Here is a 459,567-nt window from a genome sequence, read left to right as displayed (position 1 = left end):
GATCAGTGCCCTTGGGGAAATACTCCCGCAGTAACCCATTCGTGTTCTCATTCGTCGGCCGCTGCCAGGGCGAGTGCGGGTCGCAAAAGAACACATCAATATCAGCTCCCATAGCGACTTCTTGATGCTTACTCATCTCTTTGCCCTGGTCCCAGGTGAGAGTCCGACGAAGCACATCAGGTAACTCTTTCATCTTCGCGATAAGCCCCTCAGTGACTGCTTCTACCCGCGGTAACGAGGGGTCTAACCAAACAAGGAATAGATAGTTCGAGTGGCGTTCAACGACCGTCCCGATAGCGCTCTTGCCATCTTTCCCGATAATTAAGTCACCTTCCCAATGCCCAGGAACAGCCCGATCAAGTGCTTCTGCGGGACGGTCAACAATGTTCACCATCCCAGCAATTCGGCCCTGCCTAGACTGGCCAGAACGGTGACTGTGTCGGATCTTCCTCCCCGTACGAACCCGAACCTCAAGCTCGCGTTTGAGCCCACCCCTGGCAAGGAGATAGATCGCTTGATAGATCGTTTCGTGTGACACTCGCATCTCCGGCTGATCCGGAAACTCGCGCTGTAGCCTGCCCACAACCTGTTCCGGTGACCGCTTCAACGATAGTTCAGCCTCCACAAAACGCCGTAACCGCGGATTCGTTACCAGCTTCGACGGTTTCGGTCTGCGGGCGCGCTGAAACGTTTGCGATTGTGCCTGTGTTGCCCGATACCTCGGCCTACGAGCCCGTTCAGAAGAAAAGAACGCGTTCCGCCGAATCTCACGACTCACTGTTGACGGGGCACGCCCCAACTTCCTCGCGATCTCACGAATCCCAGCCTTTGCCGTCCATAACGCCTGAATCTCGATACGCTCCTCGAACGATAACGACGACACCCGGGCTACTCTTCGGGGTCTCACCCCGCCCTGCGAATGAATATGTGACAAGATCGCGGCTTCGCTCTTGTCTACCCGTTCACCAATCTCTCGTGCGGTGAAGCCAGCAGCTCGCATATCCCAGATCGTGTTCACATGCTCAGCAAGCATGTTCCTTGAGAACTTCATGTCAGTGTCCACCCTTGTATTGTCTCGGGTGTTGCAACCACCGTTAGAACCCGCGAGCGAAATTCGACACTTTTTGACCACACGAGCGTGAAAATGGAGAGTGCGGGCGGGTACAAGCCGAATATGAGCACTGGAGGGCGGCAAATTAGGCCCAGCCAGGCCAGCTACGCCTCGCGAGCACGCGAACGCTCGACTTTTCGGCGGGCGCGCCACCAGCGGTAGCGATCCGCGTATTTTTGCACGATGATGCGCAGGCGAGTGAGCGCGTTTCTTGCCCAAGCGAACTCCGAACCGAGAATCGCGAGCCCTAAAAAGATGGTGAGCCAGCCGGGGCCAGGTAAAACGAGCATGGCGATTCCGGCGAGAATAACGACGCCGCCGATGACGGCGACGGTGATTTTATAGGCGAGCGCGAGCCAGGGGCGCCGGCCGACAATCGCTTTGAACCGTTCGAGAAAGCCACCGACGCGGGCGGCGAGGCGTTTCATCCAGCCGGGGTGATCTTCGGGCGAGCGCGTGCGCGGGTCTGGCATGCGGTCGCCCCCTTCACGTCTCACGGTCTCATAACATGAGCCCTCATTCAGTGTAGGCGATGCTTACTGAGAGCATTTCTCTCAGTTGCGAGCGAGCGGGCAGAGGCGGCAGAACGATGCCGAGACGAGCAGCACCGGCAGCACCGGCAGCAGTAGCGACAGCTCATCCGGGGAAAACAAAACACCCGGCAAGCTATACTTACCGGGTGTTTTACTTTGTGCGCCCTAAGGGATTCGAACCCCTGGCCTTCTGATCCGTAGTCAGACGCTCTATCCAGCTGAGCTAAGGGCGCATGTGGAATAACTCCAACTCATAGAGAATACAACACCAATCTTGGCAAACACAAATCGAGTTTTGTTCCGCGCGTCGTTTAAGGCGCAGTGCACTACCCTAGACAGGTGACCAATGCACTTGAATACGCGGAATCGCTGATCGCAAACGTACCCGATTACCCGCAGGAAGGCGTGATCTTTCGAGACATCGCCCCACTGCTCGCACACGGCCCGTCATTTGATGTGACCGTGCGCAACCTCATCGAGCCTTTCACAGGTTCGTTCGACATTGTTGCCGGCGTCGATGCGCGCGGCTTCATTCTCGCGGGCGCTGCCGCATCGGTTTCGGGCGCGGGCCTCATTCCCGTGCGCAAGCTCGGCAAGCTCTCACGCCCGGCGCACTCGGCCGAGTACGACCTCGAGTACGGCACGGCGACACTGCAGGTACAGAACGACGTTCCTGCGGGCTCACGCGTACTGCTCATCGACGATGTGCTCGCAACGGGCGGCACGCTGAGCGCGGCCGCTCACCTGCTCGAGCAGCTCGGCCACGAGATCGTGGGCGTTTCGGTTCTCTTCGAGATCGCCGATCTCAAGGGTCGCGACAAGCTCACCGAGTACGAACTGCACACGGTCTTCAGCAGCGAGGGCTAAACCCTACGAGCGCGCGGCCGGGCCTCCCGGCACAAAGCTCGAGCGCTGGGTGACCCACGAGAACATCGTGACCGCGGCTGCTGCCGAGGCGTTGATCGATCGCGTTGATCCATACTGGGTAATTTCAACGACCTGCTCGGCCGCGGCAACTGCCTCGTCGGTGAGCCCCGGCCCCTCTTGGCCGAAGAGCATGACGCAGCGCTCGGGCCACTCGAAGGTCTCCATGGGCACGCAGCCCTCGACGTTGTCGATCGCGATAACGGGCAGCTGCTGCTCTGCGGCCCAGGCGGCAAAGGCCTCAATACTCTCGTGGTATTGCACGTGCTGGTAGCGGTCGGTCACCATCGCCCCGCGCTTGTTCCACCGCCGGCGGCCCACGATGTGCACCGTGTCAGCGGCGAAGGCGTTGGCGCTGCGCACGATTGACCCGATGTTCATATCGTGCTGCCAGTTTTCAATGGCGACGTGAAAGGTGTGCCGCTGCTCGTCGAGGTCGGCGACAATCGCCTCCATCTTCCAATAGCGATAGCGGTCGATCACGTTTCGGCTATCGCCGTGTTCGAGCAGTTCGGGGTCGTAGAAGGGCTCGGTGGGCCATTCGCCCGGCCAGGGCCCCACCCCCGCGGTGGTTCGCTCGGGGTGGGGCTCTGGGGCTACGCGTTCTTCGGTCACGCCTCTATTCTCTCAGGCCCGGGTGCAAGCTGAGCTGCATCCCGGCCAGATACGCGCTGGCGCGGCCTCGATTCCTGCCTACGCGGCGGTACTGCTCGCTTCGGTGAGTGAGGTGAGCTCTGCGTCGCTCAGTTCAAGGCGCACCGATTCACCGAGCACCTCAAGCTGTTCGAGCGTTCGGGCGCTTGCAATGGGTGCGGTGATCGTGGGTTGCTGGCGCAGCCACGCGAGCGCAACCGCGGCAACCTGCGCCTCGTGCGTCGCGGCAACGCTGTCGAGCGCTGCGAGCACCTTCTCGCCACGGGCATCGAGGTACTGCAGGGCGCCGCCAGCCCTGGGGCTCGCGCCCTCGGCCTCAGCGTCGTTGGCCGAGCGGTACTTGCCCGTCAGGAACCCCGCGGCGAGCGCGAAGTACGGGAACACCTTGAGTGACTCGGTCTCGGCCACCGCACGCAATCCGTTCGTTTCGTAGTCGCGCTCAACGAGGTTGTAGTGCGGCTGCAGCGCGACCGGCAACTCGAGGTTTTCGGCTCGTGCGACCTCAAACCATTCGGCAACGCGTTCTGCCGAGTAGTTCGACAGGCCGATCGCCCCAATCTTGCCCTCGCGTTTGAGGTCAGAAAATGCGGCAGCGGTTTCGACAATGGGTGTGTCGGGGTCGTCGAAGTGAGCCCAGTACAGATCGATGGTCTCGACACCGAGCCGCCCAAGTGATGCCTCTGCCGCGCGACGAACATTGAGCGGATCAAGCCCGCTGTACTCGGGGTGCGTTGAAACCTTCGTTGCGACGGTCATTCTTCCGTGTGCACCACGGCTCGCGAGCCACCGCCCAATGACCTCTTCTGATTCGCCGCCCTTGTGGTCTGGCACCCAGTGCGAGTAGCCGTCGGCGGTATCGACCATCTTTCCGCCGCGCTCAAGGAAACGATCGAGCACCGCAAATGACTGCTCTTCGTTCGCTGTCCAGCCAAAAACGTTGCCGCCCAGAACCAGAGATCCGGCCCCGTGTTGCGCTTGTAGATCGAGCATGTCGTGCGTCCCTTCTTCATTGTTGGTAACACTTCTCATCCTCGCGCACGAACCTTAACGATCAAGCCACTCCTGCAATTCAGGTACGCTATCGGTCACGATGAGGTCGACCCCGGCGGTCTCAGCGGCCTCCCACGCGATCTCGTCGTTGAGCGTATAGGCGAAGGTCGCAACACCCTCGCCGGAGAGCGTATGTACGGTGTCGAGATGCTGCTCGATGAGGTCGAGCCCCGCACCAATACCGTCGATGTCGAGTTCGTCGACGAGGCTCACGAGATCGTCGTCAATGCTCTTGGTGAGCTTGACCCGCGCGGCCCCTGGGCTTGCCTCGGTGAGCCTTCGCATGGTCGTCTCGTCAAAGCTTTGCCAAACGATGCGCTCGCTCGCCTCCCGCTTCTCGACCTCGCCGAGTAACGCCTTGATCTCGGTGGGCCGCCAAGTTCCCTTGAGCTCGACGAAGGCGAGCGAGCGTGCCGGCACAAACACGTCGAGAAAGTCGTCGAAGGTTGGCACGGGCTCGCCGCGGTATTCGCGGCTGAACCAGCTTCCCGCGTCGAGTTTTGCGATCTGGCGGTGGGTGAGCTTCGAGACCTCACCCGCACCGTTCGTGGTTCGGTCGACGCGGGAGTCGTGCATGAGCACCGGCACGTTGTCTTTGGTGAGCCGCACGTCAATCTCAACAAAGTCGACGTCTTGCTCGAGCCCGTAGCGCACGCTCGCGAGCGTGTTCTCGGGCGCCGCAGAGGCCGCGCCTCGGTGCGCAATCACGCCAACACCGTCGGCCTTGAGCGCACGGTGCGCGTTGGGTTGGGCGGTCGCGGCGAGCGCCGCCGTGCCGAGGGCTGCCGAGCACACCAGTGCCGCGACAGCCCCGATCACGACGGCGCGTCGACGCCCGCTCCCGTTGCTTCGAAACTGCACCTGACCCCCTCGCTTCATCACGATGGCGCCAGCTTACCTCGTTTCGTTACCGTTTTGTGATCATTATTCTGCGGATCGCGGCCTCTCGCTCACAACCTCGAGCGATTCGCCGTCGCCCGCGACCGTGACGCTCACGTGATCGCCATCGTGAATTTCGCCGGCGAGAATGCCCCTCGCGAGACGGTCATCAATCTCGGTCTGCATGAGGCGTCGCAGCGGCCGCGCACCGTAGAGCGGATCGTAGCCGCGCCTAGCGAGCCAGTTGCGGGCCTCGTCGCTCACCTCGATCTCGAGACGCTTGCCCTCGAGCCTCGAGCGCAGGCGGTCGACCGAGATACCCACGATGTGGGCAAGGTTGTCTTCAGACAGGGGCCTGAAGATCGCGATCTCGTCGAGACGGTTGATGAACTCGGGCTTGAAAGCCTGGCGCACCGCCTCACCGACGGCGAGCTCCTTCTCTTCCCAGCTGAGTGCCGGGTCAACAAGAAACTGACTGCCGAGGTTCGAGGTGAGAATGAGAATGACGTTGCGAAAGTCGACCGTGCGCCCCTGACCGTCGGTGAGGCGCCCGTCGTCAAGCACCTGCAGGAGCACGTCGAACACCTCGGGGTGCGCCTTCTCGACCTCGTCGAGCAGCACCACCGAGTACGGCCTGCGCCGCACCGCTTCGGTGAGCTGACCGCCCTGTTCATAGCCGATGTAGCCGGGAGGGGCTCCCACAAGACGCGACACCGAGTGTTTCTCGCCGTACTCTGACATATCGATACGCACGATGGCGCGCTCGTCGTCAAAGAGAAACTCGGCGAGCGCTTTCGCGAGCTCGGTCTTGCCGACGCCGGTGGGCCCAAGGAACATGAATGAGCCGGTGGGCCGGTTCGGGTCTGATACGCCAGCGCGGCTGCGACGGACCGCGTCGGCCACGGCCTTGACCGCGTCTTCCTGACCGACGAGTCGCTGACCAAGCTCGGCTTCAAGCGCGAGGAGCTTTTCGGTCTCGCCCTGCATGAGCTTGCCGACGGGAACGCCCGTCCAGGCGGCGACCACGCCGGCGATGTCTTCGTCGGTCACCTGATCGTTGATCATGCGCTCGCCCGAAAGCTCGTGCTCGCGGCGTTCGGCCTCGCCCAGCTGGCGCTCAAGCAGCGGAATCTCACCGTAGAGCAGGCGCGAAGCCTCCTCGAGACGTCCCTCGCGCTGCGCGAGATCAGCCCGCACCTTCGCGCGGTCAAGCTGCTCACGCAACTCACCGAGCTTATTGAGCCCCGAGCGCTCCTCTTCCCACTTCGTTTCGAGCACGCGCAGTTTCTCCTGCTGCTCGGCGAGCGTTTCGCGCAGGTGCGCGAGGCGCTCTTTCGAGGCGTCGTCCTTTTCACCCTTGAGTGCCATTTCTTCGAGTTTCATCCGGTCGACCGCGCGGCGCAGTTCGTCGATCTCAATCGGTGCGCTATCAATCTCCATGCGGAGCCGGCTCGCCGCTTCGTCGATGAGGTCAATCGCCTTATCGGGCAACTGACGCGACGTGATGTAGCGGTTCGAGAGCGCGGCGGCGGCAACGAGCGCCGAGTCGGCGATCGTCACCTTGTGGTGCGCCTCGTAGCGCTCCTTGAGCCCACGCAAGATCGCGACCGAGTCTTCAACACTTGGCTCGCCGACGTACACCTGCTGAAAGCGACGTTCAAGGGCCGCGTCAGCCTCGATGTACTCGCGGTACTCGTCAAGCGTTGTCGCGCCAATGAGGCGCAGCTCACCACGGGCGAGCATGGGCTTCAGCATCTGCGATGCGGCCACCGACGATTCACCGCCGCCAGCGCCCATGAGCGTGTGCAGCTCGTCAATGAAGGTGATGATCTTGCCATCACTGTCATGAATTTCTTTGAGCACGGCCTTCATGCGCTCTTCGAACTCACCCCGGTACTTGGCTCCCGCAACGAGCGCCGAGATATCGAGTGAGATGAGTTCTTTATCGCGCAGTGACTCGGCGACGTCGCCCGCAACGATGCGCTGGGCGAGCCCCTCGACGACGGCCGTTTTACCGACGCCGGGCTCGCCGATGAGCACGGGGTTGTTCTTGGTGCGCCTCGTGAGCACCTGGCTCACACGGCGAATCTCGGCATCGCGACCAATCACCGGATCAAGCTTTCCGGTTCGGGCGACCTCGGTGAGGTTAATGCCAAATTGTTCGAGCGCAGACTGCGGTTCTTCTTGCTGCTGCGGCTGCATTCCTGGTTGCATGGGCGCTCCTTTCGCTGTCCATTTCAAACTTGAGCTTAGTTGACTCAAGTTTATCAAACTGCCCACAATTTCTCTACTCTTTTACCCCCATATCAACACCTCGCCTGGTACGATACGTCAAGACAACAGCCGGGCCTCGCGCTCCCGCAATGGCCGAGAGGGCTCATGAATTCACCAAGCAGCAGGAGCAAGAAGCCCCTTCTCGTCACACTCTCGGTCACCTGCGCGCTGCTGCTCGCTGGCGGCGGCTACGTCGCCGCGGTCGCGGCCGCGCCACCGATCAAGCCGACGTTCGCTGAGGCAGAGGGGGCACTGGCCCCGATCCACCACGGCGATACCCAGGCGCACGAGATGGTGCTCGCAAAACCCAAGCCCACCGCCGTCGGCTTCGCCGAGCAAGACACCGTGTGGTCGAACGACGAGACCGCCTACCCGCTCGCGAGCATTTCCAAGCTCATTACGGTCTTGGTCTGCCTTGATGCGGCCCCGCTCGACCCCGACCTTTCGACGTGGGGCACCTACACGTGGACCCAGGCCGATCGCGAGCGCCAGGAGGCCTTCATCGCCGATGAGGGCGTCGCGTTTCCTATGCCCGTCGGCACCGAGATACCGCTCACCGATCTTTTCACCCTCATCTTCCTCCCCTCGGCAAACGACATGGTGACCGCATACGCCTACACCGTCTTTGACAGCAACGATGCATTCGTCGCCGCTGTGCACGCCTGGGCCGAGAAAAACGGGCTCGACTCGATCGAGTTTCGCGAGCCCTCGGGCATGGACGAGGGCAATAAGGCAAGCCCGAGCGACCTCGTTCGCGTGGGCCGCATCGCCCTCAAAGACCCCGTGATCACCCAGTTCATCACGCAGGAGTCGGCCTACGTCGAGGGTGCCGGCTACGTCGAGAACACCAACCCCCTGCTCGGTGTTGAGCAGGGCATTCTCGGCATCAAGACCGGGCGGTCGCTCTCGGCCGGCTTCAATCTGCTCGTCGCGCAAGAGCGCACGAGCAACGGGCGCAGCTACGATCAAATCTCGGCAACGATGGGCCGCGGGTCTTTGCGAGAACGAGCCAGCTCTGGTCGCGAGATGCTCGGCGAGCTCGACAAGCTCCCCCTCTCGGTCGCCCCGCTCCAGGCGGGCGAGCTACTCGGCACGCTCACCGACTGGTCGGGCGCCACCATCGAGGTCACGGCTGCCGACGCAGCGGCCGAGGTGACCCTTTTGCCCGGCGAAAGCGTGACCCGCGAGGGCCTTACCGTCACGACGCCAGAAACCGCCAAAAGCGGTGCCACGGTGGGCACAATGACCGTCTCAACACCGGCGGGCGAAGAGCAGATCGAGCTCGTCACCACAGCCCCGCTCACCCAACCTGACCTGTGGTGGCGTGTAACCCACCCTGGTGACGTACTCTTCCGCTAAAATGCTCGCTATCTTCTCGCATTTTCGCGTTCATATTTTCACAAGCTCTTTCGCTACAGTGGTTGACCGAGGGGGACCCAATTGACCGCACAACAGAAACGCCAACAAATTCTTGAGGCCGCCGCCCAAGAGTTCGTCGAACGCGGGTATGCCGCAGCAACGCTCTCGTCGGTGGCAGGCCGCCTTGGCTTGACGAAGGGCGCACTCGCCCACCACTTCCCGACCAAAGATGAGCTGCTCTCAGGCCTCGGCGAACAGCTGAGCCAGGCCATCGAAGACTCTGACCGGGTGACCCGGGCCGCGTTTCCGAACAGCGGCATTCACGCGGCAGTCGCCTACCTCGTGCAGCTGAGCGCGATCGCCGCGAAGAACGTGTGCGTCGCCTCGACACTCGTACTGCTCACCGACCGTGGGGCACCGCCGAGCGCCATCTCAGAGCTCATCTTCGAGTGGCTCGACGGCCTCGTCTCGTTCCTCAAGCAGGCCCAGGACAGCGGCCAGATCGCCCCCGAGGTCGATGTCGAAGAGTTCGGTGAGTTCATGCTCGCGACAAACATCGGCACCACCCTCATCCCGAGCCGCACCCCCACGCCGCAGAACCGCCGCAAGCGTCTGCGTTTCATTCGCCTGGGCCTCGCGTCACTCGGTCTCGAAAACCCCGATCAGGTCGTCGACGAGGTGCTGCTTTCGGGCTACATCGACGTGCCCGCGATCAACCCTCCCATCGACCCGGTTCCGCTCCCCTAGCGAGCGGCCCCTCAAGGCCCGCCCTCACAGGGCAAGGCCAAACGCCGCATGGCTCGTTCACCTTTGCCCGTTTCTCTGTAGGCTGGCGGTATGTCAGAGAACAATCGGCTATTTCAGTCGTCAACCGGCTGGGTGCTCGGCGGCGCAATCGTCGGCGGTGGCGCGGGCGCGCTGCTCGGGCTCAGCTGGGATTCCGTTGATGTCGGCGCCGCAATCGGTTTTGCGCTGGGCGCGTGCGTGGGTTTCTCGATCGGGATGCTGCGCAAGCGGGGTTAGACCGCAGCTGCAGCGCTCTGCCCCTCGTCACCGAGCATGGGCTCCAGTCGCTCCTGAATGAGCCCCGGCCTCGCACCAACGAGCGTTTCGCACGCCTCGGCGAGACGGCTCGCGAAGAGTGCCGCGTCGGTTCCACGCGCGAGTGCGTGGGCGGCCATACCGTCGATCATCGCAAGAATGTGCCAGGCAACGGCTTCTTCATCATCGAGGCGAAACACCCCCTCGGCCCGCCCCTCGGCGATGATCTCGGTAATGCCACGCTGCCAATCACCCATCTGCTCATCGATCATGAGCGAGAGCGCCTTGCTGCCCCGGCCAAGCGACCACGCGTCAACCCACACGAGCGTGATGTCGTTGTGGTCACGACGCAGCACGGTCGCGATCATGCGCGCGAGCCTCGCCGGCCCGCCCGTCACCTGCCTCGCCTCGGTCAGCACCTCTTCGAGCTCTGAACTCACGAGTTCTCGAAAAGTTCGGGCAACGAGTTCTTCCATGGTGCCCGCGTAGTGGGCGACGAGCCCCGGCGCGACGCCAGCGCGCGTTGCGACCGAGCGCAGCGTGAGCGCAGAGAGGCCCGCTTCGCGAGCGAGCGCTGCGGCTGCGGTGTGGATCTCGTCCGATCGCTGGTCGGGTGTTTTGCGAACGCGAGGGCGTGAGGCGGGTGTTGACATGATGACTCCAGTGTAAGATGATTACTTATTGATCGAGTGATCAATAGCTTCGCGGCTCTTCGCGGAGGGCGGGCTCACAGGCACCCGCACGACGAAATGCTCTACAAAGGAGAAGACATGGGCTGGCGCATGCCGCACGAGGGTGACACACACGAACGTACCTGGATGGCGTTTCCCCGAGCAGGGATAACCCTCGGCGAGAACGCCGCTGAGGCAGAGACCGCATACGCGTCGTGGAGCGAAACCGCGCTCACCATCGCCGAGTTCGAGCCCGTGACCATGGTCGTCGATCCTACCGAGATGACCCGCGCAAAGAACATGCTCGGCTCAGCGGTCGAGATCATGGAGTCGCCCCTCGACGAGTTCTGGATGCGGGACTTCGGCCCAACCTTCGTCATCGACGACGAACGCCCCGGCGTGCTCGGTGCGGTCTCGTGGATTTTCAACGGCTGGGGAGCACCCGAGTGGGCCGAGTGGCAGGTCTCGGCGGGCATCGCCCCGATCATCGCCGAACAGGTGGGGGCCGAGCTCGTGAGCTCGGTGCTCGTGAACGAGGGCGGCGGCATTCACGTTGACGGCGAGGGCACCGTGCTGCTCACCGAGACGGTGCAACTCGACCCGAACCGAAACCCCTTCGCCAACAAGGCACGCGTCGAAGCCGAAATGGCACGCACCCTGGGCGCCACGAAGGCCATCTGGCTGCCCCGCGGCCTCACCCGCGACTACGACGACTTCGGCACGAACGGCCACGTCGACATTGTCGCCGCGTTCGCTTCGCCCGGCAAGGTGCTTCTGCACCGCCAGGACGACCCCGCGCACCCCGACCACGAAGTGACCCGCGAACTCAAGGTCATGCTGGAAGGCCAGACCGACGCTGCAGGCCGCGCGCTCGAAGTGATCGACGTACCCGCGCCCGCCGAACTGCGCGACGATGAGGGCTTTGTCGACTGGAGCTACCTCAACCACCTCGTGGTCAATGACGGCATCGTGGTGTGTGGCTTCGGCGAACCTGAGGCCGACGCACGGGCACGCGATATTCTTGAGCGTGCATACCCCGGGCGTCGAGCCGTAACGGTCGATGCCCGGCCGATCTTCGCACGCGGAGGCGGCATTCACTGCATCACCCAACAGCAACCACTCGTCACAGGAGAGCGCTCATGATCGACGTCGTTGAAGCCTCAATCGCAGAACTCCGCGGGGCACTCGAGGCCGGCAGCACCACGAGCGTCGACCTCGTGCGCGCCTACCTCGCGCGCATCGACGCCTACGATGCCCCCGGCTCTGAAACCGCACTCAACGCGGTTGTCGTTCGCAACCCCGAGGCGCTCGCTGAAGCTGAGGCGGCCGATGCCCGCAGGCGTGAGGGCAAGACCCTCGGCCCGCTCGACGGCATCCCCTACACCGCCAAAGACAGCTACCTCGTAACCGGCCTCACCGCTGCCTCGGGCTCGCCCGCCTTCGCCGACCTCGTCGCCCAGCGCGACGCCTTCACGATCGAACGCCTTCGCGCAGGCGGCGCCATTTGCCTCGGCCTCACCAACATGCCGCCCATGGCGAACGGCGGCATGCAGCGCGGCGTGTACGGCAGGGCAGAGAGCCCTTACAACGCCGAATACCTCACGAGCGCCTTCGCCTCGGGTTCATCGAACGGTTCTGGCACCGCAACCGCCGCGAGCTTCGCCGCCTTCGGGCTCGGCGAAGAGACCTGGTCGAGCGGCCGCGCCCCGGCAGCCTGCAACGCGCTGTGCGCCTACACCCCGAGCCGCGGCGTCATCTCGGTGCGTGGCAACTGGTCGCTCGTGCCCACCATGGACGTGGTCGTGCCGCACACCCGCTCGATGGCCGACATGCTCGAGGTGCTCGACGTGATCGTCGCCGACGACGCCGAAACGCGCGGTGACTTCTGGCGGGCCCAGCCCTGGGCTCCGATTCCAAGCGCTTCGTCGGTGCGACCCAGGTCGTACGTCGAACTCAGCGCTGCTGACCTGCGTGGCAAGCGACTCGGCGTACCCCGCATGTACATCAACGCCGACGACGAGGCGGGCACCGGCACCACCATCGGCGGCCCAACCGGCGAGCGCATCGACACCCGTGACTCGGTCATGGCCCTGTGGCACGGGGCACGTCAGGCGCTCGAGGCTGCGGGTGCCGAGGTAATCGAGGTCGACTTTCCGGTCGTCACGAACTACGAGGGCGATCGTGCCGGGGCCCCCATCCTGGCAACGCGCGGCCTCGTGAGCCCCGAGTTTCTACGCAGCGAGATCATCGATCTCTCGGCGTGGGCCTGGGACGACTTCCTCAAGGCCAACGGCGACCCGAAGCTGTCGTCGCTGGCCCTCGTCGACGGCGACACGATCTTCCCTGCCCCCGAGGGTGCACTGCCCGACCGGTACGTCGGTTTCGACGACGACATCGCAACCTACCCGGCCCAGGTTGCCGAGCACCCCTACGAAAGTTTCACCGAGATTGCACACCTCGAAGAGGGCGTGCTCGGGCTCGAAGAAACGCGTCGCACTGATCTCGAAGCGTGGATGGACCAGCTCGATCTCGACGCGGTCGTCTTTCCCGCGCTCGCCGATATCGGCAAGGCAGACATGGATGTGAACCCTGAATCGGCCGATGCCGGCTGGCGCAACGGCGTCTGGGTTGCCAACGGCAACCTCGCGATCCGCCACCTCGGCATACCGACCGTCACGGTTCCCATGGGCACGCTCGACGACATCTCAATGCCCATGGGCCTCACGTTCGCGGGCAAGGCCTACGACGACCAGGCCCTGCTCGAGCTTGGCCTCGCCTTCGAGGCCACCGGCTCGTACCGCTGCGAGCCGCCGCGCACGCCGCGCCTCTAGCGCCAAAGGCGGGGAGCTCGGCTGAAGGCCTGGCTCCCCGCAACCACGCCCACTCGCCAGTTTTACAAGGAAGTAACCCATGTCTTCAAGCACGCCAGCAACGCTGAAGCGCAACCTCAAACAACGCCACGTCGTGTTCATCGGCCTCGCGTACATGTCGCCATTCGCGGTCTTCGACACCTTCGGTATCGTCTCTGAAGCCACGCAGGGGCACGTGCCCATGTCGTACATCATCATCACGATCGCCGTGCTCTTCACCGCGTTCAGCTACGCGAAGATGGTGCGGGTCTACCCCTCGGCCGGCTCGGCCTACACCTATGCTCGCCGCACAATCGCAGCGCCCGTTGGCTTTCTCGTCGGCTGGGTCGCACTGCTCGACTACCTTTTCTTGCCCATGATCAATGCGCTGCTCGCAAAGATCTACCTCTCGGCACAGTTTCCCGAGGTGCCCGGCTGGCTGTGGATCGTTGGCCTGCTCGTCATCATCACCGCTCTGAACATCGTCGGTGTGCGCATTAGCGCCGCGGCCAACATGATCATGGTCGTGTTTCAGGCACTGCTCGCGATCGTCTTCGCCGTGCTCACGATCAGAGCGATTCTCGCCGACGATGCACTGAGCTTCACCTTCGCCCCCTTCTACTCGATGAACGCCGACATGATGAGCCTCATCGGCGGAGCCTCAGTGCTCGCCCTCGCCTTCCTCGGCTTCGACGCGGTCACGACCCTCGCCGAAGAGACCGTTGACCCCCGCCGCACCGTTCCCCGCGCCATCATGTGGATCGCGGCGCTCGGCGCCGCCTTCTTCGTCGCAATCACGTACGTCATGCAAACCCTCGTACCCGACCTCGAGACGCTGCAGTCAATCGCCGACGACATCGAGGGCGCCTCACCGTACATTGCGCTGCTCATCGGCGGTATCGCCTTCCAAACCCTCTTTCTCGCGGGGGCCACGGTTTCGGTACTCTCGTCGGGTCTCGCCTCACAGCTCAGCGCTTCGCGCCTGCTCTACGCCATGGGTCGCGACGGCATTCTCGCCCGCAAGCTCTTCAGCTATGTGCACCCGAAGTTTGGCACGCCCGTCTTCAACATCGTGCTCGTCGGCGCCATCGCCCTCGTCGCACTGCGGCTCGATCTCAACGCGGCCACCTCACTCATCAACTTCGGCGCCTTCACGGCCTTCGCCTTCGTGAACCTTTCGGTGATCGCATTCTGGCTTCGCCACCGCACCACGAGCCACATCACCGGCTCAACCTGGTCATGGGTGCTCGTTCCCGCCATCGGCTTTCTCATCAACGCGGCCCTCTGGGTGAGCCTCGATGAACTCGCCATGAAGGTGGGCCTCATCTGGACCGGCGTAGGCATCGTATACCTCGCGTGGCTCACGCGAGGCTTCCGCCGCCCAACCCCCGAAATGTCGTTCAACGAGGCGGGCGACCTGCCCACCGGCGTGATGCGCGTGGGCGAATAGCGAGGGCCGCCCGCGCCCAGCCTCTGAGGCTCCAGAGCCGCGTGATCCACCGATATCAGTTCGGGGTCACGCGGCTCTTCGCGTATACCCACTTGCCCACCGCAGCTCCCGGTGCACTATGGTGGAGGCAAGACACGGGGTGCCCCACGCGGGCTGAGATGACACCCGAGAACCTGATCGAGTTCGTACTCGCGGAGGGATGTCGATGCTCAGCGCCACGGCGGCGCCCCAGCACACCCACACCCCTTTCGTTGCGAACTCGACGCGAGCAGCAACGAAAGAGAGCACTGTGATTTCGAACGTCCTCACCATTGCAGGGACCGACCCCACGGGCGGCGCCGGCATTCAGGCCGACCTGAAAGCGTTCTCGGCGCTCGGCGCCTACGGCATGAGCGTCGTGACCGCCGTCGTCGCGCAAAACACCCGCGGCGTGCGCGAGTTCGTGGCCCTTGAACCGAATTTCGTTGCCGACCAGATCGCCGCGGTGTTCGACGATGTGCGCGTCGACGCCGTGAAGATCGGCATGGTCGCAAACGCAGGCATCATCGAGGCAATCGCCGACAGCCTCGACCGCTACGCCACCTGCCCCGTCGTGCTCGACCCCGTCATGGTTGCCAAGAGCGGCGACCACCTGCTCGCGCCCGAGGCGGTCGACGCGATTCGCGAGCGCCTCGTCACCCGCTCAACGATCATCACCCCGAACCTGCCAGAGGCGCAGGTGCTGCTCGGCCGCGACACCGAGATCGCCGACCTCGCCGGCATGCGGGCCTCGCTCGACGACCTCATGACGCTCGGCTCGCCCTGGGTGCTACTCAAAGGCGGTCACCTCGCCGACGGCGACAGCGTCGACCTGCTTGCGGGGCCCGCGACCGCAGCCCCCACTTCGGGCGCGAGTAGGGATCGGGCGGGGCGATCCGCCGCGTTTTCAGTCGCCGAGTTCACCTCGCCCCGCGTGCGCACCGTCAACACCCACGGCACCGGCTGCACCCTCTCTGCCGCGATCGCGGCCCTGCTGCCCGGCAGCGAACCCGTCGCCGCCGTGGCCCGCGCGAAGGAATACCTGACCGGTGCGCTGCGTCACGCCGACGACCTCGATGTCGGCGGCGGCCAGGGCCCCGTGCACCACTTTCACGAACTCTGGAACCACCCCACCACGACCGAAGGAGACCCCCGATGACCCTGTTCACCGACCTCAAGGCCGCGATCGGCCCCGAATGGCAGGCCTACACCGAACACGAATACGTGCGCCAGCTCGGCGAAGGCACCCTGCCGCTCGCCGTCTTCCAGGACTACCTCAAGCAGGACTACCTCTTTCTCGTGCAGTTCGCCCGCGCCAACGCGCTCGCCGCCTACAAGAGCCGTACCCTCGCCGACATCACCGACGCGAGTGGGGCCCTCGGCGCGATTCTGCACGAGACCGAACTGCACCGACGCCTCACCGAGCGCTGGGGAATCTCAGAGGCCGAGCTCGCCCGCGTTCCCGAGAAGCAGGCCACCGTCGCCTACACCCGCTACGTGCTCGACACCGGCATGTCGGGCGACCTGCTCGACCTGCACATCGCCCTCTCGCCCTGCACCATCGGATACGCCGAGATCGGCACCGCGCTGGCCCCGCAGCTGCAAAACCGCGCCGACCACCCCTACGCCGAGTGGATCAGCGAGTACTCAGGAGCCGGCTTCCAAGGCGCAGCGCAGGCCGCAATCGCGAGACTCGACGCCCTCACCGGCGGCGCCGTGACCCCGCAACGCTTCGACGCGCTCGTCGAGGTGTTCCGCGCTGCGACGCGCCTCGAGGCCGACTTCTGGCAGCAGGCGCTCGACGCGGGCGGGTCGGGGCGGTAGGGGTTTCGGGGCCGGGCCGGCCTCGCGGCGCCGGCGCTGGCGGCCCCGGTGCTCGCGGTCCCGACGCTCGCGGTCTTGTTTCGCGATTTCGCGGTCTACTTGACGAAAAGCAGGGTGTTTTGCCGTCTACACCCTGCTTTTCGTCAAGTAAACGCAAACCCGAAGCGCTCCGTGGCGGATCGAGCCCAGAGCCCGACCGCGCCCGTCACCCCCACACCCGCGGCCCCCGCATCCGTGACCCCGCACCCCGCACCGCAAGCGCCCTCACCCCCGCCGGTACGTAGCCCCGGGGTGGGCCGCGGGCAGCCGGTCACCCGTACCGAACATTCGGTCGCGCAGCGTCCCGGGCTGCGGCGCAGTCGGGTAGAGGCCTCGTCGCTGCAGCACCGGCACAACGTGGTCGATGACGTCTTCCCACGTTCCGGGGTTCAGCGCATAGGCGAGGTTGAAGCCGTCGACCCCGGTCTCGGCGACGAGACGCTCAAGAGCATCGGCCACCGTCTCGCCCGAGCCGACAACGACCGGGCCGCCGGTCGCGTTGATGCGGGCGCTATCGCGTAGCGTCCACCGGGCATCGCCGCCGAGGTCGGAATCACCCGCACCAGCAGGCTCGCCCGGGCCAGCAGAACCGCCAGCACCAGAAACGCCAGAGCCAGGAGAACCGCCAGCACCAGCACCAGCACCAGCACCACCAGCACCACCAGCACCAGCACCAGCACCGCCAGCTCCCCCGCCCCGCGCTCCCGACAGGCTCGCCACCGTCGTCTGGATCGCGTTCGTGGCGGCGGGCTCAAGCGGGGCGTCGAGGTCTTGCTGCGAGAGGTCGAGGCCCGACCATCCTGAGTTGAGCACGAGGTTGCCCACCTCTGAGGCGTAGGCGAAGACATCGCGGTACTTCGCGGCGGCGAGCTCGTCGGTCTCAGCGGTGACGATCGTGAGCAGGGCGTAGGTGCGGGCGGCATCGCGGCCGCGGCCGGCAGCCTCGAGGCCGTCGCGAATCTTCGTGACCTGCTCACGGGTTTGCTCGATCGTGGGGGCCGCAACGAAGATCGCCTCGGCGTGACGGGCCGCAAAGCGAATGCCGCGTGGCGAGGCCCCGGCCTGGTATACGACGGGGGTGCGCTGCGGCGAGGGCTCGCACAGGTGCGGGCCGGGAACGCTGAAGTAGCGCCCCTCGTGCGCGATCGGGTGCACCCGCGCGGGGTCGACGAACGTGTCGCGCTCGACGTCAAGCACGACCGCGTCGTCTTGCCACGAGCCCTCCCACAGCTTGTACACGACTTCGAGGTACTCGTCGGCGTGGTCGTAGCGTTCGTCGTGCGAGAGCTGATCGACCTGCCCCAGGTTTTGGGCGGCGCTCTTGAGGTAGCCGGTCACGACGTTCCACCCGATGCGCCCGTGGGTGAGGTGGTCGAGTGTCGACATGCGCCGCGCAAAGGTGTACGGATGCTCGGCGGTCGTCGTCGCCGTCACGCCGAAGCCGAGGGTTTCGGTGACGGCCGCCATCGCGCTCACGAGCATCATCGGGTCGTTCATCGGAATCTTCGCCGCGGTTCGCAGCGCGGCGTCGGCGCTTCCCTCGTAGACGTCGTAGGGCCCGAGCGCATCGGCGAGAAAGATCCCGTCGAAGTGGCCGCGCTCGAGCAGCCGCGCGAGGTTTGTCCAGTGCTCGAGGCTCGTGTAGTCACGCGAGCGGTCGTCGGGGTGGCGCCACAGCCCCGGAATCTGATGGCCCACGCCATTAATTGCGAAGGCATTGAGGCGGATCGGGGTTCTTCTCGTCACAGGTTCTCCTTGGGGGTTGCGTTGGTTCGTGGGCGAGCGCGGAGCCCGGCGCTTGCAGGAGCGGCACCGGCGGCAGCGGGAGCCTCGGTGCCAGCACCAGCACCCGCGCCCAGCGCCGCCAGCACCGCACGCTCGAGCGCCGCGAACTCGGGGCTCTGGGCGACGGCGAGCGTGCGCGGCTTCGGCAGGTCGACGTCGAGCACCAGGCGCACCGAAGCTGGCCGGGGGCCGAGCACGATGATGCGGTCTGACAGGAGAACGGCTTCGCGCACGTCGTGGGTGATGAGCAGGGCTGTCCAGTCGTGTTCGATCCACACCCTCTGTAGCCAGTCGTGCAGCTCGCGTTTGGTGAGCGCGTCGAGGGCGCCGAAGGGTTCGTCGAGCAACAGGGTGCGGCGTTGCTGCACGACGGTGCGCAGCAGGGCGGCGCGCTGCCGCATGCCGCCAGAGAGTTCGAAGGGGAGCGCGTCTTCGAAACCCTCGAGCCCGAACTGCGCGAAGGAGTCGCGCACCTGGCGCCGCGCCTCCCTGCGTGGCCGGCCCTGCACCTCGAGGCCGAGCGCGACGTTCTGCGCGATCGTGCGCCACGGGAACAACAGATCCTTCTGGGGCATGTAGGCGGCGTGGCCGGCCGATCCGCGCACGTCGACGCCGTCGGCGAGCACACTGCCGGCGGTCGGCGTATCAAGCCCGGCGATGATGTTGAAGAGCGTGCTCTTGCCGCAGCCCGAGGGGCCGACGATCGAGACAAAGCTTCCCGGCTCGACATCGAACGAGACGTCGTCGAGCACGGGGCGTCTCTCTCCGCGCGACAGTGCGAAGTCACGCGAGACGCCACGCAGCGAGAGGCGGGGCTCAGTTGGTGCGGGCACGGCGGGCCCTCCGTTCGTGTGAGTGCCACGGAATCACCATGCGCTCGACCACAAAGGTCGAGAGGTAGAGCGCGATGCTCACGAGGGCGGTGACCGCGACGGCGGCGAGCACGAGGTCGGTACGAAACGCGTTCTTCTGCACGCTCATGTAGATGCCGAGGCCCGACTGCGCCCCGACGTACTCGGCGAAGATCGCGCCGACGACCGCGTACGTCACGCTGATCCGCAGCGAGGTGAAGAAGAGCGGCAGCGCGGTGGGCAGCCGCAGCAGCACAAACTCGCGCACGCGCCCGGCCCCCATGCTGCGCAGGAGCGCCCCGGCCTCGCGGTCGGCGCTCGCGAAGCCTTCGATGAGGCCGATCGCCACGGGAAAGAAGGTCACGAGCGCGACGACGAGCACCTTCGGCAGCAGGCCGAAGCCGAACCAGATGATCATGAGCGGCGCAATCGCGATGACCGGGATGGTCTGCGAGGCCACCATGAGGGGCAGCGCGGCACGGCGCAGGATCGGCGAGAAGTCGACCGCGATCGCGAGTGCCCAGGCGCAGGCGAGCGACACCGCGAAACCCGCGGCGGTGACCCCGAGGGTTGCCATGGCGTGCCCCGCGATGGCCTCGCGGTGATCCCACCCAGATGCCGCAACGAGTGACGGGGCCGGTAACACCTGCGGGCGCACGCCGCTCACGCGCACCGCCACCTCCCACACGACGACGAGGGCGCCGAGAAACCCGAGCGGCACCGCGACGGCCTGCCACCAGCCGCGCGGTGCGCTCGTCTCACGTTGCACGCTCACCCGAGCAGGTAGTCGTTCGTGAAGAAGTCCTGCCACGAGGGTTCAGCAGGGAGCGGTTTCCCGTCGCGATCGGTGAGCAGGCCTGCTTCGAAGAGAAACACGCCGAGCTCGCGCCAGTGCTGCTCGGTCTGCCGGCCAAACTCGCCCGCGTCGTTGAGCATGAAACGCTCAGCGAGCATGCGCTGGCTTTCAACGAGCAGATCGAGGTCGGGGAGCAGCCCGGCATTTGCGTCGTGCAGCACGGTGGCGGCGCCCTCGGGGTCGGCAATCGAGTCTTCGTAGCCTCGGGCGAGCGCCTGCACGAAGGCCTGAGCCTCGTCAGGGTGCGCGTCGAGCCAGTCGCGCTGGCCGATCGTCACGACCTGGTACGAGTCGGGAAACCCGAAGTCGGTGTACGCGAAGGTCTTGAGCTCGATGCCCCGCCTGGCCGCCTCGATGCCCTGCCACGCCACATACGGAACGGTGAAGTCGACCGCCCCCGAGTAGAGCGCCTCGTAGGCGTTCGTCGCGAGCACGACCGTCTCGAACTCGCCGGTGCCGCCGGCGGCCTGAACGACGCCGCGCATGGTCGCCGTCTCTGAGGGGTTGTCGAAGCCGCCGAACACGAGCCCGTCAAGATCGGCAGGGCTCTCGATGTCGTCGCGGTCGGCGAGCACCGCGACCTCGCTCGCCCACGTCTGCTCAACCGCGAGCACCGAGATGAGGCCTGCCCCCGCGGCAATCGCCATGCTCGCGGTGTCCTGGTGGCTGATGCCAAACTCGGCCTGCCCCGCGTCGACGAGCACCTCGGGGTTGATGTTGTTAAACGGCAGCACCTCGACGTCGAGGCCGGCGTCGGCGAAATAGCCCCGTTCGAGCGCGACGTAGAGCCCGGTGTGGTTCGTATTCGGGGTCCAGTCGAGCGCGAAGCGAATCTTCGTCCCGTTCTCGCTGGCGCCAGGAGCACCCGCTGCCCCCGATTGCACCGCGGCGGATCCCGCCCCGCTCCCGCACCCGGCAATCGCCCCGGCGAGCAGCACCGCGACCGCCGCGGCCAGAACCCGCGCGGCCCTCATCGGGTCACCTCGCCCGAGTGCCAGGCGCGCACGAAGTCGCGAGCCGCGGCCTCGGCATCGGGAGCCGCGCAGATTGCCGAGACGACCGCGATGCCTGCGGCGCCGCGGCGTCGCAGCTCGGCGGTATCGGCAAGCTCGACGCCACCGATCGCGACCGGGGGCACTGGCGCCGTCGCGGCGAGGTGCTCGAAGCCGTCGAAGCCGAGCGCCGGCGGGTGGTTCGGCTTCGTCGAGGTGGGCCGAATCACACCGATGCCGAGGTAGTCGACCGATCCTTCGTGCATGTTCGCGACCGCGGCGAGATGCTCAGGGGTGTTGGCCGTGAGCCCGATGATCGCGTCGGGGCCGAGTTCGCCCCGGGCCCGATCCACAGCAGTATCGCCCTGCCCCAGGTGCACGCCATCGACCGCGATGCCGCGCTCGCGAGCGGCGATCGCAACGTCGAGCCGGTCGTTGATAACGAGCAGGGCGCGGCCGTCGATCACCTCGGCGAGGCGCTCGAGCTCGCGCAATTGCTCGTCGAAGCCGTCGTACTTTTCACGCAGCTGCACGGTGTTGACGCCGCCGTCGACCGCCTGCCGCACCGTTTGCACGACTCCGCGGTCGCCACACAGGGCGCGGTCGGTCACGAGATAGATGCCGAGATTCACGCCGTCACCGCCTCTTCGCGCAGCCGCTCTGAGGCCGAAACCTCGGCCGGGCTCACCTCGTACAGCGCGTCGATGAGCCGCGCCGCGAAGGTTCCAGGCCCCGCCGCACCCGTCGCCGCACGCTCGGCCGCGACGCCGTACACGACGTGTGCCGCGGCGACCGCCTCGACGGGAGGCACCTCGCCGCGCACCGCAGCGAAGCCGGCCACGAGCGAACCGAGCGCGCAACCGCCGCCCGTGACGCGCGTGAGCATCGCGTCGCCGTTTGCCACCCGGAGGATCCGCTGGCCATCGGTGATGAAATCTTCGGGCCCCGACACCGCGACAACGGTGCCAAGCCGGCGCGCGAGCTCTACCGCGACGGGCCCCGCCGCCTCGGTCGTGTCGGCCGAGTCAACGCCCTTGCCACCCGCCCCCTCTCCCGCGAGCGCGAGCACCTCAGAGGCATTGCCGCGAATCGCGTAGGGGCGCTTCTCGGCGAGGCGCTCCGCGAGCTCGGTGCGAATGGGCAGCGCACCAACCGCGACGGGGTCGAGCACCCACGGGGTGCCGGCATCGAGAGCGGCTTCGACCGCCTCTTCGGCCGCCTCGCGCTGCTCTGGGGTGGGCGTTCCCACGTTCACGAGTAGGCCGCCGGCAACCCGGGCGAAGAGCCCGGCCTCGCCGACGATGTCAACCATTGCGGGCGCCGCGCCAATGGCGAGCAGCACGTTCGCGGTGAAGTTCGGCACCACCGAGTTGGTGATGCTGTGCACCAGGGGCGATTGCGCCCGAAGCTCATCGAGCAGGGCGCCTGAGGGTGAAGCGGGCATTGTCTCTCAACTTTCTTCGCGACGAAGAGAAGCCGAGCTTTCGCGAGTATAGCCAGCCGCAGGCACCCCATTCGGTGCCCCGAATGTACCCTGCTCATTCGGACATTCCCTTCGCCAGTACGAACTGGATCAGGTTCGACGGGTGTAATCTCAGCTGCGCTTGGCAGCACCCCGTGTCACTGAACTCAACCCTAGCCCATGTCGCGCTCGACTCATACCCTCGCGTCTCGGCCGCACGTCCCGAACCAACGCAAAAGCGCCCCGAACCTGCGGTTTCGCAGATGCGGGGCGCCTTCGACAGGCTTCGATGAGTCTTAGAAGTCCCAGTCTTCGTCTTCGGTCGCCACGGCCTTGCCGATGACGTACGACGAGCCCGAGCCCGAGAAGAAGTCGTGGTTCTCGTCAGCGTTCGGCGAAAGCGACGACAGAATCGCGGGGTTCACGTCGGTGAGCTCCTTCGGGAACATCGGATCGTAGCCGAGGTTCATGAGGGCCTTGTTGGCGTTGTAGTGCAAGAACTTCTTGACGTCTTCGGTCAGACCGACGCTGTCGTAGAGGTCTTGCGTGTAGAGCACCTCGTTCTCGTAGAGCTCGTACATGAGCGCGAAGACGTACTCGCGCAGTTCTTCCTGACGCTCAGGAGTCTCCTTCTGCAGGGCCACCTGGTATTTGTAACCAATGTAGTAACCGTGCACGGCCTCGTCACGAATGATGAGGCGAATGAGGTCGGCAGTGTTCGTGAGCTTCGCGCGGCTCGACCAGTAGATCGGCAGGTAGAAGCCCGAGTAGAACAGGAATGACTCAAGCAGCGTCGATGCGACCTTGCGCTTCAGCGGATCGTCGCCCTCGTAGTAGTCGACGATGATCTGCGCCTTCTTCTGCAGGTAGGTGTTTTCTACCGACCAGCGGAAGGCGTCGTCGATTTCCTGCGTCGAGCAGAGCGTCGAGAAGATCGATGAGTAGCTCTTGGCGTGCACCGACTCCATGAACGCAATGTTCGTGAGCACCGCCTCTTCGTGAGGGGTTGCGGCATCGGGAATGAGCGACACCGCACCGACGGTGCCCTGAATGGTATCGAGCAGCGTGAGGCCGGTGAAGACGCGCATGGTGAGCAGCTTCTCGTCTTCGGTCAGCGTCGCCCACGACTGCACGTCGTTTGATAGGGGCACCTTTTCTGGCAGCCAGAAGTTGTTGACGAGACGGTTCCAGACCTCAAGGTCCTTCTCATCTTCAATGCGGTTCCAGTTAATCGCCTGAACGGCGTGGCCCAACTTGAACGGCTTCGGGTTCATCGTTTCCTTCTCTTCGCGTTTGTGGTCGGTGTGACGTTAGAGCATGCAGCTGACGCACTCGGTCATGTCAGTGCCCTCGAGTGCGAGCTGGCGCAGACGAATGTAGTAAATCGTCTTGATGCCCTTGCGCCATGCGTAGATCTGCGCGCGGTTGATGTCGCGAGTCGTCGCCGTGTCCTTAAAGAACAGGGTGAGCGACAAGCCCTGGTCGACGTGCTGCGTTGCCGCGGCATAGGTGTCGATGATCTTTTCTGGGCCAACCTCGTACGCGTCGGTGTAGTAATCGAGGTTTTCGTTCGTCATGAACGGAGCCGGGTAGTACACGCGGCCAAGCTTGCCCTCTTTACGAATCTCAACCTTCGATGCGATCGGGTGAATCGACGAGGTCGAGTTGTTGATGTACGAGATCGAGCCGGTCGGCGGAACCGCCTGCAGGTTCTGGTTGTAGATGCCGTGCTCCATGACCGAGGCCTTGAGCTGCTTCCAATCGTCGTTCGTGGGAATTGAGACGCCAGCGTCTGAGAAGAGCTGCTTGACGCGGTCGGTCTCGGGCTCCCACACCTGATCGGTGTACTTGTCGAAGAACTCGCCCGAGGCGTACTTCGAATCGGCGAAGCCGTCGAAGGTCGTCTTGCGTTCAATCGCGATCGCGTTCGATGCTTTGAGTGCGTGGAAGAGGATCGTGTAGAAGTAGATATTCGTGAAGTCGATACCCTCTTCTGACCCGTAGTGAATGTGCTCACGGGCGAGGTAGCCGTGCAGGTTCATCTGGCCGAGGCCAATCGCGTGCGACTTGTCGTTACCGTCTTCGATCGAACGAACCGAGCTAATGTGGCTCATGTCGCTCACCGCGGTGAGCGCACGAATTGAGAGGTCGACGCTCTCAGCAAACGTATCGCCGTCCATCATCGCGGCAATGTTCATCGAGCCGAGGTTGCACGAGATGTCTTTACCGATCTCGTTGTAGCTGAGGTCTTCGTTGTAGGTCGTTGGGGTGTTGACCTGCAGAATCTCAGAGCAGAGGTTCGACATGTTGATGCGGCCCTTGATGGGGTTCTCGCGGTTCACAGTGTCTTCAAACACGATGTACGGGTAGCCCGACTCGAACTGCAGCTCTGCAACAGTCTGGAAGAAGGCGCGCGCGCTGATCTTCGTCTTCTTAATGCGCGCGTCGTTCACCATCTCGTAGTAGTTCTCGGTGATGGGCAGGTCGCCGAAGGGAACGCCGTACACACTCTCGACGTCGTACGGCGAGAAGAGGTACATGTCTTCGTTCTTCTTCGCGAGCTCGAACGTGATGTCAGGCACCACGACACCGAGCGAGAGCGTCTTAATGCGAATCTTCTCGTCGGCGTTCTCACGCTTGGTATCGAGAAACTGCATGATGTCGGGGTGGTGTGCCGAGAGGTATACCGCGCCCGCGCCCTGTCGAGCACCGAGCTGGTTCGCGTAGCTGAAGCTGTCTTCGAGCAGCTTCATGACGGGAATGATGCCCGACGACTGGTTCTCGATCTTTTTGATCGGCGCACCGGCCTCACGAAGGTTCGAGAGTGAAAGCGCCACGCCACCGCCACGCTTCGACAGCTGCAGCGATGAGTTCACTCCACGAGCAATCGACTCCATGTTGTCTTCTACGCGCAGCAGGAAGCACGAAACGAGTTCGCCTCGCTGAGCCTTGCCGAGGTTGAGGAAGGTCGGGGTTGCGGGCTGGAAGCGACCCGAAACGATCTCACGCATGTAGCCGCGGGCGAGGTTCTCGTCGCCCTGTGCAAGCCCGAGGGCGACCATGACGACGCGATCTTCGAAGCGCTCGAGGTAACGCTTCCCGTCGAAGGTCTTCAGGGCGTACGAGGTGAAGAACTTGAACGCGCCAAGGAAGGTCGGGAAGCGGAACTTCATCGCGTAGGCCTCGTCGGTGAGCTGCTCAATGAACTTCACCGAGTACTGCTCAACGAGCTCGCGCTCGTAGTACTCGTTGTCGAGCAGGTACCGCATGCGCTCTTCGAAGTTGTGGAAGAACACCGTGTTCTGGTTGACGTGCTGCAGGAAGTACTGGCGCGCGGCTTCGCGGTCTTTATCGAACTGGATCTTGCCATCAGCGTCATACAGGTTCAGCATCGCGTTCAGCGAGTGATAGTCCATATCGCTAATCTTCGATGACTCGTGCTGGTCGGTCTGCGCTTTCAGTGCCGTATCCAAAATCTCTCTCATCCTCACTCTGGTAGTGCTCTATATAGTGGTGAGCGGCCGGCTTCCCTCGCCATTGAGGGTTGCCCGCCGCTATGTGTGGTGTTTCGGTGTCGAGAGCCCGCGAGGGCCGCCAGCATTACGCGAGGCGGTTTGCGAGCTCTTCGATCTTGTCTGGGCGGAAGCCTGACCAGTGCTCGCCATCGGCAACGATGACGGGAGCCTGCAGGTAACCGAGCTCTTTCACGTGCTCGAGCGCCGCGGGATCTTCTGAAAGATCGAGCGTGTTGTACTCAATACCCTTGTTGTCGAGCGCGCGCGAGGTCATGTCGCACTGCACGCATGAAGGCTTCGTGTAAACGGTGATAGTCATAATGCTTTCCTTCTTCCGAACAGGTACTTACGTCGTGTCATGCCTCGGGGTAACGGCACAGAGCGGTTCCCTCCCCAAGCACTACATATAGTGAACCACATGAACCTTAACCACAAGATGCTGTAGTTACACCGGTGTAACTTTCCACCATCTTTTTCACTTTTTGTGAACAAATACCGTCAAAACTTTTGGCATGAATCTGCGCTTTTGGCGGAGTTTTCCACAGGCCGAAGGGGCCTGGAAACATTTTCTGCCCGAATGCCTTATCGGCGTGTCGAGCCACAATAACGAGAGCGCGACATGTGGCGTATAAGCTATAGGCATCAAAGCCCATCGAGCCCGAGCCCACTCCGTGACACCATTACTCCTATGCAGCAATCAGAACATCTTCGTATTGCCCGCATTGTCGGTAACAAGATTCGGTCGAGAAGGCGCGCAATAGGCATCAGCCAGCAGGACCTCGCCGACATGGCCGAGATTCATCTCACCAGCCTGAGTCGAATAGAGCGCGGCATCACGACGCCGAAGGTCGATATGCTCGCACGTCTCGCAACCGCGCTCGACACCACCACCGCCGATCTCGTCAGCGGCATCACCGACAGCGACGTTCACCCTAAAGAGCGCCGCCGCATTACCGCGAATGACCTGATGCATGCCCGTAAGACCGGCGAGACGGCACCTCCTCAGTAGGGCTCAGAACCAAAGGGCACCGAAACGCCACACGACAGCCGCGTTCGACCCCGCACCGCCGCAGCCACCAGCGTCACGAGCCCCACACTCACCCATTCACCAGACAAACGGCCACACGAGCTCGACGCCTTCGGGTGTAAACCAACGCATAAACCACCTCCCCTCACCGCACGCCGATCGCGAGCAGCTGCTCGGCCTCACCACCAGGTGATCGCCCGGAAGCGATCGCCTGGGAAGCGATGCACGTAGCCCGCAGCCGCAACTTCGCAGCACCCGCGTTTGAAGAAGCACACTGGGGCCAGCATTGACGATTGTGAGGGCCTCACGATCACTGTGAGCCTCGGTGAGATGCGGCCGCAATGTGCCACGCAGTAACGGGCGGTTACCAGGCGCCTCATCGGGGTGCAAGACCAGCCAGGGCACGACGTGTGCCAGCGCCCCGGCAACGCCAGCATCACTCGCCGCTACTTCAGTCGCAAAGCATGCGAAGAACCACGCTTCGGCTGTTGCCCGCGAGCGCGTGACGTGAAGGCGTGATGAGGTCATGGAGGCAGTGTAAGGCTGACCACCGACACGAGGAGGGCGGTAGCGCAGGCGCCCTATACATGGTGGTACTGGCGACCCGCGCTGATCTCTTGCGCACGGTAGACCTGCTCGACAAGAATGAGGCGCACGAGCTGGTGCGGAAACACGAGGGCCGAGAGGCTCCACACCACGTCGGCCCGCTGGCGCAACTGCTCGGTCACTCCGTAGGCGCCGCCAATGACAATGGTGACTCGTTTGCCGGTGTCGAGCCTGCGCTGCAGCTGCGCAGCGAACGCGACCGAGTCAAACATCTTGCCGCGCTCATCAAGCAGCACCACGACCTCGGCGTCATCAAGCTTCGCCTCAATGCGTTGCGACTCCTCTGCCCTCGCAGCGTCGGCCTCCCGCGAAGAGTGCGCAAGAAACTGCCAGGTGATGTCGTACGGCTTGCGCAGCCTCTTCGCGTATCGGTCGAGACCGGCCTCGATCCACGACTCATGTTTTTTGCCCACGGCAAGCACCCGAATGCCCATGTGTATATCTTGCCATTGGCCACGGTCGGCTCGCGTACAATGGGCGAATGGTCTCACGCGCAACGGTTCAGCTCTCGAAAGAGCAGCAGGCGGTGTATGACCGCATCGAGCACACCCGCGAGCACGTCTTTATTACGGGGCGTGCTGGCACCGGTAAGTCGACCTTGCTCAACCACCTGTCGTGGCACACGAGCAAGACCATCGTGGTGTGCGCTCCCACGGGCGTTGCGGCGCTCGGCGTCGGCGGTCAAACGATTCACTCGCTGTTTCGACTGCCCACGGGCATCATCGCCGACCACGAGATCAAGCAGTCTGCCGAGCTGAAGCGCATGCTCAACTCAATCGATACGCTCGTCATCGACGAGGTCTCAATGGTCAACGCCGACCTCATGGATGCGATTGACCGTTCACTGCGCCTCGCGCGCTCTCGCCCGCACGACCCGTTCGGCGGCGTGCAAATCATCATGTTTGGCGACCCCTATCAGCTACCCCCGGTCCCGCCGCGCGACCCTGACGAACGCGCCTACTTCGACGACATGTACCGCTCGCTCTGGTTCTTCGACGCGCTCGCCTGGCAATCGGTCGACCTCGAGATCATCGAGCTCACCGAGATTCACCGCCAGAGCGACGACCGGTTCAAGTACCTCCTCAATGGCGTGCGCCACGGCTACGTTACCGCCGAGATGGCTGCCGAGCTCAACGGGATGGGAGCGCGGCCGCAGCCCAGCGACAACATCATCACGCTCGCCGCAACAAACGCCGTGGTCAACCGCATCAACTCTGCCAAGCTCGCCGCGATCACCGGCTCGGCACTCAAGGCGGTGGCCGACGTCAACGGCGAGTTCACGTCAACCATGTTTCCGGCCGACGAGACCCTCGAGCTCAAGGTCGGCGCGCAGGTCATGTTCCTGCGCAACGACCCTGACGGGCGCTGGGTCAACGGCACCCTGGGCGTCGTGACGCACATCGAGAACACCGTGTGGGTCGATGTCGACGGCGAGGAGCACGAGGTGCACCCCGCCCTGTGGGAGCGCTACAAGTACCGCTACGACACCGAGACCAAGACCCTCACGAAAGACGTCGTGGCCGAGTTCGAACAGTTCCCGTTGCGACTCGCGTGGGCAATCACGATCCACAAGTCTCAGGGGCAAACCTACGAGCGGGCGGTCATCGACCTCGGGCCGCGGGCATTCAGCGCGGGGCAAACGTACGTCGCCCTCAGCCGCATCCGCTCGCTCGACGGCCTCTACCTCTCGCGCCCGCTGACGCCAAGAGACATCATCGTCGATAACGATGTCGCCCGCTTCATGCGCGGATCGCGGGCCGATCGACCGGGCGCCGCAGCAGAGCAGACCGCAGAGAACCCTTCAGACGCGAAGGCCGAGGCCAGCGGCCCCGAAAAAGCTACTGCTGTTTAGCCTTCGCCATGTCGATGAACACTGCGGTGTTGAAGCCGTAGGCGCGACGGACCTCGTGCAGCATGCGTGCCTGTTCGACATCGTTGAAGCTCTCGCCGAGTGCGTCAAGCGCTTCACGGTACCGCTCTTTAAAGCCAGGGAGTGAGCCGAGCTCCTTAAAGTCGTAGAACTTTGTGCCTTCGCCGTTCTCGAAGCCGTGCTGGCGCACAACGCGCTTCGCGATCATCTGACCGCCCGAGAGGTCGCCGAGGTAGCGCGTGTAGTGGTGAGCGATAATGCCAGGAACCCAGCCCTCGGCCCCCACCTGGCGAATGCGCTCGGCGTACTCGGCCGTCGCGGGAACCGGCTTGATCTCGTCGCGCCAGTTCTCGCCGATGAGCACGGTGAGGTCGTCGTTGAGCGCGGCAAGGCGGCGCAAGTTCTCGTCATGGAACGGGGCGAAACGTTCGTCGTTCACAACCTCGTCAACGACGGCCTCGAGCGCCTCGTACATAAAGAAGTGCTGCGCAACGAGCGCGACGTAGTCATCGCGCGTCGCGGTGCCCCGCATGATCGATGCCATGAAATCGGCACCCTCACTGTCATCGTGATCAGACCAGCTACCCTCGCGAATGACCTGAGAGAAAGGCTTGGCCGGCTCGTGGGAAGCTTCATCTTGCATCGGATCAATGCCGAGCTGCTTGCACGCGTTGCGGTACAAGATGACGACCGCGCGGCGAATCTGCGGGCGCTCGGTGATCGGGCCGTCGGGCCAGCTGATGCGCAGCTCACGAGTTTCACCGTTCTCGGTGACACGCCATACCCCGCCCTCGCCGTCAAGATCGATCATCTGGCTCGCGCTCGCCTCGGGCGCTCCGTTACCGCGAGCGATGATGATGTTATCTTCTCCGTGATCATCTCCCATATGGGCGAGAACGGCGTCGACTACGGTCTGATCAAAAGTATTCACAACGCATACCCTACCTCAAGTTAGGGTAACCTAACACTCCCCCGTAATCACGCCATTTTTTCAGCCTGTCTCAGTAAGATAAAGAGCCTTTATTTGTCAAACGAACGGTGGTTCCTTCCCGTGAAGTCACGCAGTCGCATTGCACTCGCAAGCATCGTCGCAGCATCTGCTCTTCTGTTGACCTCGTGCACCTCAACAGAGGCAAAGCCGATCGACGATCACGCCGAGTCACTCGGCAACGACCAGGCGGGTCTCGTGACCGATGCCGTGCAGAATGCCATGGCTCTCAGCGGATCGACGCAGGCCGTCGTCGGGGTCTGGACCGCAGACGGCGATCTTGTTCGCGCCTACGCGAGCGAGGGCGCCGAAGACGACTTTGACGCCAACGCCCTGCTGCGCGGTGCGCAAACAACGCAGCCCGTCATGTGCGCGCTGCTGCTCGACCTCGTTGACGAGGGCAAGGTATCGCTTGACCGCGAGGTTGCGCAGGACCTGCCACGGCAGACCGGCATCGGCGACATCACCTATGGGCAGCTGTGCGACGGCACCTCGGGCCTCTCAGACTTCAAGAAGGAATACACCGGGCTCTACATCACGAACCCCGAGCGCAACTGGTCGACCGGCGAGAAAATCGCTGAGTCGCTCATTCTCGGAGAGCTTCCCTGGCCCGGCAAGAACGTCTACCGTTCAGACTCAAACGCTGTGCTGCTCGGAAGGGCGCTCAAGATCGTGGGCAACGAGTCGGTCGCCCACCAGCTCGAGGAGCGCGTGTTTAAGCCAGCCGAGATGAATAGCTCGGTCTACTTGAGCGACGGCGAAAACCTCACACTTCCCGGCAAGAACACCCTCACCGGTCTCGCGTACCTTCCCGGGCCGCAGTGTGACGCTGACCCCGTTGACGTGAGCGAGCAGTCACCGTCAATTCTCGGTGCCGCTGGCGCAACCGCAACGACCGTCGGCGACATCAAGCGCTTCTACGAGCGGTACCTTGACGGAGGCTTCGGCGGAAAAAATGCTTCAGTCATCACCGAGACCAACCCGCTCAAGAACCCAGAGCGTAACGACGATGGCGAGCCCACGAGCGATCCCGATACCGCAGGCCCACAGCTCGGCTTCGGCGTCGTGAACATGGGGCCGCTGTGGGGTTCTGACGGCGCACTTCCCGGTTCAATCACCGCGGCATGGCACAACCCCGAGACGGGCTTCAGCGTCGTCGTTGCCCTCAACAACTCAACCGCGGGCGCCCAGTTCGCCACGACCCTCGCACAACAGATTGCCGCCCTGCTCGGCGAGTCAGGCGACGCATGGAGCGCCGATGACATGGCCGCTTCGCTGGCCAAGCAGCAGGTCTGCGCACCAAAGGCTGAGTAGAAGAAAACGTGGAGCGGGTGACGAGAATCGAACTCGCGCTGTCTGCTTGGGAAGCAGAAGTTCTACCATTGAACTACACCCGCGGGTGCGATGAGTATCGCACGAAGCAACTCTACCAGACCCGCGCTGTGTTCTTGAAGCCGCGGGCATGATTCGCTGAGGGTCCTGGGCTACCAGAGGCCTGAGGCCGCGCGCCAGAGGCACGGGCCCTGGCCCCCAAGATAGGCTTGGGGTATGCGTATTGCCACCTGGAATGTGAACTCAATTCGTACCCGCGTCGGTCGAGTCGTCGACTGGCTCGAGCGCGAGAACATCGACGTTCTTGCGATGCAAGAGACGAAGTGCCGGCCCGACCAGTTCCCGTACGCCGAGTTCGAGCGTGCAGGCTACGAGGTCGTGACGCACGGCTTCAACCAGTGGAACGGAGTCGCATTTGCGAGCAAGCACGAGATGACCGAGATCACCCACAGTTTCGACGAGATGCCGGGCTTCGGCAAGCCCGTCAAGGGCCAAGATCAGGGAACCGGCCCAGAGGGTGACCCGCTCGAAGCTAGGGCCCTCGGCGTGACCGTCGGCGACCTCAGGCTCTGGAGCCTCTACGTACCGAACGGGCGCGGCATCGATGACCCCCACTTTGATTACAAGCTGCGCTGGCTTGAGGCGCTGCGCAAGAACGCAGAGGCGTGGATCGGCGCCGACCCAGATCTGCCCCTCGCTCTCATGGGCGACTGGAATATCGCTCCCCTGCCGAGCGACATGGGCGACCCACAGTTTGTCGAGGGTCGCAGCACACACGTTTCGGTTCCCGAACGCCAGATGTTCGAGAGCTTCAGCTCGGTCGTCAGCGATCCGGTGCGAGAGCTTGTTCCCGACGAATACACGTTTTGGGATTACCAGGCCGGGCGCTTCCAAAAAGACGAGGGCATGCGCATCGACTTCATTCTCGGCTCACAGGCGTTTACCGACGCGGTCACCGGCGCCTCGATCCACCGCGATGAGCGCCGCGGCGACGGCCCGAGCGATCACGTTCCCGTCGTCGTCGACATCGACCTCTCGCTCGTTGCCGAGACCTTTGACGACGAAGACGATCGCCCGATGGTGTTCTAGCGAAGCCTACGAGGCAGCCTCGGCTTCGGCTTGGTGCGCCTGATGCGCGAGTGCCGCGTCGCGCGTCGCCGAGCGGTGCTCCCTCACCGCGAGCTCGATCTCGAATGACGGAGCGCCCGACTCAATGAGCTGCAGAATGTGCTCGTGCTCTTGTACCGAGTCCCGTGCGCGAGCCGCCGTGAAGGTCGCGTCAGGGTCGCGCACCATCGCGAGCTTCTCGCGCTCTTCTTCAATGTGATTGATGAGCTCTTCGTTCGGGCAATCGCGGTAGAGCTGTTCGTGAAAGGCTTGGTTGAGCCTCACGTACTCGGCCCCGTCAAACGCGCCAAGGAGCTGCTCGAGCTCGGCGTTGAAGCGCCGGGCTGCCTCAAGACGCCCTGAGCCAAGGTGGGGCGCAGAGAGCGCCGTCGCGGCCCCCTCAACGATCGCGAGCGCCTGCATCGTGTTGAGGTACCGCTCACGATTAATGCGAGCGACGCGCGCGCCCACGTTCGTCTCAAACACCACGACGCCTTCGGCTTCGAGCTTGCGGATCGCTTCGCGCACCGGCACGACCGACATCTCGAGTTCGTCTGCGAGGCCGGCAAGCACGAGCCGGTCGCCGGGTCGAAGCTCTTGCGAGGCGATGCGCTCGCGAATCGACGTGTACGCACGCTGGGCTTTTGATCCCTTTGCCGCCGCCACTAGTAGCTTGCCCTTTCGCCCGCGGGTGAGCCCGCCGCATCGGGTGAACGAAACTGCTGCACGATTGCCTCGGTGCTTCGGGCCAGGAGCGCGACGTCGGCCCCCACCGCAACAAAGTCAACGCCCATGTCGATGTAGCGCTGCGCGTCGGCGGGCACAAACGCGTTCACCCCGACCGGCATGCCAGCGTCTTGCGCACGCTCGATGACGTGCTCGACGAGACGCTGCACCTCGGCATCAGCTGGGTTTCCGAGATGACCCGCGGAGGCCGCGAGGTCGGCGGGGCCAATAAACACCGCGTCAATGCCCTCGACGGCAAGGATCTCGTCAATGGCCTCGACCGCCCGAACCGATTCGATCTGCACCGTGAGACTGATCGTGTCGCTCGCGTTAGCGAGGTACTCGCCAACCCTGTTCCACCGCGATGATCGCGCGAGTGCCGCGCCAACGCCCCGCACGCCAGCCGACGGGTATCGCGTCGCCTCGACAATACGCTGCGCTTGCTCTGCCGAATCGACCATGGGCACGAGGAGGTTCTGGGCGCCGAGGTCGAGCACCTGCTTGATCACGACGGTATCGCCGTACGGCACCCGCACCACGGGGGTGGCGGCGTAGGCCGACATCGCGTAGAGCTGAGCGAGCGTGCTCTCGAGCCCGAGCGGCGAGTGCTCAGTATCGACGAGCACCCAGTCGCAACCGCTTGAGGCGACGATCTCGGTGATGATCTGGCTCCCCGCGCACGACCACAGACCGATGAGCGCGTCAGGGCTCGCGTCTAAGTGCTCGCGAAACGTTGGGGGCAGGGTAATGCTTGCGGGCATTCTGTGACTCCTTTGACCACTGCGTACCGGGCGGATCGGGTGGAGCGACCGGTGTACACACGAACGTTGCACGGTGAAGAACGCCGAATAGGCGCCACAGCACAACAGTTAAATCGTATACGCTTTGGACGCGGTGCGCGAGTGTTTCCGTCTTGAGTGCGCACGCTGGCACTCCGCTTTGAAGGGGTCTCGCTAGTCGAGCGTGTCGCTGTAGTCGATCACCGATTCAACGGCGTCAATAATCTGGTTCACCTGCGGGTGCTCATCGCCATCGTCAACGCGAAGGCCGATGCGCTTGGCCTCTTCACGCGTATTGGGCCCAACGCATGCGATGAGCGTCGATTCAGGCCTGTCGGCAAACTGGTTCTTCACCTCGTGAGCGATTTGCGGGGTCGCGACGAGCAAGACATTGATGTGGCCCGACTCGACGTCTTCTCGCGTGTGCACCGAGGCGGGAACGCCGACGGTGCGAAAGGCAACGATCTGAGTGACCGAGTGACCCCGGTCGATGAGCCCCGCCGTCACGACGGGCTTCGCGACGTTCGAGCGCAGCGTCAAAACGCGCAGCTTCTCGCCCGTAATCTCGGGCCAGGTTTGCAGAAGCCCCTCGGCGGTGTTCTCGCCCTCTGGGGTGCGAGCGACCTCGTAGCCCTCTGCAACAAACGCGGCCTCGGTGGCGTCACCGACGACCGCGAGCTGCGTGTGCGTAGGAATCACGGTGTTGTGGTGCCGAAGCACGTTGACCACCGTCGGGTTCGTTGCAGTAAGCCAGTCAAACTCGCCGGCCTCAAGCCGATGCAACGCTTCGACCAGTTTGGCTTCTTCGCCTGAGCTCGCAAAGTCTACGAGCGGAGAAATAACGGTGTTTGCCCCATGATTGCGCAGCACGCGAGAAACGATCTCACCCCAGGTTCCTCCCCTGGGCACCAGCACTCGGAGACCCTCGAGTGCCTGTGTTGAATCAGACATACACTCCACGCATTCATCGAAAATGGCAACACCAGCCCATCTCACCTTCAGTCTAACGATGACTCAAGAGCTGGTAGAGAAGGCATTTCCTTCGATGTTCCCTTTTCTACCGTGAAATGGAGAGATGTGCAAAATTTGAGCCCCAAAAAGGGGCATTGCAACAGAAACGTGATGTGCCTTCTGTGGCACATCACGCTTGATTATTGGAACTTGCGAATAATTTTCGAGGCACCAACCCAGGCGAGCACGCCCACGGTTGCTGCAACCCCGGCGACCGCGAGTGCGAAGCCAACCGGGTTCGTCTTTCGCTCCTCTTGTAGCTTCTCGGTCGTGCGCTCTACCGCGTCGTCGAAACGTTGCGCGTAGTTGAGGCGGTCACTCAGGAGCGAGAGCGTCTCGTACAGCTCGACACGGGCAAGGTCAGCCTCTTCGCGAGGGTGCTGTTCTGGCGTAGTCATCGTACCGACCCCTTTCCGGGCGCTGCTTGGCCGCCCTTCTCGGTTGCCTCGTGAATGCGTGCGTCGGGGGTCGTGTTGTAGCGCACGGTCGTCGCGACCGTCACATCGTCTGAAACACGGCCGAGGGTCTCTTCGGGAACGGGGTTGGCCCGTTTGATCATCATGACACCGACCACAATTGCTACTGCCGCGAGCACGACGAGGCCACCGCCAACAATGAGTGCCGCAAGCCAGGGCGACACCGCGTTTGCGAGGCCCAGAATCGCTGAGGCACCGAAGGCAGCGAGTGACCAGAAGAGGAAGAAGAGTGCAACGATGAGGAAGAGTAGCGCGATGACGATCTTCTTGACGCCGCGCTTGATCTCGCCCTTGGCATTGGCGTACTCGGCTTTGATAAGCGCGATGACCTGTTGCGGCAACCGCAGCAGGAGCTCAATGGTCGAGGGACCAGAACGTTTCTTGCGACTCATGACGATGCGCCTGCCGGCTTGGGAGCCACTGCCTCATCAGCCTTCGACTTCTGCTGCACGGCAACGTCTTCGGGACGTTTTGGCGCGGACGCGGCGTGCACGAGGGCCTGGGTTTTGCCCAGAACGAAGTTCTGTGCCTGGCGAGCCTGGTCAGAAACCGCGCCCGTCACCTTCTGGGCAACCGTCTGAACCGGACCGCTGTTCCATACATTTCCCGCGGTCTTCTTAATCTGCTCGTACCGTTTGCGGCCAGCCCGTGAGCCAAGCACGTAACCAATTCCGAAGCCGAGCACGAGCCCTACTTTGCCCTTCACTGTTTCCTCCGTCGGTTTTGGTGAGTCATACCCCACCAGCCTACATACGTGTCACCACGATGTATATTCCATTTTAGGAACGCATCAGGTCGCGGCCTCCCTGCCCGCCGCTTTCTGTGCGATCACACAAGGCCGAGTGCCTCGCGGCGCAGCTCTTTCGCCTGCGTGCGCGCCCGTTCAAGCGCCTCAGCGAGCCCACGCTCTGACGAGGCAACGCCACACTCAACGCGCATCTCTGCCGCAGCCGTCGCGGCATCGCTCTCGTCGCTGACCGCCTCGGTCGAGCCCTTGGGGGCGTTTGCCGACTTGCCCGCCTGAGCGACCGGGTTCACCGGAGCGTAGGCGGCACGTTCGGCAACGCTCACGGCCTCTTCGCCCGGCTGATCAAGACCAAAGGTCGCGCGGAGGTGCCCGAGTTCGGTCGCGCTAGGAGCCTGGCTCGCGGCGGTGACAACGGGGCCACGCAGCACCGACCGCGTGGCCCCGTCAGCCGCAACGACCGTGCGAGCCGACCAGGTTTGCCCGTTGACCCCTGCCCCATCGGTGGGCAGCGCGGTCACTGTCGCGAGCTGGAGCGCGGCAGCCGTCTCACCAGCTGCCGCAGGCCACCACTCGGGGGCCGCGTGCGAGAACGCTATCTCGTACCGCACGGCATCGTCTGCCGCGAGGGGCGCAGCGCTCGCGAGCATCGACGCAACGTGCTCGGCAGCGCCGTCGTGCACGAGCCAGGTCACGGTTCCGTCGGCAGCCTCAGCGCGCGTCGTCGTGACGTTCGCCTCGGGGCTCAGCCACTGCACACCGTAGTGGTCAAGACGCTTCTTGAGCAGCTCGGTGAACGCGACCCACCCAACGTCAGGCTCGGTTCCCGCGGCAAGCGCAGGGTAGCGATCCAGATAGGCGAGAGCTGCCCCCGACAGGGAACCAGCCCGCGTCTCTGCCTCGTTCAGCCCCGGGGCAAGGTCGATGACCTCGACCGCGGTACTCGGCTCGCCAAACAGGTACTGCACCTGGGGCTCAACGAACGTGTCGAGCACCTTCTGCCCCACTCGGTTGCGTACCAGGTCGCCAATGTACTGCGTCTTGCCGATCGTGAGCACCGGCTTCAACCGATCGAGGTAGGCGCGAAACGCTGTGGCACCGCCGAGCGCATCGCTCACCTCAACCGACAACGGCGACGAGGGAATCCCGAAGACCGAATCAGAGGGAACCATCACCCAGCGAGCGTCATTGCGCACCCAGAGCGGCAGCGGATCCCTGCGGCTGGCCACGCAACTCGGCGAGTCGCTGCCGGGAAGCGGGGCTGCGACCTCGTCGATCCACGCGGCCAGCTTGCCGCTCGGGTCAGACTGTGGCCCGGTGAACTCGCTGCCGGTCGCGGCCCGGTCGGCGATCACGGTAACGGGCACACCAACGCTCGCGAAGTCGAGCGCGACCGCGAGTTCGGGCAGACCATCTCCCACGACGACGAGGGTGTTTGGGGCAATCAGGTTCATGAGAGCGCCCCCACGAGAGTAGCGGCCTTCGCCTCTTCGCGGCGCTTGGCGTCAAACTTTCTCACGACGATCGCGGCGTACAGGGCGAGCATGATGACCTGCATGAGGAGGCCGATCCACGCGCCTCCGGTCTCGCTTACCTGCTTCGTCGAGCCGGTCACGCCGGTCGAGAGAATGAGGAAGACGCCGAGGTTATTGATCACGTGCAGTGAGATTGCTGCTTCGAGGCCGCCCGTGCGCCACGTGAGCCACGCGCAGGTCACGCCCATGAGCCCGACCTGCAGCATGCCCCAGACGTCGTAGAGGTGAGCGCCGGCAAACAGGAGTGAGGGCAGCAGAATGGGAATGATCGGGTTCTTGATCCACGAGCCAAGCACCTGCATCATCGCACCGCGGAACATGAGTTCCTCGGCCGCGGCCTGAAACGGCACGAGCACGAGGGCGAGCACGAGGGTGGTGATCGCGAGATTCCACTGGAAACCGGCCACGGCATCGGGCCCGAAGGCCGGGCCGCCCGGGGTGAGCATGACCTGCACCGCAATGATGAGCAGCTGGGTGACCGCGAAGACGAGAGCCGCCCAACCAAAGGTCGAAAAGAGCAGGTCCCAGCGCATGCGAAACTTCACCGACCAAATACGGCCCACGGGCTTGATGCCCATGGCCCAGGCGGCGAGCATGATCGCTGGAATCCATACCGCAAGCGAGAGGAACGCGAGAGCAATCGCGAACGGATCCTGCGTGTCGAGCGCCATGATGCGCGACTCGATGCTCAGGATCGAGCTGACGTCACCGGCCGCGATGAACGGAGCCATCGCGAGGCCGGTGACGGCAACCTGCAGCGTGAAGCCGAAGGTGACCGCGAGAAACGCGAACACGAGCGGCTTCCACCACCGGTAATTGGGCATGCCCCGAAACAGGCGGTGATACTGGTAGCCGTACGGCTCTTGCTGCATGAACTGAACCCTTACTTTCGTCGTGCGCAATGCTGACAACGGTGCGGTGGTGGCAGAAGCCCGGTGCGCCGCGCGGCCGCGCGGCGTGTTAGGCGCCGCGCAGACGCTCCGCGAGGAATGCGAAGAGCTCGGCGCGCGGAATGCGTACCTGCTCCATCGTGTCGCGCTCGCGCACCGTTACGGCGTTATCGTCGAGCGAGTCGAAGTCGATCGTGACGCAGAACGGGGTACCGATCTCGTCCTGGCGGCGGTAGCGGCGGCCGATCGCGCCCGAGTCGTCGAAGTCGACGTTCCACGAGTCGCGCAGCTCCTGGGCGATCTCACGCGCGAGCGGCGAGAGCGCCTCATTGCGGCTGAGCGGCAGTACCGCAACCTTGACTGGCGCGAGGCGCGGGTCGAGGCTCAGCACCGTGCGCTTGTCGGTGCCGCCCTTGGCGTTGGGTACCTCTTCTTCACGGTACGCGTCGACGAGGAAGGCCATGACCGAGCGCGTAAGACCGGCCGCTGGCTCGATCACGTACGGGATCCACTTCTCGTTCTTCGTCTGATCGAAGTACGAGAGGTCTTTGCCCGACTTCTCTGAGTGCGTGCTGAGGTCAAAGTTCGTGCGGTTTGCGACGCCCTCGAGCTCGCCCCACTCGCTGCCCGAGAAGCCGTAACGGTACTCGATGTCGGCCGTGCGCTTCGAGTAGTGAGACAGCTTCTCTTGCGGGTGCTCGTAGAAACGCAGGTTCTCGGGGTTGATGCCGAGGTCGACGTACCACGCCATACGCTCGCCCATCCAGTACTCTTGCCACTCTTCGTCGGTGCCGGGCTCGACGAAGAATTCCATCTCCATCTGTTCGAACTCGCGAGTGCGGAAGATGAAGTTGCCCGGTGTGATCTCGTTGCGGAAGCTCTTACCGATCTGCGCGATGCCAAACGGGGGCTTCATGCGTGCGGCCTGCAGCACATTCGCGAAGTTCACGAAGATGCCCTGTGCGGTCTCGGGGCGAAGGTAGTGCATGCCCTCTTCCTCGGCGACGGGGCCGAGGTAGGTCTTCAGAAGGCCCGAGAACTCCTTGGGCTCGGTGAACTGGCCGCGGGTGCCACAGTTCACGCAGACGATCTCGGCGAGGCCGTCTTTGGGCTCGCGGCCCTTCTTCTCTTCGAACTCTTCGATGAGGTGGTCTTCGCGGTAACGCTTGTGGCACTGCAGGCACTCGACGAGGGGGTCAGAGAATACCTCGACGTGGCCCGAGGCTTCCCAGACCTGTCGAGGCAAGATAACGCTCGAGTCGATGCCTACGACGTCGTCGCGCTTCTGCACCATGGTCTTCCACCACTGGCGCTTGATGTTCTCTTTGAGCGCGGTGCCGAGCGGCCCGTAATCCCACGCTGAACGCGAACCGCCGTAAATTTCACCGGCCTGAAACACGAAGCCGCGGTGGCGCGCGAGGGCGATAACTGTATCGAGACGGGATTGCTCAGCCATAATGTCACTCTTTCCAAGGTGCACGAGGGGATCTTTGGACTCGTTGCGCGGTCACACCGACACGCACGAATGGCATCCAGTGTAGTCCCACCCGGCCACAAGAGGCTGGGCAAGAGCACGATGTTGGGAGTACGGTGAGACCATGGCTCATATCTATTCTTTCGCGGGCAAAACCCCGCGCGTTCACCCCGATGCGTGGATCGCCCCTACCGCGACCCTCATCGGCGACGTCACGATCGAAGCCGGGGCAAGCGTGTGGTTCGGGGCGGTTCTCCGCGCCGACAACGCACCAATCGTGCTCGGTGAGGGCAGCAACCTTCAAGACAACGTCGTCTTGCACACCGACATCGACACCCCCGTACACGTTGGGCCGGGCGTCGGCGTTGGCCACAACGCGATCTTGCACGGCACGACCGTTGGCGAGGGGTGCCTCATTGGCATGGGCGCGACCCTGCTCAACGACTCGGTGATCGGCGAGGGCGCCTTCGTCGCGGCGGGCGCACTCGTGCTTGAGGGCCAGCACATCGAGGCCGGCCACCTTGCCGCCGGAGTACCCGCGAAGGATCGTGGCGAAATGGGTGCAGAGATGGCCGAACGGGTGCGCGTGAATGCCGAGGGGTATCAGGAGCTCTCGGCAGCCTACCGCGCCGAGGGCATCTAGCCGACGCCGCCAAACAAGAGGCGCGCGGCGATCGCGAGCATCATGACGCCAACGACGATGTCGAGCACCTGCCAGGAGCGCGGGGTCGCGAAGAAGCGTCTCAGGCCACGGGCTCCGTAGCCGAGAATGAAGAACCAGCCGAAGCTCGCGAGCGCCCCTCCGAGCAAGAACCACCAGCGGCCGGGCTCGCCCTGTGCGTTGCCAATCGAGCCCATGAGCACCATCGTGTCAAGGTAGACGTGCGGGTTCAGCAGGGTGATCGCGGCACAGGCGGCCATGGTTTTTGCGAGCGAGCTCTGGGACTCATCGCCCGCGACCAGCCGTTCGGGCTTGCTCGCCCGGCGGAACGACGTGAAAGCGTAGCCGAGCAGGAAGATAATGCCGCCCCAGCGCAAGATCTCCAGCACGATGGGCGCGCGTTCGACGACGAAGCCGATTCCGGCGACCCCTGCGAGTTCAAGCAGCGCATCGCACGTGGCGCAAAACAACACGACCGGCAGTACATGCTGCCCGCGAATGCCCTGCTGCAGGACGAACGCATTTTGTGCGCCGATGGCAACGATGAGCGAGAGGCCTGAGACGACGCCGACGAGCACAGAGGTAATCACTCGCACAGCATAACGCGAAACCCTAGACTGATCACTATGCGCCCCGCTCGTGCCATCACCGCCACCGCTTCAGCCATCGCCGTTGCGGTTTCGTTTGCCCTGGGCGCCGTCGCCTGCGCGCCTGAACCGACGCCGGCGGCCGAAGAGCCGAGCACCCCGAGCACGAAGGCAGAAACCCCCGCACCACCCGTACTCGAGCCCGTTGACCCAACCGGGGCTGCGGATCCTGCCGGGCCCGGCTCCGCTTCTGACGCCAGGAGCGATGCCCTGCCGCAACACTCGATCGACGACCCCTCGTCGCTATGGGTGGTGACGAACAAGCACAGGCCGCTCGATCCGCTCGATTACGAGCCCAGCGATCTCGTCATTCCGGAGGGAATCGACAATGTGAACGGCCAGCCGCTGCGCGCCGAGGCTGCCGCCGCCGCAACCCGCATGGCGCAGGCGGCGAGCGCCGACGGGGTCTGGTTTCGCATCGGCAGCGCATACCGCGACTACGCGAGGCAAGAGTACCTCTACACGAGCTACATCGCCCGCGACGGCCAGGCCGAGGCCGACACCTACTCTGCACGCCCCGGATTCTCTGAGCACCAGACCGGCCTCACGGCAGACTTTGACGACGCATCATCGTGCTACCTCTGGGCCTGCTTCGCCGACACTGCGGCCGGCGCCTGGCTCGCCGAGCACGCGGCAGAGCACGGCTGGATACTGCGCTACCCCGCCGGTTCAGAGCACGTGACCGGCTACACCTTCGAGCCGTGGCACTTTCGCTACGTGGGCGAGCCGCTCGCGCTCGAGATGCGCGAGCGGGGCGTCGCGACCCTCGAGGAGTACTTCGAGCTGGCGGCTGCGCCGACGTACCTGGACGAGTGAACGAGCGTCTCTAAGAGAGAACGATGTTTTCGGGGGTCTCGCCCGCGCGCAGGTGCTCGACCTGACGCTTGATGAGGCGCACGATCCGTGGGTGCATGGCCTGCGAGTCACCACCGTTATGCGGGGTGATGAAGGCGTTCTCGCACGCCCACAGTGGGTGGCCCTCGGGCAACGGCTCTGGGTCAACGACGTCGAGGGCGGCACGAATGCGCCCCGTCTGCAGCTCTGCCACGAGATCGTCAGTGACGACAATGGGGCCACGGCCGACGTTCACGAGCAGAGCGTCGTCGCTCATGAGGGCGAGGCGTTCGCGATCAAAGAGACCCCTCGTTGCATCGCTCAGCGGCAAGCCAATCATGACGATGTCGGCTTCGGGCAGCAGCGCGTCAAGCTCGTCAATCCCGTGCACCGAGACCGTCTCGCCCCCGGGCAACTGCTCGGTGCGGGCCCGTGATGCAACCCTGGTGATGTCGACCTCAAAGGGGAGCAGGCGGGACTCGATGGCCTTGCTCACTCCCCCGTAGCCGAGCAGCAACACGCGCTTGTCGGCGAGACCTCGCCTGGTCTCGTTGTACCACAGTCCCTTCGTCTGGTTATGCACCGCCTCGGCAAAGCCGCGCTGCGCAGCGATCGTAATACCGACGGCGAGCTCGGCCGTCGCGGTCTCGTGCACGCTCGTCGCGTTCGCGAGCCGCATGCCCTCTGGCAGCGCGTTCGCTACACCGTCGAAGCCGATCGATTGCCATTGCACGAGCTGCACCTTCATGCCCTCAAGGCGTGCGAGCGGGCGCACCCCGTCCCAGTACGGCGGCACGACAAGATCAATGTCGTTTCGAGGAGCTTCGCCGCTCATGTCCCAGAGCAGGCATTCAACGCCCTCGGCGTCTTTTAGCGAGGCAAGCAGTCGTTCATCAGGCACCGAAACCACGATCGTTGTGTTCATGCCGCTAGTCTAACTGCCCGGCCAGTGGCAGAATGTAGTGCATGACAACGCACGATGAGCCCACCTCGCCCATCACGCGAGGCGCCGACATTTTTTATGAAGATCACGGCGTAGCGATTTTCACCTACTCGTGGGTTCCCGAGCGGCCACGCGGTGTCGTGCAAATTGCGCACGGCATCGGCGAACACGTGGGACGCTACGAGCACTTTGCCCTCGCACTCGCCGAAGCCGGCTATGCCGTATACGCCGACGACCACCGCGGGCACGGCGAGACCGGCCGCGAAATGCACCGCGGCGACCTCACGCAACTCGGCAAGCTCGGTCCAGGCGGGTTGCGGGCCGCCGAGAACGCGATCATCAACTTCACCGAGCTCATTCACTCGAAGCACCCCGGGCTACGCATCACCTACTTCGGCCACTCATGGGGGTCGCTCATGGGCCAGCGGCTCCTCAACCGTGGCACGGCGCTCTTCGACGCCGTGATTCTCTCTGGCAGCGCGTACCGCACCCCGAAGCACATGGAGTCGGGCGACCTAAACCGCGACTTTGCGCACCTCGGCGAAACCGGCTTTGAGTGGCTCAGCCGCGACCACTCGGTTGCCGACGCTTTTGCGAACGACGAGCTCTGCTTCGACGCAGACATTCTGAAGCTCTTCGGCCTGGCAGACGCGCTCAGGCTCTTCGGCACCCCGGGCAAACACGTGCCCAACGTGCCAATGCTGTTGATGTCGGGAACCGATGATCCGCTCTCACGAGCAGACTCGGTCGAACGGCTCGCGGCGGCCTACCGAAACCGCGGGGTGACCGACGTCACCCTCACGCTTTACCCCGGCGGGCGGCACGAGATGCTCAACGAGCTCAACCGCGCCGACGTCGAACACGACGTCATCTCCTGGCTCGACACGCACACCCACAGCGCAGAGCGCTAACCCTTCGGCAAAGCCTTAGCCCCAACACGAAAGAAGCACCGATGCCCACGTTCCACGGCGAATACAAGATGCCCGGCGGCAAGCTCATTGTCGTCGACTGCGATGTTGAGGCCGGTGAGCTCAGCGACGTGACCGTCTCTGGCGACTTCTTCGTTGAGCCCGACGAGGCCATTCTCGAGGTGTCGAAGGCACTCACCGGGGCACCCGCGACCGCGACGGCCGCCGGCTACGCTGCCGTCGTACGCGAAGCCCTTCCCGCAGACACCGTCATGCTCGGCGTCTCGCCAGAGGCAATCGGCATCGCGGTGCGCCGGGCGCTCAGCAATGCCAGTTCGTGGCGAGACCTCGACTGGCAGGTCATCGTGACCCCGAAAATCTCGCCGGTCTTGAACGTCGCACTCGACGAGGTTCTCGTCACCGAGGTCGGCGAGGGGCGCCGTGGCCCGACCATGCGCATCTGGGACTGGAACTCTGACGCCGTCATTATCGGCAGCTTCCAATCGGTACGCAACGAGATCGACGTCGACGAGGCGCAAGCCCTTGAGACGCAGCTCATTCGCCGCGTCTCAGGCGGAGGCGCCATGTACATGCAGCCAGCATCGTCGATCACCTACTCGATTTACGTGCCCGACTCGTTCGTCGAGGGCATGAGCTTTGAGCAGAGTTACCAGTTTCTCGATGAGTGGGTGCTCGAGGCCCTCTTTACCCTTGGCGTTGACGCCGAGTACAAGCCGCTCAACGACATCGCGAGCCCACTCGGCAAGATCGGCGGGGCTGCACAGAAACGACTCGCCTCTGGCGCCGTACTGCACCACGTCACGATGTCGTATGACATGGACGCAGAGCGCATGATGCGGGTGCTGCGCATCGGGCGCGAAAAGATGTCTGACAAGGGAACGAAGAGCGCGGCAAAGCGGGTCGATCCGCTGCGAAGCCAGACGGGCGTGTCTCGCGACGAGGTCATTACTCGCCTCGACGAGGTCTTTCGCCAGCGGCACGGCGCGACGCGTGGCGACATTACCGAAGCGGAATATGCCCGCGCCGAGGCGCTCGTTGCCACGAAGTTCGAGAACGACGAGTGGACCCTGCGCATCCCGTGACCGCGGGTCTCGCAGACCCGGGCCACGGGAAAAACCGCTAGGCCGGTTTGCGCTCCCGGTGCACCGCCGCGCCAATCGCGAGCAACCCGAGGCCACCCCACACGAGCAGCATGAGGATGTTCCCGCCGCCGGGCGCCCCGCTCTCGGTGATGCGCTGCAGCGCCTCGATCGCGGTTCCCACCGGCGTGAACGAGGTGATTGACGCGAGCACCCCGGGGGCCGTCGAAACGATGCCAGCCACGAAGCCGACGACGAGCACAACGAACGAGACGAAGCGGCCGTACCCGCGGAAAAGCGCGACGAGCCCCTGGTTTACAAGGCCGAAGGCAACGCCAACGAGCACACCAGTGATCGCGTAGGCGAGCACGTGCGAGGCGGGCTCCTTGAGCAGCAGCGCAACGAAGAGTGCCGCGAGCACTCCCTGAATGGCCCCGAGCAGCATGCCCGAACCCGCCGAACGCAGGGTGATCGTTGCCTCGCTGAGCGCCGCCTCGCGAGTGCGTGACCAGAGCGGTTGCAACACCATGAACGCGGCGAGCCCGCCAGCCCAGAGCGCGATCGCGAGGAACAGCGGGGCGCCGGAACCGGCGAAGAGCTTCGCGTCATCATCGCCGCCCGACACGGGGTTCACGGCGATCTCTGCAAGCCGGTCCCGCTCGCTCTCGCTGTACCGCGGAATCTCGCTGACCGCCTCGGCCAGCCCTTCAGCGAGGTCGCGTGTGCCCTTGGCTGCCTGCTCGGTGCCACCCGCGAGCTCGCCCGCTCCCTCGGCAAGCTGGCTCACACCCTCGGTGAGTTCGGGAACCTGCGCGGCAAGCTGCCCGGTGCCGCTCGAGAGTTCACGGGCGCCCGAGGCGATGCCGCCAACCCCAGAGGCGAGTTCACCGGCACCGGCGGCGAGCTCGTCGGCGCCGGCCGCGAGACCCGAGGCCCCCTCGGCGAGTTCACCGAGGCCCGCTGCAGACTGCGCCGCGCCATCGGCGAGCGTGTTGCCGCCAGCGATCGCAGCCTGTAAGAGCTCAGGGGCTCCAAGCACCTGATCGATGAGGCCGAGCAGCATGCCCTGCTGTTCGGGCGGCACGGGAAGTTGGCCAGATGCGATGGCGTCTCGCAGCTCGATGATTTGTGGCCTGACATCGGTCAGCCCGCCCAGAAGCGGCACGAGCACGCCGTTGACGCTCTCGACGTAAGCACCAACCCCGCCCGCGAGCTGCTGCGATCCAGCGGCGGCGTCCCGCGTCCCGTCAGCGAGCTCGTGCACGCCCCCCGCGTAGCCCCGAAGCCCCTCAGCGAGTGAATTCGCGCCACCCGCGAGCTGGTCGGCCCCCGAAGAGAGTTGGCCAGCACCCGCCGAGAGCTGCCCCACACCCGCCTCGAGCGCGCCAGTGCCATTGAGGAGCTCATCAAGCCCCGCCGCGAGTTGGCCACTGCCCTCGGCAAGCTGGTCGGCTCCATCGGCGAGCTTGCCCGCCCCGTCGCTCGCGTCGTCGAGGCCCTCACCGAGCTTCGTGAAGCCAACGAACACGTTGCCCACGAATGCCTCGCCGAGCTGCGTGTTCAGCACCTCGGTTGCCGTTTGCGTCACGGCTGCCGAGAGTGCCGCGTCAAGGAGCTTCGCACGCTCACTCGTATGAATGTCAAGGGTCGCCTGCAGCGCCTCGTCTGGGCCCTTCGAGAGTGACGTCGCGGCCCGAGAGAAGTTCTCGGGAATCGTCACGACGGTCACGTACTTGCCCGACTCGAGCCCCTTCTCAGCGCCCTCGTCATCGGTCAGCTGCCACTCGAAGTTCTCGCTCTCGGTCGCGCCGATGAGCTCGGCGGCGAGCACCCTGCCCAGAGGCGTGAGCTGCCCATCGACCTCGACCGGTTCGTCGTTATTGACGACCGCGGCGGTCACGTGGTTCATGCGCGTCGTCGGGTCCCACAGCCCCCAGATAAACAGGCCCGCGATCACGAGGGGCACGAGCATGAAGCCGAGTGCACGCGTCATCGACATGCCCCACAGCTCCCTCGATCCACGCACTTCAGTGTTCGAGTAGCCCGTCATGAGCGCACTCCTTTCGACATTCCCGCTGCGGCATGTTCATGGTTTGGCGCGCCCGGGGTCACCGGCGAGAGCGCCCGCGGCAGCACCCGCGTCGCCTGCGCGACGTCGGCAACGATGATCACGGTCGGCGCCTTTCCGGTGGCCCGCTCTCGCTCGATGGCCCAGGCCGCGAGGGCTCCGTGGGCGTGCTCGGCGTCCCGACCTGAGAGCGCCGGGCCGACGCCGGTAATGACGAGCAGGTCGGGTCGGTCTTTCGTGGCCTCGCGAATGTGCGTCACGGGAACCCACGCCGAGCGCTTGCGCAGCGTCGCGGCCCGGTCTGGTTGCAGGAGGCCATGCACCTTCAGGGTTCCACGTGAAACCTGGCCGCGGCCGCTCAGCACGCGAGCGAGCGGTTCGCTCACCGGGTCGGCGGGGTCAAGCACCAGCGCCTCTCCCGCCTGCACGCGCAGCTCGGGTACCGCACGGTTGCCCGGCATGACCAGGCGCTCCGACGCGACAACCGCAGCGGGGTCGTCGGCTGGCCACTCGGCGTACGTGATCTCACGGGTCAGCCCCTCGCCCTCAACGTCAAAGTGCGGCAGCAGGCGGTCGAGCCAGCGCGGCATGCGCCAGGCCCGATCGCCGAGCAGCGAGAGAATTGCCGGGACGAGCACCATGCGTACGATGAACGCATCGACGAAAACGCCGACGGCGAGACCGAGCGCGATGACCTTGATCGACGGGTCGCCCTGCGGCACGAAGGCCGCGAAGACGGCAAACATGATGATCGCGGCGGCCGAGACCACCTTTCCCGAACCGACAAAACCACGGTGGATCGCCGCCTGCGAGTCTGCCCCGTGCACGACCTCCTCGCGAATGCGCGAGACGAGAAAGACCTCGTAGTCCATCGCCAGGCCGAAGAGCACGCCCATGAGAATGATGGGCATGAAGCTCAGGATCGGGCCGGTCGCGTGCACGTTGAGCGCGTCGCCAAGCCAGCCCCACTGGAACACGGCAACGACGGCGCCGAACGCCGCGCCGACCGAGAGCAGATAGCCGAGGGTTGCCTTGATGGGCACCCAGACCGAACGAAACACCATGGCGAGCAGAATGAGCGAGAGCCCCACCACGAGCACCGAGAACGGTATGAGCGCCTTGAACAGGAGCTCTGAGACGTCGATGCCGACCGCCGTGAACCCCGTGACCGAGAGGCTTACGCCGTAGCGCTCTTGCCACTCGTCATGCTTATCGCGCAGACCGTGCACGAGCTGGCCCGTGCTCGCGGCGTGCGGCCCCTCCTCTGGCACGACCTGGATAATGCCCGTGTCAGCCCCCTGGTTCGGGGTCGCGAGCGGCACATCGGCGACGCCTGGCACGGCACGCACCTCGTCAGCGAGATCTTCCATGAGCCCGAGCGGATCGGTGCTCGTGATGATTGACCCCGCAAGCACGAGCGGCCCGTTGGCCCCCTCGCCGAAGTGCTCGGCGGTGAGCTCGTAGGTCACGCGCGCCGGATCGTTCTCTTCGAGACCGCTCGCGTTGGGCAGCGCAAGTCGCAGCTGCAGCGCGGGAACCGTCGCGATGCCGAGCACGATGAGCACGAGCACCGAGGTAATGAGCGGCTTCGCGGTGACGACCTTGACCCAGCGGCCAAAGAAGCGGTCTGAGAACCGTGAGCCCACGAGTGAGGGCTGCGCTTCTCCGGTTGCGGTTTCGACGTCGCCCGCCGAAGCTGCGGCCGCCGCGATGCGTCGCCGCTCCTTCTTGCGCAAAATCTTGGGCCCGGCCATCGCAAGAATGGCCGGGGTGAGCGTCACCGCGATGACGACCGAGAGCGCGACCGCCGCGGCCGCCGCGACGCCGAGCGCCGTGAGAAACGGGATACCAGCGACCGACAGGCCCACGAGCGCGATGACCACGGTGAGGCCCGCAAACACCACCGCCGATCCGCTCGTCGCCGTCGCCCGCGCGATCGACTCGGTCACGGGCACGCCGTTCAAGAGCTGCTCTTGGTGTCTCGAAACGATGAAAAGCGTATAGTCGATGCCCACCGCGAGCCCAAGCATGAGGGCGAGCATGGGGGTCGTCGAGGTGAGCTCTACGAACGCGGTCACGAAGAAAATACCGGCGACCGAAATGCCCACACCAATGAGGGCGATGAGCAGCGGCATGCCAGCCGCGATGAGTGAGCCGAGGGTGAGCACGAGCACGATAAACGCGATGATCACGCCGACGGCTTCGGTCGGGCTCAGCCCCGGCACTTCTGCCGAGTAGATCTCGCCGCCGACACTCGTTTGTGTGCCATCGGGCAGAGCCTCTTGGAGGCCCGCCGAGGTGTCGCGAATGCCCTCGTCGAGGGCGTCGGGAACCTGATCCATCGTGCCCTGAATTTGGATCGTGATGAGCGCAGCCTGCCCGTCGTCGGCGAGGCCCTGCGCGGCCTGCTCTGCAAAGGGGTATGCCACGGCCGTAACGTTCGGGAGCCCCTCAAGGTCGTCGGCCGCATCGATGAGGGCCTGACGGTACGGTTCTGACTCGATGTCGTCGCCCTCTGCGGCAACCACGATGATTTGAGCGCTCGTACCGCTGACCTCGGGAAACGTGCTGCGCAGCGTTTCGAGCGCAGCTTGCGACTCGGTGCCCGGAATGGTGATGGGTGCGTTCGCGCCCTGCGAGAAGAAGATTGCGCCTGCGCCGAGCCCCGCGAGTACGAGAAGCCACAGCGAGAGCACGAGCCACCTGGCTTTGGCGGCCCAGGTACCGAGCGTGTAGAGGAAGGAAGACATGTGACCCTTGTTGGCGTGCATTGACGTCGAAAACCGAATGGATACACTCATGTATCCTGCTTCGATACACTAATGTATCGGCATAAGCGTGTATGTTGACTGAGAATCTGTCTATGACTTCTGCAGAAGGAGCACCGCGTGGCGAATGAGCATTCCCAGGCACCGAGCACCCGGCGCGAGCACACCCGCGAGCGGCTGCTCGACGCGGCAATCGAGGTGTTTGCCGAGGAGGGTGTACAGGGTGCCTCGGTCGAGTCGATCTGCCAGCGAGCCGATTTCACGCGCGGAGCCTTTTACTCAAACTTCACCTCGAAAGAGCAGCTGTTTTTAACCGTGCTCGAGCGCGAGTTCGCGCGCCGTGGCGCCGACTTCAAAGAGCGCGCCGAAGAGCTCGAGCCGCACCTGCACGCCCGCAAAACGCCGTTCACGGTCGACGAGGCCGCGCAAATTATCGTCGAGTTTTTCTTGCCCTCGGAGTTCGCGCAATCGTGGTTCATTCTCGAGACCGAGTTCTTGCTCATGGCGCTGCGTGACCCCGCGCTCGCGCCCAGCCATCAGCGGCTCATGACCTCGTTTCTCGACGACATCGAGCAGACCGTCGCCTCGGTGCTCGAGGCCGCAGGCCGCACCCCCACCATGCCGCTCAGGCGCGTGCTCACGATTCTCATGCACGAGTTCGCGACCGCAATGCAGGCGAGTGCCCTCGCGGGACCGGGTGCCGACGACCCCTTCGAAACGCTCGGTGACCAGGCCGCTGAGCTCGTGTTTGCGCTCAGCAGCCCGATCACGAACGACTAGTGCTTCGTTCCAGCCTCGGGCGCTTCGCCCTCGTCGCTGGTTTCAGCATCGGCGACCGCAGCATCAGCGGCTTCCTCATCCGAGGCTGAGACGGAAGCAGCGGCCGAGCCCAGCAGTTGCTGAGGGGCTTCAGCGCCGGTCAGCTGTGCGAACGAGGCCTCGGGCTGCTCGCCCGTGAGCTCATTCTTGATGATGGGCATCGAGCTCGTCGTCGCGTCGACGTACCAGTCGGTGAGCTGCGGGTCGCTGCTATCGAAGCCCATGCCAGCGCCCTCGTCTTCGGGAACCTCACTGGCCTCGAACACGAAGTCGTCGCCGTACTCGTCGATACCGCGAATGACGCCCTGCGCGATCGCCTGCTTCGCGTACTTACGGCGAATCATGTAGGGATCAATGCGCAGGTCTTGCGCCCACGAATACATGATGCCGATGACGATGAACGAGAAGGGGAGCGCCGAGACGACCATGAGCGATTGCAGGCCAGAAAGCGCGTTCCGCCCGCCCGCGAGCAAGAGCGCGATCGCGATGAAGCTGAGCAGCAGCCCCCACATGACCGTGATGGCCTTCGAAGGCTCTGCGCGGCCTCCCTGTGACATCGAAGCCATGACGATCGAGGCAGAGTCAGCCGCTGTCACGAAGAAGATGATGATCGCGACCATCGCGACGGTTGAAGTGAGCAGGCTGAGTGGCAGGCCCTGAAGCACCTGGAAGAGCACGTCTTCACCGCTGCCATCCATCGCAAACTCTGCGCCCTCGATCGACATCCACATCGCCGTGCCACCGTAAACGATGAACCAGCCGAGCACGATCGCTGTTGGCACGAGCAGCACGACCGTCACGAACTCACGCAGCGAGCGGCCACGAGAGATCTTCGCGATAAACATACCGACGAAGGGAGCCCATGAGACCCACCACGCCCAATAGTAGACCGTCCAGGTCGAGAGGAACTCTTCAGTCTCGCCGCCCTGCGTGATGTTGCGCGCAAGCATGAGCGGGATGTCCTGCACGAAGGTCACGAGCGATGCCGGCACGAGGTTCAAGATCACGACCGTGGGGCCGGCGATGAAGACGAACAGGGCGAAGAGGCCGGTGAGGGTCATGTTGAGGTTCGAGAGCCTACGAATGCCCTTCTTCACACCCGAAACGGCCGAAGCGATGAAACCGCCTGTCAGCACCGCGATGATCGCGACGAGAATCGCGTTCGTTACCTCACCGATGCCGGTCACGATCTCAATACCGCGGCCAATCTGCAGCGCGCCAATACCGAGCGAGACGGCCGTGCCGAAGAGCGTCACGATGATCGCAAAGATATCGATCACGCGGCCTACCGCGCGGCGTGTACCGGTGGAAGACGGGAACACCGGCTCGAAGAGCGCCGAGATGAGCGGCGGGCGCCCCCTGCGGTAGGTGCTGTAAGCGATCGCGCCACCAACGAGCGAGTAGAAGGCCCACGCGATAGGGCCCCAGTGCAGGAAGGTCTGCGACAGCGCCGGAAGCATCGCCTCAGCGGTTCCTGCCTCGACGCCCGTTCCTGGAGGCGGGTTCAAAAAGTAGGTGAGCGGTTCAAGCGGGCCGTAGAAGAGCAGCCCGATGCCGAGGCCCGCTGCGAAGAGCATTGAGATCCACGACGCACGGCTAAACTCCGGCTGTTCGTCGTCGGTGCCGAGCACGATGCCGCCCGTTCGACCGTATCCAACGATGAGCATGAAGACAGCGATGCACATGGCGAGCGCCATGAAGAGCCAGCTGAAGTAGTGGTTGACCCAGGTGAGTGCGGCAGCGCCAGCGTCTGAAAGCGAACTCGGTGAAATGAGTGCCCAGGCGATGACCGCGATGGTCGAAACGGCCGTGATAATAAGCACGACCCAGTTGGTGGTGAAGCGCGCACCGGTCTTTTCAACGCCGATGCCGGGCAGCAGTGCCGGGTGCGGGAGCGGGGGCGGGAGCGGCGACTGAATTCTTCGCGTGAGCGTCTCTTTCGAAGACGCCGGTTTTAACGGCCCGTCTGCCCCGTCATTCGGAGTGCGCGTTTTTCGCATAGCTGTACCGTAACAAGCATCTGCTTCAGCGGCCAGCATTGTCCCGGCGCGGCCCAATACCACCGGCTCGCGCCGCACCGGGATAACGTTTATTCTTCGTCAGCCCCACGGTAACGCTGATAGGGCATCGTATTCCACGTGCGCCCCTCGAGCGACTCGGGCGTCAGGTTGCCGGGCATCTCAGCCAGCAGCGCCTTCGCTGCGGTGAGTTCTCGCTCGACCTCTTCACGGTCCTGGTACATGAACTCGTCAGAGGCCTTGTCGACCGCCTGGGCAAGCTTCGCCTCGAGCTCGCCGATGAGCTTCTCCTGTTTTGCCCTGAACTGGTCTCTCGCTTCTTCTCGCCAGAGCGGGGCAAGGCCGCGGTTGTGATCGAGCACCCCGCGGTATTCGTCGTAGACGTCTTCGTAGATGAGCCCCGTGTGTTCGCGCACATCACGCATGACGAGCGCGAGGTCATCGACCGTGAGGTCTTCGGGCTTGAGCGGTTCGGCACGCTTCGGGCCCCCGAGCCTCGTGTACTCGAGGTAGTACGGGAACATGCTCTTGATGACTTTGCCTGGCGGGTTCACGGCGACGCCCTCGGCATCGACCCCCTTGGGTTGAATGCCCTGAAACGCTGCGAGTGCCGACTCGGGTCGCACAATCTCTTTGGGTGGCATGAAGCCGTACCGCAAGAGTTCTCGAATGCCGGTTCCCGAGATATTGAGCCGGTACCGTACGTCGTCGGTGCCGCTCGTGCGGTCGGTCGCGTGGGTCGCGGCACGGGCATCATAGAAGACCTCGTGAAAGAGCCTGATGTCGATGCCGAGCTCTTCCTTCGTGTATTCGTCGAACACCGAGTGGGCAGCGTATTTGTCGTAGTAGTCGCCGATACCCGCGTGGTCGCGGCCAATGAGCGCGTGCGTGCAACCGTAGTTCTTCATGATGAGCGCGTGCAGAATCGCTTCTCGGGGCCCAGCAAAGATGTAGGTGACGCGCAGGGGCGAGAGAATCGAGCGATCCATCGGGTAGTACTGTTCCATGACGTTCTGATACCCGCGAATGCGGTACTCGTGACGCACGTACTCGCGCTTGGCCATCTCAACGAGGGGCTGCAAGAAAATGCCGTCGACCTCTTCGAGCGCATTGCGGTGAATGTACTCGTGCCCGCGGTGCAGCGGGTTCGCACCCGTGATGAAGCCGGCAACCGAATTGAAGCCCTTCTCTTCGTAAAACAGCTTCCACGTGTCTTTCGGTTCTTGTCGCAGACGCTCAAATGGGCCCCAGTCGACACGGTTGATGAGGGTGAGCGTGCCGCCGAGCGCCGTCTCGCCCATGCGCCGGTAGATCGAGTCGACCCCCGGGTGGTTGCGGTCGGTGGTGCCGAAGAGCTGCTGCGCCCGATGCTCCCGGTCGTACGCAAAGATGTCTTCGATCGCGAGGATCGCGACGGGCTCGCCCTGTTCATCAGAAAGGCAGATCTCGTCGCCCTCGGTGAGCCCCTCGATGATCGTGGCGTTCGTCTTGCCAATCGGCGCGAAGCTCAACGGCACGGGCCACACCACTCCGTTTGCGAGCCTGCCGTTCTCGAGCACCGAAAGGTAATCGGCTTCGTTCATGAAGCCCTTATTGGGCGACAGCACCCCGGTTGCGATCATCTCGATCGTGATGATCGCCTCAAGATCAACGCGGATCGTTGCCAGCCCCCGAGCCCGCTCGGTATACGCGGCACGATCGGCTGCCGCGATGGTCTGGTCAACGAGCACCCCGCCGTGAGGCGTTTGCGGGTAGGTCGAAACGTGCTCAGAACTCATGTCTTGCTCACACTCCCTCGTGTGGTGTCGTACGGTGTGAGCCCATGCTACCCCGCACCTCTGACACGCGCTGCGCTAACGGTCCACGCGCCCCGGGTCCAGGTGCCGGACGCCGGACACCGGACACCGGACACCGAGTGACCATCGCTTCGCCGAGTGAGCATGAGAATCACGCAATCGCCATGCTCTCTCGGCGAACGCATGCTCACTCGGCAAAATCAACGAGGGTGGGAGCACCAACGAGCTCGGGGGCGCAGACCCCTGAAACACAAAAACACCCGGCCGAGATAATCTCGACCGGGTGTTGCTGGTGGCGGATGCGTGATTCGAACACGCGAAGCTTACGCGTCTGATTTACAGTCAGATCCCTTTGGCCGCTCGGGCAATCCGCCATTGATTGCGACAACACAACCAAGCAATGATCATACCTGCTCTTGCGGCGCTTCTGCAATTCCTCGCGGGGCGATTCGCCGAGGTTGCGACCAAAATTAGCCGAGAGCCTGGGCAAAGGAGGGGCGGATCACTGCCCCTTGAGCTCGTCGAGCCACTCCTCAAGTTCGTCGATGGGCGCCTGAAAACCGTGTCGGGTGCGCTCGATCGAGACGGCCTGCTCCTTCACGAACCCGAGCAGTTCGATGGGTCCGGCCATCGTGACCGGCCTCGCCCACACGCTCACATCGTCCCGAGAGCTCAGCCACTCGGTCACGCGAGTTGCCTCACCGCCGATGAGGCGAATACGGGCCGCGGGAACCTCGCCAGCGCCAGAAACGGCGGAGCCCTCGAGGCTCGCGCGCTCGATCCACGTCTCATCGCCCTCATAGACGTACGAGATCTGGTGCAGCTCGAGCAGCGCGACGAGCTCCTTCGGCAGGGTGAGGCCAGACGAGACCGTGAGGGCCGACGAGCTGAGCAGGCCCGCGATGAGCAGCCTAATGAGCGCGCCGACATCGCCGGTCGACGCAAGCCGCAGGTGCACGGCGACTCTTCGGTAGCGCAGCAGGTTGTGCTCGGTCGAGAGACCAGACGCGTCATGCGCCGTACCGAACTGCGTGCGCCAGGCAAGCTCGTCAGCCAACGCGGCTCGCCTGAGCACGTCGAACTGGGTGTAACTCAAGAGCGGCTGCACCGTCTCAATGACGTGCTGCACGACGGGGTCGAGGCCGCGCAGGTGCAGGGTGTCGCTCTGCGTGCCGCGGCGCAGCGACCACTCGCCGAGTGGAATCAGCCGGTGGGGGCCGCCCGCGAGAGGCTGCCAGGTGCTCTGCGCATTGTGCCACTCGCCAGAGGGAAAACGCTCGACCCGCGCGCCCGTCGTGCCGCGGTTGACGGCGAGCGCCGCAGCCTTGGTGCTCTCGAGCCAAGAAACGATCTCTTCGCCGTCGAGTGACCAGAGTGCCGCTGTCGACCTGCCGCCGATTTCGCCCTGCTTCACGAGCGCATCGTGCAGGCTCACCGCGCGCACGACGCCGATCACGGGAACTCCCACTGAGTCGCCCCAGAAGTCGGCATCTGGGCGCACACCCACCCGCACGCCTGGCGACCAGAGCCGCCCCTCGTCATCGAGCTGCCGCGGTTGCACGAGCCAGCTCTCACCCTGCTCGAGTGTCGTGAGCGCCCTCAGACCCGCTGGGGTCGGCGGGGCCGGCAAGGGGCCCATCGTGATCGTCGTTGCCGAGGCATCTGCTGTTGCGCTGTGCCCGACGACCACCGCGTTCACGGCGTCGGAAAGCGTGTCGAGAAACGCGTCTGAACGGGCAAGCGTTCCCACGAGCACGATGGCACGCGCCGAGCGGTGATGGCCGCCCGCACCGGCGAGCGCTGAGCGCACGATGGTTGGCACTGCGGCGAGAGAGTCGGCGCTCTGCGTCACCATAACGGTCGCCTGCGAGCGCGCACGAATATCGCGGCGCAGCGAAGGCGCGCGGCGTTGAACCGCTCTGGCGAGTTCGGCAGAAACGACGTACATGCCCTGCACGAACTCGGCCCGCTCGGTGACCCGCAGCACGAACTCGTCAAAGCTCTCACCGGACCCCGGCGTCATGAGCGTCGCCGTCGCCTCGGGAAGTCCCGCGTGGCCGAGCTCTTCAAGCAGCACGCTCGCTGTTCTCGCGAGCGTCGGGTGGGCCGCGATCACGACGCCAGAACCGGCGCTCAGCACCGCAAAGACCATCTCTGCGAGCTCACCGAATGAGGTGTGCTCGTCGGCAGCGATGAGCGAGAGCGGTTGGGGCGCGAAGGTGGCCCCGCGAACGGTGCGCAGCCCCTCCGCTCGACTCGCGAGATACCTGGCGCTGTCGATCGCATAACCGATCTCGCCGTCGATCTCGGGCAGCGGGCTGCCGCGCTCAGCGACGAGCACTTCGATGAGACGATCTCTCGCCGCGACGAGGGCGAGCGATCCGCGCCTCACCGTTGTCGCGCGATCGGTGTGGGCCCACGCGGCCCAGAGCGCCCCGGCCTTTGCGGCGCGCTCGATCACCGCGTCAAGGGCCCACGCCCCGGTTTCGGCCGCTTCAGCTGCCGCAACGCCGATCTCGCTGTGCCTGCCACGTGCAGCCTGGGCAAGCACCCAGCTGCGGTTGCGTTTCTGGGCCACATCGGTGTCTGGCTCGCACGCGAACCCGGTGTCAGAGGTAAGCGGAACCCGCTGAGGCGCGTCGGTGTGCACCCGTGGGCGCGCACCTGCGTCGCGGTGTAGCTGCATGACCTGGGCGGTGAGGCCGCCGGTGTCGAAGCGATGCGCGTCGGCGGGTGGGCGATACATGAGCGGCGAATCGCGCTCGCTCGGCTCCCACTCGCGAGACCGGTCTTGCAAGCGGTGGCTTGCTGGTGCTTCGTCGAGAGCGCGTTCGTGCAACTGTACGATGCGTTGCCGCACGTCGGGCGAGACTCCCTGGCCCGCTTCGTTCCACACCCGTTCGGTCAGTGCAAGCGGCGAATGGTCTGAGGCGACGAGCGAGAGCGTTTCAAGCACCTCGGGCAGCACGTGCGCGAACTCGGCGGGGGCGACCAGCGGGGTCATGATCTGCACGTTGGCTCCGCTTGCCTGCAGCACGGCTTCGAGCTCAGGGGTCCTCCCCCGGTACAGGGCGACCTGCAGGTTCGAGCCGGCCCGGCGCTGCTGGGTGCGCACCTGCGCGACCGCAAGCAGCACGGCATCTTCGCTCGCCACCACGGGCAGCAGCGCCTCGTCACCCACAGACGCCAAGAGTTCGTCAACCGCGCGAAGCCATGCGGCGTCGCGCGCCTCTGGCTCGGTCATGACGGGAACCGCGAGGCCGCGCTCAAGCGAGTCAATCGTCGCCTCTCGCGCAATGCTTCGCGTCGTGAGCCTCACCTCGAGGGGCCTCGTCGCTTCAGCCACCTCTACGAGCTCGCGAATGATGCCAATGCTCTCGGGCAGTTCGGCGAGTACCTCGACCCCGATGAGCGGGGTTGCGCAGCGCGCGTCAAGGTGCACGGCGCGCACAATGGCGGGCATCGCGAGGGCTTCAGCATAGCTTCGGGCCACAAAGGTGACCGCGACGCCGTGGCGGTCGCAGTCGGCAAGGAGCTCGTGCAGCGCGTCACTGAGCGCAGCGGGCAACTCATCAAGCTGCCACTCGGTGCTGCCGGGCACGAACCGCGCTGGCGAAACGCTCAGGCGTTTCACGCCCTCGAGGCGCACGAGAGCCCTCAGCCGCTCGACCTCTCGCAGCACACCCTCGGGGCCAACGACCGGGGCGCCGTGCAGCTCAAGGTCGGCGTTTGCCGGGAGCCCCTTGAGGCCCGCAGGCGTCTTCAGCGGCGCATCGGGCTCGACGTTCAGTGCAGAAAGCTCGAGCAGCTCTGGCGACTCGGGCAGTTCAGGAAGCTCACTCGCGACCAGGATCTCGTCGAGGTGCGCGTGAAAGCGCTTCTTCACCACCGGCAGCACGCCCCACGGCAACCCGAACGAGGCGATGCCGCCCACCCGCAGCGCAAGCCGCAGCCTCGCGGGCAGCGACTCTGGGGTCTCTTGCGAGAGCTCGTGCAGGCCCAGCGCCGCCGCGAAGGCATCCTGCGGCAGCTCAACATAGTCGAAGATGTCGCGTACGAAGTCGAAGGCGCCCGGGTCGTCCCTGACTCCGCTCAAGAGTGTCTTGGGTGCGCCGCCACCCGCCTTCTGGCGCGCAGCGATAACTCTGCCTCGCCAAGATTCGAGGCAGAGCATCGCTGATTCTGTCACCTGCATGGTTCCACTGTATTTCGCGGGCCTCGTGAAACCGCGGTAACACCCTGAAAGGGAGCTTTGGGTTTCATGCAGGCCGGGCGCTACTCGCCCTGGTACTCGCCGGTGGCAACGATGACCGCGCGAGCCAGCGTCACATCACGCATTGTGAAGCCCAGAGCCGCGGGGGTCGCCTGCGGATCAATGTCGATGTGCGGCACCGACAGCGCGTGCACCGCGAACCAGTAGTGGTGCACACCCGTGCCCTCTGGAGGCGCGGCACCCGTGAATGCGGGCTCACGCATCTCGTTCGGCAAGGTAATGGCCCCCTCAGGAAGCAGGGTGCTGTCGGGCGCCCCTGCCCCGCTCGGCAGCGAGGTCGTCGCAGCGGGAATGTTCGCAACCGCCCAGTGCCAAAAGCCGGAGCCCGTGGGCGCATCGGGGTCGTAACAGGTCACCGCAAAGCTCTTCGTCTCGGCGGGAAAGTCGGCCCAGCTCAGCTGAGGCGACGCATTGCCGAAGGCGCCGTACGTCTCTTTGGGCAGGGGCTCACCGTGCTGAATATCGGTGCTTGTGAGCGTAAAACTCGGTACTGCCCGCATGAGGGCATAGGGGTTAATGAGGCCGTGTGCTTTCGGGTCAAAAGTCATCGCTTCTCCTTACACTCGTCGATCGGGGCGGCACCGCCCCTTGGTCCCTCACCATAGCGCGAGCAGCTGACACGCCACTCGCAGAGCAGGTAGCGTAAAATGTGCACCATGGCCCACTCAAAGATTCTGCTGTACTACGCGTTTGCCCCCGTGGCTGACCCTGAGGCGATGCGCCTGTGGCAACGCGAGCTCTGCGAGCGGCTCGGGCTCCGAGGCCGCATCATCATCTCGCGCCACGGCATCAATGGAACCGTTGGCGGCGAGCTCGATGCCTGCAAAATCTACCTCCGCAAAACGCAGGAGCACCCGGCCTTCGCAGGCATCGACGTCAAGTGGAGCGACGGCACGGGCTTTGCAGAGCCAGAGCCCGACATCTTTAAGGGCGTCGATCGCAGTGTTCCGTGGTTGACCTCGAGCGACTTCCCGAAGCTCAGCGTCAAGGTGCGCGACGAGCTCGTCGCCTTCGGCATTCCCGCAGAGACCGTCGTTGACGAGCGTGGCGTCGTTGGCGGCGGATCGCGACTGACGCCCCAGGCCGTCAACGATCTCGTCGAGGCCCGTGGCGATGATGTCGTCTTCTTCGACGGCCGCAATGCGTGGGAGGCCGAAATCGGCAAGTTCAAGGGTGCGATCGTGCCCGGCGTGCGCACGACGCACGACTTCATTGCCGAGATTGAAAGTGGCGTGTACGACGACATTAAAGATCGCCCGGTCGTGACGTATTGCACCGGAGGGATCCGCTGCGAAATTCTCTCGGCAGCGATGGCCGAGCGCGGCTTCTCAGAGGTGTACCAGATCGACGGCGGCATCGTTCGCTACGGCGAAGCCTTTGGCAACGACGGTCTCTGGGAGGGATCGCTCGCCGTGTTTGACGGGCGGGAGACGTTGGATTTTGCGCCCGGCGCTGCCGTCATTGGCGCGTGCCAGGAGTGTGGCACCCCGTCGAAGACCGTCGCCAACTGCACCGATCGCTCGTGCCGCACGCGGTTCGTCGTGTGCGAGAAGCACCTCGACGCTTCGTGCCCCGAGCACGCCCGCGTCGCTTAACGCCGCACCTCGCAGAAACCCTTACGGAGTCAGAGCGTCAAGGGGCTCAGAGCCCCGCGTCGCTCATCACCCGATCGCGGCGTGCCCGCTGGGCCTTGCGACTGCGCACAAACATGAACGCCGAGTAGAGCACAACCGCCGCGAGCGCGGCAAGGTACGGAGCGAGACGCCAGGGTGAAGTGCTCTCGAGATCCATCACCTTGACGGCGATGAGCGCGAGCGTGAAGAGTCCCAGTAACACAAGAACGTACTGTGTAACGGCTGCGTTCATGAAACGAGACCCCACCTTTCTGTCTATTCAGCGTCTCAAGAAGCCAAATGCCGAGGCGTTCCGTCAGCTCACGGTGACTGCCATCGCATCATGACTCCTCTTGTCAGTTTCACTCATGCTAAGCCGCGACGGCTGTCCCGCGAATCACTCGTTTCGGTGATCTTGCTCGCCGCAGCGTCGCACCGCCAGGAGTGAAGCGCCGCTGTACACTGTCCATATTGGCCAGAATTACAGATGTGCAGGGAGAAACGTGGCGTCAGGCAAAACGGGCCTGCCCCAACCGAGCACGTTCTCGCTCGGCCCGGGGCGTATCAGAAGTGCAGCGATGAACGATCAGGGTACTTCTGGGCGAATCATGCGCGCGCTGCTCGGCAGTCGTATCGTCGATATTCCCCTGAGGGCCTTCGCGCTGCTCTTCTTCATCATCGACCTCTTCGGCACCCCCGAGAGCACCGAGCCCGCGGCACTCATTCTCTTCTACCTCTCGGCTGTGCTGCTCGCGGTGGCCCCGTTCTTCCCGGTCAGCGTGACCGCGGTCGCGCTCGGCTTGTATGCGGCCCACATGCTGCTCTACCCCGACCTCATCAACCCCTTCCAGCTCGCCATTCTGCTGCCCATCACGGTGCTCGTGGCTCACGGTCGCCCGTGGCCAGCGCTCCTCTACACGGGCCTGTTCTTTGGCCTCTCAATTGGCGAGGAATTCACACAAGCGAGTCTCGCAACCCCCGTCGCTGAGCTCGCCCTCGTCACGGGTGCCGCCTGGATACTCGGGGCCTCAGCCTACTTTCTCGAAAACCGCATCAACCTCGCGATTCACGAGCGTGAGCGACTCGCAATCGCACACGAACAAGAACTGCAGCGACTCAGGCTCGCGTTCATCATCGACACGCACGACACCGTCTCGCACAGTCTCGCCACGCAGTCTGCGGCGATTCGCGTGATCGCCCACGAAAATACCGACCCCGAGGTCGCGAGCATGCTCAACGAGCTCAGCGCGATCAACGAGCAGAGCCAGCTCGAGCTGCGCTCACTACTGCTCGGGCTTCGCGAGGGCGCGCTCGGCCTCTCAACGCAAGAGCACACGACGCTCAGCCTCGAAGAGGCGCTCGACTCAATGATCGCTTCGGCCAAGGCCGGAGGGTACGCGATCGACCTCACGGTCGCGGGCTCGCTGCCCCGGTACAGTGCCGCAACCGACCGGCAGCTTCTCTTCGTCGCACGCGAGCTCGTTACGAACATTGTGAAGCACTCGAGCGAGCGCATCGGCTGTTCCATTTCGCTCAGCGAGGTTCGGAGCAAGCAGGGCACTTTCGTCGAGGCGATCGCATCAAACCCTGTGGCGGCCAGGAGCGACGCGCAACCGCAGAGCCTCGCGCGACGGGCACAGGAGTTCGGGGGCACCTGCGAAGCGTCGAGTACCGACCGTCTCTTTACCGTGACCGTGCGCATTCCCGTCACCGCGAAACGCCCAACATCGCTTGAATCGGGTATGGCCGACGGCTCAGCAGTGTGATGAGATACCACTATGAAGATCTTGATGTCGCTGGCATTGCTTGTGCTGCCCCTCTCGGGGTCGCCGCTCACCTCGGCCGAGGCGGCTCCGCTGCCTAAAGCGCCGCAGGAAGCGGTTCTCGCGAGTGCAGCCGGCGTGCTCGCCACCGACCCGACGCTTAGGGCCAAGCCGTCGCAGTGCATCGTGTGGCGCATCACCGACGTCGCGAAGTACCGAAAGTACTGCCTGTAATGCTGAAGTATGTGCCGACACTCGACGAGCTCTCGATCTTGATCGTTGACGACGATCACTGGACGACGAGGGGCTTGCAGCTGGCCTTCCGTGAAGCCAGCTCGGTGGCGATCGCCCACTCGGGCGAGCACGCCGTAACGCTCCACAATGAGCTCCAGCCAGACATCACGCTCATGGACATCAACCTGGGCCCGGGTATCAGCGGCATCGAAACGATCTACCGCATTCGCGAAACCACCCCAGAGGCCCGCATCGTCGTGCTCACGACCATCGCTCCAGGGCCGGGGCTCGGGCGAGCCCTCGAGGCAGGGGCCGTCGCGGTGGTGCGCAAGACCACCGAAGAAGAGGCGCTCCGCTCGGTCGTCGTGAGTGCCGTCACCTCTGACGACCCGCGGTGGCTCAAAACGCTCGCGCAAGACATCGTCATTAGCGGCGATCGCCTGCCAGACGCCCCGGTGAAAAATCCTGAACTGACACGGGCCGAGCTCGACACGCTCCTTCTCGTCACACAGGGCTTCACCTACGCTGAGATCGCAATGCAGCAGCACGTCTCGGCATGGACCGTGCAGACCCACGTCAAGCACCTGCGCGAAAAGCTCCACGCGAGCAACCTCGCACAGCTGGTTGTGCGCGCGCTGCAGTACCACTACATCTAAGCATCAGCCAGCGCACGAGTGGCCGTGACCCTCCCTCTTGCGAGGTGGATCACGGCCACTCGTGCGCTGGGCAAGATCACCGCAGCGACCTCACCCAGCGGGTACGACTTATACGTCGCTTCGCTGAGCCTTTCGACGCATCAGCCAGAAGCCAGCTCCCATCGCAGCAAGCGCGGCAAGCACGATGCCTGCGACGTTCAACGCCGAACCGGTCATGGCGATCTTCTCGTCGGTCACGACGGGGTCGTCCTGCTCGATCGTGTTGGTGAGCGTGAGATCAGCGTTCGCACCGGCTTCACCGGTCACGAGAACCGTTGCCTCGGCGGCTTCACCAGCAACGAGTTCACTCTCGCCTTGCTCACTCGACCACACGCCACCCTTCCAGTGAAGGTCGCTTGCGAGTTCGGTCTCACCCTCAACGAGCGTGACAACCGTTCCGAGCGAGACGCCGTCGATCACGGTGGTCTTGCCGTTCACGACCTCGAGGTCGCGCACCTGCTCTTCACCCATGATGTCAACCCACGTTGCGGTGACGGGGAAAGCGACGGTATCAGCAACCGCATCGGCGCCCGAGCCCTCGAGCTGCTTCGTGATCGAGACCGATCCGAGCAGCGGGGTCGCGGTGTTGGTGAGCGAGACCTCTGCGTTCCCGGCGGCCTGCACGACGACAACGGCGTTGCCCTCGGCGTTCACCGTGACGTCGCCGCCCCACACCGGTGCCGCCCAGGTGAGTCGGTCGGTGTTCTCGGGCATGACCTCGGTGAGCGTCACGACCGTGCCGTGCGGCAGGTCAAGACCCAGCGCAACGTTCGTGCCATCGGTCGGCAGGGTGATCTCTGAGATCCACTCATCAAGCTGGTCGTCAAACCAGGTTGCCTGCACGGTAACCGTTTCAGGAACGTCGGCGTGGTCAGGAGCGATACCGGTGACGGTCTTCGCGACACCGAAGGTTCCCGGAGCCCAGGTTGCCTCGTTGACGACGGTCACGAGCGTCGAATCGCTCTGCTGCTTCGAGACGGTCACGGTCGCTGAGCCGTCGCCGGCGTCAACCACGTCGGTTCCCGAGATGACAATCTCGCCCCAGATGACGGTGTCAAATGCTGGCTGATCGCCCTCGCGAATCGTCACGACGGTGCCAGCTGGCAGCTCTTCACCAAGCTCGGTCGGGGTGACCGCGTTGATCATGAGCTCTTTCGACTGGGTGTCGCCGGCGGCGTCGACCCACGTCGCGGTAATCGGGAACTCGGTTTCGGGTGCAACCTCGGTCGCAGCCTCACCGGCGATGCCCTTGACGATGCTGAGGCCAGCGGTCGAGGTGGCCGCGTGGTTCTCAAGTGCGACGTGAGCAGCGGCGTCACGGGTAACCGTCACCTTGGCCGATGCGCCATCGACCGCTACGCCGGTGCCCGACCAGGTCGGTGCGCCCCAAGCGATGCTCTCGCCATCAACGAGCGGAGTCTCGGTGAGCGTGACCTCGGTGCCGATGAGCAACTGCTCATCAAGCGCGACCGCGGTGCCATCGGTTGGCAGCTGCAGCGTCTTCTCGTGGTCAGCCCCGTCCTGCGACCAGACTGCGGTCACCGTAACCTCGGCGGGCACAGCAGGGTTCTGAGCCTGGTCGCCCGTCACGGTCTTCGAGAGCGAGAAGGTGCCAACCGTGCGCTCGACGTTGTTCGTGATCGAAACCTTGGCCGGTTCGGTCACGTGCTGAGCGGTCACCTCAATGCTTTGCGGATCAATCGTGGGGTCAGCCGCCCAGGTCAATAGATCACTGTCGGCTGGCACTGCTTCTTCAAAGGTCACGACCGAGCCAATCGGCAGATCGGCGATGGTCACCGGAGTGCCCGCGACGAGCTCGAGCGTACGGTCAGCCTGCGCCGGGAAGTCTTTGCCGAGCGCCGACGTATCGATCTTGGCGGTGACCTCGTAGGTCTGCGCGTCGTTCACGAGGCCAGCGGCCCCGCCATCGACGGCTTTCTCAACCGTGATCTGACCGAGCTCAGCGGTGTTCACGAGCTCGACCGAGATGTTCGATGCTGGGGTCAACTCGACGACGGCCTTCGTGCCCTCGTCAGTGACGGTCACACCGGTGGCTTCAACGAACTTCGGTGCGGCAAAGACCACGCCGGGGTACGAGGGCATGTTGACCTCTGAGAGCTCGATCTTCCAGCCCTTGCCGCGCGGGTTCAGGCCGCTCACGGCAGAGCCATCGATGGGCAGCGTGAGGTTGTACTCGTTCGCGACATCGCCCTTCGGGTTGATCTCTTTCGCGTGCACCGTAAAGGTCGCATCGCTCGGCACCATGGCTGCGCCAGGGGTGCTTGCGAGTGACTTCGTGATCGAGACGCTGCCACGGGCTACGCCCTGGCCGGTGCCGCTGCCGCGGGTTGTCTGAGTGACCGAAGAGGTGTACTCGTTCCCGGCGACCTTCGCGGCGTTCCCGTACTCGGTGCCACGCTCATCGAGACCACCGCTCGCGGTACACGTGGTGTAGTGAAAGAGGTACTGGTATTCCTTGCTGAAGCCATTCGCGACGTTTCCGTCAGGAAGTGGCAGCTGAGGGCGTGGCACGGTGAGCGTCATGGTGTTACCGTCGAGCGAAGCCTTCACCGAGTCGGTGAGATCAACATCGGCGAGACCGCCATCTTTGATCTGGTCTTTCGCGGTGACCTTGAGGTTCAAGCGCTTCGCGAGGTCAACGTCATCGGCGAGGCACACGGCCTGCGACTCGCTCAGGGTGTCGGTCACAACGAGGTCGCTATCGATGCTCTCGAGCTTCTCGCCGGGAACCGTGATGTCCCAGTTGATCGTGGTCTGCGGGAGCAACTCGACGCCGTCGATCGTGACAGGTGTGTCGTTGATTTTACCGGTCTTCTCGTTTTTCCGTTCCTGGACCTTGGCTTTACCGGTGACCACGGTGCCAGCGACAGACGCCGTATTATCAAGCTTCGTTGCCTCAGCGGGAAGGCCGTCGGTGGTGCCGCAAGTCTGGTACGTCACGAAGTACAGGTATGGCGTCTTCTTGAACGCAAAGTCTGAGCCCTGCTTCAGCGCGATCTCGGCTTCGAAGCTCGTTGCGTCTTCAGCCTGGCTCGTGATGACCAGTTCATCGGTAATCTCGGTGCGCTTTTTACCGCTCGGGCCATACTGCTCAAAGACGCGAATGCCGCTCACCGTGTTGCTGCAGAGCTCATGTGCGCCTGAGAGCGAGTCTGTGAAGGTAAAGGGTGCTTTATCGGCGAGCAGGTTGCCGTCAACCCGAACCGTCCAGTCAATCTTGTCGTTACGGTCTTTGCCCTCACGAACGTAGCCCCACTTATCAATGCCATCGGTGTAGTCCCAATCCTGGGTAACACCGATAACACCAGAGCCTTCGCCGTAAATGCTGACGGTCGCCTCGTTGGTGTACTCGGTTCCCTTGGGGTCAATAGCGCCATCCGGGGTACAGGTCGAGTAGGTAATGAGGTAGCTCGACTGCGGATCCCATCCACCAGCGGGAGCGGTGAGACGGTACGAGAACGTCTGATCGTTGGCGCCCTCGATGTGCTCGATAGACCCGGGGAGCTCGGCGACGGTGCGGCCGTCACGCTGCTGTACGAGCCTCACGTCGACGGGGGTGCACAGTTGGTGGTTTGCGCTGAGCTTCTCGTCAATCGTCACAGTGTCGTTGCCCTGCAGGTCCTGACCGGGCAAGACGATTTGCCAGTCAACTGACCAGCGGTTGTCATTCATCATGCCTGACTTACCCCAGGAGACCTCGGGGCGTTCGACCTCGTGAATGCCGCCGTCACCGGGCAGAACCACGGGAGTTTGCGTGCCGTTGAGGTCAAAAACAAGTTCTTTGGCCTCGGTCGTTTGCACGGCTTCAACCTCGAACTCGAAGGTGCCCATGACATCAAACGAGCCGGTTTCGACCTCGTCGGTGAGCACGCAGGTGACGAGCTGAGCTGCGCCGTCTACGGTGCACTCGCCCCACACGACTGGCTTGCTACTGCCTTCGCTCGGGCCGTTCAGTGGGAAATGCTTCAGGTCGAGCGTCTTCAGTTGAGCTGGAAGCCCGATGGTGAAGCTGTCACCAGCCTTCGGGGTGATCGCTGAGGCATCCCACGTGCCCGAAAGATAGAGCTTGTCGCCGACCATCAACTGGCCGTCGCCTTCCATCTCGATCGTGAGGTCGCTCACGACAATGCCTTCGGTGTTGCCCGCTGCCACGGCTACGCCGGGAGCAGTAGTAACCGCGGCCCCAACGATTCCTAGTATGCCGAGGGTCGCAACAACCCGCCGCATAATACGGTTTCCAAACTTCACTTTGATAATCCCCTACCCAATATCATTCAGTTGTGGGCAGGCGTGAGTACTTCAATGAACCGATGCTTGTTGAATGCAGCGCGGCGCTCAATACGCACCCAAACGCGTATTGAGGGGGTGTTGCACCCCCAGAGAGCAAGATAAAAGTGGCCTCAGTGCCGCCTGCCAAGCAGATAGTCTTGCACGGCGCATACTAGAACGCAATTCGAGAAGCGCGAGGCCCAAACGCTCTGTGAAACGATCGACATTTTTGGTCGGACCAAACAAGTGGTCACCAACTGTCTCACAGACGGGGGAGCACTTTTCAGCTTCGTCGCATTCATCTGACTAAGATAAGGATAGCCTTACTCGTGAGGCCCGCCCTATCGATCGAGGTGATGATGACCCTTCTCGCCCTTCGCGAACCCCGCCCAGCCCAGCAGCGGCCAAGCGGCCCGCATCCCCTCGTCCCTACCCACACGCGCGTCACACCCACCGACGAGCGCTACGTCAACCCACCCTTCTTGCTGACCACCGGCGTATACGAGCCCGACGCGGCGATCGAGTGGCCAAAACACCGTCACGCCGAGCACGAACTCCTCTGGTCAGATCGCGGAGTGGTCACCATGCACGCGGGCGGCAAGCAGTGGACGGTGACGCCGGGGGTTGGCCTGTGGATCCCTGCGGGCTTCGAGCACGAGGGCAAGACGCGCGACAATACCGACGTACGCGCAACCTACTTTGACCCTTCCGGCTGGCCCGGAGCGTGGAGCGAGCCCGTCGCCGTACGCGTTGTGCCAGCGGTGCGCGAGCTGCTCATTCACATTAAGCGCGCACGCATGACCATCGACCAGCGCATCAGGGCACAGCAGGTCTGCATCGACATGCTCGAGGTTACCGAAACGGTGCAGCTCGACCTGCCGATTCCCCAAGATTGGCGCCTTTCTCGCCTCGTCGAGCAGGTGCTCAGCGACCCCGCCGACGACCGCTCGCTTGAACAGTGGGCAGCGCTTCTCAACATCACGTCGCGCACCCTCACCCGCATTTTTACCGCCGATATCGCCATGAGTTTCGTGCAGTGGCGCAGGCTCGTGCGTATGCGCGCTGCCCTGGGCGAGCTTGCCGAGGGCGCGAGTGTGAAGACGGTCGCCCGCCGCGTCGGGTACAGCACCACCAGCTCCTTCGTGACCGCCTTTCGCAAAACCGTGGGGTGCACCCCTGGCGAACTTGCCGAAACCTTCTCAGCCCCTGTCTGAAACGCACAACACCGTGTCTGCCCGCCCCGCCATAACCTCCGTAGCCTCGTGTCTGTGGTGCGCCCTCTGACGCGCCCTTCGAAACCGGCACACCTGGAGTAAGAACCCGAGCATGTCACACGCCCCCTCAGTTGCCTCGCGGCCGAAACCGCGACCGAAAGAGCCGCCCCGCACCGGCCTTGCGGGCAGCAACACCACCCGATTCCTCGTCCTTCTCGCGCTTGCCTGCGCCCTGCTCGCCATCGCCGCCCTGAGCATCATGATCGGCTCTCGGGACATTCCCTTCGCGACGGTGTGGCAGGCCATCACCGCCCCCGCCGATATCGAAGAGCACTATGTCGTGCACGATCTGCGCATTCCACGCACGGTCGTCGCGATCATCGTCGGTGCGGCGCTCGGCATCGCGGGTGCCCTCATTCAGGCGCTGACGAGAAACCCGCTCGCTGACCCCGGCATTCTGGGCGTGAACTCCGGCGCGGCCTTCGCCGTCGCAGTGGGCGTCGGCGCCTTCGGCGTCTCGTCGGTCTCGCAGTACCTGTGGTTCGCGTTCGCCGGCGCGCTCATCGTCACCATTGCGGTCTACGCGATCGGCAGCGCGGGCCGCGGCGGAGCCGATCCGCTGAGGCTCGTGCTCGCTGGCGTGGCCCTCGGAGCCGCGCTGAGCGGGCTCACGAGCGCGATGACGCTGCTCGATCCGCAGGCCTTCGACAAGATGCGCAACTGGGGCGCCGGCACGGTCGTGGGCCGCAGCCTAGACATCGTGTGGCCGGTCCTGCCATTTCTCGCGCTCGGTCTCGTGCTCGCGTTTCTCGCGGCGAGGCCGCTCAACGCGATCGCGCTCGGCGAAGATCTCGCGGCGGCGCTCGGCGCAAACGTGCTGCGCACCCGCATCATCGTCATCATTGCCGTCACGCTGCTCGCGGGCGGGGCGACAGCGATCGCGGGCCCCATCGGCTTTGTTGGGCTCATGGTTCCGCACGTCGCGAGGTGGATCGTCGGGCCAGACCAGCGCTGGATTCTCGCCTACACGCTCGTGCTCGCGCCGATGCTACTGCTCGTCGCCGACATCGTTGGCCGGCTCATCATGCGCCCGGCCGAGGTGCCCGTTGGCATCGTCACCGCCTTCGTCGGCGCTCCGGTGCTCATCGTGCTCATTCGTCGCAGAAAGGCGAGCGGGCTATGAGCGGGGCACTCGGGCAGCCGCAGCTGCCATCGAAGATTGATTTTGGCCGCACCGTTCGTCGCGTGCACGTGCGGGGCATCTGGATGCGCGTTGACGTGCGCGCGCTCATCATCGGGCTCGTGCTCGTTGTCGTGTGTATCGGCATTGGCATCCTGAGCCTGGTGAACGGCGAATACCCGCTCACCCTTCAGGAAGTGTGGCGAGCCCTCTTCGTTGACTCGAGCGGCTTCGATCGAACCGTCGTGTTCGAGTGGCGCATGCCGCGAGCGGTCTCGGCCATCGCCTTCGGTGCGGCCCTCGGGGCGAGCGGCGCCGTATTCCAGTCGCTCACCCGTAACCCGCTCGCGAGCCCCGACATTCTCGGCTTCTCGGCAGGGGCCTACACGGGCGCCCTCATCGTCATCATCGTGTTTGGCGGCACCTACCTTGATGTCGCGGCCGGTGCGCTCGCTGGCGGCATGGCGACCGCGGCCGTCGTGTACCTGCTCGCGTTCAAGGGCGGCGTGCAGGGCTTCAGGCTCATCATCGTCGGCATCGCCATTTCGGCCATGCTCTCGTCGCTCAACACCTGGCTCACCCTCAAGGCCGACCTTGAGACCGCGCTCGTCGCCGCAGTGTGGGGCGCTGGCTCGCTCAACGGCATGACCTGGCAGCAGACCGGCGTCGCGAGCGTGCTCGTCGTGGTGCTGCTCGTTGTCACGCTCGCGCTGTCTCGGCCGCTCAGGCAGCTCGAGCTCGGCGACGACGCGGCCAAGGCGGTCGGCGTGCGCGTCGAACCGACCAGGCTCGTCTTGATGCTCGTCTCGGTGGGGCTCATCGCCGTCGTGACCGCAGCCGCAGGCCCCATCGCGTTCATCGCCCTCGCCGCACCCCAGATCGCTCGCCGAGTGGCCGGCACCGCGGGCGTCTCGGTCGGGGCCTCGGCGCTCATGGGCGCTGCCCTGCTCTCGGCCTCAGACTTCGTCGCCCTGCACGCCCTTCCCGCGATGCTGCCCGTCGGCACCGTCACGGTCGTGGTCGGCGGCGGCTACCTCATTTGGCTTCTCATTCACGAATCGAAAAAACGACTCTGACCACCCGCACACCACCCGAAAGAACCTCATGACCCAGCACTCCCAAGCGGTAACCGCGACACCTGACAGCAGCATGCTGCAGGTTCGCGATGCCACCATCGGCTACGACCACAAGACGATTTCTGAGCACCTCTCGGTCTCGATTCCTGACAACTCGTTCACGGTCATCGTGGGGCCAAACGCGTGCGGCAAGTCGACGCTGCTCAGGGCACTCTCGCGGCTGATCCGCCCGTCTCAGGGTGAGGTGTTGCTCGACGGCAAGGTCATCACCTCGTACCGGGCCAAAGAGGTCGCGAAGCGCCTCGGGCTGCTGCCGCAAACCTCGCTCGCACCCGACGGCATCACGGTCGCCGACCTCATCGCGCGCGGCCGCTACCCGCACCAGGGCATCATCAGGCAGTGGAGCGACGCCGACGAGCAGGCCGTGCTCGAGGCCATGCACGCGACCGGGGTGACCGACCTCTCGACCAGGCTCGTCGACGAGCTCTCGGGCGGTCAGCGGCAGCGCGTCTGGGTCGCGATGGTGCTCGCGCAAGAGACACCGCTGCTTCTGCTCGACGAGCCAACGACGTTTCTCGATATCGCACACCAGATCGAGCTGCTCGAGCTCTTCACCGACCTGCACCTCGCGGGCAACACCCTCGTCGCCGTGCTGCACGACCTCAACCAGGCGGCTCGCTACGCGACCCACCTCATCGCGATGAAAGACGGGCGTATCGTCGCAGAGGGCACCCCCGATGAGATAGTGACCGAGGTGCTCGTCGAAGAGGTCTTCGGCCTCGCCTGCCGCGTCGTGCCCGACCCCGTCACGGGCACCCCCACCGTCGTGCCGCTCGGCCGCGACCGCAGCGGCACCCGTAAAGTCTGAAACGCGAAGCGGCGAGTCTGCCTCTCGCACCGCCCCGTGCCTAGCGTTGAAGGGGTGGGGCCGGAGCGCCTCACCCCTCACCGTGGCCCGGCTTCTCGGGCCGTTACTACGTTTCAAGGAATGACATGGCTTCTCACCACTCCACCCTGCCCACGAGCGGGGCGCCCCGCCGCCTCGGCCGCCTGACGGTCTGGGTCGCAGCAGCGCTCGCGCTCGGCCTCGTAACCGGTTGCGCAAGCGGCCCCGCCGATGCCGACACGAAGCCCAAGGGCGACGCAAGCAGCAGCGAAACCATCGATTTCTCGTACGAGGGCTACGAGGCGACCCTGCCGGCGAACCCCGAGCGCGTCGTCGTGCTCGACAGCCGCAGCGGCCTCGAGATGGCGCTGCTCGCCGACTACCCGCTCGTCGCGACCGCCTACGGAACCGATAGCCCCCTCTCGCCGCTCATCGACGACGATGTCGCGCACCTCAAGAACACCGCGTTCGACCTCAACCGCGAAGAGATCGCATCGTACAAGCCCGACCTCATCGTCGTGGGCGTCGGCTGGTGGAACTACTACGAGGGCGAAGACTTCAAGCTCGACGAGATCGCCCCCGTGCTCGCGGTCAACGACGGCATCGACGTCGAGGGCGCCTCGGCCGAAAACCCCTTCAAGGCCATGACCGACCAGCTCACCATGCTCGATCGCGCCGACAAGGCTGAAGACGCGATTGCCGACTACGAGGCGACCGTTGCCGCGGCCAAGAAGCAGATCGGCGACTACACCGAGGGCAAGACCGCGACGGTCATTCACGCCCCGGTCGATAACTTCACGGTCATTACTGAAGACTCGATTTACCGCGTCGTGCTGCCCGCCCTCGGCCTCGACATTCTCGACAACGAACAGATTCGAGAGGCCCCACGCAACGAGCAGAATCACGGCCACATGCTGAGCTACGAGAGCGCCGTGAGCGCGCTCGGCGATGCCGACATCGTGTTCGTATACAAGGCCGATGTTGACGCCGAGCTTGATCCGCTTCTCGCCCGCGTTCCCGCGGTTGAGCGAGGCACGTGGATCGACGGCAACCTCGCAGAGCGCTTCGGCTTTGCCCTCACCTACAAGAGCTTCGTGAACGGCATCGTCGACGCCGTCACCGAGTTTCCCGATTACGAGGGCTAGCCTGAGCTGAAGCACGGCAAACCCCAGCGGGGCGGATCAGGCGAGCACTCGAGGCTCGCCCTGATCCGCCCCGCTTCGTTTCAACCCCGCCCGCCAACCTTTGCCTGAAAAACACCGGCTTAAGGGGTGATTGGCTCGAAAACCCGTCTGAAATCAGGCAATAGTTGCCGGTGAGGGCCCGGCGAGCTGTCGCTCGATCGCGCGAACGGCGTCGCGGCCAGCACGGTTGGCCCCCACAGTCGACTGCGAGGGGCCGAAGCCAATGAGGTGCAGCGCCGGCTCCCCGAGCACCTCGGTCCCGCGCATCGTGATGCCGCCGGCACTCGTGCGAAGCCCAAGACCCTCAAGGTGCGCGAGGTCGCCCTTGAACCCCGTGGCCCACACGATCGCGTCGAGGCTCGTGAACGTGCCGTCGGCCTCGCGCACCCCGTGGGGCTCGATCGCCACGAACATGGGGCGCCGCTTGAGCACGCCTCGCGCCTTGGCCGCCCGAACGTACGGGGCGTTCGCCGGGAGCCCCGTGTACGAGACGACGCTGCCCGTGACCCTTCCCGCCTCGACGTCGGCGGTCACGCGCTGAATCACCTCGCGGCCGGCCTGGGTGTCGAACTCGGTGTCCATCCACTCCGGTGGCCTGCGGGTGTACCAGAGCGCATCGGTCACGCGCGAGATCTCCTCGAGCTGCTGCAGCGCCGAGATTCCTGCGCCAACGACGGCCGTGCGCAGCCCCGCAAAGTCTTCAAGCCGCACGTAGTCGCGCGTGTGCTGCTGCACGCCGAGAAAGGTGTCAGCGCCGGGGTAGTCGGGCTGCACGGGATTGTTCCACGTGCCGGTCGCGTTGATGAGGTACTCGGCGTGCCAGGTGCCGGCGTCGGTCTCGACCACGTAACCGCCGCCCGAGGTTCCGGCTTCTGCGGTCCCGGCCTCTGCGCCCGCGCGGCGCACCTCGCTCACCCGTACGGGGCGTTCGATGGGCAGCTCGTTCGCCGCCTCGAACTCGGCGAAGTAGCGCGAGACGGCGGTACTGCTCGGCTCGTCGGGGTTCATGTCAGGCTTGCTCATGCGTGGCAGATCGAAGATGGCGTTCAGGGTGCGCACCCTGAGACTCTCCCAGCGGTGCTGCCACGCGCCGCCCGCCGCGGGGTTCGCGTCGAGCATGACGAAGCTGCGGGTGTCTGCCGCGCCCGCGCCGTCGAGCGCGCTCACAAAGCCCGCCCGCTGCAGGTGAAAACCGGCAGAGAGCCCTGCCTGGCCCGCGCCGATCACGACGACGGTTGCGTATCGAAAGTCAGTCACACTCGAGTACAACCGTTGTCGGTCGGCAACTATTCCGCGGCACCGGCCGACGCCTCAGCGCGGCCGGGCCCCGGGAGCTACCAGATCGAGACGCGATCCGCCTTGTCCATCCACAGCTCATCGCCCGGCTTCGTGCCATAGGCCTCGTGGAAGGCGTCGAGGTTCTTGACGATCTGGTTGCAGCGAAACTCGTTGGGCGAGTGCGGGTCAATCGTGAGCAGACGCACCGTCTCTTCGGGGCGTGACTTCTGCTGCCAGGCCTGAGCCCAGGCGAGGAAGAAGCGCTCGGCACCCGTGAGTCCGTCAATCACGGGAGGCTCGGCGCCGTCGAGCGAACGCTGGTACGCCTTCCATGCGATCTCGAGGCCCGAGAGGTCGCCGATGTTCTCGCCAATCGTGAGCTCACCGTTGACCTTCTGGCCGTCGGCGCCTGCGGGCGAGAGGGCGTTGTACTGCTCGATGAGCGCGCCCGTGAGCTTCTCGAAGGCCTCGCGGTCTTCTTCGTGCCACCAGTCGGTGAGCTTACCGTCGCCGTCGTAACGCGAGCCCTGGTCGTCGAAGCCGTGACCGATCTCGTGGCCAATGACGGCACCGATCGCGCCGAAGTTGGCGGCGGGCTCGGCCTGCTGGTCGAAGAACGGTGGCTGCAAGATGGCCGCCGGGAACACGATCTCGTTGAAGCCCGGGTTGTAGTAGGCGTTGACCGTTTGCGGCACCATGAACCACTCATCGCGGTCGATGGGCTTGCCGAGTTTGCCGAGCTCACGATCGAAGTCGTTCACGGCGACGCGGCGCGAGTTGCCGATGAGGTCACCAGCATCAACCTCGAGCGACGAGTAATCGCGCCACTTCACGGGGTAGCCGATCTTCGGCGTGAACTTATCGAGCTTCTCGAGCGCACGCGTCTTCGTGTCGGCGCTCATCCAGCTGAGCTTCTCGATCGAGTCGCGGTAGGCCTCGATGAGGTGGTCAACGAGCCCGTCCATCGTCACCTTCGCCTGCTCGTCGAAGTGGCGCTCGACGTAGAGGCGGCCGACCGCCTCACCCATCGCACCCTCGACGAACGAGACGCCGCGCTTCCAGCGGTCGCGCTGCTCGGGCGTACCCGTGAGCTTCGTGCCGTAGAACTCGAAGTTGGCCCGTGAAATCTCGGGCGTCAGCAGCGAGGCCTGGCCAACAACGATGCGCCACGCGAGCCAGGCGCGCCAGTCTGAGAGCCGCTCTTCGGTGAGCAGGGCGATCGTTGACTGAATCGTGTCTGGCATGCCGACGACAACCTCACCGAATTTGGCGGGGTCGATGTTCATCGCCTCGAGGTATGCCTTCCAACTGAAGCCGGGGGTGAGCTCTTCGAGCTCGGCGAAGCTGCGCAGGTTGTAGAGCTTCTGAATATCCCTGCTCGCAACCGTGTCCCAGTGCGTCGCGGCGATCTCGGTCTCAAGCCGCATGACGCGCTCGGCGAGTGTCGCGGTCGAGGGGGCGCCAACGAGCCCGAACATGCGCTCGATGTGGGCCACGTATGCGGCGCGAATCTCGGCGAACTGCTCTTCGCGGTAGTACGACTCATCGGGCAGCCCGATGCCTGACTGCATGAGCATCGGAATGTACCGCTCGGGGTTACCCGGGTCGTTGTCAATGTACATGCCCACGAAACCGCCGAGGCCGCCGTGCTCCAGCTCTGCGAGCAGGCTCACGAACTCGTCAACCGTGGCGACGGTGAGCGCCCGCTCAAGGTCTGCGCGAATGGGCTCGGCGCCGAGCTCATCAAGCTTGTCGGTGTTCATGAAGCTTTCGTAGAGGGCCGCAACTTTCTCGGCCTCGGTCTTCGCCCACGTTCCCGCCTCGGGAGCCGTGGTGCCGGTGATGATCTCGCGCACCGCCTCTTCGGCGTTCTCGGCGAGCACCGCAAACGAGCCATAGCGAGCGCGGTCGTCAGGCAGTTCGGTTCGGTCGATCCACTTGCCGTTCACATGACGAAACAGATCGTCTTGCGGGCGTACGCTCTGATCAAGCTCTGCCAAATCGATACCTGCGGTAAGGGCCTTATTCTGTGAGTCGCTTGTCATGACCCCAGCCTAGTTCACTGACCCCAGGGTCGCGCTAGGGCCGGTATCGTAGATGCGTGAGTACTCAGGGGCGCAATATCGATCGCAGCATCGCGGCTCTTGCCTTCCCCGCGCTCGGCGCACTCGTCGCCGAGCCCCTCTTCTTAGCGGTCGACTCGGCCCTCGTCGGGCACCTCGGCCAGGCTCCGCTCGCGGGGCTCGCGATCGCCTCGGCCATTCTCACGACCGCGATCGGCCTCATGGTGTTTCTCGCGTATTCGACCACGCCACTCGTTGCCAGAAGACGCGGATCGGGCGATACACGCGGCGCCGTTCAGGCGGGTGTTGACGGCCTGTGGCTCGCGCTCGGGCTCGGCATCGCGGTGGCCATCGTGATGTGGTTTGGTCGCGAGATGCTCGTCGGCTTCTTCAGCTCATCGGCGGAGGTCGCCGAGCAGGCGGTCATTTACCTTGGTGTCTCGGCGCTCGGCATGCCCGCGATGCTGCTCGTCTTTGCCGCAACCGGACTCTTGCGAGGCATGCTCGACACGGTGACGCCACTCACGGTCGCGGTGATCGGCTTCGCCGTCAACGCGGGGCTCAACTGGCTGTTCATTTACGGCTTCGGCTGGGGCATCGCCGGCAGCGCCTGGGGCACCGTCATCGCCCAGTGGGGCATGGTGCTGTGCTACCTCATCGTCATTGCCAAGCACGTGCGCCGCCACGGCGCGGGTTGGCTGCCGCAGGCAGAGGGCCTCAAGCACGCCGGCCGCTCGGGCGGCTGGCTCTTCGTGCGCACGCTCGGCCTGCGCGTCGCGCTGCTCGCAACCGTCTCGGCGGCTGCCACCCAGGGCGTTTCGACGACGGCCGCCTACCAGATCGTCTTTCTCGTCATCTCGATCACGGCGTTCATGCTCGACGCGCTCGCGATCGCCGCGCAGGCGCTCATCGGCGATGCGCTCGGCGCCTCAGACGAACCACGCGTGCGCCTCGTGCTCTCAAGAACCCTGCGCTGGGGCGTGCGCGCCGCGCTCATCATTGGCGTTCCCGTCGCGCTCGTGAGCCCCTTCGTTGGGCGCGTGTTCACGAACGACGCCGCGGTGCTCGGCCTCCTTCCGCCCTCGATCGCCGCGGTCGGGCTTACCCTGCCACTCGCCGCGATCGTCTACGTGCTCGACGGTGTGCTCATGGGGGCGGGCGATGCCCGATACCTCGCGATCGTGAGCATGGGTGCGCTCGTGATCTACCTCCCCCTTCTCTTCTTCGCAACGCAGCGCGCGCCAGACGGCGCACCCGCGTTGCTCACCATTACCCTCGCGTTTACCGTCGGGCTCATGGCGCTGCGTGCTCTCACGCTCGCGTTCAGAGCGCGCGGCGGGCGCTGGATCGTGCTCGGAGGTGAGCGTTCTTGACCACGGCTTCACAGCCCTCGGCGGCCGAACTCAAACGGTGGCTCTGGGCGCTCTTCACCATGTTCGCGCTGCTCGGCGCGACGTGGGGCACCCTCCTCACCCGGTTCCCGACGCTGCGCGACGAGCTCGGCTTCTCGTTCTCGATGATGAGCATCATCGTGCTCTGCCCCTCGCTCGGCACGATCGTTGGCCTCTCCTTCGCTGGCCGCCTCGAAACCAAGCTCGGCGCCCGCAAGCTCACCATGCTCGGGCTCACCATCATGGCGCTCGCCCTGCCACTCGGCAGTTGGCTGTTACTCTCGCACGTTGATCCGCTGTCATACTTCGTGCTCGGCTTTGTTGGCGTCGGCTTCGGCTTCGCCGACGTCGCCGTCAACGTGAGCGGCGCTCAGGCCGAACGCGCGAGCGGCCGGCCCCGCATGTCAACGCTGCACGCGGGGTTCAGCATCGGCGGCATCACCTCGGTGCTGCTCGGCGCGTGGGCCGAGTCAATCAAGCTCGACGTCGTCGTGCACCACGTGAGTGCCGCCATCATCGTCATTGCAGCGATGCTCTTCTTGCAACGCTTCATCGTTGAAACCGCCGAGCCCGGCGAGATTCCCGTGACCACCGGGCCCATCTCGACCGAGGCGCTCACCCACCTCAGCAAGGTATGGAAAGACCCGCGGGTGCTCCTGCTCGGCTTCATCGCGCTCGCGGGCAGCCTCGCCGACGGGGTCGCGACCGACTGGATGCCGCTCGCGTTCATCGACATTTACAGCCTCGGCAACTCGCACGCCGTGCTCGTGCTGACGCTCATGTACGTTGGCGCCCTCACGCTACGCCTCTCTGGCGATTACCTCGTGACCCGCTTCGGCAGGGTGAGCGCCCTGCGCTTCTCGTTCGGCTGCGCGATCATTGGCGTGCTGCTCGTGTCGCTCTCACCCTGGGCGTGGCTCGCGATTCCCGGAGCCCTGCTCTGGGGCATGGGCGACGCCCTCGCGTTTCCCCTCGCGGTCTCGGCCGCCTCAGACCACCCGAAGCTCGCCGCCCGCCGGGTCGCAGCCGTTTCGACCATCGCCTACACCGCCTACGCGGCGGGCCCCGTCACCTTTGGTTTCATGGGCGATCACTTCGGCTTTCGCATCGCCTTTCTCGTTCTCGCGGCGATTCTCGTCGCGGCGTGGATCGCGAGCCCAAAGACGGGTGGCGCGCCCCACACTGCAGCCCAAAACTCGTAGACTCTTATACCGTGCGAATTGTTGTTGCTGAATGTTCTGTTGATTACGCCGGTCGGCTGAGTGCCCACCTGCCCCGCGCCAAGCGTGTGCTCATGCTCAAGGGCGACGGCAGCGTGCTCGTGCACTCAGATGGCGGATCATACAAGCCGCTCAACTGGATGAGCCCGCCCTGCGCCTTCACTGTGCTCGAGCCCACCGAAGACCACACCGCGGCCGGCATCGTCGAGCTGTGGGAGGTGCTCAACACGAAGACCAACGACAAGCTCGTTATCTCGATCTACGAGATGCTGCAAGATACCTCGCACGACCTCGGCGTCGACCCGGGCCTGCAAAAAGACGGTGTCGAGGCGCACCTGCAAGAGCTCCTCGCCGCACAGATCGAACTGCTCGGCGACGGCCACACCCTCGTGCGCCGCGAGTACATGACCGCGATCGGCCCCGTCGACATTCTCGCCAAAGACCCCGAGGGCTCGTCGGTGGCCGTCGAGATTAAGCGCCGCGGCGAGATCGACGGCGTCGAGCAGCTCACCCGCTACCTCGAACTCATGAACCGCGACCCGGTTCTCGCCCCCGTTCAGGGCGTCTTTGCCGCCCAAGAGATCAAGCCTCAGGCCCGCACCCTCGCCGAAGACCGCGGCATTCGCTGCGTCACCCTCGACTACGACGCGATGCGCGGCCTCGAAGACGTCAACGCACTCTTCTAAACTCACGGCGCACGTGTGGTCGGGGCGTAAGGCCTCGGCGCAGTACACTCTCACCATGCATACCGCGACCGCCGCCTCGCCCACCGATGTTCTGAACTGGCGCATGCGCGGGCTCTTGCTCGCACGAGCCGCCGCGACCGCCCCCAGCAACACCCCGACACCCGCACAGGTGGTGCAGCACCTCACCGCGTTGCAGGGCCAAGACTGGTACGCCTCGCTCTGGGCCGTCGGAGTTCGTTCGGGTGCCACGCGCGCAGCAGTGCACGACGCGCTCGCGAACGGCGAGGTGGTGCGCTCGTGGCCCATGCGCGGCACGGTGCACCTCGTGCCCGCCGAAGACCTGCGCTGGGTTCAGCTGCTCACCGAGAAGAAGGTGCTCGCGGGTGTGCAGCGAAGGCGTGAGTTCCTGGGGCTCGATGAGCCGACGGTGACGCGCGTGATCGATGCGACGGGTGCTGCGCTCACGGGCGGCAGAGCGCTGTCGCGCGCAGACCTCGCCGAGGTGTGGGCCGCCGCCGGCGTCGAAACTCCGGGCAACTGGCGGTACCACCTCCTGTGGTTCATGAGCCAGACCGGCATCATCGTGCAGGGGCCACTCGCGGCGCCCGGAACGCTCGGCCGCGTCGCCGAGCCGCTCTTCACCCTCGCAGACGAGTGGATCACTGCCCCGCGCACCCTGAGCGGCGACGAGGCACTCACCGAGCTCGCCACTCGCTTTACCCGTGGGCGCGGCGTCGTGCAAGAACAGGACTTCGCCTGGTGGGCTGGTCTCGGCAAGCGAGACACCGCGAAAGCCTTCGCGGGCGCGGCTCGGGAGGCGAGCCTCGTGCCGCTTGAGGTTCTCGGTGAACGGTTCTGGGGCGATCCGCTGCTCATTGATTCGAGCGCACAAGCGAATGGCGAGACGCTGCTGCTGCCCGCCTTCGACGAACACCTGCTCGGCTTCACCGACCGCGGCCTGCAGCTCGGCTCGGGCCACCTCGCCCACGTGGTTCCCGGCAATAACGGCATGTTCAGGCCCACGGTCGTGCGCGATGGTCGCACGGTTGCGACGTGGAAGGCGAAGCAGCTCGCGACGAAGGCGAGCATCGAGATCACGACGCTACCGGGCGAGCACGTCGATGCGGCCGAGGTCGCGACTGCCGCACGTGCCTGGGCAACGTTTCACGAGGCTCCCGAGCCCGAGGTGTCTGTTAGCTGATGCCCTTGCGCCACACCCAGAGGCCCACGAGGCACGAGCCGACCGTGAGAATGATGCCGCTCACCACCACGGCACCCGCGATGCCGGCGATGCTGCCGAGTACGGCGATGGTGACCCCGCTGAAGGTCATCATGCCCGGCCCGAACATCGTGTAAGCGCCGATGATTCGGCCACGCTCGTGCTCTGGAGCCTCGAGCTGAATGATGCTCATCTCGGTTGACTCAGAGGTGATGCGGGCAAAGCCGCCGACGATGAGCGCGAGCACCGAGAGCAGGTAGTTGCCGCTGAGCGCGAAACCAATGGTCGTGATGCCCAGCACGATCGCGCTGATCACCGCGGTCTTGACCGTCGCCGGGACCCTTCCGGTTGCCTCGAGAAGGAAGCCGCCGACCACTCCGCCGATGCCGTTGGCCACGAGCAGAATGCCGTAGGTGAAGTCGCCCTCGCTGCCCGCGCCGAGACGCGAGGCGAACTCCGGCATCGCGTTTTGCATCGTGGCGCCGATGGTCATTCCGGCGAGAGCCGTGAGCAGAATCATCGAGAAAATCTTGGGGTTTGCGCGCACCGTGCTGAACACCCCGAAGGCCTCACGAAAACTGAGTTTCGTTTCGGCAACCCTCGGTCTCTCGCGCCGGTGCCCCGTCACCTTCGTGCGCCACAGGAACACCGTGAGCGGAATGTAGAGCAGCGCGTTAATGAACATGCCATACGACGAGCCAACCGCGACGAGCAGCGCCGAGCCGACAACGGGACCGATGAGGAAGCCGAGTGAACGGAACGTCGAGTTGATGCGCACGGCGCTCGGGAGGTCTTTCGGGCCCGCGAAATCGTAGAGCATGAGCTGCTCGGCCGGCATCCAGATGCACCCGGCGAGGCCGTGTAGCACGAGCAGCACGCAGGCGTGCCACAGCTCGAGCGTGCCGGTGATGAAGAGCACGCCCCAGGCGACCGAGACCGCCATGAAGAGACCCTGCGCGATCTGGATGATGCGGCGGCAGTCGAAGCGCTCGGCAAGCGCGCCGGCGTAGACCGAGAAGAGGAAGAACGGGAGCCAGTGGCTGACAATTTGAAAGCCGACGAGCGCTGGCGACTCAAACGTCACCCAAAGCACCCAGTAGGTAAGCACGTGCTCGATGTTGTCGGCCATCATCGAGAGGGCCGCGCCGAGAACGTAGTTGCGTGACTCGCGTCGCCGCAAAACGACAAACTTCTGGCTCTTGCCCTCTGGCTCCCGCTCTTCGTGCATCATTACAGTGTATTGCCGAGCTTGAAGCCCTTGGCCTCGTCACCATCGCGGGTGTACGAGAAGCCGTCGGCGCCGATGGTCACGGCCATCTCTGACGAGTCGGTGCGGGCGACGACGGGCTGCGGGTTGCCGTCGAGGTCGAGCACGAGCGAGGCATCGGTGTACCACGACTCGACGACGGGGTTGCCCCACCAGTCGCGTCGCTGGTTATCGTGCACGTCCCACGTCACGACCGGGTTGTCGGGGTCGCCCGTGTAGTAGTCCTGCGTGTATACCTCAACGCGGTGCCCGTCGGGATCACGCAGGTAGAGGTAGAACGCGTTCGAGACGCCGTGGCGGCCGGGGCCGCGCTCGATGTGGTCTGAGAGGCGCAGCGCACCGAGCTTGTCGCAAATGGCGAGAATGTTGTGCTTCTCGTGGGTTGCGAAGGCGACGTGGTGCATGCGCGGGCCGTCGCCGCCGGTCGCTGCGGTGTCGTGCACCGTGGGCTTGCGGCGCATCCAGGCGGCGTAGACCGTGCCATCGCTGTCTTGAATGTCTTCGGTGACGCGAAAGCCGAGGTCTTGGTAGTGGCGCACGGCACGGGGCACGTCGGGGGTGACCTGGTTGAAGTGGTCGAGCCGCACGAGCTCGCCCGGGGTCTGCAGGTCGTAGCGCCATGAGAGCCGCTCCTGGTGCTCGGTCTGGTAGAAGAACTCGTACGGGAAGCCGAGCGGATCGACCACTCGCACCGAGTCGCCGATGCCCGTCACGAAGCCATCGGCCTTGCGACGCACGTCGCAGCCGAGCTCGGTGTAAAACTCGACGGCGCGGTCGAGGTCTTCGGGCGTGCGCACGCGGTACGAGAAGGCGGCGACCGCGGCAACCGGCCCCTTGCGCAGCACGAGGTTGTGGTGAATGAACTCTTCGGTCGAGCGCAGGTAGATGGCCTCGTCATCTTCGGTCGTGACATAGAGCCCGAGCACGTCGACATAGAACTCGCGTGAGACCGCGAGGTCGGTCACGACGAGCTCCATGTAGGCGCAGCGCAGAATGTCGGGCGGGGTCGCCTTCGGGGTCACGACGGGGTTATCGCTCACGATGGGGGCCTCTTTCGTGACCCAGAAGCCCGATGAGGTCTTGTCGCTTTCATTGAGTTTTGGCATGGTAATTCTTTCTCAGCGTTGAAAAATGATTAGTTGGCTCCGGCGCCGAAGCGGGGCGAGTGCGCCTCGTTCAGCGTGATCTGGATGGACTGCGCGGTGGTGTAGAAATCAACCGAACGGTAACCGCCCTCGCGGCCGAGGCCTGAGGCCTTCACCCCGCCGAAGGGGGTGCGCAGGTCGCGCACGTTGTTCGAGTTGAGCCAGACCATGCCCGACTCGATGCCGTGCGCAAAGTTGTGCGCCCGCTTGAGGTTCGAGGTCCAGACGTATGCCGCGAGGCCGTACTTCGTGTTGTTCGCGAGCTCGAGTGCCTCTTCGTCGGTGTCGAATGGCGTGATCGCCACGACCGGGCCAAAGATCTCTTCCTGGAAAATGCGCGCGTCGGGAGCGACGTCGGCAAACACCGTCGGCGCTACGTAGTTGCCCTCGGGGAAGCCCTCGGGTCGGCCGCCGCCGGCGACGAGGCGACCCTCGCCCTTGCCGATCTCGACGTAGCTCATGACCTTCTCGAAGTGGGTCGGGTGCACGAGCGCGCCAACCTCGGTCGCGGGGTCACTCGGCAGGCCGATGACGATGTTCTTGGCGCGCTCAGCGTAGCGAGCAACGAAGTCGTCGTAGATCGAGCGCTCGACGAGCACGCGGCTACCCGCGGTGCACCGCTCGCCGTTGAGGCTGAACACGCTGAACACGGTTGCGTCGAGCGCCTCTTCGAGGTCGGCGTCGGCGAAGACGACCGACGGGCTCTTGCCGCCGAGCTCGAGCGAGAGCCCCTTGAGGTACGGGGCCGCGTTCGTCGAGATCATCGCGCCGGTTGAGCTGTCGCCCGTGAACGAGATGAGCGGCACGTCTGGGTGCTTCACGAGAGCGTCACCGGTGACGCTGCCCGAGCCGAACACGAGGTTGAACACCCCGTCTGGCACGCCCGCCTCGCGGAAGATTTCGGGCCACAGCGCTGCCGAGAGCGGCGTGTAGCTCGCTGGCTTCAGCACAACGGTGTTGCCCGTTGCGATCGCGGGAGCGAGCTTCCACGATTCCTGCATGAAGGGCACGTTCCACGGCGTGATGAGCCCTGCGACGCCCTTGGGCTTGCGGTTGACGTAGTTGATCTGTCGGCCAGGCACCTTCGTGACGTTGTCGTGCTCGGCAACGATGAGGTCGGCAAAGAAGCGAAAGTTCTCGGCGGCGCGACGCGCCTGCCCCTTGGCCTGGGTGATGGGCAAGCCCGAATCCCAGCTCTCGATGAGCGCGAGCTGCTCGTCACGCGACTCGACGATGTCGGCAACGCGGTGCAGAATGCGTGAGCGCTCGCGCGGCAGCATCGTGGGCCACGGGCCCTCGTCGAAGGCGCGCTTTGCCGCGGCAACGGCGCGGTCGACGTCGCCCTTGCTCGCCGAGGCGGCCTTGATGTACACCTCGTTCGAGACGGGCTCGATGACGTCGAACTGAGCGCCGCCCTCGGCGTCAACGAACTCGCCGTCAATAAAGAGTTGCAGTTTCTCGGGAAGCCCTTCGGGCTTTTCGTATGCCATGGTCTTACCTTCCGTTGTAAACCAAAAGTGGTGGTGTGGTGGGTCGCACGCCCCAGCGCCTACGCGGTGAGCGCCTCGCCCTCGTCGTGCTCAGCGTTTCTCGCGAGCACCGCGCGCAGGGTCGCGAGACGGTGCTCGCGGGCGCTCTGTTCAACGAGCTCGGCCGCCGATCCGCTCTCGATGAGGGCGAGCAGCCGCTCGTGTTCTTCAACCGACTCGTGGGCCCGCCCCGGCACAAACGTGAACGACGAGTTGCGCAGCACCCGCATCCGGTTCCACCCCCGGTGCACGAGCTCGAGCACGTGGGGGTTGGGGCAGCTCTCGAACAGCACGCTGTGAAAGTCGAGGTTCAGCTGCGTGAATCGCTGCGGATCGAAGTCGTCGAGCGTTTGCCGCATCGTGTCATTGATTCGGCGGGCACGCGTGATCTGGTCGGCGGTCACCGCTGGCGAGGCGAGCGCCGTTGCGAAGCCCTCGACGAGCGCGAGCGTTTGCATCGTGTGCAGGTACTCAGTCTCTTTGACGAGCGCGACCTGCGCGCCAACGTTGCGCTCAAAGGTGATGAGCCCCTCGGCCTCAAGGCGGCGGATCGCCTCGCGAATCGGCACTGCCGAGATACCGAGCTCTTGCGCGATCGGCGCGATCACCAGCCGGTAGCCGGGCATGTACGCACCCGAGTCGATGCGCTCGCGCATGACCCGGTAGGCGAGATCGGTCTTTGATTCTTTCATCATGACCCGGCGGCGCCGCCCCCGGTCTCGGCTTCAAAGCGTGCACGCCACTCGGCGTTCATCGGGAAGAGGCCGTCAACCGCCTCGCCCTTGGCGACCTGCTCGGCCACCCAGCCCTCTTCGAACTCCTGCGCCGCAGCGTCACGCGCGACCTCTTCGACCAGGTGCGGTGGAATCACGATGACCCCGTCGCGGTCGCCCATGATGACATCGCCCGGCTGCACCGCGGCGCCGCCGCACGCGATCGTCACGTCAGTCTCCCAGGGCACGTGCTTGCGCCCGAGCACGCTCGGGTGGGCGCCCTGCGAGAAGACGGGAAGCGAGAACTCCTGCACCGCCGCGAAGTCGCGCACGCCGCCATCGGTCACGATGCCCGCGGCACCGCGCACCTGCGCACGCAAGGCGAGCACGTCACCGACGGTTCCCGTCGACGACAGCCCACGGGCCTCAACGACGATGACTTCACCCTCGTTGACGGTGTCATACGCACGCTTCTGGGCGTTGAACCCGCCGCCGTACTTCTTGAACAGGTCTGGTCGAAACGGCACGAAGCGCAGCGTGCGAGCCGTGCCAAGAATGCGGTCACCCTCGTGGTTCGGGTGCACGCCGTCGATGAAGATGTCAACGAAGCCGCGCTTGCGCAGCGCCGTCGAGACGGTGGCGACGGGAAGCTCCTCAAGCAGGGCGCGAATCTCAGGGGTGAGCGGGCTCTCGCCCTCGGCCGCGGCGGGCTTGTCGAGCGGCGTTGCGCGGCCAGCTGCAACGGCTGCCGCGTGCTCGCTCTCGCTGCCCCAGGCCTCGATGCGCTGCAGATCGTTCACGCTGGGTCGGTTGCCGTACTCACCAAACGCCGTCGTTCCCTGGGTAACCGTCGTCACGAGACGGCCCGTCGTGGGCGCTCCCTCGGCGCCCGGGGCATCGACCTCGACCTCAACGACGTCGCCCGGAACGACGACCGAAGAGCCCGCCGGGGTGCCCGTGAGAATCACGTCGCCCGGTTCGAGCGTCATGTGCTGCGAGAGGTCGGCAACGAGCTGACCGAAGGGAAACATGAGCGTGTCGCTCGTGTCTTCCTGCACGAGCGCGCCATTCACCCAGGTGCGCACGCGCCAGCCGCCCTGCCCCGCGAGCGAGGCGTCGAGCGCGACCGGGCCCACTGGCGTGTACCCGTCGCCGCCCTTGTTGCGCACGTTCGAGCCCTTGTCGGCAGCGCGCAGGTCGTAGAGCCCGAAGTCGTTTGCCGCGGTCACGTGCGAGACGTAGCCCCAGCCCTCTTCGGGGCTGACCCAGCGCGCACGCTTGCCGATCACGAGCGCGATCTCGCCCTCGAAGGCCAGGAGCTCGGTGCCCTCAGGCCGCTCGATGGTGCTGCCGGTTGCCGCGAGCGATGAGGCCGGCTTGAAGAAGTACGAGGGAAACTCGGGGGTGCGCCCACGCTGCGCCACCCGAGAAGGGTAGTTGAGATGAACGGCAATGATCTTGCCGGGGGTATCGATTCCGTATGACATGACTGCAGTGTCTCCTCTCGGTGATACTCAAGATTATATATGATTTGATATTCGAAATGGAAGAGGTTTCTTGCGGCGAAGACAAAAGCGCCCCGCCGCAACGATCCGCCTCGGTCATATGACCACGAACCCTCGCGAGCGGGGCGCCGGGCGCTGGCGCATCACGTGGCCGAAACAGCAACCCCGTTCACACGCTGCACCTCTCGCTGGTACGGCGCAACGACGCTGCGCGACACCCGGCAGTCGAGCACGATCGCCCCGCGAGCCCCCGCCTCACGCCACCGCTCAAGCGCGTCGAGATCAGCGAGCGTCTCAACGCGCACGCCCTCGGCCCCGAAGGCCTCACCAAGCGCCGCAAAGTCAACATCGGGAATGAGCATGGGCTCCTGCCTCAGCCCCATCACGCCGTACAGGTGCACCTCGGCACCGTAGGCGGCATCGTTAAAACACACGACCACGAGGCTTTGCGCCGTGCGGATCGCGGTCTCGAAATCGGCGAGCGCCATAAGCCCGCCGCCATCACCCGTCGAGAGCACGATCGTGCGTCCGGGAGCCGCCGCGGCAACGCCCGCGACCGTCCCAAAACCAAGGCCGATCGTCTGGTACGCCGTGCCCACCATGGTCATGTGCTCGGGCTTCGCGACCGGTAAGAACATGTTGGCCCACGCGATGAAGTGGCCGCCGTCTTGCGTGATGTGCGCATCCTCCGGCAACAGGGCTGCGATGCGCGAGGCGACCGCACGCGGATCGAGCCTGCCGTCTTCACACACCCCACTCTCGGGGCCGGTCTCGCGCTCACTGAGCTCACCCGACGCGACCCCGCGGGCGACCTCAGCGCCGAACGAGGCGGGCGTCGCGTTCGCCTCGCGCAGCTCACCGTTCAGGGCCTCGAGCAGCTCGCGGGCGTCGCCGAGCAACAGGTGCTGGCTCACCCGATGGTTCGTGCGGGGAGCCTGAACCCGCTCTGCGTCGATGCGAATGAGCTGCGCCCCCTCGCCGAGCGCGTCGCCAAAGCGCATCGTGAACTGGTTGAGGCTCGCCCCGACCGCCACGACCACGTCAGCGGTCTCGAGCGTCGCCATCGCGGCCTCCTGGCCGAAGCCACCCGTCACCCCGAGATCGGCCGCGGGGTCGTGAATGCCCCTGGCGAGCGCGGTCGAGGCGGTCGCCGCGCCGGTCAGCGCAACGAGCTCTGCAAGCTGCCGCTCGGCGCCGGCGAGCACCGCTCCCCTGCCCGCGAGCACCACGGGCCGCTTCGCTGTCGCGAGCAGCCGAGCCACACTCGCGACGTCGGTCACGTCGCCGGTCGCGAGGTTCTCGCGCGCCGCAACCGGAACCGAGACGAGATCGTAGGGCATCGCGAGCACGACGGGCAGGCGCTTCTCGAGGGCGAGGGCTACGCTCTCGCGCACCTCGTCGGCGACCCGATCCGCCGAGAGAACAACGTGCTCGGCACCAACCGCACGCGACAGCATTGCCGCATCAACGTCCCACGGCCGCTTGCCCGCAACCGGTTCGTCGCCAACAACGACGAGCACGGGCACCCGGGCCTGCGCCGCCTCGGCGAGCGCGGTGAGCGTGTTCGTGAACCCCGCACCGTAGGTCGTCGTCGCGACCGCGAGCTTACCAGAGACCCTCGCGTAGGCGTCGGCAGAGGCGACCGTCGCGGCCTCGTGGCGCACCGGGGTGAAGGCGAGGCCGAGGTCGCGAAGCGCGTCAATGAGGTGGGCGTTGCCGTTGCCCATGAGGCCGAACACCTGCTCGGTATGCGCCGCGAGGCCCGCCGCGAGATCACGAATAAAGGGGGTTTGGGGTGGGGTGAGTGTCTGCTCTGACATCACAGATCCTTTCGAACGAAACGAAATTACGCTGTGTATGTCTAAACTCCGCCTGCGGAGTGGCAGTGCCCCTTTTTCGAACACCTTGCTGGGATAACGAGCTGCGGGTGAGCGCTGAGCGCGCATCCATCAGACCGGACCCTCTTATCGTAGGGCCTCGAGTCTCAAAAACGGTAGTGCGCCCCTAGTGGTAGCTCTGGGTGATGCGCGATGCCGCGAGCAGCAGCTGCCCTGCGAGCGCCTCAGATTCGCGGATCGGCGCGAAGTGCGCGAGGGCAAGCGCCGCCGGCGGCTCACCGGCGATGTGCACGGGAACCGCGATCGCCGAAACCCCGCCCATGACCTCGCTCTCGCTCACCGCATAGCCCCGGGCCGTGGCGAGCTGAGCCTGCTCGCTGAGCGTTTCGGTGCCGAGCAGTTCGAGGCGGCGTTCGCGGGTGAGCAGTGCCTCGAGCGCGTGACCCGGGGCGCCGACGAGAATCGAGTGCCTCGTGCCAGGGCGCCTCGCGACCGCGACGTCGACGTTGGTCGGCTCGGCGCTGTGAATCGTGATGACATCGGCCTCGTCGAGCACGGTCAAGAAGGCCGTCATGCCGGCTGCGTTCGCGAGGTCGGCCACGGGCTTCGCCGCGGCGGTGCTGAGTCCCGGGGCGACACCCCGCGCGAGCACCGTGAGCCTCGGGCCGAGCCGAATGAGACCCTCACCGTCGCGCAGCACCAGGCGATGCTCTTCGAGCGTGCGAAGCACCCGGTAGGCATTCGAGCGGTGCACCTCGAGGGCCTCGGCGAGTTCGTTGAGGCTCATCGGCCTGTCGTGCGCCGCGAGAATCTCAAGCGCGGTGAGGCCGCGAGAGAGCGTTTGCGAGCCAACGGGGGCATTGGCTGCGCTTCGTGTGTGTGCCATGGTGTCTATTGTCGCGCAAACGATTGACAGTTGCGCGAAACCGGGTTTAATATACGATTACGTGCGGTATTAGAAACCGTCGTTCAACTATTGAACCCTTAGGTTCCATTGCAACTCATCGAGGAGACTTGCTGTGCAGTTCCATCACCACGGATACGTGTCAACCGACCCCCGCATCGAACCAGCCGCGGGCCTCGGCCTCGACCGCTCGCCCGAACTGCCAGACACGATGGACGTGTTGATCGTCGGATCGGGCCCAGCCGGCATCATCACCGCAGCCCAACTCGCCCAGTTTCCCGACGTGAACACCCGCATCATCGAGCGCAGACCCGAACGCCTCGCGATCGGCCAGGCCGACGGCATTCAGGCGCGCAGCGTCGAAACCTTCCAAGCGTTCGGCTTCGCCCCGCAGATCATTCAAGAGGCCTACCGCATCACCGAGATGGCGTTCTGGAAGCCAGATCCAGAGCGCCCCGAAAACATCGTACGCACCGCAATCACGCCCGACGACCCAACGGGCATCTCAGAGTTTCCGCACCTCATCGTCAACCAGGCCCGCGTGATCGACTACTTCGCCGACTACGCGAAGCACTCACCGGGCCGCATCGAGGTCGACTACGGCTTCGAATTCGTCGACCTCGAGATCGACCCCGCCCACGACTACCCCGTCGCCGTTCGCCTGCGCATCACCGCAGGCCCAAGCACAGGCACCGAGCGGATCGTTCGCGCCCGATACGTCGTCGGCGCCGACGGGGCGCGATCGGGAGTTCGCCACGCGATCGGCGGCAGCCTGCAGGGCGACCAGTCGTTTCACGCGTGGGGCGTCATGGATGTGCTCGCGACGACCGACTTTCCCGACATTCGCAAGAAGTGCGCGATCCAATCGCACGACGGCGGCAACATTCTGCACATTCCGCGCGAGGGCAACCACCTCTTCCGCATGTACGTTGACCTCGGCGAGGTCGACGAGAACGATGGCGGCCAGGTGCGAAACACCCCGCTCGAAGAGATCATCGACCGCGCCAACGCGATCATGCGCCCCTACCGGCTCGACGTCAAGAACGTCGCGTGGAACAGCGTGTACGAGGTAGCCCACCGCCTCACCGACCGCTTCGACGACGCGGCCACCTCGCCCGACGGCACCCCGCGCGTCTTCCTGCTCGGCGACGCCTGCCACACCCACAGCGCCAAAGCCGGTCAGGGCATGAACGTCTCGATGCAAGACGGTTGGAATCTCGCGTGGAAGCTCGGCTACGTGCTCGAGGGTCGCAGCCCCGAGGCCCTGCTCGGCAGCTACTCTGACGAGCGCCAGGTCATCGCCAAGAACCTCATCGACTTCGACAAAGAGTGGTCGACCCTCATGGCTAAGAAGCCCGAGGAGTTCGCCTCACCCTCAGAGCTCGAAGACTTCTACGTGCAAACGGCAGAGTTTCCCGCCGGCTTCATGACCCACTACACCCCCTCGCTCGTCACCGACGCCGGGGAGCAGCAGCACCTCGCCACCGGCTTCACGATCGGCAAGCGCTTCAAGTCGGTCGAGACCGTGCGCGTCTGCGACGCGGTCACCATGCACCTCGGACACCACCACCGCGCCGACGGCCGCTACCGCATCTACGCTTTCGCCGACGCCGACGCGAGCGCCATGAACGACTGGGCAGAGTGGCTGCACTCAGACCCGGCCTCTCCCGTGCGCCGCTTCACCCCCGAAGGCACCGACCTCGACTCGGTCTTCGACGTCAAGGCCGTCTACCAGCAAGATGCCCACGCGATCGACCACTCGCGCGTGCACCCCATCTTCTTTCCCGAGAGCGGCCCCTTCAAGGTGCGCGACTACGAGAAGGTCTACGCCACCGCGCCCCACATCGACATCTTCGCCGAACGCGGCATCAGCCGCTCGGGCGCCGTCGTGCTCGTGCGCCCCGACCACTACGTCGCGGGAGTCTTCTCGTTCGCCGACCGCGAGGCGCTCGCCCGGCACCTGGCGGGGGTCTTCCGCGAGCGGTAGGGGTGCGGGCGGTGCGGCGGCGCTCGGCTCGCGGCGCGGCTCGACGCTCGGGCACCTAGCTCGCGGCCGAGCCGCCGGTGCTTGCGCCAAACGGATCTACTTGACGAAAAGCAGGGTGTTTGCGCGTCTACACCCTGCTTTTCGTCAAGTAGATCGAGAAAAGGCAAACAAGGCGACCGAGTCTGCGCAGAAATCAGCAGAATGCCGCAAAATACGCCGAAACGGACACGAAAACCGCAGAAACCACGCGCTCACGGCGGCAGCGACGCAAATCCCGAACCGGAGCCCGAGCCGCACGCGCCGGAGCCGCGCGTCACGCCTCGAGCGGTTGCCCGTCGAGGTAGACCCAGCGGCGCGCGGTGAGGCCACCGGCAGCCGCCGCCGGCAGGCGCACGAAGCGGCTGCGCTCGCGCTGCGCGATGCGGCCCTCGGGGCCCCGAGCGATCGCGGTGAAGGTCACGTAGCCCTCGGTGTCGAAGGGGCCGCCAGCCTCGGTCTGCTCGACCGCGAGACGCACCCAGCGGTAGCCCTCCTCGAGGCGCACGTCATCGGCGCCGAAGTCGGCGGGCACCGTGTCCGGGTGCCACGAATGGCGCAGGTAGTCGACGAGGCCGAGCGTGAAGGCGCTATAGCGCGAGCGCATCAGGCGCTCGGCGGTGGGAGCGGGCGATCCGCCGTGAATGGGTTCGCAGCACGAGCTGTAGGGTGATCCGCTGCCGCAGGGGCACCGGGTCACCGCTAGAGCTCCCCGCGAAGTGCCTGCTGCAAGGTGTCGAGGCGCACGCCGCCGAGGGCGAGCGCGTCGCGGTGGAAGTCGCGCACGTCGAAGTCGCGGCCCGAACGTTCGGCACGAGTGCGGGCCTCGTCACGCAGCTCTTCCCAGATGCGCTGGCCGACCTTGTATGACGGGGCCTGGCCGCCCCAGCCGAGGTAGCGCAGCACTTCGAAGCGCACGAAACCGTCGTTCATGTTGACGTTGTCGCGCATGAACGAGAAGGCGTAATCGCCATCCCACACTCCGCCGCCCTCGGGGCGCTGCTTGCCGAGGTGCACGCCGATGTCGAGCACGACGCGGGCCGCACGCATGCGCTGGCCGTCGAGCATGCCGAAGCGGTCGGCGGGATCGTCAAGGTAGCCGAGCTCTTCCATGAGGCGCTCGGCGTAGAGCGCCCAGCCCTCGGCGTGGCCTGAGGTGCCCGCGAGCTGGCGGCGCCACTCGTTCAGGGTGCCGCGGTTGACGACGGCCTGACCGATCTGCAGGTGGTGTCCGGGAACGCCCTCGTGGTACACGGTCGTGAGTTCGCGCCAGGTATCAAACTCGGTGACGCCCTGCGGAACCGACCACCACATACGGCCCGGCCGCGAGAAATCGTCGCTCGGGCCGGTGTAGTAGATGCCGCCCTCTTGCGTGGGCGCGATCATGCACTCGAGGGTGCGAATCTCTTCGGGAATGTCGAACTGGGTCTCGCCGAGCTCGCGCACGGCGCGGTCGCTCGTCTCTTGCATCCACGCCTTGAGGGCATCGGTGCCGTGCAGCTTGCGCTGAGCGTCCTGTTCGAGGTGCGCGATGGCCTCCTGCACGATGCCGGGGTGCACGCTCGTTCCGAGAATCTCGGCGGCGATCCGCTCCTGCTCGTCGCGCATGCGGGCGAGTTCTTCGATGCCCCACTCGTAGGTCTCGTCGAGATCGACGCGGGCGCCCAGGAAGCTCTCTGAGGCACGCTCGTAGCGTTCCCGCCCGAAGGCGTCTTCGCTCGGCGCTTTCGGCGCGATCTCGGTCTCGAGAAACTCGGCGAACTGCATGTAGGCGGCCGATGCGGCGCAGGCGGCCTCGCCGAGCTCGACCTGCAGGTCGTCAGCGAGCCCCTTTGGCTGCTTCGTCACGAACTGCGCGAAGAAGCCCTCGCCCGCCTCGAGCCCTGTTCCCGCGGTGCGGTGGGCCTGGGCGGCAACCTCGGTCACCTGGCGGATCGCAGCGACCTGCTCCTGCCGCACGCCCTCGCGCAGCGTCTCCTGGTAGCCGGCGAGCGCCTCGGGAATCGACCGGAGACGCTCACGAACCGCTTCCCACTGCTCTGGGGTTTCGGTGGCCATGAGGTCGAAGATGTCGCGAATGCCCTGCGACGGCGACTCAATCACGTTGAGGTCGCGCAGGTGTTCGCCCGCCTCGCCCTCGGCGATTGAGAGTTCAAGCTCAGCGCTGAGGTCGGCCTTCGTGACGCGATCGACCGCGTCTACCGGCTGCTCAGCTCTGAGCGCCGAGAGGGTTTCGCGCTGTGCGTCAAGAAACGCTGCGGCACCCTCGGGTGAATAGTCAGGCAGAAAGGCATCGGCCTCCCAGCGACCGATGTAGGTGCCGGTCGTCGGGTCGTGCTCGACGAGGGTTTCAACCCACTGCTCTGCAATCGCGTCAATAGCTGTCTGCGCTCGTGCGGTTTCACTCATGTGGGAATCCTATCGCCTCACAGCCTCACTGCCGAGGATTACACGGTTTGAAATACTTTGCTCGTAATACGCCATGCTCCCTCGCGGTACACGAGACCGAAGAAATTTCGAAAGTCAGCACCGATGAACTGCTTCTCGTCGAGCACCGCGTGTGCGATGTTTCCCTGAATCACGATGCTGTGGATCACGGCTTCGAACTCGGGCCCAGCGGGTTCGGCGCCCGCCACGACGTTCTCGGCAAACTCTGCCCCGGTCATGGTGACGTAGTCGGGGCCCAGATAGCCCCACATCACGGCGTTCTCGTCGAAGGACTCGGCCACCATCGCGGCATTTGCGGTGCGGCAGCCGTCGACATACTGTTGCACGGCCTGGCGTACAGACTGATCGGTCATTGTTTCTCCATTCACTGCTCTCGATTGGTTGGGGCGTGTAAGGCCCCGAACGTCGGGCGCCTCATTGCTCGGCGCCCGACGGGTGTGCGTGATTAACCGCTCACGACCTGGGCGACCGCGACGGCCTTCAGCCCCTCAGCGCCGAACTCTTTGCCGTAACCGGACTGCTTGGCGCCGCCAAAGGGAATCATCGGGTGCAGGCCGCCGTGACCGTTGATCCACACGGTACCCGATTCCATGCGCGCGGCCACGTCGAGGGCCTTTTCGCGGTCAGACGACCACACCGACGCGCCAAGGCCCACCTCGAGCTCATTGGCGAGCACGAGTGCCTCGTCGAGGTCGCTAAACCGAACCACCGGCAGCGCGGGGCCAAACTGTTCTTCGACGACGAGCGGGTTGTGGGGGTCGATGTTGCTGACGATGGTCGTCGGGTAGAAGAACCCGGGCGCCTCACGCTCGGGGTTGCCACCGCACTCGATGGTTGCCCCCGAATCGATCGCGGACTGCACGAGGCGATCAACAATGTCGTACTGCATCTTGTTTTGCAGCGGGCCGAGCTCGTTCTGCTCCTCGAGCCCAACACCCATGGGAACGGTGCGGGCAAACGCCACGAGTTCGGCGACGACCTCGTCATACACCGAGTCATGCACGTAGAGGCGCTTGAGCGCGGCGCAGGTTTGCCCCGTGTTAATGAATGCACCCCAGAAGAGGTCTGGCGCGATGGCCTTCGCATCGACGTCGGGCAACACGATGCCGGCGTCGTTGCCGCCGAGTTCAAGCGTGAGGCGTGTGACGTGCTCTGCGCTTGCTTCGATGATCTTCTTGCCGGTCGCGGTCGACCCAGTGAACATGATCTTGCCGACCTTGGGGCTGCTCGTGAGGCGGGCACCGAGGTCTCCGCCACCAGAAACGCTCTGCAGCACACCCTCCGGCAGCACCGTATTGAGAATGCGAACGAGCGCGAGGCCCGAGAGCGGGGTGTACTCAGACGGCTTCTGCACGACGGTATTGCCCATGCGCAGCGACGGAGCAATCTGCCAGATCGCGATCATGAGCGGCCAGTTCCACGGAGTGATCGCCGCAACAACACCGATCGGGCGGTAGTGCATCGTGGCCCTACCGCTCTCGTCATTGATGATCTCGTGATTCGGGTGCGGGGTGTCGGCTGCAGCGCGAAGCCACACGGCGCACGCCCCCACCTCGAAGCGGGCGTTCGGCCCGTTGAGCGGCTTGCCCTGCTCCCGGGAGAGCAGCTCGACGAGGGCGTCGGCGTGAGCTTCAACCGCGTCGGCTGCGCGATGGAGCAGCGCTGCGCGATCCGCATCACTTATGGCAGCCCACGACGCGGCCGCAGCGGCGGCAGTCTCGATCGCACGGTCGACAGCTTCTACGCTGTGCACCGGTGCATGACCGATCACGGCGCCCGTTGCCGGGTCGCGCACTTCTTGCGTCTGACCCTCGTGAGCGGTCACCGCGGCGAGCAACCCATCGTACGTCTGCATAGTCTGAACTCCTTTGTTACGTTACGTATGTCACCAGCGTAAGGAGCCATAACACCCCGCAGTTGACTACGCAGGTACGAATGTTGCTCTGGGGAGAACGGAGTCGCGAGGGGCCGCCGAGCACTAAAAGTCCCACATCGCCCCGCGCGAGTGCATCGACCCGCGCAACGGGCTGATTCTAGGCTTCACATGAGGTCGCCCAGCTGGCCGCGATCGCCACGCTCGGGCGCCTCGGCACATCCCTTCACCCCAACGAAAGGTCAATGATGACGACTGTAAGCCCCTACGAACACCTCTTCGTGCGAGACCTCAAAGACTGCCGCTTTGACATGGTCAACGAGGCCGAGGCCGCGGGCCGCGAACTGCCCAAAAACCTCAGCCGCCCCTGGGCCCTTATGCGGGCGAGCGACGTGCCCGAAGCAAAGGCCTACATCACGATGAGCTGGGTGCACCCAACGAGCGAAGAGACGTTCTGGGTGCACGAACACGAGCACGAGTATGACGAGGTGCTCGTGTTCACCGGCTCGAACCCCGAAGACCCCAAAGACCTCGGCGCCGAGGTGTACCTCGGCATCGAGGGTGAACGCCACCTCATCACCACCTCGGGCTCGGTGTACATTCCCGCAGGCACCAAGCACTGCCCGCTCGGCTTCAACCGGGTCGACCGCCCTTTCCGCTTTCTCGCCATCGCGCTGAGCGGCGACGGGCACTACATGCCGGCGGCTGAACGCGAGTAAGGCGAGGCCCCGGGCTTTGACGTTCACTGCAATGCAGTTGCCCACGACGGCAAGAAGCGTCGTGATTCGTTGCCGTCTCTTTACCCTCAGTCGCACCATGGGTACAGACCTTGCCGCCCACGGAGGCGGCATCGTTTCCATAACCCTCATAGGAGAGAAGTGATGAAAGCTTCACACATGCGCAAAGGTATGACGCTGCTCGTGGCAGCCATGCTTACCGTTTCGCTTGCTTCTTGTGCGTCGTCTGAAAAGGGCAACGCCGGCGGCAACGGCAAGGGCGACAGCTCGGGGCTCACCCTCGGTATGGTTGGCAGCACCACCGACAAGATCGATCCCTACTCACAGACCGGCTCGGGCTCGCAGCAGGCCGTCTTCACGAACGTGTACGAAGGCCTCACCGCGCGCAACAAAGATGGCGAGGTCGAGTACGTGCTCGCCGAGAAGATCGAGCCAAACGCGACGAATGACGAGTGGATCATCACGCTGCGTGACAACGTGAAACTCCACAACGGCGAACAGTTCACGTCAGAAGACGCGGTCGAGAGCCTCAAGCAGATGATCGACCCCGAGTATGCCTGGGCGTTCAACACCCAGCTCAGCTTCCTTCAGGCCGACGGGCTCGAGATCATCGACGATCTCACGTTCAAGATGGTGCTCGACGAGCCGTTCGGCCCCCTGCCCGACGTACTCGCGATGGACCGACTCGTCATGCGCAGCATCAAGGGCGATGCGACCGTCGACAAGCCTGCTGGCACCGGCCCCTACAAGATCGACACCTTCACCGCCGGCCAAGAGGCAAAGCTCGTGAAGAACGAAGACTACTGGGGCGAGCCTGCGACGCTCGACAGCGTCACGATCTCGTTCCTCTCTGACCAGACCGCGGTGACGAACGCCGTGCGTGGCGGCCAGATCGATGTGGCCCACGGCATTCCCTTCGCCGAGGTTCCGGCGCTCGAGGGAACGCCCGGCCTCGACATGCTCGTGAGCGATACCGCGGCCTACCCTGTGGTGCCGATGCGTATGGACATGGCTCCGTTTGACGACGAGCGCGTGCGCGAGGCAATGCGACTCGCGATTGACCGCCAGCGCATCGTTGACAACGCCTACGGCGGCTACGCCTCGGTTGCCAACGACTACATCGGCCAGAACACCGCCTGCCCGGCACCCGACGTGCCGCAGCGCGAGCAGGACCTTGGTAAGGCGAAGAAGCTTGTCGAAGAGGCCGGCGCAACGGGTGCCAGCGTCGAACTCGTAACCGACGCCGCGTTCCCCGGCATGGCCGAGATGGCGCAGCTCATTGCCCAGGACGCCGAGAAGATCGGCATCACCGTGCAGGTCAAGAAGCTCGACGTTGGCACCTTCCTCGACCGCTGGCTCGAGTGGCCGTTCTTCATCGGCCACACTTCAAGCCCGTACATCATCACCGCGAAGGGCCACTTCTTGCCCGGCGGTTCTGAGAACGGCTCGCACATGGACGATGCCGAGTACAACGAGATCGCTGAGAAGCTCTACGCAACCTCAGATCCCGAAGAGCAGTGCACGTACATCACGCAGATGCAAACCATCGAGCACGAGCGCGGCGGCTACCTCATTCCGATCTATGGCCAGTCGATCACCGTTCATTCAGAGCGTGTGAAGGGGCTCACGGCAGACCTCTACGGTCGCGCCGCGTACCAGTTCGCGGGGGTTACCGTCGAGTAGTCTGCGGGGCCTCAGCCCTCGCGTGACCACACGATTGCCGTGAACCAGAACGGGCCCGGGAGAAATCCCGGGCCCGTTCTGTGTCTTCACTCGCCGTGTGCGGGTGTGCGGGTGTGCGGCGGTGCGCCGCCACAGCGCTAGTCTTTCGCGCGGTACTCGGGTGCGAGCAGCAGTGCGCTAAACCGGAACGGGCGGTCAATGCGGTTCCAACCAAGCGGGCAGTGCTTGGTGCCGGCGGGAATGTACACGGCGCCCGAGCGAGTGATCGTGTGGCGTTCGCCCTCGATCTCAAGGTATACCTCGGCACCAAGATCGTGCGGATCATCGGGGTTCGATCCCGTGAAAATGAGAATCTCATCGGTCTCGTGCTGATGCTGGTTGACCCAGAGCTGCGGATCGGTCGTCTCGTGAATCCAGATGTGCGTCATGCTCACCTTGCTGCCTGGAACAAGGTCTTGGTTCATGAGCCAGAGGCCCTCGCCGAGGTTGTCGTAGCGGTACTCGAGCGGTTCGCCGGTCTCGCTGTCTTTTCTCATCGAGGGCATGCAGTCTGGCATGTCTTTGACGAAGAGGTGTTCATATTGCGACATTGCAGTTTCCTTTCCAGGGGGCGATACCGTTCGTCGGCAGCCACCCCTTCGACCGTATGACGCGTGGGCCCAGCCCGTCAGGCTTTCCGGGCTTCTGTTCAGTCGCGTGCAATGAGCCTGCACGCGAGGGCAACTCAGGCCCCCGGCGCGCTCCTGCGGGGCCACAGGGCGAGCGATGCGATCACGAGCACGACGGTGCTCGCGGTCACCATGGTGAGACCAAGCACCTGCGGGGTCATGCCGAGGGTTGAGACGAGGGGCGAGACGATCGGGCCTACGACGAGCGCCGACATGCCGAGCAGGGCCGCCGCCGACCCTGCTCGCTCGCCGTGCTCGGTGAGCGCGATTGCGTTGGCGTTTGGCAGTGTGAAACCGGTCGAGAGCAGGTACAGCCCAAGCCCCGCACAGAACGGAGCGAGGCCCCACCCTGCGAGGGCGCTCGCTGAGGCGAGCACTCCGCCGCACCAGCCGATGACGAGGCCCGCGCCGTAGAGCTGCTCGGTCGAGAAGCGAGCCACGAGCACGCGGTTGGTCTGCGAGCCGATCACGTTGCACACCGAGCCCAGGGCGAAGAGCAGCCCGAAAGCCTGTGGGCTCACCCCGTACGACCCCTGCAGGGCAAAGCTCGACATCGAGAGGTAGGAGAAGAATGCGATGCCGGTCACCGAGGCGATCGCGAGAATGACCCGGTAGGCGCCGGGGCGCAGAAGCGCGGCCGCGTCGTCACGCAAGGTGCGCGCACCGCCCTCGCTGCGTTTGGCACGCGGGTGCGACTCGGGAAGCCAGAGCAGCGCCGCAAGAAAGAGTAAGGCCCCGATGCCGGTGAGCACCCCGAAGATGCCCCGCCACTCCATGATGCGCACCAACTGGCCGCCGAGCACGGGCGCGATGATCGGGGCCGTTGCCCCGACTAATGCGAGCCAGGAGAGCATTTTTGCGAGTTCACGGCCAGAGAAGAGGTCTCTCGCGATCGCCAGCGTGACGACCATGCCCGCCGCACCGCCGAGCCCCTGCACAAAGCGAAAGGCGATGAGCCACGCGACACTCGGTGCGAACGCACACGCAGCCGAAAACACCGTGAACACGAGCACCCCAACGAGCAACGGCACCCGTCGCCCGAAGCGGTCGCTCATAGGCCCAGCGACGAGCTGCCCCAGCGCGAGCCCCAGCATGCACACCGACATGGTGACCTGCGCGAGCGTGTCTGAGGTGTGCAGTGATTCGGCGAGCGCCGGAAGCGCAGGCATGTAGAGGTCCATCGACAACGGACCGAAGGCCTCGAGCAGACCGAGCAGCAGAATGAGCCCCGCCCCGGGGCGCACCCCTCGCGCGCTCAACGCGCGTGTTCGTTGCGGTACACCGAACGCCCGCAGAACCAGGTCTCACGCACCCGAGTATCGACGAGCGTCGTCACGGGCTCGGTGAAGGGGTTCGTGTCGAGCATCACAAAGTCGGCCGAGAAGCCCTCGCGCACCCGGCCGGTGACCTCGCCAAGGCCCATGGCTTCAGCTCCTCCCGAGGTGCACACCGTGAGCGCCTCGACCACCGTGAGCGCCTGATCAGGGCAGAGCTCGCCCGGCCACTGCCGAAACGGGTCTTCTCGTGTCACGAGCCCGTGAATGCCAACCCAGGGGTTCGGGGTCGGGCTGACTGGCCAGGCTGAGCCCATCGCGAGCTTCGCGCCGAGGGTGAGCAGGTCTCTGCTCGGCTGAAACTTTTCGAGGGTGTGTGCAGGGAGCACCTGCGAGAGGGCGTGAGGAATAACGCCGGGAAACCAGACGAATGGCGACATGTCGGCCGTGACGGCGAGTTCGCCAAGGCGCGGCAGGTCAGAGGGGGCGAGAATTTGGCCGTGCGCGATGTGCACCCGCGTGCCCCAGTCGCCCCCAGCGCGCAGCGTCTCGACCACGTTCAACACCTCCCGCGCAGAGGCATCACCGGCGCAGTGCACCTTGACATTGAGCCCCTGACCGGCAAGCTCAGCCATGAGCGCCGCAAAGTCATCGTGCGAGATGAGCAGCTCGCCGCGATGCTCGCACCCGTGCTGCTCATCGGCAAGGTACGGCTCGAGAAATGCGGCGGTGCGGGCGGGCGGCACCCCGTCAAGAAAGATCTTCACGAAGTCTGGGCGGTGGTGCGGGGTTCGGTAGGCCTCGCTCTGGTCAATGAGCACCTGGCCAATGGGGTCGAACCCGAAAATGTCGTCGTTCATCGTGAGCGACGACACCACCCAGGCGTTGAGTTCGCCCTCGGTGTCGAGCTCGGCGAGCGCCTGCAGCATGGGCAGCGAGGTCGCCGCGTCTTGGAACGCGGTCACCCCAAAGCTGTTGAGCACCTCAACCCCGCGGGCAGACGACATGCGGTGCTGCAACGCGGTGATTCCGCCCGCGGCCGCCATGGCCTGCTCAACCTTGAGCCCCGCGCCCTCGAGCAGCACCCCGGTGGGTTCGGTGCTTCCCGCCTCAGCGAGCACTCCCGCCTGGGCGTCGGCCACCTCGATACCAGCGAGCCGCAGCGCTTCTGACGATGCCCACCGATTGTGCCTGCTGTCTTCGATGAGCACGACCGGGCGGCCACCGCTCGCCTCGTCGAGCTTCGCTCTCATCGAGAGCGTATTGAGCTCGTTCAAGAGGTTCGTGCCCCACGGCCCACCGGTGATCCACGCGTCTTGCGAGAGGTCGCTCGCGTGCCGCGCAACGGCCTCGAGTACCTCGCTGGCGCTCGCGCCCACGGGAATGGAAAGCTCAAAGAGGTCGGCTCGCCCAGCGACGGCGTGGTGGTTATGCACGTCAACGAGCCCAGGCATCATGAAGGCTCCCGCCCCGTCGATGACCCGCGTCTCAGGGCCCGCGAGATGTCGAAGCGAGCCCCCGCTCACGGCGGTGAAAACGCCCTGCGACACCGCGACCGAGACGGGGCGCTCGTGCAGCTTCTCGCCGTCAAACAGCGTGACCGCCTCGACAATGACCTCAACCGACATGTTGCTCCTTCGCATCTGGATATTGCTGGCTCAAACGCGTTTCGCGGTAGTCGGTTGGCGTGCACCCGACCTCGCGACGAAAGAACCGTGAAAAGTATGAGGGCTCGCTGAAGCCGAGCCGTGTCGAGATTTGCGCCGCGCTCAATTCAGTCGCGGTGAGCAGTCGCTGCGCCTCGCGCGAGAGTGCCGTGCGCAAGATGCGGCCGGGGGTCGAGCCGGTGTCGTGCACGACCTGCTCTGAGAGATACCCCGTCGTCACCCCCAGCTGCCGGGCAAAGCCGCCCACGCTGTGCGCCGCGCTCGGCCGACACAGCACCTGCTTGAGGTACTGCCGCGTCAGGGTCGAGCGCTCAGCCCTGGCAATGTGCTCACCATAGCCCGCGAGGCTCTCCCAGAGCACGGCGGCAACGAGATGACCGTTGCTTTCTTGCGAGGTGCTGAGTTCAATCGCGTCGAGCAACCGGTGAATCTGACCGACCGCCTTCGTGCCAGGCGAAACGGGGGCCGCGCCCAGCATCGTGAGCTCACGAATTTGGTCGGGAAGGGAGCCGACCGTGTCGAGCATGTCTTCTGAAAACATGAGCGCCCGAGCGCAAAATCCCTCGCCAACGCTCCACGAGTGCACCTGCCCCGGGGCCACGATGTGCACGTCGCCGGGAACGATCGCAACGGGCTCGAAATCGATGAGGTGCTGCCCCTCGCCCGCTTCGATCACGATGAACTGCACAAACGCGTGCCGGTGGGTGGGCCTTGCGGTGTCGTCTTGACCGAGCGATTCGACGATGAGCACCGAACCGCCGCCCCACCCTTCTCGAGGAATGATGGTGTGCACGGGAATCACGGGTCTTGCTGACATTGCTCTGGCACCTCCCTGTACCTCTCGTGAAGAGTTTTCCACTCTTGAGCATGGCCTAAGCACAGGCCGTTTGCTTGTTATCCAGAGCACGAGCTTTGTCGCTTTGCGAACGAAGCCCCCGTGAAGATTGTGCCAGCCCTCGCCTGGCCACACGATAGGTGTTGAGACCCGCTATCGATGGTTGAGCGTTCACTGGTGAGGCTCACCGATAAGCCCGTCTCATAGACCAATCAGGAGGCGCAATGGAGCGACTATCACACCGCAAGACTCATTCGATCGCGAGGGCAGCGGCCGCGGTGGCCGCCGTGACTCTCGCGTTCACGCTCGGGGCGTGCTCGCCCGGAGACACCTCTTCGGCTGCGAAGGGCGACAGTGACACCCTCGTGCTCGGCATCATGGGCAGCACGAAAGACGAGATTCAGCCCTACGGCGACGCGAGCGCGATCTCAAACGGCACCCTCGTCAGGCAGCTCTACAACGGGCTCACCACCTACGACAACGAGGGCGGCATCAGCTACGACCTCGCCGAGAGCATGGAGCCGAACGAGACCCTCGACGTCTGGACGGTGCACGTGCGCGAGGGCGTCACCCTGCACAACGGCAAAGAGTTCACGGCCGACGACGTCGTCGACAGTATCGGCTACATCATCGACCCCGCGAATGCTTTTCCCGCGGCGACCGCCCTGTCAATGATTGACCCCGACGGTGTGACCGCGCTTGACGACCACACGGTCGAGCTCAAGCTCACGAAGCCGTATGGCCAGCTGCCCCACCAGTTCGCTTCTGAACGGGTCGTCATGCGTAGCCTCGAAGACCCAACCGACCCCGACACAGCCGTTGGCACGGGCCCCTTCACCCTTACCTCGTTCACGGCTGGCCAGGAGGCCGTGCTTGAACGCTTCGACGATTACTGGGGCGAGAACGCCAACTTCTCGAAGCTCAAGCTCTCGTTCTTCATCGACCAGCAGGCCATCACGAACGCGCTGCTCGGCGGCCAGATCGATATCGCCTACTCGGTGCCCTTCACCGATGTCGCAACCCTCGAGGGCAAAGACAACATTGATCTCGTGGTGAGCGATAGCGCGAGCTACATGACCATCGCCATGAACAACGATGCCGAACCGTTCAACGACCCGAAGGTTCGTGAGGCAATGCGCCTCGTAGCCGACCGTGACGAGATCGTTTCAAACGCCTTTGGCGGCTACGCGACCGCCGGCAACGACTTCTACGACAAGAAGTCTGCGTGCCCGACTCCCGAGAACGCCGTGCGAACGCAAGACATCGACCGTGCGAAGGCGCTGCTGCAGGAGAGCGGGAACGAGAACCTCTCGGTCGAGCTCGTGACCGACGGCGCGTTCCCGGGAATGGCCGAGGCCGCACAGCTCTTCGCTGCGCAGGCGGCAAAGGCTGGCATCACCGTCACCGTGAAGAAACTCGACGTCGCTACGTTTCTCGCGAAGTGGGGCGAGTGGCCGTTTGTCGTCGCCTACGCGGGCGGCCCTTACCTGCAGGTCATTCAAACCCACCTTCTCGAGGGCGGCGAAGAGAACACGGCGCACTTCAACGACCCCGAGCTCAACGCACTCTCGGAAGAGCTCAACACGACGGTCGATGAAGACGAGCAGTGCGCGCTCATCACCCAGATGCAGCAGATCGAGTTTGACCGCGGCGGCTACATCGTGCCCGCCTACTCGCAGTCGATCACCGCGTACCGCAGTGACCGAGTTTCTGGGCTCAAAGAAGACCTCTTTGGCCGCACCTCCATTCAGTACGAAGGCGTCAGCGTCAAGTAACTGCCCCGGCGGGCAGCCCAGACCCGGGCTGCCCGCTTTGTCACCACCACTCATCGAAAGGGAGACCCCATGACCGAGATGATCGCGATCTCGGAGAAACGAGCTACAGAGTCAGCAAAGCACAAGCGCGGCCGCACCATGAAAAAGTGGATCGGCAAGGCCGTGCAGGGTGTGCTCACGCTGTTTCTCGTCTCACTCCTCATCTTTTTTGCCACCCAGGCGATGCCTGGCGATGTCGCGCGCGTCATTCTCGGCGTGAACGCGACCCCCGAACGCCTCGAGGTCGTGCGCGAGCAGCTCGGGCTCAACCTGCCACTCTTTCAGCAGTACACCCAGTGGCTCTTCGGCATTCTGCGTGGCGACTGGGGCACCTCGCTCACGAGTGGCGCACCGGTCGCCGACATTCTCGGCATGCGCCTTCGTAACTCGGTGACCCTCGGCCTCTCGGCGCTCGTCATCATGCTGCCCATCGCGCTCGTGCTCGGCGTCATCGCCGCTCAGCTCAAGGACCGCGCGTTTGATCACCTGTTCATGGGCACCTCGATGGTCATCAACGCCGTGCCAGAGTTCGTGCTCGGAACGGTGCTCATCGCGCTGTTCGGCACGACCGTCTTTCACTGGTTCCCTCCCGTCGCGCTCATTCCGCCCACCGACATGCCGTGGTGGCACATTGCAGCCCTCGTGCTGCCCATCACCACGCTCGTGACGGGCGGCGTCGCCTACCTTTCCCGGCTCGTGCGCGTCTCGTTTATCGACGTCATGAACAGCGAGTACATTCAGACCGCGCAGCTCAAGGGCCTCAGCACTCGCCGCATTCTGTATCGTCACGCGCTGCCCAACGCGCTCGCGCCGATCATCCCCGCGGCATCGCTCGTCGCGGCCTTCCTCATCGGTGGCACCGTCGTGGTTGAGTACCTGTTCTCGTACCCGGGCATCGGTTCGGTGCTGATCGAGGCCGTCGGCAACCGTGACCTGCCGCTCATTCAGGCCGTGGTGCTCATCATTGCGACCGCCTACTTCGTCTTTAACTTCATCGCCGACCTGCTCTCTGAGGCTGGCGCGGGCGCTCGGAAGGGATAACCATGTCTCACGCATCAACACCAGCCATCGCGGGTCAGCCCGAGCAGCCCGAGCGCGTCGAACGCTCGCGCGTCTTGAAGCGCTTTCTCGCCTCGCACCAGGTTCGCTGGGGCATCATTCTGCTCGTCTTCACCATGCTCTTCGCGTTCTTCGGCGAGTTCTTCGCACCGCACCCGCCAAACGAGCCGGTGTCGACGCCCTACGCCCCTCCGGGTGAGGGCCTGCTGTTCGGCGCCGATCAGCTCGGCCGTGACGTGCTCTCGCGGGTGCTGGCCGGCGGCAAGTACCTCGCGTGGATGGCGCCGGTGAGCGCCTTTGGAGGCGTCGCTCTCGGAGCGCTCGTCGGCATGGTCGGCGCCTATTACGGCGGCTGGGTCGACACGATTCTCATGCGCATCATGGACGTGCTGCTCGCCTTTCCGGGTCTGCTCCTCGCGCTCATGTTCGTCTCGGTGCTCGGGCCCCAGCCGTGGCTGCTCGTGGCCCTCGTCATTCTCGCCCTCGTTCCCGGCGTCGCCCGCGTGATTCGCGGCGCGGCCATGCCCGTGTGCAACCGCGAGTACGTGCTCTGGTCTCGGGCCATCGGCACCCCGGGGTACAAGGTGCTGCTCAGCCAGGTCATGCCCAACATCACCTCGCCGCTGCTCGTCGAGCTCGGCATCAGGCTCATGTGGGCGGTGGGCATTCTCGCCTCGATCAGTTTCATCGGTTACGGCATTCAGCCGCCAACCCCCGACTGGGGCCTCATGGTGAGCGAGAACCGCACCGGCCTCGCATCGCAGCCCCTCGCGGTGCTCGCACCCATCGTCATGATCGCCCTCTTCACCGTCGCAGGCAACCTCATTGCTGAAGGCGGCGCCCGGGTCATCGCTCGCACGGAAGGAAACTAACCATGAGCGGCATTCACGTTTCAGACCTCACGGTTTCGCTCACCTCAAGCGAAACTACGATCATTGAGCACGTCTCACTCGAGCTCGGCGCGAGCGAGGTCATGGGCATCGTTGGCGAATCGGGCTCGGGTAAATCGACGCTCGCCCTCGCCCTGCTGGGTTACGCACGCGCTGGCGGCACGATTTCGAGCGGATCGGTCACGATCGACGGAGTCGATCTGCTCTCGCTCGATGCCGAGGGCTTGCGCAAGGCCCGCGGCGGGCTCGTGAGCTACGTTGCGCAAGACCCGGCGACCGCGCTCAACCCTTCGATGCGGTTATCGACGCAGCTCTTGGAGTCGTTGACCGGCACGAAAGAAGAGAACATGCGCAAGATTCGCGAGGCGCTTGAGGCGGTCGGGCTGCCCTCAGACGACCGCTTCTTGAAGCGCCGCGCGAGCGAGCTCTCGGGCGGGCAGCAGCAGCGCATCGCGATCGCTATGGCGGTCGTCGCTCAGCCACGCCTCATCGTGCTCGACGAGCCCACGACGGGCCTTGACGTTTCGACCCAGATGAAGGTGCTCGAGCTCGTGAAAGAGCTCTGCACCAAGTACAGCATCGCCGCGATTTACGTGACGCACGATCTCGCGGTTGTCGCCGAGGTGGCCGACAGCGTGACCGTCATGTACGGCGGTCAGGTCGTCGAGAATGGCCCGACGAAGACGGTGCTGCTTGAGCCCCGCCACCCCTACACGCGGTCGCTCTTGCGGGCGCTGCCCTCTACGCAGGAGCGGCACAAGCTCATTCCCATTCCGGGCAGGGCACCGAGCATCACCGACCGGCCGGCCGGCTGCGTGTACGCCTCGCGGTGCGCCTTTGCGACTGATCTGTGCAGGGAGCGGCAGCCCGAGCTCGAGCTTGTGGGCGACGGCAATGTGCGCTGCTTCAGGCACGTCGAGGTCGCTCAGGGCGGCCTCGAACCGATCGAGCTCGCGCCCGTGCAGGAGTTCGCGCCCGACGCACCGGCGGTGCTCGAGGTGCGTGGACTGAGCGCCGCCTACGGCTCGAACCAGGTGCTGCACAGCATCGACTTCTCGGTCACCGAAGGCGAGTGCCTCGCGATCGTGGGCGAGTCGGGCTCTGGCAAGTCGACCCTGTCGCGCTGCCTCATCGGGCTGCACTCGCAGTGGGAGGGCGATGCGCTTCTGCACGGCGAGCAGCTCAACCAGTCGGCCTCACGCCGCACGAGCGAGATGCGCAAGAGCATGCAGTACATCTTCCAGAACCCGTACGGTTCGCTCAACCCGAGGCAAGAGATTCGCGAGATTCTCGCGGCCCCGCTCAAGCATTTTGAGGGGCTTCGCGGCGCCAAGGCAAAGGCTCGGGTTGCCGAGGCGCTTGAGCGCGTCGAGATTCCGGCTCGCATGGCGTCGATGTACCCCTCTGAGCTCTCGGGCGGCCAGCGCCAGCGCATCGCGATCGCGAGGGCGCTGCTCGCAAACCCCAAGCTGCTCATTTGCGACGAGATCACCTCGGCGCTCGATGTTTCGGTGCAGGCATCGGTCGTTGAGCTGCTTCGCGGGCTGCAGCAAGAAGGCCTCACGATGATCTTCGTGACCCACAACCTCGCGGTGGTTCGCAGCATTGCTGACTCGGTCGCGGTGCTCAATCGGGGCTACATCGTCGAGCACGGCAGGGTCGACCACGTGCTCGACAACCCCAAGAATGCCTACACGAAGGGGCTGTTGCTCGACACGCTCGACATTCCCAAGAGCGCCTAACGGCCAAGGCCAACACCGGCCGAAGCCACACACGATAAAGGGCCCCTGCCGCATCTCGCGCGGCAGGGGCCCTTTATCGTGTGGTTCGCGACTAGCGCTTCACGAGCTCGAGCAGCTGGTCGTGCGGCAGGGCGTATCGGGTGTTCCCGTTGATGCCCACCATCGTGTCGGCGGCGAGCATCGAGTTCACGATCGCCTCCTCGGTCGCCTCGATCGCGGCATAAAACAGCGGATCGATCTTGCTGTTATTGAGCGCGGTCGCCTGGAACTCGCGCCCGGCCTCGCGGTCGAACACCCCGGGCATGCGCTCGTTCGCCGTCGAGAAGCACAGGACGAGGTCGCCCGAGCCGTTCTCGCCGGCCCCGCCAACCCGTCCAACGCCAATCACGGCGCGCTGCGCGAGACGTTCGCACTGGTGCGGCAGGAGTGGCGCGTCGGTTGCGACGATGACGATGATTGATCCGCTGCCCTCTGGCACCGTTACGCCCTGCTGGGCGCCTGGCGCGCGAGGCGCATCGGTGTCGCCGGGGAATGAGGCCTGCTCATCGTCAGGCAGGGTAATCGCATCGCCAATGTGCGTGCCGTCGACCGTGAGGCGCTGCCTGCGACCGTGGTTCGCCTGCACGAGCACGCCGACCGTGTACCCGCCGTCTTCGTCAGCGACAACCCGCGAGGCGGTACCGATGCCACCCTTGTAGCCGTGGCACACCATGCCGGTGCCGCTGCCAACCGAGCCCTCAGCGACGTGGCCGCCCCGGGCGTTGGCGATGGCTTCAAGCACGTGTTCTTGCTTCACGTGAAACCCGTTGAGGTCGTTGAGCGCGCCATCCCACGTCTCGCCGACAACGGGCAGCGACCAGAAGTCTTCGCCCTGCGGCCGGTGCAGAGCCTCGTGGGCGATGATGCCGTCGCGCACCACGCCAACGCTGTGCGAGTTCGTGAGACCGATGTAGCTATTGAGCGTGCCCGACTCTCGCACCCACTCGAGCCCCGTCATCTCGCCATTGCCGTTCAGGCGGTGAGGGGCGGCGAAGAGCGGCTGGTTCCACGGCTCGTCGCGCGGCATGATGACCGTCACGCCCGTGCGTACCGGCCCCTCACCGCGAACAAGATCGCCCTCACCCTCGATGAGCGTGACGTGGCCGACGCGAACGCCGGCAACGTCGGTTATCGCGTTCAGGGGCCCGTTCGGCAAGTCGCCCATGCGAAGCCCAAGGTCACGTGCTTTGCGCCCCGAGGCGCCTGTTTCATACGTCATTTTCACACTCCCGTGTTCATAGTTGCCACCGGCCTCCGCGCCTCGGCTACGAGAAGCGTGTCGGTGAGTTGTTCAAAACTTGCGATGCGGCCTGCGTCAAAATTCCAGAGGTGAATCGTGCGCGCGTTCAGGGCCCTCCCGGTGCCGCGGTGCGTCGCAATATAGCGCCCGATCACAATGACCCGGTCGCCCTCTTCGATGATCTCTTCGGGGTGCATGCCAAACCCCTGCCATTCAGCGTTGAGCACCTGAAACACGTGATCAACCACCGTGGTCTTGCCGATGTACAGTCCCGCCAACGGAAACCCCGCCGCCTCTACCCAGCGAATATCATCACGAAAATTCGCGATCATCGCGGGCACGTCGCCTCGTTCACCGGCCGCGTAATGTGCGGCCACGATATCTCGATTACTCACTGCGTCTCCATCTCCTTTGACTGTAGCCGTGCTCGTGCACGAAAGACTCTGGTCTCCGAACCATACTCACCACTGAGGGGCCTTGATCGCTACCCGTTTGGCCCGTCATACCCCAACAAACAACTGCTGTTCATCGTGAGTCAAGACACGCCGAAGTGAACGGGATAGCCTCGCAGATAGATACCAGAACGCACCACTAGGAGGGCACGTGGCAACGACCGCAACCGCACCCGATGAGCGCAGCCTCGAGCGTGCACTTGAGGCCTCAAACGCCTACACCGCCCAGGTCGATGCGCAGCTCGCAGCCGCCTCTGCCCCGCTCGCCGCCGACGCTTGGTTCTCGACCGAACATGATGAGACGACCCTCGGCGCTGCCACCTTCACGGCAAACCACCCGAACGACTTCGGTGCGCTCTGGGGAGCCCTCGAGACCTCGCAGCTCACGCTCCTACGGGGCGCGAGCAAGGCCGCGGCCGGCGACATTATCGACCAGTGGATCGAGTGGAGCATGCCCCAGTTCACCGGGACCCTCACGCGCGAGCGCGCCTGCGAGATCACGCTGCCGAGCCGCGACTCGGCAATCGTGCAAACGATGCTCGACCGCGGCTTTAGCGTCACGAGCGTCACCGGCGTGCGCAGCCACAGCGCCCCAGGCGACCCCGCCCAGCACCTCGACGCCCTTGCGGCGCAGGGCATCACGCTGCGACAGGCTGCCGCCAGCGACGCGGGGCTCATTGCCGAGATGGACGTCGAACTGCTCACGCACGACTCGCAGCACGGCGGGGTCTCACTGCGCGAGGGCGCCGGCCGACACCTCCAGGGGGGCATCCAGACGCGCCTGACGAAGCACCCCGAGTGGACGTGGATCATCGAGCACGAGGGTGCCCCCATTGGCTACCTGAGCCTCGAGATCGACGAGCCCCGACACGTCGCAACGCTCGCCCCCGGCGGTCGCATCGCGTACATTCAGGCCATGTACCTGCGCCCGAGCGCCCGCGGTTCACGCGTCGGCGAATCGGTCACCCTCTTCGCGCACGCACTCACGCACGAGGCCGGCATCGAGCGCGGCCTCCTCGGCTACGCGGCGCTGAACCCCCGCTCCGGCCCGTTCTGGTGCCGCATGGGCTACCGGCCGCTACTGTCGACCTGGCACAAACGCGTCTAGGCACGAGCCGCGCGGGACAAGCCGAGCCACAGACTTCTCATGATCCGCACATTTTCAACGAAGAAAGGAACCGCTATGACCAGCGAATACCAGCACCTCTTTACTGACCTCACGGTCATCACCAAGGGCGCAATGTCGAACGAGGGCGAGGCCGCCGGCCTTGACGACCCCAAGAACCTCGGCGAGGGCTTCTGGCTCATGAGCGCACTGCAGGTGCCCGAGAGCAAGATCAACATGTCGCACATCTGGATTCACGAATCAGACGAAGAGGCCTACTGGGTCAACCCGCACGTGCACGACTACGACGAGATCTTGATCTGGACCGGCTCGAACCCCGATGACCCACGCGACCTCGGCGCCGAAATTTACATGGAGATCGAGGGCGAACGCCACATCATCACGACTTCGGGCTCGGTGTACATTCCCGCGGGAACCGTGCACTGCCCCCTCGGGTGGAACAAGGTGACGCGCCCCTTCCGGTTCAGCGCGCTCTCGCTCGCCCCGACCTACAAGTAGCGCGCTCGGCTCACAGCCGCCCACGCAGAACGAAGCCCCGGCAGGAAAACCTGCCGGGGCTTCAATGTATTCCAGACCGTGTTCGTGAGCGATTACTCGCCCTTGGCCGCCTTCATCTGCTCGACGAGGCCCTCGTTCTCGTCTGAGGTGTAGTCAGCGTTCAGCGACAGCGCGCTGAAGTTGAAGGGGCGAGTGACCTTCGTGAACCCGAGCGGGCAGTGGCGGGTGCCTGCGGGAATGTACACCGAGCCTGAGGTGGTGACCGTGTGGCGCACACCCTCGATGTCCATGTAGAGCTCGGCACCGAGATCTTCGGGGTTGTCGGGGTCGGTTCCCGTCCAGATCAAGATCTCGTCGTAGTCGTGCTCGTGCTCGTTGACCCAGTGCTGCGGCTCGTCGGTCTCAAAGATCCACGTGTGCGACATGTGAATCTTGCTCTGCGGCACGATTCCCTTGTGCATGAGGCCGAGCGGCTCGCCTGTGTTGGTGGGCGTTGGCAGGCCCGCGGCATCGCCCTCGTTTTTGAAGTCGCCGCCGATATTCGGCATGTCTTTCACGAACAGTGCATCGTAGTTGCTCACAGTAATTCCTCCTTGATATGTGGGCATTTCGCCAGGTACAACTTCAGTGTAAAGAGAGGTTGAGTACCGCCGCGATGCACCAAAAGGGGTGGTGCTGGGACTTTTACAGCTCGCTGCGAATCTCGCTCGGCGAGGCGTTGAACTGTGCACGAAAGACTCTGCTGAAGTGCGCCGCGTCGACGAAGCCCCACCGGCTGGCCACCTGCGAAATGGGCCGGTCGGCATACATCGGGTTCATGAGGTCCTGGCGGCACAGCTCGAGCCTTCTCGTGCGAATGTAGGCCGAAACCGTCATGCCCTGCGTCTGGAAGAGGCCGTGCAGGTGCCGCGTCGAGATGTAGTGCGCGGCAGCTATGTGGGCCGGCGAGAGGTCGGGCAGGCCGAGATTGTGCTCGATAAAATCGCGGATCTTGCGCAAGAGCGCCTGGTGCGGGTTTTGCTCGAGCCGTTCAGTGCCGAGGGCGAGGGTGAGCAACGTCTCGACGAGGTCGGCCGAGGTGTGCGCGAGGCGGCTGTTCACGACGCTCGGCGTTTGCGCGCACGACTGCGGCACCTGCAAGAGAAACTGCGAGACGAGGGCTCCGGTGTGCGTGTTCGCCGGCAGGCGCGACGCCGTGAGCTCGCCCACGAGCTCCTGCGGCAGATCGACCAGATCTTTCGGCATCATCACGACGTAGTTGCGAAACTCTTCGCCAAACATGAGCGAGTAGGGCCTGCTCGTGTCGTAAATCGCGATATCGCCCGCCTGGAGCACGAGCTCACGGTTGTCCTGAATGAGCACGCTCGTGCCGGCGAGCATGATGCTGAGCTTGTAGTAGCCTCCCCCACCGGCGTTGATGAGTTCGGGGGTGCGCTCAACGCTGTGGGCGTTGGCGTTGATCTCGGTGAATGCGAGGCGGTCGATCTCGGTCGTCGCGAGCCTCCCGCGAAAACCGGCTTTCTCGGGGCTCTGCGTCACGAGGGGAACGAACGATGACGAAATAGCGTTGCGAAATTCGTCAAAACTCTGCGCGCGTGTAGTCTGCTTATGAACATTATGTGAGCGTGCCACGATTTCCCCTTCACGACGTCTTTGGCTCGAGAGGTACCCCACTGAGTTATCGCCATAATAGCGGAAAACTCAGAATCATATACGTTTTTCAGAACAAATTCTTGCCCGCTTTTCAGTGGGGTCTCGCAGCGCCTTCGTCAGGCGAAGCGGCAGGTGATCGATCCCAGCTCGCCGTAGTCGGCGTGCACGGTATCGCCGCGCTCAACCCACATGGGTCGTGTGAAAGAGCCCGCAAGAATGATCTCGCCAGCCTCAAGCGACTGACCGTGGTGCGCGAGCTTGTTCGCGAGCCAGGCGACGCCCATGGCCGGGTGGCCCAGCACCGCCCCGGCAACGCCAGAGTCTTCAATGGTTTCGTTGCGGTACAGGAGCGCCGCGACCCAGCGCAGGTCGTGGTCGTCGACCTTCACGGGGCGGCCGCCAATCACCATGGCCCCCATTGCGGCATTGTCGCTGATCGTGTCGACGATCGTGCGCCCCTGCATCTCGATGTGCGAGTTGAGCACCTCAAGGGCGGGAACGACGTAGTCGGTTGCGTTGAGCACGTCGAAGATCGTGACGTTCGGCCCCTGAAGCGGCTTGCCCAGCACGAACGCGAGCTCGACCTCGATGCGCACGTTCGAGAAGCGGTCGAAGGGCAGTACCGCGCCCGATTCAAAGACCATATCGTCGTGGATCACGCCGTAGTCGGGTTCAGTGATGCCCGTTGCCACCTGCATGACCTTTGAGGTGAGGCCGATCTTGTGGCCCACAAGCCGGGCGCCCTCGGCGATGCGGCGGTCAGACCAGCGCTTCTGAATCTCGTACGAGTCTTCAATGGTCATGCCCTCGTAGCGTGCGGTGAGCAGTGGTACCACCCCGCGACTTCGGTCAGCCTCGGCGAGTTCATCGGCAATGGCATCAATGGTTGTATCGTCAAGCACGGCGGCGCTCCTTTATGCTGCTCGCGGGGTTTGGCGCGTGGTGCGCACCACATAAATCGTATACGTTGTAGGGTTTCGCCGCCACCTTAGTGTGGTTCCCACATCATTTTCCCGAAAACCGTTAACGAAAGATACATATATGCGCGAGGCGATCTCGCATAATCTGTACTCTTGTGACAGGCGCCCACCCGGCCCTGCTCTTCGCCAACAGCAATGGAGAACTCATGACCCACAGTGAAGCGGGTAGCACCCCGTCGCCCACCAGCGCACGAGCTGCCGCACGAAAAGGCGCCACCACGACCGCCGACATCGCCCTCATCGCGACCTTCGCGGCGCTCATCTCGGTGTGCGCAATCCTGCCGGCCATCACCATCGGCGGCCTCGTACCCATCACCCTGCAGACCTTCGGAGTGCTGCTCGCGGGCGCCGTTCTCGGCGCAAAGCGGGGCTTCCTCACCGTGCTGCTCTACCTCATGGTCGGCGCCATCGGCATTCCCGTGTTTGCCAACGGCTCTGCCGGTCTCGCACCCTTCGCCGGTGCATCGGCAGGCTACCTCGTCGCAATGCCCTTTGCCGCGGCACTCACGGGCTACCTCGTGCACCGCTTCTCACAGAAGAAGGTTGCCACGCAGGTCGCATGGATCGCAGCCTCTGGCATGATCGCCAACATCGTCTTCATGTACCCCCTCGGCATCGCTGGCCTCGCGTGGCGAGCAGGCATGACGGTTCCCGAAGCATTCATGCTGAACCTCACCTTCACCCCCGGCGACATCATCAAAACCGTGCTCGCCGCCTTCGTCGCGACCGCGGTACTGCGCGCATTCCCCGACCTCGCAAGGGGCAAGCGCGCACCCCGCGCCGCAAAGGCGGCCCGCGCAACGGCCGAAACCGAGTAGCCTTACCGCGTGATTACGTTCGACAACGTGACGGTGCGGGTGCATGGTGATGACAAAGTCATCGTGCACCCGCTGTCACTCACACTCAGCGAGCAGCGCGTCTCACTCATCGGGGCCAACGGCTCCGGCAAGTCGACCATCGCGCGCCTCATCAACGGACTCGTGACGCCCACGAGCGGAACCGTGACGCTCACCACCGACGAGGGCACCTTCGAGACCGTCGCCGATGGCCGTGCGGTACGCAGCCGCGTGGGGTTCATGTTCACCGACCCCAGGGCCCAGATCGTCATGCCGACCGTCGCCGAAGACATTGCGCTCTCACTCAAGCGGATCATCCCGCGCAAGGCTGAGCGCGCCGCCGCGGTCTCGCGAGTGCTCGATGATTACGGCCTTTCCGGTCGCGAAGAACAGAGCGTGCACACTCTCTCTGGCGGCCAGCAGCAGCTGCTCGCGCTCGCGAGCGTGCTCGCGTCAGGCCCCAAAGTTCTCGTCGCCGACGAGCCCACAACCCTGCTTGACCTGCGCAACAGCAGGCTCATCGGCAACCGCCTCATGAGCCTCGACCAACAGGTCGTCGTCGCCACCCACGAGCTCGAACTCGCGGCACGCTGCGAGCGCACCCTCGTCATCGAGTCAGGCAGGGTCGCGTTTGACGGCGCCCCGGCCGAGGCGATCGACTTCTACCGCGCGAGCATCGACGAGGTCGAGTCGTGACCTGGAGCCCCATCGGCGTTTACCACCCCGGAACCTCGCCGCTGCACCGCATGCGCCCCGGGGCGAAACTGCTCTCGCTCATCGTGCTCGCGGTCGCGCTCATGTTGCTCCACAACGCTTGGGCCACGGGAGCGGCCCTCGCACTCATGCTCGCGCTCATCGTGCTCGCACGGCTGCCCTTCGCCGACTTCATGCGCACCATTCGCGGCTTTGCCATCGTCGCCGTGCTCCTGTTCGCCTTCAATACCTGGCAGCGCGGCGTCGAAGAGGCCTTCACGGTAGTGGGCTCCCTCATCGCGCTCATCATCGCGAGCACCATCGTCACCCAGACCACCCGGTCAGACGACATGGTCGCCACGATTACCTGGGCGCTCACCCCGCTCACCCCGCTCGGCGTCAACCCCGAGCGCATCGCCCTCGCCTTTTCACTCACGCTGAGGGCCATTCCCACCCTCTTCGAGATCGCCCACGAGACCCGGGCGGCTGCCCGCGCGCGCGGCCTCGAACGCAACCTCCGGGCCTACGCGACCCCGCTCGTGATCCGCTCGGTATTGCACGCGAGACTGCTCGGCGAGGCGCTCGAGGCCCGCGGAATCGACGAGCCAGAGCCCCGCGCGAAGCCCTAGGGCGAACGACTTCGACGACGTCAGCGGCAACGACTAAGCTAGACCCCATGTCTGCACCAGAACTGCCCGACGACGTCTCAGCCGACTACGTCAACGAGCCCGTCGAAACCGCGCACGCGACGCTCATCGAAGCGCCAAACTACGACCGTCTCGCGGCCTTCCTGAACACGCTTCGCGAGGGGTACCTCTTCGTCGACGTGACCGGGGCGCCGAAGAACTCGAAGAAGCAGGGCATTCGCATTCGCACGACCCGGTCGACCAAGGGCCAGCTCGTGCTGCCACTCTTCACCTCGATGGAGGCGCTGCGCCTCGCCCAGGCGCCATCGAGCGGGCGCAAGGGCGTCGACCCGAAGGGTGTGCTCACCCCCGCGCTCGAGGCACTCCGCATGATTCGCACCGACCGCTTTATCGCCGCGCAAATCAACCCCGGCCCGGGCGAGCTCGTCATCTTGCGCAAGTACATTGAGCGCGTCATCGACGGCGACGAGATGACCCCCGAGCTGCTCGCAAGCCTCAAATAGCGCCGTCTCACCTAACGCTTCTTCGCCGTTCACCGGTTTTGTCAGCAAAAAACGCTTACACTAGAGGCCATGAAACGAGTTCTCACGTACGGCACCTACGATCTACTGCACTGGGGTCACATCAGGCTGCTGCAGCGCGCCAAAGCTCAGGGCGACTACCTCGTCGTAGCGCTCTCGACCGAAGAGTTCAACGAGGGCAAGGGCAAGCGCACCTACCACGACTTCGAGACGCGCAAGGCGATGCTCGAGGCCGTGCGCTACGTCGACCTCGTCATCCCTGAAGACGCGTGGGATCAGAAGATCAACGACGTGCAAAAGTACGAGATCGACATGGTCGTCATGGGCGGCGACTGGGAGGGCGACCCCCGCTTCGAGATTCTCACCGACTACTGCGACGTCATGTACCTCGATCGCACCGAGGGCATCTCGACCACCAAGATCAAGCGCGACCTGGGCGTCAACGCCTAGCGCGTTCGGCTCAACGCCGAAACAGACGAGAGGCGGATCACGCGGCCATCAGGCCAGCGCGATCCGCCTCTCGCTCATTGTTGCCCGCTACAGGACCTTCGAGAGGAACGCCTTCGTGCGTTCCCGCTGCGGGTTCGAGAGCACCTCGGCTGGGTCGCCGGCCTCGACGACGACGCCGCCATCCATGAACACGAGTTTGTCGGCGACCTCGCGAGCGAAGCCCATCTCGTGTGTTACGACGATCATCGTCATGCCGCTCTCGGCGAGGCCCTTCATGACGTCGAGCACCTCGCCCACGAGCTCGGGGTCGAGCGCCGAAGTGGGCTCGTCGAAGAGCATGAGCTTCGGCTCCATCGCGAGGGCGCGGGCGATCGCAACGCGCTGCTGCTGGCCGCCAGAGAGGTGCGCCGGGTAGTGATCGTAGCGATCGGCGAGGCCCACGCGTGCAAGCAGTTCCATCGCCTTCGCCTTGAGCTGTGCCTTGTTGCCCTTGCCGAGGAGGCTCGGCGCGAGCATGACATTCTCAAGGGCCGTCATGTGCGGAAACAGGTTGAAGCGCTGAAACACCATGCCGATGTCACGGCGCTGCTTCGCCGCCTCCTTCGGGTGCATCTCGTAGAGCTTGTCGCCCTTCTCGCGGTAGCCCACCACCTGGCCATCGACCATGAGCCGACCTGCGTTCACCGTTTCGAGGTGGTTAATGCAGCGCAGGAACGTCGATTTGCCGGAGCCCGAGGGGCCCACGAGGCAGAGCACCTCACCGCGAGCCACCTCAAGCGAGATCGAGCGCAGCACGAGGTTCGAGCCGAAACTCTTTGAGATGCCCTCGGCCAACACCATGGGAACCGGCTGTTGCTCATTAACCACGATCGCCACCTTCTCTCTCACCGTGCTTCGGACCGGCCGGGTCTTCGATGCCGGCCACCGTAATGGTCTGCGTCTCAACCGTCGGCTTCATGACCTCCTGGCGCACGCCGTGGCCCTTCGAATAGTGCTTCTCGAGGAAGTACTGGCCAACCATGAGCACCGAGGTGATCACGAGGTACCAGACCGAGGCCACGATGAGCATGGGCACCGGTTGATAGGTGACACCCGCGATGTCTCTGGTGCGGGTGTACAGCTCGAGGGTGAAGGGCACCGCCGTCACGAGCGAGGTGGTCTTGAGCATTGAGATCACCTCATTGCCCGTGGGTGGAATGATGACGCGCATTGCCTGGGGCAAAATGACGCGGGTCATCGTGTGCCACCACCCGAGACCGAGCGCGGTCGAGGCTTCCTCTTGCCCCTTATCGACCGCGAGCAGACCGGCGCGAACGATCTCGGCCATGTAGGCCGCCTCGTTCAGCGCGAGTCCAATCACCGCGAGGGTGAAGTAGCTCAGCAGGTCTTTCGTCACGATCTGCGCGAGCGGCTCGGTGAAGGGAATGCCGATGTCGATCGTCTTGTAGATGACGCCGATCATGCCCCAGAACGTCAGCTGCACGTACACCGGGGTACCGCGGAAAATCCAGAGGTACACCCACGCGACCGATTTCACGACGGGGTTTGGCGACATACGCATCACGGCGAGGCTCACGCCAAGCACGATCGCGATGATCATCGAGTAGATCGTGAGCTGCAGCGTATAGCCGATCGCCGAGACCACGCGGGTGTCAAAGAGGTACTTGCCAACCTCGGGCCAGTTATACACGGGGCGGTTAAACGCCGCATCGTAGATGAACAGCCCGACGATGATCACGAGCACGACCGCAAACACGTTGCGCCACGGGTGCTTCAGCTTGATCGCTTCGATCGGTTCGGCCATGGGGATTTCGTCGGGCTGCGAGACCGGTCGTCCCGCAGCCCGAGGAGTCGAGTCAGACATGGTTGCCTAGGGCCTCTTCGGCCTACTCGTTGCCGGCGTTGACGGTCGCCTCGTCACGGGCTCCCGACTCAATACCGGCGTTGGTCAGAATCTTCAGGTATGTGCCGTCATCAATGAGTGACTGCAGCGCGGCCTGAACCGCCTTCGTCATGTCGCTGTCGATCTGCGTCGCGAAGCCGTACGGTGCCGCGTCAAAGAGCTCGCCAACGAGTTCAAGCGCGCCATCGCTCTTCGCAACAGCGTTACCAGTCACGGGTGAGTCAGCCGAGAAAGCGTCAGCCTGGCCGTTGATCACGGCCTGGGTCACCTCGGGCTGACCGTCGTAGGGCAGCACCTCGATCGGATCTTTACCGTCGGCCTTGCACTGCTCATTGCGCTCAACGAGCTCGGTGAGGTGCTGTACCGTGCCACTCTGAACCGCGACGGTGAGACCGCACGCGTTCTCGGGATCAACGTCAGAGTCAACCGGCGCAGCCCACTGGCTACCGGCATCGAGATAGTTCACGAAGTCAACCGACTTCTGGCGCTCGAGCGTATCGGTGAACGACGAAGAACCGAGGTTCAGCGCGCCCTCCTGAATACGAGGAATGATGCTGTCGAACCCGAGCATCTCCCACTCAGGCTCAAGGCCGAGCTTCGCCGCGACCGCGTTCGCGAGGTCAACGCCCCAGCCCGTGGGCTTACCCTGGGCGTCCTTGTACTCGTTCGGAGGATACTCGGCGTCGGTGCCGATGGTCAGCACGCCCGAATCTTTCACGTCGTCTGGCAGCAGCTCAACCGCTGCCTTATCGGGCTGAATGCCCTCGGCCTGAGGGGCTTTCTCGTCGCCCTCACCTTCGGCGTTATTAACGCAGCCCGTGAGGGTGAGTAGCAGTGCGGCGGTGATCGCTGGGAGTGCGTAGCGAATCTTCATTGATCGTCGTCCTTTCGACCCGAAAAGGGCATCCTCACCCTTCTCACGTGTGACTTTCATCATAGAAGTTCTCGCCCCGTTTGTATCGCCCCGTGTGAGAATGCAACCGGTCTGTAACAATAGGGGGCATGACACTTTCAGAGCTCACCACCAGTGCTCAAAACTATCTCAAGGTCGTGTGGGCGAGTGCCGAATGGTCAGACGCACCCATCACCGCGTCTATCATTGCAGAACGCCTCGGCCTTCGCATGTCGACCGTTAGCGAGGGCATTCGAAAACTCGCTGCCCAGGGGCTCGTGAATCACACCCCCTACGGCTCGGTACAGCTCACCGAACTCGGCCACGCCTACGCCCTCCAAATGGTGCGCAGGCATCGCCTCATCGAGACCTTTCTCGTGCAGGTTCTCGGGTACGGCTGGGACGAAGTTCACGACGAAGCCGAACACCTCGAGCATGCGGTGAGCGACCTCATGATCGAGCGGATCGACGTGCTCCTCGGGCACCCCGTGAGGGATCCGCACGGTGATCCTATTCCCACGGCCGACGGCAAGCTGCTCATGCCGCAGGCGACGCAGCTCAGCATCGTTCCGCTGCCGGCGACCGTGTGCGTCGAGCGTATCGCCGACGACGACCCCGCGCTGCTCCTGCACTGCGACGAGTGCAAGATCACGGTCGGCTCACTCTTGCGCGTCACCGAGGGCGCCCCCTACTCGAGCACCATCACCGTCACGCACGTTGCCGAAGACGGCAAGGAGCACGGCGAGACCATCACGCTCGGCAGGCCCGCGACCGACGCGATCTACGTCTCGCAGCCAGGGCACGGCGAAACTGACGAGTAGTCGCGGCGCGGCTGGGCCCGGCGAACGCGCGTAGGAAACGAAAAAGCAGGGCCGAGGTTCGCCCCCGGCCCTGCTTAATGCGTATGGTCTAGAGACCCTTGCCCGTTGGCGAAACGAGAATCTTCACTGCGGTCTCGTTGTGGTTGATGAGGGTGTTGAAGCCCTCGTCGACGAGATCTTCGAGCGCAATCTTGCCGGTGATGAACGGCTTGAGGTCGATCTTGCCCGACTCGACAAGCGCGATGGTGTCAGGGTGCGAGTTCACGTACCCGATCGTGCCGCGAACATCGATCTCCTTCATGACGAGCTTGTGCATGTCGAAGGTTGCAGGCTTGCCCCAGATCGAGATGACGACGATAACGCCGGTTGGGCGCACGGCGTCCATGAGCGTGTCGAAAACGACCTGAACCGAGGTGGCCTCGAACGCAACATCAGCGCCCTTGCCATCGGTGAGCTTCTTAACCTCTGCGACAACGTCGACCTCTGCGGGGTTCAGCGCTATGTCGGCGACGCCCGCGTCAAGTGCCTTCTGGCGGCGAAGCGATGAGAGCTCTGAGACGATAACCTTCACGCCGAGCGCGTTCAGTACCGCTGCGGTGAGCAGGCCGATGGGGCCAGCGCCACCAACGAGTGCGGTCTGGCCAGCGGTCACGCCCGAACGCTTGACGGCGTGGTAAGCGACCGAGAGCGGCTCGATGAGGGCAGCCTCGTCGAGGGCAACCGACGAATCGATCTTGTGCACCCAGCGCTGCTTCACGACGATGTTCTCTGCGAGGCCACCGCCACGGCCGCCGAGGCCGATGAAGTTCATGTCGTCAGAGAGGTGGTAGTCGTTCGAATCGGGACCGGTGTTGACGTCGTCACGAATGATGTACGGCTCGACGACAACGTGATCGCCAACAGCGAGGTCTGAAACGCCCTCGCCGACCTCTGAAATGACGCCCGAGAACTCGTGGCCGAGCGTTACGGGAGCCGACTCACCTGAGATGGGGTGCGGGTGCCCGTGCTCGGGAACGAAGATCGGGCCGTCGAGGTACTCGTGAAGGTCAGTACCGCAAATGCCGGTCCAGGCTACGTCAATGCGAACCGTACCGGCCTCGAGTGGTTGGGGCTCAATGTCTTCAATGCGAATATCTTCGCGACCGTAGTAGCGTGCAGCTTTCATGGTGTTAACCCCTCTTTCACAGCGCAACTGATCGAGAGGCACCGAGCCTTGTGAGTTCAGCACCAGCAGGTCAGCTGCTGGTTATATGCTTCGCCAAATTACACAGCAACCTAATTGCCTTTAATTGGTACTCCAATCATAGGCACGCCTAAATTGAAGCGTCAACATGACGGGCGGTGGCTGCCCCGCGTTCACAGAGAGTACTCATATTCGGGGGTCTTTTTCGGGCTTGGGCGCACGCCGTTTCGGGGCCTGCGGGTTATTGCTTGGGTTTCAGTGTCATCATGCGCATGAGGCTCGCCGTTTTTGCGCGCAGCGGGACTGTTCCCGTGTTTGCACGGGGCTGCGGCCGTTTACTTGACGAAAAGCAGGGTGTTTTGGTCGTTTCACCCTGCTTTTCGTCAAGTAAACGGGAAAAACGCAAACAACGGCGGTGGCGGGCGCGGGGAGCGGCGGCGTGACGGCGACCGCGGCGGGAGCGGCAGCAGCCGGAGCGACGGCGGCGGGAGCCGCCGCTCCTACAGCGCCTGCTGCGAGAAGAGCTCCGCGTACGCGCCGCCGGCCGCGAGCAGCTGCTCGTGCGTGCCCTGCTCGATGAGGCGGCCGCGGTCGATGACGAGAATGCGGTCGGCGTCAATGATGGTCGAGAGGCGGTGCGCGATGGCGATCGTGGTGCGGCCCTCGCGGGCACCGTCGAGGGCGCCCTGAACGATGCGCTCGCTCACGGTGTCGAGGGCACTCGTCGCCTCGTCGAGAATGAGCACCGGCGGGTTTTTGAGCAGCACCCGGGCGATCGCGAGGCGCTGCTTTTCGCCACCAGAGAGGCGGTAGCCGCGCTCACCCACGACCGTGTCGTAGCCGCCAGCGAAAGAGGCGATGGCGTCGTGAATGTTGGCCATGCGCGCTGCTGCCTCGAGCTCGGCCTGGGTGGCCTCTGGCTTTGCGTAGCGCAGGTTCTCGGCGATGGTGCCGTGAAAGAGATAAGACTCCTGGGTGACCATGCCGATCTGGTCCATGAGGCCTGAGAGGGTGAGGTCGCGCACGTCGGTTCCGCTGAAGCGCACGGAACCGTCGCTCACATCGTAGAGTCTCGGCACGAGCGAACCGATGGTGGTCTTGCCCGATCCCGAGGGGCCGACAATCGCGACGAATTCGCCGGGCTCAACCGTGAACGAGACGTCATCGAGCGTGGGCCGTTCGGCAGGGCTCGTGTCGTCGTAGCGAAAGGTGACGTGGTCGAACTCGACCGATCCGCCGCGGGGTGGGCTCATGTCGGGAGCCGTCGCGTCAGCTGCCTCGACGATGCGCGGCGTGAGGTTCAGGTACTCGAAGATGCGCGCGAAGAGCGCCTTCGAGGTTTGCAGGTCAAGCGCGATGCGCATGAGGGCCATCATCGGAAAGAGCAGCCGTGACTGCACGGTCGTGAATGCGACGATCGTTCCGGCGGTGATGCCAGCGTCGAAGCCCTGGCCCTGCGCGCGGGCGATGAGGAAGCCCGAGACGAGGTACACGATGGCGGGCACGGCCGACATGAACACCTGTACGAGGGCGAAGAAGACCTGGCCGCTCATCGTGAGCTTCACCTGCAGGCCGATCTGGCGATCGTTCTCGGTCGAGTAACGCGCGGTCTCGGCGCCCTGCTGCGAGAACGTCTTCGCGAGCAGCACGCCCGAGATCGAGAGCGTCTCTTGCGTGATCGCGGTCATTTCGCTGAGCGACTCCTGCGTGCGACCCGCGATGCGCGCACGCACCTGGCCGACGCGGCGCTGCGCGATGACGAGCACGGGCATGATGAGCACCGCGATGAGGGTGAGCTGCCAGCTGAGTAGCAGCATCGCGACGAAGGCGGCGATCACGGTGACGGTGTTGCCGACAACGTTTGAGACGGTGTTCGTGAGTACGTTGGCGACGCCACCCACATCGTTTTGCAGGCGCGACTGGATGACGCCCGTCTTCGTGCGGGTGAAGAAGCCGAGCTCCATGGCCTGGAGGTGCGTGAAGAGCTTCACGCGCAGGTCACCCATGACGCGGTTGCCAACCTTCGCGGTGATGATCGTTTGCACGATACCGAGGCTGCTCGAGACGAAAAAGATGGCGATCATCGCGACGACGAGCCAGGTGAGCAGCGTGAGGCTCGGGCTGCCGCCGGCCGGAAACAGCGCGTCATCGAAGATGCGCTGCGTGATGAGCGGGGGCACGATCCCGAGCGCCGCAGTCACGAGCACGAGCACCGCGATGACGATGAGCTGCGCCTTGTAGGGCCTGAAGAGCGCCGCAATGTGCGAGCCGAGGCCCGGAATCTCTGGGGCGTCTTCGTTCAGCGACTTCTGCTTGGCGACATCGGCCGACGAGATACGGCCACCCCCGCCGCCACCGCCTCTACCACCAAACGTCATACCTTGATGGTAGCGGCTGGGCGGCCTTTCGCCGGCTACTCCACGCGTGTGCCGGTGACCGACGCGGGCAAACCAAAGATTGCGTCAAACATCCAAGTGTAAACGACCGTGAACACGAGAAAAAAGACGAGCAGGCTGGCCTCAATAGCGAGCGCCTCGAGGAACGAGACGTGCAGCATGAGTGCGACGATCGGAACGGTGAAGAACAGCACCCCACCCTCATAACCAATGGCGTGGATCGTGCGCGAGAGCACCCCGCGCGAGGTGGCCCCGCGGCGGCGTTCGAGGCTCTCGAAGATGGTGTTCCACAGGTAGTTCCAGATGGTCGCTGCGGTCGACACGAGAATCGCAGTGGTGAACGATGAGCCGCCGCCGTGGCCGAGCAGGCCAGAAAGGACGACGGTGGTGAAGAGCACGCCCAGGCTCTCGTAACCGGCGACGAACGTGACTCGACGAAGCGTCGGGTGCAACTCGAAATAGCGCGGCTGAAGAGCGGGTAAGGCGATGTTAGCGGTGTGGCCCGAGATGGACACGTTATCACTCCGTTTGAACTGTACCGCGGAAGGCTCTCGTAATGGCCTTCAATCTACGCATTACATACGCAAAAGTGTATCAAGACAACCCATTCCGTTGTCAAGTTGAAGATTTACTACGGAATCAGTTGTTTCGAGACTCGCGCAGGTACGCCGTCAACCGCGCCTCATCCTGAAGTCGGGGCTCGGTACGTAGCTCAGGCTTCACGCCGGTCTTATCGGCGTAGAACTCTCGAATAACAGACATATCGGCTTCAACGTCACCCGTGAGTTCGATCGTGGGTCCGAGGCCTGCGCTGCGAGTCGACCCATCGGCGAAGCCCATCGTCACGGGAAGGCCCGCGCGATACGCGATGCGATAAAAGCCGCTGCGCCACGACGATCCGCTTCGGGTACCCTCAGGAGTCACGACGAGGGCGAACTCTGCGTCGCCCTTGGCGAGCGCGACGACCTCGCCGACGATGCCCTCGGGGCGTGAGCGATCGACGGGAATGCCGCCGAGGCCACGCATGATCGGGCCCGCGATGCCCTTAAACAGCTCCTGCTTACCGAGCCAGCGAACCTTGAGGCCCGCCCGCCAGGCGATCGCGAGCATGAGCACAAAGTCGAAGTTTGAGGTGTGGGGTGCGCCGAGCATCAGCCTGGGGCCATGGTGCGGGTTTGCCTCTGGCACGAGGCGCCACCGCGAGAAGAGCCAAAAGAGTCTCGCGACCTGACGCCGAACCCAAACACCCATGCTGCACCCTCTCTCACGAGCAGGTCGCTCGCACTCGCCACTAAGCGTGGCACGCCTAGCCCCAGATCGCGAACTCAGTAAGCGATCGTATACAAAGCAAACACTCAGGATGCGCGGCGTGGCGTGGCAGCGTCGGCCGACCGCGGTTCGCGGAAGATCGCCGGGGTAAGCCCCTCAAGCAGCACTCCGGGGTGCACGTCGAGCGCGTCGGCGACCCGCACGAGCGACTGCACGTTCGGCATCGAACGGCCCCGCTCGTAGGCGCGAATGTTCGACGAGTCGATGCCACTCACGGCCGCGACCTCGTCCTGGGTCATGCCACGCATGCGCCGTTGTTCGAGCATGAGCTGGCCGATGTGTTCGGCAGCGCGTGAAGGAACCCTGGGCATACCTAACAGTGTCTCGGCACCCGGATACTTGAACCAGGGCATTAGCGACCGGGTACCAGTACACTATCGGTATGTCTAGTCACCGATGACCCGAGAAAGAACGCCATGATTCGCTCCAGCCAAGACCCGGGCAACCTGCCCACGGAGAGCCTGGTTCACGTGCTGTGGAACGCGCCCCAGCCGAACCACTGCACGACCACCCGCGTCGCCACGGGAACCCCAGACCACCTGGCCGAGCAGCAGCGTCTCACCGAGTTCGCCGACCTCGTCAACGCCCCCTGTACCCGGTGCATCGTGCGCAAGACCCTCGCGCTCGGCTACCCCTCATTCGAGCACCGCGTCGGCCCGCTCAACCCCTTCGGCCTCGTCGCCGGCTATCTCGGTGAGCCAGAGCCGGGACCCGAACACCCGCTCACGCTGCACAGCCACCTCGGCGTCGCATGGATCGCGCGCGACGAGGTCAACGCACGCGAGGGGTGGATCGACCGCTGGAAAGTACTCATCCAAGCAACGAGCGGCGGCGATCGCGATTTCCCGCGCATGATCTGGGACTCGCCTGGCCCCTTCGTCTCGCCACCGGGCGAGGCCTGCACGGGGAACTACCTCGTCGCGGCGCTCTGCGATTCAGCGACCGAGGCGCGCTCCCTCGTTGGCTACATGCGCACGCGCTTCTTTCGCTTTCTCGTGGCCCGGCGAAGGCTCACGCGGCACAACACCCCGGCAGTGTTTCGCCTCGTGCCAGACCTGCCGCTCGACCGAGTCTGGAGCGACCCCGCCCTCTTCGCGCACTTCGACCTCGACCCTCACGAAACGGCGACGATCGAACGCTTCGTGAGGGGCTGGCCCGCTCCGCTACGCTAGAACCTGAATCACCAAAGGGGGTAGCGTGCCCGAAGCACAGAGTTATTTCACGAGGGTCTCAGCCCGTGAGTTCGCCGCAACACCACTCGTTGGCGGCGCATGGAAGTCAGACGAGCAGCACATCGCAGCCCCCATGGGCCTCCTCGCCCACCTCATCGAGCAGGATCACGCCAGGCGCGGCGGCTCGCTCGCCCTCTCGCGAGTGACCTACGACATTCTCGGCGTGATCCCCCTCGATGTCTGCGAGGTCGACGTGCGCGTCGTTCGCCCGGGCCGCACCATTGAACTTGTCGAGGCGACGCTCTCGCACGGAGGCCGCGCCGCGCTCGTCGCGAGGGCCTGGATGCTCTCGGCGAGCGACACGAGTGCACTCGAGGGCACCGCGCTCGAGGCACTGCCGGGGCGAGACACCATGCAGCCGTGGGCCTACTCGAACGACTGGAAGGGCGAGTTCGTGCGGTCAATCGAGACCTACCGCGACCAGGAGGAGCCCGGTCGCGCGAGGGGCTGGGCCCGGGCTGGCTTTGCGATTCTCGATTCAGAGCCTTCGTCGTTCACAGCGAGAATGCTCGGCGTCATCGACACCGCGAACGGGCTCACCCCGCGTGAAGACCCCGCAGCCGTCATGTTCCCGAACCTTGACCTCACCGTGAGCCTCGTGCGCGAGCCCGTGAGCGAGTGGGCCGGCTACGACACGAGGGTCACCTTTGGCGCGGGCGGGCGCGGCCTCACCCAGACGATTCTGCACGACGAGGCGGGCCCCATCGGCCAGGTATCGCAAACCCTCACCGTGCGGCCGATGCCGCAATGACGCCGGGCCCGCACCGCTCCCCCACGAGCCTCTCGCTGCCCGAGGCCCGCGCGCTCGCCCTCGCGGCACAGGGCTTCGGCAGGGGCCGAACGAGGTCGCTCGACGACGTCATGGGCCACCTACACGTGCTGCAGATTGACTCGGTCAACGTCTTCTCGCGCAGCCACTACATGCCGGCGTTCTCAAGGCTCGGAGCCTACTCGCACGACACCCTCGACCAGCGGCTCTGGCGCGACGACGACTTCACCGAGTACTGGGCTCACGAGGCCGCCTTCATTCCCGTCGCCGACCGGCACCTCTTCGCGTGGCGCATGCACGACTTTCGCGAACGCTTTCACGCCCGCGGCCGGCTTGACGCACTCGCGGCGAGCGCCGACTTCGTCCGAGAGCGCCTCGCCACCGAAGGCCCCCTACTCGTGAACGAGCTCGAACCCCAGGGGCGCGCGAACCGTGGCGAGTGGTGGGACTGGTCAGAAACCAAGCAGGCCGTCGAGATGCTCTTTGCCACCGGCGAGGTGGTGAGCGCCGGCCGCGAGCGCTTCATGCGCCGCTACGCGCTCGCGAGCGAGCAACTGCCGGCCCATGCCCTCGCTGAGACCCCGCGTGACGAGGCACAGGCCACGCTCGTCGAGATCGCCTCGCGGGCCCTCGGCGTCGGCACACTCGCCGACCTCGCCGACTACCACCGCCTGCCGCTCAAAGACGCCCGCTCAGCCGTCGCCCGTCTCGAGGCTGAGGGCACGCTCGTACCCGCCACGGTCGATGGGTGGATCGACTCGCGCGGCAAGCCAATCGCCGCCTGGATGCACCGCGACACCCAGCCGGTGGGGCGCATTGCGCCAGATGCGCTGCTCACCCCGTTCGATCCGCTCAGCTGGTTTCGACCGCGCGCCGAACGCCTCTTCGACTTTCACTACCGCATCGAGATTTACACCCCCAAAGAGAAACGGCAGTACGGCTACTACTGCCTGCCGCTCATGGTGGGCGGCAGGCTCGTGGGCCGCATCGACCTCAAGGCCGACCGCGCCCGCAGCACCCTCGTGGTGCAGGCCGCCTGGCAAGAGCCCCGCGCCCCGAAACGCACGCCAGAGGCCGCGGTCACGCTGCTTCGCCGCGCCGCCACGTGGCAGGGCCTCGAACACGTCGAGTTCACGGGCGTCGGCAACCTGTCGCTCGCGCTGTAGCCCGGTGCGAGGGGGCCGCCCGCCACCGTAGAATATGGTGGTGCCCCTGAGTCTCTGGATCTCGCTCGTTACCGCCTGCCTCGTCATTAGCCTGACGCCGGGCGCCGGTGCAATCAACACCATGTCGAACTCGCTCGCCGTGGGATGGCGCCGCTCAGGCTGGGGCGTGCTCGGGCAGCAGCTCGCACTCGTCGCCCACGTCATCATCGTTGCCGCCGGCGTCGGCGTCATCGTGCAACGATCGCCGCTCATCTTCGAAATCATTCGCTATGCGGGCGCGGCCTACCTCGCCTACCTCGGCCTGCGCATGTTCTTCGCGCCCGTGAAGGCCGAGCAGCCCGTGCCGGTTCCCGCGGGTGCGGCCGGGGCCGATCCGCATGAAATCACTGCCGAGACCCCCGCGCCAGCTCCCGCCGCACCGGCCAGCTCGCCCGCGGGCATGATCAGCCGCGGCTTCTGGGTCAATATGCTGAACCCGAAAGCGATTCTCTTCTTTCTCGCGTTCCTGCCGCAGTTCATCGTGCCCGGCGAACCGATCGCCCGCCAGTACCTCTTTCTCATCACGACCGTCATGGCGATCGACACCGTCGTCATGTGGGGATTCTTCGCCGGGGCCGCACAGCCCTTTCAGCGCTTCAGCCGCACCGCCCGTGGCGAGCGCACCATGAACCGCGTGTTCGGCGCCCTCTTCATCGCGGTCGCGGGCCTGCTGCTCTTCATTCGCTAAGCCCGGGCGCGCTACCATAGAGGGAGCACGTCGAGGAGGAAACCATGTCTCAAGGCCCAATTTTTCCCGCGGGTGATCCGTCTGGCATGCCAGGCCCCCGCATCGCAGTGCGTCAGGTCTCATGGTGGATCTTTCTCGTGGTCGGCATTCTCTGCTGCCTCACCGCGATCGGCCTCATGGCCTTCCCGTGGGCACCGGTGAACCTGCTCGCCTTCATCATCGGCGCGAGCTTCATCGCGTCTGGCGCGAGCGCTTTTCTCTTGCAGCGCGGCCCGGCCGGCACCATCGGCGGCCTGCTGCTCGTCGTGGGCGGCGTGCTCTCAATCGTCTTCGCCCAGTTCACGAGCGCCGTCATCATCAACGTTCTGGGCTTCGGCCTGCTCTTCATGGGCGCCCTCGGCCTACTCATCGCGGTGCGAGCCGGCGGATCAGCCCTGGTGCTGCTGCCCTCAATCGCCACGATCGCCGCTGGCGTCGTGACCCTCGTGTGGCCCACAGTCGCGCTCACGATCGTGGCCGTGTTCATCGGCCTCGTGCTCTTCGCGATCGGCGTCTTCACAATCGTGCAGGCCTTCGCGCTGCGCAAACAACCGCTCACGATCACGAGCATTTAGGAGTATCACGTTCCATGGCAACGGCGCACGGCGAAACGCAACTCGACAACGAGCACTTCAGGGTCATCAAGTGGACCATCGAGCCCGGCGGAGTGATCGACATGCACACGCACGAGTACGAGTATGTGGTGGTTCCCCTTGTCACCGCCTCGATGCACGTCGTGCAGGCTGACGGCCAGGAGCTCGTTGCGCAGCTCGTGCCGGGCGTCTCGTACACCCGCCCGGCCGGCTCGCGTCACCGTGTCGAAAACCGCGGCGCGACCGACACGATCGTGTTCGTCGAGGTCGAAAAGAAGCCGGGGGCGTAGGTTCCGGGGTTCCGGGGTTCCGGGAGCACCGCGGGTTCCGCTCGGCCACTGCTCGGCAAATTGTTTGCACTTTTGGGGCTAAAAGCACCCAAAACGGCCGAAAAGTGCAAACAATTTGGGTGAGGTGAGCGCGCGGGGCGGCAGGACCCGTGTGGGGCGGCAGGACGGCCGATCCGCACCCGGTTAGGGCAGGAGTGCGCGGCGCGAGTCGAGCCAGGCGCGCGGCGACTGGCCCTCGCGCTGGGCGAAGACCCGGGAGAAGGAGCTGCCCGTGTAGCCGACCTCGGCGGCGACCTGTGCCACCGAGTAGTCGCGCATGAGCAGCTGCTTGCCCACCGTCATGCGCCAGTCGATGAGGTAGTCGTGCGGAGGCACAGCGACAAGCTCGCGGAACCGGGCCGAGAAAGCGCTGCGCGACATGTGGGCGGTCTCGGCGAGGGAGTCGAGGCTCCACTCGGCGCCGGGCTGCTCGTGCACGGCGGTGAGGGCGCGGGCGATCTGGGGGTCGGAGAATCCGCGCATAAGGCCGACCGGGGCCTCGGCGAGGTCTGGCTGGTCGAGCAGGTGGCGCAGCAGCTTCAGCAGCACGATCTCGAACACCCGGTCGACGACGTGGCGGTGGCCACACTGCACCTCGCCGGCCTCCTGCGAGAGCAGCTCGAGCGAGAGCTCGAGGCCCTGCACATGCGCGGTTGGCACCGTGACGAGGGAGGGCATGGTGGCGACGAGCGGGTGGGTGGAAGCTCCGTCGAACTCGAGCGTCGCACAGGCGAGGTCGACCCCGCCTGGCTCCCGCGAGACGAACGCGTGCTCGTGGGCCCGCGGGTAAAAGAGCAGGGTCGGCTCGGTGATCGTGCGCGCCTCACGCCCCGACCCGTCGACGAGCGTCAACTGCCCGGCTCGCAGAACATGTAAAAACCCCTGCCCCGGCCGCGGATCGAACCGGCGAGTGCCCCACATCGGCCCCACGTGAAACTGCTGCGCCCGAACCGAGAAGCGCCGAAGCATGGCGTCGAGGCGGTCGATGGGGTGATCCGCATTGGGGGCAAAGGGCGGGCGCATGTGACCAGAGTACCCAGGTCGAGACGATCGGGCAAGAAATGAGGGTGATATGACACGAATCATCCACACGTGGCTGTGAGACTGGAGTCACCGCTTCAGAAGCGGTGTTCACGTCACGAAGGAGAAGCAATGGCACGAATACCCGTTGTTCCAGTGGCCGAGGCGAGCGCCGCGGTCAAGTCAAACCTTACGAAGATCGAGGGGGCGTTCGGGACGGTTCCGAATATGTTCGGCGTTGTCGCCAACTCACCCGCCGCTCTGCAGTCGATGTGGGGCTCATTCGGAGCTTTCTCGACCGGATCGCTCGGCGCTGCCCTCACCGAGCAGATCGCCGTCGCAGTAGCCAACCGCAACAGCTGCAGCTACTGCCTCGCGGCCCACACCGCCCTCGGCACGCAGGCCGGGCTCACCGAAGAGCAGCTCAAGACGGCGCAGCGGGCGCACTCCGATGAACCCCGCGTCGACGCACTGCTGCAGTTCGTGCACACGCTCGTCGCAAACCAGGGCGAAGTGGGCGACGATGCCATCCCGGCACTTCGCGAGCACGGATGGAGCGACGAGCAAATCGTCGAAACCATCGCCCAGGTCGGCCTCAACCTCTTTACGAACTACATCAACATCGCGCTCGACGTTCCCGTCGATTTTCCCGCGGTCGAGTTCGAACAGTAGCGAGCCGCCCATTCTGAACAGCTGATTACTCTCGTGTGGATGAGGGGTGGTGGCCCACTGGGTGGGCTGCCGCTCCTCTTTTTGTGTTTGGCGGTGGCGACTTCGGGCCGTGTTTCGGCCGCGCGGGGTTTACTTGACGAAAAGCAAGGTGTTGGCGCCGAAACACCCTGCTTTTCGTCAAGTAGACGCGAAATCGGCAGGCAGCGACGAAGACAGCCGCACGCCAGCCGCGCGACCCCACCCTCACCCGAGCAGCACGCAGAAGCTCACCCCGCCGAGCACCAGGCTCACCGCGCCGACGATGACGAGCATCGTGCCCTGCAGCGCGCGCGCCTCGCCGGGCACGAGCGCGAGGCGCGCGGCGAGCTCGACGCGGGCCGGGGCCGACATCATGGCGGCGGCGCTTGCGGCGTTGTGCACGCCGACCGCGAGCGTCACGTCGGCCCCGAGCAGCCTGGCGACATCGGCCTGGGCCCCGGCGGCGAGCGCGTTGGCGCCCGAGTTTGAGCCGGTGATGAAGCCGATGAGGGTCGAGAAGATGGGCAGCGCGAAGAAGTAGCCCGAGCCGAGGTGGGCGAGCTGTTGGGCGACCTCCTGGGACATTCCGCTGACGCCCATGAGCGCTCCGAGCGCGATGAAGAGTGCCGTCGAGGGGGCGACCTGCAGCCACGTTTCGAGGGCGCGCGCGGTGACCGTGCGGGCATGGCCACGGTGCACGACGAGCAGCACGATGGTCGCGGCGAAGAGCCAGAAGGCCGGCGAGGTGAGGCAGGCGACAAGGGTGCGGATCGCGGGGCCGGGATCCGCCGCGGCAGCCGAGGCGCCGCCACCCGTAGCAGCCGAGGCGACCGGGCCAGCCGCCAGCGGCGCCACGAGCAGCATTGCGGCGAGCATGCCCGCGAGCACGAAGGCGTAGGGCAGCACGGCGCGGGCGACGGGGGCCGGGAACGTGAGGGGGTGGCCGCGCAGGCGGCGGGCGGCGAGGTGAACGATGAGCACGAGGGCGCCGCCCATGGCTCCGGCGGGGGCGGTTCCGATGAGCACGTTCGTGCCGAGCACGCCGGCAAAGAGCACGAGCGCCGAGGCGAGGCCAGCGGCGACCGAGCTGAGGCGGCGGCCAGGGGGCGAGGCGATGAGGGCGGCGGCAACGCCAACGCCTGCGACCACGACGCCGTTGAAGAAGGCCGTCGCGACGCCGAGCTCGTCGAAGCCGACGCCGGTGAGGTGTGAGGCGATGAGGGTTCCGGGGCCCATGGATCCCCAGGGCACGGCGCACAGGCCGAGCAGCCCGAGGGCGGCGGCCTTGCGGCCCGGCAGACCGAGGCCGAGCAGGAGCGGGATCGCGAGGGCGGCGCCGATTCCGTAGCCCGTGAGCGACTCGGTGAGCGGGGTGAAGCCGTGCACGATGGCGAGCACCGGGACGATGCCCTGGCCGAGTGAGCGGGTGATCCACGTCGCGATCGTGTCTTGGTTGCCGGTGAGCCTGCCCGCCTCGGCGAAGGCGATGCCGCCGGCGAGAATGAGCATGACGTTCAGCATCACGGGTGCCCACTCGATGGCCGAGGCGCCGAGCTCGCTCGCGGGGGTCGCGAAGCGTGTGAGCATGAGGGCGACGGCCGCGCCGATGCCGATGAGGGCTGCGGTGCGGCTCGAACGGCCAAGCACGAGGCCCGTGACGACCGCGACGAGCGGCAGCGCCGCGAGCATCGCACTCATCGTTCTCCTTCTCGCGCGGTAGAGGTGGGGGCAGGATTCGAACCTGCATACACAGCGTTGCGCACTGTGACCTCGCCTTTCGGTCACCCCACCGGGTGGGCCGCCGCTCCCCCGGCAGCCCGCGGCCTGAGCCGCTAGTTGGCGTCGCGCGAAGCGAGCGCCTCTCGAATCACCCCGAGGGCAAATTCAAGCTGTTCATTCGTGACCGTGAGTGACGGTAGGAATCGAATGACGTTTCCGTAGCTGCCCGCGGTGAGCAGCAGCACACCGCTCTCGGCAGCCTTGGCCGCGATCTCGCTCGCGAGGCCATTCAGCGGATCGCCGGTAGCCGGGTCGAGCAGTTCGAAGGCCACCATCGCTCCGTGCCCGCGAATGTCGCCGATGACGGCCTGCTCGTTGGCGAGTTCTTCGAGGCCACGCTTGAGGGCGGCTTCGATGCGTGCCGCCTCGGCGAAGGGCTGGCCGGTCTCGAGCAGGTCGAACACAGCGTGTGCCGCCGCGATCGAGACTGGGTTGCCACCGAAGGTGCCGCCGAGGCCGCCGGGGTGCGCTCCGTCCATGATCTCGGCGCGACCCGTGACGCCCGCGAGCGGCAGGCCATCGGCGATGCCCTTCGCGGTAAGCACGAGGTCGGGCACGAGGCCGAAGATCTCGCTCGCGAACCAGGTGCCGGTGCGGCCGAGGCCCGACTGAATCTCGTCGGCGATGAAGACGACGCCGTTGGCGGTCGCCCACTGCTGCAGCGCCGGGAGGTAGCCCTCGGCCGGCACAACGAAGCCGCCCTCGCCCTGAATAGGCTCGGCGATGATCGCTGCCAGGTCGCTCGCGCCGATGCGCTGCTCAAGGTACTCGATCGTGCGGGCCGCGGCCTGCGCACCGGTCAAGCCATCGCGCAGCGGGTACGAGTTGGGCACGCGCTGCACATCGGGAGCGAAGGGGCCGAAGTTCGTGCCGTAGGGCGCGACCCGGTGGTTCATCGCCATCGTGAGGCTCGTGCGGCCGTGGAAGGCGTGGTCGAGGGCTGCGACGACGCGGCGGCCGGTATAGGCCCTCGCGATCTTCACGGCGTTCTCAACGGCCTCGGCGCCAGAGTTCACGAAGAAGGTCTTCTTCTGGTGGTTGCCCGGCGTGTGCTCTGCGAGTCGTTCGGCCAGGCGCACGTAGTTCTCGTAGGGCGTCACCGTGAAGAGCGTGTGGCTCAGCTTGTCGAGCTGGTCTTTCGCGGCCTGCACCACGGCTGGCTGCGTATGGCCGAGGGTCGTGACCCCGATGCCCGAGCCCAGATCGAGCAGGCGGTTGCCGTCGACGTCGGTGATCCACGCGCCGTCGGCGTGATCGACGTAGATCGGCAGGGCGCAGCCCACCCCTCGGGGAATGACCTGCTCTCGGCGCGCCTGGATCGCGAGGCTCACGGGGCCGGGAATCGCGGTGCGCAGCTCTGGTCGCTGCAGCGTCGCGGGGGCGGCGGTTGGTGCGGTGATCGACATGTTCATTCCCTTCGATGGATATTCAGGTGGTACTAACGGCGGCTGAGACTGCCCGACTTCGTTTCGTTGGCGGCAGCTTCCTGGCTGGACTCGGCAAGGTCACCCACGAGCCGGCGCATCTCGCTGTCGCTCAGCTCGTGAACGGTGAAGCGCAGGCAGCGCTCGTGATCGCCGGCGAGGGCGAAGGCGGCGCCGTCGCGCGCGATCCACCCCCTCGTCATGAGAGCTGCGAGCACGGCCTTCGCGCTCGCGCCGGTGTCGACCCAGATGTTCAGGCCGTCATGGCTCGGCGAGGCGAACCCGGCCTCGCGCAGCTCGGCGACGAAGGCGGCGTTGCGCGCCGCGTAGTGGGCGCTCGCCTCGTGAATCTGCTGCATCGCGTCGCTCGACGAGAGCATCGCGTGCGTGATGCGCTGCAAGAGGTGGCTCACCCAGGTGATGCCGCCACTGATGCGGGCCGCGAGCCGCTCGGCCGTCGTCGCGTCGCTCGCCACGAAGGCGATGCGCATGTCGGGGCCGAGGGCCTTCGACATCGAGCGAACGAGCGCCCAGCGTTCACGCTCGGGGCTAATGATGGTCGAGTACTCGGCTGTGGCAAGCAGGGCGAAGTGGTCGTCTTCGATGACCATGACCTGCGGGTAGTCGGCGAGCACCTCGCGCAACTGTGCGGCGCGCTCGGGCGTGAGGCTCACGCCGGTCGGGTTGTGGGCGCGAGGCGTACACACGACGGCGCGCACACCCGCCTCGAGCGCCTCTCGCAGACTCTCGGGCTCCATGCCTTCTGAGTCCATCGCGACCGGAACCGGCTGAAAACCGTTCTGGTGCATCGTGCTGATGCTCGTCAAGAAGCAGGGATCTTCGAGCGCGACCTGATCGCCCCGCGTGAGCGCCTGCGAGAGCAGCCGCTCGATCGCGTCGACCGCACCCGCGGTAACCGTGAGCCTGAAAGGGCGGTCTTGGTGCTCTTCGATCCACCGCGTTGCCCACTGGGCAAGGCCCGGGTCAATCGTCGGCTCGCCGTACAGCGTCGGGGTGACTCGCTCGAGCGTTACCTCGCTCGGGTCGGGCAAAAGCTCTGGCGCGGGGTTGCCGTCACCAACGTCGAGCAGCACGCTGTCTCTCGCGAAGCCCTCTTCGGCAAACTCCTGGTACGGGTCGGCGATCACGGTGCCAGCCCGGCCACGGCTCTCGGCGATGTTCACCTGCACGAGCAGGCGGTAGGCCGTCATCGCGGTGTTGCGGTTGACCCCGAGCCGCTCGGCAAGCGCGCGGTATGGCGGCAGCGTATCGCCGGCCTTCAGCGACCCGTCGTGAATGAGGGCGCGAATGCTGCCCACGATCTCTTCAGCGGTACTTCCAGAGATGCGATCGCTGACATTCATGCCTTGGTTTTGGTCAGTCATACCGTGTCTCCTTTCTGGTTTCTCACTGAGTGTATCTGGCCTGTTGGGGCCGACATCATTCATGATACACTTTGACCTATGTCAAATCAAGTCGAACCCGAACTCCCCATCCACGACTTCCCAACCGCGACCTCTGTTGCCGAATTTGAGCGCAATATTCACGACGTGCGCGAGAAGATCGACACGGCCGCGAGAAGCGTTGACCGCGACCCCGCCGACGTGCGACTCCTGCCCGTGAGCAAGACGGTGCCCGAAGATCGCGTGCGCCTCGCCGTCGCCGCGGGCTGCCACCAGCTCGGCGAGAACAAGGTGCAAGAGGCCAAGCGCAAATCTGAAAACCTCGCCGACCTCGGTGTCGAGTGGTCGGTCATCGGCCACCTGCAAACGAACAAGGCGCGCGACGTCGCCGCCTTCGCGAGCGAGTTTCAGGCGCTCGACAACCTTCGTGCGGCCGCCGCGCTCGACCGCAGGCTGCAGGCCGCGGGCCGCTCGCTCGACGTGTACGTGCAGGTCAACACCTCGGCCGAGCCACAAAAGTACGGCCTGCCGCCCGAAGAGGTCGAGGCTTTCTTGCGCGAGATGCCAAGCTTCCAGTCGCTGCGGGTGCGGGGGCTCATGACGCTCGCCATTTTCAGCAGTGATATTCCCCGCGTGCGCACCTGCTTCACCCTGCTGCGAACCCTGCGTGATCAGCTGCGCGATACCGACCCCGAACTCGTGGGCGACGGAGGGCTCTCGATGGGCATGTCTGGCGACTACGAGGTCGCGATCGAAGAGGGAGCCACCTGCGTGCGCGTGGGTCAGGCCATCTTCGGGGCAAGGCAGGTGCCCGACAGTCACTACTGGCCCTCGGCGTTTCCTGAGGCGTGACCCGTGCACGGCCACGAGACGCTCTTTCCTGATCTTGCGAGGCAGGTGCGTCACGCGCGGGCGTCGAGCCAGGCTGCGAAACGCGACCCGCTCGCCGACCGCGTGCTCTTGATGCGTGACGGCCACTACTCGTCGGCCTTCGCCCGCTTCGCCGAAGACCCTGGCGCGCGGCTGAACGCCTCGCTCGCCGAGGCCGAGACGATCGCGCGCGTGCTCGACATCGGCGTGCCAGAGCCAGAGCGTTTCTTTGCCGCGGGACTCAGCCCTGCCGCCCCCGACGCCGGCGACATGGGCCCGCTCGTTCCCGTGCTCGCCCCGCACGGCCTCGGCCTCGCGAGGTGGCGGCGCGTACTCGCGGCGAGCAGCTCCGAGGCCCCACCCGCGCTCGAGTGCTCGACCGAGGCCGAGCGCTGGTTCGCGGCGCTCGACGTGGCGCCCGGCAGGCCTGGCGAGACCGTCACGGTGCGCGAGCGCCACGGCCGGGTCGACTGGAGCCTGCGCTGGTTGCCCGCGGCCGCCGCTCCCCCGCTCGTCGATGTCGAGCATTCGGCCGAGACGAGCCATCCGAGCCTCGCAGAGCTGCTGACGCTCGCCGTGAGCGCCGCGGCGACTGGCGCGCCGCAGCTCGACCAGCACCATTTCACGTGGATCGCGGGAACCCTGCCCAATCCAGCCCTCGCCGCCCGCTACACCTTTGACGCCCCCTGCAACACCATTCGGGTGGGCACCCGTGTTCGGGCCGATCGCGGCCGTCACGTGGGCATTCGGCCGGCGAGCGTCGCCTGAGCGTCGGCGGCGACGACCCGGGCGAGCAGCCCCGGCAGCTCACGCACGGTGTCGATGCGTTCGAAGGCCGGGGCAAACACCTCGATACCGGGTGAACGACCCACCCCAATCGCGTGCACCTCGGCGCCGAGCGCGTCGAGGCCCGCGATCGCCCCCTTGAGCGAGGCCACGTCGTCAAGGTCGCCATCGGTCACGCAGAGCACGACGCGGCGGGGCCGTTCGCCCTGCAGCTCAGGCCCGAAGAGCTCGGCCGCTGCGTCGAGCGCGGCGGCACCCCTCGTCGACCCTCGCGCGCCGCGCACCGCGGAGTGCAGCGAAGCCCGGATCTCGTCATCGACCGGGGTGTCCAGCCCCTTCACGACGACGGGCTCGTCACCGAACGCGATGATACCCGCGCGCAATCGCACGTCGAGCGCCCGCGCGGCCCGTTCGTCGCGGCCTTGCAGATCGCGGGACACCGCAGCGAGCGACTCAACCATGACCATTGCCGCGTCGGCGCAGAGCTCGGCCGCGGCACCCTGCATCGAGCCAGAGCGGTCGAGCAGCAGCACGTAGTCGGTGCTGCGCAGCCCGTCACCGTGGCGAGGCCGGCGCTCATACTGCTGATACGCGGCGGGCCTCGGAACTCCAGCGGCGACCTCGGTGACGGTGGCAGCGAGTCGCTCACGAAAGAGCTCTGCCCCCTCTGGAGCCCCGCGCTGCAGCGCGACCTGCCGCAGCCGCAGCTGCTCACTCACCGCGAGACGCCACACCTCGCGCGTGGCCGTGACCTCCCGGCGGTAGCGCTCTAGCCGGGCGCGATACTCGGCGACCGACGCACGCTGCACCCCCGGGTGCGGCGCTGATGCCAGCCGGGGGGCCTGCCCGTCGTCACGCGCCACGCGCTCGCGATCCGCTTCGTTGAGCGGCCTCGACTCATCGCCTGGAACCTCGAGCGGTGCGAGACTCGCACGGGTTGCCGAAAGTGGGGTCTCAAGAAACGCCGTGGGGGCAACCATCGACCCCGACTCGACGAGCAGCCGCTCGTCGACACTCGGCTCGTCACCGCCCTCGGCATCTTGAGGCGCCGCGGTATCGAGGGCCTGCACCTGCGAGGCACCGCTCCCCTGCGCCTCGGCATCACTGCCGTCGTCACTCTCGCCGCTTCGTGGGCCGCGCCCCTCGTCGCCCCCGAGCCCCTCATCGTCGCCGTCGGCAGGCCTCGCGTGCAGCGACGCCCCCGGGGTCGCAAGCCCCTGCCCAGCACCGCGAAGCAGCTCGAGATAGGGCGGCGCGATGAGCGCGAGCACCCGGTCAAGGCGGTCGACCCCCGTGGGAGCGCTTGCCTCACGAAAGGCGAGCGCGTTGCAGGCGTCGTGCAGCGGGCCATCGTGCGCCGCACGCTCGAGCAGCATCGCAAAACCTGCGAGCTGGCGACGAAGCTGCGGCGCGACAACGGGCAGGGCCGCGCCCGAGAAGCTCCTCGTCACCGCCGCGAGCCACTGAGCTTCGAGGGAGAGCTCGCTCACGTCGTCGGCAATGCTGCGCGCGGTCGCTGCCCGCAGCTCGCCTGCGATACCGGGCAGCGCCACGTCGATCGCCGCCATCGCATCGAGCCGATCGGCCGTGGCGAGCAGCGGCGCGAGTTCGGGCTGCGCGGCCTCGATCGCCTCCCGCCGGTAACCACGACCCGGTTCGAAGAGGGGCAGGCGAACCCCGACCCAGAAGTCGCGCAGGGCAAGAGCCATGACGTCGCCCTCAGCGATGCCCCGGTCGCGATAAAAGCCGAGGCCTATGCGCACGCTTTCGGGGGCAATGATCCATTCGCTCTCATCGGTGACGACCACCGTGATGCCGAGCAGTCGGCCGAGGCTCGTGAGCTGCTCGACAAGGCGATCGTCGCCGGCGCCCGTCATAGCGCGATGCCCTGGCCCTCGAAAATGAGCGCGAGCACCCGGCGATCGTGGGCGTTCATGACCCCGTCGAGAAAGCGCGCGAGGGCCTCGTTCAGTGACCGCGTGGTTGCCGTGAGGGCGACCTGTTCGAGTATCGCCGCGAGAGTGCGCGGTGCGATCACCGTCTCGATGAGGCCAGGCTCGCGATCGTACTCACGCTCGCTCGTCACGAAGCCGCGAAAGCCCTCGCCGTAGTTACCCGAGAACACCTGCTGGCTCACAAAGGCCGCCCGGGCCACGGGCTCGAGGTCGGCGAGCGTGATCGTGCCCGGCAGCTCGCCACTCTCGTCGGCGAGTGAGGCCGCGGCAAGCAGCATGTTCTCGTGCGGGTAATCGTCGTATGCGACGTGCGCATCGGGGTAGTGCACCCGGTGCACGTTGGCGCCGAAGCGGTTAATCAACTCGGCGCTCAACGGCTCGATGCCGCGATATCTGCCGGGCGCGTGCTCGTTTGCCGTCGCGATGATCGAGAAGCCCCGGGCAATCGTGACGGTGAGCCCGGCCTGCTCTTGCACCGCGAACCTGGCGCCGGGGCGCAGCTGCAAAATGCGGTTGAGTCGCTTCAAGAACTCGGGCGGCATCGCGTTCACCTCATCAAGAATGAGCGGCTTGCCCTCGGTCATTGCCCGCAGAAGCGGCCCCGGCTCAAACGCCGTCACGGTGGCCCCGCCCTCGGCCCGCAACTCATGGGTTCCGACGAGCTGCGCCGAGGTGATGTCGCCGTAGCCCGAAACGAACTCGGCCTCGGGGGCGACCCTCGCGGCGAGGTGCTCGGCAAGCGCCGTTTTGGCCCCGCCTGTCTCGCCGATGAGGAGCAGCGGTGCACCCGCGGCGAGCGCCGGGAGCGCGGCACGAACGGCCCCCTGCATTTGCGGCGAGACCCAGAGCCCCTCCTGAAGTTGCGCACGGGTTTCGCGCACCCGCACGGTGGCGAGTGCCTCGGCAGCTCCGGTCACGAGGGCAGCCGAGGCCGCCTCTGGCAAGGCACGCTCGAGAGCGGTCTCGGCGCGCTCTGGTGTGGCCTCAAGAAAACGGCGCTCGTCGTCGGTGAGCCTTCGCCCAGTGACAGCCGCGTGGGCGATGAGCTCGTCACCGTCTTCCCAGCGCCGCAGCGCCTCGGTCTCAAAGCGGTGCGCGGTGACCGCGACGCGAAGCACCGCCGCCCGCTCATCGAGGGCCCGGCGCGCCCTTTCCAGAATCTCGGGGTCGGCGAGCAACGCGTCGAGCTCCCGCTCAAGCCGGCTCACGCTCTCGGCCGCGAGCCTCGCATGGCCCACGGGCTCACCGCCGCTTGCGAGGTCGGCCGCGAGTGCACGGCGGGCGTGCCGCAGTTCACGACGAACGGCCTCGGCCCTCGCCACGCCCTCTGCCGCCCGGGTCGCAGGGTGCTCAAGCAGCCCGAGCCCTCCGGTGTCGCTCATCACGCCCCCGCTCCCACGACGCTCGTCACCCCGCACACGATGCGCTCAAGATCGGCCTCGCTGAGCGACGGATGCACGGGCAGCGACATCACCTCGGCCGCCGCGAGATCGGTCTCGGGCAGGTGAACCCCCTCGGCGTAGCGGGCGAGCGAGGGCAGCCGGTGGCACGGCGTCGGGTAATACACCCCGGTCATGATGCCCCACTCCTCACGAAGCGCCTCGCGAATGCGGTCGCGCTCGGCCCCGTCGACCCGCACGGTGTACTGGTGGTACACGTGGGTCGCAAGCGGCGAGGTCTGCGGGGTGCGAAGGCCCGCGAGCGAGCCAAGCTCACGCTCGTAAAAGGTGGCGTTGCGCTGCCGCGTCTCGGTCCACGCTTCAAGCTTGCCGAGCTGCACCCGACCGACCGCAGCGTGCACGTCGCTCATGCGGGCGTTGAAGCCCACGACCTCGTTCGCATACTGCGTCTCCATGCCCTGGTTACGCAGGAGCCTCACGCCCCGCGCGATCGCTTCGGTGCGGCAGGCCACCATGCCACCCTCGATCGCGGTCATGTTTTTCGTCGGGTAGAGGCTAAACATCGCGAACTCACCGAAGGTGCCGACGGGTTCGCCCTGCCAGGTCGCGCCGTGCGCCTGGGCCGCGTCTTCGTACACTGTGAGCTCGTATTCTTTGGCAACCGAGAGCATCGAGTCGGCCTTGAAGGGGTGCCCGTAGAGGTGCACGGGCATGATGCCCTTCGTGCGCTCGGTCACCGCCTGGGCCACCTTGGCCGGGTTGAGCGTGAAGTAGCGCGGCTCAATATCGACGAACACCGGGGTCGCCCCCGCGAGCACGACCGAGTTCGCGACCGCGGCGAAGGTAAACGAGGGCACGATGATCTCGTCGCCCGGCCCGACACCGCTCGCGAGCAGCCCGAGGTGTTGCCCGCTCGTGCCCGAGTTCACGGCGACGGTGGGCCTGCCGCCCACGAGTTGCCGCGAAAACTCTGCTTCGAACGCGGCGACCTCTGGGCCCTGGGCCAAGCCGCCCGAGGCGAGCACCCGATCGACCGCGCTTCGTTCTTCGTTCCCGATGAGTGGCTTTGCCGAGGGAATCATCTCGTATTGCTCGTTCATATCTGCCGCTTCTCGGCTCGTGCGAGCCGCTCAAACTGTTCTAACACCGACCATGCTAGCATTTGACCTATGTCAATAAGAACCAATCCTGACGCACCCTCTCCCGAAGCACCCGCCGGCCGCATCGCCCGCGAGGTTTCGGGAGCCGCGCGCCTTGAGCTCGCCACCCCCAAGCCGCGCATTCTCGGCTTCGGGTCGCGGCTGATTCACGGCTCGGTCGGGCTCAACGGTTCTGAACGCGTGTACGCCGAGCACGACATCGCGGCCATCGGCATCGCCACGATCATGCTGAGCGTCATGCCGCACTACCCCAGATCGCACCACCTCGATGTGCCGCCCGAGTACCTCAGTGAGGCGCTCACTGATCTCGAAGCGGCCGGCGCCCTAGGCGGCCTCCAGCTCGTAACCTCCGGCTATCTCGCCGCCCCCGAGCAGGTCGCCCCCATCGCCTCCTGGTGCGCGGCCCACCAGGTGCCCCTGGTGCTCGACCCCACCCTCGGCGATGTCGAGCTCGGCTTCTACACGAACCCCGAGGTCGCCCGCCCCATGCGCGACAAACTCGTGCCGCTCGCCACGGGTCTCACCCCGAACCTCTTCGAACTCGCGACGCTCACCGAAACGCCGCTCGAGACGCTCAGCTCGACCGCGGCGATCGAGCGCGCCGCAAGGTCGCTCATGACCCCCAAAACTGAGTGGATCATCGTCACCGGAGTCACGAGCGAAACTCACCGCGGCAAGCCCCACATTGCCGAACTGCTCGTGACGCAGCGCGAAACGCACGTACACCGGCACCCCGCAATACCAACCGAGGCCAAGGGGCTCGGCGACATGTTTACCGCCGAGCTCAACGCGGCCCTGTTGGGCGGCGCCCGCCTCAAAGACGCCGTCTCGGCAGCCGGAGCCCGCGTGCGCACCACCCTGACCCACCTCAGCCACACTTCATCACCCCAGTCACTCGCGAGGAGCGCCCAGTGAACACCGCAAGCCCCACCGCCACCCTTACCGCCGACATGCTCCCCTCTGACGGCAAGTTTGGGAGCGGTCCGTCGCGCCTTCGCCCTGAGCAGCTCACGAGCCTCACGACGACCTACCGTGATCTGCTCGGCACCTCACATCGGCAGGCCCCCGTCAAAGCGCTCGTCGGCTCGGTGCAGCGCCAGCTGCTCGACCTCTTCGACGCCCCCGACGGCTACGAGGTGGTCATGGGTAACGGCGGTGCGGCCATGTTCTGGGACGTTGCGGCGGCGAGCCTCATCGAGCACCGCGCTCAGTGCCTGAGCTTCGGGGCCTTCGGCAAGAAGTTTGCGCGCGCCGCGGGCGCTCCCTGGCTCGAGACCCCGTCGGTGCGAAGCGCGCCGCACGGAAGTCTCGCCGCTCCCGTCGCCGAGGCCGGAATCGACGTGTACGCGTGGCCCCACAACGACACCTCGACCGGCGTCGTTGTACCCGTCGAACGCGTCGTGCCCGCGAGCGAGGCGCTCACCCTCATCGACGCGACGAGCGCCGCGGGCGGCATCAACTTCGATGCGGCAAACGCCGACGTCTACTACTTCGCACCCCAAAAGAACCTCGGCTCTGACGGCGGCCTCTGGATCGCGCTGCTCTCACCGGCGGCAATCGAGCGCGCCGAGCGCATCGCGGCAAGCGGCCGCCACATTCCCGATTCACTCAACCTGCATCTCGCGATCACGAACTCGAGATCACAGCAAACCGTGAACACCCCGTCGCTCGTCACCCTGGCCCTGCTCGAGACACAACTCCAGTGGATCATCGCGAGCGGCGGCCTCACCTGGGCAGAGTCTCGCGCCCGAGAGAGCTCGGAGATGCTGTACCGCTGGGCCGAGCGCAGCGACTTCGCGACGCCCTTCGTGGCCGACCCCGTGCACCGCTCGCCCGTCAACGCGACGATCGAGTTCGCAGCCGACGTCGACGCACGCGAGCTCTCGCGGCAGCTTCGCGCGCACGGCATCGTTGACGTTGACGCCTACAGTGGCATCGGCCAGAACCAGCTGCGCATCGCCACCTACGTCTCGGTCGAGCCCGATGACGTGCGGCGGCTCACCGAGTGCATCGATGCGATTGTGGGCGGGTTGCGGGGGCGTTGAGTGGCCGCTAGCGCCAAGCCCCTCGGCTAGCGCAGGTGATCGAGCCGCACGCGCTCGGTCGTGGGCGTCGCCACCGTCTGGCCGTGCGGCGTCGCGGTGCCGTGTTCGTCGACCGACACGAAGATAATGCTGTCGAGCGTGAGAATGTCGGCGCCCGTGACCGAGTTGGTGACCCGGCAGTCGAGGGTGATCGAGGTGCGGCCAAAGGCCTTCACGCCGTAGACGATCTCGAGCAGGTCGCCGCGGTCGGCCCGCGAGAGGAAGTTGATCTCAGACATGTGGCGCGTCACGAGGTCGGTCGTGCCGAGCTGGGTGATCGCAATGATCGCGGCCTCTTCATCGACCCACTGCAGCAGCCGGCCACCGAACAGGGCCCCGTGCTGGTTGAGGTCTTCGGGCTTAACCCACTTGCGCACGGTGTAACGAACATCAGTCATGGTCAAAACTCTACAAGAGCCGTCGTGACAGCGCCCAGGCGGTGAGTTCGTGGCGGTTCGAGAGCTGTAGCTTGCGCAGCACGTTCGACACGTGCGTCTCGATCGTCTTGACCGAGAGAAACAGCTCGGCCGCGACCTCTTTATAGGCGTAGCCGCGGGCGATCATGCGCATGACCTCTTGCTCGCGGGCGCTCAGCCGGTCGAGCTCGTCGTCGTGATCGGCCGTCTCGCCGCCGCCTGCACCAAAGGCGTCGAGCACGAACCCCGCGAGCTTCGGAGAGAACACCGCGTCGCCCTCGTGCACGCGCAGGGCCGCGTTCGTAACCTCGGCCCCCGACGAGGTTTTTGTGAGGTAGCCCCTAGCCCCGGCACGAATAACGCTCACGACATCGTCGGCCGCGTCTGAGACGCTGAGAGCCAGCACGCGGGTCGCCGCGCACTCAGGCAGGCCGAGCACGGTGCGGGCAACCTCGGCTCCGCCGCCGCCAGCGCCACCGGGCAGGTGCACGTCGAGCAGCACCACGTCGGGTGCTTCACGCCGAATGAGTTCGACCGCTTCATCGACCGTCGCCGCCTCGCCGAGCACGCGCAGCTCGGGGCCGAGCGACGAGCGCAACCCCGCGCGAAAGATCTCGTGGTCGTCGACAATCACGACCGTGATGCCGCGCTGCTCGCCTACCGTGTTCGTCATGGGGTTTCTGCCGCCTTCGGGGGTTCGGGTGCGGCCTGGGCTGCCGCCTGATCGTTGCTGTTCTCGGGCGCCGGGGCCTGCCCTGCGCGCGCCTGTTCGAGCCGCACCGAGGTGCCACGGCCACCGGGGCCTGGCACGATGCGGGCGCTCGCACCGGCCCGTTCCATGCGGCCAATGATCGACTCGCGCACGCCGAGTCGCTGCTCGCCGATGCGCTCGAGATCGAAGCCCGGGCCGCGGTCGTTAATCTCGACACGCATAAGCTCTGGCGTGGTTTCAAGATACACGGTCACCTCGCCGCCGGCGTGCCTCGCGGCGTTCAGCATGGCCTCGCGAGCCGCCGCGATGAGCGCTTCGGGGCCGACGACGCGCTCGCCCACCACGACGACGTCAAAGCGCACCTGGTGGTTGGCCTCGAGGCTCGCGGCGTGAGCGCTCAGCTCGGCCTCGGCGGTCTCGCGGTCGGGCACAGGCGCTCCGTCGGCCGCGCGAAAGAGCCACTCACGCAGCTCCCGTTCCTGGCCCCTCGCGAGCCTCGCGACGTTTGAGCCGGGGGTCGACTGCTGCTGAATGAGCGCGAGCGTTTGCAAAACCGAGTCGTGCAGGTGGGCCGCGATATCGGCTCGCTCTGCCTCGCGCGCACGGGCCGCTCGTTCGGCGCCAAGCTGCCGGTTTTGTCGCAGCAGCCAGGGCGCGACCGCGAGGCCAACGCCCGCGAGCACGGCGAGCGCCGCACCGATGACGGTGAGCACGCTCGGCTCGCGGGCCGTGATGAAGAACATGAGCACGCCGACCGCGACGAGCGCGAGTGCAGCGAGCACGCGGGGCAGCTGATGCTTCTCGGGGCGATCCCGATCGGCAATGAGCCACCAGGTGAGGCCGACGCCGCCGAGCACGGCGAGCGCGGGCAAAATCGTGTTGAGGCTCAGCTGCGCGCCGAGCTGCACGAGCACGAGTGCGATGCCCGCGAGTAGCAGCACTCCTCCGAGCAAGAGTTCGGCGATGGGCCACCTGCTGCCCTGCTCAGCCTGCGGGGTTTCGCGTGGAGCGCGCCGTTCGCGCTGCTCGCGCACGCGCGACTTTGGCTCCCTCTGGTGCTCGGGGCCGCCGCCCCCGAACCACCGACCGAGGCCCGCGGATCGCGGATCGCCCTCGGCGGCTTGCGATGCCTCCCCGGGTGCCGTGAGCGCGCTGCGAAGCGGAGCAACCCCCTGAGACTCGCCCTCTTCGGGAACCGTGAGCGCGAGAAACACGTACACGACCACCCCTGCACCGCCGATCCCGGCAAAGAGCACCATGCCGACCCGCGCCCAGAAGAGGGGCAGCCCGAGGTGCTGCGCGAGCCCAGCGCACACCCCCATGAGCATGCGCTCACTGCGGGGCCGCATGAGGGGCGGGCGGGGTTCGGGGCTCGACATACCTCTATCCAAGCACCTGCCGGGCGTTCAGGGGAACACCGCAGGGGGTCTCTCGGGGTTCGTTCAGGGCAAACCCCGATGGCGGGGCCGCACCCACCCGCGGCAAGGTAGAAGCATGAACGAATCATCATCTCAGCAGCCAGGGCCCGAAGCGCCCGGCAACCCCGGCGGGTTCTTCCCGTGGGTCCGAGGCTTGGGCGTCGTGCGCGACCCCAACAACCGCTGGCTCGCGGGTGTCGCCTCGGGTATTGCGCGACGAGCTCGCGTCGATCCGCTCGTTATTCGTGCCGTGTTCGTCGTGCTCGCGGTGCTCGGCGGCCCGGGCATTCTGCTCTACATCATCGGCTGGCTCTTCTTGCCCGACGTGCGCGGCAAGATTCACGTTGAGGAGCTGTTGCGGGGGCGATCAACGCCCGGTGTAACGATCGCGGCGGTCATTCTCGTCGTGTGGCTTGTCATCGGGCTCTTCGGGGGCGTCTCACCCTTCTCGCACTGGGACCTCTGGCGCGTCGCAGGCGTGCCGCACTGGATCAGCGTCACCTTCACGGTGCTCTTCTGGATCGCCTTCACCGTGGTCGCGATTATCGTCGTTCAGCGCCTCATCGTGCGGCACGGCAAGGCCCGCGGGACGGCGCAGCCACCGGCCGGAACGCCGGGATACGACGCCACGGCTCAGGGCGGCGCTCCGGCGCAGTCGGGCTCCCAGCCGGGCGCTCAGCCAGGCGCTCAGCCAGGTGCCGAGCCAAGTGCGCACCAGAGCGCAGCCTTTCACGAGGCCCCGCCTGCCGGGCACACCCAAGGCCAGGAGCCTCACAGTACCGAGCCCTCGTTTGAAGAGAGCATGCGCACCCTCGGCAACACCGTCTCGGCGCAGGCCGGCGAGTTCGGCCAGAAGGTATCGTCGAAGGCCACCGAGTGGGGCCAGACGGTCGCTGACACGACCGGCACCTGGAGCAGCCAGTACGCCGAGCACTACGAGAAAACCCGCATGCCCACCGGGCAAAAGATCATCACCCTCGCGATGATGCTGCTCGCTTCTGGCGGCGCCCTCCTGTGGGTTGCAACGGGCAATGCCGTGCCGAATCCGCCGCTTCCGTGGGAAGGTTCTGGCGCGCTCCTCATCGCGATCATCGCCGCAACCGTGACGCTCGCCATCTCGATCATTATCGCAGGCGTGCGCGGCAAGCACACGGGCGGTATCGGCTTTCTCGGGTTTCTCGGCGTCGCGTCGCTGCTCGTGATCGCAGTTCTGCCGTGGGGGTCACGCTACTTCTTCATCGGCACGCAGGACGTGGGCGTCGAATCGACCGGCGTCGTCGCCGCGATCGGCACCACCAACGTCGATCTCGGCGACCTCGACTCAGAGCCGAACACCAAGGAGTTCACGATCACACAGGCCATCGGCAACGTGACGGTCGACCTGCCCCGCACCCGCCCGATCGAGCTGACCGTCAGGGTTGGCGCTGGCAAGATCACCGAGCTGCAGCCCCGCGCGCAGGGCTCGGCCCGCGAGGTAACCCGCGACTCGGGCCTCTTCGCCCACCGCACCTTTCTCGTGAACGGCGACACCCCGGGCACCCCGGTGAACGTGACCGTGACGGTCGGGGCGGGAGACGCCTCGATCACCCCGTCGAGCTCAGAACGCAGCCTGAAACCCTTGGAGATCACGCGATGAATACCACTCCCAACGACGATCAGCAGCCCCTCGAAACCGAAGGCTTCGAGACAATGCCGCTTGAGACGAACGCGTTCGATCCGCAGCCGGGGAGCGAGCAGGCGGGCGTCACGCCTCCGCCGCCAGCCGCGCCACAGCCACCGGCACCAGCGCCGCAGCAGCCCGCCAAGTCGCGGCCCCGCAGCGGCCCCATCGTCTGGGGCACGCTCATGCTCGCCTTTTGCGCGTGGGTCACGCAGCGCACGCTCTTTCCCGACATCGTGCAGACAGGATTGTGGATCGCGCTCACCGTGCTCGGCCTCGGTGCGCTGCTGCTCATCGTCGGGGTCTCGGTCGCCATGCGCGGCAAGCGCGACCCCCAGGCGCCCGTTCCCACGCAACACGAGCGGTAGCCGCCCCGCTCGCCGCGCTCGCGCGGTCTAGCGGCCCACGAGGGTGGGTTTTGGCGAGAACGCCGGCGAGACACCGAGGCCCTGCGAACGGAAGGGGCCTCGGTGCGTGGCCGCGGTGTTCTCGACCACGAACGACGACATGCTCGGCAGGTAGCGATCGTCGGCGGTCTCGAGCACGGTGCCGTGCTCGTCGTACGCGAGGCGGCGCACGCGAAGCAGCGGCGTGCCGAGCGATACCTGTAGTTGCTCAGCCTCGAGGGCCGGCGCCGCGATCGCGTCAATGACGTGGCGGGCGCGAACCGGAGCCCAGCCGAACGCCCCGAGGGTCTGGTAAATCGTATTGTTGTGCAGGTCGGCGCCCAGCAGGTCTTTGCCCGACTCGTAGGGGTAGAGCGAGCGCTCGAGCATCGCAGGGCGCTCGTCGAGCAGGCGCAACCGAATGACCTGCACGAGTGGCGCGTCAGGCAGCACCTGCAGCTCACGCGCCTGCGCTTCGGTCGCCTGAATGGTATCTAAGTGCAGCAGCCGCTGGCCCGGATCGTAGCCCAGGTGCCTCGCCCACTCGGTGAACGACATGAAGGTGTCGAACGACTGCGCGGGCGCCGTGTGCTGCACCCTGGGCGGCGCTCCCCTGCCGCCAATGATCATGCCCTCGGCCCGAAGCGCGGCAAAGGCCTGGCGCACGGGGCCTCGCGACGTGCCGAACTCTTCAGTGAGCGACTTCTCGCTCGGCACCTTGTCACCGGCACGCCACTCGCCCGTTCTGATGCGTCGAATCATCTCCTCATACAGCTGCACGTGAAGCGGTGGCGTCTGGTTCATGCTGTGAGAGTACCCCGCGAACCCACACCTCAGGCCTACCGAAAGGTAGCCAAAACGTGAATACTCGCTGGCCGAATGGTGACACGGTGAAAAAATGCTGAATGTAGTTGACTATCATCAACCATTGCAATACAGTTGATGTTCGTCAACCATTGCGTGCCAGGGCTCTGGTTCTTCACGCGGCCCGCTTCGAAGCCAGCTCACGGCCAGCCCGATACCGAGATATCGAGTGCTCCCGGGCCACCTCACCCTGACGCGCGCAATACACCGCTCACAACGTCTGAAAGACCCGAATGTCTCAAACCCCCCAATCGAGCACACAACCAGGGGTGCTCACCGGCCGCGCCAAAAACATGGCGCTTGCAGGCCTCTTTCTCGCGAACTTTGTCTCGATGCTCGCCATGAATGTCGTGGGCACCTCGATGCCCATCATCATCGCCGACATCGGCGGCACCCAGGCCGCCTTCACCTGGGTCGTCACCGCGACCATGCTCGCGAGCGCCATCTCGACCCCGGTATGGGGCAAGCTCGCCGACCTCACGAGCAAGAAGGCGCTGCTACAAATCGCCCTCATCGTCTTCATTCTCGCCTCAGCCCTCGCTGGCTTCGCGCAAGACCCAACCTGGCTCATCACCTGCCGCATCTTCCAGGGCATCGGCGTCGGCGGCCTCGGCGCACTCGGCCAGATCGTGCTCGCCGAAATCGTCAGCCCCCTTGAGCGCGGCAAATACATGGGCATTCTCGGCGCCATCATGGCCGTCGCGACCGTGGGCGGCCCGCTGCTCGGCGGCCTGCTCACCGACACCGTCGGCTGGCGCTGGAACTTCTACGTCGCTGCCCCCATCGCGATCGTCGCGATCATCATGCTGCAGCGCACCCTGCACCTGCCCGTGCGCAAGCAGAAAATCACGATTGACTACTGGGGCACCGCGTTCATCTCGCTCGGCTTCTCGAGCCTGCTCATTTGGGTAACCCTCGCGGGCCAGAACTTCGACTGGTGGTCATGGGAGACCGCGGCAATGGTGGGCGGCGGCATCGCGGCCCTCGTCATCGCCGTGTTCATCGAACTCAAGGTCGAAGAGCCGCTCATTCCCATGACGCTCTTTCTCAACCGCACCTTCACCATGGCCTCGATCGCCTCGATCGCCGTTGGCCTCGCCATGATGGGCACCGCCGTGTTTCTCGGCCAGTACATGCAGCTCGCGCGCGGCCGCTCGGTCATCGAGTCGAGCCTGCTCACGCTGCCCATGATGGCGGGCGTGCTCATCGCTTCAACCATCGTGGGCCAGATAATCACCCGCACGGGCAAGTGGAAGCGCTACCTCGTCGCGGGCGCACTCGCCCTCATCGTCGGCATGATCATGATGGGCCAGCTGCGCTACGACACCGAATACTGGTACGTCGGCATCTCGATGGCCATCATGGGCACCGGTGTGGGTATGACGATGCAAAACCTCGTGCTCGTCGTGCAAAACACCGTTGAGCCGACCGAGATGGGCGTTGCCTCATCGGGCGTCACCTTCTTTCGCACCATCGGCGGCACCGCCGGCATCTCGGTCATGGGCGCCATGCTCGCCTCGCAGGTCGCCGACTACATCGCCGAGGGCATCGAGAAGTTGCCCCTCAAGCAGCGCGCCGGGGCCGAGGCTCTCGCGGGCGGCCACGTGCCAAAGATTGCCGACTTGCCTGGCCCGATCCGCGATGTCGTCGAATCGGCCTACGGGCACGCGATCGGCAATATCTTCTTGGTCGCCTCGCCGATTGCGGTCGTCGCGCTCATCGCGATTATCTTCCTGCCGAACATTCCGCTCAGCACGAAGAGCAACGCCGAACGCATGGCCGAGCTCGAGGCCGAAGAGGCGGCGGGAGGCCCCGCGGCACACCTGCAAGAACGCGCAGCCGATCGTGTCATGATTGACCCGACGGGCCCCATCACCCTTCCGACGAGCCACCGCCGTGGTTCGAGCGAGACACCGACCGCCTAGGTACCACCATGCACGAAGAACAGCACGCACCGCGCCACGAACACCCTGAGGGAAGCATCGCTGCATACATCACCGACATCATCAGCGAGTTCTCTGAGGTGTTCGCCTCGGCGCGCACCAATTGGTCGCGGTACGCCGAGACGGTGCACCCCGAGCTGAGCGGCGGCGGGCTCATGGTGCTGCAGTTCATCTTGCGCAAGGGACCCGTCACCGCCACGGGCATCAGCCAGGTACTCGACATGGACAAGGCGCTCGTGAGCAGGCAAATCGCCAGGCTGCGCGAGTTCAACCTCGTCGAGGCGCGGCCCGCACCCGACGACCGCCGCGTGCAGCTGCTCACCGGCACGGCAGAGTCAGAAGAGATCATGGCCGAGGTGCGCACCCGCTGGGCCCACTCGTACCACGAGCGCTTCGAAGGGTGGAACGCGAGCGAGCTGCTCGTCTTGCGCGACGCCCTGCACCGCTTCAACGCGGGCACCGTGCCACCCAACGACGGCCCGGCGACCCGCTGCGCGAGGGGCCACCGGGAGGCCGCGGCCGAGTAGCCGGGCTGGCTACTGTGCAGGAGTGCGTTGTGGCTGACTGCCGGGAAGCGCCGCCCATGCCATGTAGCCACCCTCGACCTCGACCACGTCGTAGCCGGCGAGACGAAGCCCGCTCGCCGCGACCGCACTTCGCACCCCGCTGCGGCAGTACATCACGACGGGGCCGGCCTCGGGCGCTGGCAGTTCGTCGAGGTGCCACAGGAGTCTTCCGCTCGAGAGCTGCTTGGCACCCGGCAGGTGGCCCGCCGCATACTCGGTCTTGTTGCGCACGTCGAGCAGGAACCCCCGGGCCTCACCCGGCTTCACCACGGCCGGCCGCACGAGCGGGAGCCCCTCGAACGAGGTGACAAAGCCCGCGAGCGTGTCGATGCCCACCCGAACGAGATGGTCGCCGAACTGCTCGGCGGCCTCGCGCGACTCGGCAAGCACGACGAGGGGTCGCCGCTCGGCCTCTGGGTTCACGACCCAGGCGCCGTAGCTCGCGGCCTTCGCCGAGCCAGGCACAGCGAGGGCCCCGGCGAGGGTTCCCTCGTGCACGGCCGTGTGGTGACGGGTGTCAATCACGACCACCTCGTCGCGCTCGATGAGCTTCGCGAGCTCACGGGCCGCGTACTCGCGAAGCGGTGGCCGCTCGCCCATCACCTCGGGGCCGAGCTTGTTCTGCCTCTTCATGCGCTCAAAGTAGGCGTGGGCGTCTGGCTGCCCGTCGAGCAACGCCGCGACAAAGCCCTGCTCGTCGTCATCGCGCAGGTACTCGGCCCACCACGAAAAGTTGCGCTCGTAGCCCACCGTAGTGGCGGCGATCGAGCCGAGGGCTTTGCCGCAGGCCGAGCCAGAGCCGTGCCCCGGCAGCACCTGCACGTAGTCGGGCATCGTCACAAAGTGTCGCTTGAGGCTCTCGAAGAGTTGGGTCGCGCCCGCAAAGCGGGTGTCGGTGAAGCCCGCGGCCTCGTCGAGCAGGTCGGGCCTGCCAAGGTCGCCAACGAACACGAAGTCTCCCGTGAGCATGAACCCCGGCTCGGGCGACTGCGCACCGTCGGTCACGAGAAACGAGAGGTGCTCTGGGGTATGCCCCGGCGTGTGCACCGCCTCAAGCGAGATGTTGCCGAGCTCGATGCGGTGCCCGTGCTTCATACGCACGGCCCCGTCGAACCGCTCGCCGTAGGACCAGTCGGGCCCGCCCTCGTCAGAGACGTACACGCGGGCGCCCGTCTTGGCCGCGAGCTCGCGAGTGCCCGAGAGGTAGTCGGCGTGAATGTGCGTCTCGGTGACGGCGACAATGGTCATGCCGTTCGCCGAGGCAATGCGCTCGTACACCTCGGTGTCGCGCCGGGCGTCAACGACAATCGCCTCACCCCGTGCCTGGCAGCCGATGAGGTAGCTCGCCTGCGCGAGATCTTCGTCATAGATGCGTTCGAGAAGCATGCGTGACCCCGCCCCTAGCGCCCAAACAGCCGCGCAAAGAAGCCCCCGCCAGAGGCCTCTTTTGCCGCCTGCATCTCAGCCTGCGAGTGCTTGCCGCCACACCATTCGCCGCTCGGCACCGTGGCCTTCACCATCGCAACGTGCTGGCCGCAGCCTGCCCAGGTGGTCTTGCCGCAGGTGCGGCACTTTGCTGGTCGACACATGATTCGTCTCCTGTCGTGGGTCGTCGGTTTGACGCGAAAATAAATACCCCCGGGGGTATTCTTGAGCAACTATACCCCCTGGGGTATGATCGGTGTCAAGCACGAACCCGAGAAAGGCCCACAGCATGACCGAAGCACACCCCACCGAGGCCGGCACCACGAACGCCGCATCGCCGCGCGATGCCGACGCAAAGCGCAAGGTCGTCAACCGACTGCGCAGGGCCCACGGTCAGCTCGCCGCCGTCATCACGGCGGTCGAAGACGACGCGCACTGCCGCGACGTCGTGCAGCAGCTCTCGGCCGTCTCGAAGGCACTCGACCGCGCGGGTTTCCTCGTCATCTCGAGCGCCTTGCAAGAGTGCATCGCCGACCCCGACAATGCCGAGAACACCGACCCGCAAGAGCTCGAGAAGCTCTTTCTCTCACTCGCCTAAGCGGGCATTAGAGCCGCGGATCATAGGTCGGGTCGCGGTACGGCTCAGGGCATCCCTCGGCGACCGCTTCGGGCACGAATTCGAAGTGCCACACCTCATTCGCGTAGGTTTGGCAGAGGCCGTACGCGGCACCCTCCCGTTGCAACCAGGAGGTCGCCTCTAAGTCGCCAATGTCGACGGCATGGCCAGAAACGTGTGACGAGGTTTCGGCGGGGGCGACCCAGCGCTGCGCCTCTTCTCGCGAGCCATAGGTGGCAATCGCGTCATCGATGAGGCGTTCCTGCAGGCCGACCGATCGCCACCCCGAGTTCACGAAGAATTCGATGCCCTCGGCCCGCGCATCGCTCGCCGCATGTTGGATCGCGGCGAGTAGCTGCGGGTCCAAGTGCGCGACCGCGGGGTGCTGCTCGTCAAACACCGAGGGGCGACGGTTCTCATCGACCTCACCCGTTTCGCCCGAGGTCACCCCTGGGCCGCCCGCGGCCTCGTCAGCGCTCGTAAAGGCCGCGTCGCCGCTTCCTCGAAACGGTGCGAGCACCATGCCTGCGGCCGCCTGAATGCCGTGGGCGGCGAGCATGGCGATGAGGGTTGCGATGACCGCGAGCACGACCATGAGGCCGGCCCTGCGCAGGCGGTAGTCGTGCTGAGTGTTGTTTCGTTGTGCGTTCATGCCTCAAGAACACCAGGCGGCGCGTTGCCAGGGCGTATCGAAATTTGCATATGTTTTCGATACACCCGGGTGTGTACGATCACAGTATGCGCGTGCTGATTCTTGAAGATGAGCCCCTGCTCGCAGCGGCGATCAAAGACGGGCTGCGTCTCGAAGCGATCGCGGCCGACATTGCCGGTGACGGCGACACCGCCCTCGAACTGCTCAGCATCAACGACTACGACATGGCGGTACTCGACCGTGACGTTCCCGGGCCCTCTGGCGACGAGGTTGCCCAGCACATTGTCGCTGGCGGCACCGGCACCCCGATCATCATGCTCACGGCGGCGAATCGCATCGACGACAAGGCGAGCGGCTTTGAACTCGGCGCCGACGATTTCCTCACGAAGCCGTTCGAGTTTCGCGAGCTCGTGATGCGCATTCGGGCGCTCGACCGCAGGCGCTCCCGGGCCGAACCTCCCGTGCGCGAGATCGCGGGCATCACGCTCGACCCGTTTCGCCGCGAGGTGTACCGTGACGGGCGCTACATCGCACTCACCCGCAAGCAGTTCGCGGTGCTCGAGGTGCTCGTCGAGGCGGCGGGCGGCGTTGTGAGTGCCGAACAGTTGCTCGAGCGGGCGTGGGACGAGAATGCCGACCCCTTCACGAACGCCGTGCGCATCACGGTCTCGACGCTGCGCAAACGGCTCGGCGAGCCCTGGGCCATCGCGACGGTCGCGGGGGTCGGCTACCGCATCGACACGGGAGAGCCCGGCCGTGCATAGCGAGAAGCGAGGGGCCCGCAGGCCCGGCCTGAGCGCGCGGGTCAAGCTCACCCTGAGCTACGCGGGATTTCTCACGATCGCGAGCGCGCTGCTCCTCGCGGTCGTGTGGCTCTTTCTCTTGCGGTACGTGCCCGACGCCCCCATTTTTGTCGACGGCATGCACGTGCCCAACCGCACCGACCTCGAGCGGGCCTTCGCCCCGAAAATCATCTGGGCGCCGCTCGGCATCATCGCTTTTGGCCTCATCGGCGGCTGGTGGCTCGCGGGCCGCATGCTCGCGCCCCTCACCCAGATCACCGAGGCCGCGAAGCTTGCAAGCGGCGGATCGCTCACGCACCGCATCGCGATGCCCGGGCCAAGAGACGAGTTTCGCGACCTCGCCGATACCTTCGACGAGATGCTCGCTGAGATTGAAACGCACGTCGCCGAGCAAGAGCGTTTCACCGCGGCGGCCTCGCACGAGCTGCGCACGCCGCTCGCGATCACCCGCACCATGATCGAGGTCGCGCGCGAAGACGAGCATGCCGACCTGCGAGCGCTGCTCGAGAGCCTGCACCTCGTCAACACGAGGGCAATCGATCTGGCCGACGCGCTGCTCCTGCTGCACTCGTCGAGCCACCGGCTCACGAACCCCTCACCCGTTGACGTGTCGCTGCTCGTCGAAGAAGCGACCGAAAGCCTCCTGCCGCTCGCCGAGAAGCGGGGCATCTCGCTCGAGGTTGTGGGCGAAAAGGCGCTTGTGCTCGGCGCCGAGTCGCTTCTGCAACCCCTCGTGCTGAACCTCGTTCACAACGCCATCGTGCACAACCGCCCGAGTGGCGGCGGCAGCGTCACCGTCATGACCACCGACACCCCTCACGGTGCTCGCCTCACGGTCGTGAACACGGGGGTGCCCGTGAGCGGGGCCACGGCCGACGTGCTACTCGAGCCCTTTCAACGTGCCGCGGGGCGCGTTCGCGGCACGGGCGACGATCACGCGGGCGCGGGCCTCGGCCTCAGCATCGTGCGCAACATCGTGCGCGTGCACGGCGGAACGCTCGACTTCACCCTCCTGCCAGAGGGCGGCGCGCGAGTGGTCGTTGACTTTGCCCCTTGTGTTCCAAGCCAGGGCGCGTAGCCTGGGGGCACCACGTCACCGGTGAACAGGAGGGGCCATGAGCCACGATCACTTTGTTGTACGCCACCTGCCCGACGAGCAGCGTTACGCGCTCATTGATACCGCCGAGGGCGACCGCGAGGTCGGCCAGGAGGGCTACATCGACCTCGAGGTCGATGGCCGCACTCACCGCATGCTCGTGCACACGGGCGTGAGCGAAGAATACGGCGGCCAGGGCCTCGCTTCATTGCTCGTGCGCCAGGTGGTCGACGACTTCGTCTCGCAGGGCCACCTCATCGTGCCCATCTGCCCCTACGTTGTCGCCTGGCTGCCGAAGCACCCCGAGTATGCCGAGCACGTCGTCAAGGCGACGCCCGCGCACCTGCAGGCGATGAACGAACGCCGCGGCGAGTAATTTTTCGCGACGAGCTCGCGCCGATCCGCGGCTCAGGAGTGCACGAGCACAATGCCCGCGAGCGAGAGGCTCGCGACGACGAGTGTTGAGCCGGTCGCGAGCACGAAGGGCTTCGCGCCGACGCTCATGAGCGAGCGCACCTTGACCCCGCAACCGAGGCCGAACATTGCGGCCGAGAGAAGCGCGGTTTGGGCGATGCCGCCCGCCTGCACGATGCCCTCTGGCAACCAACCGCTCGATCGCAGGGCGACCATCGCGAGAAATCCGATGATGAAGAGCGGCACGATAGGCGGGCGTTTGGCGCCGGGAGCGAGCGTTCCGAGGCGGCGCTGCCTGATGCTGAGCACGGCGACAATGGGGGCGAGCAGCAGCACGCGCGCGAGCTTCACGACGACGGCGACGGCGAGCGCCCCACCCCCGATGAGTCCGCCCGCAGCGACCACCTGAGCGATCTCGTGAATCGAGGCTCCGGCCCACATGCCCGCGAGCTCGGGCCCGAGGCCGAAGAGCGAGGAGAGAAAGGGGATCACCGCGATCATGAGGGTACCAAAAATCACGACGAGGGCGACCGCCGTCACGACCTCTTCTTCGTCGGCATCGGTGACCCCCTCGACGCCCGCAACGGCCGCGGCCCCGCAAATCGAGAAGCCGCACGCGATGAGTAGGGTCTGGGCCGGTTTCATGCCGAGCAGCCGCCCCATGCCGAGCGTCGCAAAGACCCCGCCCGCGACCACGACCACGATGACGACGAGCATCGGCGCACCGAGCGAGAGAATGTCGCCCATGACGAGCTGCAGACCGAGCAGCACGATGCCCGCGCGAAGCAGTTTCTTTGCCGCGAAGGTGATGCCCGGCCCCGTGGCCTCTGGCAGGGCCACGACGTTCGTGAGCACGATGCCGAGCACGATCGCGATGATGAGTGGGCTCACGCTCGGCACGCCCACGCGTTGCAGTAGGTCGCTCACGAGCATCGAGAGGCCGGCGGCCCCAGCGGCGAGCGCGAGGCCGGGCACGAAACGGGTAAGGCGGGCGGCGCGCTCAGGCGAGCGACTGGGAGCGTTGGTGGTCATGACACACATTGTTGTGCGCGGCGAAACCGTCCGGTAGCCCACCATTCAGCATGGCGGCATATGCTTTTGATATGAAGCAAGCGTGGCCCAACCTGCAGGTGCTCGAACTCTTTGTCGCCGTCGTGCAGCACGGCAGCCTCGGCGCGGGCGCGCGCGCCGTTGGCATGGCGCAGCCCAACGCGAGCCGCGCGATCGCCGAGCTCGAAACGCGCGTCGGATCACCGCTCCTCATTCGCCACCCCCGCGGATCGCGCGCCACCCCGCTCGGCCTCGCCCTCGCCGACCGCGCCCGAACGCTCGTCGACGGCGCGAGCGAGCTCACCGAGTGGATCGACCACACCCATCACGCCGGCCCAAGCACCTGCCGTGTGGGCGCGAGCATGACGATCGCCGAGAGCTTCCTTCCCGCCTGGATCGCCGAGGTAAAGCGGCGAGCACCCCGCGCGGTGCTACACATCGAGGTCGCGAACTCACGCGACGTGCTCGCCGACCTGCAGCAGGGGCGCATCGACCTCGGCTTCGTCGAGACGCCAGAGGTTCCGGTGCGCGTGAACACCCACGTCGTGCACGAAGACGAGCTCGTCATTGCGGCGCCTCCGGGGCACGAGCTCACCACCCACGGCGGCGCTGTCTCGCTCGCCGACCTTGCCCGCACCCCGCTCGTCGTGCGAGAGCCCGGCTCTGGCACGCGCGACGCCCTCGAGGCCCTGTTCGCCGGCCACCCACAGCACGCCATCGCGCAGGAGCTCGGCAGCAACGCCGCCGTGCGCGTCGCCGCACTCTCAGGCGCGGGGCCCGCGGCCCTCAGCGAGCTCGCCCTGCAGCGACACCTCGACGACGGCTCCCTCGTGCGCATCGCTCACGAGGGCGAGGGCGTGCGCCGCCCGCTCACGGCGGTGTGGGCGGGCCCGCAGCGCCTCACGGGTCTCGCGGCCGAACTCGTGCACGTCGCGGCGGCGACAACGGCGGCTCAGGGCAGCGCGTCATAGCGCGCAAGAGCGGCAAGGCGGCTCTCGCGCAGGTCGACAATCGGCGGGATCAGCAGGCTGTCCGGCGCCCACCGCTCGACGTACTCACCGTCGGGGTCGAAGCGTTCGGCCTGCCGCTCAGGGTTAAACACCCGAAAGTATGGTGCCGCATCGGCGCCGCTGCCGGCGACCCACTGCCAGTTGAAGGGGTTGCTCGCCTGGTCAGCGTCGACGAGCGTATCCCAGAACCAGGCCTCGCCCACCCGCCAGTCGATGCCGAGGTTCTTCGTGAGCAGCGAGGCTGCGGTCATGCGCACCCGGTTGTGCATCGTTCCCGTGGCCCACAACTCGCGCATGCCCGCATCGACGAGCCCAAAGCCGGTGCGGCCCTCGAGCCAGGCCTGAAGCAGCTCGGCCTCGGGGCCGGTTTGGGCGTCGCTGGCGGTGATCCACCCCAGGGCCTCGTAGCGGGGGTTAAGGTTCGTGGTCGCGAGATCAGGTGCCGCGTAGAGGGTGTGCCAGGCGAACTCGCGCCAGATGATTTCTGAGAGGAACTTCTCGGGGTCAAGCCCCTGCTGCGCGGCTGCGGCGTGCGTCGCGTGCCACACCTCGCGAGGGCTCAGCTCGCCGAAACGCAGGTGCGGCGAGAGCCCCGAGGTCGCATCGCTGGCCGGCAGGTCACGGCCCTCGGCGTAGCCCTCGAGGCCGCCTTCGAGAAAGACACGCAGGCGCTCGTGGGCGTGGGCGGTGCCGGGGCTCCAGCGGCGGGCGAGGCCCCCGGCCCACGCCGGTTCGTGGTCGAGCACGCTGATGTTCTCGGCGAGGAGGGCGTCGAGCGAGGTTGACCGAGAGCTTGCTGGCGGTGATGCGTCGCCGCCTCGCTGGGATGACGGCGCCGGGAGCGGCAGGTCTGGGCGAAGCCTTTCGCCGAGCGCACGACGAAACGCCCCGTACACCCGGTACGGAGTGCCGGCCTGCGTGGCCACGTGCCAAGGCTCAATGAGCAGGTTCGCAAAGAACGAGTGGGCCGCGACGCCCCGCTCGCGCAGTTCGTGCTTGAGCCTGGCATCGATGTCACGCTCGGGGCCGCCATACCGCCGGTTCCACAGCACGGCACTGCTGCCGGTGGCCTCGACAACCTCCCGCACGACCCGGTTCGCAGGCCCCTCGCGCACGAGCAGCTCGACGCCGAGCGCCGAAAGCTCGCCCGCGAGGTGCTCGAGCGAGTGGTGCAGCCACCAGCGAGCGGCACCGCCAAGCGGCCTCACCCCTGGCGAAACCTCGTCGAGCACGTAGAGCGCGACGGCGTGCGAGCCCTCGCCCGCCTGCATCGCCTCGTGCAACGCGGGGTGATCGTGCACCCGCAGATCGTCGCGAAACCAGACGAGCGTGGTCACCCGAGCACTGCCTCAATCGCCGCTTCTGGCGTGCAGTGCGTGAACTCGTAGCCGCTCGCGATGAGCACCTCTGGCACGACCGTCGCATCGGCCGTGAGCAGCGACTCGGTCGCGTCACGCCCAAGAGCGACCCGAAGGGCGAACTCGGGAGCCGGAAGCCAGAACGGGCGGCCGAGACTCCGCGCAAGCGCGCGGCCAATCTCGGCATTCGTCGCGGGGGTCGGGCCCGCCAGGTTGACGGGGCCCTCGATGCCCCGGTCGATGATGTGCGTGATCGCGCCGACCTCGTCGTTGAGCGAGATCCACGGCCATACCTGCCTGCCAGAGCCGAGCGGGCCGCCGAGGCCGAGCTTCGTGAGCAGCACCATGGGCTTCAGCACACCGAGCGGGTGCAAGACGGGCGAGGTGCGCAGGGTCGCGACGCGGGTGAACGAGGCTGCGCGCATCGCCTCGGCCTCCCATGCGGCGCAGAGCCTCGCCAAGAAGGTGTCGCCGGCAGGCGCGCTCTCGGTGCACTCCCCCCCTCCAGGCGACCCGTAGAAGCCACTCGCCGAGCCCGAGAGCAGGGCGGGCTTCGGCCCCTCCACTCGCTCGAGCGCGGTAACGATCGTGCGGGTGCTGTCGATGCGCGAGTTCCAGAGTTCGCGCCGGTAGCGCTTGCTCCACGGCAGCTTGCCCACGCTCGCGCCGCTCAGCGACACCACCGCGTCGGCTCGCTCAAGCACCGCCGGGTCGAGCTCGCCTCGCGAGGGGCTCCATGCCGCTTCGCCCGGGCCGGCCGCTTTGCCGCGCACGAGCCGCACGACCTCGTCACCGCGCGCCCGCAGCCGCTCGGTCAGTTCGCTGCCGATGAGCCCTGAGGCCCCCGCAATGACGATACGTTTCATGCCGCGCCTCCTTGCGCCCACCCCTCACCCGAAACATCGAGCTGCTGTGCGGTGTCGAGCAAGAAGCGGGTGACGACCTCTCGCTCCGCGGGGCTCAGCCGCGCAGCCGCCTCAAATCGCTTGGCGTGCTGCCGCCCCACCGTCTGCATCGCGGCCTCGCGCGTCTCGGCGGTGATCTCGATGGCGAAGGCCCTGCGGTCAAGCGGGTGAATAGACCTCGTCACGTGCCCGCCACGCTCAAGCCGGTCGAGCAGCTTCGTGGTCGACGCGGTCGAGATGCGCAGGTGAGCGGCAATTGCCCCGGGCGTTACGATCGTGCCCTTATTGGCCATGACGATGAGAAAGTGCAGGGCCCGCATGTCGGTTCGGCCGAGCTTCATGTACGCGAGCGAGGCCTCCGAGAGTTTGTCCTCGCTCTCACGCAGGCTGCCCATCGCCGCCATAACCTCGCTGATCTGCGTGAGGTCGCTCTCGCTCAGGTGGGCGCGCGTGACGAGCCGACCGTCGGGGTCGTTGGCCTCGACGTCGTAGATGCTGATGCGGGGTTGCTCGTTCGGGCCCGCCCCTTGGCTTGGCGACGACATGGTGCTATGTTAACGCATAGAATATTTCAACCTAGGGTTATTAGATAACCTGGCTAGCTAAATCTATTCGAGCGGGAGGCAGCGGTGACCGAGAACGAAACGCGCGCAACGACAGAGGTGGCCAAGGCGCCACCCGCCGAGCACGGGAGTGCGGGGCGCCGCTCTCGGGGGCGTGGCGAGCGCCGATCCGCACCAGCACGACTACTTCGAGTGCTCGTACCCGCGCTACTCATCATCGTGTGGGTCGGCGTTGGCGGCATCGGCGGCCCCTACTTCGGCAAGGTGTCAGAGGTCTCGTCGAACGACCAGACGACCTACCTGCCGAGCTCGGCCGAGGCAACGCTCGTGCAGGAGCGGCTCGCCGACTTTCGCGACTCCGACGCGATTCCCGCCGTCGTGGTCGCAACGAAAGACACCGCGTTCAGCGACGCGGAACTCGAGACCCTCGCCGACGCACTCGACTCGCTGCCCGGCTCGGTCGAGGGCGTGAGCGACGACATCTCGCCGTTTATTCCCTCAGAAGACGGGCTCGCGGCCCAGGCGTTCGTTCCGCTCGACAGCGGCGAAAACCTCAGCGACCACGTCAACGCGCTCGGCGACCACCTGCGCGACGCGGCCCCCTCAGGCGTCACCGTGCAGGTCACGGGCCCAGCCGGCTTCACCGCCGACCTCGTCAACGGGTTCGCGGGCATCGACGGGCTACTGCTCGGCGTCGCCCTCATCGCCGTGTTCATCATTCTCGTCATCGTCTACCGCTCGCTCCTTCTGCCCGTCGCCGTGCTCGGAACGAGCATGATGGCGCTCACCGTCGCGCTGCTCGTCAACTGGTGGCTCGCGAAGTGGGGCGTGTTCATGCTCTCGGGCCAAACCCAGGGCATCCTCTTCATTCTCGTCATCGGCGCCGCGACCGACTACTCGCTGCTCTACGTCTCGCGCTACCGCGAACAGCTGCGCCTCACGCGCGACAAGGGCGAGGCCACCATACGCGCCATTCGCGGCTCGATCGAACCCATTCTCGCCTCGGGCGGTACCGTCATCGCAGGCCTCCTCTGCCTGCTGCTCTCAGGCCTCAAGTCGAACAGCTCACTCGGCCCCGTCGCCGCCGTTGGCATCGTCTTCTCGATGCTCGCGGCCCTCACGCTGCTGCCCGCGATCCTCTTCGCCTTCGGCCGTGCCGCGTTCTGGCCCCGCCGCCCCCGCTACGAACCCGAGGTCGTTGCCGAAGAGCACGGTATGCCCCGCGGTGTCTGGGCCCGGCTCGCCGCGTGGATCCGCAGCCACCACCGCCCCATCTGGATCGTCACGACCCTCGCCCTCGTCGCCGGGCTCTTCGGCGCGACCCACCTCGACGCGTCGGGCGTCGCGCAATCAGAGCTCGTGCTCGGCGTGAGCGAGGCACGCGATGGCCAAGCGGCCCTCGGCGAACATTTTCCCGGCGGATCGGGCAGCCCCGCCATGGTCGTCACCCCATCAGGCTCGCTGCAGCAGACCGCTGACACCCTGCTCGACAACCCGGGCGTCGACTCGGTCGCGGTCGTCGCCCTCGACGCGCCGAGCGGCACCGCCCCCGTGACCGCCGACGGCATCACGGCATTCGGACCTCCCGGCACCGAGCCCTCCGCCCCGACGGTCTCGCACGGCGACGTGCTGCTGCAGGCCACCCTCACCGACGCCGCCGACTCAGATGCGGCGCAGCAGACGGTGCGGGAGCTGCGCGAGGCGCTGGCCTCGGGTGGGGCTGAGGCTGACTCCGGGGGTGCTGGCTCCGGGAGCACGGGCTCCGGCGACGCGCTGGACCAAGCGACGCTCGTGGGAGGCGTCACCGCGACCGCGATTGATACGAACGATGCCTCGATCCACGATCGCGCCCTCATCATTCCCATCGTGCTCGCGGTCATTCTCGTGATTCTCATGATGCTGCTGCGGTCGATCGTCGCACCCATCATCCTCATCGCGACGACCGTACTCTCATTCGGAACCGCCCTCGGGGTCGCCGGCTGGATGTTCAAGCACGTCTTCGACTTTCCCGGCGCCGACCCCGCCGTGCCGCTCTACAGCTTCGTGTTTCTCGTGGCGCTCGGCATCGACTACAACATCTTCCTCATGACCCGGGTGCGCGAGGAATCGCTGCGCCACGGAACCCTCGAGGGCATCTCGCGCGGCCTCGCCATCACGGGCGGCGTCATCACCTCGGCCGGCCTCGTGCTCGCGGCGACGTTCGCGGCGCTGTCGGTGATCCCGATCCTGTTTCTCGTGCAGATCGCGTTCATCGTGGCGTTCGGCGTACTGCTCGACACCTTCATCGTGCGCTCGCTGCTCGTGCCGGCCCTCGCGACCGACATCGGCCGCGCGATCTGGTGGCCGTCGCGCCTGTCGCGGGGTGGTGGCGGGGCTGGGTCTGGGCCTGGCTCGGCAACTATTGCCTGATTTTGGCGCCGAAAAGGGGAAAAACCCGCAAATCGGCCCTAAAATCAGGCAATGGTTGACGGTTTGACGGGCGAAACCCGGCACGCCGCTACTCGCCGCGGGGCTCCTGCAGGGAGCCGGCCAGCACCGAGAGGGCCGCGAGGCGCGCCTGGCGGCCGCGCTCGCCACGGTGCTCGACGAAGGCCTGCACGAGCAGCTCGGTCACGAGCATGAGGGCCGCACGCGAGGTGTGCATGAGCTCGTCGTGAAAGCCACCCTTCACGGGCGGAACCACGAGGGTCGTATCGGCAAGGTCGTGGGCGGCCGACTTCGCGAACGAGGTGATGACGATCTGGTGGGCGCCGCCCGCACGCACCGCTTCCATCACGTCGAGGGTCGCACGGTTGGCGCCAGACCCCGAGAGCACGATGCAGGTCGAGCCCTCGCCGAGCTGGCGGGCCGCGATCATCTGCGCCATGCCGTCGCTGAAGTATTCGGCGGGGCGGCCGGCCGCGTTGAGCCGCAGCACGAGGTCGAGGGCGAGGGGACCAGAGAGCCCATTTGCCACGACGAGCACGCGGTCGGCGGTGTCGAGGGCGTCGACAAAGGCGTCGACGCCCTCGGCGGTCAGCGCCGCGACCGAGTCGCCGAGCCTGCCACTGAACTGCGCGACCGATTGGCGCAGCTTGCCGAGCCTCGTCTGGTCAGAGGGCTCGGCGTCGTCGGCCACCGTTTCGAGCGCGAGCTCCTGGGCGAGGGCCACTCGCAGTTGCGGAAACCCGTCGTAGCCCAGGGTTCGGGTCGCACGAATGACGGTCGTGCGCCCGACACCAACCTGATCGGCGATGTCTTGAGCCGAGCATTCGACGGCCGCCTGACGGTCTTGCGCGATCCACTGGGCAACACGACGCTCGGTCGGCTGCATCGAGGGTGCGAGCGACGCGATGCGCACGCTCGGGTGTGAGTCACTTGCTCCTTGCCAGGTCACGAACCGGGGCTCCCTCCATGATGCGACGGCGGATCTTGCCCGACACCGCGTCCATCAGCATTGTCGCGACGATCACGACGATGAGTAGCATACCGACCGTATCCCACTGCCTGAAGTTCGCGTAGTTCGAGAGCATGCTGCCGATGCCGCCGGCGCCGACGAGGCCGAGCACCGCCGAGGTTCGAATGTTGATCTCGAACCGGTAGAGCGCAAACGAGAGAATCGCGGGGGCCGCCGCCGGCCAGAGGGCCCAGCGGGTGACCTCGGCGGTCGTTCCGCCTGCTGCGAGCACCGCCTCTTTCGACCCGTCTTCAACCGACTCGATCGTCTCGTACACCCACTTCGCCTGCGTGCCGATGCCCGCGATGCCGAGCGCGAGGGCGCCCGTGAGCGGGGTGAGGCCCGTGACGGTGAGCAGAATGAGGGCGATGATGACCTCGGGCACGGCGCGAATGACCGCGAAGAGGCCCCGCAAGAAGGTGCGCAGCCAGAACGGGCCTACGCCACGCGCCGCGATCATGCCGAGCGGGATCGAAATGACCACGCAGAGAATCGCGCCGATCCACGCCATTGAAATCGACCGCCACGTCTCCATGAGTGCGCGCGGCAGCTTCTCCCAGTTGGGCGAGGCAAACATGAGCTCGAGATAGTTGCCGACCTGGGCTGGCAGCTTCGGCAGGTCGCTCCACGTGATCTGCAGGCCACTCGCGGCGGCAAGAATGATGATGCCGGCGATGAGCGACCACACGGTTGCGCCGAGCCGAGAGGGGCGCTTCGGCACGGCGAGGGACGCGGGGCTTGCCGTGCCGCGGCCCTGCTTCGTGAGGGGTGCGGGGGTCATACGAGCCTCCTTCGCAGCACGTTCGAGAGCACCTCGATGGCGATGACCACAACGAGAATCTCGAGAATGATGACCGACACGTCAGAGTAGGCGTAGAAGCCGCGGCGCTCATCGAGCAGCCGGCCGATGCCGCCGGCGCCCACGATGCCGAGAATCGCCGAGATGCGCACGTTAAGTTCGAGGGTGTACAGCCACTGGTTCATGAAGAGCGGCCAGGTTTGCGGCAGAGCGGTGGCCCGGTTGATCTGAAACTGGGTTCCGCCGGCGGCGCGGCCAGCCTCCATGTAGCGGTGATCGGCCGAGTCGATCGCCTCAGAGACGAGCTTCACGATGATGCCGATGTCGAAGAGAAAGAGCGTAATGACGCCCGGAAGAGCCCCGACGCCGACCATTGCGACGAGCACCATCGCAAAGACGAGGTCAGGAACCGCACGCACAACGTTCACGAGCGTGCGCACGATGCGCCGCGTCACCCCGTTCGGGTTGGTCGGCGAGGCAGCCCAGAGCGTCAGCGGAACCGACACGAGCGCCGCGAGCACCGCACCCACGACCGCCATTTGCAGCGTCTCAAGCATCGGCACCCACGTGCGAGGCAAGAACGCGAAGTTCGGCTGCATGAGCTGCGCGACCTTGTCGACACCGTTGCGCCAGTTCTTCACGAGACCCGCGAGGTCAAGCTCAATGCCGCCGATCGCCGGCAGACAGGTCGCGACCGTGAACGCCACGAAGGCGGCAATCACGAGCGCCGTGCGCAGCCGGCTCGTCTGCTTCTTGGGCACGCGCTGCTCGCGCTCCCGCGCCGCGAAATCGTGTGGGGTCTCGGGTGCCGCGTGATCCGCCGCTTGCTCCCTCACTGCGGCCCGCGTCTGCTTGGTCATGCACCGGCTCCCAGGCGATCCTTCGGCTGAATCGGGCGGCCGTAGATCTGCTCAAAGTCGGCGTCGGTCGCGCCAGCGCTCGGCCCGTCATAGACGATCTCGCCGTCGCGCAGCCCGATCATGCGGGTCGTGTACTCGCGTGCGAGATCCATGAGGTGAATGTTGATGAGCACCGTGAGGCCGCTCTCGGCATTGATGTGCTGCAGGTCGGCCATGACCGAGTGCGCAGTCGGCGGATCAAGGCTCGCGACCGGCTCGTCGGCGAGCATCACGCCCGGCTCCTGGGCGAGGGCGCGCGCGATCGCGACGCGCTGCTTCTGGCCTCCCGAGAGCGCTCCCGCGCGGGCCCACACCTTCTCGAGAATGCCAACCGAGTCGAGCGCGCGAAGGGCGATCTCGCGGTCTTTCGCCGAGGCGATGCCGAGCAGGGTGCGGTACGACGGGGTGTGCGAGAAGCGGCCAACGAGCACGTTGCGGTAGACGTTCGCACGCTCAGCGAGGTTGAAGCCCTGAAAGATCATGCCGATGTGGCCGCGCGCGCGGCGAAGCGAGGCGCCCTTAAGCGCCGAGATCTCGTGCGGGCCGACCGTCACGCTGCCGCTCGTGACGGGAACGAGGCCATTAATCGTGCGAATCAGCGTCGATTTGCCCGAACCAGAAAGCCCCACGATAGACACGATCTCGCCCGGCTCGATAGCGAGCGAAACGTCTTTGAGGGCGCGGGTGCCGTTGGGATAGGTGACCGAAACGTGGTCAAGCTCGATACGCCAGGAGGCGGTGTCAGGCATCGCCTGAACCGCCGCCCCCTGGGTTGCATTACTGTGCATAGGTGTGGGTTCCTGAAGGGTTAGTTCGCGAACTGTTCGAGAATCTCGCCGTAGCGGCTGATCTCGTCTTCTGCGGTCTCGCTCGTCCAGTCTGAGAGGCCGACGAGGTCGAACATGACCGAGGCTGCCTCGTCAGACGAATCGGCGTAGTCGTCCATGAGCTTCGTGAGTTGCTCGACGAGGTCTGATGGCAGGTCTTTCGACGCAGCCACGCCACCGTTCGGAATCATCTCGGTGTACGCGAACGCGACAACCTTCTCGGCGACGTCTGGCGCCTCTTCGGTGACGGTCGTGCGGGCATCCCAGTAGCCGAAGCTCACCTCGGCGTCGCCGTTGTAGACGGCGAGCACCGCGTTGTTGTTGCCCTCGACGGGAACCTGCGTGAAGTCTTTGTCGGTGTCCATGCCGAGGTCGCGCATCGCGACGACGGGGTACTGGTATCCGGCGGGCGAGGTCGCGGCCTGCAGCGCAACCTTCGTGTCTGACGTGATCTTCTTGAGCGCGTCGACCGAGGCAGCACCCTGACCCGTGAGCTCAGAGCCCTCCTCTTCGATGCCGTTGCAGAACGAGAGCTCGATGCCGCTCGCCGCGTAGGTGCCCATGACCGGCTCATCGTCGCAGTACTTGTCGGGGTTGTTCGTGTAGGCGACCGAGGCGTACGAGGTCGCGCCGAAGCGCACATCGCGCAGAATGAGATCGGCGTCGAACTGCTGCATCGCGTGGTACAGCGAACCGGCGTCACTAATGATCACCTGGGCCTGGTCGGCGCCGAGTGCCTCAACCGTCGCCGCGTAATCGTTCGCGACGACACCGTTCACCTCGATGCCGAGGTTCTCTGAGAGGTAGCCGGTGAGCGGATCGAGCGCCTCAGCGAGGTCTTCGCCCTCGACCGAGGGAACGAGCGAGATGGTGATCGACTCGGGCCAAGCCTTGTCGCCCGATGCCTGGGCGTCGCCCTTGTCGGCGGTATCGGCCGAGCATCCGACGAGTGCGAGCGTGGCGGCGGTGAGAGCACTCGCCGCAATGAGGGTGGAACGCATGAGTGGTTACCTTTCGATGGTGGTGCCTGCGCCTGGTGCCGCAGGGGTTTGGGAGGGCTGCTGGGCGGCCCAAGTTTTGGGGGGTTGCTGGGTGGGTGTGGTTTGGGCGGGGTGCTGCGCGGGTGCGCTTTCGGCGGGCTGGTGCGCCGCCCAGGTGATGATGGCGTCACGCAGCTCGCTGAGCGACGGCGCCTGCATCGTCACCGGAATCGGAGCGTGCTCGTACCGCGCGCCGACGAGGGCGGTTGCGGCTCCGCGCGCCGCTGCGGGCACGAGGTCGTTCACGGCGATGTCGCCGATCGAGAGCACGGGGCCACCCTCAATGAGCCGGTCAACGAGGCCTTCGAGCCCGGCGGGCTTGCCGAGGTTGAAGTGCCGCTCGTCGAAGAGATCGGCCACACCCCAGCGCTCGAGCAACTCGGCGATGCCGGCTTCTGGTGCATTCGTGGCGAGCACGAGTCGCGCTACCCGACCGAGCTCGGTGAGAAACGCTGCGAGGCCCGGCATCGTATCGACATCGGCCCCAGCGCTGCCGAGCACGTCGCGGCTCGCGAGGTAGGCGGCCTGCAACTCTTCGTCGCTCGCCCCCGCCTCCTTCGCCATCGAACCAACGATGTCGTAGCCGTCGCGGTACTCGCTCTGCCCCGCGTCGTAGGAGCTCAGCTCGGCCTCGACCCGCTCAAGAAACCCGTCTTGGCCCGTGGCCGGCGCCACCTGCTGGGCGAATGCCCGCACTGGCCCGTGCCCGAGGGCGAGGGTTCCGTCGAAGTCGAACACGATGCTGGGTTCCATGCAATCTCCTGAAGTAATTTGGACGATGATTCCAAATGTATAGGAAGAAATGGACGAAGTGTCTACGTTTTGGTGAACTGTGGGTGAATGGTTGGGGGTTTTGGGGTCCGGGGCGGGGGCTCGGGCTGGGGCTGGGAGCTCGGCGCGATCCGCAATCTACTTGACAGAAAGCAGGGTTATTTCACGAAAACACCCTGCTTTTCGTCAAGTGGACGGCGCGGGGGCACACATCAGCCGCCGGCAAGAACAGCGCACCGCAGATCGAAGGCCGACAGAGCCCATGGCTACGCGGATCGGCGCCAGAACTGCCCCGACAGAGAGTACGCGCGAGCGCGAGCGCACGAGTGGGCGCGCTCGCGGCTAGCCGCGAGCTTTGCGCGAAGCGGCAACAGCGCCGACGCGAGCGACCGTCACTCGAACCGATGCAACGGGAAGCCCGCGCTCAGCACAATAGGCAGTAACGGCCGCTGCAGCATTTCGCGTAGCCGCGACGGCTCCCGATTCAGGGAACGCTCCAGCGTTACCCGTAGCCTCCGGGTGGGCGTCTGCTCCGACCGCAACGTCTACGTGCAAGCCGTCATCACCATGTTCAACCACTACGCGCGGGGCAGCTTGAGCCGGCTCGTTCGAGAGCGCACGCGCCCCCGCGGCAACCGCCTTCTGCAGCACACCGCCAACGTCGTATACCGCGGCAACCCCAGCGGCTTCGCGTACCGCAGCTTCGAGCTCCGCAGCCAGTTCGTGCGACGCCGGCATCGTCGCCGCGCCCAAGGGCAGCGTCGCACTTGCCGCTGCGTGCTCTGCTCTCGCGTGTTCTGCTCTTGCGTGCGCTGCTCTCGCGTGTTCTGCTCTTGCGTGCGCTGCTCTCGCGGGGTCAGCTTCGGCCGGCTCGGCGCTCATGGGCTCTGCCGCGTTTGCATCAGGGTGTCTCACCGCTGGTCTCCATTCATTGCGGGGCGTTCATGCACATCGCGCACCGTGAGGTCGACCGCGACGAGTCGAATGGTTGAGTGCACGCGAATACGGTTCTGGATCTCTGAACGTAACTGTTCAACAAGCTCAGGAATCGGCAACCCGTACCGAATGCTCACTTCGGCCTGCACCCGAACCGGTGCGTCCGGAGTGGTCAGGTCACCCTCAAACCGGCATTTACCAACGAGCGCTCCGGGTACCGCGCTCTCGGCCGAGCGAATGACGCCGCGAAGAGCACCCTCAGTGATGCCGAGGTCAAATGCCGAGTCTTCGGCTGCAATGGGAATACGCCGGCCCGCGCGCGCGTCAAGCGCGATGCTCGCGAGAATGCCCTGCACAAAGCCTTCTTCGGGCGCGGGTTCGGCGGCAGCATCAGCCTCGAGTAATTCAGGGGTGAGATCGCGAAGCCGCTCTAGCGCGTCAAGCACTAAGAGACAGCCAGGCGAATGCTCTATTTCAGGGTCATCTGGGGTTCGCCCGGCATCAAGGTAGTCAGACAGCTGCTCAACGGTGTAACCGTTGAGCTCGTCTGCGCTGACTCCAAGATGGGGAGCCCGGGAATTCAGGGGATCGTTCATCGCCATTGCTCCATTCGAACGATGATGTCTTTTCTCGCCCGGGCAAGCAAGCCTCGTACTGTAGACAGGGGAGTGCCCAACTCGTGAGAGATTTCTTCATAAGTGTAACCGCCCACTTCTCGCAACATCCAACACTCTCGCTGGGCGGCAGGAAGCTGCTGCAGGGCCTCCGAGAGCGCGGCTACACCGGCTCTCGCCTCGACCTGACGTTGCGGCGTGATCTGCTCGGGTGCAGCAGGCTCAATCTCGTCGATTCCGTCGTGTGATCTCGCCGAACGAATACGATCAATCGCCTTTCGGCTTGTGATGCGCATGAGCCAGCTCTTCACCCGCTCCGGGTTTTCGAGGGTTGGCAGTTGGTGCCATGCAGTAATAAAGGTCTCTTGAACCACGTCATCGATCTCTGCAGTGCCAGGCAGCAGGCGCCGAACGTAAGCCCGCATCATGGGTGTATAGCGCCTGATGAGTACCGCAAACGCCTCAGCATCACCGTCAACAGCACGATCAGCGAGTAACCGATCATCTGCGCACGCGAGCGAGGTGTGGGCCTGCCTCTTTCTCATTCCTCTCCCCCTTCAGAGAAGAGACTCTCGTCGTAGAGAGCCAACGGGCCCGGAGTCAGGCCCCTCTCGTTCCAGTCTGAAACCGCTCTCGCCGAGATTTCAAGGATCTTCATCTGTTGTTCACTTGTTCGTGACCTGAACGATGACAGCGTTTGGGGTGCTGCTGTAGCGAGCCGGGCTTCGGTTGCGGGCACTGGGCCCGTTGATCCGCCCGGCCTCACTTCTCACAGCACCCTCGCGTCAGCTGCCAAGCAACGCCTTGCGCGTCTTATCAAACGACTTTTGTGCGTTTTTGGCGAGGCGTCGGCGAGACTTTTTCGCCTCTGGACTCGTCCACAAACGCTCGACCTGATGCCTGAGATCTTCGTAATGTTTGCCACGTTTCTTCGCAGACTCGGCACCAACCATGTAACCGGCGATCGCGACGATCACGACAATCAAGAGATTCTTTCGCATTGCACTGTTCCTTTCGTTTTGAGCCCAGAGCAGCCGGACCTACTGCACTCGGGGTTGGTCAGCCGCGAGCCTCGCACGAATGCCAGACCGAACTGACACGAGCGCCGCAAGGTCACGGCCGAGCAGTGTTGAGAGGTTGTTGACCAGCCCAGAGACCCGCTCGACAATGATGCCCGGCGAGACGTTCTGGCGAGGAGCCACCTGAATGTGCAGCACGTCGACCCCACGAATACGCCGAGTCGAGACTTTCGAGGTGACCACGGCGTCGTCTGCTTCAAGCGAGTGCGCAAGCGCATCGGCGGCAAACGACTCTTCGAGGGTGATAGCGCCGAGCGGCCCATCACCCGGCTCAAGCCGCATGACCGATGCAGCCCGGCCACCTCCGAGCCTCGCCATGATGGTCATGCAGAGCACCACGACGATGACGGCGAGCACCACGGCCCCGAGGGTGACCCCGTTCAGGGCACCGCCATCACCCATCTGGCTGAGACGCTGCGCTTCGGTCAGCCACGCCTCAGACGAGGCGGTGACTGAGTGCCAGGCCTCGGCCGCTGCCGGCCAAAGCTGCGCCATGACGACAGCTGCTCCCGCGGCAAGCAAGACCAGGCCAACGACACCGATGACGACCCGATTCAGGCCACGGTTGGTTTCATTCATGAGAACTCTCCTCGCTCATCGGTCTTCACAACCCTCGTACGCACTTTCACGGGAGGGCGAAGTTCGTAACTGGCAAGCTCGATCTCTGCAATGACCAAGGCCCGCTCATGATCGACCATCTGTCCTGGATGAGGGCGGATCGTAATATCAGCGGTTCTGTGGCCGATACCAACAACCACGCTTGATTTCGGCAGGTCAAGTTCGCGGCGCAGGTTCTCGGCCACCGCCGAAGCAATAACACCGTTGTCGACGACCACCGAGTACCTTGAGATTTGACTCTCGTGCCGAGGTCTGCGGGCTGACGAGAACGACAGCCACAGCAGGACGAGCCCGACAAGCGCCGCCACCACCCCAATGGCCACCGCGACGCTCGCCTCAGCCCCCTCAAGGTCGGGAACCCCGGCGACAGCCGTAAGCGCTTCGTGCGGCGCGATGACGAGCGGTGCGGCTCCAACAATGTGCGCCACCAGCTCAGCTGCACCGTAGGCCGCTGCCACCATAACGATGACGAGCAGCACGACGGCCAGGACCGTTCGAGGAGAGTGCGTCTCACGACGCACAATTCTCGCTAATACCCCTTCGCGCATCTACCTCACCCGCTTTCGTGTCGGAACCACCGCGCCGGTCACCGTGATTGAAACCCGCTCAATCGTGCGGCCGGTCAGGCAGCCGCACTCTCGAGCAAGCTCCTCCTGCACGTCGCGCAACCGCTGTAACACGGGAGTTGCGCTCGCGACCGCCGCGGCGTCGGCAAGGTCAGGAATGGGTAACTTCGCCGAAACACTGATGGCAAGCCCGCGCCCCCACTCGGTGAGCGCGACCCTGACGTCATCTCTCGGCACACACAACACCTGAGCCGAGGTCTCGCGCACCACCTTCTCGAGTACCCGCTCACGAACGCTAATGCGCCCTGACGGGTGTGAGGCCATACCGAGACTCGCGCCTGCAGGTGCCAGGGCGGTCACGGCGCTCATGATGAGGTTTTCCGACCCGTGAATGCGCCAGCTACGGCGCGAAGGTCAAGCTCGCCAGACATCACCCGCCCGATGAGCGCACCGACGCCCATCAGGAGCGCGACGAGCAGAAAGCCCCAAAAGCCGAACAGCATCGCCGCAAACCCGAGCACCGCCCCAACGAGGGCTCCGGTTAGCGTTGTGCTCATGAGACTCGCGCCTCGCTGTCGTCGCCTTCGTGGTCGCTGTCTTCGCTCGGCAGGTGCACGTCATTCACGTCGACGTTCACCTCGACAACGTCAAGCCCCACGAGGCGCGAGATCGCATCGGTGACCGCTGCCCGGACATTGCCCGCAACCTCTTGAATCGGTGCGGGGTAATCGACCACGATCGTGATGTCGGCAGCCGCCTGAGTCTCGCCCACCTCGACCTTGACTCCCTGGGTAAGGTCGGTCGCGTTCACGACATCGCGGATCGCGCCAAGTGCTCGAGCCCCACCACCCCCGAGCGCGTGTACGCCTCGAACCTCGCGAGCGGCAATGCCCGCAACCTTTGCAACAACACCCTCAGCGATCGTGGTCTTGCCAGCAGAGTCTTCAGCCGATGGGTTCGGGGTGGTCGTTGAAACACGATCGACGCGTGACCCCGGTACCGGAGTCTTCGCGGCAAGATCGCCACCAGTAACAACCGTCTTGTTTGTCTCTTCTGCAGCCATGAGATGTCCCTCCGTGTGGTGTGACACCGCCCGAGGGCAATGCCACCGTTGGAGCGAAGATTATCGCTCTACCAATGAGACGCGGTGGGCTGCAAAAGTGTCACAAACTTTTTAAGATTGCGGTTTTTGGGGGTCGGCTGGGTGGCAAGGCTCGGTGGCAAGGCTGGGCTCGGGGACACGAGCGCTCAGGGGCCCGGCTGCGGTCAGCCGGGGCGGCTGGGCTCGGTTCGCGCGCTGCTCGGCGTGGGGAGCTGCGGCGCGATCCGCAATCTACTTGACGAAAAGCAGGGTGTTTCGGCGATAACACCCTGCTTTTCGTCAAGTGGGCGGCGCGGCAGGGTGCGGGAAGCGAGGTGCGCCCGCGAAGCGCGGAGCGCCGGGGCCCCGCACCCGCTAAGGCATCACGTTCCAGCGGTAGCGCGGGGTGCGCGCGAAGTCGGCGATGACGCCAGAGGGGTCGCCCTGGAACGGGAACACCGTAACGAGCTGCATGGTCGGGTGGGCGCCAGCGGCCTCAACGCCGTAGACAAGCACCGCCGGGTGGCCGTCGCGGGCGGGCAGGCAGACGACCCGGCTTCGGCGGGCGAGGCCCCGGTTCGGGGCGAGGCCCTGGGCCGGGCTGAGGTCTGGGCCCGGGCCCGTGGCCGGGGCGAGTGGGGTGGGTGTGGGGCGATCCGCCGCGGGTTTCGTCGGGAGCTGGGTCTGGGCGAGGGCCAGCGCGTCGGCTGCCGCGTCGAGGGGGGCCTCGGCGACGAGGGCGCCCTCGGGGGCGTCGGTGAGCAGCGCGAGCGTCGCGTTCATGACGCGCTCGAGCGGGGTCGTCGCGCCGCGGTCGTGCAGGTGAAAGGCGTCGGTGGGCAGGCCGAGTGCGGCGGCGAGTTTGCCGTCCAGCCAGCGCTCACGTTTGAGGCCGTAGGGGGTCATGACGTGTGAGAACCAGTATCCGTAGACGTGCAGCAGGCCGGCGTTTCCGACGGGAAAGTCGGCGTCGATGCCTGCAGCGACGTGCAGCTCGGCGAAGAGCTGCTCGTCGAACGAGGGCACGCCCGTGTTCTCGTCGATGACGGTCGAGCGGCCCCACGCGGCGAGCCTGCCAGCGGCGGCATCGCGGCGGATGAAATCGAGTACTGCGGCGCGGTCAATGGGTGCGGTCATGCCTCGACTATCTCACGGGAGGGGCCTGGGGCCGCGAAATTGTTTGCACTTTTGGGGCGTTTTCGGTGGTTTTCGGGGCAACATTGCCAACAATTTGATGAGGGGCGCGGATCAGCCCAGCCATCGGCCTGCCGGGCCCCGATCCGCACCCTGCGCGGGTACGCGAAAGCGGGGTGCACCCGGGCCAGCAGCCCCGGCGCACCCCGCCCCACCCGTCGCGTTACATCGCGGCGCGTGCCTCACGGCGGGCACGCGCGACCCACACTGAGCCACCGAGCACGAGCAACAGCACACCCGCGCCGGCGAGCATGAGCGCGGGGCCGCCTGCGGCGCCGGTTGCGGCGAGCACGGTGACCGTTCCGTCGGCGTTGCGTTCGACCTTCACCGGAGTCCACCCGACGAGCGAGCCAGCTGCGTCGAGCGCCACGAGCCGGTGCTCGCCACTCGTGAGCGAGCCGGGCAGCGTGAGGGTGAACTCGCCGCGGGCATCGGGCACGCTCCACCCGAGGAACGTCGGGGTCGAGTGCACGAACATCGCAAGCGGATCGCCCGCGTACTTCGCATCAACCCGCAACGTGAGGGTGTCGCCGTCGCGCTTCACAATCTCGAGCCCGCCCGCGCCGGCAACATCGAGCTGCGCATCCGTGAGCGGATCCGGGGTCGTGAGAGTGGGCGCGACCGGGTCACCCGGCTGGCCGGGATCGACCGGCTCGACCGGTTCCACGGGGTCAACCGGATCCACAGGGTCGACGGGATCTACGGGATCGACAGGATCAACCGGATCAACCGGCTTCGTCGGCCCGGCCACGCACTCGGCCGGGAGCGACGCCGCATCGCCCACGAGCTTCGTGCCGTCGGCCTGCTTGCAGATCTCAAAGGAGTCGACGACCTCGCCCGTGCCCACCTGGTAGGCGTTGTAGGTGAGGCGGCCGCCGTTGATCTCGATGCCCTGGTAGGTGCGCACGCCCTCGTAGGCGGTCACGCGCACCGCACCGTTGCCGGTCCAATCATTGGGGTCGGCGGTGTCGAGCTCGTACTTCTTGGGGCCCAGCACCGAGACGGCGTAAACGGGCCCGCCGTGCACGCCGCTCCCCGCGGCAGTCTCGTTCGCCTGCATGTGACCGCGACCGTAGGTGTGGTCGTGGCCCTGCAGCACGAGGTCGACGTTGTGACGCTCGATCACGTCGAGGTATGCCGCACGCAGGTGCTCGTTGTCACGCCCGACCGAGGTCGAGAAGAGCGGCTGGTGAATGCTCACGACCGACCAGTTGCCCGGGTTCGACTCGAGCTGCTCGTCGAGCCAGGCGGCCTGCATGCCCGTCCAGATGCTAATCGGATCGACCGAGGTGCCACAGCCGGCCGCGGCGAGCGCGTCTGATGCCGGGATGAGGTCGCGGGTGCCGATCGTTCCACTCAGGGTGATGAAGCGCACCCCCTGGTAGTCGATCGAGTACACGATGTTCGCGAGCGACTCGGCGATCTTCTTCTGGTACACGAGCGTGCACGCATCGGCGGCGGGGTCGACGACCGGCCCGTTGCCCGGCATGGTGAAGTGCTCATGCCACGCGTTGTACAGGCCGCCCTCTAAGAACTCGTGGTTGCCCGCGACGAGCAGCTGGTCGATGCTCGCGGTTTTCGCCGGGTCGGCGTCGAACCACTCGCCCCACTGTACGTCGTTATCGGCGTGGTTGATCTGATCGCCGGCGTGCAGCACGAGCGAGGCGTCGGGCAGCTTGGCGTAGGCCTCGCGCATGCCCTCGGCCCAGTGCGCCCGAAGTTCGTTCTGCGCATCGCCCACGTAGATGAATGAGAAGGGGTCGGCCTTCGCGCTCGCGGTCTCGAAGCTCAACCACTCGCTCCAGGCGTCTTGCCCGTCGCCCACGCGGTACTCGTAGCGGGTGCCGGGCTTGAGTCCCGTCACGGTAGCCGAGTGGCTGCGTGCCTTGTAGCTTAAGGTTTCGCCCGACTGGGTTCCCTTGCGCTCGATCGCGTCGCGGCTCGTCGCGGGTACCGCGATGACCTCTGCGGCGGATCCCTCCCGGTACTCCACCTGCCCCGCAGCGACCGACTCGTCGGTGCGCCAGGTCACGGTGCGGCCCGTGGTCGCGTCGGCCGTGGGGCTCACGATGACGCGGTCGGGGGTCGCGCTCGGCGCGTATGCCTCGATGGGCAGGTTTGGCACGCCAGGATCAACGGGGTCAACCGGGTCGACCGGAACCTCGGTGCCGTCGCCTGGTTTCGGCAGTTCGGTCCCGCCACGCGCTGCGCTCGCACCCGCGATCTCGACGCTGAAGAGTTCTCCCGCGCCGTTCGTCGTGAGGTGCACGGTTTCGACGAGCGACTGATCGGTGCCCTGCGTGGCAAGGTTCACCTCGAGGTCGGCGGTTGCTGAGACCCTCAGGCCCGTTGCGTACGCCGTGTTCTCTGCCGCCTCGCGGGGCTGCGTCACCGTAACGACGATGTGCGCGACCGCGCCGCCCTTGATGGGCTCGACCAGGAACTGGCCGACGTCGACGCCGAGCGCGTCGAGCACCTCGTTGATGTCGTCAATCTCGAGCGTGTACTCGCGCACGATCGGCTTCGTGAGCTTGCCGTCAACGAGCCCGTCGCTCTCGCCCACCTCCTTGCCGAGAATGCTGAGCGACCCAACGCTCACGCTCGCCGACGTGGGCTTCGCCTCATCGTCTGGCGCGACTGCGGTCGCACTCACGTTCTCGGCGGTGATGAGCTCGTCGAGTCCCAGCACCGTGCCGATGCGCCCCTTCTTGTCGAGCGCAAGGTGGTTCAGCTCAAAACGGTCAACCGTGACGGTCGAGGTAATGCCCTCGTCGTTCCACACGTTGCGCACGACGACGTCACCGTAGCTGCTGCCGCTGCCGAGGTCGCCCGAAGGCTTCCCGCTCGGCTTACCGGCTGCGTGCTCCTGCTCGATCGTCTCGCCGCGCTTCGGCGTTCCCGCCTCGGGCAGTTGGAAGAGACCGGGCTCGCCAATTTCGACGCCCTTGCTGAGCTCGGCGTTGATGAGCCCGCTCAGGGCGCCACCGATGGCAGATCCGCTCGCTTTGAGCCCCGTGCTGCCCACCGTCAGCGGCGAGGCGAACGCGGCCAGCTCGCCCGCTTCGCCCTCGCCCGGCCCCTCTGGGTCAACGGGCTTCGTCGGGGTCGTCACGGTGAGGGTCGCGGGCGCCGTCGGGGTGCCCTCGCCGACGCCGTTCGAGAACATGGCGCGCACGAGCAGGCCGTTCTGGGCGAGCGTGCCGGTGAGGCTCAACTCGCCGGTCGCGGCAGAGGCCACCTGCGAGGCATCAATGTCGTTCCAGGGGCCACCGAGCGCGTGGCGAAACTGCCAGCGCACGTCAGCCTCGGGGTTCGCCTCGGCGCGCGCCGTGAACGTCGCAACGCCGCCATCTTCGACCGTCACGTTCGCGGGTTCTTCGATGATGCGCGGGGCATAGGCAACTGAGAGCACCGCGGCGTCGGTCGCCGTCTCACCAACATCGTTCGTGAGCAGTGCCCGAACGCTCGAACCGTGATCTTCTGCCGCGAGCACGAGGTTCAGCGTCGGGCCGGTCTCGCCAGCGATGGCGACCCAGCCTGAGCCGCGATTCTGCTGCCACTCGACCGTCGGGCTCGGGGCGCCGTGGTAGCCAACCGTAAACGTCGCGGTCGCTCCCTCGAGCCATGATCCGGCCTGCGGCTGGGCGGTCACGACGGGCGCGTACTCGACGGCGAGCGCCGCTGCGTTACTCACTGCCGCGCCGGCAGCATTCGTGAACACTGCTCTGAACTCGGCGTTCGAGTCGTCCGCGGTCGCCTGCAGCACGAGGGTCTCGCTGTTCGCGCCCTCGATGTCGCGCCAGATGCCGTCACTGAGCCGCTGCCACTGCACCGCTGGCGCTGGGAAGCCGGTCGCGCGCGCCGTGAAGCTCACCTCGGCATCACCGCGGATCGTCGCAGGCTCAGGGTGCTCGGTCACCACGGGGGCGCCCGCTACCGTCAGGCCGCGGGTGTTGCTCTCGCCGCCAGCGTTCTTCACGCTCACGAGGTGAGCGCCGCTCGCGAGACCCTCGGGAACCGTAAACGTGAGGCTTGTGCCATCGGTCGAGACCTCACTCGGCGCGAGTGTCTCGCTTCCGAGTACGACCTGCGTTGCGGCGGTGAAACCGTGACCCGTGAGCGTCACGCTCTCGCCCGCCTTGACCGTGTTCGGCGCAGCCTGCTGCACGAAAGGCTTCACCGCGTCTGGCGACTGCGCCTGGACGGTGCCCACCACGCCGGTGAAGAAGTTCACGCGCTGACCGCTGCGGTCGTCGCCCGTGCCGTGGCGAGCACGGGTTTTGAGCAGCCCGCCGTTCTCGCCCTCGTACCGCATCTGTACGTCTGCAACAACGCGGAAAGCGCTCGCTTCAGCCTTACCTGACCCGGTCACCTGCGCAACCGGCTCGACGCGCACCCATACCGTGAGGGCACTGTTCGACTGCATCCGGTCGTAGCCCTCGCGCGCATCGGTCCAGAAGACGCCGTCGAGCACGCTGCTCGACCTCAGCTCGTCGCGGTTCCAGGTGCGGGTGAACTCTTGCGTGGTCTCGAGACGACCGTTCACGAGGTTGGCGGGGTTGCCGAGCACCCTGAGGCCTTCAAGCGTGGTGCTGGCCTCGGATGATCCGCCGACCTCTGCCCTCGCGGTCGCGGCGAGCGCCTCGGCCGTCACGATCGGGTCGCCGCCGAACAGCGCCTGCCACGGTTCGGGGGCCTCAATCGCAAGGTTCTGCGCCTCGATATTCGCGGTCATGCCCGCGAGGTCCTGGGTGATCGTGCCCCTGAAACCATGCTCACTCGTCGCCGCCGAACCGTGCCCGGTCGCGTCGAGCGCACCCGGCTCGAGACTGTACAGTGTCGAGGTCGCGGTCTCGCCAACCGGGTTCGCGATCGTCGGGTTGCTCCAGGTCATCGCCTTCGAGTTGTCTTCAGTGAGTCGCACCGCGCTCTCGCGCTGCATGAGGCCCGTGACCGTGGCACCGCCCGATGCGGGAATCTCAGGTGCGGCGAGCGCCAGCACCGTGAACTGCGCGCTTGCCTGCTGCCCACGCACGCTTACCTCGAGCGTCGCCTCGCCAACCGCGAGCGACTCGGGCAGGCGCAGCGTCGCGCTGAGGCCGCTCTCGGCCACCTGCACGTCGGCCGCAGCGACCCGCGTCTCGACGCCCTCTGCGTCAATGATGCGAACACTCGTGGCGCCCGGTGCGAAGCCAGACCCCGTGAGCGTCACAGTCTCGCCGTGCGTTGCCTGCTCTGGAGCGATGCCCGTCAGCGAGAGGGCAACCACGTCGTCACCAAGAATGGTGAGCGAGCCAGCCTCGGCCGATCCGCCCTTTGTCGCAACGACAACCGGGTAGCTGCCCGCCGCGAGGCCCTGCGGAACCACGAATGAAAGCTGCGAGCCGTCGGACGCAACCTCGGGAATGGCTGTCGGCGATCCGCCAACGGTCACACTCGTGCCACCCACGACAAAACCGGTTCCCGAAACCGAGATGCTCTCGCCGGCCTCGGCCTCGGTTGCGCTGAGCGAGGCGACCGACGGCGCCATCGCCGCTGGCGCCGAGAGCGAAGCCCCAGCGAACACCGCCTCGAGCACCGTCGAGTCTGCCGTCAGATCAGCGCCGCCAAGCCCAAGAATGAGCTTCGCTTTAATGTTCAGGGTGATGTTCGCGTCGAGGTGCAGGCCGCCCTCGGCCGGAGTGCTCGCCGTGATCGTGAACACGCCGTTCAGACTGCTCGAATCGACGAGGCCCGAGTACGAGCCGATGTCTTCTTCTTTGATGCCGAGGCTGCGCAACAGCGCGACCACGTCGTTACTCTTGACCGTGAGCTCGCGGCTCACCGGCTGCTCCAGCACGCCGCCCGGGGCCTCGATCGTTTCGCCGAGCAGGCGCAGCCCCTCGACCTTCGTCGTGGTGAGCGACTCGCCGCTGGTGCCGACCGTCGCGGTCGTCGCCACACGGTCGACCTCGGCCACAACGCCGCGCCCCAGTACCTTCGCTACTTTGTCGTTGAGCTCTTCAAGATCAATGACGATGCCCTCGATCACGGTCTCGCCCGTGATCCCCGAGGGCGTGCGGGTCACTCGATCAGAGCCGCCGCCAATCTCGATGCCACGGCCAGGCTCACTATCGACCTTGCCCTTCTTTGGGTCGGTCATAATGCCGTCAATCGGCCCCGCCTCGTACGCCTTCTCGGCGACCGCATTACCCGTGCGATCGCCCTCGGGGGCGCCGAGGCCCTCAAGCGTGTAGTCGCCAATGTCACCGAGCAGCACCGGCAGGTCGACGAGCCCATTCAGTCGGCCACTCGTCGTGCCGTCAGCGCTCAGAGGGTGCAGCGTCGCCGCCACCGGATGCGTCACGAGATCGCCGCCGACCGATGCTGTCGCCGGCGTCGCGCCGAGCGTCACACCGCCAATGAGCACCGACCCGGCAAGCGCGGCCGCGATGAAGCGCGACAGCCTTCCCGGTGGATGAAGTTGTGTAGTTCCAGACGACATGCAAGTGCTCCGTTTCTCTCGACCGCGCGCGGCCCCGACCGCAGTGACCACGCCACCACGTAGGCAGTCAAACAGCGAGAGGTAACCGGTTCGTTGCAGCCGGTGAGCGAAGAGTGAACGGCGAGCCACCGTTTTCGCAATTCGCGATGTCGGGTCGGGGTGCGGATCAGCCCAGCCCCTGGCCTGCCGGGCCCCGATCCGCACCCTGCGCGGGTAAGCGCGTCGGCCGTTACGCCGACTGGCGCGGCGACCGCTCCCGCACGAGGCCCGCGAAACGGCCCACGTAATCGCGCACGAACCCTGCCGTCGCGGGGTCAGCGAAGCGGCCCTCTGGGGTAAGCAGCGTCGGCGACTGGCCGAGAAAGACCTCGGGCTGCCCCGGCGAGGGCAGGTCGAAGTACGAGAGCGCGAGGCGCAGGTTTTTGTGGGCGCTGTATGCACCCATGCGGCCGACCGAGTGGCTGATGATGCCGAAGGGCAGGCCCTTCCAGGCCACGTCGCTGTTGGGCTTCGAGCCGATGTCGACCGCGTTCTTCAGGCACGCCGGAACCGTCCGGTTGTTCTCAGGCGTCACAAACAGCACCCCGTCGCTCGCCTTGATCGTGTCGCGAAACGCGGTGTACTCGGCCGGGAGCACCTTGTCGGGCACCGCGGGGTCGTCGTAGTCGAAGTCGTAGAGCGGCAGGTCGCGAATCTCGACGATGCGGCCCTCGAAGCCCTCGGGCAGCAGCTCGATCGCCTGCTTCGCGATCTGGCGAGCATACGAGGCGCGGCGCAGGCTGCCGACGAGCACGGTGATCTGGTGGGTGGTCATGGGGTCCTTTCGTGGTGAGGCTGTGGTGGAAGGAGGTGGTTTGACTCGGCTGGCTCTGGGGCGGGGCCCGGGGCGGCCGCGCCCAACCATTGCCTGATTTTTGCCCGGTTTTACCCCCTTTGGTGCGTTTTCGGCTCGAAAATCAGGCAATGGTTGGGCTGAAAGCGGGCCGGGCCGGAGCGGGAGCCAGGGCGCGGGTCGGGCAGGAGCCAGGCCAGCCAGCCGGCCGGCCCAGCCCCGATCCGCCCCTTAGAAATCCCAGTCGTCGTCGCTCGTGTCTTCGGCCTTGCCGATGATGTACGACGAGCCCGAGCCCGAGAAGAAGTCGTGGTTCTCGTCGGCGCCGGGGGCGAGGGCGGCGAGAATCTCGGGGTTCACCTCGGTCTCTTCGGGGCTGAAGCGCGCCGGGTACCCGAGATTCATGAGCGCCTTGTTCGCGTTGTAGCGCACGAACACGGCAACGTCGTCCATGAGCCCGAGCGGCTCGTACAGCTCGCCCGAGTACTGGAGTTCGAGCTCGTAGAGTTCCTCGAGCAGCTCGTAGGTGAACTCACGCATGCGCTCGCGCTCGGCGGGGCTCACGGCCTCAAGCCCGCGCTGGTACTTGTACCCCGAGTAGTAGCCGTGCACGGCCTTGTCGCGCAGAATGAGGCGGATCATATCGGCCGTATTCGTGAGCGTCGCGTGCACCGAGAAGTGCAGCGGCAGGTAGAACCCGGCGTAGAGCAGCAGCGACGAGAGCAGCGTCGACGACACCTTGCGCTTCAGCGGATCATCACCGTAATAGTGCGCGAGCACCTTCTTCGAGCGCTCCTGCAGGAGGTCATTCGCGACGGCCCAGCGGTAGGCGTCGTCGATCTCGGGCGTGCTCGTGAGCGTCGAGAACACCGACGAGTACGAGCGGGCATGCACGGCCTGCATGAAGGCGATGTTTGTGTAGACGGCCTCCTCGTGCTCGGTGCGGGCATCCTGGATCTGGCAGATCTCGCCGACGGTCGCCTGCACGGTGTCGAGCATCGTGAGCCCCGTGAACACGCGCATCGTGAGGGTGCGCTCTTCGGGGGTGAGCTGCTGCCACGCCGGCAGGTCGTTCGAGAGCGGCACCTTTTCGGGCAGCCAGAAGTTGGCGGTGAGGCGGTTCCACACCTCGAGGTCTTTGTCGTCGCCAACACGGTTCCAGTTGATGGGCCGCAGGCGCGCGGCGGGGTCGTGCCGGTACGAGGGCGGCGTCACCGAGATCTCGGTGAGCGGGCGCGCGGGGTCAAGGTGCGCGGCGGGGTCGTGGGCGGGGCTGGGTTCGGTCATGGTGCACTTCTTTCGGTCTGATGCGTTCGGGGTGAGGGGTGAGCGGCGGCGCCCGCGCCTACAGTGCGCACGACACGCAGCCCTCGATCTCGGTGCCCTCGAGGGCGGGCTGGCGCAGGCGAATGTAGTAGATCGTTTTGATGCCCTTGCGCCACGCGTAAATTTGCGCGCGGTTGATGTCGCGGGTTGTCGCCGTGTCTTTGAAGAACAGCGTGAGCGACAGGCCCTGGTCGACGTGGCGGGTCGCGGCCGCGTAGGTGTCGATGATCTTCTCGTAGCCGATCTCGTAGGCGTCGGCGAAGTACTCGAGATTGCTCTCGTTCATGTGCGCCGCCGGGTAGTAGACGCGGCCGAGCTTGCCCTCCTTGCGAATCTCGATCTTCGCGGCGATGGGGTGGATCGATGCCGTGGCATGGTTCACGTACGAGATCGAGCCCGTGGGTGGAATCGCCTGCAGGTACGCGTTGAAGAGGCCGTGCTGGGCCACGTCGGCTCTCAGCGCGGCCCAGTCTTCGCGGGTGGGGATCGCGAGGCCCGATCCGCCGCCTGCGTTTGCGAAGAGCTCGCGCACGCGAGCCGTCGCGGGTTGCCAGTCGCGCTCGGTGTACTTGTCGAAGTAGGTTCCGTCGGCGTAGCTCGAGGTTTCGAAGCCCTCGAAGGTCTCGCCTCGCTCGCGGGCGATGCGGTTCGAGGCGCGCAGCGCGTGGTAGGTGACGGTGAGAAAATAGATGTCGGTGAAGTCGACGCCCTCGGGTGATCCGTAGTGAATGTGCTCTGAGGCGAGGTAGCCGTGCAGGTTCATCTGACCGAGGCCGACCGCGTGCGATGCGTCGTTGCCGGCGGCGACCGAGGGAACCGCGTCGATGTTCGTTTGCAGCGAGACGCTCGTGAGCGCCCTGACCGCGAGCTCGACGGTGTCGCCGAAGTCGGGGGCGTTCATCGCTCGGGCAATGTTCAGCGAGCCGAGGTTGCACGAGATGTCGTGGCCCACCTCGCGGTAACCGATCGCGGCGTCGTAGCTCGAGGGGGTGTTGACCTGCAGAATCTCGCTGCAGAGGTTCGACATGTTGATCCACCCCGAGAGCGGGTTCTCGCGGTTCACGGTGTCTTCGAAGAGCACGTACGGGTAGCCCGACTCGAACTGCAGCTCGGCGAGGGTCTTGAAGAACTCGCGCGCGCTCAGCGTCGTCTTGCGAATGCGTGGGTTCGCGACGAGCTCGTCGTAGTGGTCGTTGATCGACAGGTCGGCCATCGCCTTGCCGTATTCGCGCTCGACGTCGTAGGGGCTGAAGAGGTGCATGTCGCGATTCTCTTTGGCCAGTTGAAAGGTGATGTCGGGAATCACGACGCCCAGAGAGAGCGTTTTAATGCGGATCTTTTCGTCAGCGTTCTCGCGCTTTGTGTCAAGAAAGCGCATGATGTCGGGGTGGTGCGCGTGCAGATACACGGCTCCCGCGCCCTGCCTTGCCCCCAGCTGGTTCGCATACGAGAAGGAGTCTTCGAGAATCTTCATAACGGGCACGACGCCAGAGGCCTGCTGCTCAATCTTCTTGATCGGGGCGCCCGTCTCGCGAAGGTTGGTGATGAGCAGTGCCACGCCACCGCCGCGCTTCGAGAGTTGCAGCGCCGAGTTCACGCCGCGGCCAATCGACTCGAGGTTGTCTTCGAGCCGCAGCAGGAAGCACGAGACGAGCTCGCCGCGCTGCGCCTTGCCCGCGTTCAAGAAGGTCGGGGTTGCGGGCTGGAAGCGCCCGCTCATCATCTCGTCGACGAGGCCCAGTGCGAGCTGCTCGTCGCCCTGCCCGAGGAAGAGTGCGGTAGCCACGACTCGCTCTTCGAAGCCCTCGAGGTACTGTGAGCCGTCGAAGGTTTTGAGCGCGTACGACGAGAAGAACTTGAAGGCGCCCAGAAAGGTCGTGAAGCGGTGGCCCGCGGCGTGAGCGCGCTCGTGGGCGAGCTCGATGAACGCGGGGCTGTAGGCGGCAAGAAACTCGGCCTCGTAGTAGTCGTTGGCGACGAGCCACTCGAGGCGCTCGGTGACGCTTTCGAAGTGGCGCGTGTTCGGCGCGACGTGCTGTTCGAGGTAGGCTCTAGCTGCCTCAAGGTCCTTGCCCAGCTGCATCGTGCCGTCGGCGGCATAGAGGTTCAGCTGCGCGTTGAGCGCGTGGTACTCCTTGCGCTCGCCAATGCCCGCGCGGGCCGGGGCTCCCTCGCCCGGTTCGGGCACGGCGGCCTCGGCCGGCGCGGAGCTCTCGGGTGCCTTCGTTTCGGTGGTCATATGGCGTTCCTTTCTGCGGGGGCGTTCGTCTCGGCCCAGAAACGGGCGAGACCGGTGTTCACGTTTTCAATGTCGCGCCCCGTGCCGAGCAGCTCGAAGCGGTACAGCTCTGGCACCCCGCACTTGCGCGAGATGATGGGGCCGGCGATGCAGTAGTGCTCGCCGAAGTTGGTGTTGCCCGCCGTGATGACGCCGCGCAAGAGGCCGCGGTTCACGGGGTCGTTGAGAAAGCCGATGACCTGCTTGGGCACGGCTCCCGCCTGCTCGCCGCCGCCGTACGTGGGCACGACGAGCACGAAGGGGTTTGCGACGCGAATGAGGCCGTCGACCCTGGGCCGAAGCGGTATGCGCTCGGCGGGCCGGTCGAGTCGCTCGACGAAGCGGCGCGTGTTTTCAGAGACGCTCGAAAAGTAGATGAGGTCGGGCGAGTGCTCCTGCCCCAGTTCTCGCACCGGGAGGGGCTCCCCCCGTCGTGTGTGTACGCTCATCACCCTGCTCCGTTCGTGTCGCTCGTCGTGTGCCCTGCGCCGCCGGTCACGCTCACGGTTGCCTCGCGAATGTGCGCTAGGACCTCGTGTCACCCCGGCAACCACCAACATCGCGATTACTATATGTTGTGGTTGCGATGCGCCATGACCGGCACATCTAGTAATAACACCGAGTGACCCATCTTGTCTACGACACGCCGCCCTTTTCAAGTACGTTGCACCGAACAATAGTATGCTGATGTCACGAACTACCGTCAACCTCGGGTAATCCCGACGACAGGAGCGAGCAGCGCATGACCAGCACGACCACCGAAACCCTCACCGCAGCGGGGCTGCTAAACCCGGCAATTCACGCGTTTGTTGCCGATTGGGCGTGGCACACGCGATCCGCACGTATTGAGGTCGTCGGCTCCGACGACGACGGGCGGCTCATCGACGAGGCGCTCGAGGCGGGCGAACTGCTGCCAGCCGGGCCCGGGCGCTACTACGCGAGGTCGCACGAGAAAGACACCGCGCGCTCAGAGGAGCGCACCGTCGTCGCGACGAGCAACCCCGAAGACGCGGGCGTGTACAACAACTGGCAGCCCGCAGCCGAGACCCTCGAGACCCTTCGCGAGCGCATGAGCGGCGCGGCCAAGGGCAAGACGCTGTACGTCGTTCCGTACCTCATGGCCGTGCCGAGCACGAAGCTCGCCCCCTACGCTGCTGGCGTGCAACTCACCGACGACCGCACCGTCGTACTGCACATGATGCGCATGGCCCGCGTCGGCGCCGAATACCTGGGCGACGCGGTCGCCACGGGTGACACCGACTTCTTCGTGCGCGCCGTGCACATCACGGGCAACCTCGACGAGATGCAGCACGGAACCCCGGGCGACCAGCGCCTCTTCGCGACGATCGCCGACGAGCGACTCATCGTGCACTACGGCTCGGCCTACGGCGGCAACGCGATGCTCGGCAAGATCGCCCACGCACTGCGCCTCGCCTCGTACGACGGTCGGGCCTCGGGGGCGTTTCTCGCCGAACAGTTCATGCTGCTCGGCATCGTCGACACCGTGACCGGCGAGAAAACTCACGTGTGCGGCGGCTTCCCGAGCGCGTCAGGCAAGACGAACCTCGCGATGACGCTCGCGCCCGAGGCCCTCGGCGACCGCTACCGGGTCGAGTTCTACGGCGACGACATCGCGTGGATGTGGCCTGGCGACGACGGCCGGCTCTACGCCATGAACCCCGAAAACGGCGTGTTCGGCGTCGCCAAAGACACGAACGAGGCGACGAACCCCGCCGCGATGCGCTCGATCGGCCCCGACAGCGGAACCATCTTCACGAACGTCGCCTACAACGAGATCACCCAGGACGTGTGGTGGGAGGGCCTCACACCCGAGCCCCCGACCGAGCTCGCCGGGTGGATCGACTGGCGCGGCCGACCCATCGCCGAACGCCAGGCTGCCGAGAAGGCCGAGCCCTGGGCGCACCCGAACAGCCGCTTCGCGACCCCGCTCACGAACGTCGAGTCGGTCGCCGGTGACGCGGCCGACCCGGCGGGCGTTCCGGTCGACATCATCATCTTCGGCGGCCGCACCCGCGACCGCGAGCCGCTCGTTCGGGCCATCACCGACCTCGCCGAGGGCGTGTACGACGGGCTCACGCTCGGAGCCGAGGCAACGTTCGCGGCCGAGGGCGTCGACGGCCAGCTGCGCTACGACCCCATGTCAATGCGCCCGTTCCTCGCCTACCCCGAGGGCGACTACGCCGAGCACTGGCTCACCGTGCTCGGCGCGCTCGAACACCAGCCACTCTTCGCGCACGTGAACTGGTTTCAGCGCGGCCCCGCGGGCGAGTACCTCTGGCCCGGCTACCGCGAAAACCTGCGCGCTCTGCTCTGGCTCGCCGACCTCAAGGCCGGCCGCGCGACGGGCCGCGAAACCCCCGTCGGCACCGTTCCCACCCCCGACGAGCTAGGCCTCACGGGCCTGCCGATCTCGCGCAGCGAACTCGAGTCGCTGCTCACGATCGACACCCCGCGGTGGATCGAAGAAATCGCCCACCGCGAAGCCCACCTCGCCCAATTCACCGGCCTGCCGCAGCCCATTCGCGACGCGCACGCGCGGGTTGCGCGGGGGCTCGGGGCGTAGGTTCGGGTCGCTCGTCGTGGGTCGGGGCTAGAACACCTCGACCCACACCGAGTCGGTCGCCGAACGGCCGAGCGGTAGCGGAGTCTTCGCGGTATTGCTCGCGTTCGATCCGCCGGCCTCGGCCGCCTGTGAACCCGCGCCACCGCGCGCCGTCTGTTCGACGACCACCTCGACCGCGTCGGAGTACGGCGCCGCGGGCCGCGTCACGAGCACCGAGCCGTAGCCAATGCCGTGGTCGGCGAAAAACTGCAGCAGCCCCGGATCATCGTCAGCCACCCGCTCGACGCGCACCCGCTGCCCCTCGCCCACCGAGCTCAGCAGCTGCGCGTTGGGCCGATGCACCACGCCGGCCGCCGACGGAATCGGGTCGCCGTGCGGGTCACGCTCGGGGTGCCCGAGGTGCTCATCGAGGCGCTCAACCATGAAGTCAGACACCGCGTGCTCGAGCGTCTCGGCCTCGTCGTGCACCTGATCCCAGCGGTAGCCGAGCACCTCGACGAGAAACGTTTCAATGAGCCGATGCCTGCGCACCATCGCGAGCGCGTGGTTGCGACCCTCGTCGGTGAGCGTCACCGACCCGTAGCGCGCGTGATCCAGGAGCCCCTGCTCGGTCAGCTTGCGGATCGCGTCAGACGCCGTCGACAGCTTCACCCCGACGCGTGCGGCGATCGTCGAGGCGGTGACGGGCTCGTCACTCCACTCGCTGAGGCTCCACACGGCCTTGACGTAGTTCTGCGTGCTTTCTGAGAGTGCTGCTACCGACATGCGCACAGCTTACCAAACATGCAAGTTCGCCTCGGCGAACCTTGGTGTTGTGGGGTGGTCAGGGCCGGGCCAGTCGGGGCGGGGCGACCAGTTGGGGCGGGCCGGGCAACCGATCTGGGTCGGACGATCAGGCGAGCGGTCGCGTAATCCCGCGATCCGCACGATCCGCACGATCCGCACGCTGTGTGGTCAAAAAGTGTCGATTTTCGGGCTGAATTCGACACTTTTTGACCACACGATGAGGAAAAGTGACCACAGGCGAGGCCTAGGGGCGCGAGGGCCCGAACGGCAGAGCCGCGAGGAGCCAGGCGCCGACGGGGCGCGGCGCGCGGGGCACGAACAGGTGCGCTAGAAGCCCGCGCCGCTCGGCGACGGGGTCGCGGCGTCGATGACGACGTGCAGCAGGGCCGGGCCGTCGTGCGCGAGCAGCTGGGCGATGGTTTCTTCGACGCCATCGGCGCTGTCGATGCGGGCGCCGGCGCCGCCGAACGACTCCATCCACGCAACGAAGTCGGGGTTGACCATCGTGGTGCCCGAGGGACGGCCCGGGTACCAGCGCTGCTGGTGCTCAACGATCGTGGCGTATTTGCCGTTGTCGACGACCACGAAGAGGGCCTTCGAACCCTGCGCCACGAGCGTCGCGACCTCCTGGCCATTCATGAGGAAGTCGCCGTCGCCGCACACCGCGACGGCCTTGCGCTCCGGGAAGACGAGCGAGGCGGCGACAGCCGCAGGAACCGCCATGCCCATCGCACCGTTGCGCGACCCGACGAGACTGTTGGGCACGTCGTGCGTGATCTGGCGGTGGCCCCAAATGGTCGCGTTGCCCGCGCCATAGGTGAGCACGCGCTCGGCAGGCAGCTGCTTCTCGAGCTCGGCGAAGATGCGCTCGAGGTCGGCTCCGGCAGTCGGGGTCTCGCCGCCGGTGTCGGCGGCGAAGCGCTCCTGGCTCGCGCGCAGTTCGGCGACGCGGGCTGAGTCGCGCGATCCGCCGACCTCGCCAAGCTCGGCAAGGGCACGAACGAACGTCGCGGGCGTCGCCTGGATGATCTGGTCGACGCGGCCCGAGTGCTGCATCAGCTCTGAGTCGGTCGTCACGAGCACGGTCTCGGCCTCGCGGGCGATCGTGTAGCCCTCGCTCATGACGTCTGAGCGCACGGCGCCAACCCCGATGAAGAGGTCGGCCGACGAGAGCGCCTCGACGATCGAGTCGCGGCGGCCGTAGCCGGGCCAGCCAATGTAGGCCTCGTGGTTATTGGGCACGGCGTCGTAGTTGCGCCAGTCGGCGGCAACGGGAATGTGGTTGGCGAGTGCCCAGTCGGCGAGTTCGCGGCCGGTCGACCCGAAGAAGTTGTCGCCGCCGGCGAGCAGGAAGGGGCGCTCTGCGGCAAGAATGCGGGCCTTCAGCGCGGCCATGTCGTCGGCGCTCGGTGCGGGCGCCGCGATCGCGCGGGCGGCGGGAGCGGTGACCTCGGTCATCTCGCGCAGCAGGTCTTCGGGCAGGCCAACCACGACGGGGCCGGGGCGGCCCGACACCGCAACGTGCATCGCCTCGGCGACGATATCGCCAGCCTGGTCGGCGTTTTCAATCGTGAGTACGCGCTTCACGGTCGACCCGAACCAGCTGTCGATGCTGAACTCCTGGAACGACTCGCGGCGGCGGTCGGCAAACGGCACGAGGCCGATGAAGCACACGAGCGGCGTCGCGTCCTGGTACGCGCAGTGGGCCGCAATGAAGAAGTTCGCAGCGCCGGGGCCGCGGGTCACCATCGCGATGCCGGGCTTGCCGGTGAGGCGCCCCTCTGAGAGCGCCATGAAGCCAACGCCACCCTCCTGGCGGCACACGACGTTCGTGATCTCTGAGTCGTAGAGCCCGTCAAGCACGTCGAGAAAGCTTTCACCCGGAACCGAGTAAACGCGCTCGACGCCATGATTGGCGAGTGTATCGACGATTAGGTGGCCTACTGAACGCGACTGAGTCATCGGGGTTCCTCTCGAGAAGGTGACGAAATATGTGCTGCCGGGCAAAACCCTGGCCTCGCCTGGCACCGCACAGACCGGCTCAGTGCCGCGTCGCGAAGGGCCGGCCGCCAAATGATCTTGCGCCGTCTCCCGACCATCCTTTCAGGTCTTCGTGCACAATGCACGGGGCATACGCCGCCAAAAAACGTCACTATGCTGGGTATTTGCACATCATCCGCACAAGGAGGTCATGCATGAGCCACGAACCGGTCACCCCCGTCACCACCTCCGACGGTGAGCCGCTCCCGGCACCGGGCAGCACCGCCGCGCCCGCCCCGAGCGCCACCCTCTCGAGTTCTCCCCTGCCCGAAGATCGCGAACGCTGGCTCGAACTGCTCGAGATGCTCGACATCGACGAGTTGAGCGCCGACTTTGTGCAGCGCATGTCGCAGGTCGAGGAATACCAAGAGGGCAAGATCTCGAGCGCCGACCTGACGAAGGCAGCCCGCGGATCATTTCGCGGCCTCATCGGCTGCATGCGCGAAGGCAGCGAGCGCGAACTCGAGTCGGTCGCCTTCAACGTGGGCACGTCGCGAGCGCGGGCCGGGATCTCGCGCACGGCGCTCATGACCGCGATCCGCATGGATTACGCAGTGCTGTGGAACGCACTCGTCGCCGTCGCCTCGGTCGACGACGCCCAGCTGCTCCTGCGCCACGCCGACCCCGTCTGGCAGGTCGTCGACAACTATGCAAGGCAGGCGCACAACGGTTACATCGCCGAGAAAGAGATGCTCACCGACACCAGGCAGCTCGCCCAGCGGGCCCTCATTTCAGAACTCGTTGACGCGAAAGAACCCCGCCCCGAGCGGATCGCCGAGATCGCGAAGGCCCTCGAACTCCCGTTGCGCGGGCCATACGTGCTCGTCGCTGCCGCTGGTGCCGAGGCGCAGACGCTGCGCGATCACCTCACGAGCGAGTACGGGGCGCGTGCCCTCGTCACCTCGTATTACTTCGAGGGCATGCTCGTGCTGCTCATGCGCGAACGCACCTGGCTCACGAGTCAGGAACTGCAGGCGCTGCGCGGAAGCGAACTCGGCGCCCTCATTCTCATCACGGGGCTCGAAGAGATCTGGTCGGGAACGCGCCTCGCGGCCGAACTCTCGAAACTGCCTTCGTCGCATTCGGGCGGCCGGCGCAGCTTCGACGATTGGCCGCAGCTCGTGCGCGCCCGCCTCGTCGACACCCACCTCGAGCCGGTGCTCAACATCGAGGCGAAGCTCGCCGAGTGCAGCCCCGCCGAACGCGAGAGCATCGAGGAGTCGGTGCGCGTGTTTCTCGAGACCGGCAGCGTGCAAGAGGCTTCGGCCCGGCTGTTCTGCCACCGCAACACGATGACCAATCGGCTGCGGCGCTTCACCGACCTCACCGGCATTGACGTGACGGTGCCGGTCGAGGCGGCGCGCGTGGTGCTCGCCTGGGCGTGATGAGCTGAGCGGGGGCGCCGGGGCTGCCGGGCTCGGGGCTCGGGCGACGCTCGTGGGGCTGCCGGGTCGCCGCGATCCGCCGAAAACGGTTCTACTTGACGAAAAGCAGGGTATTTCGCCCGAAACACCCTGCTTTTCGTCAAGTAAACGGCAAAACGCCGCGCAACGGCCCGCGCAGCGCGCCCCCCTAGTTCACGAGCGTGTGCGGCTTCTCGCCACGAAGCACGCGGCTCACGTTGTCGGCCGGCACCATGAAGTACTCGCGCAGGGTCGCATCGCTGCGGAACGCCGAGTGCGGGGTGACGAGCACGCGCGGGTGGTGCACGAGCGGGTCGTCGGCCGCGGGTGGCTCGACCTCGAGCACGTCGAAGAAGGCGCCGCGCACCTGGCCGCTGTCGAGGGCCGCGATGAGGGCCGCCGTGTCAACGAGCTCGCCGCGAGCGACGTTCACAATGTAGGCGCCCTGCGGAAGCTTCGCGAGGTTTTCGGTGTTCAAGAAACCGCGGGTCTCATCGGTGAGCAGGGCGTGGAGGCTCAGCACCTGCGACTGCTCGAGCAGTTCGTCGAGGCTCGAGACGCGCTCGACGCCATCCTGCCAGGCGTCTTGGGGAACGAAGGGGTCGTAAGCGACGACGCGGTCGAAGAACGGCAGGGCTCGCTCGGCGACCTTGCGGGCGATGCGGCCGAGGCTGAAGAGCCCGAGGGTCATTTCGCTCGCGCGGGGAGGGAGCGGCAGCGCCGAGTAGTCCCACTCGCCACCCTCAACCTGCTCAACCGAGGCGCGGAGTTCGCGCAGCATCGTGAGCATTCCGGCGAGGGCATGGGTCGCGACCTCTTCGCTTGCAACGCTCGGCATGTTGCATACGTCGACGCCGAGTTCGCGGGCGACGGTGACGTCGATCTTGTTGAAGCCGACCGAGGTCGTGGCGATGACCTTGAGGTTTGGCAGCTGGCGAAGCGTTGCCGCGTCGAGCTCGATGAAGCTGGCTACGATGCCGTCACAGTCGGGGGTTTTCGAGACGAGCTCGGCGGGGTCGAGCGTGTCGAGCAGCGTGACCTCGTGGCCCTGGCCCTCAAGAAAGGCGATGGCTTCGTTCGGGTCGAGTGCGCCCCGGTCGGTGATGGTGATCTTTGCCATTTCGGCTCCTTTACGTTGGCGGCATAATTCTGCGTTCAACCTTGGCACACCGGCTGCTATGCATGTGCACATTGAAGGGCGACAGGTCGGCGACACTTGCCTAGTGCCGCCTGCGAAGCCCGCTGGTAACTTCTCTAGGGCAGGTCTGGTATCTGCCCGACGGCTTGGCCGTTCGAGGACGAGCGGAATCACCTATAAAAGGAGACTGAACACATGAGTTCTGTGTCACACACTTCATCGGCGGAGCGGGAAACCGCAACCGTCAATGTCATCACGCCCCGCGAAGCACGCAAGGCCGCCATCGGGGCGCTCGTTGGCAATGTGCTTGAGTGGTACGACTTCTTCCTGTTCAACACGGCAGCGGCGCTCGTGTTCAACGTGCAGTACTTCGTCTCTGACGATCCGGCGCTCGCCTCGATGGCGGCATTCGCAACGCTTGCGGTGGGCTTCATTGTGCGCCCGCTCGGCGGTCTCATCTTCGGGCGTCTCGGTGACCGCATCGGCCGCAAGGCGGTGCTCATCATCACGGTGATTGGCATCGGCGTCGCGACGGGCCTCATCGGTATTCTCCCGAACTACATGTCGATTGGCATCTGGGCCCCGATCTTCCTGCTCACCCTGCGCCTTCTGCAGGGCCTCTTCATCGGTGGCGAGTGGTCGGGTGCGATGACGCTCGCGGTTGAGAACGCGCCGCTCAAGATGCGTGCGCGCATGGCGGCCATTCCGCAGCTCGGTTCGCCCATCGCGACGCTGCTCTCATCGGGCTTCTTCTTCCTGCTCACCTACTACCTGAGCGCCGACAACTTTGACGCTTGGGGCTGGCGCATTCCCTTCCTGCTCGCGATTCCGCTGCTGCTCGTGGCGCTATGGATGCGCGCAAAGATGCAGGAGTCACCCGTGTTCCAGGAGGTTCAGGCGAGTGGCGACGGCGAGAAGGCTCCCCTCAAGGTCGTCTTCACGACCGCTTGGCGTCAGCTGCTCGTGGGTGTCTTTGCCGTCATTCTCGGCACCGCCGGCTTCTACATCGTGACGACCTTCGTCATGAACTACGGCACCCGCGTGCTCGGCATGGAGCGCAACATGATTCTTGCGGCAACCCTCATCGGCTCGGTCTTCCAGCTGCTCTCGGTGCTGCACGCAGGCCGCCTCGGCCAGAAGTACGGTGCAACCAAGGTCATCATGGGCGCCGGCATTCTCACCGCGCTCGTCGCATTCCCGTGCTTCCTGCTCATTCAGACCACGAACTTCGTGCTCGTCACGATCGGCATCGTCGTCTCGGTCTCGCTGCTCACCTACTCGTTTGCTGCGGCGGGCCCCGTGCTCACGGGCCTCTTCCCCTCGAACGTGCGTCTCTCGGGCGTCGCGGTCGGCTTCAACGGCGCCAACGTGCTCGCGGGCCTCACCCCACTCATCGCGACGGCCCTCGTGACCGCGAGTGGTGACGAGTGGTGGCCGGCAGCCACGATGCTCGTGGTCTTCGCGGTGCTCAGCGTGATCGGCGCGAAGCTCGCCCCGAAGTACAGCCAGCAGTACGCCGACTACAAGCACTAACCCCCAAGCGATGTGGCCCGGAGTCGTTCCGGGCCACACGCGCACCCAGGACCCGACACCCGAAAGGAGCACCGTGCAACTCGACCTCATCATTCACGCCAGTGACATTGTCACGCTCGACCCGAACCGGCCGCGTGCCAACCGTGTCGGTGTGCTTCACGGCCGCATTGTCGGCTTTGACGAAGAACTCGACGGCCTCTCCGCCCGCCGCGAAGAGCAGTTGGGCGACGCGGTCGTCACCCCCGGGCTCATCGACGCGCACTGCCACACCTCGTGGTGGGGGCTCAGCCTCGACTCGGTCGATCTCAGCACCGTTCGCTCGCTAGCCGAACTCTACGAAAAACTCGATGACGCGGCACAGGCGTTGCACGTGAAACACGGGGCGTGGATCCACGCTACCGGTTTCAATCAGGCACTCACGGGCGGCCAATTTCCGAGCATCGAACGCCTCGACGCGATCACGGGCGACCACCCCCTCTACATCAGGCACACCTCTGGCCACGCGGCCATCACAAACACCGCCACGCTGAACCTCATCGGCGCGCTCGATGAGGGCTTTGAAAACCCGGTGGGCGGCGCGGTCGTGCGAGGCGCAGACGGCACCCCGACCGGGCTCATCGAAGAGTCGGCGCAGGGGCTCGTCCAGGCGTTGCTGCTGCCCTACTCAACCGAGCGTCTCGTCGAGGCGATCGACGAAGCCACCAAGCGCTACGCCGCCCAGGGCATCACCTCGTTTTGCGAGGCGGGCATTGCGGGCGGGTGGATCGGCCACAGCCCCATCGAGGTCAGCGTCTACCAGGCGGCTGCCGCGAGCGGGCGCCTTCACGCTCGGGCCCAGCTCATGCCAACGCTCGACGGGTTGCAGCCGCTCACGGCGCACGCCGCCGACTTTCACGACGAAGGCTCGGGGCTCGGGGCGAGTCTCGGGGTCACGTTTGGCTTTGGCACCGACATGGTGCGGCTCGGCCACACCAAAGTGTTTCTCGACGGCTCCCTGCTTGGCGCGACCGCCGCGGTGACCGAAGACTACTGCGGGCATCCGCACAACACCGGCTACCTGCTCGACGAGCCGGGCACCTACCGCGAACGCGCCCTCGCTGCCTACCGGGCCGGCTGGCCGCTCGCACTGCACGCCATCGGCGACGAGGCGATCGATCTCGCGCTCGACCTCATTGGCGAGGCGCAGGAGCGGTACGGCACCCTCGCCGCGCCCTGCCGCATCGAGCACTTTGGTATCGCCAGACCCGAGCAACTCACCCGTGCTGCGGCGCTCGGCGTCGCGGTCACCCCGCAGGCGGGCTTCATCGGCCCGATCGGCGATCAGATGGCCGAGCGCGTCGGGCCATCACGCGAGGGTTGGCTGTATCGCGGCCGCTCGGTGATCGACGCGGGCATTCTGCTTGCCGGATCCTCCGACCTGCCCGTCGCCGACAATAACCTGCGGCGCGGCATGCAGAGCGCCATCGACCGACTCACTTCTAGCGGCAAGGTGCTCGGCGAGGCCGAGGGCATCACGCCGATCGAGGCGCTGCGCTGCTACACCGAGTGGGCAGCGATCGCGTCGGGTCAGGGGGCCGACCGAGGAACGCTCGAGGCCGGCAAGCTCGCCGACTTCACCGCGTTCTCGGCATCGCCCCTCACCGCCGCGAACATGAACGACCTCGAGATCGTCGCAACCTTCGTTGGGGGTGCGGCGACCTTCGACTCGCGAACCGCTGCTGGGCCTGGCTAACGCTGCGCTACCCGCGCAACTCCCCACCCCCGCACCCTTTATCTTCTTCTGCGAAAGGAACCATCATGCAGACCAACGACCAGGCTTTTCTCGATGATTGGGCCGTTCACGCCACCTTCGGGGCGGTCGAAGGCACCGACGGCGTCGACCGACAGGCGGCGAGCGCACCAGACGGCGAGCAGCGCAAGTGGTTTGCCGAGCTGCTCACCTCGCACGGCTTCACCGTTCACCGCGACGCAATCGGCAACCAGTTCGGCCTGCTCGAGCTCGTGCCGGGCGCACCGTACGTACTCACCGGATCACACATGGACTCGCAGCCGACCGCTGGCCGCTTCGACGGCGCCTACGGCGTCATGGCCTCGGCCTACGCCTGCTTTCGCGTTGCCGAGGAGCTTCGTGCGGCGCCCGAAAAGGCCACGTTCAACCTCGCCGTCGTCAACTGGTTCAACGAAGAGGGCTCGCGTTTCAAGCCCTCGATGATGGGCAGCTCGGTATTCACCGACAAGCTCGCCCTCGAAGAAGCGCTCGCGACCACCGACCCCCGCGGCACCACGGTGCGTGAGGCGCTCGACGCGATCGACGAGCGCGGCGATTTCGAGGGGCTTCCCGTTGCCTCGTACGCCGAGATTCACGTTCAGCAGGGCCGCAGCATGGAAGAGGAGGGCGTGACGATCGGTCTCGTCAACGCGACCTGGGCAGCCCACAAGTTCGAGTTTCGGGTGCGCGGCGAGCAGGCCCACAGCGGATCGACCCTCATGAGCGATCGTCGCGACGCACTGCTCGGCGCCGCTCGCCTCATCGTCGCCGCGCGTGAGCTGGTCGACGGGTTCGACGACGGCGCGCTGCACACCGCCTGCGGTGAGATCAGCGTGTACCCGAACTCTCCGGTAGTTGTCGCGAGCGAGGTGCACCTGCTCGTTGACCTCAGGTCGCCGAGCAACGAGGTCATTCGAGAGGCCTACGAGCGCATGATGCGGGTCGTCGAGCGCGTTCAGGTTGACGATCGCGTCGAGATCGACATCGTCGCTGAGCACTCGTGGGAGCAGAACCCCTACCCCGAGAATGGCGTTGAGCTGGCGCGTGAGGTCGCCGTCGAACTCGGCCTCACCCACGACCGGGTCATGACCGTCGCGGGCCACGATTCAACGAACATGAAAGACGAGGTACCCACGGTCATGCTCTTCGTGCCGAGCGTGAACGGTGTCTCTCACAACCTGCAGGAATTCACGAAAGATGAAGACCTGATTGCGGGCCTGAACCACCTCACCGGTGTGGTTCGCCGCCTCGCTGCCGGAGCGCTTGTGAGCACGAGCGCCTGACGGCGAGCGGGTGGGCCTCGGGTTACTCACCTGGTACCAAACTCGAGGCACTCCCCCAGGAGCGCGGGTCGCGTGATGCGACCCGCGCTTTGTCGTTTCATGCACTCTGCGACAACCTTGGCGCACAGCCGAACCCAAGGTCGTCAGTTAGGCTTACCTAAGTAGTCCAGGTGCACGCAGCACCACACGTATATCGAGCGAAAGGCCCCTCGTGACGACACCCGCCCAGCAAAGCCCACGACCCAAGCGAACCCAGATCGTGCTCGAGGTTATTGAACGCATTCAGTTGTCGCCGCGCATGGTGCGCATCGTTGCGGGCGGCGCAGGCATGGCCGAGGTCGAGAACAACGGCTTCACCGACGCCTACACGAAGATGCTCTTCGCCCACCCCGACACCGACGTGACCCCGCCCTACGACCTCGAGGCGCTGCGCGAGAAGCTCGGCCCCGAGCTCATGCCCTCGCGCCGAACCTACTCGATTCGCCGCTTTGACCTCGACAATGGACAGCTGTGGATCGACTTCGTCGCGCACGGCACCGAGGGCATTGCTGGCCCCTGGGCCGGCAGCGCGAAGCCGGGTGACGCGGTCGTGCTCGGCGGCATCGGCGGCGGGTACCGCCCTGACGAAACCGCCGATTGGCACTTGCTCGCGGGCGACGACGCCGCGCTTCCGGCCATTGCCTCGGCACTCGAGGCCATGCCCGCCAACGCCAATGGTGTTGCCCTCATCGAGGTCGACGGCCCGGCCGATCACCTCGAGCTGAGCGCTCCCGAGGGCATCACCGTCGAGTGGCTGCACCGCGATGGCCAGGAAGCCGGGACGACCACCCTGCTCGCTGACGCCGTTCGTGCGACCGAGTGGCGCGAGGGTCGCGTGCAGGTCTTTGCGCACGGCGAGCGCGGTGCGATGAAGGCGCTACGCCCCTACTTCACCGAGGAGCGCGGCCTCGAGCGCGCCCAGCTCTCGCTGTCGGCCTACTGGGCTCACGGCCGCAAGGAAGACACGTTCCAGGCCGAGAAGCGCGAGCCGATCGGCCAGATCTAGCAGCTTCATCGCCCGGGGTGCCTCACGTTTTCTCACTGGGGCGCCCCGGGGCATGGCAGACTGACATCATGAACGCACTCGAGCAGTACATTGCAGATCGCCTCACCGCGGGAGCGAGCGGAGCCGCCATCGAGGGCGAGCTCCTCGCGGCCGGCTGGAGCGTCGCGGTTGTGCAGCCGGTCATTCACGCACAGCTTGCCCGCGCGCGGCAGTTGGCGCCGAGGCCGGCACCGGCCGCGCAGGCAACCGTGCCTGGCGAGCCGCGCAACGGTGAGCCACTGCTCATCACGAGCCTCGTGCTCTTGGTCGCTGCGATGGTACCCTTCATCATCATGTTCTTCGTGCCGTTTTGGCAGTCGGCCACGGTCGAGGCCGCAACTGCTGCGGTGGGCGAGATGGCGATCATGATGCTCTTCCTGTTGCCCGTCTCGATTGCGCTGTGGATCGCCGCATTCGTGTGCTTCCTGGTCGCGAAGTCTGGCGGGCGCATGTCTCGCAAGAGCCTCTCGATCTGGTCGATCATCATGCTCTTCGTCTCACCCGTGGTGACGGCGACGTTCTTTACCCTCGCCATTCTCTTCGCAACGATCGTTGGCGTCATGTGTGGCACGACGGTCTCGCCAGGCTGCGGCATTCTGTAGGGTCCTGCGCCGCCTCAAGGCGAGCGGCCAGAGCGAACTCAGCCCTGCGCTTCGGCACCCTCGCCCGCTTCGTCGCCCGCCGCAACAAAGCCGCGCACGAAGTTGATCGCTGCCCGCAGCGCCGGGTTCGGGCGGCGTGACTCGCGGTAGCAGAGCGAGATGCGGCGAAAGCCGAGGCCAGGCAGCTCGTGGGTTTCGACGCCCGAGGGAAGCTCGCCCTGCAGGGCCAGTTGCGGCATGAGGGTCGCCCCCTCTCCCGCGGCGATCATCGCGAGGGCGGCGTGGTAGCCGGCGTAGCGGTGCGGCGAGGTCTCTGAATCGCTGAGGCCACGGCGCACGCGGCGCACTGCGCTGACGCCTCCCGCGGCCCCGTCGAGTTCGAGCCATGGCACCTGCAGGCGTTCGAGCTCGACGACGCCGAGCGCCGCCTGGGTTCCGGCGGGCACGACGAGCAGCCAGGGGTCGTACATGAGGGTGATCTCGCGAATCTCTGGGCCGAGCGCAACCGGCTTCATCGAGTCGTCACGCTCGGTCACGATGAGGTCGACATCGGCGGCGCGCAGGGCGCGCACGAGCTCGACCTGTTCAGCCTCGACGACCTCGAGCTGCACGCCGGCGAGCTCGTCCTTCCATCGCGGCAGGGCGGGCGCGAGCACGGCCGAGATGAAGCTTTGAAAGGCACCGAGCCGCACCCGACCGCTCGGCAGCTGGCTCGCCGCAGCAACGCGCAGGGCCGCCTCGTTGACCTCGCGTTCGACGTTCTCGGCGAGCTCGATCAGCTCACGCCCGGCGGCCGTCGGGCTCACCCCGCGAGGCGACCGTTCAACGAGCGGAACCCCCACCTCTGTCTCAAGTCGTGAGAGTTGCTGAGACACCGCAGAGGGCGTTAAACGCATGGCGTCAGCCGCCGCGAGCACGCCGCCGCTGCGCGAAATCTGCAGCAAATATGGCAGCCGAGAAACCGTGATCTTCATATTCAGAAATTCTAAATGCTCGGTATCACATTATCCAATTGCGCTAAAACAAGAAAAAGATCACAATTGAGTCTCGGTGCCTGTTTGTGATGGCGCCTCAAGACCCTCGGAAGGAGCAGCAATGGAAGACATGATCGGCACGGCCCTCGGTTGGATCGGAACAGTAGGTACCCTGTCGGCGTATATTCTCATCACCCGCGGCACGGTCTCACCGACCGGCAAGCGCTACGCTGCTCTCAACATGATCGGCGGCACCTTCGCGGCCGCCGGAGCACTCGCCTTCGGGGCATGGCCCGCGTTCTTCTCAAACGTCGTCTGGGCAGGCATCGGCCTGCACGGCCTCGTCACCGCAACGCGCCGCGCACGGCACGAGCGCAAGCTGTCGCTCGCAGCGAACCTGCTCACGATGCCCACGCCAACCGAGTTCGCTGAGGCCCTGCTCAAGACGCAGCCGATTGCGATTATGCACCCGCAGGCGATCCGCCTCCCAACGCAGGAGGAGCTGCTCGCCGCGAGCCGCCAAGCAGCGTAATCGCATGCCGCGGGGCCCGCTCCCGCTGTGAAAGAATGAGCGCATGACTGAGGCCACGCCCGTGAGCGACCACCCCTTCGATCGCGCCGTGTGGCGCTTCTGGCCGTGGATCTCGTGGCTTTTGCCGGTGGTGCTCATTGCCTTCGCCCTCACGAACTCGCGCGACGGCCTTTCGACCATCGTCATGCTGTACCTCTCGCCGGTCGTGCTCGTGGCATTCGGGCTTGTGAGCTCGCTGCCCCAGTGGGTACTGAAGGCGCGAGGGCACGAGACCACGCCCGCACCCATCAGCGCGCTCATGGTGACGGCGTGGGTGAGCGCCATCGCGATCGCCATCGTGGTGCGCAGCGACCTGCAGGGCGGGGCCGCGACGGCGAGTACGCGTGGGCTCACCGCCCTCATGAGCACCGCGACCGCACTGCTCGTCATCGCCCTCGCCGGCGCCATCGTGGGCGCCATCGCACTACCCGCGAAAGACGAATGGGGGCTGTGGCGCTTCAGCGGCCCCGCCGCACTCGTGGTGGCACCGCTTGCCCTCGCCCTCGTCACCGCGGTGCAGGGCACGGCGCCGATCCACGTTTCACGCGATTCGCAGAACATCGACTCCGAGGTCGCGATGCAGCTGCAGACCGAGCGCTGGCAAGACTTCAACACGTTTCTCACGCCCGCACGCGCCGCGGCATGCCCCACCGAGTGGCGGCTGAGCGGTGGCAGCGGATTGAGCGTGTACGAGGGCACCTCGTTCGACGACAGCCAGTACACGCTCTACAGCAACTGGCGCTGCGAGACACCGCTCACGAGCGACGAGTTTTTCGAGACGATCGTGCCCGCCATCGAGGCAAGCGGCTGGCGACTCATCACGAGCGGCGAGGGTGAGAACCCCGGGCCTACCGAATACCAAGACGCTTCTGGTTCAAAGACGCAGGGCTTCCAGGCCCAGTTCGAAGCGGCCGAACCAGACGAAGGGCTCGGTCAGCCAGACTCACCCGAGGGCACGAACGGCACGCTCACCCTCATGCTCGAGCCCGGCGACACGAAGGGTGAGTTCTCGCTGCTCTTCAACGCCGCAAGCCCCTCATTCTGGCTCGAGGGCGGTTCGGTCTTCTGGAACACCGAGCCCGACACCCAGCTCGCCGAAGAACTCCTCTGGAGCCACTCGCCGACCACCTTTGCGGCCGACGAGTGGCCCGAGCTCGAGCGCGTGGTGCGACTGCCCTAGCGCTGCGACTCGAAGGGGTAGTCTGCGCCCATCTGGTCGATGGCGCGGGTCGTGGCGCCCTCCTCTGAGAAATCCATCATGGGCACGGGGCGCTTGAAGCCGTGCGTCACGGCGACGATGATGGCGAGACCTAACACGACCCAGATGCCACCCGCGATCCACGTGAAGGTTTCGAGCGAGCTCCACAGCCACACGGTCACGCCCGCCCCGATGAGCGGTAGGAGGCCGTAACGCAGCAGGGTGCCCACGGTGAGAGGCGCGGTGCGCCCGCCTCTGGGAAAGAGGTAGGTGCGAATGACCGAGAGATTGACCATCATGAAGGCCGCGAGCGCGCCGAAGCTGATCATGTGCGTGATGATCTCGAGCGAGATGAACAGTGAGGTGAGCGAGATGACCGACACGAGCGTTGCCGCGACGATCGGGGTGCCGAAGCGCTTGTGCACGCGCGCGAGCCCCCGGGGCAGCACGCCGTCGCGGCCCATCGCGTAGATGATGCGCGAGACCGAGACCTGGCTCGTCATTGCCGAGCCGAAGGAGCCCGCGACAAACACCGCCACGAAGAACGAGGTGAGCGCGTCGCCGCCCACGAACTTCATAACCGTCACGCCAGCCGCGTCAAGCTCGGCCTCGCTCATCGTCGACCAGTCGACGTCGAAGGCGATCGCGCCAGACCAGGCGACGAGAATGAAGAAGAAGCCGCCCACGAGGGTCGCGAGCACGATCGCCCGGGGAATGTCGCGGCGCGGGTTCTTCGCCTCCTCAGAGAGGGTCGAAACCGCGTCGAAGCCGAGAAATGACAGGGCGAGAATCGCGGCGCCAGCGGCAATCGCGCCGATGCCGCCCTCGCCGAAGGTGAAGGGCTCAAGCAGCCCAACCGTGGTGTCGCCGCCGAGCGCCGACTTGAAGGCGAGGGCGATGAACACCGCGACGAGAATGACCGAGAGTGAGATGATGACGGCGTTCGCCTTGCTCACGAAGTTAATTCCGAGAATGTTGAAGCCGAGCACGAGCGCAATCGCCACGAGCGAGAACACCCAGGCGGGCACCGCGGGAAACTGCGTGTTCATGTAGATGCCGATGAGTAAGAAGTTGATCATCGGCAAGAAGAGGTAGTCGAGCAGCATGACCCAACCGGTCATGAAGCCGACACCGCCGCCAAACGACTGCTGCGAGTACGTGTACGCCGATCCCGCAATCGGGTACTTGCGCACCATCGCACCGTAGCTGAGCGCCGTGAACAGCATGGCAATGATGGCCAGCAGGTACGCGGCGGGCAGGTGACCGCCCGTCTCTTTATTGACGAACCCGTAGGTGGTGAACACCGTCACCACCGTCATGTAGGTGACGCCGAAGGCCGTGAGGCTCACGAGCCCCAGCGTGCGCTTCAGCTTGACGGGTGTAACGGTATCGGTCATGAATGCTCCTTTGAATTCGTTGCTCGGTGTGCGTTAATGCGTTCGGTGCCCCGCGAGCCAGGTGCCGTGCACCTGCACCCCGGTGATCTTCGCGACGTCAATCTCGGTCGGGTTCTCACTCAGCCACACGAGATCGGCCGTCGAGCCGACCGTGAGGGTGCCGCGCTCGGGCGCGAGCGCCTGCCGCGCAATACCGGTCGTGTAGCCGGCGTATGCCTGCCGCGCCGAGACCCGCTCTTCGGGAAGCCAGGGCGTCGACCCCGTCTCGCTCGGATCCCTGCGGTCAATCGCGGTCGCGAGCGCCGGGCGCCAGTCTTCGGTCGTGACGGGCCAGTCGCTACCAAACGAGACGGTGGCGCCGCTCTCGAGCACCGAGCGAATGAGGTACTGCTGCCCCTCACGGTCGTGGCCGAGGTGCGGAATCGTGAGGTCGCGCATCACGGCATCGCACTGCGCCCAGTATGGCTCAAAGTTCGCGACGACCCCGAGCTCGCCGAAGCGCTGCACGTCATCGGGGTGCAGCAACGCGACGTGCGCAATGACGTGCGGGCGTTCTGGCGTCGTGATGTCAGCGATGGCCTCAAGCCCGTCGAGCGCGTGTCGGTTTGCCGCGTCACCGATCGCGTGCAGGTGCAGCTGAAACCCAGCCTCGGCAAAGGCCCGCATCGCGAGTTCGAGCTCGTCGACCGACCAGTTGAGAATGCCGCGCTCGTCAGGCTTGTCAGCGTACGGGGCGATGAGCGCCGCCGTGTGGCTTTCGACGACGCCGTCGAGAAAGAACTTGATGGTCTCGCCGCTCAGGCGCTCGTGCCCGAGCTCGCGCACCGCGGCCCTCGCCGCACTGAACTCGGCCACTTGCTCCCGCCACAGCGCGGGGTCGGCGCGAAAAGCCATGTTGACGCGCGTGTGCAGGCGATCGGCGCGGGCGGCGGCGAGATAGACCTCGATGTTCTCGGGGTCGACCCACGCGTCTTGCACCCAGGTGGTGCCTTGCCGCGCGTACACCCGGGTCGCGTGTTCAAGCGCGCCCACCCTCATCTCGAGGGAGTACGGTGGCACGACCTCTGCCAGGAAGTTATTGGCCGCGGTCTCTTGCAGCGTACCCATGGGCGACCCGTCGGCCCGGCGCACGTACCTACCAAGCTCGGGGTCGGGGGTCTCGCTCGTGATGCCGCCGGCCCGCAGCGCCGCGGTGTTGACCCACGCCGTGTGATAGTCCCACGCCCGAAGAATGGTCGGGGTGTCGCCCGTGACCTCGTCGAGCCACCGGGCATCAAACAGGCCACCCTCGGCGAAGGTGGCGTCGTAGCTCGCGCCCACGATCCACTCGTCTTCGGGGTGGCTAGTCTTCCACTCGCGCACCGCGTCGAGAATGCCGTCGAGGTCGCTCGCCTCGCGAATCGCCGGCCCGAGGGTTTCGAAGCCAGCGAGCAGCGGGTGTGCGTGCCCCTCGCCGAGCGCCGGGGTGAGCACCCCACCCGCGAGGTCGATGACCTCGGCTCCTGGCTCGTTCATGAGCGCTTTCGCGTCGTCGCCGAGCGCCACGATGGTGTGCCCCTGAACCGCAAGCGCGTCACTCATCGTCGCCTCGTCGCCCCCGAGGTTGAGGTCGACGAGCACCGAACCACCGGTAAAAATCGTTGTCGTGTTTGGCATCGTTGCTCCAAGATCGAAGATGGCAGCACGTTAAATGAACGTGATTCTTTTATCTACACTGGGAGTGTACAGTGAAACTCGCGCTCAATGCCACTGCCGAGTCACAGCAAGTGAGGGAGCAACATGCAAACCGGTAAGCGTCGCGTGGGCAGGCCAACGACGAACGTGCTCACCCGCGACCTCATCATGCAAACCTCGCTGCGCCTCATCACCGAGCGCGGAGCGACGGGAGCGAGCATGCGCGACATCTCGCGCGAACTCGGGGTGCAGCCCTCGGCCCTCTACAACCACGTGTCGGGACACGAAGACGTCATCGGCGGTGTGCGCGAGCTCGTGAGCGAACGCATCGACGTGAGCGGCTTTGGCACCGAGCCGTGGATCGCGGCCCTCGACCGCTGGGCCAAGTCATATCGCCTCGCCTTCGCCGCCCACCCGCCGACCATCGCCCTGCTCGCGGTGCAGCCCCTCACCGAGCAGTCACGCGTGGGAACCATGTACGACGTCGTGTGCCGCGGGCTCATCGACGCGGGGTGGCCTGAGGCCAGGGTGCTGAGCCTCGTCGTGGCCCTCGAAAACTTCATTCTCGGCGCGGCCCTCGACCGCGCGGCGACGAGTGAGATACTACGTCCCGGCGTGAGCGACAGCACTCCCTCGTTTCAGCGCGCCTACGCTGCACGCGAGGAGTCGCTTGGCGAGGCCTCGGCAGCCGACGCCGCATTCGACTTCGGCCTCGCGACAATGCTCGCGGGGCTCGAAGCCGAGTATGCGGCGCTCAGCCAGGACGCCTAGCGCCCGCCATCCTTGAGCTGCGGAAAGTCGTCGTCGCGCCACTCGCCCGCGAGACGCTCGCCAGAGTTGAAGGCCGCGACCTCGCGCTGCCGCAGCTCAACCCGTCGAATCTTGCCCGAAGCCGTCTTCGGCAGCTCCCAGAACTCGACCCTGCGCACGCGCATATACGCGGGCATCGAGGCCCTCGCGTGCGCCAGAATCGCGCTCGCGCTCTCGGCACTGGCCTCGGCGCCCGCGGCGAGCGCGACGTACGCCTTCGTCACGTTGAGGCGCGTATCGTCGGGAGCCCCAACGACGGCGGCCTCGGCAACGAGCGCGTGCTCGAGCAGCGCGCTCTCGACCTCGAACGGTGACACCTTGTAGTCACTCGATTTAAAGATGTCGTCGGTGCGCCCCACAAACGTGAGCACCCCGTCTTCGCCCCGCTCGGCGACGTCACCCGTGTGAAAAAGCCCGCCCTCGGTCGCCCGCGCGGTCGCCTCTTCGTTGCCGAAATAGCAGGTCATGAGATTCACTGGGCGCGCAGCGCCCGATCCGCCGTCATCAGGGCCAAGCCGCAGGCACACCTCGCCCTCTTCGGCCTCGGCTCCCGTCAGCGGATCGACGACAACCGCGTCGACCCCCGGCAGCGGCCTTCCCATCGCGCCCGGCACAACCGGTTCGCCGGGAAGGGTGCCCACGAGCGCCGTCGTCTCGGTCTGGCCGTAGCCGTCGCGAATCTCGAGGCCCCACCAGTCGCGAATGCGTGCGATGACCTCGGGGTTGAGCGGCTCGCCGGCCGAAAGCGCCTCGCGCAGGCCGCGGGGCTTCTCGCTCAACTCGCTCTGAATGAGCATGCGCCACACGGTTGGCGGTGCGCAGAACGTGTTGACACCGGCGCGATCGAGCTGGGCCACGAAGCTCTTGGCGTCGAAGCGGTCATAGTTGAGCACGAAGATCGTCGCGCCCACGTTCCACGGCGAGAAGAAGCTCGACCAGGCGTGCTTGCCCCAGCCGGGAGCGCTCACGACCGAGTGCACGCCGCCGGGACGCACACCGATCCACGCCATCGTGCTCAGGTGGCCGAGCGGGTAGCCCGTGTGCGAGTGCTCGACGATCTTCGGCAGGTTCGTCGTGCCAGAGGTGAAGTAGATGAGCGCGGGCTCGTCGCTCGCGGTGCGCCTTGCGACGGGGGCGGTCGATGCCGAACGCGACTCGTCATATGAGAGCCAATCGTAGAGGGCCGCGCGCTGGTCTTGCGTTGCCTTCGCAAGCCCCACGCCAACACCGTGGTAGTCGCCCGGAACATCGCGGAACTTCATGGCGTCTTCGGGGGCGGCAAACACCCAGCGCACCCGGCCGCGGCTCACCCGGTCATTGAGGTCTTGGGCGCCGAGCACGACCGAGGTAGGCAGCATGACCACGCCAATCTTGAGCGCGGCCAGCATGATCTCCCAGAGCTCGATGCGGTTGCCGAGCATGAGCATCGCCACGTCGCCCTTGCGGGCCCCCTGCTGCAGGAGCCACTGCGCAACCTGGTCGCTGCGCTCTTTGAGCTCGGCGAAGGTGCGCTGTTCTTCAGAGCCATCGGCCTCGGCGATGACGAGCGCGGGGCGGTCATTGCCCTCGGCGATCACGTCAAAGACATCGTGCGCCCAGTTAAACTCAGGCCCCACATCGGGCCATCGAAACTGAGAGCGCTGCAGTTCAGGCCTGCCTGCGAGTTCGAGAAGTTGGTCGCGTGCTTCGAAAAAAGCTCTGCTGGCATCATTGCCACGGCTCATCTGTGGGTCGTCCATGGGTTCAGCCTACCCCCGGATTATTTCCCGTGGGGTTTCTTGACGTTCAATTCGCGCAAGTTTGCACTCCTGCTCCTGTGTTACTCCTGTGTTGCTTGCCTTGATTGGGGTGGACTTCGGGGTATTTGCGTCGCCCGCGGCCGTCGTGTGGTCACTTTTCCTCCTCGTGTGGTCAAAAGGTGTCGAAAACGATCGGAAAATCGACACTTTTTGACCACACGATGAGGGAAAGAGGGGGCGCGCGGGGCCGAAAAGAGAGGTGCGCGAGGCACGGAAGAAGGGCGCGAGCGCACGCGCCCGATCCGCACAAATGGGGCTTGCGCCAAAGCGCAGCCGCCCGATAGTGTTGTGAACTGTATTCCTACGACTCGGAAAGGAGCCATTATGACGAACATCATCGCATTTACGGCACCGACCTTTCCGGGCACTCAGCTGGCCGGCAAGTAGTCGACGCGGCTCATCGCCGCTCCCTTCCGTTCTCATCCCAGCCCTGCACACTCGTGCGTTCTTCTAGGAAACATGTCTTCTTCATCTTCACTCTCGCTGCCACGCTCGCTCGCACGCCTCTTTCCGTTCGTGAAACCGGCGCTACCGAGGGCTATCGGCGGCACCATCGTGGCGCTGCTCGCCGCGCTCGCGAGCCTCGCCATTCCCATCGTGCTGCAGTGGGTCGTTGACGGCCCGCTGCTCACGGGCGATCGCCGGCTCATCGTCTGGTCGACGGGAGCGGTGCTCGCGCTCGGTATCGCCGAGGCCATCTTCATCTTTCTGAGGCGGCGCTTCGTGCTGCGCCCCATGACCGAGGTCGAGTTCACGATTCGGCAAACCTTCTACGATCGGCTGCAGAGTCTGCAGGTCGCCTTCCACGATCGCTGGCAGTCGGGCCAGTTGCTGAGCCGAATGATGCAAGACATTGGGCTCATTCGACGCTGGCTCACGTTCGGCGCGATCATGCTGTTTGTCAACGTGCTCACGATCCTCATCGGTACAGGCCTGCTCTTTCGCTGGCACTGGGCACTCGGCACCGTCTTCTTCATCGCCTCGCTGCCCATCTGGATCGTCGGCTACCGCTTCGAGCAGCGGTACGGGTCGCTCTCGCGCCTCAGCCAGGACCAGTCGGGCGACCTCGCGACCGCCGTCGAAGAGAGCGTGCACGGCATTCGCGTGCTCAAGGCATTCGGTCGCGGCGGCCACGCTCTCGGCCAGTTCCGCAAGCAGGCAGAGTCGCTGCGCTCGACCGAGATGCGCAAGGCCCGCGAGGTGGGCCTCATCTGGTTCTGGTACGACATGGTGCCGGTGCTGGCGCTCGGCCTGTGCCTCCTCACGGGCGTCGTGCTCGTCGGGCTCGAGGAGCTCACGGTGGGCGAGCTGTTCGCGTTCTTCGCGATGGCGGCAGCACTGCGCTGGCCGATGAACTCGCTCGGCTTCCTCTTCTCGTTCATGATCGATACCCGCACCGCGACCGACCGTATCTTCGAGGTGTTCGACGCCGAGATCACGATTACCGACCCGGCCGAGCCGAAGAGCATCACAGAGGGCCGCGGATCGCTCGCCTTTCGAGACGTGCACTTTCGCTTCAGCGATGCGCCCGACACAGAGCGCGACCTCGTTGACGGCTTGACGCTTGAGCTCACGCCGGGCGAGACCCTCGCCCTCGTCGGAGCAACCGGAAGCGGCAAGACCACGCTCACGACTCTGCCCACCAGGCTCTACGACGTCACCGGCGGATCGGTCGAGCTCGATGGCATCGACGTGCGCGACCTCACGCTCGAGGAGCTCAGGCGGCGCATCGGCGTGGCTTTCGAGGAGCCGATTCTCTTTTCGGCGAGCGTTCGCGAGAACGTGTTGCTCGGTCGCCACGACCTCGACGTGCACAGCCCAGAAGCCGATGCGGTTTTGCGCGAGGCGCTCGATGTCGCGCAGGCGGGCTTTGCGTACGAACTGCCTGAGGGGCTCGACACCGAGGTGGGCGAAGAGGGCATGAGTCTCTCTGGCGGCCAGCGACAGCGGCTCGCGCTCGCGAGGGTCGTCGCCGCGGCTCCCGACGTGCTGGTGCTCGACGATCCGCTTTCTGCCCTCGATGTTGACACCGAGGCGCTCGTCGAAGCCGCGCTGCGGCAGGTGCTCCAGGGCACGACCGCGCTCATCGTCGCGCACCGTCCCTCGACGGTCTCGATGGCCGATCGCGTCGCCGTCATGCAAGACGGCCGCGTGACCGAGGTGGGCACCCACCACGATCTCTTGCGCACGAGCGCGCACTACCGATATCTCATATCTTCACTCGAAACCGGAGAGGAGGCGGCACGATGAGCCTCGAAAGCGTTCAGGGAACCCGCGGTGAAGACCGCGAAAGCTACACCCGCGAAGAGAGCCGGGCGATTCGCCGCAGGTCGCTCACCCTTCTCGGATCGATTCTTCGCCCGTTCAAAAAACTCATCGCGCTCACGGTCGTGGTCGTGGTGCTCTCGGCTGTGCTTCGTGCGGTCGGGCCGAGCCTCATCGCCGTTGGTATCGACACGACGCTTCCCCGCGCTATTGAGAGCGGTGACTGGTGGCCCACGATCGGCATCACGGCGGCGTTTCTTGCCGTCGGCGGGGCCGGTGCCGCACTCGTTGGCTGGTACGTCGTGCTCATTGCACAGCTCACCCAGGCCGTGATGATGGAGCTGCGCACCCGCATCTTCAGGCACACCCAGCGCCTCAGCCTCGAGTTTCACGAGGGCTACACCTCGGGCCGCATCATCTCGCGCCAGACGAGCGACCTCGAGTCGATTCAGGAGCTGCTCGACGGCAGCCTCAGCGAGCTCATCGACGCGGTGCTGCTCGGCTCGTTCACGCTCATCGCGCTGTTTTTGATCGACTGGCGCAGCGGGCTGCTGCTCGTTGGCATGGGCGTTCCGCTCGCACTCATCATGTGGTGGTTCGTCGTCGAATCGCAGAAGGGCTTTCGTGCGACCCGCGTCGTGAGCGCACGGCTCATCGTGCAGTTCGTCGAGACGATGACCGGCATTCGGGCCGTGCAGGCGTTTCGCCGCGAGAAGCACAACAGCCGCGTGTTCGCGAAGGCCTCGAACGACTACCGCGAGGCGAACCTCAAGGTCATCAACCTGTTCGGCGTGCTCGACCCGGCCCTCGTCATGCTCGGCAACATCACCGTCGCGATCGTGCTGTTATGGGGCGCGCTTCGCGTCACCGACGGCGCCCTCGCTATTGGCGTCTTGCTCGCGGCGGTGCTGTACGTGCGCAACTTCTTCGGCCCGCTCGAAGACGTGGCGATGTTTCTCAACTCGTATCAGTCGGCCGTCGCTGCCCTCGAGAAGGTCTCGGGCGTGCTCGAGGAGCAGCCGACCGTGCTCGACCCCGAGAACCCCGTCGCCCTCGAGCACTCGAGCGGCGAGCTGCGATTCGACGGAGTCAACTTCAGCTACGGTGGTGCAGGCGACAGCAAGACGGTGCTCGCCGACTGCAACCTCACGATCGCGGCCGGGCAAACGGTCGCGCTCATCGGCACCACCGGCGCCGGTAAGTCAACGCTCGCAAAGCTCGTTGCGCGTTTCTACGACCCCACCGAGGGCACGCTCACGCTCGACGGCCGCGACCTGCGAGAGCTCGATCCTGCCGATCTGCGCCGGGCCATCGTCATGGTGACGCAAGAGGCCTACCTGTTTAGCGGCACGGTGGCCGAGAACATCGCGCTCGGGAAACCAGAGGCAACGCTCGAAGAGATTCGCGCGGCGGCCATTGCGGTCGGCGCTGACGAGTTCATCTCGTCGCTGCCCGATGGCTACGACACCGACGTGAATAAGCGCGGTGGCAGGGTCTCGGCCGGCCAACGCCAGCTCATCTCGTTTGCCAGGGCGTTTCTCGCTGACCCCGCCGTGCTCATTCTCGACGAGGCGACCGCGTCGCTCGATCTGCCGAGCGAGCGGCTCGTGCAAGATGCCTTGCAGCGCCTGCTCGCCGACCGCACGGCAATCATCATTGCCCACAGGCTCTCAACCATCGCGATCGCCGACCGGGTGCTCGTCATGGAGCACGGCAGAGTCATCGAAGATGGCACGCCCGCGCAACTCATCGAGCTCGACGGCAAGTTCGCCTCGCTGCACCGCTCGTGGGTGAACTCGCTGAGCTAGGCCGCTGGGCGCCCGCAACGCAGTAAACCGCCGGCCGGTTTCACCCTGAGGGGCGATACCGGCCGGCGGTCATTAGCACCGGTGGCTTGGCGGGGAGGGGGATGCCAAGCCACCGAGCATAAGGATGGGACCCAAGTGTCGGGGGGGGGGATGAACCTGTGCCCCATCGGTCTATAACGCTCAGTCTGAGCGTGTCATCGATCGCTTACCAGCGTTGGCTCACGATCGATGAGGGTTATACGGTGGTGTTTTTGCGGCGTGTGACCATCACCGAACCAGCAGCAACCGCCACCAACGCAAGACCACCAACAACCAACAACACCTGACCAGCACCACCAGTCATCGGCAACTCAGGAACCTCCTGCTGCACGTTCTTCACCTGCTTCGAGAACACCGACACCTCACCAGGCTTCACAACCACCTCAGTACGCGCCTCATCCTCATCAGGCAACACAAACCCAGTAGGAGCCTTCGTCTCAACCAGCACGTAGCAACGCTCCTTCAACCCATTCGTCATCGTGCCACCCTGAAGCTCATCATCACCAATCCACAACCCAGGAACCGTGATCACACCATCTTTCCCAGAAACCAGCTTCAGTTCCTTCCCATCAGCACCCGTCACCGCAGGCAGGGTCTTATCAGCAACACAACCCGAAGCAACATCACTAATCAGAAGCTTAAACTCAGCCCCCTCAAGACCCTTACCAGCCTGACCAGCATCAATCTTCTGCACCATCAGACCACCCCAACGAGTCCACACCTCATCAGTCGGGGTACCCGGCTTCCCGTCACCATCAAGATCAAGATCATTCACATTCACAAACGCCTGGTTCGCGATCTCACCATCACCCAACGACTGAACCACCGCAACAAAATCAACCGTCACCGTGTCACCCGTCTTCAGCCCGGCAAGACCCGCCTCGTCAAACGAGACCGTCAACACTGACCGGCCCTCACCGTTCACCGTCCACGCAGCCGTATACCCCGACGTAACCGTCACACCATTCACCTGAACCACAGGCGTACCCTCACCCTTCAGGCGGGCATCAAGCGTGTCACTCACCACAAGCTTCGTGTAATGATCATCAGTCACCGCGGGAAGTACCTGCGACACCCGGTAATCAACATCAGCACCCACCACGAACCCGTTCTCGGGCTGGTTCTGAATCGTCTTCGAAGGCTTATCACCCACATCATTCTTCGGGTACACATTCACGTCATACACCCACGACGCACCATCACCCTTCTCACCCGTCGCGGGCGTCGGGATCGTCACAATGAAAGGCTCTGACTTCTTTGTCACCTTTTCAGGAACCTTCGTCTCACGCACCAAATACGCACCCAAATCAAGCAGCCCACTTGACGCGACACCATCAACCGTCGCGGGAAGCTCATGACACGCACCCAACGAATACGAACCCAGCGACTGCCCCGAACGGGCACCCTTCAACGCTGCAGCATCCTTGCCCAGAACCGTCAACGCATCCCAGCCAGTGTTCGACCCATCCAGCAGATCAACATCCTCGATCGGGCAATACTCAAACACCACCCCGTCAATCGGCTTCGACGAAGGCTTCACACCCGAACCATCAGGATGCATGCCACCCTGACCCGGATTCTCATACTTATGCACCGTCAACGAACCCTGCGCACCAGGATCAATCTCAACCGCCTGCGCAGCCGAAGCCCCCGCAAACAACCCAGCCACACCAACCGCAGCAACCGCAGTCACCGCCAAACCACGACGCAACCCGCGCCCCACACCCATACCTGACATCAATCCATTCCTTTCTCAACCACCCGTAGGCAGCACTAGCTCAGCGAGGCCGCAAGACACGGCCGCACAGAAGTGTGTTGTGTATTAAGCAACGCGTCGGGCTTTGCCCGCGCGAATTCCTGAGTACGCCGTGATGAGCAGCAGCACACCGCCGGCAATGATGAAGAGGTACGTTCCGATTCCGCCGGTGAGCGGAAGTGTCGGCACCTCAACCTGTTCGTTCTCGATCTCGCCGAGGGCTACCGCCGTGTCACCGTCAACGATGACCTCGATCGGCTCTGTCAGCTTCTTGAAGCCGGCAGGGGCCTTCGTTTCGATGAGATGGTATGCACCGTTCGGCACGTTCTTGATCGTGAACTTGCCCGCAACGGGATCTTTGTCGGCCCCGACGCACTCGGCAGCGTCTTCCTGAATACAGTCTTTGACCTCGATCACCGTTGCGTCTTCGATCGGTTTGCCGTCGTCATCAACCGCCACGAGCTGCCACTGCGAGCCCGCGAGTCTGTTGCTCTCAGGGTCGACCTTCTCCCAGGTCACATCGGTGCCCGGCTTGAAGTTCTCGATCTCGCCAAGCTCATACGTCCACGTCGTCTGGTTGAGCTTGCCCTTACCAAGCACGATGCGAATCGGGTCTTTCGATATCACAAAGCCCGATGGCGCTTTCGTCTCGACGAGATCGTAGGTGCCCCATGGAATGCCCTCGAGCGTGAACTTACCGGCTGCCGGGTCACGATCTTCACCGCAGCGAGCGCCCTCGGTGCAGTCAACGACCTTGCGCGGCCACTCGCCCGCTGGCATTGGAGCGCCCTCGGGAACCACCGGCATGAGCGACCACTCTGAACCCGCGAGCAGTTCAGCGGCGTTTGCGCCGTTTACCTTTTTCCACGCGAGGTCTGGGGTCAGTTGGAGCCCCACCTTCGGCGCTTCAGCGGGCAGCATAAAGGTGCCATCTGAGGTTCTCTGGCCGGCAATCGCGACGTTGTTCCACGCAATTCCCGTGAGGTCACCATCGCCAGCAATCGCCGGGAAGGTGCCCGTGTAGGTATCGCCCGGTTTCCACACCATGGCGCCAAAGTCGATGCGAATTGCTGTTACGGCACTCCAGTCAGCCGGCGCAGCGGTTGACCAGTCGTCAACGCACCCTGCTGGGGCAGCCGCTCGTGCTTTGCCCCCCTTATCGGCGAGTTCTCCGCGGCAGGGCTCTGCCGCTTGTGAGTATTGCACTACAGCCCCAGCGGGAAGTCCGGTCACGGCTCCAGTCATGAAAACATCAAAGGTCGAGTCGCGGGCGTCTGCTCCTGGCTTCACACCGTTGTCACCAACGCGAGGAAGCATGTCGTAGACGATAACGTTCTTCGTATCAACGTTGCCAATGTTCTTCACGGGAATTCGGTAGACCGCTTCACCTGCTTTATCGGTCGAACCAATGAGCGGTGAACCAACGAAGTCGTCGTCTCGGCTGCCCTTCACTTCTTTTTCAGCGTTCATGCCGGGGCCCTCTTCAACCGTGTACGGCTTCTTGGTGCGGCATCCGGTATCAGCATCTGGACCTTGAACCCCGCCGCTGAAGTCGAGGTCACTCCACGTCGTCTCGCCGTTCAGCTGTTTCGGGTCGGCGTAGCTTCCGGGTGACGCACAAACGAGGTAGCTCGTGGCAGCTTCTTCGGCTTGTACGAGCATGAAGTTGTCATAGTCCCGCGCTGGAGTGTTCTCTTTCACGCGAACGTCAAACCCTACCGAAATTTCATCGTTCATCGATAACTTTGCAAGGTCGGTTGCCTCGGGAAAGTCAACGACAATCTTGGTGCGAGTTTTGCCGTCAATCGTCACTTCGCTCACCGTCAGTCTCGGCTCCCCAAGCTTTTGGGCAAGCGAGCCCTCACCGCCGCGAAGCTCAAGATAGACCGGGTGCTCTGGGTCATTGGGGTCGAACACGAGGTTCTCGGGAAGAATGTCGGTAACCGTCGGGTTGAACGTGCCCACGTAATCTTCTGGAGCGGTCGGTCCTAACGTATCCCTCTGCGTCACAACTTCAACACGAAGCTTCTGCCCCGGCTTAGCAAGCCCCTGCTTATTTTTATCGTTGTCATTGTGAGCAAGCTCGGGGTTATACACCCGCTTAACCGCATAAATATTCAGCGGATCGCGCACGATACGGGTGTACCCACAGCGACCCTCGTGGTTCGAGTCAACGACGGCACCGTTGGTGCTCATCGAGCCACCGTTCCAGGTCACCGTATTGTCGGCAGTGCAGTTCTCGACGGTGACCCACAGGGGGTGATCTTTCGCGGGGGTCACGCCTTTGACCGGAGTGTTCGCCGCTTCTCCCGTGGTGAGAAAGTGAGGCTCGTACACCTTGTCTTCAACGGCCTGGGTGTTGTCGATCGGAATGTCTCGGCTTACCGACCCGAACAGCAAGAGCCTGCCATTGGTGCCACCCTTCATGGGGTTTTGGTCTAGCCAAAACTTGGTGATCCACTCACCGTCATCCATGGCTATCGCTTGCCCCTCAGTGAGGCCTTCGCACAACCTCATTGAAGCATCACCGACCGTATGCCCTTCGGGAATCACACACACGCCGGTGTTGCCGAGGTTTGTTTTCCAGTGCACCTCGAGCTTAGACATACTGCCGTTGGCGCCAAACGAAATGTCCTTGTATGCGGGGGTCGCACAGTCGGTTTCGTCAGTGTTCTCTGGTGAGGTCCACCCGCACGGGAGCATATCGACCAATGACCATTTGCCTTGAGCATTGCCCGTGCCCTCAATGCTGTAGCTGTGCAAGTAACCGCGCAGCCAGTCGCCACCGCTCGATTGAGCCCCACGCCAGAATTGTCGCGATCGTTGATTCGAGGCAGCATATGAAACGCCCTTTTGTACCGTGAATTCGCCTTGACTCCCGATACGCACGTAGTGCTCTGCCTTTGCCACAGCTTCAAGGGGCTCGTCTGGGCGAAGCCAAGGCTCTGCGGTCACAGAAACATTATTCGTCTGAAGGGCGTGATTATTTGCAGCATCAGTGAACGCGGCTTCGGGATAGTTCACGGTGACTAACAGGTCCTGGCCGAAGCTTGTAGAATCGCACTCTGGAACCCCATCTGAATTGACTTTGATGCTGTCCTTCAAAGCCCACGTCACGGTGTGAGTAGCGGCATCATACACACCACCATGTGTTGCAGAAGTAAACACGGTTCCCGGCGGCAGCTGGTCAACGACGGTGGGATTTTTCAACGCCCACAGTCCTGGCTGTGCACACATGTTTGCGTAGAACGTGTACTCGCCCGCATGGTCCCACTGGAATTCATAGCCTGCACGCACTTGATACGTCACATCGCTTCCCACGTAAGGGTCTTCCGCTGGAGAGATTTTCACTTTGTCGACTTTGAGGCTTGCTTCCGAAAGAACCGTAGCGGGAGCCGAGGTCGCAGCCGTCTGTCGAGCCCCATTGTCAAGCGAGAACGTCACCTCTGGGGTGATCGTTGACCCGTTTGGAGTGATGTAGTTATCGGTTTTCAGCATGAACGTGACAGCGCCGCTGTTTGAACCAGCCATCGAAGCGGGAAAGTGCCAAACGATCTTTCGATCGGCACCCTGACCAGTGATTTCAGCGGGGTAACTGACCGGGGGCTTGCCGTAGATCACCTGCGAAAATGCCTCAACGCTGAGGGATAGGTCATCAGGCGCGGTGGTTGGCAGAGGGACTTCAAGCTGCGCCCCCTGGCAACCGCCACCGTTCGTGCTACCGCACTGCCACTGGATTTCAAACGAAACATTTTCGCCCGAGGTCACCTCGGTGCTCAGCGGGCGAATCGATACCGACAGGTCATTGTCGGCAGCGAAAGCGGGCATATTGATGCCCGAAAAAATCACCAGGGTGCTCAGCAGCATGGCCCCAAATGCTGCGACCCTTCGTGACAGCTTCATGCTCTGTCGTTGTGTAGTAGACACTGTTCCCCTTCACATCTGTACACAAGGCGTTTTCTTGCCTTACACAGATACAGAGGGAGAACGCGTGAGAATGTGACGCGGTTCGAAAAACTTTTTTGAAGAGTGTTCTCAAGACGCTGTTCTTCAGCCCAAACGCAGATCAGGAGAGACCCCGCAAAAACACATAAACGGCGTCTTTCGCCGAGACGCTCGTTCGGAGCGCTGGGGCGAAAGACGCCGATTGTGAAGGGCCTTCACCGGCCCCGGAGGTTACGCCGTCGGGTCGACGAGAATCTTGACCGCCGTGTTCTCGCGATCCATGAGCACCGCGAGGCCCTCTTCGACAATCTCTTCGGGACGAATCTTCTTCGAGATGAAGGGTGCCAGATCGAGGTCTTCGCTGCGCGCCATGGCGATCGCATCGTGGTAATCCTCATCGACGTAGCCGAACATACCCGAGTACGAGATCTCGGTGAGGTGCATCTCGGCCTGCACGTTGAGGTCGAGTGGTTTGCTCGGAATCGCGATGATCTGCAGGTGGCCGCCGGGGCGAATCGTCTTGATGAGGTCGTGCGTCACGGGAACCACGCCGGCGCAATCAATCGCAACGTCGACACCGTTGCCGTCGGTCTCCTCAGCGATGATCGCATGCAGGTCATCATTCAGCGGATCGACCCCGCGATGCGCGACGGCATTTTCCATTGCGGCGTTGCGGCGGGCCTCGTTGGGCTCGCTGATGATCACGCGGGCCCCCTTGGCCTTCAAGACGGCAGCCGTGAGCACGCCGATCGGGCCTGCGCCGCCGACGAGCACAATGTCGCCAGCCTTAGCGCCCGACTTGCGAACGCCCCTCGTCGTGACCGCGAGCGGCTCGATCATTGCCGCCTGGTCGAGCGGCAAATCGCCGACCTGAAAGGCGTTGCCCTCGGGAACGTTCACGTACTCGCTCAGGCCACCGCCGCCACCCGACAGACCAAAGCCGCGGGCATTACGGCAAATGTTCGTGAGGCCGACGTTGCAGGCGGGGCACTTGCCGCAGGGATCCACCGCTTTGATCGCGACGGCGTCGCCAACCGACAAGCCGGTCACGCCCTCGCCAACCTCGGCGACGGTACCCGAGAACTCGTGACCCAGCACGATGGGCAGCTTCTCGCCCGTGCGCGGGTGGGCCTTCTCGGCCGTTGGCGTCGTCGGGTACGAGGGGCCAGCGCTGTAGAGGTGCAGGTCGCTACCGCAAATACCGGCCCAGGCAACCTTAACTTTCACCTCACCCGCGGCCGGGGCGCCCGGCTCAGCAATATCTTCGACGCGCACGTCGTCTTTGCCGTAATACATAACCGCCTTCATGGCATGGCTCCTTCTCAGTCTGACTGGTGAGAACCGGCGAAACGGCAGCTGTGTCGATTCCGCGAGCGCTGGGCTTCGCCGGATATCTTGCTTACCCCACAACCGTATCGCGGCAGCTTGGGAGCCTGCTCAGCAGTCGCGGGGCCGACGAGAGTTATCAACTTATCCACAGGCGTACATGTGGATAAATTACACCTGTGTAATTCTCGAAGGTATCTTCGATGCTGATCAGGGCATATTTTTGCTAACGACCCGAAAACTCCATGCACAGGGCATCCACACGGTTATTCACAGTGATTGCAACGGGCAGAGAGCAAAACACCCGCCCCGCCGCGAAAGCGGCGAAGGCGGGTGCAGCGAGAAGGCCGTGGCCCCGAACGCATGGCCTACGAGAAAGCGGCGATGCCCGTCTGCGCGCGGCCCAGAATGAGCGCGTGCACGTCGTGGGTGCCCTCGTACGTGTTGACGACCTCGAGGTTCACGAGGTGGCGCGCAATACCGTACTCATCGCTGATGCCGTTGCCGCCGAGCATGTCGCGCGCCTGGCGGGCGACATCGAGCGCCTTGCCCGCGTTGTTGCGCTTCATGATCGAGGTGATCTCGACCGCGGCGGTGCCCTCGTCTTTCATGCGGCCAAGACGCAGGCTGCCCTGCAGGCCGAGCGTGATCTCGGTTTGCATATCGGCGAGCTTCTTCTGAATAAGCTGGTTCGCCGCGAGTGGCCGACCGAACTGGTGACGATCGAGCGTGTACTGACGCGCGGTGTGCCAGCAGTCCTCGGCTGCACCGAGCGCGCCCCAGCTGATGCCGTAGCGTGCCGAGTTCAGGCAGGTGAAGGGGCCACGAAGGCCGCGCACGTCAGGAAAGACGTTCTCGTCGGGGCAGAAGACGCGATCCATCACGATCTCACCCGTCACCGAGGCGCGCAGGCCAACCTTGCCCTTGATCGCGGGAGCGCTGAGACCCTCCCAGCCCTTCTCGAGCACGAAGCCGCGAATATCGCCCGCTTCATCTTTCGCCCACACGACAAACACGTCGGCGAAGGGACTGTTGGTGATCCACATTTTCGCTCCGGTGAGCTCGTACCCACCGTCGACCTTCTTCGCACGGCTCGCCATCGACCCCGGGTCTGAACCGTGGTCGGGCTCGGTGAGGCCGAAGCAGCCGATGAGCTCGCCGCTCGCAAGGCCAGGCAGGTACTTCTGCTTCGTCGCCTCAGAGCCGAACTCGTTGATGGGCACCATCACGAGCGAACTCTGCACGCTCATCATCGACCTGAAGCCCGAATCGACACGCTCAACCTCGCGCGCCACGAGACCGTAGCTCACGTAGTTGAGACCACTGCCGCCGTACTCCTCGGGAATCGTGACGCCGAGCAGCCCCATCTCGCCCATCTCTTTAAAGATGCTCGGGTCGGTGTACTCGGTACGAAAGGCCTCGGTCACCCGCGGCGCAAGCTTCTCCTGAGCATACTGATGCGCGGCATCGCGGATCATACGCTCGTCTTCAGTGAGCTGCTCGTCGAGGTGCAGCGGATCGCTCCATGAGAAAGGGACCTTGCTAGCCATATGTGTCTTCCTTAACCGTCAGTATGGGCAGAGATGCCATGGTGTTCTTGCGATGAGCCGTTGAACGATGTCAACACTAGCCCATCGTATTGATGATGAGACCGATGTGCGTGTAGAAGTTCAGAGCACCGAAAAGCAGGAAAATGATGCCCGAAACGAGCCACACAATGCCCACCGTGCTCGTGATTTTCGACTGCTCGCCCGTCGACGAGAGCGTACGCAGGCTGAGCGGGAAGAGTACGGCACCGAGCCCGACGAGCACGAAGAGCGCCGACATGAACGTCGCCTCGAGCATTGGGTAGTCGGCGAAGAACCCTGAGATGGGCTCCTGCGCTGGGGCCGCAAACAGCTGGTAGATCATGCCGGCGGCCGCAATGCCAAAGAGCGCGAGGCCCATGCCAACGACAAAGATGCCGAGCGGCTTCGCGACGCTCGCTGCCTCTGCGGCGCGATCCTTCGCCGCGGTGATCTGGTCGCCACGCTTCCAGAGGTAGAACGCGGCACCGAGCAGCAGCACACCGAACGCGAGGCTCGGCTCGCCGAACACAATGTTGTCGAACGGGAAGTAGAGCGCAAACGGCCAGGTCAGCGTCATGTGCAGACCGGTCGCCGTGAGAATAAAGCCGAGCACGCCCGCGCCGAGCGCCCAGCCCTCTGGCTTAAACCGCTCATCGCGCACAAGCGCGCGGCCGAGCATGACCATAAAGATGAGGCCCGCACCAGCGGCAACCGCCATGATCGTGTTGTACGTGGGCATCTGGGTCCAGTCGATCGCAAGACCGCCCTCTTCGCCGCGAATAAAGTCTTCAAACACCGTGCGTATCCCCCGCTTCTTGAGACGGTGTAACGCATCGCACGTCACACCTTTTTGACGCCTTTAGCCTACTGTTTTCGGGCTAGGCTCAACAGGGTTTTGGTGTCGCTCATGCGCACTCCGGGCGGTTCTTCTCAGCTCGCCCCGAGGAGCAAACGTCTCGGCCGCCCCACCGGTTAGGCGTAGTCGGCGAACACGCGCCGAGCCACACCATCGAGCGTCATCTCGCCGCCGTACGGCACGATCCACTGCGGCTTCGTGTGGCCAAACGGCGGGCCGATACACACCACAGCGTCGGGGTTGTAGGCGCCAATCTCTTCAAGCATCACGTCACGCTGATCGGCCCTACGCTTCGCACGCGCCGTCGCGTCTGGCAGGGGCCGGCCCAGTGCACTGCCCGGGGTCCTCGCTACCGCGACCCCTGCAACCGCACCGAGCAGCCCGCGTTCACCCAGCGCGCGCACCCAATACCGCACCTGCCCCGGCTCAGGCATCTCTTCGCTCGTCTCCAGGAGCAAGATCGTGCGCTCAAGCGCCTCGGTGCTCGGCAAACGATCAGCGATTGCCAGTTGGTCGATCACCTCGAGGCAGCCGCCCCACGTCGGCCCCGTAGCGACCTTCTCGGGGCCAGCCCACACCCACGGTTCAGTCGCCTCGCGCAGCCCTCCCTCGCTCGTCGCGAGCACGTCACTCCACTCCCTGCCGTAGTCTTCTGACTCGCCGGGCTCGGTCAGCTCGAGCCGCTCTCCCGTGAAGAGGGCAGCGGTGAGCGCCGCGAGATGCTCGGGGTCGACCGCGGGGCCTGCGCCGAGATGCACCTGCGTCGATCCGCCGTAAAATCCTGCGACGCCGTGCGACCACAGCCAGTTGAGCAGGTTCGTGTTGTCGCTGTAGCCGAGAAAGGGCTTCGGATCGGCTCGCGCAAGCTCCGGATCGAGGTGCCTGATGACCGTGATCTGGTCGCTCCCGCCGACCGTCGCGAGAATCGCGCGAATCTCTGGGTCGGCGAACGCGGCGTTGACGTCGGCGGCCCGCTCTTCGGCGGTGGCACCGAGCTTGCGCGTGGTCGGGTATTCGACGGGAATGAGCCCCGTGAGTTCGGCGAGCCGGCGCATCGCCTGCTCGTGCACCGCGGGGCCGATAGCCGGTGCCGCGAACGCGGGCGAGAGCACCGCAACCTTGTCGCCGGGCTGAAGTTTAGGCGCGTGCACTCGCATATTCATGCAACAAAAGCGTACTGAAACCGCTCGCGTGCGGTCAACCATCGCACGCGCGACCAGGCCCCTCGTGCGGATCGCCGGTTGGCCCGGACGAAAGTTATCAACTTATCCACAATCGATGCTGTGGATAAATTACACCGGTGTAATTTCGAAGGTGTCTTCGATGCTTGCGAGGCACACTCCTGCCCCGCGAGCTGGCGGCCGGCGCTAGAAGAACGTGGTCGTGCTGACCTTCGCGAGGCTCGGCCACTCGTCAGGGTCGAAGGCACGAGCGGGGCCATGACGCTGCTCGGAGCGGTGATCGAGATTGACCGATTGCTCTTCGCTCGGAACGCGCTCACGCCAGTCGATCCACAGGTCTCGCGCGACCGGCTTCGGCGGGCTCGTCATCGAGAGCGCGATGCGGGTCGCTGCGGCGTTCGCATCGCTTGATTCGTTCGCCTCGGTCGTTGCATCGCTTGGCTGCTCTGCCGACGGGGCCTCCGAGCCTTCCTCGGTTTGTTCACCGTTCACCGCTTGGTCGATCGTGACGATGATCTCGCAACCGTCGTCGGTCGTCGCGAGAAATTGCTGCAGACTGCCGGGAACGCTGCCTGCGTTGGCCGCGTCAAGAGCCTCGATTTCGGTCACCGGCTGCCGTTCAAGCTGCCAGCCCGAGCTGCCCGCCGCGTTCACCGCGCGCTCGGCGACCTCTTCGGGAGCGAGATCAAGCTCGAGGATCCACCCGATATTCATGCGGTAGGCGTCCTTGCCATCGTCTAAGGCGCCGCCGCCCGAGACATACCAGGGGTCGGCGGCAATGACGTCGCGCATGAAGCTGAGTTGCTCTTGCATGTCGTTCCACAGGTGCTCCTGCTCGGCGGCGACACGATCGTGCGTCGCATCGCCCACCCCGACGCCAGCGACGGTCACCCCGATGAGCACCGCCGGAACGAGCACGGCTGCCCCCACGATGGACCATCGGCCCTGCGATCTCGCAACCGGGCTTGGCTCGATGACCGGTTCGCCATCACGTGGCTTCGGCAGGTTCGCCGCGAGCACGAGCACCGTCAGGTACGACACCAGAACGAGGACGACGCCAAGCCCCATGAGCAATTGCTCGAGCGGCTCCCGAATACTGAAGAACACTGAGCCGAGCACCGATGCCGTACTGCCCGAGTCACCGACGCCGCGCACACTCAGCGCGAAGAGCGCGGTGCCCCACCACTGCACGATGAGCAGCACGCTGATGAGCGTCTTCGATGAGCGCAGCCCGGCCGAGCGCTTCATGATGATGCGCGGCAGGAGGGCTGTGAACGCCAAAGCGGGCAGCAAAACCGGCGAAAGGAGCATCACGATGACCATTTCCCAGCCACCCGTACCGAGCAACAAACCCACGAGGAACAGCGCGACGGGCAGCCCCCAGGCCATGAACGGCCACGCGCGCCACACGATCGCGTTCGCGCGCCCCCTGGCCTCGGCACTCTCACGCGGCTCTTGATATCGCTGCGGCTTCTGCTTTCGTGCACCCATATGTTGACTGTAGTGGAGGGGCCCGCTCGGTTTCGGGTTTTTCACACTTGCCGGGCCTGCCTGGCTTGCCCCGTCTTCCCGTCCCCTTTTCCCGCTTCGCCCCTCATCGTGTGGTCAAAAAGTGTCGATTTGCGCGAGATTTTCGACACTTTTTGACCACACGAGCGCGAAAAGTGACCACACGGAGGGACGTTCCAGCGAGGGGGGGCGTTAAAGAACAGGCAAGATACGAAACAAAGTGCAGCCTGAGCGGCAACGCTGGCGAAAGCCAGCATGATCATGGACATATCCGCTTGGAGCGGGCTCGAAACAGACCCGGAGCAAGACCACACTTTCTGGAGAAGCAGACTCGGTCTCGTGTCCAACACATTCTCGAGGCCCTCCCCACAGAAGAGGTTATGGAGTCATGGAACGAACTCGCCGCTGCAACAGCCTCCGAACGCGTCAGTTTCGAGAACGCGACCGTTGAGCGGTAGCCCCTTGGAAATGCGAGCAGTACTCTTATCCATGATGACAGGTTCAAGAAACAGCAGATCGGCGCAGGCGAGGAGCCGGATGCCTGGCAGGCCACCACAGCCGCGCCACACGAGGCAGCACAGCCCCTCGGGAAGCTCTGCGAGACCCTCGAGCGCGCGTGCCAATGAGGTGACCTCACGATGAAAGCTACACGATGGATCGCCGTGGCATTCGGCGCGCTCACTGTCCTGGCCTATCTCTCACCGTTCGCTGTAACCATCGACTCCGAGGGAGCCGGATGGCTCGCATATTTCGTCCTGGTGGTGACCTGGTATCTGATCGGCCCAGCCCTGCTGACCTCAGCCACGTTCTGCGCCGCGATCAGTTCTGTGCTGTACGTGCGCGACCCTCAACGAAGCACCCGGCGCAAATACGCCATCGTGTGGAGCTGGGTGGTCTGGTTCATACTCCTGACCGCCATCGCCGTATTCCTCTTCCCCAAGCCGCACCCTTACCCTGATGTACTCATGGTGCTCCTGTTCACTGCCGTCCCGCTCATCACCGGCGTCTCAACGGTGCTCGTAGCGGTCAACGCACGAAATCCGCATTCGCGGGCGCGGGTCGTTGAGCACTAACGCATCGTTGACGGCGTCACCGTAGCGCTCAGCGCCATGGTGCGCCCCCGGTGGCACGTTCCGCTCGTGCACCTCACGCCGCCCGCCGCCCACCGTGCACCGTGTGGTCAAAAAGTGTCGATTTTCGCGAGATTTTCGACACTTTTTGACCACACGAGCCCGAAAAGTGACCACACGACGAAGCGCAACGAAGCCCAACGGGGCGCGACAGCGAAACCTCGCAGAACGCGCAATATCCCGGTGCAGATCACGCCAAATTACCGAGCGGATCGCGCAAGCGAGTCCGGCAGAGCTCGCACAACTCGCGCGTTACCGCCGCACCCAACGACTAGTCACGGGCGAGCGGGAACCTCACGGTAACCACGAGCCCGCCCTGCCCTCGCGGTTCGAGCGAGAGGTCGGCTCGGTGATATCGCACGATAGCGGCCACGATGGCGAGCCCCAGACCATGGCCCTGGCCCCCGGCCCCACGTCCTTGGAGGCGCACGAATGGTTCGGTGAGCTGTAGTGCCTGCTCGGCCGTGATCGTGGGCCCGCTGTTCTCGACACGCAGGAACCCCTCGCCCTGCTCAACGCCTGTGCGCACCGCAACGAACCCACCCTCGACGTTGTGTCGTGCCGCGTTGCTGAGCAGGTTGTCGACGAGCAGCCGGAGCAAGCGGGCGTCACCGCTGGTAGTGGCTGCAGCGAGATCAAGGGACGGATCGATCCCGCATTCGGCAAAGAGAGAGGTGAGTGCAGCCGCACTCGAAGCCGTGATCGACGCCATATCGCACAGCGCATCTGTCGCCCCAGGAACTGCTTCAATGTCAGCCAGTGCGAGCAGCGCATCTACCGTTTCAACGTTTCGCTCGTTCATTTCACGGAGCCCGACGAGCAGGTCTCGGCTTGCAGGAGTTCCCGTGGCAAGTGCGACATCAAGCATCGCGCGCGTGGTCGCAAGCGGGGTTCGCAGTTCGTGCGAAGCGTTTGCCGCAAACCGTTGGTGCGCGTGAAACGCGGTCTCCAAACTGCTGAGCATCTCGTCAAAGGTGTTGGCAAGCTCGGTGATCTCATCACGAGGAGTACCGAGCCCGATTCTATGGTCGAGATGACCGCTCGCAGCCTGCTTCGCAGCGGCGCTGACCTCGTGTAACGGCGCAAGCATTTTGCCGGCGACCTTCCACCCAATAAAGCCGCCAAGCACTGCGACGGCGAGCATAAGACCCGCGCTCACGATCAGAAACAGTTGCATCAGGTCTTCGGTGCTCGTCACCTTGACCGAGGGTATCGAAAGATCACTGGCCTCACCCTTCAACGGCGAAACCGGCAGGCTTGCGGCGTTGTCGGGTAACACCGACAACGCTTCGCTGGGGGTAAAACTGTAGGTCGGAAACCAGATGATGATCACTGCCGTGAGCGTGAGCAGCACCGCCCCAGAGGCCGTGAGCAGCCCCGAATAGGTGAGCGCCAACCGCATGCGAAACGTCAGCCGGTGCCGACGGGGCGTCCCAACCTGAGATGAAGACGTAGGGCGACTCACGGCTCGATCCGCATCGTGTATCCGGTTCCCGTCAGGGTTCGAATCGGCCAGGGCTCGCCGAGCTTTCGGCGCAGCGCCGAGATGGTGACCTTTACCGTGTTAGTAAAGGGATTGGCATTCTCGTCCCAGGCGCGGATGAGCAGCTGCTCGGCGCTCACCACGGCTTCGGGTTCGCGCATGAGCACCTCAAGCACCGCAAACTCCTTGCGGGTGAGGTGCACGAAGTGGCCACGTCGGGTGACTTCGTGGCGGGTCGGGTCGAGTCGAATATCGCCGACCTCAAGCACGGTCGGTTGTGCTGAGAACGGGCGGCGCGCAAGTGCGTGCAGGCGGGCCACGAGTTCGGGAAACTCGAAGGGCTTCGTCAGGTAATCATCGGCGCCGATCGCGAGCCCATCGACACGCGACTGCAGCGAATGGGCAGCCGTCAGCATGATCACCGCTGGGCGAACGGAGCGCTCGGCAATTACTCGGCACACCTCGTCTCCGTGCACCACAGGAATATCGCGGTCAAGCACGACGACGTCGTAAGGAACGAGGTCAACAGCCATGAGCGCCGCCTCACCATCGTTCGCGATATCTGCGGCGATAGATTCGAGTTCGAGGCCCGCTCTGAGCGCTTCGGCAAGCAGCGGTTCGTCTTCAACAATGAGTACTCGCATGTGGCCCTCCCTTCCTGGTTCACGCCGACCGCGCGCTCTTCATTCAACCCGGTAACCGGTAAAAGAAACGTAAAGCATTTGGCTTACGTCAGTATGACCGCCTGTGAGTTGTACTTTTCTGAGCGCCCTCCTGGCGCCTCAACGAAAGGAATACCATGACATTCACAAGAGCACGAGCAGGGCGTCGCGTTGCAGCGGCGGCGGGCATCAGTCTCATATTGGCTTCGGCGCTCACCGCCTGCGGTGCGGCCAAAGAAGCAAGCGAGGCGGATCGCGGATCAAGTTCGACCGGTAGCGATGGGGGCGTGAGCAACTCCACCTTCGAACAAGAAATGACCGCCTGGACCGAAAAGTTCGATGCATGCCTGCGCGACGAGGGCATCGACATACCAACGCGGTCACCGAACGAAATGCTCGATCTCAGCACGCTCGGGGTCGATGAGACAACATTCAAGGAGGCAGACAGCGTCTGCGTGAAAAAGGTTGGTCAGGCTCCCGTCGATCCAAACCTGCCAACCGAAGAGGAGTACCACCAGCAGCAGCTCTCGTTTGCGAAGTGTATGCGTGACAGCGGCTACGACTGGGACGACCCGACACCGCCGTCTGATGGTATGGCCCCCGGTGTAGCACCGCTTGAGCCAGGCGCGTACGACGAAAAGGTGCTGGATGCCTGTGCCGTCAAGGCAGGCTTCGAAACGGGACAGTCACATGGCTAAGCGCACAACGTCTGCACCTGAGAACACTCCTCGGCGACGCCGCATCGTGATGGCCATCGTGACAGTGGCGATACTCGGAACACTCGGGGGTGGAGCGGCACTCATTGTTCCCGCCATGGCTCAGCCCTCTCCCGAGCAGAAAGACTCCCGTGTGAACGTCGGAACCGACGTCGTAAGCCGAGGCGATCTCACGGAGCGCGTGCGCGCCGGTGGCACAATGAGTTACGGAACCGGCAGACCGCTCGGGTCATCACTCCCCGGTACCGTCACCTCGGTTGCAGCGGCCGGGACCGAGGTCGGGCGCGGCGAGGAACTGTTGCGCATTGACGATCAGCCGGTGGTCTTGCTCTTCGGCTCCTTGCCTGCGTGGCGTGGCTTCACCTCTGGAATGACCCCTGGCCGAGACGTTCGCCAGCTCGAGGAGAATCTGCGTGATCTTGGCTTCTTCGAACAGGAGCCCGATGAGAAGTTCACCTGGTGGACAGCCGAGGCGATCCGCCGTTGGCAGCAGGCGCGCGGTCTAGAGCGCACGGGAGAGCTTCCCTTCGGAAGCTTCGTGTTCGAGCCGAAGGCAGTGCGGATCGCCTCGGTCGATGCTGCGCCAGGTTCGGCAAGCAGCGAATCCATTCTCACGGTCACCGACACCGATAAACGCATCACCATCGATATCGATGCCGACCTTGTCGCTGTGGCTGAGAAGGGTAGCAAGGTCTCGGTTTCGCTACCCGACGGCGTGACCGTCGAGGCAACGGTCGCCAGTGTCGGAGCCCCCGTGCAGAAAGAGGGAGAGAATGGCGAGAAGGTCATGAAAGTATCACTGATACTCACACCAGATGATCCAGCGATCGGCGGCGATCTTATCGATGTCACGGTTACGGCGACATTCACCCGTACACTCGCGAGTGACGTGATTCGTGTCCCGGTGCTCGCGCTTCTGGCCGGCCCAGACGGTATCACGCAGGTCGAGGTTATTGACGGTGAACAGAGCCGGCTCGTCACGATCACAACCGGAGCTTTCGGCGATGGCCTCGTCGAAATTACCGACGGCGATCTTGCCGAGGGCGACACCGTGGTGGTGGCGCAATGACCCCCGTTCTGCAACTCCGAAAGGTCACCCGCTCGTACGGGTCACCACCGACCGAGGCACTGCGTGGTGTCGATCTTCACGTCGACGAGGGAGAATTCGTGGCGGTCGTGGGCCCTTCGGGGTCGGGCAAATCGACCCTGTTGAATCTCATTGGCACCCTCGACAGGGCCAGCACCGGAGAGGTGCTCATTACCGGAGCCAGGGTCGACGACCTCTCAGACGCCAGGCTCAGCGCGTTGAGGGCGCACACCATCGGGTTCGTCTTTCAGCAGTTCCACCTCAGCGACGGGCAGACAACGGTCGACAATGTTGGCTCAGGGCTGCTGTACACCGGAATGAGTCGCGCGTTGCGCCGCGAACAAGCCAGAGAGGCGCTCATCTCGGTTGGGCTCGGGCACCGACTCGATCACAAGCCAAAACAACTTTCAGGAGGAGAACGCCAGCGGGTCGCAATCGCCAGGGCAATCGTGCGCCGCCCGGCGCTACTCCTCGCCGACGAACCGACCGGCAGCCTTGATTCCACCTCCGGCGAAACCGTCGTACAGCTTCTTCGCGAGCTCAACAGTAAGGGGACCACCATCGTACTCATCACGCATGATCGTGAGTTAGCCGAACAATTGCCGCGACGGGTCTCGATCCGCGACGGCCTTATCGTGGCTGACTCCGCGAACCCAGGTATCGCAAAGCAGGCACAAGCGGGAGGTGCGTCATGAGTGTGCCGCGTTCCCGCCTTCGGCCCGCCGATCTCGCCGGGCTCGCCCTACACGGCGTTCGTGCGCACCCAATGCGCGCCATACTCTCAGGGCTCGGCATCGCGATCGGCATTGCCGCGATGATCGCCGTCATCGGCATCTCTACTTCGAGCCAGGCACTGGTGCAGCAGAAGCTCGCCGAGATCGGCACCAATATGCTCACGGTTACCGCAGGCAAAGACTACCTCGGCAACGAGACCAAGCTCAGCCCCGACGCAGTGCCCCGCGTGCGTCACCTCGACGGCGTAGAAGCGGCCTCATGGACCAGTGGCCTCAGGAGCCACGTCTACCGAAACCCCTCGATTCAGGAAGGAGCAACGAACGGACTCGTCGTGCGGGTTGCCGAGCAAAAACTGCCCGAAACGGTTGGCGCGGCACTGGCTCAGGGAAGCTGGTTTACGTCGGTAACTCAAGAGCAAGACACGGTCGTGCTCGGCAGCACAACCGCCGAGAAGCTCGGCATCACGAGGGTTGGCATGCAGGTGTGGCTGGGTGATCGGTTTTTCACCGTCATCGGCATACTCGACCCCGTACTCTTAGCTCCCGAGCTGAACACATCGGCGATCGTGTCTTCAGAACGCGCCACCGCGGTGCTCGGTTTTGACGGGATACCGACCACTATTTATGAGCGATCTGACGGCGCTGACGTCTTGCGTGTGCGGGAAAGACTGCCGCAAACCGTTGATCCTTCGTCGCCCGGCGACGTCAAGGTGTCTCGTCCCTCAGACGCGCTCTCAGCAAAGAACACTGTCGACCAGGTCTTCACCGGGATGCTCGTGGGCGTCGGCTCAATCGCTTTGCTCGTGGGCGGTATCGGAGTCGCGAACACCATGGTGATCACGGTGCTCGAACGTCGCAAAGAAATTGGGCTGCGCCGCTCTTTAGGGGCCACGAGACCCCACATTCGCGCACAGTTTCTGGCCGAAGCGGTTCTGCTCGCATTTCTTGGTGGCCTTGCCGGAGTGTTGGCAGGCATCGGGGTCACCGCTGTCGTTGCGCTGCTCAATGGTTGGCCGCTCGCCGTGCCGGCGATGATTCCCATTGGAGGGCTCGCGGCAACGATCGCGGTCGGCGCCATCGCCGGGGTACTCCCCGCCATTCGGGCTTCGCACACCCCGCCGACGGCGGCTCTGAGCGCTTGATAGCCGGTGACAATGCGTTCTGTTGTCTTGGGGAGGGCTCGCGCTGAGACTAGGTAATTCTTAATTCACGAATGGGCTCTCGACTGGTGACGATGAACGCCGAAAGGAGTGTCGCGATAAGCGTGGTAATGAGCGTCAGCATAGCGAGAGCCCCAGAAAATGTAAGGCCGGGCAGGGGGTCATGCGAGATTATGAGAACAACGGCCGAAGTCGCCATTCCCATTGCAATACCGATGAAGCTGACAAAAGCCGTCTGGAGCAGGATTAGGCTGACGCTGAAAGAGCGTGACGCGCCAAGCGCTCGACGGAGCCCAAAGCCTTTGCGGAGCATCATAACGAGGCCATACAGAAGAATGGCGGAACACAGACCGCATGGAACAAAAGTACTTGGAACAAAGAAGAAGTGATCTTCACAGCGGCAGTATCTTTCGAACTCCAACGCACCGCACGTGCAACGACACGAAACTGCAATATAAGAAGCCACTGTGCATTTAGCGGGTCTGGATACGGCGGTGAGCGTCTTACTTTCAGTTCTTGGGGTTCAACATAACGTTGAGCAATGTTGAGCACAGTGTTAAAGATTCGTTATTGCAGTTATGCGATCGCTCTCACGGGCTACTGAGATCTTGATCATGTTTTGCAGATCAGACCCCGTCGAGTGGTGTTGACATTAATCCATCATCACCCGTCTTATTTCGCCTCTCACCGTGTGGTCAAAAAGTGTCGATTTTCGCGGGCGGTTTCTAGCGGTCAGCGCAACAGTATCTCTTCGATGACCTCGGCCGGCTTCGCGAACGCTAACCGTTTCCGGGGCCGGTCGTTCATCTCCCACTCAACATAATCGAGATCTGCCTGACTGAACACACTCAGATCAGTGCCCTTGGGGAAATACTCCCGCAGTAACCCATTCGTGTTCTCATTCGTCGGCCGCTGCCAGGGCGAGTGCGGGTCGCAAAAGAACACATCAATATCAGCTCCCATAGCGACTTCTTGATGCTTACTCATCTCTTTGCCCTGGTCCCAGGTGAGAGTCCGACGAAGCACATCAGGTAACTCTTTCATCTTCGCGATAAGCCCCTCAGTGACTGCTTCTACCCGCGGTAACGAGGGGTCTAACCAAACAAGGAATAGATAGTTCGAGTGGCGTTCAACGACCGTCCCGATAGCGCTCTTGCCATCTTTCCCGATAATTAAGTCACCTTCCCAATGCCCAGGAACAGCCCGATCAAGTGCTTCTGCGGGACGGTCAACAATGTTCACCATCCCAGCAATTCGGCCCTGCCTAGACTGGCCAGAACGGTGACTGTGTCGGATCTTCCTCCCCGTACGAACCCGAACCTCAAGCTCGCGTTTGAGCCCACCCCTGGCAAGGAGATAGATCGCTTGATAGATCGTTTCGTGTGACACTCGCATCTCCGGCTGATCCGGAAACTCGCGCTGTAGCCTGCCCACAACCTGTTCCGGTGACCGCTTCAACGATAGTTCAGCCTCCACAAAACGCCGTAACCGCGGATTCGTTACCAGCTTCGACGGTTTCGGTCTGCGGGCGCGCTGAAACGTTTGCGATTGTGCCTGTGTTGCCCGATACCTCGGCCTACGAGCCCGTTCAGAAGAAAAGAACGCGTTCCGCCGAATCTCACGACTCACTGTTGACGGGGCACGCCCCAACTTCCTCGCGATCTCACGAATCCCAGCCTTTGCCGTCCATAACGCCTGAATCTCGATACGCTCCTCGAACGATAACGACGACACCCGGGCTACTCTTCGGGGTCTCACCCCGCCCTGCGAATGAATATGTGACAAGATCGCGGCTTCGCTCTTGTCTACCCGTTCACCAATCTCTCGTGCGGTGAAGCCAGCAGCTCGCATATCCCAGATCGTGTTCACATGCTCAGCAAGCATGTTCCTTGAGAACTTCATGTCAGTGTCCACCCTTGTATTGTCTCGGGTGTTGCAACCACCGTTAGAACCCGCGCGAGATTTTCGACACTTTTTGACCACACGAGCGCGAAAAGTGACCACACGACGAAGCGCAACGAAGCCCAACGGGGCGCGCCAGCGAAACGTCGCAGAACGCGCAAGATCCCGGTGCAGATCACGCGAAATTACCGCGCGGATCGCGCAAGCGAGTCCCGCAGCACGCACCCGACTCGCGCAAAGTGAACGATAAACGTTAGGCGCTCACACCCGTGATGCCAGTAATCAGCGCCTCGAATGCCCACCTGCGACGTTCGAACCGGCTCCCCGTGGTGAAGGCGTCTGCCCCGAAGGCCGCGAGACCCGGATGACGCTGAGGGTCAGCCGATTCAAGTGTTGCTTCGAGATCTTCGACCTGCTGCCCGTTCTCGCCCGCTCGTGTCGCCCATTCGGCGGCCGAGGTACTCGCATGTTGCAGAAGGAGGTCGATTCCCCAAGCGCATGCTTGTTCGTTGGCGCCAGAGGCGGTCAACAGGCGCACAAGCACGTCGATGAGGTCGAGGTAGAAGGGGCCGTCGGGCCACACGAACATGACCGCACGCGCGAGCTCTCCCTGCTCTGCTAGAAGGTCAACGTATTCCTCTAAGAGGCGCACGAGCCGTTCGCGCCATGGCTCAGCGCCGTCCCACTCTAGATCGAGATCGGCGAGCAGACGGTCTGCCAGGAGGGCGTGCAAAACCGTCACGTTTTTCACGTACACATACAGCGATGCCGGGCCAGTGTCGAGCTCGGCAGCGACCCGACGAATCGTGAGTTTCTCGGCGCCGTCTCGTGTCAGCACCTCAAGTGCCGCGTCGACGATTGCGGATCGCGAGAGCGCCGGCTTCGAAGGCCGTTCTCGCCTGCTCACGGGTTCGGGGGTACTCATATCTCACACTGTACTTGATCCCGACCTTGATCGTAACGAACATGTTCGCTACGATCATGTTCGTTACGATTGAATCGAGGATCCCATGACCACCAACACCACTGCAACGCCACAGCACACAACGCCACCGCTCGCCAAACGGTCGATGTGGCTCACCCTGCTCGTCGTCCTCCTCGCAGATGCGATGGATCTCATGGATGCCACGATCGCGAACGTCGCCGCCCCCTCAATCGTTCGAGAACTCGGCGCGAGTGACCGTTTGATTCCCTGGCTCGGCGCCTCATATGCCCTCGCCCTCGGGTCGTTGCTCGTACTTGGCGGGCGGCTCGGCGACCGGTTCGGGCAGCGCCGCACGTTCCTCGTCGGTCTTGTCGGGTTCATCGCAGGATCCGCATTGGCCGGGCTTTCGCCCTCAGCGGGCGTCTTGATCGCCGCACGCGTACTGCAGGGAGCGTTTGGAGCTCTGCTCATTCCGCAGGGCATGGCGATCATGGCCGCGACGTTCCCGAAGCCTATGCTGCAAAAGGCATTTGCCGTCTTTGCCCCGATGCTCGGGGTGTTCGCCGTAGCGGGGCCTATTTTGGGTGGCCTCCTCATCGATGCCAACCTGTTCGGGCTCGGCTGGCGGCCGATCTTTTTGCTCAACATCGTCCTGGGCGGCATCGCCCTCGTGCTCGCCTTGCGCTACCTGCCGTCGGTTCCCGCCCACCGGTCGACCCGAATCGACCTTATCGGCAGCGCGTTGCTCACCGCCTCGCTCTTCACTCTGCTCTTCGGGCTCGTGACCGGCTCGTCAGAAGGGTGGAACGGCCTCACCATCGCGAGCACCGTCGCAGGCATCACCTTGCTGTGCCTCTTCGGCTGGCGTCAGGCCCGCGCTGAGGAGCCGCTGCTCCCCCGCAGCCTCCTCGCCAACCGTGGATTTACCTCGGGGCTCATCGTCGGCCTGTGCGTGTTCGCGAGCTTCAGCGGGCTCATGTACGTCATCAGCCTCTTCTTTCAGCTGGGCCTTGGCTACACCCCAACCCAAACTTCACTCAACCTGATTCCGCTCACCATCGGCATTATCGTCGGCTCTGGTATCGCCAACGCGCTCATCGTCAAGCTTGGTAGGCGGCTTGTGCTCGCCGGAATGCTCACCACACTTCTCGGCACTGGGACACTCTTACTCTTCGTCATCATGTCGGGTGTCGAGGTGACTTGGTGGCAAAACCTCATCGCAACGAGCATCATCGGAATCGCCGCGGGCATCTGCTTCAATTCGGTCTTCAATACCGCGCTCGGCAATCTCAAGCCCGAAGAAGCCGGCTCAGCCAGCGGATCGCTCAGCGCCATTCAGCAGATCGCCAACGGCCTCGGCTCCGCTCTCGTCACCACCCTGTTCATTGGCGCCCTCGCCCAGGGGACCGTTGCCGCAATGACGACAACCCTGATAGCGATTCTTGTGGTCACGGCGCTCTGCTTGTTCGCGATGCCGCTGCTCCCGCGCAACGCCGTCGCCCTCGCCGACTAGATACAGCTCAGAGAGGGTTAGCCACCCACCAGCGTCAAAACTGATCAGTGTTCGAGCGCCTCAGACGCAAATGACCCCTGACTCGAGAAACATTCTCAGGTCAGGGGTCATCTGTTTATTGATACACGTGCCCCAACCGGGAGAAAACTGTATCCTCGTTCGTCACCTTGAAATCGTTGATTTCACGCGGATCTTCCGAAGGTCAGGGCGTGTCGGTTTCCAGTCTAGCTGTGCCTCGAAGTGATGTTCGTGGGCCGGTGGTGACGCCGATTGAGACGGCTGGAACCCCGGTCGCCCCCGAGACGTTGCAGGCGATGGTCGCGGCGTACGAGTCCAGGGCGTCGCTGATCTCGATCGCACGTGAGCATCGTTTGGGTAAGGAAACGGTGCGGGATCTGCTCGTGGATGCTGGTGTCAGGATCCGTCGTCAGGGGTTGGACGATGAGCAAGTTGCGCACGCGGTTCGCGGCTATGAGTCGGGGCTGACGACGCGTGAGATCGCACGGGAGCTCGGTATAGGGCACTCGATGGTGTGGCGGGCGTTGAAGCGGGCGGAAGTCGAGTCCAGGCCCAATACTCGTCGCGTCGGACGCAAGCTCTCGAAGCAGTGAACGCCATCCCTACGGTTCTTGGAGCATCTCCGGCGCGGGTTGCGGAACCGAGCGGCTTGATCGGGGATGTCAGGGCGTTCTGGGAGGATTGAGCAAAAGCGAGAGAGTCGGGAGGTGTGCGGTGATGGTTGCTCATTGGCTTCCCGATAGGCACCTCGGGGTTGCTGCGACGCTTGCTCATGTCGACGAGCTGATCGGAAGAGTCGGCGAGATGCTCTTTGACTACCAGGCCCAGTCCTCGGACGTCGTTCGCCTCCGAGAAGTGCTCGACGGGCAGCTTCGGCATCTAGTGGTTGACAGTGTGGCGCCGATCCCGCAGAAGATCCCGTTGCTGGCCGCTGATGCTCTCAACGCGCTTCGGGCGGCGATCGAGCACACGATCTACATCGAGGCCGAGGCCGACGCGGGAGCCGAACTCAGCGAGAGAGCGGCGAAGCTCGTGGAGATGCCTGCTGCGTCGAGCTACGACAAGTTCGTGGAGTGGACCCAGAAACGGGCGAAGAACGGGCCGTCGGCGCTTCGCAGCGGTGCGGATCTGAACCGGCGCATCTACGATCTCCAGCCACTTCACCGGTACACCGATCCCGAGGCGCATCCGTTAGCACGGCTGGTGGCTTACACGAATCACGCGAAGCACCGCACCCCGGCGGTCACGGCCGTTCGAATCCCTGTTGTGTCTCGCGAAGACGTGACACCGCGGCATCCGCGCGACATACCGAAGCGGCCTGAGGAACCGCTCGTGCCGGGCGAGGTCATCTTCTCGGCTCCCACGGGCCAGGTGGTGCCGGTGACGCTGTTCCCCACCGTCGGGATCAACCTGCCGGAAACCGCTCGCTGGCCGGTGTTGATGAACGAGCTGGGCGAGATCGCTGCCTGGGTGCGGACGCAGGCCATCCCGAGGCTCATCACCGGAACGGATCCTCCCCAGCCCGAGATCCCGGCGTGGCATGAGATATCGCAGGGCCACCCGGATCTGCGGGTGGCGCTCTCCGAAGGGAGTCGGGTCCCTGCGTATGACCGCAACCGCGACCGGCTGAGTGCGGCGACGGTACGAGCGGACATGACGGGCACCATCGCCGACATGCCCGACGCTCCAACATTCGCGGACGTGCGGGCCTGGCTGGAATCGCTGCCCGATACCGATGTCCTCACCCGTATGCGCGAACTCGTGCCGAGCTTCGATCACGACGCAGATGACATGCTCCACAACTGGGACGTGCTGCAGAGGATGCGTGACGATGCGGTCGCGTTCACCCAACGCCGCGCTATGACCGATCTTGAGGAACCATCCAATCTAGATAGGCGTGACTGAGCTTTCGACGGGCGCGGATTCGCGCGTCCGAGGTACACCCCTGGCGGGCCCAACACGAGATCTACGAGACACTCCCGCATCGGGAAGCGGTATTGGTGACCTTTCATGAGACCCGCGACATGCACGAGTACGTTATCAACACCGGCCATCTGAACGAGATCCCCAAGAGGACGTGCCGTCCGCCGACTAACAATGTCTCAAGGCCTGGCGCGATGCCGAGCAGGAACGATGACCGACCACGCGCCATGGGCGCGTGTCACACCGGAGCGTGTTCGGAGCGTGCAGCATGTCGATGCTGCCGCCGACGTGCGATCGCTTCCCGCGTTCGCACCTGCGCCAGGAGGATGAGGCTCCACGGCCCGAAGAGGAGGAACTTCAGGCCGTTCCATAGTGCCCAGAAGAAGGCCAGGTAGAGCCATTCGCTCCAGCCCTGGTCGATGAGCTCGGTGCAGGTGGCGGCGATCAGGATGTAGACGACGCCGAGGAGCATCGCTGGAACACCCCACCGCAGGCAGCGACGGGTGCGGAGTCGGTCGAGGAGGATGTTGGTGGGCATCCATCGGCGCAGGAAGATGCGGGTGTGGATGCTGGCGTTCCAGAGCCGGTTCAGGAGCATGGTGTGGGCCTCACTTTCGCACGCAGGACTATTGCGGTGTGGCTGGTCCTGAGTGGTTGAGTGCCCGAGATGCTGCTCGAACGGTCTGCGTCACCCCTGAACAATGTCCGGGGGCTCGGCGTGTGGTTGCTCCTGCCACCATCAGGATACCGGCGGCCCTGCAGCAAAGGAAGAGCAATCCCTTGCCGGGCGGTCGTTGGTGCTCACAGGGTGCGGCTGCGCCGTTGCTGAGCCCCGGGCGATGCGTCCTGCTGGTCTGGCTGATGGCTGGCGAGGAGCCCTCGGGCGCGTTCGTAGTCGATCCTCTTTGCGTCATCGTCGGGGACGGGTCCGAGGGGGCTGGTGGAGGTGATGCCCCACCGGTCCCGATACGCGGCCACCACCCGCACCGCCGTCGCCCGTGCGTCGGGGTCCAGGCCGTCGACGATGCTCATCCACGGCTCGGGCCGTTCGATGGCCGTGGTGGTGAGGGCGTCGAGGCGTTGCTGCATGAGCTGCTCCCGCTCCTGGAGCGCCTGCCGCATGGCTGGGTCGGTGATGCCAGTCGCACGCGGGACGAGGCCGGCGATCAGCGACACCCGGCGCGCTGACGGCTGGTAGGTGGCGGCGACTTTCTGGACCCGGTAGCGCAGCAACGACCCGAGATCCTCCACCCCATCGAGGCCTCCGGCGCGGGTGATGCGTGGGAGGAGGTCGTTGATGTCGTGCCCGTCGGCTTCGAGTCGGCGCAGTTCGGTGGTGAGGATCCCGAACGAGTCCGTCTCCACCAGCTCATCGATCGCCTGTGGGGTGAGGCCGCCGTGTTCGAGGAGGGTGACCCACCGGTCCTGCTGCGCTTCTTGGGCGATGGTGTCGTACTCGGCAGCAAGCTGGGCCAGCGACCCCCACATGTCCTGCTCAGTCGTGATGGTCTCGTGGGCGGAATGCTCCGCACCGACATGCTGCAAGATGCCGTAGAGCACGGACCGGGCGGTCATCTGCAGGTCGTCCCGGTGCTGGTGATCTTCAAGGTGATGTTCATCGGTCGCGATGTAGGCGCGGTTGGATTCCCGGCCGCGGGTCATCGCGACGTAAAGGGATTCCCGGGTCATCTCGGGTGAGTGCACGATCGCATGCGCAGTATCGACAGTGGAGCCCTGCGCCCGGTGAGCCGTGATCGCGTACCCGAGGTCGACCTGGTCCGCCACATACGCGGATGGGAGGATGATCGTGGTCCTCCACCTCGAGTGCGCCCGGCGGACCGTGAGAGATCCGTCGTCGTGCGCTTGAGTGACGTGCCAGCGGTCGCCGTTCTTCACCCAGCCTCGCCCGAGGGAGAGGCGGCGGTCATTGCGACGGGTGATGATCAGGTCCCCGCGGGAGGCTTCGTTCCCGTCGTGCAACTTCACCCCATCCAGGGCGACATCTCCGGCGAGGATCCGCTCGGTGCGGGCACGCGTATTCAGCTCAGATACCGTGTCGAGGGTCTCTGCGATCAGCACCGACGACTTGCCCGCAGCTTGGTCAGTGACCCAGGCTTGGTAGGCGGCATCGAGGATGTCCTCGTAGGTTCCCGGGGTGACTCGGTCATGCTCGAGGTAGGTGTCGATGACGTCGGTGTCGCCGAGGCGCAACTGCAGGGAGGCGTGTTTCTCCCAGTCGTTCCGGAAGCGGCGCACATCCAGCAGCTCCGGTGCATTGCCACGATCCCGGACGAGCATCCCAAACGCCCCACCCGCGTCGACCGCAGCCAGCTGCGCCCAATCACCCACCAGCAGCACCTTCGCGCCCACGTCGGCGGCGTGGGCGGTGATCGTGTCCAGGGCAAGGGTTCCCGCGAGGGACGCTTCATCGATGATCACTAACCGACCGGCGGTGAGGTTCCATGTGCCACGGCGGTGCTCGTGCAGCCATTTCGCTGTGTTCTCGGTGCTGATGCCGAGATCCTGGGCGAGCACATCCGCTGCGGCCGCGGACGGAGCCAATCCGACCACCGACCCGGCACCGTAGTCCTTCTCCCACGCCCTGCGGAGAGCACTCATAGTGGTCGTTTTGTCGACGTGTCGGGTTTGACCGACGTACCTACCCAGTGAAGGAGGTCGTCATGAGCGGCACGAATATCAGCAACAGCGGCGCGATGGAGCAGGTGGTCGTCTACCTACGCATCTCAGAAGACAGGACGGGTGCGGAGGCGGGTGTGGATCGTCAGCGGCAGGACTGCCTCGACCTCTGCGCCCGCCTCGGCATCAGCGAACCAGCGGTGTTCATGGATAACGACATCTCCGCATACGGGAACAAGAAACGGCCCGGATATCTCGAACTCCTCGAACGTGTGAAACTCGGCCCATCACGCATCGTCGCCTGGCACGTCGACCGGTTGTATCGGAAGCCGCGCGAGTTGGAAGACCTCATCGATTTGGTGGAGTCGCACCCGATCCGGATCGAAACGGTCAAGGGTGGCGCGTTTGATCTGAACGCCCACGAAGGTCGCCTGATGGCGAGACAACTCGTCGCGATTGCGTCGTACGAGTCCGGGCATAAGGCGGATCGGATCCGTCGCGCGAATCGGCAGAAAGCAGAACGGGGTGAGTGGCATGGTGCCCCAAAATACGGGTACGGCCTCGGCGGCATTCTCATCCCCGAAGAAGCCGCCGTGATTCGGGAGATGGCGGACCGGTTCCTCGCGGGGCAGTCGATCAGGCAGATCGCGGTCTGGCTGAATCGTGATGACGGGCCGACACCGCCGTCGAAGGGGAAGAGTCGCCTGAATATTTGGCATGCCTCGACGGTCCGGTCGATCTTGTGCTCAGCCCGCATCTCGGGGCAGCGCGCCTATGACCCAGGCGCGCCCCGTGGGGGTGAGAAACCGGGTGGTCGGGCGATCATGGGGCCGGGGAATTGGGAGGCGATCATCACACCGGAAGAGACCGAACGTATCCGCGCGGTGTTCGCCAACCCTGACCGCCGTGTCGGCAGGAGCGCGAAGAGCTTGCTGGCCGGGATCATCTCCTGCGGCAAGTGCGGCAACACCCTCGTCACCGGGGGTTGGCGCTCCGGCCAGACGGCACCTTCTAAACAACATTTCTACCGGTGCCTGCCATTGCCGGGTCGTCCGGAGCGCGGCGGCCTGTCGGCCAGTGCCGCCGGGGTCGAGGATGTGGTGTCGGAGGCCATCATTCGCAGGCTCACCGCCACCACCCTCCCGGACATAGCGCCCGGCGAGGACAACGCAGTGTCGGCGGCAATGAAGCAGATCACCGCGGCACGGCAGCGGATGGAAGATATGGCCCGTGACTACGGGGCAGGCATCCTCACCCGTGCCGAATTGCATGCGGCGAAAACTGCGGCGCAACACTCGATCACTGAAGCCGAACTCCTCCTCGGGCGCACCAGCAAATCCGCGGCACTAAAGGGCATCCCCATCGGCGACGAGAAGGCACTCCGTACGGCATGGGAAGAGCAGTGGTCGATCCCGCAAAAACGCGCCATCATCGCCGCGTTGGTAGACACCCTCATCATCACACCGCTACCGACCGGCGGGGCAAGATTCAGACCCGAACGGGTGCAGATCACCTTCAAAGCCTGACCCTGGGCACACATCAACGGCGCAGGAAAGATGAATCTCCTGCGCCGTTCGCCGGGCAAACCGCGCTCAGGTGCTGGGGCGTGTAAGAACGCGCAGCTTCGACAGCGCGACCGGGTCGGTGACCCCGAACGTCACCCCCGACCGTTCACACGCCTCCCGCGTGAACGCATCCGCATCGAACGCAGGCGGCAGCTCGCCAGGTGCCTGCACCTGGCGTCGTGCTTGCATCGGAGGCGGCTTCGTCGTCGCGGGTTTTCTGCTGGATGAGATGTCAGTAATGGTGTTCATACCTGACAGGTACGCACCACAAACCACAACATCTAGGGGTTCCTTGACTTTTGAGGTACTATATGTGCACCTCTGACCCGGTTGCGGTCACAGGGTGGTGCCGGAATTCATGACGACCCGTGCCGGCGAAGCATCGGACCCCACCCCTCAGAGCGGGTGTGCCGATTCGACACCCCCGCAGCGTCTCCTTTTGGGCCACCTGAATGGCTCATCATTGGGCGGCGACCGTGAGCGTCGTTCGTGTGGATATACAGAATCCAGGCACACCGAAACTTGACACAGGTCACCCTGCCAGCTTTCCCGACGCCTCGGAGTCTCCGTCACAGGATAGGTACGGAACCCAGCCGACAACACCACCGACTGCTGACAGGGGGCGGGGGCGACACCCCTGTTGCACAGTGCCGGGCGAATACTCAGGCCGTCGTGATGGCGCATTCAACAGCGCGCTCCGACCGGGACCTGGTGCCTGCATGCCAACGCGGAGCAGGCACATACAAAGAATCACGCAGGCACTAGGAGCCTCTGCCCGAAGTGACGCGTGCGCCTGCCATCTTGTAGCCTCACAGCATGAAGCCACGTCGCGCCCTCGCTCTTGCCGGATTCGCAACCGTGTGCGCAGCGGCCTTGAGTGGCTGCTCCGCTGACACACTAATATGGGGGAACGATGGCGCTCAGGTTATCCGGACTACCGAGAACCTCATCAAAGACCTCGCTTCTGACGGAACATCCGATCTCCTCTGCGAAGACGCCGAAGCCGACCTCGGCACGGCAAAAGATTGGGAAGGCCGTTCCGCAGGCGAGCCGGAACGGTTCGTTGCCGACTACTGGGATGAACAAGCACCCCTCGACCCGCAGTGGAACATCAATTTGGAGGGCCTTCCCGAGGGGGCGACTCCCGGCGACAAACATCCCGGCGACGTCTTCTACCGCGAAACCGACGATAGTCTTTGCGTGATCGATGTCGCCTGGTCGACACTCGTCGCCGTCGGCTGACGAAACCGATGTTTCCTGGCCACGCCTGAGGGCCCAGATGGGCATCTTTGGCTTCGCGTGAGCGCGCCGCCAATGCACCGGATGGATGTAATCCCTTTATCTGGGGTCATGAGTGTTCTTGTGTTCCGCCGGTGATCGCGTGTAGCGCGAGCAGGTGATCACGGTACGCCCGATGTCCTTTGGAGGTGGCCCTGACCCAGGTCCGCGGTCTGTTCCCGACATACCCTTTGGTGGCTTTGACGTACCCGGCACGTTCCAGGTGTGAGACTGCCTTGCTCACGTTGGAGTCGTCGGTCTCCAGCAGCTCGCGAAGGGTACGGAAATCGAGTTCGTTATCCTTCCCGAGCGCGGCCATAAGGGAAAGGCGGATCGGGGTCTGGAACGCATCATCCAGGCGGTGTCTCGGGTGTGTCATGCTCCCGCTTCTTGGTTACGTTGAGCACGGATCGGTAGGAATGCGGCAATGACCATGGGGGCAGCTGCGGCCAGGCCGAGAGCGACCGCTACCCATCCGGTAATCCAGTCCGTGCGCACCAGTAGCGCTGTGAGTGCAAACAGAATGCCGACCGTGATCGCAAACGCACCCCAATGGATTGGCCCCCACTCAAGCCCCGTCCGTGCCAGTCCCCAGCGAGAACGGTAGCCAATGATCGCGACCAAGATCAGCACCGAGACCACCACCTGCACAACGGGAAACCACACCTGAGGACTGACCGCGGCGACAGCACCTAACGTGGTCCCAGTAATTGCTGTCGTCCACCGGGCTGGCCGGCTCAGCGGCTCGTTGACCCATCTCTCGTCATCAGGTGTCCGCCCATTCCGGAGCTGTCGGACCGGCTTGAATGCCATCACCCCGAACAAGGCGACCGGCAAGAACATGGTCAACCACCATGGGTAAGTGACGCCAATGACACTCAGGGCGAGCAGTGCCAAGAAACTGGCGAGGATGACTCCGACGGCGATCCAGTAGTGGAGTGACGGGGTCGTGCGCACACCGAACCGCTCACGCGCCCCACTGACCAGAACACTGAAGAGCAAGATCGGAAACACCAGGAGAGATGTGGAGTAGGTACCAAGCCCGGGAGTCGACTCCTCGATGGATCGACCGCCGAAAGAGAACAGGAACACACCCACATAGGCTGCGATAGCGACCGCTGCCCCCAGCATGAACAGCGCGAAAGGCCGGGAAGCCGCCCGCTGCTCCGCTCGTTCGCGAGTTTCGTCGTGACTCCGCAGCAAGCGTGCTGCTTCCCCGGGCGAAGGTTGAGTGCTTCTACTTTCCATCTAGCAAGTATATGCAGGAAAGAAACGTACTACAACCCTGCTGAACCAGGAGCGGCCCGAGGCGACTTGAACCAAAGGCAGGCCTTGGTCTTTGCCAATTTCTCACCAGAGTTCACCAGTAGATACATCCCCTAAGCATTCAAGGCTTGCAATCCAAACCAAACCCCGGCACGCACCTTCCGCCCTCGAATCGCAGGCCCGAACTGCAGTCCGCACGCCTTGAAGCTTTTCAAAAGCATCGCAGCCCTGTTGTCGACGGTCGCGCGCAGCTCCCTCACGCCGACAGCAAACGTCTCTTTCCAGGAGGGAAAGAGACTGCTAGAGTTTCCAGTATGGAAAATGATGCTGATGATGCTCGTGAAGCTCTGGATGTCGTTGAAGAGGCTCAGAAGCTCAATGCGGAGCGGCTACAACGCCCACGACGCTACTGGGTGATGCTCGGGTTATTTCTATCCGTGCTCGCACTCCTGCCTTATACGTCAAGCTGGCCCGTAGTGTTCCAGCTCGTCGTTCCCCTTGCCGCCGTGGTCGTGATTGCGGTCGTTGTGGCATGGAAGCAGCCGACGGCCGTAAGGAAGATCAAACTGTCAGGGCGGATGGTGGCACAGCTCTTAGGGTTCGCGCTCCTGGCAGGTATCATCGGTGGTCTTAGCCGGGCGGTCTACGCCGAGCAAGGCTGGTGGTGGGTGCCTATGGTCGCGGCGATCATCATGTTCACCATCGTCACAACCTTGGCCCCCCTCATGGACCGCTCCTGGGCGCGCCAGGTCAGCCATATCGGAAAGTGACAGTCCCCGTGCTTTCATCGCTCGATCCGGTGATACATCCAATCCCACGATTGCGGATCTGCGCACTACTCGATCCGGTGACAGAGGAAGAATTCTCGACGCTCCGCGATCTCCTCCAAACAACTGACTCTGCATTGAGTAAGCAACTCTCCACGCTCATAGACGCAGGATATGTTGTACAGCGCCGCGCAGCCCGTGGCGGGAAGAGCCGAGTCTGGGTCCGCCTCAGCCCTTCTGGTCGGCTCGCCTTCCACAACCACCTCACAGCCCTGACCGCCCTCTCAGCTTCAACCGCTCAATAGATCTCACTTTCAGCGCATTGTCGCGTTAGAAGCCGGATGCTCCACACGTCAAGTCATCCGAACTGTCAAAGCCGCGGAACTTCCCAACGTTCCAATTCGCTATACGGAATAGGCGTCCCCGACATCAGAGCCGCCGTCAGCACCGTCACGAATCCTCTCCCCTAACAAATCAATAAATCAATGCACGTATGCCACCGTTGGTGGGGCGTGCGCACCTCCCTCATGAGACGACTCATGAGGGAGGTGGTGGCAGGCGTGAAAGGTGGCGTGATCCTGTTCCGCGGCTCGGGTGCTGCCGCACGCCGCTATGTCGAGGCCGACCGCTCCGGGGCGGACGAGTACTACCTCGGCGCTGACAACGCCATCGCCCAGTACGCTGTACTCGACGGCAAGGGCGAGGTCACCGCTTCTCGTTCCCTGTCGGCAAAGGAGTACGAGGGGTGGGTGGACTGGATCAACCCGGTCACCGGCGAGCAGATGGGCACTCCACGCAAGCCTGGCGAGAGGTCAAAGGGGTCGCCGTTGTTCGCGGAGATGACGATCAACGCCCCCAAGTCCCTGTCGGTTGCCGCCGCCCTCCGCCCCGAAGTCTCGGAAGCGCTCGATGTCGCTCAGCAGGACGCGCTGGCTGAGATTCGCCGGTGGCTTGGTCAGCACTCCGTCACCAGGGTCGGGCCGCGCGACCAACGGGAAGTGTTGCCTATCGAACAGATGCAGGTCGTCGGAATCACTCACAAGACCTCGCGGGCGGGTGATCCGCACCGGCATATCCATATGCAGATCGGTACACGCATCTTCGCGGCTGGGAAGTGGCGGGCGCTGGACACTGCGGGGTTGTTCAGGCAGCAGGGAGCGATCCGTGCACTCGGCACCGCGGTCATCGCCGCGCACCCGCACCTCGCGCAGACCCTCGCTGAGCACGGGCTGACTCTCGACCCGGTGTCCGGTGAGGTGGCGGAGTTGCAGACGTTCAACGGCGTCATGTCGAAGCGATCGGCGCAGATCAGGCGCAACCTTGACCGGCTCGAAGCCGAATGGGAGGCTGCGCATCCGGGTGAGGAGTTGGGCCCGGTGATGACGGCAAGGTTGCAGCGCATCGCATGGGCACATCAGCGGCCAGGGAAGAAGCCTGCTGATCTGAAGAACGAGGAATGGTGGGTGCAGGAACTCGCCGATGCCGGATACGACCCCGCTGCACGTCGACGCAGCACCGTGCAACGCCCGGTGCGGGTGGATGATCTGAGTGTGCAGGAGGTTGCATCGCGGGCGCTGGATCGCTGCGCCGCCGCATCATCAGCATGGACACGGCATGCGGTGCAGGAGCATGTCACCCGTATCACCACCGAACACGGCGTGCAAGCAACCCCGGCCGAGTTGCGAGAGTTCATCATGCTGGTGACTGAGCTTGCGGTCGCGGATTGTTTCTCCGTGCTCCAGCCGGGTGCGGCGCCGCCGGAGCATGTCGCGCACCTGACCAGCCTCACCGTGGTCGCCGCCGAAACCGCGCTGCGCGACCTGCTCACCGCTGCTGTACCGGAGCAAGGGCCGGAGCATCCGGACGTGACCGAGGCCGCACGCGCTGCGGGGCTGGATGAAGGACAGGCGGTGGCTGCTGCCGCGGTTGCATCGGCTGACCCGCTCGTGGTCGTGGAGGGTGCTGCGGGTAGCGGGAAGACGACGATGCTGCGCACCGCTATCGACGTCGCCATCGAGCACGGGCGTGCGTCGCGGGTGGTTGCGCCGACGCTGCGGGCGGCGCAGGTCGCGTATGGAGAGCTCGGCGTCCCCGCCACGTCCGTTGCAGCGCTCGTGCACGCGTACGGATGGCGCTGGAACTCTGATGGCGTGTGGACACGCCTCACTTACGGCGACGTTGACCCCGACACCGGGCGCTCCTACACCGGCCCGCCCGACGATGCGCGGCTGTTGCGGGGTGAGCGGGTGATCGTGGACGAGGCCGGGATGCTCGACCAAGACACCGCCCACGCCCTCCTCACCATCACCCAAGAAGTAGGAGCAATCGTCGCGCTGGTCGGCGACCGCGCGCAACTCCCCGCCGTTGGCCGGGGTGGGGTGCTCGACATGGCCGCACAGATCAGGGGCCGCACCCACGACATGACCGAACTCCACCGGTTCACCGACGCCGAGTACGCGGCACTCACATTGACGATGCGTGACCGGGAGAACCCTGGTGACGTGTTCGACCGGCTCACCGCGATGGGGCTCGTGACGCTGCATGCGGACGAGGAACAGGCACACGACCACATCACCGACCACGCTACCAAGGGGGAAGCGATCACAGTCACCTCGAACGACGACGCAACCGCATTAAACGAACGCATCCGCACCGGACGAGCCGAGGCGGGCGAAGTCGATGACACGATCACAGCGACCGGGAGCGACGAACTGCCCATCGGGGCCGGCGACCTGATCCAGACCCGCAAGAACGACAGCGACCTGGGCGTGGCGAACCGGCAGCAATGGATCGTCCAGCACGTCACCGACGGCGGCACCGTTTACGCCCGCGAAACCGGCAGCGGGCGCAGAAACCCCCGCACCGTCGCCCTCCCACCGGACTACGTGAGTGACCACGCGCACCTGTCCTACGCAGCCACCGCGTACGGCGTCCAAGGCGCGACCGTGGACACCTCGCACACGTTCCTGACTGAGGCGACGAGCGCGGCAGGCGTCTACGTCGGCATGACCCGAGGCCGCGAACACAACCGGCTGCACGTCGCTGCCGAGAACCTGGCGGATGCGCGTGCGAAGTTCGTCGCCGCGATGGAGCGCGATCCCGCCGACCGTGGCCTCGACCACGCTACCGCGCAAGCAGCCGAAGAAGTACGCGGCATCGTCAGCAACGGCCCGATCCAGCGCGTCACCGAAGAACTCGCCAAGCTCGACCGCGAAGCCGAACACGCAGAACAATTGGCGGAGCAGTGGGAGCAGACCGCGAACCGGCTCGACGCCCAGCGCGCTGCACACCGTGCCGAGAACGAAGAGAGTACCGCCGTGCTTCGCCGGGCCGAGGAAGAAGTTGCACGGGTACGTGCGGAGGTCGCCGCGCCACTCACTGAGCAAGCACAACAAGACGGCGCGGTATACCTTGCCGCCGTCGAGGCAGAGAGGACGGCGAACACGCGGCGCGCGGCTGTTCGACGGTTCGGGCGGCGCAAGGCCCGCGATGAGCACCGCGCTGCAAGCGAACAAGCAGCAGCAAGTCGGGCACACCTTCGCGATGCGTGGGAGGCCGAACCGACACGAACACCCAGTGCGCTACCCGAATGGGCAGCACAGGTCGCAGAGCGGCGAGCAGAAGCCGATGCCCGAGTGCGCGACGCTGAACAAGCTGTCGAAGCCGCGCACGCCGAACGGGCCACAGCGGGTGAGCGTTACCGCAACGAACGCCTGGCGCTCTTGGCCCGCGAGTACGGGCCTGAGAACGCGCGTGCTCACCAGTACGGGATGCGCGCTCTCAACCCCGCTCGTGACGCCCGCGACGCCCGCGGCCTTGCAGCGCTCCTTCGTGCCGAGAGTGAGGAAATCCGCAGCCTGCCGGTGAACGATGCCGCCAAGCTCATTCAGATCAAACGCGTGGAGCGGGAACTTGCGCAGCGGCAAGCCAAACATCGTCAACGGCATCTCTCCTCACCCGAAGCGTCCACACGCCAAGGCTCGGACTCACAGCGTGAACGTGGAATCGGGCTCTGACTCGTCGCCTCCTACGACATGAACGTAGCCTGCGTCCATTCAGAGAAGGCGGCGGAGGCTGCTCCTCATGCATTTCGGGTGTTTGGCAACACTTAAGGTCGGCCTAGCGCGACGAAGCTACTCACGGGTCATATGCCGTAGATCGCTGATTACATGAGGAAGAACACGAGGCCGAGGTGCGCGGCGCGAGGGCTCGGGGAGTAGTTGCCCTGCCCTACGTTGGCCGGTATCGTTCGCGAAAGGGGGTTTCTGTTGCTACGTCAACGCCTATTGAAGAGCGGTGTATGGACTGTTGTGGCTCTGGCGATCACCGCTTGGGCGATATCACTGGCGATTCAAGCGCCGTGGACGCCGTGGTTCACGATTATTCTGTGGTCGGTCATTGGCATCGGCTTGGTGATTCGGGTCGTGGGTGGCACCAGGAGGAGGCACGAATCGCTAGGTGCTTTCCACGACTTGAATCAGATCTATCTGGGACGAACCCGGATTCCCCACTTTGACGGCACCTCGCCTAAGAGTGCGGAGATTGGACATCCTTTCCCTAGCAGTGAGTATTCACCTCACCGGGAAAACGAAACGAACGGAGAGGAGGAGCCTCCTCTCCGTTCGGAGTCGTAGGGCGGTTAGATGCCTACTGGAACATTCCTGCTGCCCCAACGGGTGCTGACGTCGCCATCGCCTTGACGACCTTGGTAGAGGCTACTTCTCCGCAAGTTACGACGCCACCGCCGCTGCTACCTCCGCCGCCGCAGCCGAGGCCGCCGAAATACTCATCCCTGGCGGTGCCACCGCCAGGGAGATGGCGAGCCTTGTAGCCCCGTCCCTGCAGGCAAGCTGAGCCGTTGGAACTAAAATCCACCGTCCAGTCGTAGCCAGCGGTTGCGGAAGGCGAGATGCCAATGACGGAACACCCTGGACTTGAGGTGTACCAGGTTCCGGTGCCCGGAGCCACCCAGCCAGTCCAGCAGCTTGCGAGGGCTGCCTTGTCAGTTACTAACACCGTCGACAGCTCACTGACCAAGCCATCAGAGCTGACGACCGAGAGATCCTCTACCGCTACCGGGCCGTTGTCGTCGATCACCACGGCCGGAGCCTTCGGGTCGAAGTCGGGCATCACGGCAATGTCAGTCGGTTCCCCATTGATAAAGACTCTGTCTTCGGTCGGTTTCACGGGGGTGTATTCGATGTCGCTGTTGGTCTGGCCAGGCTCGGGCGGTGCAGAGCCCTCGGTTGCATACGCAGGACTACCGAGCGCAAGCATCATGGCGGACAGTGCGGCCGTCGCAGCGATCCCGGTGCGAGTCTTCCAAGAAGTCTTCACGACAGTCACTCCTGAATCACATTGAGTTTCAATTAGGCGAGGTCCTCTTTGGTAGCGCTACTTTCAACGTATGCCAGGAGGAATCAAAATGCCACTTGTGTTTTATCTCCATCTCTGATCATCGGCGTCAATAGGGTCTTGGCGGTGAAGTAGGCGCCTCAAGGTCATCTTCTGGTGCCGGAGCACCAGACTTCAAAGCCGTTTGAAACGCACGATTGGCGATTCGTCATCAAACATGGCACGGTGGAATGGAACCAGACGCCTACGCCACCTCCTGTGAAGAAGCAAGTTCGGGGGCGAGGAGCACGGGGAGGATACAAGACCGTGAACATGATCGAACAAACCACGCAGACCAACGCAGACTTCGCCAAGAAAATGCAAGTTTCCGCTATTTGGCTCCTCGTGCTTGGCATCATCGGAACCATGGGTTTGACGGAACTTCTCACCCAGCTCAACGTCCACTACCAGGAGTTGCTGGCGCTACTGAGGTTCATCAGTAGGGTTGCTACGTTCTTCGCACTGCCACTGTCGGCGGCGTTGCTCGCCGGCGCGATGATCGTTCGTCGACTCCCCGAGCGGGAGTAAGGCGGCCTTATGGCCCATGGGAGCAATCTCGCTGAGGGGCTCAAGTCCGTGAGTCATTGGTCGAGACGCGCTTGCTCAAAGCTTGGCCAACTCTCATCAGATCGGCACCTCCGAGGCGACTGTCGTACGAGCCAGTTTGGGCCGTGTGATTCACGGGGCACCAACGCTGCGTTTGCGATCAGTCTCGGTTCAGCCCTGTGCATTCATCGCGGGGCGTCCAGCAGCTCTCTTCCTCGCGGCAAGCTCTAGCGACCTCCCACGACGCAATAACCCAAGCTGGGAGCAGACCAGAAGCGCTACTTTGTAGCTGTTTCGTGCCCCCACTCAGCGGGCGCTCAGAGGGAGCAGATCATCCGCCTCTGCGTGGCGGAAACATGGCAACATTCAGGCAACGAACGCTGGCGACGAGACTTCTTGCTATGCACTCCACGCACTCCGAATCGTTGTAAACACAGGCCACAACGGGGTCATTTACGCCGTACCGGGGAAGCCGATTCCCTTCTCACGGCGGTAACGGCGATCACGCACTCCAGGCTGATGGTCGGTAGTGGCGCCAAAGGTTGCATGTGGTATTTCATGTGCTAACTCATGCGCTACCGACGCTGCAGGCCCATGGATCTTAGAGCAGTTACTCACAGGCATGATTCCGTCGAAATGACGGAATCATGCAGCAGAACGCCGACTTGTGATCTTATGTGCGAGGCGGAGCGGGCCAGTTCGACCCCCACGCCGTTCAGCTGGAGGTAGTGGCATCAACGTCGACATGTGGTACTAGTCATTGAGCGCTGTTGTTGATGGAGTGTGGCTCGTTTGTGGTCTGGATTCTTCGTCCGGGGGCTCGTCTCTTTTCACCGGTCTTTCGGTAGAGTCGCGAAATATGACCTTCAACTGTGCGGGCGGATAGGTTAAGCCGTACCGCGATTTCGCGGTTGGTCAAGCCAGCCAAAATCAGCTGCTGCACTTCACACTCTCGCGGTGTGAGCGTCGCCACTGGGCTAGCTGTGTGGTTGAGATAGAACGGATGAGCAACAAGACGCATTTTATCGGCAAGCTGTGCGGCTTCATACGCGGCTCGTCGCGCAGCCACTTCTGGCACAGGGATGGTGTGTGGAAGGTGAGCGACCAAGCCGTATGCTTCAAATGCGTGCAGGAGGAGCCCAGCATGGTGTAGTGCCTCACCGGCATGAATCAGCGCGACCGGATCGGAATCATGTACTGCCTGTGCATGCATAGTATGTAGTTCGACGAGGGGTCCGTCGATTTTAGAAAGGAGACTGATGAGTTCAGCAGCAGCTTCCCGGTCCCCAAATCGTACCCCCGAATAGAGCACCTCGGCTGCGAATCCATAGCTGCCAGTGAGTATGTGCTCTTTTGCAATGCGAAGCGTTTGCGCAGACCCGTCCGCTTGACCGAGTAAATAGCGTACGGCGCTCAGGTGAGCGGATACTCCTCCGGCAATTATTGCGCTTGAGCGGGGCGGTAACCGTTGTGCTTCAGCGCTCATTGCTCGAGCGGTGCGCGAGTCACCGCGAAGGGCAGCAGTGTGTGCTCGTAATGCGGCGACTGCTTGTGCCATCCCGGATGGGTCATGGAATTGAGTGTTGGCGTGGCAGTTTCTGGACTCGCGCTCTGCCTGGGCGAGATTCCCAATAGCGAGTAGCCAAGTGGCGTGAGCTAGCTGAAAGGAGGTGTCGTCCGGTCGGTAGTCTCGGGCATGTTTCCCCGCGAACTGGCGCATCAACAGGCGTAACTGTGCGGGCCCGTTCTTGCGGAACGCGGAAACAAAGTATGCGGCCGACAGCTCTTCGGTCACCCACGCCTTACGTGGGCGCGGTAGAAGTTGACGCGCCCCCATCTGCACAGTGCGGGTGAAAGCTCGCCGAATGCGACCCTCCGCCACCAGCGCGAGGCACTGCGCGATCGCTATTCTGGTGCGCAGGTGTCGAGGTACCGTGGTGGCACCAGATGACTCTGGGAGCCCAGGTGAGGCAGCTTCTTGAAAGCGGCCTGCGTACAGAAGATGCAACGTGTGATGGCCTGCCAGAGTGCCTCGGTGGTGTGAATGGGTATCCAGGCTGTGTGCGTGTGCGGTGCGGAGTGCGTCGAGCGCCGCGTCAACATCCCCTACTTTGTAATGCAAGATTTCGGCTCGTTGCACCACTGCCCGAATACGAAGGTCATGAGCATCAGGCAACGCCGTAGCGAGATGCTCTACATCTGACAGCGCTGCGATCGCGTCTTCGGACTCGTCAAGAAACCGTAACGCAGCAGCTTTGGCGAGCAACAGCTCAGCACTATGTCGATTGCTTGTGTTTGGTGACCAATCGGCAGCTTCCAAGGCGAGACTTGCGAGGTGCAAGGCTGCTCGCCATTCGTGCAAGCTGAGCAGGTGATGTAGCACGTTCTGCACTGCTTCGGACGGGACCGAGTGGTAGTGGCGCAGCGCCCACAGCACCACTTGTTCTGGCGGGTCCGGACGTTCAAGAGCACGAGCGTATACCGTGCTGGTAGTGACCGGGTCCGCGAGCTGCTGGCCGGCCTCAGCGAGCAACTTGCTTCGCACTGCACTCCGGCCGTCAGCTTCGACTGTAATGAGTCCTGCAAGCTCGAGTGCACGCAACTGCTCGCGTGACTGGACTGGGAGGGTATCCCGTGCCGCAGCGCCGACCAGGCAGAGATACAGAAAGAGTTCGATCGTTGGTGTATCGAAACCGGCGAGAGCGTTGCGAAGTAGCGGAAGAAACAGCCGGGTATCGATGGGAGACATGAGTGTCCAGGTTCCCTCTACCGGCATCAGCGCACCTTCACGTGCGAGTACTTGAGTGAGGTCAGCCACTTGGGTGGGCACGAACCCGCACATACCTCCAATTTCACGGATCGCGGTACTCGCCACCGGGCCCCCGAGTCGGGTGGTAAGAAACGTCTGTAACTCAGCATGGCTGAGCGTGTCGAGCTGAACGATGGTACGCGCATTCCCAGGAAGACCTCGAACCCATTCGGGGAGTGCCTCAATGCGGTGGCACCCGACCACAACACACACACCACTCGTAGTAGATGGGGGCGGCGAGAGGGGAAGGTCCTCAACTGTCTCGCAAAGCAGCACGGCTTTCTGGTCACAGGGGTCTGGCCAGGCTCCTGCCGAAACACGCATGGCGTGTCCGTGAACCATCTGCGGAACCCGGTCACGTATGAGCGTGCGCACCCCGTTTCCGGCGGCCCCAAACACCACGATAACGCTCAGTTGACGGCCGTGTGAGTGGAGTAGTTCGCGCAGGTGTCCCTCAACTAGGCGCGCAGCAATTGGAGCACTCATGTCTTCTGAATTTTCCAAATACTACTTCGACCTCTCCACGCTACTGGAAACCCAATACAGGTGTTCTCCACGCTATCAAAGCAATTCCAGTTTCGATTTACTAGGGCTAGATCTGCGTCCTGACCGGCGCATGCATTGCAAATATCACCATAGGAGCGAAGGGGAACCTTGAATACGTATCGAGAAAACCGCACCCGGCAAGGGTGGCGGCCGCAAATAAAGAGAATCGCATCTCTCGGCGGGATAGCCGCACTGGTGAGCGCCGTGATCGTGCCTTTGCACAGCAGCCCGGTCGCTGCGATACCCGCTGACACGTTCAGCTACTCGACACCTGGTTCATACACATGGCAGGTACCTACAGGGGTGGACACAGTAGAAGTCGAGGTTCGTGGCGGTGCCGGTGGCAATGATGAGGGCGGCAGCGGAGGTGTGGTGACCAGCACTCTCGACGTATCTTCGATCACGTCACTGAGCCTACAGGTCGCTTCTCGCGGCGGCGACGGAGAACCCGGTGGCGGCAGCAGCTCATGGGGAAGCGCTGGTTCAGGCTACGGACAAGGCGGTCGCGGCGGCACAGGAAGCTACACACCATTTGTCCCCTCAGCTGGCCAAGGCGGCGGCGGCGGCGGCGGCGCATCTGCAGTGTCGAGCGACGGCGCGCCCCTGATAATTGCAGGCGGCGGCGGCGGCGGCGGCGGGTATGCCGTCTGTGGTGGTAACCCCGGCGGGGATGCAGGTCAGAGCGGTTGGAAATACAATAATAACTGCGCCTCAAACGGTGGCGACCCCGGAGCGGGCGGCGCAGCCAGCGGGAGGCACGGGTCGCAGGGTAGCAACGCAAACAGTAGCTCCGGCCAGGGCGGTGGTGGTGGCGGCGGTGGCGGCTACCGAGGCGGTGGCGGTGCTGACGCCTCAACCGATGGCGGCGGCGGTGGCGGTGGCGGGACCAGCTACTGCGCAGCCGGGAACTGTTCAATGACTGTCGGCAACTGGGGGAACGGCAGCATCGAAATTCGCCCCATTCACACCCCCACGGTGACTTTTGATGAGGACGCATACTCTGCGCACACCGGGAATACCCTAACGTTCAGCGGTACTGTGACCACTCCAGCACCAAGTGGCGGCGTGCCTGAAGGACACGTCACGCTGAGCGTTGAAAATGATGGGGCACAGGAGACACACACGCTTGCAACCCTGCCGCTAAACGCACAGGGACAGTTCAGCTATACCTGCACTTCGCCGTGCGGTACAGAAATTACAAACATCACGCAGGTGCGTGCAAGCTACCAGTCAAGCAATCAGTCAAGCTGGCGGGATGCGGCAGGAGTCGCCCCTCTGACGTTTGTGAACGCTGAGACGCAAACGCAGCTGTTCATCGACCCCAGCCAAGCAGTGGCCGGGCAGCTGCGGGACTTCACCGCCACCGTACAGGTGCTGCAGCCAGCTCTAGGCGCGGTCAGGGGGAACGTCGAATTTTGGATGTCCAATCAAGACGGAAGTATTGCGGAATTGCTTGGTACCGAACCGCTCGCCGATAACTACCAGGTCACCCTCTCCGTCGGCGTGCCAGAGGCTGTGACAAAGCGGTTCTGGGCAGTGTTTGCAGGTAGTGCAGGGTTTAACGGTTCACAGTCTCCGAAGCAGACTTTGATGACTGAGCAGGCAGCCACGAAGATCGTGGCAACCACCACACCTCAACCGACGGTGACAGGTCAGTCGTTCGAAATGCAAACGACGGTCACTGTGCGTGCACCGGGGGCGGGTATCCCAACCGGCGAGGTGCAGGTGCTTGGTGAAAATGGCACCCATACGGTCATCCTTGATTCGGCTGGAGAAGCGAATGTTCCCTGGGAGGGTCTTGATGCTGGTGAGTACGAATTCACTGTGCATTACCTTGGGGATGAGAACTTCCTGCCCGCTCAGACGACGGTGACCCACACTGTGGAGCGCGCAGACGCCGACCTGGGATTGGCCGTAGACAATCCGACTTCACAGTACGGTGAGGACGTTGTGCTCACGGCGTCAGCCACAGTCGTATCTCCGGGAGACGGGGAGATCACTGGTGACGTACAGTTTGGCTACCTAAATGAGGCGGGTGAATTCATTCCCCTGAAAGATCCGGTCGCACTTCATGAAGAGCTCGCACAGCTCATCGTGACTGGTTTAGATGTGGCCAACTACGAATTCCAAGCGCGATACATTGAGACAGACAATTTCCTCGCCGCAGTCTCACCGCTTGCCGAGCATACAGTCTTCCAGGCGGCACCCATCGTGACTGTGACCCCGCAACCAGAAACGACCACATATGGGCTGTCGCAATTGGCGGCCATCACCGTGTCCGGACCCGACTACGGCAACGGTGCACCGTTGCCAGCCGACGGGGAAGTTCAGCTCATCTTCGTACACGAAGACGGTACGGAAACACCCTTTACCGATGCGATCACACTGGATGAGGCAGGAAAAGCGACCGTAGATCTTGATGGGCTCGATCCCGGTAACTACCAGATGTACGCCGTGTACGACGGCTCACGCAACTATCTGACGGGAGTATCAGAGACCGCCGAGTTCACGGTCGAGCAGGCACTACCCAATGTCACGCTGAGCGGAGAAGAAAAAGCGACAGCGGGGCAAGCTCACACCTTTACCGTTGAAGTAGCTCCGTACGCGGCGTCTGAAGGAGTCGCGGGAGATCCGAGCATAGTGGAAGACGTAGGTACGCTGACGCTCTCACCGTTGATGGCCGACCGGCAAGAGCATACCTGGCTCGGTTTTGTACCCACAGGCGAGATCAACCTGCTCATTGATGGTGAAGTGGTTGCTGCAGATGTGGCATTGACTGCTCACGCTGACGGCAGAATGGCAGCGGTGGCGACGGTGACCCACACCTTTGATACGCCAGGCAGCTATCATGTTGTTGCAGAATATGGAGGCGACACCTATGTACTGTCTGGAGAAAGCAACACCCTTGACGTTCAGGTGACATCAGCAGCGGCAGCCTCGGCGGGGCTCGCACAAACGGGCATGACCGGAGCTGAGGGAATGCTCGGATCTGCCGCACTGCTCATGCTTGCGGGGGTGACGGCGCTCACTCGTTACCGGTCGCGCAAAATCCGTGCCCACAGTCTGCGTTGAAGTGGTAGTCCAATAGGCTAGGCAACGCAACCCGAAGAGCATGTGGACCCCTACTCGCGAGTTGAGTGGGGGTCCATATTCTTTGCTCGCTTATCGGTATCCGTTGAGAACCGTCTGCTGGTCATCAAGAGATGGAGGAGTATGTCATCGCAGTCCGATAGTGAAGGAACGAGTGGGCGTTCGGATGATTGCGGGATTGTTCTGAACGCCGTGCAGGGCGGGAGCGCTATCGCTGAAGCTCTGCGACGGCGTCGCTCAATAAAGATGTACCGCCCGGATCAGATCGCCCTTGCGACAATGAGCCGCCTGCTGGGAGAAGCGGTTGGTTCCGCACCAGATACCCGCAGGCCCTACGGTTCGGCGCACGCGCGATACGACATTCAGGTCACCGTGGTCGCAGCCGCTGTGGATGGTTTGGACCCCGGGGCCTACAAATATCTCCCTGAAGAGCATTCCCTCGCTGGAGCTGTATACGGTGATCACCGAACCGGGCTCGCGGAAGGAACACTTGACGCGGCCTGGCTGAGACAATGCCCGCTCATTCTGGTCCTTTCGGCCGATCTCTCCGCCGCCAACCGTGCCTTCGAGTCCCAGAGGGCCAGTCGGGGTGAGAGTTTCTGCTGGTTCGAGGCAGGGCTTGTGAGCCAGAACGTCTACCTTTGGGCCGCGGAAAATGGACTCGGAACGGTCTTTCTCGGCGGTCTAGACTCGGCCAGGATGCGCTCAGCGACGCAACTGTGGATACCACGATCTCACTCGGTGCTGGGCATGCTTCCCGTTGGCTACCCAGCCGATCCCGAAACTTCTGCCCAATGAGCAAGGCCATGCCTGCCGTTGATGCCAACTGCTTGGGTTCCGCTCAGGCTGATGCCCGAGCAAGTAGCGACAGAGCAGAGGACACACTTGTTCCAACCCCCGATGTGACTGCCTGGTTCAGTGCCGCAGCGGCTCAGGGTGATTCACGCTGTGAAGTCCCCGCTCCCAGAGGTCTCACAGGGCCAGCGCGAGCCCCTTGCCATCATCGGCAGAGTCGCATTGGCCCACTTACCCGCCCGCAAAACCCGCCCAAACGCAGACAGGCCTTTCTGTACGCCGGGGCAGCGCTGTGGCCGATTCCAATAGTCAGGGCGCGGCAAGCTGCCGTAGGCCAGTAGCCGCGGGATCAAACCACTCCGTGGCCAACGGCATGCCATAAGATAGTAGAAGTGCGACCAGTTTCAACGGCACGGTCTCGGGGGTCCACTCTACGCCGGAGTGACCCTATTGTGCAGGGCCTACTTTACGGGGATCACATTGAGTGATCCCCGTAAAGTAGGCCCTGCACAGGCGTGTGCCACTCACCAACTGAGCAGACACTCAGTCCGTCACGACGAAAAGAAGAGGGAATCATGCGCCTGGCCATCAGCCATCACGCCCCCGAGGGATACAAGGCGGTCGCCGCGCTCGATGGCTACGTCAGCCGCAACCTCGACCCGATACTGCTCGATGTGGTGAAGCTCCGTGCTTCTCAGCTCAACGGGTGCGCATTCTGCGTGGACATACACGCGACCGACCTTGAGAAGCACGGTGTGCCGACTCGGAAGATCTTCGCCGTCAATGTGTGGCAGGAAACGAACTTCTTCACCGAGGAGGAGCGCGCTGCGTTAGCACTGACTGAGCAGATCACCCACGTCTTCGACGGCATCGATGGCGATGTCTGGCGGGAAGCCTCCGAGGTATTCAACGAGCGGGAGCTGTCAGACCTGGTGCTAGCGATCGGCACGATCAATCTCTGGAACCGCATCGGGGTCTCCACCCATCTCGCGCCGCCACCGCTGGAATACTAGCTCTCCAGAGCCGCCGGCTTCGCCGGGGCAGCCAGGGTTTCAGATCTGTCAGGATTGCACTGGCCGAAGAGCCGATAGATGCGCCCGTCACGGACCTGCAACGACAGCACCTGTGAGATCCCACTGAGCTTCACGATTATGCCCGGCACATCGTTGGCTTTCGTATCACCTACAGTGACACCAGGTCGCGAACCGCGCGACGCACCCACGAGCACATGCCCCGCGGCCCACACAATACACTCGCCGTTCTGGTATCTATGCGCGTCCTCATGGAACTCCCGGGCCAGCATCTCTTGTTCACCACGTTGTACCACGACGAGGAACGAGCGCCCCGCCCGGATGACGGTTGCCGAGGTTCCTACTGGCGTCAAACTCGACATGTGGTATTCCCGGTACCTGCGGGGCCGACGAGAACATCCAAGGTGCGGCCGGAGATGCCGATCTTTGCGATCGCTTGCTCCTGATCGGGCGACAACGTGTACCCGTCCTTGTTCTCTGTACGGGCGGCCTGCTCGATCCACGCGAGCGGCACCGTTGGCCCGGTGCGATTCTCTGCTGCGGCAAGGAGCCCGTCTTCGGCAGCAATGACCCGCTCGGAGGAGTACACTGTGGAGGCTTTCGGACGGAACACGCTCGTACCGTCGGCCTGTTGGAATATGGTCGGGGTCGACGCCAGCTCCGGCGGCGTCAACCGGAGGGATGCGTGTTCAGCGGCGTCGACGATCTGCCGTGTGATGGTGTCACGGTCTTGGGCGGTGGCGAACCGGAGCCCCATCGTTTGGCGGACGGCTTCTGCGTGGAGGTTCCATCGCTTCCACGTCGCCCGCCGATCACCCACCCGCTCCATCACAACCGCAGCTACCGCGCCGAGGCCATCGAGCGGAATGTCATCAGCACGCAGCAACGGATCAGCAGCGCTTCCCGCAAGCAAGGCCGAAGCCCAGGTCGGTGCGTCCTCCCCGAGTACATTCGTGGCGCGTGCACGCCACTGTGCGGTGAGGACGCTCAGGGAGTGCTGTTGTTTCGATGGCCGGGTCTCGAGCGTCGCCTGCTGACGCAACTGCCACAGCAGCTTCGGGGACGGCTGCCTGCCATGCCTTTCCACATAGTCAGCGACGAGGCGGTCTTTGACCTGCTCGATATCGCGGGTACGGGAAGAGAACTCATCCATCAAGCCCTGCGAGACCCCGGTGATCTCCCACGCCCTCGACCGACCCACACCACGCTCACGCGCCTCCCACCCCACCCCGAGCACCTGGGTAATTCTGTCGGCGAGGACCGCATTGTAATGCTCAGACAGCCCGGTCACTGCTGCGTGGAGTGCGCGGGAATCGAGGGTGCGCCACTTCCCATCCCGCGCCGCCTGTACCCGGTTCGCAACCACCACATGCGTATGCAACTGCGGATCAGACGCCCGCGAATCATAGTGGTCATACGCCGCCGCAATCACACCCCGCACCGGTACTTGAGCGACCGCGCCCCGCGGACCTTTCGCGCCCACCCTCGTCGCGGCAACATCCCGTTCCAGTAGTTCGATCACGTCCTGGATTGCGGCGTGGTGTGCTCGCGCGATCAGCGCTTGGGTTCCTCCGTCGGCGACCGCCCAGAGCGTGGAAACGGACTTCGGGACGGAGAACGTGAGATCGAAACCAGCGACCGGCGCACCGGTCGGCTTCGCTGCTTCCTCAGCCTCGATCAACCCGACCTGTGTCGCGCGCTCTTCAGTAGTGAGAGTTACGGGGAGTTTCGCGATGCAACGCTCGACCCGCTGCGAGGCGGTCGCGAACTTCCGGTACGGGCGACCAAGCTGCTCACCCGTGCTCGGGTCCTGCCCGTAGCCCATAAGCCGCCGCAGTTGCTCCTCGGACACCGAGTCTCCAGCGGAAATCTCACCTCCGGGTAGTCCAATGACACCGGTTCCGCCCCAGGTGCCGGGTGGGGTTCCAGATTTCAGATAGTACCTGGTCAGGGCTGCGGCAGCATCGCGGTCGCCATCGCCAATGACGACAGAGCTCAAGAGGTACCGGTATCCGTCACCAGCCGTCATCACCCTGATTGAAACCGTCACACCATCAAGGTGCGGTGTAACAATGAGGGGACTCTACTTCGATTTAGTGACACCGCTTTGCCGCAGCATCTGGTTCCCCGACACTGGTCACAACCGAGCCCATCTAGACAGCCCTACCAGCTACCAAAAAATGATTCAGAAGCGCCTCCTTATGAGGTTTTCATCAAGACGGGCCGCTGCTCGGAATGAGGAGGGGCTGACGCCCCAGTACGCGCGAAAAGCCCGACTGGCGACTTCTGGGCTGGACCACCCAATCTGAGCAGAGATCACCGCCACTGGATCGTCACTGAGCAAAAGCACTTCAGCCATAGTTTTCGCCCTCAATTTCCTCAAAAATCGAGCGGGGGTCAGGCCAGTTTCCCTGCGAAACAGTCTGGTAAGTTGCGCAGGAGAAAGGGCAGCTTCATTTGCGAGATGCCGGACACTCCAAGGACGTTCTATATGTGAAACTAGTAGATCTATTGCGCGTAGGACGTCTCTGCCCGGAAGGTTCGTTTGGGCAGCCGACCCAGTACCAGAAAGATGTAGGAAGAGATCGGCGAAGACCTGAGCGGCACCGGCCAGGATCTTCGGCGCGGTTGCTTCGTTCATACTCAGTCGGGATAGTAAGGCTAAACCCTGTCCTAGCGAAAAAGAGAGTTCCTCATTTACGGTTCCGAAGTGGACTGGAGGGCCGGGTCTTAGTGACTGAACCAACGCCATCGTAAGGGGATGCATCTGGGGAAGCCATCGAGAGTGGTCTGATACAAACTCTGGCCTTACATATAGTGTCAACGTGCGAGTCGGCACGAGAGGCTCTCCAACGCAGAGAGTCTCATTCGGAATCAATATGAGGTCACTGGGGCCGACCGCGAGTTGGACGCCACGAAACGAGAGTCTCGACCACCCGGACGAGACATACATGAGCTTGACAGCCTCGGCTTTGGTTACACCGGTGGGTTCCAGCGTGAGCGCAGCTCGCACTTGGAACGGAGCGAAGACATCTGGAAAGATCCGATCTCCCGACAAGATCTCTACGGAGGGCGGTCGGATCACGCTGTTATCTGCCTGGTAGATCTCGCTCATAGCTTCCGATGTTCCACTGACTCGAGCCCACAAGCTTGTGGGCAGGGCCTAGCCTTTGAAATTCTGAAGTCGAAGGCTGTTGTAGACGACAAGCACGGAAGACAGTGCCATGGCGCCGGCAGCAATGAGCGGGTTCAAAAGCCCGGCTGCAGCGATCGGAATCGCAGCAACGTTGTATCCGAATGCCCAGACAAGGTTTACCCGAATCGTTTTCAACGTCTTTCGGGAGAGTGCGATGGCATCCGGGATGACTGCAAGATCGTCTCGAACTAGGATGATATCTGCGGATTTGAGGGCGATGTCGGAGCCATTGACCATCGCGAGGCCGAGGTCTGCGGCGGCGAGCGCGACGGCGTCATTTATGCCGTCGCCGACCATTGCGACCCGTTCCCCTTGGGTCTGGAGGGCGCGCACGGTTTCGGCTTTGTCGGCAGGAAGGACTTCGCTGAGGGCCGTGTCGATTCCGAGTTGTGAGGCGGTGTAGTCGCCTGCGGCCTTGGAGTCACCGGTGAGGAGCACGGTTTTGAGTCCTTGTTTCCGGAGTGCTTCGATGGCCTTTTTGGCCCCGGGCTTGATGGTGTCGGCGAGGTTGATAGCGCCGATCAGCTTCCCCTCGACTGCGACAAACACCGTGGTCTCGGCGGGATTCTTGTGAAGTTGTCTCCCATTCGGTTCGTTGAAGTTCAGGGGTACGCCATGCTCTGTCAGAAGCGCCTTGTTGCCGACAATGGCGAGTTTGCCAGAGACGGTCGCTGTCGCTCCCTTCCCGGGAAAGATGGTGAAGTCAGTTGCGGGCTCTAGATCCGTGATTTGCTTCTTTGCTGCGGACATGATTGCGCGGGCAATGATGTGCTCTGAGCCCTGTTCGACTGAGGCTGCGACGCGGAGCAAATCGTGTTCTTGGATGTTTTCTGCGGTGGCTGTGTTCGTCACTGTCATGGTGCCGGCGGTCAGTGTGCCGGTTTTGTCCAGGACGACGGTGGTGATGGTGCCGCTTGCCTCGAGTGCGTCTTGTCCTTTGACGAGGATGCCGAGGCTGGCGCCTCTGCCGATGCCTACCATGAGTGCGGTGGGCGTTGCGAGGCCGAGTGCACAGGGGCAGGCGATGATCAGGACGGCGATGCCGATGCCGAAGGCGTCTTGGAATGCGGTGCCTGCAAGCATCCAGGCGAGTGTGACGAGAATCGCGAGAGCGATGACTGCTGGAACAAAGTAGGTGGTGATGCGGTCTACGAGCGTCTGTACTCGAGCTTTACGGGATTGGGCTTGTTCGGCAAGGGCGGCCATCTGCGCGAGTTGGGTGTGCGCTCCGACTGACGTTGCACAGACTTCGAGTCTTCCGTTGGTGCTGATCGTTCCGCCGACGACGTTGTCTCCAGGACTGAGGTCTTTCGGGACAGGTTCCCCTGTCAACATGCTGGTGTCCACTGACGCGTATCCGGCACTGATCGTGCCATCCGCAGGAATCGTCTCCCCTGGAAGGACCACGAAAGTATCCCCAACTCGGAGCGACCCGGCCGGTTCGATGCTCTCGCCGCCGTCCCGGGAAATGCGTACGTGGGTAGCGGCAAGCTGACCCAGTGCGCCGAGGACATCGCCCGCTTTTCTTCTGGAGCGTGTTTCGAAGTACCGCCCGGCGAGCTGGAATGTCGTCATCCCGGCAGCAACATCGAGGTAAATTGAGTTCGCTCCCTCCGGAGTGACGCCGAATCCGAGCCAGTATCCAGCACCATCCTGCCCGATGCCGAGCAGAAGAGACGTGACCGCCCATCCGAACGATGCGGCGATGCCGAGTGACACGAGAGTATCCATGCTGACGTTGCCATGGCGGAGATTGCGGAGGGTGGCTTTGTGGAACGGCCATGCCGCCCAGGTGACGATGGGAAGCGCGAGCAGGATGCAGAGCCATTCCCAACCGGGGAAACGCCAGCCTGGGACCAGCGCGAGAACGATCGTGATGTCCATCAGTGGAACTGTGAGGACCGCGGCGACGAGGAGTCTGCGCCGCAGGGAGGTGATCCTCACCTCTGTTGCGCGTCTCGACCAGGCGTCGTCGGCGTCATCGTGAACACGCGCTCCGTATCCGGCCTTCTCCACTCGACGCACTGCGAGGTCGGCCTCGGCGGGTGAGAGTCCAGTGATGATGGCGCGTTCCGTTGCGTAGTTCACACTTGCCGTCACTCCGTCGAGTTGCCCCAAGGCACGCTCTACTCGGCCCGCGCATGCAGCGCAGGTCATGCCGGAGATATCGAGTTGAAGGGGATCCGTGGCGTTCTGTTGGATCGTCATGAGCTGCTGCCTTCCTTCGTGCCGGGAAGCTGGGGACCTCGCACGTTGCGAGCCTGTCGAGCACTGAGCTTTTCAAGCATCCGGTTGTAGTCGTCGAACTCGTCATCGAGCCCCGCGTCGAGGTGACGATCTTTGCGGCGTGCATCCTTCGCGTCCTGTCTCGACCACTGCACGCCGAGCGCGATGATGACGAGGAGGAGAGGGATCTCTCCGCCTGCCCAGGCGACTCCGCCGCCCAAGTATTGGGATACTTTGAGGTCGGCCCAGGGCAAGGCAAGGTAACGGTAGAAGTTCTCGGCGATGATATCGCCGCCAGACATCAGGATGACACCGAAGAAGGCGTGGAAGGGCATCGCCGCAAGCACAAAGCCGAGCTTGCCGATGTGAGGAAGCGGTCGCGGAGGACGGTCCACGCCGATGACTAAGCCGTAGAACAGATAACCCGCGATGAGGAAGTGCACGTTCATGAACTGGTGGGCCCAGTGGAAACGCATGTATTCGCCGAAGATGCCCGAAAAATACAGGCCATAGTACGAGCCGACGAACAGCGCGAAGACGATCAGAGGATTGTAGATGAAACGAAGCACCCGCCAGTGCAAAGCCCAGGTGACCCAGTCGTGGATCCCGGCAGGGAGCTTCGGATTCGACTTGGTCGAGCGCAGGAGAAGTGTCACGATGCCGCCCATGACCAGCAGAATCGGCGCCAGCATGTTCAGGCTCATGTGCACGATCATGTGGATGCCGAAATCGGGGGCTGAGTACTTGCCGAAACCCGAGCTGGTGACAAACACCACCACGATCCAGCCGCTCACCCAGGCCACGGCCCGTCCCGCCGGCCAAGCATCCCCACGCCGGCGGAGAGTATTCACTGCGACGAGATACGCCGTGACCGCTGCCACTGCGAGGAGCAGGAAGAGAATGTTCGGCCGCCAATGCGTGAAGAGCACGAGCGGTGTGGGCGCCTCATTCACTTCGAAGCCCAAGAACACCTGCGAGATGCTCGTGGGGACAAAATAGTGCGGAGGCGGGAAACGGGTCATCGCGGCGGTGACGCCCACCCATCCCGCGATCGCGATGGCCATACCGCCAAGCATGCGCACCAGCCGCTGCTCGTTAATGCGCCGACGTCGCCAAATGCTCCACGAATACATCGTCAGCCCGCAGATGATCGCCAGGAAGATCCACCGCGTAATGATCTGCCAACCGGTGACGGAGTCGAGAAGCCCGGTTCCCGCCAGTTTGAACCAGGCAAGGAGAAGATCAGCTCCGACAACGACCGGAAGAGCGAAGGCAAGCAGCAGGAAGATACGCGGAAGAATCTCTACAGAGACCAGGCGTCCGGAGGCGACCCGGATTGCTGCCAGCAGGATCACTCCGAACGCTGCGCTGGTAAGCAGGGACTGATAGATGCCTGCGTCGCTTCCGAAGTCGTGTTCGGGCCCGACAAGAATCTGTCCGACTACCACGGGGGCTAGTGCGCCGAAACACGCTGCCCAAAGGGGAATCAGCAGGCCCGTCCATTGCTCGATAAACATGCTGAAGAAGAACACGACGAGAGCGGCGAGCAACGTCACTGTCCACGCCTTGGGGAAGGAACTCGCTTCATACAGGAAAGACAGTGCGCTCGAACTCTCCAGCCGCGCGAAAGACTGTCCGTTGTTATCGAAGATAGTGAACACCACCATCGCGCCCGCGGCAGAAGCCCACACCCCTGAACCGATCTGGAGCACCTTCAGCTCCAGCGGGCTGCGCAGAAGATCAGCATTCCGCCCTCGCGCATCCCGGAAGAACAGCAGCGTCAGTAGCGCGCCGATGGTCACCATTGCGGCGACATCAGCGATGGCCTGGCCGGCTGCTGTGAGGATACCGACGTCAAGGCCCGGGAAGCTCCGGCGGAGTAGATCGTAGGGTGCTGGACCCGCAAGTATCGTGACCAGCGGTGCAGGTACGAGAACGAGACCGGCGCACAAGGCAGCCAGGGTGCGCACGACGCCTGAACGCCTGTTGATGACTACTGGATCGTTCGCACGAGCCTCATCAGGCTGGGTCGAAGTAACCGTGGTCAAGAACCCTCGTTCTCCCAGGAGACCGGCTCGAAACCCGCTTCAGAAACGGCGTTCTCAATCGCAGATCGCTCGACCAAACCTCCATAGCGCACTGCGACTGCCCCTGTAGTGGCGTCGACGTCCGCCCAGACAACGCCACCTATCTCAAGAAGCTCAGCGGAGAGTGCCCGCTCACAGTGTCCGCAGGTCATCCCATTGACGCGGAACTCCAATTCATTCATCGGGGCATGAACCTTTCGCTTCATCTGACACAATCTCTGATAAGTCTACGACATGTCGATATGCAGGGGCTCTCAGCATGCTCGCAGCAACTACGTCATGTAGAGTTACTACGTCTTGTAGTGCTATCAGGAGGAGGCAGGCGTGATCGTAGAGCAGGGGAACGGCGACACCATGGGCGTGGTGGTCAAGGACTTCAACGTCGACACCGTGACGTCCGAGGACATCGACCGGCTGAAGCAGTCGATCTACCGAGACAAGGTGGCCGTGCTCAGGAACCAGGGCGACATCACCCCGGAGCAGTTCGTGAAACTCGGCCGCATGTTTGGCGATCTGGTGAGCTATCACGAACCGATGTATCACCACCCGGACTTTGAGGAGATCTTCGTCTCCTCGAACATCCCCGAGGACGGCAAGCAGATCGGCGTGCCGAAGACAGGGAAGTTCTGGCACGCTGACTACCAGTTCATGCCGCAGCCGTTCGCGTTCACGATCTTCTCCCCGAAGGTGCTGCCGCCGAAGAACCGCGGCACGTTCTTCATCAACATGGCTTCCGCATACGAGGCGCTCCCGCAGGAACTGAAGGATGCTGCAGCGGGGACCACGTCTTCGCATAGTGTGCGGAAGTTCTTCAAGATTCGTCCCGATGATGTCTATCGCCCTCTCGGTGAGATCATCCGCGAAGTCGAAGAACACACGCCGGCAGTGACCTTCCCTACCGTCATGGAGCATCCCGTCACCGGCGAGAAGATCCTCTTCATCAGCGAGGGCTTCACCGTCGAGCTCAACGGCAGCGACGATCCCGACCTGCTTGACAAGCTCTTCGAAGCGACCGGGCAACTCGACCAGGAGTTCGCGCACCCCAATATCTACCAGCACGCATACGAGCCCGGAGACATCGTCATCTGGGACAACCGCACGCTGATCCACCGTGCACTGCACACCACCACGCCTGCAGCGACGGTCTCCCACCGCGTCACCGCGCTCGACGGCCTCCCCCTCTACGCTCGCGCATTGTGACCGCGCGGTTCTCGACGGGGCGGCTCGATGACCGCGAGCCGGTGTTTCATCGTGCGGTGAACCCTTACCGGGCCAAGGGATGCATCTATCTCACCGGCGCGGAGGTGACCCGCTCCGAAGAGGGGCAGGTCACCTCCCGTGGTCAGTTCCGGATCGGCGAGTCTTGCTACATCGACGACACCGGCCACTTCAACGCGGCCGAGTTCGTGATCTGCTACAACCAGCTCATGTACACGACCCTTGCGGTCGCCGTGCGGCATTCCCTCCTGCCCGCGTTTTCGCACTGGACACTTGACGATTATTGGGCGCGGCAGCTCCCCGATGTCCTCATCCACAAGCTCTCCAGCAGCTACCAGCGACCGATCGATGCACGCGGGTTTCGTGCCGAGTTCACGATTACGAATCTCAGCACCCGCGCGCTCTCGCGCGGCATGCTCACTCTGGAGACGAGCATCCGTTTCGAAGACGACAACGGCGGCCGCGCGAAAGGTGAGGTGGCGCTCGCTCTCGTCAACGCTCCCGCAGCAGGTGACCAGCATGACTACTGATGCCACTGTCACTGTCGTTGTCCCGTCGCTTGATGAAGCGCAGAATCTTGAGGAAGTGCTCCCGAAGATTCCGGCGCAGTACGAACTCATCATCGTGGAAGGGGCGAGGTTTCACCGTACGAGCGAGCTCGTGCGGGCCCTCCGGCCTGACGCCCGTGTCATCGAACAAACCCGATACGGCAAAGGCAATGCGGTGGCGTGCGGCTTCGCGACCGCCACCGGAGACATCATCGTCATGTTTGACGCCGACGGCTCCGCCGATCCTGATGAGATCCCACGCTTCGTGGGGGCAATCACCGACGGTGCGATGTTCGCGAAAGGCACCCGGTCGCGGGGCGGAGGAAGTGACGACATCACTCACCTTCGCAATGCCGGAAACGTGGGATTGACGCTACTGACGAACCTAATGTTTGGGGTGCGCTACACCGACCTGTGCTACGGGTACAACGCACTTCACCGCGACCTGCTCCCGCTCCTCGACCTCCCCGACACAGAACCTGCGGGAGGGGCACCCCAGTGGGGCGATGGATTCGAGATTGAGACCCTGATCAACGTGCGGGCTGCGCTCGCCGGTGTCCCGATCACTGAGGTTCCGAGCCATGAACGCTCCCGTATCCACGGAGTCAGCAATCTCAACGCTTGGCGCGATGGGAAACGGGTGCTCGCTACGTTGATCCGTGAGCGACGCACCGCGAAAGAACGCCTGATCGCAGTTGACCCTATGCATCAATCCGACACCCCACTGTCGGTTCGCGGTCAGTTCCCCCTCTCGTAGTTCCATGCGCCTCGAGATCGTCATCTGCACATACACGGAGCACCGCAGCCACCTGGTGGACGCCTGCGTAACCTCCGGTCTCAAGGAACTCCCTGAGACCGGCACGATCACTCTCGTGGTCGATCACGCGGACGCATACGCGCGGGCCCTTGGAGATCACTACCGGCACATTCCTCGCGTTCAGCTGGTGGAGAATGCGAGGCAGCGCGGACTTTCCGGTGCACGGAACACGGCGATCGCGGCCAGCACTGCTGACGTGCTGCTCTTCATCGATGACGATGCCATCCTGCAAGAGGGATGGTTCGAGGCACTTGCTTCCCGGCTCGAAGACCCCAAGGTTGCCGTCATCGCCGGTGCCGTTCTGCCAGATTGGGAGAGCGCAACTGGTGCCCCAACATGGTTTCCACCCGAGTTCGGATGGGTGGTGGGCTGCGATTATGTCGGCATGGCCGCGAGTGGGTCAGAGGTTCGCAACCCCATCGGCGCGTGTATGGCAATCCGCAGGGAGGTATTTGCCGGCATCGGGCTCTTCGCCGAGGGACTCGGAAGGATCGGCACCCACCCCGTTGGCGGTGAGGAGACGGACTTGGGCATCCGGCTTCGCAGACAGATGCCGGATGCCCAGATCATCCGAGATGCGGACCTGGCGGTGCGCCACTTCGTACCGCATGCGCGAGCACGCGTCTCCTACATGCTGCGCCGATGCTTTTGGGAAGGCCGTTCTAAAGCGCTGCTCCAGGCACGTGCTTCTCTTCCGCGAAGCTTGGGATCGGAACGAACCCACGTCCTCACCACGGTCAGACACGCGGTCCTCACGGACGTGCGGAGCATGCTCGGGGGCGACCGCTCAGCGTTCCCCCGGAACTTCATGCGCCTGGCCGGCCTCTGCGCGGCAGGAACGGGATTCATTACCTCGCGGCGACGGCATCGACGTCAGGCTGTACTCGAGGGTAGCCCGCACCTCGGCGTGGATGTCACCGTGTGCATCGCAACCCTCGGTCGCAGTCGTGCGCTGGCAGAAACGGTCCGGGCGATCCTGACTCACTCGCAGGCCCAGGTGGAGGTGCTCGTTGTCGATAACGATCCCCGCTCCGGCCGTGTTCGCGCCACCCTCCATGATCTCCACGACTCGCGGTTGCGGATTGTGACCGAACCACGCAAGGGCCTCTCACTCGCGAGAAACTGCGGCATCTCCGCTGCCCGGGGTCGCATTGTGGCGTTCACTGACGATGACGCGCACCCGGAACCGGGGTGGGTCGATGCTCTCCTGTCGGCCATGTTGGATCCGGTCGTGGGCGGCGTGACTGGCCGAGTCATACCGATGTCGACTGACGCAGACGTGGAACGCTGGTTCGAGGAAGCGATCGGCTTTGACAAGGGAGAGACACGCAGCGAATGGGGACGCGGCGACGCTGCCGCCCCAGGCTGGCAAACGGGCCCTCAGGGACCTGTGTACCCGGTTGCTGCGGGTGAGTTCGGCTCCGGCAACAATATGGCCTTTCCTCGCGCGTTCCTCGTCGAGCAGCACGGTTTCGCTGACACTCTCGGGGCGGGGGCGCTCACGCGAGGCGGCGAAGACCTAGACATGTTCCGAAGGGTGATTCTCGCAGGCAGGATCTTGCGTTACGAACCTGCTGCTCTGGTGAAGCATCGTCACCGGGACACGTTGCCGGCGCTGCGCACACAATTGTTCGGGTATGGCACCGGCATGGCCGCGAACGTGACCCGGCTCGCAGCGACCTCACCCCGCCACATCGTGTCGGTGCTTCGCGCGTTGCCGGCCGGCCTCAGGATGCTGCTCTCCAAGGATTCGACGAAGAACAGTCAGCGGCCTGGCGACTATCCGCGTGCACTCGTGTGGGTCGAACGGCTCGGGTACGTTGCCGGCCCCGGTCTGTATCTGCTCGAAGCGATCCGAACAGGACTCGGCCTCCGGGGGCGCAGGAAGGGAGGCACCGATGCGTGAAGGTGCGTTGATGCGTCCTCTGATCGTTCTCTCCTGTGCGTTGTCCTTGCTGGTGCCGATTCTCGCGTGGTGGGATCTGCCCGTGCCAGGCCGCATCGGCCTCGCAATCGCATTCGTACTCCTGGTCCCAGGAGCGCCCCTCGCCATCATCCTTATCCGCCGATCCGGAGCGGTGCTCTGGGCCCTCATCCCCGCGCTCTCGCTCTCATCGGTGATACTCCTCACCGTGGCGCAGGTCACGACTGGCACCTGGAGTGCGCCGACTGCCGCGACCATTCTGGGGTTGGGAAACGTGGCCTGCACAGCGTTCGCGTGGAATCGCACACCGCCCCTGCGAATCACGCGCCCGGTTCTGCGCAGACCCGGGCATCGCCGAATCGTATCCGCCGTCGCGCTGTTCATCGCGGTCGCGTTGTGGTGGGCGGCAACGACCAGCGTCGATCTCGACGCGGCTGGTGCTGCCGGCCTGGTCACCGTTCTGCCCTGGACCTATTGGCTGGCACTTATCCTTGCCGTCTCTGTCGCGGTCTTCGCAATCACCAGCAAGCCTGCGCCAGATGGGGTCATGGCGGCGATCGGGGTCGCCGCCTTGGCGGTCATGGTCGCCACCTTCGTCGGCATCGCGGACGGCGGATCACCGGTCGGCACCGCCTATGTGCATGTCGGCTTCGTGGACTGGATCTCCCAAACCGGCACCCTACGCGAGGCGATGGATGCGCGGTTTAGCTGGCCTGGGTTCTTCACCGCTGCCTCGGCTGTGACCGGTTGGGCGGGCCTTGCCGACGCGACGCCGTTCGTCGTGTTCTTCCCCGTACTCGTGGTGCTCTTGAGTATGGCGCCGGTGTACGTCATTGGCATGGCGGTGTTCAGGGACCGTGCGGTTGCCTGGACCGGGGTGTTGCTGTTCGTGCTCGGCAACTGGGTGCAGCAGGACTATTTCGCCCCGCAGGCGGTCGCATTCCCGCTGATGCTGACGGTCATCGCGGTGCTGCTCTGGCAGACCAGCGAAACCGGGATCCCCGCAGGCACCGCATGGGGTTGGCGGCGATTTCTCGATCCGATGCGCCGGAGTCCAGCCCGACTTCCGGGATATTCTGCCTGCCGCGCACTCATGCTCGAAGCGGCTCTGCTGGTGATCGCGAGCGCGATCGTCGTCTCTCACCAGCTCACCCCGGTTTCGCTCATCGTCGTATTGCTGCTGCTGAGCCTGCTCGGTGCGACGCGATCACGAACCCTGTGGTTCGGAGTCTCAGTGGTGTTTGCAGCCTGGTTCGCCTTTGGTGCAACCGACTGGTGGACGGGGCATCTGAGCGTACTCATCGATGGGTTCGGGCGTCTCGATGAGGCCGTCGGCACCGGGGTCGTAGAGCGCGTCTCCGGTGACCCCGTCTACCAGGCGATGCAGGCGGGGCGGATCGGCTGGTCTGCGTTGTTCGCCATCGCGGGGTTTGTCGGTTGGTGGGTGACTCGCGGCGGCAGGCTTCCGATGCCCGTGACCGCTGCTCTCGTGGTCGCACCAGTGTCGCTCGTGCTTGGGCAGCCGTACGGTGGTGAGGTCGTGCTTCGCGTGTATCTGTATGCGTTGCCGATTCTCGCCGTCCTCGCCGCAGGCGGCATCGCACCGCTCATCCGGGCGCGAAGCGCTCTGTCTCGTGTTGCCCTCACATTGATCATGGTGTTCGCCGCTGCGGGAGTGACCACCGCGCGTGGCGTGAACGTCGCTTTCGAACGCACGCCCGCGGATGTGCTTGAGGTCGCACGCGCGGTGCTGTGGGAGACCCCGACCGGGAGCACGATCCGCCCATTGGCGACCGAGGGCGCGTTACGGGTCGCCCGGATCGGCGATCTCCACCACCCGCCCTCCGTGGACGGCGATGGCACCGCGTTCGAACGCCTGCTGCAGCAGGCGCCCGATGTGGTATTTCTCACCACCATGCGAGAGCGGTACGAGCAGATCACCAGGGGCGCAAGACCTGGCTGGTACGAAAACGTTGCGACGCTCCTGGAAGCCAGCGGCCAGTACCAGGTGACCCATCGCACTGAGCACGTGATCGTGCTCGAACGGATACCCGGCCTCGGAGAGGACGAGTGATGACGCTACTGGACTGGTTGATCGGCGGGATCGCGGGGGGCGCCGCTGCGGCCGCATTTGTAATGTACGCCTGGTCGGTGCTGCTCCGTGAGCGGCGCGGCCCCGACGCCCATACAGTGACGCTGCGCCAATCGCGGCCGGTATTCACCACACTGTTCGTGCTCATCACCGCCATTGGAGTAGCACTCCTGGTGCTGCGTCTTGGAGTCCTCTCATGAAGAAGTCGACCTGGGTCACGGCGCTGCTCATCGCGGCTGTCACAGCCGTCGGAGCATTCGGCGTGACGCACGGCAATGCTGCTCCCGCGCTGTCCTCAAGCCGGACCGGCGACCGGAGCCTTGCTGCGGAAGCAGCACCATACCTCGGCGGTGTGAGGGACCGCGTGTCGATCTGCGTGTGGGAGGACGGTAGGTTCACGACAGCTGGTTTCGGAGCGGACGCTAACACCAGATATGAGATCGGGTCCATCACCAAGACATTCACCGGGATGCTTCTCGCCGACGCAGTCGCTCGCGACGAAGTCGATATCGACGACCCGGTCGGCCGCTACCTGCCGCTTGACGACGCACCGGTTGCCTCGGTCACGCTCCGTGAGCTTGCTGCGCATACCAGCGGCCTGGGGGAATGGGGTGACGATGAGCGAGATGACAACTGGATGCGCTGGTGGGTGGAAGATATCCGAGGCGACACCATCCACAACCTCGATCTCGAATCACTCTACGATCGTGCACGCACCGACTCTCTGACGACTCGAGGCGAGTACCGATACTCCAATATCGGCTTCGCGCTCCTCGGTCATGCCCTCGCCGAAGCGGCGGGAGTCTCCTACGACACCCTGCTGCACGAGCGGGTGCTGGGCCCAGCCAGCATGAGCAACTCAGGACTAACCTCCGACGCTGACCGAAATGCGCAACGAGGGTATCGCGCCGACGGTCGTGCGGCACCTCCGTGGCGGCTCGGCGCCTATGCGCCCTCGGGCGGCGCTTACTCTACCGTCACCGATCTCTGCCAATACGCCGTACGGCTCGTCAACACGCACGAATCGGATGCGGCAGAGACAGACGTTGATGTGATCGGAACCGTGATGGCAGGAACAGGCCTTGGATGGGACGTCTCCGAAGCAGGGGACAGCTTTGTCGTGTCGAAGACGGGGCAGACCGGAGGCTTCCAGGCCGCGGTCGCTCTCGATCCGTCATTGTCGCGCGTCGTGGTCGCCCTCACCAACACTGCCAACGACCTCGACCCTCTCATGCAGGCTCTCCTCGAGGGCGGTCGGTGACCGTGGTTGGATCGGTGCGGATCCGAGCCGGACACGTCTCTGAGGGTGCGCCGGCGGTGGGTATTGAGCAGGGAGTTGCCGCGGGTATGGGGCCGGCCAGGCGCACTGAGTTCTGTTCGGCACGTGCCCTCGCGCATGACGCCCTCGCAAGTCTTGGACTCATGGCGCCACAAGGCATCGGGCAAGCTGGTACGGGTGCACCGGTCTGGCCGCAGGGAGTCTCGGGCAGCATTGCTCACTCCGGCGACCGCATCGCCGTTGCCGTTACCGGCACCCCCGGCATGTTGATCGGCATTGACCTCGAACCGGTCGGTGCCGTACCGGCTGACGTAGCAGTTTCCGTGACCACTCCCGGCGAACTCGCGGACGCGCATTCACGGAGCGGTCTGCCGCTGAACTCTCCGCTCCTGCACACGCTGTTATACGTCGCGAAGGAGAGCACCTTCAAAGCACTGAACATGGCCGACGCCGAGCAGATCTGGCACCCACGAAGTCTTCCTCTCCAACTCGCTGACTGGGAAGAACACCACGGGACATTCACCATCAACAATGACTTGCAGGTGCAGGGCCACTGGTGGATAGATAACGGCTATGTCTTCGCGAGTACCACGATCGGGCCGGAAGCATGACTCCGTGGCCGGAAGTATCCGTGATCGTGCCGTTCCGGAACGCTGCCGCAGACCTTCCAGACGCTTTCACTCAACTCGCGCGTCTCAAAGGGCCAGTGGAGATACTTCTCATCGACGACGCCTCCACCGATAACGGCCTTGAACTCGCCGAATCCTATAGCCGCAACGACCCCCGGACACGTGTGGTCCGCCGGACCACAGCTGGTGGATCAACACGTTCACGCATGGCCGGCGTCGACGCCGCTCGGGGCGATTACATCTGGTTCTGCGACGTCGACGACGAATGGGAAACCGACATCGTCACCACCCTGCTCCACGAAGCCACGTCGCACGACGCCGATCTTGTTGCTTGTCGCGCGGAACGGGTCGAGGCAGATGGTCGCCGATGGATCATGGAAGGTTCGCCCCAAGCACTCAGTGCCTCCGGCCATGAGTTGTCGTCGCTCGTGTGGACTGGGCAACTCCGTGGGTATCTGTGGAACAAACTCATTCGCCGCACCCTCATCCCACCGCTTCAGCGAGAGCCCCTCTCCTCTCAGGACGACTTCCTCATGATCCTCGACATCCTCGAGCACACCCACCGCGTGCGCCTCATCCCCGACATCAAATATCGGTACCTGGAACAAACAGACTCAATAAGTACCGGGGCCACCTTACGGCGAGAGAACATACAACGCTGCCGCAATGAAGCGATGCAACGTCTCCTGCCAGCGCATCCCACACAGCGTGAGCAGCGCAATGCCGACGCGTTCACGCTCTGGTTCTACCTGGTACCGGCGATCGCGACACCAGTGCACCGCGGCTGGGCCAACGAAGACGCCACCGCAGTGCGAAAAGAACTCACCTCACAGATCGTCTGGCGGACCATTCTCCACTTGGCGCGGAAGCAGCCTTCCGTCGCCGCGCATGCGGCACTCATCCGGGCCAGCGGGCGCTACTACCCAACGCTTTACCGTCTGTCGAGAAGGGTGACACGGGGGCTCCGCACCGGTAATCTACGAAATGTGGAGAAAAAGTGATGGACCGGCAATGATGGGCCAGCGCAGTGCAGCTATAGCCGTTCACACTCGCCGCAGTGTGACCATCGGGATCGCCGGGGTGATCGCGCTCTCCGCCTGCTCACCGGCTGCATCACAGGGATACTCACATATCGACAAGGCGCCGGTAAGCGCCCTCAGTCAGCACAGCCACAGCCAACCCATCACCGCTGCGGAGAACAGTGTTACGACGTTAGCCGTCCAGGCACAGGCCAACGACAGTGCAGAAGTTGTGACCGACGATGACAACTGGTCTACGGTCTTCTTCGACGACTTCGACCGCAGCTCTCTCGGTGCCGACTGGTCCGCGTACACAGGAAGGCCGAGCTCAGATCCGCGCACCTGGTGGGATCCCACGATGGTGTGGCTCAGCGACGGATCACTCGTTCTTGCCGGCGCCCCGTCCACCGGGCATACGAACTTGTGGCGCACCGGCGCGGTCTCCAACTGGAAAGCCGCACAGACCTACGGGAAATGGGAGGTGCGTTTCCGTGCCCACGCCAGCCAGGTCCTCAGCTACCACTTCCTCTTGTGGCCGCAGGCAGAAAGCTGGCCTCCCGAGATCGACATCACCGAAGGATACTCACGAGAACGAACGAACTCACAGTCCTTCCTGCACTGGATTGACGAGAGCGGAACCCGGCAGCAGACGAGCTTCTCCGTCAACGGCAACTTCTCAGAGTGGAATACCGTAGCCGTGGAATGGACTCCAGACGTAGTCCGCTTCTCCCTCAACGGCCAAGCCTACGGCGAAGCTACAGGGTTGGCAGTACCGCACGCGCCGATGTTCCTTGCCCTGCAGACAGAGACCCGCCTCGCTGGGTCGATGCAAGGGCAGAGCAGACAGACTCAATTTGTGTGGATTGACTGGGTTCGGATATCCGCACCGGACAGTCAAGAGCTGGCCCCGGACTAAACAGGCCGCTGCATCGACCACGCCCACACTGTCTCAAGTAGTGACGGTCTCGATATTGGCGCAGGCGATGTGATTCAGGCGCGGAAGAACGACAGCACGATCGGGGTGGCGAACCGGCAGACGCTCAACGAGATCGAAGCGCTCCCTTTACTGAGAAGGCAGCGGCAGGCGCAAGCCGAAGCAGGGAGAGTCGAGGCTGAGCGCGCACGTGCTGAACGCGCGAACAGGCTCGCTGTTAACGGCGGGAGCCCAAGTCAATCCGCAGGACCGGAGCGCAGCCTCGGGATCCGGCCCTGACTACTGGCTCGCCTGTCGGACATATCTGCAACCCGGGAGACCAGGATGCAGTAGTGTCAGGTCCCCGCCACGCGGGTGATCATTTCACCCAGATGGGCTTTGGTGAGATCCTGCGCCGCGTCAGCATCTGCTCGTTGCAGTGCGTGAAGGATCTTCCGATGACTATCCCAGCCTGCACGGTGAATGTGACCGATCGTGCGTGTGACGATCGCACCTGTTTGGGCGTAGAGGGGCCTGAGGGCGGCTTCGGCGGCGCGTTGATGGATGGCGTCGGCCAGGTACTCGAGGAGGTTCGCATGTGCGCGGATCGCGGTCAGTGCGTCCCCGTCGAGCGTTGCGGATAGCCCAGCGTCGAGCGATTCCGCAATGCGGGCGAGGTCGTCATTTGTCCGGTTTCTTGCTGCGTAACTCATCGCCCATGGCTCAAGGTGAAGCCGTCCTTCGAGGATCGGGACCAGGTCGGCGGGCTCCTTCTCGGGGAGCACCGTCGCACCCTTGTTCGGGACCACATCCGCGAGTCCCAGGCGCGCGAGGCTCCGGAACGCTTCCCTGACAGGGACACGGGAGACCTGAAGCCGGTCGGCGATCTCCCCGGCCACCAAGCGTGCTCCTGGCCGGTGAGTCCCGTCAATGATCTCCACCGCCAGCACGCGAGCAACACGGTCGGCGCTGTCGGCGGCGCGAAGGCCTCCGCTTGATAAATTGCTCACACACCACACCCTAACGAAGTGAATTCACTTTAACTCTACTTCATGTAGAGTAAAGACATGCTTGATTCTTCGGCGCTCGCCGCTGCCCCCGCGCTTTCGGTATCGTCGCTGCGGGTCGACATCTCCGGCGCAACTGTCCTCGGCGGGGTTGATCTGTCGATCCGCGCTGGCGAGCGGGTAGCGGTGCTGGGTATGAACGGTGCCGGGAAAAGCTCTCTGCTGCGGTCACTGCTCGGGCTGATTCCTGCACAGTGGCGGGGGCTCACCATCGAAGGCGTACCGGTGACCAGCCTGGCATCGCATCGACGGGCTCGCCGGCGCGTAGCTTGGGTGCCGCAATCACCGGCATTCGGAGATTTCCCGGTCACCGCACGCGACCTCTTCGACCTGGCAAATGCCCGCGCGGAAGCGGTAAAGGTGTCTAGACGGCTCGGCGTCGGCGAGCTGGTCGACGTACCCGTCCGGGAGGTCTCCGGCGGGCAGTTGCAGCGGCTGTTGTTGTCGCGCGCGTTCGGTCAAATCACCCGGAGCGGAGGTCTGTTGCTCGCTGACGAGCCGTCAACAGGTTTGGACAGCCGAAGCCTTGGCCTGCTTCACTCGCTCCTCAGCAAGAGCAATGCCGCCGCGCTCGTGGTGACCCATGACGAGCGCCTGCTCTCTGCCTGCCACCGTGTCATCCGTGTGAAATCAGGACAGCTGGTAGACGCGTGATCGGCTGGGAGCAGTTCATCGAAGTGATGGGGATGCCCGCCGTGCAGCGGGCCGCGATTGCCCTTCTGGTCGGGTCGATAGGCCTTCCGCTGGTGGGGGTGATGATCATCGGACTGAACATCGTTCCCGTCCGTTTTGCGATGATGCACGTCGCACTCCTCGGCATCGCTGTCGGTATCGTCACTGGGTTGGACCCGTTGCTATGTGCGCTCGTGGCGTGCGCGATCACCGGTGGCGCACTGACTCCGCTTGCGCGCACCCCTGGCGGGCTATCGGGCGCGACCGGGTTGCTGATGAGCATGGCGATGGCCGCAGCTCTGCTGTTGATCGCGATCTCCGGGATCAACGCCGCTCACACGTTCGGGCTGCTGTGGGGATCAATTCTCGGGGTGAGTATTGGCGACATTGTGCTCGTCTCAGCCCTCGCCATTGCCGTACCTGCACTCCTGATCTGGGGCCGAGGCAGAATAGCGGTGCTCTTCGCCAGCCGAGAACTTGCCGTTGCTGCAGGCATCCGGGTGAACCTGCTCACCGGGGCGATGCTCGTCCTTATCGCGATCGCCATCGCCACGGGAATGCAACTCACCGGGGCGCTCCTCGTTGACGCACTCACCCTGCTTCCAGCCCTTGCCGCAAGGCGTCTCGGACGAACCCTGCGGTCGATCTGCTGGTGGGCGGTCATCATCAGCCTGGCGTCCTCGACGATCGGATTCCTCGTCGCGATTCTCTTCGATTTGCCGCCCGGACCCGTTCTTGTCCTCGTCGCCGGCGCGATTGCGCTGGCGGTCAACCTCACCCCAAAGAAAGGCACCACCCCGTCATGGCAACCCACACCCGAGCCCGCGCCGGTCTCGCACTCCTGACCACAGCCACCCTCGCGCTCCTCACTGGATGCGCCACCGCACCGGGGGCGAATGGCACCGCTCCGACGCAGGAGGAAAGCGTCACCGTGGTAGCATCCACGACCTGGCAGGGTATGTTCGCTACCGCCGCAGGAGCGGAGAACGTCACCATCATCGTCCCACCCTCCGCGCAGCATGCCGCCGAGTACGACCCGACCCCGAGCGACCTGACGAAGCTCACCGGAGCTGACTTCGTGCTCTACAGCGACTTCGAATCCTTCGTGCCCACGCTCACGGACGCCGCCGACGCGGACGCCGAACTCATCGCCGTGAACGCCGACAACGCCCCCGAGAACGTCATCGCTGAAGTCACCCGTCTCGGCGAGGCGTTCGGCACCACTGAAGAGGCCGAAGCATGGGTTGCTGAGTTCAAGACTGCGCTCGATGAATTCCGTGACGAGATCCACACCGCTCTCGGCGACCACGCTGATCCTGTAATCGTCTCTCAGGTGTACACCACCTGGCTTGCCGACCTGATCACCGATGACGTGCGCTCCTTCGGCCCGTCACAGCCCACCGTCCGCGAAGTCGCAGACCTCACCGGAGCTGCACCTCGGCTCGTGCTCGACAACATCCACATGACCAGTGGACGCGTACTGCCCGACTCTGACGCGATCCAGGTCAACGTCGTCAACTATCCAGAGAAAGACCTCGATGTCATCGCTCTCTACCGCCTCAACGTCGACAAGATCATCGCCGCACTGGGAGGCCACACCTTGGACGAAATCACCGACGGCGGTCACGGGGCTCGTGGCGAGAGCGATCACGGATCACACGGCACTGATAACCAAGACCACGGCTCCGACAACGACAACGGTCACGACCACTAATGCTCCATCTCGAACACGGATGGGTGAGGGCAGGCCGTGATGACGTCACCGGCTTCTTCGGCACCCTCCACAACAGCAGTGAGTTAGAGATCACCGTTCGCGGCGGGCGCAGCCCCGCCGCGAACGCGGTCGAACTCCACGACATCATCCAACACGACGGGCGAAAGCAGATGACCCAGCTCGCAAACGGGATCACTATTCCTGCCCAAGGCAGCATCACACTCACTCCCGGCGGGCTGCACGGTATGCTCATCGGCCTCGATCACCGCCTCAACGATGGCGAACGGGTGCAGATCGCCTTGGAGACGAACACTGCTCACGTCGAGCTCACCCTGACGGCACGTCGCCGCCCACCGACAACGTCACTCTGAAGCTCAGCGTTCACAAGCTGTGCCGCCACAGAGGCAGAGTGCATCAGCTCCTGCTGCGTATGGCCGAGCCGACCGGCAAGAACCGCCAACAAGAGATACGCGAAGATGATCACGTCGTAGGTGGCCGATGCGGCCGGGGAGATCCCGAGGTGACCCATCGTCGCCTGCGCGGCGTGGTGGTTGGTCTCGCGCGGAAGGAAGTTCCACAGCAGATGGAAACCCCACGCGGCAACAAACCACCAAGGTGAGGTGAGATAGCCCAGTATCCCGACGAGCATGATGCCCACGAACGCGAGGATCTCGAACCATGCCCCGGAATGCGCATACGTCATCCCCATCCACGCAGTGATCACCACCCACGCCAGGGATTGGGCCTGCAGATGCAGCCAGAACAGACCAGCCGCCACAGTGAGCCCAGCGGCGGCGGCGGCGAGCGTAAGCCATCCCTGTTCGCTGCCGAGCCAGACCAAGACCACCTGCACCAGCAACAGAACTCCCACCCACACGGCGATCCCTGTCCGCCGCAAGCCTTGCCGCCAGGACACCGGCTGCGGTGTCCCGACGGCCCTGAAATGACCCCGCCACGTGCCGAAGGCGAGATAGGCGCCAATGATCAGGTCGTAGATGCAGCAGGCGCAGGGCAGATCTTCCATGTGACCGTGCAGATCCCGATTCACCAACACATCCCACAAAGGATGCAGCACCCACGCCGCCACGAGAAACCATGGCGAGACAAACACCCCCAGCAGGGACAGCAGCACGATCACCACAAGGGCTGCGATCTCTTGGTCGCCTTGACCGAGATACGTCGGCGCGAGCAACCATGCGGTTAGCGCCGCCCACGCGATCAACTGCGCCTTCGGAGGAAGCCAGATCAGCGCAGCGATGCACAGAAGACCAAAGGGTGCCGCGAGCGGGATCAGCAACCCATATCGCGCGATTGCGCCAATCCCATACGATGCGCCAATCCCCACCAGCGCGACATAACCCGTCACTAACAACGCTCTTCCTGAGCGAGGGTCGATACCAAGTACTGACATGAGAACTCCTTCGTCGCTCGGCTCTGCCTGGATACGGCGACCCGCACGTTCCAGGCGGAGCCACGTACAACTCTACATCTTGTAGAGTTAAAATCGTGCGCCGCTTTGCGCGCCCGGATGAAAGGAGACGGAATGGAACCGGAGAGAGGTGGGGCTTGGCCCCTCAGGATGGACAGTCGACACAAGGCGGGTTCGCTGCGAGTGCTGGCCTCCGTCGCAGTGACCGCGCTTGTCGCAAGCGGGGCCGTGTTGGGAAGCTCGACGGGCGCGTTTGCTGCAGCGCCACCGCTCAGCTCCGCCCAGGTGCTCTCTGTGACGGATATCGATGGCGGAAAGGTCTTTTCTTCCGGGGTTGAGTCATGGTCTGAAGGGGCACGCCAAGAGTATGCTGTGGACGAGATCGTGGCCGAGGGAGCTGCGATTCGCAATGGCTACGACATTCGCACCGGCCCGACGGAAGTCGCTCTGTCCGACACTGGCTCTCGCATCGATATCGAAAGCGCCACGATCTCACTCCGCGGTCAGGTACCTATCGTCGTTCGGGATTTGAGTGTCGGCTGTGCTGCGGATGGGAGTTCGTACACATCTATCGGAGGACTCACAGTCGACGGAGACGACATTACCGGAGATGCAACGCGCGCGTTGCGCGCTACGGGTGAGTTCACGCTGGATCTGCCGCCCGGGGTCGGTCGCCCCTCCGCTTTCTCGTTGCAACTGAATCGCGTGAAGTCCGACACCAGCGGGAAGACAACGACGACTGCACTGACTCTCAATGACCCAGAAATGATGCTCGAAGTCTGGAAGCTTGATCTCGGGCAGGTTCAGTGCGCCCCTCATGAGCAGCAGCCCGTTGATGATATGCGCGTTGCCGGAGTTCAGGCGAGCACTGCAACAGGTGCCCGGCTACTGGATCCCGTTGCCTCAATCGCATCACCTGGCGAACAGGAGGTAAACGTCGAATCCGTCCAGGCCGAGGGTGCGCGAATCGATGCGCAGAACGTTCGTGCCAAGACACATGTCGACGGCTCTTCGACCGTGTCCATCGGCTCGTACCGCCAGATGACCTCACCCGAGAACGAGACTATCGCTGAGCAACGCGCATCCGCGCTACGAGTGAACGGCCTCACTCTCAAAGTCGAGCCGGATGGTGCCTCCAGGGTGGACTTTGATAGGTCCTGGTACGCCGTCTTCGTGGGAGGCGCATGGATCGATTACAACGCCTATCCGAATTACCGGCACTTTGATCCAGATACAGGCGAGCTTGCCTGGGAGACCTTCCTGAATGAGCGTGTCCTTGATGAGAGTACGGGCATTCTTACCGTGAATGCGTTCCGGTATGTGGATTACACCGGCGCTACACCGAATGCCACTTTGGGACAGGTCAAGATTAATACGCGTGAGCTGCCGTCGGCTGACGGAGTGATCGTTACCGACAGCGATCCAGATGAGTTGCACGTCGACGTAGGCAGTGACGTCGTACGGACGATTACCGTGGATCCGGCCTTGCGAGTAACGTCTGCGGTTCTGCAGTTCAGGAAGCCGGGAGAAACGTCATGGTCGACGAACCCGAATCTTCCGGTTCAGAACGTCGGCAACGTACTTACCTGGACGTATCCGAGCGCTGTACTCTCAGCCGACGGTACCGAGCAGCGCTTCAAAGTGACTATTGACAGCTCCCGGAGCTACTTCAGTCGAACCGTGACGCTTCTTGTCGCGGAGCCTGGCGTCGCACCCTCCATCCTGGAACAACCTGTCGCTGTGGCGGCTCGACCGGGAGACAGCGCAGTGTTCCGCGCGACAGCAAGCGGAACTCCCACCCCGGACGTGCAGTGGCAGCAAAAGATCGGCGACGCCGACTGGTCCGACATTGAGAACGCCGCAAGCACCGAGTATGTGATTCAGGATGTCGCAACAGACCAGCATGGCACTGCATTCCGTGCGGTTTTCACCAACGCAAGCGGTGCGGTGACGAGCGAGGAAGCGCTACTCTCCGTGACTCTTCCCGAGCTACAGCAGCACACTGCGCCCGGACTCAGCGGAACTGCCGCAGTGGGAAGCACGCTCCTCGGAACGTCAGGCACGACCGCTCCCGCATCTTCTGGTCAGGACTATCAGTGGCTGAGAGACGGGACACCAATCGAGGGCGCGACGTTGCCGCAATACGCATTGCTCCCTGCAGATGCAGGCACTCAAGTGTCGTTGCAGGTCACGCATCGCGCGGATGGGCACGCACCGATCGTACTCACCTCCGAACCAGTCCTCGTGAACGAGGGAACACTTCTGCTGCAACAAGAGCCCACGGTGTCGGGCGACGGAAGTATCGGAGCCACCCTCACGGCCAACGCAGGCGTGTGGGACCCAGTTCCCGCATCCGTGGGAGTGCAGTGGATGCGCGACGGGACCGCGATTTCAGGAGCGACAGGGATGGAGTACGTAATCAGTGAGGCGGATCTTGACACCCGACTTTCAGCAGAATTCACTCTTTCGGCTCCGGGATACGCTGATACCGTTCACCTCTCAAACGCAGTAATAGTGGCACCCGGCGAGTTCGCCGACGCCTCGGCGGTCCTGTCCGGAAACGCCGTCGTCGGAGGCACGCTCACGGCAGAGGCACAGTCTGAGCCCGCGCCCGACAGCATCGAATGGCAATGGTTCAGGGACACCGCGGCAATCGCCGGGGCAACGGGACCCGAATACCGCATCGTTGCGACAGACCTTGGCACATCTATTACGGTGCAGGCCACACTGACACTGGCAGGATACCTGCCCGTCACCGTGGCCTCCGATGCGATGATTCCTGCTCTCGGAGAGATCAACGTGACGTCGACTCCAGCTATTGGAGGTTATCCTGGCGTCGGAGGTCAGCTCGTGATCGACACCGGAAAATGGAATCCGCAGCTCTCGTCACTCGACATTCAGTGGCTTCGGAACGGGACACCGATTCCGGGTACGACCGGCCGAACCCTGCTGCTTGAAGCGTCCGATCATGGTTCACGGATCTCGGCCGTGTTGACAGCTCATGCCGCGGGCTATCGCTCCATCGAAGTGGAAGTCGACGAGGTTCTCGTATCAGAGAAACCCATCATCACTCCTAAGCCGTCGGCAGCGAATGGCGAGGAACTCTCCAAGCTGAGCAACGGTGGCCTTTCGGTTCACGTGTCAAACGGCATGGCCCAAGTGACTCTACCCGCAGAACTCCAGCAACACGCGGGCGATTGGGTGCACGCCACAGCATTCTCGACTCCCACTCCGCTGGGGTGGATCCGCGTAAACCAGCAGAACGTAGCAGCTTTTCCCATCAGCTCACTCAGCTCGGGAACACACCGCCTCGCCTTGCAAGATGTCGCGGGCTCGCTCCTCGGTTGGGTCTCCATTGATATTCCGATGGCTCCCGATGAATCGAATCCTCGGGCGGAACCGGGGGCACGTGAAGCATCGCGAGGTGCACTGGCAGTGACAGGAAGCGACGGCGCATTGCCATTCCTCGGAAGCGCCATCGGCATCGTGCTGTTGGGAACAGGAGTGGTGCTGCTCCAGCTGAGGCGGCGCGCGAAGCGTTAAGGCCGACAGGTGTCTGGGAGCTTCTCTACTGCTTGGAAACAGAGAAGCTCCCTAACACGGCCTCGGAAGCCCCCTGCGCCTGAGTGCCAACCGCCGAGGACGGTTCTGCCAAACAGAAGCGTATTCGCGGGCAATCTCGGACGGGCGGGCTCGCCTTCCCGACTCGGCTCTCCCTGCAGATCACAGCTGCCTACCTTGCAGAAGGAGGCAAACGCCAGGTGGACAGTTGCGCCGGCAGCACGCGATAAAGGTCATGCGCGACACAAGCCACTCACCAGGACCGCCAGCCCTTCTCTTCTCGAGCACCTGGGCGCCACACTGCGAATGATTTGCGCTTCTCCCTTGACATCGGGAACGCTCCACCGGGCGGTCACACTCACGTGAAGCGAGAGGCGGCCTGATCTCGAGGGGCCTTGCGGGGCGCTTTGACCTCCGGGGCCTTCCTTCGCTAGCATTGCTACTACATGTTGTAGAGATAAGGTGTGTGGCATGCTGTCTGACCCGGTGCTCCAATGGACGCTGACACTCGCCTTCTCCGCGACCGCCGCCTACGCAACACTGCGACTCTTCACAGACCGCAAGCCGCTGCTCATCGTGGGCAACGCTCTGCACCTGGTGATGAGCCTCGTGATGATCGCCATGTGCTGGCCGTGGTGGACCGTACTGCCGCCACTCCCGCAGACGCTCTTCTTCTCGGCCGGCACGGCCTGGTTCGGTGCGATCGTGCTCCTCCAGACGCGGCGTCGCATCACCCGGGCTGCCGTGGGCGGACACAGCGCGTGGCATCAGGTGGCACACGCGGGCATGATGCTCGCGATGGTCTGGATGATCCTCGCGATGCCTTCCGGAACCGACGCCACGATGCATGCCCACCACCATGGCGGACTCGAGCCGTGGGCCGCCCTGACAGGGGTTGCCATCACCGCGGCGCTGACGACATCCGGCGTCCTTTTTCTCGTCGAGCTCATCCGCTGCCTGCGCGGTCGCACGACCTGGCTCGGACACACCGGCGACGTCGCTTCCGGGACTCTCATGAGCTTCGGCATGGCAGCGATGTGCTGGCCGATGATCACCGGCTAAAAACCCTCAACACCACCATCAATCCGCCGCTCCTGCCGGCGGGCCAACAAGAAAGAGAGACACCATGAACACACGACGCACCAAGAGGCCCCTTCTGATCGGAACCGGAGCCCTCGCGGCTACTGCCGCACTGGTTCTGGGCGGTGCCGTCGCTGCGAACGCACACGTCAGTATCGCGGAAGGCCCGGTGGAGGCGGGCTCGTACTCGATCCTCACGTTCAGCGTGCCACATGGATGCGATGGGGCTGCGACGACGGAGGTGGCGATCCAGATCCCCGAGGGCATCAACGCCGTCACACCCACCCGCAACAGCCTGTACACCGTCGAGAAGGTGATGGAAGACCTCGACACCCCGATCACTGACAGCCACGGCAACGAGGTCACCGAACGCGTCGCGCAGGTCGTCTACACGGCGGCGACGCCGCTCCCCGATGGGCAGCGAGACGCGTTCGAACTCTCGCTGCAGATCCCCGAGGACGCCGCCGACACCGCCCTGTACTTCCCGACTGTGCAGACCTGCGAGCAGGGCGAGACCGCCTGGGTGCAGATCCCGGAAGAAGGCCAGGACGGCCACGATCTGGACGCGCCAGCCCCCAGCGTCGACGTCGTCGCAGCCAGTGACGCAGGATCGCACGGGCACGGTGACAACACTGACGCCACCGTCGATGCGCACGACGAGGATTCGGCATCCGCGGAGGCTCCTGCAGATCAGACGCCGCTCGTTGTAACCTCGCTCACCGTCGGCAGTATCGGCCTCATCGTCGCTGTCATCGCGCTGCTGAGGGGACGCAAGAAGGCGTGAGCACTCTCATCGCCGGGAAACACGCACCGCGACAGGGTTCCGCCCTGGTCCTCCGTGCGCTGGCAGCCCTCCTCCTAGGAGGACTGCTGACGCTGACGGGAGCGCAGGCAGCGTCCGCGCATGCCGAGTTGCTGTCCACGACACCGGAGAACGGTGCCGTGCTCGATGAGGCTCCCGCTGAGGCGGTGCTGACGTTCAACGAGCCCGTACAGCTCATCGACGGCAGCATCCGCCTGTTTCCCGGCGATGACAACCCCCTCACCCTCGACGCGCACGTCACCAACACCAGCGTCATCGCCGCGCTCCCCGCCGACCTAGCGGATGCGGGCTACGCGCTGAGCTACCGCGTCGTCTCAGCAGACGGGCACCCCATCTCCGGCGCGATCACCTTCACCATCGGAGACGGCCAGGCGGACAGCGCGACGGCTCCCATCGTGGAAACCGCGACACCTCCAGACACCCAGTTCGCCGTCAGCGCCCTGACGGCACTGCAATACCTCTCGCTCCTGGTCTTCGCCGGCCTGATCCTGTTCGAGCGACTGGTGCTGCGCAGCACAGCACCACCTGAATACTGGTCCAGGAACATCCTGCGACTGACCGGCATCGGAGCGGGAACCGCCTCGCTGCTGCTCATACCCACGTCAGCGCTCAACGTGACCGGAAACCCACTGACCGCGGTGATCGATCCGACTGCATGGTGGTCGGGTGTCCTCTGGGCACCGGTCGCTGCGGCCATCATCGTATGCGCAGGACTCGCCGGAGCCGCCGTACTATCGATGCGTCAGCAGGAGCGCAGGGGGATGCGCCTGCTCGCCGTGCTGCCGCCGCTCCTCGCGCTGGCTGCGCCCGTGCTCGCCGGACACACCCAACTGATGGAACCGCGAGCACTGATCATCGCCGCCGACCTCGGACACCTTCTCGCCGGCTCCTTCTGGACAGGAGGAGTCCTCGGCCTCCTCCTATTCCTCGCCGCCACCCGCGTGACCAGTACCCAAGAGGCACGTACCGCACCGACTCTCGCCGCGAAGGTCGTGCAGAGGTTCTCCCGCGGCGCGGTCTGGAGCGTCTTTATCCTCGCAGTCAGCGGAACTCTCATGGGCATCATGATCGTCGGAAGCCTCGACGCTCTCGTCACGACCAGCTACGGGCTCACCCTCCTGCTCAAGATCGGGATCATCATCCCCGTCATCGCGATCGCCGCCTACAACAGAACCCGACTCCTCCCACGCATCGCGTCACGACCGACCGCACGCATGCAATGGCAGACGCTGACCCGAACCCTCAGCTACGAAGCCGCACTCCTCATTGCCATTCTGCTCCTGACCGGCTTCCTCACCAATCTCAGCCCCACACACGAACACCACGACACGCCAACCGAGAACACGGCCGCCACCGCTCAGACCGTCACTATCGACGCGGATGCCCAGGGGCTATCGCTGCGGGGCGAGCTCGAACCAGCGGTGGCCGGCGAGAACAGGATCACCTTCACACTCGAATACGACGCCGAACCAGTCACGCCCGACGAAGTGACCATTCGCACCCACCAGGCCGAGCACGATCTCGGGCCGTTCCAGACCACAGCTGAACTCGACCCAGCAACCGGTCAATACTCCGCGGATCTAGACATGCCCGTCACCGGAGAATGGGAGATACAAGTGCTCGCCCGCGTATCCACCTTCGCGCAGCCGATCGTCACGATATCCGTCACGGTCAACTAGTTCCCAGGCAGCGAACCAGCACTACCGGCGTTCGTCAATCCATGTTGCCGTAGCCCCGAGGGTTGGCCGCTTGCCACTCCCAGGCGTCCCGGCATGCTTCCTCGAGCGTTCGTGACGGGGTCCATCCGAGAAGTGTCTTGGCTCGCAAAGGGTCTGCGACAAGACGTGCGACGTCGCCGGGGCGCCGGGGCGCCGGATCCCATCGCACTGTGAACCCGATGGCGCGCGTGAATGCGGTAATCACCTCGAGCACGCTATGTCCCACGCCCGATCCGAGATTGATGATTCGAGTACCCGATTCCGTGGCGTTGAGGGCGGCAGCGTGGCCATCTGCGATGTCGAGAACGTGAAGATAGTCGCGAATCGCGGTGCCATCGGGTGTGTCATAGTCCGTTCCGAACACAGAGAGAACTTCCCTCCTGCCGACGGCAACTTGCGTCAGAAAAGGGAGCAGGTTGTTCGGTGTGCCGCGGGGATCCTCGCCGATACATCCGCTGGGGTGTGCGCCGATCGGGTTGAAGTAGCGCAGGATGGTGGCGTCAAGCTCCGGCCAAGACGCAGACGTGTCGCAGATGATCTGCTCGCACATCGCTTTCGATCGCGCATAGGGACTCATCGCGCCGGTACCGGTGCTGTGTGCTTCGTTGAGGAGTGGCGCGTGCGGTGCGCTGTATACGGTGGCCGATGAACTGAACACCAGCTTCGCGATCCCGCGCCGTTGCATCAGCTCGAGCACCGTCAACAGTGAATCGAGATTCTGCCGAAAGTAGCGGACGGGGTGGAGCATGGAATCACCAACTGCTTTCACTCCAGCGAGATGGATGACTGCGTCGAAGTCCACACCGCTGAGCGCCTGTTCGGTAGCGATTGCATCTGTGAGATCCGTGACGACGAGTCGCAGCTGTCGCGCTGCGAGATCCTGTACCCTCCGAATGCCTGCAGCGCTCCCTGCGGATAGATCATCAACGACAACGACATCCATGCCGTTCTGCAGAAGCACCAGCGCAGTATGGGTTCCGATGTATCCCGCTCCGCCAGTGATGAGCACCTTCACGATTCGCCTTCGTTCTGCGTCGGCGGTCGCTGGCTCCGCGCACCAGAGTCTTTCGCTATTGCGGCCGCTGTCACCTCATCGAATAGCCGTTCGAGAGGGGGTGTACGCAGAGCGACATCGAACTGTTCTCGCACTCGCTGCCCTGCAGCCTCGCCCATCGAGGCCCGCAGGTCTTCATCAGCGAGGAGTTCACGTAGCGAGGAAGCAAGCTCGGCTGTGTCGCCTTCCCGCACCAGGAGCCCTGTCTTTCCATCGACGACCGCTTCCGGCACACCCCCGTGACGGTACGCAACAGCAGGGACACCCGCGAAGGCGGCCTCGAGGAAGACCATGCCGAAACCCTCAGCGTCACCGTCGGCGGCGTACTGAGAGGGGGCTAATAAGATGCGTGCTCGCGCAAGATGTTGCGCCACTCGCGTCGGTGGCAGCGATCCGGTGAAGGTCACCCGGAGGTCAAGTTGCTTCGCAAGCGATTCAGCGTCAGCGCGGAGTGGTCCGTCTCCGATCACTTCACAGGTAAGGGCGTGCGCATCGGGTTGAGCGGCGATCGCCTGCAACGCATCTCTCACACCCTTTTTCGGAACCAATCGGCCCAGGAACACCACATCGACCGGGCGAGAGACAGCAATGGCGGGCTCAGTGACTGGAACGCCGATCGGGAGCACACGTACTCGTCCTTGTGGAGCACCCCACCTGAGAGCCTCGTCACGGATGAACTCGGAAACGGCAACCACAGCATCGGCGCTGCGGAGCACCTTCTGGGTTCGATAGCGATTGATGCAGCCCCGGAAACCACGAACGCGCGGGAGCGCCGTGACATCGTATCCATGGACGGTGACGACAAGCGGAATCTGCAACGCCCGGCATGCGCGGAGGATCATCCATGCGTCCTTCGCGAAGTGCGCATGGACGAGGTCTGGCCGAGTCTGCCTGAGGGCCTCTTCAATCTGGCTTGAACGCCCCGTGACCGACGCCCAGAAGAGCGCCACGCGATCCCACAGCGAACGAGTGAAGACCACCGGATCCTCCTCGCGAGACAGCGGAGAGCAAACTCGAAGAGAACCAAGCAGCGTGGGCTCCCACCTGACCATCGCATCAAGCTGGTTTCGGATGAACGTTTCAGACCCTGGAAGGGAATCCAACCGCCAAACAGTCACACGCCTCGCCATCACAGGGACCCATCTGTCCGCAGGCGACGCAGCAAGATCCACAGCGGTGGAATGGCGGCGATGAGGATCAGAACGTCATGTGTGAGAAACGCCCACCCGACCGCCACGATACCGAGCTGCTTGATCCACAGAGCGACCAGTGCGACGACAACGAGCGATGCCACAAGCTGAACGATCATCGGATAGGCGATGCGTCGGGCGACGCGGGCGAGCGCGCCGTACAGCATCGCGACCCCCGACACTGCGTGTGCAATCCCCATCAGTATCAGCAGTTCGCTTCCGTGCTCAGCATATTCACTGCCGTACAAGTGCAGCGCAATCGGGCCAACCACTCCGACACCGATTCCCCGAACCACGCTGACTCCACACAACACCAGCGCGAAAGAGCGCACAAGCGCCCCCACATCCGCACCGGGCTTCGATGCCGCAGCAACAAAAGGCCCGGTGACCAGGCTCGTCATCATGAGCGAGGCCGCGACAATAGTCCATGCAATGTTGTAATAGGCTGCGTCGTCAACGCCAGCGGCTGTGATGACGATAGTGGGGATCGCGATACCGGGAAGCGCCTGCGCGAGCATCCACCCCAAGGACACCACACCGAACTGAACGAGCTCACGCCGCCTTGGAAGAATCGGATCTATACCTGCGCCGTTCCAGCGAGAACGCGTGATCCACAACCCCAGCTCCACCGCACCCACCGCAGCCACTGCGGTCACGATCCACGATCCGACCAGCGACATCCCCCCACCCACGCCGGCAAGCAGCACAATCGCGCCAAGCTTGGCGACCGCGTGCCCCACGTTCTTCAATGCCACCCACCGGGCGCGATGCACGCCGATCAGCACGGAATCCAGGAGCGCGAAAGCAGCCAACACCACGACGGCAATCGCGAAGCCCACCCGCTGCCCGGCCGATGCAAACAATGACGCGCCCGGCATCCACCACGCATAGCCACCGCCGAGCAACAGCGCAAATAGCCCGGAACCGGCCAACGCGAGAGCGACCGCGCGTCCGCGCAATCTCCCCACAGCTGGCAGGAACCTTTCTAGGAGCGGCCCCATGCTGAGGTTCGCGACCGATGCGAGCACGGTTCCCGTATTGACTGCTGTCGTTGCTCGGCCCACATCTGCAACCGGGTAGAGCGTTGTGGCTGCAATCCAGAAGACGAGTCCCAGACTTGCTGTCCCCGCGCTCCCGCCCACGAGGAAGATCGAATCTGACGCTACCCGACGGGAGTCGCCCGTTCCTCTTCGACCGAGGATGCGGAGAAAGGAACGGGACACACTCGTAGATACTACCTGTTGTAGAGTTATTCTGTGTTGTCTGTTCCCCCCGTGCGCCCAGGATCCGCGATAAGCGGCACCGGGCACGCGCTGCCATCCCGCAGGATGCCAAACTCTGAGCTGGAGGCATTCCTCGACACCGATGACTCTTGGATCGTGACGCGAACAGGGATACGCGAGCGCCGCATCCTCGCCGACGAAACGCTACTCGGCCTCGCAACCCGTGCGGCTGAGCATGCGCTCCAAGATGCGGGCATCCCCGTTTCTGCTGTGGGCCTGATCGTGGTAGCGACAATGACTGCTCCCGACCGCTGCCCGTCGTTCGCTGCACAACTGGGGGCGCGGCTTGGCACCACGGCCCCTGCGGTGTTCGACGTGAACGCGGCATGCGCCGGGTTCTCGCAGGCGCTCGCAATCGCCGACCACGCAATCAGATGCGGCGCGGCCAAACACGCACTCGTCGTCGGTGCGGATGCAATGAGCGAAGTTCTCGACTGGCAGGACCGCAGCACTGCAATCCTGATGGCTGACGGTGCCGGGGCCGTCGTACTTTCTGCCTCTGAGCGTCCCGGTGTTGGTCCAGTGGCGTGGGGGTCAGACCCAGATCTTGCGCAGGCCATCACCATCGCTGCACCGGATCACCTCTTCCGGCAGCAAGGACCAACAGTGTTTCGCTGGGCCATTACCCGTGCCCAGCATGTCGCTCGCGATGCACTCGAAAAGGCCGGCATCACGGCCTCAGACCTTGCCGGATTCATTCCGCACCAGGCGAACTTGCGCATCATCACTGCTCTCGCTACCCAGCTTGAGATTCCTCTGGAACTGACTGCACAAGAGGTCACCGAGTTGGGGAACTCATCTGCAGCGACGATTCCTGTCGCGTTATCGCGCATGATCGAACGGGGAGCGATTGAGGACGGGCCGGTCCTGTTGCTCGGGTTCGGTGGCGGGTTTTCCTATTCAGGACAAGTCGTGATCCTCAGAAGAGGAGGCCGTTCGTGACAGAGGAAGTCGTTCCTGCGGCCACGCCGCTTGAAGAAGTGCTCGCCGACGCGTGGGGCACGGTGCTGGGAATTGAACCGATCAGCAGACATGATCGCTTTGCCGAGCTCGGCGGGACTTCGCTCGCCGCGGAAAAGGTGCTAGTGCTCCTTAGACGCCGCCTGGCGGTTGATCTCGGGGCGGAGGTACTCGTTGGTCAGCCGACACTCGCCGAGATCGGCGCACGCATCGAAACCGCACAGCGACTCCGTTTCACCCGTCACACGCCCGCGCATCGGAGGCTGACGAACCCCGAATCAGCGACTTCCACGGTGCACTGCTTCGCGGGTGCGGGAGCGGGGAGCGTGAGCTTCCTCGGCCTCGCGTCCATGGCTGACCCTGGCAGCGCCGTCATCGCCTACCAGGCGCACGGTCTTGAGTCGCGAGGATTTCCCTCCTGGACCGTTCGATCGCACGCACGTCGCCACCTCAAGTCCCTGCTACGCGAACAGCCCCAAGGCCCGTACAGGCTTCTCGGGCACTCGTTCGGTGGTCACATCGCCGCCGCAGTCGCACAGCTCCTCAGTGAGCAAGGGCGAACGGTCGAGCGGCTGCTGCTGCTCGATACCGTGTTGAAAGGTATCGACTCCGCCTCCGTGGCTGACTACCGACAGGCAAGCGGCACTGCTTCGCCACCACCGCTGAGCCAGCGACTGCGCACCCACCTCCGTGTCGCCACTGCCGGAGTGGTCCGCTACTCGCCTCCAATCCAGCAGACAACCTTCTGGGAACAGGGCATCCGCGTCCAAAACCGCCACAGGCCCACACCGCTCCCGCCATACGCAAGAGTCCTCGTATCCGATGAGAACGCCGAACAGGCCGCACGGTGGGCAGGTGGACTCGCGGTTCCGGAGCAGGTGCACCGCATCTCGGGCACCCATTTGAGCATACTCAGCGACCCCGCCGCGTTGGGGGAGGTATGGTCCGCGCTCACTCCCGCACAACCGTCGCCAAGCAAGGACATGCCGTGATCTTCCATCCCAATCTCACCACCCTCAACAACACGATCGCGTTCCACGCGCAGCATGCTCCTGAGCATGCCGCGATTCTCACCCCGACAGGCGCCACCGTCAGCTACAGGGAGCTTTACCACCGCAGCACTCGCCTCGCCGGCGCGCTCCGCTCCGCAGGCATTCGTCCCGGCGACCGCATCGCCTGCCTCGGGCGCGAGATCCCGAGCTACTGGGAACTCCTCTTCGCCGCCTCCGCCACCGGCGCAGTGCTCGTCCCCATCAACCCCGCTCTGTCTGCCGCAGAAGTGGAGCATATTGTGGACGACGCAGACGCAGCACTCGTATTCATCGACCACGACCACCCCCTCGCAGGGCTCACCGGCCGCACCGAGATCATCGCAGATCTCCCGAGCTTCACTGTCTGGCGAGACTCCGGATCCGATGCCGCGCCGTTCGAGGCGCACCCGGATACACCGATCGCGCAGCTCTACACCAGTGGCACCACCGGCCTCCCGAAAGGCGTCGTACTCGGGCAGCGCAGCTTCACCGCAATCCGCGACGCACTTGGCAACGCGAACCTCGACTGGATCGATTGGCGCGATGGCGATATCGCAATGATCGGAATCCCCGGATTCCACGTTGGCGGGCTCTGGTACGCCACTCAAGCGTTCCACGCTGGGGCGACGGTTTTCAGCATGCCGGAGTTCGACGCAGTGACCGCACGCACGGCCATCCGTTCCCTGGGCATCACCACCGCGATCGCCGTGCCCACGATGCTGCGACAAATCCTCGACACACCGGGGAGCCTCAGCGACTTCACGACCCTCCGAAAGATCATCTACGGTGGCGCCCCCATCACCGAGTCGTTGCTCCGCCGCGCTGCCCGCGACTTCGGCGCTGACTTCGCACAGATCTACGGCCTCACAGAAACCGGCAACACCGCTATCTGCCTCCCGCCCGACCAGCACGGCCCGGATTCCATGAGGCTACGAGCAGCCGGTCGCCCCTACCCCGGAATAGAAGTGCGCATCATCGATGAGGACGGATCTCCGATGCCTCAAGGAGAAGTCGGGGAAGTGTGGCTGCGCACCCCCGCAGCGATGCTCGAATACTGGAACCTCCCTGAAGCGACCGCCGACACTCTCATCGACGGGTGGATTCGCACCGGAGATGCCGGCCGACTGGATGCCGAGGGATACCTGTTCATCGAAGACCGCGTCAAAGACATGATCCTCGTCGCGGGCGAAAACGTCTTCCCCGCAGAAGTCGAGAACGCGCTTGCCGAGCACCCAGCCGTGAAGGATGTTGCCGTCATCGGGATACCGGACGATGCTGCAGGGGAAGCCGTACTTGCCTACATCGTTCCTCGCGACACGATACCCACGAGTCGGGACCTGGCACTTTTCCTGCGAGACCGGGTTGCTGCCTTTAAACGACCGACCCAGTATCTCTTCGTCGATATGATTCCACGAAACCCGAGTGGGAAGATCCTGCGCCGCACGCTGCGCGAACAGCACTGGTTAGACCGTGACCGGCAGGTGAACTAAGCATGCGAATACGTGGAGTCATTGCAGCAGTGGTGCTCGCGCTGCTAGGAACTAGCACCCCTGCTCAGGCGTCGACTCCCTCCACCCAGACCCAGCAGAACTCGGGGTCGTGGTCGGTGCAGATCGCCGAGAGCGACGCGACACTCGGCCCATTCGTCGCGGTAGAAGCGTTCTCTGGCGTGCGCGACACCATCACCGTCGAGGTTGAAAACACCTCCGCAAACGCGATCTCCCTATCGATCAGATCCATCGCAGTATCCGCTCCGCAGGGCATGCTCGAGTACCGCGAGGCGGATTCGCGTCTCGATCCGAGCAACTGGGCGAGCAGAGCCGAAGCAGACGGCCCAGTCGAGGTGCAAGCCAGCTCTTCAGGCAGCATTCCGTTGACGATCAGCGTACCCAACACCGCCCACGATGGAGACTATCCGCTTGGTCTTGTCGTTACCGACGCTATCAGCGGCAGGAGCCTCAGCTTTCCACTGTTGCTCCGAATCCCAGGCGAAGACCGAAACACACAGCTCGAGGCCACCAGCACGTTGTCACTCGACGGAGTGAGCACCTGGCCGCTGACGCCTATGCGCGGCGAATCACACTACGAGCTTCGTAATACCGGAAACACGGTCGTCACTGGCGCGCTCGAGGTTGACGTTACCACCCTGTTCTCTCACTCGTCTCAGGTGCCTATTCTTGAAGACGTGGTGGTTCTCCCCGGCGACACTCTTTCTGGCACCTCCCTCGAAGCGGTGCAAGTCATCGGCGTCGGAGCACCTTCGCTGCGCTTCGTCGCAGACGGGTGGGAGGCCACCGGAGAGGATCCTGCGGGAGGATGGGAACAACGCTTCATAGGCGATACCACCCCAGCCATCCCGTTGCTGTCGCTAGTCATCCTCGCCATCGTTGTTCTCGGGGCCGGGGCGGCCTGGACGTTCATCAAGCGACGCGCGATCCATCATGCGCGACCCGCTTCGAACGCGTGACCAGCGGAGATCTTGCCGGTTCTGGTGATCCCGGCTGGAATCGTGCCACTCGGAGCGATTGAGTATCAAGTTTAGAACTACATGTTGTAGAGTAGTGGCGATGTCTCACCAAACCGTCGCCCATCGGCCTGTTGCCATACTCCTTGGGGTACTCAGTTTGATCGCCTGGCTGATCCTTGCCTCTGGGGTACCCGCCTATGCGCATGATCAGGTGACGAATCAGACACCTGCCGCAGGAGAACATTTCGATAGTGCGCCTGACGATGTCGCATTGACGTTCACTGGCGAGCCCCTTTCGGTTGGTGCGATCATCATGGTCGTCGACGCGGAAGGCGAATCTTGGGAAGAAGGCGAACCAACATTCTCCGGTTTCACCGCGACACAACAGTTGAAAAGCCCGCTGCCCGACGGCAACTATCAGGTGCGCTGGCGGATCGTGTCGAGTGACGGGCATCCCATTAGTGAGAGCTTCTTGTTCTCGGTCGGCGATGTCACTGATGCGGCACCAATCCCGGAGCCTGCATCTGCAGGCACGCCGGCGTCTGCAGCCGACAACGCCAACCAGGGCGAATTCTCGCTCGACGGCGCAAGTGACGATGAAACCTCCGGCAGTTCCGGACCGGTACGGACCGCGGTGCTCGCGAGCGCAGGGGCGCTCGCCGCGCTGGTGTTGTTTGCATTGGGCCGTGTCGCAATCACTCGATCTTCTCGACGTTCGAAAGGAACCACATCATGAAGTCTGTCTCCCTCCCCAGAGTCACCGCATCCTTCGCGCTGGCCGGTGCGCTCGCACTCGGCGTAGTTGGGTGTAGCACGACTCCCGTGAGTACCGAGTCCGGCGCGCCTTCAGCATCGTCGGAGAGCTCGACACAGGAACAGTCCTCGACGATCAGCATCAAGGACGCGTGGGTCAAGGCCGCCGAGTCGGGCATGTCCGCAGCTTTCGGAGTTCTTGTCAATGACAGCGCCGAAGATATCCGTGTGGTGTCGGCCACGTCTGACGCCTCGCCCATCATGGAATTGCATGAGACCGTCGAGAATGCGGACGGGAACATGGTGATGCGGGAAAAAGACGGTGGCTTCGTCATCCCAGCGAACTCGGAGTACGTGCTGCAACCGGGCGCGAACCATCTGATGCTCATGGACATCGTCGATCCCGTACTCGCCGGCAACACCGTGTCGTTCGCTCTCGAGCTTGAGGATGGGTCAGTTTTCGAATTCGAAGCTCCGGCAAAGGACTACACAGGGGCGAACGAGACCTATGTCGACGAGTAAGCAGGAAAACGTGGCGCCCACTGACGGGACGGGAGCAGATTCCATGAAGGACCCGTCGTCGGGATTGTCGCGGCGTCGACTCTTGTTCGGTGGAGTGGCGGCCGCCGCAGGAGCGGTCGCGGTCGTGGGTGCCGATGCGTTTGTCACGGGCCGAGAGGCCGCGGCACGGGCTGAGGCGCTCGAGGATGCGGAGCAGCTGCGAGGCGGTGAGACTATCCCGTTCTATGATGTCCATCAGGCGGGGATCGAAATGGTGCCACAGGCTCACCAGTCCCTGGTAGCCGTGACCTTGCGAGAGGGAATCACCCGCGAAGATGTGCGGCGCATGCTGATGATCTTCACCGAGGATGCGGCCAGGCTCACGCAGGGAACCTACGCGTTGGCGGATTCGGAACCCGAGCTTTCCCTGCGGCCTGCGCGGCTCACCATTACCTTCGGATTCGGTCGACGCCTTGTCGATGTCGTGAATCCTGCGGCCCTGCCCGACTGGCTCGACCGCATCCCGGCGTTCAAGCTCGACCAACTCCGAGAAGAGTGGAACGACGGTGATCTGCTGCTGCAGATCGCCTCAGATGATCCACTGACCGTGGCCCATGCTCAGCGCATGCTCCTCAAAGACACACGCACCTTCGGGTCACTGCGGTGGGTGCAGCAGGGGTTCCGACGAGCCTATGGTTCAGAGAAGCCCGGCAGGACCCAGCGGAACCTCCTCGGTCAGCTCGACGGCACGGTCAACATGTCACCGGGGAGTGACGACTTCGCGGGCGTCGTCTGGAAAGGCCCCGTCGCAAACCCGGCCTGGCTCGATGGCGGAACAGGCTTTGTCGTACGACGAATCGAGATGCTGCTCGACAAGTGGGATCGGCTCGACCGCAGCGGACGTGAGCAAGCGGTCGGCCGCCGGATGGACTCCGGGGCACCACTCACCGGTACGAAAGAGCACGACGAACCTGATTTCGAAGCTCGTACCCCGATCGGCTTCCCGGTCGTCGCAGAGTTCGCGCACATCCGACGGGCTCGCTCAGCAGACCCGCACGAGCGGATGTTCCGTCGCGCCTACAACTACGATCAGCTTCCCACGGGAGATGAGATCTCGAACTCCGGGCTCATCTTCACCGCCTACCAATACAACGTTGCAACGCAGTTCGCACCAGTGCAGCGACGCCTCGACGAGCTCGATCTCCTCAACGAATGGATCGTGCACATCGGCTCTGCTGTGTTCGCGATACCACCCGGATGCGAAGAAGGTCAGTTCATCGGTCATACCCTCTTCGAAGCGTGACCGTGTGGCCCATTCTCTCTACACTCACCACGCTGTTCGCGGGCATGGTCCTGATCCTGTGGATCGGGTTGAGTGGGCCTGCGAGGCGAGAAGACGAGGAACCTCCCACGGTCCGTGAAGAGCTTGAAGACCTCTACTACGGCGCGAAACGACTGTGGAAGCGCTTCGCAAGAAGGATCTTCAGCATCGGGAAGCGGGACCCAGGCGCTCAGGAAGAGAACGAATGAGAGTATCTGTCATCGGGCTGGGGCGTCTCGGCCTCGTCCACGCCGCCGCCCTCGCCTCGCTCGGGCACAGGGTCGTCGGAATCGAAACGAATACGGAACGCGTCGGCAAGATTCTTGATGGCACGCTCGAAATACACGAACCTGGACTCGCGGATCTTGTCCGTTCGGCACTCACAGACGGTACGCTCGACGTCACTAGCCAACCGAGCGCCGCAATGGGAGCAAGGGTTCACTTTCTCACGGTTGGCACACCCGAACTCGCCTTTAACGAGGGGTTCAACGCTGGCTACCTCGAAAGCGCGCTGCGGTCCCTTGTACCCTTCTTACAGCCAGGCGATCTCGTCGTCGGCAAGAGCACGGTCCCGCCCGGGACAGCAGTGGCTCTCGCTGCCCAGCTTCACAGAGAGAGTCCCGATGCCGAGCTCGCATGGAATCCCGAGTTCCTCGCAGAGGGAACCGCAGTGCGAGACACCCTCGCCCCCCAACGGCTCATCTACGGTGTGAGCAGCCAGGAAGCCGCTGGTCGGCTCGATGAGGTCTATCAACCGATCCTCGACACAGGGACTCATCGCGTCATCACGGATCTCGCGACCGCTGAACTCGTGAAACTCGCCACCAACGCGTTCCTTGCCACGAAGATCTCCTTCATCAACACGATCGCGCAACTTGCCGCGACCAGTGGCGCCGATGCTCTTCAGGCGGCGCAGCTTCTCGGTGCGGACCCCAGGATCGGCGCCTCTCACTTGACCCCCGGCCTGGGGTACGGTGGCGGCTGTCTCCCGAAAGACACCCGCGGGCTCGCGTACTATGCCCAGCATGCAGGCGCTATGGAGGCAGCCCAGTTCTTCGCGCAAGTCGACACAATCAACGCCGCACAGAGGCAGCACATCGCCGAGTGGGTTATTGCACAGTTCCCTGGACGCCAGGGGTCGCAGGTCGCGATCCTCGGAGCGAGCTTCAAAGCTGAGACGGACGATATACGCGAGTCACCCTCGATCGCTCTCGCAGACGCACTCATCAACGCCGGGCTGCGCGTGCGTATCGCGGATCCTGTAGTGACCGCGTCACTTGGAGAGGACAGCCGGCTTGAGTTCGTACGAACGGCCGAGCAGGCAATGCGGGAGGCCGACGTGACGCTAGTGGCGACGGCTTGGCCGGAATATCGGCGCCTGAACCCGGAAGCACTCCTCCCCACGGTTCGACGCCCGCTTATCGTTGATGCCAGGCATTGCCTTGACTCAGAAGACTGGCGCAATGCCAGTTGGGACTACCGGAGCATGTTCAATCTTTAGCTGCACAAGAACTCGTTCAGCAGGCGAGCTTCAGCGTCGTCGAGCGTCGCGCTCGATCAGGCTCCTTGCGATTCTCGAAGCACGAGTTGGCAGCGGCTCGGCCGAGCCCGTTTCTATACGCGGACGCTGTTGTTTGTCATCATCTCGGTAGCGAGCTATTGATGAACTCGAGCCCCACAAATGCCGACCCAGCGAGCGTGGCGGGTTGCGAGATCTACGGAAGAACGGTCGCTGCAAGAGCCTTCGGAAGCCGTCGACGGGATGCAGATGGCCACCGCTTACTCGTCAAACGTGTCGCGCGAAGCCGCATCCCCGCATCCCCATCGCTTTCTGCGAGCAGCGTGAGCGCATTCGCAAGGTTCGCGGCCCCGGCCTGACGCGCCGCCGCATCATCGGCTGCGAGTTCAACCAGGAGTGTTGTTGCGCGATACAAGGCCCGGCCCGGACGGAGGCGTCCGAGGCAAAAGGCGTTGACAGCGGCAATGCGGAGCGCCCACCCGTGACGGTGGCGTAGGTGCGCATATTCATGCGCGAGCACCGCACCCAGCTGCGCCTTAGAAAGCAAATCCTCCACCGCTGAGGAGACGAATATCTCGGGACGCCTGCCTGGAACAGCAAATGCAACCGCCTCGTCAGAGTCGACCCGCACGAGGGTGAACCCCTGTCGCGCTTCACGAGACCGTGCTACCGGAGCCAACACTTTCAAGGCTTCTCTTCGCGCCTCAACAATCGGCTCGGACGATACGGAAACCATGGCTGAAACTGCTCCGAACACGCCGAGTCCGAGCCAAGCGACCACAGTGAGCAGAAGAGACTCGGTCCCACCCACATAATCCGGCGCAGAAACTGCACCGATCACACTGATCGCAAGACTAGCCAGAATGAGCGCCATGCCGGTAAAGAGCGCGCCGAACCAAGCGGTGAGAGCAGTCCGTGGATGCAGAAGCTGCCAACGTCCGATGGTCAGCACCAGCGGGGCCAGCAGCGACATGAACAATGCGCCACCGAAGCAGGCCAATACTATCCACAGCACGAGCAGGGCTAGCGCTTCTTGCGAGGTGTCGCGAAGGAGGAACTTAACAGGGCCACATCATTTTCGTCGAGATTGCCAGCAAATGCCAGAAGTGCGGCGCGCCGATCTCCCGCGCCACCTAGCGCAGACAACATGGTCTGGCTCGCATGCTCCTCATCCGATCGAGCCGGGTAAAACTTCACCTTCCGCGGAGAGTTCCCCGAGCGAATGACCTCACCCTTCTTCTCAAGTCGGGTAAGCACAGTCATTAGGGTCGTATATGCCGGCACCTGGACAGAGAACATCTCCTGAAGCTCCCGGGCCCCAATCGGTTGGGCTTGAACACGCAGTAACCGCATGATCTCTTGCTCGAGTTCGCCTCGTTCGCGAGTCACTTCACCAATCATAACTAACCTCCTAGATCAACTCTACAAGATGTGGCTAACATGGGCGATCTCCTGTCCGTCTTAAGGTGGCGACTGGCGCAGGGGTCGTGTTCAAACGGAGCGAATAGCCGGTTCCTGCTCGCGTGCTAACACCCGGAGACAGGTGTTCCAGATTCCTGACAAGACCTCGTCAACGCCGCGGTCGCATCACGGTCGCCGTGGCCGTTCACCACAGAGTTCGGTAGGTACCGGTAGCTCTCACCGGCCGTCATCACTCTGATGGACACAGTCACAGTGGAGAGTTGCGAACGTCGAGCCAGTGTTTTCCCTCTCTACGACTTCGTAGCTTGCGTGCGTTCTTTGTCGTTGCTGCTACTGAGCTAAGGATAGGTGGGGGTTTAGCGTTGGGGGCGGGCGGGGCTCGTCTGGTATTTCCGATCTTTTAGTAGAGGCGGGTGATGTGGCCTTCAACGGTGCAGGGCGAGAGGTGCAGGTGTGCCACGATCTCGCGGCGGCTGAGGCCTTCGTGGATGAGGTCGTGCACCTGTTGCTCTCTGCGGGGCAGGGTATGTCTCTCTCACGGGCGAACATCTGAGGAGCCGCATGTCCGGGTGCGCGCAGGTGCGTGCTGAGTTCGTTGCCGGTGTCTTGGGCGCCTCGCCGTAGTCGTTCGGGGGCGAGCTGCCCAAGTCCGTGCCTGCGTTGAGCGTGCACGATGGCGGTCGTCATTGAGCTTGCCCGTTCTCGCGCGGACACCTTTCATTTCCCTACGCAGGTGCGGTGCGCGCGTCTGGTGGCTCTCGGGTTCAGTGCGTGGTCGCCCGGTGGCGACGCACTGCGTCGTAGTTCCCACACGTGGTGGAACAGTAGACGCGTCGGCCGTTGCGGCTGGTGTCGACGAACACGACAGGACAGCCTTCGCGCCGGCAGCCTCCCAAGCGGCCTCCGTCGGACTCAACGGTGAAGATCGCCAGTCCGCCTGCGGTGACCGCCTTCACCCGCGCGACGATATCGTCCTCGTCGGCGGCGAAATGCAAGTGTGGACGCAGGCCATCGTGCATGGTGAGGTATGCCCGCGCCGTACCCGCATCCAGCAGCGTATTGATCGCGTCGCACCGCTCCGACTCGTCCTCGACGACAAACGGAGTGCGCAACTGCAGCGCCCACTCACGAAGATCCTCCGCGGCGGTGGCAGTGAGCGATCGGCGGCGGATCTGGTGGTCGGCCAGGATCTCGGTGGCGTCATCCTGGTTCCACACTCGACCGGCGAGCGTGGCGAGATCCGCGGCGAGCCACACCCCGGTCATATTGTCATGGTTGAACTGCATTGACTCATTGCACCACAGTTGGTGAAATGAATGTAGTCGTCACCGCAATCGTCCCGATCCTGTTTCTCCTCGCCCTCGGTGCGCTTCTGCGGCGACGGTGCCTGACGGACGCGATATCCTGGGGTGGACTGTCTTGGATGAGCTACTGGGTTTTCACGCCCGCCCTGTTCATCAGCTCCATCAGCCAGACCGATCTCACCGTCATTCAACCGGGCGCGCTCATGCTCAGCCTCGCGGTCCCGACTCTGGTCGTTGCTGCACTCGCATTCGTCGCCGCTCGCCTCACCCAAGCAGATGGTCCCCAGTTGACTTCGCTCGTGCAGGGATCGATCCGCATCAACACCTACATCGGATTGATCTTCGCGTCCGCCCTCCACGGGCAAGAGGGAGTGGCGGCCTTCGCACTGGCTAGCGCCGTCATCGTGCCTCTGGTCAACCTGATCTGCGTGAGCACGCTCGCCGTCTACGGCGCACGCGACCACGCCGTGAAGCGTGTGCCGTTGTGGCGTGAACTCATCGGCAACCCGCTCATCCTGGCCTGCGCCATGGGACTGTTGCTGAACGTGCTGCCGGTCGCGCTACCAAGCGTCGCGATTGCGACGCTGGACATGCTCGCCGCGCCCGCCCTCGCGTGCGGCACTCTCATAGTCGGGGCAGCTCTGCACTTCACCTTCCGTCGCAGCGATCTACTCCATATCGGCATCGTTACCATCCTGAAGCTCGCCATCCTCCCCGCCGCAGCGATCGCCATCGCGCTGCAGTTCGAGATGGCCGGAGCATCGCTGACCAGCATTGTCCTCATTTGCGCTGTCCCCACCGCCCCAAGCGCCTACGTCCTTGCCTCCCGCATGGGTGGTGATACCCGGCTCATCGCGGGCACGACCGGAGTCCAGACTCTCGTAGCGCTCGCGACGATGCCCATCGCGCTCGCCCTCGCAGGCCACTTGGCTTCGTGATCAGTGCCACTAGACACGCACCGACGATGGTGCATGCGACCTCAGTCGTCATTCGGCCTTGGGTAAGTTCCGGCGACGCTACGTTGTCATCTCTTTGCTCTACCGGCGAGGAATCTGATCGGCCTGCGGCGAGCGGTTCAGAGCGCCCCGAAAGGATGCGTGTCCTATTGACCCGCCCGAACGAGTCCGGGCTTGGGGCATGGCGGTATGGCCGTGAAGCGGCAGAGTTGATGCGGTATGCGGTGGTTAGGTATCGGTGGCTGGCGTAGGCGACCGCCGGGCCAAGTCCGATGGCGGTGATGTTTCAACTGAGGCGGCGGAAGATCCACCGCGGCATGTTCCTTCCGCTGAGGAGCGTTGGTGAAGGGTCTGAGCGAGGAAGCGTCCGGTGACGCTGGTGAGGCTCGCAGCGACAGCTTGTGGGCTGCCGGTGGCGATGATCCGTCCGCCGTCGGCGCCGCCGCCGGGCCCGAGGTCAATGATGTAGTCGGCGTTGGCGATCATGTCGAGGTCGTGCTCGATGACGATCACGGTTGCGCCGGTGGCAAGCAGCCGGTCCAGTACGCCCAGCAGATTGCGGGTGTCGAGCGGGTGCAGGCCGACGGAGGGCTCGTCGAAGACGAACAAGGATCCGGTGTGGGTGCGGCCGAGCTCGGCGGCGAGCTTCAAACGTTGTGCTTCGCCGCCGGACAGCGTGGGCGTGTCTTCTCCGAGGGTGAGGTAGCCGAGGCCGAGATCAATAAGAGTTGCCAGCTTCTTGCGCACGCGGGGGTGTTTCTCAAGCAACTGCACAGCGTCCGCCACGGTGGTGCGGAGCAAATCGGGAAGCGACACGGAGCCGTCGGGGGTGGTGAGGCGGAACTGAGAGGCGCTTGGGCTGTATCGGGTGCCGTCGCAGTCGGGGCAGGGGATATCGACGTCGGGGAGGAACTGTACGTCGAGGACGACCTGCCCAGTGCCTTCGCAACGAGGGCACCGCAGCGAACCGGTATTGTACGAGAAGTCGCTGGCTGTGAGGCCCTGTTCCTTCGCGGAGGGGAGGCTGGCGTAGGCACGGCGCAGATCATCGAGGGCGCCGCTGTAGGTGGCAACGGTTGAGCGAACGTTCGTGCCGATCGGCGTCGCGTCGACCACGTCTGCCCGGCTCACCCCCGATGCGTCAACGATCTTCACGTGCGCGGGGAACCGCTCTTCAGCATAAGAAGCAGCCAGGGCAGGCACGAGACTGTCGAGCACGAGTGTGGTCTTCCCGGACCCGGACATGCCGGTGACTGCTGTCAGGCGGCCCTTGGGGATCGTGACTTCGAGCGCGCCGACGGTGTGGATCGGCGTTGTTTCCAGCCGTACCGTACCGTGGGCGAACAGATCGGGCTCCGCGACGCGGTCGCGGATGACAACAGACGCGTCCCCGGTAAGGAAGCTGCCGATGAGCGAGGCCGGATCCCGCTGGACATCATCGATGGTGCCCTGGGCAAGGACGGTGCCACCGGCGGTCCCGGATCCGGGACCGATCTCGATCATCCAGTCCGCCTCGCGCAGCACCTGCACGTCGTGGTCGACGAGGACCACCGAGTTTCCTCCGGCGAGGAGGTCTCTCATGACTCCGATCAGTCCTTCGATATTCGCAGGGTGCAGCCCGATGGAGGGTTCGTCGAGCACGTAGAGCACTCCGGTCGTCTCGTTGCGCACGGCCCGGGCCAGCTGCACTCGTTGCCGCTCGCCAGTGGACAGTGTGGAACTGGCGCGGTCGAGCGTGAGGTACCCCAACCCCAGTTCCACAAGACGGCGACCCATCTCGGCGAACTGCTGCGCGATCATCTCCGCCATAGGCCGCATATCCGCGGGGAGCGTTGCCGTCACCTTCGGCACCCACTCCATGGCCTCGGCTAGTGTCAGCGCGGTGGCCTGAGCAAGGTTCTTGCCGTCGACCTGGGTGCCCCGGGCGGCTTCGGACAGGCGTGTGCCGTGGCAGGTCGGGCAGGTATGCGCGGTGATGAACCGGTTGATACGGGCCAGCCCCTTCTCGCTGGTCGCGTTATTCATCGCCTCACGCACTGCCTGGCGGGCGCTGCGGTACGTGAAGTTCAGATCGAACAGCTTCCCGGTCTTCGAAGGAACCGTGATCTCACGTTTCTCCGCCGCGCCATCGAGCACAACTTCCCGCTCCGCCTCGGTCAGATCGGCGTAGGGGACGTCGATACGGACCCCCATTGCCGCGGCGACCTGAGGCATCACCGAGAGCCCGAACATAGCCCATGGTGCGACCGCACCGTCCACAATCGACCGGGAGGGATCCGGGACCAGCGTCGCATCGTCGATGTCCCGAACGAGACCGGTACCGGTACAGGTGGGGCAGGCCCCATCGGAGTTGAACGCCAGCGACTCCGCCCCCGGGGGATAGAACTCCGCACCGCAGACCGGGCAGACTAGGTCCTTGTTCGCCGCAACATCGATCGTCGGCTGCAGCCGGTGTCCGTTCGGACACGGGTGCGAACCGAGCCGGGAGAACATCACTCGTAGAACATTCAGCAGCTCGGTTGAGGTTCCGAACGTCGAGCGAACCCCGGGGACTCCGGGGCGCTGACGCAACGCCAGCGCGGCAGGGACGTGGCGCACGGAATCCACCTTGGCGCGAGATGCATGAGACATACGACGTCGCGTGTAGGTAGAGAGTGCTTCGACGTACCTCCGCGATCCTTCCGCGTACAGGACTCCCATCGCCAGTGACGACTTCCCCGACCCCGACACCCCGGCGATCGCCACGAGTTGCCGCAATGGAACATCAACGTTCACGTTGCGAAGATTGTGCACGCGGGCTCCGCGCACTTCGGTGACCACTGGCTCCTGGTGCTGTGGCATCTCGATGAGCTTCCTTTCTATGAAGGCTCCCGTTCTCGTCACTCTTGACGAGACGCTGAAACGCTCCCGCCGCCCCCGTCGGAAGAAGACGAATCTCTCTTGGTCAAGCTGTCGTGGTTTCCCGAGATTTCTGACGGAACCCACGACCGGTCTCAGGTCGCCCCAGTTCAGACGCCGACCGCATCAAGCCAGGAGGCCACCGTGCGAGGTTGCAGCCCGAGGAGTGACTGGGTGCTGTTGGCCTCGGCAATCGTATTGCCATCCTGCGCGTTCAGCGCCTGATAAAGCCCGACGACAGGCGCGGCCGCGTCGGCGCCGAACAGAGGCGTGATCAGCTTCCCGAACTCGTCCGGCGTGATCGCCTCGTACCGGACCTCACGGCCGAGCCGCTCGGAGAACCCACGCGCGAGGTCGGGGCCGGTGAGTGCGGGCAGGTGTCCGATCGCGATAGTGCCGGTCTCCGAGGTGTCTGTGAGGAGACGGACGACGACATCGGCGACGTCCAGATGCGAGCTCCAGGACACCGGGAACGCTTCCGGCAGCGGATAGCGCAGCACTCCTTCATCCCCGGCCGGTCCCGCGACCACGGGAAGCAGCAGATTCTCCAGGTACAGCCGCGGCGCGACCACGGCAGTGGACACCCCAGTATCAGTGACGTTACGGATCAGGGTCGCGATCGGGCTGTTCTCCGGCGCCTGCAACGAAGTGCCGGGCTGGTCGACGACCTGTCCGCTCGTGGAGATCACGACCCGGCCCGGACGGGTGGCAGCCACCGCGGCGGTGATCGCTTCGACGTACGCGGGAGCCCGGTCGGGGCCGTCCATAGGCAGGTGTACGAACACGCCTTCTGCGCCGGAATATACGGCGGTGAGCGCATCGGCGTCGACGAGATCGACGGAGACAGCGGTTACTCCATCGGGCAGGCCCGCGGGAGTTCGGACGGCGGCGATAGTCTGCTTGCCGGCTGCGATGAGAGCAGTGAGAACGGGGGATCCTTGGGCGCCGGTAGCGCCATGCACGATGTATGTCATACTTCTATTAGTGCACATGGTGCATCGGTTACGTCAACTGCACCAATGGCGCGTATGCTGAGAAATATGAGTGAGGTGGAGCTTCCTGAGTGTGGTGTCGCCAGGTTCCTGATGTTGTTTAACGGGCCGTGGGCGACGCTGATCGTGCGCGAGCTGATGCACGGCCCGCAGCGCTTTGGCGAGCTGCGCGAGGCATTGGACGGCATCAGTGCGCATACGTTGACCAACCGGCTGCGCCTGTTCGAAGCGCGAGGGATCGTTACACGCACCGCATACGCTGAGATCCCACCGCGGGTGGTCTACGAGCTCACCGAGTTGGGCTGGCAGCTGCGACCGGTGCTGGACGCGATGTACATCTGGGGAATGGCGGCTCCCGCGTCTGCCTTCACGAGAGACGACGCACACCCCGCCCCCACACATACTGGATCCGCCGCGCGTCGCTAGAGGCAGTCGCCACTCTGGCAGCCTGCCCCTTGGGACCAATCGCCGACGACTCCCATCACATTCTTCCCTCCGAACGGCCAAAACTTCGTGTTTTTCGGGGCGACGTGGAGCGCAGGATGCCGGACTTGAGGTAGTACATCGTCAGGGACGATGCAGCATAGCGATCACGGTCGCCAGTCACAACGGAGTTCAGTAAGTACCGGTATCCGTCGCCGGCGGCCATTACTCTGATCGACACCGTCACATTCAGAAGGTGCGCTGTCCATACGTGACCCAAAGGCAGATTCGCGCTGGCCAGTTGCGTCTCCATCGCCTCATTCGGTGGCGCGCAGGTACGGCCTACAGCTCAGTTGGGTACTCGCGATCCACTAATACCCACAAGCATCTTCGGCATCGTGAGCTTGTGCAGACTTTCTAGCCCGCTTCCATTCCATTTTTGAGTGACATCAGATGCGCGCGGCTCAGATCTCTCGCGGATGCATTGTCGCGCTGAGCAATCGCTTCAACCAGCTGTGAGTGAGCTCCCTGGTCAGCATGGTCGTCGAATGTCCGTTTGATGCGGAGCATATCAATCATCGCTTCACGGAGTCTGGGCACAAAGTTGTCGAACATTTCCAGCAGAAGTGAGTTATGCGAAGAAGCGACTACCGCGCGGTGGAAGCGCATATCAGCATCGACATAGCCTTCCCGAGTGTCGTGGTTCTCACGCTGCGTAAGCATGCGGCGGATCGCTCGGAGGTCTTGGGGAGTTCGCCGTTCTGCGGCAAGGGCTGCAGCTTCGGATTCAATAGCAACACGCCCCTCAATCACTTCGACGATATCAACTCGACGCAGCACAGCGTCCCAGTCTTCGGTGACGTCGAGTGCAGTGACAAACACTCCAGCGCCCTGCCTGGTCGCCAGCACACCGCGACCTGCGAGCTGACGGATTGCTTCGCGAACAGTCGAGCGGCCCACTCCAAGTTGAGGGCCGAGGGTGTTCTCTCCGGGCAGCTTTGCGCCCAGCGGCCACTCTCCGGATCTGATGCGATCGAGGAGTAGCTCGGACACTTGCTCGGCTAGCGGCGCGCGTCTCACTTGGGCCACGATGATACCTCACTTCACTACTTGTCTGAGATGTTGTGTACAGTGTATCTCATGATTGGAAGACTTCTTCGTTGCCGCAGCAGGTCTTAGCCCGACCGGCACCCCTGCTAGCGGAGCGACCTCCCGTGCCAGTCAGCCCTGCTTTCACCGTGCGGCATCTCCTGACCACCACCCACCGGAGACGCGCACTCTCCAAGAGGAACACATGAATTCAACTCCGACACATACTCGAAACCGGATGGGCCTCTGGGCGCTGACGGCTACCCACGCTGCCAACGACTTTTACACCGGCGCAGTCGCGGCTCTGCTTCCATTCTTCGTCCTGCACGCGGAATATTCCTACGCCGCTGTCGCAGGAATCACCCTCGCGGCGACCGCACTATCAAGCATCGCCCAACCGATTTTCGGGCACCTCAGCGACAAATATGGAATGCGTTGGATGAGCTTGGCCGGCCTCTTCGCCGCTGGCGTGGGTATCGCATTGAGCGGCTTGGTGTCCGACTCTTACCTCGCGGTTTGGATCGTTGTCGCCATCTCAGGGATCGGAGTTGCGGCCTATCACCCGGCCGCAACGATGGAGGCGCGCGATGCTGGCGGTGGCACGAGCAAGTCTATGAGCCTATTCTCAGTGGGCGGCAATGTCGGAGTTGCCCTTGCTCCCTCTGCCGTTATCCTCGTGGTCGGTTGGTTTGGCTTGCCCGGCACTGGGCTACTCATCATTCCAGCTATCGTGCTCGGGCTGGTGTACGTTGCCGTTTCCTGGCGGCACATGTTTGCACGTGCTTCTACAACTGAAGCGGCTCCCGCCCGCCCAAAGGTGACCATTCCGGATGACTGGCGGGCGTTCATGTTGCTCACCGCTGTACTTGCAACGTGGTCGGTCGCATACGTCGGCACATCCACGTTTATCTCGCTGTACTCAATTCAACGTTTCGACGTGAGCACGGGTTACGCATCGATCGCATTGTCCTTGTTTCCCGCGGCCGGTGCGATCGGTACCCTGACCGGTGGCTGGCTCGCGGATCGTTTTGGACGGCTGCGGATCGTTCGCACCGGGTATCTGTTGGCAGCTCTGTCAACACTTGCGATTGTGCTTGCCCCTTCGCCGGTCGTGGTCATCGTCGCGGCGGCGTGCTTGGGGGTGAGCCTATTCCTTCCCTTCGCTGCGCAGATCACTCTTTCGCACTCGTACTTGCCGAATCGGATCGGTGTCGCAAGTGGCGTCACGCTGGGGCTCACACTCTCACTCGGGGGCCTGTTGAGCCCGATTCTGGGCATGATCGCTGACCACACAAACATACAAATCGTCTTCATCGTGATGGCGGCGTTGGTCATGGCGGGCTTTAGCCTCTCCTTCACTCTCAAGGAAAGGCAGAACAGCCCCCACGGAGACGACTACGCAGGGAATCGCGTAACCGCGCTGGAGGGCGGTCATGAGTGAAAAAGAGATTCTGAGACTAGATTCCGTCGATTTCGTCCGTGATGCACGCGAAATCCTAACCGACGTTCATCTGACAGTTCGAGCCGGAGAGCATTGGGCCCTCATCGGCCCGAACGGCGCAGGTAAGAGCACGATCCTGAGCATGTGCGGGGCGGTAAATCACCCGACGCGTGGCAGCGTGCACGTTCTCGGGCGCAAGCTAGGACGGGTTGACATCCGGGAATTACGACAGTCGATTGGTCACGTCAATCCCCGCCACCCCCTCCGTGCACCCCTGACCGTGCTCGAGGTCGTACTCACTGGCGCGACAGGCACCACGGAACTCATGATGCGGTGGGACCTGATACCGAAGTCGTCGAGCGAGCCACTGAACTGACTCGAATGCTTGGACTGGGCGCGCTTAAACACGCAACCTGGGAGACGATGTCGCAAGGTGAACGGGGACGCACCTTGATCGCACGATCTCTGTTGGTTGACCCGCCTCTCCTGCTCCTAGATGAGCCCTCCACAGGCCTGGATGTCGCTGCACGAGAGCAATTCCTCACGACCGTCGACGAACTGCATCGGGAACAGCCTGCGCTCGCGACAATCTTGGTGACCCACCACCTTGAAGAACTCCCCGAGACGACCACACACGCCATGCTCATCAAGGACGGACGCGTGCACGCATCCGGTCCAGCTCACGACGTACTCACCACCCAACTGGTCAGCGAGTGCTTTTCGTACCCTATCGAGATCGAGCACCGTACGCGCCGCTGGCATGCCCGAGCGGGACGTGCATCACCTCACCCCGTCCCTGAGCCCTTGAACAGGACGATTGTGCAGGCCCCCAGAGCGATGAACCTCTGAGGTCCGCAAATGATCCATCTGACGGACGACCTCCTCTTTCGCGGACAGCGCGGGCCGTTGATGGTCCACGAGATGGTTCATATCAAGCAGACACAGCAAGTGCTGACGGATTGTGTGAAAGTCGTATTCGTTACAGCTGGATGGTCCGACCTGACATTTGCAGAAGGCACAACTCAGCTCGGGCCTGGCAGCGTGGTTTCGATCCCTGCAAAGACCTGGTGCTCAGCAACTCCTAGGAGCTTCACTCATACCGTCACCTTCTATCTGCATGAGGAATTCATTCAAACCCAGCTGCAGTGGTTTTCACCTCAACACCCGCTCGCGCATCACCTCGTTGTTGCGCAGAGCGGAAGGCAAGCTCCAACCATGCTCAATGTTGGCTTGTGCGGAATCCAGGCGCTGCGGCCAGCGTTGAGTGCACTCTCTGCACTAGACCGCCGTGTCTCAAGTGAGCTCACCAGGTTGGCTCGAGTTGCCGATGTATTGACAGCTGTCGCCCTGTTTGCAGGCAATACATCTCAGCATCGGATGGCGAAGACAGCTCAACAGCCTCCAGCGCCGCATCGACAAGTTGCCGAGGCCATACGGGTCCTGCATCAGCACCTTGGCCGCGCATGGACGATCGAAAACCTGGCCAGCGAAGTTGCATTGTCGGAGTCCCAGCTAACGCGACTATTTCGTCAAGATCTCGGGATCAGCCCCGCCGCATTCTTATGGAACGCCCGCGCCGACCGTATGGCGGAGCTACTCTCGTCCTCTGACGTGACCATCACCGAGGCTGCCCGATCCGTGGGCTGGCAAAACGCCTCCGCTGCCAGCCGAGCTTTCAAACGTCGCTATGGCCTAACCCCTAGCGCTTTCGCAACACGCACCCGGGGGCCTCAAGAGCTGGTCGAGCGATCACTACTGCGTTAATGGGGCTTTCTTCGTTGATTGCCGATCGTGTGTGGGAGAAAATCTGGCGCTGGGAATCAGCGAGGCACAGGCACCTCGCTGATCACGGACTCGGCGCGCTGCGACTGACTCTGACGTGGCGTCGACGCTGGGGCTGTGTCGGCTCGTCGTAGTCGGATTGGCCCGTACCTGCTGGGTAGCCCTGTTCGTCGCACACGAGCGCGGACAGGCCCCGAACAGCAGGGAGCCACGATCATGTCCAACCCCACCCCGCCGCTGACCGAACTTCCGAAGCCCGTCTTCGCTGATGAGCGGGCAACGCTCTATCTCGGTGACGCGGTCGAGCTCCTCCCGCTCCTGCCCGAGGCGAGCATCGACGCTCTGGTCACTGACCCGCCGTACGGGTTGAGCTTCAACGGACAGGCCTGGGATGACGCGTCCGGGTTCAGGGAATCCCTCCCGCACCTCGACACGGGTGCGATGAGTGCGCCGGAGTTGTTCGAGACGTGGTGCACGGCGTGGGCTGCGGGAGCATTGCATGCGTTGAAGCCGGGGGCGTATGTTGCAGCGTTCGGTGGTGCACGCACCTGGCACCGGATGGTGCGCGGGATCGAGAACGCAGGGTTCGAGATCCGCGACCAGATTGCATGGCTGCACACCACCGGGATGCCCAAATCGATGGACCTCTCGCACGCGATCGACAAGCATCACGGCGTGCATCGTGCTGATCGGATCGTGCAGACCACTGATCATGACGGGGTGCTCGGCGCGACCCGCACGGTCCTGTCCAAAGGCACCCCGGTCACCGAGGACGCGCAGCAGTGGGATGGATGGGGCACGGCACTGCGGCCGGCATTCGAGCCGATCATCATCGCCCGCAAGCCACCCGAAGGAAACGTCGTCCGCAACATCCTCGAGCACGGCGTCGGTGGGATCAACATCGACGGGGCGAGGTTCGCTGACGGCCGGTGGCCGACGAACGTCGCGTTCGATCCGGGTCAGGCGGATGCGTTGGATGTGTTGACGGGGACGTGGCAGGGCGAGTCACTGTCGCGGAAGTTCCCGATCTTCCGCTTCGACCACAAGCCCTCCACAGCGGAACGACCCCGCGCGTTCGGGGTATCGCACACAACCGTGAAACCGTTGGCGTTGATGCGCTGGCTCGTCACGTTGGTGACCCCGCCGCACGGAGTGGTGCTGGAGCCATTCGCTGGATCGGGGACGACGGTGGAAGCAGCGGTCAGCGATGGCTATCGCGTGCTGTGCTTCGAGAAGGATGCGTCATACGTTCCACTGGTCCAGTCGAGGCTGGACCAGTAGCTCCTGTGGCCGGGGAACGCCTGTCGATGAGCGCGCCGCCTCGACGCCGTACTTTTGAGCATAGCCATGACGTAGTTGCATGTTCGGCGTTATGCTGAGTTCATGTCCGTCTCTGAGTTGTCCGCGAGCACCCAGAACTATTTGAAGGCCGTGTGGGGTCTGACGGAGTGGTCGTCGGTGCCGGTGACGCCGACGCTCCTCGCGGAGCGAACAGGGTTGAAGCTCTCTTCGGTCTCGGATGCTGTCCGTAAGCTCTCTACGCAGGGTCTTGTCGAGCATGCGCCTTATGGTTCGGTGGAGTTGACGGAGACGGGGCGCTCGTACGCGCTGGCGATGGTACGTCGGCACCGGCTGATTGAGTCGTTCCTCGTCAGTGTCTTGGGGTACTCGTGGGATCAGGTGCATGACGAGGCGGAGCACCTTGAACATGCGGTGTCCGACTTCATGATTGACCGGATCGACGAGTTCTTGGAGTTCCCCACCCGCGACCCTCATGGTGACCCGATCCCATCAGCCGATGGGACGGTGCATATCCCGGACGCGACACAGCTATCCGAAGTCGGCGCGGGGCACCGAGTCGTGGTCGAGCGCATCTCGGACTCGGATCCGGCGCTCCTGCAGTTCTTCGATGAGCACGGTTTCGTGATCGGATCAACGCTGGAGATCGGCGAAGGTGCCCCGTTCTCGGACGCACTGGATGCGCGAGTTACGGGATCGGACACCTCGGTAGCACTGGGGCGTTCGGCGACAGACGCACTCTATGTGTCTGTCGTCGCCAGTTGATGCGGTCACCCCGTAGCTTCGTCGTGGAGTGATGCATGGAGCACGCCTGTTCCGGCAGGGAGCAACGTGCCATGCCATTGCGCCGTGCGGACCTCGATGATGTTGACTTCCGCTGTGCAGGCCTGGATGTCTAACCGTGTGCCGGGGCGAAGGTGTCGCTCGTCGAGGAATACCAGTGTTTCAAGTGGCGCGTCCGCGATGCGTGTGATCTTCACTGGAGCCCATCGCGGGCGTGCGAGTTCCCGCAGGGGGATATCGGTGGGAGTCTCGATGCGGCCGTCTGGCGTGGGGATGGGTTGCCCGTAGGGGTCGTGGGTGGGCTGGTCGAGGGAGGCTTCGATTCGTTGGAGGAAGCGGGGTGAGCTGCTGGCTTCCAATGCGTCGGCATTGGCGGCGAGTTCGCTCCAGGGCAGGTCGAGGACGTCGTGGAGGAAGCACCGCAGTATCCGGTTCGTCCGCACTGCCCGCATCGATTCGAGTCGTCCCGTAGGAGTGAGCGAAATGCTCTTGTACCGTTCGTGGTTGACGAGACCGTCCTCGGCGAGTCGCTTTACCTGTTCGGAGACGCTCCCTGGTACGAATCGCAGCGCACCGGCTAGGCCGGTGACCGTGACTGGAGCGTCACTGTTCTCGGTCAGTGACCAGATGGCACGAAGATAGCGTGCTCTGGTCCCTGACTTGTCGCTCTTGCGGCGCATGCGTGATGCCCTTACTGTGCGGAAGCGAGTGCGCGTCTGCGGCGTGTGCTCATAATCCGGGTCCCGATGAGACCGTGCTGGGGGCTGAAGAGGTAGACGAGCGCGAAGACGGCTCCCTGAGCGAGGACGACCATGCCGCCGGACGCAGTGTCGAGGTAGTAGCTCAAGTACAGGCCGATAACGGCGCAGCCTGCGGAGATCGCGGGGGCGATGACGAGCATGCGTCCGAACCTGTCGGTGAGCAGGTAGGCGGTAGCTCCCGGGATAATGAGCATCGCGACGACGAGGACAACGCCGACCGCTTGCAGGGCGACGACGGCGGTCAGGGCGAGGAGTCCGAGGAGGACGGCGCCGAGGATTTTCGGGTTCAGTCCGATGGCGTGGGCGTGGGTGGAGTCGAAGGCGTAGAGAGTGAAGTCGCGGCGTTTGGTGACGAGAATCGTGAAGGTGATCGCACCGAGGATGATGATCTGGGTGAGATCGGCCCAGGAGACGCCCAGCAGGTTGCCGAAGATAATGTGGTTCAGGTCGGTCTGCGACGGCGTGACCGAGATCAGCACGAGCCCTAGAGCGAACAGTGTGGTGAACACGATCCCGATCGCGGCGTCTTCTTTGACACGGCTGGTGTCTCTCACCGCTCCGATGAGCGCGACAGCAAGAAAGCCGAAGACCACTGCTCCGAGCGCGAAGGGGACGCCGGCGATGTAGGCGAGAACCACGCCGGGGAGGACGGCGTGGGAGACGGCGTCGCCCATGAGCGACCAGCCGATCAGGACAAGCCAGCAAGACAGCACCGCGCACACGATCGAGGCAATCAGGGTGGTTGCGAGGGCGCGGACCATGAAGTCGTAGCTGAGGGGTTCGAGGAAGAAGTCGGTCAGGTTCATGAGGTGGTGCCTCGGTTCAGGACGTCCAGGCCGAAGGCCAGGGCAAGGTTGTCGGGCTGGAGCACTTCGTCCGGGTCCCCGTGCATGAGCACGCGTCGCATCAATAGGATCGCCTCGTCGGCGAGGCCGGGCAGCGCATGAAGGTCATGAGTGGAGACGAGGATCGTGGCCCCATCGTCGGCGAGTTCCCGCAGCAGCCGGGTAATCGTAGCCTCGGAGCGCTTATCGACGCCGGCGAACGGCTCATCCAGCAGCAGGATCGTCGCCCCCTGAGCGATGCCTCTCGCGACGAACGCGCGCTTTTTTTGACCGCCGGAGAGCTGCCCGATCTGCCGGTTCGCGTACTCGGTCAGCTCCACCCGTTCCAGCGCATGATCTACAGCCTCATGGTCGGCTCTCTTCGCGTGGCGGGTAAACCCCATGTGCCCGTAGCGGCCGGTCATGACGACATCGCGCACAGAGAGCGGGAATGCCCAGTCGACGACCTCGCTCTGCGGCACGTAACCCACGACCCCTGACTTGCGCGCTTTGCCCGGGTTCTCGCCGTTCACGCGCACCGTGCCGGAATCAGGGCGCAGCAGACCCATGACCGTCTTGAACAGGGTGGACTTACCCGACCCGTTCATCCCCACGAGCCCGCATACCCGCCCGACCTGGATGTCGAGGGTGGCACGGTCGAGAGCGAGGACCTCACCATAGTGGACGGTGACGTCGCGCACCGAGATCGCGACCGTCATCAGTTCCGTGCCGTTAGCGCGTCGATGATGGTGGTCGCGTCGTGGCGGATCAGATCCAGATAGGTCGGGACAGGGCCCTCCGCTTCGGACAGAGAATCGACATACAGCACACCACCGAAATCAGCATCGGTGGCTTCCACGACCTGCTGCATCGCGGCATCGGACACGGTGGACTCACAGAACACCGCGGGCACGGCGTCGTCGCGGACGAACTCGATCGCCGAGGCGATCTGCTGCGGGGTGGCCTGCTGTTCGGCGTTGACCGCCCAGATGTATCTCTCGGTCAGCCCGGCATCCCTGGCAAGGTAGGAGAACGCACCCTCGCAGGTGACCAACGCTCGCTGATTCTCCGGCAGGACCGACAGCTCGTCGACCAGCTCGTCCTGCACCGTCTGCAGCTCGGCCTTGTACGCCTCACCATTGGCCTGGTATTCGGTTGCATTCTGGGGGTCGAGGTCGCTGAAGGCGTCGACCATGTTGTCGACGTAGATCTGCACGTTCAATGGGCTCATCCATGCGTGTGGGTTCGGCATCCCCGCGTAGGCGTCCTCGGTGATGTCGATCGTCTCGACTCCTTCGCTGACGACGACGTGAGGCACATCCAGCCCTTCGACGAACTGTGCGAACCACGCCTCCAGGTTCATTCCGTTGTCGAGAATCAGGTCAGCCTCCGACGCTCTGCGGATGTCGCCGGGTGTGGGCTCGTAGCCGTGGATCTCGGCCCCGGCCTTCGTGATCGACTCCACCCTCAGATGGTCACCCGCGACGTTTTCGGCAATGTCCGCGAGAACCGTGAACGTCGTCAGCACCACGGGACGCTCATCGTCTGCTCCCGCATCGTTCTCGCCGGATGTTGCGCATCCAGCAAGAGAGAACGCGAGCACGGACGCTGCCAGCAGCGACAGGGCACGGCGGGAGAAGAGGCGGGTGGTACGTGGCATGGATAGTTCCTTAGCTGAGCGGGTGACGAGGCGCGGGTGGAAGTTCACGTGAGTGGTGGAAGCGGAGGGCGAGGCTTTGGGGGCGGGCCAGCACGATGGGACGCGGCGATGAAGTGGTCGAGCTTGTCGGGAGCTTCTCCGCGCAAGTAGACGCTGAGCATGCGTAGCAGGTTCAGCGTCACCGCCTCGGGGTCGGAAGACGTTCGCAACAGGTGAGCCGCAGCGTCATGGTCAGCGTCTCGCACGGATTGGAACAACGTGATGGCTTCCAGCCACACACCCTCGCTGCGCTCGTCCGTGGGTGTTCGTCTCATGCCCCACAGCATAGTGTTCGGCAAGCCGTAGTTACAAACAGCGGCGTGGCGTAGACAAGTGAACCACATCGATGTTATTCCTAGATACGCCGCTCCAAACATCGGTGAGGCACAACATGTAGTGGTTGGTGGCGTGGCGCGTCACAGCCAGAGAGAGCGAGGAGGATCGCTATGCCACCCCCACCTGAGTCCCGGCGCGCAGCGCCCTCAGTGCGCGAACTCGCCGCCGCCCAGTCGCCTGATCTCGTGTTCTTCTCAAGCGTGTCGGAGAACACCCGCCGCTTCGTCGACCGGCTCGACCAGCCCGCGGTCCGTATCCCGCTGCGGCCACGAGTGGAGGGGCTGATCCGGGTCGCGCGGCCCTTCGTGCTCGTGGTCCCCACGTACGGCGGCGGGGAACGTGCCGGGGCGGTGCCGAAGCAGGTGATCTCGTTCCTCAACGACCCCGCGAACCGGGCACTGATCCGGGGGGTGATCACGGCGGGGAACACGAACTTCGGCGAGCACTACTGCCTCGCCGGCCCTGTCGTCTCTGCCAAATGCCAGGTTCCGGAGCTGTACCGCTTCGAGCTGCTCGGCACCCAGCGCGACATCGAACACGTGAACATCGGCCTGACCCGCTTCTGGGACCAGGCCTCCGACAATCTGACATCCATTGAGAGGAAGACCGCATGACCATCATCTCCCCAGCGGCTCGGGCAAGCACCGGGATCGGTGCGCGGAAGGACTACCACGCCCTCAACGCGCAACTGAACCTGTTCGCCCCGGGCGGGTCGATCCAGTTCCACAAGGACAAGGAAGCCGCCGACGAGTACCTGCGCCAGCACGTCATCCCGAACACGAGAACCTTCCCGAGCGTGGCCGAGCGCCTGGAGTGGCTGGTCGCGAACGCCTACTACGAGCGGGCGTTCCTCGACGCGTACGCCCCGGAGTTCCTCACCGACCTGCATGAGCGGGCTCGCGGGGCCGGGCACCGTTTCCAGACCTTCCTCGGCGCGTTCAAGTTCTTCACTTCCTACGCCCTGAAGACGTTCGACGGCACCACGTACCTGGAAGGTTTTGAGGAGCGCGTCGTCGCTACCGCGCTCTTCCTCGGACAGGGCGACGAAGCCCTCGCGACCCGGCTTGTGGACGAGATGCTCTCGGGCAGGTTCCAACCTGCGACCCCGACATTCCTGAACGCGGGCAAGGCGCAGCGCGGCGAGCTCGTCTCCTGCTTCTTGCTCCGCCTGGAGGACAACCTCGAGTCCATCGGACGCAGCGTTAACTCTGCGTTGCAGCTCTCCAAGCGCGGGGGCGGAGTCGCGCTGCTGCTGACGAACCTGCGCGAGACCGGAGCACCGATCAAGCAGATCGAGAACCAGGCCTCCGGCGTCGTCCCGGTGATGAAGATCCTCGAAGACTCCTTCAGCTACGCCAACCAGCTCGGGGCCCGGCAGGGTGCGGGCGCAGTGTATCTGCACGCGCATCACCCGGACATCCTGCGGTTCTTGGACACGAAGCGGGAGAACGCGGACGAGAAGATCCGCATCAAGACGCTCTCGCTCGGCGTCGTGATCCCCGATGTCACCTTCCAGCTCGCGAAGGAGAACCGGGACATGCACTTGTTCAGCCCCTACGACGTCGAGCGCGAGTACGGGAAACCGCTGTCGGACCTGTCCGTGAACGACCACTACGACGAGTTGGTCGCGAACCCGCGGGTGCGGAAGACCACGATCAGCGCACGGGAGTTCTTCAAGACCCTCGCCGAGCTGCAGTTCGAATCCGGATACCCCTACGTGCTGTTCGAGGACACCGTCAACCGCGCCAACCCGCTGCAGGGGCACATCAACATGTCGAACCTGTGCAGCGAGATCCTCCAGGTCAACACGCCCTCCACCTATGACGCGGCGATCGGCTACGAGCAGGTCGGCCGGGACATCTCCTGCAACCTCGGCTCCCTCAACATCGCCCAGGCCTTCGCCTCACCGGACTTCGGCGCGACCGTCGAGACCGCAGTGCGGGCGCTGACGAGTGTGTCGGATCAGACCGACATCGACGCGGTCCCCTCGATCGCAGCCGGGAACGACGCGTCGCACGCGATCGGTCTCGGTCAGATGAACCTGCACGGGTTCCTCGCCTCGCAACGCATCCGCTACGGCAGCGAGGAGGGCATCGACTTCACCGACATCTACTTCCTCACCGTCACCTACCACGCCCTGCGCGCCTCCAACCGGATCGCCATCGAACGCGGCACGACCTTCACCGGGTTCGAGACCTCCACCTACGCCGACGGCTCGCACTTCGATAAGTACACCGAGCGCGAGTGGCGGCCCGCCACCGAACGTGTCCGCGCCCTCTTCGCCGAGGCAGGCGTCGCGATCCCCACCCGCGACGGCTGGGCGCAACTTCGGGAATCCGTGCGGCAGCACGGCATTTACAACGCCTACCTGCAGGCGATCCCGCCGACTGGATCGATCTCGTACGTGAACAACTCGACCGCGTCGATCCATCCGATCGCGGCGAAGATCGAGATCCGCAAAGAAGGCAAGCTCGGCCGCGTCTATTACCCGGCCCCGCACATGACCGACGACAACCTCGAGTTCTTCGAGGACGCGTACGAGATCGGCTACGAGAAGATCATCGACACCTACGCCGCCGCCACCCGCCACGTCGACCAGGGTTTGTCTCTCACGCTGTTCTTCCGCGACACCGCGACCACCCGCGACATCAACAAAGCCCAGATCCACGCCTGGCGTGCCGGGATCAAGACCCTCTATTACATCCGCCTGCGCCAGCCCGCACTCGAAGGCACCGAGATTGAAGGCTGCGTCTCCTGCGCGCTGTAACCCCAGAATCCGATCTTCCCGAAGGAACACCCATGACCCTCACCGATATCACCCGCCCCATCACCGAGATCTCCGTCACTCCGCCGGGCTATCGGCACGACCCGGCAGCCCGCCTGCGGCCCATCAACTGGAACCGCGTCGGAGACGACAAAGACCTCGAGGTATGGAACCGCCTCACCGCGAACTTCTGGCTCCCCGAGAAAGTGCCCCTCTCCAACGACCTCCCCGCCTGGCAAAAACTCTCCCAGGAGGAACGCACGCTGACCATGCGCGTGTTCACCGGGCTCACCATGCTCGACACCGTACAAGCCACCGTCGGCGAGATCTGCCAGATCCAAGACGCCCGCACCGAACACGAAGAGGCCGTCTACACGAACATCGCGTTCATGCAGTCCGTGCACGCCCGCTCCTACTCCTCCGTCTTCTCCACGCTCACCTCGACCCCAGAGATCGACGACGCGTACCGGTGGGCCGTCGCCAACGACCTGCTCCAGGAACGGTGCAAGAAGGTGCTCGCGCACTACTACGGGGATGACCCGCTCAAACGGAAGGTCTCCTCCACGCTGCTGTCCTCGCTGCTGCTCTACGCCGGGTTCTACCTGCCGCTGCACTTCTCCGTCCACGCAACCCTCACCAACACCGCCGACATGATCCGGCTCATCCTCCGCGACAAGGCCGTACACGGTTACTACTCCGGCTACAAATACCAGCGCGGCCTCGAAACCCACACCGCAGCCGAGCAGGAACACATGCGCGAGTTCACCTATGCGCTCCTCGACGAGCTCTACGAACTCGAACTGGCGTACTCCGGTGAGCTCTACGAACCGCTCGGCCTCATGGACGACGTCGCCGTCTTCGTCCGATACAACGCGAACAAAGCCCTCATGAACCTCGGCTACCCTGCCCGCTTCACTCCAGAAGAGACCGAAGTCAACCCCGAAATCCTCGCCGCCCTCGCCCCCGGAGCAGACGAGAACCACGACTTCTTCTCCGGATCCGGGTCCTCCTACATCATCGGCAAAGCCGTCGACACCAGCGACGACGACTGGGACTTCTAACCGACCGTCACTCCCACAACATCCACCCCAGAGAAAGAGAATCACCCCTTGAGTAAGAACGTCTCCGTCCTTGTCGGCAGTCTGCGCCGCGGCTCCTACGCACGCAAGATCGCCCACAACGCCATCGGCTACTTTCCCGAAGACTACGACGCACGCATCGTTGAGATCCGCGACCTTCCTCTCTACGACTTCGACTACGACGATCCCGACATCACCGACAAACCCACCCCGCCGGAATACACCCAGTTCCGCGAGATCATCAAAGCCTCCGACGGCGTGTTGTTCGTCACACCAGAGAACAACCGCACCATCCCCGCCTGCCTGAAAAACGCCATCGACATCGGCTCCAAACCCAACAGCGATGTCGCCTGGAAGAACCTGCCCGCAGGGATCATCAGCCACTCCGTTGGCCGCATGGGCGGGTACAGCTCGCAGAAGAACCTCCGGCTCGCACTCTCATACTTCGACATGCCCACCCCCGGACAGCCCGAGGTCTTTCTTTCCCAATCACCCACCCTTTTCGGTGAGGATGGGAACATCTCGCAGGAATCGACCGTGCAGTTCCTCCGGGACTACATCCTCCGCTTCGCTCGAATCATCGAAGGTCAGAACTCGGTGCGTTGATGCGATGCCTGCATCCCCGGAAGCACGAGCGCAGGCTCTGGGCGCGCGTGTTAATCCCTTTCCACTGACGGTAAAGCGCGTGCTCCACTCCGCCTCGACGGGTCGGGTTGCTGTCGACGCGACCAAGGTGATGATCGTGAACTCGGGCACCACGACGCTCAGTCACGAGACCGGTGAAGTCGATCTTGCCGCAGGGCAGGTCGTGCTGCTCCCTCCAGGCCGCTGGTATGCGGGAGAACCCGCCGGTCTAGTCATCACCACCACCGCATACATCGACACGGCATTCCTTGAGGAGCAGGAGCGCTGGATCACTCAGTCCAGCGCTCCTGCTCCTCTTGTGCTTTCAGATAGTCACCGGTCAGACCCGACCGTGCTCGACGTGCCTTCCACAGTGTTCCCGCACGTGAGTGCTTCCCTGCAACGGTTGATCGACGGTGAACGGCACCATTTGCCGACACTTCGCCGCTTGAGTCTGGCAGTGGACCTGCTCGATATCCTCACGCGACCCGTCCCCGAGCACTCGCCCGAACACCCCTCGGTGCGCCACGCAATGGCGTTGCTCATGAACGATCTTGGCCGCGCGTGGACCATGGATGTTCTCGCCGACGAGGCCGCGATCTCTCGATCGCAACTCGCCCGACTCTTCACCCGCCACGTCGGCACAAGCCCAGCAGCGTTCCTTCGCAACGAACGTTCACGACGCATGGCCGACCTTCTACGCTCAAGCAGCGACACCGTCGAAACCATCGCACGTCGCGTCGGATGGACCGACCCCAGCCACGCCTCACGCGCCTTCCGTCAGGTACACGGTCTGTCCCCGCAGCAGTATCGGCAAATCTCTCGACCATAGACGACTGCTCGATACCAGTGGCCGCCAACTGTGTCCTGCCTCACAAGTACGCCGACCACGCCATCGTGCGCGCGAACCTGCGAGGGAAGTAGCCACCACCATGAGCATCAACCCGGGCGAAGCATCAGCATCGACGTCCACGAACGCTGCGGATCCTCGGCGCAAGATAAGCCCGCCGAGCGCCCTGTCTCTCGGCATCATCGTCTGGACCGATGACCCGGAGGTCGAGCCGACCGTGATCGCAGGCCGGAACCCGGTCGCGTTGGCGCGGGCGGTGGCGGTCACGATCCACGAGATGCTCGAAGACTCTGAGGTATATGCCGGGGCGACGGAGTTCCTACAGTCGAATCCGCCGCCGCAGGATTGGGTACTGCCCGAGGACGTGGATGCGTGGTTGGAGGCGCTGCGGGAGGCGACGCCGTACCCGGCGTACTCGTTCCACCACGTACCTCTGACGGGCGGTGCGGACGGAACGAACCACACCGTCATCAACCGCTATCTGCAGCATGCGCTGCAGGAACGCGAGGATGCTCTCACCCCTGACTCGACGCCGAGCTCCGTCGCTGGCCCCTCGTCAGGGCGTCACCTCGCACGCTGACCCGGTGGCGGAGTTTGACGTTTCGGCGCGTGTTTTTGGTGTTTCGACGCGTCATTGCCGGGATGCCTCGCCCTTGACTCGGTTCTGTGCGTACCTCTGGAACAGCACCACCTGTGACACCTGAGCGATCGGGTGCAGTGGCGTGTCCTGTCTATCCGAGTGTGATTGGAGTCTTTCATCATGTCCGATATCACGATCCCCCCTTTGGGGTATTCGTCTGAGCCGCCGCGCCCGCATCGGGTGGTGGTCGCTTTCGATGTCCTCGCTCGCACCCAAGCCGAGGCGCAGCACATGGTCGTTGAGGTGCTGATCGAGGGGCTCGCCGGTCCTCCCGACCAGCTCCGCACAGAAGGCGACCGGGTATTCGGTGAAGACTTCGGCGACGACGTCCCGCACATCCGCTCCTGGACACCCGCAGCTGACGCCGCTCCCACCCCGCCGGTAGCGGTGCCGTCACCCGGGTGGGAGGCGTTCGAGGAGTCGGGGATTCCGGAGATCGTGGCGGAGATGTTCCCACCCGAACCGGGCACCGGTGACTTCCGCCTCCCGGACGGCACGCCCGATCCGGAGAGCTTTGAGGACGCGCATGAGCGGTGGCGGGACGAGTGTCTCTCCCTCGCGGTCCAGGCGTCACGTCTCCCGGAGACTTTGGATCGGTTGGAGCGGGCTGAGCGGGTCCGTGATGGCCTGGTGGATCTGTTGGAGCGGGAGCGGTTGCCGGTGGAGCCGGTGAAGGAGGATTATCTCGTCACGGTCGCCCCGTCGTTCGAGGGCGAGTACGAGGACATGAGGTTCCGATCCGACCACGCCCAGTGGCGGTCCGAGTTCACCGCGACCGCGCTGCGCCGCGAACACGCCCTGCAGGGGCTCGTGGCCAAGGGGGGGCCGCGGACGATGTTCCTTCCGGAGCGGTTTCACCGTGAGTGGGTGCCTTCGGATCTGATCGCCCTGCAAACCCTCCGTGTACTCGTGGAACGGGAGAAAGCCGGGGAAGGCACACCCTTGCTGGACCGGGCGCAGAGGGAGGAACTGTCAGCGATGCTGTTCGCTGCCGATCCCGACATTCGCGTGGTTGACCCTGACGACCCGGCTGGGGCTGAGTTGTATGCGGGGCAGGCGTCAGACGCACACGACTGGATGCCGCCCGGCGTGTATGACGCGACTGGGTACGACGGAGAAGGCCAGTTCCGGCTCGTCGTGGGCCGTGTCCCGGTCGGGGATGGGGTGACGGCGTCGGCGGCGTTCCCACCGGCCGAGCACGACAGTGTCGTGGTGAACGAGATCGCCCGCATCCTGGAGCAGGACACCGAACAGCACAACACGGCTGAGATTCTTGACCGGATCAACGCCGCGGTCCTCGAAACTGGACGGACGGCTGCCACACCCTCGGATATTCGTGCGCCCGGGCAGGCGCTGACCATGCTGGAACGTGGGGCACTGCTGAGCGAGCTCCTCGCCGAACGGGAACAACACCTGAGCATGGACCCGGACGGCCCCGAGCCGCCATGCCCAGACCGTGGTTCTGGCCGGAGCCTGTAGCAGAAAGTCATCTCTGATCGGTGGAGCTGGAAGCCGGTGTGTTTGACGATTTGGCGCATGTTCTTGACGAAACGGCGCATCCCGCCCAAAAATGCTCGCGGCAACCACGCGACCTCGGGTAGGGGTTGAGGTTCAGAAGGGATGCTCAGAGCGGAGAATCTGCGGCCAGCACGGTTTGTTGACGCACCTTCCCTGTGGATACCGCGCACGAGCCCCGGCCCGTGCCGTGTCCTGAAGGAGGTGCACATGACCATCACCGACCCCACTGCCTGGCCGATGCCCACCAGCCTCCCCAAGGAGCTTGGGAAGGCTGCCGCCGTCTACGCCGCCGCGGGCATCCCCGTGTTCCCCTGCGCACCCGGTCAGAAGCGCCCGCTCACCGCGCATGGGTTCCACGACGCCACCACCGACCCCACGCAGATCGACGCCTGGTGGGGAAGGTATCCAGAAGCGAATATCGGGATCCCCACCGGGGTCATGGTCGAGGTGCTGGATGTGGATGTGCACGCCACCGGCACCGGATACCCGGTCCTCCGCACCCTGCAGCAGGAGGGGCTGATCAGCGGGTGGGGGCAGGCCGTGCGCTCCCCATCCGGTGGCCTGCATTTGTACTACCCGGCAGATCCAGATGTGGCGCGGGGGTCGTGGTCTGGGGGCCGGGCGCATGTGGACTTCCGCGGCACCGGCGGCTTCATCATCGCCCCGCCCTCCACCATCACCACCACTCGTGGGGACCGCCGCTACGAGACCATTGCCCGAGGTCGCAACCCGCGGCCTCTCGATGCGGATGCGATCCGCGAACTTCTGACACCCCAGCCTGAGCGGATACTCCGCCCGGCCGGTTCGGCGGCGCTGCGGGAGCGGCCGGTGGAGCAGCTTGCAGCCTGGGTCGCCGCGTTGCCGGAGGGGAATCGGAACGCGGGACTTTTCTGGGCGGCGAGCCGGCTTGCTGAGGCCGGCCTGCCCGAACCCGACACCTTCGGGGTGCTCGAACCTGCTGCGACCGCTGCCGGGCTGGAGCCGCGGGAGATCACCGCGACGATCCGCTCCGCCCACCGCACCACGAGGGCCGCCGATGTACCGGATGACCCCGTCGTCGCGCAGGGCGTGCGCTCGTTGTCGGGGCTCGGGAGGTAGCCATGACCCGCCCGGCAGTGACAGCTCGCGCCCCGCGCGATCCAGACCTGAGCCCGGGCAAACAAGCAGCCGACGGCCCATCATCCGGTGGGGTGTCGCGGTTCGTGGTCGTGCTCGCGGTCACCGGAACGATCCTGCTCGCGTTGGGTGCGTTCTGGTTGTCGTTCACGACGCTCCGTGATCTCGCGGTCCTTTCCGGGATTCCGGAGGGGCAGGCGTGGATGTGGCCGTTGATCGTGGACGGTGTGATCTTGGAAGCCACGATCAGCGTCGTCGCGCTGCGGGATTCTGCCCGCACCGCGAGGCGGTTCGCGTGGCTGCTGTTGGGCGCGGGTGCCGGAGTGTCGGTGGCGGCGAACATCACCCACGCGGTCGTGGCCGCCGACACCCGCGTCCCCGCCCTCATCGCCGCTCTGGTCGCGTCGGTGCCACCGCTGGTGCTGCTGGCGATGACGCATCTCACCGTCGAACTCACCCGCAACACCACACCCACCCCAACCATTCGCGAGCCAAGCATTCGGCCGTTGACGAGCGACCATGCGAGCACAGCCACGGCGGTCGACACCCCACCCCAGTCCGAACAGGACGCGGGACTCGAGCCGCCGGAAGCGACGGTCGCGGCGCGGCCGGAGACGATCACCGCGGGGCGTCCGGTGGCGGCCCGCGGAGGAAGCGGGCGTAAGGAAGATGCCCGGGTTCGGGCGATTGCGCTTGATGCGGAGGGGGTGTCGAAGCGGCAGATCGCCGCGCAGCTCGGGGTGCACCCGACCACTGTTGGCCGATGGGTGAACGCACCTGACCGTCAACAGGACGGAGACCCTCATGACTGACCCCACCACCCCGAACCCCCAGCACGTCGACCAACAGCGCCTCGCGGATCACGACCATGAGGCGGACGCGCGGACCGATACGCCAATGACGCCGTCGTCGGGTGAGGTGGCTGAGGGGGCGCGGGCGTCGGAGTTCGCCACTCACGGCGACCCCACCATCACCCGCAACGGCACGGATCCGGTCGCGAAGCGTCCAGGAGTGCAGTGGGTGCGACCTACAGATCTCGCCGCCCGCGCCGGGGCCCTCGTCCTGGACCGCGGGGCCGAGTTGAACACGCGCCTGCGGGACGCGGTTCTCGACGGGGTCCGTGAAGGGCGTGCCCAGTTGCAGGAACGTCTCGCCCGCAGGCAGGAAGCCCTGGATCCAGATGTGAGCAGTCCGACGAGCGCCGTAGGGCGTGGGGTCGGGAGGACGGGGGTGAGCCGGTGACCGCTGCCTGTCCCGGCACCACCCGAGTGCCGCACGACACCCACACCCCCTAAACCAGCGATCTCGCCGCCCGGCTGCTCACAGCCGCACCCGGCAGCACCGCACAGACCCGCACGGATGCGGCCGGTCTGCTGGTCTCCCCATGCCTGCGCACGGCCGTCGTGCCTGCGATGGCGGAGCCCTCTTCGGGGTTCGTCGGGATGGGCGTCGCACCTATCTGTCGACGGATCTCATCACGTTTCAGGAGTCGCTATGAACCACCACCCATCCACACCCACCCAGGCGGCATCACCGCTGCCGGATTTCCGCACGAGTGAGGGGCTGCGCGAGCTGCTCACCGAGCTGAACGAGCACAACGCCTGGGCCACCAGCCCGGTCGCGGCCGAGCTCATGGTCTACGCCACCGGGAAGTATGCGCCGATCGCGAAAGCCTGGCACCGCGATCCCGCCGACGCCGCCTATGAGGCATTCCTCGCGATGCGGCAACCGACCACGCTGCGCGCGGATGATCCGTGGGCGGTGATCACGCGGGCGGTCGCGCTCGGCATCGCCGCCGAGGTCCACGCCGACCGCAACATGACCAGCCAGGACAAGGCGCGGCGTCCGTCGAAGAGGCCGGTCGAGGAGCCGATGCGGGCCGGGCATTACGAGGAGTTCTTCTACGACGTCCACCCCCACGCCCACACCTTGTACGCGAGGGACGACGGCGGGGAGGATCGGTCGGTGGATCGGGTGATCCGCGCGACATGCGTGTTCTTGGTCCTTACCGATTGGCCTGCCCGCCCGGTTGAGCAGGCTGTGGACTACATCGCCCACCGCGTCACCGGCCTCTCCTCTGGGACCTCAGCGCTGGAGATTGTTGCCAAGGAACTGCACATCGCGATCCGTCTCGGCTACACCCCGAACGAATGGGCCGGCCTCGTCCGCCTGGTTGTCGGGACGAAGACCGGCCGGCGCAAGAGCGGGGACTACGGGCTATTCGCCCGCGTCCTCCTCGGTGACGACGTCGCCGACCTCCTCCGCGACGAGACCCTCGTGAACACCTCCCGCCGGATGACCTCCATACCTGACCGGCAGGAAGACAACGGAGGTGAGCAGTCATGAGTCGGGGGCATTTGGTGTTGGAGCATGCGCTGGATCAGTTGAAGAGCGGGTCGCAGTTCCGGCGTGACCCGGATGAGGATCTGGATGACCTGTGTGAGTCGATCCGCCGCACTGGGGTGTTGAACCCGCCCGCGGTGACCGAGGGGTACGTGATCATCACCGGGAACCGCCGGGTCGCGGCGATGCAGCGTCTCGGGATGCGGGTAACGCCGATCTGGGTCGTCCCGGGCGTGTCCGACAAGCTCTCCTACGTTCTCGCGGTCCGTGACGAGCAGACCCTCCAGAAAGCGTTGAAACCCTTGGAACAAGCAGAACTCTACGAAGAACTGAAAGCCCTCTACGCAGAGGACACGGCACGGGTGAAGGCGGGATCGCTGTTCGGAGAGGGCGGGAAAAAGCAAGACAGGAGCGGTGGTGCCGATTCGGCACCACCGCTTGACCTCGCCAATCTCAACGACAGGAAGGCGCGAGTGCAGGCGGCACGCGCGGTGACGGGGAGGGATTCGCGGACGATGCTGGAGCAGATCAACCAGCTCAAACAGATCGCTGCCGACGACAACGAAGACCCCTATGTGCGCCAACACGCCGCCGAAGCATTACTGGAGATCAACGAAGACCGGAAAGTCAACGGCCGCTTCCAAGCCGTCAAGACGAGACAGAACCTCTCCCGCCTCACCCGGCTCGCCGAACACCCCGACACCCCCGAGCAGGCACGCACCGCCGCAGCCACAGAACTGCGAACCCTTCACGACATTGACTCACCGGCCGAAGCATTGAAGGAATCCGGGCTCGCGCTGGCCCGCGTCACCGATATCCAGAAGGCAGCGACCGACCCCGCACAGGTCGGGTGGAAAGACGTGGACCCACTGCTGCGGGAGAAACACCAGATCCGCAAGCTCGTCGATCTGCTGCGCCGTGAACACGGCTGGTGGGACCGCTACAACCCCGAAGACTTCGGAAGATACGCCGACGCCGAGCAGTGGGAACTCGTCGAGACCTACATCACCGAAGCCAGCGCTTTCCTCGACCGCGCACGGCAGGCCCGTGCGGGGCAGGAGGAGGCCGGCGATGCCGACGTTTGAGGATCCGTCCCGGGATGCGGATGAGCTGGCGGAAGCGGCACGGGTGTTGGCGTATGCGACGCGGCAGATCGAGACCCCAGAGGACACGTATGAGGTTCTCGGGTCGTTGCATCTGGCGTTGTCGCGGATCCAGCAGGGGCTGCAGCAGCTCGCGGCCTGGCATGAACGGCACGCGCCGTTCGCTGCCACCGACGACGGTGACCGGGCGGCGGGACACGATCACGCGGTCAAGGCCGGTGGCTGGTTGATGATCGCCGCGGCCTCCACGGAGCAGGTGGTTCAGCTCGTGATGAAAGCCCACAGTGAGAACGGGCGAATCGCCTGGCAGCCCGATGCCGCACCGGCACGATCTGCGGGGCTCGCTGAAGCACTCGCGGAACGGGAAGCGACCCTCGACCCCGAACCCCCAGCAAGCGGACACACCAACCAGAGCACGGGCCTCACCCGCTGACGAGGAGGACGGGCGGGCGGCGCACCTATTGGGTGCCCCGCCCGTTTCTCGTTGGAAGGCCTCATCCATGTCCTCTCTGAACCCCGATAGTCAGCGTCGTCGCCGCCGTCTGATCATTACCCTCACCGCCACCGGTCTCCTTATCGCGGTGCTCGCCGGGATCGGCATCTACGGCCTCATCACCGGACCCCGAGACAACACCAACGCTCCCGGGGCCCGCCCGCCCGCGTCCACGGCACCGGTTGACCCCACCGACCCGAACGGTCAGCCGGAAGACGCGGCGCTGCCAGCTCTGCCGCGCACGAACAACCCCGAGGCCTACGTGCGCGCGGTCGCTGCGGCGCTGTTCGACTGGGACACCTTCACCCTCCTGACGCCGGCGGATCACCGGGGCGTGTTGATCGAGGACGCCGACCCAACCGGTACCGAGACGCCGGGGTTGATCGCGGACCTGGACGGGTATTTCCCGTCGCCGTCGACGTGGCGGGATCTTGCCGAATACCGCACCGGCCAGACAATCACCATCGACCGGGTGTTCGTCCCCGCGCAGTGGGAGGAAGCGGTCGCCGCCTCTGGTGGGCAGATCGCTGACGGCACCGTGGCGTACACGGTCGAGGGCACGAGGCACCGGGACGGCATCTGGTACGACGACCCCGTCACCAATGAGCATGCGGTGGCGTTCACGGTGTTCGTGTCCTGCGAGCCGGTGTTCGACCGGTGCCATCTGCTGCGCCTGTCCGAACTCGACAACCCCCTCCACTAGTTGAAGGGGGTTGTGATGAAGAAGCTCCTCGCCACCGCAGCCACGTTCATGCTGCTCGCCCCGATGCTGGGGCTCCTCAGCATCGGGGTCCTGGTGAACCCGGCCGTCCTCAACCAGGCGAACTGCATCGCCAGCGGTGTGATCCCCGGACCGATCCCGGACGAGCTGGAAGTGACGATGAAAGACGGATACACCTTCACCCTCAACAAGCAGCAGCTCACCCACGCCAGCACCATCATCACCGTCGGCAGCAGCATCCCCGGGGTGGGGCGGGACGGGATTCTGATCGCGTTGATGGCGGCGCTCACAGAGTCGACGCTGCGGCAACTCGCGAACACCGGCACCTACCCCGAGAGCGGCAACTACCCGAACGATGGCAACGGTTCCGATCATGACTCGCTCGGTCTGTTTCAGATGCGCCCGCAGTCGGGGTGGGGCACGGTTGCTGAGCTCATGGACACGACCTATCAGGCGCGAGCGTTCTACGGCGGACCCGACGGCCCCAACCACCCCTCACCCCGCGGCCTCCTCGATATTCCGGGGTGGCAGCAAATGGACAAGGGCGAAGCCGCCCAAGCCGTCGAAGTGTCTGCATACCCGGATCGGTACCAGAACTACGAGCCCGTCGCCCGCACCATCCTCGACACCCTCACCCGCAACAGCGGTGGGAATGGCGGCGGTGTGCCTGGGGACACGAACATTCCCGAGAGCACTCGGTTGGTGTTCCCGCTACCGACGGGCAGCTACGTGCATACGTCGTCGTTCGGGCCGCGGATCGACCCCATCACCGGGGAGGCGCGCCTGCACGCCGGGACCGACTGGGCCGCCCCCGACGGCACCCCGATATTTGCCCTCGCCGACGGCCTGGTCACCTACGCCGGGATGGTGGACGGGTATTCGGGGCAGATCACCATCGAACACACCATCAGCGGCGAGAAGGTCGCGACGAAGTACATCCACATGTGGGCACACGGCATCCACGTCACCACCGGGGACCGCGTCACCGCAGGCCAACACATCGGCGACGTCGGATCCTCCGGCCACTCGACTGGCCCGCACCTGCACTTCCAAGTCCACCCCGGCGGCGCGAACGCCCCCGCCGTCGACGCAGAGACCTGGCTCGCAGAGCACGGCGTCGAGGGCATCGACGCGCCAGTCGGTGGCGGACCGGGCTGCACCACCTGACCCAAGCTGAAGGAAGCCTGGCGGGGTGGCCGACGCACCTGACCGGTGCCCGCCCACCCCATTGTCTTGAGGAGAACCGCATGCCTGCCACCACCCTGGCCCTGCTATCGACCGAGAACGTCTACCCCGACCTCTCCAGTGTCGGAGGCCGCTCCACCCTCATCGAGATCGTCGGCGCACTGCTCACCATCGTGCTGATCGTCTCCGTCCTCATGCTCGTCGTCTCCGGGATCGTCTGGGCCGTGTCCTCGTCGGCGGGGAACCCGCAGACCGCCGCGAAAGGGAAAGTCGGGGTGTTCGTCGCCCTCGGAGCCGCCGTCCTCGCAGGCGCGGGGGTGACCTGGATGAACTTCCTGTTGGGTCTCGGCGACGCCCTGTAGCCACCCGCACGGAGTGGCTTGGGGTCTCTGGTCGTTCACGACGCTGCTGGATACCCTGGATGTGGCGAGGAGGCCCAGGCATGAAGTTGACGATCGAGGGCGGCAGGATGCTTCCCGAGTGGGTGCTCGAGTTCCTCGGCATGGGCAAAGGCCCCGACCTGCCCGCATTCTTCTGCACCGACAGTTTCGGTCGCCACGTCACCATCATCGGTTTCGACGAAGACCACTTTCACACGATCCACGACTCCACCGAGAACCATGAAGGCCGGGACATCCCGGTCGCGAAGTATCCGGTGTCGCTGATGGGATGGCCCGAGGACTGGGCTAAGGATCACTCTCTGAGAGAGACGATCCGCATCGATCCTCGCGGGCTACCGCCAGCAGAAGAGGTCGAGCAGATCCTCGACGACGGGCACGTCGCCGGGATCCCCTTCGAAGCCGTCGACCGGGACCTTTTCATCCGCATGGCGGGCATCCTCCGCGAACAGCAGCGTTAGCACGCGAGACCTCACGCTCCTTCACGCACACCCGTAGACCTTCACGGGAGCGCGACACACCTGTCCAAGTGACCCTCCACTCGCGGAGGCGAATCGCTTGTGAAGGAGCCCACCCATGCTTGCCGTCCTCGACACCCTCACCACCATCACCTGGGTGCTGCCCGCGAACATCGACATCTCCCCGAACGACTCCGGCCTCCCCGGCATCGCCGCGCTGCGCACGGTCGTGGGGGCGGTGATGACGATCGGGCTGATCCTGTCCGTCCTCGCCCTCATCATCTCCGCCGTCGTCTGGGGCTTCGGATCGAACTCGTCCAACCCGCATCTGGCGTCGCGGGGGAAGGTCGGGGTGCTGATCTCCTGCGGGGCCGCGATCATCACCGGCGCAGCGGTGACGCTGATCAACTTCTTCTGGAACGTCGGCCAGACCGTCTCCTAACCACCACCCCGAACCTACGGAAGGGAGGGGTGTTGTGGCTGGTATCTGTGACGTCCCCATCATCAGCAACGTCTGCGACGCCGTCGGCGAAGGAGCAGCCACCCTCGTGGCTGCACCATTCGACTGGCTCGCCCAAGCAATCGGAGCAGCTGCGTCCTGGATCTTCCAAGGCGTCTGGGCCTTGTTCGACTCCACCACCCTGGTCGACATCACCGGGGCCGGGTATGTCGGCGTGTACAACGTGATCTTCGGCATCGCGATCTTCCTCATGCTGATCTTCTTCTGCCTCCAACTCATTACCGGGCTCATCAGACGCGACCCGACCGCCCTGTCCCGCGCCGCCCTGGGTTTAGCGAAGTCGGTGCTCGGGTCGTTCCTGGTCATCACGTTGACGGCAACGCTGCTGGAGGTCGTCGACCAGCTCTCGATCGGGATCATCCAGGCCACCGGGACGACCCTCGAAGAGATGGGTGGGAAGATCGGGGTCCTCGTCGCAGGTCTCACCGCGATCAACCTCACCGCCCCCGGTGCCGGGGCGATCATCACCATCTTCCTCAGCTTCCTGGCCATCTGCGCGGCAGCGATCGTCTGGTTCAGCCTCCTGATCCGTAAGGCTCTGATTCTGGTCGCGGTCGTGATGGCACCCATCGCTCTATCCGGGGCGAGTTGGGATGCGACGAAGGGGTGGTTCGGGAAGTGGGCAAGCTTTGTGCTCGCGCTGATCTTCTCGAAACTCGTGATCGTCGTGGTGTTCCTAGTGGCGATCAATCAGGTCAACGCACCGATCGATATGGACCTCAGTTCGATTGCGGATCCGATCGCGGGGATCGTGTTGATGTTCATCGCCGCGTTCGCCCCCTACATGGTCTACAAGTTCATCTCCTTCGTCGGCTTCGACATGTACCACGTCATGTCCGCCGAACAGGAGTCGAAGCAGGCCATGAACCGGCCCACGCCCCTCCCCGGGAAACCCGACGGTGGTGGCCCGCAGAAGGTCCTCGACGGTGGGGGCGGCGACGGCAAAAACGGTGGTGGTGGTGGGAATCCGCCGCCACCGAGTGGTGCACCGCAGCCCGCTGCCGGAGGCGGTGGTACAGCCCGAGCAAATGCTGGTGCGGGTGGCGGAACGGCCGCAGCATCGGGTGGTGCGGCGGCAGGTACGGGTGGTGCGGCGGCCGGTGGTGGCGGTGCTGCCGCAGCAGGCGGTGCCGGTGCCGGGGCGGCTGCTGGCCCGGTGGGGATCGCCGCGGTCGCCGGGGCGAAGATCGCTAAGGGTGCAGCGGAGGCCGGCCCGAAGCTCGGTGGTGCGATCGGACGCGCCGCCGACAACCACGCCGGAGCCGCCAGCGAGGGGCAGGCCACGCCATCTCCCCCTGACCGGTCGACACCGCCCGCACGGCCCACCACACCGGCCCCGAGCGCGCCTGCATCGAAGCCACCGGCACCGCCTGCGAACAACAGTGGTGGGCAGGCTCCGCCGCCGCCGAAGCCGACACCGAAGACCTGATCTGGAGACGATCCGCGACGGAGAAGAGGTGAAGCACTCCGTCATCTGGGCGGTGGCCCGTAAACAGCACACCCCGGTGGTCAGAAGCGACCTGACCCCAGCGGGTGGTTCACGAGCCACCGCCCACTGTTGGTGTCCGTACCTGACCGGCGACCCCGATCCGTTCGCCTGTTCAGGAGCACCTTATGGCCAGCACTGCGTCCACCCGCACCGAGTTCGAACTGTCAGCGGTGAAGTTCTCCCGCCTCACCAAACGCGGGATCATCCTCGGGCTCTCCCTCCCACAAGTCATCGCCCTCTCCGTCGCGGTCGCGGTGTTCATCGCCTCCCTCTACACCGGAGGTCCCGCTGCCCTGTACACGTTCCCGATCTGGGGCACTGCCGCGGCTCTCGCCTGGGTGCCTGTCGGTGGTAGGAAGCTTGTCGAGTGGGTGCCGATCACTCTCCACTGGGTCATCCGGCAGGCCCTTCACCAGACCCGATACCGGAAGCGGGTCGCGAAGCCTCGTCCGGCGGGGACGCTCGCGCTGCCGGGAGATGCGGCACCGCTGCGCCAGTACGAAGACCCGGAAACCGGTGCGGTCATGGTCCATGACCCGCACGGGCAGACGTTGACCGCGCTGGTGGAAGTGACGCATCCCTCGTTCATCCTGCTGGATCCTGGTGAGCAGGAGCGCCGCGTGCACGCCTGGGGCCGCGTCCTGTCCACCGCGTGCCGGTCGACCAGGATCGCCCGCCTCCAAGTCCTCGAGCGCACCGTCCCCGACTCCGGGTCGGGGCTCGCGCAATGGTGGGCAGAGCACGGCAACGACGACGATTCCTGGGTCGCAAGAACCTACCGGGAGCTCATTGACCGGGCAGGGCCAGCCGGGGAACGCCACATCTCCACCATCTCGCTGTCCCTGGACATGCGCGCCGCATCCCGCGCGATCCGCACCGCAGGCGGCAGCCTCAAAGGCGCCGCAGCCGTCCTCAAGCAGGAGATGGAGACCCTCACCACAGCGCTGCGCACCGCCGACCTAAAACCCTCCGACTGGTACACGCCGGGCCAGCTCGCCATCATGCTCCGCAGTGCGTATGACCCCGCGATCGCCGCCACCCTGGAACGCTCTGGCGAGATCGGGCAGGACCTCGCCACGGCAGGCCCGGTCGCGGTGGAAGAGACCTGGGACCAGCTGCGCTCCGACTCCGCGCATCATTCGGTGTTGTGGATCAGTGAGTGGCCGCGCTCACTCGTCTACCCAGGCTTCCTCGCCCCCGTACTGCTCTCCAGCGGGATCCGGCGAGCGTTCACGCTGTTGTGCGATCCGATCCGCTCCGACCAAGCAGCGCGGGACATTCGGAAGAAGAAGACCGAATACATCAGTGATGCGGCGCAACGCCAGAAGGTCGGGCAGATCGAAGACGCCCAACAGTCCGCCGAATACCAGGACGTGCTGCAGCAGGAAGCCGATCTCACCAGCGGCCACGGCGTCCTGCGCTACACCGGGCTCCTCGCCGTCTCCGCACCCACCGCCGATGAGCTGGAAGCTGCGGTATCGGCGATCGAACAGGCGGCGATCCAGGCGTCGTGCGAAACCAGGCGGCTGGTCGGGCAGCAGGCACAGGCGTTCGTCGCGGCAGCGCTGCCGCTTTGCCGGGGCGTCTGAGACGTGAGGCGTACCTGACGGGTGTCACTGCACACTCCGTCGGAAGGTCACCGTTCATGAGACAGCACAGCAGCCCAAAGAAGCTCTACTCCACCGTCCTTGTCGAGGACGGCACCGGCCGGAAGAACCGCAAGACCCGGGAACGTGCCGCCCGGCAAGTCATCGCCCGCGAGCACGCCGAGCAACGGCAAGCAGTGAAGTCGAAGCTCGCCGCAGAACGGGCAGAAGCACGCTCGACGAACTACCTCGCCCGGAGCGGCGAGCCAGGTCCCGCGGGATTGCGGTCGTATCGGGGGTTTCGGGTGCCCGCGCATCAGGACACCTCAGCCGCGCTGCAGGGCGCGTACCCGTTCCTCGCCGAAGGAGGCCTCGGCTCCCAGGGCGTGTTCGTGGGGCAGGACATGTACTCCGGCGGATCCTTCGTCTACGACCCGTGGGTGCTGTACCAGCGCGGCATCATCACCGCCCCCAACCTCGTCCTCGCCGGCATCGTCGGCAGCGGAAAGTCCTCCCTCGCCAAGTCCCTATACACCCGCTCGATCCCATTCGGCAGACGCGTCTACGTCCCCGGCGACCCGAAAGGCGAACACACCGCCGTCGCGGAGGCGGTAGGCGGGAAAGCGATCGTCCTCGGCCACGGGTTGAAGAATCGCCTCAACCCGCTCGATGAGGGCTACCGGCCCGGCGGGCTGTCGGATGCCGAGTGGGCGTCCACAGTCGCGTCTCGTCGTCGGGATCTGATCGGAGCGTTAGCGGAGACCGTGCTCGAGCGGTCGTTGTCGCCGTTGGAGCACACGGTGATCGATATCGCCCTCCAAGCCGTTGTTGCGAGTAACGATGTGCCGATCCTGCCGATGGTCGTCGACCGCATCCTCACCCCCGATCCGAGCGATGACGACCGTCTTGCCGAGGACGGGCGGATGGTCGGCCACGCCCTGCGTCGCCTCGTCTCCGGCGACCTCCAAGGCCTGTTCGACGGCCCATCCACCGTGACCTTCGACCCGACGTTGCCGATGATCACCCTCGACCTGTCCCGCGTCGTCGAAAACTCCACCCTCATCTCGGTGCTCATGACGTGCTCATCGGCGTGGATGGAGTCCGCACTGCTGGACCCGAACGGCGGGCAACGGTGGGTGGTGTACGACGAGGCGTGGCGGCTGATGTCGCACCCGGCGTTGTTGAAGCGGATGGACGCGCACTGGCGTCTCGCCCGGCACTACGGGATCGCTAACCTGCTCATCTTCCACAAGCTCACCGACCTCGACAACGTCGGCGACCACGGCTCCGCCATGCGATCCCTCGCCAACTCGTTGCTGGCCAATGCGGAGTCGCGGATCGTCTACCGACAAGAATCCGACCAGATCGGGACCACCGGGAAAACCCTCGGCCTCACCGGCACCGAACAAAAACTCCTCCCGTCTCTTGGGACCGGGCAGGGGCTGTGGAGGATCAAAGAATCCTCATACGTCGTCCAACATCAGTTGCACCCGGAAGAGCTGCGGGCCTTCGACACCACCCAGCGGATGACCCAGAAACCCCGGGAATTCACGGATCCTGGACGCTCCGGAGACCTGTCTTGAGCGTAGACGGACCCGCCCCGGAACACCCGGATCCGGGTGATTCGGGCGGGGCATCGGAGGAGGATCTGGTGCGGACCATGATGGCGCTTGATGACGGGTTGCAGCGGATCGAGCAGCACTCCCAGGGCCGGTTGATCCTGCTGTATGAGGATCCGGAGACGTTCGGAGCCGGGCATTTCGTGCTGCATCCCCTACACGGGTCCTCGCCACGGTTCGCGATCGAGGAAAAGTACCCGCCCGGAGTCGACTGGGCTGACGAGGACCGGGTCCCGGTGTCCTGGACGTGGGCATCCGAGGCTCGGCTTCCGCAACCGGATGGGAGCTGGACGTGGGTGACGCTCGCCGAGGGTGAAGTTGCCTCCGCTGACTACGAGACGCTGCTGCACATCACCGGTGGGTGGGCGGACGCACTGGGCGAGCTCATCGCCCGGGAAGAAGCCCTCACCGCTGACCCCATCAGCGATGACGGGGCGGGGCGTTCGGAGCCGGGTCGCACCTTCCTGACATGACCCTTCGACGCCACCGACGCACGCGCACCCAGCAACCCTCCGGAACCCCGAAGCAGGGGGTGGTGGTGCCTGCGGTGCTGCCGCAGATTCTCCTCGAAGCCGTGAACGCGGACACTCTCGTCGTGACCGTGAACGGTAACCGCCTTGCCACTACCCCGATCCGCCGAGGCGAGATCACGGCCACGGTGACGGAGCTCGTCGGGCGCTTCGGATCACCAACCCGGGTGGAGGTGCGAGAACTGGACGGCAGCATCCATGCGGACATCCTCACCCCGCCCGATCCTGTGCCGCGGTCGCCGTTCGCTTCACCGGAAGACGACGCACCCGCACTGGTGACGCTGCCGAACCTTCTGGAGTTCACCGCGAGCGGGTTCGTGCCCGGTGAAGACGTCGCCGTCGCGCTCATCCTGCGCCACAGCTCCGCTGGCCCCACCGGGACGGCACGCGCCCTGATCGAACGTGGAGAGAACCCCGTCATCACCGGTGAGGTGATCCTGCTGGGGCGGATCTCCAGCACCACCTCGGTGCAGCGCATCGACTGACCGCCGGCTCATCCTCTCGTCGTCGTACCTGTTGTCCTGACCCCGCTTCTTTCCCTTCTGCGGGGTCGGGAAGGTGCGTTCACCGTGTCTGGTCCTGCGCAGGCGAAACCCGCCAACGACCTCTTCATCGACATCACCCTCGGCCTGCTCGTCACCGCCGCCGTGTTCACCGGGATCCTGCGCGTCGCAGGCTCCGTGACCGCGTTCCTCACCGGGCTCCCTGAACCGGCCAGCGGGTTCACGACCGGCCTCGCCGTCCTTGCCACCCCAGCAGACCCGGGTGCGGCGCTCGGCGCGGAAGGCCTGAACCCGTTCGCCTACTGGGCAGTCGTCACCCTGTTCCTCAGTGTGCTCGGGACAGCGGGATTCTTCGTGGTTCGGGCGGTTCACCGTTCCCGGTCGAAGACGGACCCGCACCGGCTCGCAGGCACCGCCACCGCCGCCGAGGTCGCCCGCGTCGCCTCCCCGAAGGCCCTGGTGAAGAAGGCCGCGACGTTGCGGCCCTCTCTCACCGGGACGCCAGCCCCGAGCGACGTCGGGTATCTCCTCGGCACGGGGAAGGGAGGGCAGGTGTGGGCGACGGTCGAGGACTCGATCCTGTTGATCGGTCCTCCCCGGTCGGGGAAGGGTCTGCATGTGGTGATCAACGCGATCCTCGACGCCCCCGGCGCCGTCATCACCACCAGCACCCGCCCGGACAACCTCACCGCGACATTGAAAGCACGGGCGAAGAAGGGGAAGGTCGCGGTGTTCGACCCCCAGCAGCTCGCCCCAGGGTTGTCTGCGGGGATGCGGTGGTCGCCGGTGCGGGGCTGCCAGGACCCGCTGACGGCGATGATCCGCGCCAAAGGCCTCGCCACCGCCACCGGATTCGGCGGTGTCCAAGACGCCGGGTTCTGGGAAGGGAAGACCACCGCCGCGATCCAAGCGCTCCTGCATGCCGCCGCTCTCGACGGGAGGGATGCGAAGACCCTGTATCAGTGGGCGCTGAACCCGACCCTCGCCGCCGACGCCGTACGGGTGCTGTCCTCGCATCCTGGGGCGGCGGAGGGGTGGGCGGACAGCCTGGATGCGATGGTGCAGGCTGACCCGCGGACGAGGGATTCGATCTGGCAGGGCGTGTCCCTCGCGTTCTCCGCCCTCGCCGACCCCCGCGTCCTCGACGCCGTCTCACCAAGACCGGGTGAGGAGTTCGACCCCGAGGTCTTCCTTCGCGGCAACGGGACTCTCTACCTCCTGGCGACGGGTGCGGGGGCTGGGGCGTCGTCAGCGCTGGTGGCGGCGTTCATCGAGGACCTGGTTGAGACGGCGAGGAAGATCGCCGCCCGGTCACCCGGTGCCCGCATGGACCCGCCCCTGCTCCTCGCGTTGGATGAGATCGGGAACCTCGCCCCGCTCCCGTCGCTGCCGACGTTGATGGCGGAAGGCGGCGGCACCGGCATCACCCCACTCCCCGTCCTGCAGTCCCTCGCACAGGCCAGGGAGAAGTGGAGCGAGAACCAGGCGAACGCGATCTGGGACGCCTCCATCGTCAAGATCATCCTCGGCGGAGCCTCCAACAGCCGCGACCTCCAAGACCTCTCCACCCTCATCGGCGACCGCGACGAAACCACCAACAGCGTGACGACCGACGCGTATGGGGCGCACTCATCGCAGCGCTCGATCCGCCGCGTCCCTATCCTCCCCCCAGACGTGTTGCGCACGCTCCCGTTCGGCACGGGCGTGGTAATGCTCCGCACCGCCCGGCCCATCATCACGAACCTGCGCCCCTGGCCGTCCCGCGCCGACGCGAAGCAACTGAGAGCTGACCGGGGTGAGGTGGAGCAGGCCCTCCAGGGCGGTGCCCGGTAGCAGGGCCACGACTTCAGGGTGGCGGTCGTACCTGTCCAGTAGCCCCCGCAGTTGCGGGTGTGAGACCGATAGGAGTACTCGCTGATGACCATCCGCACCAAGCAGTCCCTCTCCGGGTTCGTCGCTACGGACCCGGAGCTGACGTTCACGAGCAACGGTGATGCCCGCGTCTACATGCGTATCGGGCAGCCCCAGGCCCGGTTCGAACAGGACGGCACGTTCACCCAGCTCGACCCGGAGTTCACCGACCTGGTGATGTTCCGCAAGTCTGCCGAACTCGCCCATGAGCAGTTCCGTAAGGGCGACAACTTCCTTGCCGAAGGCGAGACCCGCACCTACACCGGCAGTGACGGCGCTGAACGGGAGCAGTTCGTCGCGTCCCGGATCGGACACGACAACAACCTCACCCGCTACACCGTCGACCGCGCCCCGCTCGAACGAGAAGCCCCGCAGCAGGAGGCGCCGCTGCGGGAGCAGGTGCAGCAGGCTCTCGCCCAGCGGGAAGCACAGCTCGACCCGGAGCCACCCGCCGCGACCGCGAGCACCGGCGCAGTGCAGCGCGAGGCGGTCGCCCGATAAACCGCGGGTGCGGCGACCAGCCTCCCCACCACCTCCACCTGGTCGCCGCGCCCGCCCCCTGCTCTTCGCCGCGTCCTTCGCGGCTCTCCTTCTTCTTTCTCGCCCTTGTTCCGGGAGCATCCTGATGACCACCGACAACCCCACACCACCTGACCTGCCCGATACAGATCCGACCGCTCAGGGGCCTGACTTCGACGGGATCGACCTGTCCGGGCTGCCCGCAGACGTCGCTGAGAAAGCGAGAGCGTTCGCGAAGCAGACGTTCCAGGCGGACTTGGCGAAGTCGCTCACCGCGGTGGCGCGGCCGATCAACTGGCGCACCCTCCCACCCGCAGACCTCGAAGCCGAGCTTCTCGAGTTGAACGGGTGGGTGGACTGGCTTCGCCACACCTACGGCCTGCCCGCCCAGGTGATCCCGCCGATGTGGCATCGCCACCCCGAACTGCTCTGGGAGCTGTCCGCGCTACGCCAGCACTGGCTGTTCTGCTTCGACCCCCAAGCGAAAGGCAACCAGGCTCTCGCCTGGCACCACGACTTCAGCCTTGCACGGGAGCGGCTGCGGGACTGGGCCACGATCTCCGGCACCCGCCTCGACCGAGACCGGCCCACCCGCATCACGGCCTGGCCCGGCGGGGAAGCTGAGGATTGGACGGAGCCCGACACCACGGAACGACCCGTCGCGGCGCGGACGGACGACTTCCTCGCATTCGTCGCCGAGCAGGTTGCCGCGCGCCGTGAGGAGCAGGACGCAACGATCCGTGACGTGATTGCCAAGGAACAGCAGGCCCGGTGATGGCGGGGAGGCGTCGCCCGTATGAGCGGAAGACCGGGTATGTGCCGCAAGCGGAACGCTCATACGGGATCCGGGTGGTGCACCGGGAGCGTCCGAACATGACCGCGCTGACGGAGTTGTTCGTCCGGTTCACGCTCGCCGAAGCCCACGCCAACCGCGACACCGAGCACGAGCCGGTGACCGTACGACCGGAAGTGCTGAAACTCAGCACGGACCGGGATCTCACTGCCGAAGGAAGGTAACATCACCACCCGCCCAGAACACGCACCGGCGGGGAGAAAGCCGAGGAACCGCCGCCATGCTGTACGCCACTGACACGATCGCACCACCATCCCCGCCCGCGGAAACGATGCTTGCTCCCGCAGTGACCTATCTGCGGGTGTCGACCAAGGAGCAGGCCACCAAAGGCGGACACGACGAGGGCTTCTCGATCCCTGCGCAGCGGGGCGCGAACCACGCCAAAGCCGACACCCTCGGCGCGAGCATCGTCAAGGAGTTCGTCGACGCGGGGGAGTCGGCGAAGAAAGCCGACCGTCCCGCGCTGCGGGAGATGATCGCCTACGTCAAGGCCCACAAGGTCGCGTACTGCATCGTCCATAAAGTCGACCGGCTCGCCCGCAACCGTGCCGACGACGTCGAGATCCACCTCGCCCTCCGCGAGGCCGGCGTGCTGCTGGTATCGGCGACGGAGAACATCGACGAGACCCCATCGGGGATGCTGCTGCACGGGATCATGTCCTCGATCGCGGAGTTCTACTCCGTGAACCTCGCCAACGAGGTCATGAAAGGCCTCGTCCAGAAAGCCTCCACCGGCGGCACCCCCATGCGCGCCCCGATCGGGTACCGCAACACCCTCCACCGCGACGACCTCGGCCGTGAAGTGCGCGGCATCACCCAAGACCCCGATCGGGCACGACTCGTCAAGTGGGCATTCACCGCGTACGCGTCCGGGAACTACAGCCTCGCCCAGCTCCGCACCGAACTCACCAAGAAGGGTCTGCGCAGCGTGCCGACGCCGAAACGTCCCGCACGTCCGCTCGGGCTATCGTCGGTGCACCGGATGCTGCAGAACCCGTACTACAAGGGCGACGTCGTCTACCGCGGCGTCCGTTACGACGGTGCACACGAGCGCCTCGTCGAGCCCGAGATCTGGTACCAGGTGCAGTCCGTGCTCCGCGCCCACGCCCAGTCCGGGGTCCGCACCCAGAAGCACGACCACTACCTCAAAGGCACCCTGTACTGCGGGCGCTGTCGCCAGCGGATGACGATCATCCACGCGAAGAACCGGCACGGGAACATCTACCCGTACTTCATCTGCCTGGGCCGCAACAACAAGCGCACCACCTGCGACATGCCCTACGCACCCGTGGACCGGGTCGAGAAGCTCGTCGCCGACTACTACCGGCGCATCACCCTCACCCCAGCGATGACCGACGCGCTCCGGGGGATGCTCACCCACGAGTTCGACCAGCTCACCGCAGGCACGAACCAATCCATCCGCGACCTCACCGAACGGCGTAAGCAGATCCTCGCCGAGCAGGACAAGCTCCTCGAAGCCCACCTCGCCGACGCCCTGTCCCTGGACCAGCTGAAGAAGTTCCAGACCCGGCTCCGCGCCGAACTTGACGGGATCGAAGCGCAGATCGCCGAGCACCACAACGACTACCAAGGAGCCCGTGCCCTCATCGACGGAGCTCTCGATCTCGCCCGCGACTTCGCAAAGATCTACGAGCGCTGCGACGAGCAGAACAAGCGCCTCGCGAACCAGACCTTCTTCACCCGCATCTACCTGAACGAGGGCGGCACCCTCACCGCCGACACCGCCGCACCCTTCGCCACGATCCTCGACGAGAACACGAAGCAGCAAGCCCTCACCTGGGCCGAAGCACGCTCGTCCTCAGACGAGGAGAGCGATGCTGTAACCCGAGACCTGTTTCTTCAGGCCCGGGTTACAACATCGCTCATTGAGTGCGCGAAGGGGGACTTGAACCCCCACGCCCTTGCGGGCACTGGCACCTGAAGCCAGCGCGTCTACCAATTCCGCCACTCGCGCGTGATTTGTGATCGCATCTTTACAATCAACCCGCTCAGCCTACCAGCAAGCGACGAGTACGAGCAAAATCGTGTGAGAAAAAACCGTGATTGAACGGGTGAAGTGCGAGAAAAAGCGCTGAATCGAGCAGTTCGCAGGTAGCATTTCAGGTATAGACGGTACTTTGAGAAGACGAGTGTCATGAATGAAGGGAGGCCACGTGGGAATCTTTGATGGAATCGAGCGTGGTCTCGAGCGTGCCGTGAACGGAGCCTTTGCGCGCACGTTTCGCTCGGGTGTTCAGCCCGTCGAGATCTCTGCCGCGATTAAACGCCAGCTTGATATCGGCGCGGTCATCGTTGACCGCGACCGCGTGATCACGCCGAACCGCTTTATCGTGAAGGTGTCGCAGGGCGACTATCAGAAGCTGCAAAGCCTTGGCGAGACGCTCGAGCGCGAGCTGCGTCAGGTTGCCGTGAAGTACGCGAGCAAGCAGGGCTACACCACGCTCGGCCAGATCGACGTGCAGATCACGCCCGATGAGCGCCTGCGCACGGGCGTGCTCGAGATCGAACCAGAGAGCGTCGAGGGTCACATTAGCTGGGGCGCAGCGCTCAACATCGACGGTACGAATCACGAGCTCAAGCAGGGCACCAACGTCATCGGCCGCGGTAGCGACGTTGACGTGCGCATCAGCGATAACGGCGCGTCACGCAAACACCTCGAGATCGATTGGAATGGCAGCGAAGCCATCGCACGCGATCTCGGTTCAACGAACGGTTCGAAGGTCAACGGCCAGCGGTTCGCAGAAGCAAAACTTACCCCCGAAACGGTCATTACAGTCGGGCAAACGCACATGAAGTTTGTCTTACTGCCCCAACGTCAACAACAGTTTCACCGTAAGGCTGGAAGCAATACGAACCAGACCGTACAGCTCCCGGTGAGCGACGCCGACACCTTTTGGAGGGACCTATGAGTGAGATGAGTGAGCTAACGCTCATGGTTCTGCGCCTCGGTTTCTTGCTGATTCTGTGGCTCTTTGTCTTCTCGGTTATTTTTGCTCTCAGGAGCGATCTCTTCGGCGCGCCGGTGCGTCGGCTCAAGAAGTCAGACACCCCGGTCGCTTCAGGCGGCAGCCCCGTCTCGTCACCCCCGGCACCGCAGCCCGCTGGCGCACCGATGCACCAGGGAACGGCCCCCGTGGTCACGCCCTCTGGCGGTGCCCTGCCTTCGGCCGGCTCGTCACCGGTGAGTGGCAGCGGCGGCCCAGCAAAGCAGCTCGTCATCTTGACCGGCGTTGCCGAGGGAACCTCGATTCCCCTCGATGATGGCCACGTCACCATTGGGCGTTCACCCGATTCAACCCTCGTCATCGTCGATGAGTACACCTCGACGTATCACGCGAAACTGCAGCGTTCGGGCGACCAGTGGAGCATCACCGACCTCGACTCGACAAATGGCACAAAGGTCAGCGGCCAGCGCATCACGCAGCCCATGCCGCTGCCAACCTTCACCCCGGTCACGATCGGCACGACAACCTTTGAGCTGAGGCCCTAACCGTGACAATTGGGTTCGAGAGCGCGATCGCCTCTCACGTTGGCATGATCCGTAGCAACAACCAGGACTCGGGGTTTGCCGGTTCGCGGTTGTTCATGGTCGCCGACGGTATGGGAGGCCACGCTGGCGGCGACGTTGCCTCTGCACTCACCACACGTGACGTTGCCTCGATTGACACCGAATTTTTTGACGACCCCGAAGACGCGGCGAAAGCCCTCGAACAGCGACTGCTCGAGGCAAACCGCATGCTCTCGCGCACGGTCACCACCCGCACCGAACTCGCGGGCATGGGCACCACCTTCTGCGGCTTCCTCACCGTCGGCGACCAACTCGCAACAGCCCACATCGGCGACAGCCGCCTCTACCTATACCGCGACGGCGTGCTCACGCAGCAGTCGAAAGACCACACCTTCGTGCAGCGCCTCGTTGACAGCGGCCGCATCACCGAAGAAGAGGCAGCGACCCACCCCCGACGTTCAGTGCTCATGCGCGTGCTCGGCGACGTCGACTCGGCGCCAGAAATCGACACCGCGGTGCTCAACACGAGGCCGGGCGACGTCTGGCTTTTGTGCTCTGACGGCCTCTGCGGCTACGTCGAAGACGACATCATCGCGCAGATTCTCTCCCAGCGCTCCTCGCTCGACGAAGCCGTCGCGCAACTCGTCGACGTGACGCTCGGCAACGGCGCACCCGACAACGTGACGGTCGTGCTCGTCGAAACGGTCGACCCTGCCCCGGCTGAAGACCCCGGGCCACGCTTTGCTGGATCCGCCGCGAAAGAAGGCGGAGAGGGCGTATCGGTCGATACGAGCCCGATTCGACGCTTCTCGAAGTTCTCAGGCCAGTCTCGCCGCGCCCGCAAGCTGCAGCCGGTCGAAGAGTCGCACTTCGAGCCGCGCGTCGACGAATACCTTGCCGAGCTCATTGCCGAAACCAAGCGCCAAACGCGCAAGCGCAGGCTGCTCATGCTCGCGACGCTCGTGCTGTCGATCGGTTCGCTCGCCGGCCTCGTGTTTGTGGGCTACCAGTGGACCCAGACGCAGTACTTCGTCGGCACCGACGGCGATACCGTCATCATTTACCAGGGCGTGCGCCCGCAAATCGGGTCGCTGAGCCTCAACTCTGAGGCTGAAGACACGCAGATTCCACTCGAAGAGCTCACCGGCTACGAGCGTTCGCAGGTCGAGCGCACCATCACCGCCGGCTCGCTTGAAGAGGCACGCAACATCGTCGTTCGCTTGAGCGACGGCGAAGGGGGTGATTTGAGCGATGAGCCAAGAGAGTAAGCCCGCATCGCCCACCTTCCAGGAAGCGATCACGAGTGACACGGTGCTCGACCGCATCGTGGCTCTGCGCGCGCCCGGCAAATTGCGGGCCATGGAGCTCATGCTGCTGCTCTTCGCGGTCGCGATCGGCGTCGCCGGAATCATCATCGTCGACCTCACCGTGCGCGGCGAGCTGTCGACCACCATGCTCGTGCCCGGCCTCATCTACGTCGCGGCGCTCTTTGGCCTGCACATTGTTGTACGGCTCGTTGCCTCAGATGCCGACCCGCTGTTCGTGCCCATCGCGGCCTTCCTCAGTAGCATCGGCGTGATCGAGATTTACCGCCTCGACCTCGCGAACGACAAGTCAGGGTGGGGCGCCGACTCGGTGCGCCAACTCATCTGGCTCGCCGTCGCGATCGCCATCGCCGCCGTCGTGCTCATCATCGTGCGCAACCACCTCACGTTGTACCGGTTCACATACCTTTCGGGCCTCGGCGCGCTCGTCCTGCTCATTCTGCCCATGGTTCCCGGCATCGGTTCAGAAATTAACGGTGCGAAGGTGTGGATCAGGATCGGCGATTCGATGTCGTTCCAGCCGGGCGAGATCGCGAAGATTCTGCTCGCAATCTTCTTTGCCGGGTACCTCATCTCGAACCGAGATGCGCTCGCGATGGCCGGTAAGAAATTCCTTGGCATCGTCTTCCCGCGTGGCCGCGACCTTGGGCCGCTGCTCGTCATCTGGTTCACCTCGATGATCGTGCTCATCTTCCAGCGCGACCTCGGTACCTCGCTGCTCTACTTCGGGCTGTTCCTCTCGACCCTCTACGTCGCCACCGCGCGCAAGGGCTGGCTCGTGCTCGGCATCAGCCTCTTCCTCATCGGCGGCATCATCGCGAGCCAGGTGTTCAGCCACGTCAGCACGAGGTTTCAAAACTGGTTTAACCCCTGGGCTGATCCGCAAAACAGCGGATATCAGATGATTCAGGGGCTCTTCGGGCTCGCGAACGGTGGCATGCTCGGCACGGGCCTCGGCGGCGGTTTCCCCGAGATCACCCCGTACGCGCAGAGTGACTACATCTTCGCGAGCCTCGGTGAAGAGCTCGGCCTCGTCGGTCTCTTCATGATTCTGCTCGTGTACCTCATCTTCGTCGGCCGTGGCCTGCGCGTGAGCTTCGCGGGGCAGGACGACTTTGGCAAGCTGCTCGCGATGGGCCTCTCGTTCTCGATCGCCTTCCAGGTGTTCATCGTGCTCGGTGGTATCACCCGCGTGATTCCGCTCACGGGCCTCACGGCGCCGTTCCTCGCGGCGGGTGGTTCGTCGCTTGTCTCGAACTGGATCATCGTGGCCCTTCTTTTGCGCCTGTCGAATGCCGTGCGCAACCGACCGAAGCTGGTGATTCGCGCATGAATAAGCAACTGAAGTTCATCACGCGATCAATCTTCGCGATGTTTATTGTGCTCTTCGGAGCCATCACGATCATTCAGGTCGTGCAGGCCGAAGAGCTCAGGGCGAACCCGCTCAACAAGCGCACGACCTACAACGCGTTCTCGGTTGAGCGCGGCGAGATTCTCGTCGACGGCTCGTCGATCGCCTCGTCGATCCCGACCTCTGACGCCTACCAGTTTCAGCGCGTGTACGAGAACGGGCCGCTCTACGCACCCATCACGGGATACTTCTCGCATTACCAGGGCATCACCGGCATCGAGGCCGCGATGAACAGCGAGCTGTCTGGCCTTGGAAACACGCAGTTCTTTACCCGAGTCATGCGGATCATCACCGGCGAAAAGCCGCAGGGGAGCGCCGTTGAGCTCACGATCGACCCTGCCGTGCAGCAGGCGGCCTGGGATGCGCTGCAGGGCTACGAGGGATCGGTCGTGGCTCTCAACCCGACGAACGGCAAGATTCTCGCGATGGTTTCGACACCCTCGTTTGACCCGAACCTCATGTCATCGAACAACGACCTCGAGATCATCGATAACTACAAGGCGTTGCAAGACGACCCGAGCAAGCCGCTCATGAACCGCGCGATTGGCGGCGATCTCTTTCACCCGGGGTCAACGTACAAGTTGCTCACGACGGCCGCTGCCCTCGAGTCGGGTGCCGCAGAGCCATCGACCGAGTTCAAGAACGAACAGGCCTTCAAGCTGCCCGGTTCGAGCAACGAGATGCACAACTACGGCCTCGGCCTGTGCGGCAGCGGCGACAAGGTCACGCTCGCCGACGCGGTGAAGTTCTCGTGCAACGTCCCCATGGGTGAGCTCGCGGGCAAGATGGATCGCGACGAGATTCCCAAGATGGCCGCGGCCTTCGGCTTCGGCCAGGAACTCTCGATTCCGCTCACGGTCACGCCGAGCCAGGCACCCGTTCCAGAGACCGACGCAGAGGCAGCCATCAGCTCGATCGGCCAGCTCGATGTGCGCGCGACCCCGATGCAGATGGCGATGGTCTCGGCGGGCATCGCGAACGGCGGCGTGGTCATGCAACCACAGCTGGTGAACCAGGTGCTCGCGCCGAACTTCTCGGTCGAGAAATCGTTTACCGAGGCAGAGTTCGCGAACCCCATCTCGGCGAAGACGGCATCGCAACTCACCGCGATGATGGTCGCGGGTGTCAACGAGACCGACGGCGCCGCATACAAGGCGCGCATCGAGGGAACGACGGTGGCGGGAAAGACCGGCACCGCGCAGAACGGAACGGACGCGGCGGGGAATGACCTGCCCTATACGCTGTGGTTTACCGGCTTCGCTCCGTCTGAAAACCCCGAGGTTGCCGTGGCGGTTGTCATCGCCAACGGCGGCGGAGAAGCCCACAATTTTCAGGGAACCTCGTACGAGATTCCCACGAATATCGGAAAACAAGTCATGGAAGCGGTGTTAAGCCAATGAGACCAACTGCAGGAGTCACATTCGGTGGTCGCTACGAGCTGAGCTCACGGGTCGCGATTGGCGGCATGGGCGAGGTTTGGAAGGCGACTGATAGCGTCATTGGGCGCACGGTCGCGATCAAGATTCTTAAAGACGAGTATATGGGCGACCCCGGCTTCCTCGAGCGCTTTCGCGCCGAGGCAAGGCACGCCGCACTCGTCAACCACGAGGGCATCGCCAACGTGTACGACTACGGCGAAGAACAGGGCTCGGCATACATTGTCATGGAGCTCGTTCCCGGCGAGCCGCTCTCAACGATCATCGAGCGCGAGGGCAAACTGCCACCCAACCGCGTGCTCGGCATCGTTGCTCAAACCGCGATGGCACTGCAGGCCGCGCACGACGCTGGCCTCGTGCACCGCGACATCAAGCCGGGCAACCTGCTCATCACCCCCGACGGGCGAGTGAAGATCACCGACTTTGGCATCGCTCGTATTGCCGACCAGGTGCCGCTCACCGCGACCGGCCAGGTCATGGGCACCGTGCAGTACCTCGCACCCGAGCAGGCGAGCGGCCACAACGCAACCGCCAAGACCGACGTGTACTCGCTCGGTATCGTCGCCTACGAGTGCCTGAACGGGAAGCGTCCCTTCACCGGCGACTCGCAGGTCGCGATCGCGATGGCGCAGATCAACGACAAGCCACCGGCGCTCTCGGAAGAGATCGCCGAGCCAGTGCGCAACCTCGTGTTCTCGTGCCTCGAGAAAGACCCAGATCTGCGCCCCGAGACGGCAGGTAAGCTCGCTCTCGCGGCAGCAGCACTGCACAAGGGCGACGTTCAGGCCGCTGCGGGCTACGTTCCCGCCGTTCTCGGCCTGAAGCCCACCGAAGACGCTTCGACGACGCTGCTGCCGGCGACGACCGCGATGGATCCGACAACCCAGGTTCTCGGCCAGACCACCGTGCTCGACCCGACGCAGGTCATGCCCGAGGGCGAAGTCTCTGAAGAAGAGGCCGAAGAAGAGCTCGAAGAGAAGAAAAAGAATCCGTGGAAGTGGCCCATCATTGCCCTCGTCGCGATTCTGCTCATCGTCGGCGGCGGCACGGCATACGCGATCTGGTCAGCGAACCAGACCAGCGTTGAAAAAGAAGAGAAGCCGAAAAAAGAGAAGCCCAAAGAAAAGGAAGAGCCCGAAGAAGAGGCCAGCGCGACGATCTCAGCCAGTGAAATCGAGGGCATGAACGTCGACGAGGCGTACGCCTACCTCGAGGGCCTCGGCTTCACGCGCATTCACAAGCAGCCCGGCGGCCCAAGCCCCGACGCGGTAGTTGGTCAGGTGACGAACGTCACCCCGACCGGCGAGAAGGTCAAGCTCACGCAGACGATCACGCTCACCTACAACGTCGCCTACGGTGACGCGACCGCGCCAACCAACGGCCCTTCGGCTCCCTCAGAGGTCACCGTCGGCGAAACGTTCACGGTGCAGGGCATCAGTGCGGGCTCGTGCCCCTCAGGCCTCGCCGAAAACTTCCAGCTCAATCTCGAGCCGAACAACGGCATGGCAATGCTCATCGGTGCCGTCGACGGCGGATCGGCGCAGGTTCGTGCCGACAAAGCTGGCACACTCAGCCTCAGCTACACCGTGACCTGTAAGCGCGAGGGTGTCGACCCCCGCATCGTCACCTCGCCGGTGACCAGCGTGGTTATTAAGGAAGCCCCGAAACCCGACCCGGTTGATCCGCCAAAGCCAGAAAAGCCTGACGAGAACACCGATACCGACGGCGATACCGAATAACCCGATAACAACTCGGCAACACGGGCCAAGTATCGGGGTAACCACACCGACTCTAGAGCTTGCTATCGCTAGAATTATCAGATGTATCGAAACGAGAGGAGATCGCCGTGACTGAGGCATCTGGCCGGCGTTTACTCGCGGGACGATACGAGGTTGGCGAGTTCATCGGCCAGGGTGGCATGTCGACGGTATACCGTGGCGTTGACACCAAGCTTGGGCGACCCGTCGCCATCAAGATCATGAAGGCGCAGCTCGCTCAGGACGATGAGTTTCGCGACCGTTTTCGTCAGGAAGCCAGGGCTGCCTCGCGCATGGCGCACCCCTCGATCGTGCGGGTCTTCGACGCCGGCGACGAGCTCATTAACCTCGGAACCGAGGTGCAGCGCCTCCCGTTCATCGTCATGGAGTACGTGAAGGGCAAGAACCTTCGCGAGATCGTCCAAGAAAAGCCTCTCTCGACCTCTGAGATCACGCGCGTTCTCGATGCGGTACTCACCGCGCTCGAGTATTCGCACCGTGCAGGCATCGTGCACCGCGACATCAAGCTCGCAAACATCATGGTGACCGACACCGGCCATGTGAAGGTCATGGACTTTGGCATTGCCAGGGCCGTCTCTGAGACGTCGTCGACGCTGCAGCAGACCACCGCCATTCTCGGCACCGCCGCATACTTCTCGCCAGAGCAGGCGAAGGGTGAATCGGTCGACGCACGAACCGACCTGTATTCAGCTGGCGTCGTGCTCTACGAACTGCTCGTTGGCGACGTACCCTTTCGCGGCGACTCAGCCGTTGCGGTCGCGTACCAGCACGTCAGTGAGCGCCCAGAGCTTCCGAGCACGCGCAACCCGGCGATCACCCCCGAGTTCGATCGGGTCGTCATGCACGCCCTCGCCAAAGACCGCGCCAAACGCTTTCAGAGCGCCGCTGAGTTCCGCGAGGCCCTGAGACTCGCGGCCGATGGCAAGATGCCCGAGCTCGCGCTCACGACCGACTCTGGGCCCATTCTCTTTTCAGGCGGCGACGAGATCTCTGAGTCAGAGCTCGCGCTTCGCCAGCTCACCGAGTCATCGAGCTCACCAAAGAGCCAGCCGAGGCCGCCGGTCATGTGGACCTGGGCCGCGATCCTCACCGTCGTTGCCGTCGTTGTGGCCGTCATCTTTTGGCTCACGCAGCTTGTGCCCCCGAATACGCTGATCAACTCGGCGCGCGAGATTCCCGATCTCGAGGGCACCACCGAGAAGGTCGCGATGCAAACGCTCGAAGACCTCGACCTCGTGGCCGTTCCCGTGAGCGAACCGAACGACGATATCGCAGCCGAGTCAGTCTTTAAGACGTACCCGGCAGCCGGCGAGGTCGTCGAGGTGGGCACCACCGTCAAGGTGTACGTCTCATCAGGGCCGTTCATGGCGACGCTGCCCGATCTCTCGGGCAAGTCGATCGAAGACGCCACAGCGAAGCTCAATGACCTCGGTCTCACGGTCGGCCTCACGAACGAGCTCGACGACCCCAGCATTCCTGGCGGCTCAGTGATCAGCTCGAGCCCCGCTGAGGGCGAGCTCGTGCTCACCGGAAGCGCGGTCGACCTCACCGTTTCAAACGGCAAGGTCACGATTCCCGATGTGAAGGGCATGGCGATGCCCACCGCACAGGAGATGCTCGATCCGACCGGCGTGAACATTGAACAGCAGGGCGACGGCTCGTGCGGTCAGATCAACGACCTTCCGGTCATTAACCAGTCGGTTGTGGGGCAGGTTGAGCAGCGCTCGACGGTGACCCTCTTCTACTGCAGCGGTTAAGCAGTAGCTTCCACGAGCCCGGGAGGTTCAGCGGGTCGCGCAGATTCCAGCTGGTTCCAGCCGGTTCAAGCGAACCCGTGAACGGTACCGTCACAAGCCGGCAAAGGGGCTGAGCCCCTGGTGAAGCGCCGCCGCGTCGTCGAGCGTTGATTCTGGCTCGGGAATCACCGTGTTGACCCACGGGTAGACGAACATCATGAGCGCGTAAACGACCGCTGCCAGGAGTGCGACGAGCACGAGCACACGAAACCATGCTGGTCCAGGAAAAAAGCGCCATACGATCGAAAACATTACTGAGCAGCCTCTCCGGTTTCGGCAAGTGCGGGGTTCAGGGCGAGAAGCTCCTTCGGGATCCCCTCTGAGGTGGGGCTAAACGATTCGAACACCGAATACGTAATCACTCGCTCTGAGATGCCGAGGTTCTTCGGGTGGCACGAGGTCATCGTCAGAATGCGCTGTTCGGCGACCCTGCCCTCAATGCGGGGGAAGGGAGCGAGAACATCGGTCTCGTTGGGCCAGACATACTCTGACGAACGGTACCGGTAGGTGTACCAGCCCTCGGGCGTTTGAATAAAGATCGGATCACCAACGCGCAGAGCATCAACCTCGCGGAAGGGAGCGGTGTAGGCACCCGAGCGGTGTGCAGCGAACGCCGTATTACCGAGCTCGCCGAGCTCGCTCGATTTCGAGTAGCGCCCAATGCCCTTCTCGTCGAGGTTCAACACCTGGTGAGCATCGGTGCCCTCGCTGAGGGTGTTCTTGAAGTCGGTCGCGAACGCCGGAATGTAGACGACCGCGAAGTAATCGCCCTCGGTGGGCTTCGCAACGATGGGTACGACACCGGGCTCGGGTTCGGCCTCTGGCTTCTCCCACTGTGAAACGAGGCCCGATGCGAGCTCACGTTGCTCTCCCTGAACCACAACGGTGGTGTACCAGGGCTGCCAGACGATGTATCCGAGCATGGCGAGACCGAGCACAATGAAGGTCTCGCCTATGACTGTGCTCACCCGCAAACGCTTGCGTTTGCGCCTCGGTGTGTCGTTTCGTGCCATGGCTTCATTCTATTCAGCCCAGCGTCGTGAAACCTCAAGTAAGATGTGGGTTATGGCAAAGTCAAAAGATCTCAGCAAGAAACAACAGGCTGAAGTGACCTCACAGAACCGCGAGACCCCCTCGGGAGAGCCCGCACCGAACCCGGCATGGTTTAAGCCGGTCATGTTCGGCTTCATGATCGTTGGCCTGGTGTGGATCGTTCTGTACTACGTCACCGCGGCAACGCTTGCGCTGCCCATTCCTCAGCTGGGACAGAACAACATCTTCGTCGGCTTTGGGCTCATTCTCATCGGGTTCCTGATGACCACCAGGTGGCGTTAATAACCACCGCCTACTTATGCACAGGTGTGAATTACAACGGTGTAATTATCACCAGCTGTGCATAGAACTGTGAATAAGTTCCCGTCACTCGTTGCCGAACTCGCACATCACGCAGATGTATGCAAGATCACGCAACAGGTAACGGGAGTACCACGAAATACGACGCTGACAGCGCGACCAGCAACACCGCAAGACCAACGAGCAAGCTGATGCGCTTCGTGCGCTGCCTCGGGCCCTTGAAGTTCACGAGCACGCCCATGACCGCTGCACCGACGAGCATGCCGCCAAGGTGAGCCTGCCACGAGATCTGTGACCCTGGCTGCAGGCCGATCGCAAAGTTGATCGCGAGCAGCACGCCAAGCGAGGTCACGTTCACGTTCACCGAGCGCAGCCCGACAAACATCGCACCCATCACACCGAAGATCGCACCGGAGGCGCCCACGGTAGGCGTCAAAATGGTTTCTGGGTTGACATAGACCCACAGTTGAACGGCCAGCGATCCGCCCCAGCCAGCCATCGCGTAGAGCAGGATGTAATTGAGCTTGCCGACCGCGCGTTCGAGCTCTCGGCCGAAGATCCACAGGGTAAACATGTTGCCGAGCAGGTGGTAATAGCTGCTCGTTGAGTGGGTGAACATGACCGTCAACATGCGCCACGGCTCAAAGTACATCGGCGTCGAATACGCGGGCCGGTACCAGAGCGCGTTCGTGACGCTATCGCTCGTGAGCTGCGCGAGAAACACCAGCCCGCACAGGATCATGATCGTGTACGTGACGGCCGGGATTTGGGGGTCGGTAAATGCCCGACCGATTTTCGTGCGTGAAGGTTTGCTGCGCCGAGATACGCCTGGCGAGGTCTCCTTCACGCACGAGGGGCACAACACACCGACGGCCGACTGCACCTGGCAATCAGGGCAAATGTTATTGCCGCAGCGTTGGCACAGCGTAAAAGTAGGCCGATTCTTATGTCGGTAGCAAACGTCAGACGGGCCGTAGCTCGCCCGCTCGCCGAACTGCGGCACGTTGTGTCCCATGGAGTATGACGAAACTTACTGCTTGATGGTGATCGAGGTGATCACGACGTCTTCAACGGGGCGGTCCATAGCGCCGGTTGCAACGCCCTCGATCGCGTCAACGACCTTCTTCGACTCGTCGTCGTTGACCTCACCGAAGATGGTGTGGTTGCCGTTGAGCCATGATGGAGCGATCGTGGTGATGAAGAACTGTGAGCCGTTCGTGCCCGCGAGGCGACCGGTGAGGTCGGGACGCTTGCCAGCGTTCGCCATTGCGAGCTGGTAGGGGCGATCGAAGGTGAGCTCGGGGTGAATCTCATCGTCGAAGGTATAGCCGGGGCCACCGGTGCCGGTGCCCTGGGGGCAGCCGCCCTGAATCATGAACTCTTTGATGATGCGGTGAAAAATGAGGTTGTCGTAAAACCCTTTTTCAGCGAGGTCGATGAAGTTCTTCACGGTCTTCGGAGCCTGATCGCCAAAGAGATCAAGGTTGATGTCACCGTGGTTTGTGTGAATGGTTGCTGTTGCCGATGGAATGGTCATGTTGCCCAGTCTACCGGGCACAAACTTGCCATTTGCTAGTAAATTCCAGGGCACTCGGTGTACCGTTGAAGCACAGCAACCAACATTCGGAGGCCAAGATGCAACTGTCTCGCAAACGCAGGCGCGAACTGAAGAAACTTCGTAACCAGGCAGAGGTTCTGCTTGACCACCAGCGCGAAGTGCTCGGTCACGCTGGGCATGTGCTCGGCGAAGCGAGCCGCCAGGCGAAGGAGCTTGGCAACGAACACGTCATGCCACGAGTAGAGTCGGCCGTCGACCAGGCCCGCCCGTTCGTGCAGAAGAACGTCGCTTGCGCACGTCGCGCAGCGGATCGCGTGCGCGTTGCCGCAGCGCCCGTTGTCGCAGCGGCTCTCGCTGGCACCGTTCGCTCACTCGAGCGCATGGAACAGACCGAGGCTTCACGCCAGCTGCGTGGCTTCGGAGAGCAGCGCGGGCTCATCGAGCCTGTGAAGAAGAAGCGCAAGGGTGGCCTCATTGCCCTCGGCGTTGGCATTGCCGCAGCAAGCGCTGTCGGTTACGCCCTCTGGCAGGCCTTCCGCGAAGACGACGACATGTGGGTTTCAGCCGACGACTTCTAAACCGGCATTACCGCTCTTGCTGCTGGCGCGGCTGACCCGAATGGGAACGCCGTCGCCGGCGGCCACGAGAGCGCCTCGACGATGAACCGCGTAGGCCCGCCATGCGCAGCGCCGTGTTCACGAGCGAGAGCGTTCGCAGCTCCGCAATTTCAGCGAGGGGTACCCAGCGTGCCTCGTCGCTTGAGCCGTCAACCTCGTTGACCAGCGGGCCATCTTTGACGGTGGCTCGATAGATGATCCTGATCGTATGTAATTCAGGGTCGGTGCCCTCGGGAACGTCCTCTCGGCTGAACACTCGTGAATCGACGCCAATAAGCTTGCCGATCTTGGCATCAAGCCCGGTCTCTTCTTTCACTTCACGCTTCGCAGCGGCCTCTGGCGACTCACCAGACTCTATGCCGCCGCCCGGCAAGGTCCATCCACTCATGCGGCCGCGGCGCCAGTGAGTCAGCAGGATCTGTCCCTGCCTCTCAATAACCGCGTATGCCGCAACTCTCATATCCATAGGGTCTAAGCCTACTTGCTTTCAGGGGTGTGCCCCAGGTTTCTTTCGTTTGTGACCTCTTGACAAGACATCAGGGGTCTACCGGCACATGCTTGACAGGCGCTCAAGAAGTTAGGGTAGCCTAAGTTTGACGAAGGAGACGAGAATTTATGCAGTTTACACGCGAACGGGTCATGCACGAGCTCAAGCGCAGAACCCTTCGAGTCACGAACGTGACACGGGTTGCGCCAGACTATGCCCGCATCACCGTGACGAGCCCCGAACTAGAAGGCTTTGAGGCACCGGGGCCGGCAGACCACATCAAACTCATTTTCGGCGAAGCCCACGGTCGGCCGATCATGCGCGACTACACTCCGCTCAACTTCCGTGAAACCGCCGAGGGCTACGAGCTCGACATCGACATGGTGCTGCACGAAACCGATGGCCCCGCCTCAGACTGGGCGAAGGAAGCCGCCCCCGGTCAGCTCATTCAGCAGGCTGGGCCACGTGGGTCAAAACTTGCACCCGCAGGCATCACCGAGATGGTGCTTGTCGCCGACGAGACCGCCTTTCCCGCGGTGTCCCGCTGGCTCGAGGCCGTGAGCGATGCCGTCACGGTGCACAAGTTCTTCTTCACCGTCGACGAGCGCATGCGCGCATACTTCGACGATCAAGACGACATCACCTGGTTTGACATCGATGAGGCCCCAGAAGGTATTCTCGCCGAGCTGCGCAAGCTCACGATCACCGACACGACGTTCGCGTTTCTCGCTGGCGAGGCAATCACCATCACACCCTGCGCCGCTATCTACGCCGCGAAGCCGGCGTGCGCCTCGACCAACTCGACGCACAGGGCTACTGGAAGCGTGGGGTTGCAGAGCTCGACCACCACGAGCCACTCGACCCAGAAGACCCTGACGAGTAGAACTGAGAGTGCCTCACGACCACTGCTTGTAAGATCAAAGCCGTTGGTACAACGAAGGGAGGCGCCTCATGTGCGTCAAAGTAACGTGCTCTCACTGTGGCCTCGCAACCTGGGAAGGTTGCGGCGAGCACATTGAAACTGCGCTCGAGGGTGTCGCAGCGGCTGACCGCTGCTCATGCCCCCGTTAAGCGCGGTAAGCGTCGAGAGAAATCTCAAACATTTTGGCCGTCATGCGAGCTGACGGTGAGCCGAGGTCGGGATCAGCACCGAGCGTAAGCAACGTGCTGATCACGGCCTCGTCACGTTTAAAGATCGCGCCGGCCAGAGGGGTTTGGCCTCGATCATTCGTCTGGTTAATGTTGGCGCCCTGAGATGCGAGCTCTGCCACGAGGCGAGCGTGCCCGTGATAAGCGGCCAGCATGAGCAGCGTATTACCGCTCGCGTCGCTGAGATCTGGTGAGATGCCCTGCTTTACCGCTGAGAGCACAAAAGGTGCATCGCCACTGCGCGCCGCGTCAAAGAGCTGGTGCGCGAAAGCGACAACGTCATCTGGAAGATCCATGAGCTCCAAACCTTTTCTTCTCATCCCCTGACCATTCACTTGCGTGAAGAGTCCCTTACAATACAAAAGCCGCCCGACGAATCGGACGGCTTTTCTTGTGTTTGGTGGACCCTGGGAGAATCGAACTCCCGACCTTCTGCTTGCAAAACAGACGCTCTACCAATTGAGCTAAGGGCCCGTAATTAGTCCATTTGTCCTGAACCTTGTATATCTTATCACAACGTTCTTACCCTGGCAACTACTTCGTGCTTGACCCGGTTTCTTCTTCGGTTGCCGTGCCTGCTCGAACAACTATACCCGGCTGATTTCTCTCGCGCAAAACGAGAAGGCGTGTTGTGCGAATTTTTGTGTTGGCACCGGCTTTGATCCGCCGCAAAGACATCGCTTGTGCCCATACGGCGCTCTGCACGCCGTTCAGAGCCTTGGTGATACTCGCACCCTCCCCCGGGCCTGAACGCCCCGCAGAACGCAGCCCACGAGCCCACATTCTTCGCCTCAAACACCGGCGCGTTGTGTGCGCCGCAAAACACGGGTGATGGTGCCCCGCTCGGCCGGGAGAATGTTTCACGAACCAACGACAAAGGGCAGTCGATTTCTCGACTGCCCTTGCGATATTTGGTGGGGCTACCAGGACTTGAACCTGGGACCTCTTCATTATCAGTGAAGCGCTCTAACCACCTGAGCTATAGCCCCTTAACCAAGGTTTAACATTACTGCATGTCTGTCGATTTGGTCAAATCGACTTCCTTGGCCGCGCGTGTGCGCTTAGTTTCCGGTGAATCCGAGCTGGAAACCACCGAAGACTCGAACGAGCAGGTTGTACACGAACGCAGCAATTGCGCCGAGAACCGTGCCCACGATGAGACCGATCACCGAGACGGTGACCGCGAAGCCAATGACCTGCGGGTAGCCGAGGAAGTTCATGAGGCTTGTCTCGTCTCCGCCGACAACGTCCATGAACAACTCATCGATCTTGCCGAGGGCACCGGTCTGAGCGAGAACAGCGTAGATGAGCACCGTAGCAATAGCGTTGACGACCGCCAGACACAGTGACAGCAAGAAACTGAACTTTACGGCAGACCAGAAGTCGACGTATACAAGCTTCAGACGAACCTGTTTTGATGGGGCTTTCTTGCGAGTCTTCTGCGCAAGCTTGTCAGCTACGGTGTTGGTCATGCGTTGCTATCCTCAGGTTGTGCTGCGTCAGCCGGGGCTTCTTCCCCGCCTTCTTCTTCAAGATTACGCTCGGTATTTTGCGCGACGCCAATAATACGGTCACTGTCTGGGAATCTCGCAAAAACAACACCCATGGTGTTGCGCCCCTTCGCAGGAACCTCAGCGACGTCGGTTCGAACCACCTTACCGCTCGCGAGCACCGCGAGAACCTCAGCATCTTCAGAAACGATGAGCGCACCGACGATATCACCGCGGGTTTCATCGAGTTTCGCGACCTTGATGCCGTAGCCACCACGGTTCTGAACGCGGTATTCGCTCGCCGAGGTGCGCTTGGCATAACCGCCCTCGGTGACGACGAGCACGAAGTCTTCATCGTTGCGAATGTCACGGGCTGCCAGAAGCTCGTCGTCATCTCTGAAGTTCATGCCGCGAACGCCACTCGTCGAACGCCCCATGGGCCGTAGCGCGGTGTCGTTTGCCGTGAAACGCAGTGACATGCCGTGCTTTGAAACGAGCAGAATGTCGTCTTCTGAACGAAGCACCATGGCCGAGACGAGTTCATCTTCGTCACGGAGCTTGATCGCGATGATGCCACCCGTACGGTTCGTATCGTACTCATTGAGCGGGGTCTTCTTCACCAGCCCATTGCGGGTTGCAAGCACGAGCTGATCATCGTCTTCATCGAACGAACGAACGTCGATGATCTGAGTGATAGTTTCGTCGGGGCCGAGCGCCAAGAGGTTTGCGAGGTGCTGTCCCTTTGCATCGCGACCGCCCTCGGGTGCTTCATAGGTCTTCGCACGGTACATACGTCCCGTGTTCGTGAAGAAGAGCAACCAGTGGTGCGTCGTCGTGACAAAGAAGTGCTCGATAATATCGTCGGCTCGCAGCGTTGCCCCGCGTACGCCCTTGCCGCCACGGTGCTGTGAACGGTAATTGTCGATGCGCGTGCGCTTGATGTACCCGCCACGCGTTACCGTAACGACCATGTCTTCCTCGGGAATGAGGTCTTCGACCGACATATCGCCGTCGTAGCCGTACATGATCTCGGTGCGGCGCTCGTCGCCGTAGCGATCGACGATCTCATCGAGCTCGTCAACGATGATGCTGCGCTGGCGCTCGTCAGAGGCGAGAATCTCGTGGTACTCGGCGATCTGAAGCTCAAGCTTCTTCGCGAGATCCATGATCTTCTGGCGCTCGAGGGCAGCCAAACGACGGAGCTGGAGTCCAAGAATAGCGTCTGCCTGGAGTTGATCTACCTGCAGCAGGCCCATGAGGCCCTCGCGGGCTTCATCGACGGTCGGTGAACGACGAATAAGCGCGATGACCTCGTCGAGGGCGTCGAGCGCTTTCAGGTAACCACGCTGAATGTGAGCTTCAGCCTCAGCCTTGTTCAGGCGGAACTGCGTGCGGCGCACAATAACTTCAACCTGGTGCTTCACCCAGTAGGTGATGAACCCGTCGACCGAGAGCGTGCGTGGCACACCATCAACGATCGCGAGCATGTTCGCACCAAAGTTCTCCTGAAGCTGCGTGTGCTTATACAGGTTGTTGAGAACAACCTTCGCAACCGCATCGCGCTTGAGAACAATGATGAGGCGCTGACCGGTACGGCCGCTCGTCTCATCGCGAATATCAGCGATGCCCTGAACCCTTCCCTCTTTCACGAGGTCAGCGATCTTCACCGCGAGGTTATCGGGGTTTACCTGGTACGGAAGCTCGGTAACGACGAGGCAGGTGCGACCCTGCAGCTCTTCGATGTTGACGACCGCGCGCATCGTAATTGATCCGCGTCCCGTCTTCTGGGCTTCCTGAATGCCTCGGGTGCCGAGAATCTGGGCGCCGGTCGGGAAATCGGGGCCCTTAATGCGCTGCATGAGGGCCTGTTGCAGCTCCTCTTTCGTCGCATCAGGGTTCTCAAGATGCCATTTCGCGCCGTCGGCAACCTCACGAAGGTTGTGCGGAGGGATGTTTGTGGCCATGCCAACCGCGATGCCCACTGACCCGTTGACCAGCAGGTTCGGGAAGCGGCTCGTGAGCACGGTGGGCTCCTGGGCACGCCCATCGTAGTTATCTTGGAAATCGACGGTGTCTTCGTCGATGTCACGCACCATCTCGAGCGAGAGCGGTGACATCTTCGTCTCGGTGTACCTCGGGGCTGCCGCTCCGTCGTTACCCGGCGAACCGAAGTTACCCTGGCCAAGAGCCAGGGGGTAACGCATGCTCCAGGGCTGAACGAGGCGAACGAGCGCATCGTAAATCGCGCTGTCACCGTGCGGGTGGTAGTGGCCCATGACGTCGCCGACCACACGGGCGCACTTTGAAAAGGCCCGGTCAGGGCGGTAACCGCCATCAAACATCGTGTAAATCACACGACGGTGTACTGGCTTCAGGCCGTCACGAACATCAGGAAGCGCACGTCCAACGATCACGCTCATGGCGTAGTCAAGGTACGAACGCTGCATCTCAACCTGAAGGTCGATCTGCGAGATGTTTCCCCCAGTCTGCTGCGGTTCGGTTTCTGGAGTCTCGTTAGATGTCAAGGAAACGCACGTCCTTCGCATTCTGTTGGATAAAGGTGCGACGCGCTTCAACGTCTTCACCCATGAGGGTTGCAAAAATTTCGTCGGATGCCACGGCGTCTTCCATCGTCACCTGCAGAAGGCTGCGGGTTTCGGGGTTCATCGTGGTTTCCCAGAGCTCTTCGTAGTTCATCTCGCCGAGGCCCTTATAACGCTGAATTCCGTTGTCTTTAGGAATTCTGCGGCCGGCTGCCTGACCTGCAGCGAGCTGCTGGTCTCGCTCTTCGTCGCTGTAGACATATTCATGCTCAGCATTCGACCACTTCAGGCGGTACAGGGGCGGCTGCGCGAGATACACATACCCGAGCTCAATGAGCGGCTTCATGTATCTGAACAGCAACGTGAGGAGCAGCGTTGTAATGTGCTGACCGTCAACGTCAGCATCGGCCATGAGCACGATCTTGTGATAGCGAGCCTTCTCAGGATCAAATTCTTCGCCAATGCCGGCACCGAATGCCGTGATCATTGCTTGAACCTCGGCGTTGTTCAGTGCACGGTCAAGACGCGCCTTTTCGACGTTCAGAATCTTTCCGCGCAACGGCAAAATGGCCTGGGTGTCAGGGTTCCTTCCCTGCACCGCTGATCCACCTGCCGAGTCACCCTCAACGATGAAAATTTCTGAGACTGATGGGTCCTTCGACGAGCAGTCCTTCAGCTTTCCGGGCATGCCACCCGACTCGAGCAGCCCCTTTCTGCGTGCGGTTTCGCGCGCCTTTCGGGCAGCGAGTCGAGCCGTAGCGGCCTGAATCGCCTTGCGAGTGATGTCTTTCGCTGCCGCGGGGTTGCGCTCAAACCAGTCTCCGAGCTGATCACCGACAAGCTTTTGAACGAACGCCTTAGCCTCGGTGTTGCCGAGCTTCGTTTTGGTCTGGCCCTCGAACTGTGGCTCAGCAAGTTTGATTGAGACAACTGCTGTGAGGCCCTCACGAACATCATCGCCTGAAAGGTTTTCGTCCTTTTCGCGCAGCAGGTTCTTGTCGCGCGCGTACCGGTTGATGAGCGTCGTCAAGGCCGCACGGAAGCCCTCTTCGTGCGTTCCACCCTCGTGGGTGTTAATCGTATTCGCGTACGTGTGCACGCTCTCTGAGAAAGCACTCGTCCACTGCATCGCTACCTCGAGCGAAATCGACTTGTCTTCCTTCTCCTGCTCGAACGAAATAATTTCTTCGTGAACAATCTCGGCACGCTTTGACTTGTTGATGTGCTGAACGTAGTCCTGAATACCGTTCTCGTACATGAACTCGTTGTGGGGCGCATCGGCCATGACCTCTTCGCCATCATCATTGATCACGAGTTCCTGCGGCCGCTCGTCACGCAGCCTAATACGGAGCCCCTTGTTCAAGAACGCCATCTGCTGAAAACGAGTACGCAATGTCTCGTAATCGAACTCGACGGTCTCAAAAATATCAGCGCTTGGCCAGAAGGTAATCGTTGTGCCGGTCTCATCGGTAGGCTCACCCTGCGCGAGCGGAGCATTTGGCACTCCCCCGGCAAACGACATGTTCCACGTGAAACCTTGGCGCTTCACCTCAACATCGAACCTCGTCGAAAGAGCATTGACCACTGACGAGCCCACGCCGTGCAAACCACCCGAGACCGCGTAGCCGCCGCCACCGAACTTGCCGCCGGCGTGCAGAACAGTCAGCACGACCTCGACCGTTGACCGCCCCTCAGTCGGGTGCATATCAACGGGAATACCACGGCCATTATCTCGAACGCGCACAGCGCCATCTTCGAGAATCGTTACGTCGATAAGGTCGCAGTACCCCGCAAGTGACTCATCAACCGAGTTATCGACGATCTCGTAGACCAGGTGGTGCAGCCCTCGTGGCCCTGTCGAACCAATGTACATGCCGGGGCGTTTGCGAACCGCTTCAAGACCCTCAAGCACCTGAATCGCGTCGGCACCGTACTCTGATAAGTTATTTCCAGTACCGTCTTCAGTAGCCATCTTGTGTTTTTTCTCCCAGCATTTCTTAGCGCCGATGCGGCTTATTTGTAGCCTAGATGTCCATCTTACCAATTTTGGGCGATTTTAGGCGTATTACAGGGCCGTTTTAGCGCTTATTTTCAGCAGGGACACCCCCTGGTCAAGAGCAAGGTTAACCGTAGGTGTCTCGCGGGCCTCTTCCAGGCACACTTCGTGGCCCGTGACGCCACGAAGGCGTGTGCGGGCCACGGAAGAGAATGTCTTCTATCCCGGCTTCGGGATACTGCTCCAAAAGCTTCGTGACGATTTGGTGGCGCATTCGTCGAAGCTGCGTCGCCCACGCGGTCGAGTCACATTGAATCTCGAGCTTTTTGCCGGTGATGCCAACGACTTCTGTGTGCTCGGCGATATCCTTGCCGACGAGGGTAGGCCATTCAACGATGAGCGTCGTTTGACTGAGCTGCTCTCCCCACCCCATGTCTTTGGTCATGGTCTCGAGAACCGCTGCGATGCTCTTTGGGTCCCTGCCCTTAGCGTAAGGAATAGACGTCCCGTCGACCTTTCGACGCCTCGCAGCCATCGCGCTATAGCGCTTACCGCTCCAAAGTGACTTCGCATGAATATAGGCTTCGCTCGCAAACGAGATGCGCTCACTCATCAGTATCACCAGCCTGATCAGGTCTTTCGTGGGCAGCAACCGGTTCAATGGCAACCACTTCCCCGGCTTCGATGCGGATCGTGTGCCACTCATGCCCCTGCGGAACGTCACCTTCGACCGCAGTTGTTACGATCACCTGCTCATAACCAGAGACAGCAGCGTACAGCCTTTCACGACGACCAAGATCAAGCTCGGCAAAAACGTCGTCGAGAATCAAGACTGGATCACCCTCTACGGTGTCAGTGCTGAGAACGCTCGCAAGGGCAAGCTTCAGTGAGAGGACATAGGACCAGGTTTCTCCGTGGCTCGCATATCCTTTTACAGGTAGCGACTTCAGCTGAAGGACCGCGTCATCGCGATGTGGACCAACGAGTGTCTGCCCGCGCTCGAGCTCCCTCCCCCTGACGAGGCGCAATGCATCGCGAAACTCTTCGGCTATTGTTTCACGTGAAACGCTCGCGCTTACGGTTGCCGCATCTCCTGTTTCACGTGAAACACCCAGTGTCTCCTGAACGCTTTCCATGAGCGCGATAGTTGGCTGGTGATCCTGGTCAACGAGCGAAAAATAGCCCTGGATCAGCGGATCTCGTAAATCTTCGATAAGCATTCGCCGGTGCAGCATGATCTGCGAACCCATTTCGACAAGCTGCTCATCCCAGACGTCAAGGAGGGTCTCGATCGAGTTTGCGCTTCTGCCCGTGTGCTTGAAATCTCTGAGCATCGTGTTTCTCTGCCGGAGGATTTTCTCATAATCGGCAATGGCGCCAGCAGCCACTGGGTGACGCGAGATAAGCGCATCGTCAAGAAACGATCGGCGAGTGGCCGGTTCTCCACGAACGATCATGAGATCTTCTGGGGCGAACAGGACAGCCGAGATAAGCTGCGTGAGTTCACGAGTTTTCACGCTGTGGCGGTTAATGAGCGCTTTATTTGAGCTACCGCGGTTAAGCTGCAGCTCAAGAAGAGCCTCACGTTCGCCCTGGGCGAGCCTGCATCGGATAATAGCGGAGTCTTCCCCCGCTTTAATGAGTGCAGCATCCTGCGAAATACGGTGTGATCGAAGCGTCGCGAGATACATGAGCGCTTCTGCAACGTTCGTTTTGCCCTGACCATTGCGCCCAACCAGCATATTCATGCCTGGGGCAAACACTAGCTCAGCGTGAGCATAGTTTCGATAGTTTGCAAGACTGAGATGACGAATCTGCACTCAGGGTTGCCCCTATCGCAAGAGCAGGTTTGGCTGCAGAAGGTACTTAAAGCTTGCTGAAGTCTGCTCGTCTCGGCTGTGCTGCCCTGAGATGAGTACTGGCCCGGGCTTTGCAGGGTTATCGGTTCTCGTGAAGCCGATGCGCGCGTACTCGGCATGAGCTGAGCGCAAACCATCGAGCAAGAATTGTGGCTTCAGTGAGACGACCATTTCGTCACCGACGAGGTGAGCATCGGCTGTCTCGTTTGCACGTGCAGATTCAGATCCTGCGCCCTCGAGCTGCACGCTTCCCTCGCTGAAGCTGAAGCGGAGGGCCGCTTCGCGTTCAAGAACGAGACCAACACGGCCCACTGCCTCGATAATTTCGTTCGTGCTCACGACAGCATAGTTGTCAACGACCTCAGGGAAAAGGCGCTGAACCGGAGGGTAATTGCCCTTGATGAGCACTGAGGTGACCGTTTTTGAGCCACCGCGGAATGCGATGAGCTCTCGGTCTTGTTCCTTGACGATCGTGATGTGAACGGTTGAGTCATTTCCGAACGTTTTACCGACCTCCGTCACAATTTTCGCTGGAACAAGCGCATTGATTGCACTGGTTTCGCCGGCTGAGCTCCAGTCGATACCACGCGTGGCCACACGATAGCGGTCGGTGGCGGTAAGCGTCAGCGTTCCCTCTTCGATTTCGAACTGTACACCCGTGATCACCGGGGTAACGTCTTCCTTCGAAGCAGCAAGAGAGACCTGAGCGATCGCTTCAGCAAATGTCGAAGCGTCTACCGAACCACTTGCCTCGGCAATTTCAGGGATCTGTGGGTACTCTTCGACGGGCATCGATGGGAGGCTGAACGAGGCTGATCCGCAGCGAATGAGGATGCGATCGTCTTCACGGGTAACCGTCACGTCTGAGTGAGGAAGTTTGCTCGCAATTTCAGCAAGCAGGCGACCCGAGACAAGCGCACGGCCCGGCTCGAGAATGTCAGCCTTCACTGAAGTTTTTGATGAGGTCTCGTAGTCGAACGTACCGAGCTCAACGCTTTCTCCTTCAGCGACAAGAAGTACCCCGCTCAAAATTGGCTGGGTAGGTCGCTGCGGGAGAAGCTTGGCAGTAAACGAAACAGCTTCGTTAAACACGTCCCTGTCGACGGTAAATCGCACTCGTTACTCCTCCTCAGAATGACAAACTATCGAACAACATCTTTGCATAGTTTTGTAACTCTTACGAAGCGTGTCACAGAAGCTCGCTCGATTTTCGGTTTTCACCTGGGTATTGGGTTTCGCCTCTATAAGTTGTAATTCTGTAATAGTCATAAGTCCTGTGGATATTGTGGATAACTCCCGACAGCCCGCTCTGGGACAAGGAACTACATCTTTGTCATTTGCGGAGAAGCGGTGGACGGGCTGGGAATGGCTTGATCATGCCGATCTTGTGAATGACAGGATCTCCACAGCGGCCCAGAACTTATCCACAGATTGGATGACTTATCAAGAGTTATTCACAAGCCTCCTGTGGATGTGGATAAATTTAGGCCGAATTATGCTTCAATTTCGAGGTCAATTCGGCCACCTGGTTGTAGACCGAGCGCCGTTCAGCGATGAGCTGCGTAATTTTTTTATGCGCGTAAATGACGGTGCTGTGATCACGCCCACCGAAGAGCTGCCCAATCTTGGGAAGCGAAAGGGGCGTCAGATCCCGGCAGAGGTACATCGCGATTTGCCGGGCAAACGCAATTTCCTGGATGCGCGACTGCCCGTAGAGGTCATCGACGCTGAGATTGAAGTAGTTGGCGACCACCCCGACGATGTCGGTCGGCAAGATTTCATTATCATCGAGCGAAACGATGTCTTTGAGAACGGTTTGCGCGACGTGAAGGTCGATCGGCTGATCGTTGAGGCTCGCGTATGCGCGAACGCGGTTGAGGCTTCCCTCAAGCTCACGAATGTTTGAGTTGAGCTTCGACGCGATGAGTTCGAGAATCTCGGGGTCAACAATGATGTTCTCGCGCTGGCATTTTTTGCGAAGAATCGCGATACGCGTCTCGAGGTCAGGCACCTGAATATCTGTGGTGAGACCAGAACTGAAGCGTGAGAGCATACGGTCTTCGAAGCCCTTGAGCTGCGCGGGTGAAACATCACTCGTGATAACGATTTGCTTGTTCTGACCAACAAGGCTGTTGAAGGTGTGGAAGAACGCCTCTTGCGTCTCGGCCTTGCCCTTCAAAAACTGGATATCGTCGACGAGCAAAATATCGACACTGCGGTACCGCTGCTGGAATTGTGGACCCTGGTTATTGGCAATCGAGTTAATGAAGTCGTTCGTGAAGTCTTCTGAACTGACGTAACGAACGCGAAGTCCATGAAACAACTCCATGGCGTAGTGGCCGATGGCGTGCAAGAGGTGAGTTTTGCCAAGACCTGAATCGCCATAGATAAACAAAGGGTTGTACGACTTTGCGGGTGACTCGGCGACGGCAACCGCAGCGGCGTGAGCAAAACTGTTCGATTGCCCGATCACGAATGAATCAAAGCGGTATTGGTCGTTCAGGTGGAACGATTCTTCAGATTTTGGAGCCGTTGTTGGCGTCGAAGCGTAGTTTCGCTGTGAGGGTGCTGCCGAATGTGATGCCGTGCCCGAAGGAACGAAGCCGGCTTCAGCATGGGCATCTGAATCGCGTTCTTGGTTGGCCGACTCGGCTGAATCTAATGATGGAGCCGCGGTACGTGATGAACCCGTTGACCCTGCTTGAACATTTTCGTGCTGTTGCTCGCGAGAAGACTGTTGCTCGTAGGCATGCGCCTCTGCCTCAAGCTCTTCACTGACGTCGGTGTCGACGAGTACGGCGAAGTTATCAATCGAGCCGGCATTCGGGTGCTGCGCGATGGCTTGCATGATGACGGGGCGAAGCTGGCTATCGAGAAGACGCTGTGTGAACTCGTGCTGCACTGCAAGGTAGAGCATGCCCGCGCCCATGCCCCGAGGCAGAGCGAGCGCCAATTGCGCGGCCATCGAAGGCGAAATTTCTGGGTCGTTCATCACTGAGAGAGTGATTTCACCCCACAGCTCGCGCACTTGGGCGTCGTTCACGTAACCTCCAGATAAGTAGCTATTCACACCGTCTCACAGCTTCATCCCCAAAGCTATACACAGAAAATAGTAATGAAATAGCGGGAACCTTGGCGGAAACGATCCGACCTGTGGATAACTTTACAGGTGTCTGGGGAGAAGCGGAAATGTCGTGTCGCGAAAGCAATTTACGACACGCCCCGCCCGTTCGCTGCGCACTGCAGCGAACGGGAGATAATCGCGAGCTTGAAAACATTTTTTGACGAATCACAGAAAAACGCGTAAAGTTAAGTGTTTGTGTGACTCAATAGCTCCGCTTAGTTGTCACAAATTCTTCCTCGGACCTCACGAACCGGTGTTCCGAGACAGTTCCGAAACCACGGAGAAATCATGAGCAAGCGTACTTTCCAGCCCAACAACCGCCGCCGCGCCAAGAAGCACGGCTTCCGCCTTCGCATGCGTACCCGCGCGGGCCGCAGCATCCTTGCTGCACGCCGGAGCAAGGGCCGCTCGAAGCTCTCAGCTTAAGTCATCGTGGCCTGAGCAGTGCCGAAACAGCTGCACCGTATTACTCAGGGCGATGATTATCGACGCGTGATGCGTCACGGACGCCGCGTGGGCGGACCATTTGTGGTCGCCCACGCGGTTTTGCGTACCCAGGATGAACCAGCTCGCTTCGGTTACATCGTTTCGAAGAAGGTCGGTAATGCCGTTGTACGCAATCGCATTACGCGAAGACTGAAAGCAATTTCAGACGAGGTCTTACGTGACGGCTTCACCGGGTATGACGTTGTTTTTCGGGCTTCTCCGGCTGCAGCCGCCGCACCGTTCGTTGAGTTGCGAAACGATGTCTTGAGGGAAATCGCCAAGCTCGATCGGGCGCGACAGTAATCATGCGGTACCTCGTGGCCGTCTGGCTCCTGCCCCGCAATCTCGCAATCGCGTTCATGAAGGGGTATCGCAAGTTCATCTCGCCGCTGTACGGCGAGGTGTGCCGCTACTGGCCGACATGCTCCCGGTACGCACTCGAGGTATTTCAGCAGCGTGGCTTTATCGAGGGAAGCGTGCGCACGATATGGCGCTTGCTTCGCTGTAACCCGTGGAGTTCGGGTGGTGTTGATGATCCGCCACCCCACAGGAATAGACAACTAGTATTGAACCGGTATGGATTCGTCGTTTGGCGCTCACCTGAAGCGAACGAATCAATGATGCAGAAGGGCAAAACCCGTTAAATGAATTTCATCGAGACAATTCTGTGGCCGTTGCGTTGGCTCGTCGAGCTGGTGCTCGTAGCGTGGCACGGCTTGTTCACCACGCTCGGGCTCGACCCCGACAGCGGCGCCGCATGGGTACTGTCGATTATTGGCCTTGTGGTGGTTGTGCGATCAGCGCTGATTCCCGTCACCGTTAAGCAGATCAAGTCGCAGCGCAAGATGATGGAGATCGCGCCCGAGGTTAAGAAGATTCAGGCCAAGTACAAGGGCAAGACTGACCAGTTCTCGCGTGAAGCGATGAGCCGCGAGACCATGGCCCTGTACAAGAAGCACGGCACAAACCCTATGGCTTCGTGCTTGCCGATGCTGCTGCAGATGCCCATCTTCTTCTCGCTCTTCTACGTGCTCCGTACCGCATCAGGCGTGAGTAACACCGGCTCTTCGGGCTCACCTCAGGCCGGTATTGGCCTCATGAGCCAGGAGCTCACCGACAGCTTCAACCAGGCCACCATCTGGGGTGCTCCGGTCAAGATGACCTTCACCCAGGCTTGGAACGACGGCCCGATCCAGGTCATGATCTTTCTCGGCATCATCATGGTGCTCATGATTGCCTCGCAGTTCTTCACACAGAAGCAGATTATGTCGAAGAACGTCTCAGACGAGACGAAGTCGAGCTCGATGTACCGCCAGCAGCAGATGCTCCTCTACATCATTCCTTTCGCATTCCTCTTCTCGGGCCTCGTCTTCCCGCTCGCCCTGAACATCTACTGGTTCAGCTCGAACATGTGGACCATGGCGCAGCAGGCAATCGTGATTCGTAACATGCCTACCCCGGGCACCGAGGCCTTCCGCCTTCGCCAGGAGCGCTTGCGCAAGAAGGGCAAGCTCACCGAGGAAGAGCTGCAGGTCATCGAAGCCGAAGAGGCACGCCAGCAGCAGGCCGGCCAACGTCAGCAGCCCATCAGCGCAAAGCGCGCTAAGAAAAAGAAGAAGTAGCGACATGACGAATGCAACGAATCAGACCTCTGCCCTCTCGCTCGAAGAGCTCGAGGCGCAGGGCGATCACGCCGCTGATTACATCGAAGAGTTTCTCGACCTTGCCGACCTTGACGGTGATCTCGACCTCGAGGTGAAGAATAACCGCGCCTATGTTTCCATCAACGGTGGCGGTGCTGATCTCGAGAAGCTCGCAAACTCCGAGGTGGTTCAGGCGTTGCAGGAGCTCACCCGCCTCGCGGTTCAGCGCAAAACCGGTGATTTCTCGGGACTCATTCTCGATGTCGCCGGTTCGCGCGAAGCGCGCGAGACCGAGCTGCGGGAGCTGGCCGATCACGCGATCGCACAGGTTGCCGCTGGCAAAGATGAGGTTGCGATGGATCCGCTGTCATCATACGAGCGCAAGCTTGTGCACGACTACGTTGCCGAGCGTGGCTACCACTCTGAGTCGCACGGTGAGGGACGCGGTCGTCGTCTCGTCATTAGCGCAGCAGCGTAAACCGTAAACCGCAAACGTTTCACGTGAAACTTCAGAGAGAGTGCAGCACGGTATGAGTGATGAGCAGCGCCTTGAGCTTGAGGCTGAGCCTGCCGCCGCAAGTGAACTTGCCGGTGAGCAGATCGAGGTCTTGCGCGCCTTCACGAACGCTCTTGCCGAGAAGGGTGAGCTGCTCGGGCTCATCGGGCCGCTCGAGCTCCCGCGGTTATGGACGAGACACGTGCTGAACTCTGCGATCATGGCGCCACTGCTCCAGGAAGGACAGCGGGTCGCCGACATTGGTACCGGCGGCGGTATGCCCGGCCTCGTGCTCGCAATTGTTCGGCCTGACGTGCAGTTTCGACTCATTGAGCCGATGGAGCGCCGCTGCGTCTGGCTTAACGAGCAGATCGAAGCGCTCGGCCTCACGAATGCCGAGGTGCTGCGAGGACGTGCCGAGGAGTACCACGACGCGTTCGAGGTTGACGTGGTGACCGCGAGGGCCGTGACCGCTTTGCGCAAGCTTGTTCCCATCACCGCTCCCCTGCTGCGCGATGGTGGCGAGATGATCTTCCTTAAGGGAACCGGCGTTGATGCCGAGATCGAAGCCGCCAAAAAACAGCTTTCGAAGTTCAAGATGCGCAGGCCCAGCGTCGAGATTCTTGGCGAGGGCATTCTTGACGAGACCACACGAGTGTTTCGGGCTACAGTAGAACGTGTTCGTACGCAGAGCTAGAGGAGATCATGACGCAGCCAAAAAACGCGTTACTGGGCGATCAGCTCGTCGACAAGGTGCGGCGCAAACGCAGGCTTGAATCGATGACATCACCACTCCCCGACCACACGCGCGTCATGACCGTCTCGAACCAGAAGGGCGGCGTGGGGAAAACCACGACGACCGTGAACCTGGCATCTGGCCTCGCGAGGCGAGGCGCCCGGGTGCTCGTTATCGATCTTGATCCGCAGGGTAATGCTTCGACCGCGCTCGGAGTCGAGCATGACCCGACCATCACGAGCATTTACGAGGTGTTGCTCGGCGAGGCGAAGCTTGGCGACACAGTGCAGCAGACCACCGACCATGAGAACCTCATGTGCGTGCCCTCGACGATTAACCTCGCGGGAGCCGAAATTGAACTTGTTTCTCTCGTCGCGAGGGAGCAGCGCCTGCGGAAGGCACTCGCTGAGTTCTTGAGCCAGAGCGACGAGATGTACCACTACGTGTTCATCGACTGCCCGCCATCGCTCGGGCTGCTCACGGTGAACGCCTTTGTCGCGGCGCAAGAAGTGCTCATTCCCATCCAGTGCGAATACTACGCGCTCGAGGGGCTCAGCCAGCTGCTCGGCAACATTGAGCTCATTGAGCAGCACCTGAACCCACAGCTGCACGTCTCAACGATTCTGCTCACGATGCACGACTCGCGAACCAACCTCTCAAACGAGGTCGCTGAAGAGGTGCGCGGGTTCTTCCCCACGCAAACGCTCACGACCATGATTCCCCGTTCGGTTCGCATTTCAGAGGCTCCGAGCCACGGCGAGACCGTGCACGCCTATGATGGATCATCGGTGGGTGCGATTGCCTACCTCGAAGCTGCTGCAGAGATTGCTGAGCGGAGCGCTGCTGAATACGCCCGCTTATACCCGGAAGGAGCCTAAATGGCTGCGAAAAAGAAGTCAGGACTCGGTCGGGGTATCGGTGCGCTCATTCCGCAGCAGGATCCCAACGAGGAGCGCCCAGTCGACGTCTTCTTTGGCGATGCTCCGGCGAAGGAAGACAAGGCAACGTCGGTTGCGCAGACCGTCGTTGACGAGCAGCAGCTGCGCGAGGTTCCTGGCGCACAGCTCACGACGCTCGACCTCAGCGATATCGTGCCCAACCGAGTACAGCCGCGTACCGAGTTCGACGAGGAGGCCCTCGAAGAGCTCACGCACTCGATTCGCGAGTTCGGTGTGTTCCAGCCCGTCGTCGTGCGAGAGATTCTCCCGGCACCGACGAAGAAGGGCGAGCCCCGCTACGAGCTCATCATGGGTGAGCGTCGCTTCAGGGCATCGAATCGCGCCGGCCTCAGCACGATCCCCGCGATCGTTCGTGGCACCGAAGACGAGCACATGCTGCGTGACGCGCTGCTCGAGAACCTGCACCGCGCACAGCTGAACCCCCTCGAAGAGGCGTCGGCGTACCAGCAGCTCTTGCAAGACTTCGGCACGACGCAGGAAGAGCTCGCGAAGCGCATTGGCCGTTCACGCCCGCAGATTTCGAACACGATTCGCCTCCTGAAGCTTCCCGAGCACGTGCAGACCAAGGTCGCGGCCGGAGTGCTCACGGCTGGCCACGCCCGTGCGATCCTCTCGCTCGACGGCGATGCCGAGGCGATGGAGAAGCTTTCAGACAAGATCATCAACGAGGGACTCTCGGTGAGGCAGGCCGAGGAGGCCTCGTCGCAGGCCACAAAGCGCAAGCTTCCGAAGCCGCGCGCCGGCGGCGTGCAGGCGCAGCTCGACGACATCGCAGAACGCCTCGGTGATCGCTTCAACACGACCGTCAGGGTGAAGCTGGGCGCTAAGAAGGGCCAGGTCACGATTGACTTCGCGACCATTGCCGATCTCAAGCGCATTCTCGACGAGCTGGGCGACCCCGGCTTCCAGTAAACGCCACACCACGACGCAAAGGAGCATCAGTGACCGAACAGCACATCATCACAGCAGAGGCGGTCATTGAGGCGCCAGCCGCGACGATCTTTGAGCTCATCGCCAACCCGTCCAGGCAGCCAGAGTGGGACGGGAATGACAATCTCGTCGCTGCAGAAGGCCAGGAGCGTGTGCGCCAAGAGGGCGACGTCTTTGCCATGGAGATTCACAACGGCACGGTGCGAGACAACCTCGTGACCGAGTTCGTTGAGGGTGAGCGCATCGCGTGGGCCCCGGCGACCCAGGGCGAAGCCCCGGCGGGACATCTTTGGCGCTGGGAACTCGAGCCCGTCTCGGGACGAGAGCGCGAGGCAACGCTCGTGCGGCACACCTACGACTGGACGAAGCTGCGCGACGAGCAACGCATGCGCCGCGCGCGGGCCACGCAAGCAGAGAATTTGCTGGCGTCGATCCGCCGCCTTGGTGCGCTCGCGGAGCGCGAAGCGCAAGCGGGCCGATAGACGAAAGAGCGCCCTCCCCCGGTCTGGGAAAGGGCGCTCTCTTTGCCTGCGTCGCTTAGGCGAGGTGCGGCTGGAGCTCGTTCTCGATCGAGGCCTTGGGCATTGCGCCGATGATCTCGTGAACCTCTTCGCCACCCTTGAACAGCTTCATCGCGGGAATCGACGTGATGCGGTACTTGCCCGCGATCTGCGGGTTCTCGTCGACATTGACCTTGACGATGCGAACATCGTCGCGCTCGCCCGCGATCTCTTCGAGTACGGGGCCCACCATGCGGCAGGGGCCGCACCAGGGTGCCCAGAAGTCGACGAGCACCGGGGTGTCGCTCGCGAGTACGACCGCGTCGAACGTGCTGTCGGTAACGTCTACGGTGTTTGCCATGTTGTTCTCCTTACTCAGGCGGTGCGGGCCGCTGGGCGACTCCGCCGTGGTGGTGGTTAGTTGTCGAGCGCCGAGAGGTAGTGCTCGGCGTCAAGGGCTGCTGCGGTGCCTGACGCTGCCGCGGTGATCGCCTGGCGGTAGGTCGGGTCGATGACATCGCCCGCGGCGAAGACGCCTGGCAGCGAGGTGCGTGACGAACGACCTTCGACGGCGATGGTGCCGTCGGCCGTGAGGTCGAGCTGGCCCTCGACGAGGGAGACGCGCGGATCATTGCCGATCGCGACGAAGAGGCCGTCGATCGCAAGTTCTGACTTTTCGCCGTTCACCGTGTTGTTGAGGGTGACGCCGGTCAGCTGGCCCTCGCCGTGAATCTCGTGCACCTCGGTGTTCCAGAGTACCTCGATCTTTTCGTGCTGCAGCGCGCGGTCGGCCATGATTTTCGAGGCACGAAACTCTTCGCGGCGGTGAATGATGGTGACCTTTGAGGCGAAGCGGGTGAGGAAGATCGCCTCTTCCATTGCCGAGTCGCCACCGCCGACGACCGCGATCTCGCGATCGCGGAAGAAGAAGCCGTCGCAGGTCGCGCACGACGAGATGCCGTGCCCCGTGAGCGCTTCTTCGTTCTCGAGGCCGAGCTTACGGTAGGCCGAACCGGTCGAGAGAATCACGGTCTTCGCCTCGTGTACGGTGCCGTCGCTCGTCGTGACCTTCTTGACCTCGCCCGCGAGATCAACCGCGGTGACGTCGTCAAACACGAGCTTCATGCCGAACTTCTCGGCCTGCTCCTGCATCTTTTGCATGAGGTCGGGGCCCTGAATGCCCTCGGGAAAACCGGGAAAGTTCTCGACCTCGGTCGTGTTCATGAGCTCGCCACCGGGAGCGACAGAGCTCGCAAACATGACGGGTTCAAGCCCTGCGCGTGCCGCGTAAATTGCGGCGGTGTAGCCCGCTGGTCCTGAACCAATAATGATCATCTGATGCATGCCGTCTCCTTGGCTTACTGCGTTGTTATTGCGCACGTTCTGTACAACAATCCTAGGCCGGGACTATTCCCGGGAGCTGGAGGTTGCGTTATTGAGCGCGAGGGTGGTTTGGTCGGGTTTGCCGCCGAGGTACGAGACCGCCGGGTCGACGATGAATCCCTGCTCGAGGGCTTCGCGACCGATGAGCATGCGAAAGCCCATTTCGTCGCGGTTGGTGAGGGTTACTTCGGCCTCGATGACGCGGCCGACGAGCACGAGGCTCGTGACCACGGTGATGCGCTCTTCGGCGTGGCCCGAAGAGCTGCGCACGAGGCGGCGGTCGTGCACGGGAAGTTCAACCCTGAGCGCCCCCGAATCGCCGTGCTGAAAAGGATGCACGGTAAAGCGCACCCAGGCTGCCCCGGCGCGTGTAAACTCGGTGAGTTCGTACGCATGAAGCGCTGAGGTTCTGGCCCCGGTATCGATTTTTGCTTTGATCCAGGGAACCGAGATATTGGGCATTGAAACCCATTCCCTCCACCCGGTGAAGGTGCTTGAATGAGTATGGTTGGTCACACTTCTATTTTGGCAGGATACCCGTGAAGCTTGCACTCCTTTCTCGCGCTCCACAGTCGTACTCGACCGGCAGGTTGCGCCAGGCAGCCGAAGACCGCGGGCATGAAGTTCGTGTGCTCAACACCCTGCGCTTTGGCATTGATCTCGCGGGCGGGGTGCCAGATCTCAGATATCGCGGATCGCAGCTGAGTGACTACGACGCGATTCTGCCCCGCATCGGCAATTCGATTACCTACTTTGGCACGGCCGTGGTGCGGCAGTTTGAGCAGATGGACGTGTACACGCCCAACACGTCGAACGGCATTACGAACTCTCGCGACAAACTGCGCGCGAGTCAGATTCTTGCGCGGCACGGCATTGGTATGCCCGAGACCGCGTTTGTGCGCAATCGCGCAGATGTGAAGCCGGCGATCGAGAGTGTTGGCGGCGCCCCCGTCGTGATCAAGCTGCTCGAGGGCACGCAGGGCGTCGGGGTTATTCTCGCGCCGCAGGTCAAGGTGGCCGAGGCGATCATTGAGACCCTGCACTCGACGAACCAGAACGTGCTCATCCAGCGTTTCGTTCAGGAGAGCGCCGGGCGCGACATTCGGGCGCTCGTCGTGGGCGATCGGGTGGTTGCGGCGATGCGTCGCACCGCGGCTGGCGACGAGTTTCGCTCGAACGTGCACCGCGGCGGCAGTGTCGAGGCGGTGAAGCTCGACGCGGCCTACGAAGAGGCCGCGGTTCGCTCGGCGCAGATCATGGGCCTCAGGGTTGCTGGCGTTGACATGCTCGAGGGTGACGAGGGGCCGCTCGTGATGGAGGTGAACTCGTCGCCGGGGCTCGAGGGCATCGAGCGGGCGACGGGGCTCGATGTCGCGGGCGCGATCATCGACTTCATCTCGAATCAGGTGGCGTTTCCCGAGATCGACGTGCGGCAGCGTCTCTCGGTTTCGACGGGGTACGGCGTCGCTGAGCTGCAGGTGCACGCCGGGGCCGAACTCATCGGCAAAACCCTCGGCGACTCGGGGCTTTGGGAGCGCGACATCACGGTGCTCACGCTGCACCGCGGGGTGCAGGTGATTCCGAACCCCCGCAAGCACGTGGTGCTGGAAGACGATGACCGGTTGTTGTGCTTCGGCAAGCTCGAAGAGATGCGCTCGCTCATTCCGGCACGGTCGGCGAGGCGGCAGCGCATTCACAAGCTGCCGAAGGACGCGCTCGACGAGTATGGCGACGCGGCCTCATCGACCGAAGATTTGTGAGCCGCGCGACCGGCTAGCGTTCGGCGTCGGCCTGGGGTTCGGCCGGTTCTGCGGGCTCGGCTGATGCTGTTGCTGCAGCGGGCTCGAGGGGCTCGTCGCTCGGGGTCGACCGCTTGCGAGTGATTGAACGCCAGAGCCCGCCGACAAAGAGGGCAACGACGATGACGCCGAGGGTCGTGAGCGCGATCGTCTCGGTCTGGCCGCTCAGGGTCACCTCGAAAGTGGTCGAGGCGATGTCTTCGCCCTTCGTGGTGTCGCGCAGCTGTACCTTGAGGTCGACTTGCCCGCTTGAGGCGCGGCTTTTCACCGGCACGAGGTGGTTGATGGTGCTCTCGGCCGGAATCACGGTGGGCTCGAGCTTGGGCTTCTGCACGATGAGTGCGGCCGATCCGGTCGAGACGGTGCCGGCAACGCGGGCGTCGAATGGCAGGGTGTTGCGCAGCTGAATGGGCAGGTTTGAGGTGCTGCCGAGCAGCCTCGTGTGCTCGGTGTCGACGATGCGAACGCCCTGCTGCAGGCGCTCGTTGCCCGCGAGGTGCACCCCGATGCGGTTTTCGAGCGCGTCCTGCGCGGGCTCCGATCCCGAGAGGGGGCCCCGCACGGCGAGGGTGCTCGCGAGTCGGTCGCGCTGGTAGTCAACGAGCAACTGTGGCTCGGCGAGTACGCGTGAGTATTCGACGACGCGCTCTTCTGAGCGCACGGCCTCGGCCATCTGGTCGAGCGCTTTCTGCACGTCTGCCTCACCGGTGAGCGTCACGGTGCCGGGCGTGAGGTTTTCGACGGGGGTCATGCTCACCCACGGCAGGCGGCTCATCTCGGTGAAGAGGGCCTCGAGCGACTCTCCGCCAGCAGCGGTGCCGCGGTCGACCGCGAGCAGTGCCTCTGCCGCTTTGCCCTCTTGAGCGCTTGACCCGAGTACGGCTGTGACCGAGGCGAGCAGTGCCGCGGCCTCGGCGCTGTCAATGTCGCTCTCGGCTGCGAGAAATGCCCTTGCGGTTTCTTCGAGTGCCGCTTCTGAGCGGTACAGGGTTGCACCGCCGAGGGTTCCCCGCGCCGCTCCAGCGGCGTCTTCGCCGTTCACAACAATGTTCGTGAGACCCTGCGCGACCAGCGCCTCGATGGCCTTGGTGCTGAGGCTCGCGGCCGAGGGCCAAGCGAAACCATCGATCGCCGTATCCCAGGTGACGAGCTCTTCGAGCACGGGAGGCATTGATCCATCGGTCAGCGATGCGATCGAGTGGTCGTGGCTCTTGTGCGCAGAGTCTGACTCGGCCTGCTCGGTGAGCTCGGTGAAGTGGCGCGCGAGAAACGAGAGGCCCGTTGGCTCGAGGGCCCCGTCGGGCATGAGCAGCGCCGTCGCGACCGGGTCAGCGTCGGCGTAGCCGAGCGCGGCGGTCGCGAGAGACTGCGAGGTGATGCGGTCGACGAGTTCGCGGGTTGCGGGCGATGCACTCGCGCCGAGGCTGCGCACGTAGCCGACAACGCGCGGATCGACAGCAACGAGCGACCCGGCCGTTTCTGCCGCGTCGAGCAGTCGTTCGATTGAGCGGTGATCACCGAGTGCGAGGTCGACCTCGGCTGGGGTGACGGGGGGTGTGTCGGTTTCTGGGTACACGAGCGGCACGATGGTCGCGAGATTGAGGCGTGCTTCGATGCTCGAGGCGTTCCACACGAACGGGGTGCCGGGCTGGGTGCGTGTGATGCTCTCGGTGGGTTGGCCGTCGCTCGGGCTGTTCTCTGCGGCTTCGGTCCAGCTCACCTGCGTTTGGTACACGCCTGCCGCGCTCTCAGCGTTGAGCGCGAACGACGATGAGGCCGGGGTTGCCTTTGATGCGAAGCGCTCCCCCGCCGCGATGATCGGGGTTTCGATGGTCGCGACGGCGAGGCCGGCTGGTTCGGTGGTGACGGTGTCGCCGGTGATCTCGTCGAGTTTCGTGACCGGGTCGGTCAAGATCCGAACCTGCACAGAGCCAGCGGGCAGCGGATCATCGCCGAGGTTTGCAACCTCGACGAGGAACGTGTGGTCGCCTGACTCGGTCATCGACGCCGATTCAGCCACGGCGCTGAGCGTGATGGTGGTCTCGGCTTGGTCGTCGCCCTCACGATTGGCGTCTGGATCTGCCTCGGTATCGGCCTCGGCGTCGCTGCCGGCGTCGTCATCGGTCGCGGGTCGCACTTCAGTCTGAACCTCGCGCTGTGCGTCCCGCGGCTGCGCCGAGGGTGCGGCTGATGCTGCGAAGACTCCGGGAAAGACGAGGAGAACCGCAGTGACGATCGTGGTGAGGGCCGCACGCATGCGATCAAGTCTAGGAGCCCACGCTGGACAAATGGGTTTTGACAGCGACGCCAAGTAAGCTGTGACGCATGCTTTCTCTCGCAGAATCGATGGCAACACTCACAGAAATTGCCGAGTCGAAACCGGTGAAGGCGCTTGCCGAAGCGTTTGCGGCGGCCGGTCACGAGTGTGCGCTCGTCGGCGGGCCCGTGCGCGATGCGCTCATTGGCAGGCCCGTCACCGATCTCGATTTCGCGACCTCTGCGCGACCCGATGAGACGCGTGAGATTCTCGAGACTATCGCCCAAAAGACCTGGGATGTCGGCCGTGCCTTCGGCACGATTGCGGCGAGGGTGCACGGTGAGCAGGTCGAGGTGACCACCTACCGTTCAGACGTGTACCGCGAAGACTCGCGAAAGCCCGTCGTCGCCTTCGGCGACACCATCGAGGGCGATCTTGTGCGCCGTGACTTCACGATCAACGCGCTCGCGCTCATGCTGCCCGAAATGCGCCTCGTTGACGTCTCGGGTGGCGTCGAAGATCTCATCGCGGGCACGATCATGACTCCGGGATCAGCCGAGCAGTCGTTTAGCGACGATCCGCTGCGAATGATGCGAGCTGCACGGTTTGCGTCACAGCTCGGCTTCGCCGTCGATCCGCGGGTCACGAAGGCGATGACCGACATGGCCGACCGCCTCGACATCATCTCGGCGGAGCGCGTGCGCGACGAACTCGTGAAAACGCTCTCGACCGATGACCCGGTCGCCGGCCTGCGCATTCTCGTCGACACGGGGCTGTGCGACCGATTCTTGCCCGAGTTCAGTGCGCTTCGCGAGATGCAAGACGACCACGGTCGCCACAAAGACGTGTACGAGCACACGCTCACGGTGCTTGAGCAGGCCATCGCGCTTGAGAAATCGCGGGGGTCGAGCCCAGATGGGCCCGACGTCACCCTGCGCCTCGCGGCCGTCATGCACGATATCGGCAAGCCCGCCACCAGGCGCTACGAGCAGGGGCAGGTGACCTTTCGCCACCACGACGTCGTCGGTGCGAAGCTCACGAAGAAGCGACTACGCGAACTGCGCTTCGACAACGAGACCATCGCGCAGGTCGCGAAGCTCGTCGAATTGCACCTGCGCTTTTTCGGCTACAGCGACCAGGCGTGGAGCGACTCGGCCGTGCGCCGGTACGTGCGCGACGCGGGCAGCGAGCTTGAGCGGCTGCACATCATCACGCGGGCCGATGTGACGACGCGCAACAAGCGCAAGGCCGACCGGCTTGAGTTCGCCTACGACGACATTGAGCGTCGCATTGACGAGCTTGCCGAGCAAGAAGCGCTCGACGCCGTACGGCCAGAGCTTGACGGGCAGCAGATTATGCAGCTGCTCGGCATCGCTCCCGGGCGCGAGGTCGGGCTGGCCTACAAGTTTTTGCTCGACCTACGGCTCGACGAGGGCCCCATCGGTGAAGCGGCCGCAGCAGAGCGGCTCATCGCCTGGTGGGCCGAGCAACAGTCGGGCGACGCCCAGAGCACCGAGACAGAAGGCGAAGCATCGTGAATCACCACCCCGAAACCTGGTTTGGCGGCGCCGAGCGCGTCGTGTTTGTTCACGCTCACCCAGACGACGAGACGATCGCGACGGGTGGCACGATTGCTGCCCTTCGCGGGGCTGGAAAGCCCGCCGGCCTCGTGACTCTCACCCGCGGTGAGCGGGGCGAGGTGACCCCGGGCCCCTTCGCCTCGCTGCAGGGCACTCCGCAACTCGCGCCGCACCGCGAGCAGGAGTTGCAGGCCGCAATGCTCATGCTCGGCGTCGAGGGCCACGCCTTTCTCGGCGAGCCGCCCGCACGCCAGGCCGGCCTGGAACCACGCGTGTACGAAGACTCGGGAATGGAATGGGGCGACGACGGCATGGCCGTGAGCGCGGCCGAAACCGGCGCCGAGGCGCTCACGAAGGCCCCCGCAGCCGAGCTCATCAACGACCTGCTCTACGGCGTGCTCACGCTCGAGTGCGACGCGATCGTGAGCTACAACGACGAGGGTGGCTACGGGCACCCCGATCACGTTCTCGCCCACCGGGCGGCGCGCGCGGTAGCGGCGGCAATCGATGTTCCGTTCTGGGAGATCTCGAGCGACGAAGCGGCCGAGGCCTACGACGTCACCGAGAGCCTCGATCGCAAGATCGGCGCGCTTCGCATGCACGGGACGCAGCTCACCGTCATTGACGACGAGACGATCGAGCACGTCGGTGGGCAGCGGGAGCCGATCGCGAGCGTCGAGCGATTTATGCTTCGCGCAGCCCCGATACTGGGAGATGCGTGACTGCCCCGCGAGGGCTGTCGTATTACACTAAAAGGTGGCTTTCTTAATGAGAGTCACGAGCACAAGGAAAACTTGGGAGATGTCGATGGGTGTAAAGGTTGCTCTTGCGGGCATTGGAAACTGTGTGAGCTCACTGGTACAGGGTGTCGAGTACTACCGCGATGCGGCCGACGACGCCCAGGTTCCGGGACTCATGCACGTTCGGCTCGGCGGCTACCACGTGAGCGACCTCCAGTTCGTTGCCGCGTTCGACGTTGACGCGCAGAAGGTCGGTAAAGACCTCTCTGAGGCCATCTGGTCGGGCCACAACAACACCGTGAAATTCTCTGAGGTGCCGAACCTCGGCCTCGAGGTGCTTCGCGGCCCCACGCTCGACGGCTTCGGCTCGTACTACCAGGACGTGTCGACCGAGTCAGAGGCCCCCGTCGTCGACGTGGTGCAGGCGCTCAAAGACTCGGGCGCTGACGTGCTCGCCTGCTACCTTCCCGTTGGCTCAGAAGAGGCCGTCAAGTTCTACGCGCAGGCCGCCCTCGACGCCGGCATCGCGTTTGTGAACGCCGTGCCAGTGTTCGTCGCTTCAGACCCAGTGTGGGCGCAGAAGTTCGTTGACGCTGGCCTGCCCATTGTCGGCGACGACATTAAGAGCCAGGTTGGCGCGACGATCACGCACCGCGTGCTCGCCCGCCTCATGGAGTCGCGCGGCATTGCCCTCGACCACACCTACCAGCTCAACGTTGGCGGCAACATGGACTTCATGAACATGCTCGAGCGCGACCGTCTCGAGTCGAAGAAGATCTCAAAGACCCAGGCCGTCACCTCGAACATCGACGTCGATCTCGACGCCGACGACGTGCACATTGGCCCGAGCGACCACGTGCCCTGGCTCAAAGACCGCAAGTTCGCGTTCGTGCGTCTCGAGGGCCGCGGCTTCGGCGACGTACCCATGAGCCTCGAGTACAAGCTCGAGGTGTGGGATTCTCCCAACTCGGCTGGCACCATGATCGACGCGATCCGCTCGGCGAAGGTCGCGCTCGACCGCGGGCACAAGGGCCCCCTCGCTTCGGCGTCGGCGTACTTCATGAAGTCGCCCGCGGTGCAGCAGCCTGACGACGAGGCTCGCGCTGATCTTGAGGCGTTCCTCGCCCAGTAGTTTCGTGCACAGGGCGCCATGGTTCGGGTATTCTCGCACCATGGCGCCTTTTGCATCTCGACGAGCCTCGCGTGCCCTGTACATCGAGATCGACATTGCCGCGCCGATCGAGCTCGTGTGGCAGCTCACGCAAGACCCCGCCCAGCACACGCGGTGGGACGCGCGCTTTTCGCGCATCATCCCGACGACGCTTCGCGAAGACGGCGCGCAGCAGTTCAGGTACGAGCTCGACGCCCTCCCCCTCGTGACGATTCACGGCACGGGGGTCTCGGCTGGCGAGCGCTTCGGCGCGGCCGGCTCGCGCACCTCGGCGCTCACGTTTGAGAGCGATGGCTGGTTCTCGCCGCTTCGCTCGGGCCGCGGCTACTGGCGCTATGTTCCCACCGCCGAGGGCGTGCGTTTCATCACCGGCTACGACTACACCCCCGGCTTTGGTGCCGTTGGGCGCGTGCTCGACCGGCTCATCGTGCGTCGCATGGTGTGGTGGATCACCGCCTGGAGCTTCGATCGCCTGAGACAGTGGGCTGAGGCTGGCACCCTACCCGAGCGGATCGGCCCGCTGCGAGGCTGGTTCGGCGGGCCGCGGGCGCGAGCCTCGGCCTGCCGCAGTGCGCCGGAGGGTCGGACGACTCGGCCCTCGATGCGCGAGGCGCCCGAGCTTCTCGCGAGGCTTGACGACGATCAAGGAGCAGCCCATGGCTGAACAGCGAGGCGTGTTTGAGCGCGCTCTGGGAGATGACTTTGAACGGCTGCACCCGATGATGCGACGGCGCTTCGGGGTGGGCCTTGCGGCGGGCTACGGGTGCGTCGGCGAGGGGACGATGCTCGAGATTCGTCGCGGTGCCTGGTGGGTTCGCCCCTTTTTGCGGTTTGGTGCGCTGCGAAACATCATGTTTCCTGAGGCCGGCAGCAATGTGCCCTTTCGCATTGAGAACTACCCCTATCTCGATCGCTTTGGGCGCGAGACCGTGACCTTCGTGCGCACGATGCAGGTCACGCCGAGGCGGCAGCGCCGTTTTGACGCGACGATGATTTTTAGCGAGCGAGAGCGCCGCGTGATTGACTACCTCGGCACGCACCAGCACCTCGTGGTCGACCTCGATCTCGCGGTTGATGAGCGCGGTGGGCTGCGGCTCACCTCGGGTGCGCAGCGCTTTTACGAGGGGCCCGTGGCCTTCGCGTTTCCGATGTTGTTCAGCGGCAATGCCTCGCTCACGGAGTTCTACGATGACGAGCGGCAGTGCTACGTGATCGACATGGTGGTGCGCAATCGCTTCTTGGGGGCGCTGTTCGGGTACCGGGGCGAGTTCACGTGCGAGTTTCCCGAGTGCGATGACGCTCCGGCGCGGTTGAAGCCCGTGAGAGAGGAAGCGCGCGAGTGATGCGGCAGAGGCGCGAGCGTTCGGTATTTCTTGAGGCCATGGGGTCGCAAGCTGAGTTGTTGCACCCGAAGGTGCGGGAGTACGCCGAGGGGCCCGGTGGGGCCGAGGGCGAGCGTGGCGTGGTGGTTGGCGAGGGCGTCTTTCGGGTTGCCGGCAGTCGCTTTGGCCGCTTGAACCTCATCGCGAGGCCCTTCGTGGGGCCCGAGCTGCTCATGACCGGTTTCGGGCGAAACGTGCCGTTTCTCGTGCGTAACGAGCAGTCGCTCACGCCCGACGGGGCGACGAAGCTCACGGCGACGAGGGTGTTTTGCTTTGAGGGCGGCGAGCAGCGGTTCGTTGACGAGCTCTTCGTGGGCCCTGACCGGGGCACGCTCACGAACGTTCTCGGGGGTGCCGGCAGGGTCGAGCTGAGGCTTCGCTGTTCGGCGACCGATCGGGGCGAGCTCGTGCTGTGGTCGGAGCGGGCCTGGCTGCGGCTTGCGGGGCTGCGCTTGAGGCTTCCGTCGTTTGCCTCGGTGTCGGTTCACGTGCTGCACGGGTATGACGAGCGTGGCGGTCTGCAGACGGTTGCGGCCCGCGTGCGCAACCCGTTGCTGGGAACGGTGCTTGAGTACGAGGGATCATTTGATGCTTGGCCCGAGCAGTAAATTGCTCGGGCCAAGCGGGCGTTGGCCGGGCGCGTGCGTGACGCCGGGCCTTGGACGCAGGGCCTTAGAACGCCGGGGTGTTGCCCGACTCTTCGGTGACCTCGCGAACCTTGTCGCTCGTGAACGCCTTCTTGAGTGCGGCGATCTCGTCAGAGTCTTCGAGCTCGGCACGGGTGACGAGCTGAATGGTGAAGGGACCGTCGGTCTCTGAGGCGATCGTGTCTTTCTCGGGGTCGAGGTCGATCATGCGCGCGAAGGCGTAGTACATGAACACCGCGTCGGCCTCGGGGTATGCGGCCGGCAGCTCAGAGAAGCCGACCTGGGTGAACTCGACGTTCTTCGGGTTCTCGACGATGTCGTCGAGGCCCGCCTCGAAGCGCTCAACCTTCGGGTCAAGCTTCAGCACGCCGCCCTGTTCGAGCAGGTCGAGCGCGCGCCCCGTGTTTGAGGTGTCTTCGGGAATGAATAGCTTTGCGCCCTCTGGCAGCTCCTCCCACGAGCGGAACTCGCGCGAGTAGAACGACACGATGGCGTCGTATACGGGCTGCACCGCGACGAGGTCGGCGTTGTTAGCCTCGTTGAACTCCTCCATGTACGGAATGTGCTGTGAGAAGCTCGCGTCGACCTCGCCCTCCTTAATCGCGTTGTTGACGATCGGGTAGTCGCCGAGCTCAACGAGCTCGATCTCGTACCCCTCTTCAATCGAGTCGGCTGCCGCGAGCACGACGTCGGTCATGGGCGTTGAAACCGCCGCGACACGAATCGTGACGGGCTCGTCGCCTGACTTCCCTGCCTCCGGTGACTCGGAGGCCCCACATGCCGTAACGCCGAGGCCGATGATGGCGGCCGAGGCTACGGTGAGCAGTCGTCTTGTGAACGTCATGGTTCTCCTTGCTGAGTGATGATTGGGTGTTGTGAACGCCGAAAACCCGGATGGTGATCGGCTCGGGAGGCTTGAACTACTTCGCGGGGGTGAAGGCCGCGGGCTGGTCGAAGCTTTCGAGCGTCTCGAGCACCTTCTCTGAGGTGAACGCGCGCTTTAGCGCCTCAATCTCTGGGCTGTCGACGTTGTCTTCGCGGGCGACGAGCGAAACCGCGAAGCGATCATCCTGATCGGTTGCGAGTGCGTCGGTGTCGGGAAAGAGCTCGAGCTGGCGCGCGTACGAGGCGAGCAGGTAGGTGAGGTCGGCCTCGTCGTACGAGACGTTCGCGTTTGCGAGCTCGACCGCGATGAACTCGAGGTTCTTGGGGTTCTTCTCGACGTCATCGACCGTGGCATCGAACTTGTCGACGCCCTTCTTCAGCGTGATGAGGCCTTCGCTCTCGAGCAGCCCGAGCGCCCTACCCTGGTTACTGTCGTTCGGGATCGATACCTTGGCGCCGTCGGCGAGGTCGTCGAGCGACTTCAGGTCTTTCGCGTAAAAGCCGCCCACGACGTAGTAGATGGGCTGTACGACGGCGAGGGTGCCATTGTTTCCCTCGTTGAAGTCTTCCATGTGCGGCGGATGCTGGATGAAGTTTGCGTCGACCTCACCGTCGTTGAGAATGACGTTCGGGGTGAAGACGCCCGAGGTCTCGACGAGTTTCACCTCGTAGCCGTCTTCGATGACCTCGGCGGCGGCGAGCACCACGTCGGTCATGGGCGTTGACGACGAGGCAACCTGAATGACGACGGGGTCTTGTGATTTCGCGTCGTCGCTGTTGTCGGCATCGCCGGACTGCGCGCAGGCGCTCAGGCCGAGGGTCGCAATCGCGATGACGCCCACGGCGGTGAGGCGGCGTGAGAACTTCAAGGGAATCTCCTTCATTGGTGTGGGTGTTGCGGGGTGGTGAGGAGCGTCGCCAGGATTGGCGCTGCTAACGCTTGTCGAGTGCTGCTGAGATGCGGTTGCCCACGAACTGAATGATGAGTACGCAACCGACGGTGAGAATGACTGCCGCGTACATGAGCGTCCAGTCGTATCGCTGGTACCCGTGGCGCATCGCAAAGTCTCCGATACCGCCGCCACCGACAACCCCGAGCACGGTCGAGTATGAGACGAGGGTGACGGTCGCCGAGGTGAGGGCGTAGACGAGCCCGGGGCGGCCCTCAGAGAGCAGGAAACGGGTGACGATTTGCAGGGTGCTCGCCCCCATCGCCTGGGCGGCTCGAAGAATGCCGGGGGGAATCTCACGCAGAATCTGCTCGGTGAGCCTCGCGAAAATCGCGACGGCGACGAAAAGTAGCGGGAAGGTTCCTCCCGCTACTCCGAAAGATGTGCCGAGCACGAGGCGAGTGAACGGGATGAGGAAGACAATGAAGAGGAGGAAGGGGAAGGCGCGCACGACCGTGACGTACGAGTCGGCGATGAGCCACACGAAGCGATTCTTCCTGATGCCCCCTTTCCCGGTGAGAAAGATGACGGTGCCGAGCGGCAGGCCGAGCAACACCGCCGCGAGCAACGCAAAAAACACCATGATGCCGGTCTCGATGAGCGCTGTGCCGAGCGCGGGCCAGTTACTCACAATGGCGTCGATCATGACCCGAGGTAGCCTTTCGCGTAGTCAAGGTACGGCGTTTCATCATCGTCGCCGTTGAACGAGGTCGCAACCTCTACGACCTCGCGCAGCTTGCCGTTCTCGAAGAGGGCTGCTCGCTGGCAGATGGCTCTGACCGCGTCGAGCTCGTGCGAAACGAGCACGCAGGTGGTTGAAAACTCGGTGTTCGTGGCGCGAATGAGGCGCAGAATGTCGTCGCGCGTTGAGAGGTCGAGGGCCGAGGTCGGCTCGTCAAAGAGCACGATGCTCGGCTGCGTCATGAGGGCCCGCGCGATCGCGACGCGCTGCCGCTCGCCGCCTGAGAGCGCCCCCGGGTATTGCTTGGCGCGGTGCGAAAGGCCCACGAACGAGAGGAGCTCGGCAACGCGCTTCGGGTTCTTGGCACCCGTGAGCTTCAGTGGCAACTCGATGTTGTCTTCGACCGTCTCATTGCTGAGCAGATTATTGCCCTGAAACACGACCCCGATGGTGCGGCGCAGCTTGCGCAGCGCACGGTCAGAAAGGCCGGAGACAGAGGTACCGAGCACCCGCACTGATCCGCTCGTTGGCTGCAACAGGCCAACGCACAGGTCAAGGAACGTCGACTTACCAGACCCCGACTCCCCCACGATGCCAAAGATTTCACCCTGGGCGATCTCAAGAGAAACGTTGTGTAACGCCAGAACGGGCGCGGGGCCTTCGTACTGTTTGCTCACCTTCGTAAACGTGAGCGCCGCATCGCGGTCGGTCATGCGAACTTCCTGTGCTGTGGGTGCCCGTGCGCTCGGGTGCGGTGCGCGGGTCGGTGATGCCCGGGGTGCTGGGCGCGGTTACGACGATACGCGATCTCATAAGCAATCGCACGCATATCTTCACAAAATGTCATACGTTACGCTTTCGTTGTACGGAGGCGATTTCAGTGAAGTACGCTTCAAGAGACTGTGCGTGCGCGTGCCAGTCGTGCCTCTGTGCGTATGCACGCGCAGAGCTGCCAAGCGCCTCAGTCGCCTCGGTGTCGCGCACCGTGTGGGCCATCGCCTGAGCCCAGTGAAGCGCATCGCGCCCGCTCACGAGCACACCGCTCACACCTTCGCTGACAGATTCGACGAGACCGGTGGTGTGAGCGGCGATCACGGGGGTGCCCGATGCCGCCGACTCGAGCGCGACGAGACCGAAGGTTTCAGAGTGCGAGGGAATGAGGGTCACGGTGCTCTCGCGCATGAGGCGAGCCGCGCCCTCTCGAGACTGGGCCGGCAAGAACCGAATGTCGAGCCCCGAGGCGCCCGCCCGCTCTTGGAGCGCTGCCAAGAAAGGCTCCTGCCCCGGCGTCGCCTGACCCGCGACCGTGAGGCTTGCCCCCCGCGCGAGCTCGGGCTCGAGCTGAGCGAAGGCAATGAACGCCTCGACGGCGAGATCCTGCCCCTTGAGGGGCTGTACCCGCCCGATGACAAGAAATGCCGCGCCGCGAGCGGCTTCGTCTCGACGCCTTGGCGCTGTGCTTGTGCCTGCCCCACTTTTCGCCTCCGGCCCCGACCGTTCGGGAGGCGCGGGAGGAGTCTCGCTCTCCGGTGAAAAGAGGCGTGTGTCGACGCCGGGGTGAATGATCCGCGATGTGATTGGCGCCCCGCCAGGGCTGCAGTAAGCCTCGGTGATCGCCGCGAGCTCGCTCCTACTGCCCGCGACGAGCGCGGTCTCGGAGACGAGCCGGCGCTCTGCGTCGAGCCGGGAACCAGGCTCGGGTGCGTCGGCGGCCGCGCGGTGCGCGTTCTTCTGTGCGCCAACCGTGTGCAGAGTTGTCACGACGGGAGCGTGCCCCGCCTCGAGGGCCGCAATGCCGCTCAGCCAGTAGTGTGCGTGCAGCACATCGACCTCGCCGAGCAGCGGGTGCGCGGCGAGTGCCCGGCCAAACTCGCGGGTATGCGCGTGGAGCGCTTGCTTCTTGAGGCCAGGGTCGCCCACCTCGAACGCGACAACCGTAACGCTCGAATCGCTGGAGAGTGGAAAAGTACCCGCGGGCTGCCTGAGCGATGCCCTGGTCGCGATCGTGACCTCGTAGCCGAGCGCCTCGAGTGCGAGAGCAGCCTCGCGCACAACGACGTTGAGACCGCCCGCGTCGCCCCCACCCGGGGTTTCGAGGGGAGAGGTGTGCAGAGATACGAGCCCGATGCGCATGCCTCAAGTGTAGGCAAGTGAAGGGCGCCAGTGGTCGACCGGAGTCTATACAGTAAACCGCCCAAGAGCTACAGTGAATACGTAAGAACCATTTTTTGGAACGAGTAATTAGGGGGAACGCGATGACGTATGTAACGCCGTCAGAAGAACAGCGTATTCATGAGACATCGAGGTTTTTGTTCGGGACCGCGGGGCTCATCGCGATCGTGATGGGCCTGCTCATCCTTATCTGGCCAGACAAGAGCGGCAAAACCGTCATGACCGCGGTCGCCGCGATTCTCGGCTTTTGGGTGCTCGTCAACGGTGCGATCAACATTGGCGTCGGCTTCTTCTCGAAGAGCCGCGGCGGTTGGGCGCGCACCGGCTACACCCTGCTCGGCGTGCTCTTCATCATCGGTGGCATTGCGATCCTTTCGAACCTCATGTTCGCCGCGCTCACGGTCACCGTCTTCATCGCGATCACCGTTGGTGTGCTGTGGATCATTGAAGCGTTCGTCTCATTTGCGTTCGTCGGCAAGACCGATCACAAGGCAATCACCATCATCTCGGGCATCTTGAGCCTCATCGCCGGTATCGTGCTCGTCATGAGCCCGCTCTACAGCGCGGTTATTCTGTGGTGGGTACTCGGCGTCTCGCTCGTTGTGCTCGGCCTCATTCAGGTCGTTCGCGCGATGCGCGCTAAGACGCTCGGAGGCCACGTGCTCTAGTCACGTGGCATTCGCCAGCATCGCCTCGGCCCCGTTCCTGTGAAAAGGTGCGGGGCCGAGGCGTTTTTCTGCTAGAATCGACGTTTGTTCGTCTGTTTTTCTGGGCGAGCACTGCATATATACCCTCCTGCTACAGAAACGCTGTAGCCGAAGAGTCCGAAGGAGGTGGGTCAATAATGCATCCATACGAACTCATGGTGATCCTTGATCCCGGAGTTGATGAGCGCACTGTCGCTCCGACGATGGAGAAGTTTCTCACGGTCATCACCGCTGACGGTGGCGTCATCGAGAACACCGATATCTGGGGCAAGCGTCGCCTGGCCTACGAGATCGATAAGAAGAACGAAGGCATCTACGTCGTCGTGAACTTCACGGCAACCCCCGCAGCAACCGCTGAGCTTGATCGTCAGCTCGGCCTTGCAGAGTCAATCATGCGCACGAAGGTTCTCCGTGCAGACGAGCTCATCGCTCAGCGTGGTGCCCAGGCGGCACGCGACGCAGCGAAGGCAGCTCGCGCAGCAGCGAAGAGCGCCTAACCATGGCAGGCGAGACCGTTATCACGGTGATTGGCAACCTCACTGCCGATCCCGAGCTGCGTTGGACCAACAATGGCGTCGCTCTCGCATCGTTCTCAGTAGCATCAACCCCCCGCGTGTTCGACCGCAAGGCGAACGAGTGGCGTGACGGCGAGGCATTGTTCCTGCGCTGCACGGTGTGGCGCGAAGCTGCAGAAAACGTTGCAAACACTCTGACGAAGGGCACCCGCGTCATCGTGACCGGTTCACTTCGCCAGCGTAACTACGAGGTTGAAGGCCAGCGCCGCACCTCGTACGAGCTCGACGTTGACGAAATTGGCCCATCGCTCCGGTACGCGACCGCACAGGTCACGCGTACCCCGCCCCGCGGTGGCGCGGGCGGCGGAGGCGGTTTCGGTGGCGGTCAGCAGCAGCAGGGCGGCGACAACATGTCGGCGCCTCAGCAGCAGCAGACTCAGTCAGACCAGCCCTGGGGGCGCGGAGCTTCGTCGAACGACGGTTGGGCAAACCCCGGCCAGTCATTCGACAACGAAGCACCTTTTTAAGCATTGTTTTGGGGGCTCGTCCCCTGAATTCTCACGAAAGAAAAGTACATGGCAGGCAAGGCAAGCGGCGCAGGCCGCAAGGGTCGTGGCAAGAACGTAAAGCCCGTCGCACCCGCAAAATCAATTACCGTCGGTGTTATCGACTACAAGGACATTGCGACTCTTCGCAAGTTCGTTTCAGAGCGTGGCAAGATTCGCTCACGTCGCATCACTGGTGTTTCAGTCCAGGAGCAGCGTCTCATCGCAAAGGCAGTTAAGAACGCCCGCGAGATGGCCCTTCTCCCTTACTCCGGCTCAGGCCGCTAGGGGGCACTCACATGGCAAAGGTTATTCTTACCAATGAAGTTCAGGGTCTCGGCTCAGCCGGCGACGTCGTTGAGGTCAAGAACGGTTACGCACGTAACTACCTTGTTCCCCGCGGATTCGCTGTTGCTTGGACCCGTGGCGGCGCATCGCAGGTTGCTGACATTCGTGCAGCACGCGAGGCACGTGCCATCGCAAACCACGAAGACGCAGTAGCGCTCAAGCAGAAGCTCGAGGGCGAGAAGATTCGTCTCATCGTCAAGGCTGGCGTTGGCGGCCGTCTCTTCGGCTCGGTTAAGCCCGTAGCTGTTGCAGACGCTGTACAGTCGCAGGGTCTCGGCGAGATCGACAAGCGCAAGGTGACGCTTCCCGTCATCAAGACGACTGGCGAATACAAGGCCGTCGCACACCTTCACGATGGTGTCGACGCGAAGCTCACGCTTCAGGTCATCAGCCAGCGCTAAGGCGCTCATCGCACGCACACAGCGGCCGGTTCCCCTCGGGGGCCGGCCGCTGTGGCGTTTCGGGGCGTTTCTGTGGTGTTTCTGGCGCGACTCTGTGGCTTTCGGGCGGCGCTTGTGGTGGTTGCGACGGTTGTGGCTGCTTGGCGTTCACTTCGGGCTGGTTTTGGGCTGGTTCTGGATCCACTTGACGAAAAGCAGGGTGTTTCGGCGAAAACACCCTGCTTTCTGTCAAGTAAACCCCAAAAACGCGTGCACGAGCCCCGGGGCCGGCCCCGGCCGAACTGCGGCAGCCCCCTACCGCACCCCTACATCAAGGTGTTCACCGTTCACAGGCAGCGCAGCGAGCGGCGTAAACGTCATCGGCAGCCCATCGGCGAGCATCGCCCGCGGGTGATCCTGCAGCTGCGCGTGCACGTGCGGCTCAGAGCTGTTGCCGGTGTTGCCGCACGAGGCGATGCGCTGCCCCGCAGTTACGCGGTCGCCCGCCCGCACGAGCACAGACCCGCGCTGCAGGTGCGCGACGGTCGCGTAGACGCTCCGACCGCCCGTTCCCTCGGCGCGAATCGTCACGTAATTGCCGAGCAGCCAGCGCGTGCCGCCGAGCTGCCGCACAAAGCCCTCCGCTATGAGCCAGAGCAGCGAAAGGTGCGAAGAGCGGGCACGGTGATCGCGCCTGGCCCTGTGCACAGCCACAACCTCGCCGCTCACCATCGCATACACTGGTTGGCCGAATGCGGGGTAGGCCTGCGTCTCGCGAAAGGCCGGCGACCCGAACTCGGGGCGAGTCGCCGCGGGTTCGGGAGTGGGCAGAGAGGGCAGCGGATCCGCCACGAGATCGACCGCATACGCCTGACCCCAGAGCCGAACCCCGTGGCTCGGCACGGCAGACGACGGGCCGTTGAGCACGAGCCAGCGGCCCGTGACGGGTGGGGTGACCGATATCGCTTCGCCGGCTGGCTCTGCGATGAAGCGGCGCAGGGCAGTGAGTGCGAGTGCGAGGGCGAGGGCAGTGACGCCAGCGAGTGCGATGACGGTTCGGGCAGGGCGCGGAACGAGTGACGAGGGCGCGAATGCGAGCCCGAGCAGGAGGGCGCAGGCGAGCAGCATCATGGGGTAGCGACGGCGGTATAGCACGCGTGTGGGGATTCTCATGCGTTAGGCCTCGGCGATCAGCGCGAGCAGCGGCACGACCTTGGCTGGCGGCACCTCGTAGTGTGCCCGGCCGGTCTGCTGTACCCAGCCCGCTGCGACGAGCTGGCGCAGGTGGTGGTGCAGTTGGCCGGTCGTGCCGAGCGCCTCGAGTTCGGCGAGTTCGCTGGTGAGGCGCGATCCGCTGAGTATTGCCCTGAGTATTTCGAGACGAACGGGGTTGCCGAGGGCCGCGAGGGCACTTGCCCGGTGTGACCAGTCGAGCTCGAAGAGCTGCTCGGTTCCGCTCGTGACCTGCCAGGCAATGGGTTCACCCGTGGGCAGCGAGAGTGAACCCGCCACGAGTACAGCGCCCTGTTTGGTGAGCGGGTGCTCGGGGCGGCTAGCGGCGAGAGTGTTGAGGGCCCAGAACGTGTCTGCATCGTGAGCCCGGGCATGCACGCCGTCGTGGGCTGAAGCTGGGGGAGTTGGGTCCGCAGCTTCGAGGGCGTCGAGGCGTTCGAGTACCGAGTGCAGCGTCGCCGTGAGCTCGGCGATTGAGGGCGTCGACTTCACCGGGCTTGCGGCTTCGGCGTCGATTGGGGCGGATGAATCGCTCGCGTTCGTCATTAGTACGATAGTACGTAATAGCGTATCTAAACGCAAGGCTTATCTACGATTGTCGGTGGCATGCGCTATACCTAGAGATATGCATGATCCAGAATATCCCGGTACGGCCACGGCAAGCAGGCGAGTCCTCGCGCCAGATTTGGCACGTGGAATGATGCTGTTATTCATCGCCCTGGCCAATGTTTCAGGGCATGTGTGGGGGCGTGAGCTCAGTTCCTATTCGCTTCACCCCGCGGCAGAGGGCGGGCTCGACCGGGCGCTCTCTGCGTTCGCGTTACTCTTCATTGACGGCCATGTTTACCCGATGTTTGCGTTTCTCTTTGGGTACGGAATTACGCAGTTTGCACAGTCGCGCATCGCTCGAAATGTTTCGCCGAACGAGGTCGGTTCGATGTTGCTGCGCCGTCATCTGTGGCTCTTCGTGTTTGGCGCCGTGCACGCACTGCTCCTGTTCTCGGGCGACATTCTGGGCGCATACGCACTCACGGGGCTTATCGTCGCACCGCTGCTCTTGCGGGGCAGTGAGAAAACATTGCGCGTGCTCCTCATCGTGAGCGGCAGCATCATTGCTGGCTCCATGCTTCTTCTCGCGGGGGTGTTCACCATGGTCTCGCTCGCCGCTCCCGGCGTGTTTGATGTCGCGCAGAGCGGCCAACTCGACGTCGACGCTGAAATCTTGGCTGGCACGACCCAGGGCTACGGTGCAACGATGCTGGTGCGGTTGGGCGTCTGGCTGCTGGCAACCTTCTTCTCGGTCGTCAGCCTCATCATTCCTTTTGCGGTGTTGCTCGGTGGCTATGCGGCACGCTATCGCTTCCTTGAGGGGCACACGCTGCGCCTCACCATGCAGCGCGTGGCGCTCTGGGGCATCGTCATCGCGACAGTGCTCTCGCTGCCAGCGGCGCTCATGCACCTCGGTGTACTCGATCTCGGAACCATGGGCGGTACGGCGGTCATGCTCCTTGCGCAGCTCGGCGGCATCGGGGGTGGCCTGGGCTACGTGGCACTCTGCGGGGTCATTGGTGCGAAGCTGCAGGCAAAGCCGCTCGGACACGTGACGGCCGCAATCGCAGCCGTCGGGAAGCGCTCGCTCAGCTGCTACCTGTGGCAGTCGCTCATCTTTGCACCGCTCTTGGCGCCGTGGGGCTTCGGCCTCGGGTCGGCGGTCAGCACCAGCGACGCATTCGCGATCGCGATCCTCGTGTGGATCACGTCGCTCATCGCCGCAGTAGTTCTCGAGCGGCGTCAGCTCCGAGGCCCGGCCGAGGCTATTCTGCGCAGGCTGACCTACGGTCGTGTCGAAAAGGCGTGATGCGAGCGGGCGAACGCGGGTGCGGTTACCGCAGCCGCTCACCCGCCGTGACCGCCACGTCGAGGGTGTTCTCGGCGATGGGCACGGGGCACGAGACGTAAGGAGTCAGTGAGCAGGGCATGCTGTAGGCGTAGTTCCAGTCGACGATGATCTCGGCTGGCTCAGTGACATCGGTGATCTCGAGCTCGATCATGCGGCCATTGCCGTGGGTCTCGGCTCCACTGGTCGCGTCGCGAAAGTGCGTGAAGGCGCGGCCGGGCGTGCCAAAGACGACAAGCTGTTGAGGCGCCAGACCGTCGCCGAGCGTGAAGCTCAGGGTGCCGATGCTTCGCACGATATCGATGACGCCCTCTGCGAGGGTTTCGCGCACCACCTCGGTGGCCGCGTGGGGCTCGAAGTGGGCCGGGATGCGCCAGGCGGCGTCGTAGTCGTAGCTCGTGATGGGCAGCGTCTCTGCCGTTGCCGCCGATCTGGGATCGCGCACGCGCACGGCATAAATATTGCCGCCTGATGGCGTTCGGCGAACGATCGTCTCGACTTCTCGTTCGCCGGAGAGGATGAGTTGCGCCTCGGGATGCCCGCCCATGAGATATCGGCCGTTCTCGATGACGGTGGGCCTGGTGATTGGAGCGCCCTGCACCGTGAGCGGCGGGGCGGTGGCGGCGTCGATAGCGGTGTTGCCTGCGATCGCGGCTGGGTCGGGGGTGTACGTCACTTCGCCATGGTGTGCGCTCCACCGGCCCGGGAGATCGGGGAGCGTGATATCGGTCGAGCCATCGGGAAGCCAGTGTTGAGCAATTGGCGCACTCCAACCGTACGGGTGTGTCAGATCGGCGTGTCGGGCGTGGCGCCACACCCTCCAACGGGCGTGAAGATGTTCATCGAATGACATTGAACGTTCCCTTCTGCGTTACCTCTCTACCCTACGCGGGAGTGGGATCGAGGGTGTTTATGTCACGAAAAATGACGTGGAAAACCCCCTCAAAAAAGGCCTGTAAAGCACCTCTTACCCCCTCTTTTCTCCACAGTCAAGTCAGCGGTTTAAGGTTGAACCTGTGGTTAAAGGTTCTTGTTGTGCACAGCACAAGAACACCAAAATCCCAGGTCAGGGCATCAAAGATTTTTTGAACAAAAAACTTATACACAGTTACTAACAGCTTGTGTGAATAAAGTACCCACTGTATTGGTGCCTTATGCACATAGTTATCCACAGGTGAGAAAACGGCGAGTTGATCAACCGCCTGAAAGTGCCTACGGTTGTGTCAGTAGTTTCGGCAATACTCGTGATTGTCGTTCACGAAGCATTCACTGTTCGGAGGCCCCATGTCACTCGCGCACATCAGCGCTACAGACCCGTCGCAAGGCTCCTTCGAACAGGGGGCTGAGCGCACACCGCCGCACGATTTGCTCGCTGAGCAGAGTGTTCTCGGCGGCATGATGCTCTCGAAAGACGCTGTTGCCGACGTGTACGGCTTGCTGCGCGGCGCTGACTTTTACGTGCCAAAGCACGAGGTGATCTATGACGCGATCATGGATCTCTACGCGCACGGCGAGCCAACCGATGAGATCGCGGTCTCAGACCAGCTGACCAAGCTCGGCAATCTGCAGCGTGCCGGTGGCGTTGCCTACCTGCACTCGCTCACCGCGGTCGTGCCCACCGCGGCAAACGCGGGCTACTACGCCGAGATCGTCGGCGACAAGGCGCTCTTGCGCAGGCTCGTTGACGCGGGCACCCGCATCGCCCAGATGGGTTACTCGGGGGAGGGCGAGGCCGTCGACCTGCTGAATAACGCGCAGGCCGAGGTGTACAACGTTGCCGGTGGTAGCGCTGGCGAAGACTACGTGCCGTTGTCGCTTGCCATGGATGATGCCGTGGCCGAGATTGAACGCGCCGGCACGCTCGAAGACGGTATGACCGGTGTTCCTACCGGGTTCCAGGAGCTCGATGAGCTTACGAACGGTTTTGGCGGCGGCCAGATGATCATCATTGCTGCTCGTCCCGCGATGGGTAAGTCGACGCTTGCGCTCGACGTGGCGAGGGCCGCATCGGTGGGTCACGGCGCTGCGACGGTGTTCTTCTCACTCGAGATGGGTCGCGCCGAGATCGCGACGCGTATGCTCGCCGCTGAGGCCTCGATTCCTATGCAGGTGCTGCGTAAGGGCAACCTTGAGCCGCGTGACTGGACGAAGCTCGCTGCGACGCAGAGCCGTATTCACGACGCGCCGCTGTTCATCGACGACAGCGCCAATATGACGCTCGCTGAGATCCGCGCGAAATGCCGCCGGCTGAAGCAGACCGATAACCTGCGCATGATTGTCATTGACTACCTGCAGCTGCTCACGAGCGGTAAGAAGGTTGAGAGCCGTCAGCAAGAGGTCAGTGAGTTCTCGCGTGCGCTCAAGCTGTTGTCGAAAGAGCTCGATGTGCCGGTCGTGGCCCTGTCGCAGCTGAACCGTGCTTCTGAGCAGCGTGCTGATAAGCTTCCCGCGATCAGTGACCTGCGTGAGTCGGGCTCACTGGAGCAGGACGCCGATATGGTGATCTTGCTGCACCGTGAGGCGGTTCACGAGAAAGATCACCCGCGTGCTGGCGAGGCAGACTTTATTCTCGCGAAGCAGCGTAACGGCCCCACGGGTACCGTCACGGTCGCCTTCCAGGGCCACTTCTCGCGCTTTCAGGATATGCCGAGCGGCATCTAGCCGGGCGGCTCAGCGCCCGGTCGCGAGTTCGGTGAGGCCGAAGCCCTGGCCGTGCAGAATGAGGGTCAGGACCTGGCGGTCTTCGCTGTGCATGACGCCCGAGACGAAGCGCGAGAGCGCGTGGTCGAGGGTGAGCGCGCCTGCGCTGCGTGAGACCTTGCGCACGATCGACACGAGCGTGCGGGGTGCAATGACTGACTCTTCGAGACCCGGGCGCCCGTCAACGGCGTGCTCGGTACTCACGTAGTCGCTGAAGCCCTCGGCCTGCGAACCGGCAAAAACCTGTTGGCTCACGAAGGCTACGCGGGCCACCCGCTCGAGGAGTTCAGACGACATGCCCGGGAGCAGGCGCCCGTCGGCTCCGCTCGCTGCGGCCGAGGCGAGCAGTAGGTTTTCGGTGGGGGTTTCATGAAAGCTGCGCTGCGCGTCGGGGTAGAGCACCCTGAACGTGTTGGCCCCGAAGCGGTTCACGAGCTCGGCGCTCAGCTGTTCGATGCCGCGGTAGCGTCTGCGCGACTGCTCGTTGGCCGTGGCCAGAATGACGAAGCCCTCGGCGATGCGAACCTGGGCGCCTGCGTTTTCTTGCACGCTGAAGCGGTCGCCGGGCCCGAGCTGCAGAATACGGTTGAGTCGCTTCAAGAACTCGGGCGGCATCGCGTTGATCTCGTCGAGAATGATCGGCTTTCCGAGCGTCATTGCCCGCACGAGCGGCCCGGGAACGAACTCGGTGAGCGTTGCCCCGTCGACGGCCCGCAGCTCGTGCGTGCCGATGACCTGTGCGCTCGTGATGTCGCCGTAGCCCGACACGAACTCTGGCTCGCCGGCTACGGCCGTGCGGGCGAGGTGCTCGGCAAGCGCGGTTTTTGCCCCACCCGTCTCACCGATGAGCAGGAGCGGATCGCCCCTGTGCAGCACGGGTACCGCCTCGGTGATGATGTCTCGCATCTGGTCGGTGACGAGAAGCCCCTGGCTGAGTTCGCTGGTCGCCCGCTTGAGGGTGATCTGGCCGAGTGCGCGTGCGACAGCTTCGGGGTTGGCGGCCTCGGCGCTGAGGGTGTGAGCTGCTTCGCTTGCTTCGGGGAGCGATGTTGCACGTGGAACATCGCTTGCGAGTCGGCGCCGTTCGGCGGGTGTGAGCACTCGGTCGCTCGCGGCCGCGAGCTGGCGTACCTCGTCTTGGCCTTGCGAGCGAGCGCGCGAATCGTCTTCAAGTTTGTGCAGGGCGATGGCTTGGCGAAGGGCGGTCAGGTGCTCGTCGAGTGCGGGAGCCAGCATGTCGTGGTGATCGCGCCACAACGCGTTCCAGCGTGCGGCGGTAACGGCGAGCTCGCGGAGGTGCTCGCGTACCGGCGCGGCAAACGGCGCGTGCGGGAGCTCTGTGGCCTGGTCGTGGCTTGTCGCTTCAGTGCTTCTGAGCGCCGAGGCGATGGCGCCTCGCAACTGCTCAGCCTGCTCGGGGGTCACAGCGTGGCCAGAGAGGGTGCGCTGATCGCGCACCGCAGCACGTCGAATGACCCGAAGAGCCTCGGCGAGTTCGAGGGCTTCGAGAAGAACCGGATTGGCTTGAGCTGACACCATGCGGTCACGTTAGCACGGGGCACCGACAGAGTGAGGCCTGTGGGGAACGACGGTGTCGCGCCGCCTGCGATGTCGGTGGCTCTCGATACAGTGTGATCATGACAGAGGGTGTTCATACAAGGGTTACGGCGGCTGCGAAGCTGCTCGGGGTCTCGGTTCAGGTGACCGAGGCCGATGCCTGGGGTGTTCACGAGGGCGCAGTCGTGGTGGGCACGAGAGCATACGGCGCTCTGGGCGCCGAGCTGAGCGACGATGCGCTTACAGCACTCATCATGCTCGACCTCTGGGTCGTGGGTCGGCTGCCGGTCGGCGCAGAGCGCAGAACGCAGCAACGCGTGACGCTCGGTGCGACGCGCCCCGAGGTCGAACCGTTGCTCGTGACGCTCGACCGGCTCCAGGCGGCGGGCGAAATGCTGACCGCCTTTCCTGGCTTTCGCGCGGGCCTCGAGGTCAGTACGGCAGCAATGCTCGCACGCGACCTGAGTGAGGCGACAGCCGACCTGCAGTGGCTTGCGCTGCTGCTCGGTGATGCGCTCTCGCCAAACGCGACGGTTGCGGTGAGCGGCGAGGTGCTCGAGGAGCGCATTGGTGCTGAGACCCTGTGGGTTGCGATGGCCCCACTCGCCGACCCGCATCCCGAACAAACCTTTGCGCGGTTGCTCGCTCTGACGCTCGACCCGTACGAGCGGTTGCTCGCCTCGCGCTCGAGGGGCCTCGCGACCCACGGTGAGCATGCAGAGCGGCAGGCTTCTGAGGGCGACATCGGTAGTGAAGGGTTTGAGCAGGGCGGCGAGGGCGACGAAGCCGACGCCGTACAGGGTGACGCGGGCTCGGCCTCAGAAGATGCGAGCGCGCAAGAGGGAAACGAGCAGGCAAGGGCCGGCGAAGGCCCAGAACAGGCCGAGGGCGCTGACCTCTTTGAGGCGCAGAAGGCGGGTGAGGTGAAGGCGATGCTCGACACCCCAATGCCGTTGTCGAGCGAAGCCGCGAGGGCGCTCTCTGAGTGGGAGGCGAGCGGTGCCGAGGCGCGAGGCCAGGGCGGTCAGCGAGAGTCTGTCGCTGCTGCGAGGGCGCTCGGCCAGGTGCGGCTTGCGACCTACCGAGAACGCGTCGCGTCGCGGGAAAGCGACATTGAGGCGCTCCGTGCGGTGTTTGAGCAGCTGATCGCCGAGCGAAAAACGCCGCTCAGGCGAGAGAGCCGGGTTGCTGAGACGCAGGGCGAGACGCTCATGCGGCAGGCGCTCCCCGGCGCCGTCGCCGAGGCGCTCTCGGGTGTTGCGAGGCCCAGAGCCTATGCCCGCAGGGAGCGCGTCATTCGACGCCGTGAAGAGCCCGGCAACCTCGACATCGTGCTGCTCATCGATCGCTCGGGCTCAATGCGTCATGTGGCTCCGGTCGCCGCCGACGCCGCTCTCGTCGTCATTGAGGCGCTCGCCGCGGTAGCGAGAGACGTTGAGACCGAAGAACGCCGCCTCGGTATCGACCTCGATATGCGGCTTCGCACCGGGCTCATCGTGTTCGACGCTGAGCCCGTGCTCGTCAAGCCGCTTGCGGCCGCAAACGACGATGCTTCGCGAGCGAGGCTCCTTGGCGAAGCACTGAGTTCAAGCGGCGGCACGAACGATGCACGAGCCCTCGAACTCGCAATGCGTGAGCTCGGCATCGAGCGGGCTACGGGTGGTACCGAGCGCCAGCGCCTCGTCATCGTCATCTCTGATGGCGGCTCAGACGACGAGCTCGCGGCCAGGGCGCTCCTGCAGCACATGCGAGCGCGCGGGGTCACCGTCTTCGGTCTCGGCATGCGCTCAGATGAGCTTGTCGCCAGGTATGCCCCGACCGCCCAGCGGGTTGACGACGCCCGAGACCTCGCCGGGGCCCTCGAACGCCTCATCATCGACGCGGCGACGTGACCGTGGCAGGCAGCGAGCAAGTCTGGCAGTGGGCAAGTGATGAGGCGGCAGTGAGAAGATGGTAGGCATGGTGGTTGAAGAACGCGTGCTCTCAGAGCCAGAGCGGCACCGAGACGGCGTGCGCCTCGCCGGGCTCCTCGGCGGCCCAACGACGCAGGCGCTCCTCGCGGCAGATCGCGCGGGCGTCGCGAATCCCGCAGCGCGCATCGCCGAACGGCTCGACGCGAAGGCCGAAACCCTGACCGTTCCGGGCGGGGCGTTCGAGGCGCTCGGCCTTGATGACCTGGCCGAGCCGATCCGCCAACGAGTGTGGCGTGCCTTCGCCGATGCCGAGGCGCTCTGGCCCGAACTTGAAACGCCAACGGTCGCGCACTGGACCGAGCAGGGCCTCGACCTTGGCGCGCTCGCGGCGAGGCTCGAAGCCGATGATCAGCTCGAGGTCGTGCTCACGCCGCTCGGCCAGGGGAGCGAGCAGTGGAGCGCGGCCTTCGACCGGTGCGAGGGCGCCCCCAAGCTCACCCTCTCGAGCGAGATCGTCGCAGAGTTTCAGCTGCTCGAGTGGCCCATCGCGGCCGACGCCGCCGAGGGTAGCGGGGCCGAACGCTCGGCAAACACCCGCGTCAGCGTCGCCGCAACCTTCTGGTCGCTCGCGGTGGTGCCAGGAGGCCAAGCGCCACCACTGCTCGGCCAAAACCACCGGCATGGGCCGCACCCGAGGCTCGCCGAAATGCTCACCCTGCAGCTCATGCGGGCCAGGCGCGGCGGCGAGTACGTCGACGCCCGCACCTTCACGTGGATCGCCGGCCGGCTCGGTGAAGGGCGCCTCGCGGCGAGGCACGTATACGACGAACACGAGCACTCCATTCGGGTGAGCACGCGCGAGTGGGCACAACAGGGCCCGCACCAGGGCGCGAGGCCGCCGCTCCTGCCCCCAAATTTTGCCGAAACCGCGCACAAAAACCGGTGACGTTGCGCACAGGCGCCAGTACGGTGAAGCGGCTACAATAAGAAGTTGGAATTCAAGCAGTGTCTCTGTAGGGAGGTGGCTAGACATGGCAGGAAGCAATATCGCAGACCTCGCGGTGGCTAAGCAGCGCACGACCGTTCGCAATAATCTTTTCGTACCGGCAATTGTCTTGCTGCTCACCGGCTTCGCGGTGACCTTCACGCAAGAGATGCACGACCAGCTGGCATTTAACCGGTGGATCGTCGCGGTATTCGGCATCGTCTACGGTGTCGCGCTGGCAGCCACGAGCAAGGCCGCGGCCGAAACCGCACAGCGCCCGCTCACCCTGGCACTCGCAGCGCTCGCGGTCGTCACCGGTATCGCTGCGCCATTCATGCCAAGCACCGCGGCACTCTCGATGCTCCTGCTCGTGTGGGCGTCACTCACCACCATCGCCTCAGTGTGGCAGTGGGTACAAACACGCGAGGGCGAGTTTCTCACCGTCGCGCTCGTTGCCGGGCTGCTCGCATTCATTCTCGCGTTTGCCGCGCGAGGTCTTCCCGCAGTGATGGGCTTTTTTGCCGCCTACTGCATCATCGTTGGGGTGTACCTCGGTATCGCCGCCTTCGATCGCACTGCCAAAGCAGCTGCGCCTGAAGTGCTCTAAGCACTCCTACGCACGCACTCTCACGGAAAACGGATCATGACGCACGAAGAACAGCACCAGCCCATCTCACCATCGAAGAAAGATCGCTTGCGCCCAGCCGAGCTGCTCGGTCTCTCGGCGGTTCTCTCGGTGTTTGCAACCCTCGTGATTCTCATGGCGACCCGAGACATCAAGCTCGCGCTCATCTGCTTCGTCATCGCGTTCATCGTCTGCCTCGTCGTCTTCGCACTCGCGGGCCTCGGCATGAAGCCAAACCCCGAAGACGTTGAGGCGCGCAAGAGCATCGACGACGCACACGAGTAACGAGCCGCCGCGGGCAAGCGTTCACCGCTCCCGCACCTCACGCTCAACGACAGAGGGAGCCTTCCACGGATGGAAGGCTCCCTCTGTCGTTTGCGCACAGCACACACCGTGGGATGAACGGTGACTGGTGCCACGGCCCTGATCTCTAGGAAACATCACCAACCCGCGCGCCCGCGCATTTGGTAGCTTGTGAGGGAGCGCTGGCCGGGGCTAGAGTAGTACCGAGCGAGTGATCGGTCGGCAGCGCTGTTGCCGCACGATCGGCCTTCCACAGGCCGCCTGCTCGACCGTGCAACGGGCATACGGCCGCGGCGCATGAGCAAGAAGATGCACCCTCAACGACGATGGAGTTTCACATGACACACAGTACCCCCAAGCCGCTGGAAGGCAAGGTGGCAATCGTAACCGGAGCGAGCCGTGGCATTGGCCGCGCCATCGCTGAGCGGCTCGTAGCCGATGGCGCGAAGGTGTGCATCACCGCCCGCACCGAAGAGACGCTCACCGAGGTGGCGAGTGCCTTGCCAGAGGGCAGCGTCATGGTCGTGGCAGGCAAGTCAGACGATGCCGAGCACCGCGAGGCCGTGATGCAGCAGATCGCCGCGAAGTGGGGTCGGCTCGATATTCTCGTCAACAACGCGGGCATCAACCCCGTCTACGGCAAGCTCATCGACATCGATCTCGGCGCCGTGCGCAAGCTCATCGAGGTGAACGTCGTGTCGATGCTCGCCTGGGCGCAGGCCGCCTACCACCACGAGGGGCTCGGCTTCGCTGAGCACGGCGGTTCGGTCGTGAACCTCTCGTCGGTCTCGGGCCGCACCCCCTCGCCAGGCATCGGCATGTACGGCGTGACGAAGGCCGCGGTCATGCACCTGACGACCACGCTCGCCGCCGAGCTCGGCCCCGAGGTGCGCGTGAACGCGGTCGCTCCGGCCGTCGTCAAGACTGATTTCGCGAAGGCGCTCTACGAGGGGCGCGAAGAAGAGGTCGCGGCTGCGTACCCGGCGAAGCGCCTGGGCACCCCCGAAGACATCGCGGGAGCCGTCGCCTACCTCGTCTCGCCCGACGCCTCGTGGGTCACGGGGCAAACGCTCGTGCTTGATGGCGGGCTGCTCGCTGCGGGAGGTGCGGCATGAGCGCGGCAACGAAGGCAAGCATGCTTCCCGAACCCTACGAGACGCTGCGCCTCAAGACGCGCGCCTTCATTCGCGACGTCGTCATACCAGCCGAGCCGAAGCCTGGCACGACCCTGACCGAGGCCACGCGCCGCGACCTCATGAGCAAAGCCAAAGCGGCGGGCGTGTTTGCGCCCCACCTTGCGACTGAGTACGGCGGCCAGGGGGTGCCGCTCGAGCACTGGCCGGCGATCTTCATCGAGGCCGGCTACTCACCCATCGGCCCCGCCGTGCTCAACTGCATGGCGCCCGACGAGGGCAATATGCACATGCTCGAGCTCATCGCGACCGACGAGCAGAAGGCGCGGTATCTCGTGCCGCTCGGGTCGGGCGACGTGCGCTCGTGCTTCGGCATGACGGAGCCGCACCCGGGGGCCGGCTCTGATCCGCTCGCATTGCAATCGACCGCGGAGCGAGTCGACGGAGGCTGGCGGATCAACGCGCACAAGCGCTTCATCAGCGGGGCCGAGGGCGCGGCGTACTGCATTCTCATGGCGCGCACCGAGGCCTCGGCCGACGAGGGTTTTCCCGCGGGAGCCACGATGTTTCTCATCGATATGGATCACCCCGGGGTGCGGCTTGGCAACCCGATCAACGCGATCGATACCGCGATTGCGGGCGGCCACCCGCACGTGTACTTCGAAGACTGCGTGGTGACCGACGACGCGGTGCTCGGGGCTCCGGGCGAGGGCTTTGCCTACGCGCAGGTGCGGCTTGGGCCGGCCCGGCTCACGCACTGCATGCGCTGGCTCGGTCTTGCGAAGCGCGCGCAGGACATCGCGCTTGACCGCGCGGCGAGGCGTGAGATGTTTGGCTCGCAGTTGCGCGAGCTCGGTATCGCGCAAGAGATGCTTGCGCAGTCTGAGATCGACATCGCGACCTCAGAGGCGATCATCGACCGCACCGCGGCCATGCTCGAACACGACCCGAAGGCCGGCGCGGCGCTCTCCGGCATCGCGAAGGTGCACTGCGCCGATGCGATCGGCCGCATCATCGACCGGGCAATTCAGCTGTGCGGTGGCGATGGCGTGACCGACGCGCTGCCGCTCGCCTCGTACGCGAACGAGGTGCGCCCGTTTCGCATCTATGACGGATCGAACGAGACCCATAAGTGGGCCATTGCCCGCCGCGCCTCGTCTCGCAGGCGCCGTGAGGTTGAGGCCGGGGCTCTGCCGCTTGACACCGTCAACGAGCACGGCAACGATATTTGGGGGCAGCAATGATCACGACTCCAGACGGAACAGAGGTCGTTGCAACGCTTGAAGACGCGGCCGGGCTTGCGATGCCGCCGCTGCTCATCGTCGATCGGGTCACGAAGTTTCTCGACGAGCGCGGCATTGGCGAGGGCCCGATTGCGTGGCAGCGCATTGGTGACGGCCAGTCGAACATCACCTACCTCATCGAGCGGGGTCAGACCAGGGTCGTGCTGCGCCGCGGCCCGAGGCCGCCGCTGCCCAAATCGACCCACGACATGATTCGCGAGGCGACGGTGCAGCAGGGGCTGCACCGGGTGGGCGAGCCGGTGCCGAACATTCTCGCGGTGTGCGAGGAGGTCTCGGTGCTGGGCGTCCCGTTTTACGTCATGGAGTATCTTGAGGGCGTCATTCTGCTCGACGAGACGCCCGGGTTCTTTGACACGGTCGCGGGCAGGCGCAAGGCGTCAGAGGCGCTCGTCGATACGCTCGTGGGGCTGCACGGCCTTGATCTCGAGCGGGCGGGACTCGCCTCGTTCGGCCGCGCCGACGGCTATCTTGAGCGCCAGGTCAAGACGTTCACGGGGCTCGCGGGCCAGGTATCGCAGCGCGAGCTGCCGCTCATCGGCGAGCTCTCGCGCTGGCTTGAGGCGAACCGACCGGCGACGCAGCGGCCCGCCCTGGTGCACGGTGATTACCGCTTCGGCAACGTCATGTTTGAGCCCGCTGGTGACCCGCGAGTGCTTGCGGTGCTCGATTGGGAGATGGCGACGCTCGGCGATCCGCTCGCTGATCTCGGCTACCTCACGGTCACCTACAGCGACCCGACCTCGCAGGGCACGGTCATGGAACTCACGAGCGCAACGCTCGAAGAGGGGTACCTGAACCGCGCCGAGATCGCCGAGCGTTACGCCGCGGGCACGGGCCTCGACGTGAGCGACCTGCCCTGGTATCAGACGCTCGCGCTTTGGAAGTCGTCGGTGTTTCTCGAGGCGATTTACAGCCGCTGGCAAGCGGGGGAGCGACCCGGTGACGACTTTGCGCACACGCTCGAGTTCGAGGTGCCGCGCGTGCTCGAGTGCGCTCAGGCGATCACCCGATAACGAGCTCGGAGGGGCGCAGCGGCGCCGCGCGCTACCGAACGAAGCGCGCGGTGTCGCGGCAAATCTCGGTGTACACCGCCACGAGCTCGTCGACGCTGAGCTCGCCACTTGGCCGAAACCACTGTGCGACGCCGAGGCAAATGTGGGTGATCGCGCGTGCCACGTGGCGGGGCTCTTCGGCCTGGAAGATGCCCTCGGCCGTGCCGTCGACGACCGCGTCGGTGATGAACTGTTGCACGCCCCTGCGCGCCTCAATGTGCGCCTCTCGGGGGCCTGGCTTGAGGGAGCGAATTTCGCTGTAGGTCACGAAGGCGACGGCGCCGAACTCGGCGTGAAACTCGAGCAGGCAGGCGACGAGGTTGTCGAAGCGTTCGAGTGTGGTCGTCGCCGCGTCGCGCGCCTTCACGAGGGCGGTGTGCAGCTCGATCATCGAGATCTCGCAGAGCTTCTCGAGCAGCGCCGCCTTCGAGGGGTAGTGGTGGTAGAGGCCGGGAACCGACAGGCCCGCCTCGCTCGCGATTTCGCGAATCGAGGTGCCGTGAAAGCCGTTCTTCGCGAAGCAGGTGAGAGCGGCGTTGCAGCAGGTGTCGAAGACGATTGGCTGCGGAAAATGGGGGTCGGTCATGTGTGCCAGAATTGCACGCCGGGCCGAATTGCGCAACTGCGCCAGGCGAGGGCTTTTGTGCAGTGGGGGCTTGCTCTCTCGCGCAAAGCGTGGTTATATTACCTGTACCGAGCGAGTGATCGGTCGGGAGGGAAGTCGGGGGCCTGATTCCCCCGCGCACGTATTGGTTGCACCGAGAAGGATCAAGGATGATCGAAACTCTGGAACGCTGGCATCAGTGGTACCCCGAGCACGTCACGCCGGGGCTCGACATTGCCCACGAAACGCTCACCGAGGCCTGGGCGAAGCGCGTGAAGCGCGACCCCGAGGGTGCTGCGCTCAGATACTTCGAGGCCGAGTACTCGGCCAGGACGGTCGACGAGACCGCCGATGCGCTCGCGGCGGGGCTGCAGGGCCTCGGCGTGGGCCAGGGCGATGTCGTCGGCATTCAGCTGCAAAACATTCCGCAGTTCTCGCTCGTAGAGCTCGCCCTCTGGCGCATCGGTGCCGTGGCGCTCGTGCTCAATCCGATGTACAAGCAGCGCGAGCTCAGCACGATCCTCGCCGACGCTGAGCCCGTGGGTGTGATCGGGGCCGAGGGCACCATTGAGCAGACGATGCGCGAACTCGGCGAGCTCGCCCCGGGCTGGGTGCTCACGACGCGCGAGTACGAGGTGCAGGGCCGTCAGGGGCGTCGCCCAGGCGAGCTTGGCAGGCCAGTCGAGGGGGCGCTGCCTGAGACCGACCTCTTCGGGCTCATCGAACGAAACCGTGGCGCGAAGCCTGCGCCGGCGCACGTGAACGCCGCAAGCCCCGCCCTGCTTACCTACACCTCGGGCACGACGGGTGCGCCGAAGGGCGCGGTCGCGACGCACCGCAACCTGCTCGCGACGGCAGAAGCGACCAGGCAGTGGCTCGGTGTTCAGCAGGGCGAGCGGGTGCTTGCCGTCGCACCGCTCTTTCACATCACCGGCGCCGTCGCGACGGGCGTCATGGCGCTCGTCTCGGGCGCCGAACTCGTGTTTATCGGCCGGCTGAAGCCGGAGTACTTTCTTGAGGCGATTGACGACTACGGGATCCACCATATTTGTGGTTCGATCACGGCCTACAACGCGCTGCTCGACCTGCCGCACGGGGGCGCCCGCGAACTGCGCTCACTGCGCACCGTGTTCTCGGGCGGCGCACCCGTGCCGCCGCGCACGGTCGAGCGCTTTGCCGAGCGCTTCGGCCACTACATTCGCAACATCTACGGCATGACCGAGACCGCTTCGGCGTGCATCGCGGTGCCGCGCGACCGTGAGGCCCCGATCGACGAGGCCACGCAAACGCTCGCGATCGGGGTGGCGCTTCCCGGCGTGCGGGTGCGCGTTCGCGAAAGCGCGGGGCGCATCGCGCAGGCCGGCGAGCTCGGTGAGCTCGAGATCAAGGGCCCGAGCGTCACGGCCGAGTACCTCAATAAGCCAGAGGCCACGGCTGAGACGATCGTTGACGGCTGGCTGCGCACGGGCGACATTGCCTGCATCGACGAGGCGGGGTGGGTGTACCTCATTGACCGCAAGAAAGACCAAATCAACGTGTCGGGTTACAAGGTGTGGCCGCGCGAGGTCGAAGACGTGCTGTACGAGCACGAGGCGGTGCGGGAGGCTGCCGTGATTGGCCGGCCACACCCGTACAGCGGCGAAGAGGTCATCGCCTTCGTCTCGCTGCAGTCGGACGCCAGGGCCGAAGAAGCCGAGATTCAGGCGCACGTCAAGGCCAGGCTCGCGAGCTACAAGACCCCGCGCGAGGTGCACATTTTGCCCGACCTACCGAAAACGGCAACCGGAAAGATCCAACGTCTCGCGCTGCGCGAGTGACCACGCGTGCAGGGCGAAGGGAGCCCCGCACGATCAACCGAACACCATGTGGAGTGCACAACGAGGTGCGCCACCGTCAACGATTGCAAAGGAGCAGTTCAGTGACAACCGTTTCAACCGAGGTGCGCGAGCCCTCAGCCAAGCACACCGTGAGTGCTGCACATAAAAAGTCGATGATCGCGAGCAGCGTCGGGCAGGTGCTCGAGTGGTATGAGTGGAGCGCCTACGCCGTGTTCGCGCCGTTCATTGCCGCGATGATGTTTAATCCAGAGAACCCGGTCTCGGCACTGCTCGCGACCTTCGCGGTGTTTGCGGTCGGCTTTCTCATGCGGCCCCTCGGCGGCCTCGTGTTCGGCGTCATCGCCGACCGCAAGGGCCGCAAGTTCGTGCTCGTCACGACGATGCTCTCGATGGCGATCGCCTCGGTCGCGATTGGCCTCATGCCCTCGTACGCGCAGATCGGCATCTGGGCCTCGGTCGGGCTGCTCGTCGCCCGCATGATTCAGGGCTTCGCCCACGGCGGCGAGTCGGCCACCGCCAACTCGTACGTCGCCGAGATCGCCCCGAGGCACAAGCGCGGACAGTGGGGCAGTGTCGTGTTTATCGCGATCTTTGGCGGCACGATCATCGCCTACTCGCTCGGCGGCGCGATCACGAACGTGCTCGATGAGTCGGCGGTTGCGGCGTGGGGCTGGCGCATTCCGTTTCTGCTGGGTGCCGTGCTCGCCGTCGTGGCGCTCTGGCTGCGACGCGGCATGATCGAGTCTGAGGTCTTTGCCGAAGAGGCCGTTGAGGCGCTGCTCGAAGACGACGGAACCCCCGCGACCCAGCACACCGCGACCGCGATCGCTGGCCGCCCGAAGAGCCAGCTGCGCTCGGTCCTGCTGCTCATCGCGATGGTCACGGGCATCACCGCGGCGCACTACACCTGGAGCTCGTACGTTTCGACCTACGCGATTGTCGAGCGGGGCATGCCGACGCAGTCGGCCTACTGGGCCATCGTGCTCGCGCAGGTGATCGCCTGCGTGGCGCTGCCGTTCTGGGGCAAGCTCTCAGACCGCATCGGCCGCAAACCGATGCTGTACGGCTTCGCGATCGCGATGGCCATCGCGCAGTTCCCGCTCATGAGCCTCATTAACGATCAGGCGTGGACCCTGTTTGTCGCCTCGGCGGTCGCACTGCTCATCGTCGGCGCCGCGGGCTGCCTGCTGTCGAGCTACATGTCAGAGATTTTCCCGACCGCCACCCGTACCCGCAACATCGGCATCGCCTACGGCTTCTCGGTCGCGGTGTTCGGTGGATCGGCGCCGTACCTCAACCAGTTGTTCAACAGCCTCGATCTCGGCTGGCTCTCGAGCGTGTACGTGATCGTGCTGTGCTGCGTGACCTTCTTCGCGGTCACGCGCCTGCCCGAGACCCGCGGTATCGACCTGAGCAAGGTATAGCGGCGGATCCCGCCCTAGACCCCGCTCCCGTCATCAGACGGCAGCGCGTCGATGCCGAAGAGGGTTTCGAGCGCTGCCGCGGCGTCGTTCACGCGGCCCTCTCGCCCGAGGGTTCTGATGCGGGTCATAGGTAGGTGCAGCAGCTTGCCCGAGAAGCGGCGCAGGGCGGCCTCGATCTCGGCCGATGAGGTGTTGCCGAGCGGGTCGCCCTCGGCCGTGGCCTCGCTGCCGTTCGGCGCCTCGGGCGCGAGCTGCGCCGTCGCCTTTCGGGCGCGGCACAGCTCGTCTTCGAGAATGCCGGCGACGTGGGTGCGCAGGGCGAGCAGGGCGGGAAGCGCCTCGCGCTCGGCCTGCGATGCGCTGAACTCGGCGGCGGCTGTGCGAACGATCTCGAGTGCTTCGGCCTCGGCGCTCAGCTCGGTCACGGGGGCGTGCTTGCTGATGGTCTCGAGGTCGAGCAGCCAGGCGCCGGGAAGCTCGGCGACGAGCGGGTCGATGTTTCGGGGCAACCCGAGATCGATGAGCAGGAGCTCGCGGCGGCGTTCGGCTTCGAGTGCCTCGCGCACAAGGTCGGCGGTGAGCACGGGGTCGTCGGCCCTGCTGCACGCGATGACGAGGTCGGCGGCCTTGAGCTCCGCCTGCAGCTCGCCCTGAGCAACGGCCTCGAGGCCGCGCTCGGCGGCGTAGCCCTCGGCCCGGCCAGAAGGTGAGAAGACGCGCAGCTGGGTGACGCCGCGGGCCTGCAGCGCGGTGACGGTCGCGCCGGCGTAGGCGCCCGTGCCGATGAGCAGCACGCGGGCCTCCTGCCAGTCGGGCACCCGTGCCTCGGCCATGCGCAGCGAAAGGCGCACGAGTGAGCGGCCCGCCGAGCGAATCTCGGTGCGGTGCCCGACCTCGCGTGAGGTGCGGGTCGCGGTGCGAAAGAGGTGCTCGAGGTCGTGCGTGAGCGTCGCTCGCTGCCTGGCGTCGTCGTGGGCTCGGCGCACCTGGCCCGCGATTTCGCCCTCGCCAACGACGGCCGACTCGAGGCCCGAGGCGACGGCAAAGAGGTGCTCTGCCGTTTCGCGGCCCGCTTTTGCGTCGGCTGCCGCGCCGAGTGTCTCGGCGTCGAGGCCGGTCACGCGCGAGAGTCTCGTGAGGAGCGCCTGCTCCTGCCCCGCGCCGGTGTCGGCGTAAATCTCAAAGCGATTGCAGGTGCTGAGCACGACCGAGCCCTGGGTGAGTGAGGGGTCGTCGAAGGCGTCGCTGATGCTCTCGTGGTGACGCGAGAGGTGCTCGAGCGTTTCAAAGGGGGTGCGCTCAAGCGTGAATGACAGTGAGGTAAGCATGGGTCGCGGGTGCTCCGGGGTGGTTCGGTGGGTCGCGTGTCAGTGAATACGTCAAGCAAATCACTCGAACCTGAATACATCTGATCTGATACATCAGATCTATGCGTTAGCATCTGGTGCGATGAGACTTTTGAGTGAAACCCACCCGCTCGTGACCGGTGTCACCAGCGATGCCCCGCTCGTGCGCGCGCTGCGCGGCGACCGCCCAGAGCGCGTTCCCGTCTGGTTTATGCGCCAGGCAGGCCGTTCGTTGCCAGAGTACCGCGCGCTGCGCCAAGAAACCCGAATGCTCGATGCATGTCTTGACCCCGCGCTCGCGAGCGAGATCACGCTGCAGCCCGTGCGCAGGCACGGAGTCGACGCCGCGGTGTTTTTTAGCGACATCGTCGTGCCCCTCTTGCTCGCCGGGGTCGAGGTTGACCTCGTGGCTGGCAAGGGCCCCGTCTTTGCCCACCCCGTGCGCACCGCGGCCGACGTCGAGCACTTCCGCGCGACCTACACTCCCGAGCGCCTGCGCGAGGCCCTCGAACCCGTGCGCGAGGCCGTGAGACTCACGGTCGCCGAGCTTGGCGAGACGCCGCTCGTGGGCTTCGCCGGCGCCCCCTTCACCCTCGCGGCCTATCTCGTCGAGGGAGGCCCGTCACGCGAGCACCTGCGCGCGCGCACGCTCATGCAGAGCGAGCCAGAGGTGTGGCGCGACCTGCTCGAGTGGGTCGCCGACCTCAGCGCCGTGTTTCTCGAGGCCCAGGTTGAGGCTGGCGCGAGCGCCGTGCAGCTCTTCGACTCGTGGGCAGGCTCGCTCAGCGTGAACGACTACCGCGAACACGTGGCCCCGGCCTCGGCCCGCGCGCTCTCGCTCGTGAGGCAACTGGGCTTTCACCACCCGGGCTGGCACGGCTACGCCGACGTGGCGCTTCAGGTACCCGTGATCCACTTTGCGGTCGGCTCGGGGCACCTGCTCGAGGCGCTCGCCGAGCTCGGCCCAGACGCCGTTGGCGTCGACTGGCGCATTCCGCTCGACGAGGCGAGCGAGCGTCTCGGCTCTGAGATGCCGCTGCAGGGCAACCTCGACCCGGCTCTGCTTGGTGCCCCCGACGAGGCCCTCGAGGCACACCTCGCCGACGTGCTCACGCGCGGGCAGCACGCCCCCGCCCATATTCTCAACCTTGGCCACGGGGTCCCTCCCGAAACCGACCCGGCCGTGCTCACCCGCATCGTCGAGCTCGCGCATGCCTTCTAGCGAGACCCGCGACACCAGCCCACAGTGCATTGTCGTTGTGGGCGGAGGCGTCGCGGGTCTCGTTGCGGCCAGAGAGCTGAGCCTTGGCGGCGCGGCCGTCACGCTCATTGAAGCGGGCTGGCAGCTCGGCGGCCGGGTCGCATCGGCGCCCCTTCACGGCCACGCGGTCGATGTTGGCGCCGAGGCGTTCGCGACCCGCGGGGGCGGGGTGCAGCGCCTCATCACCGAGCTGGGGCTCGCCCAGCGGGTGGTTTCGCCGGCGCCGCTCGGCTCGTGGGTGTACGCCGAGGGTGTCGCCAGGCCGTTGCCGAAGGGCGGCGCGCTCGGCATTCCTGCGAGCCCCATGAACGCTGAGTCACGACGCGTGCTCGGCTTTGGGGCCGCGCTGCGCGCCGCGCTCGAACCCCTTCGCCGCCTGGCCACCCCCACGAACGACGAAACGACGGTCGCGGCCCTCGTGACCGAGCGTCTCGGGGCACGCGTGCTCGAGCGGCTCGTGCGCCCGATCGCGCTGGGGGTCTACTCGACCGACCCGACCGAGCTGCGGATCGCGCAGGTTCCCGGGCTTCGCGAGGCTTTCGAGCGCAGCGGATCACTCGTGGGTGCAGCCCGTGAGCTCCGTGCCGCGAGTTCGGCCGCGGGAGGGGCCGTCGCTGCCCTCGAGGGAGGCATGACCCCGCTCGTCGCTGCCCTCGAGGCTGACCTGCTCGGTCGCGGCTGCGAGATCGTGCGCGGCACGCAGGTGGTTGCGCTCGTGCCGCCGTTTGACACCGAGCCGAGCTGGCAGGTGCACGACGCCGAGGGCTCGTGCCTCGCGAGCGCCGATGCCGTGGTCATCGCGGCCCCGGAGCGGGCGGCGCGCGATTTGCTCGGCGGGCTGCTCGGTGGCCCGGGCGATGCGGCCCCCGCGCCGAGCGATATCGAGGTCATTGCCCTCGCGGTGCATGACGAACGGCTCGACGGGGCTCCCCGCGGCACCGGCGTGCTCGTCGCGCCCGGCGATCCGCGGGTGACCGCGAAGGCGCTCACGCACGCGACGGCGAAGTGGCCCGATCGCGCGGTGGTGCGCGGCCCCGGCGAGCACGTGCTGCGCCTCTCGTACGGCCGCACGGGCAGCGCTCCAGAGACGGCAGCGCTCGCCGACGCCGACGCCTTTGCGCTCGCCCTGCGCGACGCGAGCCTGCTGCTCGGTATTGAGCTCGCTCCCGACTCGCTTGCCGACGCGGTCAGGCAGCCCTGGTCGGTGAGCCCGCCTCCCGGCGCCCGGCCCGAGCCGCAGACCCCGGCGACGGTGGCCCTCGCGGGAGACTGGGTGCACGGCACCGGCCTCGCCTCGGTTGTCGCGGGTGCCCGCGGCGCGGCGAACGACCTCCTGGGGCGGCTTGCGCCCCTCCACCCGACCGATCCCTCATCGACCCCACAGCAAGAAAGCACGGTGCGACCAGCATGACCGAAACGAAGCAGACCGAGCGCACCGCGAGCGTGACGAGGGCTGAGGGCCCCGTCGAGGCCGCTCCCGGCATCATCAGGGTGGGCACGAGGGGCAGCGTGCTCGCGGTGTCGCAGACCACGACTGTCGCCGAGACGATTGCCCGTGCGACGGGCCTCGACGTCGTGCTCGTCATCGTCACCACGAAGGGTGACGTGTCGCGTGCCCCGCTCGCCCAGCTCGGCGGAACCGGCGTGTTCGTGAGCGCCCTGCGTGACGCCCTGCTCGCCGGCGAGTGCGACGTCGCGGTGCACTCGCTCAAAGACCTCCCGACGGGGCCCTGCGAGGGCATCACCCTCGGCGCGATTCCCGAGCGTGCCGATGCGCGCGACGCCCTGTGCGCTCGCGACGGGCTCACCCTCGAGACGCTTCCCGAGGGCGCGCTCGTCGGCACCGGCTCCCCCCGCCGCGCAGCCCAGCTGCTCTCCCGCCGCCCCGACCTGCAGGTCAGCGACCTGCGCGGCAACGTTGACACGCGGCTTGGCCGGGTCGGAACCGACCTTGACGCGGTCGTGCTTGCCGCCGCCGGCCTCGACCGCATTGGTCGCGACGCCGCCATCTCTGAGCGCTTCTCGCTCGACGTCGCCCCGCCCGCCCCGGGCCAGGGCGCGCTCGCGATCGAGGTGCGCAGCGCCGAAACCGAGACGGGGCCGCTGCACGACGCGCTCGTCGCCCTCAACGACCCCGCTGCCCGCGCCGAGGCGCTCGCCGAACGCGCCCTGCTCGCAACGCTCGAGGCAGGGTGCGCGGCCCCGATCGGCGCAACGGCCGTGGCCGCGAACGGCGAGCTCACGCTGAGCGCGACCGTGTACCGCCTCGACGGGCAGGAGCAGCTGATGGCCGTCGAACGTTCTCCCCTCGCGTCACCCGAGGCGGATCGCGACGCGCGCTACCGCTCAAGCCTCACCGATCGCACGGCTCACGAGCTCGGCGCGAGCGTCGCGAAACAGCTGCTTGATCAGGGCGCCGCCGAACTCGCACCCCTCGGGGCGACGCGGTGAGTGCCCCCGATCGCCACACCCACGGTGGGCCTCCCGGGGGTTCCCACGGTGGCTTGCACGCGGGCCCGCACGGCGGCTCCCACGGCGGCTCGCTTGAGGGCGCACTCGCGGGCCAGCGGGTGCTCGTGCCGCGCGCCGAAGCCCGCGGCGATCACCTCGCTGAGCTCGTTCTGAGCCTCGGCGGTGAGCCCGTCATGGTTCCGCTCATCGAGCACACGCCTCCGGCCGACGAGGCGGCCTTCGCCGCCGCGATCGATCGCTGGAACGCTGGCGCCTACGACTGGGCTGCCATCACGAGCGTGCGAGGCGCCCAGGCCTTCGCGCGAGCAGGGGCAACGCCGAGCGGCGGCCGCATCGCCTCAGTCGGAAGCACCACGACCGCAGCCCTCGAGTCACTCGGCTTCTGCGTCGACCTCGAACCCGAACGCTTTACCGGCGAGAGTCTCGCGAGGGCACTCGTCGCGAAACTCATGAGCTGGCCAGCCCCCGACGGCAGAGCGAGCGTGCTGCTGCCCCTCTCGGCGATCGCCGACACCACGCTTGAAACCGGGCTCATCGCTGCCGGTCACCGCCCCGAGCGGATCGACGCCTACCGCACCAGCCCCGTCGCGGGAGACCCCGAGGCTGATGCGGCCCTCGCCCCCTCGATCGACGCCGCGCTCGTGCTGAGCGCCTCGGCAGCGAGGGCGCTCGCCGCACGCTTCCCGACGCTCCACGAGCATGCGCGCCTCGCAGCGATCGGCGAACCCACCGCAAGAGAACTCAGAAGCCTCGGCATGCCGCCCGCCGTCGTCGCCCGCCAGCACACCGCCTCAGGCACGGTGACGGCGCTCGCGAGGCTCACCGAAACCAGCAAACCATCGTGAAGAAGGTGCCGCAATGCAACCGCAAGGAGACCTGATGACCCTGACCAATCGACCGAGGCGCCTGCGCGCCACCCCGGCGCTGCGCCGCCTCGCCACCGAGACCCGGCTGCACCCGGGCGAACTCGTGCTGCCGCTCTTCGTGCGCGAAGGGATCCACGAGCCGCGTCCCATCACCTCAATGCCGGGCGTCATGCAGCACACGCTTGACTCCCTTCGCGCAGCCGCAGCCGAGGCCGCCGAAGCGGGCGTCGGCGGCGTCATGCTCTTCGGCGTTCCCGAGACGCGCGACGCCCTGGGCAGCGCGGCCGATGACCCCGACGGCATTTTGAACCTCGCGACCCGTGCCGTCGCGAGCGAGGTCGGCGACGCGCTCGTCGTGCAGACCGACCTGTGCCTCGACGAGTTCACCGACCACGGACACTGTGGCGTGCTGAGTGATCAGGGGCGATCCGCTGCGGGTCAACCCCGCGTCGATAATGACGCGACGCTCGAACGCTACCGGTCGATGGCCCTCGCACAGGCCGAGGCCGGCTCACAACTGCTCGGACTCTCGGGCATGATGGACGGGCAGGTTGCCGCCGTGCGCGACATGCTCGATGCCGCCGGCCACCACGACACCGCCGTGCTCGCCTACTCCGCCAAGTACGCCTCGGCGTTCTACGGCCCCTTTCGCGAGGCCGTCGACTCGCAGCTCACGGGCGACCGTCGCAGCTACCAGATGGATCCGGCCAACCGCCGCGAGGGCCTGCGCGAGGCGCAGCTCGACATCGCCGAGGGCGCCGAGGTCGTCATGGTGAAACCCGCCATGAGCTACCTCGACGTGCTCTCAGACGTCGCCGCCGAGAGCCCCGTGCCTGTGTGGGCCTACCAGGTGTCGGGCGAGGCGGCCATGATCGAGGCCGCCGCGGCCAACGGGTGGATCAACCGCCGTGCCGCCATCGAAGAATCGCTCGTGAGCATCAAGCGCGCAGGCGCCGACGCCATCCTGACCTACTTCGCCACCGAGATTGCGAGCAACCCATCATGACCAACACCCTGAACCCTGCTGCTGGCGGCGCTCCCGTCGCCGATAACGCCGTGCTCGCCGAGAAAGCGGCGCGCGTCATTCCCGGCGGCGTGAACTCACCCGTACGAGCCTTCGGATCTGTCGGCGGAACCCCACGCTTCCTCACCGGCGGACGCGGTGCCATCGTGACCGACGTCGAGGGCAACGAGTACGTCGACCTCATCGGTGCGTGGGGCCCGGCCCTGCTCGGCCACGCCGTACCCGAGGTCGTTGACGCGGTGCAACGGGCTGCGGCGCGTGGCTTTGGCTTCGGTGCCTCGGTGCCCGAGGAAGCCGAACTCGCCGAGGCGATCATCGAGCGAGTGCTCGAAGCCGAGCGAGTACGCCTCGTTTCGACGGGAACTGAGGCGACGATGACCGCGATCCGCATCGCCCGAGGCCACACCGGACGCCCCCTCATCATCAAGTTTGCGGGGCACTACCACGGGCACTCCGACGGGCTGCTCGCCGCTGCCGGCTCGGGGCTTGCGACCTTCGGCCTGCCCGGCTCGGCCGGCGTGACCGAGGCCACCGCCGCCCAAACCCTCGTGCTCGACTACAACGACCTCCCGGCTCTCGAGGAGGCCTTCGCCCGCCACGAGGGCCAGATCGCCGCCGTCATCACCGAGTCGGCCGCCGCCAACATGGGCGTGCTGCCCCCTGAGCCGGGCTTCACCGAGGGCCTGCTGCGCCTCGCCCACGCAAACGGCGCGCTCGTCATCACCGACGAGGTGCTCACTGGCTTCCGGGCGGGCCCTGGCGGCTACTGGGGGCTTGAGCGGGAGGCCGTGCAGGGTGGTGCTGCTGGTGCTGGTGCCGGTGCCGACGCGGGTGCCGGGGCTGGGGCTGACGCGGGCGGGCTGCGGCCCGACCTCTTCACCTTCGGCAAGGTGATCGGCGGCGGCCTTCCGATCGCGGCGGTCGCCGGCCGCGCCGAACTCATGAACCTGCTCGCCCCGCTCGGACCGGTCTACCAAGGCGGAACCCTCTCAGGCAACCCCCTCGCCGTCACCGCCGGCCTCACCACGCTGCGCGCCGCCGATGCTGCTGCGTACGAGCGGCTCACCTTTGCCGCCGACACCCTCGCGGGTGAGGTGAGCGGCGCCCTCGCCGAGGCCGGGGTCGCACACCGGGTGCAGCGCGCCGGAACCCTCATGAGCGTACTCTTCGGCGACTTCGATGACGCCCCGCGAACCTACGATGACGTGCTCGGCCAGAACGTGGCACAGCACCGGGCGTTCTTCCACGCGATGCTCGACGGCGGCGTGCACCTGCCGCCGAGCCCCTTCGAGACGTGGTTTGTGAGCGCGGCCCACGACGAAGCAATCCTTTCGCGGATCGCGGAGGCCCTGCCCTCTGCCGCCCGCGCCGCGGCTCGCGCCTGACCCGCGCCGCGGCCCGCGCTCTCGCGGTCTCGCGGCTGGCCCGCCCCTCCCACGGCTGGGCCAGCCCGGTTTTGCCTGGCTTGGCCCGGTCCAGGGCTGATTCCTCCCGAATTCACCCTGCCGCACCAAATTGTTTGCACTTTTGGGCCGTTTTAGGGTGTTTTGGTCCGAAAAGTGCAAACAATTTGCTGGATGGGGGCGGATCGCGCAGAGAAGAGTGTCAGATTGCGCCAGAACGGGCCCGCCGAGGCGCCCTGACCGCTCCCCAGGCCGTGACCCTGCCCGCACCCCAAAACGCAAACGCCCGCGCCACAGCCCAGGCCGGTGGGCCGGGGTGGGACGCGGGCGAGGGCGGGGCGGGGCAGCGAGTGCCGAATACCGAGTGCGCGCGGGTGAGGGCGCTCTAGCGAGGGCGCGCGGGGCGCGGGCGCCGCGCTACACGCGGTCGACGAGCGCCGCAGCGACGCCCGTGTAGGTCGCGGGGGTGAGCGCGAGCAGGCGCTCCTTGGCTTCGGCGCCGATGTCGAGGCCGCTCACGAACTCGATGAGTTCGGCCTGGCCGATGCGGCGGCCGCGGGTGAGTTCTTTGAGGGCGGCGTAGGGGTCGCTGATGGTTGAGCGGCCGGCGGTGACCTCGGCGCGAATCACGGTCTGAATCGCCTCGCCGAGTACCTCCCAGTTGGCGTCGAGGTCGGACGCGAGCACCTCGGGTGCGGCGTCGATCTGGCCGAGGCCCTTACGAATGTTGTCGAGCGCGAGCACCGAGTGGCCTATGCCGACGCCGATGTTGCGCTGCGCCGACGAGTCGGTGAGGTCGCGCTGCCAGCGGCTCGTCACGAGGGTTGCGGCGAGTGAGTCGAGAATCGCGTTCGACAGCTCGAGGTTTGCCTCGGCGTTTTCGAAGCGAATCGGGTTGACCTTGTGCGGCATGGTCGATGAGCCGGTTGCGCCCTCGACAGGAATCTGCCTGAAGTAGCCGATTGAGATGTAGCTCCAAATGTCGGTCGCGAGGTTGTGCAGAATGCGGTTCGCGTGCGCAATGCGCGTGAACAGCTCGGCCTGCCAGTCGTGCGATTCGATCTGGGTGGTGAGCGGGTTGAACGTGAGGCCGAGGCCCTCGACGAAGTCGCGCGAGATCGCGGGCCAATCGGCGTGTGGATCGGCCGCGAGGTGCGCCGCGAACGTACCCGTCGCACCCGAGAACTTGCCGTAGTACGGAATCTCGCGAATCTGGTCGAGCTGGCGGCGCAGGCGGTGCACGAATACCGCGAGCTCCTTGCCGAGCGTCGTGGGGGTCGCGGGCTGGCCGTGCGTGCGGCTCATCATGGGGAGCTCTTGGTACTCGCGGGCTTGGCGCGTGAGTTCGTCGATGACGGTCTCGAAGCGGGGGATCCACACTTGTTCGATCGAGTGCTTCACGGTGAGGGCGTACGAGAGGTTATTGATGTCTTCGCTCGTGCAGCACACGTGGGTGAGCTCGGCGAACTGGCCGAGGCCCTGCTGCTCGAGGCGGGCGCGCACGAGGTACTCGACGGCCTTCACGTCGTGCTGCGTGACGCGCTCGGTCTCGGCGAGCTCGTCAATCTCGGCCTGGCCGAACTGCGCTGCCCACTCGCGCAGCGACGCGAGCTGCTCGGCTCCCATGGGCGAGCCGCCCAGCAGCGAGTGCTCGGTGAGGTACGCGAGCCACTCGACCTCGACGTGCACGCGGGCACGGTTGAGGCCTGCCTCTGAGAGGTAGTCGCCGAGGCCAGCGACGGCCGCGCGGTACCGCCCGTCGAGGGGGCTGATGGGCTGCGGGGGAAGACTCGTGGTCTCAGACATATTGGTGAACACTCCACGTGGGGTCGAACGGGACAAGACCCCTCTATTGTCGCAGAGTTTGGCGGCTCAGGTGGCCGGTTATGCACAGGGCGATGAAGAGGCCTGAGAGCAAGCAGTGAGCCCCCTGAACGTTCATTGCGGCGACTCAGGCAGCGAGGGTAACGTACCGACTAGGTGGAGAAATTTTAGCCGCCTACTCGCCAAATGAAGTGGAGGTTTACGATGAGTACCCCGACAGAAGTTCTTCCAGGAAGCATTGCTGACGTAGGCGCGGCAGCCGAGGTGACCCGATACCTCGAGCCGGTTGTTCAAGACCTCATCGCCTTGTCTGTGAACGGCAAACAGGCCCACTGGCACGTGCGCGGCATGAATTTTGTGCGCACCCACGAGTTTCTTGACGAGGTTGTCGATCACGCCCGCGAGGCATCTGACACCCTCGCCGAGCGCGTGGTCGCCCTCGGGCACCCGGTTGACGGCCGCCTCGGCCAGGTAGCGGAGAAGACTCGCACCCCCGAGCTGACTGCTGGCTTCCAGGGCGCGAAGGCAACGATCCGCGCGATCATCGCTCAGATCGACGCGACCCGCCAGGACGCGACGACGGCGATCAAGGCCCTCGACGAGATTGACCCGGTGAGCCAGGATCTCGTCATCGCGGTTGCGCAGGAGCTCGACAAGGACCGCTGGTTCTTGAGCGCGCACCTCGACGACCTCGACGACTAACGCATCAACCCCCTTGCGCGGCGGCCCAGAGCTTCGGTTCTGGGCCGCCGTTTTTGTGTGCGCCGCGCGACCTACGCGCCCGCACGCAAGTATGCCCCAGCACGCTAGCTGGGTGCCCGCACGCACGCGCGTGTACCCAGCTAGCGTTCGCCGGGTTCGTCCTGCCGAATGCGGCCGACGCCGACCATAACGTCGAACGTTGCGCGGGCGTGTTCCTTGAGTCGTTGCCGAGCCTCTTCTGGCTTTTGGTCGGTGATGGCCTTGATGAGGTGTGTGTGTTTTTGAGTTTTGAGTCTGCGCGGGTCAGTGCGAGGCCCCTCATCGGTCAGTGAGCTCGTAAGGTATGCCTGAATTTGTTGCTCGGCCGTGATGAGCCGTGATGAGCCGGTGAGCTCGGCGATGCGAATGTGCAGGCGGGCATCGGCAAATCGGTACTCGTCTGGTGTGAGTTCTTCGCCATCGACCGCATGGGCTAGCTCTTTGATCTCGACGAGCTCGTCAGGCGTTGCTTGAGCAGCAACGATGGCGCAACATTCTCCCGAGATAGCTTCACGCCATCGGGTGAAATCTTCGAATTCTGAGACTGTTGGAAAATCGGCTGCCTGGTACCAGAGCTTTTCTCGAATGTCGCTCTGCACGAAGGTTCCGGCGCCGCGACCGCGGGTGGTGCGAAGTATCTCTCGGTCACGCATGACTTGCAGAGCATTGCGCACCGTCATCGGAGCGACGTCAAAGTGCTGTGCTAGCTCGGCCTCGGGTGGTAAACGGTCGCCAGGCTTGAGCATTCCTGAGCCAATTAATTCGCCGAGCCGGCGCATGACCGCTTCGGAGACGCCAGCGGAGGTGACGGGTTGCAAAAGCTCGTTCCAATTCGGTGTATCCATGACACTCACCCGATTCCCTAGTCAGATTCAGTGGCGATGCGTGGGGAAAACGAACGCGTAACCCGAGATTTCGGGTGCTGCGAAGGGTGCTCCCAAAACTGATCGCAAAAACAACGGTTGCCTTTTTAGAAATATATCATCTAGTATTCATAGTACTAGTTGGGGGAAGGCTTCTAGCTAACCTACACCGCCCCTCTCAGATAGGGAAGGTGCTGCGCCAGCCAACAGTGTTTTCGCCAGGAATTATGCAAAGGAGCAGATTCGCGTGACTCAGCAACGCTTATCGAAAGGCGCGACCACGTTCGGAGTGAACGGAGGGAGCGCACGATGACGAGCTTTGTGCTCAAACGGTTATTGAGCCTTATTCCAGTCGTGGTGGTTGTCTCGATTGTCATCTTTTCGATCACCTACCTCACACCGGGTGACCCTGCACGAACGATTCTTGGCCCTGATGCGAGCCCGGAACAGGTGCAGGCTCTTCGCGAGTCGCTCGGCTTGAACGCCCCTCTCGTGACGCAGTACTTCAGCTGGCTCGGTGGAGTCTTGACCGGCGATCTCGGCGACTCGTTCTTCTTGCGCAAGTCAGTTCTGAGCGCGATCGGCGATAACCTTACGCCGACACTGCAACTCGCCACGATTGCCATCACGGTGGCGCTGATTCTCGCGATTCCCCTTGGCACGCTCGCTGCTAGGTACCGGGGCACGGGGCTCGACCGCGGGGTCATGGCGTTTACGCTTCTCGGCATGGCGGTGCCTTCATTCGTGCTTGGTTTGCTACTCATGCTGCTGTTTGCGGTCAAGCTTCGTTGGGTACCGGTCGCCGGTTACGTGAACCCAATGCTCGACTTTTCAGCGGGCATGAAAACCCTCATTCTTCCAGGTGTTGCCCTCGGCGCGATTGTGGCGGCGCTCATTACCCGCACGACAAGGGCTGCCGTGCTTGACGTGCTGAGCTCTGACTACATTGATGCAGCCAGGTCGCGTGGCGTGAGCAACGTACGTCTGCTGTTCACGCACACGCTGAAGAACGCGGGCTTGCCCATTCTCACCATCGTCGGCCTCACGGTCGGCACCCTCGTCACGGGTGCCGCCGTCACCGAAACGATCTTCAATATTCCCGGTATTGGCTCACTGCTCGTGCAAGCGATCTCGCGGCGTGACTACGCGGTGATTCAGGGTGTCGTGCTCATGATCACCTTCTTCTACCTCTTTATCAACCTCTTCATCGATCTGCTCTACGGTCTCGTCGACCCCAGAGTGCGACTCGGTGGCAAGAAGGGGGCATAACCATGACCGCACACCTGACCGTGCCAAATACGCACCTCATTACCCTCCAAGAGCCCGAGCGCGACACCTTCTTGAAACGCGCGCGGCGAAACCGCAGCTTCGTTTTTGGGCTGGGGTGGATCGTGGTTGTTGGTCTCGCGGCACTCTTGTTGCCCATCGTGCTGCATCTCGATCCATACTCGGTGAGCCCTTCGTCAAGGTTGCAGGGCCCCTCATCGACCCACTGGTTCGGCACCGACGGCTTTGGGCGTGACGTGTTCGCGCGGGTACTCTCGGGTGCCCTCACCTCGCTGAAGGTGGGCCTCATCGTCTGCGGCGTGAGTGCCGTCGTCGGAACCATGATTGGTGTTCTCGCCGCTTTCAATACCGTGCTCGACCAGGTGCTCATGCGCATTTGTGACGGGCTGATGGCGATTCCTGGAATTCTGCTCGCGGTTTCGCTTGCTGCTGCTCTCGGGCCGAGCACGACGAACCTCATCATCGCGTTGGCAGTCGTGTACACGCCGGGACTCGCCAGGGTCGTTCGATCACGAGCGCTGGCTGTGAAGTCTGACACGTTTGTTGATGCAAGCCGTGTGCAGGGCGCACGCCCTGTTCACGTCATGGTGAAACATATCTTGCCCAACACCTTCTCGGTGACGGCGGTGCAGGCCACCTTTATTTTTGCAGAGTCGGTCATTACCGAGGCCGCGCTTTCCTTTCTTGGAGCAGGCGTGCCGCAGCCCATGGCGAGCTGGGGCAACATGCTCAACGAGGGTAAAGACGTCATCATGCAGGCCCCGCACATCGTGATCTTTACGAGCATCTTTCTCGTGATGACTGTTTTGGCCCTCAACCTCTTAGGAGATGGACTGCGCGACATCGTTGACAGTCGCGGGGCAACACAACGGCCAAAGCGTCTCGGGGTGCTTGGCCGCATGACCAAAAAGAATGCCACGCCACAAGCACCATCGCGAGCAGCACAGAAGGGAGAGCAGCGATGACAACGCACACACCGGCTGTTCCGCTCACGATCGAGCGGCTTCGCATTGACATTGACACCCAGCATGGGGTTGTCGAAGCGGTAAAGAATGTGACCCTCGATGTTCGTGAGCGTGAGATTCTCGCGATTGTGGGCGAGTCAGGTTCAGGAAAGACTCTTACCGCGCGGGCTGTGCTGGGGTTTCTTCCCGCCCACTCCCGCGCGAGCGGCGTGATTCGCTTACGCGGCACTGACGTCCTGGAGGCCTCGAAAGAGCAACTGCACACGATTCGCGGCGACGATGCAGCGATGATTTTCCAAGAACCCTCGTCAGCGCTGAACCCGGTGTTTCGCATCGGCTGGCAAATGGAAGAGGGCCTTCGTGCTCACGGTATGCGTGACGCTCAAGAGCGCAAGAGGGTTGCCATCGACATGCTACGCGCGGTCGGTATTCCTGAGCCAGAGAAGCGTTTTGACTACTACCCACATCAGTTTTCGGGAGGGCAAAAGCAACGCATTGTGATCGCGATGGCGCTCGCGTTGCGCCCTTCGGTCATCATTGCTGATGAGCCGACGACAGCACTCGACGTGACGGTCCAGGCTGAAATTCTTGAGCTTTTGCGGCAGTGTCGAGATGAGTTTGGCGCCTCGATCGTGCTCATTACCCACAACATGGGCGTCGTTGCCGATCTCGCTGACCGTGTGGCCGTGATGTATCAGGGCGACCTTGTCGAGCAAGCTCCAGTCGATCAGCTGTTTGCTGAGCCCCGCGAGGAGTACACGAAGCAGCTTCTCGCGGCAGTACCGCGGCTTGGATCGGCATTGACCGTCGTCGAGGCGCCAGAAGCTGCTAAGGGCAGACCGGTGACCCGTGCAGCTGAGCAGCAGGCGATCGTTTCAGCGAATGGCTTGAACGTTGTGTATTCAGGCGGATTCCGCCAGCCATCGTTCCATGCGGTTCACGAGGTGACCTTTGACATTGCCCCGGGCGAAGTGCTCGGGCTTGTCGGCGAGTCAGGCTCTGGCAAATCAACGATTGGCAAGGCGATCAGTGGTCTTGCTCCGGTTGACAAACGTACTTTGCGAGTGCTCGGAGAAGATATCGCTTCGCTTCGGGGAAAGCGGCGGCGAACCCTGCTTAAACAGATGGGCTATGTGTTCCAGGACCCTGCGACGTCGTTCAATCCCTTCATGACGATTGAAGAGGCTATCGAAGAGCCGCTCGTCATTCACCGTGCGCACCCAGAACGTGTTGCAAGAAAGCAACGTGTGTTCGAACTGCTTGACGCGGTACAGCTTCCACGCGCTATGGCCACGAGGCGGCCCTACGAGCTCTCTGGCGGTCAGCGGCAACGAGTTGGTATCGCCCGAGCTCTCGCTCTCGACCCAAAGCTCCTCATCGCCGACGAGCCGACGAGCGCGCTCGATGTTTCGGTGCAGGCGAAGGTACTTGAGATCTTTCGAGAGTTGCAGAACGAACTGCAGTTCGCCTGCCTCTTTATTAGCCACGACCTCGCTGTCGTCGAAATGCTCTCAGATCGCATTGCCGTGCTGAAACAGGGGCGGTTGGTAGAGCTCGGCCAAACGGCAGAGATCATTCACCATGCCACCGACCCCTATACGCAGGCGCTCATCGGTGCCGTCCCAGTACCTGATCCGGTAGTGCAACGGCAAAAGCGAGCCGCTTGGAAAGCTGCTCAGGGTTCGGCCGCGCGCTGATCCGCATTCATTAAAGGAGGAATAATGCCCGAGGGCGAGTTCGTTGTTGCAGTGCCACGACGACCAGAAGACCGTGTAGCCGAAGAAGGCTCACGAAAAGAAGAGGGAAACTACCCGAAGGTGCTCGCGTGCCTTCGCGAGGTCGGGCTCACACCCATCGTCGTGGGCGACACCTCGGCCGATGTGAGCGGCATCGACGCAGTGCTCATTCCCGGCGGTGGTGATATTGATCCGCTTCGCTACGGGGGCGAGCACACCGAGAAGGTGTACGGCGTTGACCAGAACCAAGACGAGGTCGACTTTTGGATGGTGAGCTACGCGCTCGAACACGGGCTGCCGCTCATGGGGATCTGCCGTGGCGCACAGCTCATTAACGTTGCGCACGGGGGAACTCTGTATGAAGATCTGCCTGAGGGCAGCGGCCGGCACCACAACAACATTTCTGAGGCCGCAGACTCGAGTGTTTTTGTTGAGCACCGGGTCACTGTTGACCCCGAGAGCCTCGTAGCCGAGAGCCTCGGCGGCGCAACAGAGGCCATGGTTCGCTCGGCACATCACCAGTGTGTCAGGGACCTGGGAGAGGGGCTGCGTGTTGTCGCACGAGCCGAAGACGGCACGGTCGAAGCCTTCGAGGGAGAGCAGGGCTGGCTTATCGGTGTTCAATGGCACCCCGAAGCGGAGCGTGAAGCAGGTCTAGTGAAGTACGGGCAGTTTGAGGCTTTTGCCGCTGCGATTCGTAAGCGGGCGGAGGTGACGAACCATGCGTGAGGCGATCACACTCAAAGAGGCTGCTCAAGAGAGCGTGCGTGAGCGCTCAGAAGAGCTCCTCGCGGTAAGCCACACAATCTCTGCAAACCCAGAGCTCAGCATGCAGGAGTTTGCATCGAGTGCCTTGCTTGTTGACGCTGTTGCCTCGTTAACAGGGGTCACTGCTCAGACAGGCACAGGCGGTCTTGAAACAGCGTTTCAAGCGACTGCAGGGTCGGGTGAGCTTAAGCTCACGATCTGCGCAGAGTATGACGCGCTGCCTGTCGTCGGCCACGGCTGCGGGCACAACATCATCGCGACAGCAGCGCTTGGTGCCTTTGTCGCCCTCGCGCCCCTCGCCGATGAACTCGGTATGACGGTGCGTCTCTTGGGCACTCCCGCCGAAGAGAACGGCGGGGGCAAGGTCAAGTTGCTTGACGCGGGTGCGTTTGAGGGCACCCATGCGGCCATTATGGTGCACCCGGCCCCGCTCGATAACGTCAGCATGAATCCTTATGCATCGAACGGGCTCAAGGTTCGTTTTATCGGCAAAGAGGCGCACGCGTCGCTTGCGCCTCACGAGGGCGTGAATGCGCTCGATGCGCTCACGGTGGCCATGACCGCGGTCGGGCTTGCCCGGCAGCAGTTGAAACCGGGACAGCAGATTCACAGCAGTATTAGCGAAGCCGGCGGTGCACCAAACGTCATACCCGGAACCGCGGCGGCGATGTGGATGGTGCGAGGCGACAGCCTCGACAGCCTCGAAGAGGTGACACAGGTGGTCGAACGGTGCATCAACGCCGGTGCGCTCGCCGCGGCCTGCGAGGTGACCATCGAGAAGAAGACCAAGGGTTGCTACTCGAATATCTTGCTCGATCACGAGCTCATTGAGCTCTACCGGGAGAACGCGCTGCATATTGGCCGCACCCCGGCCGACATTGCCCCGCTCGGCGGGTCAACCGATATGGGTAACGTATCGCTCGTCGTGCCCTCAATTCACCCCATGATTGGGCTCAACAACCCCGAGCTCACGCTGCACACTGCAGAGTTTGCGGCAGCTGCGGCGGGCCCTGCCGGCGACGCGGCAGCGCTCGACGGCGCGATTTTGCTTGCACAAACCGCAATTGACATCGCGACTACGGCAAAGGTTCGTGAGCGTTTGCTCGGCTCGAACCCTCTTGCGCAAACACAATAACCATGACCGTGCTCTGCACACATCGTTGGAACACATATAACAAAGGAGTGATGTGCTCATGAAACCATCGAGAGTACTCAGAAATACCCTGCTCGCTACCACCCTCGTCGGTGCGTTAACGCTCACCGCGTGTAGCGGTGGCGGTGAGAGCCCCAAGGGAGGCGACGGCGAGCCATTTGTCGTCACCGCAACGATCAACGATCAGCCAGCAAACCTTGATGCACACCTGACGCAGGTGCAAAAAGTCGCCGAGATTACTCGCCCGATTTTTGAGACCCTGCTCACGATCGATGAGAACTATGAGATTCAGCCAATGCTCGCCGAATCATATGAGCGTAGCGACGATGGCTTGACCTATACGTTCAACCTACGTGAAGGGCTTACCTTTCACGATGGCAGCGATCTTGACGCGACCGACGTGGTCGCCTCAATGGAACGCTGGACGAGGTTGACCGCCCCCGGTATTAATGACTTTGCAGGCGCCACCTGGAAAGAGATTGACCCGTTGACAGTTGAGCTCAAGGTCGAAACGCCGAGCTTCTTGCACGAGCTCCAGCTCGGTGGCCGTCTCCTGAACGTGCCCGCGATCATGCCTTCTGAGGTCATTGAAGCCGCGGGCGATGACCCCATCGAAGAGGTTATTGGATCAGGCCCCTACAAGTTCGAAGAGTGGGTACCCGACCAGAAGCTGACGCTCTCGAAGTGGGATGACTACCAGTCGGTTGAGGCGCCTTCGAGCGGTCTTGCCGGCAAGAAAGAAGCGACGGTCGACGAAATCGTCTTCGAGTTCCTCGAAGACGTGACGACCCCCGTTGCAGGGCTTCAGACGGGTCAGTACGACGTCGTGCTTGGTGCTGCACACGACCTGCTACCCCAGCTCGAGGGTGATGACAAGGTTGACCTCGGCATCTACATGTACGGGTTGCAGAACGTCGCCTACAACATTCACAGTGGCCCAGCGGCCGATGTGAAACTGCGCCAGGCGATGAACATGGCTTATGACCGTGACGAGATGATGACGGCTGCGGTGGGTAGCGATAAGTACTACACGCTGATTCACGACAACATGGCCGCGCCTTGGCAGGCGGTCTGGAACACCGAGGTCGGGAAGAAAGACTACAACTCGGTCGATATCGAGGGCGCTAAAGCACTCATTGCCGAGAGCGATTACAACGGTGAACCTTTGACCCTCATCGTGAGCAGTCATTCGCACAACGCTTCGGCGGTTGCGGTGGTGCTGCAGGATCAGATGGCAAAAATCGGTGTGAACGTTGAGATTGAGTCAATGGAGTGGGCGGCATTTATTGATCGTTACCTCAACGATTACGACTCGTGGGACCTCGGTATCATCACCCAGGCCGTGAAGAATGAGCCTACGCAAACGATCGGCTGGGTCTCGAACAATCCCGGTTACCAAGATGGCGATGCTGAGCTCGAGCGTCTCGAGAAGGCTTACCGCGGGGCTCCAACCCTTGCAGAGGCGCAGGATCTCTATGGCGAGATACAACAGTACATTGAAGACCTGAGGCCACTGAGCCGTCTCGGTGATACCCACGAGATGTGGGCAGCCTCAACGAGCCTCGATAACTTCGAGGTGTTCGATGCTTCGGTTCTATGGTGGAAGATTACACCGGCTCAGTAATATCTGAGTTATGTCGCTGCGCCGCCAGCCCCGTCATGTGGGGTTGGCGGCGCAGCGCTTTGGTGAGGGCCATATCAGCGAGCGTAGACATTCTTTTGCGCTTACTCACCTTGCTTGCGCCGCGCGACCTACGCGCCCGCATCACCCAATCGCGTGAGCGGCCGATCGCCGTGCGGCCCGAAGAGGTGCAGTATCTCGACCGCGTGGTCGTCGGCCGGGCCGAACCAGTGCGGGGTGGCCGAGTCGAACTGCGCCGTCTCGCCAGGGCCGATGAGGTGCTCCTCGTCGCCGAGCAGCAGTCTGAGTTGGCCGGCGAGCACGTATATCCAGGCGCGGCCCTGGTGCGTCGTGAGTTTCGGTTCGCGCGGCTCGATGACGTGTTTGAACACGTGCACGCGGCTGGGGTTGCTCGTGAGCGGCACGACGACGCCTCCTGACTGCATGGCCTGCGGTTGCAGGTGCACGCGCGGGTCGCCGGTCGCTGGGGCGCCGACGATCTGGTCGAGGCTCACCCGGTAGGTCTTGGCGAGGGGCAGGAGTGCGTCGAGGCTCGGGGCGCGCTTGCCGGTTTCGAGGCGCGACAGTGCGCTCACCGAGAGGCCCGAGTCGTGGGCGACCGCCTCGAGCGTGAGCCCGCGGGCGGTGCGCATGGCGCGCAGGCGGGGGCCGATCGCGGCGATCAGGTGTTCGGTTGAGGGGTCCATGAGGCTATTTTTGCAGATTCCGCAAAAATGCTGGTGCGTGAGCCTTGGCCAGGCGACGATGAGTGCTGCGGATCGCACCAGCGCATCCCGCGGTACACCACTCACGAGAGAGATCCCGATGCACGCACTCCTACTCGGCGCTAGCGGCGCCGTTGGCACCATTATTCGACGCGAGCTTGAGCGCGAGGGCCATCGCGTCACGACCGCGAGTCGCCGTGCGGCCCCGGTACCGGCGGCTGCAGTGGCTGCTGCGACTGAGGCTGCGGCAGGCCAGGCCCGGTCGGTACGCGTCGACCTCACGGGAGATCTCGGCCCCCTCTCGGCGCTCGCCGAGACGCACGACGTCGTGATCAACGCTTCTGGCATCGAGCGAGCCGACCTTGCGGGGGCGACCGGGGCAACGCCGCTCGTCGATATTTCGGCCACGGGTTCGTACCTCCAGGCGCTCAAAGCTGCGGCACGGGGCCCGGTGGTGCTCGGGGCGGGCCTCAGCACGGTGCTCGTGAGCGCGCTCGAGCAGCGGCCCGGCGACGAGCTTGATGCGCTCGTCATGCTCGGCGCTGGCGAACAGCACGGCCCAGCCGCCGTCGCGTGGACCGCTGGGCTCGTCGGCACCGACGTGTTTCAGCCGCCAGAGGGAGGCCGGGTGCGAAACCTCGCCGGGAGCCTCCGGGCGAAGGGGCCCGACGGGCGCACGCGGCGCTACCTTCGCGCCGATTTTCCCGACCACATTGTTGCCGTGAGCGGGCGAGCGGGGCAAGGGGGTGCGTCGGCCGCGATCCGCAGCTATCTCACGCTGAGCTCGCGGCCGATGACCGCGGCGCTTCGCGTGATTGGGCGGGCGAAGGGGCTGAGCGGTGTGCTCGGCATGGCCCCGCACGTGGGGTCAGACGCGTGGTACGTGGTCGCGCGCAACCGGCGCACGGGCGAGCGGCTTGAGGCTGAGGGGTCAGGGCAGTCTGAGGCGACGGGGCGGCTCACGGCGCTCGCCGTAGTACGCGCGGCCGAGAAGGCACCGTTTGGGGCGGTGTCGATGGCCGAGCTCGCGACGCAGGAGGAAGCGCGGCAGGTGCTGCGCAGGGCCTAGCGCCTGCGCGACTCCTTCTTGCTGAGGCCAAACACGGCGTTCAAGACCGAGGTGATGAGCGAGAGCACGAGCGCCCCGAGCACTGCCCACCAGAAGCCGTCGACCTCGAGGCCGAAGCCGATGACACCCGAGACCCAGCCCACGATGAGCAGCAGGGCGCCGTTGATGATGAGGTTGAAGAGACCGAGGGTGATGATGCGCAGCGGAATAGCCACGAAGCGAAACACTTTGCCCACCGTGATGTTCACCGCGGCGAAGAGAATCGCGACGACCACGAAGGTTGTGACCGACGCCATCGTCTCGTCGCCGAGCGGGCGAATCCACACGCCCTGATCACCCGAGCCGCCGACGATGAGCGTGGTGAGCCACAGGGCGAGGGCGCTGACAAGAATTCGGCCGAGGTTCTTCATGCCTCTATGCTCTCAGGAAAACCCTGGTGTTTCGTGCGAACGGCGCGACTGCAGCGGCGTACCAGCCCCGTGCACTACGCTTTTTGCATGGGAATCTTCAGCAAAAAAGATCGCAAGGCTCAGTCGGCACCCGAGGGGTTCGTGCCCTTCACCTTCACCGTTTCGACGGTCTTCGCGATTCCCATGCGCGGCCCGGCCCTCGTGGGCACCGTGACCGACGGTGAGATGCGCATCGGCCAGAGCGCCGTGCTGCTGTTGCCGAGCGGGCCGATCAAGGTCACCGTCGCCAAAATCGATAAGGCTCGCAAAAAGGCCGCCTTCGCGAGCGAGGGAGAAGAGGCCGGAGTCTTTCTCACGGGCTTCACCACCGAGCACATTCCGGTCGCTCCCGGCCAAAACGGCTCGGTGATTGACGCTGGCGCCATGTCGGGGTGCGTGCTCGCGGGGCACTGAGCCCGAAGCGCCGAAACGCGACCCACGGGCGAACCCTTTGGCCGAGAGCCGGTTAGGAGTCGCCGAGCGAGTCGCTCAAGAAGCCCCTCAGCAGCGCGGCGGAGCCCTCAAGGTGCTCGGCCATCGCCTCGGCAGCGGCGCTCGGCCGGCCCGCCAAAATCGCCGAAACGATCGCGACGTGCTGCTCGGCAGAGTGCACGATGTTCGGTTCGAGCACCGGAATCGCTTCGAGCAGCGCATTGACGCGGGTGCGAATGTTGGCCGCGAGGGGCACGAGGCTCGGCGAGCCCGAGAGTTCGGCGATGAGCAGGTGCAGGCGCGAGTCGAGCCTGCGGTGATCGGCCGCAGAGGCCGCAGAACACGCCTCAAGCGCCCTCGTGAGTGACGAGCGTTCGCTCGAGGTGAGGTCGCGCGCAGCGGCCTCACGCGCAGCACCGACCTCGAGAACCCGGCGCAGCACCGTCACGTCTTCGACCTCTTCGGCGGTGACGGTAGCCTCTTGGCCGGTGAGGCGTTCGAGCGGCAGCTCATCGACCACGAATGATCCGCCATATCGGCCACGGCGGGAGACGACATAACCGGCGTCTGAGAGGGTCGAGAGGGCCTCGCGAACGGTGTCGCGGCTCACCTTCAGCATGGCCGCGAGATCACGCTCAGCGGGCAGTCGCTCGCCGGGCGGAATCACCCCGAGCCTGATCGACTGCAGCAGACGCTGCATGGTCTCTTCGTACGCGTTCGTGGGTCGCACCGCCCTGATGAGCAGCTCAGAACCCGCGCCACTGTTTTGCATCGGTTCTCCCTTCGAAGAGCATGGGGCCCGCAGGAAGAACCTGCGGGCCCCATGCCTGTGAGTCTATACGGCTCACAGCCGTGTGCTTTGCGCTTGCGGCCTAGAGCGGCGTCGTGTACGCGCTCGAGAGGCCACCGTCGACAAGGAACGTCGAGGCGGTAATGAACGAGGCATCATCGCTTGCGAGGAAGGCGACCGAGGCGGCGAGCTCCTCGGGCTTCGCGAAGCGGCCGACCGGAACGTGCACGAGGCGACGGGCCGCGCGCTCGGGGTCTTTCGCGAAGAGCTCCTGCAGGAGCGGGGTGTTCACAGGTCCGGGGCAGAGCGCGTTCACGCGAATGCCCTGGCGTGCGAACTGGACACCGAGCTCGCGGGTCATGGCGAGCACGCCGCCCTTTGACGCGGTGTACGAGATCTGAGACGTCGCCGAGCCCATGACCGCGACAAACGAGGCCGTGTTGATGATCGAGCCCGAGCCCTGCTTCGTCATGTGGCGAAGCGCCGCACGCGAGCAGAGGTACACGCTCTTGAGGTTGACGTCTTGCACCTTCTGCCACGCGGGCAGCTCGGTCGTCTCGATCGAATCGTCGTCATCGGGTGAAATGCCGGCGTTGTTGAAGGCGATGTCGACCGAGCCGTAGGTGCTGGCGGCTGTATCGAACAGGGCGTTGACCTGATCTTCGTCAGTGACGTTGACCTGCACGAAGAGCCCCCCGACCTCTGCGGCCGCGGCCTCGCCGGCCTCGGGGTTCATGTCGCCGATGACGATGGTGGCGCCCTCGGCGCGCATGCGCTTGGCGGTGGCAAGGCCGATACCGCTCGCGCCACCGGTAATCACGGCGACTTTCCCTGCGAGTCGTTGGGTGAGATCAAAAGGGGTGATTTCGTTCATGTTCTGCTTCCTTGAATGGGTCAAAGTGTTGAAAGGTTTAGGGCTTGGTTATTCCGACGCGAAGAAGACGTTCTTCGTTTCGGTGAAGTGTTCTGCGGCGTCTGGCCCCAGCTCACGGCCGAGCCCAGACTGCTTGAACCCGCCGAAGGGGGTCGAGTAGCGCACCGATGAGTGCGAGTTGACCGAGAGGTTGCCGCCCTCGACGCCACGCGCCGTGCGAATGCCGCGGGCGAGATCTTTGGTCCAGATCGATCCGCTCAGGCCGTATTCGGTGTCGTTGGCGATGCGCAGCGCATCGGCCTCGTCTTCGAAGGGAATGACCGAGACGACCGGGCCAAAAATCTCTTCGGTTGAGAGGCGGTCGCCGTGCTGTCCCTCGACAACCGTTGGCGCGAACCAGGCGCCGGGGCCCTCGGGGGCCTCGCCCGTGAACGCGACCTTGACGTCGTCGGTGATGAACGACGCAACGCTGTCGCGGTGCGCGAGGGTCACGAGGGGGCCGACCTCGGTCTCTTCGAGCGTCGGGTCGCCGACCTTGACGTTTTTCACGGCCTGCTCGAAGTGCTCCATGAAGCGGTCGTAGGCGCTGCGCTGCACGAGCAGGCGGCTGCGGGCGCAGCAGTCCTGGCCCGCGTTGTCGAAGACCGAGTAGGGAGCGGTCGCCGCGGCCTTCTCAATATCGGCGTCATCGAACACGATGTTTGCGCTCTTGCCGCCGAGCTCGAGGGTCACGCGCTTCACCTGCTCTGCGCAGCCGGCCATGATGCCCTTGCCCACCTGGGTCGAGCCGGTGAAGACGACCTTGCGCACCTCGGGGTTCGTGACGAAGCGCTCGCCGACGACCGAGCCGCGACCCGCGAGCACCTGGAAGAGGCCCTCGGGCAGGCCGGCCTCGAGCGCGAGTTCGCCGAGGCGAATGCTCGTGAGGGGGGTCCACTCTGCCGGCTTCAGAACGACGGCGTTGCCCGCAGCGAGTGCCGGAGCGAAGCCCCAGGCAGCAATGGTCATAGGAAAGTTCCACGGGGTAATGACGCCCACGACGCCGAGCGGCTCGTGGAAGGTGACGTCGAGCCCGCCGGCCACGGGAATCTGCTGGCCGATGAGACGCTCGGGCGACGCCGAGTAGTACTCGAGCACATCGCGCACGTGCCCGGCCTCCCACCGCGACTGCGAAATGGGGTGGCCCGAGTTCGTCGTCTCGAGCGAGGCGAGGTGCTCGACGTCAGCGTCTACCGCCGCGGCGAAGTTGCGCAGTGCCTTGGCGCGGTCGGCGGGGGCAATGCGCGCCCACTCTGCCTGCGCCTTGGCCGCCTGTGCGATCGCGCGGTCGGTCGCCTCGAGGTCGAGGTGTTCGACCTCGGTGACAACGGCCTCGGTCGCCGGGTTGATGATGGTGTAGCTCATGCGTTCTCCTCACGCAGATGGCGGTGGGTGTGTGCTGCTTCGACGAGCCCCTGAAAGAGGCGTCGGTCGTCGGTGTTCTCTTCGGGGTGCCACTGCACGGCAACCGCGAAGGGGTGCGAGGGCAGCTCGACCGACTCGATGATGCCGTCGGTCGTGCGGCTTGTGACGCGGAGCCCCTCGCCCACCTCGCCGATGGCCTGGTGGTGGTAAAGGTGCGCCTCGGCCGTCAAGTCTTCGCCGTAGAGCTGCGCGATCTGCGAGCCCTCGTCGACCTCGATCGTCGCCCTGTTGAACACGCCGGCGCCAATCTGGTAGCGGTCGTCGCCGACGACGTCGGGCAGGTGCTGCAGGAGCGTGCCGCCGAGTTCGACGTTGAGCATCTGCGCGCCACGGCAAATGCAGAGCATCGGCAGCGAGGCCTCGATTGCCGCGTGGATCAGCGCCGCCTCAAACTCGTCCCGATCGGTGCGCGGGGCACCGGTTCGCTCGTGGGGGCTCTCGTTGTACCGTTTTGGGTCGACGTCGGCGCCGCCCGACAGCACGAGGCCGTCGAGCCGAGCAATGATGCTGCGGGCCTCTTCGTTCGTGATGGCCTGGGGTGGCAAGACGACGACGGTGCCGCCGACGTCGGTCACGGCGTTCATGTAGACCTGGGGCAGAAACGATGCCGGAACATCCCACACCCCGGTCTGCGCCTGCTCAAGATAACTGGTGATGCCGATTATCGGTTTAGAGTCGTTCAAAGCCGCGAATCCTCTCCCAATCAGTGATTGCGGCGTCGAAGGCCTGAACCTCGACGCGTGCTGCGTGGACGTAGTGGTCGACAACCTCGTCACCAAAGATTTCGCGGGCGGCCTTCGACTGGTCGAAGAGATCGGCTGCCTCACGGAGCGTGGTTGGCACGCGCTCGACGTTGCTCGTGTAGGCGTTGCCCTCGAGTGCCTCGCCCAGCTCGAGCTTGTGCTCGATGCCGTACAGGCCTGACGCGAGCAGCCCCGAAACCGCGAGGTACTGGTTGACGTCTGCTCCCGGCACGCGGTTTTCGACGCGCATGCTCTTGCCGCGGCCGACGATGCGCAGCGCGCAGCTGCGGTTATCGAAGCCCCAGGCAACGGCCGTCGGGGCGAAGCTGCCGTCAACATAGCGCTTGTATGAGTTGATGTTCGGTGCGTAGAGCAGCGTGAACTCGCGCATGAGCTTCAGCTGGCCCGCGATGAAGTGCCTGAAGGTGTCAGACATGCCCTGGGGGTCTGATTCGTCGGCGAAGATGGGGTTGCCATCGTCGTCGCGCAGGCTCGCGTGCACGTGGCAGCTTGACCCCTCGCGCTCGTTGAACTTGGCCATGAAGGTGATCGATTTGCCGTGCTTGTCGGCGATCTCCTTCGATCCGCTCTTGTAAATGGAGTGGTTATCGCAGGTTGCGAGCGCGTGTGCGTAGCGAAAGGCGATTTCCTGTTGGCCGAAGTTGCACTCGCCCTTGACGCCCTCGTTGTACATGCCGGCTGCATCCATCGAGTTGCGAATATCGCGCAGCAGCGGCTCCATGCGGGTCGAGGCGTGCAGGGCGTAGTCGATGTTGTAGTCGCTCTCGGTCGCGAGGTCGTTGTAATGCTTCTTCCATGCCGTGCGGTAGTCGTCGGCAAAGACGATGAACTCGAGCTCGGTCGCCACGTTCGTGTGGTAGCCGTGCTCGGCCAGGCGATCGATCTGCCGCTGCAACACCGACCTGGGCGCCACGGGAATGGGCTGGTGGTCGCTCGCGTTGACGAGGTCGGCCATGACGAGCGCCGTGCCGGGAATCCACGGGGTGAGGCGCAGCGTCGTCAGGTCGGGCACCATGGCCATGTCGCCGTAGCCGCTCTCCCAGCTCGTGAGCGCGTAGCCGTCGACGGTGTTGAGATCGACGTCAACCGCGAGCAGGTAGTTGCAGCACTCTGCGTGCCCGGTCATGGTCTCTTCGAGAAAGAGTCGAGCCGAGATGCGTTTGCCGACCAGTCGCCCTTGAACATCGGTGAACGCGACGATGACGGTGTCGATGTCGCCCGAGGCAACAGCTTCTTTGAGCTGTTCGGTGGTCAAGTTTCCGCTCACGGGATTCATGGAATCTCCTTTAGTGTCTCTTCATTGAGTGTGGGTGTCCATTTTTAATGGTGGGAATTTAGACCATTAAAGCATGGCTCGGGGTGAATTGCTAGCGCAAGTGCCGTCGCGTTGCGCGTTCGGAGCGTGTCGCCTAGAGCATCGCCGGGTGGAGCTCGTGGGCGGTGTGTGGGGTGAGGCTCTGAAGTGTTGTCTCGTCAAGGCTGCCGATGATTCCGATGGTCGTGAGGCCCGCCCCGGTCGCGGCCGCGATGCCGGTGCGCGAGTCTTCGAACGCGACCGCGTCGGCCGCCGTGAGTGAGAGGTGCTTGAGTGCCTGGAGGTATGCGTCGGGCGCGGGTTTGGGTGAGTCGACGTCTTCAAGCGCGATGACGCCGTCGAGCAGGTCGAGAAGACCGGCCTGCTTGAGTGCCGGAACGACGACGTCCTGACTCGCCGCGGTGACGACCATGACGTGTTTGCCGCCGGCCCTGGCCTCGGTTACGAAGCGGTGGGCATCGGCGGTAATCGTTGACTGCGCTGCCGTTCGCTCGAGGTAGGCGGCGTTGAAAACTTGCAGCAGCTCGTAGGGCGTGGGGGTGGTGAGTCCCGCCTCTTCGAGCAAGACGGCAAACATGTTTTCTTCGGTGAAGCCGGCGAAATCGCTGAAGTAACGCTCGCGAGTGAGGGGCACCCCAAGCTCGCGGTCGGAGATTTCGCAGACGAGCTCGGCGAGTACTTCTTCGTCATCAGAGAGGGTGCCGTTGAAGTCGAGCAGGAGCGCTTTTGCGCGGCTCACGAGGTCTTTAACGCTAGGAATTACTGCGGTTTCGGTCACTTGATTACTCCTAATGGTATAGTTAATTGAACCAAATGATGCTTCGACCCTGAATCATCATTTGCTCAGAAGTATGTCATAAAGACTTGCTTTATTGTATTTTTTGCGAAATTATGTACCCCAATCTCATATCAACTCAGCCCGAGTGAAAAAGATAAAGGTACATATATCTAAACCATTTGGAGATGTTTTGCCTCACTTACACGATGAATTGCAGCGACGCATTGAAGAGCTGCGCGCCCACGGCGAGTTCAAGCTGCCCGCAGAACGAGAACTCGCTGAAGAGCTGGGCGTTGCGAGGGGTACGTTGCGCAAGGCCCTCGCCGAGCTGGTTGATCAGGGACTCATTGAGCTCAAGCAGGGGCGGGGCGGCGGTGCCTTCGTGAGAGACGTTGGGCAGCCGCAACTCGCGCAGCCGTTCGGAAACCCGCCCTTCGTGGTGACCCGCACACTCAATCAGGTGATTGGCGTGCCCGAGTTTCTCACCGACCAGGGCTATACCCCGGGAACCCGCATCATCAATGCCGAGGAGCGCCCTGCGCTGCCAGAGCAGCGAGAGGCGCTGGGGCTTGGCGAACGAGGCATGGTGATTGTGCTGCGCAGGCTGAGGCTCGCCAACGGCGTGCCCCTGTCGCTCGAAGAGATGGTGCTGAAAGCAGAGCTCTTCCCGAACTTTCTGCAGCGCGACCTGACCTCGGTGTATGGCCTCATGCGTGAAGAGTACGGGGTTCACGTGAACAAGGCAGAGGAAGCCATCGCTGTGAAGGCGGCGACTCCTGCGGCGGCGTACCACCTCGATATTGCGGTTGGGAGCCCGCTGTTTGATCTTGACCGGGTTGCCTATGACAGCTCGGGACAGCCGGTTGAGATCTCGCGAGATCTCTTTCGGGCCGACCTCATGCGTATGACGGTCGCGACGGGGTAGGGCCACACACTGTGGTGTGACACCAGCCGCCCTGCCGCGTCTGTCAATGGCTCACCGGGTCGTGAGGCAGAAGCTTGGCCGCCAGGTTTTGGCGGTGACGAAGAGATGCAAAGGAGCGTCTAATGGATGAAAAGCAGGGGCGTGCGGTCAACGCCAAGGTGCAAGAACATGAGGCCGGCCCGCCAGAGCTCGAGCCGGTCAACCCCTGGTCTGGGGTGATGCCCGCAGCGGGAGGCGGGAAAACCAAGCGACAGGTGCTGAGGGCGTGGCAAACCCGCGTTTTCATGGTGTCCTGGCTCGCCTACGCGGCCTTCTACTTTCCCCGCAACGCCTTCTCGGCTGCCAAGGTTGGCATTCTCGAAGAGGGGTTGATGCCGAGAGAGGCCCTGGGGCTTCTCGACACCGCGTACCTCGTCGCCTATGCGGTTGGTCAGTTCGTCTGGGGCGCGGTCGCTGAGCGTTACGGCACGAGGGTCGTCGTCGCCGGCGGCATGGTGCTCGCGACAATCGCGGCGTTGTTCATGGGCATTGTCCCTGCGCTGTGGCTCTTTGTTCCGCTCATGGTCGTGCAGGGGCTCGGCCAGTCGACGGGCTGGGCGGCGCTCAGCAAGAACATCGCCTCGTTCTTCACGATCAGCGCCCGCGGCCGAGCCATGGGCTTCTTCTCGACGAGCTACGCGTTCGGCGGTCTCGTGGCTGTTCCCGTCATGGGATGGGTCGCTTACTCGGTCTTCGACTCGTGGCGCTGGGCCTTTTTTACGGGCGCTGCGGTCATGGCTGTCGTGCTCGTCATCTTCCTCATCTTCCAGCGCAACAGCACCGAAGAGCTGGGCCTGCCGGGCATTGATGAAGATCTCGCGAAGTTCGATGAGCCCTACACGGGCAAGGGCATTCGTGGCGCGGGCAAGAGCCCCGTTCCCGTGGTGAAGCCAGAGAACAAGTTCAAGCTTGCCGACCTCATGGCCGCGGTGCGTCACGACCCGATGGTGCTGCGCCTCGGCATCGTCTACTTCATGCTGAAGCCCGCAAGGTACGCCGTACTGCTGTGGGGTCCCGTGCTCGTCATCGACGCCATTCCCGGCATCGATGCGTTCACCGCGGTCATGGTGCCCATCACCTTCGGTATCGCGGGTGTCGCAGCCCCGATCGCGATTGGCTGGGCATCTGACACCTTCTTCGGTGCCCGTCGCATCCCGCCAACGGTGCTCTCGCTTGCACTGCTCGTGGTCACCCTCATGATCTGGCAGCCCGTGGCGAACACCGGCTCGATCTGGGCCGTGGCGATCTTGCTCGGCGCCGTTGGCTTCTTCGCGTACAGTGCTGATGCCATGGTTTCGGGGGTTGCCGCGGTTGACTTTGGCACGAGCAAGTATGCCGCGGGTGCCGCTGGTTTCATCAACGGCTGCGGCTCCATCGGCGCGATTCTCGGCGGCCTGCTGCCGGGCTTTTTCTCGACCGTGACCGTGTTCTACGTGTTCGCGGCAACCGCCGCATTTGCGGCTCTGCTCATTGTTCCCTCGTGGAATAAGCGCCCCGAAGCGGCATAGCCTCGTCCGGTGCAACTGGCAGGCGAGCAAATCTTAAAGGTAGCTTTTCTCTACCAATAGGGGCTAAGCTTGCCAATTGCAACCGCACCCCTCCCGCGGCCCACGACATCTTCGGGGCCGCGGGAGGGCTATCACAACGGAGTGAAATACAGAGGAAGCAATGGCAAAAGACACTTTGAAGGTCTCGGGTGTGACGTACACAACCGCTGACACGGGTTATTTTGAGAAACGGAGCCTGAAGCGCTCGGCTGGCATTTGGGGGCTTTGGGGCCTCGCTGTCGGCGCGGTGATCTCGGGTAACTTCTCAGGCTGGAACTTCGGCATCGAAGCAGCCGGTTTCGGGGGCATGCTCATCGCCTTCGCGATCCTGGTCGTGATGTATTACGGCCTCGTATTCTCGATTGGTGAGATGGCGGCAGCGATGCCGCACACCGGTGGGGCATACTCCTTTGGCCGCGCGGCCATGGGGCCATGGGGCGGGTTCGTGACCGGCCTCGCAGAGTCAATTGAGTACGTCGCGACGAACGCCGTGATCGTGTACTTCTCGGCCGGCTACGCGAACGGTGTGACCGAGGGGCTCATGGGCTTCTCGCTGCCGACGTGGGTGTGGTGGATCATTTTGTACACCATCTTTGTCGCGCTCAACACGGCCGGCACCTCGATCTCGCTGAAGTTCGCGGTGACGGTCTCGTTCGTGTCGATCGGCGTCATCCTGCTCTTCGGCGTCATGGCGCTCGTGAGCGGCGCTGCGAGCTGGGGCAACCTCTTCGACATCGTTCCCGATCCGGGCCAGACGGCCTTCCTGCCACACGGCGTGCTGCCGATCCTCTTCGCGCTTCCCTTCGCGATGTGGCTGTTCCTCGGCATCGAAGAGCTGCCGCTCGCGGCCGAAGAATCGCACAACCCCGTGCGCGATATCCCGCGCGCAGGTCTCTGGGCACGCGGCACCCTCATCTTCACGGGCCTTGTCGTACTCTTCCTCAACACCGCCGTGCTCGGTGCCGAGAAGACCGGCGGCGCTGGCGAGCCACTGCTCGATGGTTTCCGCACCATTCTTGGTGACGACCTCGCGTGGGTTGCTGGCCTCCTGGCGCTCTTCGCGCTCTTCGGTCTGCTCGCCTCGCTGCAGGGCATCATGTTTGCCTACGGTCGCAACCTGTACTCGCTCTCACGCGCCGGGTACTACCCGAAGTTCCTCTCGCTGACCGGCAAGCGCCAGACGCCGTGGGTCGCGCTCATCGCGGGTGCCCTCATCGGCCTCACCGCGCTCATCGTCGTCGAGGTGACGGGTGGCGAAGATGGTGTTGGCGGCGCGGTCGTGCTCAACATCGCCGTGTGGGGGGCCGTGCTCGCGTACTTCATGCAGATGCTCTCGTTCATCATTCTGCGCAAGAAGTACCCCAAGGCATCACGCCCCTACAAGAGCCCCTGGGGCATGTTTGGCGCCTACGCGGCTGCTGTCATCTCGGCCCTGATCTTCCTGGGCTTCCTGCTCAATGAGTCGTTTAGGCCGGCGATCGTCGCGATCGTGATCGTTTACGTCATCGGTCTCATCATCTTCGGCGTCTACACCCGCCACCGCCTGATTCTCTCGCCTGAAGAGGAGTACGCGGTCTCGGGCGGCCTGCACGGCGACCCTCAAACCGAGGGTTACGGCGGCCAGGTTGAAGAAGAGCTGCTTGCAATGGACGGGGTCGATGGGCCAGAGTTGAAATAGCATTGCACAAGGCTAGGCCGCGCGTTGCACGTGAAACACCTCACGTGCGGCGCGCGGCTCCTGCCCCGACATCGTTGTGGGGCGGATCATCGCGACACTGCCTGCCGTGCGGTGCTCGATGCGCACAAATGAATATCGGCTATCAAGTTGTAGCGGGAGAGTTCGGGGTGACCCGACGCCGTAGGAGCAAAATCCCTCCCCGGGAAATCTCTCAGGCTCACGTACCGCTACAGCGTGGCAACTCTGGAAAACACCGACCGGAATGACCCGGTCGCTTACCGAAGGTGCAACGGCCCGCAGACGTACTTTGCTGTACCGGCGCGGCGCCCGAATCTCTCAGGTCCCATAACAGAGCGGGGAGGATCGTTTCCTATTCGCGCCTTCGGGCCTACGAAAGAGATCCTCTTGAACACGCAACCGATTGAACGTTCCTTCGCTGATCGCCATATTGGCGTGAACACCCCTGCCGACCTCGCCACGATGCTTGAGCGGGTTGGTTACGAGAGCGCCTCTGCGCTCGCCGACGCGGCGGTGCCGCCCGAGATACGCATGCCGCACGCGCTCGATCTCGCCGGGCCCCGCAGTGAGGCAGAAATTCTCAGTGACCTGAAGGGCTTTGCGGCCCAGAACACGGTCATGACACAAATGATCGGCCAGGGTTTTTACGACACCCACACACCCCCGGTCATTCTGCGCAACGTGCTTGAGAGCCCCGCCTGGTACACGGCCTACACGCCGTATCAGCCGGAGATCTCGCAGGGTCGGCTCGAGGCGCTGCTCAATTTCCAGACGATGGTTGCCGACCTCACCGGTCTCGACGTGGCCAACGCTTCGATGCTCGACGAATCATCGGCCGCAGCCGAAGCCGTGCTGCTCATGCGCCGCGCGAGCAAAGCGGGCTCGGGGGCAAAAGCGGTTGTCGACCGCAACGTGTTTCCGCAAACCCTCGCGGTCATTAAAGGCCGTGCCGCGGCGCTCGAAATTGAGATTGAGGTCGCCGACCTCTCGCTTGGGCTGCCTGCGGGCGAGGTGTTTGGGGTCGTGCTGCAGCAGCCGGGCAATGACGGCTCGGTGAGTGACCACCGTGCGATTATCGCCGAGGCGAAGCGCCAGGGTGCCATGGTTACGGTAATTACCGACCTGCTTGCGCTGACGCTCATTGAGTCACCGGGCGAGCAGGGTGCCGACGTCGCCGTCGGGAACACGCAGCGCTTTGGCGTTCCGCTCTTCTTCGGCGGGCCGCACGCCGCGTTCATGGCGATTCGTGCGGGGCTTGAGCGGTCGCTGCCAGGCCGTCTCGTCGGGGTCTCGCAGGATGCTGCGGGGAGGCCCGCCTATCGTCTCGCGCTGCAGACGCGCGAGCAGCACATTCGTCGTGAGAAGGCGACGAGCAATATCTGCACGGCGCAGGCGCTCTTGGCCGTGACCGCGTCTATGTATGCCGTGTATCACGGCCCCGCGGGCCTCAAGGCGATTGCCGAGCGGGCTCACGCTCACGCGCGAACGATTGCGGCGAGCCTCTCGGCCGCGGGAATCTCGCTCGCCTCGGGGTCGTTCTTCGACACTGTTGTGGCGAGCATTCCTGGGCGGGCCGACGAGGTTATTGCCGCGGCCGCCGCATCGGGCATCAACCTGCGCCGCATCGACGAAGACACCGTGGGGGTTTCGACCGACGAGACCACCACGGGCGAGCACGTCGAGGCGGTCGTTCGAGCCTTTGGAACCGCCGCGAGCGAGTCGGCACGCGCGGGCGACTACGGGTTCAACAGCCTGCTCGTTCGCACGAGCCGGTACCTCGAGCACCCGATCTTCCACTCGGTTCGCTCCGAGACGCAGATGCTGCGGTACTTGCGCAGGCTCTCCGATCGCGACCTCGCGCTCGACCGCACGATGATTCCGCTCGGCTCCTGCACCATGAAGCTCAACTCGACCGCCGAGATGGAGTCGATTTCGTGGCCAGAGTTCGCTGGCATTCACCCGTACGTTCCGGCGGATCAGAGCGCCGGCTGGCGTGCGCTCATCGCCGATCTCGAGTCGAGGCTGCGCGCGATCACCGGTTACGCCGGGGTGTCGATTCAGCCAAACTCGGGGGCTCAGGGTGAGTACGCGGGCCTCAACGCGATCAGCATGTATCACCGCGCGAATGGGCAAGAACAGCGCAATATCTGCCTCATCCCGGCCTCCGCGCACGGCACGAATGCTGCCTCGGCCGTGCTCGCTGGTATGCGGGTCGTCGTGGTGAAAAACACCGATGCCGGAACGATCGACATGCACGACCTGCGAGCGAAGGTCGCCTCGCACCGTGACGAGCTCTCGGCCATCATGATCACCTACCCCTCGACGTACGGACTCTACGACACCGATGTGCGTGAGGTCTGCGACCTCGTGCACGAGGCCGGCGGGCAGGTGTACATCGACGGCGCCAACATGAATGCGCTCGTTGGCCTCGCGCAGCCCGGCAAGTTCGGCGGCGACGTTTCGCACCTGAACCTGCACAAGACCTTCGCGATTCCCCACGGTGGTGGCGGCCCGGGCGTTGGCCCGATCTGCGTGGCAGAGCACCTGCTGCCCTACCTGCCGAGCGACCCGACGGGTACCTTCTCGGTGAGCGAGGGCGTTCCGGTCGTCGCGACGCTATTCGGATCGGCAGGGGTCTTGCCGATCTCGTACAGCTACATCGCAATGATGGGCGGCGAGGGCCTCACGCAGGCGACGAAGATTGCGCTGCTGAGCGCGAACTACGTGGCCGCTCGGCTTGACGAATACTTCCCAGTGCTGTTTCGCGGCAACGCGGGGCTCGTCGCACACGAGTGCATTCTCGACTTGCGGCAGCTCACCGAGCAGTCGGGGGTCACGGCCGAAGACGTCGCGAAGCGGCTCATCGACTTCGGGTTTCACGCCCCGACGCTCGCCTTCCCAGTGCCGGGAACGCTCATGGTTGAGCCCACCGAGTCAGAAGACCTCGAAGAGATCGAGCGTTTTATCGAGGCCATGATTGCCATTCGTGGCGAGATCGACGACGTGATCGCGGGCAAGATCGCGCTCGATCGTTCGCCGCTTCGCCTCGCTCCCCACTCGGCAGAGACGGCGCTCGCCGACGAGTGGAACCGCGACTACCCGCGTAGCCAGGGAGTGTTTCCTGTCGCGCGGCTGCGCACCGACAAGTACTTCGCGCCGGTTGACCGCATCGACGGGGCATTCGGCGACCGAAACCTTGTGTGCTCATGCCCAGCCCCCGAGGCCTTCGAGCAGCCCGAAGCGGGCGAGTGACGCGGGCGCTGTGCGCCCAGCATGAGACACCAGACCACACCACACGAAAGATAAAGGAAACACAGAGAATGAGCACAGTGCAGTTAGGGCTGAGATATTCAGCCGAACACGAGTGGGTCAACGATGAGACCCCAACCGTTGTTGGCATTACTCAGGTCGCGGCCGACGCGCTCGGCGAGATCGTCTACGTCGAACTCCCCGAGGTCGGCGATACCGTCACCTCGGGCGAAGTGATGGGCGAGGTCGAGTCGACGAAGTCGGTCTCAGACCTCTTCAGCCCGGTCACGGGCGAGGTCGTTGCGGTGAATGAGACCGTCACCGACGACCCCACCCTTGTGAACTCGGCCCCCTACGGCGAGGGCTGGCTCGTCAAGGTCGCCGTCACCCAAGAAGGACCCCTGCTCACCGCCGAGCAGTACGCACAGGAGAACGGAGTACAGCTGTGAAATCGTTTGAACAGATTGTCGCGCCATCGCTCAACGAGCCGATCGCTTCGCTTGATCCGCAGGTCGCTGGGCGCATCGACGCCGAGCTCGCGCGGCAGCGACGCGGGCTCGAGATGATCGCTTCTGAAAACCACACCGCGGTCGCGGTCATGCAGGCGCAGGGCTCGGTGCTCACGAACAAGTACGCCGAGGGCTACCCGGGGCGCCGCTACTACGGCGGTTGCGAAGAGGTCGACGTGATCGAGCAGCTCGCGATCGACCGCGTGAAGGAGCTGTTTGGGGCGGGCTTCGCGAACGTGCAACCGCACTCGGGCGCGCAGGCGAACGCCGCCGTGATGCACGCGCTCATTCGCCCGGGCGACACGATTCTCGGCCTGAACCTCGCACACGGCGGGCACCTCACGCACGGCATGAAGATCAACTTCTCGGGTCGCCTCTACACGGTTGCCGCGTACAGCGTTGACGAAGAGACCCTGACCATCGACATGGACGAGGTTGAGCGGCTCGCCCACGAGCACCGCCCGAAGCTCATCGTTGCCGGCTGGTCGGCGTACCCGAGGCAGCTCGACTTCGAGCGCTTCAGGGCAATCGCCGATGCGGTCGGGGCCTACCTCATGGTCGACATGGCGCACTTCGCGGGGCTCGTCGCCGCAGGCCTGCACCCGAACCCGGTGCCGCACGCCCACGTGACGACCTCGACCACGCACAAGACCCTCGCTGGGCCGCGCGGTGGCATCATTCTCACGAACGATGCTGAGATCGCCAAAAAGGTGAACTCTGCCGTGTTCCCAGGCCAGCAGGGCGGCCCGCTCGAGCACGTGATCGCCGGCAAGGCGGTCGCCTTCAAGGTCGCTGCGAGCGACGAGTTCAAGGAACGGCAGGAGCGCACGCTTCGTGGCGCCGCGATTCTTGCAGAGCGTCTCACCCAGGCCGACGTTGCCGCGAGCGGTATCAGCGTGCTCACGGGCGGAACCGACGTGCACCTCGTGCTCGTCGATCTGCGCGACTCGACCCTCGACGGGCAGGTTGCTGAAGATCTGCTCGCCGAGGTCGAGATCACGGTCAACCGCAACGCGGTGCCGTTCGATCCGCGCCCACCGATGGTGACGAGCGGCCTGCGCATCGGCACTCCAGCGCTCGCGACGAGAGGCTTCGGCGACGAGGCCTTTGCCGAGGTTGCCGACATCATCGCCCTGGCGCTCATTGCGGGCACGAGCGAGGGCGGGGCAGCCCCCGAACAGCTCGCGAGCCTGCGTGAGCGCGTTGCGGTGCTTGCCGAGGCGCACCCCCTCTACCCGGCGGTCGCGCAGCTGTCGTAGCGGGTCGTGCACAACGCAGTGGGCCGTGAGCGAAGCATCTTCGTCTCACGGCCCACTGCCTGTTTGCGGGGTGGGGTTACGACTCGTACGAGTAGAAGCCCTCGCCGCTCTTGCGCCCGAGCTTGCCAGCGTCGACGTAGCGGTGCAGCAGGTCGCGCGGGCCCTGGGGCAGGGTCGGGGTCTCGGCCGCGTAGTGCTCCTCGATGTCGAGCACGACGTCGAGACCCACCTGGTCCATGAGGGCGAAGGGGCCCACCGCGAGGCCCATGTTGGCCTTCATGATCGCGTCGACGTCTTCGGGCGTGCTGACGCCCTCTTCGACAACGGCGAGCGACTCGCGCTTGATGGCCGCCCAGATGCGGTTGAAGATGAAGCCGGTGCTCTCGGCGTGCGCGATGAAGGGCTCGAGACCGAAGCGGCGCAGCTCTTCGGCAACGTCGTCGAGCAGGCCTTCGGTCGTTTGGCCGTCGCTCATGAGCTCGACCGCCATGCTTGCCGGGGGCATCGCGAAGTGCATGTTGAACACGCGCTCGGGGTTCTTGACCTCGTCGATGACGAGGCGTGAGGCGTATGACGACGAGTTCGTCGCGAGCAGCGCGTCGTCGTCGGCGAGCTCATCGAGCTGGCCAAAGAGCGGGCGCTTGATGTCGAGGCGCTCGGGAACGGCCTCGACCACGAGCCATGCGCCGGGCAGTGCGTCGGCGACCTGCTCGGTCGCGGTGACCTTGCCCGCGGTGGCGCCCTTGCCCTGCTTGGTGAGGCGCTCGCTCAGCTCTGGCAGCGCCTCGTCGATGTAGGCGAGGGCTGCGTCGCGCTGGGCCTCTTGCAGGTCGGCGATGCGCACGTCAGACCCGCCCGCGGCAAAGACGGCTGCGATGCGGCGGCCGAGGGTGCCAGCGCCCACGACCACAATGGGGCGCTCAGAAACATTGGCCGGTAGCGAAAACTTCATGATATCTCTCCAATCGTTGGTGCAATCACCATGGTTTCTCGATACAATCTGTATTGAATACATTATGCATCGAGTTTCTGTGAGAGGAATCAGCAATGAATACGGGTGAGTCACGGGGCGACACCGGAGTCGCATCTGCTGGCCAGGCGGCAGCAACCGAGGGGCCACGCGCGGGCCAGTCGGCGCCGAGGGCACGCGTGCACACCCGGGCCGCGCTCATTGACGCGGCCGAGGCGATCTTTGCGGCGAGGGGCGTGCCAAGCGCCTCGATCGACGAGATCTGCAAACGGGCTGGCTTCACGCGGGGCGCCTTCTACTCAAACTTCAAGACCGTCGACGACGTGTTCTTTGCCCTGTACGAGCGCAAGACCGAAGAGGTCTTGAGTGGCATGGCGAGCTTCGACCAGGCAATTCCTGCTGCCGCGCGCGGTCGCGAGGCCGTGCTCGAGGCGGCGGCCGACGAGATGCTGCGCGTCATTCCCGCTGACACCCAGTGGTATGCGCTGCGGGCGCTCTTCGGGCTGCGGGCCTGGTCAGACCCCGATATGGCCGAGGTGCTGAAGGGCCACGGCGAGGCATTTCAGCGCCAGGTTGTTCCCGTGCTCGAGGGCGTTGCCCGAGCCGTGGGCGCGGCGCTCGTGCCCGACGCCGACGAGGCCACCCGCATCGTCATCGCCTGCCACGTCGGCTCGGTGCTGCAGGGACCATTTGTTGACAGCCCGCCGCGCCTGCGGCGAGATGCCATACTCACAGCGCTTCGGGGGGTGTTGACCGGCCCTCAGCCGGCCCACTAATCGAGGCGACCACACAGAAAAGAAAGGGTGAGCACTCATGTCTGAGTCACGCGTAGCCATTATTGGGGCCGGAGTCATCGGCCTGTCGTGGGCAGAACTATTTCTCGAGAGCGGGTGGGAGGTCTCGATCTTTGACGTTTCGCCCGACGCGGTGCCCAAGGGGCGCGGCTTCGAGGTTGCGTCATCGATCGAAGAGGCCGTGCGCGGCGCCGACCTCGTGCAAGAGAACGGCCCAGAGCGCCTCGACATCAAGCGCGACCTGCTCGGCCAGATCGCTGCCGCGGCATCAGACGACACGATCATCGCGTCGTCGACCTCGAGCCTGCTCCCGTCGCTCCTCGCCGACGGCAACGAGCGCGCCGACCAGATTCTCGTCGGCCACCCCTACAACCCGCCGCAGATCATGCCGCTCGTTGAGATCGTGCCGGGGCCCACGACCCGTGACGAGCTCGTGAAGCGCGCCGAGCGCATCTACCGCGACATCGGCAAGGTTCCCGTTGCGCTGCAGCGCGAGATTCCCGGCTTCGTCGGCAACCGCGTACAGAAGGCCGTGCTCGACGAGGCCATGTGGCTCATCAAGCACGGTGTCGTTGACGCACGCGCCTTCGACATCATCTTCCAGGAGTCGCTCGGCCTGCGCTGGGCGTCGATCGGCGTGCTCGAGGCTTCACACCTGGGCGGCGGGCCGGCTGGCCTGCGCCACATCATCGAGCACGTTGGCAAGGCGCTCGACGCGATCGAGCTGCACCGCCCCGACATGAGCGAAGCCGACCGAGACGCACTCGTGCAGCAGGTCGAAGACGCCTATGGCGTCGCCGACACCTACGCATCGCGTGCCGAGCGCCGCGACCGCATCACGCGCGCCGTGCGCGGAGCGGTTGGCGCCGAGCAGCTGCGACCGGTGCTGTATGCCCTCGACGTGCTTGAGGGCAGCGTCAATCGGGTCGATCCGCACACGGGCGAGGTCACGCAACTGCACACGGGGCTCACCGAGGCTCCCGACGGCCTCGTCGTCGATACGAAAGCCGGCCACATCACCTTCACCTGCATGGGTGAGCCCGATGGCGAGGCGAAGGCTGGCCAAGAGCCCGAATTCGCGACCGTCAACGGTTCGGTGCAGCGCATTTCGCTGGGCGGCGGATCGGCGCAGGTCATCGTGCCGCGCGGCTCGTTCACCACGGGCAAGCAGATCACGAGCGACCCGGCGACCGGCCGCCTCTTCTGGAGCGACCGCGAAGGCCGCGGTATTTACCGTGCCGAGGCCGACGGAAGTGGCCTCACGCGCCTCGTCGACACGAGGGGAACGGGCGAGACCGAGGTGCAGGAGTGGTGCGTTGGAATCGCCGTCGACCCCGAGGCTGGTGATCTGTTCTGGACCCAGAAGGGCGCGACCGGGGCTGCCGAGGGGCGCATCCTCAGGGCTTCACTCGAACTACCCGAGGGCGAGACGGCCGCGACGCGCACCGACATCGAGACCCTGTGGAGCGGCCTACCCGAGCCGATCGACCTTGAGATCGACGCCGAGGCCCGCATGCTGTACTGGAGCGACCGCGGTGAGGGAACCGACGGAAACACGCTGAACCGCGCGCCCATTCCCGAGACCGGCGCGAAGGGCTGGCGCCCCGCGATCTTGTCGCGCGGCTTCGACGAGGCGATCGGCCTCGCCCTCGACACGGTGCACCACGCGGCCTACGTCGCCGATCTGTCGGGTGCGATCAGGCAGATCGACCTCGGCAGCGGCGCAGAGCGAGTGGTGGCGACCCTGCCGGGTGCCGCGACCGGCCTCGCACTCGCCTGGGAGTAACGCAGGAGGCGATGCGCTCAGGCGCCCGTCGTAGCCCAGCGCTCGACGGCGCCGAGCGCATCGCGCGACAGCTCGTCGCGCTCGATGCCGGTCTCGCGGCTGAGCGCCTTGAGCAGCCCCGCCCGGCTCGCGTAGCCCGATGCGGTGGCCGCCGCCTGCAGGCTCGTGCCGCCCCGAAGCCGCGCGACCGCGACGTTGAGCCTTGCCCGCGCTCGCCAGCTCGTAAATGACAGACCGGTTTCGTCGCGAAAGAGTCGCTGCATGTGGCGGGGGCTCGTGCCGGCGAGGGCCGCGAGTTCGTTGAGCGTTGACGAACTCGCGATGCACGCCTGCGCGACCGCTCTCGCGGCCGGGTGCGCGGGGGTGAGTAGTGGAAAGCAGTCGAGCCGCATGGTGCTGAGCACCTCATCGAGGGCGACGCGAAACACGTGCACCTCTTCGGGGGTGCGGGGCCCTGCCCCGAGAATCGTTGCGACGAGTCGCGTGAGGTCGGGAACGATGCCGAGCAGCTGAATGGGGTTCGGTGGGATCGTCTGCGGCGAGAGGAACGGGCCAAACACGACGCTCTCTTGCGTGTACCTCGCCGAGTGCTCGACGTTGGGCGCGAGCCAGAGGTTCTCTTTCGGGCCGAGGCGAATGGGGCGGCCCTCGACGACGAGGTCGGCCGCGCCGCTCACGACGTGAATGAGGTGCGGGTACTCGTGCGAGTGGGTCTCGTGACCGAGAAAGCGCACGGCGTTCTCGGGAACCACCGAGAGTAGGTCAGCGCGCAGCAACGGCCCATCCCCTCGGTGTCGCCGCCAGTGCTGGGCCAAAACCGCCGATTTGCGCGCCGATGTCGTGCCGGTTCGAACCCGGTGTCGGCTTGGTGTCGCAAAGCATGACTTTCGCCTTTCTCGAGCAGTTTGGTAAGTGTAGCCTAACTAACATCATATGAAGCGGGGCTGCGACCTGCCCCCGAGATGTCTCGCACCTCACTGATTATCCCAAGAGAGAAGCTTATGCTTTTGCGTTCCCGAAACCCACTCGTTCCCGTCATCGCGGCCCTGCTCGGCGCCTCGGTGCTGCTCACCGGTTGCTCATCGTCAGAGAAGCCTGCCGACACCCAGGCCGCCGAAACCGCCGAGGCCACCGAGCGCACGGTCACGACCGAACAGGGCGAGGTCACGGTGCCCGCCGTTCCCGAGCGCGTCGTCGTGCTCAACTATGCACTCGCCGGTTACCTCTAC

419 protein-coding genes, 7 tRNA genes, 2 pseudogenes and 4 riboswitches (2 of these 432 cut by a window edge) are annotated in these 459,567 nt (G+C 64.1%); of the genes and pseudogenes, 226 read left to right on the top strand and 202 right to left on the bottom strand.

The features are described from left to right. The 3 genes from JSO19_RS08365 to JSO19_RS08355 all read right to left on the bottom strand — a co-directional run. Positions 1–1,033: the 5' portion of an IS30 family transposase gene (locus JSO19_RS08365; RefSeq protein WP_442915703.1), read on the bottom strand. The gene continues 119 nt to the left of window position 1, outside the view; 1,033 of the gene's 1,152 nt are visible here — the first part of the coding sequence; its start codon is at positions 1,031–1,033; its stop codon lies off the left edge, out of view. Between the two features lie 182 nt (positions 1,034–1,215). Then, the gene (locus tag JSO19_RS08360; protein WP_270910984.1) at positions 1,216–1,584 is read right to left on the bottom strand and encodes a PGPGW domain-containing protein; all 369 of its coding nucleotides are present in this window, start codon (positions 1,582–1,584) and stop codon (positions 1,216–1,218) included. A 219-nt stretch (positions 1,585–1,803) separates the two neighbouring features. Continuing rightward, positions 1,804–1,877 (bottom strand) — tRNA-Arg (locus JSO19_RS08355). A 106-nt stretch (positions 1,878–1,983) separates the two neighbouring features. On the opposite strand from JSO19_RS08355, the gene JSO19_RS08350 reads away from it, so the two are divergent. Then, positions 1,984–2,511, top strand: a complete 528-nt coding sequence (locus tag JSO19_RS08350) for an adenine phosphoribosyltransferase (protein WP_270910983.1) — start codon at positions 1,984–1,986, stop codon at positions 2,509–2,511. A gap of 3 nt (positions 2,512–2,514) precedes the next feature. Here the strand turns inward: JSO19_RS08350 and JSO19_RS08345 are convergent, their stop codons facing one another. From JSO19_RS08345 to JSO19_RS08330, 4 genes are all read right to left on the bottom strand, one after another. Then, positions 2,515–3,183: a TrmH family RNA methyltransferase gene (locus JSO19_RS08345; protein ID WP_270910982.1), complete on the bottom strand. Its 669-nt coding sequence runs from the start codon at positions 3,181–3,183 to the stop codon at positions 2,515–2,517. Positions 3,184–3,261: 78 nt separating this feature from the next. Further along, positions 3,262–4,212 carry an aldo/keto reductase gene (locus tag JSO19_RS08340; protein WP_270910981.1) on the bottom strand — a complete coding sequence of 317 codons (951 nt, stop codon included), beginning with the start codon at positions 4,210–4,212 and terminating at the stop codon, positions 3,262–3,264. Positions 4,213–4,266: 54 nt separating this feature from the next. Further along, positions 4,267–5,133 (bottom strand): glycerophosphodiester phosphodiesterase, encoded by an 867-nt coding sequence (locus tag JSO19_RS08335; RefSeq protein WP_270910980.1) that lies wholly within the window; start codon positions 5,131–5,133, stop codon positions 4,267–4,269. 63 nt (positions 5,134–5,196) lie between these two features. Further along, the gene (locus JSO19_RS08330; protein ID WP_270910979.1) at positions 5,197–7,365 is read right to left on the bottom strand and encodes an ATP-dependent Clp protease ATP-binding subunit; all 2,169 of its coding nucleotides are present in this window, start codon (positions 7,363–7,365) and stop codon (positions 5,197–5,199) included. Between the two features lie 165 nt (positions 7,366–7,530). Here JSO19_RS08330 and JSO19_RS08325 point away from each other — a divergent pair, with 165 nt between their 5' ends. The 3 genes from JSO19_RS08325 (at position 7,531) to JSO19_RS08315 (ending at position 9,807) form a co-directional block, all read left to right on the top strand. Next, positions 7,531–8,784, top strand: coding sequence for a D-alanyl-D-alanine carboxypeptidase family protein (locus JSO19_RS08325; RefSeq protein WP_270910977.1), 1,254 nt, complete (start codon positions 7,531–7,533; stop codon positions 8,782–8,784). Between the two features lie 81 nt (positions 8,785–8,865). Further along, positions 8,866–9,531 carry a TetR/AcrR family transcriptional regulator gene (locus JSO19_RS08320; RefSeq protein WP_217133664.1) on the top strand — a complete coding sequence of 222 codons (666 nt, stop codon included), beginning with the start codon at positions 8,866–8,868 and terminating at the stop codon, positions 9,529–9,531. Between the two features lie 90 nt (positions 9,532–9,621). Beyond that, entirely contained in the window at positions 9,622–9,807 is a 186-nt protein-coding gene (locus tag JSO19_RS08315; RefSeq protein ID WP_270910974.1) for a hypothetical protein, read from the top strand. Here JSO19_RS08315 and JSO19_RS08310 read toward each other — a convergent pair. Beyond that, a complete protein-coding gene (locus JSO19_RS08310; RefSeq protein WP_270910973.1) occupies positions 9,804–10,478 on the bottom strand; it encodes a TetR/AcrR family transcriptional regulator in 675 nt (224 codons plus the stop codon). The genes JSO19_RS08315 and JSO19_RS08310 overlap by 4 nt on opposite strands. A 117-nt stretch (positions 10,479–10,595) precedes the next feature. Here JSO19_RS08310 and JSO19_RS08305 point away from each other — a divergent pair, with 117 nt between their 5' ends. The 5 genes from JSO19_RS08305 (at position 10,596) to tenA (ending at position 16,637) form a co-directional block, all read left to right on the top strand. Next, entirely contained in the window at positions 10,596–11,639 is a 1,044-nt protein-coding gene (locus tag JSO19_RS08305) for an agmatine deiminase family protein (protein WP_270910972.1), read from the top strand. After that, complete coding sequence (locus JSO19_RS08300) at positions 11,636–13,327, top strand: amidase (protein WP_270910971.1); 1,692 nt, start codon at positions 11,636–11,638, stop codon at positions 13,325–13,327. Before JSO19_RS08305 ends, JSO19_RS08300 begins: the two co-directional genes overlap by 4 nt. A gap of 79 nt (positions 13,328–13,406) precedes the next feature. Continuing rightward, on the top strand, positions 13,407–14,795 hold the full coding sequence (locus JSO19_RS08295; protein ID WP_270910970.1) for an APC family permease: 1,389 nt from the start codon (positions 13,407–13,409) through the stop codon (positions 14,793–14,795). 125 nt (positions 14,796–14,920) lie between these two features. Then, a riboswitch (TPP riboswitch) is annotated at positions 14,921–15,012 on the top strand. A gap of 72 nt (positions 15,013–15,084) precedes the next feature. Beyond that, a complete protein-coding gene (thiD, locus tag JSO19_RS08290) occupies positions 15,085–15,972 on the top strand; it encodes a bifunctional hydroxymethylpyrimidine kinase/phosphomethylpyrimidine kinase (RefSeq protein WP_270910968.1) in 888 nt (295 codons plus the stop codon). Continuing rightward, positions 15,969–16,637, top strand: coding sequence for a thiaminase II (tenA, locus tag JSO19_RS08285; RefSeq protein ID WP_270910967.1), 669 nt, complete (start codon positions 15,969–15,971; stop codon positions 16,635–16,637). The genes thiD and tenA overlap by 4 nt, the downstream gene beginning before the upstream one ends. A gap of 264 nt (positions 16,638–16,901) precedes the next feature. On the opposite strand, the gene JSO19_RS08280 is transcribed toward tenA, so the two are convergent. The 9 genes from JSO19_RS08280 to nrdH all read right to left on the bottom strand — a co-directional run bounded on the left by JSO19_RS08280 (position 16,902) and on the right by nrdH (position 26,456). Then, positions 16,902–18,422: an LLM class flavin-dependent oxidoreductase gene (locus JSO19_RS08280; protein WP_270910965.1), complete on the bottom strand. Its 1,521-nt coding sequence runs from the start codon at positions 18,420–18,422 to the stop codon at positions 16,902–16,904. After that, positions 18,419–19,294, bottom strand: coding sequence for an ABC transporter ATP-binding protein (locus JSO19_RS08275; protein WP_270910964.1), 876 nt, complete (start codon positions 19,292–19,294; stop codon positions 18,419–18,421). The genes JSO19_RS08280 and JSO19_RS08275 overlap by 4 nt, the downstream gene beginning before the upstream one ends. Beyond that, positions 19,278–20,081, bottom strand: a complete 804-nt coding sequence (locus JSO19_RS08270; RefSeq protein WP_270910963.1) for an ABC transporter permease — start codon at positions 20,079–20,081, stop codon at positions 19,278–19,280. Before JSO19_RS08270 ends, JSO19_RS08275 begins: the two co-directional genes overlap by 17 nt. A gap of 2 nt (positions 20,082–20,083) precedes the next feature. Further along, complete coding sequence (locus JSO19_RS08265) at positions 20,084–21,142, bottom strand: ABC transporter substrate-binding protein (RefSeq protein ID WP_270910962.1); 1,059 nt, start codon at positions 21,140–21,142, stop codon at positions 20,084–20,086. After that, complete coding sequence (gene thiE / locus JSO19_RS08260; protein WP_270910960.1) at positions 21,139–21,792, bottom strand: thiamine phosphate synthase; 654 nt, start codon at positions 21,790–21,792, stop codon at positions 21,139–21,141. The genes JSO19_RS08265 and thiE overlap by 4 nt, the downstream gene beginning before the upstream one ends. Further along, positions 21,789–22,604, bottom strand: coding sequence for a hydroxyethylthiazole kinase (gene thiM, locus JSO19_RS08255; RefSeq protein ID WP_270910958.1), 816 nt, complete (start codon positions 22,602–22,604; stop codon positions 21,789–21,791). The genes thiE and thiM overlap by 4 nt, the downstream gene beginning before the upstream one ends. A gap of 88 nt (positions 22,605–22,692) precedes the next feature. Further along, a riboswitch (TPP riboswitch) is annotated at positions 22,693–22,788 on the bottom strand. Between the two features lie 130 nt (positions 22,789–22,918). Continuing rightward, positions 22,919–23,896 carry a class 1b ribonucleoside-diphosphate reductase subunit beta gene (nrdF, locus tag JSO19_RS08250; RefSeq protein WP_217133579.1) on the bottom strand — a complete coding sequence of 326 codons (978 nt, stop codon included), beginning with the start codon at positions 23,894–23,896 and terminating at the stop codon, positions 22,919–22,921. Between the two features lie 36 nt (positions 23,897–23,932). Then, positions 23,933–26,038 (bottom strand): class 1b ribonucleoside-diphosphate reductase subunit alpha, encoded by a 2,106-nt coding sequence (gene nrdE / locus JSO19_RS08245; RefSeq protein WP_270912122.1) that lies wholly within the window; start codon positions 26,036–26,038, stop codon positions 23,933–23,935. A gap of 184 nt (positions 26,039–26,222) precedes the next feature. After that, positions 26,223–26,456, bottom strand: coding sequence for a glutaredoxin-like protein NrdH (gene nrdH / locus JSO19_RS08240; protein WP_217133577.1), 234 nt, complete (start codon positions 26,454–26,456; stop codon positions 26,223–26,225). Between the two features lie 369 nt (positions 26,457–26,825). Between nrdH and JSO19_RS08235 the strand changes: the two genes are divergently transcribed. Next, complete coding sequence (locus JSO19_RS08235; RefSeq protein WP_270910957.1) at positions 26,826–27,146, top strand: helix-turn-helix domain-containing protein; 321 nt, start codon at positions 26,826–26,828, stop codon at positions 27,144–27,146. A gap of 599 nt (positions 27,147–27,745) precedes the next feature. Here JSO19_RS08235 and JSO19_RS08230 read toward each other — a convergent pair. After that, positions 27,746–28,204, bottom strand: coding sequence for a 23S rRNA (pseudouridine(1915)-N(3))-methyltransferase RlmH (locus JSO19_RS08230; protein ID WP_270910956.1), 459 nt, complete (start codon positions 28,202–28,204; stop codon positions 27,746–27,748). A 47-nt stretch (positions 28,205–28,251) separates the two neighbouring features. Here JSO19_RS08230 and JSO19_RS08225 point away from each other — a divergent pair, with 47 nt between their 5' ends. Then, on the top strand, positions 28,252–29,622 hold the full coding sequence (locus tag JSO19_RS08225) for an ATP-dependent DNA helicase (RefSeq protein WP_270910955.1): 1,371 nt from the start codon (positions 28,252–28,254) through the stop codon (positions 29,620–29,622). On the opposite strand, the gene JSO19_RS08220 is transcribed toward JSO19_RS08225, so the two are convergent. Continuing rightward, entirely contained in the window at positions 29,609–30,571 is a 963-nt protein-coding gene (locus JSO19_RS08220; protein ID WP_270910953.1) for a biliverdin-producing heme oxygenase, read from the bottom strand. The two genes, JSO19_RS08225 and JSO19_RS08220, sit on opposite strands and share 14 nt — an antisense overlap. A gap of 93 nt (positions 30,572–30,664) precedes the next feature. On the opposite strand from JSO19_RS08220, the gene JSO19_RS08215 reads away from it, so the two are divergent. Beyond that, positions 30,665–31,942, top strand: coding sequence for a serine hydrolase domain-containing protein (locus JSO19_RS08215; protein WP_270910952.1), 1,278 nt, complete (start codon positions 30,665–30,667; stop codon positions 31,940–31,942). Positions 31,943–31,951: 9 nt separating this feature from the next. On the opposite strand, the gene JSO19_RS08210 is transcribed toward JSO19_RS08215, so the two are convergent. Next, positions 31,952–32,025 (bottom strand) — tRNA-Gly (locus JSO19_RS08210). A gap of 151 nt (positions 32,026–32,176) precedes the next feature. Between JSO19_RS08210 and JSO19_RS08205 the strand changes: the two genes are divergently transcribed. Further along, complete coding sequence (locus tag JSO19_RS08205; protein ID WP_270910951.1) at positions 32,177–33,049, top strand: exodeoxyribonuclease III; 873 nt, start codon at positions 32,177–32,179, stop codon at positions 33,047–33,049. Positions 33,050–33,055: 6 nt separating this feature from the next. Here JSO19_RS08205 and JSO19_RS08200 read toward each other — a convergent pair whose 3' ends face one another. The 9 genes from JSO19_RS08200 to JSO19_RS08160 all read right to left on the bottom strand — a co-directional run bounded on the left by JSO19_RS08200 (position 33,056) and on the right by JSO19_RS08160 (position 40,685). Beyond that, positions 33,056–33,733, bottom strand: coding sequence for a GntR family transcriptional regulator (locus JSO19_RS08200; protein ID WP_270910949.1), 678 nt, complete (start codon positions 33,731–33,733; stop codon positions 33,056–33,058). Then, the gene (locus tag JSO19_RS08195) at positions 33,733–34,554 is read right to left on the bottom strand and encodes an HpcH/HpaI aldolase family protein (RefSeq protein ID WP_270910948.1); all 822 of its coding nucleotides are present in this window, start codon (positions 34,552–34,554) and stop codon (positions 33,733–33,735) included. The genes JSO19_RS08200 and JSO19_RS08195 overlap by 1 nt, the downstream gene beginning before the upstream one ends. 192 nt (positions 34,555–34,746) lie before the next feature. Beyond that, positions 34,747–35,523 (bottom strand): uroporphyrinogen-III synthase, encoded by a 777-nt coding sequence (locus JSO19_RS08190; protein ID WP_270910946.1) that lies wholly within the window; start codon positions 35,521–35,523, stop codon positions 34,747–34,749. A 200-nt stretch (positions 35,524–35,723) separates the two neighbouring features. Next, positions 35,724–35,981 (bottom strand): hypothetical protein, encoded by a 258-nt coding sequence (locus tag JSO19_RS08185; protein WP_270910944.1) that lies wholly within the window; start codon positions 35,979–35,981, stop codon positions 35,724–35,726. After that, a complete protein-coding gene (locus tag JSO19_RS08180) occupies positions 35,978–36,451 on the bottom strand; it encodes a phage holin family protein (RefSeq protein WP_270910942.1) in 474 nt (157 codons plus the stop codon). The genes JSO19_RS08185 and JSO19_RS08180 overlap by 4 nt, the downstream gene beginning before the upstream one ends. Next, on the bottom strand, positions 36,448–36,765 hold the full coding sequence (locus JSO19_RS08175; RefSeq protein ID WP_270910940.1) for a YtxH domain-containing protein: 318 nt from the start codon (positions 36,763–36,765) through the stop codon (positions 36,448–36,450). The genes JSO19_RS08180 and JSO19_RS08175 overlap by 4 nt, the downstream gene beginning before the upstream one ends. Positions 36,766–36,887: 122 nt before the next feature. Continuing rightward, positions 36,888–38,258, bottom strand: a complete 1,371-nt coding sequence (locus JSO19_RS08170; RefSeq protein ID WP_270910939.1) for a hypothetical protein — start codon at positions 38,256–38,258, stop codon at positions 36,888–36,890. Beyond that, positions 38,255–39,211 carry a CPBP family intramembrane glutamic endopeptidase gene (locus tag JSO19_RS08165; RefSeq protein WP_270910938.1) on the bottom strand — a complete coding sequence of 319 codons (957 nt, stop codon included), beginning with the start codon at positions 39,209–39,211 and terminating at the stop codon, positions 38,255–38,257. Before JSO19_RS08165 ends, JSO19_RS08170 begins: the two co-directional genes overlap by 4 nt. Before the next feature lie 88 nt (positions 39,212–39,299). Further along, the gene (locus tag JSO19_RS08160) at positions 39,300–40,685 is read right to left on the bottom strand and encodes a glycine--tRNA ligase (RefSeq protein ID WP_217133552.1); all 1,386 of its coding nucleotides are present in this window, start codon (positions 40,683–40,685) and stop codon (positions 39,300–39,302) included. Between the two features lie 142 nt (positions 40,686–40,827). On the opposite strand from JSO19_RS08160, the gene JSO19_RS08155 reads away from it, so the two are divergent. Next, a complete protein-coding gene (locus JSO19_RS08155; protein WP_217133549.1) occupies positions 40,828–41,346 on the top strand; it encodes a gamma carbonic anhydrase family protein in 519 nt (172 codons plus the stop codon). Here the strand turns inward: JSO19_RS08155 and JSO19_RS08150 are convergent. Further along, entirely contained in the window at positions 41,343–41,954 is a 612-nt protein-coding gene (locus JSO19_RS08150) for a LysE/ArgO family amino acid transporter (RefSeq protein WP_270910933.1), read from the bottom strand. The genes JSO19_RS08155 and JSO19_RS08150 overlap by 4 nt on opposite strands. 36 nt (positions 41,955–41,990) lie before the next feature. Between JSO19_RS08150 and JSO19_RS08145 the strand changes: the two genes are divergently transcribed. Beyond that, positions 41,991–42,827: a M15 family metallopeptidase gene (locus JSO19_RS08145; protein ID WP_270910932.1), complete on the top strand. Its 837-nt coding sequence runs from the start codon at positions 41,991–41,993 to the stop codon at positions 42,825–42,827. A 10-nt stretch (positions 42,828–42,837) separates the two neighbouring features. On the opposite strand, the gene JSO19_RS08140 is transcribed toward JSO19_RS08145, so the two are convergent. Beyond that, on the bottom strand, positions 42,838–43,770 hold the full coding sequence (locus JSO19_RS08140) for a 2-hydroxyacid dehydrogenase (RefSeq protein WP_270910930.1): 933 nt from the start codon (positions 43,768–43,770) through the stop codon (positions 42,838–42,840). Between the two features lie 41 nt (positions 43,771–43,811). Between JSO19_RS08140 and JSO19_RS08135 the strand changes: the two genes are divergently transcribed. Both JSO19_RS08135 and JSO19_RS08130 read left to right on the top strand, forming a co-directional pair. Then, positions 43,812–44,699 (top strand): alpha/beta hydrolase, encoded by an 888-nt coding sequence (locus JSO19_RS08135; protein ID WP_270910929.1) that lies wholly within the window; start codon positions 43,812–43,814, stop codon positions 44,697–44,699. 41 nt (positions 44,700–44,740) lie between these two features. After that, on the top strand, positions 44,741–45,799 hold the full coding sequence (locus JSO19_RS08130; protein WP_270910928.1) for a lipoate--protein ligase family protein: 1,059 nt from the start codon (positions 44,741–44,743) through the stop codon (positions 45,797–45,799). 37 nt (positions 45,800–45,836) lie between these two features. Here JSO19_RS08130 and JSO19_RS08125 read toward each other — a convergent pair whose 3' ends face one another. Next, positions 45,837–47,846 carry a YhgE/Pip family protein gene (locus JSO19_RS08125; protein ID WP_270910926.1) on the bottom strand — a complete coding sequence of 670 codons (2,010 nt, stop codon included), beginning with the start codon at positions 47,844–47,846 and terminating at the stop codon, positions 45,837–45,839. Then, positions 47,843–50,665: an MMPL family transporter gene (locus tag JSO19_RS08120; RefSeq protein ID WP_270910924.1), complete on the bottom strand. Its 2,823-nt coding sequence runs from the start codon at positions 50,663–50,665 to the stop codon at positions 47,843–47,845. Before JSO19_RS08120 ends, JSO19_RS08125 begins: the two co-directional genes overlap by 4 nt. Before the next feature lie 87 nt (positions 50,666–50,752). On the opposite strand from JSO19_RS08120, the gene JSO19_RS08115 reads away from it, so the two are divergent. Then, complete coding sequence (locus tag JSO19_RS08115; RefSeq protein WP_270910923.1) at positions 50,753–51,412, top strand: TetR/AcrR family transcriptional regulator; 660 nt, start codon at positions 50,753–50,755, stop codon at positions 51,410–51,412. On the opposite strand, the gene JSO19_RS08110 is transcribed toward JSO19_RS08115, so the two are convergent. From JSO19_RS08110 to JSO19_RS08090, 5 genes are all read right to left on the bottom strand, one after another. Further along, positions 51,409–53,451 (bottom strand): BCCT family transporter, encoded by a 2,043-nt coding sequence (locus JSO19_RS08110; protein ID WP_270910922.1) that lies wholly within the window; start codon positions 53,449–53,451, stop codon positions 51,409–51,411. The two genes, JSO19_RS08115 and JSO19_RS08110, sit on opposite strands and share 4 nt — an antisense overlap. A gap of 89 nt (positions 53,452–53,540) precedes the next feature. After that, a complete protein-coding gene (locus JSO19_RS08105; protein ID WP_270910921.1) occupies positions 53,541–55,247 on the bottom strand; it encodes a hypothetical protein in 1,707 nt (568 codons plus the stop codon). A 308-nt stretch (positions 55,248–55,555) separates the two neighbouring features. Beyond that, positions 55,556–55,639 (bottom strand) — tRNA-Tyr (locus tag JSO19_RS08100). A 128-nt stretch (positions 55,640–55,767) separates the two neighbouring features. After that, on the bottom strand, positions 55,768–59,460 hold the full coding sequence (locus JSO19_RS08095) for an aldehyde dehydrogenase family protein (RefSeq protein ID WP_270910920.1): 3,693 nt from the start codon (positions 59,458–59,460) through the stop codon (positions 55,768–55,770). A gap of 80 nt (positions 59,461–59,540) precedes the next feature. Then, positions 59,541–60,086, bottom strand: coding sequence for a YbhB/YbcL family Raf kinase inhibitor-like protein (locus JSO19_RS08090; protein ID WP_270910919.1), 546 nt, complete (start codon positions 60,084–60,086; stop codon positions 59,541–59,543). Positions 60,087–60,194: 108 nt separating this feature from the next. Between JSO19_RS08090 and JSO19_RS08085 the strand changes: the two genes are divergently transcribed. Then, complete coding sequence (locus JSO19_RS08085) at positions 60,195–61,133, top strand: tRNA uridine(34) hydroxylase (protein ID WP_270910918.1); 939 nt, start codon at positions 60,195–60,197, stop codon at positions 61,131–61,133. Between the two features lie 46 nt (positions 61,134–61,179). Here JSO19_RS08085 and JSO19_RS08080 read toward each other — a convergent pair whose 3' ends face one another. Next, entirely contained in the window at positions 61,180–61,404 is a 225-nt protein-coding gene (locus tag JSO19_RS08080) for a hypothetical protein (RefSeq protein ID WP_270910917.1), read from the bottom strand. Positions 61,405–61,729: 325 nt separating this feature from the next. Between JSO19_RS08080 and JSO19_RS08075 the strand changes: the two genes are divergently transcribed. The 3 genes from JSO19_RS08075 to JSO19_RS08065 are packed head-to-tail and all read left to right on the top strand — an operon-like array spanning position 61,730 to position 63,804. Further along, a complete protein-coding gene (locus JSO19_RS08075) occupies positions 61,730–62,917 on the top strand; it encodes a sensor histidine kinase (RefSeq protein WP_270910916.1) in 1,188 nt (395 codons plus the stop codon). A gap of 12 nt (positions 62,918–62,929) precedes the next feature. Further along, positions 62,930–63,148 (top strand): hypothetical protein, encoded by a 219-nt coding sequence (locus tag JSO19_RS08070; protein ID WP_270910915.1) that lies wholly within the window; start codon positions 62,930–62,932, stop codon positions 63,146–63,148. Beyond that, positions 63,148–63,804, top strand: coding sequence for a response regulator (locus JSO19_RS08065; RefSeq protein WP_270910914.1), 657 nt, complete (start codon positions 63,148–63,150; stop codon positions 63,802–63,804). The genes JSO19_RS08070 and JSO19_RS08065 overlap by 1 nt, the downstream gene beginning before the upstream one ends. 108 nt (positions 63,805–63,912) lie before the next feature. Here the strand turns inward: JSO19_RS08065 and JSO19_RS08060 are convergent, their stop codons facing one another. Further along, positions 63,913–68,112, bottom strand: coding sequence for a DUF5979 domain-containing protein (locus JSO19_RS08060; protein WP_270910913.1), 4,200 nt, complete (start codon positions 68,110–68,112; stop codon positions 63,913–63,915). Between the two features lie 350 nt (positions 68,113–68,462). Here JSO19_RS08060 and JSO19_RS08055 point away from each other — a divergent pair, with 350 nt between their 5' ends. From JSO19_RS08055 to JSO19_RS08035, 5 genes are all read left to right on the top strand, one after another. After that, positions 68,463–69,347 (top strand): helix-turn-helix domain-containing protein, encoded by an 885-nt coding sequence (locus JSO19_RS08055; protein ID WP_270910912.1) that lies wholly within the window; start codon positions 68,463–68,465, stop codon positions 69,345–69,347. A 112-nt stretch (positions 69,348–69,459) separates the two neighbouring features. Continuing rightward, positions 69,460–70,530 carry a FecCD family ABC transporter permease gene (locus JSO19_RS08050; RefSeq protein ID WP_270910911.1) on the top strand — a complete coding sequence of 357 codons (1,071 nt, stop codon included), beginning with the start codon at positions 69,460–69,462 and terminating at the stop codon, positions 70,528–70,530. Further along, positions 70,527–71,603, top strand: a complete 1,077-nt coding sequence (locus JSO19_RS08045; RefSeq protein WP_270910910.1) for a FecCD family ABC transporter permease — start codon at positions 70,527–70,529, stop codon at positions 71,601–71,603. The genes JSO19_RS08050 and JSO19_RS08045 overlap by 4 nt, the downstream gene beginning before the upstream one ends. A gap of 73 nt (positions 71,604–71,676) precedes the next feature. After that, positions 71,677–72,471, top strand: coding sequence for an ABC transporter ATP-binding protein (locus JSO19_RS08040; protein ID WP_270912121.1), 795 nt, complete (start codon positions 71,677–71,679; stop codon positions 72,469–72,471). A gap of 125 nt (positions 72,472–72,596) precedes the next feature. After that, entirely contained in the window at positions 72,597–73,634 is a 1,038-nt protein-coding gene (locus JSO19_RS08035; RefSeq protein ID WP_270910909.1) for an ABC transporter substrate-binding protein, read from the top strand. A 153-nt stretch (positions 73,635–73,787) separates the two neighbouring features. Here the strand turns inward: JSO19_RS08035 and JSO19_RS08030 are convergent, their stop codons facing one another. Together JSO19_RS08030 and JSO19_RS08025 are read right to left on the bottom strand one after the other, a co-directional pair. Further along, the gene (locus tag JSO19_RS08030; protein WP_270910908.1) at positions 73,788–74,930 is read right to left on the bottom strand and encodes a flavin-containing monooxygenase; all 1,143 of its coding nucleotides are present in this window, start codon (positions 74,928–74,930) and stop codon (positions 73,788–73,790) included. Positions 74,931–75,007: 77 nt separating this feature from the next. Further along, the gene (locus tag JSO19_RS08025; protein WP_270910907.1) at positions 75,008–76,996 is read right to left on the bottom strand and encodes a M13 family metallopeptidase; all 1,989 of its coding nucleotides are present in this window, start codon (positions 76,994–76,996) and stop codon (positions 75,008–75,010) included. A 56-nt stretch (positions 76,997–77,052) separates the two neighbouring features. On the opposite strand from JSO19_RS08025, the gene JSO19_RS08020 reads away from it, so the two are divergent. Genes JSO19_RS08020 through JSO19_RS08005 form a run of 4 tightly spaced genes read left to right on the top strand, consistent with a single transcriptional unit; the run spans position 77,053 to position 81,512 of the window. Beyond that, positions 77,053–78,387, top strand: a complete 1,335-nt coding sequence (locus tag JSO19_RS08020; RefSeq protein WP_270910906.1) for an MATE family efflux transporter — start codon at positions 77,053–77,055, stop codon at positions 78,385–78,387. Then, on the top strand, positions 78,384–79,607 hold the full coding sequence (locus JSO19_RS08015) for an MFS transporter (protein ID WP_270910905.1): 1,224 nt from the start codon (positions 78,384–78,386) through the stop codon (positions 79,605–79,607). The genes JSO19_RS08020 and JSO19_RS08015 overlap by 4 nt, the downstream gene beginning before the upstream one ends. 11 nt (positions 79,608–79,618) lie before the next feature. Then, complete coding sequence (nucS, locus tag JSO19_RS08010; RefSeq protein WP_217133496.1) at positions 79,619–80,311, top strand: endonuclease NucS; 693 nt, start codon at positions 79,619–79,621, stop codon at positions 80,309–80,311. 55 nt (positions 80,312–80,366) lie between these two features. Further along, positions 80,367–81,512, top strand: coding sequence for a winged helix DNA-binding domain-containing protein (locus JSO19_RS08005; protein WP_270910903.1), 1,146 nt, complete (start codon positions 80,367–80,369; stop codon positions 81,510–81,512). Here JSO19_RS08005 and JSO19_RS08000 read toward each other — a convergent pair. The 7 genes from JSO19_RS08000 to JSO19_RS07970 all read right to left on the bottom strand — a co-directional run bounded on the left by JSO19_RS08000 (position 81,505) and on the right by JSO19_RS07970 (position 90,413). Next, complete coding sequence (locus JSO19_RS08000; protein ID WP_270910901.1) at positions 81,505–82,761, bottom strand: MFS transporter; 1,257 nt, start codon at positions 82,759–82,761, stop codon at positions 81,505–81,507. The genes JSO19_RS08005 and JSO19_RS08000 overlap by 8 nt on opposite strands. Continuing rightward, positions 82,761–83,903, bottom strand: a complete 1,143-nt coding sequence (gene hpaD, locus JSO19_RS07995) for a 3,4-dihydroxyphenylacetate 2,3-dioxygenase (protein ID WP_270910900.1) — start codon at positions 83,901–83,903, stop codon at positions 82,761–82,763. The genes JSO19_RS08000 and hpaD overlap by 1 nt, the downstream gene beginning before the upstream one ends. Positions 83,904–83,932: 29 nt before the next feature. Further along, entirely contained in the window at positions 83,933–85,432 is a 1,500-nt protein-coding gene (locus JSO19_RS07990) for an aldehyde dehydrogenase (protein ID WP_270910899.1), read from the bottom strand. Between the two features lie 59 nt (positions 85,433–85,491). Next, on the bottom strand, positions 85,492–86,166 hold the full coding sequence (locus JSO19_RS07985) for a GntR family transcriptional regulator (protein ID WP_270910898.1): 675 nt from the start codon (positions 86,164–86,166) through the stop codon (positions 85,492–85,494). Continuing rightward, positions 86,163–87,671 carry a fumarylacetoacetate hydrolase family protein gene (locus JSO19_RS07980; protein WP_270910897.1) on the bottom strand — a complete coding sequence of 503 codons (1,509 nt, stop codon included), beginning with the start codon at positions 87,669–87,671 and terminating at the stop codon, positions 86,163–86,165. The genes JSO19_RS07985 and JSO19_RS07980 overlap by 4 nt, the downstream gene beginning before the upstream one ends. A 161-nt stretch (positions 87,672–87,832) precedes the next feature. Next, positions 87,833–89,509 (bottom strand): thiamine pyrophosphate-binding protein, encoded by a 1,677-nt coding sequence (locus tag JSO19_RS07975; RefSeq protein ID WP_270910896.1) that lies wholly within the window; start codon positions 89,507–89,509, stop codon positions 87,833–87,835. Between the two features lie 184 nt (positions 89,510–89,693). Further along, positions 89,694–90,413 (bottom strand): IclR family transcriptional regulator, encoded by a 720-nt coding sequence (locus tag JSO19_RS07970; protein ID WP_270910895.1) that lies wholly within the window; start codon positions 90,411–90,413, stop codon positions 89,694–89,696. 133 nt (positions 90,414–90,546) lie between these two features. Between JSO19_RS07970 and JSO19_RS07965 the strand changes: the two genes are divergently transcribed. Next, a complete protein-coding gene (locus JSO19_RS07965; protein WP_270910894.1) occupies positions 90,547–92,418 on the top strand; it encodes an FAD-binding monooxygenase in 1,872 nt (623 codons plus the stop codon). 313 nt (positions 92,419–92,731) lie between these two features. On the opposite strand, the gene JSO19_RS07960 is transcribed toward JSO19_RS07965, so the two are convergent. The 4 genes from JSO19_RS07960 to JSO19_RS07945 form a co-directional block, all read right to left on the bottom strand. Next, positions 92,732–93,154 (bottom strand): YchJ family protein, encoded by a 423-nt coding sequence (locus JSO19_RS07960; RefSeq protein WP_270910893.1) that lies wholly within the window; start codon positions 93,152–93,154, stop codon positions 92,732–92,734. Between the two features lie 2 nt (positions 93,155–93,156). After that, on the bottom strand, positions 93,157–94,863 hold the full coding sequence (locus JSO19_RS07955) for a DUF885 domain-containing protein (RefSeq protein ID WP_270910892.1): 1,707 nt from the start codon (positions 94,861–94,863) through the stop codon (positions 93,157–93,159). A 38-nt stretch (positions 94,864–94,901) separates the two neighbouring features. Continuing rightward, on the bottom strand, positions 94,902–95,255 hold the full coding sequence (locus JSO19_RS07950; RefSeq protein ID WP_270910891.1) for a nuclear transport factor 2 family protein: 354 nt from the start codon (positions 95,253–95,255) through the stop codon (positions 94,902–94,904). A 92-nt stretch (positions 95,256–95,347) separates the two neighbouring features. Then, entirely contained in the window at positions 95,348–96,757 is a 1,410-nt protein-coding gene (locus JSO19_RS07945) for an aldehyde dehydrogenase family protein (RefSeq protein WP_270910890.1), read from the bottom strand. A gap of 263 nt (positions 96,758–97,020) precedes the next feature. Here JSO19_RS07945 and JSO19_RS07940 point away from each other — a divergent pair, with 263 nt between their 5' ends. Both JSO19_RS07940 and JSO19_RS07935 read left to right on the top strand, forming a co-directional pair. Further along, positions 97,021–97,494: a hypothetical protein gene (locus JSO19_RS07940; RefSeq protein ID WP_270910889.1), complete on the top strand. Its 474-nt coding sequence runs from the start codon at positions 97,021–97,023 to the stop codon at positions 97,492–97,494. Between the two features lie 162 nt (positions 97,495–97,656). Beyond that, complete coding sequence (locus JSO19_RS07935; RefSeq protein ID WP_270910887.1) at positions 97,657–99,195, top strand: ABC transporter substrate-binding protein; 1,539 nt, start codon at positions 97,657–97,659, stop codon at positions 99,193–99,195. A gap of 137 nt (positions 99,196–99,332) precedes the next feature. On the opposite strand, the gene JSO19_RS07930 is transcribed toward JSO19_RS07935, so the two are convergent. The 4 genes from JSO19_RS07930 to JSO19_RS07915 all read right to left on the bottom strand — a co-directional run bounded on the left by JSO19_RS07930 (position 99,333) and on the right by JSO19_RS07915 (position 103,621). After that, positions 99,333–99,785 carry a hypothetical protein gene (locus JSO19_RS07930; protein ID WP_270910886.1) on the bottom strand — a complete coding sequence of 151 codons (453 nt, stop codon included), beginning with the start codon at positions 99,783–99,785 and terminating at the stop codon, positions 99,333–99,335. A 134-nt stretch (positions 99,786–99,919) separates the two neighbouring features. Next, positions 99,920–101,122: a multidrug effflux MFS transporter gene (locus tag JSO19_RS07925; protein WP_270910884.1), complete on the bottom strand. Its 1,203-nt coding sequence runs from the start codon at positions 101,120–101,122 to the stop codon at positions 99,920–99,922. Further along, positions 101,119–102,765 carry an amidohydrolase gene (locus JSO19_RS07920; RefSeq protein ID WP_270910882.1) on the bottom strand — a complete coding sequence of 549 codons (1,647 nt, stop codon included), beginning with the start codon at positions 102,763–102,765 and terminating at the stop codon, positions 101,119–101,121. Before JSO19_RS07920 ends, JSO19_RS07925 begins: the two co-directional genes overlap by 4 nt. Continuing rightward, the gene (locus JSO19_RS07915) at positions 102,755–103,621 is read right to left on the bottom strand and encodes a helix-turn-helix domain-containing protein (RefSeq protein WP_270910880.1); all 867 of its coding nucleotides are present in this window, start codon (positions 103,619–103,621) and stop codon (positions 102,755–102,757) included. Before JSO19_RS07915 ends, JSO19_RS07920 begins: the two co-directional genes overlap by 11 nt. Positions 103,622–103,863: 242 nt before the next feature. On the opposite strand from JSO19_RS07915, the gene JSO19_RS07910 reads away from it, so the two are divergent. From JSO19_RS07910 to JSO19_RS07895, 4 genes are all read left to right on the top strand, one after another. Beyond that, the gene (locus JSO19_RS07910) at positions 103,864–105,414 is read left to right on the top strand and encodes an ABC transporter substrate-binding protein (RefSeq protein WP_270910878.1); all 1,551 of its coding nucleotides are present in this window, start codon (positions 103,864–103,866) and stop codon (positions 105,412–105,414) included. 69 nt (positions 105,415–105,483) lie between these two features. Next, entirely contained in the window at positions 105,484–106,494 is a 1,011-nt protein-coding gene (locus tag JSO19_RS07905; RefSeq protein WP_270910876.1) for an ABC transporter permease, read from the top strand. Positions 106,495–106,496: 2 nt separating this feature from the next. Further along, entirely contained in the window at positions 106,497–107,384 is an 888-nt protein-coding gene (locus JSO19_RS07900) for an ABC transporter permease (RefSeq protein ID WP_270910874.1), read from the top strand. A 2-nt stretch (positions 107,385–107,386) separates the two neighbouring features. Continuing rightward, the gene (locus tag JSO19_RS07895) at positions 107,387–109,144 is read left to right on the top strand and encodes an ABC transporter ATP-binding protein (RefSeq protein WP_270910872.1); all 1,758 of its coding nucleotides are present in this window, start codon (positions 107,387–107,389) and stop codon (positions 109,142–109,144) included. A 91-nt stretch (positions 109,145–109,235) separates the two neighbouring features. Here the strand turns inward: JSO19_RS07895 and JSO19_RS07890 are convergent, their stop codons facing one another. Together JSO19_RS07890 and JSO19_RS07885 are read right to left on the bottom strand one after the other, a co-directional pair. Further along, on the bottom strand, positions 109,236–110,402 hold the full coding sequence (locus JSO19_RS07890; protein ID WP_270910871.1) for a DmpA family aminopeptidase: 1,167 nt from the start codon (positions 110,400–110,402) through the stop codon (positions 109,236–109,238). A gap of 2 nt (positions 110,403–110,404) precedes the next feature. After that, complete coding sequence (locus JSO19_RS07885) at positions 110,405–110,818, bottom strand: nuclear transport factor 2 family protein (RefSeq protein WP_270910870.1); 414 nt, start codon at positions 110,816–110,818, stop codon at positions 110,405–110,407. A 208-nt stretch (positions 110,819–111,026) separates the two neighbouring features. Between JSO19_RS07885 and JSO19_RS07880 the strand changes: the two genes are divergently transcribed. Both JSO19_RS07880 and JSO19_RS07875 read left to right on the top strand, forming a co-directional pair. Then, complete coding sequence (locus tag JSO19_RS07880; protein WP_270910869.1) at positions 111,027–111,983, top strand: GNAT family N-acetyltransferase; 957 nt, start codon at positions 111,027–111,029, stop codon at positions 111,981–111,983. 75 nt (positions 111,984–112,058) lie between these two features. Further along, positions 112,059–112,499 (top strand): hypothetical protein, encoded by a 441-nt coding sequence (locus tag JSO19_RS07875; RefSeq protein ID WP_270910867.1) that lies wholly within the window; start codon positions 112,059–112,061, stop codon positions 112,497–112,499. Positions 112,500–112,591: 92 nt separating this feature from the next. Here the strand turns inward: JSO19_RS07875 and JSO19_RS07870 are convergent, their stop codons facing one another. The 3 genes from JSO19_RS07870 to hpaH all read right to left on the bottom strand — a co-directional run bounded on the left by JSO19_RS07870 (position 112,592) and on the right by hpaH (position 115,054). Beyond that, positions 112,592–113,080 carry a hypothetical protein gene (locus tag JSO19_RS07870; protein ID WP_270910865.1) on the bottom strand — a complete coding sequence of 163 codons (489 nt, stop codon included), beginning with the start codon at positions 113,078–113,080 and terminating at the stop codon, positions 112,592–112,594. Positions 113,081–113,183: 103 nt separating this feature from the next. Next, complete coding sequence (locus JSO19_RS07865) at positions 113,184–114,131, bottom strand: helix-turn-helix domain-containing protein (protein ID WP_270910864.1); 948 nt, start codon at positions 114,129–114,131, stop codon at positions 113,184–113,186. 137 nt (positions 114,132–114,268) lie between these two features. Then, on the bottom strand, positions 114,269–115,054 hold the full coding sequence (gene hpaH / locus JSO19_RS07860) for a 2-oxo-hept-4-ene-1,7-dioate hydratase (protein WP_270910862.1): 786 nt from the start codon (positions 115,052–115,054) through the stop codon (positions 114,269–114,271). Between the two features lie 224 nt (positions 115,055–115,278). Between hpaH and JSO19_RS07855 the strand changes: the two genes are divergently transcribed. The 5 genes from JSO19_RS07855 (at position 115,279) to tagD (ending at position 118,279) form a co-directional block, all read left to right on the top strand. Then, positions 115,279–115,950, top strand: coding sequence for a biotin transporter BioY (locus JSO19_RS07855; protein WP_270910860.1), 672 nt, complete (start codon positions 115,279–115,281; stop codon positions 115,948–115,950). A gap of 9 nt (positions 115,951–115,959) precedes the next feature. Then, on the top strand, positions 115,960–116,664 hold the full coding sequence (locus tag JSO19_RS07850) for an energy-coupling factor ABC transporter ATP-binding protein (protein ID WP_270910858.1): 705 nt from the start codon (positions 115,960–115,962) through the stop codon (positions 116,662–116,664). Continuing rightward, complete coding sequence (locus JSO19_RS07845) at positions 116,661–117,290, top strand: energy-coupling factor transporter transmembrane component T family protein (protein ID WP_270910857.1); 630 nt, start codon at positions 116,661–116,663, stop codon at positions 117,288–117,290. Before JSO19_RS07850 ends, JSO19_RS07845 begins: the two co-directional genes overlap by 4 nt. A 47-nt stretch (positions 117,291–117,337) precedes the next feature. Beyond that, on the top strand, positions 117,338–117,811 hold the full coding sequence (locus tag JSO19_RS07840) for an SseB family protein (RefSeq protein ID WP_270910856.1): 474 nt from the start codon (positions 117,338–117,340) through the stop codon (positions 117,809–117,811). 69 nt (positions 117,812–117,880) lie between these two features. Further along, on the top strand, positions 117,881–118,279 hold the full coding sequence (tagD, locus tag JSO19_RS07835) for a glycerol-3-phosphate cytidylyltransferase (RefSeq protein WP_270910855.1): 399 nt from the start codon (positions 117,881–117,883) through the stop codon (positions 118,277–118,279). Between the two features lie 87 nt (positions 118,280–118,366). Here the strand turns inward: tagD and JSO19_RS07830 are convergent, their stop codons facing one another. The 3 genes from JSO19_RS07830 to JSO19_RS07820 are packed head-to-tail and all read right to left on the bottom strand — an operon-like array spanning position 118,367 to position 121,056. Then, entirely contained in the window at positions 118,367–119,119 is a 753-nt protein-coding gene (locus tag JSO19_RS07830; RefSeq protein ID WP_270912120.1) for an amino acid ABC transporter ATP-binding protein, read from the bottom strand. Between the two features lie 19 nt (positions 119,120–119,138). Continuing rightward, positions 119,139–120,143, bottom strand: coding sequence for an amino acid ABC transporter permease (locus JSO19_RS07825; protein WP_442915683.1), 1,005 nt, complete (start codon positions 120,141–120,143; stop codon positions 119,139–119,141). 22 nt (positions 120,144–120,165) lie between these two features. Continuing rightward, complete coding sequence (locus JSO19_RS07820) at positions 120,166–121,056, bottom strand: ABC transporter substrate-binding protein (RefSeq protein ID WP_270910853.1); 891 nt, start codon at positions 121,054–121,056, stop codon at positions 120,166–120,168. A gap of 128 nt (positions 121,057–121,184) precedes the next feature. Here JSO19_RS07820 and JSO19_RS07815 point away from each other — a divergent pair, with 128 nt between their 5' ends. Then, positions 121,185–121,895 (top strand): metal-dependent transcriptional regulator, encoded by a 711-nt coding sequence (locus JSO19_RS07815; protein ID WP_270910852.1) that lies wholly within the window; start codon positions 121,185–121,187, stop codon positions 121,893–121,895. An 88-nt stretch (positions 121,896–121,983) separates the two neighbouring features. Here JSO19_RS07815 and JSO19_RS07810 read toward each other — a convergent pair whose 3' ends face one another. From JSO19_RS07810 to JSO19_RS07790, 5 genes are all read right to left on the bottom strand, one after another. Further along, positions 121,984–123,060, bottom strand: coding sequence for a 2,3-butanediol dehydrogenase (locus JSO19_RS07810; RefSeq protein WP_270910851.1), 1,077 nt, complete (start codon positions 123,058–123,060; stop codon positions 121,984–121,986). A gap of 518 nt (positions 123,061–123,578) precedes the next feature. Beyond that, positions 123,579–125,456, bottom strand: a complete 1,878-nt coding sequence (locus JSO19_RS07805; protein WP_270910850.1) for an ABC transporter ATP-binding protein — start codon at positions 125,454–125,456, stop codon at positions 123,579–123,581. 35 nt (positions 125,457–125,491) lie between these two features. Then, the gene (locus tag JSO19_RS07800) at positions 125,492–125,989 is read right to left on the bottom strand and encodes a PACE efflux transporter (protein WP_270910849.1); all 498 of its coding nucleotides are present in this window, start codon (positions 125,987–125,989) and stop codon (positions 125,492–125,494) included. A 124-nt stretch (positions 125,990–126,113) separates the two neighbouring features. After that, positions 126,114–126,725, bottom strand: a complete 612-nt coding sequence (locus JSO19_RS07795; RefSeq protein WP_270910848.1) for a 1-acyl-sn-glycerol-3-phosphate acyltransferase — start codon at positions 126,723–126,725, stop codon at positions 126,114–126,116. Positions 126,726–126,829: 104 nt separating this feature from the next. Beyond that, positions 126,830–127,114, bottom strand: coding sequence for a helix-turn-helix domain-containing protein (locus tag JSO19_RS07790; protein ID WP_270910847.1), 285 nt, complete (start codon positions 127,112–127,114; stop codon positions 126,830–126,832). Positions 127,115–127,219: 105 nt separating this feature from the next. On the opposite strand from JSO19_RS07790, the gene JSO19_RS07785 reads away from it, so the two are divergent. Genes JSO19_RS07785 through JSO19_RS07760 form a run of 6 tightly spaced genes read left to right on the top strand, consistent with a single transcriptional unit; the run spans position 127,220 to position 131,619 of the window. Next, a complete protein-coding gene (locus tag JSO19_RS07785; protein WP_270910846.1) occupies positions 127,220–127,975 on the top strand; it encodes a hypothetical protein in 756 nt (251 codons plus the stop codon). Positions 127,976–128,000: 25 nt separating this feature from the next. Beyond that, positions 128,001–128,786 carry a thioesterase family protein gene (locus JSO19_RS07780; RefSeq protein WP_270910845.1) on the top strand — a complete coding sequence of 262 codons (786 nt, stop codon included), beginning with the start codon at positions 128,001–128,003 and terminating at the stop codon, positions 128,784–128,786. After that, positions 128,783–129,970, top strand: a complete 1,188-nt coding sequence (locus tag JSO19_RS07775; RefSeq protein ID WP_270910843.1) for a winged helix-turn-helix domain-containing protein — start codon at positions 128,783–128,785, stop codon at positions 129,968–129,970. The genes JSO19_RS07780 and JSO19_RS07775 overlap by 4 nt, the downstream gene beginning before the upstream one ends. Before the next feature lie 34 nt (positions 129,971–130,004). Further along, positions 130,005–130,697 (top strand): LysE family translocator, encoded by a 693-nt coding sequence (locus JSO19_RS07770; protein ID WP_333735144.1) that lies wholly within the window; start codon positions 130,005–130,007, stop codon positions 130,695–130,697. A 44-nt stretch (positions 130,698–130,741) separates the two neighbouring features. Next, positions 130,742–131,311: a DUF308 domain-containing protein gene (locus JSO19_RS07765; RefSeq protein WP_270910841.1), complete on the top strand. Its 570-nt coding sequence runs from the start codon at positions 130,742–130,744 to the stop codon at positions 131,309–131,311. Positions 131,312–131,325: 14 nt separating this feature from the next. Further along, the gene (locus JSO19_RS07760) at positions 131,326–131,619 is read left to right on the top strand and encodes a cupin domain-containing protein (RefSeq protein ID WP_270910840.1); all 294 of its coding nucleotides are present in this window, start codon (positions 131,326–131,328) and stop codon (positions 131,617–131,619) included. 183 nt (positions 131,620–131,802) lie between these two features. On the opposite strand, the gene JSO19_RS07755 is transcribed toward JSO19_RS07760, so the two are convergent. Beyond that, a complete protein-coding gene (locus tag JSO19_RS07755; protein ID WP_270910839.1) occupies positions 131,803–132,681 on the bottom strand; it encodes a helix-turn-helix transcriptional regulator in 879 nt (292 codons plus the stop codon). A gap of 129 nt (positions 132,682–132,810) precedes the next feature. Between JSO19_RS07755 and JSO19_RS07750 the strand changes: the two genes are divergently transcribed. After that, the gene (locus JSO19_RS07750) at positions 132,811–133,350 is read left to right on the top strand and encodes a carboxymuconolactone decarboxylase family protein (RefSeq protein WP_270910838.1); all 540 of its coding nucleotides are present in this window, start codon (positions 132,811–132,813) and stop codon (positions 133,348–133,350) included. A 243-nt stretch (positions 133,351–133,593) separates the two neighbouring features. Here JSO19_RS07750 and JSO19_RS07745 read toward each other — a convergent pair whose 3' ends face one another. From JSO19_RS07745 to JSO19_RS07730, 4 genes are all read right to left on the bottom strand, one after another. Continuing rightward, complete coding sequence (locus JSO19_RS07745) at positions 133,594–135,066, bottom strand: L-lactate permease (RefSeq protein ID WP_270910836.1); 1,473 nt, start codon at positions 135,064–135,066, stop codon at positions 133,594–133,596. 22 nt (positions 135,067–135,088) lie between these two features. Beyond that, positions 135,089–135,159 (bottom strand) — tRNA-Cys (locus JSO19_RS07740). A 41-nt stretch (positions 135,160–135,200) separates the two neighbouring features. Beyond that, positions 135,201–136,553, bottom strand: a complete 1,353-nt coding sequence (gene gabT, locus JSO19_RS07735) for a 4-aminobutyrate--2-oxoglutarate transaminase (RefSeq protein ID WP_442915682.1) — start codon at positions 136,551–136,553, stop codon at positions 135,201–135,203. Between the two features lie 32 nt (positions 136,554–136,585). Continuing rightward, positions 136,586–137,956: an aminotransferase class I/II-fold pyridoxal phosphate-dependent enzyme gene (locus tag JSO19_RS07730; protein ID WP_270910834.1), complete on the bottom strand. Its 1,371-nt coding sequence runs from the start codon at positions 137,954–137,956 to the stop codon at positions 136,586–136,588. A gap of 78 nt (positions 137,957–138,034) precedes the next feature. On the opposite strand from JSO19_RS07730, the gene JSO19_RS07725 reads away from it, so the two are divergent. After that, positions 138,035–138,826, top strand: coding sequence for a YggS family pyridoxal phosphate-dependent enzyme (locus JSO19_RS07725; protein WP_270910833.1), 792 nt, complete (start codon positions 138,035–138,037; stop codon positions 138,824–138,826). 3 nt (positions 138,827–138,829) lie between these two features. Beyond that, positions 138,830–139,612 carry a hypothetical protein gene (locus JSO19_RS07720; protein ID WP_270910832.1) on the top strand — a complete coding sequence of 261 codons (783 nt, stop codon included), beginning with the start codon at positions 138,830–138,832 and terminating at the stop codon, positions 139,610–139,612. Here JSO19_RS07720 and JSO19_RS07715 read toward each other — a convergent pair. The 3 genes from JSO19_RS07715 to JSO19_RS07705 are packed head-to-tail and all read right to left on the bottom strand — an operon-like array spanning position 139,579 to position 144,085. Continuing rightward, positions 139,579–141,507 carry a vWA domain-containing protein gene (locus JSO19_RS07715; RefSeq protein ID WP_270910831.1) on the bottom strand — a complete coding sequence of 643 codons (1,929 nt, stop codon included), beginning with the start codon at positions 141,505–141,507 and terminating at the stop codon, positions 139,579–139,581. The two genes, JSO19_RS07720 and JSO19_RS07715, sit on opposite strands and share 34 nt — an antisense overlap. After that, a complete protein-coding gene (locus JSO19_RS07710; RefSeq protein ID WP_270912118.1) occupies positions 141,504–142,967 on the bottom strand; it encodes an AAA family ATPase in 1,464 nt (487 codons plus the stop codon). Before JSO19_RS07710 ends, JSO19_RS07715 begins: the two co-directional genes overlap by 4 nt. Then, positions 142,967–144,085: a DegT/DnrJ/EryC1/StrS family aminotransferase gene (locus JSO19_RS07705; protein ID WP_270910830.1), complete on the bottom strand. Its 1,119-nt coding sequence runs from the start codon at positions 144,083–144,085 to the stop codon at positions 142,967–142,969. The genes JSO19_RS07710 and JSO19_RS07705 overlap by 1 nt, the downstream gene beginning before the upstream one ends. Positions 144,086–144,154: 69 nt before the next feature. On the opposite strand from JSO19_RS07705, the gene JSO19_RS07700 reads away from it, so the two are divergent. Then, on the top strand, positions 144,155–145,060 hold the full coding sequence (locus JSO19_RS07700; protein ID WP_270910828.1) for a bifunctional hydroxymethylpyrimidine kinase/phosphomethylpyrimidine kinase: 906 nt from the start codon (positions 144,155–144,157) through the stop codon (positions 145,058–145,060). Positions 145,061–145,095: 35 nt separating this feature from the next. Then, the gene (serC, locus tag JSO19_RS07695; RefSeq protein WP_270912117.1) at positions 145,096–146,190 is read left to right on the top strand and encodes a phosphoserine transaminase; all 1,095 of its coding nucleotides are present in this window, start codon (positions 145,096–145,098) and stop codon (positions 146,188–146,190) included. A gap of 26 nt (positions 146,191–146,216) precedes the next feature. On the opposite strand, the gene JSO19_RS07690 is transcribed toward serC, so the two are convergent. Genes JSO19_RS07690 through JSO19_RS07680 form a run of 3 tightly spaced genes read right to left on the bottom strand, consistent with a single transcriptional unit; the run spans position 146,217 to position 148,736 of the window. Next, on the bottom strand, positions 146,217–146,627 hold the full coding sequence (locus tag JSO19_RS07690; RefSeq protein WP_270910826.1) for an acyl-CoA thioesterase: 411 nt from the start codon (positions 146,625–146,627) through the stop codon (positions 146,217–146,219). Positions 146,628–146,637: 10 nt separating this feature from the next. After that, complete coding sequence (locus JSO19_RS07685) at positions 146,638–147,318, bottom strand: LuxR C-terminal-related transcriptional regulator (protein WP_217133382.1); 681 nt, start codon at positions 147,316–147,318, stop codon at positions 146,638–146,640. Continuing rightward, complete coding sequence (locus JSO19_RS07680) at positions 147,315–148,736, bottom strand: ATP-binding protein (protein WP_270910824.1); 1,422 nt, start codon at positions 148,734–148,736, stop codon at positions 147,315–147,317. Before JSO19_RS07680 ends, JSO19_RS07685 begins: the two co-directional genes overlap by 4 nt. Positions 148,737–148,851: 115 nt before the next feature. On the opposite strand from JSO19_RS07680, the gene JSO19_RS07675 reads away from it, so the two are divergent. Further along, positions 148,852–150,411, top strand: a complete 1,560-nt coding sequence (locus tag JSO19_RS07675; protein WP_270910822.1) for a PspC domain-containing protein — start codon at positions 148,852–148,854, stop codon at positions 150,409–150,411. After that, positions 150,408–150,803 (top strand): hypothetical protein, encoded by a 396-nt coding sequence (locus JSO19_RS07670; RefSeq protein ID WP_270910820.1) that lies wholly within the window; start codon positions 150,408–150,410, stop codon positions 150,801–150,803. The genes JSO19_RS07675 and JSO19_RS07670 overlap by 4 nt, the downstream gene beginning before the upstream one ends. 27 nt (positions 150,804–150,830) lie before the next feature. Here the strand turns inward: JSO19_RS07670 and JSO19_RS07665 are convergent, their stop codons facing one another. Then, a complete protein-coding gene (locus JSO19_RS07665; protein ID WP_217133367.1) occupies positions 150,831–151,625 on the bottom strand; it encodes a GntR family transcriptional regulator in 795 nt (264 codons plus the stop codon). A 293-nt stretch (positions 151,626–151,918) separates the two neighbouring features. On the opposite strand from JSO19_RS07665, the gene JSO19_RS07660 reads away from it, so the two are divergent. Next, positions 151,919–153,610 carry a DHA2 family efflux MFS transporter permease subunit gene (locus tag JSO19_RS07660; protein ID WP_270910817.1) on the top strand — a complete coding sequence of 564 codons (1,692 nt, stop codon included), beginning with the start codon at positions 151,919–151,921 and terminating at the stop codon, positions 153,608–153,610. 8 nt (positions 153,611–153,618) lie between these two features. After that, a complete protein-coding gene (locus JSO19_RS07655) occupies positions 153,619–154,155 on the top strand; it encodes a MarR family winged helix-turn-helix transcriptional regulator (RefSeq protein WP_270910815.1) in 537 nt (178 codons plus the stop codon). 9 nt (positions 154,156–154,164) lie between these two features. On the opposite strand, the gene JSO19_RS07650 is transcribed toward JSO19_RS07655, so the two are convergent. Then, positions 154,165–155,580: an MBL fold metallo-hydrolase gene (locus tag JSO19_RS07650; protein ID WP_270910813.1), complete on the bottom strand. Its 1,416-nt coding sequence runs from the start codon at positions 155,578–155,580 to the stop codon at positions 154,165–154,167. A 14-nt stretch (positions 155,581–155,594) separates the two neighbouring features. Then, entirely contained in the window at positions 155,595–155,783 is a 189-nt protein-coding gene (locus JSO19_RS07645) for a hypothetical protein (protein ID WP_270910812.1), read from the bottom strand. Between the two features lie 125 nt (positions 155,784–155,908). Here JSO19_RS07645 and JSO19_RS07640 point away from each other — a divergent pair, with 125 nt between their 5' ends. Further along, positions 155,909–156,217 (top strand): metal-sensitive transcriptional regulator, encoded by a 309-nt coding sequence (locus JSO19_RS07640; RefSeq protein ID WP_217133357.1) that lies wholly within the window; start codon positions 155,909–155,911, stop codon positions 156,215–156,217. A gap of 7 nt (positions 156,218–156,224) precedes the next feature. Here JSO19_RS07640 and JSO19_RS07635 read toward each other — a convergent pair whose 3' ends face one another. After that, on the bottom strand, positions 156,225–156,887 hold the full coding sequence (locus JSO19_RS07635; RefSeq protein WP_270910808.1) for a M15 family metallopeptidase: 663 nt from the start codon (positions 156,885–156,887) through the stop codon (positions 156,225–156,227). An 86-nt stretch (positions 156,888–156,973) separates the two neighbouring features. On the opposite strand from JSO19_RS07635, the gene JSO19_RS07630 reads away from it, so the two are divergent. The 3 genes from JSO19_RS07630 to JSO19_RS07620 are packed head-to-tail and all read left to right on the top strand — an operon-like array spanning position 156,974 to position 159,162. Beyond that, positions 156,974–157,651, top strand: a complete 678-nt coding sequence (locus JSO19_RS07630; protein WP_270910806.1) for a response regulator transcription factor — start codon at positions 156,974–156,976, stop codon at positions 157,649–157,651. Continuing rightward, positions 157,644–158,768, top strand: coding sequence for a sensor histidine kinase (locus tag JSO19_RS07625; RefSeq protein WP_270910804.1), 1,125 nt, complete (start codon positions 157,644–157,646; stop codon positions 158,766–158,768). The genes JSO19_RS07630 and JSO19_RS07625 overlap by 8 nt, the downstream gene beginning before the upstream one ends. A 37-nt stretch (positions 158,769–158,805) precedes the next feature. Further along, on the top strand, positions 158,806–159,162 hold the full coding sequence (locus tag JSO19_RS07620; protein ID WP_270910802.1) for a GNAT family N-acetyltransferase: 357 nt from the start codon (positions 158,806–158,808) through the stop codon (positions 159,160–159,162). Positions 159,163–159,194: 32 nt separating this feature from the next. Here the strand turns inward: JSO19_RS07620 and JSO19_RS07615 are convergent, their stop codons facing one another. After that, on the bottom strand, positions 159,195–160,232 hold the full coding sequence (locus JSO19_RS07615) for a YeiH family protein (protein WP_270910800.1): 1,038 nt from the start codon (positions 160,230–160,232) through the stop codon (positions 159,195–159,197). 71 nt (positions 160,233–160,303) lie between these two features. Between JSO19_RS07615 and JSO19_RS07610 the strand changes: the two genes are divergently transcribed. Further along, positions 160,304–161,221 carry a LysR family transcriptional regulator gene (locus tag JSO19_RS07610; protein ID WP_270910799.1) on the top strand — a complete coding sequence of 306 codons (918 nt, stop codon included), beginning with the start codon at positions 160,304–160,306 and terminating at the stop codon, positions 161,219–161,221. Here JSO19_RS07610 and JSO19_RS07605 read toward each other — a convergent pair. From JSO19_RS07605 to JSO19_RS07595, 3 genes are read right to left on the bottom strand one after another with little or no spacing between them, the layout of a single operon-like run. Next, complete coding sequence (locus tag JSO19_RS07605) at positions 161,203–162,597, bottom strand: cryptochrome/photolyase family protein (protein ID WP_270910797.1); 1,395 nt, start codon at positions 162,595–162,597, stop codon at positions 161,203–161,205. The genes JSO19_RS07610 and JSO19_RS07605 overlap by 19 nt on opposite strands. Then, entirely contained in the window at positions 162,594–163,484 is an 891-nt protein-coding gene (locus JSO19_RS07600; RefSeq protein ID WP_270910795.1) for a TIGR01777 family oxidoreductase, read from the bottom strand. The genes JSO19_RS07605 and JSO19_RS07600 overlap by 4 nt, the downstream gene beginning before the upstream one ends. After that, complete coding sequence (locus JSO19_RS07595) at positions 163,481–164,068, bottom strand: MarR family winged helix-turn-helix transcriptional regulator (protein ID WP_270910794.1); 588 nt, start codon at positions 164,066–164,068, stop codon at positions 163,481–163,483. Before JSO19_RS07595 ends, JSO19_RS07600 begins: the two co-directional genes overlap by 4 nt. A 210-nt stretch (positions 164,069–164,278) precedes the next feature. On the opposite strand from JSO19_RS07595, the gene JSO19_RS07590 reads away from it, so the two are divergent. Beyond that, positions 164,279–166,495 (top strand): MMPL family transporter, encoded by a 2,217-nt coding sequence (locus tag JSO19_RS07590; protein WP_270912116.1) that lies wholly within the window; start codon positions 164,279–164,281, stop codon positions 166,493–166,495. 88 nt (positions 166,496–166,583) lie between these two features. Here JSO19_RS07590 and JSO19_RS07585 read toward each other — a convergent pair whose 3' ends face one another. The 21 genes from JSO19_RS07585 to nrdI (JSO19_RS07485) all read right to left on the bottom strand — a co-directional run bounded on the left by JSO19_RS07585 (position 166,584) and on the right by nrdI (JSO19_RS07485) (position 189,279). After that, positions 166,584–167,462, bottom strand: a complete 879-nt coding sequence (locus JSO19_RS07585; protein WP_270910793.1) for a MurR/RpiR family transcriptional regulator — start codon at positions 167,460–167,462, stop codon at positions 166,584–166,586. Further along, positions 167,440–168,303 (bottom strand): phosphonate ABC transporter, permease protein PhnE, encoded by an 864-nt coding sequence (gene phnE / locus JSO19_RS07580; protein ID WP_270910792.1) that lies wholly within the window; start codon positions 168,301–168,303, stop codon positions 167,440–167,442. Before phnE (JSO19_RS07580) ends, JSO19_RS07585 begins: the two co-directional genes overlap by 23 nt. After that, on the bottom strand, positions 168,300–169,181 hold the full coding sequence (gene phnE / locus JSO19_RS07575) for a phosphonate ABC transporter, permease protein PhnE (RefSeq protein WP_270910791.1): 882 nt from the start codon (positions 169,179–169,181) through the stop codon (positions 168,300–168,302). Before phnE (JSO19_RS07575) ends, phnE (JSO19_RS07580) begins: the two co-directional genes overlap by 4 nt. Then, positions 169,178–170,008: a phosphonate ABC transporter ATP-binding protein gene (gene phnC / locus JSO19_RS07570; protein WP_217133332.1), complete on the bottom strand. Its 831-nt coding sequence runs from the start codon at positions 170,006–170,008 to the stop codon at positions 169,178–169,180. The genes phnE (JSO19_RS07575) and phnC overlap by 4 nt, the downstream gene beginning before the upstream one ends. A gap of 20 nt (positions 170,009–170,028) precedes the next feature. Next, positions 170,029–171,048, bottom strand: coding sequence for a phosphate/phosphite/phosphonate ABC transporter substrate-binding protein (locus tag JSO19_RS07565; RefSeq protein ID WP_270910788.1), 1,020 nt, complete (start codon positions 171,046–171,048; stop codon positions 170,029–170,031). Between the two features lie 6 nt (positions 171,049–171,054). Next, positions 171,055–171,840: an HAD family hydrolase gene (locus JSO19_RS07560; RefSeq protein WP_270910786.1), complete on the bottom strand. Its 786-nt coding sequence runs from the start codon at positions 171,838–171,840 to the stop codon at positions 171,055–171,057. A gap of 360 nt (positions 171,841–172,200) precedes the next feature. Continuing rightward, positions 172,201–172,773, bottom strand: coding sequence for a hypothetical protein (locus JSO19_RS07555; protein ID WP_270910784.1), 573 nt, complete (start codon positions 172,771–172,773; stop codon positions 172,201–172,203). Beyond that, entirely contained in the window at positions 172,770–173,390 is a 621-nt protein-coding gene (locus tag JSO19_RS07550) for a hypothetical protein (protein WP_270910783.1), read from the bottom strand. Before JSO19_RS07550 ends, JSO19_RS07555 begins: the two co-directional genes overlap by 4 nt. After that, positions 173,387–173,953 carry an RNA polymerase sigma factor gene (locus JSO19_RS07545; RefSeq protein WP_270910782.1) on the bottom strand — a complete coding sequence of 189 codons (567 nt, stop codon included), beginning with the start codon at positions 173,951–173,953 and terminating at the stop codon, positions 173,387–173,389. Before JSO19_RS07545 ends, JSO19_RS07550 begins: the two co-directional genes overlap by 4 nt. Positions 173,954–174,193: 240 nt before the next feature. Further along, complete coding sequence (locus JSO19_RS07540) at positions 174,194–174,409, bottom strand: hypothetical protein (protein ID WP_270910780.1); 216 nt, start codon at positions 174,407–174,409, stop codon at positions 174,194–174,196. Between the two features lie 39 nt (positions 174,410–174,448). After that, entirely contained in the window at positions 174,449–175,066 is a 618-nt protein-coding gene (locus tag JSO19_RS07535) for a hypothetical protein (RefSeq protein ID WP_270910778.1), read from the bottom strand. Beyond that, positions 175,063–175,653, bottom strand: a complete 591-nt coding sequence (locus JSO19_RS07530) for a DNA/RNA endonuclease G (protein WP_270910776.1) — start codon at positions 175,651–175,653, stop codon at positions 175,063–175,065. The genes JSO19_RS07535 and JSO19_RS07530 overlap by 4 nt, the downstream gene beginning before the upstream one ends. After that, positions 175,654–176,040, bottom strand: a complete 387-nt coding sequence (locus JSO19_RS07525; RefSeq protein ID WP_270910774.1) for an NTP pyrophosphohydrolase — start codon at positions 176,038–176,040, stop codon at positions 175,654–175,656. It abuts the gene before it with no gap. Further along, a complete protein-coding gene (locus JSO19_RS07520; protein WP_270910772.1) occupies positions 176,037–176,228 on the bottom strand; it encodes a DUF2273 domain-containing protein in 192 nt (63 codons plus the stop codon). Before JSO19_RS07520 ends, JSO19_RS07525 begins: the two co-directional genes overlap by 4 nt. Beyond that, positions 176,225–176,734 (bottom strand): Asp23/Gls24 family envelope stress response protein, encoded by a 510-nt coding sequence (locus JSO19_RS07515; protein WP_270910770.1) that lies wholly within the window; start codon positions 176,732–176,734, stop codon positions 176,225–176,227. Before JSO19_RS07515 ends, JSO19_RS07520 begins: the two co-directional genes overlap by 4 nt. A gap of 393 nt (positions 176,735–177,127) precedes the next feature. Continuing rightward, entirely contained in the window at positions 177,128–177,889 is a 762-nt protein-coding gene (locus JSO19_RS07510) for a hypothetical protein (RefSeq protein ID WP_270910768.1), read from the bottom strand. Positions 177,890–178,109: 220 nt separating this feature from the next. Next, positions 178,110–184,430 carry a fibronectin type III domain-containing protein gene (locus tag JSO19_RS07505; protein ID WP_270910767.1) on the bottom strand — a complete coding sequence of 2,107 codons (6,321 nt, stop codon included), beginning with the start codon at positions 184,428–184,430 and terminating at the stop codon, positions 178,110–178,112. Positions 184,431–184,659: 229 nt separating this feature from the next. Further along, positions 184,660–185,244: an NADPH-dependent FMN reductase gene (locus JSO19_RS07500; RefSeq protein ID WP_270910765.1), complete on the bottom strand. Its 585-nt coding sequence runs from the start codon at positions 185,242–185,244 to the stop codon at positions 184,660–184,662. Between the two features lie 249 nt (positions 185,245–185,493). Further along, positions 185,494–186,549 carry a class 1b ribonucleoside-diphosphate reductase subunit beta gene (gene nrdF / locus JSO19_RS07495; RefSeq protein ID WP_270910763.1) on the bottom strand — a complete coding sequence of 352 codons (1,056 nt, stop codon included), beginning with the start codon at positions 186,547–186,549 and terminating at the stop codon, positions 185,494–185,496. Positions 186,550–186,607: 58 nt separating this feature from the next. Continuing rightward, entirely contained in the window at positions 186,608–188,827 is a 2,220-nt protein-coding gene (nrdE, locus tag JSO19_RS07490; RefSeq protein WP_270910762.1) for a class 1b ribonucleoside-diphosphate reductase subunit alpha, read from the bottom strand. Further along, the gene (gene nrdI / locus JSO19_RS07485) at positions 188,824–189,279 is read right to left on the bottom strand and encodes a class Ib ribonucleoside-diphosphate reductase assembly flavoprotein NrdI (protein WP_270910760.1); all 456 of its coding nucleotides are present in this window, start codon (positions 189,277–189,279) and stop codon (positions 188,824–188,826) included. The genes nrdE (JSO19_RS07490) and nrdI (JSO19_RS07485) overlap by 4 nt, the downstream gene beginning before the upstream one ends. Before the next feature lie 329 nt (positions 189,280–189,608). On the opposite strand from nrdI (JSO19_RS07485), the gene JSO19_RS07480 reads away from it, so the two are divergent. Further along, positions 189,609–191,450, top strand: a complete 1,842-nt coding sequence (locus JSO19_RS07480) for a phosphoenolpyruvate carboxykinase (GTP) (protein WP_270910758.1) — start codon at positions 189,609–189,611, stop codon at positions 191,448–191,450. A 27-nt stretch (positions 191,451–191,477) separates the two neighbouring features. Here the strand turns inward: JSO19_RS07480 and JSO19_RS07475 are convergent, their stop codons facing one another. Together JSO19_RS07475 and JSO19_RS07470 are read right to left on the bottom strand one after the other, a co-directional pair. Then, complete coding sequence (locus JSO19_RS07475) at positions 191,478–192,215, bottom strand: metal-dependent transcriptional regulator (protein ID WP_270910757.1); 738 nt, start codon at positions 192,213–192,215, stop codon at positions 191,478–191,480. A 348-nt stretch (positions 192,216–192,563) separates the two neighbouring features. Continuing rightward, a complete protein-coding gene (locus JSO19_RS07470; RefSeq protein WP_270910756.1) occupies positions 192,564–194,198 on the bottom strand; it encodes a thiamine pyrophosphate-dependent enzyme in 1,635 nt (544 codons plus the stop codon). Between the two features lie 233 nt (positions 194,199–194,431). Here JSO19_RS07470 and JSO19_RS07465 point away from each other — a divergent pair, with 233 nt between their 5' ends. Continuing rightward, the gene (locus JSO19_RS07465; RefSeq protein WP_270910754.1) at positions 194,432–195,661 is read left to right on the top strand and encodes a helix-turn-helix domain-containing protein; all 1,230 of its coding nucleotides are present in this window, start codon (positions 194,432–194,434) and stop codon (positions 195,659–195,661) included. 187 nt (positions 195,662–195,848) lie between these two features. Here the strand turns inward: JSO19_RS07465 and JSO19_RS07460 are convergent, their stop codons facing one another. Next, complete coding sequence (locus tag JSO19_RS07460; RefSeq protein ID WP_270910752.1) at positions 195,849–196,799, bottom strand: C-terminal binding protein; 951 nt, start codon at positions 196,797–196,799, stop codon at positions 195,849–195,851. 213 nt (positions 196,800–197,012) lie between these two features. On the opposite strand from JSO19_RS07460, the gene JSO19_RS07455 reads away from it, so the two are divergent. The 5 genes from JSO19_RS07455 (at position 197,013) to JSO19_RS07435 (ending at position 203,087) form a co-directional block, all read left to right on the top strand. Next, complete coding sequence (locus JSO19_RS07455; RefSeq protein WP_270910750.1) at positions 197,013–198,350, top strand: MFS transporter; 1,338 nt, start codon at positions 197,013–197,015, stop codon at positions 198,348–198,350. 73 nt (positions 198,351–198,423) lie between these two features. Beyond that, positions 198,424–200,082: an amidohydrolase gene (locus JSO19_RS07450; protein ID WP_270910749.1), complete on the top strand. Its 1,659-nt coding sequence runs from the start codon at positions 198,424–198,426 to the stop codon at positions 200,080–200,082. 65 nt (positions 200,083–200,147) lie between these two features. Next, entirely contained in the window at positions 200,148–201,401 is a 1,254-nt protein-coding gene (locus JSO19_RS07445) for a M20 family metallo-hydrolase (RefSeq protein WP_270910748.1), read from the top strand. Between the two features lie 211 nt (positions 201,402–201,612). Continuing rightward, a complete protein-coding gene (locus JSO19_RS07440) occupies positions 201,613–202,446 on the top strand; it encodes a siderophore-interacting protein (protein WP_270910747.1) in 834 nt (277 codons plus the stop codon). Positions 202,447–202,514: 68 nt separating this feature from the next. After that, on the top strand, positions 202,515–203,087 hold the full coding sequence (locus JSO19_RS07435) for a hypothetical protein (protein WP_270910745.1): 573 nt from the start codon (positions 202,515–202,517) through the stop codon (positions 203,085–203,087). A 38-nt stretch (positions 203,088–203,125) separates the two neighbouring features. Here the strand turns inward: JSO19_RS07435 and JSO19_RS07430 are convergent, their stop codons facing one another. Continuing rightward, the gene (locus tag JSO19_RS07430) at positions 203,126–204,061 is read right to left on the bottom strand and encodes a LysR family transcriptional regulator (protein WP_270910743.1); all 936 of its coding nucleotides are present in this window, start codon (positions 204,059–204,061) and stop codon (positions 203,126–203,128) included. A 121-nt stretch (positions 204,062–204,182) separates the two neighbouring features. Between JSO19_RS07430 and JSO19_RS07425 the strand changes: the two genes are divergently transcribed. Together JSO19_RS07425 and JSO19_RS07420 are read left to right on the top strand one after the other, a co-directional pair. Next, positions 204,183–204,593: a CBU_0592 family membrane protein gene (locus JSO19_RS07425; RefSeq protein ID WP_270910741.1), complete on the top strand. Its 411-nt coding sequence runs from the start codon at positions 204,183–204,185 to the stop codon at positions 204,591–204,593. Positions 204,594–204,636: 43 nt separating this feature from the next. After that, a complete protein-coding gene (locus tag JSO19_RS07420; protein ID WP_270910739.1) occupies positions 204,637–205,812 on the top strand; it encodes a hypothetical protein in 1,176 nt (391 codons plus the stop codon). Here JSO19_RS07420 and JSO19_RS07415 read toward each other — a convergent pair. Both JSO19_RS07415 and JSO19_RS07410 read right to left on the bottom strand, forming a co-directional pair. Beyond that, complete coding sequence (locus tag JSO19_RS07415) at positions 205,809–207,227, bottom strand: APC family permease (protein ID WP_270910737.1); 1,419 nt, start codon at positions 207,225–207,227, stop codon at positions 205,809–205,811. The genes JSO19_RS07420 and JSO19_RS07415 overlap by 4 nt on opposite strands. Positions 207,228–207,260: 33 nt before the next feature. Then, positions 207,261–208,883: an amidohydrolase gene (locus JSO19_RS07410; protein WP_270910736.1), complete on the bottom strand. Its 1,623-nt coding sequence runs from the start codon at positions 208,881–208,883 to the stop codon at positions 207,261–207,263. 123 nt (positions 208,884–209,006) lie between these two features. On the opposite strand from JSO19_RS07410, the gene JSO19_RS07405 reads away from it, so the two are divergent. Further along, complete coding sequence (locus tag JSO19_RS07405; protein WP_270910735.1) at positions 209,007–209,672, top strand: TetR/AcrR family transcriptional regulator; 666 nt, start codon at positions 209,007–209,009, stop codon at positions 209,670–209,672. Here the strand turns inward: JSO19_RS07405 and JSO19_RS07400 are convergent. Next, entirely contained in the window at positions 209,669–211,450 is a 1,782-nt protein-coding gene (locus JSO19_RS07400; protein WP_270910734.1) for an AMP-binding protein, read from the bottom strand. The two genes, JSO19_RS07405 and JSO19_RS07400, sit on opposite strands and share 4 nt — an antisense overlap. A gap of 519 nt (positions 211,451–211,969) precedes the next feature. Between JSO19_RS07400 and JSO19_RS07395 the strand changes: the two genes are divergently transcribed. Further along, a complete protein-coding gene (locus tag JSO19_RS07395; protein ID WP_270910732.1) occupies positions 211,970–213,760 on the top strand; it encodes an ABC transporter ATP-binding protein in 1,791 nt (596 codons plus the stop codon). Next, positions 213,757–215,583: an ABC transporter ATP-binding protein gene (locus JSO19_RS07390; RefSeq protein ID WP_270910731.1), complete on the top strand. Its 1,827-nt coding sequence runs from the start codon at positions 213,757–213,759 to the stop codon at positions 215,581–215,583. The genes JSO19_RS07395 and JSO19_RS07390 overlap by 4 nt, the downstream gene beginning before the upstream one ends. A 235-nt stretch (positions 215,584–215,818) precedes the next feature. Here the strand turns inward: JSO19_RS07390 and JSO19_RS07385 are convergent, their stop codons facing one another. From JSO19_RS07385 to JSO19_RS07355, 7 genes are all read right to left on the bottom strand, one after another. Then, a complete protein-coding gene (locus JSO19_RS07385; RefSeq protein ID WP_270910730.1) occupies positions 215,819–217,360 on the bottom strand; it encodes a SpaH/EbpB family LPXTG-anchored major pilin in 1,542 nt (513 codons plus the stop codon). Positions 217,361–217,444: 84 nt separating this feature from the next. After that, positions 217,445–221,281, bottom strand: coding sequence for an MSCRAMM family protein (locus JSO19_RS07380; RefSeq protein WP_270910728.1), 3,837 nt, complete (start codon positions 221,279–221,281; stop codon positions 217,445–217,447). Between the two features lie 273 nt (positions 221,282–221,554). Next, positions 221,555–222,631: an alcohol dehydrogenase catalytic domain-containing protein gene (locus JSO19_RS07375; protein WP_270910727.1), complete on the bottom strand. Its 1,077-nt coding sequence runs from the start codon at positions 222,629–222,631 to the stop codon at positions 221,555–221,557. Between the two features lie 386 nt (positions 222,632–223,017). After that, the gene (locus tag JSO19_RS07370; protein WP_270910726.1) at positions 223,018–224,199 is read right to left on the bottom strand and encodes an acyl-CoA dehydrogenase; all 1,182 of its coding nucleotides are present in this window, start codon (positions 224,197–224,199) and stop codon (positions 223,018–223,020) included. Between the two features lie 76 nt (positions 224,200–224,275). Beyond that, complete coding sequence (locus tag JSO19_RS07365; protein WP_270910725.1) at positions 224,276–225,013, bottom strand: DUF981 domain-containing protein; 738 nt, start codon at positions 225,011–225,013, stop codon at positions 224,276–224,278. Between the two features lie 176 nt (positions 225,014–225,189). After that, complete coding sequence (locus JSO19_RS07360) at positions 225,190–226,236, bottom strand: S66 family peptidase (RefSeq protein ID WP_270910724.1); 1,047 nt, start codon at positions 226,234–226,236, stop codon at positions 225,190–225,192. A 204-nt stretch (positions 226,237–226,440) separates the two neighbouring features. After that, positions 226,441–227,745: a hypothetical protein gene (locus JSO19_RS07355; RefSeq protein WP_270910722.1), complete on the bottom strand. Its 1,305-nt coding sequence runs from the start codon at positions 227,743–227,745 to the stop codon at positions 226,441–226,443. Positions 227,746–228,401: 656 nt separating this feature from the next. Between JSO19_RS07355 and JSO19_RS07350 the strand changes: the two genes are divergently transcribed. Beyond that, positions 228,402–228,836 (top strand): hypothetical protein, encoded by a 435-nt coding sequence (locus JSO19_RS07350; RefSeq protein WP_270910721.1) that lies wholly within the window; start codon positions 228,402–228,404, stop codon positions 228,834–228,836. A gap of 328 nt (positions 228,837–229,164) precedes the next feature. Here the strand turns inward: JSO19_RS07350 and JSO19_RS07345 are convergent, their stop codons facing one another. Together JSO19_RS07345 and JSO19_RS07340 are read right to left on the bottom strand one after the other, a co-directional pair. After that, positions 229,165–230,295, bottom strand: coding sequence for a sensor histidine kinase (locus JSO19_RS07345; RefSeq protein WP_270910720.1), 1,131 nt, complete (start codon positions 230,293–230,295; stop codon positions 229,165–229,167). 59 nt (positions 230,296–230,354) lie between these two features. Further along, positions 230,355–231,020 (bottom strand): response regulator transcription factor, encoded by a 666-nt coding sequence (locus JSO19_RS07340; protein ID WP_270910718.1) that lies wholly within the window; start codon positions 231,018–231,020, stop codon positions 230,355–230,357. A 155-nt stretch (positions 231,021–231,175) separates the two neighbouring features. Between JSO19_RS07340 and JSO19_RS07335 the strand changes: the two genes are divergently transcribed. The 5 genes from JSO19_RS07335 to JSO19_RS07315 all read left to right on the top strand — a co-directional run bounded on the left by JSO19_RS07335 (position 231,176) and on the right by JSO19_RS07315 (position 235,124). Next, positions 231,176–231,736, top strand: coding sequence for a hypothetical protein (locus tag JSO19_RS07335; protein WP_270910717.1), 561 nt, complete (start codon positions 231,176–231,178; stop codon positions 231,734–231,736). Further along, positions 231,729–232,823 carry a peptidoglycan-binding protein gene (locus JSO19_RS07330; RefSeq protein ID WP_270910715.1) on the top strand — a complete coding sequence of 365 codons (1,095 nt, stop codon included), beginning with the start codon at positions 231,729–231,731 and terminating at the stop codon, positions 232,821–232,823. The genes JSO19_RS07335 and JSO19_RS07330 overlap by 8 nt, the downstream gene beginning before the upstream one ends. Then, positions 232,820–233,536: an ABC transporter ATP-binding protein gene (locus JSO19_RS07325; RefSeq protein ID WP_270910713.1), complete on the top strand. Its 717-nt coding sequence runs from the start codon at positions 232,820–232,822 to the stop codon at positions 233,534–233,536. The genes JSO19_RS07330 and JSO19_RS07325 overlap by 4 nt, the downstream gene beginning before the upstream one ends. After that, positions 233,533–234,717, top strand: coding sequence for an ABC transporter permease (locus JSO19_RS07320; RefSeq protein ID WP_270910711.1), 1,185 nt, complete (start codon positions 233,533–233,535; stop codon positions 234,715–234,717). The genes JSO19_RS07325 and JSO19_RS07320 overlap by 4 nt, the downstream gene beginning before the upstream one ends. 92 nt (positions 234,718–234,809) lie before the next feature. Beyond that, a complete protein-coding gene (locus JSO19_RS07315) occupies positions 234,810–235,124 on the top strand; it encodes a hypothetical protein (protein ID WP_270910710.1) in 315 nt (104 codons plus the stop codon). 343 nt (positions 235,125–235,467) lie between these two features. On the opposite strand, the gene JSO19_RS07310 is transcribed toward JSO19_RS07315, so the two are convergent. After that, complete coding sequence (locus tag JSO19_RS07310) at positions 235,468–236,619, bottom strand: IS30 family transposase (RefSeq protein ID WP_442915703.1); 1,152 nt, start codon at positions 236,617–236,619, stop codon at positions 235,468–235,470. Between the two features lie 271 nt (positions 236,620–236,890). Beyond that, entirely contained in the window at positions 236,891–237,562 is a 672-nt protein-coding gene (locus tag JSO19_RS07305) for a TetR/AcrR family transcriptional regulator (protein WP_270910709.1), read from the bottom strand. A gap of 85 nt (positions 237,563–237,647) precedes the next feature. Between JSO19_RS07305 and JSO19_RS07300 the strand changes: the two genes are divergently transcribed. The 3 genes from JSO19_RS07300 to JSO19_RS07290 all read left to right on the top strand — a co-directional run bounded on the left by JSO19_RS07300 (position 237,648) and on the right by JSO19_RS07290 (position 240,998). Next, positions 237,648–239,075: an MFS transporter gene (locus tag JSO19_RS07300; RefSeq protein WP_270910708.1), complete on the top strand. Its 1,428-nt coding sequence runs from the start codon at positions 237,648–237,650 to the stop codon at positions 239,073–239,075. A 230-nt stretch (positions 239,076–239,305) separates the two neighbouring features. After that, on the top strand, positions 239,306–239,686 hold the full coding sequence (locus tag JSO19_RS07295; RefSeq protein ID WP_143244747.1) for a helix-turn-helix domain-containing protein: 381 nt from the start codon (positions 239,306–239,308) through the stop codon (positions 239,684–239,686). 124 nt (positions 239,687–239,810) lie between these two features. Continuing rightward, positions 239,811–240,998 carry a hypothetical protein gene (locus tag JSO19_RS07290; protein WP_086993036.1) on the top strand — a complete coding sequence of 396 codons (1,188 nt, stop codon included), beginning with the start codon at positions 239,811–239,813 and terminating at the stop codon, positions 240,996–240,998. Positions 240,999–241,254: 256 nt separating this feature from the next. Here the strand turns inward: JSO19_RS07290 and JSO19_RS07285 are convergent, their stop codons facing one another. After that, a complete protein-coding gene (locus JSO19_RS07285; RefSeq protein WP_086992932.1) occupies positions 241,255–241,614 on the bottom strand; it encodes a hypothetical protein in 360 nt (119 codons plus the stop codon). Positions 241,615–241,817: 203 nt separating this feature from the next. Then, positions 241,818–243,635 (bottom strand): ATP-dependent DNA helicase, encoded by a 1,818-nt coding sequence (locus tag JSO19_RS07280; protein WP_270910705.1) that lies wholly within the window; start codon positions 243,633–243,635, stop codon positions 241,818–241,820. Between the two features lie 62 nt (positions 243,636–243,697). Between JSO19_RS07280 and JSO19_RS07275 the strand changes: the two genes are divergently transcribed. Further along, positions 243,698–245,179: a recombinase family protein gene (locus tag JSO19_RS07275; protein ID WP_270910704.1), complete on the top strand. Its 1,482-nt coding sequence runs from the start codon at positions 243,698–243,700 to the stop codon at positions 245,177–245,179. A gap of 66 nt (positions 245,180–245,245) precedes the next feature. On the opposite strand, the gene JSO19_RS07270 is transcribed toward JSO19_RS07275, so the two are convergent. Continuing rightward, positions 245,246–245,467, bottom strand: a complete 222-nt coding sequence (locus JSO19_RS07270) for a hypothetical protein (RefSeq protein WP_270910703.1) — start codon at positions 245,465–245,467, stop codon at positions 245,246–245,248. A gap of 567 nt (positions 245,468–246,034) precedes the next feature. Here JSO19_RS07270 and JSO19_RS07265 point away from each other — a divergent pair. Beyond that, positions 246,035–246,460 (top strand): hypothetical protein, encoded by a 426-nt coding sequence (locus JSO19_RS07265; protein ID WP_270910702.1) that lies wholly within the window; start codon positions 246,035–246,037, stop codon positions 246,458–246,460. A 106-nt stretch (positions 246,461–246,566) separates the two neighbouring features. Here JSO19_RS07265 and JSO19_RS07260 read toward each other — a convergent pair whose 3' ends face one another. Then, on the bottom strand, positions 246,567–246,875 hold the full coding sequence (locus JSO19_RS07260) for a winged helix-turn-helix domain-containing protein (RefSeq protein WP_270910700.1): 309 nt from the start codon (positions 246,873–246,875) through the stop codon (positions 246,567–246,569). Then, positions 246,872–247,744: a hypothetical protein gene (locus JSO19_RS07255; protein ID WP_270910699.1), complete on the bottom strand. Its 873-nt coding sequence runs from the start codon at positions 247,742–247,744 to the stop codon at positions 246,872–246,874. Before JSO19_RS07255 ends, JSO19_RS07260 begins: the two co-directional genes overlap by 4 nt. 332 nt (positions 247,745–248,076) lie before the next feature. Between JSO19_RS07255 and JSO19_RS07250 the strand changes: the two genes are divergently transcribed. The 3 genes from JSO19_RS07250 (at position 248,077) to mobF (JSO19_RS07240) (ending at position 252,545) form a co-directional block, all read left to right on the top strand. Further along, the gene (locus JSO19_RS07250) at positions 248,077–248,532 is read left to right on the top strand and encodes a hypothetical protein (RefSeq protein ID WP_270910698.1); all 456 of its coding nucleotides are present in this window, start codon (positions 248,077–248,079) and stop codon (positions 248,530–248,532) included. Continuing rightward, on the top strand, positions 248,424–248,834 hold the full coding sequence (locus JSO19_RS07245) for a transcriptional regulator (RefSeq protein WP_333735111.1): 411 nt from the start codon (positions 248,424–248,426) through the stop codon (positions 248,832–248,834). Before JSO19_RS07250 ends, JSO19_RS07245 begins: the two co-directional genes overlap by 109 nt. Before the next feature lie 234 nt (positions 248,835–249,068). Beyond that, the gene (gene mobF / locus JSO19_RS07240; RefSeq protein WP_270910697.1) at positions 249,069–252,545 is read left to right on the top strand and encodes a MobF family relaxase; all 3,477 of its coding nucleotides are present in this window, start codon (positions 249,069–249,071) and stop codon (positions 252,543–252,545) included. 631 nt (positions 252,546–253,176) lie between these two features. Here the strand turns inward: mobF (JSO19_RS07240) and JSO19_RS07235 are convergent. Then, positions 253,177–253,866, bottom strand: a complete 690-nt coding sequence (locus JSO19_RS07235) for a hypothetical protein (protein WP_270910696.1) — start codon at positions 253,864–253,866, stop codon at positions 253,177–253,179. A 324-nt stretch (positions 253,867–254,190) separates the two neighbouring features. Between JSO19_RS07235 and JSO19_RS07230 the strand changes: the two genes are divergently transcribed. Then, positions 254,191–254,451 (top strand): hypothetical protein, encoded by a 261-nt coding sequence (locus JSO19_RS07230; protein WP_270910695.1) that lies wholly within the window; start codon positions 254,191–254,193, stop codon positions 254,449–254,451. Positions 254,452–255,226: 775 nt separating this feature from the next. On the opposite strand, the gene JSO19_RS07225 is transcribed toward JSO19_RS07230, so the two are convergent. Continuing rightward, complete coding sequence (locus tag JSO19_RS07225; RefSeq protein ID WP_270910694.1) at positions 255,227–257,218, bottom strand: helix-turn-helix transcriptional regulator; 1,992 nt, start codon at positions 257,216–257,218, stop codon at positions 255,227–255,229. Positions 257,219–258,019: 801 nt separating this feature from the next. Here JSO19_RS07225 and JSO19_RS07220 point away from each other — a divergent pair. From JSO19_RS07220 to JSO19_RS07215, 3 genes are all read left to right on the top strand, one after another. After that, complete coding sequence (locus JSO19_RS07220; RefSeq protein ID WP_333735223.1) at positions 258,020–260,896, top strand: Ig-like domain-containing protein; 2,877 nt, start codon at positions 258,020–258,022, stop codon at positions 260,894–260,896. 141 nt (positions 260,897–261,037) lie between these two features. Continuing rightward, positions 261,038–261,712 (top strand): SagB/ThcOx family dehydrogenase, encoded by a 675-nt coding sequence (locus tag JSO19_RS13135; RefSeq protein ID WP_442915681.1) that lies wholly within the window; start codon positions 261,038–261,040, stop codon positions 261,710–261,712. 572 nt (positions 261,713–262,284) lie between these two features. Then, complete coding sequence (locus tag JSO19_RS07215) at positions 262,285–262,722, top strand: carboxymuconolactone decarboxylase family protein (RefSeq protein WP_270910693.1); 438 nt, start codon at positions 262,285–262,287, stop codon at positions 262,720–262,722. Here the strand turns inward: JSO19_RS07215 and JSO19_RS07210 are convergent. The 6 genes from JSO19_RS07210 to JSO19_RS13125 form a co-directional block, all read right to left on the bottom strand. Beyond that, a complete protein-coding gene (locus JSO19_RS07210) occupies positions 262,719–263,102 on the bottom strand; it encodes a hypothetical protein (RefSeq protein WP_270910692.1) in 384 nt (127 codons plus the stop codon). The two genes, JSO19_RS07215 and JSO19_RS07210, sit on opposite strands and share 4 nt — an antisense overlap. After that, positions 263,090–264,790 carry a MobF family relaxase gene (gene mobF / locus JSO19_RS07205; protein WP_270910691.1) on the bottom strand — a complete coding sequence of 567 codons (1,701 nt, stop codon included), beginning with the start codon at positions 264,788–264,790 and terminating at the stop codon, positions 263,090–263,092. The genes JSO19_RS07210 and mobF (JSO19_RS07205) overlap by 13 nt, the downstream gene beginning before the upstream one ends. A gap of 135 nt (positions 264,791–264,925) precedes the next feature. Further along, positions 264,926–265,381 (bottom strand): helix-turn-helix domain-containing protein, encoded by a 456-nt coding sequence (locus tag JSO19_RS13130; RefSeq protein WP_442915680.1) that lies wholly within the window; start codon positions 265,379–265,381, stop codon positions 264,926–264,928. A 522-nt stretch (positions 265,382–265,903) separates the two neighbouring features. Further along, positions 265,904–268,144 carry a heavy metal translocating P-type ATPase gene (locus tag JSO19_RS07200; RefSeq protein ID WP_270910689.1) on the bottom strand — a complete coding sequence of 747 codons (2,241 nt, stop codon included), beginning with the start codon at positions 268,142–268,144 and terminating at the stop codon, positions 265,904–265,906. Then, positions 268,141–270,210, bottom strand: a complete 2,070-nt coding sequence (locus JSO19_RS07195) for a cytochrome c oxidase assembly protein (protein ID WP_270910688.1) — start codon at positions 270,208–270,210, stop codon at positions 268,141–268,143. The genes JSO19_RS07200 and JSO19_RS07195 overlap by 4 nt, the downstream gene beginning before the upstream one ends. Continuing rightward, positions 270,207–270,431, bottom strand: coding sequence for a heavy-metal-associated domain-containing protein (locus tag JSO19_RS13125; protein ID WP_442915679.1), 225 nt, complete (start codon positions 270,429–270,431; stop codon positions 270,207–270,209). Before JSO19_RS13125 ends, JSO19_RS07195 begins: the two co-directional genes overlap by 4 nt. 142 nt (positions 270,432–270,573) lie before the next feature. Here JSO19_RS13125 and scoE point away from each other — a divergent pair, with 142 nt between their 5' ends. Genes scoE through JSO19_RS07145 form a run of 10 tightly spaced genes read left to right on the top strand, consistent with a single transcriptional unit; the run spans position 270,574 to position 280,691 of the window. Beyond that, positions 270,574–271,449 (top strand): (3R)-3-[(carboxymethyl)amino]fatty acid oxygenase/decarboxylase, encoded by an 876-nt coding sequence (gene scoE, locus JSO19_RS07190; protein WP_270910687.1) that lies wholly within the window; start codon positions 270,574–270,576, stop codon positions 271,447–271,449. Beyond that, a complete protein-coding gene (locus JSO19_RS07185) occupies positions 271,446–271,997 on the top strand; it encodes an FcoT family thioesterase (RefSeq protein ID WP_270910686.1) in 552 nt (183 codons plus the stop codon). The genes scoE and JSO19_RS07185 overlap by 4 nt, the downstream gene beginning before the upstream one ends. Then, complete coding sequence (locus JSO19_RS07180) at positions 271,987–272,772, top strand: glycosyltransferase family 2 protein (RefSeq protein ID WP_270910684.1); 786 nt, start codon at positions 271,987–271,989, stop codon at positions 272,770–272,772. The genes JSO19_RS07185 and JSO19_RS07180 overlap by 11 nt, the downstream gene beginning before the upstream one ends. Before the next feature lie 4 nt (positions 272,773–272,776). Next, on the top strand, positions 272,777–274,738 hold the full coding sequence (locus JSO19_RS07175) for a glycosyltransferase (protein WP_270910683.1): 1,962 nt from the start codon (positions 272,777–272,779) through the stop codon (positions 274,736–274,738). Positions 274,739–274,748: 10 nt separating this feature from the next. Then, positions 274,749–276,830 (top strand): hypothetical protein, encoded by a 2,082-nt coding sequence (locus JSO19_RS07170; RefSeq protein ID WP_270910682.1) that lies wholly within the window; start codon positions 274,749–274,751, stop codon positions 276,828–276,830. Further along, on the top strand, positions 276,827–277,048 hold the full coding sequence (locus JSO19_RS07165) for a hypothetical protein (protein WP_270910681.1): 222 nt from the start codon (positions 276,827–276,829) through the stop codon (positions 277,046–277,048). The genes JSO19_RS07170 and JSO19_RS07165 overlap by 4 nt, the downstream gene beginning before the upstream one ends. Then, on the top strand, positions 277,045–278,109 hold the full coding sequence (locus JSO19_RS07160) for a serine hydrolase domain-containing protein (RefSeq protein WP_270910680.1): 1,065 nt from the start codon (positions 277,045–277,047) through the stop codon (positions 278,107–278,109). The genes JSO19_RS07165 and JSO19_RS07160 overlap by 4 nt, the downstream gene beginning before the upstream one ends. Next, entirely contained in the window at positions 278,106–278,738 is a 633-nt protein-coding gene (locus JSO19_RS07155) for a 4'-phosphopantetheinyl transferase family protein (protein WP_270910679.1), read from the top strand. Before JSO19_RS07160 ends, JSO19_RS07155 begins: the two co-directional genes overlap by 4 nt. Further along, positions 278,735–279,757, top strand: coding sequence for a glycosyltransferase family 2 protein (locus tag JSO19_RS07150; protein WP_270910678.1), 1,023 nt, complete (start codon positions 278,735–278,737; stop codon positions 279,755–279,757). Before JSO19_RS07155 ends, JSO19_RS07150 begins: the two co-directional genes overlap by 4 nt. A gap of 58 nt (positions 279,758–279,815) precedes the next feature. Further along, the gene (locus tag JSO19_RS07145) at positions 279,816–280,691 is read left to right on the top strand and encodes a glycoside hydrolase family 16 protein (protein ID WP_270910677.1); all 876 of its coding nucleotides are present in this window, start codon (positions 279,816–279,818) and stop codon (positions 280,689–280,691) included. 353 nt (positions 280,692–281,044) lie between these two features. Here the strand turns inward: JSO19_RS07145 and JSO19_RS07140 are convergent, their stop codons facing one another. After that, entirely contained in the window at positions 281,045–281,698 is a 654-nt protein-coding gene (locus JSO19_RS07140; protein ID WP_270910676.1) for a GntR family transcriptional regulator, read from the bottom strand. A 57-nt stretch (positions 281,699–281,755) separates the two neighbouring features. Between JSO19_RS07140 and JSO19_RS07135 the strand changes: the two genes are divergently transcribed. From JSO19_RS07135 to JSO19_RS07120, 4 genes are read left to right on the top strand one after another with little or no spacing between them, the layout of a single operon-like run. Further along, a complete protein-coding gene (locus tag JSO19_RS07135; protein WP_270910675.1) occupies positions 281,756–282,409 on the top strand; it encodes an ATP-binding cassette domain-containing protein in 654 nt (217 codons plus the stop codon). Beyond that, positions 282,406–283,272 (top strand): metal ABC transporter permease, encoded by an 867-nt coding sequence (locus JSO19_RS07130; RefSeq protein WP_217895988.1) that lies wholly within the window; start codon positions 282,406–282,408, stop codon positions 283,270–283,272. The genes JSO19_RS07135 and JSO19_RS07130 overlap by 4 nt, the downstream gene beginning before the upstream one ends. Beyond that, a complete protein-coding gene (locus tag JSO19_RS07125; protein ID WP_270910674.1) occupies positions 283,230–284,141 on the top strand; it encodes a metal ABC transporter solute-binding protein, Zn/Mn family in 912 nt (303 codons plus the stop codon). The genes JSO19_RS07130 and JSO19_RS07125 overlap by 43 nt, the downstream gene beginning before the upstream one ends. After that, complete coding sequence (locus JSO19_RS07120; protein ID WP_087013842.1) at positions 284,141–284,512, top strand: copper chaperone PCu(A)C; 372 nt, start codon at positions 284,141–284,143, stop codon at positions 284,510–284,512. The genes JSO19_RS07125 and JSO19_RS07120 overlap by 1 nt, the downstream gene beginning before the upstream one ends. Here JSO19_RS07120 and JSO19_RS07115 read toward each other — a convergent pair. Beyond that, positions 284,458–285,552, bottom strand: a complete 1,095-nt coding sequence (locus JSO19_RS07115; RefSeq protein ID WP_270910673.1) for a hypothetical protein — start codon at positions 285,550–285,552, stop codon at positions 284,458–284,460. The genes JSO19_RS07120 and JSO19_RS07115 overlap by 55 nt on opposite strands. Before the next feature lie 390 nt (positions 285,553–285,942). Between JSO19_RS07115 and JSO19_RS07110 the strand changes: the two genes are divergently transcribed. From JSO19_RS07110 to JSO19_RS07095, 4 genes are all read left to right on the top strand, one after another. Next, complete coding sequence (locus tag JSO19_RS07110; protein ID WP_270910672.1) at positions 285,943–289,113, top strand: hypothetical protein; 3,171 nt, start codon at positions 285,943–285,945, stop codon at positions 289,111–289,113. A 489-nt stretch (positions 289,114–289,602) separates the two neighbouring features. Beyond that, positions 289,603–290,193 (top strand): DUF5134 domain-containing protein, encoded by a 591-nt coding sequence (locus JSO19_RS07105; protein WP_051216734.1) that lies wholly within the window; start codon positions 289,603–289,605, stop codon positions 290,191–290,193. Between the two features lie 64 nt (positions 290,194–290,257). After that, the gene (locus tag JSO19_RS07100; protein WP_270910667.1) at positions 290,258–290,995 is read left to right on the top strand and encodes a YcnI family copper-binding membrane protein; all 738 of its coding nucleotides are present in this window, start codon (positions 290,258–290,260) and stop codon (positions 290,993–290,995) included. Next, positions 290,992–292,713: a copper resistance protein CopC gene (locus JSO19_RS07095; protein WP_270910666.1), complete on the top strand. Its 1,722-nt coding sequence runs from the start codon at positions 290,992–290,994 to the stop codon at positions 292,711–292,713. The genes JSO19_RS07100 and JSO19_RS07095 overlap by 4 nt, the downstream gene beginning before the upstream one ends. Before the next feature lie 34 nt (positions 292,714–292,747). On the opposite strand, the gene galE is transcribed toward JSO19_RS07095, so the two are convergent. Genes galE through JSO19_RS07080 form a run of 3 tightly spaced genes read right to left on the bottom strand, consistent with a single transcriptional unit; the run spans position 292,748 to position 296,024 of the window. Beyond that, a complete protein-coding gene (gene galE / locus JSO19_RS07090) occupies positions 292,748–293,767 on the bottom strand; it encodes a UDP-glucose 4-epimerase GalE (protein ID WP_270910665.1) in 1,020 nt (339 codons plus the stop codon). Beyond that, positions 293,764–294,936, bottom strand: a complete 1,173-nt coding sequence (locus tag JSO19_RS07085; protein ID WP_270912113.1) for a glycosyltransferase — start codon at positions 294,934–294,936, stop codon at positions 293,764–293,766. Before JSO19_RS07085 ends, galE begins: the two co-directional genes overlap by 4 nt. Further along, positions 294,936–296,024: a hypothetical protein gene (locus tag JSO19_RS07080; protein WP_270910663.1), complete on the bottom strand. Its 1,089-nt coding sequence runs from the start codon at positions 296,022–296,024 to the stop codon at positions 294,936–294,938. Before JSO19_RS07080 ends, JSO19_RS07085 begins: the two co-directional genes overlap by 1 nt. Before the next feature lie 228 nt (positions 296,025–296,252). Here JSO19_RS07080 and JSO19_RS07075 point away from each other — a divergent pair, with 228 nt between their 5' ends. From JSO19_RS07075 to JSO19_RS07035, 9 genes are all read left to right on the top strand, one after another. After that, positions 296,253–297,221 carry a beta-ketoacyl-ACP synthase III gene (locus JSO19_RS07075; RefSeq protein WP_333735096.1) on the top strand — a complete coding sequence of 323 codons (969 nt, stop codon included), beginning with the start codon at positions 296,253–296,255 and terminating at the stop codon, positions 297,219–297,221. Continuing rightward, complete coding sequence (locus JSO19_RS07070; RefSeq protein ID WP_270910661.1) at positions 297,218–298,231, top strand: alpha/beta fold hydrolase; 1,014 nt, start codon at positions 297,218–297,220, stop codon at positions 298,229–298,231. The genes JSO19_RS07075 and JSO19_RS07070 overlap by 4 nt, the downstream gene beginning before the upstream one ends. Next, positions 298,228–299,760, top strand: a complete 1,533-nt coding sequence (locus tag JSO19_RS07065; RefSeq protein ID WP_270910660.1) for a long-chain-fatty-acid--CoA ligase — start codon at positions 298,228–298,230, stop codon at positions 299,758–299,760. Before JSO19_RS07070 ends, JSO19_RS07065 begins: the two co-directional genes overlap by 4 nt. A 2-nt stretch (positions 299,761–299,762) precedes the next feature. Continuing rightward, positions 299,763–300,737: a COG1470 family protein gene (locus JSO19_RS07060; protein ID WP_270910659.1), complete on the top strand. Its 975-nt coding sequence runs from the start codon at positions 299,763–299,765 to the stop codon at positions 300,735–300,737. A gap of 100 nt (positions 300,738–300,837) precedes the next feature. Next, a complete protein-coding gene (locus JSO19_RS07055; RefSeq protein WP_270910658.1) occupies positions 300,838–301,473 on the top strand; it encodes a copper resistance CopC family protein in 636 nt (211 codons plus the stop codon). Further along, complete coding sequence (locus tag JSO19_RS07050; protein ID WP_270910657.1) at positions 301,470–302,012, top strand: copper chaperone PCu(A)C; 543 nt, start codon at positions 301,470–301,472, stop codon at positions 302,010–302,012. The genes JSO19_RS07055 and JSO19_RS07050 overlap by 4 nt, the downstream gene beginning before the upstream one ends. After that, positions 301,999–303,294, top strand: coding sequence for a Dyp-type peroxidase (locus JSO19_RS07045; protein WP_333735093.1), 1,296 nt, complete (start codon positions 301,999–302,001; stop codon positions 303,292–303,294). The genes JSO19_RS07050 and JSO19_RS07045 overlap by 14 nt, the downstream gene beginning before the upstream one ends. Next, complete coding sequence (locus JSO19_RS07040) at positions 303,291–303,521, top strand: hypothetical protein (RefSeq protein WP_270910656.1); 231 nt, start codon at positions 303,291–303,293, stop codon at positions 303,519–303,521. Before JSO19_RS07045 ends, JSO19_RS07040 begins: the two co-directional genes overlap by 4 nt. Continuing rightward, on the top strand, positions 303,518–304,813 hold the full coding sequence (locus tag JSO19_RS07035; protein WP_270910655.1) for a UDP-glucose dehydrogenase family protein: 1,296 nt from the start codon (positions 303,518–303,520) through the stop codon (positions 304,811–304,813). The genes JSO19_RS07040 and JSO19_RS07035 overlap by 4 nt, the downstream gene beginning before the upstream one ends. Before the next feature lie 214 nt (positions 304,814–305,027). On the opposite strand, the gene JSO19_RS07030 is transcribed toward JSO19_RS07035, so the two are convergent. The 4 genes from JSO19_RS07030 to JSO19_RS07015 all read right to left on the bottom strand — a co-directional run bounded on the left by JSO19_RS07030 (position 305,028) and on the right by JSO19_RS07015 (position 307,539). Further along, complete coding sequence (locus JSO19_RS07030) at positions 305,028–305,846, bottom strand: M56 family metallopeptidase (RefSeq protein WP_270910654.1); 819 nt, start codon at positions 305,844–305,846, stop codon at positions 305,028–305,030. Between the two features lie 8 nt (positions 305,847–305,854). Continuing rightward, entirely contained in the window at positions 305,855–306,232 is a 378-nt protein-coding gene (locus JSO19_RS07025; RefSeq protein ID WP_270910653.1) for a BlaI/MecI/CopY family transcriptional regulator, read from the bottom strand. Positions 306,233–306,653: 421 nt separating this feature from the next. After that, positions 306,654–306,776, bottom strand: coding sequence for a LuxR C-terminal-related transcriptional regulator (locus tag JSO19_RS07020; RefSeq protein WP_270912110.1), 123 nt, complete (start codon positions 306,774–306,776; stop codon positions 306,654–306,656). A gap of 241 nt (positions 306,777–307,017) precedes the next feature. Continuing rightward, positions 307,018–307,539: a CGNR zinc finger domain-containing protein gene (locus JSO19_RS07015; protein ID WP_270910652.1), complete on the bottom strand. Its 522-nt coding sequence runs from the start codon at positions 307,537–307,539 to the stop codon at positions 307,018–307,020. A 26-nt stretch (positions 307,540–307,565) separates the two neighbouring features. On the opposite strand from JSO19_RS07015, the gene JSO19_RS07010 reads away from it, so the two are divergent. After that, a complete protein-coding gene (locus JSO19_RS07010) occupies positions 307,566–308,495 on the top strand; it encodes an AEC family transporter (protein WP_270910651.1) in 930 nt (309 codons plus the stop codon). 246 nt (positions 308,496–308,741) lie between these two features. On the opposite strand, the gene JSO19_RS07005 is transcribed toward JSO19_RS07010, so the two are convergent. Together JSO19_RS07005 and JSO19_RS07000 are read right to left on the bottom strand one after the other, a co-directional pair. Beyond that, a complete protein-coding gene (locus JSO19_RS07005; protein ID WP_270910650.1) occupies positions 308,742–311,354 on the bottom strand; it encodes an excinuclease ABC subunit UvrA in 2,613 nt (870 codons plus the stop codon). Positions 311,355–311,521: 167 nt separating this feature from the next. Continuing rightward, positions 311,522–312,385, bottom strand: coding sequence for an SDR family oxidoreductase (locus JSO19_RS07000; RefSeq protein WP_270910649.1), 864 nt, complete (start codon positions 312,383–312,385; stop codon positions 311,522–311,524). 66 nt (positions 312,386–312,451) lie between these two features. Here JSO19_RS07000 and JSO19_RS06995 point away from each other — a divergent pair, with 66 nt between their 5' ends. Then, complete coding sequence (locus JSO19_RS06995; protein ID WP_270910648.1) at positions 312,452–312,829, top strand: winged helix-turn-helix transcriptional regulator; 378 nt, start codon at positions 312,452–312,454, stop codon at positions 312,827–312,829. 414 nt (positions 312,830–313,243) lie between these two features. Here the strand turns inward: JSO19_RS06995 and JSO19_RS06990 are convergent, their stop codons facing one another. Then, positions 313,244–313,915 (bottom strand): FadR/GntR family transcriptional regulator, encoded by a 672-nt coding sequence (locus JSO19_RS06990; protein ID WP_270910646.1) that lies wholly within the window; start codon positions 313,913–313,915, stop codon positions 313,244–313,246. Between the two features lie 205 nt (positions 313,916–314,120). Here JSO19_RS06990 and JSO19_RS06985 point away from each other — a divergent pair, with 205 nt between their 5' ends. The 3 genes and pseudogenes from JSO19_RS06985 to JSO19_RS06975 all read left to right on the top strand — a co-directional run. Continuing rightward, the gene (locus JSO19_RS06985; protein WP_270910644.1) at positions 314,121–315,356 is read left to right on the top strand and encodes an MFS transporter; all 1,236 of its coding nucleotides are present in this window, start codon (positions 314,121–314,123) and stop codon (positions 315,354–315,356) included. Further along, the gene (locus JSO19_RS06980; RefSeq protein ID WP_270910643.1) at positions 315,349–315,732 is read left to right on the top strand and encodes an ATP-binding cassette domain-containing protein; all 384 of its coding nucleotides are present in this window, start codon (positions 315,349–315,351) and stop codon (positions 315,730–315,732) included. Before JSO19_RS06985 ends, JSO19_RS06980 begins: the two co-directional genes overlap by 8 nt. A 5-nt stretch (positions 315,733–315,737) precedes the next feature. Further along, positions 315,738–315,803: pseudogene (locus JSO19_RS06975) on the top strand (hypothetical protein); the annotation flags it as partial. A 45-nt stretch (positions 315,804–315,848) separates the two neighbouring features. On the opposite strand, the gene JSO19_RS06970 reads toward JSO19_RS06975, so the two are convergent. Next, positions 315,849–316,118, bottom strand: coding sequence for a hypothetical protein (locus JSO19_RS06970; RefSeq protein ID WP_270912156.1), 270 nt, complete (start codon positions 316,116–316,118; stop codon positions 315,849–315,851). A 96-nt stretch (positions 316,119–316,214) separates the two neighbouring features. Here JSO19_RS06970 and JSO19_RS06965 point away from each other — a divergent pair, with 96 nt between their 5' ends. The 3 genes from JSO19_RS06965 (at position 316,215) to JSO19_RS06955 (ending at position 319,202) form a co-directional block, all read left to right on the top strand. Then, complete coding sequence (locus JSO19_RS06965) at positions 316,215–317,120, top strand: AraC family transcriptional regulator (RefSeq protein ID WP_270910641.1); 906 nt, start codon at positions 316,215–316,217, stop codon at positions 317,118–317,120. 234 nt (positions 317,121–317,354) lie between these two features. Then, complete coding sequence (locus tag JSO19_RS06960; RefSeq protein WP_087054593.1) at positions 317,355–318,419, top strand: DNA-methyltransferase; 1,065 nt, start codon at positions 317,355–317,357, stop codon at positions 318,417–318,419. Positions 318,420–318,521: 102 nt separating this feature from the next. Continuing rightward, positions 318,522–319,202: a metal-dependent transcriptional regulator gene (locus JSO19_RS06955; protein ID WP_087054592.1), complete on the top strand. Its 681-nt coding sequence runs from the start codon at positions 318,522–318,524 to the stop codon at positions 319,200–319,202. Positions 319,203–319,207: 5 nt separating this feature from the next. Here the strand turns inward: JSO19_RS06955 and JSO19_RS06950 are convergent, their stop codons facing one another. Genes JSO19_RS06950 through JSO19_RS06930 form a run of 5 tightly spaced genes read right to left on the bottom strand, consistent with a single transcriptional unit; the run spans position 319,208 to position 322,779 of the window. Beyond that, a complete protein-coding gene (locus JSO19_RS06950) occupies positions 319,208–319,900 on the bottom strand; it encodes a metal-dependent transcriptional regulator (RefSeq protein WP_087054591.1) in 693 nt (230 codons plus the stop codon). Positions 319,901–319,911: 11 nt separating this feature from the next. Beyond that, complete coding sequence (locus JSO19_RS06945) at positions 319,912–320,787, bottom strand: metal ABC transporter permease (RefSeq protein WP_087054590.1); 876 nt, start codon at positions 320,785–320,787, stop codon at positions 319,912–319,914. Next, positions 320,784–321,524, bottom strand: coding sequence for a metal ABC transporter ATP-binding protein (locus JSO19_RS06940; RefSeq protein WP_442915678.1), 741 nt, complete (start codon positions 321,522–321,524; stop codon positions 320,784–320,786). The genes JSO19_RS06945 and JSO19_RS06940 overlap by 4 nt, the downstream gene beginning before the upstream one ends. Beyond that, a complete protein-coding gene (locus JSO19_RS06935) occupies positions 321,524–322,465 on the bottom strand; it encodes a metal ABC transporter substrate-binding protein (protein ID WP_270910638.1) in 942 nt (313 codons plus the stop codon). Before JSO19_RS06935 ends, JSO19_RS06940 begins: the two co-directional genes overlap by 1 nt. A gap of 44 nt (positions 322,466–322,509) precedes the next feature. Next, a complete protein-coding gene (locus JSO19_RS06930; RefSeq protein ID WP_140403515.1) occupies positions 322,510–322,779 on the bottom strand; it encodes a hypothetical protein in 270 nt (89 codons plus the stop codon). 171 nt (positions 322,780–322,950) lie between these two features. Between JSO19_RS06930 and nrdI (JSO19_RS06925) the strand changes: the two genes are divergently transcribed. The 28 genes and pseudogenes from nrdI (JSO19_RS06925) to JSO19_RS06790 form a co-directional block, all read left to right on the top strand. Next, positions 322,951–323,454, top strand: coding sequence for a class Ib ribonucleoside-diphosphate reductase assembly flavoprotein NrdI (gene nrdI, locus JSO19_RS06925; RefSeq protein ID WP_087054587.1), 504 nt, complete (start codon positions 322,951–322,953; stop codon positions 323,452–323,454). Next, positions 323,451–325,607, top strand: a complete 2,157-nt coding sequence (gene nrdE, locus JSO19_RS06920; RefSeq protein ID WP_087054586.1) for a class 1b ribonucleoside-diphosphate reductase subunit alpha — start codon at positions 323,451–323,453, stop codon at positions 325,605–325,607. Before nrdI (JSO19_RS06925) ends, nrdE (JSO19_RS06920) begins: the two co-directional genes overlap by 4 nt. A 32-nt stretch (positions 325,608–325,639) precedes the next feature. After that, entirely contained in the window at positions 325,640–326,665 is a 1,026-nt protein-coding gene (gene nrdF, locus JSO19_RS06915) for a class 1b ribonucleoside-diphosphate reductase subunit beta (RefSeq protein WP_087054585.1), read from the top strand. A gap of 48 nt (positions 326,666–326,713) precedes the next feature. After that, complete coding sequence (locus JSO19_RS06910; RefSeq protein ID WP_087054584.1) at positions 326,714–327,289, top strand: NADPH-dependent FMN reductase; 576 nt, start codon at positions 326,714–326,716, stop codon at positions 327,287–327,289. 79 nt (positions 327,290–327,368) lie between these two features. Continuing rightward, complete coding sequence (locus JSO19_RS06905; RefSeq protein ID WP_270910634.1) at positions 327,369–328,139, top strand: helix-turn-helix domain-containing protein; 771 nt, start codon at positions 327,369–327,371, stop codon at positions 328,137–328,139. A 100-nt stretch (positions 328,140–328,239) separates the two neighbouring features. Continuing rightward, the gene (locus tag JSO19_RS06900; RefSeq protein ID WP_086992464.1) at positions 328,240–328,737 is read left to right on the top strand and encodes a hypothetical protein; all 498 of its coding nucleotides are present in this window, start codon (positions 328,240–328,242) and stop codon (positions 328,735–328,737) included. A 180-nt stretch (positions 328,738–328,917) separates the two neighbouring features. Then, positions 328,918–330,276: a hypothetical protein gene (locus JSO19_RS06895; RefSeq protein ID WP_270910630.1), complete on the top strand. Its 1,359-nt coding sequence runs from the start codon at positions 328,918–328,920 to the stop codon at positions 330,274–330,276. A 246-nt stretch (positions 330,277–330,522) separates the two neighbouring features. Further along, positions 330,523–331,413, top strand: a complete 891-nt coding sequence (locus JSO19_RS06890; protein ID WP_270910628.1) for a bifunctional DNA primase/polymerase — start codon at positions 330,523–330,525, stop codon at positions 331,411–331,413. A 2-nt stretch (positions 331,414–331,415) separates the two neighbouring features. Continuing rightward, positions 331,416–332,243 (top strand): DUF2637 domain-containing protein, encoded by an 828-nt coding sequence (locus JSO19_RS06885; RefSeq protein WP_270910627.1) that lies wholly within the window; start codon positions 331,416–331,418, stop codon positions 332,241–332,243. Beyond that, complete coding sequence (locus JSO19_RS06880; protein WP_270910626.1) at positions 332,236–332,673, top strand: hypothetical protein; 438 nt, start codon at positions 332,236–332,238, stop codon at positions 332,671–332,673. Before JSO19_RS06885 ends, JSO19_RS06880 begins: the two co-directional genes overlap by 8 nt. A gap of 252 nt (positions 332,674–332,925) precedes the next feature. Continuing rightward, a complete protein-coding gene (locus tag JSO19_RS06875; RefSeq protein ID WP_270910625.1) occupies positions 332,926–333,777 on the top strand; it encodes a hypothetical protein in 852 nt (283 codons plus the stop codon). Further along, positions 333,774–334,859, top strand: coding sequence for a ParB/RepB/Spo0J family partition protein (locus JSO19_RS06870; protein WP_270910623.1), 1,086 nt, complete (start codon positions 333,774–333,776; stop codon positions 334,857–334,859). Before JSO19_RS06875 ends, JSO19_RS06870 begins: the two co-directional genes overlap by 4 nt. After that, entirely contained in the window at positions 334,846–335,310 is a 465-nt protein-coding gene (locus tag JSO19_RS06865) for a hypothetical protein (protein ID WP_270910621.1), read from the top strand. Before JSO19_RS06870 ends, JSO19_RS06865 begins: the two co-directional genes overlap by 14 nt. Positions 335,311–335,377: 67 nt before the next feature. Beyond that, on the top strand, positions 335,378–336,073 hold the full coding sequence (locus JSO19_RS06860) for a hypothetical protein (protein WP_270910620.1): 696 nt from the start codon (positions 335,378–335,380) through the stop codon (positions 336,071–336,073). A 15-nt stretch (positions 336,074–336,088) separates the two neighbouring features. Further along, the gene (locus tag JSO19_RS06855) at positions 336,089–337,258 is read left to right on the top strand and encodes a M23 family metallopeptidase (protein WP_333735075.1); all 1,170 of its coding nucleotides are present in this window, start codon (positions 336,089–336,091) and stop codon (positions 337,256–337,258) included. An 80-nt stretch (positions 337,259–337,338) separates the two neighbouring features. Continuing rightward, positions 337,339–337,638, top strand: coding sequence for a DUF6112 family protein (locus tag JSO19_RS06850; protein WP_270910619.1), 300 nt, complete (start codon positions 337,339–337,341; stop codon positions 337,636–337,638). Positions 337,639–337,718: 80 nt separating this feature from the next. After that, entirely contained in the window at positions 337,719–338,135 is a 417-nt protein-coding gene (locus JSO19_RS06845; protein WP_270910617.1) for a hypothetical protein, read from the top strand. A 115-nt stretch (positions 338,136–338,250) separates the two neighbouring features. After that, positions 338,251–338,574 carry a DUF6112 family protein gene (locus tag JSO19_RS06840; RefSeq protein ID WP_270910616.1) on the top strand — a complete coding sequence of 108 codons (324 nt, stop codon included), beginning with the start codon at positions 338,251–338,253 and terminating at the stop codon, positions 338,572–338,574. 34 nt (positions 338,575–338,608) lie between these two features. Beyond that, positions 338,609–340,081: a conjugal transfer protein TrbL gene (locus JSO19_RS06835; protein ID WP_270910615.1), complete on the top strand. Its 1,473-nt coding sequence runs from the start codon at positions 338,609–338,611 to the stop codon at positions 340,079–340,081. A gap of 185 nt (positions 340,082–340,266) precedes the next feature. Then, positions 340,267–341,730 (top strand): SCO6880 family protein, encoded by a 1,464-nt coding sequence (locus JSO19_RS06830; protein WP_270910614.1) that lies wholly within the window; start codon positions 340,267–340,269, stop codon positions 341,728–341,730. A 56-nt stretch (positions 341,731–341,786) separates the two neighbouring features. Then, positions 341,787–343,310 (top strand): ATP-binding protein, encoded by a 1,524-nt coding sequence (locus JSO19_RS06825; protein WP_270910612.1) that lies wholly within the window; start codon positions 341,787–341,789, stop codon positions 343,308–343,310. Positions 343,311–343,378: 68 nt separating this feature from the next. Then, the gene (locus JSO19_RS06820; protein WP_270910610.1) at positions 343,379–343,819 is read left to right on the top strand and encodes a hypothetical protein; all 441 of its coding nucleotides are present in this window, start codon (positions 343,379–343,381) and stop codon (positions 343,817–343,819) included. Continuing rightward, positions 343,816–344,361: a hypothetical protein gene (locus JSO19_RS06815; RefSeq protein ID WP_140403513.1), complete on the top strand. Its 546-nt coding sequence runs from the start codon at positions 343,816–343,818 to the stop codon at positions 344,359–344,361. The genes JSO19_RS06820 and JSO19_RS06815 overlap by 4 nt, the downstream gene beginning before the upstream one ends. Before the next feature lie 84 nt (positions 344,362–344,445). After that, positions 344,446–346,212: a type IV secretory system conjugative DNA transfer family protein gene (locus tag JSO19_RS06810; RefSeq protein ID WP_087054575.1), complete on the top strand. Its 1,767-nt coding sequence runs from the start codon at positions 344,446–344,448 to the stop codon at positions 346,210–346,212. Between the two features lie 84 nt (positions 346,213–346,296). After that, positions 346,297–346,791, top strand: coding sequence for a single-stranded DNA-binding protein (locus tag JSO19_RS06805; RefSeq protein WP_270910607.1), 495 nt, complete (start codon positions 346,297–346,299; stop codon positions 346,789–346,791). 124 nt (positions 346,792–346,915) lie between these two features. Next, entirely contained in the window at positions 346,916–347,584 is a 669-nt protein-coding gene (locus JSO19_RS06800; protein ID WP_270910605.1) for a hypothetical protein, read from the top strand. Positions 347,585–347,682: 98 nt separating this feature from the next. Then, positions 347,683–347,826: a hypothetical protein gene (locus JSO19_RS06795; protein WP_170934101.1), complete on the top strand. Its 144-nt coding sequence runs from the start codon at positions 347,683–347,685 to the stop codon at positions 347,824–347,826. A 56-nt stretch (positions 347,827–347,882) separates the two neighbouring features. Further along, positions 347,883–348,929: pseudogene (locus JSO19_RS06790) on the top strand (recombinase family protein); the annotation flags it as partial. A 624-nt stretch (positions 348,930–349,553) separates the two neighbouring features. Here the strand turns inward: JSO19_RS06790 and JSO19_RS06785 are convergent. Further along, positions 349,554–349,637, bottom strand: a tRNA-Leu gene (locus JSO19_RS06785). Between the two features lie 199 nt (positions 349,638–349,836). On the opposite strand from JSO19_RS06785, the gene JSO19_RS06780 reads away from it, so the two are divergent. The 7 genes from JSO19_RS06780 to pknB all read left to right on the top strand — a co-directional run bounded on the left by JSO19_RS06780 (position 349,837) and on the right by pknB (position 358,898). Then, entirely contained in the window at positions 349,837–350,592 is a 756-nt protein-coding gene (locus tag JSO19_RS06780) for an FhaA domain-containing protein (RefSeq protein WP_270910603.1), read from the top strand. Continuing rightward, positions 350,589–351,173 (top strand): FHA domain-containing protein FhaB/FipA, encoded by a 585-nt coding sequence (locus JSO19_RS06775; RefSeq protein WP_333735069.1) that lies wholly within the window; start codon positions 350,589–350,591, stop codon positions 351,171–351,173. Before JSO19_RS06780 ends, JSO19_RS06775 begins: the two co-directional genes overlap by 4 nt. 2 nt (positions 351,174–351,175) lie before the next feature. Beyond that, positions 351,176–352,459 (top strand): PP2C family protein-serine/threonine phosphatase, encoded by a 1,284-nt coding sequence (locus JSO19_RS06770; protein ID WP_270910602.1) that lies wholly within the window; start codon positions 351,176–351,178, stop codon positions 352,457–352,459. Then, entirely contained in the window at positions 352,443–353,849 is a 1,407-nt protein-coding gene (locus JSO19_RS06765) for an FtsW/RodA/SpoVE family cell cycle protein (RefSeq protein WP_270910601.1), read from the top strand. The genes JSO19_RS06770 and JSO19_RS06765 overlap by 17 nt, the downstream gene beginning before the upstream one ends. Then, positions 353,846–355,327 (top strand): peptidoglycan D,D-transpeptidase FtsI family protein, encoded by a 1,482-nt coding sequence (locus JSO19_RS06760; RefSeq protein ID WP_270910600.1) that lies wholly within the window; start codon positions 353,846–353,848, stop codon positions 355,325–355,327. Before JSO19_RS06765 ends, JSO19_RS06760 begins: the two co-directional genes overlap by 4 nt. Beyond that, on the top strand, positions 355,324–357,102 hold the full coding sequence (locus JSO19_RS06755) for a protein kinase domain-containing protein (protein ID WP_270910599.1): 1,779 nt from the start codon (positions 355,324–355,326) through the stop codon (positions 357,100–357,102). The genes JSO19_RS06760 and JSO19_RS06755 overlap by 4 nt, the downstream gene beginning before the upstream one ends. A gap of 107 nt (positions 357,103–357,209) precedes the next feature. Then, positions 357,210–358,898, top strand: coding sequence for a Stk1 family PASTA domain-containing Ser/Thr kinase (gene pknB / locus JSO19_RS06750; RefSeq protein ID WP_270910598.1), 1,689 nt, complete (start codon positions 357,210–357,212; stop codon positions 358,896–358,898). 90 nt (positions 358,899–358,988) lie between these two features. Here pknB and JSO19_RS06745 read toward each other — a convergent pair whose 3' ends face one another. Next, positions 358,989–359,189, bottom strand: a complete 201-nt coding sequence (locus JSO19_RS06745; protein WP_270910597.1) for a hypothetical protein — start codon at positions 359,187–359,189, stop codon at positions 358,989–358,991. Next, complete coding sequence (locus JSO19_RS06740) at positions 359,189–359,950, bottom strand: class E sortase (RefSeq protein WP_270910596.1); 762 nt, start codon at positions 359,948–359,950, stop codon at positions 359,189–359,191. Before JSO19_RS06740 ends, JSO19_RS06745 begins: the two co-directional genes overlap by 1 nt. A gap of 52 nt (positions 359,951–360,002) precedes the next feature. Here JSO19_RS06740 and JSO19_RS06735 point away from each other — a divergent pair, with 52 nt between their 5' ends. Then, entirely contained in the window at positions 360,003–360,272 is a 270-nt protein-coding gene (locus tag JSO19_RS06735; protein ID WP_270910595.1) for a cell division protein CrgA, read from the top strand. Positions 360,273–360,399: 127 nt separating this feature from the next. On the opposite strand, the gene JSO19_RS06730 is transcribed toward JSO19_RS06735, so the two are convergent. Both JSO19_RS06730 and JSO19_RS06725 read right to left on the bottom strand, forming a co-directional pair. Continuing rightward, complete coding sequence (locus JSO19_RS06730) at positions 360,400–361,137, bottom strand: rhomboid family intramembrane serine protease (protein ID WP_270910594.1); 738 nt, start codon at positions 361,135–361,137, stop codon at positions 360,400–360,402. A 183-nt stretch (positions 361,138–361,320) separates the two neighbouring features. Then, on the bottom strand, positions 361,321–361,827 hold the full coding sequence (locus JSO19_RS06725; protein ID WP_217133195.1) for a peptidylprolyl isomerase: 507 nt from the start codon (positions 361,825–361,827) through the stop codon (positions 361,321–361,323). Between the two features lie 98 nt (positions 361,828–361,925). Between JSO19_RS06725 and JSO19_RS06720 the strand changes: the two genes are divergently transcribed. Continuing rightward, complete coding sequence (locus JSO19_RS06720; RefSeq protein WP_270910593.1) at positions 361,926–362,426, top strand: DNA/RNA helicase; 501 nt, start codon at positions 361,926–361,928, stop codon at positions 362,424–362,426. A gap of 7 nt (positions 362,427–362,433) precedes the next feature. Here the strand turns inward: JSO19_RS06720 and JSO19_RS06715 are convergent, their stop codons facing one another. After that, positions 362,434–362,931: an NUDIX hydrolase gene (locus JSO19_RS06715; protein WP_270910592.1), complete on the bottom strand. Its 498-nt coding sequence runs from the start codon at positions 362,929–362,931 to the stop codon at positions 362,434–362,436. A gap of 149 nt (positions 362,932–363,080) precedes the next feature. On the opposite strand from JSO19_RS06715, the gene JSO19_RS06710 reads away from it, so the two are divergent. Then, the gene (locus tag JSO19_RS06710; protein ID WP_270910591.1) at positions 363,081–363,971 is read left to right on the top strand and encodes a siderophore-interacting protein; all 891 of its coding nucleotides are present in this window, start codon (positions 363,081–363,083) and stop codon (positions 363,969–363,971) included. 48 nt (positions 363,972–364,019) lie between these two features. Here JSO19_RS06710 and JSO19_RS06705 read toward each other — a convergent pair whose 3' ends face one another. The 10 genes from JSO19_RS06705 to dnaA form a co-directional block, all read right to left on the bottom strand. Next, the gene (locus tag JSO19_RS06705; RefSeq protein ID WP_270910589.1) at positions 364,020–364,397 is read right to left on the bottom strand and encodes an ankyrin repeat domain-containing protein; all 378 of its coding nucleotides are present in this window, start codon (positions 364,395–364,397) and stop codon (positions 364,020–364,022) included. 102 nt (positions 364,398–364,499) lie between these two features. Further along, positions 364,500–364,575: transfer RNA gene (locus JSO19_RS06700), tRNA-Ala, on the bottom strand. Positions 364,576–365,013: 438 nt separating this feature from the next. Continuing rightward, positions 365,014–365,090 (bottom strand) — tRNA-Ile (locus JSO19_RS06695). A 72-nt stretch (positions 365,091–365,162) separates the two neighbouring features. Beyond that, positions 365,163–365,573 (bottom strand): DUF3566 domain-containing protein, encoded by a 411-nt coding sequence (locus JSO19_RS06690; RefSeq protein WP_217133185.1) that lies wholly within the window; start codon positions 365,571–365,573, stop codon positions 365,163–365,165. Continuing rightward, entirely contained in the window at positions 365,570–368,116 is a 2,547-nt protein-coding gene (gyrA, locus tag JSO19_RS06685) for a DNA gyrase subunit A (protein ID WP_270910588.1), read from the bottom strand. Before gyrA ends, JSO19_RS06690 begins: the two co-directional genes overlap by 4 nt. After that, positions 368,106–370,106, bottom strand: coding sequence for a DNA topoisomerase (ATP-hydrolyzing) subunit B (gyrB, locus tag JSO19_RS06680; protein WP_270910587.1), 2,001 nt, complete (start codon positions 370,104–370,106; stop codon positions 368,106–368,108). The genes gyrA and gyrB overlap by 11 nt, the downstream gene beginning before the upstream one ends. A gap of 151 nt (positions 370,107–370,257) precedes the next feature. After that, complete coding sequence (locus JSO19_RS06675; protein ID WP_270910586.1) at positions 370,258–370,743, bottom strand: DUF721 domain-containing protein; 486 nt, start codon at positions 370,741–370,743, stop codon at positions 370,258–370,260. Continuing rightward, entirely contained in the window at positions 370,736–371,950 is a 1,215-nt protein-coding gene (gene recF / locus JSO19_RS06670) for a DNA replication/repair protein RecF (protein ID WP_270910585.1), read from the bottom strand. Before recF ends, JSO19_RS06675 begins: the two co-directional genes overlap by 8 nt. Positions 371,951–371,962: 12 nt before the next feature. Beyond that, complete coding sequence (gene dnaN, locus JSO19_RS06665) at positions 371,963–373,105, bottom strand: DNA polymerase III subunit beta (RefSeq protein WP_270910583.1); 1,143 nt, start codon at positions 373,103–373,105, stop codon at positions 371,963–371,965. A 367-nt stretch (positions 373,106–373,472) separates the two neighbouring features. Then, a complete protein-coding gene (gene dnaA, locus JSO19_RS06660; protein WP_442915711.1) occupies positions 373,473–374,981 on the bottom strand; it encodes a chromosomal replication initiator protein DnaA in 1,509 nt (502 codons plus the stop codon). 420 nt (positions 374,982–375,401) lie between these two features. Between dnaA and rpmH the strand changes: the two genes are divergently transcribed. The 9 genes from rpmH to JSO19_RS06615 are packed head-to-tail and all read left to right on the top strand — an operon-like array spanning position 375,402 to position 380,845. Continuing rightward, positions 375,402–375,539 (top strand): 50S ribosomal protein L34, encoded by a 138-nt coding sequence (gene rpmH / locus JSO19_RS06655; RefSeq protein ID WP_217133178.1) that lies wholly within the window; start codon positions 375,402–375,404, stop codon positions 375,537–375,539. Positions 375,540–375,557: 18 nt separating this feature from the next. Beyond that, positions 375,558–375,902, top strand: a complete 345-nt coding sequence (rnpA, locus tag JSO19_RS06650) for a ribonuclease P protein component (protein ID WP_270910582.1) — start codon at positions 375,558–375,560, stop codon at positions 375,900–375,902. A gap of 2 nt (positions 375,903–375,904) precedes the next feature. Next, positions 375,905–376,243: a membrane protein insertion efficiency factor YidD gene (yidD, locus tag JSO19_RS06645; protein ID WP_270910581.1), complete on the top strand. Its 339-nt coding sequence runs from the start codon at positions 375,905–375,907 to the stop codon at positions 376,241–376,243. Then, entirely contained in the window at positions 376,244–377,221 is a 978-nt protein-coding gene (gene yidC, locus JSO19_RS06640; protein ID WP_270910580.1) for a membrane protein insertase YidC, read from the top strand. It abuts the gene before it with no gap. 4 nt (positions 377,222–377,225) lie between these two features. Further along, positions 377,226–377,720: a Jag family protein gene (locus JSO19_RS06635; protein ID WP_270910579.1), complete on the top strand. Its 495-nt coding sequence runs from the start codon at positions 377,226–377,228 to the stop codon at positions 377,718–377,720. 52 nt (positions 377,721–377,772) lie between these two features. Continuing rightward, complete coding sequence (rsmG, locus tag JSO19_RS06630; RefSeq protein WP_270910578.1) at positions 377,773–378,435, top strand: 16S rRNA (guanine(527)-N(7))-methyltransferase RsmG; 663 nt, start codon at positions 377,773–377,775, stop codon at positions 378,433–378,435. 8 nt (positions 378,436–378,443) lie between these two features. Then, the gene (locus JSO19_RS06625; RefSeq protein WP_270910577.1) at positions 378,444–379,352 is read left to right on the top strand and encodes a ParA family protein; all 909 of its coding nucleotides are present in this window, start codon (positions 378,444–378,446) and stop codon (positions 379,350–379,352) included. Continuing rightward, entirely contained in the window at positions 379,353–380,345 is a 993-nt protein-coding gene (locus JSO19_RS06620; RefSeq protein WP_270910576.1) for a ParB/RepB/Spo0J family partition protein, read from the top strand. A gap of 29 nt (positions 380,346–380,374) precedes the next feature. Then, positions 380,375–380,845, top strand: a complete 471-nt coding sequence (locus tag JSO19_RS06615) for an SRPBCC family protein (RefSeq protein ID WP_270910575.1) — start codon at positions 380,375–380,377, stop codon at positions 380,843–380,845. A 55-nt stretch (positions 380,846–380,900) separates the two neighbouring features. Here the strand turns inward: JSO19_RS06615 and trxA are convergent, their stop codons facing one another. The 3 genes from trxA to JSO19_RS06600 all read right to left on the bottom strand — a co-directional run bounded on the left by trxA (position 380,901) and on the right by JSO19_RS06600 (position 382,762). Then, positions 380,901–381,224, bottom strand: coding sequence for a thioredoxin (trxA, locus tag JSO19_RS06610; RefSeq protein ID WP_270910574.1), 324 nt, complete (start codon positions 381,222–381,224; stop codon positions 380,901–380,903). 56 nt (positions 381,225–381,280) lie between these two features. After that, positions 381,281–382,207 carry a thioredoxin-disulfide reductase gene (gene trxB, locus JSO19_RS06605; protein WP_270910572.1) on the bottom strand — a complete coding sequence of 309 codons (927 nt, stop codon included), beginning with the start codon at positions 382,205–382,207 and terminating at the stop codon, positions 381,281–381,283. A 63-nt stretch (positions 382,208–382,270) separates the two neighbouring features. Further along, complete coding sequence (locus JSO19_RS06600; protein ID WP_270910570.1) at positions 382,271–382,762, bottom strand: ATP-dependent zinc protease family protein; 492 nt, start codon at positions 382,760–382,762, stop codon at positions 382,271–382,273. A gap of 23 nt (positions 382,763–382,785) precedes the next feature. On the opposite strand from JSO19_RS06600, the gene JSO19_RS06595 reads away from it, so the two are divergent. Further along, positions 382,786–384,006 (top strand): RimK family alpha-L-glutamate ligase, encoded by a 1,221-nt coding sequence (locus JSO19_RS06595; RefSeq protein ID WP_270910568.1) that lies wholly within the window; start codon positions 382,786–382,788, stop codon positions 384,004–384,006. A 13-nt stretch (positions 384,007–384,019) separates the two neighbouring features. Here JSO19_RS06595 and JSO19_RS06590 read toward each other — a convergent pair whose 3' ends face one another. After that, positions 384,020–386,302, bottom strand: coding sequence for a DUF6049 family protein (locus JSO19_RS06590; RefSeq protein WP_270910566.1), 2,283 nt, complete (start codon positions 386,300–386,302; stop codon positions 384,020–384,022). A gap of 68 nt (positions 386,303–386,370) precedes the next feature. On the opposite strand from JSO19_RS06590, the gene JSO19_RS06585 reads away from it, so the two are divergent. From JSO19_RS06585 to JSO19_RS06560, 6 genes are all read left to right on the top strand, one after another. Then, positions 386,371–387,840, top strand: coding sequence for a CCA tRNA nucleotidyltransferase (locus JSO19_RS06585; RefSeq protein ID WP_270910564.1), 1,470 nt, complete (start codon positions 386,371–386,373; stop codon positions 387,838–387,840). Next, on the top strand, positions 387,837–388,604 hold the full coding sequence (locus JSO19_RS06580; protein ID WP_270910562.1) for a PIG-L deacetylase family protein: 768 nt from the start codon (positions 387,837–387,839) through the stop codon (positions 388,602–388,604). Before JSO19_RS06585 ends, JSO19_RS06580 begins: the two co-directional genes overlap by 4 nt. An 85-nt stretch (positions 388,605–388,689) precedes the next feature. Continuing rightward, on the top strand, positions 388,690–389,754 hold the full coding sequence (locus JSO19_RS06575) for an inositol-3-phosphate synthase (protein ID WP_442915710.1): 1,065 nt from the start codon (positions 388,690–388,692) through the stop codon (positions 389,752–389,754). A 40-nt stretch (positions 389,755–389,794) separates the two neighbouring features. After that, positions 389,795–390,457, top strand: coding sequence for an SRPBCC family protein (locus JSO19_RS06570; RefSeq protein ID WP_270910558.1), 663 nt, complete (start codon positions 389,795–389,797; stop codon positions 390,455–390,457). Further along, positions 390,450–391,136 (top strand): DUF4166 domain-containing protein, encoded by a 687-nt coding sequence (locus tag JSO19_RS06565; protein ID WP_270910556.1) that lies wholly within the window; start codon positions 390,450–390,452, stop codon positions 391,134–391,136. Before JSO19_RS06570 ends, JSO19_RS06565 begins: the two co-directional genes overlap by 8 nt. Further along, on the top strand, positions 391,136–391,783 hold the full coding sequence (locus JSO19_RS06560; protein ID WP_270912107.1) for a DUF4166 domain-containing protein: 648 nt from the start codon (positions 391,136–391,138) through the stop codon (positions 391,781–391,783). The genes JSO19_RS06565 and JSO19_RS06560 overlap by 1 nt, the downstream gene beginning before the upstream one ends. A gap of 64 nt (positions 391,784–391,847) precedes the next feature. Here the strand turns inward: JSO19_RS06560 and JSO19_RS06555 are convergent, their stop codons facing one another. From JSO19_RS06555 to JSO19_RS06535, 5 genes are all read right to left on the bottom strand, one after another. Next, entirely contained in the window at positions 391,848–392,666 is an 819-nt protein-coding gene (locus JSO19_RS06555) for a MetQ/NlpA family ABC transporter substrate-binding protein (protein ID WP_270910554.1), read from the bottom strand. 76 nt (positions 392,667–392,742) lie between these two features. Continuing rightward, complete coding sequence (locus JSO19_RS06550) at positions 392,743–393,576, bottom strand: MetQ/NlpA family ABC transporter substrate-binding protein (protein ID WP_270910553.1); 834 nt, start codon at positions 393,574–393,576, stop codon at positions 392,743–392,745. A gap of 64 nt (positions 393,577–393,640) precedes the next feature. Continuing rightward, on the bottom strand, positions 393,641–394,303 hold the full coding sequence (locus tag JSO19_RS06545) for a methionine ABC transporter permease (protein WP_270910551.1): 663 nt from the start codon (positions 394,301–394,303) through the stop codon (positions 393,641–393,643). Next, positions 394,300–395,052, bottom strand: coding sequence for a methionine ABC transporter ATP-binding protein (locus JSO19_RS06540; protein ID WP_270910550.1), 753 nt, complete (start codon positions 395,050–395,052; stop codon positions 394,300–394,302). The genes JSO19_RS06545 and JSO19_RS06540 overlap by 4 nt, the downstream gene beginning before the upstream one ends. Positions 395,053–395,182: 130 nt before the next feature. Then, a complete protein-coding gene (locus JSO19_RS06535; protein WP_270910548.1) occupies positions 395,183–396,472 on the bottom strand; it encodes a glycosyltransferase in 1,290 nt (429 codons plus the stop codon). A 122-nt stretch (positions 396,473–396,594) separates the two neighbouring features. Between JSO19_RS06535 and JSO19_RS06530 the strand changes: the two genes are divergently transcribed. From JSO19_RS06530 to rplI, 5 genes are all read left to right on the top strand, one after another. Then, the gene (locus JSO19_RS06530; RefSeq protein ID WP_270910546.1) at positions 396,595–397,179 is read left to right on the top strand and encodes an HdeD family acid-resistance protein; all 585 of its coding nucleotides are present in this window, start codon (positions 396,595–396,597) and stop codon (positions 397,177–397,179) included. 176 nt (positions 397,180–397,355) lie between these two features. Continuing rightward, positions 397,356–397,715 carry a 30S ribosomal protein S6 gene (gene rpsF / locus JSO19_RS06525; RefSeq protein ID WP_217133134.1) on the top strand — a complete coding sequence of 120 codons (360 nt, stop codon included), beginning with the start codon at positions 397,356–397,358 and terminating at the stop codon, positions 397,713–397,715. Positions 397,716–397,717: 2 nt separating this feature from the next. Next, complete coding sequence (locus tag JSO19_RS06520) at positions 397,718–398,260, top strand: single-stranded DNA-binding protein (RefSeq protein ID WP_217133131.1); 543 nt, start codon at positions 397,718–397,720, stop codon at positions 398,258–398,260. 48 nt (positions 398,261–398,308) lie between these two features. After that, positions 398,309–398,566, top strand: a complete 258-nt coding sequence (rpsR, locus tag JSO19_RS06515) for a 30S ribosomal protein S18 (protein ID WP_217133125.1) — start codon at positions 398,309–398,311, stop codon at positions 398,564–398,566. An 11-nt stretch (positions 398,567–398,577) separates the two neighbouring features. Further along, positions 398,578–399,027, top strand: a complete 450-nt coding sequence (rplI, locus tag JSO19_RS06510; RefSeq protein ID WP_217133123.1) for a 50S ribosomal protein L9 — start codon at positions 398,578–398,580, stop codon at positions 399,025–399,027. A gap of 294 nt (positions 399,028–399,321) precedes the next feature. On the opposite strand, the gene JSO19_RS06505 is transcribed toward rplI, so the two are convergent. Further along, positions 399,322–400,179, bottom strand: coding sequence for a M23 family metallopeptidase (locus tag JSO19_RS06505; protein WP_270910544.1), 858 nt, complete (start codon positions 400,177–400,179; stop codon positions 399,322–399,324). Positions 400,180–400,182: 3 nt separating this feature from the next. Then, on the bottom strand, positions 400,183–400,785 hold the full coding sequence (locus JSO19_RS06500; RefSeq protein WP_270910543.1) for an ArsR/SmtB family transcription factor: 603 nt from the start codon (positions 400,783–400,785) through the stop codon (positions 400,183–400,185). A gap of 151 nt (positions 400,786–400,936) precedes the next feature. Between JSO19_RS06500 and JSO19_RS06495 the strand changes: the two genes are divergently transcribed. Further along, the gene (locus tag JSO19_RS06495) at positions 400,937–402,097 is read left to right on the top strand and encodes a DUF418 domain-containing protein (RefSeq protein ID WP_270910542.1); all 1,161 of its coding nucleotides are present in this window, start codon (positions 400,937–400,939) and stop codon (positions 402,095–402,097) included. Positions 402,098–402,122: 25 nt separating this feature from the next. On the opposite strand, the gene JSO19_RS06490 is transcribed toward JSO19_RS06495, so the two are convergent. Next, on the bottom strand, positions 402,123–402,812 hold the full coding sequence (locus JSO19_RS06490; protein WP_270910541.1) for a DUF1684 domain-containing protein: 690 nt from the start codon (positions 402,810–402,812) through the stop codon (positions 402,123–402,125). A 608-nt stretch (positions 402,813–403,420) separates the two neighbouring features. Here JSO19_RS06490 and dnaB point away from each other — a divergent pair. Beyond that, positions 403,421–404,797 carry a replicative DNA helicase gene (gene dnaB / locus JSO19_RS06485; RefSeq protein ID WP_270910540.1) on the top strand — a complete coding sequence of 459 codons (1,377 nt, stop codon included), beginning with the start codon at positions 403,421–403,423 and terminating at the stop codon, positions 404,795–404,797. A 9-nt stretch (positions 404,798–404,806) separates the two neighbouring features. Here dnaB and JSO19_RS06480 read toward each other — a convergent pair whose 3' ends face one another. Next, positions 404,807–406,375, bottom strand: a complete 1,569-nt coding sequence (locus JSO19_RS06480; RefSeq protein ID WP_270910539.1) for an AAA family ATPase — start codon at positions 406,373–406,375, stop codon at positions 404,807–404,809. 98 nt (positions 406,376–406,473) lie between these two features. Between JSO19_RS06480 and JSO19_RS06475 the strand changes: the two genes are divergently transcribed. The 7 genes from JSO19_RS06475 (at position 406,474) to JSO19_RS06445 (ending at position 413,669) form a co-directional block, all read left to right on the top strand. Further along, positions 406,474–408,285 (top strand): VWA domain-containing protein, encoded by a 1,812-nt coding sequence (locus JSO19_RS06475; protein WP_270910538.1) that lies wholly within the window; start codon positions 406,474–406,476, stop codon positions 408,283–408,285. 67 nt (positions 408,286–408,352) lie between these two features. Continuing rightward, complete coding sequence (locus tag JSO19_RS06470; protein ID WP_270910536.1) at positions 408,353–409,252, top strand: hypothetical protein; 900 nt, start codon at positions 408,353–408,355, stop codon at positions 409,250–409,252. A gap of 85 nt (positions 409,253–409,337) precedes the next feature. Continuing rightward, complete coding sequence (locus JSO19_RS06465; protein WP_270910535.1) at positions 409,338–409,898, top strand: hypothetical protein; 561 nt, start codon at positions 409,338–409,340, stop codon at positions 409,896–409,898. 36 nt (positions 409,899–409,934) lie between these two features. Further along, positions 409,935–410,201, top strand: coding sequence for an ABC transporter ATP-binding protein (locus tag JSO19_RS06460; protein WP_270910533.1), 267 nt, complete (start codon positions 409,935–409,937; stop codon positions 410,199–410,201). 356 nt (positions 410,202–410,557) lie between these two features. Further along, on the top strand, positions 410,558–411,334 hold the full coding sequence (locus JSO19_RS06455) for an SDR family oxidoreductase (protein ID WP_270910531.1): 777 nt from the start codon (positions 410,558–410,560) through the stop codon (positions 411,332–411,334). After that, positions 411,331–412,596, top strand: coding sequence for an acyl-CoA dehydrogenase family protein (locus JSO19_RS06450; RefSeq protein ID WP_270910530.1), 1,266 nt, complete (start codon positions 411,331–411,333; stop codon positions 412,594–412,596). The genes JSO19_RS06455 and JSO19_RS06450 overlap by 4 nt, the downstream gene beginning before the upstream one ends. Then, positions 412,593–413,669: a phosphotransferase family protein gene (locus JSO19_RS06445; protein WP_270910528.1), complete on the top strand. Its 1,077-nt coding sequence runs from the start codon at positions 412,593–412,595 to the stop codon at positions 413,667–413,669. The genes JSO19_RS06450 and JSO19_RS06445 overlap by 4 nt, the downstream gene beginning before the upstream one ends. A 31-nt stretch (positions 413,670–413,700) precedes the next feature. On the opposite strand, the gene JSO19_RS06440 is transcribed toward JSO19_RS06445, so the two are convergent. Next, positions 413,701–414,294: a TetR/AcrR family transcriptional regulator gene (locus JSO19_RS06440; RefSeq protein WP_270910526.1), complete on the bottom strand. Its 594-nt coding sequence runs from the start codon at positions 414,292–414,294 to the stop codon at positions 413,701–413,703. Between the two features lie 188 nt (positions 414,295–414,482). Here JSO19_RS06440 and JSO19_RS06435 point away from each other — a divergent pair, with 188 nt between their 5' ends. Both JSO19_RS06435 and JSO19_RS06430 read left to right on the top strand, forming a co-directional pair. Continuing rightward, complete coding sequence (locus JSO19_RS06435) at positions 414,483–416,129, top strand: class I adenylate-forming enzyme family protein (protein WP_270910524.1); 1,647 nt, start codon at positions 414,483–414,485, stop codon at positions 416,127–416,129. A gap of 101 nt (positions 416,130–416,230) precedes the next feature. Continuing rightward, complete coding sequence (locus tag JSO19_RS06430) at positions 416,231–417,574, top strand: MFS transporter (RefSeq protein ID WP_270910523.1); 1,344 nt, start codon at positions 416,231–416,233, stop codon at positions 417,572–417,574. 14 nt (positions 417,575–417,588) lie between these two features. Here JSO19_RS06430 and JSO19_RS06425 read toward each other — a convergent pair whose 3' ends face one another. After that, positions 417,589–418,902 (bottom strand): glutamyl-tRNA reductase, encoded by a 1,314-nt coding sequence (locus JSO19_RS06425; RefSeq protein ID WP_270910522.1) that lies wholly within the window; start codon positions 418,900–418,902, stop codon positions 417,589–417,591. Positions 418,903–419,023: 121 nt separating this feature from the next. On the opposite strand from JSO19_RS06425, the gene hemE reads away from it, so the two are divergent. The 6 genes from hemE to hemL are packed head-to-tail and all read left to right on the top strand — an operon-like array spanning position 419,024 to position 425,928. Next, complete coding sequence (gene hemE / locus JSO19_RS06420) at positions 419,024–420,142, top strand: uroporphyrinogen decarboxylase (protein ID WP_270910520.1); 1,119 nt, start codon at positions 419,024–419,026, stop codon at positions 420,140–420,142. Next, entirely contained in the window at positions 420,132–421,592 is a 1,461-nt protein-coding gene (locus tag JSO19_RS06415) for a protoporphyrinogen/coproporphyrinogen oxidase (RefSeq protein ID WP_270910518.1), read from the top strand. The genes hemE and JSO19_RS06415 overlap by 11 nt, the downstream gene beginning before the upstream one ends. After that, positions 421,589–422,632 (top strand): hydroxymethylbilane synthase, encoded by a 1,044-nt coding sequence (gene hemC, locus JSO19_RS06410; RefSeq protein ID WP_270910516.1) that lies wholly within the window; start codon positions 421,589–421,591, stop codon positions 422,630–422,632. The genes JSO19_RS06415 and hemC overlap by 4 nt, the downstream gene beginning before the upstream one ends. After that, the gene (locus tag JSO19_RS06405) at positions 422,629–423,498 is read left to right on the top strand and encodes a uroporphyrinogen-III synthase (RefSeq protein ID WP_270910515.1); all 870 of its coding nucleotides are present in this window, start codon (positions 422,629–422,631) and stop codon (positions 423,496–423,498) included. Before hemC ends, JSO19_RS06405 begins: the two co-directional genes overlap by 4 nt. 34 nt (positions 423,499–423,532) lie before the next feature. After that, the gene (gene hemB, locus JSO19_RS06400; protein WP_270910513.1) at positions 423,533–424,525 is read left to right on the top strand and encodes a porphobilinogen synthase; all 993 of its coding nucleotides are present in this window, start codon (positions 423,533–423,535) and stop codon (positions 424,523–424,525) included. Then, complete coding sequence (gene hemL / locus JSO19_RS06395) at positions 424,522–425,928, top strand: glutamate-1-semialdehyde 2,1-aminomutase (protein ID WP_270910511.1); 1,407 nt, start codon at positions 424,522–424,524, stop codon at positions 425,926–425,928. Before hemB ends, hemL begins: the two co-directional genes overlap by 4 nt. A 435-nt stretch (positions 425,929–426,363) precedes the next feature. Here hemL and purB read toward each other — a convergent pair whose 3' ends face one another. Then, positions 426,364–427,752 (bottom strand): adenylosuccinate lyase, encoded by a 1,389-nt coding sequence (purB, locus tag JSO19_RS06390; RefSeq protein WP_270910509.1) that lies wholly within the window; start codon positions 427,750–427,752, stop codon positions 426,364–426,366. A 222-nt stretch (positions 427,753–427,974) separates the two neighbouring features. Here purB and JSO19_RS06385 point away from each other — a divergent pair, with 222 nt between their 5' ends. Further along, positions 427,975–428,472, top strand: coding sequence for a Dps family protein (locus JSO19_RS06385; protein WP_217133088.1), 498 nt, complete (start codon positions 427,975–427,977; stop codon positions 428,470–428,472). Between the two features lie 140 nt (positions 428,473–428,612). Here the strand turns inward: JSO19_RS06385 and JSO19_RS06380 are convergent, their stop codons facing one another. Next, positions 428,613–429,356 (bottom strand): FadR/GntR family transcriptional regulator, encoded by a 744-nt coding sequence (locus JSO19_RS06380; RefSeq protein ID WP_270910506.1) that lies wholly within the window; start codon positions 429,354–429,356, stop codon positions 428,613–428,615. 327 nt (positions 429,357–429,683) lie between these two features. Here JSO19_RS06380 and JSO19_RS06375 point away from each other — a divergent pair, with 327 nt between their 5' ends. The 6 genes from JSO19_RS06375 to JSO19_RS06350 are packed head-to-tail and all read left to right on the top strand — an operon-like array spanning position 429,684 to position 436,907. Beyond that, a complete protein-coding gene (locus JSO19_RS06375) occupies positions 429,684–430,643 on the top strand; it encodes an ABC transporter permease (RefSeq protein ID WP_270910504.1) in 960 nt (319 codons plus the stop codon). A 2-nt stretch (positions 430,644–430,645) separates the two neighbouring features. Further along, on the top strand, positions 430,646–431,626 hold the full coding sequence (locus JSO19_RS06370) for an ABC transporter permease (RefSeq protein WP_270910502.1): 981 nt from the start codon (positions 430,646–430,648) through the stop codon (positions 431,624–431,626). Further along, positions 431,623–433,323, top strand: coding sequence for a dipeptide ABC transporter ATP-binding protein (locus JSO19_RS06365; RefSeq protein ID WP_270910500.1), 1,701 nt, complete (start codon positions 431,623–431,625; stop codon positions 433,321–433,323). Before JSO19_RS06370 ends, JSO19_RS06365 begins: the two co-directional genes overlap by 4 nt. A 24-nt stretch (positions 433,324–433,347) precedes the next feature. Beyond that, entirely contained in the window at positions 433,348–434,091 is a 744-nt protein-coding gene (locus JSO19_RS06360) for a gamma-glutamyl-gamma-aminobutyrate hydrolase family protein (protein WP_270910498.1), read from the top strand. Beyond that, complete coding sequence (locus JSO19_RS06355; protein WP_270910496.1) at positions 434,084–435,265, top strand: M20 family metallopeptidase; 1,182 nt, start codon at positions 434,084–434,086, stop codon at positions 435,263–435,265. Before JSO19_RS06360 ends, JSO19_RS06355 begins: the two co-directional genes overlap by 8 nt. Positions 435,266–435,323: 58 nt before the next feature. Continuing rightward, positions 435,324–436,907 carry an ABC transporter substrate-binding protein gene (locus tag JSO19_RS06350; RefSeq protein WP_270910495.1) on the top strand — a complete coding sequence of 528 codons (1,584 nt, stop codon included), beginning with the start codon at positions 435,324–435,326 and terminating at the stop codon, positions 436,905–436,907. A gap of 128 nt (positions 436,908–437,035) precedes the next feature. On the opposite strand, the gene JSO19_RS06345 is transcribed toward JSO19_RS06350, so the two are convergent. Continuing rightward, positions 437,036–437,611: a helix-turn-helix domain-containing protein gene (locus JSO19_RS06345; protein ID WP_270910493.1), complete on the bottom strand. Its 576-nt coding sequence runs from the start codon at positions 437,609–437,611 to the stop codon at positions 437,036–437,038. Between the two features lie 37 nt (positions 437,612–437,648). Between JSO19_RS06345 and JSO19_RS06340 the strand changes: the two genes are divergently transcribed. Continuing rightward, on the top strand, positions 437,649–438,698 hold the full coding sequence (locus JSO19_RS06340; protein WP_270910492.1) for an NAD-dependent epimerase/dehydratase family protein: 1,050 nt from the start codon (positions 437,649–437,651) through the stop codon (positions 438,696–438,698). Here the strand turns inward: JSO19_RS06340 and JSO19_RS06335 are convergent. Next, the gene (locus tag JSO19_RS06335) at positions 438,695–439,108 is read right to left on the bottom strand and encodes a phage holin family protein (protein WP_270910490.1); all 414 of its coding nucleotides are present in this window, start codon (positions 439,106–439,108) and stop codon (positions 438,695–438,697) included. The two genes, JSO19_RS06340 and JSO19_RS06335, sit on opposite strands and share 4 nt — an antisense overlap. An 87-nt stretch (positions 439,109–439,195) precedes the next feature. On the opposite strand from JSO19_RS06335, the gene JSO19_RS06330 reads away from it, so the two are divergent. Then, positions 439,196–439,561 (top strand): hypothetical protein, encoded by a 366-nt coding sequence (locus tag JSO19_RS06330; RefSeq protein ID WP_270910488.1) that lies wholly within the window; start codon positions 439,196–439,198, stop codon positions 439,559–439,561. Positions 439,562–439,613: 52 nt separating this feature from the next. Here the strand turns inward: JSO19_RS06330 and JSO19_RS06325 are convergent, their stop codons facing one another. The 6 genes from JSO19_RS06325 to JSO19_RS06300 form a co-directional block, all read right to left on the bottom strand. After that, positions 439,614–440,351 carry a FadR/GntR family transcriptional regulator gene (locus tag JSO19_RS06325; RefSeq protein WP_270910487.1) on the bottom strand — a complete coding sequence of 246 codons (738 nt, stop codon included), beginning with the start codon at positions 440,349–440,351 and terminating at the stop codon, positions 439,614–439,616. A 100-nt stretch (positions 440,352–440,451) separates the two neighbouring features. Then, a complete protein-coding gene (locus JSO19_RS06320) occupies positions 440,452–441,243 on the bottom strand; it encodes a 3-oxoacyl-ACP reductase (protein ID WP_270910486.1) in 792 nt (263 codons plus the stop codon). Between the two features lie 48 nt (positions 441,244–441,291). Beyond that, positions 441,292–442,647, bottom strand: coding sequence for an aldehyde dehydrogenase family protein (locus tag JSO19_RS06315; RefSeq protein ID WP_270910484.1), 1,356 nt, complete (start codon positions 442,645–442,647; stop codon positions 441,292–441,294). Further along, positions 442,644–443,390: a gamma-glutamyl-gamma-aminobutyrate hydrolase family protein gene (locus JSO19_RS06310; RefSeq protein WP_270910482.1), complete on the bottom strand. Its 747-nt coding sequence runs from the start codon at positions 443,388–443,390 to the stop codon at positions 442,644–442,646. The genes JSO19_RS06315 and JSO19_RS06310 overlap by 4 nt, the downstream gene beginning before the upstream one ends. Beyond that, the gene (locus JSO19_RS06305) at positions 443,377–444,747 is read right to left on the bottom strand and encodes a glutamine synthetase family protein (protein ID WP_270910480.1); all 1,371 of its coding nucleotides are present in this window, start codon (positions 444,745–444,747) and stop codon (positions 443,377–443,379) included. Before JSO19_RS06305 ends, JSO19_RS06310 begins: the two co-directional genes overlap by 14 nt. A gap of 133 nt (positions 444,748–444,880) precedes the next feature. After that, on the bottom strand, positions 444,881–445,564 hold the full coding sequence (locus JSO19_RS06300) for an HAD family hydrolase (protein ID WP_270910478.1): 684 nt from the start codon (positions 445,562–445,564) through the stop codon (positions 444,881–444,883). Between the two features lie 190 nt (positions 445,565–445,754). Between JSO19_RS06300 and JSO19_RS06295 the strand changes: the two genes are divergently transcribed. From JSO19_RS06295 to glyA, 6 genes are all read left to right on the top strand, one after another. Continuing rightward, positions 445,755–446,489: a GntR family transcriptional regulator gene (locus tag JSO19_RS06295; protein WP_270910476.1), complete on the top strand. Its 735-nt coding sequence runs from the start codon at positions 445,755–445,757 to the stop codon at positions 446,487–446,489. A 122-nt stretch (positions 446,490–446,611) separates the two neighbouring features. Further along, positions 446,612–448,036, top strand: coding sequence for an MFS transporter (locus JSO19_RS06290; RefSeq protein WP_270910475.1), 1,425 nt, complete (start codon positions 446,612–446,614; stop codon positions 448,034–448,036). A gap of 160 nt (positions 448,037–448,196) precedes the next feature. Beyond that, on the top strand, positions 448,197–449,753 hold the full coding sequence (locus JSO19_RS06285; protein WP_270910473.1) for an amino acid permease: 1,557 nt from the start codon (positions 448,197–448,199) through the stop codon (positions 449,751–449,753). Between the two features lie 143 nt (positions 449,754–449,896). Continuing rightward, positions 449,897–449,990: riboswitch (glycine riboswitch) on the top strand. Between the two features lies 1 nt (position 449,991). After that, positions 449,992–450,115, top strand: a riboswitch (glycine riboswitch). A gap of 43 nt (positions 450,116–450,158) precedes the next feature. Next, the gene (gene gcvP, locus JSO19_RS06280) at positions 450,159–453,023 is read left to right on the top strand and encodes an aminomethyl-transferring glycine dehydrogenase (protein WP_270910471.1); all 2,865 of its coding nucleotides are present in this window, start codon (positions 450,159–450,161) and stop codon (positions 453,021–453,023) included. A 68-nt stretch (positions 453,024–453,091) separates the two neighbouring features. Further along, positions 453,092–453,469: a glycine cleavage system protein GcvH gene (gcvH, locus tag JSO19_RS06275; protein ID WP_270910469.1), complete on the top strand. Its 378-nt coding sequence runs from the start codon at positions 453,092–453,094 to the stop codon at positions 453,467–453,469. After that, positions 453,466–454,788 carry a serine hydroxymethyltransferase gene (gene glyA / locus JSO19_RS06270; RefSeq protein ID WP_270910467.1) on the top strand — a complete coding sequence of 441 codons (1,323 nt, stop codon included), beginning with the start codon at positions 453,466–453,468 and terminating at the stop codon, positions 454,786–454,788. Before gcvH ends, glyA begins: the two co-directional genes overlap by 4 nt. Before the next feature lie 76 nt (positions 454,789–454,864). On the opposite strand, the gene JSO19_RS06265 is transcribed toward glyA, so the two are convergent. Further along, positions 454,865–455,740: a 3-hydroxyacyl-CoA dehydrogenase family protein gene (locus tag JSO19_RS06265; protein ID WP_270910466.1), complete on the bottom strand. Its 876-nt coding sequence runs from the start codon at positions 455,738–455,740 to the stop codon at positions 454,865–454,867. 95 nt (positions 455,741–455,835) lie between these two features. Here JSO19_RS06265 and JSO19_RS06260 point away from each other — a divergent pair, with 95 nt between their 5' ends. Beyond that, the gene (locus tag JSO19_RS06260; RefSeq protein WP_270910465.1) at positions 455,836–456,534 is read left to right on the top strand and encodes a TetR/AcrR family transcriptional regulator; all 699 of its coding nucleotides are present in this window, start codon (positions 455,836–455,838) and stop codon (positions 456,532–456,534) included. A gap of 37 nt (positions 456,535–456,571) precedes the next feature. Next, positions 456,572–458,338 (top strand): 3-hydroxyacyl-CoA dehydrogenase NAD-binding domain-containing protein, encoded by a 1,767-nt coding sequence (locus JSO19_RS06255; protein WP_270910464.1) that lies wholly within the window; start codon positions 456,572–456,574, stop codon positions 458,336–458,338. 17 nt (positions 458,339–458,355) lie between these two features. On the opposite strand, the gene JSO19_RS06250 is transcribed toward JSO19_RS06255, so the two are convergent. Further along, entirely contained in the window at positions 458,356–459,114 is a 759-nt protein-coding gene (locus JSO19_RS06250; protein WP_270910462.1) for a helix-turn-helix domain-containing protein, read from the bottom strand. Positions 459,115–459,339: 225 nt separating this feature from the next. Here JSO19_RS06250 and JSO19_RS06245 point away from each other — a divergent pair, with 225 nt between their 5' ends. After that, positions 459,340–459,567, top strand: the start of a protein-coding gene (locus JSO19_RS06245; protein WP_270910460.1) for an ABC transporter substrate-binding protein. 783 nt of this gene lie beyond the right edge of the window; 228 of the gene's 1,011 nt are visible here — the first part of the coding sequence; it begins with the start codon at positions 459,340–459,342; its stop codon lies off the right edge, out of view.

The organism is Leucobacter sp. UCMA 4100 (assembly GCF_027853335.1).
Taxonomy (GTDB): Bacteria; Actinomycetota; Actinomycetes; order Actinomycetales; family Microbacteriaceae; genus Leucobacter_A.
The sequence above is the reverse complement of the archived record's forward strand: the minus strand, read 5'-3'. Positions and strand labels throughout refer to the sequence as shown.

Coding starts and splice junctions, on each gene's coding strand:
- JSO19_RS08360 (WP_270910984.1), bottom strand. CDS start 1,584: ATGCCAGACCCGCGCACGCGCTCGCCCGAAGATCACCCCGGCTGGATG.
- JSO19_RS08340 (WP_270910981.1), bottom strand. CDS start 4,212: ATGCTCGATCTACAAGCGCAACACGGGGCCGGATCTCTGGTTCTGGGC.
- JSO19_RS08330 (WP_270910979.1), bottom strand. CDS start 7,365: ATGCAACCAGGAATGCAGCCGCAGCAGCAAGAAGAACCGCAGTCTGCG.
- JSO19_RS08325 (WP_270910977.1), top strand. CDS start 7,531: ATGAATTCACCAAGCAGCAGGAGCAAGAAGCCCCTTCTCGTCACACTC.
- JSO19_RS08315 (WP_270910974.1), top strand. CDS start 9,622: ATGTCAGAGAACAATCGGCTATTTCAGTCGTCAACCGGCTGGGTGCTC.
- JSO19_RS08310 (WP_270910973.1), bottom strand. CDS start 10,478: ATGTCAACACCCGCCTCACGCCCTCGCGTTCGCAAAACACCCGACCAG.
- JSO19_RS08305 (WP_270910972.1), top strand. CDS start 10,596: ATGGGCTGGCGCATGCCGCACGAGGGTGACACACACGAACGTACCTGG.
- JSO19_RS08300 (WP_270910971.1), top strand. CDS start 11,636: ATGATCGACGTCGTTGAAGCCTCAATCGCAGAACTCCGCGGGGCACTC.
- JSO19_RS08295 (WP_270910970.1), top strand. CDS start 13,407: ATGTCTTCAAGCACGCCAGCAACGCTGAAGCGCAACCTCAAACAACGC.
- tenA (WP_270910967.1), top strand. CDS start 15,969: ATGACCCTGTTCACCGACCTCAAGGCCGCGATCGGCCCCGAATGGCAG.
- JSO19_RS08265 (WP_270910962.1), bottom strand. CDS start 21,142: ATGAGGGCCGCGCGGGTTCTGGCCGCGGCGGTCGCGGTGCTGCTCGCC.
- thiM (WP_270910958.1), bottom strand. CDS start 22,604: ATGCCCGCTTCACCCTCAGGCGCCCTGCTCGATGAGCTTCGGGCGCAA.
- nrdF (WP_217133579.1), bottom strand. CDS start 23,896: ATGAACCCGAAGCCGTTCAAGTTGGGCCACGCCGTTCAGGCGATTAAC.
- nrdE (WP_270912122.1), bottom strand. CDS start 26,038: ATGGACTATCACTCGCTGAACGCGATGCTGAACCTGTATGACGCTGAT.
- nrdH (WP_217133577.1), bottom strand. CDS start 26,456: ATGACTATCACCGTTTACACGAAGCCTTCATGCGTGCAGTGCGACATG.
- JSO19_RS08235 (WP_270910957.1), top strand. CDS start 26,826: ATGCAGCAATCAGAACATCTTCGTATTGCCCGCATTGTCGGTAACAAG.
- JSO19_RS08230 (WP_270910956.1), bottom strand. CDS start 28,204: ATGGGCATTCGGGTGCTTGCCGTGGGCAAAAAACATGAGTCGTGGATC.
- JSO19_RS08225 (WP_270910955.1), top strand. CDS start 28,252: ATGGTCTCACGCGCAACGGTTCAGCTCTCGAAAGAGCAGCAGGCGGTG.
- JSO19_RS08205 (WP_270910951.1), top strand. CDS start 32,177: ATGCGTATTGCCACCTGGAATGTGAACTCAATTCGTACCCGCGTCGGT.
- JSO19_RS08195 (WP_270910948.1), bottom strand. CDS start 34,554: ATGCCCGCAAGCATTACCCTGCCCCCAACGTTTCGCGAGCACTTAGAC.
- JSO19_RS08190 (WP_270910946.1), bottom strand. CDS start 35,523: ATGTCTGATTCAACACAGGCACTCGAGGGTCTCCGAGTGCTGGTGCCC.
- JSO19_RS08185 (WP_270910944.1), bottom strand. CDS start 35,981: ATGACTACGCCAGAACAGCACCCTCGCGAAGAGGCTGACCTTGCCCGT.
- JSO19_RS08180 (WP_270910942.1), bottom strand. CDS start 36,451: ATGAGTCGCAAGAAACGTTCTGGTCCCTCGACCATTGAGCTCCTGCTG.
- JSO19_RS08170 (WP_270910939.1), bottom strand. CDS start 38,258: ATGAACCTGATTGCCCCAAACACCCTCGTCGTCGTGGGAGATGGTCTG.
- JSO19_RS08165 (WP_270910938.1), bottom strand. CDS start 39,211: ATGCAGCAAGAGCCGTACGGCTACCAGTATCACCGCCTGTTTCGGGGC.
- JSO19_RS08160 (WP_217133552.1), bottom strand. CDS start 40,685: ATGGCTGAGCAATCCCGTCTCGATACAGTTATCGCCCTCGCGCGCCAC.
- JSO19_RS08155 (WP_217133549.1), top strand. CDS start 40,828: ATGGCTCATATCTATTCTTTCGCGGGCAAAACCCCGCGCGTTCACCCC.
- JSO19_RS08145 (WP_270910932.1), top strand. CDS start 41,991: ATGCGCCCCGCTCGTGCCATCACCGCCACCGCTTCAGCCATCGCCGTT.
- JSO19_RS08140 (WP_270910930.1), bottom strand. CDS start 43,770: ATGAACACAACGATCGTGGTTTCGGTGCCTGATGAACGACTGCTTGCC.
- JSO19_RS08135 (WP_270910929.1), top strand. CDS start 43,812: ATGACAACGCACGATGAGCCCACCTCGCCCATCACGCGAGGCGCCGAC.
- JSO19_RS08130 (WP_270910928.1), top strand. CDS start 44,741: ATGCCCACGTTCCACGGCGAATACAAGATGCCCGGCGGCAAGCTCATT.
- JSO19_RS08125 (WP_270910926.1), bottom strand. CDS start 47,846: ATGACGGGCTACTCGAACACTGAAGTGCGTGGATCGAGGGAGCTGTGG.
- JSO19_RS08120 (WP_270910924.1), bottom strand. CDS start 50,665: ATGAGTGTATCCATTCGGTTTTCGACGTCAATGCACGCCAACAAGGGT.
- JSO19_RS08110 (WP_270910922.1), bottom strand. CDS start 53,451: ATGCGAAAAACGCGCACTCCGAATGACGGGGCAGACGGGCCGTTAAAA.
- JSO19_RS08105 (WP_270910921.1), bottom strand. CDS start 55,247: ATGAGTTCTGAGCACGTTTCGACCTACCCGCAAACGCCTCACGGCGGG.
- JSO19_RS08095 (WP_270910920.1), bottom strand. CDS start 59,460: ATGCAGGTGACAGAATCAGCGATGCTCTGCCTCGAATCTTGGCGAGGC.
- JSO19_RS08090 (WP_270910919.1), bottom strand. CDS start 60,086: ATGACTTTTGACCCGAAAGCACACGGCCTCATTAACCCCTATGCCCTC.
- JSO19_RS08085 (WP_270910918.1), top strand. CDS start 60,195: ATGGCCCACTCAAAGATTCTGCTGTACTACGCGTTTGCCCCCGTGGCT.
- JSO19_RS08080 (WP_270910917.1), bottom strand. CDS start 61,404: ATGAACGCAGCCGTTACACAGTACGTTCTTGTGTTACTGGGACTCTTC.
- JSO19_RS08075 (WP_270910916.1), top strand. CDS start 61,730: ATGAACGATCAGGGTACTTCTGGGCGAATCATGCGCGCGCTGCTCGGC.
- JSO19_RS08070 (WP_270910915.1), top strand. CDS start 62,930: ATGAAGATCTTGATGTCGCTGGCATTGCTTGTGCTGCCCCTCTCGGGG.
- JSO19_RS08065 (WP_270910914.1), top strand. CDS start 63,148: ATGCTGAAGTATGTGCCGACACTCGACGAGCTCTCGATCTTGATCGTT.
- JSO19_RS08050 (WP_270910911.1), top strand. CDS start 69,460: ATGTCACACGCCCCCTCAGTTGCCTCGCGGCCGAAACCGCGACCGAAA.
- JSO19_RS08045 (WP_270910910.1), top strand. CDS start 70,527: ATGAGCGGGGCACTCGGGCAGCCGCAGCTGCCATCGAAGATTGATTTT.
- JSO19_RS08040 (WP_270912121.1), top strand. CDS start 71,677: ATGCTGCAGGTTCGCGATGCCACCATCGGCTACGACCACAAGACGATT.
- JSO19_RS08035 (WP_270910909.1), top strand. CDS start 72,597: ATGGCTTCTCACCACTCCACCCTGCCCACGAGCGGGGCGCCCCGCCGC.
- JSO19_RS08025 (WP_270910907.1), bottom strand. CDS start 76,996: ATGACAAGCGACTCACAGAATAAGGCCCTTACCGCAGGTATCGATTTG.
- JSO19_RS08005 (WP_270910903.1), top strand. CDS start 80,367: ATGCATACCGCGACCGCCGCCTCGCCCACCGATGTTCTGAACTGGCGC.
- JSO19_RS08000 (WP_270910901.1), bottom strand. CDS start 82,761: ATGATGCACGAAGAGCGGGAGCCAGAGGGCAAGAGCCAGAAGTTTGTC.
- hpaD (WP_270910900.1), bottom strand. CDS start 83,903: ATGCCAAAACTCAATGAAAGCGACAAGACCTCATCGGGCTTCTGGGTC.
- JSO19_RS07990 (WP_270910899.1), bottom strand. CDS start 85,432: ATGGCATACGAAAAGCCCGAAGGGCTTCCCGAGAAACTGCAACTCTTT.
- JSO19_RS07985 (WP_270910898.1), bottom strand. CDS start 86,166: ATGATGAAAGAATCAAAGACCGATCTCGCCTACCGGGTCATGCGCGAG.
- JSO19_RS07980 (WP_270910897.1), bottom strand. CDS start 87,671: ATGTCATACGGAATCGATACCCCCGGCAAGATCATTGCCGTTCATCTC.
- JSO19_RS07975 (WP_270910896.1), bottom strand. CDS start 89,509: ATGTCAGAGCAGACACTCACCCCACCCCAAACCCCCTTTATTCGTGAT.
- JSO19_RS07970 (WP_270910895.1), bottom strand. CDS start 90,413: ATGGCACACACACGAAGCGCAGCCAATGCCCCCGTTGGCTCGCAAACG.
- JSO19_RS07955 (WP_270910892.1), bottom strand. CDS start 94,863: ATGAGTGAAACCGCACGAGCGCAGACAGCTATTGACGCGATTGCAGAG.
- JSO19_RS07950 (WP_270910891.1), bottom strand. CDS start 95,255: ATGACCGATCAGTCTGTACGCCAGGCCGTGCAACAGTATGTCGACGGC.
- JSO19_RS07945 (WP_270910890.1), bottom strand. CDS start 96,757: ATGCAGACGTACGATGGGTTGCTCGCCGCGGTGACCGCTCACGAGGGT.
- JSO19_RS07940 (WP_270910889.1), top strand. CDS start 97,021: ATGATGACGACTGTAAGCCCCTACGAACACCTCTTCGTGCGAGACCTC.
- JSO19_RS07935 (WP_270910887.1), top strand. CDS start 97,657: ATGAAAGCTTCACACATGCGCAAAGGTATGACGCTGCTCGTGGCAGCC.
- JSO19_RS07930 (WP_270910886.1), bottom strand. CDS start 99,785: ATGTCGCAATATGAACACCTCTTCGTCAAAGACATGCCAGACTGCATG.
- JSO19_RS07920 (WP_270910882.1), bottom strand. CDS start 102,765: ATGTCGGTTGAGGTCATTGTCGAGGCGGTCACGCTGTTTGACGGCGAG.
- JSO19_RS07915 (WP_270910880.1), bottom strand. CDS start 103,621: ATGTCAGCAAGACCCGTGATTCCCGTGCACACCATCATTCCTCGAGAA.
- JSO19_RS07910 (WP_270910878.1), top strand. CDS start 103,864: ATGGAGCGACTATCACACCGCAAGACTCATTCGATCGCGAGGGCAGCG.
- JSO19_RS07905 (WP_270910876.1), top strand. CDS start 105,484: ATGACCGAGATGATCGCGATCTCGGAGAAACGAGCTACAGAGTCAGCA.
- JSO19_RS07900 (WP_270910874.1), top strand. CDS start 106,497: ATGTCTCACGCATCAACACCAGCCATCGCGGGTCAGCCCGAGCAGCCC.
- JSO19_RS07895 (WP_270910872.1), top strand. CDS start 107,387: ATGAGCGGCATTCACGTTTCAGACCTCACGGTTTCGCTCACCTCAAGC.
- JSO19_RS07890 (WP_270910871.1), bottom strand. CDS start 110,402: ATGACGTATGAAACAGGCGCCTCGGGGCGCAAAGCACGTGACCTTGGG.
- JSO19_RS07875 (WP_270910867.1), top strand. CDS start 112,059: ATGACCAGCGAATACCAGCACCTCTTTACTGACCTCACGGTCATCACC.
- JSO19_RS07855 (WP_270910860.1), top strand. CDS start 115,279: ATGACCCACAGTGAAGCGGGTAGCACCCCGTCGCCCACCAGCGCACGA.
- JSO19_RS07840 (WP_270910856.1), top strand. CDS start 117,338: ATGTCTGCACCAGAACTGCCCGACGACGTCTCAGCCGACTACGTCAAC.
- tagD (WP_270910855.1), top strand. CDS start 117,881: ATGAAACGAGTTCTCACGTACGGCACCTACGATCTACTGCACTGGGGT.
- JSO19_RS07830 (WP_270912120.1), bottom strand. CDS start 119,119: ATGGTGTTGGCCGAGGGCATCTCAAAGAGTTTCGGCTCGAACCTCGTG.
- JSO19_RS07825 (WP_442915683.1), bottom strand. CDS start 120,143: ATGTCTGACTCGACTCCTCGGGCTGCGGGACGACCGGTCTCGCAGCCC.
- JSO19_RS07820 (WP_270910853.1), bottom strand. CDS start 121,056: ATGAAGATTCGCTACGCACTCCCAGCGATCACCGCCGCACTGCTACTC.
- JSO19_RS07815 (WP_270910852.1), top strand. CDS start 121,185: ATGACACTTTCAGAGCTCACCACCAGTGCTCAAAACTATCTCAAGGTC.
- JSO19_RS07810 (WP_270910851.1), bottom strand. CDS start 123,060: ATGAAAGCTGCACGCTACTACGGTCGCGAAGATATTCGCATTGAAGAC.
- JSO19_RS07805 (WP_270910850.1), bottom strand. CDS start 125,456: ATGACGTTTGGTGGTAGAGGCGGTGGCGGCGGGGGTGGCCGTATCTCG.
- JSO19_RS07795 (WP_270910848.1), bottom strand. CDS start 126,725: ATGGGTGTTTGGGTTCGGCGTCAGGTCGCGAGACTCTTTTGGCTCTTC.
- JSO19_RS07790 (WP_270910847.1), bottom strand. CDS start 127,114: ATGCCCAGGGTTCCTTCACGCGCTGCCGAACACATCGGCCAGCTCATG.
- JSO19_RS07785 (WP_270910846.1), top strand. CDS start 127,220: ATGATTCGCTCCAGCCAAGACCCGGGCAACCTGCCCACGGAGAGCCTG.
- JSO19_RS07775 (WP_270910843.1), top strand. CDS start 128,783: ATGACGCCGGGCCCGCACCGCTCCCCCACGAGCCTCTCGCTGCCCGAG.
- JSO19_RS07770 (WP_333735144.1), top strand. CDS start 130,005: ATGGTGGTGCCCCTGAGTCTCTGGATCTCGCTCGTTACCGCCTGCCTC.
- JSO19_RS07765 (WP_270910841.1), top strand. CDS start 130,742: ATGTCTCAAGGCCCAATTTTTCCCGCGGGTGATCCGTCTGGCATGCCA.
- JSO19_RS07760 (WP_270910840.1), top strand. CDS start 131,326: ATGGCAACGGCGCACGGCGAAACGCAACTCGACAACGAGCACTTCAGG.
- JSO19_RS07755 (WP_270910839.1), bottom strand. CDS start 132,681: ATGCGCCCGCCCTTTGCCCCCAATGCGGATCACCCCATCGACCGCCTC.
- JSO19_RS07750 (WP_270910838.1), top strand. CDS start 132,811: ATGGCACGAATACCCGTTGTTCCAGTGGCCGAGGCGAGCGCCGCGGTC.
- JSO19_RS07745 (WP_270910836.1), bottom strand. CDS start 135,066: ATGAGTGCGATGCTCGCGGCGCTGCCGCTCGTCGCGGTCGTCACGGGC.
- gabT (WP_442915682.1), bottom strand. CDS start 136,553: ATGTCGATCACCGCACCAACCGCCGCCCCCGCGACGCTGCAGCGACCA.
- JSO19_RS07730 (WP_270910834.1), bottom strand. CDS start 137,956: ATGACTGACCAAAACCAAGGCATGAATGTCAGCGATCGCATCTCTGGA.
- JSO19_RS07725 (WP_270910833.1), top strand. CDS start 138,035: ATGTCAAATCAAGTCGAACCCGAACTCCCCATCCACGACTTCCCAACC.
- JSO19_RS07715 (WP_270910831.1), bottom strand. CDS start 141,507: ATGACGGGCGCCGGCGACGATCGCCTTGTCGAGCAGCTCACGAGCCTC.
- JSO19_RS07710 (WP_270912118.1), bottom strand. CDS start 142,967: ATGAGCGACACCGGAGGGCTCGGGCTGCTTGAGCACCCTGCGACCCGG.
- JSO19_RS07705 (WP_270910830.1), bottom strand. CDS start 144,085: ATGAACGAGCAATACGAGATGATTCCCTCGGCAAAGCCACTCATCGGG.
- JSO19_RS07700 (WP_270910828.1), top strand. CDS start 144,155: ATGTCAATAAGAACCAATCCTGACGCACCCTCTCCCGAAGCACCCGCC.
- serC (WP_270912117.1), top strand. CDS start 145,096: ATGCTCCCCTCTGACGGCAAGTTTGGGAGCGGTCCGTCGCGCCTTCGC.
- JSO19_RS07690 (WP_270910826.1), bottom strand. CDS start 146,627: ATGACTGATGTTCGTTACACCGTGCGCAAGTGGGTTAAGCCCGAAGAC.
- JSO19_RS07685 (WP_217133382.1), bottom strand. CDS start 147,318: ATGACGAACACGGTAGGCGAGCAGCGCGGCATCACGGTCGTGATTGTC.
- JSO19_RS07680 (WP_270910824.1), bottom strand. CDS start 148,736: ATGTCGAGCCCCGAACCCCGCCCGCCCCTCATGCGGCCCCGCAGTGAG.
- JSO19_RS07675 (WP_270910822.1), top strand. CDS start 148,852: ATGAACGAATCATCATCTCAGCAGCCAGGGCCCGAAGCGCCCGGCAAC.
- JSO19_RS07670 (WP_270910820.1), top strand. CDS start 150,408: ATGAATACCACTCCCAACGACGATCAGCAGCCCCTCGAAACCGAAGGC.
- JSO19_RS07665 (WP_217133367.1), bottom strand. CDS start 151,625: ATGAACCAGACGCCACCGCTTCACGTGCAGCTGTATGAGGAGATGATT.
- JSO19_RS07660 (WP_270910817.1), top strand. CDS start 151,919: ATGTCTCAAACCCCCCAATCGAGCACACAACCAGGGGTGCTCACCGGC.
- JSO19_RS07655 (WP_270910815.1), top strand. CDS start 153,619: ATGCACGAAGAACAGCACGCACCGCGCCACGAACACCCTGAGGGAAGC.
- JSO19_RS07650 (WP_270910813.1), bottom strand. CDS start 155,580: ATGCTTCTCGAACGCATCTATGACGAAGATCTCGCGCAGGCGAGCTAC.
- JSO19_RS07645 (WP_270910812.1), bottom strand. CDS start 155,783: ATGTGTCGACCAGCAAAGTGCCGCACCTGCGGCAAGACCACCTGGGCA.
- JSO19_RS07640 (WP_217133357.1), top strand. CDS start 155,909: ATGACCGAAGCACACCCCACCGAGGCCGGCACCACGAACGCCGCATCG.
- JSO19_RS07635 (WP_270910808.1), bottom strand. CDS start 156,887: ATGAACGCACAACGAAACAACACTCAGCACGACTACCGCCTGCGCAGG.
- JSO19_RS07630 (WP_270910806.1), top strand. CDS start 156,974: ATGCGCGTGCTGATTCTTGAAGATGAGCCCCTGCTCGCAGCGGCGATC.
- JSO19_RS07620 (WP_270910802.1), top strand. CDS start 158,806: ATGAGCCACGATCACTTTGTTGTACGCCACCTGCCCGACGAGCAGCGT.
- JSO19_RS07615 (WP_270910800.1), bottom strand. CDS start 160,232: ATGACCACCAACGCTCCCAGTCGCTCGCCTGAGCGCGCCGCCCGCCTT.
- JSO19_RS07610 (WP_270910799.1), top strand. CDS start 160,304: ATGAAGCAAGCGTGGCCCAACCTGCAGGTGCTCGAACTCTTTGTCGCC.
- JSO19_RS07600 (WP_270910795.1), bottom strand. CDS start 163,484: ATGAAACGTATCGTCATTGCGGGGGCCTCAGGGCTCATCGGCAGCGAA.
- JSO19_RS07595 (WP_270910794.1), bottom strand. CDS start 164,068: ATGTCGTCGCCAAGCCAAGGGGCGGGCCCGAACGAGCAACCCCGCATC.
- phnE (WP_270910792.1), bottom strand. CDS start 168,303: ATGACCCCCGCACCCCTCACGAAGCAGGGCCGCGGCACGGCAAGCCCC.
- phnE (WP_270910791.1), bottom strand. CDS start 169,181: ATGACCAAGCAGACGCGGGCCGCAGTGAGGGAGCAAGCGGCGGATCAC.
- phnC (WP_217133332.1), bottom strand. CDS start 170,008: ATGCACAGTAATGCAACCCAGGGGGCGGCGGTTCAGGCGATGCCTGAC.
- JSO19_RS07565 (WP_270910788.1), bottom strand. CDS start 171,048: ATGCGTTCCACCCTCATTGCGGCGAGTGCTCTCACCGCCGCCACGCTC.
- JSO19_RS07560 (WP_270910786.1), bottom strand. CDS start 171,840: ATGGAACCCAGCATCGTGTTCGACTTCGACGGAACCCTCGCCCTCGGG.
- JSO19_RS07550 (WP_270910783.1), bottom strand. CDS start 173,390: ATGAACGATCCCCTGAATTCCCGGGCTCCCCATCTTGGAGTCAGCGCA.
- JSO19_RS07545 (WP_270910782.1), bottom strand. CDS start 173,953: ATGAGAAAGAGGCAGGCCCACACCTCGCTCGCGTGCGCAGATGATCGG.
- JSO19_RS07540 (WP_270910780.1), bottom strand. CDS start 174,409: ATGCGAAAGAATCTCTTGATTGTCGTGATCGTCGCGATCGCCGGTTAC.
- JSO19_RS07535 (WP_270910778.1), bottom strand. CDS start 175,066: ATGAATGAAACCAACCGTGGCCTGAATCGGGTCGTCATCGGTGTCGTT.
- JSO19_RS07530 (WP_270910776.1), bottom strand. CDS start 175,653: ATGCGCGAAGGGGTATTAGCGAGAATTGTGCGTCGTGAGACGCACTCT.
- JSO19_RS07525 (WP_270910774.1), bottom strand. CDS start 176,040: ATGAGCGCCGTGACCGCCCTGGCACCTGCAGGCGCGAGTCTCGGTATG.
- JSO19_RS07520 (WP_270910772.1), bottom strand. CDS start 176,228: ATGAGCACAACGCTAACCGGAGCCCTCGTTGGGGCGGTGCTCGGGTTT.
- JSO19_RS07515 (WP_270910770.1), bottom strand. CDS start 176,734: ATGGCTGCAGAAGAGACAAACAAGACGGTTGTTACTGGTGGCGATCTT.
- JSO19_RS07510 (WP_270910768.1), bottom strand. CDS start 177,889: ATGACCGCACCCATTGACCGCGCCGCAGTACTCGATTTCATCCGCCGC.
- JSO19_RS07505 (WP_270910767.1), bottom strand. CDS start 184,430: ATGTCGTCTGGAACTACACAACTTCATCCACCGGGAAGGCTGTCGCGC.
- JSO19_RS07500 (WP_270910765.1), bottom strand. CDS start 185,244: ATGACCACCCACCAGATCACCGTGCTCGTCGGCAGCCTGCGCCGCGCC.
- nrdF (WP_270910763.1), bottom strand. CDS start 186,549: ATGACCGAACCCAGCCCCGCCCACGACCCCGCCGCGCACCTTGACCCC.
- nrdE (WP_270910762.1), bottom strand. CDS start 188,827: ATGACCACCGAAACGAAGGCACCCGAGAGCTCCGCGCCGGCCGAGGCC.
- JSO19_RS07480 (WP_270910758.1), top strand. CDS start 189,609: ATGACCAGCACGACCACCGAAACCCTCACCGCAGCGGGGCTGCTAAAC.
- JSO19_RS07475 (WP_270910757.1), bottom strand. CDS start 192,215: ATGTCGGTAGCAGCACTCTCAGAAAGCACGCAGAACTACGTCAAGGCC.
- JSO19_RS07470 (WP_270910756.1), bottom strand. CDS start 194,198: ATGACTCAGTCGCGTTCAGTAGGCCACCTAATCGTCGATACACTCGCC.
- JSO19_RS07465 (WP_270910754.1), top strand. CDS start 194,432: ATGAGCCACGAACCGGTCACCCCCGTCACCACCTCCGACGGTGAGCCG.
- JSO19_RS07460 (WP_270910752.1), bottom strand. CDS start 196,799: ATGGCAAAGATCACCATCACCGACCGGGGCGCACTCGACCCGAACGAA.
- JSO19_RS07455 (WP_270910750.1), top strand. CDS start 197,013: ATGAGTTCTGTGTCACACACTTCATCGGCGGAGCGGGAAACCGCAACC.
- JSO19_RS07445 (WP_270910748.1), top strand. CDS start 200,148: ATGCAGACCAACGACCAGGCTTTTCTCGATGATTGGGCCGTTCACGCC.
- JSO19_RS07435 (WP_270910745.1), top strand. CDS start 202,515: ATGAACGCACTCGAGCAGTACATTGCAGATCGCCTCACCGCGGGAGCG.
- JSO19_RS07430 (WP_270910743.1), bottom strand. CDS start 204,061: ATGAAGATCACGGTTTCTCGGCTGCCATATTTGCTGCAGATTTCGCGC.
- JSO19_RS07425 (WP_270910741.1), top strand. CDS start 204,183: ATGGAAGACATGATCGGCACGGCCCTCGGTTGGATCGGAACAGTAGGT.
- JSO19_RS07420 (WP_270910739.1), top strand. CDS start 204,637: ATGACTGAGGCCACGCCCGTGAGCGACCACCCCTTCGATCGCGCCGTG.
- JSO19_RS07415 (WP_270910737.1), bottom strand. CDS start 207,227: ATGACCGATACCGTTACACCCGTCAAGCTGAAGCGCACGCTGGGGCTC.
- JSO19_RS07410 (WP_270910736.1), bottom strand. CDS start 208,883: ATGCCAAACACGACAACGATTTTTACCGGTGGTTCGGTGCTCGTCGAC.
- JSO19_RS07405 (WP_270910735.1), top strand. CDS start 209,007: ATGCAAACCGGTAAGCGTCGCGTGGGCAGGCCAACGACGAACGTGCTC.
- JSO19_RS07400 (WP_270910734.1), bottom strand. CDS start 211,450: ATGGACGACCCACAGATGAGCCGTGGCAATGATGCCAGCAGAGCTTTT.
- JSO19_RS07395 (WP_270910732.1), top strand. CDS start 211,970: ATGTCTTCTTCATCTTCACTCTCGCTGCCACGCTCGCTCGCACGCCTC.
- JSO19_RS07390 (WP_270910731.1), top strand. CDS start 213,757: ATGAGCCTCGAAAGCGTTCAGGGAACCCGCGGTGAAGACCGCGAAAGC.
- JSO19_RS07385 (WP_270910730.1), bottom strand. CDS start 217,360: ATGTCAGGTATGGGTGTGGGGCGCGGGTTGCGTCGTGGTTTGGCGGTG.
- JSO19_RS07380 (WP_270910728.1), bottom strand. CDS start 221,281: ATGAAGCTGTCACGAAGGGTCGCAGCATTTGGGGCCATGCTGCTGAGC.
- JSO19_RS07375 (WP_270910727.1), bottom strand. CDS start 222,631: ATGAAGGCGGTTATGTATTACGGCAAAGACGACGTGCGCGTCGAAGAT.
- JSO19_RS07370 (WP_270910726.1), bottom strand. CDS start 224,199: ATGGCTAGCAAGGTCCCTTTCTCATGGAGCGATCCGCTGCACCTCGAC.
- JSO19_RS07360 (WP_270910724.1), bottom strand. CDS start 226,236: ATGAATATGCGAGTGCACGCGCCTAAACTTCAGCCCGGCGACAAGGTT.
- JSO19_RS07355 (WP_270910722.1), bottom strand. CDS start 227,745: ATGGGTGCACGAAAGCAGAAGCCGCAGCGATATCAAGAGCCGCGTGAG.
- JSO19_RS07350 (WP_270910721.1), top strand. CDS start 228,402: ATGAAAGCTACACGATGGATCGCCGTGGCATTCGGCGCGCTCACTGTC.
- JSO19_RS07345 (WP_270910720.1), bottom strand. CDS start 230,295: ATGCGGTTGGCGCTCACCTATTCGGGGCTGCTCACGGCCTCTGGGGCG.
- JSO19_RS07340 (WP_270910718.1), bottom strand. CDS start 231,020: ATGCGAGTACTCATTGTTGAAGACGAACCGCTGCTTGCCGAAGCGCTC.
- JSO19_RS07335 (WP_270910717.1), top strand. CDS start 231,176: ATGACATTCACAAGAGCACGAGCAGGGCGTCGCGTTGCAGCGGCGGCG.
- JSO19_RS07330 (WP_270910715.1), top strand. CDS start 231,729: ATGGCTAAGCGCACAACGTCTGCACCTGAGAACACTCCTCGGCGACGC.
- JSO19_RS07325 (WP_270910713.1), top strand. CDS start 232,820: ATGACCCCCGTTCTGCAACTCCGAAAGGTCACCCGCTCGTACGGGTCA.
- JSO19_RS07320 (WP_270910711.1), top strand. CDS start 233,533: ATGAGTGTGCCGCGTTCCCGCCTTCGGCCCGCCGATCTCGCCGGGCTC.
- JSO19_RS07315 (WP_270910710.1), top strand. CDS start 234,810: ATGAACGCCGAAAGGAGTGTCGCGATAAGCGTGGTAATGAGCGTCAGC.
- JSO19_RS07310 (WP_442915703.1), bottom strand. CDS start 236,619: ATGCTTGCTGAGCATGTGAACACGATCTGGGATATGCGAGCTGCTGGC.
- JSO19_RS07305 (WP_270910709.1), bottom strand. CDS start 237,562: ATGAGTACCCCCGAACCCGTGAGCAGGCGAGAACGGCCTTCGAAGCCG.
- JSO19_RS07300 (WP_270910708.1), top strand. CDS start 237,648: ATGACCACCAACACCACTGCAACGCCACAGCACACAACGCCACCGCTC.
- JSO19_RS07290 (WP_086993036.1), top strand. CDS start 239,811: ATGGTTGCTCATTGGCTTCCCGATAGGCACCTCGGGGTTGCTGCGACG.
- JSO19_RS07285 (WP_086992932.1), bottom strand. CDS start 241,614: ATGCTCCTGAACCGGCTCTGGAACGCCAGCATCCACACCCGCATCTTC.
- JSO19_RS07280 (WP_270910705.1), bottom strand. CDS start 243,635: ATGAGTGCTCTCCGCAGGGCGTGGGAGAAGGACTACGGTGCCGGGTCG.
- JSO19_RS07275 (WP_270910704.1), top strand. CDS start 243,698: ATGAGCGGCACGAATATCAGCAACAGCGGCGCGATGGAGCAGGTGGTC.
- JSO19_RS07270 (WP_270910703.1), bottom strand. CDS start 245,467: ATGAACACCATTACTGACATCTCATCCAGCAGAAAACCCGCGACGACG.
- JSO19_RS07265 (WP_270910702.1), top strand. CDS start 246,035: ATGAAGCCACGTCGCGCCCTCGCTCTTGCCGGATTCGCAACCGTGTGC.
- JSO19_RS07260 (WP_270910700.1), bottom strand. CDS start 246,875: ATGACACACCCGAGACACCGCCTGGATGATGCGTTCCAGACCCCGATC.
- JSO19_RS07255 (WP_270910699.1), bottom strand. CDS start 247,744: ATGGAAAGTAGAAGCACTCAACCTTCGCCCGGGGAAGCAGCACGCTTG.
- JSO19_RS07250 (WP_270910698.1), top strand. CDS start 248,077: ATGGAAAATGATGCTGATGATGCTCGTGAAGCTCTGGATGTCGTTGAA.
- mobF (WP_270910697.1), top strand. CDS start 249,069: ATGAGGGAGGTGGTGGCAGGCGTGAAAGGTGGCGTGATCCTGTTCCGC.
- JSO19_RS07225 (WP_270910694.1), bottom strand. CDS start 257,218: ATGTCTCCCATCGATACCCGGCTGTTTCTTCCGCTACTTCGCAACGCT.
- JSO19_RS13135 (WP_442915681.1), top strand. CDS start 261,038: ATGTCATCGCAGTCCGATAGTGAAGGAACGAGTGGGCGTTCGGATGAT.
- JSO19_RS07215 (WP_270910693.1), top strand. CDS start 262,285: ATGCGCCTGGCCATCAGCCATCACGCCCCCGAGGGATACAAGGCGGTC.
- JSO19_RS07210 (WP_270910692.1), bottom strand. CDS start 263,102: ATGTCGAGTTTGACGCCAGTAGGAACCTCGGCAACCGTCATCCGGGCG.
- JSO19_RS13130 (WP_442915680.1), bottom strand. CDS start 265,381: ATGAACGAAGCAACCGCGCCGAAGATCCTGGCCGGTGCCGCTCAGGTC.
- JSO19_RS07200 (WP_270910689.1), bottom strand. CDS start 268,144: ATGACGATCCAACAGAACGCCACGGATCCCCTTCAACTCGATATCTCC.
- JSO19_RS13125 (WP_442915679.1), bottom strand. CDS start 270,431: ATGAATGAATTGGAGTTCCGCGTCAATGGGATGACCTGCGGACACTGT.
- JSO19_RS07180 (WP_270910684.1), top strand. CDS start 271,987: ATGACTACTGATGCCACTGTCACTGTCGTTGTCCCGTCGCTTGATGAA.
- JSO19_RS07175 (WP_270910683.1), top strand. CDS start 272,777: ATGCGCCTCGAGATCGTCATCTGCACATACACGGAGCACCGCAGCCAC.
- JSO19_RS07170 (WP_270910682.1), top strand. CDS start 274,749: ATGCGTCCTCTGATCGTTCTCTCCTGTGCGTTGTCCTTGCTGGTGCCG.
- JSO19_RS07160 (WP_270910680.1), top strand. CDS start 277,045: ATGAAGAAGTCGACCTGGGTCACGGCGCTGCTCATCGCGGCTGTCACA.
- JSO19_RS07150 (WP_270910678.1), top strand. CDS start 278,735: ATGACTCCGTGGCCGGAAGTATCCGTGATCGTGCCGTTCCGGAACGCT.
- JSO19_RS07135 (WP_270910675.1), top strand. CDS start 281,756: ATGCTTGATTCTTCGGCGCTCGCCGCTGCCCCCGCGCTTTCGGTATCG.
- JSO19_RS07125 (WP_270910674.1), top strand. CDS start 283,230: ATGGCAACCCACACCCGAGCCCGCGCCGGTCTCGCACTCCTGACCACA.
- JSO19_RS07120 (WP_087013842.1), top strand. CDS start 284,141: ATGCTCCATCTCGAACACGGATGGGTGAGGGCAGGCCGTGATGACGTC.
- JSO19_RS07115 (WP_270910673.1), bottom strand. CDS start 285,552: ATGTCAGTACTTGGTATCGACCCTCGCTCAGGAAGAGCGTTGTTAGTG.
- JSO19_RS07105 (WP_051216734.1), top strand. CDS start 289,603: ATGCTGTCTGACCCGGTGCTCCAATGGACGCTGACACTCGCCTTCTCC.
- JSO19_RS07100 (WP_270910667.1), top strand. CDS start 290,258: ATGAACACACGACGCACCAAGAGGCCCCTTCTGATCGGAACCGGAGCC.
- JSO19_RS07085 (WP_270912113.1), bottom strand. CDS start 294,936: ATGGCGAGGCGTGTGACTGTTTGGCGGTTGGATTCCCTTCCAGGGTCT.
- JSO19_RS07060 (WP_270910659.1), top strand. CDS start 299,763: ATGCGAATACGTGGAGTCATTGCAGCAGTGGTGCTCGCGCTGCTAGGA.
- JSO19_RS07055 (WP_270910658.1), top strand. CDS start 300,838: ATGTCTCACCAAACCGTCGCCCATCGGCCTGTTGCCATACTCCTTGGG.
- JSO19_RS07050 (WP_270910657.1), top strand. CDS start 301,470: ATGAAGTCTGTCTCCCTCCCCAGAGTCACCGCATCCTTCGCGCTGGCC.
- JSO19_RS07045 (WP_333735093.1), top strand. CDS start 301,999: ATGTCGACGAGTAAGCAGGAAAACGTGGCGCCCACTGACGGGACGGGA.
- JSO19_RS07035 (WP_270910655.1), top strand. CDS start 303,518: ATGAGAGTATCTGTCATCGGGCTGGGGCGTCTCGGCCTCGTCCACGCC.
- JSO19_RS07025 (WP_270910653.1), bottom strand. CDS start 306,232: ATGATTGGTGAAGTGACTCGCGAACGAGGCGAACTCGAGCAAGAGATC.
- JSO19_RS07015 (WP_270910652.1), bottom strand. CDS start 307,539: ATGCAGTTCAACCATGACAATATGACCGGGGTGTGGCTCGCCGCGGAT.
- JSO19_RS07010 (WP_270910651.1), top strand. CDS start 307,566: ATGAATGTAGTCGTCACCGCAATCGTCCCGATCCTGTTTCTCCTCGCC.
- JSO19_RS07005 (WP_270910650.1), bottom strand. CDS start 311,354: ATGCCACAGCACCAGGAGCCAGTGGTCACCGAAGTGCGCGGAGCCCGC.
- JSO19_RS07000 (WP_270910649.1), bottom strand. CDS start 312,385: ATGACATACATCGTGCATGGCGCTACCGGCGCCCAAGGATCCCCCGTT.
- JSO19_RS06995 (WP_270910648.1), top strand. CDS start 312,452: ATGAGTGAGGTGGAGCTTCCTGAGTGTGGTGTCGCCAGGTTCCTGATG.
- JSO19_RS06985 (WP_270910644.1), top strand. CDS start 314,121: ATGAATTCAACTCCGACACATACTCGAAACCGGATGGGCCTCTGGGCG.
- JSO19_RS06980 (WP_270910643.1), top strand. CDS start 315,349: ATGAGTGAAAAAGAGATTCTGAGACTAGATTCCGTCGATTTCGTCCGT.
- JSO19_RS06970 (WP_270912156.1), bottom strand. CDS start 316,118: ATGCCAGCGGCGCGTACGGTGCTCGATCTCGATAGGGTACGAAAAGCA.
- JSO19_RS06965 (WP_270910641.1), top strand. CDS start 316,215: ATGATCCATCTGACGGACGACCTCCTCTTTCGCGGACAGCGCGGGCCG.
- JSO19_RS06960 (WP_087054593.1), top strand. CDS start 317,355: ATGTCCAACCCCACCCCGCCGCTGACCGAACTTCCGAAGCCCGTCTTC.
- JSO19_RS06955 (WP_087054592.1), top strand. CDS start 318,522: ATGTCCGTCTCTGAGTTGTCCGCGAGCACCCAGAACTATTTGAAGGCC.
- JSO19_RS06950 (WP_087054591.1), bottom strand. CDS start 319,900: ATGCGCCGCAAGAGCGACAAGTCAGGGACCAGAGCACGCTATCTTCGT.
- JSO19_RS06945 (WP_087054590.1), bottom strand. CDS start 320,787: ATGAACCTGACCGACTTCTTCCTCGAACCCCTCAGCTACGACTTCATG.
- JSO19_RS06940 (WP_442915678.1), bottom strand. CDS start 321,524: ATGACGGTCGCGATCTCGGTGCGCGACGTCACCGTCCACTATGGTGAG.
- JSO19_RS06935 (WP_270910638.1), bottom strand. CDS start 322,465: ATGCCACGTACCACCCGCCTCTTCTCCCGCCGTGCCCTGTCGCTGCTG.
- JSO19_RS06930 (WP_140403515.1), bottom strand. CDS start 322,779: ATGAGACGAACACCCACGGACGAGCGCAGCGAGGGTGTGTGGCTGGAA.
- nrdI (WP_087054587.1), top strand. CDS start 322,951: ATGCCACCCCCACCTGAGTCCCGGCGCGCAGCGCCCTCAGTGCGCGAA.
- nrdE (WP_087054586.1), top strand. CDS start 323,451: ATGACCATCATCTCCCCAGCGGCTCGGGCAAGCACCGGGATCGGTGCG.
- nrdF (WP_087054585.1), top strand. CDS start 325,640: ATGACCCTCACCGATATCACCCGCCCCATCACCGAGATCTCCGTCACT.
- JSO19_RS06900 (WP_086992464.1), top strand. CDS start 328,240: ATGAGCATCAACCCGGGCGAAGCATCAGCATCGACGTCCACGAACGCT.
- JSO19_RS06895 (WP_270910630.1), top strand. CDS start 328,918: ATGTCCGATATCACGATCCCCCCTTTGGGGTATTCGTCTGAGCCGCCG.
- JSO19_RS06890 (WP_270910628.1), top strand. CDS start 330,523: ATGACCATCACCGACCCCACTGCCTGGCCGATGCCCACCAGCCTCCCC.
- JSO19_RS06885 (WP_270910627.1), top strand. CDS start 331,416: ATGACCCGCCCGGCAGTGACAGCTCGCGCCCCGCGCGATCCAGACCTG.
- JSO19_RS06880 (WP_270910626.1), top strand. CDS start 332,236: ATGACTGACCCCACCACCCCGAACCCCCAGCACGTCGACCAACAGCGC.
- JSO19_RS06875 (WP_270910625.1), top strand. CDS start 332,926: ATGAACCACCACCCATCCACACCCACCCAGGCGGCATCACCGCTGCCG.
- JSO19_RS06870 (WP_270910623.1), top strand. CDS start 333,774: ATGAGTCGGGGGCATTTGGTGTTGGAGCATGCGCTGGATCAGTTGAAG.
- JSO19_RS06865 (WP_270910621.1), top strand. CDS start 334,846: ATGCCGACGTTTGAGGATCCGTCCCGGGATGCGGATGAGCTGGCGGAA.
- JSO19_RS06860 (WP_270910620.1), top strand. CDS start 335,378: ATGTCCTCTCTGAACCCCGATAGTCAGCGTCGTCGCCGCCGTCTGATC.
- JSO19_RS06855 (WP_333735075.1), top strand. CDS start 336,089: ATGAAGAAGCTCCTCGCCACCGCAGCCACGTTCATGCTGCTCGCCCCG.
- JSO19_RS06850 (WP_270910619.1), top strand. CDS start 337,339: ATGCCTGCCACCACCCTGGCCCTGCTATCGACCGAGAACGTCTACCCC.
- JSO19_RS06845 (WP_270910617.1), top strand. CDS start 337,719: ATGAAGTTGACGATCGAGGGCGGCAGGATGCTTCCCGAGTGGGTGCTC.
- JSO19_RS06840 (WP_270910616.1), top strand. CDS start 338,251: ATGCTTGCCGTCCTCGACACCCTCACCACCATCACCTGGGTGCTGCCC.
- JSO19_RS06830 (WP_270910614.1), top strand. CDS start 340,267: ATGGCCAGCACTGCGTCCACCCGCACCGAGTTCGAACTGTCAGCGGTG.
- JSO19_RS06825 (WP_270910612.1), top strand. CDS start 341,787: ATGAGACAGCACAGCAGCCCAAAGAAGCTCTACTCCACCGTCCTTGTC.
- JSO19_RS06815 (WP_140403513.1), top strand. CDS start 343,816: ATGACCCTTCGACGCCACCGACGCACGCGCACCCAGCAACCCTCCGGA.
- JSO19_RS06805 (WP_270910607.1), top strand. CDS start 346,297: ATGACCATCCGCACCAAGCAGTCCCTCTCCGGGTTCGTCGCTACGGAC.
- JSO19_RS06800 (WP_270910605.1), top strand. CDS start 346,916: ATGACCACCGACAACCCCACACCACCTGACCTGCCCGATACAGATCCG.
- JSO19_RS06795 (WP_170934101.1), top strand. CDS start 347,683: ATGACCGCGCTGACGGAGTTGTTCGTCCGGTTCACGCTCGCCGAAGCC.
- JSO19_RS06775 (WP_333735069.1), top strand. CDS start 350,589: ATGAGTGAGATGAGTGAGCTAACGCTCATGGTTCTGCGCCTCGGTTTC.
- JSO19_RS06765 (WP_270910601.1), top strand. CDS start 352,443: ATGAGCCAAGAGAGTAAGCCCGCATCGCCCACCTTCCAGGAAGCGATC.
- JSO19_RS06760 (WP_270910600.1), top strand. CDS start 353,846: ATGAATAAGCAACTGAAGTTCATCACGCGATCAATCTTCGCGATGTTT.
- JSO19_RS06755 (WP_270910599.1), top strand. CDS start 355,324: ATGAGACCAACTGCAGGAGTCACATTCGGTGGTCGCTACGAGCTGAGC.
- JSO19_RS06745 (WP_270910597.1), bottom strand. CDS start 359,189: ATGTTTTCGATCGTATGGCGCTTTTTTCCTGGACCAGCATGGTTTCGT.
- JSO19_RS06740 (WP_270910596.1), bottom strand. CDS start 359,950: ATGGCACGAAACGACACACCGAGGCGCAAACGCAAGCGTTTGCGGGTG.
- JSO19_RS06735 (WP_270910595.1), top strand. CDS start 360,003: ATGGCAAAGTCAAAAGATCTCAGCAAGAAACAACAGGCTGAAGTGACC.
- JSO19_RS06725 (WP_217133195.1), bottom strand. CDS start 361,827: ATGACCATTCCATCGGCAACAGCAACCATTCACACAAACCACGGTGAC.
- JSO19_RS06720 (WP_270910593.1), top strand. CDS start 361,926: ATGCAACTGTCTCGCAAACGCAGGCGCGAACTGAAGAAACTTCGTAAC.
- JSO19_RS06715 (WP_270910592.1), bottom strand. CDS start 362,931: ATGGATATGAGAGTTGCGGCATACGCGGTTATTGAGAGGCAGGGACAG.
- JSO19_RS06710 (WP_270910591.1), top strand. CDS start 363,081: ATGCAGTTTACACGCGAACGGGTCATGCACGAGCTCAAGCGCAGAACC.
- JSO19_RS06705 (WP_270910589.1), bottom strand. CDS start 364,397: ATGGATCTTCCAGATGACGTTGTCGCTTTCGCGCACCAGCTCTTTGAC.
- JSO19_RS06690 (WP_217133185.1), bottom strand. CDS start 365,573: ATGACCAACACCGTAGCTGACAAGCTTGCGCAGAAGACTCGCAAGAAA.
- gyrB (WP_270910587.1), bottom strand. CDS start 370,106: ATGGCTACTGAAGACGGTACTGGAAATAACTTATCAGAGTACGGTGCC.
- JSO19_RS06675 (WP_270910586.1), bottom strand. CDS start 370,743: ATGAGTGAGCGCATCTCGTTTGCGAGCGAAGCCTATATTCATGCGAAG.
- dnaA (WP_442915711.1), bottom strand. CDS start 374,981: ATGAACGACCCAGAAATTTCGCCTTCGATGGCCGCGCAATTGGCGCTC.
- rpmH (WP_217133178.1), top strand. CDS start 375,402: ATGAGCAAGCGTACTTTCCAGCCCAACAACCGCCGCCGCGCCAAGAAG.
- yidD (WP_270910581.1), top strand. CDS start 375,905: ATGCGGTACCTCGTGGCCGTCTGGCTCCTGCCCCGCAATCTCGCAATC.
- yidC (WP_270910580.1), top strand. CDS start 376,244: ATGAATTTCATCGAGACAATTCTGTGGCCGTTGCGTTGGCTCGTCGAG.
- JSO19_RS06635 (WP_270910579.1), top strand. CDS start 377,226: ATGACGAATGCAACGAATCAGACCTCTGCCCTCTCGCTCGAAGAGCTC.
- rsmG (WP_270910578.1), top strand. CDS start 377,773: ATGAGTGATGAGCAGCGCCTTGAGCTTGAGGCTGAGCCTGCCGCCGCA.
- JSO19_RS06625 (WP_270910577.1), top strand. CDS start 378,444: ATGACGCAGCCAAAAAACGCGTTACTGGGCGATCAGCTCGTCGACAAG.
- JSO19_RS06620 (WP_270910576.1), top strand. CDS start 379,353: ATGGCTGCGAAAAAGAAGTCAGGACTCGGTCGGGGTATCGGTGCGCTC.
- trxA (WP_270910574.1), bottom strand. CDS start 381,224: ATGGCAAACACCGTAGACGTTACCGACAGCACGTTCGACGCGGTCGTA.
- trxB (WP_270910572.1), bottom strand. CDS start 382,207: ATGCATCAGATGATCATTATTGGTTCAGGACCAGCGGGCTACACCGCC.
- JSO19_RS06590 (WP_270910566.1), bottom strand. CDS start 386,302: ATGCGTGCGGCCCTCACCACGATCGTCACTGCGGTTCTCCTCGTCTTT.
- JSO19_RS06585 (WP_270910564.1), top strand. CDS start 386,371: ATGCTTTCTCTCGCAGAATCGATGGCAACACTCACAGAAATTGCCGAG.
- JSO19_RS06575 (WP_442915710.1), top strand. CDS start 388,690: ATGGGTGTAAAGGTTGCTCTTGCGGGCATTGGAAACTGTGTGAGCTCA.
- JSO19_RS06570 (WP_270910558.1), top strand. CDS start 389,795: ATGGCGCCTTTTGCATCTCGACGAGCCTCGCGTGCCCTGTACATCGAG.
- JSO19_RS06565 (WP_270910556.1), top strand. CDS start 390,450: ATGGCTGAACAGCGAGGCGTGTTTGAGCGCGCTCTGGGAGATGACTTT.
- JSO19_RS06560 (WP_270912107.1), top strand. CDS start 391,136: ATGCGGCAGAGGCGCGAGCGTTCGGTATTTCTTGAGGCCATGGGGTCG.
- JSO19_RS06555 (WP_270910554.1), bottom strand. CDS start 392,666: ATGACGTTCACAAGACGACTGCTCACCGTAGCCTCGGCCGCCATCATC.
- JSO19_RS06545 (WP_270910551.1), bottom strand. CDS start 394,303: ATGATCGACGCCATTGTGAGTAACTGGCCCGCGCTCGGCACAGCGCTC.
- JSO19_RS06540 (WP_270910550.1), bottom strand. CDS start 395,052: ATGACCGACCGCGATGCGGCGCTCACGTTTACGAAGGTGAGCAAACAG.
- JSO19_RS06535 (WP_270910548.1), bottom strand. CDS start 396,472: ATGCGCATCGGGCTCGTATCTCTGCACACCTCTCCCCTCGAAACCCCG.
- JSO19_RS06530 (WP_270910546.1), top strand. CDS start 396,595: ATGACGTATGTAACGCCGTCAGAAGAACAGCGTATTCATGAGACATCG.
- rpsF (WP_217133134.1), top strand. CDS start 397,356: ATGCATCCATACGAACTCATGGTGATCCTTGATCCCGGAGTTGATGAG.
- JSO19_RS06520 (WP_217133131.1), top strand. CDS start 397,718: ATGGCAGGCGAGACCGTTATCACGGTGATTGGCAACCTCACTGCCGAT.
- rpsR (WP_217133125.1), top strand. CDS start 398,309: ATGGCAGGCAAGGCAAGCGGCGCAGGCCGCAAGGGTCGTGGCAAGAAC.
- rplI (WP_217133123.1), top strand. CDS start 398,578: ATGGCAAAGGTTATTCTTACCAATGAAGTTCAGGGTCTCGGCTCAGCC.
- JSO19_RS06505 (WP_270910544.1), bottom strand. CDS start 400,179: ATGAGAATCCCCACACGCGTGCTATACCGCCGTCGCTACCCCATGATG.
- JSO19_RS06500 (WP_270910543.1), bottom strand. CDS start 400,785: ATGACGAACGCGAGCGATTCATCCGCCCCAATCGACGCCGAAGCCGCA.
- JSO19_RS06495 (WP_270910542.1), top strand. CDS start 400,937: ATGATGCTGTTATTCATCGCCCTGGCCAATGTTTCAGGGCATGTGTGG.
- dnaB (WP_270910540.1), top strand. CDS start 403,421: ATGTCACTCGCGCACATCAGCGCTACAGACCCGTCGCAAGGCTCCTTC.
- JSO19_RS06480 (WP_270910539.1), bottom strand. CDS start 406,375: ATGGTGTCAGCTCAAGCCAATCCGGTTCTTCTCGAAGCCCTCGAACTC.
- JSO19_RS06475 (WP_270910538.1), top strand. CDS start 406,474: ATGACAGAGGGTGTTCATACAAGGGTTACGGCGGCTGCGAAGCTGCTC.
- JSO19_RS06470 (WP_270910536.1), top strand. CDS start 408,353: ATGGTGGTTGAAGAACGCGTGCTCTCAGAGCCAGAGCGGCACCGAGAC.
- JSO19_RS06465 (WP_270910535.1), top strand. CDS start 409,338: ATGGCAGGAAGCAATATCGCAGACCTCGCGGTGGCTAAGCAGCGCACG.
- JSO19_RS06460 (WP_270910533.1), top strand. CDS start 409,935: ATGACGCACGAAGAACAGCACCAGCCCATCTCACCATCGAAGAAAGAT.
- JSO19_RS06455 (WP_270910531.1), top strand. CDS start 410,558: ATGACACACAGTACCCCCAAGCCGCTGGAAGGCAAGGTGGCAATCGTA.
- JSO19_RS06450 (WP_270910530.1), top strand. CDS start 411,331: ATGAGCGCGGCAACGAAGGCAAGCATGCTTCCCGAACCCTACGAGACG.
- JSO19_RS06445 (WP_270910528.1), top strand. CDS start 412,593: ATGATCACGACTCCAGACGGAACAGAGGTCGTTGCAACGCTTGAAGAC.
- JSO19_RS06440 (WP_270910526.1), bottom strand. CDS start 414,294: ATGACCGACCCCCATTTTCCGCAGCCAATCGTCTTCGACACCTGCTGC.
- JSO19_RS06435 (WP_270910524.1), top strand. CDS start 414,483: ATGATCGAAACTCTGGAACGCTGGCATCAGTGGTACCCCGAGCACGTC.
- JSO19_RS06425 (WP_270910522.1), bottom strand. CDS start 418,902: ATGCTTACCTCACTGTCATTCACGCTTGAGCGCACCCCCTTTGAAACG.
- hemE (WP_270910520.1), top strand. CDS start 419,024: ATGAGACTTTTGAGTGAAACCCACCCGCTCGTGACCGGTGTCACCAGC.
- JSO19_RS06415 (WP_270910518.1), top strand. CDS start 420,132: ATGCCTTCTAGCGAGACCCGCGACACCAGCCCACAGTGCATTGTCGTT.
- hemC (WP_270910516.1), top strand. CDS start 421,589: ATGACCGAAACGAAGCAGACCGAGCGCACCGCGAGCGTGACGAGGGCT.
- hemB (WP_270910513.1), top strand. CDS start 423,533: ATGACCCTGACCAATCGACCGAGGCGCCTGCGCGCCACCCCGGCGCTG.
- hemL (WP_270910511.1), top strand. CDS start 424,522: ATGACCAACACCCTGAACCCTGCTGCTGGCGGCGCTCCCGTCGCCGAT.
- purB (WP_270910509.1), bottom strand. CDS start 427,752: ATGTCTGAGACCACGAGTCTTCCCCCGCAGCCCATCAGCCCCCTCGAC.
- JSO19_RS06385 (WP_217133088.1), top strand. CDS start 427,975: ATGAGTACCCCGACAGAAGTTCTTCCAGGAAGCATTGCTGACGTAGGC.
- JSO19_RS06380 (WP_270910506.1), bottom strand. CDS start 429,356: ATGGATACACCGAATTGGAACGAGCTTTTGCAACCCGTCACCTCCGCT.
- JSO19_RS06375 (WP_270910504.1), top strand. CDS start 429,684: ATGACGAGCTTTGTGCTCAAACGGTTATTGAGCCTTATTCCAGTCGTG.
- JSO19_RS06370 (WP_270910502.1), top strand. CDS start 430,646: ATGACCGCACACCTGACCGTGCCAAATACGCACCTCATTACCCTCCAA.
- JSO19_RS06365 (WP_270910500.1), top strand. CDS start 431,623: ATGACAACGCACACACCGGCTGTTCCGCTCACGATCGAGCGGCTTCGC.
- JSO19_RS06360 (WP_270910498.1), top strand. CDS start 433,348: ATGCCCGAGGGCGAGTTCGTTGTTGCAGTGCCACGACGACCAGAAGAC.
- JSO19_RS06355 (WP_270910496.1), top strand. CDS start 434,084: ATGCGTGAGGCGATCACACTCAAAGAGGCTGCTCAAGAGAGCGTGCGT.
- JSO19_RS06350 (WP_270910495.1), top strand. CDS start 435,324: ATGAAACCATCGAGAGTACTCAGAAATACCCTGCTCGCTACCACCCTC.
- JSO19_RS06345 (WP_270910493.1), bottom strand. CDS start 437,611: ATGGACCCCTCAACCGAACACCTGATCGCCGCGATCGGCCCCCGCCTG.
- JSO19_RS06335 (WP_270910490.1), bottom strand. CDS start 439,108: ATGAAGAACCTCGGCCGAATTCTTGTCAGCGCCCTCGCCCTGTGGCTC.
- JSO19_RS06330 (WP_270910488.1), top strand. CDS start 439,196: ATGGGAATCTTCAGCAAAAAAGATCGCAAGGCTCAGTCGGCACCCGAG.
- JSO19_RS06325 (WP_270910487.1), bottom strand. CDS start 440,351: ATGCAAAACAGTGGCGCGGGTTCTGAGCTGCTCATCAGGGCGGTGCGA.
- JSO19_RS06320 (WP_270910486.1), bottom strand. CDS start 441,243: ATGAACGAAATCACCCCTTTTGATCTCACCCAACGACTCGCAGGGAAA.
- JSO19_RS06315 (WP_270910484.1), bottom strand. CDS start 442,647: ATGAGCTACACCATCATCAACCCGGCGACCGAGGCCGTTGTCACCGAG.
- JSO19_RS06305 (WP_270910480.1), bottom strand. CDS start 444,747: ATGAATCCCGTGAGCGGAAACTTGACCACCGAACAGCTCAAAGAAGCT.
- JSO19_RS06290 (WP_270910475.1), top strand. CDS start 446,612: ATGGATGAAAAGCAGGGGCGTGCGGTCAACGCCAAGGTGCAAGAACAT.
- JSO19_RS06285 (WP_270910473.1), top strand. CDS start 448,197: ATGGCAAAAGACACTTTGAAGGTCTCGGGTGTGACGTACACAACCGCT.
- gcvH (WP_270910469.1), top strand. CDS start 453,092: ATGAGCACAGTGCAGTTAGGGCTGAGATATTCAGCCGAACACGAGTGG.
- JSO19_RS06265 (WP_270910466.1), bottom strand. CDS start 455,740: ATGAAGTTTTCGCTACCGGCCAATGTTTCTGAGCGCCCCATTGTGGTC.
- JSO19_RS06260 (WP_270910465.1), top strand. CDS start 455,836: ATGAATACGGGTGAGTCACGGGGCGACACCGGAGTCGCATCTGCTGGC.
- JSO19_RS06255 (WP_270910464.1), top strand. CDS start 456,572: ATGTCTGAGTCACGCGTAGCCATTATTGGGGCCGGAGTCATCGGCCTG.